Genomic DNA, 461373 nt, shown 5'->3' with positions numbered 1-461373 from the left:
GATGCTCAGATCGGCCGACCCCAACGGCACGGCGCAGTCGTTCTCGAGGATGAGAAAGATATCGCGTGTCACGAGATCGGCGCGCTGCAACTGTCGTCCGAGGGCTTCGGGCAGATAGGTGACTTCGTACGACACCGGTGCGCGGTTGAGCAACCGTACGCGATGGATTTCCGTGACGGTTTCGCCGTCCGTCACGTCCAGCCGAAGCGCGACATTGGCCGGCGCGGGAACGAACCGGAAGTGCACCACACGGTTAACGATTTCATGGCCTTGACGCGACATGGCTTCGGCAAAGCCCTGCAGCGACGTCACATTCTGGAATGCCTTCGGCTGGGAAACGAACGATCCCTTGCCGTGCACCTTGAAGATCAGCCCCTCCTTTTGCAAGTCGCCAAGGGCCTGCCGGATGGTGATTCGGCTCACGTCGGACATGGCCTGCAACTCGCTCTCCGAGGGCATGCGGCTGAGCGGCGCGTAGTGCCCATCGAGGATGCCGGTGCGCAGCATGTCCTTGATCTGGGTATAGAGCGGTACCGGCGAGTCGGGTTCGAGTTTCAGGCGGCGAGTGGGCATTGCGTGACGGGCGGGTAATGGCGTGCCGTTGAAGGGCGTCACGCACGGAGCAGTTCGCTGCGGGGATTATAGCGGCACGCCTTTGGCGGGAGGTCTTGTTTCGTTATGCCGCGCGATAGCCGGGTGCGCCCGGAGCAAGCACCGGGCGTCAGCGGGCTTGTGCGAGCGATCTAAGCAAGGTCGGCACCTTGTCCTTGCTGGTGACTTGCACGCGTGACATGAGCGCGTGGTCGACCCGTTTCAGGCCGTAGTTGCGCGTGATGTCGTCGTGCATGCGATGCCAGAGATGCACCGTCATTTCAGCATCCACCATCGCCCGGTGGGCGCGGCCGGTCTGCGGGAGCTGGAGCATTTGCGCCAGGCCGGAGAGCCGGTGATTCGGCGCATGCGGGTATAGTCGCCGGGCGCTGAGCATCGTGCAGGCGAAGGCGTGATCGGCGCGTGAGCCCAGCATGGCGAGTTCTGCCTGCCAGAAGCGCTTGTCGAAACCGGCGTTATGGGCGACGACCGGGCAGTTGCCAACGAAGGCCGCCGCCTCGCGCATGACTTGAGCGACGGGCGGCGCCGAGGCGATCATGTCGTTCGTGATGCCGGTCAATGCCGCGACGTCGGAGGGAATCCGGCGCCCGGCATTCATCAGGCTTTGGTAACGATCCACGATCTGGCCTTCGCGCCACAGAATGACGGCAATTTCCGTTGCCCGATCGCCTTGGGCTGGCGACAGGCCGGTGGTTTCGAAGTCGAGGATCGCTACTGTCTGCATGCCGCTTCTCAAATGGAGGTTGTCGGGGCGACGATGTTGGCCAACATCGGAATTTCGCGGGTAATTTTACAGGGCCTTGAACACGGGCCGAACTTGACATCACTTTCTGAAGTAAGACTTCTTACCGCTGTCGGAGTAGCAAAGCAGGGATAGTTGGCCGTGTGAACCAACGTCGAAACGCACATTGCCAAAAACAGCAAACCGAGACGCATCGTTATCCTCATTTTGTCGACGGATCATACGATGGCTTCGAAGACTTGCCGGGAATTTTCCATGAGCCGGACGTAAAAAATGCGCCCCAAGCATTTCGCTTGGCGGCGCATTTTCAAACTACGGTGCAGACGTCGCACCGTAGTCCGGCAAGTGCTTAGATCTGCACCGTGTCGGCGACTTCCTTGAAGTCTTCGATCTGGTCGAAGTTCATGTACTTGTAGATCTTGTCGCCGTTAGATGCGAGCACGCCCATGTCGGCCATGTACTCTTCCTTGGTCGGGATCTTGCCCAGACGCGAGCAGATCGCGGCCAGTTCCGCCGAGCCGAGGTACACGTTCGTGTTCTTGCCCAGACGGTTCGGGAAGTTACGGGTCGACGTCGACATGACCGTCGCGCCTTCGCGCACTTGCGCCTGATTGCCCATGCACAGCGAGCAGCCCGGCATTTCGGTACGGGCGCCGGCCGTGCCGAACACACCGTAGTGACCTTCTTCCGTCAGTTGCTTCTGGTCCATCTTGGTCGGCGGGGCGACCCACAACTTGACCGGAATGTCGCGCTTGCCTTCGAGCAGCTTCGATGCGGCGCGGAAGTGACCGATGTTGGTCATGCACGAACCGATGAACACTTCGTCGATGGTCGCACCGGCAACGTCCGACAGCGTCTTCACGTCGTCCGGATCGTTCGGGCAGGCCACGATCGGCTCATGGATGTCGGCCAGATCGATTTCGATGACGGCTGCGTATTCGGCGTCGGCGTCCGGCGAGAGCAGTTGCGGGTCGGCGAGCCACTGTTCCATCGCCGTGATACGGCGTTGCAGGCTGCGCGGATCCTGATAACCCTGCGCAATCATCCACTTGAGCAGCGTGACGTTGCTGTTCAGGTATTCGATGATCGGTTCCTTATTCAGGTGCACCGTGCAACCGGCGGCCGAACGTTCAGCGGAGGCGTCCGACAGCTCGAACGCTTGCTCGACCTTCAGGTCGGGCAGGCCTTCGATTTCGAGGATGCGGCCCGAGAAGATGTTCTTCTTGCCTTGCTTGGCGACCGTCAGCATGCCTTGCTTGATGGCGTACAGCGGGATCGCGTTGACGAGGTCACGCAGCGTGACGCCCGGCTGCATCTTGCCCTTGAAGCGGACCAGAACCGATTCCGGCATGTCCAGAGGCATCGTGCCGGTGGCAGCGGCGAAGGCGACCAGACCCGAGCCTGCCGGGAAGCTGATGCCGATCGGGAAGCGGGTGTGCGAGTCACCGCCGGTGCCCACGGTGTCCGGCAGCAGCATGCGGTTGAGCCACGAGTGGATCACACCGTCGCCCGGACGCAGTGCGATACCGCCACGGTTGCTGATGAAGTTCGGCAGCGTCTGATGCGTCTTCACGTCCACCGGCTTCGGATAAGCGGCGGTGTGGCAGAACGACTGCATGACGAGGTCGGCCGAGAAGCCGAGGCAGGCCAGATCCTTCAGTTCGTCGCGGGTCATCGGGCCCGTCGTGTCCTGCGAACCGACCGAGGTCATCTTCGGTTCGCAGTATGTGCCGGGACGCACACCCTGACCTTCCGGCAGACCGCAGGCGCGACCCACCATCTTCTGCGCCAGCGAGAAACCGCGGCCGCTGTCGGACGGCTGTTGAGCCAGACGGAACAGCGTCGACGGGGCGAGACCCAGCGCTTCACGCGCCTTGGCGGTCAGGCCACGACCGATGATCAGGGGAATGCGGCCACCGGCGCGCACTTCGTCGAACAGCACGTCGGACTTGACCTGGAATTCGGCGATCACGGCGCCGTTCTTCAGGGCTTTGCCTTCGTACGGACGCAGTTCGACCACGTCACCCATTTCCATCTGCGACACGTCGAGTTCGATCGGCAGGGCGCTGGCGTCTTCCATCGTGTTGTAGAAAATCGGGGCAATCTTGCTGCCCAGGCAGACACCGCCGAAGCGCTTGTTCGGGATGAAGGGGATGTCTTCGCCCGTGAACCACAGCACCGAGTTGGTGGCCGACTTGCGCGAGGAGCCCGTGCCGACGACGTCGCCCACATAAGCGACGAGGTGACCCTTTTCCTTGAGCGACTCGATGAATTTGATCGGGCCGCGCTTGCCGTCTTCTTCCGGGGTGATGCCGGGGCGGGCATTCTTGAGCATCGCCAGCGCGTGCATCGGAATGTCGGGGCGGGTGGTGGCGTCCGGGGCCGGCGAGAGATCGTCGGTGTTGGTTTCGCCCGTGACCTTGAACACGGTGATGGTCAGGCTTTGCGGGACTTCCGGGCGGCTCGTGAACCATTCGGCATCGGCCCAGCTTTGCAGGACGGCGCGCGCGTTGGCGTTGCCCTTGTCGGCGAGTTCCTTGACGTCATGGAACTGGTCGAACATCAGCAGGGTTTTCTTGAGCGCGTCTGCCGCGACGGTGCCGACTTCGGCGTCCGACAGCAGCTCGATGAGCGGGGCGATGTTGTAGCCGCCGAGCATCGTGCCGAGGAGTTCGGTGGCGCGGGCGCGGGAGATCAGCGCGCAGGCCGTTTCGCCCTTGGCGACAGCGGCGAGGAAACCGGCCTTCACGCGGGCGGCTTCGTCAACACCGGCGGGCACGCGGTTCGTGATCAGATCGACCAGCGTCTGCGCTTCGCCAGCGGGCGGGTTGGTCAGCAATTCGACCAGTTCGGCGGTCTGCTGAGCGCTCAGCGGCAGGGGAGGAATACCCAACGCGGCGCGGGCGGCCACGTGTTCACGATAGTTTTCAAGCATGAGGAGACCTGCTGATGTTGCGTTTCGGGGGAGGTTTTGAGGCCTCCGGGGCTTGTTCCAGTACGGCTTTTGCCCGTGATTTTAGTCCCTATGCAAGGCAAGGTCAAATGTCTTATGTCTTATATAAGACCAGAAGAATGAAGCAGCTCTTTTTGCGGGAACGTACGACACAGGGGCAGGGGGGCGCTTCGTGTACCGGGAGGCATTGGGAAGGCGCAGCGGTCGCGACGGACCGCCGCCCCGGATCAGGCGAAGTACTGGCCGGGCGTGCGTCCGAGGGATTTGCGGAACATTTCGATGAAGCCCGTCGTGCTCTCGTAGCCCGGTTCGTTGGCGACTGCGGAGACGGCCCGCCCTTCGGCCAGGCGGTATAGGGCTTCTTGAAGACGGGCGTGGCGTCGTGCCACAGCTTGTCGGCCTCGCGCTGGGGATTGACGCGGCAGCGCTGGGGATCGACAGGCATGTCGTGCGGGTGGAGGAGGTTCGCCGGGTGCAGAAGTGGGTGTAATAGAACGGGCGTTTGAAGGTCCTTCGATCTCATCGTCTGTCCTAATAGGCGGTGTTCGTCGGATGCGTTAGGGTTGCGAAGCATAAGACGTTAAGGAATACGTATCATTGACATAAGCTGTCAACATAACGAGTCGTCACGGGGGCTGTCATGAAGCGAGGCTGGGGGCTAGGGAGTGTAATTGCGGGTGTACTGTTTCTTGCGGGCTGTTCAGCGCTCCCGGGCGGGACTTACCGAACATTGAGCGCAACGAACTATCTACCACCGACTTCGGCAGAAATTCCGTTGAGAGCGGGGCCCACGTCCGAAGCCTTCGACTATCCGGTGATGTTTGGAACGACGCGCAAGGCGTTGGCTGGCGGGAACGGATTCTCCGACGAACGGGACGAAGCGCTGCATTATGGTCGGGTGTTCGTGACGATTCCGAAGAATCACCGCACGGGCTCTCTCGGCTCCGGGCTGGGAACGTTGCTGGGGTATGACCCGAAGTTGACAGTGGGTCGCTTCGAGACGGTGTCGAGCGAGGCGCAGTTTCTAGACCTCGCGCGGCGTGAGCTTCAGCCGGTCATCGGGCCTGAGAACGGCTATGTGGTGGTTTTCATCCACGGGTACAACAATTCATTCGACTCGGCGGCGCTGCGTGCGGCGCAGTTCGGCGCCGATCTCGATGTGCCCCCGAACAACTTGTTTCTCTTCTCCTGGGCGGCACGAAGCGGTGTCATCAAATACACGTTCGACGAAGCGACGGTCGACACGAGCGAGGTCTATTTTCGTACGTTCCTGGATACGGTGGCGCGGGCGGCAAGCGGACGTACGATACATATCGTTGCGCACAGCATGGGGAATCGGGCGTTGCTGCGCGTCATTGCGTCGGGGGTAAATAGTGTTTCGTCGGACCGCAGCATCCGGTTCGGCCAGATTATTCTGGCGTCCGCAGACGTGGACCGGGAGTTGTTTGCGCAGCTCGCACCCAACTATCTGAAGGTGTCGGACAGGACGACGGTTTACCTTTCCCCGTATGACTATGCCGTGGCGGCCTCGGATCATGTCCACGACTATCCGCGAGTCGGATGCGGGACGGCTCCCCAGGTGATGGTCCCGGGCATCGATAGCATCGTGTCGACGCTCCCGGAAGACTTCCCTGCACACGCGTACTTCGCAGAGACGCTTCCTCTGCTGACGGATATCAAGAACCTGATATTGCGAAACACGCCCGCGCGCAGCGGCAAGGATTGGGAACAGCTTGATGGCTACTGGGTCGTCGGTGGAAAAGCCAACCATGCGAAAGTCGTCTGCCGTACGCGTGACACCCTGATGCCGGCGGCGCGATAGCGCTGCGCCGGGGCGTGGGATGCCGTCGGGTGTCATCGAGTCGGATCGGCCAGCGCTTTTACCGCCAGTGCCGTCGCGGCGGCGCGGGTTTCCACCAGAAGTTTTCGGAACAGGTGTTCCACATGCTTGTTCACGGTTCGGGGCGCCGTGCCGAGAATGTCGCCAATGTCCCGGTTCGTCTTGCCGCGCGATACCCAGAGAAGGACTTCGGCTTCGCGTGTGGTCAAGCCGAAGCGAGACGACAGCGCATCGCGGGAAACGGAGTCATCTGTCTCGGAAAGCATGACGATCCATTCACCCGCCGCCGGCGCTGGCGTGGCGGTGACGGAGCGGCGGACGTTGCCTGCCGTGAACTCCTGCACGGCATCCGACCGGGCACCGCGCGCGAGCCAGTCGACAAACCAGTTACGTAGCACAGCGGGAAGCCGGGCGGTCCCCGGCAGCGGGTCCATCGGATGAACGGTCTGATCGACGTATGCAGCGATTTGCCGTGCCGCTTGCGGGCTGCGCCAGAGAATCGTCCCGTCACAGGACACGATCAGCGCAGCGCGAGCGTTTAGCGACAGCGCCACGTGCGCATAGGCTTGTGCCCGTGAGCGCAGCACGTGAGCACCGATACGCGCACACACCTCCTCCGGGCGTACCGGCTTCGTCACATAATCGATTCCGCCAACGCGAAACCCCTTCACCACATGCTCGCTTTCCGTGAGCGACGTCATGAATATCACTGGCAGGTGTTCGTGTCGGTTGTCCCGCTTGATTCGCAGGCACGTCTCGAACCCGTCCATGTCGGGCATCATGGCGTCGAGAAGTACGACATCGGGCGTGACCCGGGACAGGCACTTGAGCGCGGCTTCCCCGCTCAATGCAACCAGCACCGTGTAACCATTCGCCCGCAAGGTGTCAGAGAGAAACGCGAGATTGTCGGGCGTGTCGTCCACGATGAGCACAACAGGACGCTCCCCCAACCATTCGGATGCTTCGCTGACCTGCATGCAAGGCTCAGATATCGGAGGGGCGGGGCAGGCAGTCAAGTTCATTCTCGAGATCCCTAAGTTGAAAGCGCTCCGCGAGCGCACGCAGTGCATCGATTTGCCGCACCAAAGTGGGATGATCCTTGCGCGCCGCATCGAGTAGATCGACCACGCCCTGCACATACCCGACGTCGAGATGCTCGCGTATGCCCCGCAAGATCGGTTCCGGCAAAGCGAGCCTGAGCTCCCCGGCCGACTGCGCAGGCACGACAGTTACGTCCGACGTCTTGGAAGAAACCCATTCGAGCGATAGCAATTGTGCGAGCTTGTCGAGCAGCAGGTTCACACGCAGTGGTTTGGCCAGGTAGCCGGCGCATCGTGTCGCACTGGCACGTTCGCGGTCGTCGGCGAACGCATTTGCCGAGAGCAGGAGGATGGGGGCAGCAGACAATTGGTTCTCGCTGATCAGACGGCTGGTTTCGTAACCGTCCATCAGCGGCATGGATATGTCCATGATGATGGCGTCGGCCAAGTTCCCTCCGAGCCATCGCAGGGCTTCCGGGCCACTGGCGACTTCAGTGACATCGAAGCCGAGCGGCGTGAGCAGTTGGACCACGATGCCTCGCTGGTCCGCGAGATCGTCCACCACCAGGATGGTGCGGCGCGGTCCCACATACCCACGGATGCCCGCCAATTCCGTGTACATGTCGGGCGGGCTTTGTATGGCCGGCGCGAACAGCTTCACGACGAAGCGTGTGCCACGTCCGACCTCGCTGTCGACTTCCAGACTGCCGCCTAGCGCGTGGGTCAGCAATCGGCAGATCGTCAGCCCCAGGCCCGCGCCGTGATCGTCCGCATGCGTGGCGTTTCCACGCTCGAACGGCAGGAACAGTCTCGCCATTTCCCCCGGTGGGATGCCGGGGCCGGTGTCGATGACTTCGAGCTTCAGTGTGTCCATGGCGTGACTCACACGCAAAGTCACTGTGCCCGCCGCGGTAAAGCGAATCGCATTGCCAATGAGATTGGTGAGAATCTGCCCGAGATACTTCTGATCGCACTTGACTGCGGCGGGAAATCGACCGATGACCTGGACGTCGAAAGCCAGCGCTTTTTCCATCGCGAGAGGACTCATCATCGACGATACGTGGGAGACGAAATCGTTCAGCGAAACGGCCGTGATGTTGAGCTGAAGCTTACCCGCTTCGATGCGTGCTACGTCCAGCAGTCCGTCGACAAGGGCTAGCAGGTGTTCTCCACTGCGATGAATCGTGCGAACGGCGTTATAGCGAGTCGCAGAGAGCTCGTCTTTGGCTTGCATCAGGAGCTGCGCGTAGCCAAGGATACTGTTCAGTGGCGTACGAAGCTCATGACTGAGTCCCGAGACGTAGCGACTCTTGGCCTGATTGGCCGACTCGGCAGCCGCTGTGGCGCGCTTGAGGGCTTCGTCCGTTTTCTGATGCGCTTCGATTTCCTGCATCAGCAAGTCGTTCTGCCGCTGCGACTCCTCTTCCGTAACGCGCCGACTCTCTCGTTCCAGTACGAACCACCAGGCCGCGATGCACCCGACAAGTGCGAGCGAAAAGAATATTTTCAGAAAGCTGCTCTCGATGACGGCGACTTCAGCCGTGCGGATCGACGCAACGCTTTGGGACCAGATCAGAAAGAGCACACCGGCGAGTACGGCAAGGATCGAAAACAGGAGGCTCGCGTATCGAATGAGGCGCAGCGCGGTCGGTCCGAGCCGAATGTTGGGAAAAATGCGATGCAGGGCATGGTCTGCCTGCGCCGAGAAACGTGCATGGGGTTTGCAGCGATCGTGACAACGCGAATCGAGGGAGCAACAAAGCGAGCATATCGTGCCGCCATATGCCGGACAGTGCGCCGTGTCTTCAGGCTCGAAGGCGTGCTCGCAGATCGCACAACGCAGCGACGTCGCGTCGCCGGTCGATTGCGGCTTTCGGGCGAGGTAGTACTTGCCGCGCGTTCCAATGGCGATGAGCGGAGCGCAAACGAATGCCGCGCCGAAGGCAAGAAACAGCGACATCGCCTCACAAAGTTCGCCAAGCACGCCGGCACGCGCGGTCAGCGCGGCGGCGACACCGAACAGCATGGCGCCGATGCCGACAGGGTTCACGTCGTAGAGGTGCGCGCGCTTGAACTCGATGTAACGTGGACTGAAACCAAGCGGTTTGTTGATGACGAGATCGGCACACAATGCACCGACCCACGCGACCGCTACATTCGCATACAGCGACAGCACTTTGCCGATAACGTCGAAGACGCCGATCTCGACGAGCAGCAACGCAATCATTACGTTGAAGACGAGCCACACGACGCGTCCGGGATGACTATGGGTGAGACGGGCAAAGAAGTTCGACCAGGCGAGCGATCCGGCGTAGGCGTTCGTGACATTGATCTTGAGCTGGGAGACGATGACGAACAACGTCATGGCCGGCAATGCCCAGCCCGCCAGTCCCGCCGGATCGAGCAAGATGTGATACGCGACGAGATACATCTGCGTGGGCTGTGCAGCCTGGCCGACATCGACTTCGTTCTGAATCGCGACGAACGCAAGGAATGCGCCGCCGAGCATTTTCAACGCGCCGGGCACGATCCACCCCGGCCCGGCGGACAGGAGTGCCAGCCACCACCGTTTTTTGTTTTTCGCCGTCAGGGGCGGTAAAAACCGAAGATAGTCCACCTGCTCGCCGATCTGAACGATCAGCGCGAAAACGACGGTCGACGCCTGCCCGAAAGCAATGATGCTGAACGCGCGGCCTTGCGGCGCAAATCCGGCAAAGGTGGTCCATTCAAGCACCAGTCCGGGGTGATGCCACAGCACGGCGACGTAGGGCGAAACGAACAGCAAGATCCACAAGGGCTGTGTCCAGCTTTGGAGCCGATTGATCAGTGTGATGCCGAACATCACCAACGGAATCACGATGAGCGAACTCACGACATACGCGATCGCCAGCGATATGTGGAAATAGAGCTGCAATGCGAGCGCCATGATGGCAGCTTCGAGCGCGAAGAAGAGAGACGTGAAGATCGCATAGAGGAACGACGTCACCGTCGAGCCGATGTAGCCGAATCCCGCGCCGCGGGTGAGCAGATCCATGTCCACGCCGTCACGCGCCGCGTAAAAGCTGATCGGCAAGCTCGTCAGAAAAATCAGAATCGAGACGACTGCAATGGCCCAGACGGCGTTCGTAAACCCGTAGTTGATGACAAGGCTGCCGCCGATGGCCTCAAGGACCAGAAACGACACGCCGCCGATCGCTGTGCTGGCGACGCGCGCTTCGGACCACCGCCGAAACGAGCGCGGTGTGAAGCGGAGCGCATAGTCTTCGAGCGTCTCGTCGCCGACCCAGGCGTTGTAATCGCGCCGCACCTTCACGATGCGCTGCGTGCTGGGCGCAGGGGCTGAATTTTGGTGCATCTCGGCCATGACAACGGGAAGACGATCCTGATTGGTGCAAAACGCCTCGGGTGCTAAGGGCAAAGCAAGTTACATTCCACCGCCCGCATCGGGGAATACGTCAATCGACGTATTTCGAGCGCCAATTTGGCTCCCTACATTGCGTTCAACCCCTTGAAACCAGCCCGCCGCGCCTTTGCACAGGGCCCAAGACCAGGAGAACGTGATGTCCGCAGACGATCAATTCGATGACGAGCGTATGGCTTCCCCGTTGCGCAGACGACTGCTCGGTGGCCTGGCTGCCGCGCCGCTCATGGCGCTTGGCCTGCCGCGCACCTCGTTCGCGCAGGTGCCGCCGACGGCCAAGGTCAATACGACGGGGCTCGCCGTGACGGACACCACCGTCACGGTCGGTCAGTTGCACTCCGCGACCGGCACGATGGCGATCTCGGAGACGGGGTCGATTCAGGCCGAGCGCCTTGCTATCGAGCAGATCAATGCGATGGGCGGCGTGCTCGGCCGCAAAATCAACATCATTCAGGAAGATGGCGCCTCCGACTGGCCGACGTACGCCGAAAAGTCGAAGAAGCTTCTTGAGAACGACCACGTGGCGGCGGTCTTCGGCTGCTGGACATCGGCCTCGCGCAAGGCCGTACTTCCCGTGTTCGAGAAGGACAACGGGTTGCTGTACTACCCCACGTTCTACGAAGGTCTGGAGCAGTCCAAGAACGTCTTCTACACCGGTCAGGAAGCCACGCAGCAGATTCTCTGGGCGCTCGACTGGGCGTCGAATACCAAGAAGGCCAAAACCTTCTTCCTGATCGGCTCCGACTACATCTGGCCGCGCACGTCGAACAAGATTGCGCGACGTCACATCGAGCAGCATCTGCACGCGAAGGTCGTCGGGGAGGAGTATTACCCGCTCGGTACCACTGAATTCAATTCGCTGATGAACAAGATCAAGCTCGCGCGCCCCGACTGCATTTTCGCGACGGTGGTGGGCGGCTCGAACGTAGCGTTCTACAAGCAACTCAAGGCCGCGGGTATTACGCCTCAGAAACAGTTCCTGCTCACCCTCTCCGTGACGGAAGACGAAGTGCTCGGCATCGGCGGAGAAAACTTCGCGGGCTTCTACTCCTCGATGAAGTACTTCCAGTCGCTGGATAACGACAACAACAAGAAGTTCGTTTCGGCCTTCAAGGCGCGCTATGGGGCGAAGTCGGTGATCGGCGACGTAACGCAGGCCGCTTACCTCGGGCCGTGGATCTGGAAAGCCGCGTGCGAGCGCGCGGGCAGCTTCGACGTGAACAAGGTGGTGGCCGCTTCGAAGGACATCGAACTGGCGAATGCACCGCAAGGCTACGCCAAGGTCGACGCCAACCACCACCTATGGAGCCGCTCGCTGATCGGTGAAGGGCAGGCCGACGGTCAGTTCAAAGTCGTGGCGAGTTCGCCGGAGCCGATCCATCCGGATCCGTTCCCGAAGGGCTACATGTAATCCGTCAACCTGCACAGGCGCGATGGCCGCCAGGCCGTCGCGCGAGGAGCGTCAGATGTCAGCCAACGACATTTTCAATATCACTCTGATGCAGGGCTTCGCCGGACTGAGCCTGTTCAGCGTTCTCCTGCTCATGGGGCTCGGGCTCGCCGTGATCTTCGGGCAGATGGGCGTCATCAACATGGCGCACGGCGAGTTCATGACCATTGGCGCCTATACCGTCTACATGTTCTCGTGGGTGACCCAGAACGTCTGGCCGGTGTTTGCGCCGGTGTACTTCTTTTTCGCCATTGTCGCCGCCTTCGTGCTCGCTTTTGGTGCGGGATGGCTCGCGGAATGGGCGCTTATCCGTCACCTGTATCGTCGCCCGCTCGACACACTGCTTGCTACCTGGGGCCTGAGCCTTGGCATGCAGCAGGTGTTCCGTTCGACGTTCGGCCCCAAGGAGGTCAGCCCCGCGCTGCCCGACTGGCTCATGGGGTCGTGGGAGCCGACACCGGGCCTCGATATTCCGATCAGCGGCATGTTTGTGATGGCGCTGGCGCTTGTGATGACAGGGGGCTTGCTGCTCGCGCTTTACCGCTCGCGCTGGGGGCTACGGGTGCGGGCGACGGTCGCGAACCGGCCCATGGCGAACGCCGCAGGCATCAACACGCGTCGCACCGACCGCATGACGTTCGCCATTGGCTGCGGTATTGCGGGGGTAGCGGGGGCGGGGTTCACCGCGATCGGTTCGACCGGCCCCACCAGCGGTTCGCTCTACATCGTCGATTCGTTCTTGGTCGTGACGTTCGGCGGCGCAGCGAGCCTGCTCGGCACGGTCGCGTCTGCGTTCGGCATTGCGCAAATGCAGTCGATCAGCGAGTTCTTCCTATCCGGCTCTATCGCGCGTGTCCTCACGCTGCTGACCGTTGTGGTCATTCTGATGTTGCGCCCGCAAGGCTTGTTCGCGTCAAAGGTGCGACGCGTCTGACGTGCTCATCCGAAATGCTTATCCGAATGAATCCATCCGACACCTCGCGCAGCGCCAGCCAACACGCGGCGATCGCACCAAACGATCGTCAACCGATTCATCTGTAAGGAGAGATGTACATGGAACCCATCCAAACGGCGACGGGCGGCGTCTCCCTCCGGGCCGAGGCCGGCGAAGCGCGCGAAGCGTGCGAGTCGCGCGTCGCGCCCCGTGGCTGGCGCGCGCTCGCAGCGCGCTTCGACGCATCGGGCTATGCGGGCATCGTGATCCTCGCGCTACTGATTGTCGTAGTGTTCCCGATAGCGCTCGACACGTTTCGGCTGAACCTCATGGGCAAGTACCTGACGTATGCGTTCGTCGCCATCGGGCTGGTGATCGCATGGGGTTACGGTGGGGTGCTCAGCCTCGGTCAGGGCGTTTTCTTCGGCCTCGGGGGCTATGCGATGGCGATGTTTCTCAAGCTCGAGGCATCGAGTGCCGCGGCCACGAGTACGCAGACCACCCCCGGCATTCCGGACTTCATGGATTGGAATCAGCTCACGGCATTGCCCGATTGGTGGCGACCGTTCCACTACCTTCCGCTATCGGTTATCGCGGTCCTGGTCGTACCGACTGCGCTCGCATTCGTCATCGGCTACGCAATGTTCAAACGACGTGTGGGGGGCGTGTACTTCGCCATCATCACGCAAGCTGTCGCCCTGATTCTTTCTGTATTGATCATCGGGCAGCAGGGATATACCGGGGGCGTGAATGGCATTACCGACCTGCGCACGCTGCTTGGCTGGGACATTCGGACAGACCACGCGAAGTTGATTCTCTATTTCGTCAACGCGGCGCTGCTGATCGTCGCGTTGCTGGCGTGTCGCTGGGTGCAGCGAGGCAAGCTCGGCACGCTCTTGCTGGCCATGCGCGACAAGGAGGACCGGGTGCGCTTCTCGGGATATGACGTCTCGATGTTCAAGGTCTTCTCGTTTTGCCTTGCGGCAACGCTTGCGGCGGTCGGCGGCGCGATGTTCACACTCCAGGTCGGCTTCATGTCGCCGTCCTTTGTCGGCATCGTGCCGTCCATCGAGATGGTGATCTACGCCGCAGTCGGGGGGCGGATGTCGCTGGTCGGCGCGGTATACGGCGCGATCCTCGTCAATCTCGGCAAGAGCTGGTTTTCCGAGAGCTTTCCGAACCTCTGGTTGTACCTGATGGCCGCCATGTTCATCGGTGTGGTGATGGCCTTCCCGAACGGTCTGGCAGGACTCTACGAGGCGCACGTGCGCCCGCGCATTCGCCGGTTCCTCGGCGTTGAGAAAAGGGAGGCGTGACACATGAGCAACACCGACTTTCTTCTGGCGATTGAAGATCTGAGCGTGTCGTTTGACGGGTTCAAAGCCATCGATTCGTTGAATCTGTATCTGGAGCGAGGCGAACTGCGCGTTGTCATCGGCCCGAACGGGGCGGGAAAAACAACGTTGCTCGATCTCATCTGCGGCAAGACGAAGGAGACGACGGGCAGCATCAAGTTCCGTAACGAAGAAATCACGAAGCTCGCCGAGTTTCGGCGTGTGCACAAAGGTATCGGACGAAAGTTCCAGACGCCGTCGATTTACGAAAACCTGAGCGTGGCGCAGAACCTCGAAGTGTCGTTTCCACGCGGGCGGGGTGTGTTGGGCGCGCTTTTCTACCGGACCGACGCCGAGGTTGCCGATCGCGTGCGCGCGGTCGCCGACGAAATCGGCCTTGCGGCGTTGCTCGATCTTGAAGCCGGTCTGCTTTCGCACGGCCAGAAGCAGTGGCTGGAAATCGGCATGCTGCTGATGCAGGACCCCGAGCTTCTGATGCTGGACGAGCCGATCGCCGGCATGAGCGCGCGCGAGCGTGAGCTGACGGCGGAGTTGCTCGACCGGATTTGCCGTCATCGCTCGATGATCGTCATTGAGCATGACATGGCGTTTGTCGAGCGTATCGCGCATAAGGTCACCGTCATGCACCAGGGGAAGATCCTCGCCGAAGGCCCAATGGCCAAGGTGCAGTCCGATCCGCGCGTGATCGATGTTTATCTTGGGCATTGATCGGAGGACACATCATGTTGGAAGTCGACGATCTGGTCGTCAGCTACGGCCAGAGCGAAGTGCTGCACGGTATCGGCTTTACCGTCGCCAGCGGTGAAAGCGTGGCGGTCATGGGCCGCAACGGCATGGGTAAGACAACGCTCTTCAAATCGCTGATCGGCATGTTGCCCGCCAATCGCGGCACCGTGCGGGTCGGCGGCGTGGATGTCTCGAAAGCGGAGAGCTACCGGCGTGTGGCGAGCGGTATCGGGTATGTCCCGCAGGGGCGCCGGGGGTGTCAGAAATTCCGTGTTCAAGGCGGGGTTGAGGTTTACACGGATGGCCGGACGAAACGATCCTCGTAAAGGATAGCGAATTGGTTCATAGCTGTCTTCCAATCTTGAGCGGCGCGGCCCCAATCTGCGGTGATGTTACGCAGCGCCAGCCAGATCAGCTTTGTTGCCGCATCATCGGTTGGGAAATGGCCTCGGGTCTTGATGATCTTGCGAAGCTGCGAGTTGATGTTCTCAATAGCGTTCGTTGTGTAGATCACCCGGCGCACAGCGGGCGGGAACGCGAAGAACGGAATGACACGATCCCAGGCATTGCGCCACGCGGCACTGACCGGCGGGAATTTCTGGCCCCACGGCCCTTGGGAAAATGCGTCCAATTCGGCCAGAGCCGCCTCGGCGCTTGGTGCCGTATAGATCGGCTTGATTGCGGCGGCCAGCCCCTTACGATCCTTCCAGCTCGCGTAATCCAAACTGTTGCGGATCAGGTGGACGATGCACGTTTGCAACGTCGTCGCTGGAAACACCGCGGCTAACGCCTCGGGCATGCCTTTGAGGCCGTCAGTCACAGCAATCAGGATGTCGCCCACGCCGCGCGTTTTCAGATCGTTGAACACTTTCATCCAGAACTTGGCCCCCTCGGTGTTCTCGATCCACAGGCCCAGGATGTCGCGCGTGCCGTCGGGCAGAATGCCCAGCGCGAGATAAATGGCCTTGTTACGCACGACGGCATCCTCGCGGATCTTCACGCGCAGCGCGTCGAAGAACACGACCGGATACATCGGCTCAAGTGGCCGAGCCTGCCACGCCGTGACTTCAGCCATCACTTCGTCAGTGACTGAGCTGATGAACTCGGGCGAGACCTCGGTGCCGTACTGCTCCAGAACAAAGCCCTGAATCTCGCGCACGGTCATACCCCGGGCGTACATGGCGACTATCTTGTCGTCGAAGCCTGTAAAGCGTCGTTCGTGTTTGGGGATCAACAGTGGTTCGAAGCTGCCATCACGGTCGCGGGGCACCCCGATGCGAATCGGGCCGCCTTCAGTCAGAACCGTCTTGGCGCCTTTGCCATTGCGCTGATTGGTCACGCTGGCCGGTTTGGCCGCGCCAGGCGCGTAGCCGAGATGGTGATTGAGCTCGCCCCCCAGCGCGCGTTCTATGAGCGCCTTCTTGAGCGCAAGCGTCGCGGCGTGGATGGCTTCGGCCGTCATCGGGCCGTTACCGAATTGTTCAAGCAATTCAGCGGGAATTGCCGGTAGCTCTACCGGCGGGGTCTTCGGTTTGCGAGGCATAGTCACTCCTTGGCGACATGTTATGCCTCAAACACGAAATTAATGACAGGCCCGGGGCGCCAGATCTTTGCCTCGCTCACCGTCGAAGAAAACATTCAAACCGGGCTCGAGCATGCCGGGAGTCAGTCGGTTCCCGACGATCTCTACGCACTGTTCCCTGTTTTGTTCGACATGCGCCGCCGCAAAGGCGGCAACCTCTCCGGCGGTCAGCAACAGCAGCTCGCGATTGCCCGTGCGCTCGCGACCGACCCCAAGGTACTGCTGCTCGACGAGCCGACCGAAGGTATCCAGCCCTCCGTCATCAAGGACATCGCCCGCGCGCTCAACCAGATACGTATGACGCGCAACATCGCCGTCGTCGTTTCCGAACAGGTGTTGAGCTTCGCCATGGACGTTGCGGACCGATTGTTCGTGATCGAAGGCGGGCGCTTCGTTCATCAAAGTACGCGCGAGGCCGGTGATACCAACCGCATTCGCGAATACCTCTCTGTTTAACCCGGCGCCGGGTGGCGTCAATTCGATGGCCGGTGTGTGCCACATCGGCACTTAATATCAGGAGCGAGTGCAATGGCCGAAACTCTCATCAAGGTCGACCTGAACCAATCCGCGTACGAAAACGAGCAGGTGCACAACCGTTGGCACCCGGACATTCCGATGGCGTGCTGGGTCAATCCCGGCGACGATTTCATTCTCGAAACGTACGACTGGACTGGCGGCTTCATCAAGAACGACGACAGTGCCGACGACGTGCGCGACATCGATCTGTCCATCGTGCATTTTCTATCGGGGCCGGTGGGTGTCCATGGTGCCGAGCCGGGCGACCTGCTGGTCGTCGACCTGCTCGACATCGGCGCAAAGTCCGATAGCCAGTGGGGCTTTAACGGCTTCTTCTCGAAGACGAATGGCGGTGGTTTCCTCACCGACCACTTTCCGCACGCACAGAAGTCGATCTGGGATTTTCACGGGCTCTATACGAGTTCGCGCCACATCCCGGGGGTCAATTTTGCCGGGCTGATTCACCCGGGGCTGATCGGTTGTCTGCCGGATCCGAAGTTGCTCCAGACCTGGAACGAGCGCGAAGTCGGTCTCATCGCAACGGAACCGGATCGCGTCCCGCCGCTCGCCAACCCGCCTTTTGCCGCCACGGCACATATGGGAAAGCTGACGGGCGATGCGCGGAATCAGGCCGCAGCGCAGGGCGCGCGCACAGTGCCGCCGCGCGAGCATGGCGGCAACTGCGACATCAAGGATCTGTCGCGCGGCTCGAAGGTGTTCTTCCCGGTGTATGTCGACGGTGCTGGCCTTTCCGTGGGGGATCTTCACTTCAGCCAGGGCGACGGTGAAATCACGTTCTGCGGCGCTATCGAAATGGCGGGATGGGTGCACATGCGCGTGAATGTCATCAAGGGGGGCATGGCGAAGTACGGTATTCGAAATCCCGTGTTTCAACCGAGCCCCATTACGCCGGCATACAACGACTACCTGATTTTCGAAGGTATCTCGGTCGACGAGCAGGGCGGGCAGCACTATCTGGATGTCACGGTGGCTTACCGTCAGGCGTGTCTGAACGCCATCGAGTATCTGAAGAAGTTCGGGTACTCGGGGGCGCAGGCCTATTCGTTGCTGGGATGTGCGCCGGTGCAGGGGCACATCAGCGGTGTCGTCGATATTCCGAACGCCTGTGCGACGTTGTGGTTGCCAACGCAGATCTTCGACTTCGACATTCGTCCCAATGCCGATGGACCGATTCGTCATGTGAAAGGCGGTGTGGACATGCCGTGTTCGCCGGATCTGGTAAAGGCATGATGCCGCGTGCGTCGCACGGGTCGTCATGAGTGAGCGCCGACGACTTTCGCAAACAAGATAAGGCAGCAGGAGGCCGAGATGCCGATTTACGACTTCGAATGTGCGACGTGCGGACCGTTCGCCGTCATGCGCCGTATCGCGGATCGCGACACGGCGTGCCACTGCCCGGCATGCGGCAGTGAGGGATCGCGCGTGATCACGGCGCCGTCGCTGGCGTTGATGGGGAGCGCGCGTCGCACGGCACACGCGACGAACGAGCGGGCAGCCCATGCGCCGCGTCATTCCGGCGACGGGCCTTCGTCTCGGCACCGGCCAGGGTGTAGCTGCTGCTCAGGCTCAAAGGCGTCACTGCCTGGGGCATCCGGCGGGACCGGGGCGATATGTGGCACCGGTGCGGCGGGTGGGCTGAAACGTCCGCAGGGGCGGCCCTGGATGATCAGTCATTGATGCATTGACTTGATTCGCTGCGGCCTCGCGGATCGGCTGTGCGAATCGATTGCGACACTTTAAGGAGAGGGGTTCCATGCGACATGGGGATATTTCGAGTAGCCGCGACGGCGTCGGCGTTGCGGTCGTCAACTACAAGATGCCGCGACTTCACACGAAAGCCGAGGTATTGGAAAACGCGCGAAAGATCGCCGACATGGTGGTCGGCATGAAGCAGGGGTTGCCCGGTATGGATCTCGTGATTTTTCCCGAGTATTCCACGCACGGGATCATGTACGACCGACAGGAGATGTTCGATACGGCGTCGACGGTGCCGGGGGAGGAGACCGATATTTTCGCTGCGGCCTGTCGACGGGCGAACGTCTGGGGCGTGTTTTCGCTCACGGGCGAGCGACACGAGGATCATCCGAACAAGGTGCCGTACAACACGCTGGTGCTCATCGACAATCGCGGGGAGATCGTGCAGAAATATCGCAAGATCATGCCGTGGACGCCCATCGAAGGCTGGTATCCCGGGGACCGGACTTATGTGACCGAGGGACCCAAGAGGCTGAAGATCAGCCTGATTATTTGCGATGACGGCAACTATCCCGAGATATGGCGGGACTGCACGATGAACGGGGCCGAGCTGGTGGTGCGCTGTCAGGGGTATATGTATCCGGCCAAGGACCAGCAAGTGCTCGTGGCAAAAGCGATGGCATGGATGAACAACACCTATGTGGCGGTGGCGAATGCGACCGGCTGGGACGGTGTCTATTCGTACTTCGGCCATTCGGCGATCGTCGGCTTCGATGGCAGGACGTTAGGGGAATGTGGCGAGGAGGAGATGGGGGTGCAGTATGCCGAGCTGTCCGTCAGTGCGATTCGCGACGCGCGCAAGCACATGCAATCGCAAAATCATTTATACAAGTTGCTTCATCGGGGATACACGGGGAGTATCAATTCGGGTGAGAGCGTGAATGGCGTGGCGCAATGCCCGTTCGGTTTCTATCGGGACTGGGTGATGGACCCCGAAGGCACGCGACGCAAGGTGGAGGCGATGACCCGCAGCACACCGGGCACGGCGGAGTGCCCGATAGACGGTATTCCTCACGCGCAATAGTCACCTTCCGGCTCCGGCGCGGCGTGGCGTCCCAGGCAACGGGGGGCGTGCCGCGCGCTCACATGCCTTGTCTGCGCGGGGGAGGTAAGCGGCATCGCTTCGCCGACTCCGCCCCCGCTTCTGTCTTTCGGGATTAGTGCGCGGGGACCATGCCGTCCTTCGCCATGAGCGTCAGGTTCCCACCCATGCGTGGATCCTCGAACGGGCCATAGCTATGCATTTCGTCGAAGTTCGCGGGATGGGGCGAGCGCAGTCGGTAGAACTCCACCCAGCCGCTGGATCCCTTGGGTTCCGCCTTCTCCTGCTTCGCCCCGGCTTGCTCGGAGAACCATGACGGATCGCGATAGCCGGAAGCGACCCGTTCGGCGAGACGCTCGATGGCCCCGTTGCGATACGAGTACCAGTCGCTGCCATCGATTCGGGCGAGCTCTGCCATCAAGACGAGGGGGGCCGTCGCGTAATCGTGATAGTGGAGTGCGCGACGCTTACGAGCCATTTCCATCGGAAGGCTTCCGTCGGGCTGGATATCGTCGATCCCTTTGCGATAAATACTCTGAGCCGTCTTGAGCAGCGTGTGGTCGTGGGTGGCGATTGCCGTGGCCATGATGCCGACGCCGGTCCAGTAGTAATGATTATTGCGCTTGTGTTTCGGGTCGTCCCAATACGTCATGTTGGCGCTGGAGAGTTTCTTGAGCCAGGTTTCGATCTCATGACGTTCTGTGGGCGTCGCGAGCGATTTCGTTTTCAGATAAGCCAGCGCTGCGGCCCCATGTGTCCACTGCCGCATGTAGTCGGACTGGTCGTTGTTGACGTGTTCCATGGTGCCCAGCATGGCGTCGTTGCGCGCCCAGTCGTCGAGCCAGGAAAGGGCGCAGTTGCCAGCTTCCACGTCATGTTTCCCGATAAGCGCGTCGGTCATATCACCGAGTTTGGTCGTGAAGGTGTTCAACGGTTTGACGGCGACTTCGTTCTGCGCCTTCAACTGCGGATCAATCCTGGAGCGCGCCGCATCGGTGTAATAGCCGAGCGCGCGAATGTCGCGACTGGCCGTCGGAGGCGCAGCACAATCGAGCTCGCCAGCGAACGACGTTGCGCTAACCATCATGGCGCAGGCGAGTGCAGCGAGTGTGGCCACGCGGCGCGCGCGGGGCTTCGCGGCACAGGGGGATGAAAGGCGGGGGGGCATAAGAGGGGCACGGTTAAACATGGAGTGATCTCCGGCATGTATGCCTGACAGAAAGCGGTAGATAGCGTGCCTGGTTTGTGAGGCCGCCTCAAAGAAAGCGAGATGATCCGAATTGGATGACTGAGGGGATGTCATGGCCTTGCACTGCACGGGCCTCGCTTCACGACGGATAGCTCGTCTCGCCAGAACTCATCTTATGGCGGAACACTTACGTGTCGATATGAGTGGTCACCGGTGTGAGGGAAATGACGATGCGTGCCTCCGAAAGCCTATTTTCCTTCATTGCAGATTCATTTGAATTGAATCGATAAAAATACGACGGATTCTCAATTTTCGACGGTTGGCATGTGCTGCGGAATCAATAAATTCAATCGAATTCAAAAAAATCTCAAGGTGTGACGCCGGTGCCGGAGATTGCTGAATTTCTCCTCACATTATCCACACTGTGCGCAGGCTCGGGCCGCAATAATGATCGCGAGCTTCGTGGTGATACGGGGTTGCGTGGGGGATGTTCGAAAATACCGAATTTTAGAATTTTTTATGATTGAAGTGGCAGCATGTTAATAAGAGTGCGGCAGATAAGGTGGTATTTGTTATGTTTGTTCGTTTTAGGTGTGATTTTATTTTTGGATGATGAGAATCTGGTTTCGGCATATTCGATTTTCATCGGTTTTTATCTTCCGTTATCTATGGTTTGTGTTTGGGAATTTAATTAAGGCACGGAGTGCTGGTAATGAGATGGTGGATCTGGATGGCGCCGATTCAGAATTAAGATCGCTGGCGCTTATTGTTTTCGTTTTGGCGTCTTATTTCTTCTTCACTTCTTATTCGGGGGGAGCGCTTCGAACTTGCGGTGTGTTCGGGCATTCTGGCGCTTTTGGGAGGGGAGCGGTTCATCAGAAAGGTCAGTGCGGTGTGATTTGTCGCAGGCTGAGAATCCTTTGAACCATGCACGCGTGCGGGTTTTCCTAAGACGCAAGAAATCCGCCGTCGGCGGTCAGAACGTGGCCGACGATATAGGACGCCTCGTCCGAGGCCAGCCAGATGACCGCTTCGGCGACTTCTTCCGGTTGGCCCATCCGCCGCAATGGCAGCGCAGCAGCAACGCTGGACATGTCCGCGATGCCGGAAGCGACCATCATGTCGGTGACCACCCGCCCTGGCGCGACGGCATTGATTCGAATGCCCCGTGGCGCGCATTCCATGGCGGCCGAGCGCATTAACGAGATGACGGCGGCTTTGGACGCCGAGTAAAGCGCCAGACCGGGATTGGGATTTCTCACGCCACTGACAGAGGCGTTGATGACGACGCGTCCGCCCCCGCTTTTTTCCATCGCCGGAATTTGGTGCTTCAGGCAAAGAAACACCGATCGTACGTTGGTATCGAATACGCTGGCGTAGACCGAAGCGTCCTGAGCGTCGATGGGCGCGCGTCGTTCCTGAAAACCGGCATTGTTGAACGCAACGTCAAGTTGCCCGAATCGGGTCGTGACGATGTGAATGAGGTGTGCGATGTCCTCTTCGCGCGTCACATCCGTTTTCACAAAAATGGCATCGCTCCCCATCGCCCGGCATTCCGCTGCCACGGCCCCGCCTTCCTCCTGACGCCGCCCGGCGATGATCACGGCCGCAGCGCCCTCGCTGGCCATTTAGATGGCCGTCGCACGACCGATACCGCTTCCGCCGCCCGTGACCAGACCCACTTGCCTCTCCATGCGCGGACGTCGAAAACCACGTTTCTCGGGCTGCATAAGGCCTCCGGGGTTTTGTGAGATTGCCTGAATCGTCAGCGTCCCATCTCTGCGAATTTCTACCTTCCGGGATGTCGACAGGGCGTAAGATATTAGTTGTATCGTACAACATTATTGCGAGATATCAACCATGCCAAAATACGACATCGAATTGCTCGACAGCATACGTGCGGCCTCGCGGCAAATGGTGCGTGAGCTGGGATTCATGCAGCCAACGCTCGCGCAGACGGGGTATTCGGCGTCGGCTGTTCACGCGATCATGGAAATCGGCGCCCGGCGCTCGGTGACATCCGCTTATCTGGGCGAATACCTGAGGCTGGACAGGTCGAGCGTTAGCCGAATGGTGCGAAAACTGGTGATCGCAGGGGAACTGAAGGAGACGCCCGGTCGAGACGACGCGCGCGAAAAACTGTTGTCGTTGACGCCGCGCGGCAGACGTACGCTCGCCGCGATCCACGCGTTCGGAAGACGCCAGGTCAGTGGCGCGCTGGATCATATGAGTGAAGCGGAACGGGACGCAGTCGTTCGAGGGCTTGCAATTTACGCGCGGGCCCTACAGGAGGTCGGGCAGGGCGAGCCCAAACGCCTGACGACATGAGGCAGCATCGGTTTTCAGTATTTGCTTAGCAGCGATTCGAATTTGTTAACAAGTCAGGCACCCATATACTGCTTTCGAACAGGCGGCACCGTTCTCCGGTGCCGCCTCAAAGTATTGGCAGTGCTCCGGGAAGACTGAGACAGGCGTAGCCCAAGGCTCTTCCGCGCGCCGATTGTCGAACACGTCTTTTCGGATTTTGCAGTATGTCGAACGCATCCTCGCGTCAAATGCATCTGGCCGCCTATGTCATGGCCGGCCCGGTCTCCGGCCATCACGGCGGCTGGCGTTACCCGTCTGCGCAGCATGACATTCTGTCGGTGCGCTTCTATCAGGAAATTGGTCGTTTGCTCGAAGCGGGTCGCTTCGACATGCTTTTCCTGCCCGATATTCAGGCGCTGCCGCGCCGACTGGGCGACAGCCTCGACTCGCAGCTGCGTCATGGTGCACTCGGCGCATTGCGTCTTGACCCCATCGTCGTACTCTCGGCGCTTGCCGGAAGTACCCAGCATCTCGGGCTTGCCGCGACGATTTCAACGTCCTACTTCACACCGTTTCACGTGGCGCGAGCGCTCGCATCGCTCGATCATCTGAGTGCCGGACGCGTCGCGTGGAACATCGTCACCTCGTTCCAGGACGCGGAAGCCCGCAACTTCGGGCTTGAGGAACAACTCTCGCGCGAAGACCGCTATGACCGCGCGGACGAGTTCGTCGAAGTCGCATGCAAGCTGTGGAACAGCTGGCGCGATGGCGCCCTCACGCTCGATCGCGAGACGCCTCAGTTTGCCGATCCCGCGCAAGTCAGCCCGATCTCGCATCGGGGCAAGTGGTTCAACGTGGAGGGGCCGCTCAACGTCAGCCGTCCGCCGCAGGGCAGACCCGTTTTCATTCAGGCGGGCGCATCGAGTCGCGGACGCGATTTCGCCGCAAAGTGGGCCGACGTTATCTTCGTTACGCACTCGTCGCAGGAGTCGGCGCAGACCTTCTATCACGACATTAAGGCCCGGGCCGCACATCACGGTCGGAACCCGGACGACGTGAAGATTCTCCTGGGCATGGTGCCGGTCGTCGGCGAGACCGATGCGATTGCGCGCGAAAAACAGGCGCTGCTCGACGATCTCTGCGATCCGGAGGCCGGTCTCTCGACACTCTCTTATCAGCTTGACATCGATCTCTCGCCGTTCCCGCAGGACGGCGTGCTGCCGGATCTGGAAGTCGGTGGCGTGCAGGGTCATTACAAGGAAGTGGCGGAACTCACGCGCAAGCAGGGTCTGTCATTGCGCGAGATCGGCAAGCGTTACGGCATCGGGCCGCTGCGTGATTTCAACGGCACCGGAGGCGCTGTGGCCGAGGTCATGCAGCAATGGTTCGACGCACGCGCCTGTGACGGCTTCATGGTGCAGATGCCCTACCTGCCGGGCGGTGTCGAGGACTTCGCGCGCCTGGTCATTCCCGAGCTTCAGTCGCGAGGCGTGTTTCGTCGGGAATACGCGGGCGACACGCTTCGCGATCACCTCGGCATCGCCCGCCCGTCGCACTGACGTCCTGATGCACCGAACGGCGATCTGAAATCGCCGCCATTTCACGCTTCTCGCAATACGACATCTCATGGCACACGACGACACCCAGCGGCACTCGCGCCGCCAATTCATCAAGCAAAGCGCAGCGGTGGCGACCGCCCTGTCGTTTCCCATGATCGCACGCGCCGCGCCGCCTCTGATTCGCTATGCGACGGCGGGCGTGGTCGGTCCCGGCGAGCTCGAAACCGTCATTACCAGCGACTGGTTTAAGGCCAACGTACTCAAACGTCATGGCAAGGAGTATGTGATCGAGACGACGACGGCGCGCGGCACGCCCGGCGTGGCGACCTTGCTGGCTGCCGAGCAGGCCGACATCGGGACGCTGGCGTTTACGAGTCTGGCGACCGCAGTCGCGCAGGACGCCATACCGGGCGGCGTGACGGCCATTGCCGAAATCCATCGCGACGCGGTGCAAGGCTATGCGTCCAACCCGTTCGTCGTGCTCGCGGACAGCCCGGTGCGCACCATTGCCGATCTCAAGGGCAAGAGCGTGGCAGTCAACGCCTTCAATGGCAGCGTCGACATCATTCTGCGCATCGCATTGCAAAAGCACGGGCTGGATCCGCGCAAGGATGTTCGCGTGGTCGAAATGCCGTTCGGCAACATCGGCCCGGCGTTGCGCCAGAAGCGTATCGACGTGGGCGTGCTTGCCATGCCGTTTCAGGTCGACGAAGCGAAGAAGGGCGGCATTCGTACGGTGTTCGACGCGGTCGGCGTCGTGCCGCCGTATCCCGTCCTGTTCCAGAGTGCACGCTCGCGGTTCCTCACGGAAAAGTCCGCTGCCGTGCGGGCATGGCTGGCCGATTACGTCGACGCGCAACGCTGGATTTACGATCCGGCCAATCGCAAGCAGGTGGTGGCGCTGACCGCGGACCTCGCAAAAACGCCCGCCGCGTCGCTCGACGAATACTTCCTCACACCCAAGGACTTCTATCGCGATCCGAACGCGACGATCTCCGCCGCGAGCCTGCAGCCGCCCATCGACGCGATGGCGCAGTTGGGGCTGTTGCCCAAGCCGGTCAGGATTGCCGCGAACGTGGACGCGTCGTACCTCCCGCGCCGGGCCTGACGATGAGCACCCTGCATGACACCACGGCCGCTATTCACGTCGCAGGTCTGTCGAAGGTCTTCGACAGGGATGGCGAGCGCGTCGTTGCGCTCGACAATATTGCGCTGGATGTCCCGGCTGGCAAGCTGGTCTCGCTCGTCGGCCCCTCCGGTTGCGGCAAGAGCACACTGCTCTATATCCTCGGCGGGTTCGTCGACGCCTCTCAAGGGGTGTGCGCGACCTTTGGCGAACGGATCACGGGACCGGGTGTGGACCGTGGGGTGGTCTTTCAGGAATACGCGCTGTTCCCGTGGCTCACGGTTGCGGAGAACATCGCGTACGGTCTGCGCCGCAAGGGCAAGCGCCGTGACGAGATACAACATACGGTCGCGCGTTATGTCGATCTCATCCATCTGAAGGGATTCGAGCGGCGTTATCCGCGCGAACTGTCGGGCGGCATGCGTCAGCGTGTTGCGCTCGCACGCACCTTCGCGAGCGATCCGAAGATTCTCCTGCTCGACGAACCGTTCGGCGCGCTCGATGCGCAAACGCGCGAATTCATGCAGGACGAATTGCTACGCCTGTTCGAACGTTCGGGCAAGACGGCGTTACTCGTCACGCACGACATCGACGAGGCGGTCTATCTGTCCGACACGATCTACGTCATGTCACGGCGGCCTGGCCGAATCGTCAAGCGTGTGGACGTCGATCTGGATCGCACGCTCGGGCGCGAGGCGACCATGCTGTCGCAACGCTTTTCCGAACTGCGCAACGACGTCTGGCTGTCGGTGCGTGAGCAGGTGAGGGGCGTGCCGACGGAGGAGCCGTCATGACATCTGCGCTTGCGGCAAGGCAGCGCTGCCTGCCCGCGTTGACCGGGTTGCTGGCCGTCGCGGTATTGTTCGTCGCCTGGCAGGCTGCCGCGTCGGCCCATTGGCTGGCCGACGGCTTTGTTCCCTCGCTGGCCGATATCTGGCTTGCCACGTTGCATCTGGTTCGTACCGGCGAGATCGGGCTTAACCTGATCGCGACGTTGCGCGCCGGTGCATGGGGACTTGCCGCAGGCATCCTGACGGGCGTGCCGCTTGGCTTGACGATGGCGTTGCTGCCTGTCTTCGATCGCATTGTCACGCCCGTGGTGCGCTGCACGTATGCGTTGCCAAAAACGACGCTGATCCCACTGCTGGTGCTGTGGTTCGGTGTGGGCGGCGCGACTAACGTCATCGTCATTGCGATCACTGCGGCGTTGCCGCTGATCGTCTATTCACTGCGTGGCGCGCGCGAAGTGCCGCGTGTTTTGCTATGGAGCGCGCGCTCGCTGGGCACATCGCGGGCGGGTTTGCTGTGGCGTGTCGTGTTGCCCGCGGCGTTGCCTCAGATCCTGACCGGCGTGCGCGTGGCCCTCGGGTTCACGCTGCTGGTCGCGATTTCCTGCGAGATGATCGTCGCGAATCAGGGCATCGGTAAATTGATCGGCCAGTACGGCGATCAGGGCAGCTACGACTATCTGTTCGCGGCGCTTTTTGTGACGACCGTCGTGGCGTACGCGCTCGACGCCTCGCTGCGGTGGTCGACCGGTGTGCTATTGCGCTGGCACGAATCCGGACAGCGGGTACAACGAGGACGGCGACATGGCTGATACGCTCGAATTCACGGAAGTGAGCGTCCCGGCGGGATCGCGCGTTGTGCGCACAATGGCGCGTCGGCTATGGCGCTTGTCGCAACCCTGGCTGGTGTTGCTCGCGGTGCTCGCCGGTTGGCATCTCGCCACTGCCCATGCGTGGGTTCGGCCGGTTTTCCTGCCGTCACCGGGCGTCGTGTTTGCAACGCTCGCGCAACTCGTCGTCTCGGGCGAGCTTGCGTCGACCCTGGGCACGAGTGTGCTGCGCGCGGTGGTGGGCGTTGTCGCGGCGGGCATCGTGGGCATTCCGCTCGGATTCGCCATGGCCGAATTTCGCGTTTTCCGCTGGTTGCTCTCGCCTTATGTGGCGTTCGGTTTCCCGCTGCCCAAAATTGCACTGATCCCGGTGTTTACCGTTTGGCTCGGCATGGATAGTCTGTCGAAGATCGCGCTCGTGTTCGCCACATGCGTGTTCCCGTTCATCGTGGCCGCCGAGTCGGGGGCTTCGCTCGTCTCGCCGAAGTTGCGATGGGCTGCGCAGTCCCTGGGCACCCGAAAGGACGCGCTGTTCCGCCATGTGATTTTGCCCGCGACGGTACCGGCGTTGCTCTCGGGTGTTCGCATTGCCTTGCCGATCGGCCTGATTACCGTATTCACCGCAGAGATGGTCACTGGCGGTGGGTTGGGCGAAGCCATCGTGCAGGCGCAGCGCTACTTTCAATCGGCGCAGGTGTACGCCTACGTGCTGGTCACGATGCTCGTCGGTTATCTGGCGGACGCAGCCATTGCCCGCGTGCAGCGCCGCTTTGCGGCCTGGGCCGAGGCATGAGCGCTTCATGAGCGCTAGGGCAGGGTGTATTTTTGGAGTTTTCGATGGCGCGTGAAGTATCTTCGGCCGGGATCTTTCCGGGGTTTCTGGTCTCGACACAATGGTTGTCGGAAAATTTGCACCGACCGGATTTACGTCTGTTCGATTGCAGTGCCACGATGGTGGTCGATCCCGTGATTCAGCAGCGCGTTCAGCCTGAGCGTGCTGCGTTCGAGGCAGGGCATATCCCTGGCGCACGGTTCATCGATATCGATGCGGAGCTCTCGGACCGGCACCATCGATTCCATTTGATGCTGCCACCGCCGGAGGCTTTCAAGGCGGCCGTCGAAGCGCTGGGTATCGGCGACGACAGCTTGGTCGTGATCTACAGCACTGGCTCGATCTGGTGGGCGACGCGCGTCTGGTGGATGCTGCGAACGTATGGATTCACGAATGCGCACGTGCTCGATGGCGGGTGGCCGCGATGGCTTGCTGAGGGGCGCGCGGTCGAGTCGGGCGCGGACGTCGTTCGCGAGCGGGCAGCGGGTGTCGAATTCACGCCCGGGCCGATGCTGCCGTATGTGGCGGGGCGCGAAGACGTCGAACGTGTGGTGAATGGCGACGCCGCGACGCGCCTGATCAACGCCCTTCGTCCCCCGCAGTACAGCGGCGAGGAACTGCCGCGCAAGGGGCGGCCCGGCCACATTCCCGGGAGCCTCAACATGCCGGCCGCCAGCTTGCTCGACGCCGACGGGCGTCTTCTGGATGACGATGCACTGCGTGCGCGCTTCGCGGCGGCGGGCATCGACGACGATACCTCCGTCATTGCTTACTGCGGCGGTGGGGTGTCGGCGAGCCTCGTAGTCTTTGCGCTCATGAAGCTCGCGCATCCGAACGTGCGCCTTTACGACGCATCGCTCGGAGAGTGGGGTAGTGCACCGGAGCTCCCGATGCAGCTTGAGGTGACGGCGGGGTAGTGGCTTCGTTCGTTGCTGCGCTTTGACGCAATGCGGCAAGAATTGCTTCGTTTGGGTGAAACGCGTGTGCCGGTCGAGCCGTTGTACAAGCAAATTGGCGGAGGCGGTGAGATTCGAACTCACGGAAGGGTTACCCCTTCGCCGGTTTTCAAGTCTGGCTGGGAAAACGTTGTGGGGTAAGGGGTTAGGCGAGGGATTGCTTCGAAATCGGCGGGACGTGATCGGCTGGAAATCCGCGTGTTTACTGGGGGTGGGGAAAGCGTTGCGGAGCAGGATCTGCTGGGGTTTGAGGGTGGCCGCGACGTCCTTTTCCAAGAGTGCCGGGCATGAAAAAGGGGACCGAAGTCCCCTCAGTTTTGTCGACGCACACGAGAGATGCGGTGTCGCCTCAAGTGAACCGCCCCGGATTTTGTGGAGATACCGTCTTGCCCGTCAAGCGATTGCGACGTAGTTCGCCCGATAAGGCTGTCGTGTCTTCAGAACGCCGAAACACAGATGCACAAGCTTACGCATTGCAGCGCCGAGTATAGACATGGTGGATTTGCCACGCGCTGCCAAGCGTTCACACAATGCCTTGATGTGGGGGTTATAGCGTTTAGCGACGACGGCCGCCATGTAGAGAGTTGCCCGTACCTTGGGCGGCCCGGCCTTCGATAAACGTGAAGGGCCCTGGATCGACGATCCCGACTGCCTCTGCACCGGCACCAGGCCGAGATACGCCGCAAGTTGTTCTGCAGAATCGAAGTGGCGCGCGTGCATGATGGCAAGCAGCGTGCGGCCTACCTGAGGGCCAACTGCCGGGATACTTTGCAGCAGCATCAAGTTTGCTTTAAGGCCCGGATGGGCAGCAATGTGATCATCGATCTCGCGTTGCAGGCTGGCTAAATGGCGCTCCAAAAACTCGATCGTCTCGAGAATCGAATGCAGGACTAGCGCCGTTGGAGCCGTGATTTCCGCTTTCTCATGCCGGTTGCGCTCACGCTGAAGATCTTGTGCAAGCGCTTCACGGCGCGCCATCAGTGCTTGAAGTATGCGAGCCTCGGGCGCTGGAGGACTCCAGCGCATTGGCTGTGCGTGCATCGCAAAGCGCGCTAACACGTGGCTGTCTACCATGTCGTTCTTCGTGCGCACGCCCATTCCCGTCGCAAAAGCACGCACCTGCGCAGGATTAACGACAGACACGGAGAGCCCGGCATCGTGCAGGCCACACGCGGCCATCTCGTGATAGACGCCGGTACCTTCGAGCGCGACATGTACGTGGCTCGGCTCGGTGTGTCTCTTGCCCAACCAGCCCAACAGATCGGTTAGGCCGGCGCGGCTATTGGCAACAACCTTCGTACTACGCTTGCCGTTTGTCATGTCCAGCAGGCAGCAATCCAGCTTGGCTTTGGCAACATCAATACCGAGGTAGAACATCAATTTGATCCTTAATCGAGGAATCAATACCAACTCACCCACTTGCCTTGTACATACAGGGTCCACGCCCTTGGCTACCGTTCAGTGTCTGTGCTGGTGAGGGCGAGGCGAAGGGCATTATCTCCACAGCAAGGTCCAAGCCTTCAGGCTCCAAACATGCTCACTTCACCTCATGTGACGGTAGCTAACCATCACGAAGACGAAGATACAAGGCTCCAACTCTTGAGAGAATGGAGCCATGAACAAGAGATCGAGCAAGTTTTCCCCGGAAGTCCGGGAGCGCGCAGTGCGCCTGGTGCGCGAGCAGCGTAGCGAGCATCCGTCGCTGTGGGCGGCGGTCGAGTCGATTGCGCCGATGATCGGCTGCACGCCGCAAACGCTGAACGATTGGGTCAAGCGCGACGAGATCGATAACGGCGAACGTGCCGGCCTGAGCGCGAGCGAGCGTGATCGCCTGAAGGCGCTGGAGCGCGAGAACAAGGAATTGCGCAAGACCAACGAGATTCTCAAACTGGCCAGCGCGTTTTTCGCCCAGGCGGAGCTCGACCGCCGTATCAAGTCCTGAAAGCCTTCATCGATCAGCATCGCGACACCTTCGGGGTCGAGTCGATCTGCAAGGTTTTGCGGATTGCCCCGTCGGGTTACTGGCGCCATGCTGCCCAGCTTCGCGATCCATCCAAGCGCTGCGCCCGAGTCAAGCGTGACGACGTGCTGTGCCCGGAAATCCAGCGTGTCTGGCACGCCAACATGCGGGTCTACGGCGCAGACAAGGTCTGGAGGCAGATGAACCGGGAGCAAATTCGGGTGGCCCGCTGCACGGTCGAGCGACTGATGCAGCGGCTGGGATTGCAAGGCGCGGTGCGCGGCAAACGGGTTCGCACAACGATTCCCGATGTCTCGGCACCTCGCCCGCTGGACCGGGTCAATCGCCAATTCAAAGCCGACCGGCCGAATCAGCTCTGGGTTTCCGATTTCACCTACGTTTCGACGTGGCAGGGCTGGCTGTACGTGGCGTTCGTCATCGACGTGTTTGCACGACGCATCGTTGGCTGGCGGGTGAGTCGTACCATGCGCACCGACTTCGTACTCGATGCGCTTGAACAAGCGCTGTATGCCCGCCAACCGGGCGACGACGGGACGCTGATCCATCACTCCGACAGTAAGAATACGGGTATCAGATGTTTCCGGGCTTCTCGCGGCTTTCAATGAGGGCTGTCCGGCGACTTTTGGTGCCGTAAAGCGTTCCGGGCGACCTGACCCACATTCCGATCGACGTAGTGTCTTTCCCCTGACCTGTCGATCGTCCGGAACCGCCGAGCGGCGAGGTTTCGCCTCGTCGATACGTGTGACTCAAGAAGGGCCTGACGCTCTGTCGCTTTACTGTCTTGTCCAGGTACTCGATGCCGGTGAAATCGCCTCAATCTCATCGGCAACCGGAGCAAGGCTCATGAAAGAAGAACCGGCTATTTCTGGATATCGCAACGTTGTGGGCGGCGTGGATACCCATAAGGACGTGCATGTTGCAGCTGTCGTTGACGAACACGATCGTCTGCTCGGCAGTGAATGCTTCCCTACCACGCGGCATGGCTACAAACAGATGCTGCTCTGGATGCGCTCATTCGGAGAGCTTGCCCGGGTTGGCGTCGAATGCACCGGCTCCTACGGAGCGGGCTTGCTTCGCTACCTTCAACTGGCCCACGTAACGGTGCTTGAGGTCACGGCACCCGACAGGAGCGACCGGCGCAAACGCGGCAAGGACGACACGCTGGACGCTTGCAACGCGGCGCATGCTGCCTTTGCTGGTGTGCGTACAGTCACGCCCAAGACACGCGACGGCATGATTGAATCGCTGCGCGTTCTGAAAGTCTGCCGGAAGACCGCCATCTCCGCGAGGCGCGTTGCATTGCAACTAATTCACAGTACCATCATCAGCGCGCCTGACGAGTTACGCGAATCGCTGCGCAAGATGACACGGATGCAGCTTATTCGAACATTGGCCGCGTGGCGTCCCGATCTGTCTGACTATCGGAGCCTGATCTCTGCCAACCGGATTGCATTAAAATCACTGGGGCGTCGGTATCTCGAGTTGCACGACGAGATCGCCGACCTCGATGTCATGATCGCGGCTCTGGTCGATGAACTCGCCCCCGATCTGGTCTCCCGGTATTCAATTGGCTATGAGTCCGCTTCGCAACTGCTACTGACCGCTGGCGACAACAGCGACCGGCTTCAGTCAGAGGCCAGCTTCGCCGCCCTCTGTGGAGTGAGTCCCGTCCCGGCGTCTTCTGGCAAGGTGACACGACATCGACTGAATCGCGGTGGAGATCGCGCGGCCAACAGCGCCCTGCACATTATCGCCATCGGTCGATTGCGAACCGACGATCGCACAAAAGCCTATGTCGCCAAACGCGTCAGCGAGGGCCACTCAAAGCTTGAAGCGATTCGATGCCTCAAGCGCTATATCGCACGAGAGGTCTTCTACGCCATCCGGCAACGTTACCGCCAGATCGCGCAGACCCAATTTACCTCTTGACCTTTAGAAGGGCGTCAGGGGATCGCAATATGTTTCCATTCGGTACACCGAGCGACTTGCCCAAGCGGGCATTGAGCCATCGGTCGGCAGCCGCGGCGACAGCTATGACAACGCCCTGGCGGAAACGATCAACGGTCTATACAAAACGGAACTGATTCACCGGCGAGCGCCTTGGAAAACGAAGGAATCCGTCGAGCTCGCCACCCTGGAATGGGTAGCCTGGTACAACCATCATCGGCTGATGGAACCGCTGGGCTATATCCCGCCAGCCGAGGCTGAGGCAAACTACTACAGGCAACTCAGAAATACTGCTGAAGCGCCTGCGTTAACTTAAACCAACCGGCCTCCTCGAAAGCCGGGGCGATTCAGACGCAAGTGAACGAGGTGTTCCCTCTGACGGCGGTTTATTAATGTTGATAGGAGAAAGTGATTGGCATCGGCGCGTTTGAGTGTTTTTTTGGGGAGCTATAGGCTGGACATGGTTGCGAATTTTGTCAGCGGAAGGGTGGATTCCTGCATAAATATCTGGCATGGATAGGATTGGAAGCAATTTATTTTTCGATGTTCACGCTATTGAAGATGATGGCCGTTTGTGTGATTATCCGAAGTCGGTCTAAAGATTCAAAGTAAAAAGTTATGAAGAACTGGCCGATCAATGGACTATGAATTCAAACCATAATGTATGGAGGTTGTATGTCGGGGAAGAAGGTGGTTTTTGTTGCTTTTGCAATCGAGGACGAACGGCAGCGTGATTTTTTGAAAGGGCAATCACTTCACACGAATTCGCCATTTGAGTACATCGACATGTCTGTCAAGGAAGCTTACGTATCTGAATGGAAGGAGAAGGTTCGTACTCGAATTCGTCGATCAGATGGAGTGATTGCTCTGATAAGCAAAAATTCGTTGGCGTCAACCGGACAAAAATGGGAGATCGCGTGTGCCCGAGAGGAGGGTAAGAAGGTCTTGGGTATTTGGATCTATAAGGATGATCACACCAAGATCGATGGCGTCAATACCGTTCAGTGGACTTGGGATGCCATAAAAAATTTCATCGATGGTATTTGACGAGGTGAGGTGTAACCATGCGCATGGCTCTAATCGTCGGAATAAATTATTACGAGCATAGCAATGCCTTGTACGGATGCGTTGATGACGCGCATGCCGTCAAGGCGGTGCTGGAAAGGCACGGTGACGGATCGATTAACTTTGACTGCAATATGTTTGGTTCATTGAGCATTACCGGGGAAGGCGGCGCGGATTTTGAGGAAGAAGTATTCCTGGTCTCGGTAGCCGTAGGCGCGCCGCTTAATGACCTTGATAGTGTTGTTAATGCCCTCAACGATGCTGGTGTTTAGACGATGTCGGCATCTGGCCAGGATGCCATGCAGATAGCCTTTCAGACGCTGAGCGAAGGTGTTCAAGGGGGCTATTCCGCTTTGCTCGGCCTGCTCGCACCAGTGGTGCCAGGCTTGTTTTGCCCAGGCAGGTCTTCGGTAGAACCAGAGCCGCTTGAGTTCGTCCCTCAGGACATAGACCGTCAGCAGCGGCTGGTTGGCTTGCAGCAATTCGTCGAGCCGGACGGCCTGCTGCCGGTCTAGCTTGTCGCGGTTGCGCAATAACAGCCAGCGGCTCGATTTGATGACCCGGCGCGCGGGAGAGCTATTGTCGAATCTGGTGTACGGGGTGCTTTGGGAAATATGAGAAGGCGGTGGCGGTTTAGCTGAGAATGTTGCTTGTCGAAGGCACACCGAGCAAAGCCGGCGCGAGCCGGCCCCGACCACCATGAAGAAGATTATGAAAGAAACGAACGGCAGAAAAGCACAAACGAAGAGCGCGCTCGATGAACTGATCCAGCAAGGCGCGCGGCAGATCATCGAGCAGGCAGTCGAAGCGGAACTGGCGAGCATGCTTGAACAGTACAGCAACGTGAGGTCGATCGACGGTCGGCGTGCCGTGGTGCGCAACGGCTACCTACCAGAGCGCGAAGTCGTCACGGCCATCGGTCCGGTGCCGGTTCGGGTACCGAAGGTGCGTGATCGCTCGGGTTCGGGCATCCGCTTCAATTCGGCGGTCGTGCCGCCGTACGTTCGCAAATCCGCACGCGTGTCGGCCGCACTACCGTGGCTGTACCTGCGAGGCATCTCGACGGGCGACATGAGCGAAGCCATGGGCATCATGCTGGGCGGCCAGGTCAGCGGCCTGTCGCCAAATGTGGTGAGTCGTCTGAAGGCGCAATGGGCCGATGAGCATGCTCAGTGGAATCAGCGTGAGTTGTCGTTGGCGCGCTGGGTGTACTGGTGGGCTGACGGCATTCACACCGGCGTGCGCAGCGACGATTCCGACGGCCAGTGCCTGTTGGTGATCATTGGTGTCAAACCGGACGGAACGAAAGAGCGTGTGGCGATCAGTGACGGGTATCGGGAATCGAAGGCGTCGTGGGCCGAACTGCTGCTCGATCTGAAAAAGCGCGGTCTGCAGTCAGGGCCGCTGCTGGCTTGCGGAGATGGTGCGATGGGATTCTGGGCAGCGATGGAAGAAGTGTTCCCGCAGACCAAGCATCAGCGCTGCTGGTTCCACAAGATGGGCAACGTGCTCAACGCGCTGCCGAAATCGCAGCAGGCCCGCGCCAAAAAGGCGATGCAGGACATTTGGATGGCCGCCACGCGTGCCGAAGCGCTGGTTGCCTTCAATCACTTCGTTGATACCCACTCGGCAAAGTATCCGAAGGTGGTCGAAAAGCTGACGCAAGATCGCGACGAGCTGCTGGCATTTTACGATTTCCCGGCCGAACACTGGCAGCATCTGCGCACGACGAATCCGATTGAATCGACCTTCGCGACGGTGCGTCACCGCACCAAGCGCACGCGTAACTGCGTCTCGCGCGCGACGTTCCTCGGCCTGGCATTCAAGCTGATCGAGTCGGCCGAAGACTCGTGGCGGCGCATCCGCGCCCCCGAAAAGACCGCGACGATGCTTGACGGGATGACGTTCAAGGATGGAGAGCCGGTGACCGACAGCACACCGGCTCAGCAGCCCCTGGCCGCCTAATCTTGCTCACGCCCCGTACACCAGATTTGACTTTAACTCCGCGCGGGACGGTCCTGGCGCAGTTGGTTGGCCTGATCCACGCGCACCCGATCAATGACCTCTCGTCCGTACTTGGCCACGACATGGAACAAGTCATAGACGATCTCCGCCCGTGGGCAGTGGGCCTGGATTTCTAACTCGTAGGCCGTAGTCATGTCGATGGCTACGGCCTTGATGCGTTGGGCGACCCCACGCGGCAATTGCTCGAAGAACGCCCGAGCCGTCTCGCGTGAGCGTCCTGGGCCGATCCACAGCACCTGCCTGCTGATCGGATCGACGACTACCGTCGCGTACCGATGCCCTTTATGCAGGGCGAACTCGTCCATCGCTAAATACTCGATCCTGGACCAATCCGGTTCGCGCACTGACGCTCGGAGCCGGGCCTTGTCCAGCGTCTTGACGGTATGCCAACCCAGCTCGAAGAACCTCGCCACCGCCTGCACGTTGCTCGATTGCAGCAATTGGCTGCAGGCCGCCGCAAGCCGATCCGTCACCCGCTGGTAGCGACCCAGCCAAGTAAGCCGCTCCAGGCGCGGGCCACCGCATTGCTCACACAACAAGCGCCGGCGTGGAACATGAAGAACAACCCGGTACTCAAATAACGGCAGATCTCGCACCCGGCGCACCGTGGTCTCTTGGACCTGGCGACATCGTGCGCCGCACTGCTCGCACAGCATCACCTTGGCGGTTGGCTTCAAATAGATCGACAGCGTGCGCCCTGTGCCCTCGGGCCACTCCACGCGTTCGACGGCATAGCCCTGCCAGCCTCCCAGCGACTCCAGCAGCTTGCGATCCAGCATCTCCACGCACTCCTGATGGCAAATTCCTGCCATCAAGAGTACGAAAACTTGTCAAATCCCTCCACGCTATTGCGCGATGAACCATATGTTTACCGGTACCGGGCCGAGTGATGTAGTGGAGCGCGGCTTCCTCAAAGATCGAGTCAAGGAATTATTTTCTGCGCAGTCGGATATCGCCCTGTTCTACTTCGCAGGACACGGTCATATTGAGGCGACAGGGGGATACCTGCTAGCGAGTGACGCTCGGCGTGGCGACGAAGGTCTATCGCTTTCCGACGTGCTGATCATGGCAAACGAATCGCGTGCTCGCAATAGAATTATTATTCTTGACAGTTGTCATTCTGGGATCGCGGGCACGCCTCCAGTAGCAGGAAACCATGCGAGTCTATCGGAGGGGTTGAGCATCCTCACAGCGTCGAGTGCGGACCAATATGCCACTGAAGTGAACGGCAGAGGGGTATTTACGACCTTGCTCGTAGACGCACTTCATGGCGGAGCGGCGAATCTCACTGGTGACATTACGCCCGGCAGTATTTACGCGCACGTTGATCAATCGTTGGGGGCTTGGGAACAACGCCCGATTTTCAAGACCAACGTGCGCCAGTTTGTATCCTTGAGAAAAGTGTCTCCTCCGATTGCTCTTGAGGAACTGCGCCGAATAGCAGAGTTTTTCCCGCAGTCGGGGCACGAGTTTGCATTGGATCCGACGTACGAGCCTGAACTAAAAGGTCGAGATCCAGGGATGCCAGAGCCGATTCCCGAACACACGCGGGAATTTGCGGTCCTGCAACGCTATAACCGCCTGAACCTGGTCGTGCCGGTAGATGCCCCCCATATGTGGCATGCCGCGATGCAAAGCAAGGCGTGCAAGCTCACAGCGTTGGGCGAGCACTATCGCCGCCTCGTTGAAAATGGACGTTTGTAAAGTCACTCGCACTTCGTGAGCAGCGTAAGCGTGACTTGAAGGCCGCATGGACAAAGGTTCCTGCGGTGTCCAAAGTGATGTCCGTTACTTCAAGTGGTGGGGACTACTTTGGACACACGGAATGTAAAGCCTTCGAACCGTAAAGGCAGACCGAATTACACACCAGAGTACCGACGGCAAGTTGCCGTCGCGGCATGCGAGCCGGGTATTTCGGTGGCCAAGCTCGCGCAGGTGCACGGGCTGAATTCGAATATGGTGTTCAAGTGGCGTCGGCAACTGCGAGCGGGACTTTTTGAAGGGACGGGGCACAGCACAGCGGTGTTGCTGCCCGTAGCGCTACCTGATGCACCGAGCGGCGAGAGAGCAGAACCGGTGTCGCCCGCTCTACAGTCTGTCGAGCCACATCGCGAGAGCGTGCCGGCAGCATCGGGCATCGAAATTGAACTAAACGGTGCCCGTGTACGTGTCACGGGCATGGTCGACCCCGTGCAGTTGCGCCTCGTGCTGCGCTGCCTGATGCCAGCATGATTGCGCCGCCAAGCGGTACCCGCGTTTGGCTGGCAGCGGGCATTACCGATATGCGCCGTGGCATGGATGGGCTTGCCGCACTGGTGCAGTCAGCACTCGGACGTGACCCCTTCTCGGGGCACATCTTCCTGTTTCGCGGGCGTCGCGGTGACCTCATCAAGATTTTATGGTGGAGCGGCGACGGCATGGTAATGCCCCCTGAAATCCACCGCTAGGAGAAGTAGAATTTTCTCGTTAAGAGGGAGTTCTGCAGATGAAGAAGTCGAGATTCACGGACAGCCAGATACTGGAGGCGCTCAAGCGCGCGGAGGCTGGGCTGGCGGTGCCGGAGCTGTGCCGAGAACTGGGCATCAGTTCGGCAACGTTTTATAAGTGGCGCTCGAAGTACGGCGGCATGGACGCGTCGATGATGTCGCGCATGAAGGAGCTGGAGGCGGAGAATACCCGGCTTCGCAAGATGTACATCGAGGAGAAGCTCAAGGCTGAGATTGCCTCGGAGGCCCTGCAAAAAAAGTTCTGAAGCCATCTCGTCGGCGCGAGATGGCAAAGCAAGTTGTGCAACAGCGGCGCGTGTCAATTCGTGTGGCGTGCGCGGTGCTCGGCATCAGCGAGTCGTGCTACCGGTACGCGGCGAAGTTGAACACGGAGAACGAAGAGATTGCCGACTGGCTACTGCGTATTACGGGCTGCCATCGCAACTGGGGTTTTCTGCTGTGCTACTTCTACCTGCGTAATGTGAAGGGATTCGGCTGGAACCACAAGCGCATTTACCGGATTTACCGGGAGCTGGAGCTGAACCTGCGCATCAAGCCGAAAAAGCGGCTGGTGCGCGAAACGCCGCAGCCGCTATCGGTACCGGAGGCCATCAATGAAGTGTGGTCGATGGACTTCATGCATGACCAACTGGTTGACGGGCGCAGTATCCGGACGCTGAACGTGATTGATGATTTCAACCGCGAGGCGCTGGGCATCGAGGTGGATTTCTCGTTGCCATCCGAGCGGGTGATTCGCACGCTGAAGCAGCATATGGAATGGCGAGGCAAGCCGAAGGTCATCCGGTGCGACAACGGCCCGGAATATTTGAGTGCGGCCATCGTGACATGGACGCAGAAGCAAGGCATCCGGCTGGAATACATCGAGCCGGGCAAGCCGCAGCAGAATGCGTATATCGAACGGTTCAACCGGACTGCGCGATACGAATGGCTGTCGCAGTACCTGTGGGAGGACCTGGAGCAGGTTCGCGAAGCGGCGGCCGACTGGATGTGGATTTACAATCACGAGCGCCCGAATATGGCATTGGGCGGTTTTACCCCGAAGCAGCGGCTTGCCATGGTCGCTTAGTTTCTACTTCTGCTGACCGTGGAAAACGGGGGCATTACCGCATGAACCTGTACGCGAAACGACTCGAGCGCGGACGCTTCGTGTGGCCACAAGCGGATTCAGGAACGGTCCATCTATCTGCCGCCCAACTGTCGATGCTGCTCGAGGGGATTGATTGGCGGCATCCCGAGCGGACGTGGCAGCCGACGCACGCGGCGTAAAGGGGGAAGCGAGGGTCCACAAACCCGTGGGCTTCATTTACACTGGCACGCATGCCAGCTAGCCATCTGCCCGATGACATCCCCGCACTCAAGCGAATCGTTGCTTCGCGCGACGAGACCATCGCACAGTTGCTGGCCGAGATCTCGCGACTCAAGCGTTGGCAGTATGGGCGGTCATCGGAGCGCATGACCGAACTGATGGACCAGTTGCAGCTCGCGCTCGGTGAACTGCCCGCTGCTGAATCGGCCATGACCGCGACGTCGAAGGTGCCCGATGCTGATACGGCTGCTGATACATCAGCCACAACGAACGTTGTCCCGCTGCGCCGCAAGTCGCGGCACTTCCCTGCCCATCTTCCTCGCGAAACGGTTGTGCATGCGCCGTCAAACTGCGGATGCCCGGAGTGCGGCAAACAGATGCGAGCACTCGGCGAGGACGTCTCGGAGGTGCTCGACTATGTGCCCGGCTACTTCAAGGTACTGCGTCACGTCCGTCCGAAGCTGAGCTGCCCGCGCTGTGCCGCAGTCGTGCAGGAGCTGGCACCTTCGCGGCCGATAGCACGCTCGATGGCGGGTGCGGGGCTGCTCGCACAGGTCGTCGTCGCGAAGTACGCTGACCATACGCCGCTCTACCGGCAGGCCGGCATCTATCGACGCGCGGGCATCGAACTGGATCGGGCAACACTGGCTTCGTGGGTGCGTGAAGCAGCTGCGCTGCTGCAACCGCTGTCCGATGCACTTGGTCGTTACGTGCGCGATGCAGACAAGATCCATACCGACGACACGCCCATGCCTGTGCTGGAGCCGGGGCGTGGCAAGACACGCACGGCGCGCCTGTGGACCTATGTGCGCGATGACCGCCCGGCAGGAAGCCGTGCGCCACCAGCAGTCTGGTACAGGTACTCACCCGACCGCAAAGGGGAGCGACCTCGGGAACATCTGGCGGGCTACACGGGAATCCTGCAGGCAGATGCCTTCAGCGGGTATGACGCCCTGTATCGTGACGGCACGGTCATCGAGGCCGGATGCTGGGCGCATGCGCGGCGCAAGTTCTACGACCTGTACAAGCTGGACAGCTCACCGATTGCCGAAGAAGCACTGCGCCGCATCGGGGCGCTATATGTTGTTGAACGCGAGGTTCGCGGCCAGACGCCGGACGTGCGCCTGTCTGCGCGTCAGCAACGCTCGGCACCGTTGCTCACCGAGCTGAAGGCTTGGCTCGAACACTCGCTCTCACAGGTCTCGACGAAGTCGGGGTTGGCCAAGGCGATCAGATACTCGCTGGGGCACTGGCACGCACTCACACACTATTGCGAAGACGGGCGCGTCGAGGTGGACAACAATACGGCGGAGCGTGCGATCAGGCCGCTGGTCCTCGGCAGGCGCAATTATCTGTTCGCAGGCTCAGACGGCGGCGGCGAAAGCGCGGCGGTGATCTACAGCCTGATCGGTACTGCACGCCTGAACGGCTTCGATCCGTTTGCGTACCTGCGCACGGTGTTTGAGCGCATCGCCGATCATCCCATCAACCGCATCGACGAGTTGCTGCCGTGGAGCCTGATGTCAGCCGAACACGTCGAGCAGCACGCCGCCTGAGAATCAATCCGATGGTCCACCCCCTCAGACCTGCTGTGCGCCGAGTCAAGGCGCCAGTGCCCGATTACGTACTGCGCGTTGAGCTGAAGTACATCAAGCCTGCGATTTGGCGCCGAATCATCGTTCCCGGTTCGATCCGGCTGGGCAAGCTGCATGTCGTGCTACTGCTGGCCATGGGCTGGGAGGGCGGGCACCTGCACGAATTCGTCTTCGGCGAAACCAACTATGGTGAACCGGATGACTTCGGGTTCGAGAGCGATCCGCCAATGCTCAATGAAGCACGGGTCACGCTGGCGAAGGCGCTGGGCGGGTTGAAGTCATTCACCTACGTCTACGATTACGGGGACAACTGGCAGCATCGGATCAAGGTCGAGAAGGCGCTGACGCCTGATCCAGACATGCGCCAGCCGCTGTGCCTGGACGGGCAGAATGCGTGTCCACCGGAAGACGTCGGTGGAGTTCCAGGATATGCCGACTTCCTCGAAGCGATCACCGATCCGACGCACGAGGAACACGACCACTTCCTCGAGAGGTGTGGCGGCAGCTTCGATCCCGCCGCTTTCGATCTCGTGCTGACGAATCAGCGGCTCTCAGAGGTCAAGCTCTGATCGTCAAGACGGCCTTAGAGTGACGCTTACTGAGCAGCTTGTACGCCAAAAAGGGGCACGTCCGCCGGCTAGGCGAACTTCTTAACTAAACGAAAAGATTATCCCAATGACGTCAAAAACACACGTTCCGCCAACGACAAGCGGACACGTCGGCGACTCAATGCCTCCAGTGTTGCGCCGCCCACCTCCGGTGCCAACGATTAAGCCGCCCAAACCCGCACCAACGAAGTAGGTTTCGCATGTCCCAACAGCGATTCTGGCGTGCGCTTTACGAACTCATTGTTCATGGGTATTTTCTGGATGCGTATTGTCAGGAGTCTATCGTTAAGGAGCGTCGCACGAATGTCGTGCTAGCCGTGGCGTCTTCGGCAAGTCTCGGAATTTGGGCCATATTCAAACAGTTTCCGCTGATTTGGAGCGGGATTATTGTTGCAACGCAGATTGTGTCGGCGACGAGCAAGTTTCTTCCGTTTTCTGCACGGGTCAAGTCGGCGTCTGCGTGCGCTCATGAGTACAAATCAATCCAAAACTGGGCAGAGCGCAAATGGTGTGAGATTGCCGACGGACTGTTGACCGACGTCGAGATAAGCAAAGCAAGGGCGGATCTTCAGGAGCGTGTGTCTAAGGCTCTCAAAGCTCATTTTCCCCATGGGGGGCTGCCGGACAACCCTCAACTCTTGCAGAAGGGAGAGGAAAGGGCATTTCAGTATCTAAATCATCATTACGGACACGCCGATGAATAATCAGAAACCTACGCCCAATTTGGTGCCACCTCGCAGGGAAGAACGGAATGCAAATCTTCCGCCTGTAAACAAGAAACCACCACCGATGCCTGCGGTGAAGCCTGCCAAGACTGGAAAATAAAAAGGTCTGACGACTGCGAGAGTGCGTAAAACCTGCTGTCGCAGTCAGTTTTGCGGTTCGGTGCAGCCGCAGCTTTCCCAGCTTTTGCGGAGCAACCCCGAAAAAATTGCGGAGCACCGCTTGCGGATGTCAGTAGGCACTACCGTGAAACCCAAGAAATTCTGGCGGAGGCGGTGAGATTCGAACTCACGGAAGGGTTACCCCTTCGCCGGTTTTCAAGACCGGTCCATTAAACCACTCTGGCACGCCTCCGGGGCGTTGCGCACGATGCAGAATCGTGGCCTGGGATGTCGTCCGGGTGACGACTTGAGATGCGTGCGGTCCGGTGTCATCGGCGTCGGAGTCGTTTACGCTCCAAAGCAGACCAGTACCGCACGGCAGCGCGCATTATACCTGTACATCCCGCCGTGTGAAGCCTTCGCGCAACCAAAATCGCCTCACACCCCGCTAATTTCCTGGGATGACCCCCGTCCCCCCTTGTCTTGTCACCGCCCGGCATGCATCATGCCTGAAGACGTGCGGTGTACGCCCCCGGCGTTACCGTGCGAGGCCAGACATGACCCCGGAGACACCGCATGGATGCCGACACCTCCCGTGCCCCCGCCCAAGAGACGTCGAATGACGCCAGTGGCGAGCGCGTGACCCCCGCGCCAAACAAGAACGCAACCAACCCGGCAAACGCCGACTCGACTGCCGCGCCCTTCACCTGGCAGATCCCCACGCTCTACAACATTGGCGTCGACGTCTGCGACAAGTGGGCCGACGGCACCAACCGTCTTGCCCTCATCCACGAAAGCGCAGACGGCGCGCACGTGCGCCTCACATTCGGCGTCCTCAAACAACTCTCCAATCAACTCGCCAACGAATGGCGCGCCAACGGCGTCAAGGCGGGGGACCGCATCGGCATCTTCCTGCCGCAGTCGCCCGCCACACTCGTCGCCCACGTCGCCGCGTACAAACTCGGTGCGATCGCCGTCCCGCTATTCACGCTGTTTGGCCCGGAAGCGCTCGCCTATCGTCTGCAGAACTCCGGCGCAGCAGTGCTCGTCACCGACCTCGCGAGCATCGGCAAGATCGACGACATCCGCGCCGAGCTACCCGACCTGCGACTCGTGTACGTCGTCCATGACGATCTGCCCGAAGCGCATCATCACGTCGCCGACGATGAGGACTGGGGCGTCGCCGAAGACGGTTTGCTCGCACTGTGGCCAGCGATCGTCTCGCGCGATACGCATTTCGAGCCCGTCCAGACCCGCGCCGACGCACCGGCCGTGATCATCTACACCTCCGGCACCACGGGCAAACCCAAGGGCGCGCTGCACGCGCATCGGGTGCTGCTCGGGCATTTGCCGGGGGTGGAGACGTCGCACAACGGCTTCCCGCAGGAGGGCGATCTGATCTGGACGCCCGCCGACTGGGCCTGGATCGGCGGGCTGCTCGACGTGCTGTTGCCCGCGCCGCATCACGGCGTGCCGGTCCTGTCACGACGCTTCGAAAAGTTCGATCCGGTGGCCGCCTTCGATCTGATGGCGCGTCACGGCGTGCGAAATACCTTCCTGCCGCCGACCGCGCTCAAGATGCTGCGCACTGTGCCATCCCCGCGCGACCACTGGCCGCTGCAATTGCGCTCCGTCGCCAGCGGCGGCGAGTCGCTCGGCCCCGAACTGCTGGCGTGGGGACGCGAGCACCTCGGCGTCGACATCAACGAGTTCTACGGGCAGACGGAGTGCAATATGGTCGTCTCCTCGTGCGCGGCGGAATTCCCGGCGCTGCCCGGCGCCATCGGACGCGCCGTGCGCGGGCATGACGTCACCATCGTCGATGACGACGGCACGCCGCTACCCACAGGGGCCGTGGGCAACATCGCCATCGCACGGCCCAACCCGGTGATGTTCCTTGGCTACTGGCACAACCCGGACGCCACCATGGACAAATATCGTGGCGACTTCCTGCTCACGGGCGACTCGGGATTCGTCGACGAGAACGGCTACATCACGTTCACCGGCCGGTCGGACGACGTCATTACCAGCGCCGGCTACCGGATCGGTCCGGGACCGATCGAGGACTGCCTCATCCGGCATCCGTCGGTGCAATTTGCTGCGGTGGTCGGTGAGCCCGACGACCTGCGCACCGAGATCGTGAAGGCGTTCGTCGTGCTGCGCGAAGGGTATGAACCCTCGGATGCGCTGGCTAAGGAGATTCAGGACTTCGTCAAGCACCGCCTCGCCGCGCACGAATACCCGCGCAAGGTCGTTTTCCTGCCTGAACTGCCGATGACCGTGACCGGCAAGATCATCCGCAAGGCGCTGAGGGAGATGGGGGGCGCACTGGGTTAGGGGCGAGCCACACCGGGAGTCGCGAAGCCACACGTCGAACCGCGACACGGGTATGGGACGTTGATGTGTGCTTGGGACCGCGCCCATCGCGAAGGACGACCCGCGACAATGAAAAACGGCGGGGCATCTCAATCGAAGATGTCCCGCCGTTGTCGTCTGCGTCGTTGCAGGCCGATTACTTCTTGTCGCCTTCCAGAAACATCCCTTGCAAGTCGTTCAGGAAGCGCTGTCCCAACTCGGTCGGGGCGATCCGTTGCGGATCGTCGACGAGCAGGCCCTTTTCGACCCCGGCGGCGAGCGCCTTGGCGATCTTCGCCATCGGCAAGCCCGTGCGCTCGGCAAACAGCTCGCTCTTCACACCATCGGTCAGACGCAACGCGTTCAGCATGAATTCGAACGGCAATTCGCGCGCATCGACTTCGCGCTCTTCCTGAACCGCGTTACCGGCGGCGGCCGCCTCCATGAATCGCTGCGGATGCTTGTGACGCACCTGGCGCAGCACACGATGGGGGAACGAAATCTTGCTGTGCGCGCCCGCGCCGATGCCAAGGTAGTCGCCGAACTCCCAGTAATTCAGATTATGCTTGGCGCGTCGGTGCGGCTGTGCGTACGCCGACACCTCGTAACGTCCGTAGCCCGCCGCCGCAGTGCGCTCGGCAATCCAGTCCTGCATGTCGGCCGACGTGTCGTCGTCCGGCACTGTCGGCGGATACTTATGGAACTGCGTGTTGGGTTCGAGCGTGAGGTGATACAGCGACAGATGTGGCGGAGCGAACGAGATCGCCGTCTCCACATCCTGCTGACATTGCGCGAGCGTCTGGTTCGGCAACGCGAACATCAGGTCGAGATTGAAGTTGTCGAAATTCGCCTGCGCGATCTCGATGGCATGACGGGCTTCGTCGCCATCGTGAATACGGCCGAGCGCCTTCAGATGCTCGCTGTTGAAGCTCTGGATGCCGACGGACAACCGGTTGACCCCGCTCGCGCGGAAACTGCGGAATTTGTCCGCTTCGAACGTGCCGGGGTTGGCTTCCATCGTGATCTCGGCGTCGGCGTCGAGCGGCAGCAGGGCGCGCAGATCCGAGAGCAAACGGTCCAGACCTGCTGCCGACAACAGACTCGGTGTGCCGCCGCCGATAAAGACCGTGTGCACCGGACGTCCCCACACCAGCGGCAACGCCTGTTCGAGATCCTGACGCAATGCGTCCAGATAAGCCTGCTCGGGAAATGCCTGCGCGCCGCCTTCGCCACGCCACTCGTGCGAGTTGAAATCGCAGTAGGGGCACTTGCGCACACACCACGGGAAATGCACGTACAGCGACATCGGCGGCAACGCCGGCAAACTGATCTTGCCGGGCCGCAGAAAGTTCTGCACGGGCAACGTGGACTCACTCATACGACTTACGCCTCCCGCCCCAGCTTTTCCAGCAGCACGCGCAATGCGCGAGCGCGGTGGCTGTGGGCGTTTTTCACGGCGGGATCGAGTTCGGCAGCCGTCTGATTCAGCGAGCGGATGAGGAAGTGCGGATCGTAGCCGAAGCCATGCGCGCCACGTGCGTCGTCCACGATCTCACCATCCCAGCGCCCTTCGGCGATGATCGGTTGCGGATCTTCTGCGTGACGCACGAGCACGAGCGCCGCGAAGTAATACGCATCGCGATAGCCCGGCGTGTCGGCATGCGGGGCCAGTTGTTCGATCAGATGACGGTTGTTCGCGGCATCCGACTTCTCACGGCCGGCGCGCGCGGCGTAACGTGCGGAATACACGCCCGGCGCACCGCCGAGGATCGGCACGCACAGGCCGGAGTCGTCGGCGAGCGCGGGCAGACCGGTCGCAGCGGCGGCGTGACGCGCCTTCGTCAAAGCGTTCTCGATGAAAGTCACGTGCGGTTCGTCGGCCTCGGACACGCCGAGCATGCCCTGCGGGACCAACTCGATGCCGAGCGGCGCGAACAACGAGGCGAATTCGCGCAGCTTGCCCGGATTGTTCGACGCCAGCACGATCTTCTGCATGGCCATCGTCAGACTCCCAGCGCACGCTTTTGCGCGTCGATCAACTGACGGATACCGGCGTCCGCCAGATCGAGCAACACATTGCTTTGCGCGCGCGTGAACGGCGCGCCTTCGGCCGTGCCTTGAATTTCGACGAAACCGCCTTCGCTCGTCATGATGACGTTCATGTCGGTGTCGCATGCCGAGTCTTCGACGTAGTTCAGGTCGAGCACCGGCTGTCCCTGATACAGTCCGACGGAGACGGCCGCCACGTGCGCACGGATGGGCGACGCTTCGAGCTTGCCGTCTGCAATCAGCTTCGAAACAGCGTCATGGGCAGCGACGAATGCGCCAGTGATCGAGGCGCAACGCGTGCCGCCGTCGGCCTGAATGACGTCGCAGTCGATCTGAATGGTGCGCGGGCCGAATTTCTCGAGGTCGAACACGGCGCGCAGCGAACGGCCGATCAGGCGCTGAATTTCCTGCGTGCGTCCGCTTTGCTTGCCGCGTGCGGCTTCGCGGTCGCCACGGGTGTGCGTGGCGCGCGGCAGCATGCCGTACTCGGCGGTGAGCCAGCCCTGGCCCGAATCGCGCAGGAAGCCCGGCACTTTCTCTTCGACGCTGGCCGTGCAGATGACCTTGGTCTCGCCGCACTCGATCAGCACGGAGCCTTCGGCGTAGCGGGTGTATTGGCGGGTGATGCGCACGGGGCGCAATGCGTCTTGCGCACGGCCGTCCGGGCGGGTGATTTGCGTCATGGATGAATGTCCTGCGAGGTAAATTTATGCGGCAATACCCGAATGGTATCGCTAAACGCCAAAAGCTTGGCGGCGCGCGCCGGTGTCGTGCGCGGATTCAGGAGCCTTGGGCCGGAAAATGCGATAATCCCGTTTCATCCATTGCATGCGAAACCGGTTGCTCCATCGCCACGCTGAAAAAGTGTCACGGCGCTGTGGTAACGGTCACCCCGATGAAAGACAACAATATCTACAGTATGACCGGCTACGCCAGCGTCACGCGCGACATTGCGCATGCCGATGGAGCCGCAGGCGCGAGCGTGTCGGTCGAATTGCGCACGGTCAATTCGCGCTTCCTCGATCTGGCATTCCGCATGCCCGAAGAAGCGCGTGCGTGCGAGCCGTCGTTGCGTGAATCGCTCACTGCCAAGCTCTCGCGCGGCAAGGTCGATATCCGCATCAACGTGCAACGTCCCGAGAGCGGCACCAACGGTGCGCTCAATCTCGAGGCCGTCAAACAACTCGCCGATCTCGAACAGCAAGTCCTCGTTCATTTTCCCGATGCGGAACGCATGCGCACCGGTGAAATCCTGCGCTGGCCGGGCGTACTCGGCGAAGAGTCGGTGACGGCCGAAGCCCTGCGCGATGCCGTGATCGATGCCGGTCGTGCCGCGATCGGCGACCTCGTCGAGGTGCGTCGTCGCGAAGGGGCGCAGCTCAAGGCCAGCCTGATCGAGCGCATCGAGAAGATGGAGACGATTCTCACGGGCCTGCAACCGCTCGTGCCGGATCTGATTGCACGTCATCAACAGAAGATCGTCGATCGTCTGCAAGAAGCGCTGGGCGTGGTCGTGCCGGAAGGCTCGGCAGCACCGAGCAAGGAAGAAGTCGCGGAACGCATTCGTCAGGAAGTGACGATCTATGGCGTGCGCATCGACGTTGCGGAAGAACTCACGCGACTCGACGCCCACCTGAAGGAAACCCGCCACATCCTCGACAAGGGAGGACTGGTCGGCAAACGGCTCGACTTCATGATGCAGGAGCTCAATCGCGAAGCGAATACGCTCGGCTCGAAGGCAGCCTCGAAGGAACTCGCCGATGCGTCGATGGAGCTCAAGCTCTACATCGAGCAGATGCGCGAGCAAGTGCAGAATCTGGAGTAAGTCGTATGTCCCCGCAATCACACGCCCCGCAACCCGCCTTGCATGCCGAGTATCCCGGCAATCTGTTCATGGTGGTCGCCCCTTCGGGTGCGGGCAAGTCCACGCTCGTCAACGCGCTGCTCGCGCAGGATCGCGACGTTCGTCTGTCGATCTCCTGCACGACGCGAGCACCACGTGCCAACGAAGAAGAAGGCGTGCACTACAACTTCATCTCGGTCGAACAGTTTCTCGAGCGCCGCAAGCGTGGCGAGTTTCTGGAAAGCGCCGAGGTGCACGGCAACTATTACGGTACGTCGCGCGTGTGGATCGAAGAGCAGATGCGCGAAGGCCGGGACGTGCTGCTGGAAATCGACTGGCAGGGCGCGCAGCAGGTGCGCAAGCGCTTTTCGAACGCGGTCGGTATCTTCATTCTGCCGCCGTCCATCGAAGCGCTGGAAGAGCGCCTGAAAAAGCGCGGCACCGACGAGCCGAAGGTCATTGCACGCCGCTTGCTGGCGGCCGGTGGTGAGATCGCCCACGCGCCGGAAGCGGACTTCATCATCATCAATGACGAATTCCAGCGCGCGCTGGATCAACTGCAATCGGTGTTCACTGCTGTGCGTCTGCGATTCGCTTCGCAGTATGCGCGGCACAAGACGTTGTTCACCGATCTGGATATCCACGCGCCGAACGATCACGAGTAACACCGTCGCATTCGCTGGCAACGCTCGTGTTTTGCGCGAGCGCGCGCCGGCTGCGATAGAATACGCCTTATATTGAGAAGGAACCTCCTTATGGCCCGAATTACCGTTGAAGATTGCCTGAAACAAATTCCGAATCGCTTCGAGCTCGCACTCGCCGCGACCTACCGCGCCCGCCAACTGGCGCAAGGTCACACGCCGAAGCTCGAAAATAACAAGGACAAGCCGACCGTCGTCGCGCTGCGCGAAATCGCAGCTGGCCAGGTGGGCATCGAGATGCTCAAGAAAGTGCCGCTCTGATCGGGAGACTGCACTGATGCGATGTGACGTTCCGGGCCGCTCGACGAAGCAGGTACATGTATGAGTCATGCGAAATCACCGGCCACGTCCATCGCTGCGGATGAACCCAAAGCGGGGGAGCCCAAGCCCGAGCGCAAGAAGAAAAAGGGCGAGAGCGCCACGCGACAGTATATCGACGCGCTGCTGGAGCAGTCCTATCGGCACCTCTTCGGTCCGACGGCAACGCCCGAGCAGCCGCGCAAGCACGAGGTCGTCTCGATCGCCCGTCTCAAGGGCATGCTTGGGGAGTACCTCAAGGAAAGCGACCTCGCGCAAATCAAAGAAGCCTTCCAGTTCAGCGATGAGGCCCACCTGGGTCAGTATCGCCAGAGCGGACAGCCTTACATCACCCATCCCGTAGCCGTTGCCGAGATCTGTGCCGAGTGGAAACTCGACGCGCAGTCGATCATGGCAGCCCTGTTGCACGACGTGATGGAAGATCAGGGCGTGACCAAGGCCGAACTCGCCGAGCGATTCGGACCGAAGGTCGCCGAGCTGGTCGACGGCCTGTCGAAACTCGACAAAATGGAGTTTCGCAGCCGCGAAGAAGCGCAAGCCGAGAGCTTCCGCAAGATGCTGCTGGCGATGGCGCGCGACGTGCGCGTCATTCTCGTCAAGCTGGCCGACCGTTTGCACAACATGCGCACGCTGGGCGTGACGTCGACGGAAAAGCAGCGCCGCGTGGCGCGCGAAACGCTCGACATCTACGCACCGATTGCGCACCGCCTCGGCCTGAACAATACCTATCGCGAACTTCAGGATCTGAGCTTCGCGAATTACCATCCGCGTCGTTACGCCGTGCTGGACAAGGCCGTGAAGGCCGCGCGCGGCAACCGGCGAGAGGTGGTCGGCAAGATTCTCGACGCGGTCGAGAAGGCCCTGAAAGACGGCGAAGTCAGTGCCGACGTCTTCGGCCGCGAGAAGACGCTCTTCAGCATCTATACGAAGATGCAGGAAAAGCAGTTGTCGTTCTCGCAGGTGCTGGACGTGTACGGCTTCCGTGTGGTCGTCGAGTCGAACGCACAGTGCTATCTCGCGCTCGGCGTGCTGCACGCGCTCTACAAGCCCGTACCGGGCAAGTTCAAGGATTACATCGCGATTCCGAAGGTCAACGGCTATCAGTCGTTGCATACGACGCTCGTCGGCCCCTTCGGCACGCCCATCGAATTCCAGATTCGCACGCGCCGCATGCATGAGATTGCGGAAGCGGGCGTGGCCGCGCACTGGCTGTACAAGAACGGCGGCGCGGACATGAACGACGTGCAGAAGCATGCACACCAGTGGCTACAGTCGCTGCTCGACATTCAGAGCGAGACGGGCGACTCCACCGAATTCCTCGAACACGTCAAGATCGACCTGTTCCCCGATGCCGTCTACGTCTTCACGCCGAAGGCGCGCATCATGGCGCTGCCGCGCGGTGCGACGGCGCTCGACTTCGCCTATTCGGTTCACAGCGATCTGGGCAACCAGTGCGTGGCCGTCAAGATCAACAACGAGTTGCTGCCGCTTCGCACCGAACTGAAGAACGGCGACATCGTAGAAGTCATCACCGCGCCGTATTCGAAGCCGAACCCCGTGTGGCTCGGCTTTGTGCGTACTGGCAAGGCGCGTTCGGCCATTCGTCATTACCTGAAGACGATGCGTTTCGCCGAGTCGGTGCAACTGGGCGAGCGTCTGGTCGAGCAGGCGCTCAAGGGTTACGGCCTGACGATGAGCGAGATCTCCCCGGAAATCTGGGACAAGCTCGCGCAGTGGACGGGCAACAAGGATCGTCAGGACATCTTTGCCGACATCGGTCTGGGACGTCGGGTCGCGGCCGTGATGGCCAAGCGCCTCGCGGTGCTCACGTCGGGCAAGGAAGGCGAGAACGACGACAGCCCGGACGATCCCGATTCGCCGCGTACGGGCGACGAGAACGTCGGCCCGCCGGTGCTCATCACGGGCACGGAAGGCATGTCGGTGCAGTTCTCGGCATGCTGCCGTCCGATTCCGGGCGACGCCATCATGGGCTACATCGGCATCGGGCTGGGCATGGCGATCCACACCACGGACTGTCCGGTCGCGCGCCGTATCCATCGCAAGGATCCGACCCGCTGGATCGATGTGGCGTGGGCACCGCAGCCGGGGCGTCTGTTCGACGTCGGCATCAAGGTACTGGTGCATCACAATCGCGGCGTGTTCTCGCGTGTGGCGGCCGATATCACGGCGTCCGACGCGAACATCGTGCACATCGGGATGGACGAAGTGGTGCCGGACGAATCCGCCACGCTACGCTTCCTCATTCAGGTGAGCGACCGCGTGCATCTGGCTAACGTGATGCGCCGCATCCGTGTGAATCCGGACGTCATGCGTGTGGCGCGCGAGCGCCCCAGCGAGCGGCATCAGGACGATGTTCACGCCATGCGCATTTCGCGCGAACGCGGCAACTACTGATTCACGGTGTCGACGAAACGAAAACGCCTCCCTCGGGAGGCGTTTTGCATGGTGTCGAACGGTGCGCGGTGCGCTTACTCGGACAGCGGGTAGCGCACGTCGAGAATCTCGATCTGATCGAGCCCGGCCGGCGTGCGCAACGGCACGGTGTCGCCGATCTTCGATTTGGTAATGGCACGGGCGATGGGCGAGATCCAGCTCACGTGCCCGCGGTCGAGATCCACCTCGTCGATGCCGACGATCATGATCGTATGCTCATCTCCCTTGCCGTCCGCATAGGTGACTTCCGCACCGAAAAACACCTGATCGACGTTCTCCTGACGACGTGTGTCCACCACTTCCGCGTTATCCAGACGCTTCGTCAGAAAGCGAATGCGCCGGTCGATCTCACGCAGACGTCGTTTGCCGTAGATGTAATCGCCATTCTCCGAACGGTCGCCATTGGACGCCGCCCAGGACACGATCTTCACCACCTCAGGGCGCTGATTATCGATGAGATCGAGCATCTCGTCCTTCAGACGACGGTAGCCTGCAGGCGTGATGTAGTTCTTGGTGCCCGCAGGAATCTCCGGGGCACCGGCGTCGAGATCGTCATCGTCGTCGCCGCTATCTTCCTTGACGAAAGCTTTGTTCATAAGTCGATGCCCGCCACGCGCGCGAGCCAAAAGCGTTAGACAATCCCTGCATTATAGGAGCGATGTCGCAGGAACATGGGCGTCCCTCTGTTTTCGTGGGCGGCCATCATGCTCAGGTGTCATGGAGTGCGCCCGCAATGTCCTCTACAATCGGACGTCAGCACCCCACATGAACGCCACACTTCACAGCAAGTGTCGAACGCAGGAGAACCGCGCCATGACCGATTCCACGAGTCCCTTCCTTGCCGTACTCAAGCCGCATCTGAGCGATATCGGCGCCTTCACCGTGCAGCGCAGTCTGCCGAGCCTGGCGTTCAAGACCGTCGGGCCGTTCATCTTCTTCGACCACATGGGGCCTGCAACGCTGCCGCCCGGTGTGGGGCTGGACGTGCGTCCGCACCCGCACATCGGGCTGGCGACCGTCACCTATCTGTTCGACGGCGAAATCTGGCACCGCGACAGTCTCGGCAGCGATCAGCGCATCACGCCGGGCGCGGTGAACTGGATGACGGCCGGGCGTGGCATCGTGCATTCGGAGCGTTCGCCGGACGATGTGCGCGAGCGTGGCGGTGACGTCCATGGCATTCAGACGTGGGTCGCGTTGCCGCAGGCCGACGAGGAGACCGCGCCGTCATTTGCGCATCACGAGGCGTCGTCGCTGCCGGACATCTTCCTGCCGGGCGTGCACATGCGTCTGATCCTCGGCGAAGCATTCGGCGAGAAGGCGCCGGTGAAAGTTTTCTCGCCGATCTTCTATCTGGCGGTCGAAATGGAACCGTGCGCAGCATTCGTGCTGCCGCCGGAGTACGCCGAGCGCGCCGTCTACACGGTGCAGGGCGAGGTGACGGTGAACGACGAGACCCTGCCCGAGCATCGGATGGGTGTGCTCGCTCAGGGGGGCGACGTGCGCATCGTGGCGGGTGATCGACCCGCGCGGTTGATGCTGCTGGGCGGCGCGCCGCTCGACGGCGAGCGCTTCATCTTCTGGAACTTCGTGTCGTCGAGCCGTGAGCGCATCGAACAGGCGAAGGCCGCCTGGACGGCGCAGGAAATGGGCAAGGTGCCCGGCGAAACGGAATGGATTCCGTTGCCGGAGCGCAAGCCGTCGGCGAACTGAGTTTCATCGAAGTAGGATCGAAATAAGCGCGAAGTAAGCGCAAAGTAAGGGCGAAAGCGCCTGTTGACGGACTGCCGCAACAGGCGTTTTTCGTTGGGATGCCGAGGCGTCAAGCGCTCAGCACGATCACGGAGCAGCGCCGTTCTTCCAGCAAACGATGGGAGACCGCGCCGAAGTTGAGGCGGTCGCCGAAGCGCGGTTGCACGCCGAGCACGAGCAGATTGTGTTTGCCGTGGTGGATCTGATGCAGGATGGCGTCTTCGACCTTGCCGCCTGCGAGCAGACGCGTGCGTAGCTTCACACCGTTGCGCTCGGCCAGTGAGTGCAGATTTTCCAGCATGGCGGCTTCGGCGGTGTCTGGATGCAGCACGCGCGGACGCCACCGGCGGTGCAGCATCCCCGGTGCCACGCGCGCCGAGACGTGCAGCGCGGTGACCGGCGCGTTCGCCGCGCGAGCGAGTGTGATCGCCAGCTCGGCCGCGTGGCGCGAATAATCGGTGCCTGAGACCGGCACGAGGATATCGAGCGGTGCATCGAGCTGGCGAGCGTGGTCGCCATGCGCGAGCACGATGGCGATGGCCCCGTCGAATGCCTTGGTCAGCGGCAGCACGGCCGTCGGCAGGGGGAGCGGGGGGACGTCCGAGTCCGATTCCTGGCCCGGCGCGTCGAACCCTGCGATGACGAAGCCGTAGCCCTTGGCGATTTCGTCGGAGATGCGCACCGCTTCGTCGCTGCTTTCGGGCTGTGCCGCTTCCTGTTCGCGTGCGGTGTCGGACGGATCGTCTGCGACGAATTCGCCTTCCTCTTTCGCCTCGCTCACGCGCTTGTCGTCGTGGGCTTCGCCGACCGGCTCATGCTTCGGGGCGGCATTGGACGATGTTTCGTCATCCGGTGTCTCGTCCTTCCCTTCCTTCACAGGACCATGCGGCAGTTCCGGCGTTTTCTGAGGCGCTTTGCCCGTGCGCTCGCGTAGCACCAGACGTGCAGCCTCGCGTTCCTTCTCGCCCGGCTTGACGGGTTTGTCTTCTTCGACGCCCGGCGTCCCGGGGGCGCGACTCACCGCGTGCGTGGCGGCGGCAAGGGCGATCTCATAGGCATCGAGCCCGGCGCATTCGCCCGCGTCGACGGCGGCGCTGTCATCGGTCGTGGCAGGTGCAGGGGCGAGCACCGTCGTCAGTGTGCCGCGAACACCGGCCGTCAGCCCGGCGATCCACGCGGCGAAGCGTCCGTTGGCGCTGCCGTCGACCGCCGTCAGAATGCGCTCGACGTTGGGCAGGAAGTCTCTCTCCTCTGCGGCTTCCTTCTCGAGCCGCGCCTTCTCTTCGGCGGACAGCGGAATGCGCACGAGCGCGCGGCGCAGTACCGACGGCATGATGAGCGTGGTGATGAGCGCCATGATGACGATCATGGTGAACAGGTCCTTGCTCAGCACGCCCAGCGACAACCCGATGCTCGCCACGATGATCTCGGTCGAGCCGCGCGCGTTCATGCCGGTCGCCAGCGCAAGCGCCTCCGCCGAGGACATCCCGCCCACACGGCCGCCGATAAAGCATCCCGTGAACTTGCCGATGCTCGCGATGAGGATCAGTCCGGCCACCAACCCGAGCATTCGCCAGTCGAGCAGAATCGTCAAATCCACCGACAAGCCCGCCACGCCGAAGAACACGGGCGCAAAGAGGGCGACGATCAACCCGCGCAACTGCGCCTCGATCTGTTCGGTGAGAATGGGCGACTGCCCGATCATGACCCCTGCCATGAACGCGCCCAGTGCCGTGTGCACGCCGAGTTTGTCGGTCGCGAGCGCCAGCACGAACGTGATGACGAGAATCGCGCTGAGTACCGGCATCTCGACGGTGAAACGGTCGTTCGTCCAGCGAATGGCCACCGCCACGGCGCGCTTGCCGACGGTAAAGCACAGCACGATGAACAGTAGCGTGCCGCCGAGGCTGAACGTCAGATGGCCGAGGTCGACCGAACCGCTGGCCCCAAGGCCTGCAATGGCGGCAATGATGATCCAGCCGGTGGTGTCGTCGAGAATGGCGGCCGCGAGGATGATCTGGCCGATGTTGCGCCGCAGATAATCGACTTCGCGAATGACCATCGCCACGACCTTGACGGACGATATCGACAGCGCCGTGCCGAGAAAGAGCGACGTGACGAGCCGCGCTTCCGGATGCGGCAGCAGATTGTCTGGCAGGTGCCACCCGAGCGCGAAACCGCAGACGAACGGAATCAGCATGCCGCCCGCCGACGCGAAGATGGCCATGCGCTTCATGCGTCGCACCAGCCCCAGGTCCGTCTCCAGCCCGGTGGACAGCAGAAGCAGCAGCACGCCCAGCTCGGAGACGGCGTCGAGCATCTTCTTCTGTGCTTCGTTATCGGGGAAGACGGCGTGTTGCCAGGCGGGCATCAGCGCGCCGAAGATGGACGGGCCGAGCAGCACGCCCGCGAGCAACTGGCCCATGACCGCTGGCTGACGCAGCCGTTGCATGACCTCGCCGAGCAGACGGCCGACGAGTACCAGCAAGAGAAGTTGGGTAAAGAAGATCGCCGTGCCGTGACCTGCGTGCATGTGCCTCCCTGCCCGTCGTTGGACTTTGCGATTACCATGCTTCAAGCTGGCGGCTGTTTACTATGAGTAACGGCCGCTATTCACGCAATTTACCACGCTCGATAGAACCCATGATCGATACCAATCTCGCCAGTTTCGACACCGACGTACTGGCCGTCTCGCATCAGGTCCCCGTGCTGGCCGACTTCTGGGCCCCGTGGTGCGGCCCCTGCAACACGCTCGGGCCGATGCTCGAAAAGCTGGAGGCCGAAGCGCAGGGACGCATCCGCCTCGTTAAGATCAATGCCGATGAAAACGCGCAATTGTGCGCGGAGTACGGCGTGCGCAGCCTGCCCACGGTCGTCGCGTTCGTCGATGGCGAGCCGGTCGATCAGTTCGTGGGCGCGCTGCCGGAAGGGCAGTTGCGCGCGTTCATCGACCGCATCGTGCCGAATCCGGCAGACATGGCGCGCAACGTGGCGCGCAAGGCGCTCGCAGAAGGCCAGCCAGCGGTGGCGCGCGACGCGCTGCAAGCCGCACTGGCGCTCGATCCGGCGCATGACGAAGTCCGTCTCGATCTGGTTGACGTCTTGCTCGGCATGGGTGACATCGAGGCCGCACGTACTGAGCTGACGCTGCTCTCGCCGCGCACCGCCGCGAGCGGCGACGCCCGTATTGCGGCCCTCAACACGCGTATTGCGGCTGCGGAGCAGGCCAGCCATCTGCCCCCGGCCTCGGAACTGATCGCGCGCGTGGACGCCGAACCGGCCAATCTTCAGGCGCGTCTGGATCTGGCCAATCGTTATCTCGCGGACCGGGCGTACGAACCGGCCTTGCAGACGCTGCTCGATATCGTGCAGCGCGACCGCTCGTTCGGCGACGACGCCGGACGCAAGTCGATGCTCGCGATCTTCGACGCACTCGCCGAGACCGATCCGGCGACGGTGGCGGCGTGGCGTCGCAAGCTGAGCGCGGCGCTGAACTAAGCGCCGTCCCGACGTCCCGATGTCCCATAGCTCTCTCAACTTTTCGACGCATATGACATCTCCCACCTCCCCCCCATCTCCCGCGCTCATTACCTTCGCCCCCGATCAGGCGGGCGAAGCCGTCTTCGATCACCCCGCCGAGGCGCGTCGCGTGAGCGGCAATCCGCAACGCATGACGCGTCCGTTCTACACCGACGCACTGGGTGAGTTCGATTGTGGCGAATGGACCTGCGAACCCGGCGCGTGGCGCATCGCCTTCGGTGCGCATCGCCAGGAATACTTCTCCGTGATCGAGGGACGCATCCGCATCAGCGATCTCGACGGCAACGCGTCGGAGTTCGGGCCGGGCGACGCCTGCGTGATTCCGGCCGGGTTCGAGGGCGTGTTCGAAGTCATCGAACCGGTGCGCAAACACTTCGTGATGTTCGAGCGCAAGGCGGCCGCATGACACGTCTGATCTTTTTCTGCGGCCACGCCGGGGCAGGGAAGACGACGCTGGCCAAGCGTCTGATTCGTCCACTGATCGCGCAGCGGCGAGGCCTTTTGTCTGCTCGACAAGGACACGCTGTATGGGGCGTACAGCGCGTCGGTGATGGGCGCGCTCACAGGCAACCCCAACGACCGCGACAGCCCGCTCTATTTGCAGACGTTGCGCGAACCGGAGTACGCGGGGCTGCTGGAGACGGCCCGCGAGAACCTGCGTCTGGGCGTGAACGTGCTGGTCGTCGGTCCGCTCTCGCGTGAATTGCGCGAAGGCCTGCTGTTCGACCGGGCGTGGCTGGATATCGACGACGACGTGGGCGTTCACGTGGTCTGGGTGGACCTTGACGAAGCGCACGCGCGCGAGCGCATCGAGAGCCGGGGCAATCCGAACGACGCCTACAAGCTGGAACATTGGGACGAGTATCGCGTGCGTCGCTTTTTGCCTCCTGCGGCGGCATTCCCGGGTCTCGTGCGCTTCGATAACACCGCACCGACGCCGGACGACGACGAGCAGCTGTTGCAAACGTTACTGGCGCATACGCGCTGAGGGGCAGGGCGGATCAGGCGCACGCGTCGATTTGCGCGTGCGAAAACCGCAGAAGGGACAATTGACGCGAAGGGAATAATCCGAAAGGGCGGGTGTCGCCGGTCTTTTCACCGGTGGCCGTTGCTAAGGTGTGGGCATTTTCCCTCTTGGCGTCGCGTCGACCATGTCTTTTCTGTTCCTTCGACCCCTTCTGTCCCTCATCGCTTCGTGTATTCGCCGTCGGTCCGGCCACCTCATCGGCATCTTCACGGCCGCCATGCTTGCGTCACCCGATGCGACGCTCGCCGCCGAGCCGCCCATGGCGGGCATGCCGCGCCTGAGCACGGTGGCTGCGCCCGCGCAGGCTCCAGCATTTCCTTCCGACACCGCGTCCGCTCAGACGCCGAGCGTCGCCGACACCCCGACGACGGCGCGCATTCGCGAGCGCGGCCGCATTCTGCTCGGCTATCGGCAGTCCGCCGTGCCGTTCTCCTATGTCGACGCCAACGATCAGCCGATGGGGCTGGCGTGGGCACTATGCGAACGGATTGTGACGTCGCTGCGGCAGGAGATGGCGATGCCGGAACTGCGCATCACGCCGGTGCGGGTGATCGAACAAATGCGCGGGCCGCTGGTGAAAGGCGACGCCATCGATATCGACTGCGCGCCCTCGACGGTCACGGCATCGCGCGGGCAGTAGGTGGCCTTCAGCTTGCCGTATTACGCGGCGAAGGTGCGGTTGATGGTCAGGGCCGGCACGGGCGTCGCGTCGGTCGACGATTTGCGGGGCCTGCGCCTGGCGGTGGTGCAGGGGACGACCGCCGAGCGCCTTGTGAGGGCACAGCATGCCCGCGCAGGGTTTCAACTGCTGATGGCGCGCGACTACGACGAGGCGTTTCGCATGCTGAGGGAGCGGCGCGCGCAGGCCCTGGCGCTGGATGATGTGCTCCTCGAAGGTTTGCGCGCCACCAGCAAAAGACCGGACGCCTACCGGATCGTCGGTGCGCCGCTCGCCAGACAGTCCGAGTCTTACGCGCTTGTCTTGCCCAAGGACGATCCCGCTTTCAAGGCGCGCGTGGACGCGGCCCTTGCGGCGATCTTTCGCAGCGGCGAAATGGCACAGCTCCAGCGGCAATGGTTTCAGGCAGCCGTGCCGCCGTACGGGCATCGCCTGACGGTCGAGCCGTCGCCGGAAACTTTGACCCTTTGGGAGACCGGCGGGCGTCCCGACAACGCGCAGGATGCGTCTGCCTCATCCCCGACATCGCCGACATCCGGGAGCTGATTGTCCGCGCAAAAGCTAATGACAAAGGTTTCTTTGCACTGCGCGGTGCAAATCTGTAACTTCCTATCGTGCTGTTGATCCGATAGGAATTTGCTGTGAAAGGTTTCAAGAAAGTCGAGTGGAAAATCGCTGCCGGGCGCGTCGCGCTCGGCCTGTCCGTGTGGTTCGCCGCTCAAGCGGGTGTTTCGACGGCGATGGCCGCGCCCGCCAAGGCCGACGCGGTTGTCGCGCTGCCGAAAGTCAACGGTGATCTCACGGGCACCCTCAAGAAGATTCGCGATACCGGCATCATCACGCTGGGGTATCGCGAGGCGGCCATCCCGTTCTCGTACGTGAACGACAAGGGCAAGCCCGTCGGCTACACGATGGACCTCTGCTATGCGGTGGTAGACGCCGTGAAGACCGCCCTCAATCTGCCGAATCTGCGCGTGCGTGAGATGTCCATCACGCCGCAGAACCGTATTCCGCTGGTGAAGAACGGCACCGTCGATCTCGATTGCGCCCCGAACACCATTACGCCGGAGCGCGCCGAGCAGGTCGGTTTCAGCAATCCGTACTATGTCTCGGAAGTCCGTCTTCTGGTCAACAAGAAGGACAACATCCAGGGTCTGGAAGACCTCAAGGGGCAGAACCTGGTGGCGTCCGCGGGATCGACCGGTGAGCGTCTCGCGCGCATGCAGGCGGAGAAGATCGGCTACCGCGTCATTCCGGCGCGCGACCATGGCGAATCGATGGTGACGCTCGAAACCGGGCGCGCCAAGGCGTTTGCACTGGACGACGTGCTGCTCGCCGGTTTCCGCGCGAATGCCCGCGATCCGGAGTCGTTCGTTATCGTCGGCGCACCGCTGGAGACGGAACTCAATGCCCTGATGCTGCCGCGTGACGATCTGCAGTTCAAGCGCTTCGTGGATACGACGCTGGCGCATGTGTACAGCTCGGGCGACATTCGCCGCATTCAGCGCAAATGGTTCCAGCAACCGATTCCGCCGCGCAACGTCAACCTGAACCTCGAACCGAGCAAGGAAGTGGTGGAGATCTGGCGCAAAGGCTCGCACGTGACCGAGTGATGTGCGTCTGACGAACGTCTGACGGGGGCGCGGCGAGAAACGCCGCCGTGCCTTAGCCTGCAAGGCCCTGAAGCCCACCGATAGCGATATCGGCGGGCTTTGTCGTTTACACATTTCGGGCCCGCGTTTACGCGTTGTTTACACCCCCTTTACCCCTTTTGTCCCCGTCTTTACGCGCCCCTACGTATCGTTCAGGGCACGGTTGGCATGCGCATGCGAGGGTGCGTCGCGCCCGTGGTGTGCCATCCGCCACACGATAGGGAGTTGTCATGGACTGGTTATATCTCGGCGTGATCGTGGTGTTCGTTGCCACGACCGTCGGCTTTGTCGCGTTTTGCGCGTCGGTAGGGGGGCAGCAATGACAGCCATGTACTGGCTGAGCGGCGGACTCACGCTCGCGCTGCTCGCTTATCTCGTCTACGCGCTGTTCAAGCCGGAGGACCTAGCATGACACTCAATGCCTGGATCCAGCTCGGCGTTTTCCTCGTCGTGCTACTGGTGCTGGCGCGCCCGCTCGGTCGTTTCATGGCCGACGTGCTCGCCGGTGAATCCCGCGTGAACCGCTGGTTCGCGCCGCTCGAAAATGGTCTTTATCGTCTGTGCGGGATTCGTCCCGAACAGGAAATGCACTGGCGCACCTACGCGTTCGCGCTGATCGGCTTCAATGCCGTGGGCGCCTTCGCCGTCTACGCGCTGCAACGCTGGCAAGTCTGGTTGCCGCTGAACCCGCAAGCGTTCGGTAACGTCACGCCGGACTCGTCGATGAACACGGCGGTCAGCTTCGTGGCGAACACGAACTGGCAAGGCTACGCGGGCGAATCGACGATGAGCTATCTGACGCAGATGCTCGGTCTTGCCGTGCAGAACTTCCTGTCGGCCGCGACCGGTATCGCCGTCGTGGTCGCGCTCATTCGCGGCTTCGCGCGCCACACGGCGCAGACGATCGGCAACTTCTGGGTCGACATGACCCGCATCACGCTCTACGTGCTTGTGCCGCTGTCGGTGATATTCGCCGCTGCATTCATGAGTCAGGGCGTGATTCAGAACTTCGACGCCTACAAGGACGTGACCACGCTGCAAGTCACGCACTACGACAATCCGGTCCTCGGCCCGGACGGTCAGCCGAAGATGGACGCCGCCGGCAAGCCGGTCACCACGCCCGCGCAGACGCAGACGCAAACGCTCGCCATGGGCCCGGTCGCCTCGCAGGAAGCGATCAAGATGCTCGGCACGAACGGTGGCGGCTTCTTCAACGCGAACTCGGCACATCCGTACGAGAACCCGACGCCGTTGTCGAACTTCCTGCAAATCCTGGCGATCTTCCTGATCCCGGCGGCGCTGTGCCACACGTTCGGACGCATGGTCGGGGACCGCCGTCAGGGCGTCGCAATTCTGGCGGCCATGACGATTGCGTTCGCGATCGCGACGGTGGCGACCGTGTCCGCTGAACAGGCGGGCAATCCGGTACTCACCACGCTCGGCGTCGACCAGCAGGTCAGCGCGGTGCAGTCGGGCGGCAACATGGAAGGCAAGGAAACGCGCTTCGGCATCGTCGCGTCGGGCATTTTTGCGACGGTCACGACGGCTGCGTCGTGCGGCGCCGTCAATGCCATGCACGACTCGCTCACGCCGCTGGGGGGCATGGTGCCGATGTTGCTGATGCAGTTGGGTGAAGTGATCTTCGGCGGCGTCGGCTCGGGCCTGTACGGCATGCTCGTCTTCGCCATGCTTGCGGTGTTTGTGGCAGGGCTGATGATCGGCCGTACGCCGGAATATCTGGGCAAGAAGATCGAAGCGTACGAGATGAAGATGGTCGCTGTGGCCGTACTCATGACGCCGCTGCTGGTGCTGCTCGGGACTGCGCTTGCGGTACTCGTTGCGGCCGGTCAGGCGGGCGTGCTGAACCCGGCGACACACGGCTTCTCGGAAATTCTCTACGCCTACAGCTCGGCGGCAAACAACAACGGCAGCGCATTTGCGGGGCTGTCGGCGAACACGCCGTTCTACAACACCACGCTGGGTATCGCGATGTGGTTCGGCCGCTTCTGGGTGATCGTGCCGGTGCTGGCGATTGCCGGTGCGCTGGCGCGCAAGAAGCGTATCGCCGCGACGTCGGGCACGTTGCCCACGCATGGTCCGCTGTTTGTCGTGCTGCTGCTCGGCACGGTGCTGCTGGTGGGCGCGCTCACCTACGTACCGGCGCTTGCACTCGGTCCGGTCGCCGAACATCTGGCGATGATCGGTGCGCATTGAACAATGAAATGAGGCATTCGAGGCTCTCATGAATCAACCCTCAAGTAATACCGTCACCCGGCAGATGGGCGAAGGGCATACATCGGCGACCAAGTCGATGTTCGACCCCGCCATCGTCAAACCGGCCATCGTGGACTCGTTCCGCAAGCTGCACCCGATCACGCAGGCCAAAAACCCGGTGATGTTCGTGGTGTACGTCGGCAGTCTGCTCACGACCGTGCTGTTCGGCATGGCCGTGGCAGGCCACGCCGAAGCGAGCGCCCCTTTCATCCTCGCGATCACGTTGTGGCTGTGGTTCACGGTGCTCTTCGCGAACTTTGCCGAAGCGCTGGCCGAAGGGCGCAGCAAGGCGCAGGCCGCTTCGCTGCGTCAGGCCAAGAAGAACGTGCCCGCCAAGCAACTGCGCTCGGCACGTCGTGACGCGGAGTGTCTGGTGATCGACAGCGCCAGCCTGCGTCGTGGTGACTTCGTGCTGGTCGAATCGGGCGACGTCATTCCGGCCGACGGCGAAGTCGTGGAAGGCGTGGCGTCCGTCGACGAATCGGCCATCACGGGCGAGTCGGCACCGGTGATCCGCGAGTCGGGCGGCGACTTCTCGGCTGTGACCGGTGGCACGCGTGTGCTCTCGGACTGGATCATCATGAAGGTGACCGTCAATCCGGGCGAAGCGTTTCTCGACCGCATGATCGCGATGGTGGAAGGCGCAAAGCGTCAGAAGACGCCGAACGAAATCGCCCTCACGATTCTGCTCGTCGCGCTCACGCTGGTGCTGCTGCTCGCCACGGCCACGCTGCTGCCGTATTCGATCTATAGCGTGTTCGTCACGCATGCCGGAAATCCGGTCACGATCACGGTGCTCGTTGCGCTGCTGGTATGTCTGATTCCCACGACCATCGGCGGCCTGCTCTCGGCCATCGGTGTGGCGGGCATGAGTCGCATGATGCAGGCGAACGTGATCGCAACGTCGGGCCGTGCGGTGGAAGCCGCGGGCGACGTGGACGTGCTGCTGCTCGACAAGACCGGCACGATCACGCTGGGCAATCGTCAGGCGTCGCAGTTCGTGCCTGCGCCGGGCGTCGACGAGCGCACGTTGGCCGACGCTGCGCAACTTGCATCGCTGGCCGACGAAACGCCGGAAGGGCGCAGTATCGCGGTACTCGCGAAGCAACGCTTCAACCTGCGCGAGCGTGAGATGAGCGGCCTGAATGCGCTGTTCATTCCGTTCACGGCACAAACGCGCATGAGCGGCGTGGATTTGGCCGACAAGCAGATTCGCAAGGGCGCAGCCGACGCCGTCAAGCGTTATGTGGAGTCGGCCGGGGGTGTGTGGCCGGTGGCGCTCGCAACGGCAGTCGACGAGATTGCACGCCGTGGCAGCACACCGCTGGTGGTGGCCGAGTACGACGCGAACGGTGCGCGTGCGCTGGGCGTGATCGAGTTGAAGGACGTGGTCAAGGGCGGCATCAAGGAACGATTCGCCGAGCTGCGTCAAATGGGGATCACCACGTTGATGGTGACGGGCGACAACCGTCTGACGGCCGCGGCGATTGCGGCAGAAGCGGGGGTGGACGACTTCCTCGCAGAAGCCACGCCCGAGGAAAAGCTCGCGACGATTCGCAAGTATCAGGCCGAAGGCAAGCTCGTGGCGATGACGGGCGACGGCACCAACGACGCCCCGGCGCTTGCGCAGGCCGACGTTGCCGTCGCGATGAACTCGGGCACGCAAGCCGCGAAGGAAGCGGGCAACATGGTCGATCTCGATTCGAACCCGACCAAGTTGATCGAAATCGTCGGGATCGGCAAGCAAATGCTGATGACGCGCGGCAGCCTCACCACGTTCTCGATTGCGAACGACGTGGCGAAGTACTTCGCCATCATTCCGGCCGCCTTCGCCACCACGTATCCGCAACTCGATGCGCTGAACGTCATGCGTCTGGCGAGTCCGTCGTCGGCCATTCTGTCGGCGGTGATCTTCAACGCGCTGATCATCGTGGTGCTGATTCCGTTGGCCTTGAAGGGGGTGAAGTATCGCCCGCTCGGCGCTGCGACGCTGCTGCGCCGCAACCTCTTCGTCTACGGTCTGGGCGGGATTCTGGTGCCGTTTGTCGGTATCAAGGTCATCGACATGATCATCGCCGCGATGGGCTGGGCCTGATCGCGACGGTTTCCGGGCGCGGCGGCAACGGTCACCGTGCGCCCGGGCCACATTGCTGAAACTCTAAGGAACAGACGTCATGAAAACCCTCTTGCGCCCGATGTTGAGCCTGTTTGTGGTGCTCTCGGTCATCACCGGGCTGGTGTATCCGCTGGTCGTGACCGGCATCGGCCGCGCGGCGTTCTCGCGCGAAGCGGCCGGTAGCCTGATCTACAAGGACGGCAAAGCTGTCGGGTCGTCGCTGATCGGTCAGAACTTCGACGAACCGAAGTACTTCTGGGGCCGTCTGTCGGCCACCTCGCCGAATCCTAACAACGCGACGGCGTCGGGCGGCTCGAACTTCGGTGCGCTCAACCCGGCGCTGACGGATGCGGTGAAGGCGCGCATCGCCGCGCTGCGTGACGCCGACCCGAGCGCTCAACTGCCGGTGCCTGCCGATCTCGTGACGGCGTCGGGCAGCGGGCTCGACCCGGAAATCAGCCCGGCGGCGGCCGACTATCAGGTCGCGCGCGTGGCCAAGGCCCGCGGGCTGACGCCGGACGTCGTGCGCGACCTGATTGCGCGCAACACGCAAGGCCGTCAGTGGGGAATTTTCGGAGAACCCCGGGTGAATGTTCTGAAGCTTAACCTGGCATTGGACGGGTTGGCACGCGGCGCTGTCTGAAAGGCGCAGCCGCAGGCGAGCGCATGATCGGGAATCTCTGGTTTTGCCTGTCGGCCTGCGGTAGATTGGCGGCACGCCCTGCGCGTGCCGCGTTTTTTTGCTTCATCGGGCAACCGATGAAGGTCTGCCGCCCAAAGGTGATGCCGGGCGGCGTGGCTCGCGCTTTCTTAGTGGACTGACCCGATGGCTGGCATGGAACGCCCCGATCCCGACGAATTGCTTGGCAAGCTGCAGCGCGACGAAGCGCGCGAGCAGCGTGGCCGTCTGAAGATATTCTTCGGCGCTTCCGCCGGTGTGGGCAAAACGTTTGCGATGCTGCAGGCCGCGCGCAAGTTGAGCGATGAAGGCACCGACGTGGTCGTCGGTGTGCTGGAGACGCATGGCCGGGAAGAAACGGCGCGCCTGCTCGAAGGGCTGGAAGTCCTGCCGCAGAAGACGCTCGAATATCGCGGCCGTGTGCTGCGTGAGTTCGATCTCGACGGCATGCTCGTGCGCAAACCGGCCGTCGCACTCATCGACGAACTCGCGCATGCGAATGTCGCAGGCGAGCGGCACCTCAAGCGCTGGCAGGACGTGCACGAACTGCTCGATGCGGGCATCGACGTCTACACCACGCTCAACGTGCAGCATCTCGAACGGTTAAACGACGTGGTCGGCCAGATTACCGGCATCCGTGTCTGGGAGACGATTCCCGACCGCGTATTCGATCTGGCGGACGAAGTGAAGCTGGTCGATTTGCCGCCCGACGAATTGCTCGAACGCATGCGTGAGGGCAAGGTGTACATGGCGGCACAGGCGGAGCGCGCCGTGCGCAATTTTTTCCGCAAAGGTAACCTCATCGCGCTGCGCGAACTGGCGTTGCGTCGCACGGCGGATCGCGTGGACGCGCAGATGCGCGAGTACCGTGCGGACCAGTCGATCAGTCAGGTCTGGCAGGCGCGCGAGCGTTTGCTCGTGGCGATCGGGCCGGGGCCGGAAGGCGTGGCGCTGGTGCGCGCGGCCGCGCGGCTGGCGGCGAGTCTGCGCGCCGACTGGCTGGCGGTGCATGTGGAAACACCGGCGATGCTGCGTCAGGCGACGGCCCGTCGCGAGAGCGTCTATGCCACGCTCAAACTGGCGCACGAACTGGGCGCAGAAACGCTCACGCTGGACGGGGCGGGCGCCGCGACGACGCTGCTGGCCTATGCGCAGATGCGCAACGTCTCGAAGCTGGTGATCGGCGCGAGCGGTGCGCCGCGCTGGTGGACGGCGCACACGCCATTGCATGAACAATTGCTGCGTCATGCACGCGGGGTCGACGTGGTGCTGATCGGGCCGGCTGCCGGCGACCGGTCGGCCGAGAATCGGGTGGTGCGCGGCGATTGGCGCGACTGGTTCGAGACGGCCCCGGAACTGGGGCTCGTCGGTGGCCCGTGGCGGGCGTATGCGTGGGCCGTCGGCATCTGCGGCGCGGTGTCGCTGGCGGCGGCCGAACTGACGTCGTTCCTCGATCTCGCCAACATCGCCATGCTGTATCTGCTGGGCGTAATCGTCGCAGCGATGCGGCTGGGGCGTGGGCCGGGGGTACTCGCGTCGTTCCTCTCGGTGGTCGCGTTCGATTTCTTCTTCGTGCCGCCGAAGATGTCGCTGTCGGTCTCCGACACCCAGTATTTGCTGACGTTTGCCGTCATGCTGACCGTCGCGCTGGTCATCAGCCACCTGACGACGAGCTTGCGGTTTCAGGCGCGTCTTGCCACCTGGCGGGAGCGGCGCACCGGCGCGGTGTATGCGATGGCGCGCGAACTGGCGGCGGCGCTCACCACGCCGCAGATCATCGAGATCGGCTCGCGTCACGTGCGCGAAGTGTTTCAGGCGCGCGTGGCATTGTTGCTGCCGGACAGTCAGAGCAGCGTGCGTCAGCCGGTAGAGAATGCGCGGGAAGAGACCATGCCCGCGCATATCGATACGGATGTCGCCCAGTGGGTGTACGACCGTCAGCAGGCGGCGGGGCGGGGGACGAATACGCTGCCCGGATCGGACGCTTACTATCTGCCGCTGCGCGCGCCGATGCGCACGCGCGGGGTGCTGGTCGTCGCCCCCGAGTCGGGCGGCGGGGCTATCGGCACGCCGGAACAGCAACGTCTGCTCGATACGTTTGCGGCGCAAATCGCATTGGCACTGGAGCGCGTGCACTACGTCGAAATCGCACAGGACGCGCTGGTGACGATGGAGTCGGAACGCCTGCGCAATTCGCTGCTCTCCGCCATCTCGCATGACTTGCGCACGCCGCTCACCTCCATCGTCGGATTTGCGAGCATGCTCAGCCGCAACGCGCAGACACCCGGGCCACTGCGTATCGATCTCGTCGACGCCATTCATGAAGAAGCACAGCGCATGACGGGGCTCGTGACGAATCTGCTCGACATGGCGAAGTTGGAAGGCGGTGGCGTTCAGCTCAATCGTCAATGGCAGATGCTGGAGGAAGTGGTGGGCACGTCGCTGCGCGCTTGCCGTCGTGTGCTCGCGGATCATGAAGTGACGACACGCTTGCCTGCCGATCTGCCGTTACTGCGCTTCGATGCGGTGCTGCTGGAGCGCCTCTTTGCCAACCTGCTCGAGAACGCCGCGAAGTATTCGCCTGCGGGCTCGCACATCGAGATCGCGGCACGTGTGCTCGGCGAGGAAGTCGAGGTGAGCGTGAGCGACGACGGTCCCGGTTTGTCGCCAGGCATGGAAGGCCGCATCTTCGAGAAGTTCATGCGCGGTGAGAAGGAGTCTGCCAAGCCCGGCATCGGCCTGGGGCTGGCGATCTGCCGCGCCATTGTCGAAGCGCACGGCGGTAAAATCCACGCCACCAATGTCCCTGACGGCCACGGGGCACGTTTCATCTTTACCCTGCCGATGGAAACACCGCCGGTGCCGCCGGACGTCGCCGAAGGCATCGATGCCGATGTCGCCGAGTCAGGCGATGGGGAACCCGCGGCTGAAGTCTCCGACGCACCCGATGCGCCTGACGCAAACGTGACGAAACAACATGAGTGAACCGACCATCAACATCGTGGTGATTGAGGACGAACGCCAGATCCGGCGGTTTCTGCGCACGTCGCTCGAAGCCGAAGGCATGGTCGTGCATGAGGCGGAAGCCGGACGGCAGGGCATGGTCGAGGCGGCCACGCGCAAGCCCGACTTGCTGATCGTCGATCTGGGGTTGCCGGATATCGACGGCGTGGAGGTCATTCGCGAAGTCCGTAGCTGGACCGACATGCCGATTATCGTGCTGTCGGCGCGCAACGAGGAAGCGGAGAAAGTCGTCGCACTCGATGTCGGGGCCGACGATTATCTGACGAAGCCGTTCGGGGTGTCGGAACTGCTCGCACGCATTCGCGCGCAACTGCGACGGCATCATCGCGGCGGCAATTCCGAGACGCTCGACGAAGCGTTCGCGTTCGGCGACATCAACATCGATCTTGCCCGCCGCAAGGTGACGCGCGCAGGTGAACCGGTGCACCTGACCCCCATCGAATATCGGCTGCTGGTCACGCTCGTGCGTCATGCGGGGCGGGTGCTCACGCATCGTCAGTTGCTCAAGGAGGTGTGGGGGCCGTCGCACGTCGAGAGCAATCACTACTTGCGTATCTACATGGGGCACCTGCGGCAGAAGCTGGAAGCCGACCCCGCGCAGCCGCAGCACATCCTGACCGAGACGGGCGTGGGCTACCGACTTGAGGTGGACGCGAACGGCTGAGCCGTCGGCCGACGCCGGTCGACCTGCTTTGCTAAAATCGCCCCTGTTCCGTCCGGGGTGTCAGGCGCTCAGCCGCAATTCGATTGACCTTCGATGGAATCCATTGCCGGGACGACCCGGCAAGCGGTTCTCCTTTCTCCGGGGACGACCCCGATCTTTCATCGAAGTCAGTCATGGCCTGGATTCTTCTGGTTTGTGCCGGTTTTCTTGAAGTGGCGTGGGCCGTCGGGCTCAAGTACACCCAAGGCTTTTCGCGTCTTGTCCCCTCCGTATTCACCATTGTGTCGATGGTCGGCAGCGTCTGGCTGCTGGCCCTCGCCGTGCGCACGTTGCCGCTCGGCACCGCTTACGCCATCTGGACGGGCATCGGCGCCGTCGGCGCGTTCGTCCTTGGGATCGTGCTGTTCGGCGAGTCGGCGTCCGCCGCCCGCATCGCGAGCGTCACGCTCATTCTCGCCGGGCTGGTCGGGCTGAAGCTGACGGCGGCGTGAGGGTGACGTGATGGCGAGGTGATGGCGACGGGATGGCAACGTCAGGCTGCTGTCCTACCTCACCGGTCGACGCCTCCAACGCTGTGGTCGGACGCGCCACAGGCGCCTTTCAAGTCAACGGTGGTGCGTTGCCGCAACGCGCGGCATAATGACGCGGTAACGGTCCAGTTACTCATAGGTCCCATGTAGGGCCGATGTCGGGCAGATGCCGGGGGATGAACGGTATTACGCGTTCGATGTCCGGCGGGTGGCCTGTGGGCTGTTACCGCGTCGGCAGTGCGCGACGCGTGATCGTGCGACGCCGCCATGTCGGCGGCAGCGAGGTCGCCATGCTTGAATCGATTGCGCTCGGCGCAGGGCTGTCCTGGGGCAGCGGCCTGCGGTTGTACCTGACGGTGTTCTGCGCGGGGCTGGCGGCGCGTTTCGGGTGGCTGCACTTGCCGCCTACGCTCGCCGTGCTGGCGTCGACGTGGGTGATCGCTACGGCGGGCGTGCTGGCCGCCATCGAGTTCTTCGCGGACAAGATCCCCTTTGTCGACAGCGCGTGGGACGCCGTGCACACTTTCATCCGGATTCCGGCGGGGATCGTGCTGGGCGCGGCGGCGCTGGGTCAGACCGATCCGGCCGTGACCGTGCTGGCCGGACTGGCGGGCGGGGCGTTAGCAGGCACGGCGCATCTGGCCAAGGCGGGCAGCCGCGCGCTGATCAATACGTCGCCGGAACCTTTCTCGAATGTCGCGGCCTCAGCCGGCGAAGATGTCTCCACGGTGGGCGGACTGGCGCTGGCGTTTTTCCTTCCCGCCGTTTTTCTCCTGATGTTGTTGCTGTTCGTCGTGTTGGCTTGGTGGTGGTTGCCGCGCGTCTGGCGCGGTTGGCGCTCGTTGCTGGCGCGGGTCAAAGGATTGAGGAACGATGGGGTTCACTGAAGTTGCCCGCCAGGCCTGGCGGATGTTCCTGCGCGATTGGCGCGCGGGCGAGTTGCATCTGCTTCTCGTGGCCTTGTTGCTGGCGGTCGGCGCACTCTCCAGCGTAGGTTTTCTCTCCGATCGGATGCAGGGCGGGCTTGAGCGCGACGCGCGCCAGATGCTCGCCGCCGATCTCGTCATTCGCAGCGACGCTCCGCTGGCACCCGAATTCACCCGCCAGGCGCAGGCCGATGGGTTGTCGACGGCCGTCATCGCCAATTTCCCCAGCATGGCCAGCGCGACGGGAGAGAACGGGCAGACGGCCGCGAGTCGTCTCTCGTCGCTCAAGGCGGTGAGCGACGGTTATCCGTTGCGGGGCCGCGTGCGCGTGGCCCCCGACGCCGGGGCCAATACACCGGACGCCCCCGCCGACGGCATTCCCGCGCCGGGGACGGTCTGGGTCGATGCCGCGCTGCTCGACGCGCTGCACGTCAAACCCGGCGAGTCGATCCGCGTGGGCAACCGCACGGTGCGCATCGCCGCCGTGATTACTCGCGAGATGGATCGGGGCTACGGCTTCGGCTCGCTGGCACCGCGCGTGATGATGCGCTTCGACGAATTGCCATCGACCGGCCTCGTGCAGTTCGGCAGCCGCATCACCTACCGTCTGCTGGTGGCGGGCACCGACACGCAGGTCGGCAAGTTCACTGCCTGGGCGCGCCCGGCGGCGGAGCAGGCGCGGGGCGTTCACCTCGAATCACTGGAAGACGGGCAGCCGCAGGTGCGGCAAACGCTCGATCGCGCCGAACGTTTCCTCTCGCTCGTGGCGCTGCTCGCGGCTGTGCTCGCGGCGGTGGCCGTGGGCATTGCGTCGCGCCGGTACAGCGAGCGCCATCTCGACGCCTGCGCCGTCATGCGCTGTCTGGGCCTGCCGCGCCGCGCCTTGCGTGGCATGGTGACACTCGAATTCGTCGGTCTCGGTCTGATCGGCGGCGTGCTGGGCGTCGCGCTCGGTTACGCAGCGCACTGGGTGCTGCTGGCGCAACTCGGCGACGTGATTCCGGCGGGGTTGCCTGCGCCGACGTGGCGACCCGCTGCGTTCGGTCTCGCAAGCGCGCTGGTGATGCTGCTGGGTTTTGCGCTGCCGCCGCTGTTGCCGCTCTCGGAGGTCGCCCCGCTACATGTGCTGCGTCGCGACGTGGTGGGTGGAGCGCGCCGTCAGGGATGGCTCGCGTACGGTGCAAGCGCGCTGGCGTTCGGCGCGCTGCTGCTGTTCGCGGCGCGCGACCTGCGTCTGGGTGCGATGGTGGCCGGTGGGTTCGTCGTCGGCGCAATCGTGTTCGGCGTGCTGGCCTGGCTGGCGATTCGCGGTCTTGCGGCTTGGGCGCGGAGTACCGGGGCGACTGGTGGCGCGATGGGGGGCATCGGCTGGCGGTATGCGGTGGCGGGGTTACGTCGCCGTGGTCTCGGCAGCGCCTTGCAGGTGGTGGCGTTGGGGCTGGGATTGATGGCGCTGCTTCTGTTGGCTGTGACGCGCAACGATCTGGTCGCGGGTTGGCAGCATTCGAGCCCGCCGGACGCACCGAACCGTTTTGTCATCGACATTCAGCCGGGGCAGGACGCGCCGGTGCTCACACAACTTCACGCGGCCGGTCTGCCGGACGTGCAGCTCTCGCCGATGATCCGCGCTCGACTGACGGCCATCAACGACAAGCCGGTGACGGGTGAAAGCTACTCCGAGGAGCGCGCGCGTCGCCTTGCCGAGCGCGAATTCAATCTGTCGTACACGTCGGCGTTGCCCGACGGGAACCGTGTGACGGCGGGCCAGTGGTATGGGGATACCGACAAGCCGCAGATCTCGATGGAAGAGGGCATCGCGAAGACGCTCGGCCTGAAGCTTGGCGATGTGCTGCGATTCGAAGTGACGGGGCAGACCATCGACGCGCCGATCACAAGCTTGCGCAAGCTCGACTGGGGATCGATGCGCGTGAACTTCTTTGTGGTGATGCCACCCGCCGCGCTGCGCGATTTTCCGATGACGTGGATTACGTCGTTCCATCTGGCGCCGAATCAGCAGAGCGTCGCGGACACGTTGGTGCGTCAGTTCCCCAATGTCACCGTGATCGATACGGGCGCGTTGCTTGCGCAGATTCAGCAGATTCTGTCGCAGGTGATCAACGCCGTGCAGGCGCTCTTCCTCTTCACGCTCGCAGCCGGGGTGCTGGTGCTGTACGCCGCGCTTGCCGGTACGCGTGACGAACGCATGCGCGAGAGTGGCATTTTGCGGGCGCTGGGGGCGTCGTCGCGACAGTTGCGCGACGTCCATCTGGCGGAGCTGGTGACGGTCGGTGCGCTGGCCGGGCTGCTCGCCGCGCTGGGGGCGGGCGCGTTGGGGTGGGCATTGGCGCGCTACGTCTTCGAGTTCGCGCTGACGTTCAATCCGTGGCTGCCGGTGCTCGGGATCGGTGCGGGTGTCCTGTGCGCGCTGATGGGTGGCTGGAGCGGTTTGCGTGCGGTGTTGCGTCAGTCGGCCGTGCGCACGTTACGCGACGTGTGACGACTGGTTGTTGGGGGCGGTCATGGGCCACGCGCACACCCCGCCGTTTTTCGAGACGCCGTGCGTGGCAGACGCGTTGGGCCTCGGGCACAATATCGCCCATGACGACCGAAAACTCCTCCGAAAACATCCGTCAGGCTGCTGCGGCAGACGACGAAGCGCAAGACACGCAGGCACAGCCGACGGCCTTTTCCCTGCTCGGCGGCGAGGCGCGCGTGCGCGAACTCGTCGACCGTTTTTACGACCTGATGGACCTTGAACCCGAGTTTGCGGGCATTCGCGCGATGCATCCGGCGTCGCTCGACGGCTCACGCGACAAGCTCTTCTGGTTCCTGTGCGGTTGGCTGGGCGGGCCGAACCATTACATCGAGCGATTCGGCCACCCGATGCTTCGCGCGCGCCACCTGCCGTTCCCGATCGCATCGAGCGAGCGCGACCAGTGGCTGCGCTGCATGGCGCTCGCCATGCAGGACATCCACGTGGAAGGCACGCTGCAGGAACGCCTGATGCAGGCGTTTTACGGCACGGCCGACTGGATGCGGAATAAGGCGGGTTAAGACGGGTTAGGACGGGGCAGGACGTGTTAAGCCGTGTCGGCATCCCCAAGCCTGAACTTCCCCTCGGTCCCGAACGGGTCTTCGTAGTTCAGGTGGCGCTCGACCACATCCATGTTGCGTTTCGCTTCTCTCGCACTCATCCAGTCGATGACCGCTGTCGTCGCAACGTCCCCGAAGGCGCGGTAAGCCGTGGCGACAAGACCGATGCAGCTTTGCAGCGCGTCGAATTCCTGTGCGCGGCTCTGCGGTGAGGCGGACGGCGCGGGCAGGTCCAACGAGTTCGGCGTGACGGCGGCGTCGTGTTCGTGCTGCGCGTCGTGCTGGCCTGCGATCTGACCTGCCTGATTGAAGAACAGGATCATGGACGTGCCAAGCAGCGCCGTCTGATATTTTCCGCCGTAGGTCTCGATATGCTCCGAACCGAGGAGCTTTCCGGCAGATGCGAACCATGCCGTATTCATGATCTGCGACGTCGTCGACGCGGGATTGCAGTACTTGCCGACGGCCACCGCCAGACCATCACGCTCGACAAGGACGCGAGGGCGGCAGTACTCAACGTAATCTTGTGCGCGCTGGATAGCGTGCTGCTCTCGTACGTTTCCTTCACCGTATTCAGACTGGCGGCACCCAGCGCACTGATACTCAGTGCGGCGTTACCGACGTGGTGCATCAACGCGGTAAAGCGACCGACCGTGGGCGGCGACGGCGCCATCTCACTCAATGAACTCGAAATTTCGGAAAGGCGTTTAAGTGCCTTTGCCGCGTCGTTTCGCACGGCGGCGTTGTCATCGTCAGGCAAGGGCATGCCACCGGCGTAGGTGTTCACAGCGTTGGCGTGAGTGAAGTGTGTGCTCGTTTGTGTACTTGGCATTGACTTAAGGGGGCTTGAGCGTAGTTGAAAGAATTGGGAATCAGAGGGCGTCCAGCAGACGCGTCAAACGCGCGCGCAGGTCGGTGTTGTCGTGGGTGCAGCGGGCCATGTCCAGCGCGTCGGACGCCATCTCTCGTGCGGTTTTGGTATCTCCCGTGCGTTGCATGCAGATCGCCGCGAAGTAGATCGGTTCCGGATTGCCGTATTCACGGGAGATCGCGACCATCAGTGGCGCAATCGCCTGTTCGAAATCGCCGAGCTGGCAAAGCACATAGCCGAATGCCTTGTACGCGGCGGTGTGATCGGGGAGCGCGCGGCAAATCGCGGCGAACGCGCGTGCGGCCCCTTCCAGATCGTTCGAGGCGTATAGGGCATACGCATGCGCGAGCGCCTGCGCATCCAACGCGCCGCTGATGTGGGAGACGGGGGCGGAGGCCGACAGGGCGTGAGCCCGATGATGAGCGGCCGCATCGGGAGAGGGGGCCCGTGGACGGGCAAGAGGGAGTCTCGTCATGGCGTCGTTCCTTTCAAATGCGATCACGTCATTGCGATCGTCCGTAATATGCGGCGGGCCAAAGCGGCGGGCTGTTGTCCCGCGACAATCGATGTCGAGAAGTCGCAAGCGAGGCGTCGGGTTGGGGCGCAGCCTATGAGGTCACGCTGGTCATGGACCAAAATCGGCTGCGTTGGGACAAGCACGGGGAACTGCCGTATGGCGCAGGATGGCTGTCTTGGGGCATGACCGTACCGGCGTTGGCGCACGGGATTGTGTCTTGCCAGCAGTGAGGAGTCGCGCGAACATGTCCCGTTCCCACAGGAGGCCGCATGACAACCGAAGCGCTGTTCCGACAAGACGCCTATCTGCGCCAATGCGAGGCGCGCATCACGCATATCGACGAGACGGGCATCATGCTCGATCGCACCGTCTTCTATCCGCTCGGTGGCGGGCAAGCCGGTGACGCCGGCGCATTCGTGCTTGCCGACGGTACGCGCCTGACCATCGCCGACACCCGCAAGTCGAAGCACGAAGGCGCGACGCCCGACGATGCCGTGCACGTACCCGCCGAAGGGCAGAGCCACGTACTGGCCGGACTGTCGGTCGGCGATGTCGTTCAGGCGGAAATCGACTGGGAGCGACGCTTCCGCCACATGAGGTTTCATACCGCGTCGCACCTGATGTGCGCGGTGCTGCCTCACCCGGTCGATGGATGCAGCATCACCACGGAATACGCACGGCTCGACTTCGTCACGAACGAACCGATTGAGCGCGAGACGGTGGAGGCCGGATTGGCGGCGCTCGTGGCGGCGGCACGCCCGGTCGCGATCGACAGCATCAGCGACGAAGAGATGGCGGAACGCCCGGAACTTGTGCGGACCATGAGCGTGAAGCCGCCGGTCGGGTTGGGACGCGTGCGACTCGTGCGCATCGAAGGCATCGACTTGCAGCCTTGCGGCGGCACACACGTGGGCAACACGGCGGAGATCGGCGCATTGCGCGTGTCGAAGATCGAGAAGAAGACGTCGCGCACCCGGCGGGTGGTGTTGGCATTCGCCTGAGTCTGGCATCATCGGCGATCTCCCAACGCTCACCTCAGGATTCTCGATGGCGACCCCGGCAGCAGACATGCTTTCGCAAACCCAACCGTTGCAACCCTGGCAGGCGGTGCTCGACTTCTGGTTCGGTGCGCCTGACGCCGAGGTCTATGGGATGGCACGTCCCGAGTGGTTCCGTAAATCGGAGGCCTTTGACGAGGAGATCCGCACCCGCTTCGGTGAGATTCACGCGCAGGCGGTTGCCGGGGAATTGAGCGATTGGGCGCAGACGCCGCTCGGCGCTTGTGCGCTGATCGTGGTGCTCGATCAGTTCTCGCGCAACTTGTTCCGGCATCGTGGCGAAGCGTTCGCGGGCGACGCGCAAGCGCTCGCGGTGGCGCGCCGTCTCGTGGAGGCGGGCGACGATCGGCGGCTGCCGACCGCGCAGCATCGCGTGTTCGTCTATCTGCCGTTCGAACACGACGAATCGCTCGAAAGCCAGCACATGTCGCTGGCGCTATACGAGCAACTGGCGCAAACGTCGGGCCTCGTCGACAACCTCGATTACGCGCGCAGGCACGCCGTCATCATCGAGCGATTCGGTCGATATCCACACCGTAATGCGGCGTTGGGACGCCACTCGACGCCGGAGGAAATCGCTTTCCTTAAGGAGCCGGGCTCGTCGTTCTGATTCCGATCTGCTGAGGTGGAGGGACGTGCAGTCAGCCGCGCGGCGGGTTTCTCACCGCTGCTGCGGCTGCCGAGGCGGGCGAAGCCACCGGTGTTGCCGGTTGACGTTGCTGGTACCACCGGATCGAGAGGAAGCCGATGACATACGCCAGCGCAGCGCCCGCGACGGCAAAAGCAGCCAGACCGGTACCGAGATGCAACGTCGCGGTGCCGAAGTCGAAATTCAATAATTGCGTCCAGAAGCTCTCACCGGCCTGCGTTGCTGCCGCGACGCCCGCTTCGATCTCTGCCTTGGGGGACCAGTCGAGCATCCAGCGGCCGACATGATGCGCCCCGAAGTAGACGAACGGCACCGTGAGCGGGTTGGTAATCAGCGTGCCCATCGTCGCCAGAAACAGATTCCCGCGCAGCAGGGCTGCAACGAGAATCGCCACCGGCATTTGCGCCACCGGAATCAGAAACCCGAAAAAGACACCGCACGCCAGTCCGATGGCCACGCCACGCGGCGTGGCTTGCCATAGGCTGCGGCGCAACAGCAGGCCCGCATGCGGACGCAGCCAACGGGATCGCAGCAGCCGCATCGGGCGGAGCATCTTTAACATCATGGGTAGGTTGCTCGTCGGATGGTGTTGACCCAGGCGGGCAGAAGGGCGGGTGTGCAAGCAAAGGTCCGCATTCAACGGATGTCTGAGTGTCGCAGACGTCGAGAGTTCAATCACGCCGTCTGTCGGGGGACGAGATCGCCTGACAGCCAAAAGCACAGCGTCGTAGGCGCGGCCGATCTCTGCTTGGGGCGCTAGGCTGGGTTAGGAGCGGGGGGGGGAGATGGGGGGACGGGGAGACGGTGTGCTGCGCGACGGCCATGCCGCGCAGCGATGTAGCGAAAGACAGTGACGCGACGGCTTAGATCTGCGTGCGTTGATGCGCCCAGCGATCGACCTGCGACGGCTTGAAGTGACGCATCGTCTCCAGCAACGATTCCGGCGATGCGGCGATCTGCAACTGATCGAGTTGCGGCGCCTTGAGGAACTGCTCCGTCACCATCGACTTGAGAAACACCAGCAGCGGATCGTAGTAGTTCTCGACATTGAGCAAGCCGATCGGTTTCGCGTGGTAGCCGATTTGCAGCCACGTGAAAACTTCGAACAGCTCTTCGCACGTACCGATACCGCCGGGCATGGCGATGAAGGCGTCCGAGAGGTCGGCCATCATCTGCTTGCGCTGGTGCATGTTCTCGACGACATGCAATTCCGTCAGCCCGGTATGGCCGACTTCCTTTTCCATCAATGCCTTCGGAATGATGCCGATGGCCTCGCCGCCATGCCCGAGCACAGCGTCGGCAATGATGCCCATCAGACCGACCTTGCCACCGCCGTACACGAGGCGGATGCCCGCTTGTGCCATGCGACGACCCAGATCACGGGCCGCGTCTGCGTACTCGGGGCGAGCGCCGGTCGCGGCCCCGCAGTAGATGCAAATGGATTCGACTTCCGACGACATGCCTTACTGAACTCCCTTGGACGATGATTCCCGGGCCATCTTGTCATACAGCTCGCGCGACTTGCCCTTGAGGTAGGGCGCCATCTGCGAAAGGATGTGATAGCTCGATTGATGCAGCCCTGCGCCGATTTCTTCGGGATCGTTGTACTTGCGCGGGTTCATCACGAATTGATAGGACAACCAGTACGTGGACAACACCACCATGTTGGTGGTCACGATCTCGATCTGCTCCGGCGTGATTTCCATTTCGCCGTCGGCCACGAGCAGGTCGCACATCTCGCGCGCGAAACGCTTCTTGTGGCCGATGATCTGCTTGAAGTGCGTCTCCAATGTGCGGTTTCGCGCGAGCAGATCGTTGAGATCGCGATAGAGGAAACGGAAACGCCACAGAAACTCGGACATGTATTGCAGATACGTCCAGACTTCGTCGAGCGTGGGTTTGTGATCATCGGGCAGCCGCAGGCGACGTTCGATTTCCTGCTCGAACTGCGCAAAGATGCTGTTGATGATGTCGTCTTTGTTGCGGAAGTGATAGTACAGATTGCCCGGGCTGATCTTCATCTCCTCGGCAATCGTGGTGGTGGTGACGTTCGGTTCGCCGATTTCATTGAAGAGTCGCAGGGACACTTCGAGAATTCGTTCGCGGGTTCGGCGTGGCGGCTTTGCTTCCATGTCTGTCGGCCCCGGTTAGCGGCAAGCTCGGCGAAGGAGGTTCTCCGCTTGCGTTTATGAATTGAGTATTGGGTATACGGCGACCGATTATACCCGGCAGCCAGACGCTGCCAAGCCTGCCACCCGGGGCGACGAGTGATATCAGAAAAATGCCGTACGTACGAGCGCCACAATGACCGGGCCTGCGAGCGAGACCCAGGTGAGAAGGCACAGGCCGAGCGCGACCAGCACGGCAGCACTGCCGAAATCCTTCGCACGCTTCGACAGTTCGTGCCGTTCGAGTGAGATACGGTCGATGGCGGCTTCGATGCTCGAATTGACCAGCTCGATGATGAGCACGAGCAGGATCGAGCCGATGAGCAGTACGCGCTCGACGGCCGTGACCGGCAGGAAAATTGCGGCGGGCAGGAGAATGGCGGCGAGCGCGAGTTCCTGACGGAAGGCGCTCTCCTCGAACACGGCAAACTTGAATCCGGACAACGAGTACTTCAGGGCGCGCCACGCGCGCATGACGCCCCGGTTGCCCTTATACGGATTCGGTTGTTTGTCGCGTGGCGGCGGGTGATCGATGAACAAGCGTCAGGTTCCTCGCCGCAACGGGCTCTGGAGGTGGGTGGATCAGACCGCGGGCGCGAGCGACGGCTCGGGCTTGCGCGGATGCAGATGCGAGGCGAATTCTTCGGAGGCCGCCTGCCACGAGAAGCGCTCGGCCCAGGCACGCGCGCTGGCTCGCGAGACCTTGAGGGCGTCCAGACACGCCTCGCGCAAATCCTCACGCAGTGCGCCGCCGTCGCCCTCAGGGCAACCGGCGAACACGTCGACGGGTCCGGTCACCGGGTAGGCCGCCACCGGCAGCCCGCACGCCATCGCTTCGAGCAGCACCAGACCGAAGGTGTCGGTGCGGCTCGGGAAGACGAAGACGTCGGCCGAAGCATAGACCTTTGCCAGTTCAGGCTGCGAGAGCATGCCGAGATAGTTCACGTCGGGGTAGCGCGAGCGGAGTTCGGCCAGTTGCGGCCCTTCGCCCGCGACCCATTTCGAGCCAGGCAAATCCAGCTTCAGGAAGGCTTCGATGTTCTTCTCCACGGCAACGCGCCCTACGTAGAGGAAAATCGGATGTGCCGAATTTAGCACATGTGCTTCCTGCACACGGAAGATGTCGAGATCGACGCCACGCGTCCACAACACCACGTTGCCGAAGCCGTTCGCTTCGAGATCGCGTTTGACGACCGGCGTGGGGGCCATGACCGCACGCGACGGCTTATGGAACCAACGCAGGAAGCGGTAGGTGGCGGAGAGCGGGAAGCCAAAGCGCGCCTGCACGTATTCCGGGAAACGCGTGTGATAGGCGGTGGTGAACGGAAAGCCGTTACGCACGGCCCATTTGCGTGCGGCCATGCCGAGCGGGCCCTCGGTGGCGAGGTGCAGAGCGTCCGGCGCGAAGTCTTCGATGCGGCGTCCGACGCGTCCGCCCGCGAAGAAGGCGAGACGGATTTCCGGATAGGTCGGGCACGGGATCGTGCGGAATTCCTGCGGCGTGAGCAGCTCGACACGATGGCCGGCCGCTTCGAGCTGAGCGCGCGTGTTCTTCAACGTGCGGACCACGCCGTTGATCTGCGGATCCCAGGCGTCGGTGACGATCATGATTTTCATCGGGCGCTCCTTCGCGCACGTGGCGCGGGTGGAATGGCACGCGCAATCGCGTGTGAAGTGAAGCGCACATAGGGCGGTGTTCGGCCGTCCGTGCGCAGGTTGAGTTCGGGGTGTTGCGGGCCGTTGTCTCAGGCGCTGACCGGCGTAGCGCCGACGCGCTCGCGCGTATTGCGCTTCTGCGTCCAGTAGATGATCTTCAGTTCGCCTTCGGTGGTCTCGACGAGCGCCGACAGGCTTTCGACCCAGTCGCCGTCGTTGCAGTACAGCAGCCCGTCGATCTCGCGGATTTCCGGCTTGTGGATGTGCCCGCACACCACGCCGTCGCAACCACGGCGGCGCGCTTCGTCGGCCATCACGTTCTCGAACGCGGAAATGAAATTCACGGCGTTCTTCACTTGGTGCTTCAGGTACTGCGAGAGCGACCAGTACGGGAAGCCGAAGCGCGTGCGCACGCGGTTGAACCAGCGGTTGAGCAGCAGCGTAAGCGTGTAAAGCGAGTCGCCCAGATAAGCGAGCCACTTGGCGTGCTGAATCACGCCGTCGAACAGATCGCCGTGGGTGATCCACAGACGCTTGCCCGAGAGCGTGGTGTGAAACGCTTCGTCGCGCACCGCGATGTCGCCGAACGCCAGCCCGCAGAACTGACGTGCCGCTTCGTCGTGATTGCCCGGCACGTAGATGACTTGCGTGCCCTTGCGCGCGCGCCGCAGCATTTTCTGCACGACGTCGTTGTGCGCCTGAGGCCAATGCCAGCCCTTGCGCAAATGCCAGCCGTCGATGATGTCGCCCACGAGATACAGGTAATCCGACTCGTGATGCCGCAGGAAGTCGAGCAGATACTCCGCCTGGCAGCCTTGCGTGCCGAGGTGGATGTCCGAAAGCCAGATGGTGCGATAGCGCGTGATGCCTTCGGGCGGTGGGTCGAGCGGATCGGGGGTGTCCGGCGGCAGGTCGATGAGGGAGCGCGGTGCGGCGGGAGGGCTGGCGGGCGGGGAGGCGGGGCGACCCGGCGGGGTATCTGCGAAGTGACCTGCGCGAGCCGAAGGCGTTGGGATCGGCAGATCGAAAGTGGGTGTCGTCGTCATAGCGGCTCGCACGTCGCGTTGAACATGCGAGCATTCCGCCATGCCTTCGTGAACGCACGATGACAGTCATGCGCGTGTCGCGAAAGTGTCTTTTAGCGTCGTGCCGATGCGACGGCTTGCGGCGCATGCCTGCATCGCGAGATGCCGGGCGCCATCGCCGTGCCCACGTCAGTTACCGTGACGCAGACCTTGCGCCACGCGCTCAAGGGTCTCGAGCACCAGCGCCCGCGAGCGCGGATGCGTGCCCAGGGAGACGTGCCCCAGACCGTCCAGCGCAATGTTGTGCGCGCCGGGCAGCACCGACGTGCGCACCGGATACACGACGTTGTCGTGCGCCGTGTAAATCGACGTGATCCGTGCGCGTTCGGCATCCTTTTCGCTGTTTGCCAGCGCTACCAGCCACTCGCTGCCGATGCTCATCTGACGCACGTTATGGCCGATGCCGTGTCGCGCATGCAGCGTGCCGAAGTGCGGCGAACCTAGTGTGATGGTATGCGCGACAGGTAGCGTGGGAAAGCGGCGCAGGCAGGCGCGTGCGGCGATCCCCCCCATGCTGTGACCGATGATGACCACGGGCAACCGCGTGCGCTCTGCAAGGCGCTGCGCAGCGTTGGCGATGGTCTCGGCGTAGTCGTCGATGTCGCCGAAGATCGGGGCGAGATTGATGGCGTCGCAGTGATAGCCGGCGTCCGCCAGATGACGGGAGAAGCGCAGCCAGAAGGCGCGATTGCAGCCGTAACCATGCAGCAGGAGGACCGCCACGGGGCGCGCCGGTCCGCTGGGTGCGGGCAGTGGGGCGGCGCTGCGCCACGGTTGGTACAGATCGAGCAGGAGGATCGAGGCTGCGCACTCGTAAGCCCAGACAGCGATGTTCGTGCCTGCGGTGGTGCGACGCTCGGCGCTCGGGTCGCCGTTCGCCGCCATGACGAAGCCAGCGGCAAGGCCCAGCGCGTGGGAAACGGGCAGCCACAGGAGTGTCCAGAGTACGGTCGTCCACGGGCTGTGCCATGCCGACCACGTCGCGATGGCGACGACGATCGACAGGGCGATTTCTATCGCGCCGTAAACCAGATGTGGACGGGAGGGCCGCAGCAGCGGGGCGGCGGCGTGCTCATCGTCCCCTCATTTGCCCAGAACGCTGACGAGCCGCGTGCCGGCGAGCCGGTCGTGAACGAACTGATGATCGGGCATCACGCGCATCGCGAGGGCCCAGACGACAAGCCATCCGGCCAGCAGCGCCACGCTGTTCCAGCCGGTCAGCCCCAGCGCCCAGTCGAGCGCCATGGCGGGCAGCACCCAGAGCCACGCGAGGGCATAGCGCAGGACAGCGCGGCCCGGGCGCACGGGCAAACCGTGCGCGTCGACCAGGCGGATCTTCCAGGTCTTCATGGCGAGCGTCTGACCGCCATGCGTCCAGAACCAGACGAAGTACGCGCCGAGCACGAGGAACAGCCAGGTTTGCATGGCGTGACGGTACATCAGGCCGCTGCGTTGTTGCGTCAGGGCGCTGAAGAGGTAGCCCGCAAGGAAGAGCACGCCGAAGAGCAGCAGCGACTCATAGACCATCGAGAGCAAACGGCGGCGCAGCGTCGGCACGGCATAGCTTTGCGGCCCGGCGGTGGTGGGCGTGTCGTGCGTGTCGTGCATGTGGTGCATGTGGTGCGTGCGGGCAGCATGGGACGCATGAGACGAACGAGGCGGCTTGGCAGGCTGAGTCGTAGCGGATTCGGTCATCGCGGCGTGGTCTGAGGTCTTGTTGTCGAAGGCGGGTCGGGCCGGTTTGCATCCGGCAGCATGCGTTCGCCGAGAAGGCGTCGCCCATTATGCGGAAGATTGGGCCGATGGGCCAGCCAGCCGGGTGGTCTTACGCGCTCGCCAGATGCAAACGGCCGCCCGAAGGCGGCCGTCGATTGTCATGCCGGCTGACGTCTGGCGTCAGTTGTGGTGATACAGATCCGAATTAAAGGTATCCGCGTTTTTGTCGCTGTTGGCCGGGGCGGCGCTCGCTGCGCCGTTGCTGGCGGCTGACGGATTGGACGCGGCCGGTGCCGACGCGCCGGATGCCGGTGCCGGAACGGTGGCCGCCGGGCTCGACGCGACGGGGGCAAGGGGCAGTGCACCGTTTCGCGAGGCGGCAGCGGCATCCTTGCGATGCACCGCAGCGTACGGATTCTTCACGCCGGAACGGCCCGTGGGCGGTGCGCTGACCACATTGGGACGGCTGGCTTGCTTCTTGTCGTCTGCGGCCAGACGCTTTTTCTGTTCTTCCGAGAGCTGCTGGTACTGCTGCCAGACCTGCGCCTTACGCTCCGGCGGCAGGGTCTTGGCGTTCTGATAGCTTTCGCGGGCCAGTTGGCGCTGCTCGGGCGTCAGGCGTACCCAGTCGGCCATACGGTCGTGCAGACGCTTGCGACCTTCAGGCGACAACGTCTGGAAACGCTTGGCGATCTCGACCCACTTTTCGCGCTGACGCTCGCTCATCCGATTCCAGTCCTGGGCGAGCGGGGCGAGCGCTTCCTGCTGTGCGGCATTGAGCTTCGCCCACGCGCCGCCCGGCGAGGGCAGGGCGGCCAGCGGTGCGCTGGCGGCGGCAGGCTGGCTGGCCGTGAGCGTACCGACGGGCCCGTAGACCGTCGCCGCGCCGTTGCCGGATGCGGTGGTGCCGTCGATCACCGGCGGCACGTCGGACACCGGTTCGGGGGCTTGCGAGCGGCGCAGCGCTGCCGTGCCGGCAAGAGCGGCGACGACTAGCGCGGCGACCAGAAAAAGTACGTTGCGTCGCGTCACTGGCTGGTCTTGGATGGGGGGACTACTGGGCACGCTTTACGTAGGCGTTGAAACCGTGATCGGCGTAGGCCGACAGCGGCAGTTCGTCGCTCAATACGGCAGCGTCGATATCCGCCAGATCCTGAATATGCTGCTGATGTTCCCAGTACGCAATGCCTGCCAGACCGATCACCAGTGCGGCGAGCGGCCAGAGCAGACCCAGACGGCCCAGTTTGTCGAACGCGCGACGCGGCCCGCCGATCTCCGGCGATTGCATGGCGCCCACACCCGCGAGTACCAGCGCCGGTTGCACGACGGCCACCGGTTCGGGCTTCTTGCGGGCGAGCGCCTCCTGGCGCGCGGCGGCCAGCCGGGCCGCGATGTTCGGCGACGGGGCCTCGGACGCTTCGTCCAATGCCAGCCGCACGCGATGTGCGAAGCGAATTTCCCTCGTTTCCAGATCGTGACTCATAACCTGATCCCTTTTGCCTTCAACGCCTGGGCCAACGCGTGAGTGGCACGCGAGCAGTGCGTCTTGACGCTGCCTTCCGAGCACCCCATCGTGGCGGCGGTCTCGGCAACGTCCATGTCTTCCCAGTAACGCATGAGGAAGGCTTCTCGTTGACGTGTCGGTAGTTTCTGTATTTCCGCTTCGATGAGCGTGAGGATTTCGGCACGCGAAACCGAGTCTTCGCTGCTCTCGGTTTGCACAGACCCATCCTCGCCCAGTAAGGTTTCCAGCGGGTCGAAGTCGTCGCGTTCGTCGTCGCCGGGGCCGGCGAGGTTGGAGAACAGCGTGACCCACGTGTTGCGCACCTTCTGGCGGCGGAAATAGTCGTGAATGGTGTTCTGGAGGATGCGCGTGAATAGCAGCGGCAGGTCGGACGGCGGCTTGTCGCCGTACTTCTCGGCCAAACGGATCATCGCATCCTGAACGATATCGAGGGCGGCCTCGTCGTCGCGTACGGCATAGACGGCCTGCTTGAAAGCGCGCCGTTCGATGCCCGCGAGAAAATCCGCCAGTTCCTTGTCAGATGCCATCCGGTGGGGTGCACGCAGCGTCGGCCGCCGCGCCTGTGAAATGCCGTGTAAGCGTAAAGATCGCGTAGTCGGTGCGGATGCTACCAAAAACGCGCCTGCCTGTAACCGCTTTTGCTTCCGGTTGTGTCGCGTTGTGTTGAGTCAGATCGATTGGGACGGTGCTGCCTTCCTATCATCTGAAGATTGTGCACCAGCGTGGGGACGCGCGCTGTACGGTGTGGGAATTTTGCGAAGCGCACTTCGCGATCATGCTGCAAATGCATGAACATGCTTGACCATTTTGCTGCGAACCAGTAATGTTGCCAGTTCGCAATATCTGTGATTGTCTCAATATCGGCACACCCATCAGGTGGGTCCATCATTCAGACGCGCAGCTTGAGCCCGGACCACAAGTTCGCGGGGAGAGCACCCAATCAAAATTTTTGCCGAAACTTTGAAAGGTCGACGATGAACATGCCAAGCGCGGAATTCTCCGAGGCGGAAGCTACACGCCACCAAAATACTTCTGAAGACATGATTGGCGCCGAGATCCTCGTGCGCTCGCTTCAAGAAGAGGGAGTCGAACATCTGTGGGGTTATCCCGGCGGTTCGGTTCTCTACATCTACGACGAACTCTACAAGCAGGACAAGATCCAGCACATTCTGGTGCGCCATGAGCAGGCAGCCGTACACGCGGCCGACGCTTATTCGCGTTCCACCGACAAAGTCGGCGTGTGTCTCGTGACGTCTGGCCCGGGTGTGACCAATGCGGTCACCGGGATTGCCACGGCGTACATGGATTCGATCCCGCTCGTCATCATCACCGGGCAGGTGCCGACGGCCGCTATCGGTCAGGACGCCTTCCAGGAGTGCGACACGGTCGGTATCACCCGTCCTTGCGTCAAGCACAACTTCCTCGTGAAGGATGTGCGCGACCTCGCCGCCACCATCAAGAAAGCCTTCTATATCGCCAAGACGGGCCGTCCGGGTCCGGTGCTGGTCGACATTCCGAAGGACGTTTCCAAGGCGCGCTGCCGCTTCGAATATCCGAAGGCGGTGTCGCTGCGTTCGTACAATCCGGTGACGAAGGGCCATTCGGGCCAGATCCGCAAGGCCATGAGCCTGCTGCTCTCGGCCAAGCGTCCGTACATTTACACCGGCGGCGGCATCATTCTGGCCGACGCGTCGAAGGAACTGAACCAGTTCTGCGACCTGCTCGGCTATCCGGTGACCAACACGCTCATGGGCCTGGGCGGGTATCGCGCGAGCGATCCCAAGTTCCTCGGCATGCTGGGCATGCACGGCACGTACGAAGCCAACATGGCCATGCAGCACTGCGACGTGCTCATCGCCATCGGCGCGCGCTTCGACGACCGCGTGATCGGCAACCCGGAACACTTCTCGTCGACCGCCCGCAAGATCATTCACATCGATATCGACCCGTCGTCGATTTCCAAGCGTGTGAAGGTCGACATTCCGATCGTCGGCGACGTGAAGGAAGTGCTGCGCGAGATGATCGAGAATCTGCAAACCGCCGAGCACGGCCCGGATACCGGGGCGCTTGCGGACTGGTGGAAGCAGATCGAGGAATGGCGTTCGCGCGATTGCCTCGCCTTCGATCGCAAGAGCGAGATCATCAAGCCGCAACACGTGGTCGAGACCTACTGGAAGCTCACGGACGGCGAAGCCTTCGTGTGCTCGGACGTCGGTCAGCATCAGATGTGGGCCGCTCAGTACTATCGTTTCAACAAGCCGCGCCGCTGGATCAACTCGGGCGGTCTGGGGACGATGGGCTTCGGCCTGCCGGCGGCGATGGGCGTGAAGATGGCGCATCCGGACGCAGAAGTCGCCTGTATCACCGGCGAAGGCTCGATCCAGATGTGCATTCAGGAACTCTCGACGTGCCTGCAATACCGCACGCCGGTCAAGATCCTGTCGCTCAATAACCGCTATCTGGGCATGGTTCGTCAGTGGCAGCAGATCGAGTACAGCAAGCGTTACTCCAGTTCGTACATGGACGCGCTGCCGGACTTCGTGAAGCTCGCCGAGGCGTACGGTCATGTGGGGATGCGCATCGAGAAGTCGTCGGACGTCGAGCCGGCACTGCGCGAGGCACTGGCCCTGAAGGACCGCACGGTATTCATGGATTTCCAAACGGATCCCACCGAAAACGTCTGGCCGATGGTTCAGGCGGGCAAGGGCATCAGCGAGATGCTGCTCGGTTCGGAAGATCTGTAAGACGAAGCGGCGCGTGCGCGCTGCCAGTCGCTGCCGGCATTGCCGGAGCGCGGGCGCGACGTCCCCAACAAGGACAATCCGGGATACACCATGAGGCACATTATTTCTGTTTTGCTCGAAAACGAGCCGGGCGCGCTGTCGCGCGTGGTCGGGCTGTTTTCGGCGCGTGGCTACAATATCGAGACCCTCACCGTTGCACCGACCGAAGATCGGTCGCTCTCACGCATGACGGTGGTCACGACCGGCTCCGATGACGTCATCGAGCAGATCACGAAGCACCTGAACCGGCTCATCGAAGTGGTGAAGGTGGTCGATCTGACCGAGGGCGCGCATATCGAGCGCGAACTCATGCTGATCAAGGTTCGCGCGGTAGGCAAAGAGCGGGAAGAGATGAAGCGGATGTCGGATATTTTCCGCGGCCGCATCATTGACGTTACGGAAAAGACCTATACGATTGAGCTCACCGGAAATTCGTCGAAGCTTGACGCATTTATCGAAGGGCTCGACCAGACGGCGATTCTCGAGACGGTTCGTACCGGTGGCTCGGGCATCGGGCGCGGTGAGCGCATTCTGAAGGTCTGACCGGCAACGGCAACGCGGTAAGCGGATTTCGATCCATTCTGATTTCAGTTTATTTTTGGTAATACGGGACACTCCAAATGAAAGTTTTCTACGACAAAGACGCCGACCTCTCCCTCATCAAGGGCAAGCAAGTCACGATCATCGGTTACGGCTCGCAAGGCCATGCCCACGCACAGAACCTGAAGGACAGCGGCGTGAACGTGACGGTCGGTCTGCGCAAAGACGGCGCTTCGTGGAACAAGGCAGTCAACGCTGGCCTGAACACCAAGGAAGTGGCGGAAGCTGTGAAGTCGGCCGACATCGTCATGATGCTGCTGCCGGATGAGCAAATCGCCGACGTGTACAAGAACGAAGTGCACGCCAACATCAAGGAAGGCGCTGCGCTGGCTTTCGCGCACGGCTTCAACGTGCATTACGGCTGCGTGATCCCGCGCGCCGACCTCGACGTCATCATGATCGCCCCGAAGGCCCCGGGCCACACGGTGCGCTCGACGTACTCGCAAGGTGGCGGCGTGCCGCACCTGATCGCCGTGGCACAAGACAAGTCGGGCGCCGCTCGCGACATCGCGCTGTCGTACGCTGCCGCTAACGGCGGTGGCCGTGCCGGCATCATCGAAACGAACTTCCGCGAAGAAACGGAAACCGACTTGTTCGGCGAACAAGCCGTGCTGTGCGGCGGTACCGTCGAGCTGATCAAGGCCGGTTTCGAAACGCTGGTCGAAGCCGGTTACGCGCCGGAAATGGCCTACTTCGAGTGCCTGCACGAACTGAAGCTGATCGTCGACCTGATCTATGAAGGCGGTATCGCCAACATGAACTACTCGATCTCGAACAACGCCGAATACGGCGAGTACGTCACCGGCCCGCGTGTCGTGACGGAAGAGACGAAGAAGGCCATGAAGCAATGCCTGACCGACATCCAGACCGGCGAGTACGCCAAGTCGTTCATCCTGGAAAACAAGGCGGGCGCTCCGACCCTGATCTCGCGTCGCCGTATTACGGCCGAGCACCAGATCGAGCAAGTGGGTGGCAAGCTGCGCGCAATGATGCCGTGGATCGCCAAGAACAAGCTGGTCGACCAGTCGAAGAACTAAGTTCTCTGAACTGACGTCGCTGACCGCCTGTTTTGCCGTAGCTGTCGCTGCGGTAAAACAGGCGGTTTTTTTATGACATCCGCGTGTCGGTTGGGGAAAAAGTGTCGCCGCGCCGCGCGCATTGCTACAATGCCGCCACGCCACGGTTTGGTCCAAAGCAGGCCGACCCGCTCACTCAACCGTTTTACCAAGGACGCGAGTTCAATCGCATGAATTATCCTCACCCGATCATCGCCCGCGAGGGCTGGCCCTTCCTGGGCATCGCCGTCGCCGTCGCGCTCGTCGTGCATTTTATGGCTGGCGTGTTTTGGGCCGCGCCGTTCTGGGTGATCGCCCTGTTCGTTCTGCAGTTCTTCCGCGACCCGCCGCGTGAAGTGCCGCAGCAGGCCAATGCCGTGCTTTCCCCGGCAGACGGGCGCATCGTGGCCATCGAAACCACGCAGGACCCGTACGCAGGCCGTGAAGCGCTGAAAATCAGCGTCTTCATGAACGTCTTCAATGTTCACTCGAATCGTGCCCCGGTTGACGGCACGGTGACCAAGGTGGAATATTTCCCGGGACGTTTTTTCAACGCCGATCTCGACAAGGCGTCGCTTGAGAATGAGCGCAATGCGCTGGTGATCGACGTGGGCGGCCAGATCGTGACGAGCGTGCAGGTCGCCGGTCTGATCGCGCGCCGTATCCTGTGCTACGTGAAGGCGGGCGACCGTCTCACGCGTGGTCAGCGTTACGGCTTCATTCGCTTCGGTTCGCGTGTCGACGTCTATCTGCCGTTGGGTTCGCGCCCGCGCGTGGCGATCGGCGACAAGGTGTCTGCCACCTCGACGATTCTCGCCGAGCTGTAAGTCACGCGTCACTGCATCGGCGCCATCGGTGGTGGGGCGACCTCCGGGCCGCACGCCGCCGTGGCCGCCGCGTCGTCAAGCTCGGCCACGGGGTGCCGGGGTTTGGCGATGCGGTCTGCAACTGCTTTCGCGTTTCACGTTCCAATAGCGGTGATCCGTCGCGGGTTCGCCCGCAGTTTTGGGGGCTGTCCATCGACCCTAGCATCGAAAAGGAGTTATAGATGCCGGAAAACCATCGCGGCCGCTTGCGCAACAATGTCAGGCATCTCTCGCCGTTCGGCCGTCACAAGAATCCATCAGAGCCATCGATGAACGAAGACCACGATCAGAGTGTGGAGGACGATGTGCCCGTGCGTCCGCGCAATCGCGGCATCTATCTGCTGCCGAACGCTTTCACGACCGCTGCGCTCTTCTGCGGTTTCTTCGCCATTGTGCAGGCGATGAACGACCGCTTCGAGCAAGCGGCCATTGCCATCTTTTTCGCGATGGTGCTCGACGGCATGGACGGGCGCGTAGCCCGCATGACCAATACCCAGAGCGCCTTCGGTGAGCAGTACGATTCGCTCTCCGATATGACCTCGTTCGGCGTCGCGCCGGCGTTGGTGATGTACGAGTGGATCCTGCACGAGATCGGCAAGTGGGGCTGGCTGGCGGCATTCGTCTACGTGGCGGGGGCGGCGTTGCGTCTGGCGCGCTTTAACGCCAACATCGGGGTGGTCGACAAGCGCTTCTTCCAGGGGCTCGCGAGTCCGGCGGCGGCGGCGCTGATCGCCGGGTTCGTCTGGATTACGATCGACAACAAGTTGCCGGTGAACGTGTTCTGGATGCCGTGGGTCGCATTCTTCCTCACGATCTACGCGGGGATGTCGATGGTGTCGAACGCGCCGTTCTACAGCGGCAAGGCGCTCGATGTGCGCCAGCGCGTCTCGTTCGGCGTGGTGCTGCTGTTCATGGTGGGCTTCATTCTGGTGTCGTCCGACCCGCCGCTCGCGCTGTTCGGCATGTTCTGTGTGTACAGCGTGTCGGGCTACGTGCTGTGGGCGTTCCGTTTCGTCAAAGGCCGCCGTCAGCGGATTTTCGGCGAAGTCGACGAATAACAGAGTGGGAAACAAGGAGCGTCTCGGTGCGCCCCTTGTCATATCTGCCTGTCAGAGTTCTCAGGTATGACATCGTTGGGATGCGCTAATCTTGACGTTGGCAGGAGAAGTACCCTTGTGGCGCGGGTCGTTTTCCGCCGATCTGGCAGGGCCCGACGCTGTTTTCCATAGTTAGACGTGACGAAGGAGAAATCATGGGCATACTCGCTTTCGTGAAAGAAGCCGGTGAGGCGCTTCTCGGTAAGGCACACGCGGCAGACACCCCGCCGCCCGCCCCGGGGCCCGATGTCGATGCGGCCAACCGCACCGCCGGTGAAGCCATCGAAAACTACATCAAGTCGCAAGGGTTGGACGCGACCGGCCTCGACGTAGAGTTCGACGGCGCAACCCGTACCGTCAAGGTCTATGGCGTCGCGGCCGATCAGGCGACGAAGGAGAAGATCCTCCTGTGCTGCGGCAACGTGAGGGGGGTGGCTGCGGTGGATGATCAGATGTCGGTCTCGACGGCGTCGGCCGAAGCCAAGTACTACACGGTGAAGTCGGGCGACACGTTATCGGCCATTTCCAAGTCTGTCTATGGCGACGCCAACAAGTACAACGGCATCTTCGAAGCGAACAAACCGATGCTCTCCAGCCCGGACAAGATTTATCCGGGGCAGGTGCTCCGGATTCCGCCACTCTGATCGGAATTTCTCCCGTGAATGCCAGCCCGGCCTTGTGCCGGGCTGTTTCGTTTTAGGGCCGGTAAGCGGTTCGGCCGATGGCCGCGAATGCCCCTGTGCATGGGGCTTGACGTCTGCCGCTCGCGTTGCGGAATCACCCGATTGCGACTATATTGGCGCTCATGATTTCAGGCGCCTGACCGGCTCCGGGCCTTCCTTACGCACCGCTTGGCGTGGTTTTTTGCGTCGCATCCGGCGTCTCTTGCGGTGCCACTGATGCCATCCGTTTCTCCGCCCTCGGGCCGGCCATGCCGGCGCGCGCCGCGCGCTGATATCAAAAAAATACCGAACCCTACGAAATCCCCTCAGGAGCAAATCATGGCCGACAAGCTGATCATTTTCGATACGACCTTGCGCGACGGTGAGCAGTCGCCGGGCGCGTCGATGACCCGCGACGAGAAGATCCGCATCGCCCGTCAACTGGAGCGACTTCGCGTGGATGTCATCGAAGCCGGTTTCGCGGCCAGCTCGAACGGCGATTTCGAGGCGATTCAGGCGATCGCCGGCATCGTGAAGGACAGCACGGTGTGCTCGCTCGCACGCGCTAACGACCGCGATATCGCGCGGGCCGCCGAAGCGCTCAAGGGGGCGAATTCGTCGCGAATTCACACGTTCATCGCCACGTCGCCGCTGCACATGGAGAAGAAGCTGCGCATGAGCCCGGACCAGGTGTTCGAGCAGGCGAAGCTTGCCGTGCGTTACGCGCGTCAGTTCACCGACAACATCGAGTTCTCGCCGGAAGACGGCAGCCGTTCGGATCTGGACTTCCTGTGCCGAGTGCTCGAAGCCGTGATCAACGAAGGTGCAACGACCATCAACGTGGCGGACACGGTCGGCTACGGCGTGCCGGAGCTCTACGGCCAGCTCGTGCGCACGTTGCGTGAGCGCGTGCCGAATTCGGACAAGGCGGTCTGGTCGGTGCACTGCCACAACGACCTGGGCATGGCCGTGGCGAACTCGCTGGCTGGCGTGCAACTGGGCGGCGCGCGTCAGATCGAGTGCACGATCAACGGCCTGGGCGAGCGGGCAGGCAATACGTCGCTCGAAGAAGTCGTGATGGCGCTCAAGACCCGCAAGGATTATTTCGGTCTGGAACTGGGCATCGATACGACGCAGATTGTGCCGGCCTCGAAGCTCGTCTCGCAGATCACCGGCTTCAATGTGCAGCCGAACAAGGCCGTCGTGGGCGCCAATGCGTTCGCGCACGCGTCGGGCATCCACCAGGATGGCGTGCTCAAGGCGCGCGATACGTACGAAATCATGCGTGCGGAAGACGTGGGCTGGACGGCGAACAAGATCGTGCTCGGTAAGCTCTCGGGCCGTAATGCGTTCAAGCAGCGTTTGCAAGAACTGGGCATCGAGATGGAGTCGGAGCAGGACGTGAATGCCGCGTTCGCCCGCTTCAAGGAACTCGCCGACCAGAAGTCGGAAATCTTCGACGAGGACATTCTCGCGATCGTCTCGAACGAAGCGCAGGCCGAAGGCAACGAGCACTTCTACCTCGTGTCGATGGCGCAGCACTCCGAGACCGGTGAGCGCCCGAGCGCGCGCGTGGTGTTTACCGCGCAAGGCAAGGAACTCGTGGGCGAGTCCGACGGCAACGGGCCGGTCGACGCCGTGCTCAACGCCATCGAATCGCAGGTGAAGAGCGGTGCGGAGCAACTGCTTTACTCGGTCAACGCAATCACGACTGGCACGCAGTCGCAAGGAGAAGTGACGGTGCGTCTGTCAAAGGCGGGCCGTATCGTGAACGGGGTCGGCACGGACCCGGACATCGTTGCGGCGTCGGCCAAGGCCTATCTGTCGGCGCTCAACAAGTTGTACTCGAAGGCTGAGAAGCTGAACCCGCAGCTCACGCCGTAATTGCCATAATCGCCGTTCGACACGGCAGATCGCTTGGGAGGCGGTCTGTAGCCGACTTCGTTCGGGTGCGTTCGGCGGCGAGAAGAGAAGAGGCCGAGCGCCTGGCAACGCCAGGCCACAAGGTCCTCGCGAACCGACGATGTCGGTCGCGCGATTATCTTCCGCTCGCCGCTGGCTTGCTGGCGAGTGGCCGCCGATCGAGGGCTCACTGACCGCGGTAGGTGCGCTCGTGCAGCGATGCCCCGCCGTAAGCTGCACGCTTCATGCCCGAGGCCGGTGCCGGCATGGCGTCGCCAGTGGCGGCTTGCGGGTGTGCCATTGCCGAACTCGATGCCTCACGTGCGACCTCGTGCGTTTGTTCGCGTTTTGCGCGCGCGGTACAGCAATACACTGCAATGATTCGCGTCGAGGTCAAGTTCCCGGCAAATTTCGGCGATGTCCATGTCGAGCAATTCGCGCATGGAAAACACGCGAACGGTGGGTTCGGGCAGGGCGTTCAGGCACCCGTCGAACAATGCCCAGAACTGTTGACGGGCGACGAGTGTCTCGGGGCGAGGCCAGGGGCGCGGGCGCGCGTGATCGTTCCAATGACCACGCTCGTCGAAAAGCTCGCGATCGAACACGGAGTTCTCATCGGCGTCGCCCTCGAGAGACGAGGCGTTGATCGTGCGGCGTCGCGCTCGCATGGTATCGATCAGCTTGTTGCGCAGAATCGCGAAGACCCAAGTCTTGCGTCGGGAGCGCCCGGAGAATTCGCTCGATGGCGAGCACGCCGCCGTCAGTGCTTCCTGAACGGCGTCTTCTGCCGGATGTTCGTCGCGCAATTGCAATCTGGCAAAGCGCAGCAGGTCGCGACGCAGTTCTGCGAGATACGCGTGGTCCAGATATGAATTCGCAGGAATAGGCGCCCGCCTGACTTAGAACAGATTGTTGTCCCGTTTCTCGTGCAGCGGATCCGGGCTGATTTGGGTGGTCTTGACGATGCCCTCGGCATCGAAATAGAAGTTCATCATCGAGAACCACACGTCGTCCTGCTTGAAGCGGTATGTCCAGACTTCGCGCTTCACCAGCGGGAAAGCCGAGGTCTCGACGGGCTCGCCAAAGTGATGCAGTACATCCGTCTTGGTCCATTTGTCGACCTCGACCTTGTTGAACTCCTGCGTCGATAGCACCTGCGTGACGTGCAGCAACCGACCCTGAGCATCGAAGTCGGCGGCAATCGTTTCCTCGCCGAACGGCTTCGTCGGATAGAGCCAGCGTGTGACGCCGGGCGCGAGCGGATAGACCTCTTTGGGCTTGCCCAATTGGGCTTGGACTTCCGCCTGCGACGCCGATGCGGGCAATTGTTGCCACGGCGGCGTGATGCAGGCCGTCAACGACAGCGCGAGCACACCCGCAGCGGCCCAGCGGATAACTCGAGTCGACGCAGTAACGGTGTCGATAAACAAGGGGAAACGATACGTCATGGTTGGCCTCATGGGGGGGGGTGCCCAAAATATGGGCGATGGTGGCTTGCTGATAGCATACCGCCACCGTTCCCCATCGTGGGGTGCCTTGGCTTGCCCGGGCGAGTGGTGGCAGTTATGATTCGCGCCGGGACAGTTCTAGAGGCCTCGATGAAATCTCATGTATTGCTGGCGCGTGTTTGCGCGGTGCTGTGGACTTTGGGCCTGCTGGCCGCCACCGGTGTGGCCGATGCTGCGCCGCCGATTCGGCTTGCCCTCATCGAGGGGATGAGCGGGCCTTTCGGCAATGCGGGGGCAATGGTCGAGCGGAATCTGCGTTTCGCGATCGATCGCGTGAACGCGCGGGGGGGTGTGAAGTTGCGCGATGGCCCACATCCGCTCGAGTTGACCGTGTTCGACAGCAAGGGCGCGGTCGAAGACAGTCTCGTGCAGCTCAAGGCGGCAGGGGATCTCGGTATCCCGTTCGTTCTGCAAGGCAACAGTTCTGCGGTGGCGTCGGCACTGATCGATGCCATCAACAAGCGCAATGCGCGTGAGCCGGGGCAGCGCATGCTGTTCTTCAACTACTCCGCTGTCGATACGGCACTCACCAACGAACAGTGCAGCTTCTGGCATTTCGCGTTTGACGCCAATGCCGCGATGCGCATGCAGGCGCTGACCGAAGCCATCAGGCAAGACGACAGCATTCAGAAGGTCTATCTGCTCAATCAGGACTACAGCTTCGGACGCCAGGTCGCCACGCTGGCTCGCCAGATGATCGGCGCCAGGCGTCCCGACGTACAGATCGTGGGTGAACAGTTCAGCCCGGTGGGCCGTGTGAAGGACTTCACGCCGTATCTGGCGCGTATCCGCGCGGCCGGGGCCGATACCGTGGTCACGGGCAGCTGGGGTAACGACCTGACACTGCTCGTCAAGGCTGCGCGAGAGCAGGGCATGGAGCTCAAGTTCTACACGTTCTACGGCAACGCGCTCGGTGCTCCGGCGGCACTGGGCGATGCCGGTGTCGGACGCGTGTACGCGGTGGCCGAGTGGCATCCCAATGTCGGGGGCGAAGCGTCGGATGCGTACTACAAGGCGTTCCGCGCGCGCTATCCGGACGCGCGCGACGACTATCCGTTGCTGCGCATGAGCGTGATGGTCGACATGATTGCCGCAGCGCTCGAACAAGCGGGCACCACGGACGTGACGACCGTTGCGCGCGCGCTGGAGAACCGTCGCGTGCGGGAGGCGCCGGCCGATGCATGGATGCGGGCGAACGACCATCAGATGATCGAACCGCTGTACGTCTCCGTGATGCGTCGCGCAGGCGAGCCGGGCGTGAAGTTCGATAACGAGGGCTCGGGCTACGGATTCCGGACCGTGATGGAGTTGCCGATGAACAAGGTGGCGCTGCCGAGCACGTGCCGGATGGCGCGTCAGCGCTGACCGACGGCCGGCCCTGAGGGCGACCGGGAAGTCGATTGGTCGTGATTTTTCGGACAATTTGACGAATTTCTCCGGATTATTCGTCCGAAATTGGCGTTTTGGGCGGTTCGAAGGGGCCTGCAAGCCCGCCTGCTGCGGCAAAGCGCGGAAAAAAGTGGCGTCGTGATGCCGGTTCCCGTATAATCGCGCACTTGCAGTTTTGTTTATGTACGGCAACGTACATGTTTTTGTAAGTTCACGGCACGGCCATTCTTCCGTGACCGCGTGTATATTCAAAGGAAAGAAAATGTCGAACGCAGATATCAAGAAGTCGGACGTCGTGGCGCAATTCGCCCGCGCCGCCAATGACACTGGCTCCCCCGAAGTTCAGGTTGCGCTGCTGACCACGCGCATCAACGAACTGACCCCGCACTTCAAGGCGCACATGAAGGATCACCACAGCCGCCGCGGTCTGCTGCGCATGGTGAGCCGTCGTCGTAAGCTGCTCGACTACCTCAAGGGCAAGGATGCAGACCGCTACCGCGCCCTGATCGAGAAGCTGGGCCTGCGTAAGTAAGCGATTACGATTACGACGAGATGCCTGTATCAGCGTGCTGATGCAGGCATTTTGTTTTTGGGCGGTAGCCGATCGATGCTCTCAGAGCCTCTTTCGGGACGATTAACCCGGCGGTTGCGCCGGGTTTCCGGTCTCCGTTACCGATTTACGGGGCCTCGTCGGCAAGCAGGGCTTGTGTCATTCCAGGGTCGTCTCAGAAGCGCGCCGGCGGATTTTCGCAGCGGGCTACGCTGGAATGGCATAACACTCCCCCCTGTAAGGCGTCGGGATCACCCCGGCAGCGATATCGCGCCGCTGCTGCATTCGCGCGATTCGATATAGGAGTGCAAATGTTCAATAAAGTCGTCAAGTCTTTCCAATGGGGACAAAACACGGTTCGCATGGAAACCGGTGAGATCGCTCGCCAGGCATCCGGCGCTGTGCTCGTCGACATGGACGATACCGTCGTGCTCGCTACGGTCGTGGGTGCGAAGAAGGCCAAGGCTGGCCAGGATTTCTTCCCGCTGACGGTCGACTACCTTGAAAAGACTTACGCCGCCGGCAAGATCCCGGGTGGCTTCTTCAAGCGTGAAGGCCGTCCGTCGGAAAACGAAACGCTGACGTCGCGCCTGATTGACCGTCCGATCCGCCCGCTGTTCCCGGAAGGCTTCTACAACGAAGTCCAGGTCGTGGTGCAGGTCGTCTCGCTGAACCCGGAAGTCCCGGCCGATATCCCGGCCCTGATCGGTGCTTCGGCCGCGCTGGCCATCTCGGGTCTGCCGTTCAATGGCCCGGTCGGCGCCGCCCGCGTGGCTTACGTCGACAGCCAGTACGTGCTCAACCCGTCGCGTGAGCAGATCGCCAAGTCGAAGCTCGACCTGGTCGTCGCCGGTACGGAACAAGCGGTGCTGATGGTGGAGTCGGAAGCGCAGGAGCTGCCGGAAGACGTGATGCTGGGCGCAGTCGTGTTCGGTCACGAGCAAATGCAAACGGCCATCAACGCGATTCACGAACTCGTGCGCGACGGTGGCAAGGCCGAGTGGGAATGGGCCCCGGCTGCCAAGAACGACGCGCTGATCTCGCAAGTCAGCGAACTGGCCGAAGGCCAACTGCGCGCGGCTTACCAGACGCGTGAAAAGCAAGCGCGCACGCAACAACTGCGTGCTGTGAGCGCCGACGTGATCGCCAAGCTGGGCGAAGCTGCGGCTGCCAAGGGCGAAGCTGCGCCGGACGACATCGAAGTCGGCAACATCCTGTTCGATCTGGAAGCCAAGATCGTCCGTAGCCAGATCCTGGCTGGCGAGCCGCGTATCGACGGTCGCGACACGCGCACCGTGCGTCCGATCTCGATCCGCACCGGCGTGCTGCCGCGTGCCCACGGTTCGGCACTGTTCACGCGTGGCGAAACGCAGGCACTCGTGGTGGCCACGCTGGGCACCAAGAGCGATGAGCAGATCATCGACGCGCTGCAAGGCGAGTACCGCGATCGCTTCATGCTGCACTACAACTTCCCGCCGTTCTCGACGGGCGAAACGGGTCGCGTGGGTTCGCCCAAGCGTCGCGAAATCGGTCACGGCCGTCTGGCTAAGCGCGCGCTGGTCGCATGCCTGCCGGGTGCCGACGATTTCGGTTACACCGTGCGTGTCGTGTCGGAAATCACCGAGTCGAACGGTTCGTCGTCGATGGCGTCGGTCTGCGGCGGTAGCCTCGCCATGATGGACGCCGGTGTGCCGCTGACCTCGCCGGTCGCCGGTATCGCCATGGGCCTGATCCTCGAAGGCAACAAGTTTGCCGTGCTGACCGATATTCTCGGCGACGAAGATCACCTGGGCGATATGGACTTCAAGGTAGCCGGTACGTCGAATGGCGTGACCGCACTGCAGATGGACATCAAGATCCAGGGCATTACGAAGGAAATCATGCAGGTCGCGCTGGCGCAAGCCAAGGAAGGCCGTCTGCATATCCTCGGCAAGATGTCGGAAGCCCAGTCGGGCGTGCGCACGGAGCTGTCGGAATTCGCACCGCGCATGGTCACGATCAAGATCAATCCGGAAAAGATCCGTGACGTGATCGGTAAGGGTGGTTCGGTGATCCGCGCGCTGACGGAAGAGACCGGCACGAGCATCGACATTTCGGACGACGGCGTGGTGACCATCGCCAGCCCGAGCGCCGAAGGCATTGCCGAAGCGAAGCGTCGTATCGAACTGATCACGGTGGAAGTCGAGGTCGGCCAGGTCTATGACGGCACCGTGCTCAAGCTGCTCGAGTTCGGCGCTATCGTCTCGGTGTTGCCGGGTAAGGACGGTCTGCTGCACATCTCGGAAATTGCCAACGAGCGTATCAAGGACATCAACGAGTACGTCAAGGAAGGTCAGGCCGTGCGCGTGAAGGTGATCCAGCAAGACGACAAGGGTCGTCTGCGTCTGTCGCACAAGGCACTGACCGAGGAAGAGAAGCAAGGCGGTGCATTGCTGGTCAAGCGCGAAGGCGACGCCCAGTAAATCGGGCCTCGGCATAAAGCAGGGCGGCGCGCTTGCGTGCCGTGACGCCATGCCGTGACCGCGATAAGGAAGACGGCGACTCTTGCGAGTCGCCGTTTTTTTATCTTCGCACGAATTCGCAAAATAATGCGGAAAAAATGCGAGGAGGGTATTTACAGGAAATGGGTTTGTCATTAGAATCTCATTTCTCTGTTCGGGGGTATAGCTCAGCTGGGAGAGCGCTTGCATGGCATGCAAGAGGTCAGCGGTTCGATCCCGCTTACCTCCACCACGGATTCAGAAGCTTGGTTTTCAGGCTGCGTCGAAAGAGCAAGATTCTTGCGAAAACGATGCAAAAAACTTGAAAATAAAGCTTCACAAGCGAAGAAATGTTGTTTAGAATGGCGTTCTTCGCTAAATGCAGTAAGTAGTAGCGAAACAGACAAAGTTTTGACGATTTTGTCCCCTTCGTCTAGAGGCCTAGGACATCACCCTTTCACGGTGAGTACAGGGGTTCGAATCCCCTAGGGGACGCCAGAATTGGTGCCGGTAGCGAGTCGGTATCAGTTTGAAAATGCCAGGCAGTTTGTGGCGTAAAGCCCGCTGAAAGTCAGGCGGGTTTTTTTGTCGGTTTTGGAGCGGTAGTTCAGTTGGTTAGAATACCGGCCTGTCACGCCGGGGGTCGCGGGTTCGAGCCCCGTCCGCTCCGCCAAAACCTACGAAGTTCGGTGATATGCGCGTGAAAACGCAGCAATGCCGGGCAACTAGCAGGAAAGCAAAGTGAGTGACATCACGATGCTGCAGCAAGTTTGGAGCGGTAGTTCAGTTGGTTAGAATACCGGCCTGTCACGCCGGGGGTCGCGGGTTCGAGCCCCGTCCGCTCCGCCAAACGAAGAAAGCCCAGGCTTAACCGCCTGGGCTTTTTTTATGTCCGAAATCGCTTGGCTACCGAGCGTCGTAAAAGGTATCGCAAGGTCTCGCAATGAGGTCTTTCGAAGGTTTCGATAGCGATTTTTCCTCTATTCGTTTCCCCTTCAATGGCCTTGCGGAATTTTCGCGTCGTTTTTTGAAATTCTGCAATTCGTGCGCATTGCGATCGAGCGGTGACAGAGCGTCGGTATTTTGATCCTCCGACGCTCCGAACGATGCACCGACCGAAGCAAGAGATGCCGATGAATCAGCGCATCAGGCAAGGGCGTTTCGGATCGAATTTCCAGTCCGGCACCAGATATTGCATGGCAACGCTGTCGTCGCGCGCGCCGAGACCGTGTTCGAGGTACAGCGCGTGGGCTGCCTCGACGGCGTCCATGTCCAGCGTCACCCCGAGCCCGGGAGCGGTCGGCACCTGCACGTTGCCACCGACAATTTGCAGCGGGTTGCGCGTCAGGTATTGACCGTCCTGCCAGATCCAGTGCGTATCGATGGCGGTGATCTTGCCGGGCGCGGCGGCCGCCACGTGGGTAAACATCGCAAGCGACACATCGAAATGATTGTTCGAGTGCGAGCCCCACGTCAGTCCCCACTCGTGGCACATCTGCGCGACGCGCACCGAGCCCTGCATCGTCCAGAAATGCGGATCGGCGAGCGGAATGTCCACGGACTGCAACTGAATCGCGTGGCCCATCTGACGCCAATCCGTCGCGATCATGTTGGTGGCTGTCGGCAGCCCTGTCGCGCGTCGGAATTCCGCCATCACTTCGCGACCCGAATAGCCGTTTTCCGCACCGCACGGATCTTCTGCGTACGCCAGCACGTCGTGCTGATCGCGACACAGACGGATGGCCTCGGCCAGCGACCATGCGCCGTTGGGATCGAGCGTCACGCGTGCCTGCGGGAAGCGTTTTGCAAGGGCGGTGACGGCTTCGATCTCCGCATCACCCTCAAGTACACCGCCTTTGAGCTTGAAGTCCTGAAAGCCGTAACGCGCGTGTGCCGCTTCGGCCAGTTTGACGACGGCATCGGGTGTCATCGCGACTTCCGTGCGCACGCGCTCCCAGTCGTCGCGCGCGCCACGATTGTCGGTATAGGGCAGATCGGTGGCGTTGCGCTCGCCAATGAAGAACAGATACCCGAGCATCGCGACTTCGCTGCGCTGTTGCCCCTCGCCCAGGAGGGCGGCAACGGGGACTTCCAGGTGTTGACCGAGCAAGTCGAGCAGTGCGGCTTCGAGCGCGGTCACCGCGTGGATCGTCGTGCGCAGATCGAAGGTTTGCAAGCCGCGTCCACCCGCATCGCGGTCGGCGAAGACGCGACGCGTCTGGCCGAGAATCGCCTGGACGTTGGCGACCGACTGTCCGACGACGTAGGGGCGTGCGTCCTCCAGCGTCTTGCGAATCGACTCGCCGCCGGGCACTTCGCCAACGCCGGTATGCCCGGCGTTGTCCGTCAGGATGACAAGGTTGCGAGTGAAGAACGGCCCGTGTGCGCCGCTGAGATTCAGCAGCATGCTGTCGCGGCCGGCGACGGGAACAACGCGCAATTCGGTGACGATGGGGGTTCGGCTCATGGCAGGGAACGTTGATCAGTCCAAAGGGAACGAAGGGGCGCGACATTCTGTTGTATGTCGTCAGACAACATTCTATGGAAAGTTGCTCGGATTGCCTTTGCGGGTATACCCGTTTTCTCCAGATGTTGACTGTATGTGCTGCGGGTCGATGGACCCGGGAAGGACACGACGTGAGTGCGTCGCGTTTTTGTTATCGTACAACTTGGTTCGAACTATGCCCGTCGTCATCTCGCTCGGCCGTCTCACCGAACGAGCAAAGTGGCCGATAGCCGACGGATGTGTCTCGCTCAGGCCTGCGCGTTTGTCGCGGACGTCGCCATGCCTTTGACATGCACGACCCAACGCAGATACATCAGCAATCCGATAGCGGCGACCGCAACGCTTGCGCTGTTGGCGGCCCAGAAGCCGGTAGCCCCGTGAAGCCAGGCGGGCGAGAGGCCGCCGACGTCGAAGCCGAGCACGTATCCGCCGCCCAAGCCCACGCCCCATAGCGACAGGGCGTAGATGACGGTCGGTACGACCGCGACTTTCCATGCACGCAAGACGAAGACGGCGTTCACCTGAAGGGCGTCGAAGACGTGATAGACAGCGACGATGGTCAGCAGCGGCGCGGTCACGGCGGCGACCAGCGGGTCCGATGTGTAGGCGGCAAGGACCAGCGGGCGGCCGAGCCACATCAGCAGGGCCACGAGCAATCCCAACGTCCCGGCCAGCTCGACGCCACGCCGTCCGACCCGTTGCGCCGCCTGGTAGTCGCGCGAACCGATCGCCTGCGCGGTGAGCGTTGCGGTTGCGATGCCGATCGACATCGGCAGCATGTACATGAGCGCACCGAGGTTCGCGGCGATCTGATGGCCGGCAAGCGTCACGTCCCCCAGTCGGGCAATGAAGATCGCCATGAACGAATACGCCGTGACTTCGATCAGGTAACTCAAACCCATCGGCACGCCGAGTTTGAGCAGTGCGCGAATCGCTTGCCACTGTGGCCAGCAGAACTTCGTGAAGACGCCGAATTCGCGCAGCTTCGGATGCCGCGCCATCAGCAGCAGCCCGAGACCGCAGGAGACCCAGTTGATAGCGGTCGTGGCGATGGCGCACCCGGTACTGCCCAGCGCCGGGATACCCAGTCGATCCACGCCATAGATCAGCGCGAGGTTGAGCGGTACCTTCAGCACCAGCCCCGTCACCTGAATCATCATGACGATGCGCGGTTGCGCCACGGCCGTCGAGAGCGACGAGTACACGCGGAACAGCATGGCGGCAGGCAAGCCGTACGCGAGGATATGCAAATAGGCGGTCGCACGGGCTTCGAGTTCAGGCGTCGCTTCGGAGAGTCGCAGGATGAATTGCGGATGCGACAGGACGAGGAAGCCGGGCACCGCGAGGAACAGGGCGAGCCAGAACGTCTGACGCACTTCCTCGCCGATGGCGATGCGCTCACCCGCGCCGTAAAGCTGTGCGGCGATGGGCGAGAGGGCGACGAGAATGCCCATCAGGCCGACGTACACGGTGATGTAGATCGAGCCACCGAGCGCCAGCGACGCGAGGTCGAAGGCGGAGGCGCGGCCGACCATGGCGGTGTCCATCACCCCGAAGGCGATGACCGCCAACTGGCCGATCAGCACCGGCCATGCCAGCGCGGCAATGCGTTTGATGTCGTGCCACATGGTGTCGGGCGTCTCGGACGTGTCGGACGATTAGCGCGGACGCGCCGCGCGACGCCACGGGCGCTCTTGCAGGACGTAAAGACGGAAGCGTTCGTCACGGTCGGCTGCGCGACGGCCTTCCCACAGTTGACGCCACTCGTAGGGCGCGAGCGAGAGCGGTTCGCTGTAGTCCTGGGAGTCTTGACGCAGCAGCACGTCGCAATCGTCGTCGGCCGAACCGAAGCGCATCTTGCCGAAGTAGGCGAACGACGCGAGCTGGGCATCGCCCACCCGTGCCGTGCGAATGCACGTGTAGTCCGCTGGGAGATGGGACGCAATCTGCGCTGCCACGTCGCGATACGTTCTGCCGTAATTGACGACCGGCAGCCAGAGCGTCATGAGCAACACCCACATCAGTGTCGTGCCGCCGGAGGACAGCACCACGCTGCGCCACAGCACCTTCGGGCTGCGCGACACGCGCCATGCCACCAGCGCCACCCAGGCGCCCGTGACGATCAGCGCACTGATCAGCGTGATCCAGCTGAACTCCGGATTGAAACCGGGCACCAGGCGCCGCAGGTTGCGTGCCGTCGATGCCGGGAAGCCGGTAATGCCTGCAAGCCAGACGATCCACACGAAGCCGGCCAGCACGGTAAACGACAGCACGGCGAACCAGTCGATGGCGTTGACGGTGCCGCGCTTGAGCGTCGGCAGACCGAAGGCGGCGATGATCGAGAGTGCAGGCAGGGCCAGCATGAAGAGCTGATTGCCCTGATGCGCTTGCAGCACGATCAGCACCAGGATCGTGATGGCGAAGATAAGAGAGATCGCAATGTGCGGGGCGCGTCGCATGCCGCGCCAGGAGTACAGCGACCATGCAGCGAGCGGCCAGGCAGGCCACGCAAACAGCGCCAGGTTCTTGGCGATGTAGCTCAGCGAGGCGATCGTGGGACCACTGAAGGCGTCCATCCCGATATCGGCCCACTCGCCGAGCCAGCGGCGTGCACCGTCGGCGAATTTCAGCGCTGCGAGGGGCCAGGTGCAGGCGATGAGCAGCGTGATCGGGGTGGAGACGAGCAACAGCATGCGCAGCGGAAGCGCGCGGCACACGACTGCCGCGATCATGCCCGCGAGCCACAGCGAGAGTGTCATCAATGGGGACGACGCCAGCGCCATCCCGCCAAGTGCCAGACCGAACCTCACGGCACCCTGACGCGGTTTGTCCAGACTGCGCACGAGGCCGTAGATCGCCATCGAGATCAGCGTGAGCTGCCCCACGGTGGCGGTCGTTTCGTGACCGCGTTCGGCCAGGCCGAAGCACGCCAGCAGAATCAGCAACGCGCCATCCGCGAGCGTGCGTCCGTAGTCGCGCGGTTCCGGTTCACCGCCGAAAGCGTATTTGAACGGTTGCACTTCCGGGCGGCGGCCAAGCAGATAGGTGCCGTACCAGATGAACGTGCAGGTGATGTAGAAGCAAAGGCCCGTGACGATGCGGGCGGCGTCGGGTGCATCGAGCCACGAGAAGGCGCGGATGGACAGTGCGCCGAGCCACGAGACGAGCGGGCCGTTGTCGTAAATCGGTTTGCCTGCGATGTTCGGCAACAACCAGTCGGACAGATGACCGTGCGCCATCGTCCACATGATGCCGAATCCGGCAGCGTCTTCGTTTTTCCACGGATCGCGACCGAACAACCCTGCCAGCACATAGATGACGCAAATGGCGATTAACAGCGAACGCGGTAGCGCGCTGGTGGCGGAGGCGGTGATGCGAACTCGTTTCATAGGCGATACGACAGGATCGGCGGGGCAGCCGGATCGGAAAGACAGAGGGGCTGAGCCGGAACTGGCTCGGGGGCGAAGCTCGGGGTGAAACCGCGACTAACGCTCAGGGCAGGCCTAAGGGAAACGTGCGGCACCCTGAAAAGCCGACAGTATGACAGTAACTGAAGGCTTGGCGCAGCGCAGACCAAAGAAAAAAGGGCAGCCTGAGCTGCCCCTTTCCAATGCTTTTCACAACGTCGGGAGCTTGTCCCAGATGCGCTGACCGGCAAACGTCTGTCCGGTCCCGCATCGCGTTGTACGGCGCGTTGCCGGTAAAACTTACGCTGCCTTGCCGCTGGCACGAGCACCGAACTTCTTGCGGAACTTGTCCACGCGACCTTCAGTATCCATGATGCGCGTTTCGTTGGTGTAGAAGTTGTGCGATGCCGACGACGTATCCAGCTTCACGAGCGGGTACTCTTTGCCTTCGAACTCGGCCGTTTCCTTCGTGTTGATCGTCGAACGCGAGACGAACTGGAAGTCGACGCCCGGCGTCATGTCGCGGAACAGGACTTCGCGGTAATTCGGGTGAATGCCTTCTTTCATGGTGCACCTTGAGTTAAGTCGGTAGCCAGTCTGCGCGAGCCCCTTGCCCGCTAACGCTATCGCCGTCGTTTAAACCTTAAGGGGTCTCGAAGACGGGAAACGCGCCAACCACTTTCCGGATTTGGAAAACGCGCATTATGCCATGAAAACAACAACTTTCGCAAAGTTTTCATAGGGTTGCGGCGGGTGCCTCCGGTGTGGTGACGGCGGCGTCCGGCGCAGATGCCGTCTGGGCGGCGGGATCTTGCAGGAAATAGCGCGAAAAGAGCATGTACAGGGCTGGGTACTCGCGCTGGAAAGCCTCGGGGGCGACGAAGAACGCCTCTGCGCAGACGGCGAAGAACTCCGACTCGTGTTCCGTCGCGTAAGGATCGAGCAAGGACGTCGAGGCGAAGGCGTCCCATTGCGCGTCGGGCACGTTCGCCACGTGGTGGCAGAACGCCTCGTACGCCGGGTCGAACACATCGCACCATGTCTCGGAGGTCAGGTCGCCATGAAGGCGGCGCAGCATGGGCGGCACGCCGTCCGCTTCCCCGCCTTCCATATCGATCTTGTGGACGAACTCGTGAATCACGACGTTGTACGCCAGCACGTCGCTTGCCTGAACGTCCTGCCACGACAGCACCACCGGGCCACCTTCCCATGCTTCGCCGCTGGCTTCCTGTTCGACGTCGTGCACGACGCCCGCTTCATCCTGAACCGTCTTGCGAATCAGGAATTCGCCGGGGTAAAGCACGATGCCGGTCCATCCGCGATACAGCGCCGGCGGCAGATGCAGGATCGGAAGACAAGCCTGCGCGGCGACCGAGACGCACATGGCCTGCGTCAGCGGCAGGTCGTGTGCCGTCGAGAAATGCTTGCTGGCCAGAAAGTCGGCCGCCCGTGCGCGCAGTTTTTCCAGATCGGCGGCGCTGCGTCGGGAAAGGAACGGCAAGGCGCTGACGACCTCGTGCCAGACGTCGTCTTCAATGGAGGTGGTCTGTTGGGAAAGTCCCAGGCGGGCAAACAGGGTCTTGAGCATGACGGGCGTCGGCGGGCGGGGGTGCCGCTGCGACCGTTTCGTACCATGGATCGCAGTGGGCGACGCAGCCGCGCGAAGAACAATGACGCAACGATTCTAATTTAGCTGCTTCTGAATTGCCGCAAAAATCGCACCGCACAATGCCACGATGGCAATGAAGTGAAAGCCGTCGATGAACGAGAGAAACGACGCCTGCCGCTCGATCATCCGGGCGATCTGTGCGAGTGCCGCACCTTGTGCCTGCGAAGCGGCAACGCCCGCATGCGTGAGCGCATTCGCGAGCGATTCCAGGGTCTGCGTAAAGATCGGATTGTAGGGATTGGCCACTTCTGTGAGCCGGGTGCGATGCAGGGCTTCCCGATGCTGCTCGAACGCGACGATGGTGGAGACGGCGAACGAGCCGGAGAGCTGACGGAGAATGTTCTTGAGGCGATATCCGTGCACGAAGCTCTCGTGATCGAAGGTGCGGAATGTGAGGTTTGCCACCGGCAGCACGGTGAAGATGCCGAACACGGCCTTGAGTGCGAGCACGCCGTAGAGCTGCGACTGTCCTGCGTCCGGTGGCATGGCGCCGAGCCACATGCTGGTCGCGATCGTCATCAGAAAACCGCTCACGATCAGCAGCTTCTTGTTCGCGATGAACTTCGCTACACGGAAATAGGCGAGCAGCAGGATGACGGTGAGTAGCGCGGAGTAGCCGAGCAGTTGCCCTGTGCGCTCGACCGTGAAGCCGAACCCCTGCTCCAGCAACCGAGGCATCAGATAGCTTTGCGTGTTCGCCAGATAGTAGTAAGCCGCGTAGAGCAGGAGTCCGACCTGGAACTCGCGTCGACGTAACGGCTGCAAACGGATGAACGGCGCAGGATGTTGCCATTGGTGATAGCCGAACCACACCAGCGCGCCCACGCCCACGACGGTGAGCAACGGCAACAGGGGCGTTTGCAGCCACAGTGTGTAACGCATCTCCTGAAGCACGACCTGAAATGCGCCCATCGCGAGGGCAAAGGCCATGAACGGTGCGAACGGATAGCTGCCGCCACTCGCGCGGTCGCGCAGGCGGCCGACGTCCGGGATGGCGAACCATGCAAGACCGGCGAGCAGTACGGCCGGCGGTGCGGTGCACAGGAAGAGCGTGCGCCAGGTGTATTCGGAGACCAGCAGGCCGCCGATGAGCGGCGCCGCCGCCGAGCCGGTGAACAGCAGCAAGGCAAAGGTCCGGACCGTTTTGCCGCGACGCTCGGCGGGCACGCTCACTTGCGCGAGGATCCGGCATGAGCTCATCCAGCTGCCGGCGCAAAAGCCCTGACACGCGCGTGCGATCACGAGTTGCGTCACGCCTTCGCTGGTGCCCGCCAGCACGGCGCCGCAAGCGTAAAGCAGCAGCGAGCCCGTCAGATAACGGCGGTAGCCGATGCGCTCGACGAACCACTGTTGCTTGAGAATGGCGAGTACGGAGGCGATGCCATACGCCGTCGTCATCCATACGAATTCTTTGGGAGACGCATCGACGCCGCCGGAAACATACACGGCGAAATACACGAGGAGCGCGTTCTCGAAGAACTCCAGTCCGGGGATCAGGCCGAGGGCGTAACGATAGGCCTCGACGCGCATGGGACGCAGCGGGTCCGCGCCACCAGTGTTGCCCGCAGGCGGAGGGCTTGGTGGTGCGGTAGACGAGGTCGGCGGCACGGCGGGAGGCATGATAGGCCTTGTCGGGACTCAGTGCGACGAGGACGTTTTGCGCACTTTGGCGGCGCGCTCGGCCAGCAAGTCGTCGGCCGGTACGCCCTGAAGGCGTTGTTCGATGTAGCGAAGGTCGTGGCGGATCTGGGCTTCCAGCGTCTCGGCATCGCGCAATTCGCGACGCACCTGCGCGGTGCGCTCGCGCAGCGTGTCGAGTTGCGAGGTGAGTGCGTCCCGCACGACCTGCAGATCTTCCTCGTTCATGCGCGATTTGCCCGCTTCGACCATGCGACGCGGCCGCTTGAGCATTTCGGTGATCGCGGCAATCGAGAAGCCGAGCGAGCGCATGCGCAGGATGCGGCCGAACGTTTCGAGATCGGCGGGCGTGTACATGCGGTAGCGTCCGCCGCTACGGGCGGGGACGACGAGGTTCAGTTCCTCGTAATACTTCAAGGTGCGCGCCGTGACGCCGAGCGCGGCCGCCGCCTGACCGACGGTCAGCAGCGAGGCATCGTCCGCCGTGGCGCCACCGGGGGCTGTCGATGAGAGATCTGCGGGCATGAACGTGCCTCCGATCGAATGATAGACGGGATCTTAGCACAACCTATACGTGAACGTACAGGTTTGGGTGTGGCGCGTCATTGACGGCGTCTGAGCGGAAATGGCAATCGGTCCGGGGAGCGTGGACGTCTGAAACGTTGCGGCTCGCCGGACCGACGGGAGGAGAGTAGAGGGAGAGGGAAAAAACTAGCGCCCGGTCAGATTCGGCGCCGTTTCCCAGCGAATTGCGCGGACGCCGGCGGTGTCGCCGAGCGTCGAGACAAGATGGACGAGCGCGGCGCGACCACTGCGGTCGCAGCGCAACACATAGTCGAGCTCCAGCAGGTAGCCGCCCGAGCGGTCGGTGCGGGTCGCCGCTTCCGGTGAAATCCGCTGCGAGCGAAGGGCGTTGCGCACCGTGGTGTCGATGCTGTCCGCCCGAGACGCCAGCGTCAGCACGACGAGGCGGTACTGGGGCGACGCATGCGACGCGGTGGCATGGGGCGCTGGCGTGGCGTTCGATGTGGCCGACGCCGGTGCGAGGCGACTGCGAGCACGATCGAACAGCGACGGGATAAGCATTTGCAGCGTCATGGTGTCCTCCTGATTCAAGGGCCTGAGACGGCGGATGCCGGGGCTTGGCGATGCGTCGTGTGCGCTCGACGGACGCTTGCGCGCCACCGATGGCGCGAGAGGCGTATGTATAACGTCACGCGATGCATGAATTCGACGCAAGCGTCGGCAGGCTTGATCGCGCCTCGGGTGACCGACGATGTCATGTCGGCCGCGGCGTGGCGCTAAGAAGCGTGCCTTGTTCCGGATGACGCGACGTCATCCGTCGAACAAACGCTGAACTGCGGTGACAGGTGCGGGAAATCTGAATCGCTTGCCGAAGTCTCGGTTGACGCTGACGTCATCGTGATTCGGTGCGATCGATGCACTACCGCTGCGGCATTGAGTCCGGCAGCGGCAGTCGGGGACGACTGCGGGTTACCGGGCCAACGCCTCGCCGGTCATTGCCGACGCTTGCGTGCTACTAGAGCAACTGCCCACGGAAAACTCCGTCGTAATTGGAAAGCGTCCATTCTAGGGATTTGGCGCGCGTCTGTAAAGAAAATGGCGGGATTTCGCGGCGTTTTGTCGCGAAACTGTCGACATTTCTTCAAAAAATGGCGATTTTTTAATGCGTGGCCGTTGATTGCGTTTGGTTGCGTCGATTGCCTGTCGCGATGGCCCGATCGGCTCAGTCGGGCAGCACTTTGCCGGGGTTCATCAGCCCGAGCGGATCGAACGCCGACTTGAGCGCGCGCATCAGCGCGATTTCCACGGGCGATTTGTAATGAGCGGCCGCGTCGCGCTTGAACTGCCCGAGGCCATGCTCGGCGCTGATCGTGCCGCGATGCGCATGCACGCTGTCATGGACGGCGGCGGTGACAGGCGTCTGATACTGCTTGAGGAAAGCGGCCGGGTCGATGCCGTCGGGCGCCATCACGTTGTAGTGCAGATTTCCGTCGCCGAGATGGCCGAACGTCACCATCCGCGCACCTGGCGCAATGCGCTGCACGATGGGATCGGTTGCTGCGATGAACGCTGGCACTTGTGAGACGGGCACAGCGATGTCGTGCTTGATGTTGAGGCCTGTCGCCGATTGCGCCAACGGAATGCTCTCGCGCAGATGCCAGAGCGCATTCGACTGAGCGAGGCTGCTGGCGACGATGGCGTCGCGCACGATGCCCCGCTCGATGGCGGTATTCAGTGCCCGTTCCAGCAGGTCGCGCGCGTGCGCCTCGCTCTCGTTGTCGGACAGTTCGAGCAGTACCGACTGCGCGTAGGGCTGCGAGAACGGATAGCGTTGCGACGTGAAGACCTGAGCGACGAGTTGCAGACAGAAATCGGACATGAGTTCGAAGCCCGTGAGCAACGGCCCGGCCATGCGCTGCGCAAGGGTCAGCAGAGCGAGCGCGTCGGCCGGGCTGTCGAGTGCGGCGAGCGCCGTCATGCGCGCGGCGGGTTGCGCGAAGAGCTTGAGCGTGGCCGCCGTGATCAGGCCGAGCGTGCCTTCCGCGCCGATGAACACATCGCGCAGATCGTATCCGGTGTTGTCCTTGCGCAGACCGCGCAGACCGTCCCACAACTCGCCCTGCGGCGTGACGACTTCCAGACCCAGACACAGTTCGCGCGCGTTGCCGTACCGCAGCACCGCCGTGCCGCCCGCGTTCGTCGCCAGATTGCCGCCGATGGTGCAACTGCCTTCGGCCGCAAGGCTCAGCGGAAACAGGCGCTCGACTGCGGCCGCAGCGGCCTGCACATTCGCGAGGAGGCACCCGGCTTCGGCGGTGAGCGTCAGGTTATCGGCGTCCACCTGACGGATGCGATCGAGGCGTCGCAGACTGATCACGACCTGATGCCCGCTGACGTCGGGTGTTGCGCCACCGGCCAAGCCGGTGTTTCCCCCTTGCGGCACCATCGGCACGCCGTGGGCGACGCACAGGCGCACGAGCGCGGCGGTCTGGGCGGCGTCGGCGGGGCGTAGGACGGCAAGCGCATTGCCAACGTACCGTTTGCGCTGGTCGGTGAGGTAAGCATCGGTGTCGGCGCGCTCGGTCAGCACGTGATCGCGACCGAGCAGGTCGCGGCAGGCAGTGAGGAATTGGGCTTGATTCATGGGGCAGGGCGGGGCGAGGGCGGGGCGAAGGCTGGAATGCAGGGAGGGCGTCGCCTGAAGGGGAATTGGAGCGCGCTAGCGCGCCGCTGCCGCCCGGGCTTTCGCAGCGCGCTTGAAGGGCCGCAGATAAAAGACGGTCGCGAAGAAAAAGACCAGCGACAGCGCTGTCTCGATCCAGGCAAGCGTGGCAGACGGGCCTGTATCGCTCATGCCACGCACCACGCCTTCTGCGAGGAAGAGCAGAATGAACATGCTCGACCACTGAAGCGTATACAAATTGCCGCGCAATACGCCACGCAGCGGCAGGAGCAAGAGCAACGCCTTGAGCACCAGCCACGAACCGCCCGGACGCAGCGGCGCCAGCCACAACTCCCACGCCACCGACAACGCGATCAGTGCCAGCAAGCTGGCTATGCTCACCCGCCGCAATGCCTGAGCGTCACCCGGCGTGGGTGCCGGACGGACATCGCCATGCGGGGCATTGTCACGCGGGAAGTCGGGCTGACGGTCGGGCGGTGTGGCAGTCATGGGCTTGTCTCGTGGCCAGTACTACTGCGGGACGTGGCGGGCAACGACGGGGGGGGGAGGTTCCCGCATGTGCTGTACACCACGGATTGCAGCGATTCGAATGCACGCGTCACCGGCGTGCGGCTCGCGGCGCTTCGACGCGACGCGCAATGCCGGTCGACGCGGGATCCGGCGCAGACGTTCATTCTGCCAGCTTGCACGCGGCGCGTGCGAGTCTTGCTCCGAGTGCCGAGGCCAACTGACGTTCGTCTGCCGAGAGCGGGTTGCCGTCGTGCGCGAAGTGCGTCGCGCCGTAGGGTGAACCGCCAGTGCGCGTGCTCGAGAGCGCAGGTTCGGTGTACGGGAGCCCCATGAGCAGCATGCCGTGATGCAGCAACGGAATCATCATTGACAACAACGTGCTTTCCTGTCCGCCGTGGAGGCTGGCGCTGGACGTGAACACGCACGCGGGTTTGCCAGCGAGCGCGCCGGACAACCACTGGGGCGTGGTGCCGTCGAGAAAGTACTTCAGCGCGGCGGCCATATTACCGAAGCGGGTCGGCGAACCGAGCGCGAGACCCGCGCACTCCTCCAGATCGCGCAATTCGACGTACGGCGGGCCGCTGTCCGGGATGTCCGGTGCGCTGGCTTCACATACCGTCGACACGGCGGGCACAGTGCGCACTCGGGCCTGCGCGCCGGGTACGCTGTCGATTCCGGCAGCAATGCATTGGGCGAGTTGTGCGGTCGTGCCGTGACGACTGTAGTACAAGACGAGGATTTCAGTCATTGATGCAAGTGAGCGAAGAATCGAATGCGAGCCGGATGACCGGTATCGTGGGCCTTCCATTTTTCAGCGCAAGCTGGCACCGCTGCCAAAGCCTCGCGTCCTGAGTGAAAAGCCTGCGAAAAGTGCGGGTATTATAGGGCGTTCCCGGTAGCGTGATCACATGGTGGTGCGGGCGCCGCGAATGGCGTTCAACGTGCCGCCGTCGCCAGATTTTTGTCACGTTGTCATGCCTGAGTTTTATCGCTGTTGCGTCTGAGAAGTGCTTGCGCAGTGTCTGCGTAGTGTCTGGTAAGGAGCCCGATTTGTTCAAACTGTCCCGCATCAACTGGAATAACGTTCGCCAACTGCTGAGGTACGCGCTTGCGCGGGTACAGGACGACCGGATTCCCCAAGTGGCGGGCAGTCTGACGTTCACCTCGATTCTGTCGATCGTTCCCTTGTTCGCCGTGACATTCGCCTTGTTCACGGCCTTCCCGATTTTCAACTCGTTTCGCGACGCGCTCCAGGGCTTTCTGCTCGAACACCTGATGCCCGAGAGCGTCAACGCGCAGATATTCAATTACCTCAATCAGTTCGCCTCGAAAGCGACGAGCCTGACGGCGTTCGGTCTGATCGGTTTGCTCGTAACTTCTGTGCTGACCTTGATGACGATCGAGTCGGCGTTCAACGTCATCTGGCGCGTGCCGCGCCCGCGTCCATTGGCCCAGCGTCTGCTCATTTACTGGAGCCTGCTGACGCTCGGGCCGCTGCTGTTCGGTGTGAGTCTGTCGATCAGTTCCTACGTCTTCACGCAATCGATGTCGCTGGTGAGCACCTTGCCACCTGCCGTGGCGTCGCTGCTCAGTCTGATTCCGCTGGCACTCACGAGCGTGGCGTTCATGCTGATGTACGTCTACATGCCGAACTGCAAGGTCGACTGGCGCGACGCACTGGTGGGCGGCGTGGTGGCGGCGCTGGCGTTCGATCTGACCAAGCGCGGCTTCGGCATGTACATCCGTCAGTTCCCGTCCTACACGGCGGTGTACGGGGCCTTCGCGGCCGTGCCGATCTTCCTGCTCTGGATCTACCTGTCGTGGCTCGTCGCACTGGTCGGCGCGACGATTACGTCGGTCCTCCCCGCGTTGCGCCTTGGACATTTTCAGTATCCGCGCTTTCCCGGCAGCGATTTGCTCGACGGCCTGACACTCATCCATCTGCTCAATCAGGATCGCGAAGCCGGTGGCGGGGGGTACACGACGCAGCAACTGGCGCGCACCATGCGCACGAGTCTCGAACACGCCAACGAGCTGCTGTGCCGCCTCGAACGCATGGGTTGGGTCGGACGCATGACCATGCAACCGCCCGCCGAGCGCTGGCTGCTGCTCGCGAACCCACGGACGACGACCTTGTCGCCGCTCGTTGCCCAACTGGCGCTCAACGTCGACGAACTGGCCCGGCAGATGGAGCGTCATGCGCTGGACGGCGCGCACGTGGCCGATATCCTGCGCGAAGGGAAGTGGGACGTGCCGCTCGCCGACGCGCTGCCGCGCGATCCATCGTCACCCGGTGCGGACGCGTCGGATGTACAGGACGTATCGGACGTATCGGACGTCTCGGACGTCTCGGACGTCTCGGACGAGGGCGACGCCAGGGCCGACACCCGCCGGGGGGGCGACACGCCTTCGACGCAGGGTGTGCGGCGCTGGCGTCCCGCGCCGGGCAAGCGCTAAAGCTCGATGCGACCGACGCAGATGTCGCGAAACATCACCCAATCGCCCATCAGGCTGTAGACGGGATGCCGAAACGTGGCGGGCCGGTTCTTCTCGAAGAAGAAATGCCCGACCCACGCGAACGCATAACCACAGACGACTGCTGCGAGCAGCCACCACGCATTGCCCGTCGCAGCGAACGACACCAAAAAAGCGATCACACCCCACGAGCCGACGAAGTGCAGGCGGCGGCAAGTGGCATTCCTGTGTTCGCCGAGATAGAACGGGTAAAAGTCCGCGAACCGGTCGAACGTTCGTGATGCCGGCGCGGGGTCATGGCCCTCGGTCATGGCAAGTCTCCTTGTCCTGGTTGGCGAAAGTGACGCCTTCGCTTCTTACATCCCCGTCACACGTCCCTATCGTGCCGTGTCGAAGCTGCAAGCCCGCGTCCTGACCGGGTCAGTCTCGCAAGAATCGCTTGAGCGCATCGAGCAGCGCATCCGGCTGTTCCGTCATGATGGCGTGGCCAGCGTTGACGAGTTCCACCGTGACCGGCGCGCCGTTGTCGCGCAATGCATCGAGCAGGGCGCGCGCGGCGCGCGGCGGGGTCATCTGGTCGCGCTGTCCCAGCACGGCAAGCACCGGACACTTGATCTGCATGGCGGCGTCCATGCCCTGATCGTAGCCGTTGCAAGCCTCGAAATCCGTGAGAAACACTTTGGCCGTATTCCGTTGAGCGACACGTTCCATCAATCGCTGGTTGCCGCCCCATGTCCAGAACCCGGGGCCCGGCGCGGACGGTTTGGCCGCGAGCGTGCTATGCGACCAGGCATTGACCAGTGCGATGGCCTCGGGCTCCCGTTCGGCGGCGGCGCTCAGCAACGTATCGGCGACCTTCATCGGATAGGCCGTGCCCACCAGTGCGATGCGCGAGACGCGTGCCGGATGGCGTGCCGCCGCGTCCAATGCGATCAGCGACCCCATGCTGTGGCCCACCCATGTTGCGCGCTCGACACACGCCGCGTCGAGCACTGCGATCACGCAATCCGCCATCTCGCCGATGGTCTTTAACGGTGTTCCGGTGCTGCGATGATGCCCCGGCAGATCGAGCGCAAGCACATTCCTCCCGTGGTGCGCCAGATATCGACTCTGCAGTCCCCAGACACTGTGATCGTGCTGTGCGCCATGCAGGAAGACGACGGTCGGCTGCGTCGGTTGGATCGGCTTGCCCGCGGTGTAGGCGTAGACGTTATTGTCGGCAATGTCGAAATTCATCGTGCCTGCCCCTTCGAAGACGATTTCACCGCCGCTTTGAGGCCGCGCTTGAGGTCCTGAATCAAGTCGTCGGCGTCTTCCAGGCCGATGGACAGGCGTACCGTGCCTTCCCCGATACCCGCCGCGCCGAGCGCGGCGGCGTCCATGCGAAAGTGCGTGGTGGACGCGGGATGAATCACCAGCGAGCGCGCGTCGCCCACATTCGCGAGATGCGAGAACAACTGCAATGCCTCAATGAATCGCCGACCCGCTTCGCGGTCTCCTTTCAGGTTGAAACTGAACACGGCCCCAGCACCGCGCGGGAGTAAACGTTTCGCCAGTGCGTAATCGGGGTGGGATGGCAACTCGGGGTAGGCGACGCTCTCGACTGCATCGTGACCCGCGAGGAATTCGACCACCTTACGCGCATTCTCGACGTGGCGCGCCATGCGCAACGGAAGCGTTTCGATTCCCTGAAGCAGTTGCCAGGCGGCCTGTGGGTGAAGGCAAGCGCCGAAATCGCGCAACCCTTCGCGTCGTGCGCGCAACAGGAATGGCGCGACCGAGCTTTCCTCCGCGAAGACCATGCCGTGGAAGCCGTCATAGGGCTCGGTCAGCTCGGGAAATTTGCCGCTTTTCTCGAAATCGAACGTGCCGCCGTCGATCAGCACGCCGCCGATGGTCGTGCCATGGCCGCCGAGGAACTTCGTTGCCGAGTGATAAACGAGGTCCGCACCGTGTTCGAAGGGCTGGATGAGCCACGGCGTCGTGAACGTGCTGTCAACGAGCAGGGGCACGTCCGCGTCGTGCGCGATGCCCGCGACCTGCGCGATGTCGAGCACGTCGAGGCCGGGATTCCCGAGCGTCTCACCGAAAAACAGGCGCGTCTTGGGGCGAACGGCCGCCCGCCAGCCCGCCAGATCTCCGGGGCGAACGAACGTCGTTTCGATGCCGAACCGGCGCAACGTGTAATGCAGCAGATTGTGCGAACCGCCGTAGAGCGCACTTGACGCCACGATATGCGAACCCGCCCCCATGAGTGTCGCGATGGCCAGATGCAGCGCGGCTTGTCCGCTCGCCGTGGCGATCGCGCCGACGCCGTTCTCCAGCGCTGCCATGCGTTCTTCGAAGACCGCATTGGTCGGATTGGAAATCCGGGAATACACATGCCCGGCGCGCTCCGTATTGAACAGCGCGGCAGCCTGATCGGCATCGGAGAACACAAAGGACGTGGTCTGGTAGATCGGTGTGGCACGCGCTCCCGTGGTGGGGTCGGGGGCCGCACCGGCGTGCAGGGCAAGCGTATCGAAGTGCGGGACTGACATGTCGTGGATGGCCTCGCAGGTGGTGTGACGTGAACTTTACGTATGCGGCAATCCTAGCACCACCTTCGTGCGCCCCGGCAGGCATTACGGGGGTGATCAGGGAAATTGCGGTGTTGTCTTATGTCGGGGGTAAGGTGTTGTCCGAGAGGGGATGCGGCATCGGCTGAAAACCCGCGTGGTACGGCCATGTCGGCGTTCTGCGCCTTTCCTTTTGGGGCGCTTTCCGATAGCATCCATCGAACAGGTTCCAATCACTATTTGACACGGGGACAGCGGGCGTACGCGCCGGCCATCCGTCTCGCAAGTCGAGTCCGGCAACGTCGGCGGCAGCGTTCTGCCACGATTGCCGGAGCAACACAATGAGGAGTGTGCGCCATGCGTGTGTCTGACATCCTGAAAGTAAAGGGCAACACCCTTTTCACCGTGACCCCGGAGACGTCGTTGGCGGATGCCGTCGACACGATGGCGGAGCATGACATCGGTTCGCTCGTCGTGATGGAGTACGGCGATCTCGTGGGCATGCTCACGTTCCGCGAGATCATCAACACGATCAGCAAGAACGGTGGCACGGTCGGCGGCTCCACGATTCGCAAAATCATGGACGACCATCCGCTGACCTGTACGCCCGAGACGGACGTCAATGAAGTGCGTCGCATGATGCTCGAGCGCCATGCGCGCTATCTGCCGGTCATGGAAAGCCGCACGCTTATGGGCGTCATTTCCTTCTACGACGTGGCCCGCGCGGTCGTCGAGGAGCAATCCTTCGAGAACCGTATGCTCAAGGCCTATATTCGCGACTGGCCGGCCGAGGAAGCGGAAAACGCAAAGTGAGTGAGGCCAGTCAGCGCGAGGCTCGCGGCGACGGCCACCAATCACGACTCCTGAAGGAACGCCGTTTCGCGCCGTTCTTCTGGACGCAGTTCCTCGGCGCGATGAACGACAACGTGTTCAAGATCGCGTTCACGTCGCTCGTCACGTATCACGCATCGCTTTTTCAGGACGTCGATGGCAAGACCGCGGCGTTCCTGATCTCTGCCATTTTCATCGCACCGTTTCTCCTGTTCTCCGCGACCAGCGGGCAGATTGCCGACAAGTGGGACAAGGCCCGGCTAATCCGCTTCGTCAAGACGCTGGAGATTGCCATCATGGTCGTGGGCGCTGCCGGGTTCGTCTGGACGAGCGCGCCGTTGCTGTACGTCTGCACGTTCCTGATGGGCTTGCACTCGACACTGTTCGGGCCGGTGAAGTACGCATATCTCCCGCAGCATCTGGCCAATCATGAGCTGGTCGGCGGCAACGGACTCGTTGAAATGGGCACGTTCGTGGCGATTCTCGTCGGCACGATTATCGGCGGCGAGTTGGCGGGGGCGGGCGCAAGCGCACTGCCCTGGATCGGCGGCGTGTGCATCGGTCTGGCGTTACTGGGACGGCTGGTCTCCACCTGGGTACCACAAACACCTGCCGCACAACCGGACCTGCGAATCAACTGGAATCCGCTCACTGAGACGTGGCGAAATCTGCGCATCGCGCGCAAGGACCGCGCCGTGTTTCAGAGCTTGCTCGGTATTTCGTGGCTGTGGTTTCTTGGGGCCACGTTCCTTGCATCGTTCTTCAATTTCTCTCGCGACGTGCTGGGGGCGAGCCCCGACGTCGTGACATTGCTGCTGGCGATGTTCTCAATCGGCATTGGCATGGGGTCGCTGCTTTGTGAGCGGCTCTCGGGTGGCAAGGTGGAAATCGGGCTGGTGCCGTTCGGGTCGATCGGCATGACGGTATTCGCTGTCGATTTGTACTTTGCGAGCCGGGGCGGCGCGCCCGGCGGGGCGTTGCAGACGGTCGGGCAGTTCATTTCGCAACCCGCGCATTGGCGCATCCTGGTCGATCTGTTCCTGCTGGCGATGTTCGGTGGCTTCTACAGCGTGCCGCTGTATGCGCTGATTCAGAGCCGGAGCGCGCCGTCGCATCGCGCGCGCATCATTGCGGCGAACAATATTCTGAACGCGCTGTTCATGGTCGTCTCTGCGCTGATGGCCATGATGCTCACCAAAGCCGGGCTGACCATCGATCAGTTGTATCTCGTTACCGGTATTCTCAACGCGCTTGTCGCCGTCTATCTCTATTCTTTGCTCCCCGAGTTCCTGATTCGTTTCGTGATGTGGTTAATGCTTCACACCATTTATCGGATTGACGTGAAAGGCGCGGATCAGATTCCGGACGAGGGGCCTTGCGTGCTGGTGTGCAACCACGTGAGCTTTGCCGATGCCGTGGTGATCGGCGCGTCGATCCGTCGCCCGGTGCGTTTCGTGATGGATCATCGGATTTTCAAAATTCCCGTGCTGTCGTGGTTCTTCCGAACCGTAGGCGCCATTCCGATTGCGCCGGCGCACGAAGACGCGGCAGGTCTGGAGCACGCCTACGCGCGGATCGCCAAGGCGCTCGACGCGGGGGATGTGGTTTGCATCTTCCCGGAGGGCAAGCTCACGGCGTCGGGCGACCTGCAAGTGTTTCGGCAGGGCGTGCAGCGCATCGTCGAGCGTTCGCCTGTGCCGGTGGTGCCGATGGCGCTGCGCGGACTGTGGGGAAGTTTCTTCTCGCGGCACGGCGGGGCAGCGATGACGCGTCCGTTCAAGCGAGGTGTTCTGAACCGGCTGGAGCTGGTGATCGGCGAGCCGGTCGCGCCGGCGCAGGCGACGCCCGAATCGTTGCGCGACAAGGTACTCAAGCTTCGCGGCCCCTGGCCGGTATAATAGACAATTCCCGTCACACCCCAATCTGATCCCCGTATGTCTGGCAATACGCTTGGAACCCTGTTTACCGTTACCACTTTCGGCGAATCGCATGGCCCGGCCATCGGCTGTGTGATCGATGGATGTCCGCCGGGAATGGCGCTGACGGAAGCCGACATTCAGGTGGAGCTGGATCGCCGCCGTCCGGGTACGTCGCGCCACGTGACGCAGCGTAACGAGCCGGATGCCGTCGAGATTCTCTCGGGGGTGTTCGAAGGTGTGACGACGGGCACGCCCATCGCCTTGCTCATCCGCAATACCGATCAGCGCAGCAAGGATTACGGCAACATCGTGCAGACGTTTCGTCCCGGGCACGCCGATTACACCTATCTGCAGAAATACGGCGTGCGCGACTATCGCGGCGGCGGACGTTCGTCGGCGCGTCTGACGGCGCCGGTCGTGGCGGCGGGGGCCGTGGCGAAGAAATGGCTCGCGGAGCGCTTTGGCGTACAGGTGCGCGGCTGTATGACGCAGCTCGGCGATATCGAAATTCCGCAGACCGATTGGTCGCAAGTGCCCCAGAACCCGTTTTTCGCAGCAAACGCAGAGGTTGTCCCGCGGTTGGAAGCGTACATGGACGACCTGCGCAAGGCCGGCGATTCGGTCGGCGCAAAGTTGCGTGTGATTGCAACGGGCGTGCCGGTCGGCCTCGGAGAGCCGTTGTTCGATCGCCTCGATGCCGATATCGCTCACGCCATGATGGGGCTCAATGCCGTCAAGGGCGTTGAGATCGGTGCGGGGTTCGGCAGCGTGACGCAGAAGGGGTCCGAGCATGGTGACGAACTGACGCCGCAAGGCTTCGTCGGCAACAACGCCGGTGGGATTCTGGGGGGCATTTCGACGGGCCAGGACATCGACGTCTCGATTGCCATCAAGCCGACGTCGAGCATCCGTACGCCGCGACAGTCGATCGACGTCAGCGGGCAACCGGCAACGGTAGAGACGTTTGGCCGTCACGATCCCTGCGTGGGCATTCGCGCGACACCGATTGCCGAAGCGTTGCTGGCGCTCGTGTTGATCGACCATGCGCTGCGTCATCGTGCGCAGTGCGGCGATGTTCACGTGAGCACGCCGGTCATCCCGGCACGCGTACCGGAGTAGGCGGAGTAAGCGGAGTCGGGTGAGGTAAGGCGTAGGAAAGCGCCGCGAGCCGACACGCTGCACCCATACAAAACGCCAGACAATGAGTCTGGCGTTTTTCACTTCTACGGCCTCATAGATCCGTTGGCGCGATTACTCGCGACATTGCGTGATGGGCTGCTCGCCTTTGGCGGTGTACAGCGTGCCTTCGGGACCCTTGCTCCACCAGATGAGTGTGCGCCCGACGTGCTTTTCTCCACTCGCCGCGCGCGCCGGTTTGAGGACCTCGCGTTTGCCCATCCAGTACAGCGTAACGTCGCCACCGAGGTTGTGATCGTCGTAGACGAGAACGGCAACGTGCCGGTTGTCGCACAGGTAGCTCACCGTCTTGGCCTGGACGGCGGCGCCGGTCAGTGCGAGGGCGCTTGCCAACGTCGCGCCCGACATCCATACGGAAATTCTGGACATCATGCCTCCTGTGTGTACAAGTAAAAACCGCCGGACGAACCGGCGGAAATACAACATCACATATTCGGGTAGTTCGGACCACCGCCGCCTTCCGGCGTGACCCACACGATGTTCTGTGTCGGGTCTTTGATGTCGCACGTTTTGCAGTGCACGCAGTTCTGGGCGTTGATCTGCAAACGCTCGGAATCGTCGTCGTTCTTCACGAACTCGTACACACCGGCCGGGCAGTAGCGTTGTTCCGGTCCGGCGTACTCGTTCAGGTTAATGCCGACGGGCACGCTCGCGTCCTTGAGCGTCAGGTGAGCCGGTTGATTCTCTTCGTGGTTGGTGTTCGAAATGAACACCGACGACAGACGGTCGAACGTGAGCTTGCCGTCCGGCTTCGGATAGACGATCGGCTGGCATTGCGCGGCCGGCAGCAGGCATTCGTGGTCGGCCTTCTTGCGATGAATCGTCCAAGGCATCTTGCCGCCGAGCAGCTTTTGCTCGATGCCGGTCATGAGCGTCGCGACCGTCAAACCCTTCTTGAACCACTGCTTGAAGTTGCGCGCCTTGTTCAGTTCCTCGTGCAACCACGATTGCTCGAACGCTGCCGGGTAGGTCGTCAGTTCGTCGCGCTGACGATCTGCCGTGACGGCATCGAACGCGGCATCGGCGGCCATCATGCCGCTCTTGATCGCAGCGTGGCTGCCCTTGATGCGGCTGACATTGAGGAAGCCGGCTTCGCAGCCCACCAGCGCGCCGCCCTTGAACACCAGCTTCGGCAGCGCCAGCAAACCGCCCGCCGTAATGGCGCGGGCGCCGTACGAAATGCGTTTGCCGCCTTCGAGGAAGTGGCGAATCGACGGATGCGTCTTGTAGCGCTGGAACTCTTCGAACGGCGACAGATACGGATTGCTGTAGTCCAGCCCGACGATGAAGCCGACGGCCACCTGATTATTCGGCAGGTGGTAGAGGAACGAGCCGCCGTAGGTGCTCGAATTGAGCGGCCACCCCGCCGTGTGAATTACCAGCCCTTCCTTATGCTTGGACGGATCGATCTCCCACAATTCCTTGATGCCCAGACCGTACGCCTGAGGGTCGCGCCCCTCATCGAGGTTGAACTTGCGCATCAATTGGCGGCCGAGACTGCCGCGCGCCCCTTCCGAGAAGATCGTGTACTTGGCGTGCAGCTCCATGCCGAGCTGAAAGTTCTCGGTCGGCTCGCCGTCCTTGCCGACGCCCATGTTGCCTGTCGCCACGCCCATCACCGCGCCGTTTTCGTCATAAAGGACTTCGGCGGCAGGGAAGCCCGGGAAGATCTCGACGCCCAGCGCTTCGGCCTGCTGGCCGAGCCAGCGAACGACGTTGCCCAGGCTGATGACGTAATTGCCATGATTCTGGAAGCACGCAGGCAGCAGCCAGGAGGGTGTGGAGGTCGCCCCCGTTTCGCTCAGGAACAGGAAGCGGTCTTCGACGACGGGGGTGTCGAGCGGTGCGCCGAGTTCCTTCCAGTTGGGGATGAGTTCGGTCAGGGCTTGCGGATCCATGACCGCGCCGGACAGGATGTGGGCCCCGATTTCCGAGCCTTTTTCCAGGACGCAGACGGAAATCTCCTTGCCCGCTTCCTGTGCGCGTTGCTTCAAACGGATAGCCGTGGACAGGCCGGCCGGACCGCCGCCAACAATGACGACGTCATACTCCATCGACTCCCTCGGGCCGTACTGCTCAAGCAGCTTGGGATCCATTGATGCTCCTGTTATAAACGTTAGAATTCGTGGGTGCGGCCATTTTCCGGGAATGGTGAACACCTCGCAACCGCATATTAATAGTACGGTCGTTCGATTTGGTAGGTAGGAAGCTCTAGCGGCGAGCCGGGTGGCGACGCCGTTGCTCAACGGGTGTCGAGGCACGAGGGAGAAGACGATGGGGCGTTCGCTGAATCTGGAAGGCAAAGTCGCAATGGTCACGGGGGCGTCGAGCGGGCTTGGCATGCAGTTCGCCAAGGTGCTCGCGCAGGCGGGGGCGAAGGTCGTGCTGGCCAGCCGTCGCGTGGAGCGACTCAAGGAATTGCGGGCGGAAATCGAGTCTCAGGGCGGCGCGGCGCACGTTGTGCCGCTCGATGTCACCGACTACGACAGTATTCGCGCCGGGGTGGCGCATGCGGAGACCGAAGCCGGTGCCATCGACATTCTGATTAACAACTCGGGGGTGTCCACCCAGCAAAAGCTGGTCGATGTGACGCCGCAAGACTTCGATTACGTGGTCGATACGAACACGCGCGGTGCGTTTTTCGTGGCGCAGGAAGTGGCCAAGCGCATGATCCGTCGCAGCAAGGGCGACCCGCAGCGGCAACACCGGATCATCAATGTGGCCTCGGTCGCCGGGCAACGGGCGATTTCCATGCTCGGCGTCTATTGCATGAGCAAGGCGGCCGTGATTCACATGACCCGTTCGATGGCGCTCGAATGGGGACGTTACAACATCAACGTGAACGCGCTCTGCCCGGGGTATATCGATACGGAAATCAACCACGATCATTGGCAGACCGAAGCCGGGCGCAAGCTGATTCAGATGTTGCCGCGCCAACGGGTCGGTGAACCCGGCGACCTTGATGGGTTGATTCTGCTGCTGGCCTCAGACGATTCTCGCTTCATTAACGGCTCGATCATGACCATCGACGATGGTCTTGCGGTGGGCTAGGCGCAACGGCCGTCCGGTGGCCGCCGGGCGCGGTCTTCGAAGGCCGCGGACGATTGCGCAGGCTCGCTGCAATGCGGCAATCGGGGATTGTCCGAGGCAGTCAGCGCAGCGACGACGAGCGCATAATTTCCTAGCGCTTCAGAACGCTTATTGACGTTCATGGACGCGCAGCGGATCACGAAGGACGTCGCGTTGACGTCGGATCCCGAATCATCTCGAAGACAACATGCGTAATCAAGGCTGGCGGGGGCTCGTCGGAGTCGCGCTTGCCCTCGCCGCAATCGCGCTGCCAGCGGCCGCGCAACCTTACAAGGCCGAATACACGCTGTCGATCGTGCCCGATGGCGGCACACCGTGGGGCAAGGGCACGCAGCTCTGGGCGGACATGGTGCGCGAGCGCACGCAAGGGCGCATCAACATCCGGCTTCACCCCAACGCCACACTCATGGGCGGCGATCAGACGCGCGAATTCACGGCGCTGCGTCAGGGCGTCATCGACATGGCTGTCGGCTCGACGATCAATTGGTCGTCGGCGATTCCTGAATTCAACCTCTTCTCGCTACCATTCCTGCTGCGCGGGTATCGTTCGCTCGACGCGCTCACGCAGGGCGAAGTCGGTCGCGAACTCTTCCGTCGCGTGGAGGAGCAGGGGGTCGTGCCGCTGGCGTGGGGGGAGAACGGTTTTCGTCAGGTGACCAATTCACGTCGCGCGATTCGCGCGCCGGAGGACATGAGAGGGCTGCGCTTTCGTGTCGTCGGCTCGCTTCTGTTCAACGACATCTTCACAGCGCTTGGCGCAGTGCCCACTCAGATGACATGGGGCGAGGCCATTCGCGCATTGCGATCCCGCAAGATCGATGGCCAGGAAAATCCGATCACGATATTCAACAATGCGCGGCTCGATACCGTCGGGCAGCGCTATCTGACGGTATGGGATTACGTGGCAGACCCCATCGTCTTCGTCGTCAATCGTCAGGTCTGGGATAGCTGGTCGCCGCAGGATCGCGACATCGTGCGCGACGCCGCCGTGGAGGCGGCACGCTTCGAAGTCACGCTGGCCCGTGAGGATCTGCTCACCAGCGGGCAGGGCATGTGGGAAAATCTGGAGGCCCGCGGGGTGAAGGTCGCACGACTGAACCCTGAGCAGCGCCAGCGCTTTGTCGACGCGACGCGGCCGGTCTATGTGAAGTGGAAGGCGCTGGTCGGGCGCGATCTGGTCGAAAAGGCCGAAGCGGCGGTCCGGGACGAGTCGATCAGCAGCAAGTCGCCGTCGCTTGGGACGCGCAAGTAAGACGCGGGAACGTCGCATTGTCGGCGGTGGCGCGGTGCTTCGGGCGCCTCGGAATCTTCCGATTCACGGCCGTTCGCCATTCCCAAACGACGGCTCGTCGAGGCAAATCTCGGCAGTCTGACGCGCGCCACCCCACCCGAAGCGCTACACTTTACCCCCATGACGCCCTGTCAGTTCAAGGCAGGGCGTCGATTTTCATCATGGGGAATTGCAGTGTCGTCAGAGTACAAAGAAGTCTTTCGTATGAGCATGCCCATTCGCTGGGGCGATATGGACGCCTTCGGGCATGTCAACAACACCGTGTACTTTCGTTACATGGAGCAGGTGCGTATTTCCTGGTTGGAAACGCTGGACATCGCGTCGGAAGAGCGTGATACGGGCGAGGGTCCCGTCATCGTCAATGCCAACATGACGTTCCTGCGTCAATTGCGATATCCCGGCGATATCGAGTGCCGCATGTTTATCGGTGCGCCGGGACGTAGCAGCATCGACACGCGCTTCGAACTGCGCCGCGCCGATACACCGGACATTCTCGTCGCCGAAGGCGGCGCGAAAATCGTCTGGGTGAATTATCAGGCTGAGAAGTCGGTGCCGTTGCCGGAGGCCGTGCGCACGTTGATCGCCGGGGGCTGATGCCGGTCGGCAGGGGGGGCGGCGCAGTGGTTGCCGGTGGCCCCTCGCTGTCGCCTTCGGTGTGGGTGTTTGCGCAGTAGTGTCTGACCCGGAGGTGGCGCTCAGTTGCCGAGCAGGCGTTGCACCAGTTCGGTTGCCGTGCCGGCACCGTATTTCTGCATAAGACGGGCGCGGTAGATATCGACGGTTCGCGGGCTGATCTCGAGAATCTTGCCGATCTGCTTGCTTGTCTTGCCTTGCACCAGTTGCGCGGCGATTTCGCGTTCACGAGCGGTCAGTGCGACGGCGACGCGGCGTGTGGCGGAGATGTCTTCGAAGGTCCAGAGGCCGGCGGCATGCGGATCCTTGACGTCGAGCGAACGGCCCGTGACGTGGCACCAGAACAATTCGCCGTTGGCACGTCGCATGATGCGCTCGTCCGAATAAACGCCTTGCGTGCTCATGATGGGCGGAATGCGTTCGCCGATGCGCTCGAATTCCTTCGGTGACGGATACAGGACCTGGAAAGACTGGCCAATGAGCGTTTCGTGCGCGTAGCCGAAGATCTTGCCGAGTTGGCGGTTGCAGTCCTCGATGATGCGCTGGCGCGAAATGACCAGACCGACGGGGGCGATGTGAAAAGCTGTCTGGTAATCGAACGTCGGCATTGGGGGAGATACGGATCCGGTCGGGTCTCCTGCGTGGGCGCCGCGTGTGGCGGCCCGGTACGCGGGAAGATATGTAATTTCACGTATTGTGCCCCATTTGCGTGCCACCGTAAGCTCTGAGGTTGCATGAGGTGCGTGGTCCGAGGTGTTGGCGGGCCGTCGCAAGCCTCGCAACGCGCGAGTGCGCGGCATAATTTCAATTCTCAACCGAGGGAAAGGGACAAACGATGAACAAGGTATACGCCAGCGCCAAGGAGGCGCTCGCCGGTGTCGTCGCAGACGGGCAAACGCTCGCCGTCGGTGGCTTCGGCCTATGTGGCATTCCGGAGGCCCTGATCGCCGCATTGCGCGACTCGGGCGTCAAGGGGCTCACGTGCATCAGCAACAACGCCGGCGTCGACGGTTTTGGCCTCGGGTTGCTGCTTGAGACGCGTCAGATCAAGAAAATGATCTCGTCGTACGTGGGCGAAAACAAGGAATTCGAGCGTCAGTATCTGGCGGGCGAACTCGAACTTGAATTCACGCCGCAAGGCACGCTGGCCGAGAAGTTGCGCGCTGGCGGTGCCGGTATTCCGGCATTCTTTACGAAAACGGGCGTGGGCACTGTGGTTGCCGAAGGCAAGGACACGCGCGAGTTCGACGGCGAGACATACGTCATGGAGCGCTCGCTGCGCGCCGACGTGGCGCTGGTCAAAGCCGCCAAGGCCGACCGTGCAGGCAACCTCGTGTTCAACCGCACCGCCCGCAACTTCAATCCGATGGCTGCCATGGCCGGCAAGATCACTATCGTCGAAGTCGAGGAACTGGTCGAAACCGGCGCAATCGATCCGGACGACGTGCATCTGCCGGGGATCTTCGTTCAGCGCATTGTGCTGAACGCACATCCGGAGAAACGCATCGAACAACGCACGGTACGTGCCAAGTAAGCGCCGAGATCAAGGAGATAACCATGGCATGGAATCGTGATGAAATGGCTGCGCGCGCGGCGCGAGAGCTCGAAGACGGCTTTTACGTGAACCTCGGCATCGGTTTGCCCACGCTGGTGGCGAATCATGTGCCGGAAGGCATGGAAGTTTGGCTGCAATCGGAAAACGGCCTGCTCGGCATCGGTCCGTTCCCGACCGAAGACGAAGTCGACGCCGACATGATCAACGCCGGCAAGCAGACGGTGACGACGCTCCCGGGCTCGTCGATTTTTTCGTCGGCCGATTCGTTCGCGATGATCCGCGGAGGTCACATCAATCTGGCGATTCTCGGGGCGATGCAGGTCAGCGAAAAGGGCGACCTTGCGAACTGGATGATCCCGGGCAAGATGATCAAGGGCATGGGCGGTGCGATGGACCTCGTCGCAGGCGTCGGTCGCGTGGTGGTGCTCATGGAGCATGTGGCCAAGGGCGATGCACACAAGATCCTCAAGGCCTGCGATCTGCCGCTCACCGGCGTGGGCGTGGTCAATCGCATCATTACCGACTTCGGTGTGATCGATATCACGCCGGACGGCCTGAAGGTCGTCGAACTGGCACCGGGCGTAACGAAGGAAGAAATCTCGCAGAAGACCGGCGCACAGCTCGATACGAGCGCTGTCTGAGGTCGATGCGATGGCCGCCGATGCCCGGGTTGCCGTGCGATGCGCGGCACCGATTTGCTGAGGATGACCTGGGCCGTTGAACCCGGTCGTCGATGATGTAGGAAGTTGGTCTGTGCGAGATAAAACGGGCGGAGAGTTTCTCCGCCCGTTTGTCTTGATGGGCAGCAGTGTTGGTTAGCGGGTGAAATGCCGCGTCAATGCCCTCGTTGCCCTTGTCGCTGCCTTTGTCTCTTTACTGCGCAGTCCAGCCACCGTCCATGTTCCATGCGGCACCGCGCACTTGCGCGGCGGCGTCGCTGCACAGGAAGACGGCGAGCGCCCCGAGCTGCTCGGGCGTGACGAATTCCCCGGAAGGTTGCTTCTCGCCGAGCAGCGAGCGCTTGGCTTCATCCCCTGACAGCTTGTCGCGGGCGGCGCGGTCGTCCACCTGCTTTTGCACGAGCGGCGTGAGCACGAAGCCCGGGCAGATCGCGTTAGCCGTCACGCCGGTCTGCGCATTTTCCAGCGCTGTGACCTTCGTCAGGCCAACAATGCCGTGCTTGGCTGCGACGTACGCCGACTTGCCCGTCGAGCCAACGAGTCCGTGGACCGACGCGATGTTGATGATGCGTCCCCAGTTGCGCGTGCGCATGCCGGGCAAGGCAAGTCGCGTGGTGTGGAAGGCAGACGTCAGGTTGATGGCGATGATCGCGTCCCATCGGTCCGTCGGAAAATCCTGAATTTCCGCGACGTGCTGAATGCCTGCGTTGTTGACCAGAATGTCCACGCCGCCGAACGCCGACTCGGCGTATTGCATCATCGCCTCGATCTCGCTTGCGCGGCTCATGTCGGCACCGTGATAACCGACTTGTGTGCCCGTATGGCCCGCCTTCGCTGCGGCATCCGTAATGGCCTTGCGTGCAGCGTCTGCGTCGCCGAAGCCATTCGCGATGAGGGTGGCGCCTTGTGCCGCGAGCGCTTGTGCCATGCCCAGACCGATACCGCTGGTCGAGCCGGTCACGAGGGCGATTTTTCCTTTCAGCATTGCATCGTCTCCGTGCGGGAGGAGGGTGGGGGAGGAATACGATGTCGACGAGCGTGGCCCGCGAACTGCGGTTTGATGCGGCTCATGAGTGGCCTCATTCTAGCTTACGGTTTGCGGCAAGCGCGGTAGAATTCGAGTCTGGAAACCGATCCGATGAGTCTGCCATGCCGAGTCACGCGCCGCGTCTGTCGAACGTTCAGTGTCTGAGTCCTTCCGGGCTGCATCGCATGGCCTATGCCGAGTGGGGGGATCCCGAGAACCCTCGTGTGTTGGTCTGCGTGCACGGGCTCACGCGCAGCGGTCGCGATTTTGACGCGCTGGCGAATGCGTTCGCAAACGACTACCGTGTGGTGTGCCCCGATGTGGTGGGGCGCGGCCAGTCGTCGTGGTTGCTGAATCCCGCGGGTTATGTTGTTCCGCAATACGTAGCGGACATGGTGACGCTTATCGCCCGTCTCGGCGTCGCGACCGTCGACTGGTTCGGTACGTCGATGGGCGGCCTCATCGGCATGGGACTCGCGGGGCTGCCGGATACGCCGATTCGTAGCCTGCTGCTCAACGACGTGGGGCCGCATATAGATGCGCCAGCCCTTGCGCGCATCGGGCAGTATGTTGGTATTCCGAAGCGATTCGCATCGATCGACGAAGGCGCAGATTACCTCTGGTCGATCTCGTCGGCGTTCGGGCCGCATACCCGGCAGGAGTGGCTTGCGTTGAGCGAGCCGTTGCTCAAGGCGGACGGCGACGGCTATGTGCTGCGTTACGATCCGTCGATCGGGGCGGCTTTTTCGGCTGTGACGCCGGAGGCCATTGCGGCAGGAGAGGCCATGCTCTGGGCGTCGCTTGCTGCGTTCCCGGGGCGGACATTGATCGTGCGGGGCGAGCAGTCGGACCTGCTTTCGCGCACGACGCTCGAGCAGATGCTGGCGCACGCGCAACACGCGCGCGCCGTTGAAATTCCCGGCGTGGGACACGCGCCGACCTTTGTGCATGCGGATCAGATCGAGATCGCACGCCGATTTTATGAGGGATATGCCGACTGAGACGCGTCCGTGCGACGTGGCGTGGCGGTAGATCCAGAGTCAAAAGAACACCAGGAGTCTTACATCATGGCAGTACAACGTTTCTACGTCGAAAAGCGCTGGTCGGACATGGCTGTGCACAATGGCACCGTCTATCTCGCCGGTCAGACCCCCGACGATCGTTCGCAGGATATGGCGGGTCAGACGCGTCAGGTGCTCGCGCACATCGACCGGCTGCTCGGCGAAGCAAACAGCGACAAGTCGCTCATCCTGTCCTGTCAGATCTTCATCTCGGACATGAAGTACTTCGGTGAAATGAATCAGGTGTGGGACGAGTGGGTGCCCGCAGGCAATGCACCCCCGCGTGCTACGGTGCAGGCGTTGCTCGCCGACCCTGCCATGCTTGTTGAAATCGTGGTTGTGGCAGCTCAGCGCGAAAGCTGAGTGCTCGACCCGCAACATCCGGGGCGCTGGTCGCCCCGCGTTCCGACATGAACCAACATCAAGCACCGACATCCACTGAGTCGCCTCCGACGCCGGGTGTGGGTGATGCATCATTGCCCGCCACCCTGGACGACGCACTTGCATTCGCCGCGACGCTGTGCGGCGAGCAGGTTCTCTCGTCAGGCGAACCGATCATGGCGCACGCGCGCGGCATGATGGCGATTCTCGATACGCTACGCGTGGACGAAGCGACGCACCAGGCGGCGGCGCTCTTTTCGGCCGTCGAATTTCTCCCCGATCCGCAAGCGACGTTGACGCAGAAGTTCGGCGCCGAAGTCGCCGCGCTCGTGATCGATGTGCGCAAGTTGCAGCGGCTCTCGGGCGCCGGCGCGCGCGCCGCGCAGGCGATGCCCTCCGATGGCCGCGATCGCGACGCCACCGCCGAGCGAAAGTCGCAGGTCGAAGGGCTGCGCAAGATGCTGCTGGCGTTTGCACAGGACATTCGCGTTGTGATGATCCGGCTGGCGTCACGTCTGCAATCGCTGCGGTGGTATGCGGCCGAGAAAAAGGCGCCGCCCGAAGAGATGCCGCACGAGGTGCTGGAAATCTATGCGCCGCTGGCCAATCGGCTCGGTATCTGGCAACTGAAGTGGGAGCTTGAAGACCTCGCGTTCCGTTTCCTGGAGCCGGTCACCTACAAGCAGATCGCCAAGCTGCTGGAGGAAAAGCGCGTCGAGCGTCAGACCTTTATTGAAGGGGCGATCCAGCGGCTCCAGGACGAACTGTCGCGTGCGGGCGTCAAGGCCGAAGTGTCGGGGCGGCCGAAGCACATCTACAGCATCTGGAAGAAGATGCGCGGCAAGGCGGTCGATTTTGCCGAGCTTTACGATGTTCGGGCGTTTCGCGTGATCGTCGACGACATCAAGGATTGCTACACGGTGCTGGGCATTGTCCACAACCTGTGGCAACCGATTCCAAAAGAATTCGACGACTACATTTCGCGTCCGAAACCGAACGGCTACAAGTCGCTGCATACGGTCGTCATCGGCGACGACGGCCGTGCGTTCGAAGTGCAGATTCGCACGAACGAGATGCACCATTTCGCCGAGTACGGCATTGCGGCGCACTGGCGCTACAAGGAAGCCGGGCAGCGGGGTTACGGTGGTGCGTTTTCGGCGAGCGACGCTTACGACGAGAAGATCGCGTGGCTGCGTCAGCTGCTCGCGTGGAAGGACGACGTCGCCGATACCGTGGGTGCCGAGGCTGCCGCGCAGCCGTGGGAGCAGCTCAAGCGCGCGACGATCGACGATCACATCTACGTGCTCACGCCGCAAGCGCGGGTGATTGCGCTGCCGCAAGGAGCGACGCCGGTCGACTTCGCTTATCACCTGCATTCGGAGCTGGGGCACCGGTGTCGCGGCGCGCGTGTCGACGGTGCGATGGTGCCGCTCAATACGCCGTTGCAAAATGGGCAGACGGTCGAGATCGTCACGGTCAAGCAGGGTGGTCCGTCGCGGGACTGGCTCAATTCGCAACTCGGGTATTTACAAAGCCATCGGGCGCGTCAGAAGGTGCGTCAGTGGTTCAACGCCATCGACCTCGAAGAGACGATCGCGCACGGTCGCACGATCATCGACAAGACGTTGCAACGCGAGGGCAAGACGTCCGTCAACCTTGAAGAGCTGGCTGCGCGTTTGGGTTTTCGCGCGCCAGACGATCTCTACGCGTCGATCGGCAAAGACGAATTTAGCCTGCGGCACGTCGAGCAGGCACTCTCGGGCAATCAGCCGGGGCCCGAGCCGAAGGACGACGACACGGTTGTCGCGAAGAAGAGTCTCCATACGAGTGTTGCGCAGGGGGCGAAGAGCGGGGTGCTGGTGGTGGGTGTCGGCGCCTTGCTGACGCAATTGGCCAAGTGCTGCCGCCCCGCGCCTCCGGATCCGATCGTGGGTTTTGTCACCCGGGGCAAGGGCGTGTCGATTCATCGTCAGGATTGCAGCAGTTTCCAGTCGATGAAGGCGCGCGCGCCCGAGCGGGTGATTCAGACGGCGTGGTCGTCCGACGTGCTAGAAGGGCGCGGCGTTGCGGCTTACCCGGTCAATATCCAGATCGAGGCGACGGACCGTCAGGGTTTGCTGCGCGATATTTCCGAAGTGTTTTCGCGGGAAAAGCTAAACGTGACGGGCGTCAGCACGCAATCGCGCGGTGCACAGGCGTTCATGCAGTTCACGGTCGAGGTGCGCGACGGTGGGCAGTTGCAGCGCGCCCTGGCGCAGCTGAACGGCGTGACGGGCGTGGTGTCGTCGCGCAGGCGTTAACGTGGCTGTTGGCGGTGAGCGCTCCCGGGGGATTGTCCGGGGCTCGCCGCGGGCAGCGCGACGCGTCCGCCGACGTCGTGACCCCCGCACGAAAGCCTTGATTGATGCGCGGTTTTTCGTCGGCAGACACAATAATCGCTTGGCGATGTGCCGAAACCTTGCTAGAATCTCGTTCTCTTGCAGTAGGCTCGTAGCTCAGCTGGTTAGAGCACCACCTTGACATGGTGGGGGTCGTTGGTTCGAGTCCAATCGAGCCTACCAACGAAATTTAATGCATTACAGTCCGCGAAGCCCCGCAGACACAGGCGCTGGAAAACACTCATGTTGAAGACTGCCCGAACTTTCACAGTAGTGAAGGTGCGACGTTAAGTCGAGGGTGTTTTTCGTCTGGATGCAAGGAATGAAGAGACGGCCTCGACGACAGTCGAGGCCGTTTTTTTTCGTGGTTTGCCGCGTGGCGTGGGCCGCGCGTGACGTTTTTGCGCATGGGAGTGCGACATGATTTCGGTACGTTTGCCTGACGGTTCGCAACGCCAGTACGAAGCCCCGCTGACGGTGGCGCAAGTCGCCGGTTCGATCGGCACGGGGCTGGCCAAGGCTGCCCTGGCGGGCCGCGTCGACGGCAAGCTGGTCGATACGTCCTATCTGATCGATCACGACGTGAGTCTCGCTATCGTCACGGACAAGGATGCCGACGGCCTCGACGTCATTCGTCACTCGACGGCTCACTTGCTGGCGTATGCCGTGAAGGAGCTGTTCCCCGAGGCGCAGGTCACGATCGGTCCTGTCATCGAAAACGGCTTCTACTACGACTTCTCCTTCCATCGCGCTTTCACGCCGGAAGATCTCGAAGCCATCGAGAAGAAGATGCACGAACTCGCCAAGAAGGACGAGCCGGTGACGCGCGAAGTGCTGTCGCGCGACGACGCCGTGCGTCTGTTCCTCTCGATGGGTGAAAAGTACAAGGCCGAAATCATCGAATCGATCCCGGCGACGGACGAAATCGGTCTGTACCGCGAAGGCAAGTTCGTCGATCTGTGCCGTGGTCCGCACGTTCCGTCGACTGGCAAGCTCAAGGTCTTCAAGCTGATGAAGGTGGCTGGTGCCTACTGGCGCGGCGACGCGAAGAACGAGCAGCTTCAGCGCATTTACGGCACGGCCTGGACGAAGAAGGAAGACCAGGACGCGTATCTGCACATGCTCGAAGAAGCCGAAAAGCGCGATCACCGCAAGCTCGGCCGCGCGCTCGATTTCTTCCATATGCAGGAAGAAGCGCCGGGCCTCATCTTCTGGCACCCGAAGGGCTGGACGCTCTGGCAGCAGGTCGAGCAATACATGCGCCGCGTCTACCGTAACAACGGCTACCAGGAAGTGAAAGGTCCGCAGATTCTCGACCGCTCGCTGTGGGAAAAGTCGGGGCACTGGGAGAACTACAAGGACAACATGTTCACGACGGAATCGGAGAACCGCGCCTACGCGCTCAAGCCGATGAACTGTCCGGGACACGTCCTGATTTTCAACTCGGCGCTGCACAGCTACCGCGATCTGCCGCTGCGTTACGGCGAGTTCGGTCAGTGCCATCGCAATGAACCGTCGGGCGGCCTGCACGGCCTGATGCGCGTGCGCGGCTTCACGCAGGACGACGGCCACATCTTCTGCACGGAAGACCAGATCCTCGACGAATGCGTGAACTACACGGCGCTGCTGCACGCGGTCTATAAGGATTTCGGCTTCACGGACATGATCTACAAGGTCGCAACGCGCCCTGAGCATCGTGTCGGTTCGGACGAAAATTGGGATAAGGCCGAATTCGCGCTGATGGAATCGCTGCGTCGCTCGGGCTGCGAATTCGTGATCGCCGAGGGTGATGGCGCATTCTACGGCCCGAAGATCGAGTACACGCTCAAGGATGCGCTCGGCCGTCAGTGGCAATGTGGCACGATGCAGGTCGATTTCTCGATGCCGGAGCGTCTGGACGCCGAGTATGTGGCCGAAGACAACAGCCGCAAGCGTCCGGTGATGCTTCACCGCGCAATCCTGGGCTCGCTCGAGCGTTTTATCGGGATTCTGATCGAGCACCATGCTGGTGCATTGCCTCTCTGGCTGGCGCCGGAGCAGGTGATCGTGATGAATGTCTCGGAAAAAACGGCCGATTACGCCCAGGAAGTGACGAAAAAGTTGAAAGAACAAGGGCTTAGGGCTCGGGGCGATTTGCGCAACGAGAAAATTAGCTATAAAATACGCGAGCACTCTTTGCAGAAAGTTCCCTATCTCGTGGTAGTGGGGGACAAAGAGCAGGAGGGGAATACGGTAGCCGTGCGTGCCCGTGGCGGCGTGGATCTGGGTGTGATGCCCGTTGACGCGCTCATCGAACGTCTTGCGCAAGAATGCGCATCGTTCCAATAACGCCTGTCGGACAGCGCGGCTAAATTTTTGACTTTTTTCGAGGATAAGCAACATCGCTACCGATAAGTCGCATCGCATCAACGGCGAGATTACTGCGCCCGAAGTGCGTCTAAATGGCGTCGACAACGAGCCGCTCGGCATTGTGAAACTGGCAGAAGCTTTCCGTCTGTCCGAAGAGGCTGATGTCGATCTGGTGGAAATTGCACCGACCGCGAATCCGCCGGTTTGCCGTCTGATGGACTACGGCAAATTCAAGTATTCGGAACAGAAGAAAGCGCACGAGAACAAGCAGAAGCAGAAGGTTATCCAGACCAAGGAAGTCAAGTTCCGGCCTGGTACCGACGACGGTGACTACAACGTCAAGTTGCGCAATCTGAAGCGTTTCCTTGAAGACGGTGACAAGACCAAGATCACGCTGCGATTCCGCGGCCGTGAGATGGCCCACCAGGAAATCGGCGCTCGTATGCTGGAACGTCTGAAGTCCGATCTCGAAGAGTTCGGCCAGCCGGAACAGATGCCGAAGATGGAAGGCCGTCAGATGATCATGGTCATCGCGCCGAAGAAGAAATAATGCCGTGGCGGTGTCGAACGATGCCGCCGGGCAGCAAAGAATTGCCGCCGCCGCCCGTTAAGGGCGCGGCAGCGATGCAGGGTGCCGTCCGGCCCTGAAAATAAGTGGTCTCAGGTTCTAAAAGGGGCGCGATTTTGGCGTCACACCTGTGATCATGTTAAAAACCCTGGAGTTTTTCATGCCTAAGATGAAAACCAAGAGCGGTGCCAAGAAGCGCTTTCGCGTGCGTCCTGGCGGTACCGTCAAGCGTGGTCAGGCCTTCAAGCGTCACATTCTGACGAAGAAGACCACCAAGAATAAGCGTCACCTGCGCGGTGCCGTCGGCGTTCATGAGTCTGATCTGAACTCCGTACGCGCAATGCTGCCCTTCGCTTAAACCCCGACTTAGATAGGAGAGAAACATGCCTCGAGTCAAACGTGGGGTCACCGCACGGGCCCGCCATAAGAAAGTCATCGCAGCAGCCAAGGGTTTCCGCGGCCGCCGCAATAACGTCTTCCGCATCGCCAAGCAAGCGGTCATGCGCGCTGGGCAATACGCCTACCGCGATCGCCGTAACAAGAAGCGCGTGTTCCGCGCCTTGTGGATTGCGCGTATCAATGCAGGTGTGCGTCAGCACGGTATGACCTACAGCGTGTTCATCGCTGGTCTGAAGAAGGCCTCGATCGAACTCGACCGCAAGGTGCTGTCCGACATGGCCATCAACGACAAGCCGGCATTTGCCGCGATTGTCGCTCAGGTGAAAGCCGCCGTCGCAGCCTAAGCTGTAGTTAGCGTATAGCGCGTTTTAATGCGCGCCGTTCGCCAAAAGGGGGCTCTCATCGGAGCCCCCTTTTGTTTTTCGCTTGCCTTTCCGCTTGTTTTCGCTGGTACACGCGGCCATTCCGACTGCCTAACTTGAGTCTGTAGCATATGGATCTGGAACTTATCGTCAGCGAAGCGCAGCGTGCGTTCGCCGCCGCTCCCGACGCCGCCGCGCTGGAAAACGAGAAAGCCCGCTTTCTCGGCAAGACTGGCCAACTGACCGAGTTGCTCAAGGGCCTCGGCAAGCTTGATCCCGAAACGCGCAAGACCGAAGGCGCTCGGATCAACGCGGCCAAGCAACAGATCGAAGGCGCTTTGCAGGCGCGCCGCCAGGCCATGGCCGACGCGCTGCTCGATGCGCGCCTGTCCGCCGAGGCTATCGACGTCACGCTGCCCGGCCGAGGCCTGGGCGCTGGCAGTCTGCACCCCGTGCTCACTACCTGGGAGCGCGTCGAACAGATTTTCCGTTCCATCGGGTTCGACGTGGCCGACGGCCCCGAGATCGAAACCGACTGGTTCAACTTCACTGCCCTGAACAGCCCCGAGAACCATCCGGCGCGTTCGATGCAGGACACCTTCTACGTCGAAGGCAATGACGATGCGGGCAAGCCGTTGCTGCTGCGCACGCACACGAGCCCGATGCAGGTGCGCTATGCGCGCATGAACAAGCCACCGATCAAGGTCATCGCGCCGGGACGTACGTATCGTGTCGATTCCGATGCGACGCACTCGCCGATGTTCCATCAGGTCGAGGGGCTGTGGATCGCCGAAGACATCAGCTTCGCCGACCTGAAAGGCGTGTACACCGACTTCCTGCGCAAGTTCTTCGAGCGCGACGACATTCAGGTGCGTTTCCGCCCGTCGTACTTCCCGTTCACGGAGCCGTCCGCCGAAATCGACATGCAGTTCGAGACCGGCAAGAACGCCGGCAAGTGGCTGGAGATTTCGGGATCGGGGCAGGTGCATCCGTCAGTGGTCCGTAATATGGGTCTCGACCCCGAGCGCTACATCGGTTTCGCGTTTGGCTCGGGTCTGGAGCGCCTGACGATGCTGCGCTACGGCGTGCAGGATCTGCGTCTGTTCTACGAGAACGATCTGCGCTTCCTGCGCCAATTCATGTAATCGATGCCGTGGGCCCTGGCTGGCGCGCAAAGCCGCTGCCGCCGGGCTTTCGGAAGTGAAGACTTAACTGCGAGCGAACTGATCCATGCAATTCTCTGAATCGTGGCTGCGTACCCTGGTCGACCCGGATTTGTCGACGGACGCGTTGGCGCACGCCCTGACGATGTCCGGGCTCGAAGTCGAGGAAACCGATCCCGTCGCCCCGCCGTTTACCGGCGTGGTCGTGGCCAAGGTGCTCGAAGTCGCCCGTCACCCGGATGCTGACCGTCTGAACGTCTGCCAGGTCGATGCAGGCACCGGCGAGACGCTCACGATCGTGTGCGGCGCGCCGAACGTGGCGCCGGGTATCAAGGTGCCGTGCGCTACCGTCGGTGCGGCTTTGCCGCCGGCGGAGGCGGGTGGGGCACCGTTCCAGATCAAGATCGGCAAGCTGCGCGGCGTGCAAAGCTTCGGCATGCTGTGTTCGGCCCGTGAGCTGAAGCTCTCGGAAGATCACGCCGGACTGATGATCCTGCCGGAAGATGCACCGGTCGGCATGAACATCCGCGAGTATCTCGATCTCGACGACACGATCTTCGTCGTCAAGCTCACCCCGAACAAGGCTGACTGCTTGTCGCTGCTCGGCGTTGCCCGTGAAGTCGCGGCGATTACCGGCGCACCGCTCAAGGATCTGCCGGGGCAGGGCGCACAGGCGTCGACCATCGCCGACACGCTGCCGGTGCGTATCAGCTCGCCGGACGGTTGTGGACGCTTCGGTGGCCGCATCATCCGTCGCGTGAACGCTGCGGCACCGTCGCCGCGCTGGATGGTGGAGCGCCTGGAGCGCGCCGGTCAGCGCAGCATCTCGGCGCTCGTCGACATCACCAACTATGTGATGCTCGAACTGGGCCAGCCCTTGCACGTCTACGATCTGAATCGCCTGCAAGGCGGCATCGACGTGCGCTTCGGTCGCGCGGGCGAGACGCTCAAGCTGCTCAACGAGCAGACGGTCACGCTCGACGAGACGACCCTCGCGATCACCGACGCCAGCGGCCCGATCGGCCTCGCCGGCATCATGGGCGGCGATTCGACGAAGGCAGGACTCGAGACGCAGAACATCTTCCTGGAAGGTGCGTTCTTCTTCCCGCAAGCCATTCAGGGGCGTGCTCGCAAGTACAACTTCACCAGCGATGCGTCGCATCGCTTCGAGCGTGGCGTCGACTTCGCCGGCAATGTGCGCGCGCTTGAGCGCGCCACGCAACTTGTCCTCGACATCTGTGGGGGGCAGGCCGGTCCGCTGGAAGATCAGATCGCGAAGCTGCCTGAGCGTCAGCCGGTGAAGATGCGTGTGGCCCGTGCCGTCAAGATTCTCGGCGTGCCGGTCTCCGAGCAGGAAATGAGCGCAATCTTCACGCGTCTCGGCCTGGCGTTCACGTTGACGGACGGTGTGTTCGAGGTCACGCCGCCGTCGTACCGTTTCGATATCGAGATCGAAGAGGATCTGATCGAAGAGATTGCACGCATTTACGGTTTCGACCGTATTCCGGCCAATCCGCCGGTGGCCGCGAGCGAAATGCGTCCGACGCAGGAAAGCCGTCGTTCGCAGCATGCCGTGCGTCACGCCGTGGCCGCGCGCGACTATCACGAGACGGTCGGTTTCAGCTTCGTGGACGTGGAATGGGAAGCCGACTTTGCGGGCAACGACAATCCGATAAAGTTGCTGAATCCGATCGCGAGTCACCTCGCCGTGATGCGCTCGACACTTATCGGCAGCCTGATCGCGACGGCGCGTTACAACCTGAATCGCAAAGCATCGCGCGTTCGCGTGTTCGAAATCGGTCGCACCTATCACCGTGACAACACGGTGGCGTCCGGCGAACTGAGTGTGGGTGGGTATCGTCAGCCGTTGACCGTGGCGGCGCTGGCTTACGGTCCCGTGCTCGAAGAGCAGTGGGGCGCAGCGGCGCGTCAGGTCGACTTCTTCGACGTGAAGGGTGACCTCGAAGCGCTGCTGGCACCGCGCGCCGCGCGATTCGTGAAGGCTGAGCATCCGGCGTTGCACCCGGGACGAAGTGCTGCGATAGAAGTGGACGGCAAGCGTGTTGGCTTCATCGGCGAGCTGCATCCGCGCTGGCAGCAGAAGTACGACCTGCCGCAGGCACCGGTGCTGTTCGAGATCGAGGCCGAAGCACTGTTCGGTCGTGACGTTGCGAGCTACGAGGACATTTCGAAGTTCCCGCCGGTCACGCGTGACCTCGCGTTGGTGGTCGATCAGGCACAGCCGGTGCAGGTGCTGCTCGATGCGATGCTGGCTGCACGTCATGACGATCCGGCATGCAGCGTGGTGCAGTCGGTGCGCCTGTTCGACGAGTTCCGGCCCAAGGCGGGTGCGGCTTCGGGCTCCCTGGGAGCCCAGGACAAAAGCGTGGCGTTTCGTGTTACTCTGCAAGACCCCTCGGGTACGTTGCAAGACGAGACGGTCCAGGGCGCCATTAACGCACTGGTACAACGGGTAGAAGGGTTCGGCGCACGTTTGCGCGCTTAAAACTCAGTAGAAAAATCCGGGTGCGAGTGGGTTATCGCACTGTCATCGCCATCGCGTGGGACGTATGAACGAAATGAATCCTGGTGAATTTGAAGCCATGCTCGCGGCGCAGCGCATTGCGTTGGGTCGCGGCGAAGTGAACGAGGTCTCGACCGAGGCGCCGACGCTGACCAAGGCCGAACTGGCCGAGTTGCTGTTCGAGCATGTGGGCCTGAATAAGCGCGAAGCGAAGGATATGGTCGAGGCGTTCTTCGAGTCGATCCGCGACGCGCTCGAATCGGGTGACAGCGTCAAGCTCTCCGGCTTCGGTAACTTCCAACTGCGCGACAAGCCGCAACGCCCGGGTCGGAATCCGAAGACGGGCGAAGCGATTCCGATTGCCGCGCGCCGTGTCGTGACTTTCCACGCCAGCCAGAAGCTCAAGACGATGGTCGAGTCCGGCGTACTGAGCAAGTAATTCCCCCGGCCGCCGCATTCTGTGGCGGCCGTTGGTTTTTCGTCCGCAATTTAACCGTCGTCCCATTCCGCTAACGCCGCGATGGATCACGTTGCCTTGCCGCCGATTCCCGCCAAGCGTTACTTCACCATCGGTGAGGTGAGCGAGCTATGTGGTGTCAAACCGCATGTGCTGCGCTATTGGGAGCAAGAGTTTACGCAACTGCGCCCGGTCAAGCGGCGCGGCAACCGGCGGTACTACCAACATCACGAAGTCCTGCTGATCCGGCGAATCCGGGAGCTGCTCTATGAGCAGGGCTTCACGATCAATGGTGCACGCAATCGTCTCGAAGCCGACACGCCGCGCGGCGCGCGCACTTCGGCGGCTACCGCTGGCGCTCAGGTGGATGCGTCGACCTCCGGCGAGCCGGGCGACGCGGCACTCGATGTCGACGATCTGCGCCGCCGTATCGAATCCGTCATCGATCTGCTGAAGTCCTGAGCGGTCCTCGCACTTCCGATCCCCCTCGTCACCACCGTCCGCCCGACTTCGGGATTCTCCTAATACGGCGGTGGCCGAAACTTCCGTAATCCGAGATATGGCACGCTGCGAGGCGGGGGCGCGCTCGTCTGGCCGGATGAACTTCATACATCCCCGGATTGAGACGACGCCGAACGACTTCCGGGGGCGCTGGGATTGCCTTACACTTGCCGGAAACTACGACGCCCGACAGCGGCGTCCCTCGATCCTCTTGAAAACCGGGCCAACACCGACCTTTTCGCGCGGGGGCGCGAAGGCTGAAAGGATCTCGACCTATGGCGGAACCGAGCATGACGGGCGCGCGACACGGGCGTTGGGCGACTTCCTATCGCTCTATCGTCGCAATCCTGATTTTCGGTTTTCTGATCCTTGTCCTTCTGTGGACGGCGGTGCTCTGGCGCATCTCCATCGAGCACAAAGCCATTCTGCGCGACACGGCGGCTTCCGCATCGACCGTCGCGACCGCCCTCGAACAACAGACGCTGCGTGCGATTCGCCAGGTCGACCAGATCACCCGCTTCGTGAAATACGAGTACGAGCGCCGTCGCGGCGACTTCGATCTGAAGCAGGCGCTGACCGAGGGGACCGTCGCCGAGCGCTTCATGGTGCTCGTGAGCCTGACGGACGCGAGCGGCAACGTGGTCGCCGCCACGATGCCGGGCGGTGCGGGGGTGAGCATCGCAGATCGCGAGCATTTTCGTGTGCATCTCGACGACGAGAGCGACGGCCTCTACATCAGCCATCCGGTATTCGGGCGTGTGTCTCGCAAGTGGGTGCTTCAGTTCAGCCGTCGCCTAAATCATCCTGACGGCACCTTCGCGGGCGTCGTGGTGGTCTCGCAGGAGCCGAGCTACTTCACGTCCGACTTCTACACGAATGCCGTGCTCGGGCAGTACGGCCAGATTGCCGTGATTGCCGACGACGGCGCGTTGCTCGCGCGCAGTACCGGGGCGAGCGTCGCCATCACCGGCACTGGCGAGTTGCCTCCGTTCGCGGCAGAGCAACGGAATTCCGGTTTGCAGCGCGACCCGATCGACGGTGTCGAGCGCGTCGTCGCCTATCGGCATTTGCGTGATTATCCGCTGGCCGTGCAGGTCGGCTTGTCGCTCGACGAGGAACTGTCCGAATATCGTCACGTTGAACGCGTCTATCTGACGATGGCGACGTTTATCTCGGTGGCGCTTGTCGTCTTCTTCGCGCTCATTGCGTATCTGATGCAACGTCTGATCGGCCGTGATCAGCAGCTCACGCGCCTGATCTCATACGACGCACTGACTGGCCTGCCGAATCGTTACGCGCTGATGGAGTCGTTGCGCCGGGCATTGTCCGTGCCGGATCGGCTCGGCAAGGTCGCGCTGCTGCACATCGATCTCGACAATTTCAAGAGCGTGAACGACACGCTCGGTCACTCCCAGGGCGACGAAATCATCCGTCAGGTCTCGGAGCGGTTTATTCCGCGTATGCCGGCCGGGGCAATGCTCGCCCGCTTCGCTGGCGACGAGTTCATGGTGTTGCTCGAAGGCGACGGTGCACCCGATCAGGCCGAACCGCTGGGGGAGACGTTGCTGGCCGCGCTTAAGTCGCCGATGGTGGCCGACGGCACGTCGTTCGCGTTGCACGCCAGCATCGGCGTGACGTTCTGGTCGAAGCCGGAAGAGACCGAGGCGGATCTCATCAAGAAGGCGGATCTGGCCATGTATGCCGCGAAAGAGGCGGGCAAGAGCGTTGTGCGTGTCTATTCGCAGCAAATGACGCATCAGGCGCACCAGCTTGTCGTGTGGGAGCGCCAGATGGAGCAGGCGCTGGCCAATGGCGAGTTCTTCCTCGCCTATCAGCCGATCATCTCGCTGGGTAGCGATTGCATATGCGGCATGGAAGCGCTGATTCGCTGGCGTCATCCGGAGCGCGGCATTCTCAGCGCGGGCGAGTTCATCCCGCTGGCGGAGACGACCGGGCAGATCGTGGCCATCGGCGAATTCGCGCTCACGCAAGCCTGTCGCCAGCTCGTGGCGTGGCGCGGCACGCCGATGGGGTCGCTGCGACTGGCAGTGAATGTCTCGTCCGTGCAGTTCTGGCGAGGCGACATCGGCGAACTCGTTGAGCGTCTCGTGAAGGAGTACGCGATCGAGCCCCATCGCCTGGAACTGGAGATCACGGAATCGGTGATGGTGAAGAATCCGGCGCTCGTGGAAATGAAGATCGAGCAGTTCAAACGCGCGGGCTTGCGCATTGCGCTGGACGATTTCGGCACGGGTTACTCGTCGTTGTCCTATCTGACGCGCTTCCCCGTCGATACGCTCAAGGTCGACCGATCGTTTGTCGAATCGATTCCCGATTCTTCTCGGTCGTGTCTGATGATTTCGAACATCGTCAATATTGCGCGCTCCCTGGGCATCGATCTGATTGTCGAAGGTGTGGAAAACGAGCGTCAGCTCGATTGGCTTCGTCATTTTGTGCCACTAAGTGCGCAGGGCTATTTGTTTTCCCGACCGGTGGAAATCGAACGACTGGATTTGCTAATTGCCCGATTCGGTATTTGCCAATAAAGACGAAGTAAATGGGAAACACCAGAACGAGCTAGTTAATAGGTTAAATAGCTATACATAATAAATCCACGATCAGAAGGTTTTCGTACGGCAGGATCGTCGGAGTACTATAGAATCATCGGGTTCTCGCGGTGATTCCGAAACGCATGAACGGATGGCCGTACGCCCCAACCGGCATTAGACCGGGGCAGGGAGCGGGGCTGTCAACGGCCTGCCATTGTCGGGGTGGACAATGGCGTGGCAACAGGGATCCGAAGGCACGGGGCGCGACAAGCCGAGGGTCGGAAACGAGGGAAAGAGTTTGACGCGCAGACCAGAATTGGCGGGAATTCGCTGGCACGACGAATGCCGGTCGCGACCAGAAGTTCTGTCCGGGGAAGTGACAGAAGCGCGATTTCGATTGAAGCGGGTACTTTGCCAACGTAACAAGTGAAAAATATTAGAACGAGCGTTTGATTTTCGGATGAGGATAAGGCATTGGCTTTATGCCGCCTGTGTCTCGGTCGGCGTGCTGGTCGCCTGCTGGGTTGCGGCGGATCGCACTGCCACGTCGCTGGTGGGCGATAAGCTTGCGCAAAGCGTCGACGCCGGGCAAATCGTTGCCGACCGGGTCGCCGACGGCATGGTGCACGCCATCAACACGGATTTGTCGATGGTGCGCGCGATTCCCTCGACGCTGGCCGATGTCGACTTGCTGCGCGAGGTCGTGCCCGCGGCGGGTGGCAAGCCGGCTGCGGCGGATGTCGTGGGGCGCGCGAACGAATTCCTGCGCGGTGCACAAAGCTACTTTGGTGTCGACCGCGTGTGGGTGATCGACGCGAGCGGCGTATGTGTCGCCGCCAGCAACTACCGGGACGTTCCGTCACCGCTCGGGGGATCGGTGGCCGACATGCCCTATGTCACGAACGCGCTGCTGGGGGATCGTTTCGAGCGCTATGCGTCGGGCTGGGAGCATCAGGCACCTGGCCTTTATTTCAGCGCGCCGATGTACCGCGACGGATTGCTGATCGGCGTGGTCATGACCAAGATCGGACTGACCCGTCTGCGCCACTGGGTCGGCAGCGGCGAATCGTTCGTGACCGACGGCAACGGCGTCGTCATCATGGCCAACGACCCGCGCTTCGAAAACAGCTTCATGATCGACGGCAAGCTCGGTTCGCTCTCCGACGCCGAGCGGCAGGCGCTTTATCAGCGTCACGATTTCGCACGCATGCCGATTTCGCAATTCAAACGTGCGCCGGGCCGCTCGAACGCCTGGGTGCCGCAGGAGTTGCTCGACCGGATGTCGGAGTTCAATGATCTGCGCAAGCCGTTCGTGATTTCGTCGCGCCCGAGCGCGAGCAACGATCTGATCGTCTACGCGGTGGAAGGCGTCGAGGCGTGGGACGCCCTCACGCGTCAGCACGCCAAGGATCTGGCGCTGTGCTTTCTGTTGTATCTGGGCGGCGCGATCATCGTGGCGCTGGTCGCGTGGACGTATTGGCGCGAGCGGGCGCAGCATCGTGAGGTGCGTCAGTCGAACGAGGAGTTGCGCGCGGCGAACAACCAACTGGCGTTCGAAGCCAGCTACGACGAACTCACGGGCAGCCTGACCCGCCGTTACTTCTTCCACCGCTTCGAGCAACTGCTGGAAGCCGCGCAAGTCAAGAACGAGCCGATGAGCCTCATCGTCGCCGATCTCGACCATTTCAAGACGATCAACGACACTTATGGACACGCGATTGGCGACCAGGTGCTGTGTCGTTTCGTGCTGGTGTGCTCGTCGACGTTGCGTGGCGACGATCTGATCGGACGCATCGGCGGCGAGGAGTTCGCCATCTTGCTGCCGGGCGCGAGCGAACGCGACGCGCTGCGTGTCGCCGACCGGATTCGCGAGCGTTGCAAGCGTGAATCGGTGGAAGGGAGCGAGCCGCCACTGCAGTTCTCCGCGAGCTTCGGCATTACCGAGTGGCAGGATTCGGATTCGCCGATGAACATGGTCGAGCGCGCAGATATGGCGCTGTATCGCGCCAAGCGCGCCGGGCGCGACCGCTGCTGGGTCTTCTGATTCGCGCAATTCGCTCTGTGCGTCGCTCATTCTCGGGATGTAGCGACGACGGCATCCCGACACGCATCGCATCCACCGAAACTCGCCGTCGTTACCAATGTCACGTTTGGTAACCAAAGAGCGTGCGCGCATTCCGCATTTCGCGGGAACTCCCATGTCTAACGAATCAAGCAGGTGCGATCCGGATCGAGGCGGAATCGACGCGGAATGGACGACATCGGTCGCCGTCGCACCGGATTCCATCGATTCGTGCGGGAGAGATCATCGTGAAACGCAAACTCATGTTGGCGGGCGGCGCTGCCATCGCCATGTTGCTGGCCGGATGCGTGGCGGTGCCGTACGGCGCGCCCGCATATGGCGGCGCATATGACAACGGATACGCGTATGCCCCGGGCTACTACGCGCCGGGTTACGCCGTCGCACCGGCACCGGTCGTGACGGTGGGCGTGGGAGGGTATTACGGCGGGGGCTACTACCGTGGCTGGCATGGCCGCGGTTCGGGCCGTGGATGGGGATGGCACCACTGATGCCGTTGCAGTGCGCTGAAACGGCGGATGGCGCACCGTCTCCCCAGTCGAATGACCCGGTGGCGGCTTGAAGCTGCCGCCGTGCTTTCGGCTTCAGAACTCCGACAGCGCGAAGTCTTCTTTGGACACGTCACATTCCGGGCAACGCCAGTCGGCGGGCACATCAGCCCAGCGGGTGCCGGGAGCGAGCCCGTCGTCCGGTGCGCCTTCGGCTTCGTTGTAGATCCAGCCGCAAATCAGGCAGATCCAGCTCTTGAATTCAGTCGGGGTATCCAGCGTGGTGGTCATGATCTTGGGTCAACGGGGAAAACTTGCGCGACCCGCATTGTAAGGCACGGGCACGACAACGTCCCGCTCGGGTACGCGCGTCTGCGAACGAACTTAATCCAGATCAATCGGGAGGCCCTGGGATCGCCGACGGGTTGGCCGTCGACTGAGGGGGCAAGCGGTAAGCGGATGGAGAAGGGACGTGCGCCGGCGGGTGCCGGCGCGGCAGGCGTTACCAGTGAATCTGGTTGAGGAAGATGGGGGCCATCTGCGCCAGCGAGTTGAGCAGGGACATGGCGGTGTCGCGGTGCGACACTTCCTTCCACAAGCGGCTTTCCTTGACGACGCGGTCACGGTCTTCGGATGTTTTGATGTCCGGCTCGCGTAGACGGTTGATCAGATCGATGACCGAGGCCCGGTCGACGGTTTCGGTCACCGAGTGGCGCGCCAGCAACTCATCCAGATGCACGCGCTCGGCTTCGGTCACGGGGCCACCGGCGGGTTCGGATTGTCCCGTCTGGCGAGTGTTGGCATCGGCAGACGTAAGGTTTACAGACGGGTTCACAGACGGCTTGTCGGATTGGGTCATACGAGACGTTCTCCCCAAAAGTCACTGAAAAGATGCATTGCGACGCGTCGCATGACTCCATCATAGGCCGATTCACCGGGGCTGCGAACCCTCGGCGACCTCTGCGGGCGCCCTCGTTACTCATTCCGCAACCCGGGGGAGGAGGGGGGGGGCAGCGTCGTCCGATCGCATGTCAACCCGTGACGTTTCCGTACAGAAGCGACGCAAAACGTCAAGCGCAAAAAATTTATCCAATGCTGATGCTGAAACGGGCAATCCTCTTGACAGCGTGTAACGACGGGCGTCTCGGGAGGGTGATGTGGGGTTATCCAGTGGGTTATCCACAGAAGTTGTGGGTAACTTAAGTGGGACCATGCGAATCTCGGCAGGTGTCATTGCCGTGACCCGCACGTGAAACGTCATCGCAGCAGCGGACGAAGCATGAGCAGCGCGAAGAACAGCGCGACGCCGACCGGCAGCAATCCCGTGAAGAACGCGGGCCACGGCGCGCGTCTACGACGGCGAGCGCCGAACGAGGAAATCAGTCCGGCGCAAAGGCACAGCACGCCGACGCCCCGGGTGGGATTCGGGCTCTTGAGCACCCAGGCCGCCGCGGCCAGCAGGCCGAGCCAGGCCAGCGGAATGGCGCCCGGCGGGGGCGGCGACACGTCGGCTGCCGGTTTGTTGCGGGCGTTACCCGTGGCGTTGGCTGAGGTTTTCTGGGGCTCGGGAATCTTGGCGGACATTGCGTTTTGGGAGAATCGGAAAGCGCGACGGCGACATGCGCAAACATACGCACAACCGATGCACGAAACTCGCAGCATAACAAACGCGGCGGCGCGTCGCTCAGGACGTCACGCCGTGCAAGGTCAGTTCACCCGGGGACGGTGCATGCCCACCGGCGGCGTACGCGTCGACATACCAGACGGAGGTCGAGTCGACGTCGCGTGTCGGTGCGAACGCGGGTGGGGTCGCACAGCGATCATCCAGATCGACGTACTGTTTAAGCGGTTTGCGCGACCGCGAAATGAAGACGAATGCTCTCGCGGCGCCCGAAACGTCACGTGCTGCCTCGTCCGGCAGCGTCCGGACGGCCACGCAAGGCTGATGAAATGCGTCGACGGGTTTTGCGGTCGCCGGAGGCATCGACTGTGCGGGGACACGTGGGGCGGCCATGGTGGCCAGCAGCCCGATCGCCAGCGACGTGGACCATCGCAGGACATCGACGCGATGCCGTCTCTCGTGATCCACAAGGCAAACGCCGACCGGGCAAACGTGGGTGCGGGGTGTGAGGTGTCTCGGCGGCATGATGGGCTCCGTCGGGGCAATCGTGAGGGGGCGCTTTGCGAACGGGGGGACGTTGCGCGGCGTTTCCTCCGCCTTAAGCCAATATCGTGCCGGAGTTGCTAAGTAAATGATTTTTCGTGAATTGTTGGCGCATGTCGGCGGCCCGGCATGCGATACCGGGCATCGAGTGTTGCAGTTCCGAAACGTGCGCCTGAGAATTAACGCCAATGGGTCCGGGAAAGGACCATTCTCAGACTCCCCGAATACTGTATATAATTACAGTATTCCACTCCACGGCGAGACACGACATCTCATGAAAGCCAACTATTCCATCGCCGACATCGAGCAGGCGATCAACTACTGGACCAGTCATCAGGCCGCAGACAGCAACCTGTCGTTGTGTCCGGCAGCGCGCGTGTTGGCGAACATCTATGGCGAGATGATCTATCGTCGCGAGACGAGTGTGGCGGCCGATGCCCTGAACGGCGAGCAGAGCCGGGCCATCGAGACGGCCCTGCATCAGATGGAATTGGGGCTGGCGCCTTGATTCAGGATTGAACAGGGTCGGGCGAGCGTCGCTGGGCTGACCAGCGCTCGAGCCAACGCTCCAGATCGTCGGCACGCAGCGCGGGGGAGAACAGATACCCCTGCGCCACGCGATAGCCCTGCGCGACCAGCAAGTCGCGCTGCGCTTCGTCTTCCACCCCTTCGGCCACGACGGTGAGATGCAGATTGCGACCGATGCTGATGATCGCATTGGTCAGCGCACGCACCGTTTCGTCGCGCGCAATGTCGTGCACGAAGCTGCGGTCGAGTTTCAGTTCCGAAACCGGCAGTCGGCGCAGATAGCCGAGACTCGAATACCCGGTGCCGAAGTCGTCCATCGACAGGCGCACACCCAAGTTGTGGACTTCCTCGATGATGCGCAGCGTGCTGGGGTTGTGATCCATCAGCACGCTTTCCGTGATCTCGATGGCCAGGCACGACGGTGGCAGTTCGTGATCGGCCAGCGCTTCGGCAATCGTGTGCGGCAGGTCGTGATCGTGGAAATTGGTTGGCGACAGATTGACCGACACGTTGCCGATACCGACACCGCGCCGCCGCCAGTCGGCCAGTTGACGGCACGATTCGCGCAGCGTCCACGTGCCCAGTTCGCCGATCAGGCCGCACTCCTCGGCCAGCGCGATGAAGCGCGACGGCGGCACTTCGCCGTACTGCGGGTGCGTCCAGCGCGACAGGGCTTCTGCGCCGTACACCGACTCGTCGAGCAGATTGATCTGCGGTTGATAGAACAACTGCAGCTTGCCCAGACGCAGCGCGTCGCGCATGGCGGTCTCCAGCTCCAGCCGTTCTTGCGCGTGGACGTTCATGTCCTCGTGGTAAAAGCGCACGCTCCCCGGGCTCGTCATCTTCGCCTGATACATCGCCATGTCCGCGCGTTGCAGCAGGATGTCGAATTCCCGTCCGTGATTCGGATACAGGCTGATGCCGAAACTGCCCGACGGCACGAGCGTCACGCCATCGACCTGACACGGGGCGGTGAGTGCCGTGCGCATGCGCTCGATGGCGATGTCGAGCCGTTCCGGATCGCATTCGGTGAGCACGGCGACGAACTCGTCGCCCGAGAGCCGCGCCACGATATCCGCGCCGCGCAGTGAACGGCGCAGGCGCTGGGCAATCGTTCGTAGCAAGACGTCGCCTGCCTGATGGCCGAGCGAATCGTTGACCTGCTTGAAGCGATCCAGATCGATGAAGATGACCGCCATGCGCGTGTTCAACTCCGACGCACTCGCGATGGCCTGTGCGGCGAGCACGCCGAGCATGCTGCGATTGGGCAGCCCGGTCAGACTGTCGGAGAACGCCAGTTGACGGATGCGCGTGCGCGATTCGTCGCGCTCGAAGGCGAGTTTGCACAGATGCACGCAGACGTCGACCAGCCGCTCATGCAAGGCGTCCGGGCCGCGTGCGGTGCGGTAGTAGAACGCGAGTACGCCGAGCACCCGCCCGTCGTTGGCGATGATCGGCATCGCCCACGACGCCGCCAGCCCGAACTCGGTCGCCATCTGGCGATAATCGGCCCAGCGCGGATCGTTGGCGATGTCGGTCACGATCACCGGCCGCGCCAGAAATGCCGCTGTCCCGCACGTGCCCACAGTTGGACCGATAGCGATGCCATCGATGGACTGGTGATATTGCGCCGGCAGACTGGGCCCGGCTTGCGGACGCAGCTTGCCGTCGGCATCCACCCGCACGACCGAGGCCATGACCTCGGGCGCGATCTGCTCCAGTTCGCGGCACACGAGCGTGAGCACTTCGACAAGCGGCGCATCGCGCACCATCGCGGCTAGCGCCTTGTGCTGCAACACTTCCTGAATCTTCGATTGCGTGATGTCCGTGAACAGCACCACCGCGTTCACGAGCTTGCCGTGGGCGTCGAGAATCGGGTTCGTCACGACGGAGACCCACAGCGGTTGACGCTGCGCGGTGCGGACCAGCACTTCGCAATGGCAACTGCGGCCGTCCCGCGCGGAGACGAGGCACCCGGAGAGGGCCTGTTTGACCTCCACCGCCGCGGCGCCGCTCGCGAATTCGTCCATCGTGCTGTCGCTGGACGACACGTGCACCGACTGGCCGACGACCTCGCTCGCTGCGTAACCGAGCATGCGTGTGAAGCCGGCATTCACGTAACAGACGCGGCTCTCGGCGTCGGTGATGAGGACAGCGTTGTCCGTTTCGTCGACGCCCAGCGACAGCAGATGCAGACGCGCGTCGTCGGCGGCCTGACGCGCCACGCGGGCCGTCACGTCGACGGCCAGCTTGATCACGAAAGCGAGCTTGCCGACGTCGTCGAAGATGGGGTTGTAGGTGGCTTCGAGCCAGACGGTGCTGCCGTCGTGGCGAAGGCGGCGGACGTGATCGGTGTGCGAGCGCAATGTCGTGAGCACCTGCGCGAGGGAATCGCCGCACGTCGGGTCGGCCGGGTCGCACAGCGTGGCGTGCGGCTTGCCGATCAGTTGATCGCGTGTGTACCCGAAGACACCGAGGAACTTGTCGTTGACGTCGGCGATGAGGCCGTCCGGCGTGAGCGTAAGCGTGCCCAACGACCGGTCGAGAGCCTCGAGCAGCGCTTCGCGCCCCGGTGCCGGTGTGGCGCCTGTGGCGGACGGTGAACCGGGCACGACCATCGCAAGGGCCTCCTGGGACGTCCTGCAATCATTCTCGGGGGTGACTGGGGCTGACACGCCAAAATCGCTTTCAAGTATAGCGACCTGCGGGGGCAGGCTCACGTGGGAGAAACCGGGAGGGCGTCATGCGACGGCGCCGTGCCGGGAAGTCGGGGATTCGGGGGTAAAACCGTCGCTGAGTCGAGAATGAGGGGCAAAAACGGACGATGACTACGGACGAGCCGCGCGGCCGGGCGATTCGACCAGGCCCGGGGGATCCTTGCAGGCCGGGCTCAGTTCAGCTTAAGCGGTGCTCATCTGGCGCCCATGTGGCCCTCACGTGCTCCTCAGGCGGCCTTCACCCGGATACGCACGCCATCGACAGCGACCGTCTGACCTGCACGGATCTTGCAGGTCTTGCGAGTCTCGATCTGACCGTCGACGCTGACCGCGCCGTTGGCCACCATGACTTTGCCCGCGCCGCCGGAATCGACGACGCCGGTGAGTTTAAGCAGGTCGTTCAGGGCGACGAATTCGCCTGTCAGTTCAAAAGTTACGTTTTGCATAGTGGTGCGGATACTACGGAAAAACCCGGTGCGCGTCGACTGCCACCGCGCACCGTGCCGAAGGGGTCACTTTTCGATCACGTGTTCGATGCGGCGGTCCGGAATCAGCCACACGGCGGCCATGAGCGCGTACAGCGCCAGCGAGACCGCCGGCAGCACGAACGCCAGCCCGATGGCCACCGCGTAGACCACCACCGAGAGCTTGCCCTTGTAGTCGCGCCCCAGGGCGTCGGCCAGCTTCTTGTTGCCGCCATCGTGCACGGCCAGCAGCGTTCGCGACAGAATGTAGTGGGCAATGGCGGCCATGCACAGCACCACACCGTAGAGCGCTGTCGGCCACGCGGTGAAATGGTTCTCGCCGAGCCAATGGGTGACGAACGGGATCAGCGATAGCCAGAACAGCAGGTGCAGGTTGGCCCACAGGACCCCGCCGGACACCTTCTGGACCACCTGGAAAAGGTGGTGATGGTTGTTCCAGTAAAGGCCGACATAGACATAGCTGAGGATGTAAGTGAGAAACGTCGGCGCGACCGGCAGCAGGTCCGCCAGTTCGCTGCCGTGCGGCGCTTTCATCTCCAGCACCATGATCGTGATGATAATGGCGATTACGCCATCGCTGAATGCTTCGAGTCGGCTTTTACCCATTGCGGTGGTGGCTTGCGTCTTCGGCCGAAATCGGTCGAAATCGGTTAATGAAGGTTGGAATTCACAGCACGGCCACGCGATTGCGGCCGCTCTGCTTGGCCGAATAAAGCGCGCGGTCGGCACGTTGCAACAGGGTGCCGAAATCGGCGTCGTCCGGGCCGAGGCTGGCGACCCCGATACTGGCGGAAAAGCGCACCGGCGCGCTCCCGTTCGGACCCGGTACGCTCGCACCGTTGATCGCGACGAGCATGCGCTCCGCCGCCTGCAAGGCACGTTGCGCATCCGCCTCGGGCAGCAGCACGGCGAACTCCTCGCCGCCCAGGCGGCCGATCACAGTACTCTTGCGCAGCCCAGCCCGCAACACCAGCGTCAACTCGACAATCACGCGATCGCCGATGGCATGCCCCCAGGTGTCGTTGATCCCCTTGAAGTGGTCGATGTCGAGCATCAGCACCGACAGGCGGCGTTGTTGCGCGCGGGCGAGCGCGAACAGCCGGTCGGCCTGCATGAGGAAAGCCCGGCGGTTGAGCAGGCCGGTCAGGCCGTCGCGCATCGCCATGTCGCCGAGCACCCGGTTCACGCGGCGCAGTTCGAGTTCGTCCACGACAAGCGCGGACAGGTCCGCCAGCAGGCCGCGTTTCTCGTCGTCGAGATCGCGGGGACGGCGGTCGATCACGCACAGCGTGCCCAGCCGGTGCCCTTCGGGCGTGCGCAGCGGCGCGCCCGCGTAGAAGCGGATGTTCGGGTCGCCGGTCACGAGCGGATTGTCGGCGAAGCGCCGGTCGGCGCGCGCATCGGGCACGACAAGCACGTCGTCGCTGAGAATGGCGTGCGCGCAGAAAGCCATCGAGCGCGGCGTTTGCGAGGCATCGATGCCGCGGCGCGCCTTGAACCACTGGCGCGATTCGTCGATCAGGGAGACGAGCGAGATCGGCGCGCCCAGCACGTGCGAGGCGAGCCGCACGATACGGTCGAAGGCGGGTTCGGGCGGTGTGTCGAGAATCTCGTAACGACGCAGCGCGGCGAGGCGCTCTGCCTCGTCGAGGCCCACACCGGGGGGGCGTCCGGGCTGCGAGCCTGCAGAGCGCAGGAGACGGGCGCGGGCGTCGTTGAGATCGTTAGCGTCGGATGGATTGTGGCCGGATGCGGTCACGTCGCGACGGGTGGGCAGGGCCCGGCGGGTGGACGACAGCAGTGCCGTTGACGGAGAGGCTTCGGGCCGCGAATTCGGCAACTGCACGAAAGGTTCGAACGACTCGTGATGCTCGAAGCGCATTGCGCAGGCGAGCGACGCGCCGGGCGCGGCGGCCAGCAAAGGCGATGCGCTCGACGCAGACGTCGCAGCCGGTTCAGGTGCTCCGGGGGAACGGGCGCGGAGCCACGTGGACTCACGATCGAAAACGTCCGTAACGCTGTCAATTCTGCTCCGCGCGAGGCTACTTGGCAAATAGGGCGACGCGATGGCAGCGGCATCCGCCACGTCGAGCCTGTCGGCCCCATTGCTCATACTGCCCACGCCGCCCACACCCCCCATGGCCCCCGTTCGCCACAAGGCGTGTGCGGTCTGTGCGGGACGATCGCTGCTGTGGACGCTATCGATGCTATCGATGCTGTCGGTCGCGCGGCGCGGCGGCAAGGTGTGGCTCATGGCGGGTGGTCGCAAAGAAGTGTCGGGCTAGGTGCCGGGTTTGACTTCGAAGGCTTCGCCGGTCTCGAAGAAGTTGCCACCGGCGATGTAATGCAGACTGCGCGACGTGCCGGGCTCGAACTGCCAGTGTCCGTCACGAAACGCGCGTGGATCGGCCCAGGCCGCAACGACCTCACCGAGGAAAAGGTCGTAGCGATCCTGGTTGTGCGGCTCGGGAATCACACGGCATTCGAGCCAGGCGAGGCAGCCGTCGATGAGTGGCGCGGCGATGTGCGATCCGGTGAAGGCTGTCACGCCGGTGCCCTCGGCGAACTTGTCGGCGTCGCGTCCGGACACCGAGCCGACGGCCAGCGTTTCACGCGCGATTGCGCGTGCGGGCACGTTCAGCGAGAACTCGCCCGAGGCTTCGACCAGCTCGCGCGTGAGGGTATTGCGGTCGATGACGACGGCGACCTTCGGCGGCGAGAAGTCCAGCGGCATCGACCACGCGGCGGCCATGACGTTACGACGCCCGTCGTGCGCGCTTCCCACGAGGACGGTCGGGCCGTGGTTGAGCAGACGGTAGGCTTTGGGAAGTTCGACAGGCAGACGTTCGGTCATGGCAAGAGGTCCGTGCGGGCGGCGATCCGTTGTCGGGCCGCATATTGATGGCGGACCATGATAGCGCGCGGCAAGACATCCGAAAAAGCGGCCCGCAGGGTCAGCTGCGGGCCGTACAAACGGCACGCAGCGGGGAGCGCGTGCCGGATCAGATGTGCGCGCAGTATTTCATGCGTTCGTCCCAGTCCAGTCCCCGTCCGACGGGCGTTGCGTCACCGAGCAATTTACGTCGAACGCCGTGCTGCGGTAACCCCCGTGGCTCGCGCCTATACTTGTGCGAAACGCTGCCGGAATATCGGGACGGCGAACCGGCCGAAGCGCGAGCCATGTCGCGCCAATGGGAGGCTCCGCGATGGGCAATGTCTATGTCGGCACAGCGTCGTGGACGGACAAATCGCTGATTGCCTGCAAGCGGTTTTATCCGCCGGGGCACACGTCGGCCGAAGCGCGTCTGCGCTTCTACGCCAGTCAGTTTCCGATGGTCGAAGTCGATAGCAGTTACTACGCGATGCCCTCGGGATCCAATGCGCGGCTGTGGGTCGAGCGCACCCCGGATGCGTTCGTCTTCAATATCAAGGCATTCCGTCTGCTCACCGGCCACCAGACCCCGCGCATCGCTTTTCCCAAGGATCTTCAGTCGGCGCTGCCGCCGGGGCCGCGCGCGAACGTCTACTACAAAGACCTGCCGAACGAGCTGATCGACGAGATCTGGCGGCGCTATCTGGAGGCCATCGAGCCGTTACGCGAGGCAGGAAAGCTTGGTCTGGTGCACTTCCAGTTTCCGCCGTGGCTGACGGGCGACCAATCCAGCCGCGAGCATGTCGAAGCCTGCGCACGACGCATGACCGGGTACGGCATCGCCGCCGAGTTCCGGCATCGCGGATGGTTCGACGGCGAGCGTTGCGACAAGACGCTGGCGTGGTTACGCGAGATGGGCTGGGTCAACACGACGGTGGACGAGCCGCAGGGCTTCACGAACAGCGTCCCGCAAGTCTGGGAGACGACGTCGCCGCTCGCGGCGGTCGTGCGTCTGCACGGACGCAATCAGCAGACGTGGAACGTGCGCGACAGCACGACGGCGTCCGACCGTTTCAACTACGAGTATCGCGAAGCGGAGCTGGCGGCGCTGGTCGATCCGATCCGCGTCATCGCCAAAGTCGTTGCGCGCGTGTACGTCGTGTTCAACAACAACTACGAGGATCAGGGGCAGCGCAATGCCATGACCCTCATGACGTTGCTGGACGCATGACGGACATCTGCGCCGAGTACCGAAGACGTCGGATAGCCAATGACCTCGGGACTGGCGGGATCATCGCTGCCTCAAATCTCGACTGTCTCGATGACCGGTTCGCAATCGATCGGGAAATTGACCGAGTTGGCGATGTAGCACTTCTCGTGCGCGGCGTGATGCAGATGTTCGGCGAGCGCGACGTCGCCACCTGCACGAATCGTCACGTGCGGACGCAAGACGATGCGGGTGAAGCGGCCTTCGGTGGGTGTGTCGAGCATCGTGCCAACGGCGTTGTCCTCATACCGTTCGACGACGATCCCGGCCTCGGCGCACAGATGCAGGTACCAAAGCTTGTGGCAGGCGCTTGCCGACGCGACCAGCAAATCTTCCGGATTCCAGCGAGCCGCATCGCCGCGAAAGGCCGGATCCGCCGAACCGGGGATCGTGGGTTTGCCGTCGACGCGAATCTCGTGATTGCGCCCGTACGCGCGATAGCCCGACGTGCCGCTGCCCTGATTGCCGGTCCATTCCACGTTGACGCGGTACTCGTGTTCGCCTGATGCCATGTCTGCTCTCCGCTGAGGGCCTCGGCCGATGAGGAAAAAAAAGGAACGTGGGGACGAGGGGCCGGGCCGCTCGCGATTTTCGCCGTCCCGCGCGTGAAATGCTGGCCATTTTCGGTCATCAAAAGGACGGATTCCGTCCTCGACGCCACCTTCAGTGGAGGTCCATCAGACGCGTCTGACGTCAAGCCAGCGGCTCCGTCGTAAGCGCGCGCGTGAGGCCGTGCATCGGGCGACGCATGGCGACGTCGAACGGATTCGTCTGCGGGCCGATCAGTTCGGCCTGACGCCGCAACAGCTCCACCACCATCGGCAAGCGATCCTGCGACAGCCGCGCGGCCAGCGTGCCCACGCTCAGCGCAGCCACGGCATGCCCCATGCGGTCGAATACCGGTACGGCGACCCCGGCCATGCCGTCGAGCACACCGCTGTTGCTTCCCGCATAGCCCAACTGACGCACCCGCTCGATCTCCGTGCGCAGATACACCTCGTCCAGCACGCCGTAGCCCCGCAGTCGCGGCACATTGAAGCGAATGATCTCCTCGCGCTCGGCCTCCGGCAGGAACGCCAGAATCGCGAGACTGCCCTGGCCGACGCCCAGCGCCACACGCCCGCCGATATCGCCGGTGAACGAACGGATCGGGAAGGGGCCTTCGCACATGTCGAGGCAGACGGCATCGAAGCTGCTGCGCACCAGCAGAAAGATCGTGTCGCCCAGACTCGCGCACAGCCGCAGCAGCGACGGACGGCACAACGTGCGCATGCCGCTCGGGTTGCCTGCCTGCGCGGCCATCGCGAAGAAATCGATGCTCAGCCGATACAGCTTGGACGACTCGTCCTGTTCCACGACCTGCTCGGCGATGAGCGCGTGAAGAATGCGGTGCACTGTCGCCTGACTCAGGCCGACGGCTTTGGCAATGTGGGTGACGCGCTCGCCTTCGGGCTTGGCGTCACCGAGGGCGCGAATGACGGCAAACGTGCGTTGCAATATGCCCGCGCCGGCGGATTCCGCTGGCGAGTTCGCCGTTGCGCGAGGTGAATCTGAGGTAGTCATCAGGGTCTCGAATATTCCGTCAAGTGAAATACTAGCGTAAGCCGCTACATCTTGAAAACTACTGCGATGCGTCGAAACCCGCAAAAATAATCAATATTCGGCATAAGTTAGGGATTATCCCGAGACGTTGACGCGAAACGAAAGGCGTTGCCCATCCGTGAAACATTCCATTAAACGGAATAAGCTGAAAATTTATCTCATTTCATGGAATCGTTATCTTGCGACATGCAATTTGGCTCGCTACTGTTCGATGCAATTGCATTTCATGCGACGCGCGAGCGTCCGAAGGTAGTGACCATGTCTTTTCTGACTTTGACGGATGTTTCCAAGACGTTCGGCGAGCTGAACGCCGTCTCGAATGTCAATCTCTCGGTGGAGAAGGGCGAGTTCGTCTCGCTGCTCGGCCCCTCGGGCTGCGGCAAGACCACCACGTTGCAGATGATCGCGGGCTTCGTCGAAGCCACGACCGGGCGCATTACGCTCGACGGGCGCGACATCACGAACATGCGGCCGAACAAGCGCGGTCTGGGCATCGTGTTCCAGAGCTACGCGCTGTTCCCGCACATGACCGTGGCGGATAACGTCGGTTTCGGTCTGGAGATGCGAGGCGTCGACAAGTCGGAACGCAAGGACCGCATTCGCGAGGCGCTCGCGCTCGTTCGGCTCGAAGCGCTCGGCCATCGCTTCCCGCGTGAGCTCTCGGGCGGCCAGCGGCAGCGCGTGGCCATCGCCCGCGCCGTGGTGATCGCGCCGCCGGTGCTGCTGCTCGACGAGCCGATGTCCAATCTCGACGCCAAGCTGCGCGAAGACATGCAGTTCGAGCTGCGCTCGATCCAGCGCAAGATCGGCACGACCACCATCATGGTGACGCACGATCAGTCCGAGGCGCTGTCGATCAGCGATCGCGTCGTGGTCATGGAAGCCGGGCGCATCACGCAGGTCGACACGCCGTACCGTGCTTACGAGCGTCCGGAAACGCCGTTCGTCTCGCAGTTCATCGGCAAGGCGAACATGCTCGACGGTCGGGTGGCCGCGCGCGACGGTGAGCATCTGCATATCGAGCTGGGCGCGCAACTCACGCAGCGTGCCGCGCTGGCGGACCTCGCGCCGCGCGACCGGGGCATGGCGGTGGGCGACGCCATCACCATGTGCCTGCGTCCGGAGAAGGTGCGTCTGTGTGCCCCGTCGACCGGCCGACTGTCGGCGACGGTGACGAGCCGCTTCTTCCTCGGTAGCCAGTGGCTCTACCGCGTCGACAGCGCGTTGGGCGAAGTGCTCGTGTGCTGCCAGAACGAAGGCGGCGAGCCGTTGAGCGAAGGGGCGCCGGTCGGTCTGGACTGGCAACCGGAAGCGGTGCGTTTCGTTTCCGCAGGAGCGTGCTCGAATGGCTGAGACGCTGCAAGTCCCGCGTACGGACGCCGCGCCGGTCGCGCGCGCGCCGTGGAGCGCCTATTTGCCGATGTGGGTGATGAGTGCGCCCGCCATGCTGTTGTTCGTGGCGCTGGTGCTGATCCCGTTGCTCATGACGCTCGCGCTCACGTTCTATCAGTTCGATCCGGCAAGCGGCCCGATTGCGGCGTTCCAGTTCGAGAACTATAGGGAAGTCCTGTTCGACTCGTACTTCCATACGATCTTCCTGCGCACGTTCGGCATCTCGCTCACGGTCACCGCGATCTGCGCCGTGGTGGGGACGTTCGAAGCCTACGTGCTTTCGCGCATGGGCGACCCGTGGCGCTCGCTGTTCCTGCTGATCATTCTCTCGCCGCTGCTCGTGTCCATCGTGGTGCGCGCGTTCGGCTGGAGCATGTTGCTCAGTTCGGGCGGCCTGATCAATCAGGCGTTCGGGTGGGTCGGCATGGGACCCTTCAAGATGGAGTACACCAACTTCGCCATCGTCGTGGCGCTGGCGCACGTGATGCTGCCATTCATGGTGATTCCGGTCTGGACGTCGCTGCAACGCCTCGATCCGCAGACGGAAAACGCAGCGCTCTCGCTCATGGCGTCGCAAGCGACCACGCTGCGTCGCATCGTGCTGCCGCAACTGGTGCCGGGCATTCTGTCGGGCAGCCTGATGGTGTTCGGCCTGTCGGCGAGCGCTTTCGCGATCCCGAGTCTGCTGGGCGGACGCCGTCTCAAAGTGGCCGCCACCGCAGTCTACGACCAGTTCCTCAGCTCGCTGAACTGGCCGCTGGGCGCGACCATCGCCGTGTTGCTGCTGGTGGCGAATCTGATCGTGATGCTGACGTACTACCGTCTGCTCGACCGCCGTTACTCGCGCAGCATGGGCTAAGGCCAGCGCTGCCGCCGAACTGAAGCAGAACAGAACTCACTCGCCATCATGCGCAAAAACAGTCCCCTGGCGCTCGCGTTCCACACGCTCGTCATCCTCTTCATTCTCGCCCCGATGATCATCGTGGTGCTGGTCGCGTTCACCCCGGAGCAGACGCTCTCGCTGCCCACGCGCGGCATCTCGCTGCGCTGGTTCCGGGCGATTCTCGACTATCCCGACTTCATCGCGTCGTTCTTCACCAGCCTGAAGCTGGCGTTCATCTCGGCCACGCTCTCGCTCGCGATTGCGTTGCCTGCGGCGCTCGCCATTGGTCGTTCGCGCTTCCCGGGACGCAACTTTCTCAACGGTCTGCTGCTCTCGCCGCTGGTGATTCCGGGCCTCGTGCTCGGCATCGCGCTGCTGCGCTTTTTCGCCATGCTCGGCGTGACGGGCTCGTTCGGCGCGCTCATCTTCGCACACATGATCGTCGTGACGCCGTTCATCATGCGTCTCGTGCTCGCGTCGATCAGCGGTCTGGACCGCAGCGTCGAGAACGCGGCGGCTTCGCTTGGTGCGGGATCGTGGACGACGTTCCGCCGAGTGACCATGCCGATGATTCTGCCGGGCATTACCGGCGGCTGGCTGCTGGCGTTCATCAACAGCTTCGACGAACTGACGATGTCGGTCTTCCTCACCGCGCCGCAAACCGTCACGCTGCCGGTGCGCATGTATATGTACGCCACCGAGTCGATCGATCCGATGATGGCGTCGGTCTCGGCACTCGTCATTGCCATCACGCTCGGCGCGATGTTGTTGCTCGACCGCATCTACGGTCTGAATCGCATTCTCATCGGCCAGCACTGAGCGCGCGCTCCATGACGACTCTTATGTCCAGCCCTTCCCCAATGACTCAAGACGTGCGCGCGTCTGGCTCGTCCGCCTGCCATCCGCAATTGACGCGTCTGGCCGAGACTGCACGTGCGCCTGTCACGTTCTATATCGACGGCGAACCGGTGCAGGCGCTCGCCGGTGACACATTGCTCACCGCCATCCTCACGCATCAGCGGCACGTGCGTATCAGCGAATTCAGCGGCGCGCCGCGCGCCGGATTCTGCATGATCGGTGCGTGTCAGGACTGTTGGGTGCGTTGCGAAACGGTGAGCGCCGACGGTGGCGACGCCCAACTCACGCGCCTGCGCGCCTGCTCGACGACGATTCAGGCAGGCATGCGCATCGTCACGCGTGCGCCTGATGCGAACGAAGTGCACGGAGGCTCGCATGGCTGAGCGCACCGTGAATTCCGGCGACACCGACGTTGCCAACGTCGTGATCGTTGGCGCAGGCCCGGCGGGCATACGTGCCGCGCAAACGCTGGTCGCCGCAGGCGTGCGCCCGATCGTACTCGACGAGAACGTTCGCTGGGGCGGTCAGATCTATCGTCAGCCGCCGCAAGGCGCAGGGTTTGCGCGCAGCATGCAGGCGCTGTACGGCTTCGAAGCGGCCAAGGCCGATGCTGTACACAATGCGATGGCGGCGCTTCTGCCCCAAGTCGACTACCGGCCGGAGACGCTTGTGTGGGCGTGCGATCCGCAGCGTCTGCACACCCTGCACGGCGGACGCGAAGCGCCGGTCGCGTTCACGCATCTGATCATTGCCAGCGGTGCCACCGATCGCGTGCTGCCGCTGCCGGGCTGGACGTTGCCGGGCGTGTACACGCTGGGCGGCGCGCAGGTCGCGCTCAAGGCGCAGGGCTGTGCGATTGGCGAGCGCGTCGTGTTCGCGGGCACCGGCCCGCTGCTGTATCTCGTGGCGTACCAATATGCGAAAGCCGGTGCGAACGTCGTCGCCGTGCTCGATACCAGCCCGTTTGTGGAACAGGCGAAGGCAGCGCCGCGCCTGCTGAGTCAGCCGTCGACGTTCGCCAAGGGGGTCTACTACCTGGGGTGGCTGCGCGCACGCGGTGTGCGCGTAGAGTACGGCGTGACGCTCGAAAACATCGACGGCACGGCTGGCGTGCGCGCCATTCGCTGGCAGCGCAACGGTCGCGAGTCGAGCATTGAATGCGACGCCGTCGGTCTGGGTTTCGGCCTGCGACCGGAGACGCAACTGGCCGATCTCGCTGGGTGCAGTTTCGTGTTCGACGATCTCAACCGGTGCTGGCTGCCCGAGCGCGACGCCGCCGGACGCAGCTCGCAACCCGGCATCTATCTCGCAGGCGACGGAGCAGGCATCGCGGGGGCAGACGCCGCCGAACTCGCAGGCCGTCGCGCGGCGCTGGCGTTGCTCGAAGACCTTGGCGTCGCGGCCCCGTCCATGCCGGATGTACCGCATGCATGGGACGCCACGACCATCGAGCGCAAGCTTGCGAGCATCCGTCGATTTCGCGAAGGCATCGAGCAGGCGTTTGCGTTGCCGAAAGATCCTGCCGCGCAGTGGCCCGACGACATGCTCGTTTGCCGTTGCGAGGAGGTCAGTGCAGGCACGTTGCGCGACTGCGTTCGTCAGGACGGCGTCACCGAAATCAACCGCCTGAAGGCGCTCACCCGCGTGGGCATGGGGCGCTGTCAGGGGCGCATGTGCGGCGAAGCGGCGTGTCATGTGCTGGCCGACGCTAGCGGACAGACGTATGCGCAAGTGGGGCGGCTGCGTGCGCAGGCGCCCATCAAACCGATTCCGATTGCCCCGATGTTATTCGACGAGCACGTCGCCGCCATTCCCGAGGAGGCGCGCGATGAGTGAGACCTTGCAGACCCTGCATTACGACGTGGTCGTCGCCGGTGGTGGTCTGGTCGGTGCCTCCGCCGCGCGGGCGTTGGCCGAGCGTGGCCTGAAGGTCGCGCTGTTCGAGCGACGCTATTGCGGCGCGCAGGCCAGCGGCGTGAACTACGGCGGTGTGCGCTGTCAGGGCCGCCCGGAGGTGCAACTGCCGCTCGCCATGCGGGCACGACGGATCTGGGATCGTCTGCCCGAGCTGATCGGCATCGACGGCGAATTCGTCCGCTCGGGCCACCTGCGCCTCGCGCGTCGCGAGAGCGATCTCGAGCCCCTCGACGCATGGTCGGCGATGGCAGAAAACTACGGCCTGTCCACGACGGTGTTCCGCGGCGCAGAGTTTCGCGAGCGCTTTCCCTGGCTGGGGGAGGGGGCCGTCGGCGGTTCGCTGTGCATGAGCGACGGTCACGCGAATCCGCGTCTGGTGTCACCGGCCTTCGCGCGCGCGGCCCGCGCCCTCGGTGCGGAGGTACTTGAGCGCACCCCGATTACGTCGGTCACGCACGACGGCGTGCGCTTCCAACTGACGGCAAAGCCGGAAACCGGAGACGAACTGCACGTGAGTTGCGACTGGTTGCTCAATACCTCCGGCGCGTGGGCGAACCACATTGCAGGCACATTCGGCGAGCGTGCGCCGATGCATGCCATCTATCCGAACATGTGGGTGACGGAGCCGTTGCCCAAGTTCGTCGGACACAACCTCGGGGTGTACGGCGGCGGCGTGTATGCGCGGCAGGTCGAGCGCGGCAATTGCGTGATCGGCGGCGGACGCGGCACAGGCGACGGAGAGTACGCCCAGCCGTCGGCCGACACTACGCGTGCCGTCATGCGTGAAGCCTGTGCGTTGCTGCCTGCGCTGCGCAATGCGCTGCTGATCCGCACGTGGAGCGGAGTGGAAGGCGAGACGCCCGACGACAACCCGATCATCGGCATGAGCCGCACGACACCGCGTCTGGTGCATGCGTTCGGCTTCTCGGGTGGTGGTTTTCTGCTCGCGCCGGGCGTGGGTGAAGTGCTGGCCGATCTGGTGACCCAAGGCGAGACGGCCACGCCGATCGATGCCTTCGCCGTCGATCGCTTTGCCACAGCCCCCGTCTCGCACGCCGAAGTCTGAGGAACCCGACGCATCCCCAACGTTCAGAGTCCGTCCCAAACAACATTCCTAACACCCTGGAAACGCAAGGAGAACCACGATGAAGCTGTCTAAGAAGGTCGTCATGTGCGCTGCGGCGCTGGCGTTGGGCGCGAGCAGCGCAGCCTGGTCGCAGTCCAAAACGCTGTACATCGGCATGAACGGCGGCGCGATGGAAAAGGCTTACACGAGCCAGGTCTTCCCGGAATTCGAGAAGGCCAACAACGTGAAAGTCGTGGTGGTGCCGGGCACGTCGTCGGATGTGCTGGCCAAGCTGCTTGCCAATCGTAACAGCCCGCAAATGCACGTCGTGTTTCTGGACGACGGCGTGATGGCGCGCGCTATCAGCATGGGCGTGTGCCAGAAGCTCGACGACTCGGCCGCGCTCAAGGAACTGATGCCGTCCGCGCGTGTGAAGGACGACATGGGCGCTGGCGTGCAACTGGGCATGACCGGTATCGGCTACAACACGAAGCTGTTCAAGGAGAAGGGCTGGGCCACGCCGACCTCGTGGACCGACTTCGCCGATCCGAAGTTCAAGGGCCGCGTGGTGTTCCAGTCGGCGTCGAGCAGCACGTTCGGCCTGCATGGCTTCCTCGCACTGAACCGCATCTGGGGGGGCAGCGAGACGAACGTCGAGCCGGGCTTCACGAAGTGGGCATCGACCGTCGGCCCGAACGTGGTCGAGTACATCCCGAACTCGGCCAAGCTCTCGGAGATGATCCAGACGGGCGAAGCCGCTATCTTCCCGCTGACGCCGACGGCCGTGAGCGATCTCCAGGACAAGGGCATCCAGGTCGGCTACGTCGCGCCTAAGGAAGGCGCGGTGCAGTTGCTCGTCGACCTGTGTGTGGTGAAAAACAGCCCGGATAACGCAATGGCGCAGAAGCTCGCCCAGTATCTGCTGTCGGCCAGGGGCCAGTCGTTGGCGGCTGCCGCCGGCGCATACATCCCGACGAACCCGAAGGCTACCGTCCCGGCTACGATGCAGACGCGTCTCGGCAAGCTCGATGATCTGACCAAGAACATCAAGACGGTCGATTGGGACGCCATCAACCAGCGTCGCGCGCAGTGGGATCAACGCTGGAACCGACAGATCGAGCAGTGATGTTGCTGGCCGACGTCAATCACGTCGGCCTGTTCCGCCAGCACATTGAAGGCCCCGACGAGTTGCGCATGGTCGGCGGGCATCACGAAGGCATGCAGCGCGTGCGCCGGCTCGTCGAGCATCAGATAGCCGAGGCTCCATGTCGAGAACGCGCCCGGCTGACGGGGCGTGCCGTCGAGCAGCACCTGGATGGACGAATGGTGACGCGACGCCTCGATGCGCTGGCGGGCATCCGCCAACGGCTCGGCACGCCCTTCGATGTACTGATAGAAGGTAGTGCCGTCGTATAGCAGCACGCCGGTCAGGCCATAGGTTTCGTTGAAACCACGGGAGTGCACGATGATTTTCGAAAGCGCTACCGGATCAAGATCGGGTAGCGCCCGGCTGGTGTATGCGTAGCACTCGGTCATTATTGTCGATGTCCCCCAAGTCATTCGCCGACTTTACGTCAACGCACATTAGAATACTCCAAGTGCGAAGCCGGGGACTCCTGCGTCATGCCGATCAACTATCTTCGTGGTTTCACCCAACCGGTGCGCACGGACGCGGCGAACCGGCGTTTGGGCTGCTCGCTCGCGTTCGTCGCCGGGGCGGCCAACGCGGGTGGTTTCCTTGCCGTCGGGCAATATACGTCGCATATGTCGGGGATCGTGGCGTCGCTCTCCGATCATCTCGCGCTCGGTCAATGGGTGATCGTGCTCGCCGGGCTAAGCGCTTTGCTGGCGTTCCTGCTCGGGGCCGCCACATCAAGCGTGCTAATCCACTGGGGACGTCGCCACCACACCCAGAGCGAGTACGCGGTACCGCTCATGTTCGAAGCGCTGCTCCTGCTGACGTTCGGCGTGATGGGCGCAAATCTGGAGAGTCATCAGGTGTTGTACGTGCCCGCCACGGTGGGACTGCTGTGCTATGTGATGGGCTTGCAGAACGCCATCATCACCAAGATATCCCGGTCCGAAATCCGGACCACGCACGTGACCGGTCTCGTGACGGACATCGGTATCGAACTCGGCAAGATGGGGTACTGGAACCGGCCGGGTGTGGCGCAGGCGTTGCCGCGCGTGACCGGCGACCGGCAGAAGCTGCGGTTGCTCGGCGCGCTGCTGGGCATGTTCTTTCTGGGCGGCATGACGGGGGCGTTGGGTTTCAAGCATCTGGGTTTCGTCTCTACGATCCCGCTCGCCGTGGTGCTCATCATGCTGGCCATCGTGCCGCTGCTCGACGACATCTCGCAGAACGTGCGGTAGCCATCGTTGCGCACATTAGCGCACATTAGCGCACGTTGGCGCACGTTGGCGCTCGGCATCCTCGCCGATCCTCACACCGGTATCGCTGTCAGGCCATTCGCTATGACTACAAGCTCAGGTGTACCCAGTTCGCGCAATCCCGCAGGAAGCTGGACCCGCAAGCGGTGGCACGCGGTGTCCGCCAAGTTCGACGACGACCCGTGGCTGATCGGTGTGGTCGGCACGATCATCGCGCTGGCGATCCTCGCTGGCGTGGCGCTGCTGCTGCGTGCCGACCGGCAGGCGCGCCATGAGCACGCGCTGGAGCGTGCGCAAAGCGTGGCGTCGGTGGTCGCGGCGAGCCTCGGCGGCAACATCGCGGTCTACGATGCATTGCTCAAGGAGATGGTGCGCGAGGCGGAAGATCCGGACACGCCGCTGTTCCCGGACCGGGTGCGCGACCGCGTGCGCTTCGGACAAGCACTGAGCCGGGATTTTCTGGACGACGCTTACGTCGTCGACAAGAACGGGCACATTGCCGCGCCGCTCGACCGGATGCGGGGCGAGCCCGTCAGTGTGGCCGATCGCGACTACTTCCGCTCGCATGAGAGCAGCCCCTCGCTCGGCCTGTACATCTCCCAGCCCTACGCGTCACGCACGCACGGCGGCCTGTTGTCGGTGGCGCTCACGCGCCGTATTGCGGCGCCCGATCATTCGTTTGCGGGGGTCGCAGTGCTTGCGCTGCGGCTGGATCGTCTCGGCACGCTGGTGAACGACGTCGATTCGGCCGATCTGCAATCCATCGACATCGTGGAAGAGAAGGGCACGGTGCTGGCCTGCGATCCGTGCGCGGGGGCGCAGTCGGGCCAACTCGTCGTTTTGCCGGGCAACGCGGCACGCAATGGCGATCTCACGGCGGCGCTGGCATTTCCGCGTGGGACGCGCGCGAGCGAGTACCGGTCCGTGCGGGTGCCGGGGGCATCGATGTTCGTCGTGGTCACGCCGTCGACGACTGACCTTCTGCACGAATGGCAGCGCCACGCCCTATTGTTCGGCGCGATTGCCTTCGCGTGCGCCGCCACGCTGATCGCGGGCTCGTGGTTGCTCGTGGCCGCGATGCGCACACGGGCCGCAGCCGCAGCACGGTTCATGAGCCTGTCGATGACCGATGGGCTCACAGGACTCGCTAACCGTCGCGCGCTCGACGCCAAACTCAGTAGCGAATGGCGGCGCGCGAAACGCTCAGGCAGCCCGTTGTCGATCCTGTTTGCCGATATCGACGACTTCAAACATTTCAACGAGGCCTACGGCCATTCGATCGGCGACGATGTCCTGCGCGCCGTCGCGAAGAATATTGGTGGGCATGTGCGGCGCGACAGCGATATGGCGGCGCGTTACGGTGGCGAAGCGTTTGCCGTGGTGCTGCCCGAGACCGACGCGCATGCGGCCGAGGTGATGGCCGAGCAGTTGCGACGCGACATCGAGCGTTTGCATATCGATCACGAAGGGAGTGCCGCAGGCAAGGTGACGGTGAGCGTGGGGGCCGCGACAGGGCGCGCGCCCGAGTGCGACAGCGCCGACGCTATCCTGAAGGCCGCCGACGCGCAATTGCGTGTGGCCAAGCAAAATGGCCGCAATTGCATCAGCGTTACAACGGTGATGAGGCCTACGGCGCCAGGCCGAATGGCGGAGGGGGAGCGTCAACTGTGATTTGTGCGGGCGACAACGCGAAAAGACACTGAGACAATGCCGTCATGTCCAAAGATAACGAATCACTGACCGGGGGCCTTATGAACCGCACCAAATTCTTTTCAGCCATCGTGTGCCTGACAGGCCTTCTGACGGCCGGTCATGCCAGTGCACAGTCGTACCTCGGTTCGAGCGATCTCGGCAGCATCCGTCAGTCGAATCAGACACCGGCGGTGAGCACGGCAGTGGCCGCCGTGGGCAAGCCGAGCGCACCGGTCGCCGACGCCCATGCCGCCAGCGCGAGCATCAACCGGATGGCGAGCGAGCGCAACGGCGCGTCCACGGGGCCGAGCGATCAGGACGTCGCCGCAACGAATCGCGCGCTCGACACGCGCGATATGCAGCATCCGCGCCAGACCAAGCGGTTCGACAGCATTGCCCGTCCGTCGCGCCCGGAGTGATTCGCCGGACCCATGCGCCGAAGCAATCCGCCAATTCAGTCGGCCATTGCCGGAATGGCGCCCTCCTGAAACAACACGCGCGGGGCATCCATCGTGCCGTCCTCTTCGTCGACCAGCACTTCGTAGGCGGCAATCCCCGCAAAGCCGGAGGCCATCGACTGTGCAATGCGCACCGCGCCGAACTCCGTACTCGCCTGTCGCAACTCGCCCGGCTGCAGTACGCCGTCTTTGTTCTTGCGATACGGCACGACGATGAACTTGATGGATTTGGCGTCGCTCATGGTGGCACTCACGATGAAATTGAATGATGGGAAATGTAGCACGACTACTGTATAAAAATACAGTTATCCGAGTCAATTTTTCACCAAACAACATCTCGTAATGTCTACATAACTAGTGAATATTCGTATATTCCTGCGCCTCTTGATAGCCTGCGGTTCTAATCGCGAATTGTTTTCCACCAACTCGCGGCCAAAACTACAGGTATCGAGAGCATCGAATGAACGCAGGCAATCTGATTTCGGCGAACCGGCTCAAAGACGGTCTGGTCGTCTGGCTGGATAAACAACACAATTGGGTAGACGATCTGGCGCAGGCGCATGTGTTCGATGCCGAGGGGCTCGATGAGGCGCAAGCTGCCGCCAAGGCGTCCGTAGCCGCAAATCTGATCGTCGATCCCGTGCCGCGTCCGGCTGAGGTGAGTGAAGTCGGCCCGGTGCCGGTGGACTTCCGCGAGCAACTGCGCTCGCGCGGCCCGTCGGTGCGCGAAGACCTCGGCAAGCAGGCTGCCGACGCAGTGACGCAAGCCGCTCTGGCGCATGCCCCGGCCCTGAGCGTCGCCCCGGAACATGCGGGCATCTATCGGTATGACCCGTCGGAGCGCCAGTACCTCAAGGATCGCGCGAACGAATTCGGTCAGCAGGTGGCGCGCCGTCTGAGCGGTGAGCTGAGCGAGGACGACTTCAAGGTCTACCGTCTGATGAACGGTCTGTACCTGCAACTGCATGGCTACATGCTGCGCGTCGCGATTCCGTACGGCACCCTGAGCGCGGTTCAACTGCGCCAGTTGGCCTACGTGGCGAATCGCTACGACAAGGGTTACGGTCACTTCACCACGCGTCAGAACCTGCAATTCAACTGGCCGACGCTCACCGATTCGCCGGACATTCTGTCGGCACTGGCGGACGTCGACCTGCACGCCATTCAGACGAGCGGCAACTGCATCCGCAACGTGACGACCGATCAGTTCGCCGGTGCGGCCAAGGACGAAGTCGTCGACCCGCGCGTGTACGCCGAGATTCTGCGTCAATGGTCGACCGATCACCCCGAATTCACATACCTGCCGCGCAAGTTCAAGATCGCCATTACCGGCGGTCAGACGGACCGCGCCGCTGTGCGTTTCCACGACATCGGCATTCTGGCGCGCACGAACGAGCAGGGCGAAGTCGGTTTCCAGATTTATGCGGGCGGCGGTCTGGGTCGCACCCCGATCGTGGGCACGCTCGTGCGCGAGTGGCTGCCCGAGGCCGATCTGCTGCGCTATGTCGAGGCAATTCTGCGCGTGTATAACGCGTTGGGTCGTCGCGACAACATCTATAAGGCGCGCATCAAGATTCTCATCAAGGAAATGCAGCCCGCGAAGTTCATCGAGATGATCGAGGAAGAATTCGCGCGCATTGCACAGACGCATCGTCCGCTCGCGGAAAACGTCATCGCGGCGATTGGCGAGCGTTTCATCCTCCCCGAATTCGAAACGCTGCCGGCCGAGTCGGCCGTCTTCGCACAAGCCTACGCGAACGACATCGACTTCAAGCACTGGGTCGACACCTGCACGCACGAACACAAAGCGCCGGGGTATATCAGCGCGGTCGTCTCGCTCAAGCCCGCCAGCGGTATTCCGGGTGATGCGAGTGCACAGGAAATGCTGGTGCTGGCCGATCTGGCCGATCAGTACTCGTTTAGCGAACTGCGCGTGACGCACGAGCAGAACCTTGTGCTGCCGCACGTGAAGCGCGACGAATTGCATGCACTCTGGAAGCAATTGAAGGCCAACGGTCTGGCGACGCCGAACATCGGTCTGATTTCGGACGCGATTGCGTGCCCGGGGCTGGACTATTGCGCGCTGGCCAATGCACGTTCGGTACCGGTGGCGCAGCGTATCGCGTTGCGCTTTACGGAGGAGCAACAGCGCGATATCGGCCCGGTGACGCTCAACGTGTCGGGCTGCATCAACGCTTGCGCGCATCACCACGTGGCGCACATCGGCATTCTCGGTGTGGACAAGGCGGGTAAGGAAAACTATCAGATCACGCTGGGCGGCTCGGCGGACGACAACGCGGCCGTCGGCAAGATTCTCGGCCCGGGGGTCTCATACGAAGCGGTGCCGCAAGTGATCGAAAACATCCTCGAACGCTATCTGAAACTGCGTAAAGACGGTGAGCGCTTCATCGATACGCTCGGACGCGTGGGTGCAGAAGAATTCAAGGGAGCTTTGCATGTTGATTGATCGTAACGGACTGCCGACCGAGGACGTCTGGACTTATGTCGCGGCCGACGTCTCCGATGCCGCCAATGATGGCAGCGCGGCGGGTCCGGTAAGCCGTGACACCGTGCTGCCGCTCGACGCATGGCTCGCGGCGGATGCGCAGGGTGTGGCACCCGCCGGTATTCGCGTGCAGGGTCACGAGGACCCCGAGCGCCTCGCGGCGCTGTTGCCGAAGCTGGCGCTCGTCGTGATCGAATTCCCGAAGACGCGCGACGGTCGTGGCTTCACGCTGGCGAAGTTCCTTCGCGACAAGTGGCAGTTCACGGGGGGGATCCGTGCGGCAGGTCCGCTGTTGCCCGACCAGTTGGCGATGTTGTGGGCGTGTGGCTTCGACAGCCTGCTCTCGCCGTCGAACGTGCCCACGGCGCGCTGGCGCGAAGCAGCACTGGCCGCGCAAGTGCGTGCCGGACGTCCGCGCACGCTGCTCGCCCGTCTGACGGCCTGAAGCCCCAAACGACGTGACACGGTCCTGCGCATTCCCATGCGCTACCGTGTCAACGTCGTCAGTGATGCCGTCCCGTGCCGGGCGGTCTTCTGCCTCCCGCCCGATTGCGCAGCTTCTGCGCCCCCTCTCGTTGTGCTATTCCCTTCAGCGTTTGCACCGGACACGCTGCGCGCGCTCGGATACGACTTTGCGTCGGGCGATGTTCTGAGCAAGCCGCTGCCGCAAACCGAGCTTGTCGATTGAGCGCAGACATGGCGAGCATTGCCGTGAAACGCTGTAAAAAAAACCAGTATTTTTAAAGTGGTAGATTTGTCATATCTTTCCGTTGGCAGTAAGAATTGATTTAACGGCGAACCAAGGGGGACGCGAGATTTTTCGCGTCCGTTTTCATGTGTCTCATTCGAATTGCGGTGTTTGGCAGGGGCCACTAACGCTAGAGGACTGGCCTGCCGACACGAAGTACGCGAGGGGCGATTTCAAATGGCAACGGTCAGATCGTTTTCTTATAAGGGATTTCGAATTGTCTGCACGGTCATGCCTGCGCCGTGCGGGAAGGCGCGAGGCGTGGCCGAAGTGCTTCATATCGCTGACGGAATATTGCGAGATCAACAGATCAGTCAGATGGGCGGCCTAATCCATGAGAATGAGAAGGAAGCTCTCGACACGATTGCCGCGCTTGCCAAAGATTGGGTGGACGGCCGATGATGAGTCATTTAGATAAGCTCACGAACGTATCAGAATCAGTGCTGGAATCATCACGGCGCATCGATGTGAGGAACGCATGAAAACAGTCGCAGTTCAGGCCAATCTGGACGAGACGGTGGATCTCGTCCGCAAATTCGCACACGATGAATTCGCCCGCGCTATTGGCGTAGAGACGCCCTCCGAGCAGGATGTCCGTGGCTTCTTGCTGGATCGGTTACGGTCGATGCGGTTTCGTGCGGTCGAGCCCGGCGACGAACCGACCGTGCAGCGCGTTTTCGATTGCGTTTATGTCATGCCGGTCTGCGTTCGATACGAAGGTATGCGCGTGATCGAGGCACGCCTGGTCGTCATGCCGGACGCGCGCTATACCATGAAGGCTTATATTCCGGTGTCGGATTAGGTCGCACATTTCCGCTGACACAAACGAAAAACCCGCACAGCCAAAGACCGTGCGGGTTTTTCAATTCTGGTCGGGGCGAGAGGATTTGAACCTCCGACCACCTGCACCCCATGCAGGTACGCTACCAGGCTGCGCTACGCCCCGTGAGAGATGCATCGCTAGGAAGCATCGCTCGAAAGAACGCGATTATAGCAGAGCTTTTCGCACGAAAGATAGGGGGCGTGCGCGTCGGACGCATCTTTTTTTGCGCCCACCGATCGCTTGCCGCATCAACTCCTTGAATCGCTTCTGTTTTTCGCGCATGACCTCGCTCACGCATCGCGTCGTCGCGCATTCGCATGGCTTCCCGCATCCATGATGGTTATTCCGGATGTCGTATTCGGAGGGCCTCACGATAATGGAAATCTGCCTATGTCCATCGCCCATGAGGCTCGGAGACAAGCGATGCCGCACACCCAGGGATTCGGCGACGCACGCGACCTGCTGCTCGCGCAGCGCGCCCATTACGACGTGGCGTACCGTGATTTCCGTTGGCCTGTCCTCACCCATTTCAACTGGGCGCTGGACTTCTTCGATCCACAAGCACAAGGCAACGACACCCCGGCCCTCTGGGTCGTAGAAGAAGACGGCCGTGAAGCGCGTCTGTCGTTCGCCGAAATGTCGGCACGCTCGAATCGTGTCGCGAACTTCCTGCGCGCACAAGGCGTGTCGCGCGGCGACCGTGTTCTGCTCATGCTGCCCAATCAGGTCGAACTCTGGGACCTCATGCTCGCGTGCATGAAACTCGGCGCCGTGATGATTCCCGCCACCACGCTGCTCGTCGCCGGTGATCTCGCCGACCGACTGGAGCGCGGCCGCGTGCGGCACGTCGTCACCACCGCGCGCGATGCCGTCAAGTTCGAAAATCTGCCCGGCGACTATCGACGCCTCGCGCTCGGCGATCATCCGCCCGACGGCTGGACGTCGCTCACGCCCGCCTACGAGGCGCCCGTACAGTTCACGCCCGACGGCGTCACGCTCGCGACCGATCCGTTGTTGCTGTACTTCACCTCAGGCACGACATCGCGTCCCAAGCTCGTGCTCCATACGCATCAGAGTTACCCCGTCGGTCATCTCGCCACCATGTACTGGATCGGTCTTCAGCCAGGCGACGTGCACTGGAACATCAGCTCGCCGGGGTGGGCAAAGCATGCGTGGAGTTGCTTCTTCGCGCCGTGGAATGCAGGTGCGACGATCTTCATCTACAACTTCTCGCGTTTCGACGCCCGCGCCGCGCTGGAGACGGCCGCCTGCTGCGAGGTGACGACGCTCTGCGCGCCGCCGACCGTCTGGCGCATGTTGATTCAGGAAGACCTCGCACGTCACGCCGTGAAGTTCCGTGAACTGATCGGCGCGGGCGAGCCGTTGAATCCCGAGGTCATCGATCAGGTGAAGCGGGCCTGGAACATCACGATTCGCGACGGGTACGGACAGACGGAAACGTGCTGCCAGATAGGCAATTCGCCGGGACAGACCGTCAAGCCGGGGGCGATGGGGCGTCCGATGCCGGGCTACCGTGTCGTGCTGCTCGACCCCGACGGCGCGGAGGCCGACGAAGGTGAAGTGGCGCTGGTGCTGTCGCCGCGCCCCACCGGACTGATGCAAGGCTACGAAGACGACAGCGAGAAAACCGCTTATGCGATGCGCGACGGTTACTACCACACCGGCGATGTCGCCATGCGCGACGACCGTGGCTATTTCACTTACGTTGGCCGTGCCGACGATGTCTTCAAAGCGTCCGACTACCGCATCAGCCCGTTCGAGCTTGAGAGCGAACTCATCAAGCATCCCGCCGTCGCGGAAGCCGGTGTCGTGCCCAGTCCCGATCCGCTGCGTCTGGCCGTACCGAAGGCGTTCATCACATTGCGTTCGGGCTTTCAGGCAGACGACAAACTCGCGCTCGATATCCTGCGTTTCTGCCGCGACCATCTCGCCCCCTACAAGCGCGTTCGCCGCATAGAATTCTGCGATTTGCCAAAGACGATCTCGGGCAAGATCCGGCGCGTCGAACTCCGTCGCACGGAGGAGGGACGGAGTCTGGAAGCACGTCGGGCAATGGAATTCTGGGACGTCGATTTTGCCGATCTGAAGTAAGGCGCCGACGTCTCGCGTCCCGCTCAGCGCATGTGCTGAATCACCAGTTCGGCACCCAGCATGGCGAGGCCGACGAAGAAGCAGCGGCGGAACACCGGTGCGCTGACGCGGCTTCGCACCCACTGCCCGATGAACATGCCGCCCAGTGCCGGCGCGAGCGCCAGCAACGACACACCGATCGCCGAGCCGTGGAAGACGCCGTCGCGCGCCAGTCCGGCCGCCAGGGCAATCGTCGAGACAGTGAACGACAGGCCCATCGCCTGCACCAGATCGTCCTTGTCGAGATCGAGCGCCTGAACGAACGGCACGCCCGGGATCACGAAGACGCCGGTCGCCGCCGTCACCAGTCCAGTTGCCACGCCGACCACGCCGCCCACGGCACCTTCGCGTCTGGCCGTCCAGTGTTTCGGCACATGCAGGCGAACCGCCGCCAGTCCGAGCACGGAATACGCGAGCAATGCGACACCCAGCGCCATCCCCGCGAGATTGCCGCCGTTCGCCAGCCAGCCGCTGCCAGCCCACGTGCCGACGCAGATCCCGACGAGCATCGGCCACAGCCGCTTCGCCAGCGCGGCGAAGCGCGGTCCAGCCAGCAATTGCCAGATATTGGTCACGAGCGACGGGACGATGAGCATCGCCGCCGCTTCGGCCGTCGGCATCGCCAGTCCGAGCAGGCCGATGGCCACCGTCGGCAGGCCCAGCCCGATCACGCCTTTGACGAAACCCGCGAGCAGGAAGGTGACGAGGCCCAGTGCCAGCAAGGGGAGAAGGTCGGTGAGGTGTTGAATATTCATCATGTCGCCAGTATCTGCGCGGTGCTGCGGGCCGCCAATGCGGTATTCGCGCAGGGGGACTCAGGCGCACGCTGAGGCGGGTGCGGGCGGTCCCACCGAGGCTCGCGCCAAAGTGCATTCCGAAGCTCGCCCGGAAGCCGAAAAGCCCGGCTGGCGTGGCGGCCGACGCGCTTTGGCGTTTTCAGTTATGCTCAGGCCAAATTCGCGCCGTGCCGCGCATCGGGCGCGTCCCCCGGAATCCCGATTCCGGCGGTCGTGCCGCCGTCGTCGGCACCCCGTAGACCTCCGTATGTCGTTCGACGTCGAACCCCACACCGATCATGACGCCTCGTCATGACGGGCTTCGGCGTCGACAGCCATGCCAAAGCAGTTCGCTTGCCCAGAGGGATGGAAGTTGGAAAACCAGAATCGTCAACACGAACACACCGCCGATGCCGCATTGCTCGACCAGCGTCTGGCGCTCATCATGCAACCCGCCAATCGCGACTTGCTCGGCCAGGGCTTGTCGGGCATCGAACGTGAGACGCTGCGCGTCGAAGGCAACGGCGAACTCGCGCTGACGCCGCACCCGCAGGCGCTCGGCTCGGCCCTGACCAACGACGAAATCACCACCGATTACTCCGAAGCGCTGCTCGAATTCATCACGCCGCCGCAGCACGACGCGGCCGCCGTCATCGCCCGTCTGGACGAAATCCATCAGTTCGCCTATCGCAAGCTCGGCGCGCAATTGCTGTGGAGCGATTCGATGCCGCCCGCGCTGCCGCCGGAAGACGTGATTCCGATTGCGGACTACGGCACCTCTCACGTCGGCATGCTCAAGCATGTCTATCGCCGGGGCCTCGCACTGCGCTACGGCAAGCCGATGCAATGCATCGCAGGTATTCACTACAACTTCTCGCTCGCCGAGCCCGTGTGGGAACTGCTGCGCGAAGCCGAGGGCTCGAAGGACAGTGCACGCGATTATCAGTCGGCGCGCTACGTCGCACTCATCCGCAATTTCCGCCGCTACAGCTGGCTGCTGATGTACCTGTTCGGTGCTTCGCCGGTGCTGCATGCCGAGTTCCTGCGTGGGCGCAATCACGGCCTCGATTCGTTCGACGAAGGCACGCTCGGCCTGCCGTATGCGACCAGCCTGCGCATGAGCGACCTCGGCTATCAGAACAGTGCGCAGTCGGAAGTCTCGCCGTGCTACGACTGCCTGCCAAGCTACATCGACGCGCTCACGCAAGCCGTCAGCCAGCCGCACCCGGCTTACGAGGCGCTGGGCACGAAGCGCGACGGCGAGTGGATTCAGCTCTCGACGAACCTGCTGCAAATCGAAAACGAGTTCTACGCGACGATTCGCCCGAAGCGGGTGACGTACAGCGGCGAGCGTCCGGTGCAGGCGCTGGCGCGCCGTGGGGTGCAATACGTCGAAGTCCGTTGTATCGACATCGACCCGTTCCAGCCCGTCGGCATCGACGTCGACACCGCACGGTTCATCGACGCCTTCCTGCTGTTCTGCGCGTTTGAGAACAGCCCGTCTTGCTCGAACGCTGAAAACATCGAGAATCGCGACAACTTCGCGCACGTCGTCAAGGAAGGTCGCAAGCCCGGACTGGTCCTGCATCGCGGCGGCGAAGCGATCACGCTGTCCGATTGGGCAGAAGACCTGCTCGATCGCATCGACCGCACGGCCGCGGCCTTCGACGCGCAACGCGGTGGCGCGCACTACGCGCACTCGATGGCGCTGCAACGTGCGAAGGTACAGGACGTGACGCTCACGCCGTCCGCCCGCGTCATGGCGGTGCTCGAGCCGTTGCGCGGCACGAAGGGCGGCGCGTTTCAGGCGTTCGCGCTGGATCAGAGCAAGCGTCACGCACAGACGCTGCGCGACATGCCGCTCGAACCGGCGGTGGTCGATCACTTCGAGACGTTGGCCCGCAAATCGCTCGACACGCAGGCTGAACTCGAACGCACGCAGGTGGGCGACTTCGATGCTTTCGTCGCCGCTTATCGCGCTGGCACGTTGGGTACCGTGACGGTCTGACACCGCGCATCGCCGCATGACAAAAAGCGCCTCTCGAGGCGCTTTTTTATCGGCTTCGTTGTTGTCCTTACTATCCCAATACGCCCAGTTGCCACGCGAAAAACACCGCTAACCCCGCGCCGATGGTGAGCAACTGATGACGTGTCGCCGCACAGACGGCGATGGCGACGAGGGCCGCCACGAGTTGCGGATTGCGCCACGTCAGTTCGAGCCCGTTGCCATGTGGCGCTAACGTCATCGGCACGATGATCGCCGTGAGCACCGTCACCGGGACGAACGACAGCGCTTCGCGCAACCATTCCGGGAACCGCACGCGGTCGCCCAGCACGAAGATGCCCGCCTTGACCGCAAACGTCACCGTCGCCATGCCTAGAATCGCCAGGACGTAGTTCATTGGACACCTCGCGTCGACCTCGGGTGTGCGCCGTCGCGACGCTTCGCATGGAGTGCCAGCATGCCTGCCGCGATGCCCAGCGCCACAGCGACCAGCAGTCCGAGCTTATAGGGCAGCGACTGACAAAGGTACGCCGCAGTGCCTGCGACGACCGTCGCCACGGCCCACGGCATGCGCGCCATCTGCGGCACGATGATGGCGATAAAGGTCGCGACCATCGCGAAGTCAAGGCCCAACGTTTGCAGACGCGGGAACGCAGCGCCGAACAGCAGGCCCGCGAGCGTCCACACTTGCCAGTTTACGTACATCGACAGCGCGGAGCCGAGGAAGTACCAGTGGCCCATCGGATCGTCGGGGTGACGGTGAAAGTGGCTGCTCGTCACGGCAAACGTCTCGTCCGTCAGCAGGAATCCCAACAGCGCGCGCCAGCGCAGGTTCAGATGCTTCACGTGCGGCAGAAGATTCGCGGCATACAGCATATGGCGCAGGTTGACGATGAACGTCGTCGCCCACAGCACGGCGTAGCCTACGCCGGTCGCAAAAAGCCCGGCGGCGATGAACTGACTCGACCCCGCGAACACGGTGAGCGACATCAACTGACCATGCCAGAGTGCTAGCGGCGTAGTGGCGACCAGCGCGCCGAAGATCAGGCCGAACGGGGCCGCGCCGACGATCATCGGCAACGTGTCGCGGGCACCTGCGGCAAAGCTTGCCGTGCGAGACAGAACCGGCATGGTGAGACGTTCCTGTGGGTTGAGGTGTTGAGGAGAAGGGCAACAGGGTAAAAGGGCATTCGACGCCCCGAGCATAACGTTTTGCACCGCGTGTCGGCTTGTACGTTCTTGCGCTTGCCGTTGCGTCGAGCGATAGGGAGACCGACGCAAAAACGGCCACCGTTCAGTGGCCGTCATTGGCAAAGTCCACTGGAGGCTGATGGGGGCCTAAGGATGCTTGAACATGTCCAGAATTCGGGCCTTTTCGCTGGCATCCGTGCCGCCGGGCGAGGGCGGTTGCGCGGCGGCAGGCGGCGGCGCGGCAGGAGAGGGCGAGCCGTTGCCGAAGAACGGCAGCGAGAAGCCGCCGCTGTTGTCCTCGATGCCGATGCTCGCGACAAACCCGTTGCCCGGCATTTTGTCCGTCTCGTACAACTCGCCGTTCACCACGCTGACACCGTCGGGCATCGCCATCTGCTGTTGCGGCACGCCGTTCAGCACCACACCCATATACTTGGTCCACACGGGTAGCGCCAACTGCGCGCCGAATTCGCGGCTGCCCAGCGTCTTCGGCTGATCGAAACCGATCCACGCCACCGCCACGAGCGAGTGCTGATAGCCAGCGAACCAGCCATCCAGCGCGTCGTTGGTCGTACCCGTCTTTCCGGCCAGATCGGAACGCTTGAGCACATTCGTGCCGGAGCCCGTTCCGCGTTGCGCCACCGTTTGCAGCAGGCTGTTCATGATGTACGCGTTCGGCGCGGAAATCGCACGGGCCGCGTTCACACCTGCCACGACCGGTGTCGCCTTGTTCAGGACGTTGCCACGTGCATCGCGAATCTCACCGATGAGATACGGCGCAACGCGGTAGCCGCCGTTCGCGAACACAGCATAGGCGCCGGCAAGTTGCAGCGGCGTCGTCTGTCCCGCACCCAGCGCCATCGGCAGATACGGCGGCACCTTGTCTGCGTCGAAGCCGAAACGCGTGGCGTAATCCTGCGTGTATTGCGTGCCGGCGAATTGCAGCAGACGAATCGCCACGAGGTTCTTGGAGCGTTGCAGGCCTTCGCGTACGGTCATCGGGCCGCTGAAGGCGTCGTCGTCGTGCGGATCCCACGTCTGACCGCCGGTCTGTGCGGGCGGCAGGTTCAGCGGGCCGTCCATCACCATCGTGGCGGGGCTCACGCCTTTCTCGATAGCCGCCGAGTACACGACCGGCTTGAACGTCGAACCCGGCTGGCGCCATGCCTGCGTCGCGCGGTTGAATTTGCTCTGGTTGAAGTCGAAGCCGCCGATCAGGGCGCGAATCGCGCCGTCGTCCGGCGAGAGCGAGACGAGCGAGCCTTGCACTTCGGGCAGTTGCGAGATGCGCCATTTGCCGCGTGCGTCCTTCATCACGCGGATAATCGAGCCGGGGCGGATGCGGACCTTCTCGCTGGCCTTGGCCGAGAGTGCCGACGCTGCGAAACCGATGCCATCGCCATTGATCACGACGGCGTCGCCCGAGAGGGGAACCGCCGTCACTTGCGAGGTGCTTGCGGCCACGACCACGGCGGCCACGAGGTCACCGTTATCCGGGTGTTCGAGCAGTGTGTCCTCGATCAGTTGCTGACGATCGGGCATGGCCGCTGGCAGCTCCACGAAACCTTCGGGCCCGCGGTAGCTATGGCGGCGCTCGTAATCGAGCACGCCCGCGCGAACGGCCTCATAGGCGGCTTGCTGTTTCCTGGAGTCGAGCGTGGTGATGACGGTCAGGCCGCGCGTGTAGGTGTCGTCCTTGTATTCGTCGTAGACCGCCTGACGCACCATTTCCGCCACATATTCGGCGTGGACGTTGTATTCGTTGCCGGACGTGCGCGTGCGGATCGGCTCATGCAGCGCGTCTTCGTACTGATTGCGCGAGATGTAGCCCAGATCGAGCATGCGCTTGAGGATGTATTCCTGACGAATCTTCGCGCGTTTGGGGTTGACGATCGGGTTGTACGCGGAAGGGGCCTTGGGCAGACCGGCAAGCATGGCGGCTTCGCCAAGCGTGATGTCCTTGAGGTCTTTGCCGAAATAGATGCGCGCGGCGCTGGCGAAGCCGTAGGCGCGCTGTCCCAGATAGATCTGGTTCATGTACAGCTCGAGAATCTTGTCCTTCGACAGCGCGGACTCGATCTTGTACGCGAGCAGCATTTCGTAAATCTTGCGGGTCGCCGTTTTCTCGCGGGAAAGGAAGAAGTTGCGCGCGACCTGCATGGTGATCGTGCTGGCCCCCTGTGCCGCACCGCCATGCATCACATCGGAGACACCCGCGCGCAGAATGCCGATGAAGTCGACACCGCCGTGATCGTAGAAGCGGTAATCCTCGATCGCGAGGACTGCCTTCTTCATCACGTCCGGAATCTGGTCGATGGTCACGAGACTGCGTCGCTCTTCGCCGAATTCGCCGATCAGCACGTTATCGGACGTGTAAATCCGCAGCGGCACCTTGGGCCGGTAATCGGTGATGACGTCGAGCGCGGGCAGGTTGGGGCGCATGACGATCAGCGCATAGCCGGCGATCAGCGCCGCGACGACGGCCAACCCTGCTAGCGTGGTAAGGATGACGGCAAGCGTGCCGAATCCGAGCTGACCATGGGGGCGACGGTGGGGTGAAGGCGAAGCGGCGTGCGATGACTGCGCCTGAGGCGTGACGACGGGGGACTTGCGGTGCGCGCGATGCGACGGCGCACGAGGCGGCAAACAATGCTTCAAGGACATACCCAACGAAGAATGCAGGATGGGAACAGGCCGGCCGGCCTAGCGCTGCGTGGATCCCCGCCGCGCGGCGAAATCGGTGCAGTATGCCACGCCCGGGGCGTCGCCCCCAAAAAAGTGAGAGGCGGCACGGCGTGGCAGACGGCGAAGGGTTAGAGCGGCGTCCGCGTGCGGCGTTCGCCCGACGGCCGACCACGCGGCATGACCTACGCTCAGCGACGCGCTTCGGTCGCCATGCGCAGCGCCAGCGCGCCGAGCATGCCGCCCATGAGCCAGCGCTGGATGCGCAGCCATGCAGGGCGTTGGCCGAGAAACCGCGAGATGGAGCCGGCCGACAGGGCGACCGAGGCATTCACCGCCACGCTCATCGCGATCTGCGTGAGGCCCAGCACCAGCGACTGCGTCAGCACGCTGCCATACTCGGGATGCACGAACTGAGGCAGCAGCGCCAGATAAAGCATCGCAATTTTCGGGTTGAGCACTGAAGTGAACAGGCCCATCGTGAAGAGACGACGGTTGCTGTCTTTGGGCAGCGCCGTCACTTCGAACGGCGAACGGCCGCCCGGCTTGAGCGCTTGCCAGCACAGCCACAGCAGGTAGAGCGCACCACCGAAGCGCAGCACATCGTACGCATACGGCACGGCGAAGAGCAGGGCGGTGATACCGAAGGCGGCGCACAACATGTAGACGACGAAGCCAACGGCCACGCCGCCCAGCGACACGAGGCCAGCCGCCGGTCCCTGACACAGCGAGCGCGAGATCAGATACATCATGTTCGGCCCTGGCGTGAGGGCCATGCCGATGGCGACGAGCGCGAAGGCCAGCCAGGTGGAGAGTGCGGGCATGATTGGGGGGGGCTGGAGCGTCGATGCGTCCGCGCCATATGTGAAGAGCAAGCCGCAAGATACCACGCGCTCAGCGCGCACGCCGGTTGGGTGAACCGTGCAGTCACATCGGGCCGGGATTCCCGTGGATTCGCCGAGAAATCAGCTTAGCCGTCTGAGAAAGACGGTCATTTCCTTCTCGGCCTGACGGTCGCCGTGGGCTTGCGCGGCGGTAATGCCTTGCGTCCACGCGTCACGCGCGCCATCGATGTCCCCGGCGCCCTGACGCGCTTTACCCAGTAGCTTCCACGCCGCGGTGTACTTGGGATCGAACGCAACGCAATGGGCCAGGTGATCGGCTGCGACCGGGAAGTTCTGCGCGTCGAGATAGGCTTTGCCGAGGCCGAAGCGCAGCAGGGCGTTGTCTTTGCCGGCCGACAACAGTTTCTCAAGTCCTTCAATCATAATTAGAATATATCGTCGGTATATATAAAAAACGTAATAAGATCGCGCTGACCTCTCAGTCACTCGCAGCATTCTGCCGTCCTTCGGTGCTTATCCGGTATCCCTTCGTTTCGATCCACTAGATGTCGCGAGCGCCGAATGCCGGACGCCAGTCATTTGATATCAATCAATCCGACGCCGACCGATACCTTGGCGCACGGGCACGTAAACCCGCAGGATGCTCAAGTCTGGCGTGAGGCACGCCGATGTGACAAGTATGACTGGCCCGAAAGAGGCCGGACAGGGGTGAGCCACCCATCACGTAAGACGGAGACGACAGCATGTTTCGGAGCTTTTCGATCAAGGCGCGCCTGGGCATCACCATGGTGCTGTTGGCTGTTTTGTTGATTCTGCTGGGCGCATTGGGTATTGCCGGCATGACACGCACCGGCGATGCGCTTCGCGAGACGTACGCCAATCACCTCGCCGCCACGGTGGCACTCGGTAAAGACAACGCCACACTCGCCCGCACCCGCGCGATTCTCGATCGCGTGGTCCTGCATCCCGAATCGCCCGACGCCGACAAGGTGGCGGCACGTGCCCGCAACATGATCAAGGACGCGAACGCTGCGTGGGCTGCGTATCAGGCGTTGCCCCACGCAGCCGAGGAGCAGCGCTTGGCGGACGATGTCGCGACACGTCGCGCGACCTTCTTCGATAAGGGCATGGATCCGATGCTCGCCGCCATCGATGCGCGCGATCGCACGGCGATGGACGACATCACGATGAACGTGCTGCCCAAGTATTACGCGACGCTTACCGCCGCGAGCGATGCGCTGGCGGCGTACAAGCTGAAACTTGGACAAGACACTTACGAAGCCTCCATGGCGGAGCTGACGGCATTCCGCTGGCTGAGCATCGGGGCGACGGTGCTGGGCGTGCTCATGGCCATCGCCTGCTATTTCTCGCTGCGAGGTGCGATCATGCGGCCGCTGGGCGAGGCGCTTGCGCACTTCGAGAATATCTCGGCGGGGCAGCTCGACAATCCGGTGCAAGTACGTGGCAAGGACGAAATGTCGATGCTCATGCGCGGCTTGGAGACGATGCAGTCGCGACTGGCGGGCACGATTCGCGGGGTGCGTCATAGTTGCGATGCGATGGCGACGGCCACGGCCGAGATCTCGGCGGGCAATACCGATCTGTCGGCGCGCACCGAGCAGCAGGCGGCCTCGCTGGAGGAGACCGCATCGTCGATGGAGCAACTGACGGCGACCGTCAAACAGAACGCCGATAACGCGCGTCAGGCGAGCCAGTTGGCGGTGAATGCTTCGGATATTGCCGCGCGCGGTGGGCAGGTCGTCGCACGCGTGGTCGATACGATGCAGGGCATCTCGGCGAGTTCGTCGCAGGTCGTGGACATCATCGGGGTGATCGATGGCATTGCGTTCCAGACCAACATCCTCGCGCTCAATGCGGCGGTGGAAGCGGCGCGCGCGGGCGAGCAGGGCCGCGGTTTCGCCGTGGTGGCGGGCGAGGTGCGCACGCTGGCCCAGCGAAGTGCTACGGCTGCACGCGAAATCAAGGGGTTGATCGAGGCGTCGGTGCAAAAGGTGTCGGACGGCTCGACACTGGTCACGGAGGCCGGCCGCACGATGGACGAGATCCTGCAAGCAGTGCAACGTGTGACCGACATCATGGGCGAGATTTCGGCGGCATCGGACGAACAGAGCGGTGGTATCGAGCAGGTGAATCAGGCCGTCACCCAGATGGACACCGTCACGCAGCAGAACGCGGCGTTGGTGGAGCAGGCGGCTGCGGCGGCCGCATCGCTGGAGGATCAGACGAACGCGTTGCGCGAGGAAATGGCGCGGTTCCGTCTGGGCGACGAAGGCGTGGCATCGACCGGGGCGCGGCGTGTTGCGTTGCATGCTGTGGAGGATGCAAGGCTCTCGCTGGCAGCGTAATGGCGGCCCGGCGGGCGACGGATGCGACTGTGTGCGATGGGCATGTTCATGGCGGTCATGCGCCGAACCGGGTAACATTGCCCATCTTTTGCTCAGTTGAGGGTGTCGAAGTATGAAGCGAGTGGCGCTGATGGGGACGATGGCCGTGCTGGCTGGCCTGATGGCAGGCTGTGGCCCGCTCAACCAGATGAGTCGGCCCGATCCGGCGACGGGTCGACTGATCGACCAGGGAACCAGTGCCGATCGTTTCATGGTGCTCAACTGCATCTATCACGGCTGGAGCGAGTTGTCGCAGAACGTCGATTCGACGTCGTATGCCCGTCAGGGGGCTGACCGGGTGCGCGTGTATCGCGGTCACGACAAGGACAACAACGCGATCTACAACCCGTACGTCGATATCCTGCAAGGCGGCTTCGGCGCACGCATTCAGTACTTCGAAACGCCGGACAGCCACCTGTCGCGCGATTTCGAAAACACCGTCAAGCGCTGCATGGTGCCGTACGCAGGCAGCAACGACTGACATCGGTCGTATTCGCAAGAAAAAAGCCCTGGCGCGAAAGTGCCGGGGTTTTTTGTTGGCGCGGTGAGTAGGTGAAACGGTGAATCCTTGGGCTTTAGAAATTAAAATAATAAAGATTAATTTTCATATGCCCAAATTTCCATAACGTCATATAGGGGCAGGTAACTAACCGGTGTCCAGGCCGTAATGCATACGCAATGGACGCGTAATGGAAATACGCGCGATGACGGCATGTTCGCGGCCAAATCGGGGGGAGGTGTTGCGAAATCGGGGTCGGATGTGCGCAGGATCGCGGCCATGCGAACGCGCGTTCGACGGGGCGGACAGTGATGAACGACAGGGGCAGGGACCCATGCGACGGGCACCCCGCAAGTCCCCGTAGGACGGCTTTCCGGGGCGGTGAGCGCTGGGAAAACGTGCTATGCTCCTCGCCGTGATTGATCAGGTCCTTCCAAGCACCACTTGATTCTCGCAATCCGCTAATCGGTCAGGCCGTGTCGCGGAAGGTTTCGTAACCCGCTATTTCTCGAGACACTCGTAGAAAAGGTGAGCGCAAAATGAGTTTGATGGAACAATTCCAAGCGAACTCGTACCTCTTCGGCGGCAATGCCCCCTACGTCGAAGAACTGTACGAATCGTATCTTGATAATCCGGCTTCCGTGCCGGACAACTGGCGCCAGTATTTCGACGCGCTGCAAAACGTTCCCGCTGTTGATGGTTCCAACGCCAACGACGTGGCTCACGCCCCGATCGTGGAGTCGTTCGCCCAGCGCGCCAAGGCCAATGCCTTCGTGTCGCACGCCGGTGCCTCCGACCTGGCCGTTGCCCGCAAACAGGTGCACGTGCAGTCGCTCGTCGCGGCCTATCGCTTCCTCGGCGCACGCTGGGCCAATCTGGACCCGCTCAAGCGTCAGGAACGTCCGGCCATTCCGGAACTGGAACCCGCGTTCTACGACCTGACCGAAGCCGACATGGACAGCGTGTACTCGGCAGAGAACACGTACTTCGGTTTCGAACAAGCCAGCCTGCGCGATCTGCTCAAGGCGCTGCGCGACACGTACTGCGGCTCGATCGCCGCCGAGTACATGTACATCAGCGATCCGGTGCAAAAGCGCTGGTGGCAAGAGCGTCTGGAGAAGGTGCGTGCCACGCCCAACTTCACCGCTGAAAAGAAGAAGCACATCCTCGAACGCCTGACGGCCGCTGAAGGCCTCGAGCGTTATCTGCACACCAAGTTCGTCGGCCAGAAGCGCTTCTCGCTCGAAGGCGGCGAATCGTTCATCGTGGCGATGGACGAACTGGTGCATCACGCCGGCGCCAAGGGCGTGCAGGAAATCGTGATCGGCATGGCCCACCGTGGCCGTCTGAACGTGCTGGTCAACACCCTCGGCAAGATGCCGTCGGATCTGTTTGCCGAATTCGAAGGCAAGCACGTCGACGACCTGCCGGCAGGCGACGTGAAGTACCACAAGGGCTTCTCGAGCGACGTTTCGACGACGGGCGGCCCGGTCCACCTGTCGCTGGCGTTCAACCCGTCGCACCTTGAAATCGTGAACCCGGTGGTCGAAGGCTCGGCCAAGGCTCGTATGGACCGTCGCGGCGAAGCCGATGCGGCCAGCGTGCTGCCGGTGCAAGTGCACGGCGACGCCGCGTTCGCAGGTCAGGGCGTCGTCATGGAAACGCTGAACCTCGCGCAAACGCGGGGTTACGGCACGCACGGCACGGTGCACATCGTCATCAACAACCAGATCGGCTTCACGACGTCGGACCCGCGCGATGCGCGCTCGACGACGTACTGCTCGGACGTGGTCAAGATGATCGAAGCGCCGGTGCTGCACGTGAATGGCGACGATCCGGAAGCGGTCGTGCTGGCCATGCAACTGGCCCTCGAATTCCGTCAGGAATTCGCGAAGGATGCCGTCGTGGACATCGTTTGCTTCCGCAAACTGGGTCACAACGAGCAAGACACCCCGGCAGTGACGCAGCCGCTGATGTACAAGAAGATTGCCCAACACCCGGGCACGCGCGCTCTGTACGTCGAAAAGCTGGTCGCGCAGGGCGTGATCACGGCCGAGGAAGGCGACGGTTTCGTCAAGGCCTACCGTTCGGCCATGGACGACGGCCACCACACCATCGACCCGGTGCTTTCGAACTACAAGAGCAAGTACGCGGTCGACTGGGTGCCGTTCCTGAACAAGAAGTACATCGACAAGGCCGATACGGCCGTGCCGCTCGCCGAGATCAAGCGTCTGGCCGAGCGCATCACGACCATTCCGGAGAACTTCAAGGTTCACCCGCTCGTCGAGAAGGTCATCAACGACCGTCGCAAGATGGGCGCCGGCGAGCAGCCGCTCGACTGGGGTATGGGCGAGCACCTGGCATACGCCTCGCTGGTCGCATCGGGCTTCGCCGTTCGCCTGACCGGTCAGGACGCTGGCCGTGGCACGTTCACGCACCGCCACGCCGTGCTGCACGATCAGAACCGTGAGCGCTGGAACGACGGTACGTACGTTCCGCTGCAACACGTGGCAGACGGTCAGGCCACCTTCACGGTGATCGACTCGGTGCTGTCCGAAGAAGCCGTGTTGGGCTTCGAATACGGTTACTCGACCGCAGAACCGAACACGATGGTGCTGTGGGAAGGCCAGTTCGGCGACTTCGCCAACGGTGCACAGGTCGTGATCGACCAGTTCATCTCGAGCGGTGAAGTGAAGTGGGGCCGCGTCTCGGGCCTGACGATGCTGCTGCCGCACGGCTACGAAGGCCAGGGTCCGGAGCACTCGTCGGCACGTATGGAGCGCTACCTGCAACTGTGCGCCGATACGAACATGGAAGTGGTTCAGCCGACCACGCCGGCACAGATCTTCCACGTGCTGCGTCGTCAGATGATCCGTCAGCAGCGCAAGCCGCTGATCGTGTTCACGCCGAAGTCGCTGCTGCGTCACAAAGAAGCTGTGAGCGACCTGTCGGAACTCGTCAAGGGCGGTTTCCAGACCGTTATCGGCGAAACCGACGCCACGATCGACCCGAACAAGGTCAAGCGCGTTGTGGCCTGCTCGGGCCGCCTGTACTACGACCTGATTGCTCGCCGTCGCGAAGAGAAGTCGAACGACGTCGCGATCGTCCGTGTGGAACAGCTCTACCCGTTCCCGCACAAGGCGTTCGAGAACGAGCTGAAGAAGTACGAAAACCTCGCCGAAGTGGTGTGGGCCCAGGACGAGCCGCAAAACCAGGGTCCGTGGTTCTACATCGAACACCACCTGCTCGAAGCCATGAGCGCCGGTCAGAAGCTGGCCTACGCCGGCCGTCCGGCTTCGGCTTCGCCTGCTGTGGGCTACTACGCCAAGCACTACGAACAGCTCAAGACGCTGCTCGATACGGCTTTCGGTCGCAGCCTCAAGGGCGCGACGGTGGTGCAGTAACCGGTTAGGTCTTACAGCGGTCGTCCTCCCCCAGGGACGGCCGCTGCCGTATTTCCGAATTGAACGTTTATCGAATCCAGGATCCAGAAATGGCCATTGTTGAAGTCAAAGTCCCCCAGTTTTCCGAGTCGGTTTCCGAAGGCACGCTGCTCGACTGGAAGAAGAAAGTCGGCGAAGCATTCGCTCAGGACGAAACCATCATCGAAGTCGAGACCGATAAGGTCGTGCTCGAAGTGCCGGCACCCGCTGCCGGCGTGCTCGTCGAAGTGACCGCCAACGCTGGCGACACCGTGACGTCCGAGCAGATCATCGCGAAGATCGATACCGAAGCCAAGGCCGGCGCTGCCGCCCCGGTCGCTGCCAAGCCGGCAGAAGCCGCCGCGCCTGCTGCCGCTGCTGCCCTGGCCGCTGCCCCCGCCGCAGCCGGTGGTGCTTCGGGCAACATCGCCAGCCCGGCCGCCGCCAAGGTGCTGGCCGAGAAGAATCTGTCGGCCGGCGACGTCGCCGGTTCGGGCCGCGATGGCCGCGTGACCAAGGGCGACGCCCTGGCTGCTGGCGCCAAGCCGGCCGCTGCTGCCGCTTCGTCGATCCCGGCACCGGCGCAACGTGCCGCACTGCCGTCGGTGTCCGCACCGGCTGGCCGCGACACGTCGCTGGAAGGCCGTCCGGAACAGCGCGTGCCGATGTCGCGTCTGCGTGCCCGTATCGCCGAGCGCCTGCTGCAATCGCAACAGACCAACGCCATTCTGACCACGTTCAACGAAGTGGACATGAAGCCGGTGATGGACCTGCGCAACAAGTACAAGGACAAGTTCGAGAAGGAACACGGCGTGAAGCTGGGTTTCATGTCGTTCTTCGTCAAGGCCGCTGTGCACGCGCTCAAGAAGTACCCGGCCGTGAACGCCTCGATCGACGGTAACGACATCGTCTACCACGGCTACTTCGACATCGGTATCGCTGTCGGCTCGCCGCGTGGTCTGGTGGTGCCGATTCTGCGCAATGCCGACCAGATGAGCCTGGCCGACATCGAGAAGAAGATCGCCGAGTACGGCAAGAAGGCTGCCGACGGCAAGCTGTCGATCGAAGAAATGACCGGCGGTACGTTCTCGATCTCGAACGGCGGTGTGTTCGGCTCGATGCTGTCGACCCCGATCATCAACCCGCCGCAGTCGGCCATTCTGGGCGTTCACGCCACGAAGGAACGTGCTGTGGTGGTGAATGGCGAGATCGTCATCCGCCCGATGAACTACCTGGCCATGAGCTACGACCACCGTATCATCGACGGTCGCGAAGCCGTGCTGAGCCTCGTCGCCATGAAGGAAGCGCTGGAAGATCCGGCGCGCCTGCTGCTCGACCTGTAAGCGTTAGCGCGCACTGCGCGGTGTCGCCCGGCCATGTGTTCCACGGCCGGCGCGCCGCGCCTCCCCCTGCCGTCAACCTTCACTGAGTCTCAAAATGGCAAACAAAGAATTTGATGTAGTTGTTATCGGTGCCGGCCCCGGCGGATATATCGCCGCGATCCGCGCTGCACAACTCGGCTTCTCGGTCGCTTGTGTCGAGAAATGGACGAACCCGGCGGGCAAGATGGTGCTGGGCGGTACGTGCCTGAACGTCGGTTGCATTCCGTCGAAGGCGCTGCTCGCGTCGTCGGAAGAATTCGAAAAGGTCGGCCATCACCTGGCCGATCACGGTATCACCACGTCGGATGTCAAGATCGACATCGCCAAGATGCTCACGCGCAAGCAAGGCATCGTCGACAAGATGACCGGTGGTATCGAGTACCTGTTCAAGAAGAACAAGATCACGTGGCTCAAGGGCGAAGGCTCGTTCGTTGCGAAGAGCGACGGCGGCTACCAGATCGACGTGAAGCCGGTTCAGGAAGCCGACAAGCCGGAAACGGTCACGGCCAAGAACGTGATCATCGCGACCGGTTCGAAGGCCCGCCATCTGCCGGGCATGCCGGTCGACAACAAGCTCATCTCGGATAACGAAGGTGCGCTCTCGTTCGACACCGTACCGAAGAAGCTGGGCGTGATCGGCGCTGGCGTGATCGGTCTGGAACTGGGTTCGGTGTGGCGTCGTCTGGGTGCGGAAGTCACCGTGCTCGAAGCCATGCCGGAATTCCTGGCTGCCGCCGACGCCGGCGTCGCCAAGGAAGCGCAGAAGCAATTCAAGAAGCAAGGTCTGGACATCACCGTCGGCGTAAAGGTCGGCGAAGTGAAGGCTGGCAAGAACAACGTCACGGTCAACTACACGGACAAGGACGGCAAGGAGCATGCGCTCGAAGTCGATCGCCTGATCGTGTCGGTCGGTCGTGTGCCGAACACGGACAATTTGGGTCTGGGCAACATCGGTCTGGCGATCGACGAGCGCGGCTTCATTCCGGTGGACGACCACTGCCGTACCAAGCTGCCGAACGTGTACGCGATCGGTGACGTGGTGCGTGGCCCGATGCTCGCGCACAAGGCTGAAGACGAAGGCGTGCTGGTGGCCGAAGTCATCGCCGGTCAGAAGCCGCACATCGACTACAACTGCATTCCGTGGGTGATCTACACCTCGCCGGAAATCGCATGGGTCGGCAAGACCGAGCAGCAACTCAAGGCGGAAGGCCGCGAGTTCAAGCCGGGTCAGTTCCCGTTCGCTGCCAATGGCCGCGCACTGGGCATGGGCTCGTCGGACGGTTTCGTGAAGGTGCTGGCCGATGCCAAGACCGACGAAATCCTCGGCGTGCACGTGATCGGCCTGAATGCTTCGGACCTGATCGCCGAAGCCGTGGTCGCGATGGAGTTCAAGGCTGCGTCGGAAGACATCGGCCGAATCTGCCATCCGCACCCGTCGCTCTCGGAAGTGATGCGTGAAGCCGCGCTCGACGTCGAAAAGCGTGCACTGAACAAGTAAGCCGCTTTACGCTTACCTGTACGAACAAAGGCGAGGCGACTCGCCTTTGTTTTTTCCCGATTTCCGTTGTTACTTTTGCCCCCCGGCGCCGGCTCGTCGCCGCACTGCATGAACGTTCGCGAATACTACCAACAAGAATTGGCCGAGCGCGGCTACAAGCCCGACGAAGCGCAGGAGCGCGCCGTCGAGCGTCTGCAGCAATGCTACGACGAATGGGCGGCGTACAAGTCCAAGCGTTCGAACACTTTCAAGAAGTGGCTCGTGCATCCGGATCTGCCCAAGGGCGTCTATCTGTGGGGCGGCGTGGGACGCGGCAAGAGCTTCCTGATGGACAGCTTCTTCTCGGTGGTGCCGCTGCAGCGCAAGACGCGTCTGCACTTCCATGAGTTCATGCGCGAAGTCCATCACCAGTTGCAGGCGCTCAAAGGGTTGCCCGATCCGCTGGACGAACTCGCCAAGCGCATCGCCAAGCGCTACCGGTTGATCTGCTTCGATGAGTTTCACGTCTCGGACGTGGCCGATGCCATGATCCTGCACCGCTTGCTGGCCGAACTCTTCAAGAACGGCGTGCAGTTCGTGATGACGTCGAACTATCGCCCCGACACGTTGTATCCGGACGGCCTGCACCGCGACCGCGTGCTGCCCGCGATTCGTTTGCTCGAAGAGAAGCTCGACGTGCTTAACGTCGACGCTGGCATCGACTATCGCCGCCGCACGCTGGCGCAGGTGCAGGTGTATCACTACCCGCTCGGAAACGAAGCCAACCGTGCGCTGCGTGCGGCGTTCAGCGAAATTGCCGGCGTGCCGGACGAGAGTCCGCTGCTGCATATCGAACAGCGCGAACTCAAGGCGCTGCGTCGCGCGGGCGGCGTTGTGTGGTTCGACTTCCATACGTTGTGCGGCGGTCCGCGTTCGCAAAACGACTATCTGGAACTGGCCAACCGTTTTCACACCGTGGTGCTCTCGGATGTGCCCAAGATGACGCCGCGTATGGCCTCGGAAGCGCGTCGCTTCACCTGGCTCGTCGACGTCTTCTACGACCACAAGGTCAAGCTGCTGATGTCGGCGGAAGTGCCTGCGGAAGCGCTGTACACCGAAGGGACGCTTTCCAATGAGTTCACACGTACCGTGTCACGACTCGTAGAAATGCAGTCGCTGGAGTATCTGGAAGCGCCGCGTCGCGTGGTGGATACCTCGCTGACCTGAGTGCGTTCACGTCGCCGCGCGCAGGGAGGGGGCGCTCAGCGCCCCCGGTCCCCGCGATTGCGCTGGCGTGAATCCGGCGGTGGCGGCGGGGGAGGTGGCGGCTGCCGCTGCTCGCGGAGGTGGTTGTAGATGTCGCCCCGCAGGTCTCCTTGCGGTCGAACCTCCTGCTGTTGCCCACGGGACGATCCAGGCCGTGTCCCGCCATGATTGTCGCCGCGTCCGTTCGGACGATCGGCAGCCTGCGCGAACCAGCCCTGGAAGAATCGGCCGTCCGACGACGATTGGGCCGCAGCGCCCCACGACGCACCGGCCAGCATGACGAAACACAGTATCCGGACAAGTCGGTTGTGACGCATGGTGCCACCTCCTTGTCGGTTGAGCTGCCTTGATTGGCCGAAATCCCCATCTGTCGTGCCAATGCCATGCCAGCCGGATAGGCTGGTCGGCACGGCACGGCAAATGCGGCTACGCTTCGAGAGTAAAAGGGTGGCGACCGATGTGCTGTAAAGATTTGTAAAGCAATGTAAGCCGATGGGTCAGGGCGTAATACGTCGCCTACCATGCGCTGTTTTGAATGTCGGAGTCTTGCACTGCGTAAGCTTTCTCTGGTTGTCGTGGCCCTGCTTGTCGTGCTGGGGCTGCTGTTCGGCACGCCGTATTACACCTTGTGGCGCGCGCGCGATGCGGCCAATGCCCGTGACGCCGCCACGCTGTCGTCGTACGTCGACTATCCGGCGGTGCGTGAAAGTCTGAAGGTGAGCCTTCACGACGAGCTTTCCCGTCAGATGGACAAACAGCGCAGCAACGCCTTTGGCGCGCTAGCCCTGGCGTTGGGCGGCTGGGTGTCCGATCGCGTAGTGGAAGCGTTGCTGACGCCGGAAGCCGTTGCTGCGATGTTGCGCGGCGACAGTACGGGGCTGCCGCCTGCACCGGGCGCGCCCGCGCCGCGCGATGTAGTGCCGCCGCAAGCCGAATCGAGCGCGCCGCAAGCTGCGCCTGTCACACCCGCCGCACCCGCAGCACCGCCGGCGAATAGCGGCGCCAACGCGTCGGAAGCGCCAGCCACCACCGAAAACCCACCGCCGCGTACGACAACGCGTACCGAGTTTCAGGACTTCAATCACTTCCTCGTACACGTCCCGCGCAGCGACCGCCCGGAACGGGTCGTGACGTTCACGCTCACGCGCCGCAACGTCGTGCAGTGGCGATTGACGGCCATTGCGTTGCCGCCGCTGTGATCCCGCTCATCCCTCATCGACCCGCGCTTTCCGGTCAGTTGCGAACACCATCTTGAACTCGATTTTGAATGCGATGTCCTGGCGACGCCTGTGCGTCGCCGCCATGCTGAGCGGCAACGCGCTCGTGGCCGCGGCGTCCGCCGATCTGTCGTCGCCGGTCGGCGTATGGCGCATTGTCGACGAGACGGGCGACCCGAAAGCCCTCATCACCATTACCGAAAAAGACGGAGAGATCGTCGGTGCGCTGACCAAGAGCCTCGGTCGGCCGGATGGGCTGGAGCGCCGCTGCAACGAATGCACCGACGCGCGTCGCGGCAAGAAGCTTCAGGGCATGCAGATCATCCGTGGTCTGCACAAGGACCCCGATGGCGACGAGTACGTCGGTGGGAAAATTCTTGATCCTGATAGCGGCAGCGAATACGGCTGCAAGATGCGGGTCGTCGAGGGTGGCAAGAAACTCGAAGTTCGAGGCTATTTCGGCATCTCATTGCTGGGACGCACCCAGACGTGGATTCGCGAGCAGTAGCGCCACGTCCCCTCGCATCCCCTCACATCCCTTTCATCTCCCGGTAGATTGAGCGACGAAGATTCACGTCGGGCCACGTGTGGTGGCGCGATGCAGACGGTGGTCGGCTAGAGGACTTCCTCAGCACGAGGAACCGCCTTTGGCGTAATCTTCAAAGCGACTCACGCGTGATATGCCGCATTCCCGGCGACGACGTCGAGTCCTACGACAATCAATTCCGTATCTGGGAGGATGACAATCATGAAGCAGATTTCGAACGCGACGTCGTGGCGACGTCTGGGTGCGCATGCGCTCGTCGCAGTAGCGTTGCTGGGCGGTGTCGCAAAGGCGGCGCTGGCTGCCGACGACACGTCGCCGGTTGGCGTGTGGAAGACGATCGACGACAACACGGGCAAGCCGAAAGCGCTCGTCACGATCTCGGAAAAGAACGGCGAATACGTGGGTGTGATCACCAAGGGCCTTGGCGAGAACGACGATCCGGCACGCATCTGCGAGAAGTGTACGGATGAGCGCAAGGGCCAGAAGATGCTCGGCATGGAGATCATCCGCGGCATCAAGAAGAATGGCGACGAGTATTCCGGTGGCACCATCCTCGACCCGGAAAACGGCAAGGACTACAAGTGCAAGATGACGGTGGTCGACGGCGGCAAGAAGCTCGACGTTCGTGGTTTCATCGGCATTTCGTTGATCGGCCGCACTCAGACGTGGATTCGCGAGCAATAAGGCTGTCAATGCGATAAGTGGCACAAGCGCTGCGAGCGTCGTAAGCGCCGTAAGCGACATCGAGAGAGAGACAAGACCCGGACGACATTTCGCCGGGTCTTTTTCGTTGATGGCGCAGGCGTTACGGCGTCGGCGTGGCGGCGCTCATGGGGCGCGCGACGTGGGGTAAGCCGTCGAACAACGAGTAGATCATCTGCAACGTCGAATGTCGGGCGATGGCGCCTCGGATACCCGAGGTGCTCGGCGCTGCGGGCGTGTCATGCGACGCATGGCGGCCGCGATGCCGTGTGGTGGCGACCTGTGGCGGCAAGGCGACCGGCAAGGCGATGCGCTCGCCGATGGGGCGCGGGACCGTGATGCGCGCGACCCACGACACCGCGTGACCGATGAGCGGTATGCGCGTCGCAAAATGGATACCGTTTTTCAACATCTCCTGAATCACCGAAAGCAGTTCGCCATCGACGTAGTACGACTTCACCCGCGACCAGGCGGGGACGGCGGCATGCCGAGCGACCGTCTTCTTGTGAAGCCCGGCGGGGTCGAAGGTCACCGCCGTCGAATGTTGCACCACGGATGTTTGCGCCGATGCCAGCCCGCCACCCAGCGAATGCCCCGTGAACACGAGCTGCTTCGGCGGATAGTCGCACGCTAGCGATTTTCCCCAACTGATGGCCTCTTCGTACTGCTTGGAGCGCAACCCCAACGCCTGTCGGACGTTGTGAATCCAGTCGACGAAGGCGCGCCCGGTAATGCCCATCTCCGTGCCGCGATCCGCCGCAAGATAGCGATCGCATAGCTTGTCTTCATACAGCGCGCCGAAGAAGCCCGATTGCCTCGGCCCGTTGTCGTCGTGCATGCTGACTCGTCTTACGCGTGTCGGCAAAATCTGTGGGACCGAGCGATCGAAATAAACGTCGTGATTCACGAGTGCGGCCGTGATGTCGTTGCGTTGTTCGATCATCGACGCGGGGAGGCACGCCTTGCCCTTTGCTTCGATCAACGTATCGAGTTCGTCGATGCGCTGTGCGACGGTGACGAGCTTCGCGGTGCGACAAGCGGAATCGTGCGCAGCGCTTTCGCCGACGAGCGGTTGCATTTGTGCGAACACGTTGTCGTAGGCCACCGATTCCGCGCAGCCGCAAGGACGCGATGCCGCGTCGAGGTCGGCTTTTTGGCAGGCGTGCGGTCGCGCCCCGGACGCCCGCGCCTCCAAACAGGCTTCCCGCCAGGCCTGTACCAGCACACGCACACGCTCGGCCAGCAGATCGCCGTTCGCTTCGCCCGGCTGAGAGGGACGCGCGATTGCTGCGCGATGTATCGTGCCGACCAACTGCAATGAACGTCGCCGCTGGTCGTCGAACATGCGACGTTCTCTTGAGATGTCGGCCCATGGTGCAGGGGTGTCGTGAACCATGTCGTCATGAAACGTCGGTGGCGACGTGTTGCCGACAGACGGGTTGGGCGGTTCGCTGCTGGCGCGGGTGTTGCGAGTGATGAGCGCGGTGAGCGCCGAGGGGGAGGGCGTAGGGTTGAGTGCGCCGGACTGGATATGCATGAGGTTTGGGAAACGACGTGAAAGGCGAGCGATTCTGCGCGACGCCTTTGCCCCCGGAAATCAAGAATGGCTCATTTGAAAGTCGCGGCTGCGCGTTTCATGAACATGCGAACGAACGGTTGCCGACGACAGCGCGTTCGACGCCAGATACGACAACGCCCGGGCAGTGTCGCTTCACTGTCCGGGCGTTGCCGTCCTGCACCGTCGTCGGGGTCTGCGCCCTGCGAACGGTTCCCCCTCGCGATCTTCCGGCGGGATCGCGGTGCCCTCTATCCGCTCTATCCCGTCTATCCCGTCGATTTACTTGCTGCTCAGTGCGCCGAGCAAACCGGTGACCGGTGCGAGCAGACCGCCTGCCCCGCCGGTACTCCCCGATGCGCCACCGGCAAGCGACGTCAAGGGCGCCGTCGCCGAACTGAGCAACGTCGTGACGGGAGCGAGCGGATTGCCAGCACCGCTGCCGCCCGTACCCGTCGCACTCGTCACGCTGCCGAGCAGACCCGTGACAGGACTCAGCGGATTGCTGCCGGATGCGCCGCCACCGGCCACGCCGCCAAGCAATCCCGTGAGCGACCCGAGCGGGTTGCCCGCTGAGCCCGACGCGCCACCCAGCCCACCCAGCAAGCCGGTGAGGGCGCCCAGCGGATTGCTGCCACCTGCCGTCGTCGGCGTCACCGTCGTATTACCGACATTCGCCAGCACATTGCCGAGCGCGTTCGCACTGCTACCGTTCGTGCTGCCGGAGAGCAGCCCGCCCGCGCTCGTGACCGTATTACCCAGTGCCATCAGCGGATTGCCGAGACTCGCGACGACGGCGTTGGGGGCGGCCGCCTTGACCTGCGCGCCCGTCGAATTCAATGCGCCGCCGAGCGTGCCGAGCAACCCTGCAACAGGTGTACCGAGGCCGCTGGCGCCGCCTACGGTTTGCGTCGTCGTGACGAGCGTGTTCGTGATTGGCGTGATGACGGACGAGAGCGCCGAGGTCGCCTGAACGACTTGCGGGCTCGTGAGCGTCTGCGAGAGGGTCTGGCCGCCGCTGACGACACCCTGGCCGACGGTAGTGACCGCCTGACCCAGCACTCCCGTCAGCGAACTGACGGGAGTATTGGCGAGCGGTCCGCTGTTGCCGATGCCGGCGACGCCGCTACCGAGCGACTTGGTGGCGTTGCCGAGGTCGGACACGACACCACCGGTACTGGCGAGCGTGGTGCCGACCGGATTCGCGCCGGACTTGCCGAGCTGACCGAGTCCGTCGCCGACGCCCTTGCCTAGATCGGAGACGGCGGTGCCTGTCTGCGAGATCGTGCCGCCGACGCCTTGCATGACCTGTGGCGACACGCCGGGGAGGGTGGTGCCCGACACCTGATCGCCCACCGCGCTCACCACCGAGCCGACCGAACTCACGACACCGTTGCTGCTCGTGGTGGGATTCGTCGGATTGACGGGGTTGGTCGGGTTCGTCGGGTTATTGGGATTCGTAGGGTTGGTCGGCGTGTTGGCGGTCGCGCCGCTGCCGCCCCCCGAGCTGGAGCATCCGGTAATACCGACTACACCCGCCACAAGTGCTGCGAACAACGTGGGACGCAGAATCTTCGACATGACCTGTCTCCTTTCCGTACGGCGCAGTCCGCTTCGACATGCGTCGGCGGGGCGGTCGTGGCATTCGCGCGACGGTCGCCCGCTCATCCGTTATTGGGCTTATGACTTCGATGCGCTGCCGCGTCCGTTCGATACCAGACCGGCGATGTCCTGATCGGCTTCGAAGCGCAGACGGAAGGTCTCGCTCTTGAGGGTGCGGATGCTCTGCACCAGGAAGTCGTGGATCGCAGCGAGTTCGCTGTGGTCGTACGCCGCGCTCACCGCCGTGAGTTCACGCGAGACGGACGACAGGAATTGTTCGATCTGCGCGCACTTTTCTTCGATGGGGTGAATCATCACCATGCGACGATCGTGCGGGTTCTTCTCGCGCTCGACGAAGCCTGCACGCTCTAGCCGGTCGATGACGGTGGTGATGCCACCGGAGCTCACCCCCATGAGTTCGGCGAGCTGTCCTGCGGTGATCGATTCGAGTTCGAGAATCAGATCGAGCGCGTTCAGATCGGTGACGTTCAGACCGAGCTGCTCGGCAAGCGCGGCGTGGTAGAGCGCCGTGTACACGGCCAGCCGGCGTCCGAGCGAGCGGACGATACCGGTGACGAGATCGTTTCGGTTCGTGTGTCGATCGCTCATGGTGCCGCTCGCTCCGTTCGTTGCATTCGTTCCATTGGAGCCGTTAGGCGAGGCGGCGCCGGACTCGGCACCGTACGTGTTGTGACTCTGCGGGCCGGCATAGTGACTGCCGGAATTTCCGGTGTCGCGCATCGCCACAGGTTCTGCGCCTTGCGGGGCGGATTCGCCATGACCGCGCATCAGAACGCCGGTATCGGAGAGAAAGCGGGCCATGGCATTTCCTTATCGTTTGTTGTTCGTTGTGACGTGGCCGGCGCTACGACGGCTGAACAACTGTGTGCGCCGAGCCACATCCTGAAGCGATTGCTGCGATTACTTGCCGACGCTGGCGACGCTGCCCAGGAGGTTCGTCACCGGCTGGATCAGCACCAGCAAACCGCCCGTGCCACCCGTGCTGCCACCGGCGCTGCTCGTCACGCCCGAGAGCAGGCTCGTGACGGGGGCGAGCGGGTTGCTGCTACCGCTGCTGCCACCGGACGCCGCGCCGCTCAGGCCGCCAAGCAGGCTCGTGACAGGCGCAAGCGGGCTGCTGCTGCCGCTGGTGCTACCCAGACCGCCGAGACCGCCGAGACCCCCCAGCAGGCCGGTAACGGAGCCGAGCGGGTTGCCCGCGCTGCCACCGCCGCCGGCGGTCGTAATGCCGAGTCCGCCAAGCAGCGACCCGAACGAGTTGGTCGAGCCATTCGACGTGGGGCCGTTGACCACGCCGCCGAGCGTCGAGACCGTTTTTCCGGTGGCATCCACCGTGTTGCCGAGTGCGACCACGACACCGTTGTTCGATGTGCCGCCGATAGTCGTGCCGACCTTGCTGACGACACCGCCGACGGTGGTGATGAGGTTGGACACCGGACCGCCGAGGCCCGTCGTGGTGCCCACGGTGCGCGTGGTGTCGGAGACCATGTTGGTGATCTGGTTGATCGGCTGCGATAGCGTCGAGGTCACTTGCCCGACCGGTCCGGTCGTCGCGAGCGTCTGGCCGAGGATCGCGCCACCGGCAATGCCACCCTGGCCGACCGACTGGACGATGCCGCCGACGCCGCTCACCAGCGTGTCAACGGGGGTGCCTTGCAGCGGATTGCCCTTGGTGATGCCCTGAATGCCGCTGCCGAGCGATACGCCTGCGTGGCCAAGATCCGTCACCGCAGGGGCGACGCCAGCGAGCGTCACGCCCACCGTGTTCGCATTCGTGCCGGTCTGGCCAAGGCCGCTGCTGACGGCATTCCCGAGATCGGTGACGGCGTTACCCGTGCTCTTGAGGGCGCCCCCCATGCCTTGCGACGTTTGCGCCGACACCAGTGGCAGTTGCGTGCTGGCGACCTGATCGCCCAGCGCGCTGACCACGTTACCGGCCGAGCTGACTACGCCACCTGCACCGGAGGCCGTCGTGCCCACCGCGTTCGGCGTGCCGGTCGTGCCGGTCGAGGTGGCGCCGCTGCCGCCGCCGCCGCTGGAGCAACCCGTGAGGACGATGGCCGCGATGGCGGCCGAGGCCAGCAGAGTGCGTTGAAGTGTATTGCTCATGATGTCTATCTCCCTTGATCGTTCTGAATATCGGCTGGCGGGGGACCGCTCAATGACGCCGTTTTATGTCGCGAATTGCCTCAGGTACTGCTATTTCCATTTGAGAAACCGTGGCCGCTCGCTGTGATGCCGTTGTGCGTGTGCGGCATGCTGGGTGAGCCGGATCCGGCCCGGCCCGGTCCGGTGCGTGAGCATCGGTGCGAGGGCCGGATCGCGGCGGTCACAAACTGGCGGTGGAATCACGCGGGTCATGATCGGTTTGTCTGTCGTTGAAGTCGGTGCGCGCAGCGATGTGTCGACGTCGCCGATTCAGGCGACTCGATTACTTCTTGCCACCGAGCAGACCGCCGAGCAGGCCGGTCACCGGAGCGAGCGGGCCGCCGCTGTTGCTGCCGCCCGACGTCGCACCACCGACTGCGCCCGTCACCGAGCCGAGCAGCGTCGTCACCGGGGCGAGCACGCCGCCCGACGCCGAGGCGCCTGCACCGGCCGAAGCACCGCCAGTCCCGGTCGAGGCACCTGCGCCCGCCGTAAGCGTGCCGCCGAGGCCGCCCGTCAAACCGGAGACGAGGTTGGTGACCGGGGCGAGCGGGTTGCTGCCCGAAGCACCGCCCGTTGCGCCGCCGAGTGCACCGGTCAGACCGGAGACGAGATTGGTGACCGGGGCGAGCGGGTTGCTGCCCGAAGCACCGCCCGCTGCGCCGCCGAGTGCGCCGGTCAGTCCGGAGACGAGGTTAGTGACCGGGGCGAGCGGGTTGCTGCCCGAAGCACCGCCCGTTGCGCCGCCGAGTGCGCCGGTCAGGCCGGAGACGAGGTTGGTGACCGGGGCGAGCGGGTTGTTACCCGACGCACCGCCCGTTGCGCCGCCCAGCGTGCCCGTGAGACCCGAGAGCAAGCCCGTGACCGGCGCCAGCGGGCCAGAGCCTGTGCCCGAGCCGACACCGATCACACCCGACAGGCCACCGAGCGCAGCGCTGAGCGGCGCGAGCGGGTTGGTGCTCGTCGGCGTGCCATGGACGAGGCCGCCAAGGCTGGCCACCGTGGTGCCCACACCGGCGACCACGCCGCCGAGATCCTTCGCGACCGGGTTGTTGATCTGGCCGCCGAGCTTGGTGCCCACACCGGCCAGCCCAGCGCCGACGGTGGCCAGCAGTCCGGCGACCGGCGTGCCGAGCCCCGTGGTGTTGCCGACCGTTTGCGTCGTATTGGTCACCACCGTCGTGATCGGAGTGATGGTCTTCGACAGGCCCGATGTCAGTTGCTGCACCGGTGCGCTGTTGACCGTCGTCGTCAGCCCGTTGCCGAGTGCAACACCGGCGTCGCCGACCGAGGTCACCACGCCGCCGAGCAGCCCGGTGACACCGTTGACCAGTGCCACGTTCTTGAGCGGACCGGTTTGACCCAGTCCTGCGACAGCGCTACCCACTTGCTGACCGGCCTGACCGAGGTTGGCCACGGCGCCCGTCACGCCGGTGAGCGTCGGGTTCAGTGCGTCGTTGCTCGAACCAAGCTTGCCGAGGCCGTTCGTGAGGCCGTTGCCGATCGACTGCACAGCGTCGCCCGTTTTCACGACAGCACCGGACAGTCCACCTTGCGTTTGCGAGCTGACGATCGGCAGGTTCGTGCTGCCAAGCGTCGTGCCCAGATCGCTGACCGTCTTGCCGACTTGCGTCACGACACCCGTGCTGGCGGTGGCCGCCACGACGCCGATCGGGTTGGTGGAGGCTCCCGTGCCGCCGTTGCCATTTCCGTCACCGTTGCCGTTGCCATTCCCGTTGCCATTCCCGTTGCCATTGCCGCTACCACTACCGCTGCCGCTGCCCGAACCGTCCGGCACAGTGCCTGCGCCCGAGCCGCCACCGCTGCCGGTACCGGCCGAGGTGCCGCTGCCGCCACCGTCGCCGAGCGAACCACTGGTACCGCCCGAACCGGAGCTGGCGCAGCCGGTCATCGTGACGACAGCGAGAAGCACGGCGGAAGCGAGAAGGTTGCGTTGGATGTTTTTCATGATGGTGTCCTCTGGTCTTTGTCGTATTCAGGCGAGCACGTTTTGCGCTGCCAGTCGGTTGTTCATGCGTTGTGCGATGAGTTCGAACAGGAGCGCGGTGACGGTTGCGCTATCGGGGCCCGTCATCGCATGGGCCGAATTCGTGTAGCTGCTGCGAGCGTTCGCCGCGTCGGTCGGTGTGGCGGTGGCGCGTACGCCACCGCCTTCTTCACCGCCCCTCCCCGGGGCTTGCGCCTCTACGATCGGTGTCGGCGACAGCCTCGCGCTGCTTAGCCGAGATGCGTTGACGCTCTGCCGAAATGGCGGCTGCGCCGTGCACCGTTTGTTTGGTATTGCCAACGATCATGGTGTCCCTCGTGATCTTTAGCGTTGCGATGCAGGGATATGCGCAAGAGGTGTGCCAACTACAGATCCGGGGTTCGAATAAGCCTTCTAGTTTTTCCGGCAATCGGCTGAGAAGCCTGTATTTATTTGCGTTTCGGAAAACAAGAATCTTTTGGATCGAGATATCTCGATGGCGCAGGGGAAGTGAAAAGTCAGGGTTAACGCCATCGGGAAATGGCGAATAAGAGGGGAAACGACGTTCCCGTTACGGGGTTCGTTACGGGTAACGTAACGTAACGATTCAGCTGTAACGAGGTGGAAGGGTTACCAAAAGGAGGTGGGAAAGGGATAACGCGAACGAATGACGTGCAGGCGCGGAATTCAGGAGCAAAAACAACTGCATCAGAACGCCCCGGAAGATATTCGGGAGTTCCGGCGATTCGGGTAATGCCCGATCAAACGTAATCGCTGGAAAGCCGTGCAAATGGCTAAATACGCTATGCGGTCGAGCAGAAGGGCGTAATGGACTGGCGCCAGATGCCGTGTGACATGGGCGTGTTCGCTTTGTGAAACGCGATGCGACGACTTTGAAAAAATGAATAATTATTTAAATGGGTGCTGAAATCGAAGGTGAGGGGAATTCGCCAATATGTGTGGCGTCGCACCAATCATGGTTTTCCCTCGCGCACGTTGTATTGCTTAGTTTTGGAGTATTGTTTGATCAACCTGTGTAACGCTTTATTACATCCTCCGGGTTGATTGGAAGCAAGACTCTAGTTTTTGTGATTTAGTTTAAATTAGCATCGGAAAAAATTAGTACGCGAGTGCAAAGGCTGTGCCACCGGCCACGGAAATATTGGCGTACAAGGTAAAAGAGGTTCGCGAGCCTTACAGCGCAACGGACCCGAGGCCGAAGTCAAGAGTTGATCAGCGATATGGCGGGATTCCGTCGTCAGACCTTAGGGGCCTGACGGCCCTGCTGTGTGCCAACGGGCGTTTAGCGCCTTTTTGAGGGAGGGTGATATGAAACTCGGAAATCGTTTTCGTCTGTTTGCGCGCGATGAGCGTGGTGTAACGGCGCTTGAGTACGGCATCCTCGCCGCTATCGTCGCGGTGATCATCGGTGGCACCGTCTATACCAATCTGGGCACGACGTTCTCCTCCGTGTTCTCGAAGATCCAGTCGGCGGTCACGGCAGCAGGCGCATAAGGTTTACGTGGTTCGTATCGGAACAACGCAGCTTCGGTGTTCCGGAAGAGGTCGGCACAGGTTCCTCGCGTCTGCGGCCTGTAGCGAGGCATCATGCGGACCACAAGCGGAAAAGCGGAATAGCGGGAAAAGACGGGAGAGGCGCAAGTTCACAGACAAGCGCCGTTCGGGGTAGATGCTGTATTCGCGGGGAAGCGAATCATGCGAGCAAATCGAGTTGGGGACAGCGGCCGACAGCACAGAGCGTTGCGGCAGAAGGGCGTGACCGCGCTGGAATACGGCATTCTCGCGGCCATCGTGGCGGTCATCATCGGCGGCACGGTGTACACGAACATGAGCAGTGTGCTCTCGAGCGCGTTTAGCTCGGTGACGTCGGCGGCCACCTCGGCGTCATCGCATTGAGACGGCATCGGCGCCGATTTGTATAGGCGGTTTAAGCGGAACCGGATGCGAGACCTCCTGTGCTGACATTGCTGTGGCTGCTATGTGTGCCGATCGTACTGACCGACCTGATCGCACGGCGTATCCCGAATATCTGGCTATTGTGCGTTGCTGGGCCCGCGCTGGTCTGGATTGCATGGCAAGCGTGGCACACCGGACCTCGCATGCTGTGGGTGCATGGACTGGGCGCACTTCTGGGTTTGATCGTACTGCTACCTTTTTGGTGGCGAGGCGTGATGGCCGCAGGCGACGTCAAGCTGTTTGCGGTGATCGGGTTGATAGCGGGTTACCCCGCGCTGTTGCCGGTGTGGTGTCTGGCCAGCGCGGCGACCGGCTTGCATGCGCTGGTGCTGCTCACCGGTCGAATGAAATGGCTCGCACGATGGCGCGAACGCTGGGCGGCGTCGGGAGTGTGGCAACGAATTCTGCAGTGGCGGGCGGGGCGCGTGGGGTTGCCTTACGGGGCGTATCTGGCTGCCGCAGCGCTTGTAGTGCGATGAAAGCAGTGAGATGAAAGCAGTGCGCGGATGAGGGCGTGAGGGCGCCTGCCGCAGGCTGCAGCAGGATCGCTGTCCATGGCAGCGTCTGGAGGCATCGGCGGTGACGAGTGTTGGCGCAGCCAGCACCGAAATAACGGGAGGCGCGGGCGACGCCGCGCAAATGTGCAGGTTCATGCGTCGCCAGACACGGTCGAAAAGTGCCGTGCGCGACGGGGAGTATCGTCATGAAGCGGTCTGGGGCACGGGCAAATTCAGGGTTGCGATGCGTTCGGTCAATACGACTGCGCGGTGTCGCCGCTCTGGAATTCATGCTCATTCTCATGATCCTCTTGCCCGCCTTCTACGTTGCCGTCGCCTTCTCCATCAATATTCTTGCCCGGCAAATGCTCACACAGGCCGCCTCCGAGGCTGGCCGTGCGATGTTGCGCGCTGGCACGATGGCACAGCGTCAGGGCTACGCCACGACGGCGATCAATACCACGCTGACATGGCCTTCGGCGTCGGCTGTCAGCGCGACGTTTCCGGTGGACGCCACGTATCCCTGCCCGGCATCGGGGACCGGCACGGTGTCGCAGTGCATTGTGCACGTGACGCTGACGCTCAATCAGCCGATGACGGTCAACTGGCCGGGGCTGGGGGCGCTGGTGCCGCAAACCGTGATCGGTACGGCGGCCGTGACGCTGGACACGTCGACGCTCGGGGGCAGTTGAGTGGTCGTCGGGATGGGCAGAACACGCGCGAAGCATGTACGAAGCAGGTAGAGGGAAAACAGAAAGCGAGCAACAAAAAAAGGACAACGCGTGAGACGACAGGAAGTCGCATCGGATTGATATGCCGCCGGCACACCGGCGCCCCGCAAGTTGTGACTGAACGGCCGACAGGCCCCAAGCCATGAACAAAGCCACCAAGATTCTTGCTGCCGTGCTGGTTATCGCCGGTGTCGCGCTGGCGCTTTTCGCATTGCGTCTGGGAACGAACAATGCGCCCACGCCGAGCGCCGCACCCTCTGCTGTGACCCAAACGCTGACACAGCGCTTCCCGGCTGTGGTGGCGGCCAGAGCGCTCGCGCCGGGCAAGCCGATTACGGCCGACGACATCAAGATTGCGCAGTTCGACAGCCAGACCTCCAATGCCTTCGGCAACCCGGCCGACGTCGTGGGCCGGGTGCCGCTCGTCGCACTCGCAGCGGGGGTGCCGGTCACGCAAAACACGCTGGCACGCGGTCTCGCGATGCAACTCGCCCCCGGCGAGCGCGCCGTCGCCCTTCCCGTGACCGAGACGGTCGGCGTGAGCAACCGCATTCGCCCCGGCGATTTCGTGGACGTTTTCTTCACGATGAAGACGAATCAACCCGTAGGCAGCCCGACGGTCGGCCTGGTGGACGACACCCAAGCGCGCTTGCTGGCGTCCCGGGTGCGGGTGCTGACCTATGGCAACGCGTCGCTCGACGACATCACGCCGCCGCCCGCCGCGCCCAGCGTCGCCTCCACGGTCGCGGCAGCGACGGCCAGCGCGCCGCCGCCCCAACAAGCGGCCGCGCCGCAACCACCGCCGATGCCCGCGACGTCGGCGGTCGTAGCCGTCCCGACCGAAGACGTCAACCGACTCGTGCTCGGCGCACAGCAGGGCAAGATCACGCTCGCATTGCGGAACCCCGCCGACGACACGAAGCCCGATACGTCGCTGTTCCCGCCGACACCGCCCGTACTCGTGAGCAAGGCCGGTCTCGCGGGCGACAACAAGGCCGCACTGAACTCGCCGGAGAACCGGGCCTACGCCGGTATCGCCACGACGGGGCTGGCGGGTGAGCCACCGAGACGCACGGCCGCACCTGCGCCGCGCTCGCCGGGAGGTGGAGGCAGTGGCGGAGGCACGGTCGAAGTCGTGCGCGGCGCCGAGCGATCCACCGCCTCCTTCTAATCCATCGCAACGCAACGATTTGAACTGAGTGAACTGAATTGAAGTGACGAGCAGATCCGGTGATGTTCGGGCGCGGGGGGCAACCAGTGCGACGAACACCACTTAACCGACACAGTGACCGATACAGCCACGCCATGATCAGAAGCCAGGTTCGCACTGCCAGACGAGAGACCAGACGTGTCACGGGAATGCTGTTTTGTTTTGCTGCGCTGCTCGCATGTGGGGCGACGGTCGCGGTCCGGATGGCCGACGCCGCAGACGTTGCACGGGGCGCAGGGGCTCGTTCGCTGACGCTCGCCGTGCACGAACAGCGCGAATTACCGGTCTCGGGCACGCTGGAGCGCGTGGCCGTTGCCGATCCGGAGATCGCGGACATCGTCGTGCTCAAGGGCTCGGGCGGGCGTCGCGGTTCGGTGCTGGTCGTTGGCAAGAAGGCCGGTACGACACAGGTATCGACGTGGCCGCGCGGTGGCGAGGCCACCCGTTGGGAGGTTCACGTGCAGGGCAACCTGCAAAGTGCATTGGGTGACACCGGCACGGCCAGCGTCGACGCGCGCGGCAGCGCTGCCGTCATCAGGGGACATACGAATACGCTCATCGAACACAGCGGCCTGCAAGCGGCAGCGGTCGATGCGACGGGCAAGGGCGGCGTGGTGGTGGACCGTTCGACGGTCGGGGACACCGGCGTCGTGCAGGTCGACGTCAAGATCGTCGAGGTGAACCGCAACATTCTGAATCAACTGGGGGTGGACTTTACGGCAGAGCGCATCTCGCCATCGGGCGGATTCGGCGTGATTTCGACACTGGGCACGGCTGCGTTCGGCAGCGGCGGTACCTCGACGTCGAACTTCGGTTCGTTCTTCGGATCGATCACGCGTGGCGCATTCAACCTGTCGGCGAAGATCAACCTGCTGCAGTCGAACGGGTTGGGGCGCGTACTTGCTGCACCGTCGCTGGTCGCCTTGTCGGGACAGAGCGCGAGCTTCCTCGCCGGTGGCGAGTTGCCGGTGCCGCAGTCGGGGGGATTGGGCACGACGACCATCGTCTACAAGTCGTTCGGTGTGGGCCTGACGGTGACGCCGACGATTCTGTCGCCGAACCGGATTGCCCTGAAGGTCGCGCCGGAGGCGTCCGACCTTGACTATACGAACGCCGTGGTGATTGCGTCGACGCAGATTCCCGCGATCACGACACGGCGCGCCGATACGACGGTCGAGCTGGGCGACGGCGAGAGTTTCATCATCGGCGGGCTGATTTCGCGCACGACGACCGCCGCCGTCGACAAAGTGCCGCTGCTGGGCGATCTGCCGCTCATCGGCTCGTTTTTCCGGAATCTGAAGTACAACAGTATCGAGAAGGAGCTGGTCATCATCGTCACGCCTCACCCGGTCAAGCCGGTGTCCAGAGACGTGACGCTGCCGCTGCCGGGGGACACCCGGGAGAAGCGGCCGGGGCCGGTGTGGGGCGAGTATTTGATGGGCGTGGCAAGCGACAGCGAACTGCCGGGCTTCTCGAAGTGACCGAAGTGGCATTAGCGCCGGATCGCCGCAGGTTCGACGGCGGCGCGGCGGTCTCGGGCGAAGCATCGGCGAAGGCCGGGTTGGGGTAGTAAGGAGTGCACAAATGAACGCACCGACGCGAATACTGGACACCATGACTGAGTTGCATCGCTTTCTTTTTTGCAGCGCACATGCCGGCCACGGACAGTGGCTCTCGGCGGCTTTGCGCGAAGAGGGCGTAGTGCTGCAGGAAGCCGGACGTCCGGCGCAGTTGCAGCAGCGCATCGGCGATCTCGATCCGCAGGTCGTGTTGCTCGACTTCTCGGGCGAGCCGACCGGCCATGCCGACGATCCGCTCGACGGCGGCATCGCGCAGGCCACGGAACTGGCGCAGATGCTCAAACGCGTCGCGCCCAAGCTGCCGCTGGTCGCCGTGGGGTCGTTGGTGCGCGCCGACGGTATGAAAGCCGCGCTGCGCGCCGGCGTCCACGATTTCATCGACATGCACTCGACGCACGACGAAGCGCTCGATGTCGTGCGTCGAGTGATCGACCACACGCCCACGGTGAGCGTGACGACAGCGCCGCAGCGCCACGGCCGGTTCATCGTGCTGCTGGGTGCCCGGATCGGTGTCGGATGCAGCACGCTCGCTGCGCATCTGTCGCAACTGGGTCAGGAAATGTCCGTCGGCGCCGACCCGGACCGTGCGGAGAAGACCGCGAAGGCTGCCAAGGCCAACGCGAACAAGGACGACAAGTTCGACAGCTCGTTGCTCGGTCATGTCGCACTGCTCGATCTCGGGTTGCCCTCCGGCGACCGTCTGCTGTATCTCAACACGCAAAGCCAGTTCAGCTTTGCCGAGGCCGTGCAGAACTTGCGCCGTTTCGACGAAACGCTGGTGCACACGGCCGTATCGCACGCACCGAGCGGTCTGGCCGTGCTGCCGCTGCCGCTCGATCTGGGCGACATGCGCAGCGTGGCGGCGGCCGACGCGCTCGCGCTCACCGACCGCCTGCGGGCGTTCTTCGATCTGATCGTGGCCGACCTCGGCGGTTTCTCGAATCCGGCGTTCGTGGCCAGCCTCGTGCGCGCTGCCGACGAAGTGTGGCTCGTGGTCGATCAGAGCGTGGGCGCGATCGTCTCGCTCGCGTCGATGCTGCGCGACCTGGAGGAGAAGAGCGTCGAGCGCAGCCATCTGCATCTCGTCCTCAATCGTTACGACCCGCGCTACGGCATGGCGGCCGACCAGATCGCCAAGCGGTTCGACGTGCCGCTGCTTGCCACGCTGCCCGACCGGCCGCTCGCCATGCTCTCGGCCACCAATCAGGGCAAGCTGATCATCGACACGGCACGCGGCGACCCGTATGTGCGCGCACTGCAACCGTTGGTGGAGCGCTTGCTCTGCGCCCAACATGCGGGCGCCGCGTCGCACCGACATTCGTCGGGCTGGCTGGGCCGATTCATGGGGAAGCACTGATATGACAGACTCCATCGAATTTGCCGACGACAAACGCGCGTTTGCCAATTCACAGCAGTTTCAGGACATCAAGACGGCGGCGCACGAACATCTGCTTGCGCGCATCGAAGAACTCGGCGCGGAATTCGGGCGCTGGAGCCGTAGTGCGATCCAGCAGTTCGTCGATCTGGAAATGGATGGCTTCGTGCGTCTGCGCCGCATCCCGATCAACGAGGCGGAGCTGCGTCAGATCTCCGACGCGCTGACCAAGGAGTTGGCCGGCTTCGGCCCGATCGAGGACCTGCTGGCCGACGCGGCGGTGGAAGACATTCTGATCAACGGCTACAACGACGTATACGTCTCGCGTCGCGGCGTACTGGCGCGCGAAGCGCTGCGCTTCTCCGACAATCAGCACCTGCTGCGCATCGTGCGTCGCATTCTCGCGCCGATCGGGCGGCGTCTGGACGAATCGAATCCGATGGTCGACGCGCGTCTGCCCGATGGCGGACGCCTGAACGTGGTCATCGAGCCGCTCGCCGTCGATGGCCCCGTCGTCTCCATTCGTAAGTTCCGCAAAGACCCGCTCAAGCCGTCGGACCTGTTGCAGCTCGGCAGCTTCAACGAAGAAATCTACAACCTGCTCGAAGCGGCGGTGCGCTCGCGTTGCAACATCCTCGTCTCGGGTGGCACGAGCTCGGGCAAGACGTCGCTGCTCAACGCGCTGGCGAGTTTTATCCCGGCGACCGAGCGCGTGGTGACGGTGGAAGACACGGCCGAACTCTCGCTGAACCACCCGCACGTGGTGCGACTGGAGTCGCGTCAGGGCGGCTTCGACGGTTCCGGCGAGGTGACGATTCGGGACCTGATTCGAAACAGTCTGCGGATGCGTCCCGACCGGATCATCGTGGGCGAAGTGCGCGGCTCCGAAGTGCTGGAAATGATGCAGGCGATGAACACGGGCCACGAAGGCTCGATGGCGACGATTCACGCCAACTCGCCGCGTGAATGTCTCTATCGTCTGGAGATGCTGGCGGGCTTCGCCGGGTTCCAGGGCAGCGAGAGCAGCCTGCGCCGTCAGATCACGAGCGCGCTGGATTTCATCGTGCAGATCGGCCGTCTGTCGAGCGGACGCCGTCGGATTCTGTCGATCACCGAAGTGACCGGCGTGTCCGATACCGTCATCTCCACGCAGGAACTGTTCCGTCACGAGTCGGTGGTCGGGCCGGACGGCGAGGAAAAGGACAAGTGGGTTTCGCTCGGGCTTCAACCGCACTCGCCGAAGCTCCAGCGTTACAAGGAGCAGACGCGCAATGCCGCGGCCGCCGCGCAAGCGCAGCAAGGCAACGTGCCGCCGGACTCGGGTGGCGGTGGCTTCTTCGGACGCCGTCGATGAACGCCCTGGTGCTGTGGGCCGCATGCATCGCACTGCTGCTGATCGCAGCGGGGCTGGAGCTGTGGCGTCGCACACATCTGCGCGCACGCGAACAGGCGACCAGCGCGTTTCTTGAGCGTCAGCTGGCGCAGAACGCGCCGAAGTCGGGGGCTGCCGAGACGGGCGAAGTGCGCGCGCCGCGCCGCAAGTCGTTGCCGTGGGAGTTCTTCTTCGAGCGTGCGGGTGTGCAACCCGATGCGCCGTTCTATCTCATGCTGATCGTGCCCGGTCTCGCGCTGACGCTGGGGTTCTGGCTGTGGCAGGGGCCGCTCTCGGCCATTGTGATTCTGATCGTGTATGCGGTCGTCACGGTGCTGCGCTACTGGCTCAAGGCAGCGCGCCGACATCGTGACATCGTGCGTCAGTTGCCGATCTTTCTCGACGGCATGGTGCGTATGCTGACCGTCGGTAACAGTCTGCCCTCGGCGTTTCAGTCGGCCGCAGGCAACGCCGATCTGCCGCTGCGGGAGTTGCTCGAGCGGGCGGTGCGTCAGGTGCAGGCGGGCGTGGACCTGGACGTCGCGCTCAAGCAGATTGCGCGCGTCTATCAGGTGGACGAGATTTATCTGTTCGCGTCGGTCGTCGATCTGTCGACGCGTTTCGGCGGACGCGCCGACCAGATTCTGTCGCGCATGTCGGGCTTCATGCGCGACCGCGAGCAGGCGCAGGCCGAGTTGTTCGCGCTGTCGTCTGAGACGCGCATGTCGGCGTGGGTGCTCGCGGCGCTGCCGATTGTCGTCAGTGCGCTGCTGATGTTGCTCAATCCAAAGTTCTTCGAGCCGATGTTCCAGGAGCCGGCGGGCCAGAAGCTGCTGGTCATCGGGCTGGGACTGGAGGTGTTCGGCGGTTTCGTGCTGTACCGGTTGGCCAAGTCGCTCTGAGCGCGAAGGACCCGCAGCCATGAACTTCTCATCGTTCTCGACGGACTCGCAAACCTGGATGATGCTCGGCCTGCTGATGGTCGCGGCCGGGCTGTTGCTTGCGGCGTCGGCAATCTTGCTGCGCGCCGTGCGTCAGGGGCGCAGTGGCAGGATGATCGATCAGGTGCTGGCGAGCCGTCAGCAACAGGCGCTTGCGGCGTTGCGCGCGGCGACATCCCCGGCGGGCTTGCGTGCGAATGGCGATGACGATGCACAGGCGTCGGGCGAGGGTAGGCAGCGTGGCTGGCGCTCGCTGCTCGACCGTGCGGCGGCACTCGGCAAGCAATGGTCGGAAACACGTCTCGGACAGAACCTGATTGCGGCGGAAGATCGTCTGCTGCTCGCGCAATGCGGCTATGACAGCGTGCGCGCCAAGTCGCTGTTCCTGTTCACGCGCGTGGCGCTGGCGGTGGTGCTGCCACTGATTGTCTGGTTGTGGTTTCCGGGCGGTGGCGGACTCGGCACGATCCTGCGGCTGATCGGCGCGGCAGGCGCCGGATTGCTCGCACCGAAGTTCTACGTGCAGCGCAAGGCAGGACAACGTCGTCGCGATCTGGTGGACGAACTGCCGTTGCTCATCGACTTGTTGCGACTGCTGCAAGGCGTCGGGCTGTCGATGGACCAGAGCTTGTACGTGGTGGTGTCCGACTTTCGCGAAGTGCTGCCGATTCTGTCGAAGGAATTCGAAAACGCCAACCGCCAGTACGCGTCGGGGCGCGGTCGCGAGGCGTCGATGGGACGGCTGCGCGAGGTGTACGACAACGACGATCTGCGCGCGCTGGTGAGGCTCATCGTGCAGGTCGAACAGCATGGCGGTGCGGTGCAGGAGCCGCTGCAACAGTTCAGCGACCGCTTGCGCGAACAGCGCCGTCAGACGATGAAGGAGCGCATCGGCAAGCTGACGGTGAAGATGACGCTGGCCATGATGCTCACGCTGCTGCCCGCGCTGATGCTCATGGTCGCGGGACCGGCGCTGCTGTCGCTGACCAAATCCATGGAGGCCATGAATTGACCATGCCGATCCAGACACGATTTCCTGCACGTGAGCGCACGCGCCATGCCGGTGCGGTCGCTGCGTCCACCGTGGCCACTATGGCCGTCGCGCTGTGTGCCGCCCTGCTGGGCGGGTGCAGCAGCGGGCCGACGATGGGCGCTTACGGCGCACCGTCGGCCGCCGCGTTGATGCAGGCGCAGCAGAACGACGAGGAAAAGGCGAAGCTTGCGAAGCCCGACACGCGCGAGTTGTATCTGTCGATGATCCGTCAGGTGCAGGATCAGGGCTCGTACTTCGCGTCGCTCGCGCATATCGAACAATTCCGCATGCAATTCGGCTCGGCACCTGACGTCGACATTCTTCGTGCCGATGCCCTGCGCGAGACGGGGCAGCCCGACGCGGCGGAGCAGGCGTACCGCCAACTGCTGGGCAGCACCGAAGCCGCCGCCGCGTGGCACGGTCTGGGATTGGTGGCCGCACAGCGCAAGGATTACGCCGGGGCCACGCAAGCGTTGCGCGAGGCGGTGTCGCGCGCGCCGACGCAAGCGTTCTATCTCAGCGATCTCGGCTTCGCGCTGCTGCGCAACGGCGAGCCCGCTGCCGCGCGTGTGCCGCTGGCACAGGCGGCCGAGTTGCAGCCGGACAGCAAAAAGGTGCTCAGCAATCTGGCGGTGTATCTGCTCGTGACCGGCGATCGCTCGCGCGCCGACGCGATGATGACGAACGCCAAGATGCCGCCGTCCACGCGCGAAGCCATCGACAAGCTGGCCGCCGATATCCGGGCGCAGACCAAGGCACGCAAGCAGGCCGCAGACGCCGCCTCGGCACGGGCCGCAGCACAGGCGGCGGCCGCCATCGCACCACAGGCCGCGCCCCCCGTGGCAACGGCATCGGCCGTCGCGACACCGGCCCGCGCGAGCACAAGCAGTGACGGGCCGGTCGTGGTGCGACTGCCGCAAGCGGGTGCGACGGACGATGGACAGAACAAGGGGACGTCGAAGTCGGGGCAGGCCGCGCCGGTTACCTCGGCATCGGACGCCAAACTCGCGCGTGCCGGGGACGGACCGCGCAGCGACATGCCGACGTCGATGCTCGACCGGTTCGCGCATTCGCAGTAAGAACGAACGCAGCAACATCAGGGGAGACGTGAAGATGGCCAACCAGAAACTTCAGGGAACACCGGGCGTTCGTCCGCTTCGTGCGGCGCAGCTCGGGCTTGCCGTGTTCACGCTTTGGGCCGGAGCCGCCGCAGCGCAGAGCAACGCACCCGTCACCGGCACGATGGGCGGGACGGTGAGTGGGGCGGTGAGTGGGACGGTGAGTGGGACGGACTCGCGCGCCGTCGCTACAACGTCCGCCGCGCCGGTGGCGCAACAGGCACCGGTCGCGCCCCCCGCACAGCAGGCACCCGTTGCGCAGAGCACGGCAGCGCCCTCGCAGCAGGCGGTCCGTATTCCGGCCGACGTGGTGCGTCGCACCTCACCGCCGGTCGTCGGATCGCCAGCGCGCGACGGCATGCTCGGCGACGAGACCGAAGCGTTGCTCGCCGTGCAGTCGAATAATCTTGCTGCGGGTCCCGGCTTGCCGATGCTCGGGGCGACGGCGTCGCGCGCTTACCGTCGTTATCTGGAGAGCTTCAACTACGCGATTCCGGCGTTCTTCACCACGATGGTCCAGAGCGATAACGGCACGGGCGGTGGCGGCGGCAACGGCGGTGGCGCGACACCGGCGGCAGCGGGGGCTGGCGCGAGCCAGTGATGTTTCATGACTCCGCGTGCGCGTGGGCGCTCAACGAATGACACGACTCGTGCCAAAGGTACGAACGGTGCGAACGGTGCAAGGCGTACGGTAGGGTTTGCCGGACGCCAGCGCGGGTCGGTGCCGATTCTCGCCTTCATCTTCCTGACGGTCGTGCTGATTCTGGCGTTCTCCATCGACGCCGGTTTCGCCTTCATGAAGCGACGCGGTCTGCAACGTGCCGCCGACATGGCGGCGCTCGCCGGGGCCCAAACGCTGCCCGGTTGCGCCAACACGACGTCGTACGACACGGTCGAGCGGGCGAATGTGGCGTCGAACCTCGGCAACAACGTTACCGGTCTGACGATCGCCACGTCGTGCGGGACCTGGACGTCGCCAGCAGCCACGGCGACGACACCGGGGACGTTCGTCGCCGCGACGTCGGCCAATGCGGCGAGCGGCAACGCCGTCTCGGTGACGCTGACGCTCGGCGTCCCGTCGTTCTTCCAACTGGCGGGCACCCGCACGATTTCCGCCAACGCCGTCGCACGCAAGGCCCCGGCAGTGGTGACGTTCACGGTCGATTCGGGGCTGCTCGCGCTCGATGCGAATAATTCGGTCCTCGCGCCGCTGCTCAATTCCGTGGGGATCTCGCCAGCGCTTTACGTGGGCGCGGCGCAGCAACTCGTCGGCGTGAACATTACGCCCAAGGGACTGTTGCAGGCGCTCGGCGTGCCCGTGACGGGGGATGTGAGCGTGGCGTCGCTCTCTGGCGTCGCGGCGGTGAAGAACCTCACGGTTGGCACATTGCTGAGTGCGACGAATACGGCACTCGTCACGCAGAACGGCGCGTTGTCGGCGTCCGTTACGGCGATGAACAACCTCATCAATGTGTTTGCGAACAGCCCGGTCCTCAATCTGCCGATCAACCTGCTCGGCTCGGCAACGACGCCGGGCATCATCGCCAACATCGATGCGGCGGGAGTGAGCGCGGCGAACGCGCTGAACGCCAACGTGGGCATCTCGGATCTGATCACGGCCGCCGTTGTCGGCGGGACGGGGAACAATGCCGTTGCGATCCCATCACTCAATATTCTCGGCGGCACAGTGTCGGTGGTCGCGCGAGTGATCTCGCCGCCACAGATCGGCGTCGGAGGGGTTGGGGCGACGGCGACGAACGCGCAGGTGCGGCTGTTCCTGACGGTCAATTCGGCGGCGTCCAGCGCAGGCCCGCTGGCGGGGATTCTGAATGCGGCGGGGACGACGCTTAACTTGCCTCTGGTGCTGGAGGTCGCGCAGTCGACTGCGACAGTCACGGCGTTGCAATGCGGTGCGACGCCATCGACCACGTTGCAGGTTAACTCGGGGCTAGTGAATGTTTGCGTGGGGGCGGCAGCCAGTGGCGTAAATGTCCAGACCAACCCGGCGAGCTGCACCACGCTCATGACACAACGCACGAACATCGCGACGTTACTCGGGCTCATCAATGTCGGGGCGAACGTCAACCTCTCGCTCGCGACCAATTCGCCCGCGCCGATCACTTTCACGGGACCGTTTCCACAGAAGGTCGGGCCCATTGGATCGAACGTGAATCTGAGTCAGATCGTCTCGGCGTTGCTCACCGGTTTGTCTCTTGACGTGAGTGCCGGTGGCACGTCGACATCCGGGACCATCGGCACGGGGTTGGTGAACAACGTGCCGACGGCGCTGACCGGGGCGTCGATCTCCACCGTCAACTCGTTTCTCAGTTCGGCGGCGGCGGGACTGAAGGCCACGACCAACGCGCTCGGCACAACGCTTGGCGGCGTGCTCACGCTCAATCTGCCTCAAGTGCTGGGGGGCGTTGGCGGGCTGGTCACGGGGCTGGTGAACACGTTGGGCGGCATTGTGAGCGGCTTGCTCGGCGGTGTCACCGATCTACTGTGCAACCTGTCCGGCAACGCCAATCAGTGCCGAATTAACGCGGTGTCGGGTTCGATCGGCAGCTCCGACATCTCACCCGTCCTCGGCAGCGTGCTCTACACCTTGCTCAACCCGCTGCTTACGCCGCTGAGCAACGTGCTGAACACGCTGCTGTCGTCGCTGGGCATCACGCTGGGCATGACGACGGTGACGGTCGACAGCATCAATTGTCAGAACGGGCTCGTGCAGCTCGTGTATTAGCGAAGCTATCGGAACATGCCGCGCCGCCCGAACCGGAGCCCGGGCGGCGCACCGAATTTCACCAGGACGAACGCCGGGGGCGTTCGTCAACGAGCGAATCAGCATGAAAAGCAAGCCAGTACGTGAAGACCTCGATGTCTACGTGTGGGAAGGCAAGTCGGACATCGCCGACCGCGTGTCGCATTGCCTCGCCAGCTTCGACATGGAAGTGATTCGTGCGGACGGTATCGACCTGTCGCGCGAGCGCACGCGTGCGCGGCCGTCCATCGCAGTGGTCAGCGTGTCGGTGATCGAAGGCGCGTCGACCAACGCGAACGAATGGCAACTCGGTCACGGCATGCCGGTGATCTGGGTGGCGACTACGCCGCGCGAGAACGACCGGAGTGTCTTTCCGCCCGAATACAGCAACATCCTCACGCTCGACTTCTCCGGCGCGGAACTGCGTACGCTCATCTTCAAACTCTCCGGTGCGATTGCGGAGGCCGACCGCGCACCCGTACCGTCCGACCCGCTCGTCGCCCAATCGAGTGCGATGCTCGGCCTGCTCGCCGAGGTGGACGCCTTCGCCGACTGCGATTCGAACGTGCTGATTCATGGCGAGACCGGCGTGGGCAAGGAGCGGATTGCGCGTCTGCTGCACGACAAGCAGAGCCATTACGGGCAGGGGCCGTTCGTTGCCGTGAACTGCGGTGCGATTCCCGACGGCCTGTTCGAGTCGCACTTCTTCGGGCACGCCAAAGGGGCGTTCACCGGGGCGTTGTACTCGCACAAGGGATACTTCGAGCAAGCCAACGACGGCACGCTGTTCCTCGACGAAATCGGCGATCTGCCGCTATATCAGCAGGTCAAGCTGCTGCGAGTGCTCGAGGACAGTGCGGTGACGCGTCTGGGCTCGGCGCAGCCGGTGAAGCTCGACTTCCGGCTGGTGGCGGCCACCAACAAGAACCTGAAGTCGATGGTGCGCGACGAGCTGTTCCGCGCCGACCTGTTCTATCGTCTGGCCGTGATCGAGCTGCACATCCCGAGTCTCGAAGAACGGGGACCGGTCGACAAACTGGCCGTCTTCACGGCGTATCTCGGCAAGGTGGTCGGCGACAGCGAAGTCGGCGCGCAGGTGCCGCCGTGGCTGCGCGAACTGGTCGAAGGCGGCGTGTTTCCCGGCAACGTCCGCGAAATGCGCAATATCGCCGAACGTGTCGGCATCATCTATCGGCAACTCGGGGGCTGGGACGAGCGGCGCATCCGTCCGATCTTCGATGCACTGTCGATGGGCGCCACCGGGGCGGTGCCGCGCGCCGACGATCCGGCACGCAGCGGGGCACTGGCCGAGCGCGCGCGCTGGGACGCCACCGAGCGCGCGCGTATCGTTGCCGCGCTCGACGCCAACGGATGGCGGCGTCAGGACACGGCGAACGCGCTGGGCATCAGCCGCAAGGTGCTGTGGGAGAAGATGCGCAAATATCAGATCGTCGGCAACGACTCGGAGCTGGCGAGCGAATATGAGGGATAAACAAGAGAGATAAGCACGGCCCCGCGTGCTGCGTGGGGAATGCCTCAATCGCACCTTGAATGACGGGATTTTTCTGACAAACGGCTTCGCCTGACCGGAAGTCTCGCGCCCCTTCAGTTGCGCAGTATCAACAGATGAAATCGAGGGCGCACAATAACGCATTCCCTGCTTGGAAGAGCGCGTCTCAATGGATAGAATTGTCGGCTATTGCGGGCATGCGGTTATCATTCCACAAATACGCAGGTCTCAGATCCTCGGGACGAAGTCCGGGGTGGCGAATGAATGCGACGAATAAGGGCCGTAAAACGGTCCGGTCGATAACAGGAAAACAGATCAGATGAAAATCAGTGATTGCCGGGGGCGGTTGTGGTTGGGCGTGGGGGTGGCATGCCTGGCAGCCTGGGGGACGTCAGCGATGGCTGCCGATGCGGTGCGCGACGTAACGGGTGCAACGCCTGCACAACTGGCAGCTCCGGCAGTGCCTGCACAATCGGCGACGGCACCCGCCGCAGCCTCGGGCACGATTCAGGAACTGCGCGATCGCATCCAGAACAAGGAAGTGACCGAACTGCGCACGACCTATAACGGTCGCTACGGCGCGAGCCTGTTGTTCTATCCGCAGACGCTCGGCTACTACGTCGCCCTGTTCCACGAAGGCCAGTTCTGGCGCGTGGTCAAGGTGAGCAACGAGAAGAAGGCCGAATCGCTGTACGCCGACTTCGTTCACCAGACGCAGGTGCTGGCCGACGTCGAAATCAACCGCATCAAGCTCGAAGCGCAGAAGGCGATGATCGAGCGTCAGCTGGCCGAGAGCGAAACCCGCCTGAACGCCGTGCAGAACGATCTCAGCATCCAGCGTCAGCAGGAACAGGCACTGGCGCAGAATCAGCAGGCCGTGCGTGAGCAGGCCGCCGCGCTGGAAACCGAACGTAGCGCCGCGCGCATTCGCCTGACCGACGTTCAGGGCCAGATCCGCTCGCTGGAAGCGCAGCAGAACACGGTCGACTCGGAACTCGTGCGTTCGGTGAAGGGCTCGACCAAGAAGACCACGCGTCGTCGCTGATCGATGCCGCACCTGCGATTCGCTGGATGATGCCTCCGGCGTCTCAGGATGTGAGAAAGCCGCCTTCGGGCGGCTTTTTTCATGGGCGCGTCAAACACCGGGGCCATACGGTCGGTAGGCGATGTGAACGCCAAAGCGCACGCGCTGGCGGCCATCGCTACACGCAATTGCCGGGACTGTCGACACACGAATCGCCCATGTCTGACATATGTCGCGCATTTGCAACTCGAAAAGCGGTGCCGCTCCGGCCATCCTACGTGCGCCAAGGTCGGGCAAAACCCTTGCCGTGCGGGACTGGTCACGGCGCGCGGCTCGTCATATCCTAGCTAAGCATGTCATGTAACAGGTCCGTCGCTCAGCATCTGCCCGGACTGGCGAGGGAACCGGCGCCCAGTTAGAATAGCGCCCATTTTGTGCAGCGCAATAAAGCGATTACCCAAACCTTATGACGCAAAACATTCGACACGGGCAGCGCCCTCAGGCCATGCCCGCGCTCATGGTGGCGGCCATCGGCGTGGTCTTCGGCGATATCGGCACCAGCCCGCTCTATGCGCTCAAGGAATGTTTCGATCCGCAGCACGGCATTCCGTTTAATCAGCAGGCCGTGTTCGGCATCATCTCGCTGCTGTTCTGGGCGCTGGTGATCGTCGTGTCCCTGAAGTATGTGTTGTTCGTGATGCGTGCCGACAACCGTGGCGAAGGCGGCGTGCTGGCGCTCATGGCGCTCAGCCTGCGCAGCGTGCGGGCAGGCAGCCGGTGGGCCACCGTCCTGATGATGCTGGGGATGTTCGGCGCCTGTATGTTCTACGGGGATGCGGTAATCACACCGGCCATCTCCGTGATGTCGGCGGTGGAAGGGTTGGAGATCGCGGCGCCGTCGCTCTCGCGCTTCGTACTGCCGATTACCATCGTCATCCTGATCATTCTGTTCTCGATGCAGAAATCAGGGACTGCCAAGGTCGGCCGTCTGTTCGGTCCCGTCATGGTGGTCTGGTTTGTGATTCTCGGCGTGCTAGGCGTGTACAACATGGTGCTCGCGCCCGAGATCATCAAGGCGATCAATCCCTACTACGGCATTCACTTCATTCGCACGCACGCGCTGCAAGCGTACATCGTGCTCGGCTCGGTGTTCCTGGTGCTGACCGGTGCAGAAGCGCTGTATGCGGATATGGGCCACTTCGGCATTCGTCCGATTCGCTTCGCGTGGTCGTTCCTCGTCTTCCCGGCGCTGGCGCTGAACTACTTCGGTCAGGGCGCATTGCTGCTGTCCAATCCAAAGGCCATCGAGAACCCGTTCTTCCTGCTCGCGCCGGACTGGGCGCTGCTGCCGCTGGTGATTGTGGCGACCGCCGCAACCGTCATCGCGTCGCAGGCCGTGATTTCGGGGGCGTTCTCGCTCACCAGTCAGGCGATTCAGCTCGGCTACGTGCCGCGCATGAAGATTCTGCATACGTCGGATCGCGAGATCGGTCAGATCTACATGCCGGTCATCAACTGGTCGCTGCTGTTGGTGATCATCTGGATCGTGCTGGCGTTCAAGTCGTCGAGCAATCTGGCGGCGGCGTACGGGATTGCGGTGACGACGACGATGGTCATTACGACGATTCTCGCGTGCGTGGTCATGGTCAAGGTCTGGAACTGGAACAAGTTCCTCGTGGCGCTCATCATCACAGGCTTCCTTGTCGTCGACTTCGCGTTCTTCGGCGCGAACCTGATCAAGGTCGAAGAGGGCGGCTGGCTGCCGCTGGCGCTTGGCGCGTTCCTGTTCTTCATGCTGATGACGTGGCACAAGGGCCGTCAGTTGCTGCGTGAGCGCACGGCCGCCGACGGGATTCCGCTGGGCCCGTTCCTGCAAGGGCTGCTGGCACACCCGCCGCATCGTGTGGCCGGTACCGCCATTTATCTGACGGGCGGCAACACGCTGGTCCCGGTGAGCCTGCTGCACAACCTCAAGCACAACCGTATTCTGCATGAGCGCACGATCTTTCTGACGTTCCGCACGCTTGACGTGCCCTACGCCGAAGACGGTAGCCGCATCGAGGTCAAGGACCATACCGGCGGGTTGTACAGCGTGGTCGCGACGTTCGGCTTCAACGAGACGCCGGACGTGAAGGAAGTGCTGCATCTGCTCGAAGAGAAGACGGACATGCACTTCGAGTTGATGGATACGTCGTTCTTCCTGGCGCGCGAGACGGTCGTGCCGACCAAGCTGCCGGGGATGTCGATCTGGCGCGAACGTCTGTTTGCCTGGATGCACCAGAACGCTGCCAAGCCGACGGACTTCTTCAGTATTCCCGCCAACCGCGTGGTTGAGCTGGGGACGAAAATCGAGATCTGACGGTTAATCGGCAGATCGACAGATCGGACGTCAAAAAGCCCGCTCGAACCGAGCGGGCTTTTCTTTGTGCTGAAGGCGTTGCGATCAGCGCTTGAGCTTGGCGAAAGCGGCAGCCATGGCATTGACCGTTTCCGGCTCGCGCTGACGGCCACCGCCGCCATTGCCACCACGGTGAGCACCACTGCTGGCACCGCGCCCCCCCGCGCCACCACCGCTGCTCAGGCGATCGCTCGCACCGGCCACCGGCAGATCGTCGTTCAGACGCATGGTGAGCGAAATACGCTGACGGCGCGGATCGACTTCGAGCACCTTGACCTTCACGATATCGCCAGCCTTCACGACTTCGTGCGGATCCTTGATGAACTTCGTCGACATGGCGGAGACGTGAACCAGACCGTCCTGATGCACGCCGATATCGATGAACGCGCCGAAGGCGGCCACGTTCGTGACCACGCCTTCGAGCTGCATGCCAGGCTTCAGGTCGGTCAGCTTCTCGACGCCGTCCTGGAACGTCGCGGTCTTGAACTCGGGGCGCGGGTCGCGACCCGGCTTTTCGAGTTCGGTCAGGATGTCCTTGACCGTTGGCAGACCGAAACGCTCGTCGACGAATTCCGTCGGCGACACACTGCGCACGACCGAACCGTTGCCCATCACATCGCCAATGGTCTTCTTGATCTTGGCGAGAATGCGCTCGACGACCGGGTACGCTTCCGGGTGAACCGACGAACGATCCAGCGGATTGTCGCCGCCGTTCACGCGCAGGAAGCCCGCGGCCTGTTCGAACGTCTTGTCGCCCAGACGCGGCACCTTCTTGAGCGCTTCGCGGTTGGGGAACGGGCCGTTGCTGTCGCGGAAGTCCACGATGTTCTTCGCGAGCGTGCTGTTCAGCCCCGACACGCGGGCGAGCAGCGGGGCCGATGCCGTGTTGACGTCCACGCCCACGGCGTTCACGCAATCCTCGACGACGGCGTCCAGCATACGTGCCAGTTCGCGCTGGTTCACGTCGTGCTGATACTGGCCCACGCCGATGGCCTTCGGCTCGATCTTGACGAGTTCGGCCAGCGGATCTTGCAGACGGCGGGCAATCGAGACGGCGCCGCGCAGCGACACGTCCAGTTCCGGGAATTCCTTCGCCGCGAATTCGGAGGCCGAGTACACCGATGCGCCGGCTTCCGATACCACGATCTTTTGCAGCTTCAGTTCGGGATGGCGCTTGATCAGTTCCAGCGCGAGCTTGTCCGTCTCCCGCGAGGCCGTGCCGTTGCCGATGCTGACGAGTTGCGCGCCGGTCGCGGCGGCAATCTTCGACAGACGGGCGAGCGAGCCGTCCCAGTCGCGGCGCGGTTCGTGCGGATAGATCGTGTCGGTGCCGAGCAGCTTGCCGGTCGCATCGACCACCGCCACCTTCACGCCGGTACGCAGACCCGGGTCCAGACCGATCACGCCCTTCGGACCGGCGGGCGCGGCGAGCAGCAGCGCCTTGAGGTTGCGAGCGAACACTCGAATAGCTTCGCTCTCGGCGCTTTCACGAATCTGCGTGAGCAGTTCCAATTCGAGGTGCGGCTGCACCTTCACGCGCCAGCTCCAGCGGCAGACGTCGCCCAGCCACTTGTCGGCGGCGCGGTTCTGCTGGCGAATGCCAAAATGACCGGCGATCACACCCTCACACGGATGCGGGACCTGTGCGTCGAGTTCTTCGCCAAGGCCCAGCTTGACCATCAGAATGCCGAGGTTACGACCGCGGAAGAGCGCGAGCGCGCGGTGCGACGGCACCGCAGAGAGCGGTTCGGCGTAGTCGTAGTAATCGCGGAATTTTTCGCCTTCCTCGCTTTCCTTGCCTTCGACGACCTTCGACGAGACCACGCCCTGATTCCAGAGGTAGTCGCGCAATTTGCCGAGGAGTTCGGCGGTTTCGCCGAATTGTTCCGACAGGATGTCGCGTGCGCCATCGAGGGCGGCCTTCCCGTCGGCCACGCCCTTCTCGGCGTCGACGAACCTGGCGGCTTCGACTTGCGGGTCGAGCGTCGGATCGGCGAGCAGCGCCTGCGCGAGGGGCTCGAGGCCGGCTTCGCGGGCGATTTGCGCGCGGGTGCGGCGCTTCTGCTTGTAGGGGAGGTAAAGGTCTTCGAGCGTCTGCTTCGTTTCCGCCGCCACGATGGCAGTGCGCAGTTCGTCGGTCAGCTTGCCTTGCTCTTCGATGCTCGCGAGAATCGCGCCACGGCGGTCTTCCAGTTCGCGCAGATACAGCAGGCGCTCTTCCAGATTACGCAGTTGCGTGTCATCGAGGTTATCGGTCACTTCCTTACGATAGCGAGCGATGAAGGGCACGGTGGCGCCTTCGTCCAGGAGTTGCACGGCGGCGGCGACCTGACGCGGCTGCACGTTAAGTTCGGCGGCAATGCGTTGAACGATCTGAAGGGCTACGTTTTGCGTCATGAGTGTTGCGAGTTACCCAAGTGCCAGGAGCGGGGCATTTTGCCATAAACCGCGGGCGCGTCCGGGCAGGCAATGCTAAAATTTGGCATGACTCCGCTCAACCTCATGATTTCCTTCGAAAAATTGTTTTCGCGACTGAATCTGCGCCAGGTTTCGCGCCGTCCCGCACGTGCATCGATCTCCGCCGTCGGGATGTTCGGCATCATCATGGCTGCGGCCATCGTGCCGTTTTCCGCGTCGGCGCAGCAGGGGCTCTCGGCCGTCGAGGCGGCCGGGCGTACGACCGAACAGCTTCGGGTGCCCGTCAAGCCGTTCGATGCGACCGCAGACCGTACCCCGTCGTCGGCTAGCAAAGCCAGCGCGGCAGCGGCTGCCGCTGAGGACGACAAACCCGTTCCCTACGACGATCGGTTGAATCTGCAACCGGCTGCGGACGATTTCGGCGGTCGTCGCGCCGTGCTCGATCGTCAGCGTGCATGGATCGATTACCGTTTCGAAGAGGCCAAGTACGAGTGCGCGTCGAAGTTCTTCGTGAACTATTGCATCGACAAGGCCCGCGACGAGCAGCGCGAAGCGCTCAAGGCCGTTCGCAGTCAGCGTCTGGTGCTCGAAGATCAGGAGCGCCGCGCGCGTGCCCAGGAGCGTGACGAGCGTCTGGCGGAAAAGCGGGCGCAAACGGCCGCCGAAGCGCCGCAACGCGCTGCCGAGCGTGCCCAGAACGTCTCCGATTACGAAGCCAAGCAGGCCGAGTATCAGCAGCGGGTGACGGAGCGCACGGGGCAGGCGCCTGAGCGCGCGGCGAATGCCCAGACGTACAATGCCAAGCAGGCCACGCAGCAGCAAAAGCTCGACGAAGCGAAGGCTTCGGCGGCGCAGAAGGCGGCCGAGCGCGAAGAGAACGTGCGTAAGTATAACCAGAAGCAGCAGGAAGCCATCGAGCGTCAGCAGAAGTCGGATGCCCGTCGCAACGAATCGCAATCGGGCAGCTCGCCTGCGCAAAAGGCGATTCAGGGGCAGTGAGCGACGCCGCCCGGATCGAGCGGTGAGCGGGTTGGGTTGGATGAGTCGGTCGAGGCGCTTAAGTCGATTAAGTCCGGAACCGGAATCACTTGAGAGTTGCAGGAGAGTCGCCAAGATGCAGCAAGATCTTCACTCCGTTGGACGCCGCATCATCGAATTGCAGATCGAACACCGCGATCTGGACTACCTGATCGACAAATTGCTGACGGAGCCGACGTACGACGAACTCCAGGTCTCGCGGCTCAAGAAGCGCCGTCTGAAGATCAAAGACACGATCACCCTGCTGCAAGTGCAACAAACGCCGGATCAGCCCGCCTGAGCGGGACAGTCCGCAGATCCGCGAGACGTCGGCAAGCATCGTCCGAAATTGTCCGAATTGTTTGCGCGGGTATTTTTTCATTGCGGCGCCGCGAATCTCCATGAGGGGAATCGCGGCGCCTTCGAGTTTTCTGAGCCGTTTTGACCGATTCCGCCGCATCCAGCGATTCCTCCGATCTCTCCCGAAGCCCCGATAGTCCGGACGCACCGACGTTCCACGGACTCAAGCCGCTCGCGCCCAAGCGCGAACGCGAGCTGGAGGAAATCTTCGGCGACGGCGGCATGCTCGCCCGCGCCATCGACGGCTACCGCTCGCGCGAGCCGCAGACCGAGATGGCACGCGCCGTGGCAGCCGCCATGGACACACACGACTCGCTGATCGCCGAAGCAGGCACCGGCACGGGCAAGACCTACGCTTATCTCGTGCCCGCGATGCTATGGGGCGGCAAGACGATCATCTCCACCGGCACCAAGCATTTGCAGGATCAGATCTTCGCGCGCGACATTCCCACCGTGCGCAAGGCGCTTGCCGTGCCTGTGACCGTGGCCATGCTCAAGGGGCGCGCGAACTACCTCTGCCACTACTATCTGGAGCGCGCGCAGCAGGAGGGGCGCTTCGCGTCACGTCACGAGGCGGCGCAACTGCGCGAAATCACCACGTTCGCGCAGATCACGCACAGTGGCGACAAGGCGGAATTGGCGTCCGTGCCCGAGAACGCGCCGATCTGGGCGCAGGTGACTTCCACCCGCGATAACTGCCTCGGTCAGGATTGCCCGCGCTACAAAGACTGTTTCGTGATGCAGGCGCGCAAGGAAGCCCAGCAGGCTGACCTCGTCGTCGTCAACCACCATCTGTTCTTCGCGGACGTCATGCTGCGCGACACGGGCATGGCCGAATTGCTGCCCAGCGCGAACACCGTGATCTTCGACGAAGCCCATCAGTTGCCCGAGACGGCCACGCTCTTTTTCGGCGAGACGGTCTCGACCACGCAGTTGCTCGAACTGGCGCGCGATTGCGTGGCGGAAGGGCTGATTCATGCGCGTGACGCGGCCGACTGGGTCAAGCTCGGCGCGGGGCTGGAGCGCGCGGCACGCGATGTGCGTCTGACGTTCGGTCAGGACAATGCGCGCATGTCCGTCACGCAATTGCCGGACGACCACGAACTGTTCGGTGCGCTCGAAAGCGTGGACCTCGCGTTGCAAGACCTGATCGAGACGCTTCAACATCAGTCCGAACGCGCGGAAGCGCTGGGCGCGTGCCTGCGCCGGGCGCTGGAATTGCACGAGCAACTGGAGCGCTGGCAGACGGGCGTGACGCCGCCGACGCCGGGCGAACAGCCGCTGCCACTGCTCGATCCCGATGCACCGCGTGTGACCGACGGAAAGCGAGAGAAGGCGGCCAAGGCACGCGAGGCGGAAGCGGCGCGGCTTGCTACCGAAGCGAAGGCTGCGGACGACGGTGACGGAAAATCGGATAAGTCTGAAAAGACTTACACGCCGCCGGAAACCGTCCGCTGGATCGAAGTGTTTTCGCAGGCGGTGCAGTTGCATCAGACGCCGCTCTCGATTGCGCCGATCTTCGCGAAGCAACGCGCCGGTGCGCCGCGCGCGTGGATCTTCACGTCGGCCACGCTGTCGGTGAAGGGCAACTTCATGCACTACGCCGCGCAGCTTGGGTTGGATGCTGGCAAGTCGCTCACGCTGGCTAGTCCGTTCGATTACCAGAACCAGAGCCTTCTATACGTGCCGCGCGGCTTGCCACAACCTTCCGCGCCGAACTTTACCGATGCCGTGCTCGACGCCGCGTTGCCCGTGCTCGAAGTGAGTGGTGGCCGGGCGTTCGTGCTGTGTACCACGCTGCGCGCGGTGAATCGCGCGGCGGAGCGCCTGCGCGAGGAGTTCGAGCGTCGCGGTTGGCCGTATCCGTTGCTGGTGCAGGGCGAAGCCAGCCGTACCGAATTGCTCGATCGTTTCCGCGCGCTAGGGAACGCGGTGCTCATCGGTAGCCAGAGTTTCTGGGAGGGTGTGGACGTGCGCGGCGAGGCGCTCTCCCTCGTCATCATCGACAAGTTGCCGTTCGCGCCGCCTGACGACCCGGTGCTTGCGGCGCGTCTCGACGCGCTGACGAAGAAGGGGCTGAGTCCGTTCGCCGTCCATCAGTTGCCGCAGGCGGTGATCACGCTCAAGCAGGGCGCGGGACGATTGATTCGCTCGGAAGTGGACCGTGGCGTGCTGATGATTTGCGATCCGCGTCTGGTGGATAAGCCTTACGGGCGTCGGATCTGGCAGAGTCTGCCGCCATTCAAGCGCACGCGGGAACTGCCGATTGTGCGCGGTTTCTTCGACGAGATGGCGGCGCAGGCCGGAGGCTGACGTTTATCCGCCGCGGGTGTGAAATGAGAAAGCCAGACGGTGAAGCGTCTGGCTTTTTTGTGGCGTAAGGCGGGTCGCGCTTGCGTTAGCCGGCAAGGGCATCCAGCCATCGCCCGATGACGGCCGGCGCGACTTCCGACAGGCGTGCGTGATGCACACGTGCATCGTTGCGCAACGTGGTCGGGTCGATGTTGGCAGTACCGAGTTCGCAGGCGTGGCCGACGAGCCAGGACTCGATGCTGGCGGCGTCGGCTTCCAGATGAAACTGCAGACCGAGTGCGTGATCGCCCATCGCAAAGGCCTGATTTTCGCCAATCGCCGTGCGGGCCAGATGCGTCGCGCCCGGCGGGATGTCGAACTGATCGCCATGCCAGTGCAGCACGCTGGCGTTACCAAGGGCGGCAAGGGGGGACGATTGCCCGGCTTCGGTAAGCGTCAGCGGCGCGTAACCGATTTCCTTCACGCCCAGCGGATAGACTTTCGCACCCAGTGCGCGCGCCATCAATTGCGCGCCGAGACAAATGCCTAGAATCGGCTTGTTCGCGCTCAGGCGCGCTCTTACAAGCGCAAGCTCATTCGCGATAAACGGATGAATGACGTCATCGAAGGCGCCGATCGGTCCGCCGAGCACGACCAGCAGGTCGGGCGCGAAAACGTCGACGGCGCGAAGGTCGGCAAGCGGGGCGTCGATATAGTCGATGCGATAACCGCGCTGGGCGAAGTACGGCGCCAGCGTGCCGAGATCTTCGAAGTGCACGTGACGCAAGGCAAGCAGCGTTTTGCCGGGGGCGGGGGTGGTGCTCACAAAACGAACTCCTGTCGAAGGATCGTCATGACGACGGGAAACAAAAAACCCCCGCATAGGCGAGGGCTTTTCGATGCATTCCAACCAACAACTGGCTTAACGCCAGATCTGCCACCAGGACTTCTTGTCGCCCGGGTTGTTGTCGATGCGACGGCCGACCGTCAGGTAGCCGCTGTTCGGGTAGGTCTTCTCCATCACGCGGCGGGCGTCGTCACGCAGTTCGGTCATACCGAGTTTGTCGTACGACTTGATCATGATGCCGAGGGCGTCTTCCAGCGCCGGCGCCTGATCGTAGTCCTGCAGGGCGGTCTGCGCGCGGTTCACTGCGGCGAGGTAAGCGCCACGGCGATAGTAGTACTCGGCGGCGTGCACTTCGTGAGCGGCCATCGCATTCACGGCGTAACGCATACGCAGGGCGGCGTCGTTCGCATACTTGCTCGTCGGGTAGTGCTCGACCAGGTACTTGAAGCTGTCATAGGCTGCGCGCAGCGCCTTCGGATCGCGTTCGCTCAGATCCTGGCCCGAGAAGCGCCCGAACAGACCGAGGTCGTCGTTGAAGTTGATCAGGCCCTTGAGGTAATAGGCGTAATCGATCGACGGGCTGTCCGGATGCAGACGAATGAAGCGGTCGACGGCGGCGAGCGCTTGCGCCGGCTCGTTGTCCTTGTAATAGGAGTAGGCCGTGTTGATCTGGGCCTGTTGAGCGTGCGGGCCGAACGGGTCGCGCCCTTCGAGCAACTCGTAGTACTTCGCGGCCTTTGTATAGTCGCCGCTGTCGAAGCTGTCCTTGGCTTCCGAGTATAATTTGTTCGTCGACCAGCTGGCCGTTTCGTCGACCTTCTCCGGCAGAATGCCACAGGCGGCCATGCTGCCGACCACAATCGCGGCCAGCGTCAGATGTTTGACAAGTTTCAGGGCTTGCATGCTCGTTGGCTTCACTTCTCGATGACCCGTTCAATAGTGCCGGATTATAGCGTAACCGCCTCATTTGCCACGGAAAATGCGGAGGATTCGTCGGACGACGATTTCGACTCGCTTCCGGGGGCTTTCTCAGACGCCATCGATAGCGCCATTACCGACGCGACTTCTTCGATTTCTGTTTCAACCGATACCGCCTCTTCGGCCACGCCGCTCATCGCGACATTGCCCGACGCGCTCGCAGGAGAGCGCCTCGACAAGGCGCTGGCGCAGTGCTTCCCGGAATATTCCCGCAGTCGTCTTCAGGCCTGGGTCGAAGATGGCCGCGTCACGCTCGACGGCGAACCCGCTAAAGTCCGCCAGAAAGTGGCAGGCGGTGAAGCGGTGGTCATCACGCCAGCAGCGCTCCCCGAGCAACTGGCGTTCGCGCCGGAGCCGGTGCCGCTCGATGCCGTCTATGAGGACGCGACGCTCGCCGTATTCAATAAGCCCGCGGGCCTCGTCGTTCATCCGGCGGCAGGCAACTGGTCCGGTACGCTCCTCAACGGTCTGCTGCATCGTTACGGACAGGCGGCTGCGGATCTGCCGCGTGCCGGCATCGTCCACCGGCTGGACAAAGAGACGTCCGGCCTGATGGTGGTCGCGCGCACGCTGGTCGCACAGACCGATCTGGTACGCCAGTTGCAGGCGCGCTCGGTCAAACGGCATTACGCCGCGCTGGTGTGGGGACGTCCGCCGCAGCGCACCGTCGTGGACGCACCCATCGGTCGCGATCCGCGTGAACGCACGCGCATGGCGGTTGTGCAGGGGCAGGGCGGCAAACCCGCGCGCACCCGCGTGGTGACGGTCGCCAGCGCAGAATGGGAAGGATCCCCGATTTCGCTGGTGCTTTGTTCGCTGGACACGGGGCGTACGCACCAGATTCGCGTCCATCTTTCCCATCTGGGGCATTCGCTGTTGGGCGATCCGCTTTATCGACCGCGTCACAAGCGTCCGGCGCTGCCGGGCGGCTTTGCGCGGCAGGCACTGCACGCGTGGCGTCTGGGGCTGATCCATCCCGAGGACGATGCCGCGATGCACTGGCAAGCGCCGCTGCCCGACGATATGCGTGAACTCATGCGCGCGCTCGGCCTCGAATTCGACTTCACAACGCTCCCCGATTCGCTCGATGACTTCTTCCCTGCCTGAGCAAGACAGCAAGTTGGATACCGCGCAAGACACGATACCTGCGGACTGGATCGTCCCCGACTGGCCAGCCCCGGGCAACGTTCGTGCCGTATTCACGACGCGCGCAGGCGGCGTCAGCCAAGGCCCGCAGGCCACGTTCAACCTAGGTTACAAGGCGGACGACGATCCGCAAGCCGTGCGCACGAACCGTGCCTTGCTGGCCGCGCGAACGGGTGTGCCGTCGGCGTGGGTCGCGCAGGTTCACGGTCCGCGTGTGGTCGATGCGCAGGCAGCGTTCGATGCCGCGAACGCGGGCGAGCCGCTTCAGGCGGACGCCAGTGCGACCCACGCCGTCGGACTCGCGAGCACGATCATGGTGGCGGACTGCCTGCCGGTACTGCTATGTGACGCCCAAGGGCGTGCGGTGGCGGCGGCACACGCGGGCTGGCGCGGGCTTTGCGCCGGTGTCATCGAGCAGACGGTGCAGGCGCTGCGGGCGCAGTTGCCGAAATCCGGGGCGAACGACGACACGCAGGTGATCGCATGGCTCGGCCCGTGTATCGGACCGACGGCGTTCGAAGTAGGACCGGAGGTGCGCGAAGCCTTCCTCGACGCGGCTATGCCGCAGGAGCGAGACGCGACGTCCGCGGCTTTCGTCCCCCATGGCGATCCGGACGTTGGCAAATCACTGGCGGATCTGTGTGCGCTGGCACGATTGCGGCTCGCGCGGGAGGGCGTAACGAGCGTTTCCGGCGGCACATGGTGCACCGTCGGCGATCCCGGGCGCTTCTACTCCTATCGTCGCGACCGGACGACGGGGCGCATGGCGGCGCTGGTCTGGCGAGTTAGCTGAGACGGTTATTCTGCGTCATCGGGTCGCAGCGCGCGCGTGCGCCGTGCGCGGCTTCCCGCGATGTACAAGACGAGGAGTACCGGCCCGATACCGCCGAACAGGAAGATGGCGATGCCCAGCCATGCAGACGGCGCCGTGATGGCGACCATGCCAATGACGTAGAGCCAGCCGAGAAGAACAATGATCATCGGGACAAGTCGGGGCAAACGCGCATTCAAAAATGGGGGAGGCGACGGGACAATGCACTCAGGACGTTCGCCGCAAAGATTGACACGCCTGCGCGCGCACGCAAGAATGCTTCACAGGCGGGGCGCATCGCTCATAAAGTGAAGCACGCCGCCGCGTTTCGGGCGTCGGCCCTGAACGCAACGGACGTGACACTCAGGCTACCATGAATCGCGCCAGTGCCAACTTCGATCCGGCCTCGTTTGCCGCCTCGTTTGCCCAGCAGTTTCCCTCCGCTTCGCTCTCCGCTCAGGACATGTCGCAGTGGTTCAAGGCCGCCCAACAACTGTTCGGCGCGTTGCCGGGATCTGCTGGCCCGTCACCTTACGCTGCGAATGGTGCAGCGGCTGCCGCGAACCCGTTCGCGGGGCTTTTCGAACTTTTCGGCAAATCAGGCGCCACGCCGCAGCCGCCGTCGCTGCACGTCGATCCTGCGCGACTGAACGAGCTTCAGTCTGAATACGCCCGCGAATTCGCCGAACTCGTCGCCAGTTTCAATCAACCCGGTCTCGATACGGCCCCTGCACTCGGCGATCGTCGCTTTGCCGGAGAGGGCTGGCGCAATCCGTTCTACGCGTTGCCCGCTGCGCTCTATCTACTCAACGGCCGCTTCCTGATGCGTATGGCCGAACTGGTCGATGCCGATGCGAAGACGCGCGAGCGTATTCGCTTCGCCGTCGAGCAATGGGTCGCCGCCACCTCGCCCGCGAATTTCATTGCCACGAACCCGGACGCACAGCAGCGCCTCGTACAGACGCAGGGCGACAGCCTGCTGGCGGGCATGCAGCATCTGCTCGTCGACATGGGCAAGGGCAAGGTGTCGCAGACCGACGAGGCGGCCTTCGAAGTCGGGCGCAATGTCGCGACGACCGAAGGCGCCGTGGTCTTCGAGAACGACCTGATTCAGCTCATTCAGTACAAGGCGCTCACGCCGACGGTGCACCAACGCCCGTTGCTGATCGTGCCGCCCTGCATCAACAAGTTCTACATCCTCGATCTCCAGCCGGAGAATTCGCTGGTGCGTTACGCCGTCGAGCAGGGGCACACGGTGTTCGTCGTATCGTGGCGCAACCCCGATGCATCGCTCGCCCATAAGACGTGGGACGACTACGTTGGCGAAGGCCCGATTGCCGCCATCGACGTGGTGCGCGATATCAGCGGCCAGTCGCAAATCAATGCGCTCGGCTTCTGTGTGGGCGGCACGTTGCTGGCGGCAGCGCTCGCCGTGCTCGCGGCCAAGGGGCAGACGGGCCGCAAGTCGCCGGTCGCAAGCGTGACGTTGCTCACGACGCTGCTGGACTTTTCCGATACCGGCGTGCTTGACGTCTTCGTCGACGAGCCGCACGTCCAGTTCCGCGAACAGACGATCGGTGGCGGTCTCGGCCAGCCGCCGGGACTGATGCGCGGCGTCGAGCTCGCCAACACGTTCTCGTTCCTGCGTCCGAACGATCTGGTCTGGAATTACGTTGTCGACAGCTATCTGAAAGGCAATGCGCCGCAGCCATTCGACCTGCTGTACTGGAACGGCGACGGCACGAATCTGCCCGGGCCGATGTTCTGCTGGTATCTGCGCCACCTCTATTTGCAGAACGAACTGAAACAACCCGGTGCGATCCAGACCTGCGGCGTGCCCGTCGATCTGGGCGCCATCGAGGCGCCGGCGTACGTGTTCGGCTCGCGCGAAGATCACATCGTGCCGTGGACGTCGGCGTTCCGCTCTTTGCCGTTGCTCGGCGGTGAACGCCGCTTCGTGCTGGGCGCGTCGGGGCACATCGCGGGTGTCGTCAATCCGCCGGTGAAGAAGAAACGCAGCTATTGGCGCAACGACGACGTGGGTGTCGACGCGAGCGACTGGCTGGCCGGGGCCACCGAGCATCCGGGAAGCTGGTGGACCGACTGGAGCGATTGGCTCGCGGGCTACGCTGGCAAACGCGTTAAAGCGCAAAATGCGTATGGTAATGTTGCTTATGCACCCATCGAACCGGCGCCTGGGCGTTACGTGAAGGCGAAAGCCTGAGCGCATGGGCATCCCCCCTGGTTCGAACCTATTGAAAAAGAGGAATGAGACATGTCGGATATCGTGATTGTGTCGGCTGCCCGTACGGCAGTCGGTAAGTTTGGCGGCTCGCTGGCCAAAGTGGCCGCGCCGGATCTGGGGGCGATCGTGATCGACGAAGTCCTCAAGCGCGCGAAGCTCAAGGGCGAGGACATCAGCGAAGTCATCATGGGTCAGGTGCTGACCGCTGGTTCGGGCCAGAACGTGGCACGTCAGGCGTCGATCAAGGCCGGCCTGCCCGCGATGGTCCCCGCCATGACCATCAACAAGGTGTGTGGCTCGGGCCTGAAGGCCGTGATGCTCGCCGCCAACGCGATCACCGCCGGTGAAGCCGATATCGTCGTGGCAGGCGGTCAGGAAAACATGAGCGCCGCGCCGCACGTGCTGCCGGGTTCGCGCGACGGATTCCGCATGGGCGATGCGAAGCTGATCGACACGATGATCGTCGATGGCCTGTGGGACGTGTACAACCAGTACCACATGGGGATCACCGCCGAGAACGTGGCCAAGGAATACGGCATTACGCGCGAAATGCAGGACGCCTTCGCTGCGGCCTCGCAGAACAAGGCGGAAGCCGCGCAAAAGGCCGGTCGTTTCGACGCCGAAATCGTGCCGGTCTCGATTCCGCAGCGCAAGGGCGATCCGGTCGTCTTCAACACCGATGAGTTCGTGCGTCACGGCGTGACGGCGGAGTCGCTGGCCGGTCTGAAGCCCGCCTTCTCGAAGGACGGCACGGTGACGGCCGCCAATGCGTCGGGTATCAACGATGGCGCGGCTGCCGTGGTCGTGATGTCGGCCAAGCGTGCCGAGCAACTGGGGCTCACGCCGCTCGCGCGTATCGTTGCGTACGCGAACGCGGGCGTCGATCCGTCGGTCATGGGCATTGGCCCGGTGCCGGCATCGCAGCGCTGCCTCGCCCGTGCGGGCTGGAAGGCGAGCGATCTGGACCTGATGGAAATCAACGAAGCCTTCGCTGCGCAGGCACTGGCGGTGAACAAGCAGATGGGCTGGGATACGTCGAAGATCAACGTGAACGGCGGCGCCATCGCCATCGGTCACCCGATCGGTGCGTCGGGCTGCCGTATTCTCGTCACGCTGCTGCATGAAATGGCGCGCCGCGATGCCCGTCGCGGCCTGGCCTCGCTGTGTATCGGCGGTGGCATGGGTGTAGCGCTGGCGGTGGAGCGCGTCTGACGTTTCAGGGTTGACGCACGCAAACGTGAGTCTTACGAACCGCAGAAGAACCGGTGTCGCCCGTGTGTGCAACGCGCACGGGTTCGCACCGAAGTAGTCAGGAGACGAAAGGCGCGCGCGGGAACGCGCGGCCTGCGCGTCGGTCAATTGGCAGTCGCAACAGGCGGCAGTTTGCCGTTATTTTGGGGGAAGCGTTCCATGACTCAACGCATTGCATATGTGACAGGCGGGATGGGCGGTATCGGTACGTCTATTTGCCAGCGGCTGTACAAAGACGGCTTCAGGGTGGTGGCCGGCTGCGGTCCGAACTCGCCGCGCCGCGTGAAGTGGCTGGAAGATCAGAAGGCGTTGGGTTTCGATTTTGTCGCCTCCGAAGGCAACGTCGGCGATTGGGAGTCCACGAAGGCGGCGTTCGACAAGGTCAAGTCGGAAGTCGGTGAAATCGACGTGCTGGTGAACAACGCCGGCATCACGCGCGACACCGTGTTCCGCAAGATGACGCGTGAAGACTGGGACGCCGTGATCGACACCAACCTCACGAGCCTGTTCAACGTCACGAAGCAGGTAATCGAGGGGATGTGCGAGCGCGGCTGGGGCCGCATCATCAACATCTCGTCGGTGAACGGTCAGAAGGGACAGTTCGGTCAGACGAACTACGCGACGGCGAAGGCCGGTATTCACGGCTTTACGATGTCGCTCGCGCAGGAAGTGGCGACCAAGGGCGTGACGGTCAACACGGTGTCGCCGGGCTACATCGGCACGGACATGGTGCGCTCGATCCGTCAGGACGTGCTCGACAAGATCGTGGCGACGATTCCCGTCAAGCGCCTGGGCGAGCCGGGCGAGATCGGTTCGATCGTGGCGTGGCTGGCCTCGGACGATTCGGGCTTTTCGACGGGCGCAGACTTCTCGCTCAACGGCGGCCTGCACATGGGCTAAGCGGTGACGGGGCGCATGGCCACTGCGGGCCGCAGCGGGTACAGCGTCTCGGATCGGGTTAGGGCTTTGCCGCATAGCAGCAAACGCCCTAGAATCGATAATATGTGATAAACCCCGACCGCCGGTCGGGGTAGTCCTTCAAAAAACGCAGGAAACCCACCGCATGACCGCGAGCAAGAAGACTGACGAACGCCTGATCAAAAAGTATCCGAACCGGCGTCTGTACGATACCCAAACCAGTACGTACATCACCCTTGCCGATGTGAAGCAACTGGTGCTCGAAACCGAGGAGTTCAAGGTTGTCGACGCCAAGACGGGCGAGGACCTGACCCGCAGCATCCTGCTGCAGATCATTCTGGAAGAAGAGACCGGCGGCGTGCCGATGTTCTCGAGCGCCATGCTGGCCCAGATCATCCGCTTCTACGGCCATGCGCTGCAGGGGATGATGGGCACGTACCTCGAGAAGAATATCCAGACGTTCATCGAGATTCAGAACAAGCTGGCCGATCAGTCGAAGGGCATCTACGAAGGCGCGGCCTTCAACCCTGACGTCTGGGCGCAATTCATGAACATGCAGGCGCCGATGATGCAGGGCATGATGACCAACTACATCGAACAGTCGAAGAACCTGTTTGTGCAGATGCAGGAGCAGATGCAGAGCCAGGCGAAGAACATGTTCAGCACGTTCCCCTTCCCGGGCGGTCCGGGGGCGCCGGGCGCGCCAGGTACGCCAGGCCGGGACCCGAACAAGAAGCCCTGAACGAGGCTTTTTGACGACGGACATCGGCTCGCATCGATCGATAGCGGCCGGTGCCCGCGAACGCGGTGGTGTGGCGTGGGGCGCACACTGCCGACGATTTGACCCCATCGGCTTCGCTGCGGCGCAATAGTTGGAACGAACCGCGGACGATCAGGGTAAAATGCGCGGTTATTCAGCCGGTTACGTCGTGTCAGACGGAGAAGACGCTTAACGCCACAGGCGTCGCGTACCGGTCGACCGTTACAAGCATCTACTACATCAGGATTTCGCCCCATGTCCCGCCCATCGCCCGCCAGCACCCCCAAGGTCGGCTTCGTTTCGCTCGGCTGCCCCAAGGCTTTGGTCGACTCCGAGCAGATCCTGACCCAACTCCGCGCCGAAGGCTACGACATTGCCGGCACCTATGACGGCGCTGATCTCGTCGTGGTGAACACCTGTGGCTTCATCGACGACGCCGTGCAGGAAAGTCTCGACGCCATCGGCGAAGCGCTGGCCGAGAACGGCAAGGTGATCGTTACCGGCTGTCTGGGCGCGAAGAAGGACGCCGCCGGTCAGGACATCGTGAGCGCGGTGCACCCGAAGGTGCTCGCCGTCACCGGCCCGCACGCCGTGGGCGAAGTGATGAGCGCGGTGCACACGCACCTGCCCAAGCCGCACGATCCGTTCACGGATCTCGTCCCGCCCGCTGGCATCAAGCTCACGCCGCGTCACTATGCGTATCTGAAGATTTCCGAAGGCTGCAACCATCGCTGCACGTTCTGCATCATCCCGTCGATGCGTGGCGATCTCGACTCGCGTCCGGTCGCGGAAGTGATGCTCGAAGCGGAGAATCTGTTCAAGGCAGGTGTCAAGGAACTGCTGGTGATCTCGCAGGACACCAGCGCGTACGGCGTCGACGTGAAGTACCGCACCGGCTTCTGGGCCGGTCGTCCGCTCAAGACGCGCATGACAGAACTGGTGACGGCGCTGGGCGAACTGGCCAAGCAATACGGCGCATGGGTGCGTCTGCACTACGTCTACCCGTATCCGCATGTCGACGAGATCATTCCGCTGATGGCCGAAGGTCACATCCTCCCGTATCTCGACGTGCCGCTGCAACACGCACACCCGGACGTGCTCAAGCGCATGAAGCGTCCGGCCTCGGGCGAGAAGAATCTGGAGCGCATTCAGGCGTGGCGCAAGATGTGCCCGGATCTGACGATCCGCAGCACGTTCATCGCCGGTTTCCCGGGCGAGACCGAAGCCGAATTCGAATACATGCTGGACTTCCTGCGCGAAGCCGAACTCGACCGCGTGGGCTGCTTCGCCTATTCGCCGGTCGAAGGCGCGCGCGCCAACGAACTGCCGGGTGCGTTGCCGGACGAAGTGCGCGAAGAGCGTCGTGCACGCTTTATGGAAGTGGCCGAGGAGATTTCGGCCGAGCGGCAGCAGCGCAAGATCGGCAAGACGATTCAGGTGATCGTCGACGAAATCAATCAGGACGGCGGCATCGCCCGCTCGGCTGCCGACGCACCGGAAATCGACGGCCTCGTGTACATCGAGCCGACGGCCAAGGCCGCGAAGCGCCTCAAGGTGGGTGAGTTCGTCAACGTCGAAGTCACCGGTGCCGATGGCCACGATCTGTGGGGCGAGGTGGTCTGATGACGCAACAGGATTCCCAGTCGAAGCAAGCGATGCAAGCGACGCAAACGAAGCAAACGCCGCAAGTGCTCGCAATGGGCGAAGCGATGGTCGAGTTCAACCAGTCGCCCGACGACGCCCGTCGCTATCTGCAGGGTTTCGGCGGCGACACGTCCAACTTCGCCATTGCCGCACGCCGTCAGGGCGTGAGCACGGGCTTCGTGAGCGCCGTGGGCGACGATCTGTTCGGACGCATGCTGCTCGATCTGTGGCGCGACGAACAGGTCGATACTCGCTACGTGCGCGTGGACGGCCAGTCGCCAACCGGCGTCTATTTCGTATCGCACGACGAGAACGGTCACCACTTCGACTATCTGCGCGCGGGTTCCGCTGCGAGCCGCTATCGGGCTCAGGATCTGCCGGGCGAGGCCCTGGCGGGCGCACAGTTTCTGCATTTGTCGGGCATCAGCCTGGCGATCAGCGTGAACGCCTGCGACGCTGCCTTCGACGCCATGTCGAAGATTCGCGCCGCCGGTGGCAAAGTGTCGTTCGACACGAATCTGCGTCTCAAGCTGTGGCCGCTTGCCCGTGCGCGTGCCACGATGCGTGAAGCGTTCAGCCTGACCGATGTCTGCCTGCCGAGCTGGGACGATGTCACGGCGGTGACCGGTCTGGAAGATCGCGATGCGATTCTCGACGAACTACTCTCCCACGGCGTGAAGATCGTAGCGCTCAAGCTTGGGCGTGAGGGGTGTTACGTCGCCACGCCCGAGGAGCGTCGCATCGTCGCACCTTACCCGGTGCAGGCCATCGACGCCACCGGCGCGGGCGATTGCTTTGGCGGCGCGTTCGTCGCGCGTCTGGCGCTGGGCGACGATCCGTTCGCCGCCGCGCGTTACGCCAACGTCTGCGCGGCACTCTCGACGACCGGCTACGGTGCGGTTGCGCCGGTGCCGAGCGCCGAGCAGGTGCTCAGGCAACTGGCGAACTGACCGACGAATCCATCGAAGGACGGGGGCAGCGCGGCGCAAGCGCTGTCATCGAAGTTTCCCTCCAATGCGCCTGCCATCGCGGTAACCCCTACGGCGCTATACTCGTTGCAAACTTATATCCACCCGGAGAAGAGACATGCAACGAGAGGTCGTGATCGTCAGCGGCGTACGTACCGCGATTGGTGATTTTGGCGGCAGCCTGAAGGATTTCGCGCCGACGCAGCTTGGCGCCATCGTCGCCCGCGAGGCCATGGCCCGTGCGCAGGTCGGTGGTGAAGACGTCGGACACGTCGTGTTCGGCAACGTCATTCACACAGAACCCAAAGACATGTATCTGGCACGCGTAGCTTCCATCGAAGCCGGCGTGAGCCAGCACGCGCCCGCGATGACCGTGAATCGTCTGTGTGGCTCCGGCCTGCAAGCGGTGGTCTCGGCGGCACAATCGATCCTGCTCGGCGACACCGATGTGGCGATGGCGGGCGGGGCGGAGAGCATGAGCCGTGCGCCATATGTGATGCCCGGCGCACGTTGGGGCACGCGCATGGGTGAGTCGCGTCTCGTCGACATGATGCTGGGCGCGTTGCACGATCCGTTCGCGAACATCCACATGGGGGTGACGGCGGAGAACATTGCGAAGAAATGGGGCATTACGCGCGACGACCAGGACCGTCTCGCCGTAGAGTCCCATCAGCGCGCCGCACGTGCCATGGCGGCGGGCTACTTCGACGATCAGATCGTGCCGATCACGTTGAAGTCCAAGAAGGGCGACGTCGCCTTCACGACCGACGAACACGTGCGCGCGGACGTCACCCTGGCCGACATGGCGAAGCTGCGTCCCGTCTTCGAGAAGGACGGCACCGTCACTGCGGGTAACGCGTCCGGTCTGAACGATGCGGCCGCCGCGCTCATTCTGATGGAGCGCTCGGAAGCGCAGCGCCGTGGGGCCAAGCCGCTCGCCCGACTCGTGAGCTATGCCCATGCAGGCGTGGACCCGAACTACATGGGCATCGGGCCGGTGCCCGCATCGCGCAAGGCGCTGGAGCGTGCCGGTCTCAAGGTCGAGGATATCGATATCGTGGAAGCGAACGAAGCGTTCGCCGCCCAGGCTTGCGCGGTCACGCGCGATCTCGGCTTCGATCCGGCCAAAGTGAACCCGAACGGCTCGGGCATTTCGCTGGGCCACCCGATCGGTGCGACGGGGGCGCTCATCACCGTCAAGGCGCTGCACGAGTTGCAGCGCGTCGGCGGCCGGTATGCGCTCGTCACCATGTGCATCGGCGGCGGTCAGGGCATTGCAGCCGTGTTCGAGCGCGTGTAAGTTACTCCCGGGGGCCAGCGTTGTTGCCGGCCCAAGTCTTTCCGGAGCCGTGATGACGCAAGACAACCGCAAGCCCCTCGACAAGCCGGAAGCCAACGGCTGGCATTGGCAAACCAATATTCTGCACACCGACACTCAGTTGCCCGCTGGCTTCTCGGCCATGCCGGTGCCGGTGGCGCGCGCGTCGACGGTGATCTTTCCCGATCTGGCGGCCATGCGCGCGCTCGACTGGAAGAACGACAGCCAGTGGCGCTACGGTCTGCACGCCACGCCCACGTCGATGGAATTGATGCGACGTCTGGCGGCGCTCGAAGGCGGCAAACACTGCCTGCTGTTCCCGTCGGGGCTGTCCGCTATCTCGAATGTTTACTTCGGGCTCATCGAGAGCGGCGACGACGTGCTGATTCCCGACAATGCCTACGGTCCGAATCGGGACCATGCCGACTGGCTTGCCGAGTCATGGGGCATTACGGTGCGCTACTACGACCCGATGATCGGCGACGGCATCGGTGCGTTGATTCAGCCCAATACGAAGCTGATCTGGCTGGAAGCGCCCGGCTCGGTCACGATGGAAGTGCCGGACATTCCCGCCATCGCACGCGTGGCGCGTGAGCGCGGTGTGCTGACAGCCATCGACAATACCTACTCCGCCGGGCTGGCATTCCGTCCGTTCGACCACGGGGTCGATATCTCGGTGCAGGCGCTGACCAAGTATCAGTCGGGCGGTAGCGACATTTTGATGGGCGGCGTCGTGACCATCGACGACGACATTCACCATCGTCTGAAGCAAGCGCGCATGCGCCTGGGCGTCGGTGTGTCGGCCGACGATTGCAGTCTCGTTCTGCGCAGTCTCGGTAACCTGCAACTACGTTTCGAAGCGCACGACCGGTCCGCGATGACGCTGGCCACCTGGCTGGGCACGCGTCGCGAGATTGCCGCGGTGCTGCATCCCGCATTCGAAGACTGCCCGGGCCATCAGAATTTCCGTCGCGACTTTACGGGCGCAGGCGGCTTGTTCTCGGTCGTGTTCGACGAGCGCTATTCGCAAGCGCAGATCGACGCCTTCATCGAAGGGCTGCGCCTGTTCAAGATCGGTTTCAGCTGGGGCGGGGCCCACAGTCTGGCGCTGCCGTATCGCGTGCCGTCGATGAGCACGGCCACGCCGTGGCCGCACAAGGGCGGTCTGGTGCGCTTCTACGTAGGGCTGGAAGATGTACGCGACCTGCAAGCCGATATCGAGGCGAGTCTGAAGGCGCACCTCGTGGCCTGATCGCAACCGTTCGCTCGTGTGGCGTCAGGTTTCCGACGCCGAGCGCGGCACCGTCCCGCAACGTTGAGGACGACTGCCGCGCGGCAACGAGCAGATTCGATGGCTCAATCCTGACGCAAGAGCGACAGCAGGCCGTCGAGTCCTGCATGGTTGAAGGCCACCGAGGCCTTCTCCCGCACCACCGGCTTGGCCCGGAACGCCACTGACAGGCCAGCGATCGCCATCATCTGAAGATCGTTCGATCCGTCGCCCATGACGATCGCCTGTGCAGGCGTAGCGCCGAACTGCGCTGCCACTTCGGCGACCGTGCGCGCCTTGACTTCCGCGTTGACGATTTCGCCCAGCACGCGGCCGGTGAGCTTGCCATCCACGATCTCCAGCGTGTTGGCGCGAGTGACGTCGAGATGCAGGCGCGCCTTCAGGCGGTCCGTGAAGAACGTGAAGCCGCCTGACACCAACAGCGTGCGAATGCCCAGCGCCTGAACGCCGCGCAACATGTTTTCGGCACCCGGGGAGAGTTGCAGGCGCTCCTCGTAGACCTTCTCCAGCGCACTCGCGTCGAGCCCCTTCAACAGGGCGACGCGGCGCGTCAGGCTCTCGTTGAAGTCCTTGATTTCGCCGCGCATGGCGGCTTCCGTGATGGCCGAGACTTCGGCTTTCAGGCCGCAGTAGTCCGCGATTTCGTCGATGCACTCGATCGTAATGAGCGTCGAGTCCATGTCCATCGCCACTAGCTTGAAATCCGTCAGGCGACGCTCGCCGTCGACGATCACGATATCCACGCCGTATTGCTGCGCCAGCGCGCCGATGGCGCTTCTCAGGGCCGGTGTGTCGGTCACATCGCGAACGCGCCCGACCCCGTGTGCCGTCTCGATGGAGCGGTTCGGTGCCAATGCCTGAATGGCCGCTTGCATTGCTGCGTCCGACGCGGGGCGGGTGGGCGCGTGAGGCGCCAATATGACGAGATCGTGAACCATCGGGAAAGGTAAGTAAGCGTCTGCGCAAATTCCGCTAGAACCTCGCCCTGTCAAAGGGCTTCGGGAGGGGATACATGCGAATGGAACCGCATTTTACAGGGTTGCGCCCCCGGCAGCAGCTTTCCCAAGGCACTCGATTTGAGCGAAAACTGAACTCGACTGCGTTGACCTCGGCAGGAGTATCTGGCGGCAGGGAGCCGATATCGAACGTCTATCGTAGGAGAACACATGCCGATTTCTTTACCGTCCTGGTGTTCATGGCAAGCGCGCGGCGCGAGTTCGTCGTCGACTGCGTCGTCCGGGCAAGCCCATGCGTCCGGGATGTCGGCCACATCGAGTGTCGACGAATCGTCGCAGGCCGGGCCCGTCGCGATGGCGATTCCCGACGTCGTGGCACGGCTTGACTGGCACGCGCGTGTTGTCTACGGGTTGATATCCCGCCCGCCGTCGCACTGGGGGCCGCTGTCTTCCGAACTGGCATTTCGGTTGCTGGATCGACGCGATAGCCGACAGGATTTCGGCGATCAGCGGGGGCTGCATCGGCTGGCCGGTCTGATGGCGGAAGAGGGCTTTGCCGTGCGCGAGGGAACGTTGCCCGAGATTGCGTACGAAGACGGCCGCTTCGGCTGCGGCTTCGGGCAGGCGATGCGATGGACTTCCGGTGGATTGCCCTGCGATGGACTCTGGCACGCCGTGCTGGCATCGGTCATCGCGCCGGAAGTGACCGACATCGAACCGTCGATGGTGTCGAAACTCCCCGAGCTTTTGGGGCGTTTACTGACGCAGGACGCTGAGTTCGGCATCAGGGCATGGCAATCCGTCTTTGCCGACGACCCTTTGGCAACGACCCCGCAAGCCAGCGCTTCACTCGGCGATGTCGCCCGCAAGTGCGGCACGTTGATGGTCGGTGCCGCCGGACTGGCCGTGGGGCTTTCGTATGCTGTCGCACGGGGCGCTTTACATTCGTCCGTGGCGGACGCTGGCGCGGACGGACGCTCGCCGTCCACCGACTCCACCGACCTTACCGAGTTCACCGGCGCCGGGTCCCTCGGGACCTGCTTGCCCTTGACCGGTGCGATCGCGTGCGGTGCGTTGGAGCTGGCGACGATCGCTCGTCTATACGCCGCGAAGCCGACCGAGACCGAAGCAACGGCTTTGCCGCACGCTCAATATCTGTCGGCGTATGCGCTCCTGCTGCCTTCGTTGACGGCAGACGAGCTACGGTTATTGATGTCGACGCTGGGGCCCGATTTCGCCGAGCTTGACGTCTTCGAAGTCGCTGCCACGGTGCAGTTTCGACTAAGAGAGCGGCCGACGCCGATGACACCGTCAGGCGTGATCTCGCGCATCAAATGGCAAAAGCTGCTTCGCAAGACACGCCAGCGTGTGCAACGCCAATTTCATCTTGAAGCGCCCGGCTGGGTACAGGCGCTCGAAGCGGCGTTGCAATTCGCCCAAGGGAAGAACTGGCTGACGCCGTACGGAAACATCGTTCTGGACGCGCACAATCAGCTTTGTCTGGACGAGTGGAACGCCGAGTGTGAAGCGTTCGATGCCGAAGCGCTTGCCAATGCGCCGCGCCAGTTGCCCAGCGCTTCGGGCAAGCGCGAGCCGGTGACGTCGCGATACCGGCCCGTCGGTGACCGTACAACGAGCGCCTCGTCATCCCTCCATGAGATCGTACCCACAGTGCTCGCGGCGATTGTGGCTTCGCAGCCCGTCATGCCGTCGTCGAATGCACCGGGCGGGGGCCTGGACGGCTTGTCGTAGGCACGACCGCTCTGGGTGCTGCGCTCACGCAACCGTGGTGGGGTTGCACAAGCGCATCTTCCGGACTTCCTGAGCAGCGGCCCATCGATCTGGGGGAACGGTTGGTGCGACGATCGTTGGAGCAACGGCCCCTGCATCACCTCCACCCGCCTCAGGACGCGAAGACCCTGATTCAGACCGACGTGCCCGTCACGCTCAGAGAGATGCTGGATCTGATCGATGCGACCGACAGGCTCGCAGAGTCGGCGCACGTGATGGATAAGCACGTCAAACAGGCGCATCTGGCCATTGAAAAGCAAATGGAAGCGGTGCTTCGCAAACAAGGGCTGATCGTTTTCAGCGTCAAAACGGCATTGCCGTGGAATGCGAAGGTCGAGGTGAGATACAGCCGACGCGGCCGCTCGCCGGACAGGCAATCGTTCAGTTTTTCGTTTGTCGAAGTGCACGAGACCAAGCATTTTACGGTGCGCGACATCGCCTTGGGGTTGCACTATGGGGATGAGTTCGAGGTGACCGGTGGTCACCAGCGCGTCGAATCGGTACGTGTCGTCGACCCCGTTGCACAGCGCCTTCTCGCAGCCGTAGACCGGGATGAATTCCGAACCGCACTCTTGGCGCGCGATGAACAGCAACTAAAGACGGCGCAGGATTCGGCGGTTCTGATGAAAGCGCACGAGGACTATGTAAAGGAGGTATTCACCGGCGTGTTGTTCGATGCTACGTCGCTTAGTTGGGAGCGCCATGTCCCTCCCGGCAGTCGCGCCGGGGCTGCCATGCTACCGCCGCATGCGCAGCATATGGGCGGCCCCGGGGCCCGCACCCGGGTTCGGGTAGGCCACGGCCCGGTGCGCTTGATATCGTTCGACGGCGAGGTACTGGCTGGTTTGCTATCCGTGTCGCAGGCAGATGGTGACGGGGTGCTGCTGATCTCGATCAAGCACGCGACACATTTCTGGTGGTGGCCGGGTGTCGAGGTGACTCAGGCGTTTCAGGAGTTCATCAGCATGCATATGTCTCCGGTCCTCTTGCAACGGATGGAAAGCCCGCTGCGGAGTAGTCGTATGCGATTCCAGATCGGTCCGGTGTCTACAAAGAATCATTGGTCGTGTGCGCCTTCCAACCGGGAAGCTGGCGACACTGCGACCCCGGCCCCCCCTGGCAACCCTCTCGGCGCTCTTTACGACGAGGTCTGGCGCAAGCCCTATTTCAGGTTCGAGACCTGTCAGTCACTCTATCTCGCGATGTGGATTGCGGAAATGCGTCGCGCGTATAGCGATCGCGACATGGTCATCATCACCCAAAGGGTGCGCGATGAACGTCGCCTGAATCAGGCGCAGCATATCGTGTTCAACTACCTCAAAATCGTCAGCGCCTCCTTTGCTGCGGCCTTCGCCGTGAAGGGGAGGTTCGCCAAGAGCGCTATGTCGCTGATGGTCGAGGTCGGTGCTCACCTTGGCACTTACGCGTTGCTCGCCGAACGGGCGAAGACGGCGGATCTCGAAGAGCTCAAACGCATTCATCTTGAGATGTCGTTGTCCAAGGCCCTGGAAACGATGTTCCGCTCGTTTGGCTCTGCAACGCTCGACTCGATTGCCGACGCGCTTTTCGAGGATGGGGAATCGGCCCGGGTGGCGTCGGAACACCTTATTAGCTTCATGAACGCGTGGCCACTGGTAAGCGAACAGCGTAAGCAGTTCGCCGACGACATTCGGGCCATCGTCAAAGCCGAACGCCGCGAGGACACCCTCGCTCAGGAACCGGCATGGGTCGGGTTGAGCCGTATCAAGGCCTATCGGCGTTTGCTGACCGATGGCGAACAGGCAGCGCCCATGACCGAAAGCGAAAATCACGTCGACCGGTTTCTGGGGGCGGGGCGTATGCAGGTCACTTCGCTGGACGAACTGATGCGTTTGCCCGAGGGCTACTGTGTCGCGTTGACCTATCCCGACGGCACCATGTTCTTTTCTGCGGTGACAAGCGGGTCGGGAAAGCTGCTGGGGTCGGCCGTCGACGACGGCGACAGAACCCTGGGGAGAAACACGGCGTTGCCCACGTACCGTATTGGACGCGTGTCTCAGGAGGTATTCGAGTTTCTCGACGACGGGCGCGTTCGGTGCGGGGCCGTTGACGGTGCGTTCGTTGAAGGTGCTTTGTATGTCGAATCGTTGGACGACCGCAGACCCGACTGGCGTAAGCCGATGCCCGATCCAGTCGGCGTCTGGCCGAGGGTGCCGACAACGTCCGAGCCGTCCAGAGTTAAACAGAGCGAGGCTGAATCTGTCCGCGCGGCCATCGTTCACCCCTGGTCTCTGGACGGTGATAGCCAGGAACGCAGGCGAGGGCGCTCGAAACGGGCGCTCGAACAATGGGGGACCTTCGTAGACGCGTGGTATGCGCGCGCAGGGCGCATCGTGCCTGGCGCATCATCGTCGCAACGCCTCGCGAACGTGGTGTCATTTCCGCTTCCGCCATCGGCTGTCTCGACGACCTCAACGACTTCAGCGACCTCAACGACTTCAACTGCCTCCACCCCGTCAACGTTGGCAGGCGCAGCGCGCCCGCAGGCGGGTGGGTCGGACCCGCTGGCGTCTGCGGCGGCGATGGCTGCCCACTGGAATGCACCGGCTTTCAGGCTGGCGTTCGCGGAGGTCCTCTCGCGCGTCCGGCGCGGTCTCATGCGCTGGCATTTACAGGCATCGCACATCACCGAGACGACGCATCGCCGACTGATATTGCGCGCGCTCCGGGGCGACGCCGTTTTCCGTCCGGTGACGGTGAACGCCGTGCGGCTACCGGGTGTTGTGGGCATCGTCGGAGACGAAGGCCGTCTGCTGATCTCGTTGACGACCTGCGAGGTGATGGCGCTCATCGACAGTGGAGAAGCGACGTTGCGCGTCCGGGGGAACGAGAACGATTCGCTGCGCCGATTCGTCGAGAGGCACATGAGCGAGGCCGTCGCGGACACCATGCGCGGTCGCGACCTGAGCGTCGTACTCGCTAGCCCGGATGCGAATTGCGATACCGACCGGGTCACGGAAGACTTTCGCGACCAGATTGAATTGACCATGCAGCAGCGCAGCACGGTGGGCGACGGCATTCTCAAACTGGCGACGCAGGCGGCGCAGACATTGCCGGGTGTGGATACCCAATCGCTCATCGCGAGCATTCAAGGTGTCACCCGCGCATTGCCCAATCAGGCTTCGGAGGTGATTTACCTCAATGAACCGGTCGACGGGCCGCAAAACGCTCCGAGCCTTTGGCTGGCAAACGGCGTCGGTACGGCGATCCGTGAGTTCTTTGACGACGTATTTCCGCGCGGGGTGACGGACGACAGCCTGAGCGACGCGACGGCCTTGGCGGCACGGCTCGTCGAGTCGGTGCAGGGGTGCCGTATCGAAGCGCGTGTCAGCGATGACGTCGCGAGTCTCGTCGAGTCGGGAATGGGGGATATCGATTTTGTGGCGGCGATGCTTGCTGCCGGACGAGGTTTGCAAGATGGGAAGTTCGGTGCCGCAGTTGCCAGCATGTGGCAGCAGATTCCGGGTCCGACCTTATTTTGTGGGCGGCAGAGTACGGCGCCTCAGCTCGTGAGATTGCAGGGAACACAGTTGCTGCGACAGGTTCCCCGGGGCTATCGCATTCTTGCGCGCCCGACGTCTGCCGATCCGAACGCCGAAGGCGGCTACGACGACATGTTGAGTCTGGGCGGGGGGCGGGTGGCGGTGGTGAGGAATGTGGGAACGGACCTCGCGCCACGTCTCGATCTGACGTCGATCGATCTGACGCGCACCGATGGCGATATCGCATGGTCCGACGCCGACAATGCCTGGCGTCGCGACGGCGAGACCTTCCACTTCTGGATCGAGAGCGATACACCGGGTGTCTTCGCCGAGCCGCCACCGCCTGAGTTCGAAGCCGGGAGTCTGAACGTCGCCGTTCTGAGCGAGGCATTGCTCGCACACCCGAGCGTGAGTGCAATGCAGGACGAACGAAGCGCAACGAGTGCACTGGCGTTGGGCGGCGCGACGGCGGCGATGCTGGATGCGGCCCGGGAGACATTGACAGGGTATGGATTCACGAGCATCGCCTATCGGCTGATTACATCCTGGTCCGCTCCCGATCAGTTCAGACCGCGCGTGTCGCTTGCCGTGATTGCCACGGGCGAAGGGGACACGTTCAGGTCGTGGGTGACGCACGGATATGTGGATCGCGTTGTCGTCGATTTCCTGCCGAGACGAACGCTCGGCAATGCGCCGCCGCTGATGAGCGATATCTATGTATCGAGCGTGGTCGACTGGGGCGATTTCTACCAGAAGCACGGCGCTGCGCGTTGCATCAAGTACGTCGATTTCGATACCGCAGACGCGGCGTTGAACGCGGCGCGGACCTACACTGTCATGCCCGGCGCTTTACCCGGCAATTTCATGCCGGGCGGCGTATTGCTCCGTTCACCCGACTGGCCAACGCACGCGACGTCCGGTAGCACTTGACGTCACCCGGCGCTTCCGCGAGCCCGGCTGGGCGGGAGCGTGTCGAACTTGTGCCATACGCGGCGCAGATGACGACTTGAGCCGAACCCGGCGCGTTGCGCGATGTGTTCGAGATCCAGCTGACTATTGCCCAGCATCTCCCGGGCGAGCGCGATGCGCAGGCGATGCAGGTAATCGACAGGTGCGACGCCCGCATGCTCGCGAAACAGTCGCGTCACGTGCCGCTCGCTCGTGCAGGCGATGTCCGCCATCGCGGCGAGGGTCCAGTCGTGGGCGGGTTCGGCGGCGATGGCGTCTTGCACGCGGTGCAGAGCGGGATGCAGATGATTGCGCCCTTCGAGCCACGGTGACAACTGCGGATCGGCTCCGGCGCGACGCGCGTATACGACCATCTGCCGGGCGACGGCGGCCGCGCACACCGGGCTGGTCGCATCGGCAATGAGCGTGAGCATCAGATCGAGGCCCGTCGTGACGCCGGCACTGGTCCAGACGTTGCCGTCGCGAACATAGAGGCGGTTGTCGGCCACGCGTGCGCCGGGGGCGAGCGTGCGAAGCGCGTCACAACTGCCGTGATGAGTCGTACACGCGAGGGCGTCGAGTAACCCGGCGCGCGCAGCGAGCAACGCGCCTGTGCAGATGCATATCAGCTGATGCGTCGGACGCACGATGCGCCGCAGCCATGCGATGGCCTGCGCTTCGGCATCCGGCAGCGGGGCAGGGGCGATGTCCGGCGGCATGCCATCACGGAACGTTTGCACAGGCAACGCCTTTTCGACGGTACCGGTGACGACCACCCACGCGTCGTCCGGTACCGAATCGGGCAGCACGTCGAGTGGCGAGACACACAAACCGATCGATGTCGCTACCGACGGCTGCGTGCCGACGTAATGCAGCGCGAAGCGAATCTCGTCCTGTTGATGATTCGCGATGCGCAACGCTTCGGCCGGGGCGGCAATGTCGAGTAGCAGCGCATTCGGCATCGCCAGAAGGTAGACAGGTTGCAGTCTTGGCATCGCGCAAACGTCTCAGGACGGATTCGGACAGCGATGGGAGATCTTGCCCACACCTTACACCGCTGCGAGCGCTTCCTCAACGGTCACGATGCGGGCGAAGCGATCGACCAGCACGGTTTCCGTGCGCTCCTTGAGCTCGGCAGTGGACAGCTCGCGGCCGGTGCGCGGATGCCGCATCGGGAAGGTGAGCGTAGCCTCGGTCACGAAATCGACCTGATAGCCTGCATCTGATGCCGCGCGGGTGGTGGTCTCGCAGCACTGCTCAGTGCGGACCCCGGAGACGATCAGTCGCGTGATGCCGTGCGCGACGAGCCATGCGCCGAGCGTGGAACCGGCCAGCGCGCTGTGCTTGGTCTTGTCGACGGTGAAGTCCGGCGTCAAGTGCAGTTCTTCGAGCGTGCGCACGAAGCCCGACTCGCGGGAGAACGGGCCCGACGCGACGTGAAACACCTGAACGATGGGAACACCACGCGCCACTGCGCCGTCGATGAGCGCCTGTTGGCGCGCGAAATACACCGCCAGATCGTCTTCCCGCCAGAACGGACGTTGACGGAAAGACTCCTGCGCATCGATGACGATCAAGGCGGTGCGCGACGTTTGTGTTTGCTGAGCTTGCGACATGAAGGTGACTCCGTTGCGTGGGGACAATGGCGCCATCTTACGCATGCTACCGTCGTGCCGATAGACCCGGAGAAGACCGGAACCGGACCGATTCGGACATCGGTAATATCTTTTGATCGGCTTCGCAAGGCGGCGTCTTCCGGATTCGACGTGTCAGCGCGTGCCCATCAGGCTCAGGCGCTTCAGACAGACGCCCGCACGCCAACGTCGTCGGCCATCGCGCGACGATAGAGCGCTGCTGCCAGCGCCACGTCCTGCGCCCCCATGCCGAGCGATTTGAACAGGGTGACGGACTCGGCGTCGGTGCGTCCCGGATGGGATCGGGTGACGAGTTCGCCCAGTTCCGCGAGCAGGTCGTCCGGGCCGATGCGCCCCTCGGCGGCGGCAGCCAGATAGTCACCCGACTCGTTGAGCGTCGATTCGCGGCGGTCGACGAACAATTGCGCCCGTGCCATCAGCAGGGTGTCCGCTTCGCGATGGCGCGGCGTGCTGCTGCCGACGAGATTCACGTGCGTGCCCGGTGCGATCCATTCGGCGCGAAGCACCGGGTCGGTCGAGTTCGTCACCGTCACCACGATGTCGGCGTCGCGCACGGCGTCTTCGACACGCTGTATGGCTTCCAGTCGGAAGCCGTAATTGGGCTGTTCCTTGTCGACGAAGGCCTGCGCGGAGGCGAGCGAACGACTTGCCACGCGCACATGGTGCAGCGGTCGCGCCGCCGCCAGCGCAGCGAGGTGCCAGTGGGCCTGATGGCCTGCGCCGACCAGCGCGAGACGCGAGGCGTCATGGCGCGCGAGCAGACTTGTCGCCAGCCCGGTGACCGCAGCGGTGCGAATGCCGGTGATCTCGGCCGCATTCATGACGGCGAGGAGCTCACCCGTCTCGCCGCTCATCAGCAGAACACAGCCCTGATGCGGGTCCTTGCCGACGGTGCTGTTGCCGGGGAAGAACGTGCCGACCTTCGCGCCGTAGACCGACTCACCGCCTGCGGCGCTGCCGAGGAATGCGGGCATCATGCCCAGCATGCCTTTCGCGCCGAGCGCTTCCGGCGGACGAATGATCTGGCGCAGCGGCAGGTGAATTTGCTCGCGGGCGAGCGCACCGAACATGTCGGACATGACCGGCATCGCTTCGGCGACCGGCATCAGTGCGGCGATTTGCGCGGCGTCGAGCAACAGGACAGGCGGCGAAGCGGAATGGGTGGCGGAAGCTGACATGCGAAATCCTTGTGAACGTATCGTGCGATGGTCGGGCGTTTGTCTGTCGTTTGTCTGGCGTTTGTTCGGCGATGCCAACAGCTGAGCGCCAAACGAAGACGCGACCATCGGGTCGCGTCAGGCACTACTCAGAGCAATACGAAAACGGACGCTTAACCGTTCGCTTCTGCCGCGAGCGCGGCTTCGATGTGACGGTTGAACGTCGCGGTATCGGTGTTCGTCCCGCACAGCAGGACACCGACGCGCTTGCCCGTGAGCTTGTCGCGCAGCGGGCCCATCAACGCAGCCGTCGCAGCCGCACACGCCGGCTCCACCGCCAGTTTCAACTGACGGAACAGCGTGAGCATGCCAGCGCGCATTTCGTCGTCGGTCACGATCACGAGTTCGTCGATATGACGACGGCACAGCGTGTAGCCGTACAACTCGGTGTGCGGCGCCATGAGACTGTCCGCGATGCCCGTCATCGGCCCCATCTTGGTCGGGCCGCCTTGCACGAAACTCTGCGCCATGGCGTCGGCACCGGCGGGCTCCACGCCGTAGACCTTCACGTGCGGCGCGAACAGCTTGATGGCGGTGGCCACACCCGAGATCAGACCGCCGCCGCCGATGGGGACGATCACGGCGTCGAGGTTCGGGGTCTGCTGGATCCATTCGTAGCCGAGCGTGGCGGTGCCGAGAATCGTGCGATAGCCGTTGAACGGATGCACGAAGTAGCGGCCTTCCTCCTGCTCCACGCGCTTGACGACCTCAAACGCCTCATGGACGTTCTCCGCGAGGATCAGGTCGGCGCCGTACTCGCGGCACAGCGACGAGCGTGCCGGGCTGGCCGTCTTGAGCATGACCGTCTTGGCGGCCACACCCATCGCCTGCGCCGCGTAAGCGACTGCCACAGCGTGGTTGCCGGCGGACACGCATGTCACGCCTGCCTTGCGTTGTGCATCGTCGAGCGAGAGCAGGTTCGAGAAGGCGCCGCGGGCCTTGAACGTCCCCGACGCCTGCAACAGTTCGTACTTGAACGTCACTTCGGTATTGTCGAGCGTCGGAAAGTCGTGACGCGTGAAGACCGGCGTCGTGCGCACGTAGGGCTTCAGCTTTTCGTGTAGCGCGGCAATGGTGTCTTTCGTCGGGACGGGTTGGCCGTCGATGGTCTCGTCGTGCAGGGCAGGGGTCGATTGCGTCACTTGGACTGTGTCTCCGTAGTTAAGGAATCCGATGCCATGTCGGTGCAATCTCCAGGCGATAAGGGGCGGGCAATGTTGCCCGCCCCTTATCGCTGCACCGATGATCGGACTCGGACTCAGCGCATGCCGATCTTGCGGCTGCGCAGCAGCGCGGTAATGCTGATGAGCGCTGCGAAAATCAGATAGAAGCTCGGCGCGAGCTTGTTGCCCGTCGCACCGATCAGCCACGTGATGATAAACGGTGCGAAGCCACCGAACACGGTCGCCGCGATGTTGTAGCCGAGCGAGAGGCCCGTGGTACGCACCTGCACCGGGAACAGTTCCGTGAGCAGCGCGGGCAGCGCGCCGAAGTAAGTCGTCATCAGCAGGCCGAGCACGATCTGGAACACCATCAGCGAGCCGAACGTCGGGTTCGCGTCGAGGAAGCGGAACATCGGGTAGACGAGCACCAGCAGCGCCACGGCGGCCGCGAGCATCGGCTTGATGCGACCGTGCGTGTCCGACCAGTGCCCGACGATCGGTGCGACGATCAGTTGCACCACGCCGGTGAGCAGCACCGCCGAGAAGGCAGCCGACGATGGCAGACCCAGTTGCTTGACGGCGTACGTCGGCATGTAGAGCACGAGATACGTCGCAACGGTGGCCATCACCACCACGCCGATGGCGAGCAGCAGGCGCTCCTTCTGGCTCGCGAAGGTGTCGCGCAGCGGACTTTGCGTCGGTTCGATGTCGAGGAACTCGGGCGTCTCGTCCAGACGGCGGCGAATGTAGTACGCCACCGGGCCGATCAGCAGGCCGAAGAAGAACGGCACGCGCCAGCCCCACGAGGCCATCGCTTCAGGCGACAGGTTGCCCGTCAGCAGTGCGCCGAAGCCGGCGGCCAGCAACGTTGTGAGACCTTGCGACGCGACCTGCCAGCTGGAGAAGAAGCCACGACGCTGCGGCGCGTGTTCGGCGAGAAACGCCGTCGCGCTACCGAATTCTCCGCCAGCCGAGAAGCCCTGAACCATGCGGGCGATGACGATGCCCACAGGCGCGAGCACACCGATGGCGGAGTACGTCGGCATGATCGCGATGAGCAGCGTACCGACCATCATCATCAGGATCGAAAGGGTGAGGGCGGCTTTACGTCCCGCGCGGTCGGCGTATGCGCCGATCACGATGGCGCCCAGCGGACGCATGAAGAACGACACTCCGAACGTGCCGAGCGTGAGCAGCAGCGACACCGTGTCGTTGCCGGTCGGAAAGAACAGTTTCGCGATGGTCACGGCGAAGAAGCCGTACACCACGAGATCGAACCATTCGAGCGCGTTACCGATCGAGGCCGATACGATCACACGCCAGGCGTGCGGGGAAGTGCGACTGGCTTGTGCCGTCGCGTTGGGGGCTGCGCTTGCGCTCATGGGCGAGATCTCCAAAACCTGTCTGGCGTACGTGCTTGTTATCTTGCGGATGAATGTCCTGTGCGCCTTTTTTTAGGTTCATCGCGCAATAGCGTGGAGGGATTTGACAAGTTTTCGTACTCTTGATGGCAGGAATTTGCCATCAGGAGTGCGTGGAGATGCTGGATCGCAAGCTGCTGGAGTCGCTGGGAGGCTGGCAGGGCTATGCCGTCGAACGCGTGGAGTGGCCCGAGGGCACAGGGCGCACGCTGTCGATCTATTTGAAGCCAACCGCCAAGGTGATGCTGTGCGAGCAGTGCGGCGCACGATGTCGCCAGGTCCATGAGACCACGGTGCGCCGGGTGCGAGATCTGCCGTTATTTGAGTACCGGGTTGTTCTTCATGTTCCACGCCGGCGCTTGTTGTGTGAGCAATGCGGTGGCCCGCGCCTGGAGCGGCTTACTTGGCTGGGTCGCTACCAGCGGGTGACGGATCGGCTTGCGGCGGCCTGCAGCCAATTGCTGCAATCGAGCAACGTGCAGGCGGTGGCGAGGTTCTTCGAGCTGGGTTGGCATACCGTCAAGACGCTGGACAAGGCCCGGCTCCGAGCGTCAGTGCGCGAACCGGATTGGTCCAGGATCGAGTATTTAGCGATGGACGAGTTCGCCCTGCATAAAGGGCATCGGTACGCGACGGTAGTCGTCGATCCGATCAGCAGGCAGGTGCTGTGGATCGGCCCAGGACGCTCACGCGAGACGGCTCGGGCGTTCTTCGAGCAATTGCCGCGTGGGGTCGCCCAACGCATCAAGGCCGTAGCCATCGACATGACTACGGCCTACGAGTTAGAAATCCAGGCCCACTGCCCACGGGCGGAGATCGTCTATGACTTGTTCCATGTCGTGGCCAAGTACGGACGAGAGGTCATTGATCGGGTGCGCGTGGATCAGGCCAACCAACTGCGCCAGGACCGTCCCGCGCGCCGGGTCATCAAATCGAGCCGCTGGCTGTTATTGCGCAACCGCGACAAGCTAGACCGGCAGCAGGCCGTCCGGCTCGACGAATTGCTGCAAGCCAACCAGCCGCTGCTGACGGTCTATGTCCTGAGGGACGAACTCAAGCGGCTCTGGTTCTACCGAAGACCTGCCTGGGCAAAACAAGCCTGGCACCACTGGTGCGAGCAGGCCGAGCAAAGCGGAATAGCCCCCTTGAACACCTTCGCTCAGCGTCTGAAAGGCTATCTGCATGGCATCCTGGCCAGATGCCGACATCGTCTAAACACCAGCATCGTTGAGGGCATTAACAACACTATCAAGGTCATTAAGCGGCGCGCCTACGGCTACCGAGACCAGGAATACTTCTTCCTCAAAATCCGCGCCGCCTTCCCCGGTAATGCTCAATGAACCTTTTTTTAAGGCGTCTGATACTGCGTGCTGCATTCGTACTGCTTGGGTGCTTCCTGAAACCGGTGATGCACTTGCTTCGAAGGCAACGGGCCGCATCCGGCGAACGGAATACGGCCCGGTTGGAAGGCGGTCGTGCTGACCACGTCCCTGAACAGGAATGTTGCATCGGCCCGAAGCGATTCGAGCCGAGAGTCACGCTCAGGCGCCGACGGTGTTGCTGCGCAGCAGCTTTTGCAGGAACGATTCGCACTGCGCGATCTGTTCGAGCGACACGAACTCGTTGGGCTTGTGGGCTTGCTCGATGTTGCCCGGGCCGCACACGATCGACGGCACGCCTGCGAGCTGGAACTGACCCGCTTCGGTGCCGTAGGCGACCTTGCGCTTGTCGGTGTCCTTGGTGAGCGCACGCACGAGTTGGGTGACGGCGTCCTGCTCCGAGGCGTCGAGCGCCGGGGCGGCCGCAATCTTCTTGAACTCGATGCCCGCGTTCGGATGCTCCTTCTGCATCTTCGGCACCAACTCGCTCACCGCATATTCCTGAATGCGCGCGAAGATGCCTTCGGCGTCGACACCCGGCAGGTTGCGATATTCGAAGACGAACTCGCACAGCGCCGGAATCGTGTTCAGGGCGATGCCGCCCGAGATCGTGCCCGTCTGCGCCGTGGTGAACGGCACGTCGAACAGTTCGTCGAACGGACCGTTCTGCTTGAAGTGATCGGCCAGATCGCGGATGTAGCAAATCAGGCGCGCGGCGTACTCGATGGCGTTCGAACCCTTCGGCGTGAGCGACGAGTGCGCTGCATGACCACGCACGCAGCACTGGTAGGCGTTGATGCCCTTGTGCGCGACGATCACGCGCATGCTCGTCGGCTCGCCCACGATGGAGCCGTCGGGGCGGATGCCGCGCTCGCGCAGTTCGGCGAGCATGACCGGTGCGCCCACGCAGCCGATTTCTTCGTCGTACGAAAAGGCGAAGTGGAACGGCGTCTTGAGCTTGGCGTCGCGCATTTGCGGCAGCATCGTCATGACCGAGCCGATGAAGCCCTTCATGTCGCACGTGCCACGCCCGTACAGGTTGCCGTCGCGCACGACCGGCTTGAACGGATCGGTGTCCCACGCCTGGCCGTCGACCGGCACGACGTCGGTGTGACCCGAGAGGACGATGCCGCCCTGGGTGTTGCCGTCGGCAGCGGGCAGGGTGACGAACAGGTTGGCCTTACGCTTCGTGGCGTCATACGACAGCCACGGTTCGACACCGGCTTGTTGGAGGCTGTCGCGCACCGTCTCGATCAGGCCGAGGTTCGATTCGCGGCTCGTCGTGTCGATGCTGACCAGCTTCGAGATCCAGTCGACCGATGCCGGCTGAGCCTCGTTGGTGGCCTGCGGGGCGATAGCTTGGGAAGCGCTTGTCATTCGAATCTCCGGGAATCTTCCAGTCATACGATCAATACGTTCAATGCGTCGATCACGTTGAATACGTATTGCTACTGGGAAATGTTACTCAAAAATAATTTAGAGGTAAAAGGTTGTGTGAACAACCATTCTTGCCTCGCGGGAAAACGCACGCCGGGCGCGGGTTTGCCCGGACGTGCGAAAAAGCGGTGGAATGGAAATTGCTGCAGTGCACACGAAGTTTGCTCCTTTTATTTGGCGCTTAAAGTGTTCCGGGCAAGCATCGTGTGCTGGAGGGCAGCCTGAAACTCAGGCCGCTTTCGCGCTGGGTGAGCCCAGCGCGCGCAACGTTTCCTTGATTGCGCGCACGCGGTCGGTCAGCTGTGCGTGTTTCACTTCGATGCGCAGCTTGTCTTGTCCGGCGAGCTTGATGTGGCGGTGTTTCTGCACCAGTTCGATGATGCGCATCGGGTCGACGGGGGGCGTCGGCTCGAATTGCAGCGCGATGGCTTCTTCGCTGGCGTCGATCTTGACGATGCCGAGCGGTTTGGCCAGCAGCCGCAGCCGGTGCGTCTCGATAAGCGCCTGCGCCTGTTGCGGCAGCTTGCCGAAGCGGTCGACGAGTTCTTCCTGAATCGTGTCGATGGCGTCGGGGTGCGTGCCGTTGGCGAGACGTTTGTACAACGAGAGACGCTCCTGAACGTCACCGCAGTAGTCGCTCGGCAGAATCGCAGGCACGTGCAGGTTGATTTCCGTCGTGGCGGCGAGCGGGGCGGTGAGGTCCGGCTCGCGACCGGCTTTGAGGGCGCTCACGGCGTCCGCCAGCATGTCGGTGTACAACTGGAAGCCGATCTCGTGAATTTCCCCGGACTGCTTGTCGCCCAGCACTTCGCCAGCACCGCGAATTTCCAGATCGTGCATGGCGAGGTAAAAGCCTGCGCCGAGTTCTTCCATCTGCTGAATGGCTTCGAGACGGCGCTGCGCCTGCTTGGTGAGCGACTTCGGATCGTGCACGAGCAGATAGGCGTAGGCCTGATGGTGCGAACGGCCCACGCGGCCGCGCAACTGGTGCAACTGCGCCAGACCGAACTTGTCGGCGCGATGCATCAGGATCGTGTTGGCCGTCGGCACGTCGATGCCCGTCTCGATGATGGTCGTACACAGCAGTACGTTGGCGCGTTGTGTCACGAAGTCACGCATCACCCGCTCGAGATCGCGCTCGTGCATCTGGCCGTGGGCGACGACGATGCGCGCTTCGGGCACGAGCGCTTCGAGTTGCGCCTTGCGGTTCTCGATCGTCTCCACCTCGTTGTGGAGGAAGTACACCTGCCCGCCGCGCTTGAGTTCGCGCAGCATGGCTTCGCGGATCACACCGTCTTCCTCGCGTCGCACGAAGGTCTTGATCGCCAGACGCTTCTGCGGCGCGGTGGCGATCACCGAGAAGTCGCGCAAGCCTTCGAGCGCCATGCCCAGCGTACGCGGGATCGGCGTAGCCGTCAGCGTTAGCATGTCCACTTCGGCGCGCAACGCCTTGAGCGCTTCCTTCTGACGCACGCCGAAGCGGTGTTCTTCGTCAATGATGACAAGGCCGAGGCGCTGGAACTGGATATCGTTCGAGAGCAGCTTGTGCGTGCCGATCACGATATCGACCTGGCCTTCGTTGATCGCCTTCACGCTCGCGTTCACTTCCTTCGTCGTCTTGAAGCGCGAGAGTTCGGCAATGCGCACCGGCCAGTCGGCAAAGCGGTCGGAGAAGGTTTGCGCGTGCTGCTCGGCGAGCAGCGTCGTGGGGGCGAGAATGGCAACCTGCTTGCCGTCGAGGACGGCGATGAAGGCGGCGCGCAGTGCGACTTCGGTCTTGCCGAAGCCCACGTCCCCGCAAACCAGACGATCCATCGGGCGGCCGCTCGTCATATCGCTCATCACGGCGGCAATGGCGGCGGCCTGATCCGGCGTTTCTTCGAAGCCGAAGCTGTCCGCAAACTTCTCGTAATCGCGCGGCGACAGCTCGAACGCATAGCCCGAGCGCGCGGCACGGCGGGCGTACAGGTTGAGCAGTTCGGCCGCGGTGTCGCGAATCTGTTGTGCGGCCTTGCGTTTGGCCTTCTCCCACTGGCCGGAGCCGAGCGAGTGCAGCGGCGCGGTGTCCGGATCTGCGCCGCTGTAGCGCGAAATCAGATGCAGTTGCGAGACCGGCACGTACAGCTTGCTGTCGCCCGAGTATTCGAGATGCAGGAACTCGGTTTCGCCTTCGCCGAGATCCATGCTGACGAGGCCTTGATAGCGGCCGATGCCGTGCTGACTGTGGACGACCGGGTCGCCGACCTTCAGCTCGGCCAGATCGCGCACCATCGAGTCGACCGACGTCGCCTGCTCCTGGCGGCGCTTGCCGGCGCGACGGGCGAGCCCTTCGTAAAGCTCGTTCTCGGTGACGAAGGCGAGGTCTTCCGTCGGCAGCAGGAAACCGGCCGCCAGCGGGGCGACACCGATCGAGAAGCGCTTGTCCGACGTCAGAAAATCTTCGAGCGACTCGACGCTTGTCGGGCGCAGGTCGTTGTCGTGCAGCAGTTGCAGCAGCGTCTCGCGACGGCCAGCCGAGTCGGCGCACAGCAGCACGCGCGCGGGCGTGCGTGCCAGATAGGCGCGCAGGGCGGCGAGTGGATCGTCCGCACGACGGTTGATCGCCAACGGCGGCAGCGGAATTGCCCAACTGCCATCGCCGGGCGTGGGCAGCGTCAGCCGCGCGAAGGGCTTGGCGAGCGTGAAGAAGTCCTGATCGAGCAGGAACAGCTGCTCCGGCGGCAGCACCGGACGCTCGCGATCGTGCGACAGGAAGTTGTAGCGCTGGCGGGTGTCGTTCCAGAAGCGGTTGATGGCTGCGTCGAGATCGCCGACGAAAACGAGTTGCGCGTCCGCTGGCAGATAGTGAAACAGCGTGGCCGTCTCTTCGAAGAACAGCGGCAGGTAGTACTCGATACCGGCCGACGGCACGCCGCTGCCGATGTCCTTGTAGATCGGGCTGCGGCTCGGATCCCCTTCGAAGACTTCGCGCCAACGGCCCCGGAAGGCGGTGCGGGCGGGCTCGTCGAACGGGAATTCCCGGCCGGGCAGCAGACGCACTTCCTTCACCGGGTACAGGCTGCGCTGCGTGTCGGGATCGAACGCACGAATGCTGTCGATGGTGTCGTCGAACAGATCGAGACGGTACGGCAGTGCCGAGCCCATCGGGTAGAGGTCGATCAGGCCGCCGCGCACGCAGTATTCGCCGGGGCGCATCACTTGACTCACGTGCTCGTAGCCCGCGAGCGTCAGTTGCGACTTCAGACGCGCTTCGTCGAGCCGTTCGCCCTGCGTGAAGAAGAACGTGTAGGCCGCCATATAGCTGGCGGGCGCCATGCGATAGAGCGCCGTGGTTGCGGGCACAAGCACGATGTCGCAGCGCTTTTCGCCGAGATCGTGCAGCGTGGCAAGACGCTCGGAGACCAGATCCTGGTGCGGCGAGAACGTGTCGTAGGGCAGCGTCTCCCAATCGGGGAGCAGGCGCACGCGGGCGTCGGGTGCGCACCACTTCAGCTCTTGCTGAAGTCGCAAGGCATCTGTCGCCTGCGCGCACACGACGGCCAGCAACGGCAGGCGTTCGCGATTCTCTTCGAAATAGCGGGCGATGAGCAGGGCATCGCTCGATGCGTGCGAACCGGCGAAAGCGTAACGCTGTCCCGCTTTCACGAGCGGCACAGGCACGGTATTACGGGATAGGGCGTTGGCGGCGGACATAAGAAAACGTTGCAGAAATGGCAAAGCACGGGGCTCCATTTGCATGGGGCCCCGTGACAGTCAGTGTCTATTATAAAATCCCTGCTTTATCCTTACCTGCGTATTATCGTGAGCGACCGACTTTTTGCCGTGATCCCGTGTGCCGGGGCTGGTGTGCGCGCCGGGGCCGACGTGCCCAAGCAATACCGAAGCGTCGGCGGACGTCCCATGCTTCACTATGCGCTCGCCGCGTTCGACGCCTGTTCCGAATTCGCGCAGACCGTGCTGGTGCTGGCGCCGGACGACAATCATTTCGACGGACGACGTTTCGGCACGTTGCGTTTTGCCGTGCGCCGCTGCGGCGGCCCGTCGCGCCATGCGTCGGTGCTGGGCGGGCTTCAGGCGCTCACCGAGTTCGGCGCGCAGGACACCGACTGGGTGCTCGTGCACGATGCGGCGCGTCCCGGCATTACGCCTGAACTGATCCGTACGCTCGTGGGCGCGCTGCGCGACGATCCCGTCGGCGGTATTCTGGCGCTGCCCGTCGCCGATACGCTCAAGCGTGAACAGCCCCCGGTCGAGAAGGGCAAGCTCGCGGCGATTCAGGCGACCGAGTCGCGCGATGGGCTCTGGCAGGCGCAGACGCCTCAGATGTTCCGTCTCGGCATGCTCCGCCATGCGCTGGAAGACGCGCTCGCCGCCGGGGCCGAAGTCACCGACGAGGCCAGCGCCATCGAGCGCATCGGCCACGCGCCGAAGCTCGTACGCGGCAGCCTGCGCAACTTCAAGGTGACGTATCCCGAAGATTTCGCACTGGCCGAGGCATTCCTCGGCACCGCCAAACCGGCCTGAGCATCGACCTTCCGACGTGAATTGACGTACCGTATTTCCGCCCCTGGCGATTTCAAGATTCCACATGACTGAACAAGCTGTTTCTCCTGTTTCGCTGGCTGCGCTGTCCAAACTCCGTATCGGTCAGGGCTACGACGTGCATGCGCTCGTGCCGGGCCGTGCGCTGATCATGGGCGGCGTGACCATTCCGTTCGAGCGCGGCCTGCTGGGCCACTCGGACGCCGACGTGCTGCTGCATGCGATCACCGATGCAGTGCTCGGTGCCGCTGGGCTGGGCGACATCGGCCGTCACTTCCCGGATACCGATCCGACGTTCAAGGGTGCGAACAGCGTCGTTTTGCTCAAGGAGGCGATGCGCCGCGTGCGTGAGCAAGGTTACGAGATCCTGAACGTCGATTGCACCGTCATCGCACAGGCCCCGAAGCTCGCGCCGCATATCGCAGCGATGACGCAGTCGATTGCGGATGCGCTGGGCGTGAGCGTCGCGCAGGTGAATGTCAAGGCGAAGACCAACGAAAAGCTGGGCTACCTCGGACGTCAGGAAGGCATTGAAGCGCAAGCGGCGGCGTTGCTGATCGGACGCTAATGTTGCCGAGGTTCGCGTAAGTCTCTGACCTTACCGTCAGTCGGACAAACGGCGCTACCGGGTTCGTCCGGTAGCGCCGTTTTTGTTTGGCGACGACGTATCGACGCTTATGCAGCTTATGCAGCTTATGCCACTTATGCCACTTATGCAGCTTCGGCAGCGATCACCTGAGCCGCAGCATTGATGACGGCGGCGATACGGCCGATGTCACGCAATTGCGCGGTGCTCATGCCATGCTCGGCGCTGAGCAGCTGCGCGTGCGACTTCACGCAGAAGTGGCACTTGCCGACGATGGACGCGGCCAGCGCGTACATCTCGAAGCGGCGCTGGTCGACACCGCCGCGCGTGGCGTAACCATTCATGCGCAGCTGGGCCTTTTCGTTCTTGAGCTCGGCGTTGTCGGCCATCTCGAGATACGGATACCAGGTGTTGTTCATGCCCATGAGCGCGGCCGCGGTCAACGCGCCTTCCAGCTCTTCCGGGGCCAGCACGCCAGCTTCGCGAATTGCCTTGACGAGCGGCTGGCTCTTGGCCGCAAACGCAGCGGCGAGGGCCACGCCGACGGCGTCGTTGCCTTCCAGCGAGGAGCGGACGATGGTGCCGTCGAGGTTCAGGCGGATGTCCTTGGCGTAGTCAGGGATCTGCGCCTTAATCGCGGTGATGAATTCCATAAATTTCTCCTATTGCTTTGGGCTGAAAAAGCCCGCTTGCGCGGGCTTCGGGAGACGCTTAGAGCGTTTCACCGCCGACTGCACGGTTGCACGGGCAGAGTTCGTCCGTTTGCAGACCATCCAGAATACGCAGCACTTCTTCCGGGTTACGGCCGACGTTCAGGTTGTTCACCGAAACGTGCTGGATGACGTTGTCCGGGTCAACGATGAACGTTGCACGCAGCGCCACGCCAGCTTGCTTGTCACGCACGCCCAGTTGGTCGATCAGAGCACCGGTCGTGTCGCCGAACGAGTAGTGGTTCAGCTTGTTCAGGTCCTTGTGCTCACGGCGCCATGCCAGCTTCACGAATTCGTTGTCGCCCGAGCCGCCGAGCAGCACTGCGTCACGATCCGAGAAGTCGTTAGCCAGCTTGCCGAATTCCACGATTTCGGTCGGGCACACGAAAGTGAAGTCCTTCGGGTAGAAGTAGATGATCTTCCACTTGCCCGGGAACGAGGCTTCGGTGATCGTTTCGAAAGCCGACACGCCGTTTTCTTCGTGGTTGTTGAAACCAGGCTTGGCCGCTTCGACCGAGAACGCTTCGAGTTTATCGCCGACAGTCTTCATCGATTACTCCTAAATTAGTGCGGTTTATGTCGTGATGCCAAAAGGACATCAAAACTGGCAACTGACCGAGTTCACGCGATCCCGGTCAACTAAAGCAGTATACGCTATCGATATTATGATGGCAATAGCTTATTTTTATGCGGGGGATAGTTAAAACAAATCCCGTCGATAGGATTTTGCGGCTTCGGGCGAGGCCAAACCTTGAGGATAGCCAAATTTTCGCCCGATCACATCAAACACTTATTTAGCAAGCGGAAATGACACCGTGATTTCAAGGCCGGAGCCGGGGTGCACGTTACGCAGCGAGGCGTGACCTTTGTAGCGCGTTGCGATGCGCTGCACGATGGCCATGCCCAGGCCTGTCCCGTCGGCCTTCGTGCGGGCGGTGTCCACACGATAGAAGGGACGGAACACGAGGTGCAATTGTTCCTCGGGGATACCCGGGCCGGTATCGCGCACGCGCATCTCGACGCGTTCGCCGAGCACGCGCGTGGAGATGTGGATGTTGGCGATGTCGGTTTGCGCATCGCGGCCGTACTTGCGAGCGTTTTCGATCAGGTTCGTGAGCAGACGCTTGAGGTCCGTGCGCTCGGCCAGTATCAGCGCCGTATCGGCAAGTTCGACGCTGATGTTGACCTCGTCGCGCCCTTCGAAAGCGCTTGCCGCATCGCGCGCGATTTCGGATAGGTCCACGGCCTGTGCCGCGCGCGAAGCGGGGCGGGCGTAATCGAGGAAGCGTCCGATGATCTCGTCCATTTGCTCGATGTCGCTGATCATGTCGCGCTTTACCGTTTCGTCCGACGGGCTCATTTCTGTCTCGAGACGCAGGCGTGCGAGCGGAGTACGCAGATCGTGCGAGATACCGGCGAGCATCAGCGCACGGTCGGCTTCGAGTCGGTCGAGTTCCTCCACCATCTGATTGAAACTTCGGTTGGCCTCGGCCGCTTCGCCCATGCCGCGCTCGGGCAAGGGGTCGGGGCGCTGACCTTCGCCGATGGCGCGGGCTGCGTGGGCGAGTCGTGCGAACGGCCGGTTCACGAGCGCCGTTATGAACGCCGCGCCGATGAGCGAGAGGGCGAGCGCGAACGTCCCCCAACTGAAGAGTTGAAGGCCTGTCGCCGTGTCGATCCGGTCTTGCTCGATGGCGACCCAGTAGTCGTCTTCATCGATCTTGAAGCTGATCCACATGGCGGGGATCTCGTTGACCGAGGCGGCGATGACGGTGTCGGTGCCGAGGCGGCGCTGTACGTCGCGCACGATCAGGTCCTGCACGACGCCGCTGGGTTGCTTCTCGATCGAATCGGCCGGTTCGCGCGGATAGACGCGAATGCCTTCGTTACTTTCCAGATCTTGCAGCAGCGCGCGGCGCAGGTCCGGCTCGGAATAGAGCAGGGCGGTGCGCGTGAGTTTGACGATGGAGACGAGTTGCTGTGCGACGCGCTGCGCGCGCGGCTCGCGTTCGATTACGCGAAAGCTCTGATACCACGCGGCGAGGCTGACGCCGATGAGTAGTGCGATGAGGAAAAAGGTACGCCAGAACAGACCGCCGAACAGCCCGCGTACCATCCGAATCGGATGCATGGGGTTGCTCCGTCTAATGCGTGACGTCGGCGGGTCGGAAAGTCCGAAGCGCGCAAGATTCGAAATGACGGAGACTCATGGGCGCCAGGGCAGACGACATGAATTGCGGGAATTGCGAAGTGAGGCAAGACAAGACGCCGGTGCGCGAATGGATCGCGACCGGCGTCGTTTTACAGCGCGCGACGTGATGCGCGATCACGCGCCGCCGTCCGGGATGAAGACGTAGCCGAGGCCCCACACCGTCTGAATGAAGCGGGGGCTGCCCGGGTCCGGTTCGATGAGCTTGCGCAGACGCGAGATCTGCACGTCGAGGCTCCGGTCGAAGACCTCGTATTCGCGACCGCGCGCGAGCTCCATGAGTTTTTCCCGCGAGAGCGGCTGACGCGGGTGACGTGCGAAGACCTTGAGGACGGAGAACTCGCCGGTGGTCAGGGCAATTTCCTGGCCGTTCTTGGTGAGGGTGCGCGTAGCGAGGTTCAGGGCGAAGTCGCCGAACTCGAAGGTTTCCATCGTTTCGCTGGGCGCACCCGGGAGTTCGGGCGGGGCCTGACGACGCAGAACGGCGTGAATGCGCGCGACGAGTTCGCGCGGATTGAAAGGTTTGGGAAGATAGTCGTCGGCGCCCATCTCGAGGCCGACGATACGGTCGACATCCTCGCCTTTGGCCGTTAACATGATGATCGGCGTGCGGTCATTCGCGCCACGCAGACGGCGGCAAATAGAGAGACCGTCTTCACCGGGGAGCATCAGGTCCAGCACGAGCAAGTCGAAGCGCTCGCGCACCCAAAGCTTGTTCATGGCCGTTGCATTTTCGGCCACAAAGACATTGAAACCCTGTTCCCCGAGGTAACGACGAAGCAGGTCGCGCAGGCGCGGATCGTCGTCGACAACCAGAATTTTGGGAGAGTTTTTGTTTTCCATGCCACGTATCTTAGCCCGAAATGTTGCGAACTGAGGAGGCCGCCAAAGCGGGTTACAAAGGGTTACACAATTTACCCTACGGCTTGTGCGCTGACCATAGGCAGTGGGTACACTTGCACCCCTGCCAGGGCAAAAACAGCCGCATGGCATGAAGGACATACGCACAAGATGAGATGGGCTGCTGAGTTTACGCTACTGTTCGGGGGAATCATGCTCTGGGGACACCTGGGCGTGACCTATGCCCGTCCCGTCGCACATTTCAGTACGCAGCATCAGGGCGCGAGTGTCTCTCAGATTCAACGCGCGGCCCCCGCACCGTCGCCGCGCAACCCCGCCAAGAATGCCCCGGCGAGCGATCCCAACGCAGATCGCCGCAACGACGACCTCCCGAATACGCCGCCCGGGCGACGTCCCAATGGACATATGTCGTCGGAAGACCGACGATTGCTGCGTCAACACATTCAAGACGCCGTGCGTGAACTGTATAGTCACTGACACGACGCTCGCGTGTCCCGTATCCGATTGTTCGGGCCAGATGGGAAACGCCGCGAACGCTTCTTCCGAAAACGCCAGTGACGCCACTTTGACGAGAGCGTGACATGAAGCAAAACCGAACCCCGCCAGCCTCTGCCGACGCTGGCTTTTTTTGCGTCCGCAATGCCGAGTCAGGCGATGGATTGCCTGTTTCGATGGCGTCGCCCGGGACGGACGGAGTATCGGCGCCTTCGGTCGTGTCTCTATCGTCACTATTAATCAGCGCGAAATTCCTTTGTGTGCGTTTGACGGTTCTCTCGGGAGCGGCAGCGGCGGCTTGCCTTGCGTCGCCGGTCGCCTATGCATCCGGCTCGCGTCATGCGGATGCGCAACACGTCGCCCAGCCGGTGCGTACCCGGACATCGAAGTCGGCGACGCCCGGCGTCGATGCATCCCGCCGCGAACTGACGGCCGATGAAGCGCGCTACCTGCTCACGCGCACCGGCTACGCGCCCGACGCCCGCGAACTGGCGCCCTTCGTCGGCCTGACTCGTGCGCAGGCTGTCGACCGGCTGCTGGAGCAGACACGCCGCACAGCGGTTACGCCGCCTCCGGCGTGGGTCTCGGAGCCGCCGTTGGCCAGTGTGCAGGACAAGGGCATGACCGATGCGCAGCGCCGTGAGCTCAATGAGCGTCGCAATCGCATGTCGGCGTCGCTCAAGGCGTGGTGGGCGCAGGAGATGGCGACGACGCCATCGCCGCTGACCGAACGCATGACGATGTTCTGGCATAACCACTTCGTTTCGAGCGACGACAAAGTGCGTGAACCGGCCGTGCTCTATCGCCAGAACGTGCTGCTTCGCGCGAACGCGCTGGGCAACTTCGGCGTGATGCTGCACGAGGTGTCGAAGGATCCCGCGATGCTCATCTATCTGGATGGCGCGAACAGCCGCAAGGGGCGTCCCAACGAGAACTTTGCGCGTGAGGTGATGGAGCTGTTCACGCTGGGCGAAGGGCATTACACCGAGCAGGACGTGCGCGAGGCGGCGCGCGCCTACACCGGATGGAGCATCGACAGGTCGACGATGACCTACGTCTGGCGTGCCAATTTCCACGATACTGGCGTGAAGACGGTGCTGAACCGGACGGGCGACTTCGACGGCGATCAGGTGCTCGACGTTTTGCTGGCGCGCCCCGAAACCGCAATGCTCATCACCGGCAAACTGTGGCGCGAATTCGTGTCGCCGACGCCCGACCCGGTGCAGGTTGAACGGATTGCCGCGACGTTCCGCGAGAGCGGCTACGACATTCGTGTCGCGTTGCGCGCCTTGCTGCTCACGTCGGCATTTTGGGATGCGCGTGCGCGGGGTGCGCTGGTGAAGTCGCCGTCCGAGTTCGTGACGGATGCGGTGCGTCAGTTCGACATCGGCTATGACGATCCGCAGATGCTCGCGCAGCAGATGCGTGTGCTCGGGCAGGATCTGTTCCGTCCGCCGAACGTGAAGGGCTGGCCGGGTGGCGATGCGTGGATCGACAGCACCACGCTGCTCGCGCGCAAGCAGTTCGTCGAGCGCATGTTCCGCGCGACGGAGAACGCCAATGCCGGTGGCCCGTCGATGACAGTGCCGTCCCAGTCGGCGGGGCCGGGCGTGCAGCGTGCGGCGTTACGCCCCGCGCAGCCGATGCCGAGAACGGTGGCGGGCGTGCGTTTCGATCTGTCTCGGTGGCTGCAGCCCTATTCGCTCGGGCCGGTTGACGTGCCCGACGTGGACGCGCGCGAGTCCTTGCAGCGTGCTGTGTTGCCCCTTTCCCCGGCGGCACCGCAAACGCAGGGCGTCAACAGTGCGGCGTTTCTGCAAGCGCTATTGATGGACCCTGCATATCAGTTGAAGTGATGGAAACGATGATGGCGATCGCGAAGACTGTTGCGATGGGAACGAATATGACGACATGGGCGTTCGGGGGAGTTCCGGCGACTGAGACGATTCGGGCGCTTGGGACGCCCGGCGATGGCGAGTTGGGTGACAGGTAGATTTGCGACTTGCGCTCGGGCGGTGAGTCCGGGCGGGTCATGAGAGGTGTGAGATGCGTCGACGTGATTTTCTAACGTTCGCTGGTGGTCTCGGTGCGGCTTGGCTTGCGCCGACACCGGTGTTGGCCGCTGCGCGCGATCTGGCCGGGATATTGCCGGGCGGTGGCGGCAACTACGGCAACTTGCTGATCCTGATCGAGCTTAAGGGGGGTAACGATGGGTTGAATACCGTCATCCCTTATGCGGACGCAATGTATGCGAGCTTGCGTCCGACGATTGGCATCAAGCGCGAGCAGGTGGTGCAGTTGGACGAACACAGTGGTTTGCATCCGGAGATGCGCGCTTTGTTGCCGATGTGGCAGGCGAACGAGTTGGCGATTGTGCAGGGGGTGGGGTATCCGCAGCCGAATCTTTCGCACTTCCGGTCGATTGAGATCTGGAATACGGCGTCGCGCTCGGATGAGTATTTACGTGACGGGTGGTTGTCGCGTGCGTTCGCGGAGCAGGCGGTGCCGTTTGGTTTCGACGCCGATGGTGTGATTGTCGGCAGTGCGGAGTTGGGGCCGTTGAGCGGTGGGGCGCGAGCGGTGACGCTGACGAATCCGGCGCAGTTTTTACGCGATGCGAGTCTGGCGTCGACGAATGCGGCGCAGGTGAGCAATCCCGCGTTGGCACACGTGCTGCGGGTGGAGAACGACATCGTGAAGGCCGCGGACGGTTTGCGTCCACGCCAGGGGCAGTATGTTTTGCGCACGCCGATGCCGCAGGGGGCATTCGGCAACGTGGTGAAGACGGCGTTGCAGGTGGTCGCTGCGGCGGATTCGCCTGCGGGTGTGCCGCAGCCGGGGCGTGGCGTGGCGGTGTTGCGTCTCACGCTCAATGGTTTCGATACACACCAGAACCAGATGGGTCAGCAGGCGAACCTGTTGCGTCAGTTGTCGCAGGGGATGATGGCGTTGCGGGCCGGGCTGACGGAGTTGAACCGGTGGCAGTCGACGATGATCGTGACATATGCCGAGTTCGGACGGCGTCCGCGTGAAAATCAGAGTGGCGGGACGGATCACGGCACGGTCGCGCCGCACTTCATTGCGGGTGGACGTGTGCGTGGGGGCCTGTATGGCGAAGCGCCGAGACTGGATCGGCTGGATGGCAACGGCAACTTGCCGTTTGCCGTCGATTTCCGCGACATCTACGCGACGGTGCTGCAGCGCTGGTGGGGTTTGAACCCGCAACCCGTGCTGGGTGGCGCCTTCAAGCCGTTGGATGTGATGCGGGTTTGAGTGGTGGAGGGGGTGACGGCGTGGGCTGTGATTCGAGCCCACGGTCGGTGTCAGGGGTAGGGCGCTCAAGCTCAGCGCGCTCGCCACGCACGCCAGAATTTGCGCAGCGGCGTGAGGTCGATGCGCTGATGGAGCACTTTATAGTCACTCGCGGCGACTTCGTCCATCAATGCCAATTGCAGCGCGGCGAGGGCAAGTAGCGGACGTTGCTTGCGACGATCCTGTTTAGGGATTGCGGCGGCGGCGTCGGTGATGGCCCCGCGTGCGCGTGCGTGCTGGAACTTCATGAGCTCGACGAAGGCGGGCGAGTACTTGCCGTTCTGAATGTCGGCGGCGGTGACGCCGAAGCGCTGAAGTTCGTCGATGGGGAAATAGACGTAGCCGGAGCGCGCGTCGACACCGGCGTCGGTGACACGTCGACCGAGCGTGATGGCGTGACCTAGGGCGCGGGCGAGGGTGGGCGTTTGCGGGTTGTCGAAGCCGTAGACTTTGGACGTGAGTTCTGCGGGGGCACCACCGGCGGCGTCGCAATAGTGTGTGAGGCCGGCGAAGTCGAGATAGCGCATCTGCGAGAGATCCATCTCGGCGCCGTGCAGGACGGCTTCGAAAGCTTCGCGCGAGAGCTTGCTGTTCTCCACGACGGAAAGGAGGGCTCGCGTGACCGGATGTGCGGGGTTGCCTGCAAAGAGGCGCGCCAGTTCCTGACGCCACCAGTCGAGCTTGGCGTGTGCGACGCCGGGGTCATGAACGGCCGAGTGGATATCGGCGATTTCCTGACAAAAGGCGTGGACGGCATAAGCGGCGTCGCGCTTGGACGGCGGCAGTTGGAGCAGGGCGTAATAGAGCGCGTATCCGGGCGGGCCTGCTTTTTGGCGGCAGTACGCGTTGGCCTGGGTGATGTTGGCGGGGGAGCCGGAGGCGTCGTCGGCGGTCTCGTGGGGTTGCATGCGAATGGGGTATCGGTTTGGCCAGGTGCCCGGAAATCGGTGCGTAGGCGCTTAGGCGCGTAAGTGCGCACTCGGGCAGAAGCCATGAATTGGTGCGAATTCTAGCATTGCGAGCCGACCGGGCGCCTGGGATCGAGTGGGCTCGGGCGGAGATTGCCGGTCGAAATCGGTTCGTGTAGAATACACGCCTGCTTTGACGCATGCAGTGGGGCGGCGACAAGTCGCCCTTTTTCATGTCCGACAGGACGCATGCATGTCGTCGACCCGATGCCGGGATGTCGCACCTAAAAGGTACGACGCCCACGGGCTGCGAGGATGGCGAAATTGGTAGACGCACCAGGTTTAGGTCCTGACGCCCGAAAGGGTGTAGGGGTTCGAGTCCCCTTCCTCGCACCAACTTTCCGTTTTGGCATCGGTTTCGTAGGTCTCACTTCTTCCTGATAGATATCAGCTCCCGCCACCTAGCGTTGGCATTCGGCCTTCGTTGCGTCTCGCGTGTGGTTCCTCGTTGGGTCTAGCTACGCATTCCGCACACATCCGCGTCGATCGTTCGCGCTGGCTCATAGTCTTTGTCCTAGTTTTCGCTAACGCTGTTTGACTCGTATCGCATACGTCGAACTGGCGAAACTCAGCATTGGCGCTGGTTTTCGGGAAGCACGCGAGTTGTAGGTCGTACGGGCCTATCCGTCGCTCAATCCCTACGCCCCCTATCCGACGGCCAGCACCGTAGACTTTGTTCATGCATGGCAGTCCCCTGTCGTGTGTGTCGTGAGAGGAAGTGCTTGCCCCGGCATTGACGAATGCCGGGGCTTTTTTATGTCCGGGTGGTGTACGGGAATTTTCGGTCGCCTTTGGTCTTCTTCTTAGATTTCCCTTGTCGGTCGACGCATGGTGTTGATCGTTCGATCCCGTCGAACCCGCATGCGGCGGCGCTATCGGCGGAATTCGATTTCATGATGTCGTCGTCAATACCGTGTCCCCACATTGCGGATGTGAGCCGCGAGTGGTGCCGCTCACTACACTCGCTCTTGCATGGTCGCTCCTTCCCGTCCATGTGGCAGTCTTTTCCCCGACGATCTCGCCGTCGGGGCTTTTTTCGCGTTATGCGATCACGGCATTAATGGGCGTGAGCAAGATTCAATCACTCCCACTCGAATGCCTTCTTCTTCCACTCATAAGCGAAGCCGAGGACCAATACCCCAAGAAACACGATCATCGCCACCAGACTCACCATGCCTGCTTCGCGCAGTGAGACCGCCCAGGGGATGGTGAAGGCCAGTTCAATGTCGAAAATGATGAAGAAGATTGCGACGCGATAAAAGCGGACGTCGAACTTCTTGCGTGCGTCACCGAAGGCGTTGAATCCGCATTCGTAAGGGGAGTTTTTTGCATCGTCGGGCCTGCTTGGCCGGATGGGTTTTGCTAAGAAGAGTAAGCCCACCCCCATCAGTAATGCCACGACGAGAAAGAGAAGTGCTGGGTAGTATTCTGAGACGTCCATCAATCGATCCAATCAAAGGAAGCGTGTGCCCTTGTCAACGCAAACGTGCGAGCGCATACGTTCGCACAAGCCAACCGGCGCATCGAAGTGAATCCCAAACCGAGTCATAGGCCACACCAACGCGAGTCACGCAAGCGCCTCGCCGGTTCGAAAGACTCAAAACGAGGTCGTCGTTTACGACGACAGTTTCATGAGGATCAGGCCGCTGACAATCAACGTTGCGGCGGCGATGCGGGCGGTGGTGACACTTTCGCCAAGCGCGAAAATGCCGACGACAAATGCGCCAACGGCACCGATGCCAGTCCAGATCGTGTAAGCCGTGCCCAGCAGAAGGGATTTCATGGAAACCGATAGCAAACCAAAGCTAGCGGCCATCGTCACGAGCGTGACTACAGAGGGGATGAGCTTCGTGAAGCCGGCAGACTGCTTCATCGTGTAAGCCCAGAGGACTTCCAGTACACCTGCAAGCGTGAGATAGATCCAAGCCATATGGCTCTCCAAAAAAGAGCCGGGCCGTCCCGGAGTGTCTCGTCACAGGTGAGGTCGTCCTCACGCCCGTCACTATACGAGTTCAACCAATTCTGCGCAATGTCTCCACGGTTTATCCGAGATTGATGGGTAGGATCGCTGACGACAGATGATCAGGATCGTCATTGGCATGTCGCCAGTGTGCCCTGAATGGTCGGAGCAGCGATGGAGTACCCCGGAAATCAGGACATGCGCGAGGCCATCGAGCGCCTCGCCGCTGCAATGGACAAGTCCCGCAAAGAACTCGACAGTCTCGCCAGACGCGACGTCGCACTGCGCGCACGGTATCGCACCTCAGTCGCACGCGTCGCAGAGCGCGCCATTCCCGATCTCCGTCACCGAACGCTCGAACAATTGCTCACCGACCATCGACTCTTTGTCGACGCCGCGGTGCTCGACGTCTTCGCCCGAAATGGCGTCATGGCCCGGATACTCAACACGCGCCGGTACGTTGCGTCGGTAAGTTCGCTGCGCGATAGTTTTTGCGACTACATCGGTCGCTCCGGCGCGTCTTCGTTTGCGTCGGCGCGTGCGGAAATCGCTGCAATCGAAGTCTTGATGGTGCGTGCCCGAGCCGAAGAGGCGGATGCCGCTGGTGTGCTCGCCGGTATGCGCAGTGTCCTTGCCAACGACATCCCGATTCCTGACGAACTTATCCCCGATATCCGGCTTGTCTGCCGTGCGCGTTCCAGAAAGTCGGCGAGCGTCACGACACCCACCGAGATGATGCGCGGCGCGCTAACGATCGAATGACCTCACCTCATCCAATCCTGAGCATAGGAATCTCCGTCGATAGCGCGTCGATAGCACAGCGCGTCTTCGAAGGCAGATAGGGCGACTTCGGCCACACCACGTGAATCGCTTGCGGACGCACCCCGCAACGGCTGCGCACCACCACCAACCGCCCTGCCGCGGCATGCTGCTCCAGAAACCAGCAGGGCAAATACACCAGCCCCAGCCCGGCAATCCCCGCATCGGCAATCGCCTGAACATCGTCGAGACTTAGCTGACGGGTAATCTGCAACGCGTGCTCGACGCCGTCGTCGTCGAGCATGTGCCACCGCGCCATCGACCCGCTGCGCGAATACGAGATGCCTGTGTGGTCGGCGAAATCGTCCGGCGCGACGGGCATGCCGTGCTCCGCCAGATAGGAAGGAGACGCGCCGATGCTCATGTACTGTGTGCCGATGCGCCGGGCGTCGAGCGTAGTGTTATCGCGTAGCTCGCCGATGCGCACCGCCAGATCGATGTTCTCCTCGATGAGGTCGACGCTTCGGTCGGAAAACGAAATGTCGATTTGCAGCTTGGGATGCTGACGCGCCAGCCCGAACAACACCGGCGCCACGCACTGATGACCAAACGCAATCGGCACGCTCACACGCAGTCGTCCGCGCGGCTCGCTCAAGCCGCTCTCGACCTCCGCGGCGCCTGCATCGAGTTCGGCCAACGCCCGCACGCAGCGCTCGTAATAGACACGTCCCGCCTCCGTGAGCGTATGGCTACGCGTCGTGCGATGAAGCAGACGCACGCCGAGCCGCGCTTCCAGTCGCGATATCACCTTGCCGATGGCCGAACGCGTCAGATGCATGCGCTCCGCCGCGAGCGTGAAACTGCCAGCTTCGATGACCTGAACGAAGACGGCCACACCGTCGAGTTTGTTCGTCATATTGGGTCTTTAAAGTTGCGTATTGCGGGAAGAAATATCAGTAATCGGGAATCTTGTTCCCGATATATTACCTCTGACTTCATTCTCGTTCGCGAATCCCATGACACCCTCTCGCACGTCCCAGAACGCTCTAGCGCTTGCCGCCGTCTGCCTGACATCGCTGATGTTCGGCCTTGAAATCTCTAGCGTGCCGACCATCCTCTCCACGCTGGAACGTGTACTGCCTGCGGATTTCCGGGAAATCCAATGGATCATGAACGCCTACACGCTCGCCTGCACCACCGTGTTGATGGCGACAGGATCGCTCGCGGACCGGTTCGGACGACGTCGCGTCTACGTCATCAGCATCGTGGTGTTCGCGCTGACGTCGCTCGCCTGCGGGCTGGCGCAGAGCGCGCCGGTACTCATCGTCAGCCGCTTCCTTCAGGGGATGGGCGGGGGCGCGATGCTGATCTGTCAGGTCGCGGTGCTTTCGCACCAGTTCCGCGAGGGACGTGAGCGCAGCAAGGCGTTCGGCGCGTGGGGCATCATCTTCGGCATCGGTCTGGGTTTCGGCCCGATCATCGGCGGCATGATTGTCGCTGTGGCCGACTGGCAATGGGTCTTCCTCGTGCACGTGGTGCTGTCCATCGTCGCACTGGGGCTCGTGTTCGTCGGTGTTCAGGAGTCTCGCGATCCGCATGCGAACTATCTCGACGTGCCGGGTATCGTCACGCTGTCGCTCGCCACGTTCGGTCTCGTGTACTTCATCACGCAAGGGCCGGATCTCGGCATGGGCAGTCCGCAGGCGCTGGGCATCGCAGCGGCGACGCTCGTCAGTTTCATCGCGTTTCTCTGGATCGAGAAGCGAAGCCCGCGGCCGATGTTCGACTTCTCCGTGTTCCGCATCCGACGCTTCTCCGGCGCGATGTTCGGTTCGATGGGCATGAACTTCAGCTACTGGTCGTTCATGATCTATCTGCCGATCTACTTCCAGGGCGCGCTCGGTTACAGCAGCGTGAACGCGGGGCTGTCGCTGCTGGCGTACACGTTGCCGACGCTCGTGATGCCGCCGTTCGCCGAGCGTCTGTCGTTGCGCATCGACGCCCGCCGTGTCATTCCGCTCGGTCTGTTTACCATCGGCCTCGGCTTCCTGTTGATGAAGATCGGCTCAGGCATGGCCCATGCCAGCTGGCTCACGATGCTGCCCGGCAGCCTGCTTTGCGGCGTGGGCCTGGGCATGACGAATACGCCCGTCACCAACACCGCCACCGGCGCCGTGTCGGCCAATCGCGCAGGGATGGCGTCGGGGATCGACATGAGCGCGCGGCTGATCAGCCTCGCCATCAACATCGCGCTGATGGGCTTCATTCTGCTAAAGGGGGTCACCACGTCGCTGGCAAACGCATTGCCGGGCATCTTCGACGCGGTGTCGCTGCGCACGCTCGCCGAGAAAGTGGCTGCCGGAAGTCTCCAACATCTCGCGCAAAGCAATGCGGCGCTCGCGGCAGCGGATCCGCAGGGACAGGTCGTGCAAGCGGCGCTGGTGCACGGCTTCGGTTGGGTGATGGCGTACGGCGTGGTAGGGGCGTGGGTGCTCGCGCTGCTGAGCGTGGTGGCGTTCGGGGCGGGCGGGCGCGACGTCGAGCGGGGACGCGAGCCGACGTCAGCCGCCGCCGAGCGCGTGTGCGAGCCGACGCTGTAAGGCTCAGGCGCTAGCCTGTTACAGCGCTTTCGCCCGAGTCCGGTATGCCTTGAGCTGAGGAAAAGTCTCCTCGTCCAGCGAACCGAATTCGCCGCGCTGGTAGGCCGACATCCGGTCGTTGAGCTGTTCGACCGTGTTCATGACGAAGGGGCCATGTTTCGCCAGCGGTTCACCGAGCGCCGGTCCGGACAACACCACAAAGTGGCAGTCCGGCCCGGCAAGCAAACCGATGGCGAGGACGTCGGTCGTCGCGCGCTTGCTCAAGCCGACGGCGACCGCCTCGCCAGCGCTCAGTTTCCGCGTCGCGCCGTCGGCATCCACCTGCAAATGCCCTGAGATCACGCAGACGGTGGCATTCCAGCCGCGCGGCAAATCGTGGTGGAACGCGGCGTGATCCGTCAGGAACCCGTCGAGCAGGGTGAACGGTTGGGGAAGGTTGTCGTTCTTCTTCGCCGTCACCCCATTGCTTGTGCCCAGAACCACCCGCACGCGCACACCGGGCGACGCGACCTCGGGAATTTCGGTGGGTTCGACGTCGAACGCATAGGGCGCGTCGTACTTCTGCGACGCGGGCAGATTGACGAAGATTTGCAGGGCGTGCACATGGTGGTCGTCGCCTTCAGGTTGCTCGGTGTGCACCGCGCCGCGTCCGGCCGCGAACCAATGCAAAGCACCCGGCACGATAGGGCCGTGGTTGCCGAGCGAGTCGTAGTTGACGTGCGCGCCGACGGCGTCCTCGAACATGTAGGTCACCGCCGAAATCCCGGCATGCGGATGCGGTGCGAAGGTCGGGGCCGTCATGTGGAAATGATCCAGCATGACGACCGGGTCCATCAGGCCGCCACACGTCTGTTCGGCGAAATGCCTGGCGCGAAAGCCATCGCGAATGGTCATGTCGTGACCGCTCACGACGTCCGAAATCCGCACGAATTCGCTGCTATTGCCGACGTTGCTCATGTCATCTCCCCGCACTTTGAATGGGGTCCATCATAGCGACGCGCGTCATCACGGAATATAGGCGGTTCGGTAACTCGAAGTTACGCAGACGGAACAATCGCGATGGCGAATGCGGCTAACGCGTCAGAACCTGTAGCTCATCACCAGCTCCGCGCGACGGTCGTTGCCCAGCAGCCACTGCGTATTGTTGTAGTAGGCCGTTTGCACGTAGTGCCGGTTGAAGACGTTGTAGACGCGTCCGGTCAACGTGAGATCGCGGCGCGGCTTCCACGCGAGCGCCAGATCGACGGTCGTGTAAGACGGCAGCGTCAGCGTATTCGCGGTATCGGCGTAACGCTTGCCGACATACTTCAGCCCGCCGCTGGCCGTCCACGCCTGTGCGAAGCGCCAGCTCAGCCACAGATTCGCCATCTGCTGAGGCACGTTGACCGGAATGTTGCCCGCGCGCGAGACGGACACACCGCCCACGCTTTCGTCGAACTGATCGTACTTGGCGCGTAGCCACGTACCGTTGGCATCGATGCGCACGTTGCGTGTCAACTGCGCCCCCACGGTCAGCTCGACGCCGCGCGACGACTGCTGGCCAACTTGAAGACTCAGCGACGGATTGAGCGGGTCGACGGTGAGCAGATTGTTCTTGACGATCCGATAGACCGACAGCGTGCCGTCGACGCGGCCGTCGAGCCAATCCTGCTTCACGCCGAACTCGATGTGTTTGCCAGTCGCAAGATCGAACTTTGCCTTGGCCGGTGTGAGCGAGAGCAGCGACGTGATGGGGTCGGCAGCGACCGAGTACTGACCGTAAACGCTCGTGTTGGCGGTCACGTCATAGACCGTGCCCACGCGCCAGCCGGTGTAGCTGAGGTCCTTGGAAAAGGCGGCGCCTGCGATCAGATCGTCGCGGTTGATGCTGGCGTGGTCGTAGCGCACGCCGCCAATGACCGACCAGCGCGACGTGCCCTTCAGACGGTTTTCGGCAAAGAACGCGTATTGGTTTGCCTGCGAACGGTACTTGGGAAATGTGCCTGCCACGTTGACGAAGTTGCCGGGATCGGGGTTGTACAGATCGACGAGCGACGTGCCCGAGTAGGGCGAGTTATTCGTGTGCTGGAACGTCGTGTGATTGAACTCGAAGCCCGCCGACACGGTGTTTTCCATGCCGAATATGTGACCCTTGAGCGTCGCTGTCGTAACGTTGCCAATCTGTTCCTGATCGTGAAGGATCTCGGTGTAGCTGCTGCGCTGCACGAGGCCGCTTGAGGGGACATAGTTGTAGTACTCCGCGTCCTTGCAGTGACGCTTGCTCTTCATGCGATACAGCGTGCTCGTGATCGTGAGATTGTCTGTGGGACGCCACGTGGCCCCCAGCGTCGCCCAACTGTCACGAAAAGTGATGAGCGAGTCACCCACGTTGTAGTTCTTCCGATAAGTCGCCGGGTCCAGACGCCCGTTCACGAGCGGCACGCCGAAGTACTGCATCGGATGCTGATTGCCCTCGGCGAGCGTGGCCGTCACGGAAAAGCGTGGCGTGAAGTCGTACTTGATGGCGGCCGAGAACGACGCGTTGTGCGAGTTGCCTCGGTCGACCCAGTTGTTCGAACTGTTCGCGCTCGCGTCAAAGCGATAGGAAAGCTTGTCGTTGATCGCGCCGCCGCTGCCGAACGCCGCGCGGCCGGTCTTCTCGGTGCCGATGCCCAGCTGAATTTCGTTCTCGATCGGCGTCTGCTCGGGCTTCTTCGGCACGATGTTGACGACACCGCCGATGGCACCTTCGCCGTAGATGACCGACGCCGGGCCGCGCAGGATCTCGATCCGCTCCACAGACCATGTGTCGAACGGGAACGTGACGCCGATCGCGCCGTATGGACGCACGCCGTCGTAAAGCTGTGTCACCGACGCGCTACCGACGAAGCCGCGCGCGCCGAGTTCCGATCCGCCATTGCCCGGATGGGGCGATGCGTTGATGCCGGTCGCACGGCTGACGGCGTCGACGATGTTCGCGTCGCCGCGTTCCACCAGTTGCTGCCGGTCGATGACCTCTACGCTCGCAGGCGTCTCTTTGATCGAGAGGCCGAGCCGACTGCCGGTCTGTACCGGTTCGTCGAGCGGTTTCACGACGTCCGCTTGTACCTGCGTGGCGGGAAGTTCGACGTTTTGCGCGCTGGTCGTGATCGCGTTGTTGCTGTTGTCGGCGGCGTGCGCGAGGGCGCAGAGCGAGCCAATGGCCACCGCGATGGCGGTGCGCACTGGAATTGACGTTTTCATGACGCTTATATGAACGCCGCCCGGCTTGCAAGGTAATATCGTTGTGACATTGGACGAGAATTTGGTTGCAGGCTTATATCCGGCGTCTGCAGGCCAGCCTGCGCGCCCTGATGGAATTCGCCAAGAACGACCTCTACTGTCTAGCGCGCTCGAAGCGCACAGCGTCAATCAGGCTTACGTTCTTGCGGACCAACCTGTCTCGCCATCACATCGTTATCGACCTTCGCAACCTGTCTGCGTGACTCGTGCTCGATACCCCTGCTTTTCAGCTAGCCCTTTGTGCTGCGTAGTCTGTCTGGTAAGTTTTGTCGTGCGCGAGTAACGACCACGCTGTTCGCGCCATCTTGTTTGCCAGCGCGACGGCAACCACATTCGTAGGCCGACGCAGGGACAGTTGCTCGCTCCAGGCGCCCTTGCTCCTGCTCTTGAACATGACCGCTCGTGCACCGTGAATCAGTAGCATGCGTATATAGCTGTCGCCGCGCTTGCTTATGCCGCCCAACCGTACCTTGCCGCCTGTACCGCTTTGCCTGGGAACCAGGCCGAGGTACGCGGCAAGCTCACGTCCGGATTTGAATGCAGCAGGATCGCCGATCGTCGCGACCAGGGCTGTCGCCGTCAATGGTCCGATACCTGGAATCGTAGCGACCCGCTGACATGCCGCCTCCTGTCGTTGCCAGGCAACGATCTGTCTCTCGAGTTTCCTGATCTCGCCGTCGATCCGCTCGATGTGCTGAAGCTGGTCGCGCAGCGCATCGAACAACGTGCCCGGAACGACCTCTTCGATTTCATGTAGTCGCTCGCGGACCTCGGCAAGGCCGGCGACGCGACCCGCTTTGAGCGTCACGCCAAATTCGTACAGCAGGCCGCGCAACTGGTTGACTTGCATGGTACGTGACTTGACTAGCAGTGAACGCATGCGATGCAGGGCCAGCGTGGCCTGCTGATCCGCTGTCTTCGGTGCTACCGAACGCATGCCGGGTTGCTGTGCTGCCGTCCAGATCGCACGAGCGTCCGTCGCATCGGTCTTGTTATTCTGGACGAACGGGCGGATGAATCTCGCATGCAGCAATACGACTTCATGACCCAGCGCTACGATCTTGCGTGCCCACCAGTGCGCACTTCCGCAGGCTTCCAAAGCCACCCGTCCGGCCGGTCGCTGGCCAAGAAATTCTATAACCTGTTGCTTCGTGAACCGCCGGTTCACAATCTCTCCCGTTTCCGTTTCGACCCAATACATCTGGAAAGCCCGCTTTGCAATGTCGAGCCCGAACGTCGTAGTATTCATGATGGTCCCTCCGTTCCTCAAGTGGTCGCGACACCTCCACTTTGGCACATTGATGCCATTCGGTTCTGGAGGGACCCAACACTCCCAAAGTCACTTCCGTGTCCGGGGCCTGAATCCAGCGCGAAGGGAGGGCGGCGTTCATACCATCTGTCTGGTTATCGTTGTCGGGCACACGCGGTCCATGCGCCGCTAGACGGCGATGGGCTGACGTGTGCAGGCCGCCGCCGGTCGGTGTGCGATGGGCGTCAGCCGTGAAAATCGGAGTCGATGCAATGAGGCGATCGAACGCGCCCGCCCGCGCATCTACATCGCCACGGATACAGGCGACACGACGTGCGGGACTTCGGCGAAACGAACGACCTGAGGGTGTCAGACGTGCGGCGGGGCGCGCGACGGCGGGGTGAGGCGCAGCAGCGTGCCGCTATGGGGCAGCGCTGGCGACGGGGTGATGCGTGGTCCGCCGACACGTATGTCGGCGAGTGTCAGCGGGGAGGGTGGAAGGGGCGGTGTGTGCGCCAGCAGCGAGCAATAGCCGCAGGCGGCGCTCGTCGCGTGCGTGACCGGTGCGTGCCGACCCTGTGCTGCCGTTTCGTCGAGACTGGTACAGAACGCGCTGGAGAGCGCATCGTCGATGGACGACGGGTGCGCGCGCAGATATTGGCTGATCAGCGGCGCGCAAAGCAGCATCCACATGGCGGCGAAGCCGACCCATGCGATGCGTTTGCTGCGTGACCATACCGGCATGTTCAGTGCGCGCGGCGACAAACCGCGTTCGTGACGACGAGCGGCGATGCTATCACGCAGTAATACGAATCATTTCTCCAATGGGTGCAAATTCATGGCGGACGCCACGTGTTGCGGCAATTTGTCGCGCTGCGCCGACACGTTCATTTCACTTTCCGGGAACCACCGCCGAATGTCGAGGGGACGGCCCGGGTTTGCCTGACGGGGCGAGCCTGAGCTGGAATTCGTCGCGCAGGCGAGACAATTCGGCGATGGGCTGGTAATATACGTTTCGTAGCTATTTCGTATATAGGACCCCGCCCTATGGGTATCGTCAAGATATCAGAGCAGATGCATGAAGCGCTGCGCAATACCAGCGGTGCGCTCAGTCGCTCGATCAACGCGCAAGCCGAACACTGGCTGCGCGTCGGCATGCTCGCCGAACTCAATCCCACGCTGAGTTACGGTGAGATCTGCCGTCGACTCATCGAATCCGATGGTGCGCCGGTCAGTGAGACCGGCGTTGCCGCTTCTCCAGCAACCGGTGCACCCGTCACCGTCATGAATAAGGTGGCCTAATGGTGCGCGAACGCGTTGTCATCCGCTCGAACGAAGAAATTGCCCTGTCGCGTCGCGCCGGGGAACTGGCCGCACAAGTGCTCGCGATGATCGGCGAGCATGTGAAGCCCGGTGTCACGACCGACGAACTCGACCGTCTGTGTCATGACTTCATCGTGGACGAATTGAAGGCGATCCCGGCCAACATCGGCTATCACGGGTATCCGAAGACGGTGTGCACGTCGGTCAATCACGTGGTGTGCCACGGCATTCCCGGCGACAAGAAGTTGCACGACGGCGATATCGTGAACATCGATGTCGCCCTCATCAAGGACGGCTGGTTCGGCGATACGAGCCGCATGTATTACGCGGGCAAGCCGAGCATCCTGGCCAAGCGTCTGGTCGACACGACCTACGAAGCGATGGTCGCAGGCATTCGCGCGGTGCGCCCCGGTGCGACGCTGGGCGATGTCGGTTACGCAATTCAGTCGGTCGCGCATCGCGAAGGCTTCAGCATCGTGCGCGACTACTGCGGGCACGGCATCGGCACGACCTATCACGACGATCCGCAGGTGCTGCACTACGGACGTCCCGGCACGGGCCTGACGTTGCGCCCGGGCATGATCTTCACCATCGAGCCGATGGTCAACGTTGGCAAGCCGGACACGAAGCAGCTCGCGGACGGCTGGACCGTCGTCACGCGCGACCGCTCGCTCTCGGCGCAGTGGGAGCACATGGTGGCCGTCACGCAGACGGGCTTTCAGGTGCTCACACCATGGCCGGACGGGCTTGGCGAATATGCGCGCTATGGCGCGCTCGATGCTGGCGGCGCGGCCGAGAAAGCGGCGAATGCGGCCTGACCGGGGGCGTTGTCGGCACGACGCAGGACGTCATTGAAATGGAAAACGGGGCGCAAAGTTTGCGCCCCGTTTGCGTTCGTTATGCGTCGCGTTTTACAAATCGTCCGGTGCGCCGTCCATCAGCAGCAACTGATTGGCATAGCGGTGATACAGCCACCCGCCGACGCCGCAAGCCACGGCGAGCCACACAATCGAGAACACCGTCTTCAGGATCAGCGAGCCGAGTACCGCAATGGTGACTTCCGGCATGAATCTCAGGACCAGCGCCAGCAGCAGTGTGATCACGATGCCGGTGCCGAAGAGCGGCAGGAACGTCACGAACGCGGTACCGAACATCGACCAGAAATGTCCCCGCGAATCCTGCCACGCGGCGCCCCAGCGTTTGCTGCGTCCGACCGCAACCTGCGCATAAATGAGTGAGATGCGGGTGATGACGAAGACCGCCGCGCAAGCCATTAACGCGATGAACGTGGCGAGCAGGGCGTAGGAATGGCTGCTTCCGCTCATCCGCATGGCGAAGCCGATGATAAACGCGGGAATGAAAGCCGCGATCATCATAGCGATCACCAGTTGCAGCGATAGCCAGATATAACGCCACACGTCGCGACCGAACCAGGGCGATTGCCGAGCGACGTCCGGACCGAGAATGACATAGCGCAGGATATGAACGGCAAGTACCGCGAGCGCGATCAGATTGACGAGTCCGACGCCAAGCGACAGAAGCGCGATATTGAGGCGGTAAGTCGCATCGCCCCCTTGCGCGGCGGCGCTCGCGAGTTGCTTCAGCGAGATGCCGAGTGCGGACGACACGAGCACAACGAGGGCCACTATCAGGCTTAATAGCGGCCGATTGCGTAACGCATTAAAACCGTCGATCCATGCTCCTACGAAACACTGCTTGAACGTTATCGGTTCCATGTTTCCCCCTGAGCGATTTATTTTGCTTCGGTGGTCGAAGCTGTACGGCGTGACTGCGTTACTTCGACGCCATTCTTGCAGATCGGCCTACGGCTGACAATCTTGCAACGAATCGTGCAACGACGGGGGAATAGCGCCTGTTGTGGCGGACAGACGGACGGTGCTGCGAGACGTGTGTGGGGACGCGCGTGGCTTGGCGGGATGGGAGGATTCGGCCTGCGACGCCGGATCGACGCGCAGGCGACGGACGGCCGACGCTTCAGGCGTTTACGACTTTGCGCAGCACGTCGGCGTGTGTGACGAGGCCCACGAGTCGGGCGGCGTCATCGAGCACGGGCAGCGTGCCGTGGCGTTGCGTCGAGAGGAGTGCGATTAGTTCGGAGAGCGGCATGCCCGCGGTGGCCGACTTGAGATTGCCTTGCATCAGATCGCGGACGGCAGGGCGTTGACCGGCCCCCAACGAGACGCCGAAGCGCGGCCAGTTCTGGCGGCGCGCACGTCGCGTGTGCAGATCGTGCCGCGTCAACAGTCCAATGACGCGTGCTTCCGAATCGACCACCGGCACGGCGTCCAGTCCATGGCGTTGCAGCAAGCGCCACGCCACAGGGACTTCCTCATGCGCCTGCACCTTGACAAGCGGCGGCGCCATCACGTCGGCCGCTGTCAGTTCGCGCGCACGACGGGCGAAGGCTTCGCGTTGCGTGTCGCGCAGCAGGCTGGCCAGATCGTCGGCCGAGATGTCGAGCAATTCGCTGCGACGGGCGAGGGCCTTTTCGGCGTCTGCCGTCGTCACGGGAATCGCTTGCGCATTGACCGGACGGGCCGGTGCTTGCGCCTTCATCGCGTGCGGGTAACGGTGGCCGGTGATCGCGTGATAGCCGATGGCCGAGCCAAGCAGCATGACCGACTGAAGCGCAATCGGTTCGAGCACGAAGCCGTAGCCGAGCGCATGAACCGCCGGGCCGCCGAGCACGGCAGTGAGGGCTACGGCGCCTGAAGGCGGGTGCACGCAGCGAAACGTGAACATCAGTGCGATGGACACACCGACCGCAGTCGCGGCGGCAATGACGGGGGGCGAAATAAACATGGCGCACGTCACGCCGACGACGGCCGCCACGAGATTGCCGCCGAGAATCGACCAGGGTTGCGCGAGAGGACTGGCGGGCACGCCGAAGAGCAGCACGGCCGACGCACCCATCGGGGCCACCAGCCAGGGGATGTAGGAGGCGGGACCGAGCAGCCACAGCATCAGGCCGCCCGTCACAGCGATACCGCATAGTGCGCCCATGCCGGCGCGCAGACGCTCGCGCCAGTGAACGGCCACCACGGCGGGCAGAAAACCCGCCATCCAATCCCTCACATCACGTCGTGTCATTGCCATGTCGTCCCGCTCCATCGAACGCACCTTTCTGGGGCGTCGTCTTGATATTTTGTGCATGATATATCGTATATCGATGGATTGGGAGATCAGGAGCGCGTGATTTTAATGCTGCGCCGCAGCGAAATTACGGTTCGGAGCCAACGAGCTTCAAAGCGGCGCACCAAATCGAGGAAAACGAGACGGGAAGGGCGTGAAGCTTGCTGGCGCGGGAAGGATTGGGGCGGGGCGGGGAGCGGACGCTTCTAGCGCCAGATGGCCCGCGAAGACGAAGCACCAACGAAATACGGCAGGGCGCGAGGCCCTGCCGTACGGCTGGCGAGTCAGCGGTAAATTACGACGCCGACGAGCGGCTAAGGCATCGGTCGGCGATCAGTGCCCGCTCACGATCTGGACGATCACGCCCGAACCATTGACCAGCAGGAAGTCGCCCCCCACGCCAACCCAGTGGTGGCCGCGTTTCGGCGCGTCGAGTCGGTACTGCCGGTAGTCGTCGACGCGGTATTGCGCATCGCGGTATTGCTGCGGCACGCGGTCGCCCTTGCGCCAGTCGGGATGCTGCCAGGAGGAATCGTTGCCGGGACCGCCCTGAGCGTGCGGCGGCGGACCTCCATGTGGACTCTTTTGCGGGCCATGACCCGGAGGACCTCCATGCGGTCCGCCCGGCTGATGCCCCGGGGGCGGACCACCCGGGCCACCCATACCACCCTGGGGCGGCGGGCCGCCCTGTGCCAGGACGAGGGAAGAGGAAACCGCCAGACCGGCGGCGAGGCACAGCGACAGTGTCTTTCGCATCTTCATCATTCGCACTCCTTATCGTAGGGCCGAGGGACCGAACGCGGGGGAAGCATTCGAGATGACTTGCCAGCGACGGCCAACGCCTGCGGGCCGTTCGCATTTCGCATAAAACAGCGCAAGCGGCGAAAACGAGACCAAAAAGACGAAAGCCGTACGTCCATCCTACCATCGCAGCGCGAAAAAAAGCCCGGACATGCCGGGTGTCGTTTGACATGGGGCATGCGCCGGGCAAGCAGGGACGCAGGGAAGAAACCCGTTGGATGGGCGCGACGGCGCGTGCACCGTACGAGGCGCATCGAGACCGGCGGCTCGCCAGGCGCGCGTCGGGGGCAGGTCGGCACGCCTCTCGTCTTTGGGGGCACGAGCGCGGCCGCCGGTTCGATGCATCCATCGCTGCGCGACGTTCCCGGGGGGAAGAACGCCGCGCCTGCTGCCGTGACATGTGATTCAACACAACATGTCCCGGCTGTCTCACGACGCGTTTGAACGCGCCGCGATACCACTCAACTCACTAAGCGGTCACTCAGCGGGCCGCTACCGTCGCACCGGTGGCGTTCGCCGTGGGTACGGCGGCCGGAGCGCCATCGGCGGGCGTCTTGGGCAAGTCGCCCCAGCCGCCGCCCAGTGCGCGGATCAGGTTGACGGTCGACACGGCTTGCGCACCGGCCAGTTGAACCGCGCTGCGACGCGTTTGCAGCACCGTGCGCTCGGCGTCGATCACATCCAGATAGGCAATCGAGCCTTCCTGATACTGCGTGCGCGAGAGCTGCGCGGCGCGGCCCGACGCCTTGACGGCATCGTCCTGTGCACGCGTTTGCTGCGCGAGCAGACGCAGATTCGACAGGTTGTCTTCGACTTCCTGGAACGCTACGAGCACTTGCTGACGGTAGTTCGCGACGTCTTCTTCGTACTGCGCACGGGCACGCGACAGATTGCCGCTACGTGCACCGCCATCGAAAATCGGCATCGAGAGCAGGCCGCCAACGACCGGTCCCAGCAGGAACGTGCGGCTCGACCAGTTGAACAGGTCGCCCAACGTGGCCGCTTCGAATCCGCCCGAACCGGTCAGCGACAGCGACGGGAAGAACGCTGCCTTCGCCACACCGATGCGCGCATTCGCTGCGGCCATCGCACGCTCGGCCGCCGCGATGTCCGGGCGGCGCTCAAGCAATGCCGACGGCAGACCTGCGGGTACTTGCACAGTGACGGGCACAAGCGGCGAGGGCGCGAACGAGAACTCCGCCGGGGTCTTGCCGAGCAGAATCGCCAGGCTGTGTTCGGACGCCGCACGCAAACGTGCAACCGCCAGCGCGTCGGACTGCGCCGTGGCCAGTTCGGCCTTGGCGCGTGCGACGTCCAGCTCGCCGATGTCGCCTTCGGTGAAGCGCCGCTGCACCAGCTTCAGCGCTTCTTCTCGCAACGTGACCGTCTGCGTGTACAGCGCCTGTTCGGCGTCGAGTTCGCGTAGATTGAAGTAGTTCTGCGCAACGTCGGCTTGCAACGCGAGCTGCACCGAGCGGTACAACGCTTCGCTTTGCTCGGCGTCGGCGCGGGCCGCGGCAACGTTGTCCGACACACGGCCGAACAGATCGACTTCATAGCCGACGCTCGCCTGCGCACGCCACAGGGTGAACGGTGCGATGTTAGTGCCGTCCGGCTGCATCTGCGAGGCGGGCGAGACCTTCTGACGCGACGGGCCGAACCCGGCGTCGAGCGTCGGGAAGAGCGCTGCACGGGCCTGACGTTGCACGCCACGCGCTTCCTGCACGCGGGCGGCGGCGGCCTTCAGGTTCTGGTTGGCGGACAACGCATCGGCTTCGAGCTTGTCGAGCGTTGCGTCGCCGAACACCTTCCACCATTCGCCGCGCGCCAGCGCTTCCGACGGTTCGGCCGTCTTCCACGTGCCCGCTTCGCCTGCGGGCAGTGCGGCTTCCTTGAAGGCCGTCGGCGTCCCCTTGTCGGTCACCGTCGGCACTTCGTATGTGGGAGCCATCGAGCAGCCCGCCACCACCAGCAGGGTGGCGAGCAAACCCGAGACGCCCAGACTTCTTTTCATCCATTGCGCTTGCATGATTGGCATCCTTCAGACTTCGGATTTGACGTTGGCGGGCATGGTCGAGGCGTGCGCGCTATGCAGCGGCTTCTTGCCCGCCAGCGTACGCAGCAGCACGTAGAACACCGGCGTCAGGACCAGACCGAAACCGGTCACCCCGATCATGCCGAAGAACACGGCCACACCCATGGCATGACGCATTTCCGAACCCGCGCCCGTCGACGTCACCAGCGGCACCACACCCATGATGAACGCGATGGACGTCATCAGAATCGGGCGCAGACGCAGACGACTGGCTTCGATGGCGGCAGCGATGGCCGTACGACCTTGCATTTCCAGTTCCCGCGCAAACTCCACGATCAGAATTGCGTTCTTCGCGGATAGCCCCACCAGCACCATCAAACCGATCTGCGTGAAGATGTTGTTATCCCCCCGCGTGAGCCACACACCGAACAGCGCGGACATGATGCTCATCGGCACGATCATGATTACGGCGAGCGGCAGCGTCAGGCTTTCGTACTGCGCAGCCAGCACCAGGAACACCAGCAGCACCGAGATCGGGAAGACCCACAGCGCGGAGTCGCCAGCGAGGATCTGCTGATACGTCAGGTCCGTCCATTCGAACTTCACACCGCGCGGCAACGTTTCCGCCGCGATACGCTCCACAGCCGCCTGCGCCTGACCCGACGAGTAACCCGGGGCCGGGCCGCCGTTGATGTCGGCAGCGGTGTAGCCGTTGTAACGCACCACCATTTCCGGACCGTACGTCGGCGAGACTTTCACCAGCGACGAGAGTGGGACCATGTCGCCATTGACGTTACGCGTCTTGAGCAGGCCGATGTCGTCGGCGTGCGCACGATACGGCGCGTCGGCTTGCACACGGACCTGATACACGCGACCGAACTTGTTGAAGTCGTTCACGTACAGCGAACCGAGGTAGATCTGCATGGTGTCGAACACGTCGGTGATCGGCACACCCAACTGCTTGGCCTTCACGCGGTCGAGGTCGACGTTCAGTTGCGGCACGTTGATCTGGTACGACGAGAACGTCGGGCCCAGTTCCTTCGTCTGCGAAGCCTTCTTGATGAACGCCTGCGTGGCGTTGTTCAGCGCTTCGTAGCCGAGGGCGCCACGGTCTTCCACTTGCAGCTTGAAGCCGCCGAGCGTACCCAGACCCAGCACCGGCGGGGGCGGGAACACGGCAATGAACGAGTCCTTGTTCTTGGCGTATTCGCCGTTGAGCTTCGCTGCGATGGCACCGGCCGACAGCGACTTGTCCTTACGCTCGCTGAACGGCTTGAGGGTGACGAACACGATACCGGCCGACGACGAGTTGGTGAAACCGTTCACCGACAGACCCGGGAATGCGACAGCGTTCTTCACGCCAGGGGTCTTCAGTGCGATGTCCGACATATCGCGGATCACCTTGTCGGTGCGATCGAGCGACGCACCGTTAGGCAACTGTGCGAAGGCGATCAGGTATTCCTTGTCCTGCGCGGGCACGAAGCCGCCCGGGACCACCTTGCCCAACAGCATCGTCACGCCCAGCAGCACCGCGAAGATCGCCATCATGACGGCCTTGCGGCCGATCACGCGCGTCACACCCTGACCGTATTTTTCCGAACCGCGATGGAACACGCGGTTGAATGCTGCGAAGAATCCCCCAAGATAACGGTTCATCTGACGCGTGAGCCAGTCCGGCTTGGCGTGATGGTCCTTGAGCAGCAGCGCGGCCATGGCCGGCGAGAGCGTCAGCGAGTTGAAGGCCGAGATCACCGTCGAGATGGCGATGGTCATGGCGAACTGCTTGTAGAACTGACCCGTCAGACCCGACATGAACGCGAGCGGCACGAACACGGCAACCAGCGTCAGCGCGATGGCGATAATCGGCCCGCTCACTTCACGCATTGCCTGGTACGTCGCTTCCTTCGGTGAGAGACCGGCAGCGATGTTCCGCTCGACGTTTTCCACCACCACAATCGCATCGTCCACCACGATACCGATGGCCAGCACCATCCCGAACAACGACAGCGCGTTGATCGAGTAGCCGAAGCCGAGCGACAGGGCGAACGTACCGACGATGGACACCGGCACGGCGAGCAGCGGGATGATCGACGCACGCCACGTTTGCAGGAACACGATCACGACCAGCACCACGAGGGCGATGGCTTCGAGCAGCGTGTGCACGACGGCTTCGATCGACGAGCGAACGAACTGCGTCGGGTCATACGCGATGCGGTATTCCACGCCCGGAGGCATGTCCTTTTGCAGGTCGAGCATCGCGGCACGGACGTCGTCCGAAATTTGCAGCGAGTTGGCACCCGGCGACTGGTTGATACCGAGACCGATGGCCGGCTTGTTGTCGAGCAACGAGCGCAGGCTGTACGACGACGCGTCGAGTTGCACGCGGGCTACATCGCTCAGATGCGTGACGGCACCGTCGGGCGAGGTCTTCAGAATGATGTCGCGGAACTCTTCTTCCGTGTTCAGACGACCGCGCGTATTCACGTTCAGTTGCAACGGCGTGTTCGGACCGGCAGGCGTCGCGCCGATCACACCGGCGGCCACTTGCACGTTCTGTTCGCGAATGGAGCGCACCACGTCCGATGCCGTCAGGCCGCGCTGGGCGACCTTGGCCGGATCGAGCCAGACACGCATCGAGTAGTCACCCGCGCCCCACATCTGCACTTCACCCACGCCCTTGATTCGCGAGAGGCGATCCTTGACGTTGATGAGCGCGTAGTTGCGCAGGTAGGTCATGTCGTAACGGTCGTTCGGCGAGATCAGATGCACGACCATGGTGAGCGTGGGCGAAGACTTGATCGTCGTCACACCCAGGCGCTGCACGTCGTCCGGCAGGCGCGGCAGCGCTTGCGAGACACGGTTCTGCACGAGCTGCTGCGCCTTGTCCGGGTCGGTACCCAGACGGAAGGTCACCGTCGTGGTGAGGTTGCCGTCGCTGTTGGCCTGCGACTGCATGTACAGCATATTTTCCACACCGTTGATCTGCTCTTCGAGCGGGGACGCAACGGTTTCGGCGATCACCTTCGGGTTCGCGCCGGGGTATTGAGCGTGCACGACGACCGACGGCGGAACCACTTCCGGGTATTCCGAAATCGGCAACTGGAACACGGCGATCAGGCCGGCCAGTAGCGTGAGGACCGAAAGCACGCCCGCAAAAATGGGCCGGTCGATGAAAAATTTTGAGATGTTCATGACGAAACTCTGGGGTGTCGTTCAGCGTGCAATGTTGCTGTGTGCCTGCACGCGCATTTCTCGCATGGGTTGCTCGACAGCCCTTACGAACGCGAAGCGGCTTTCGCCACGGCTTTCGTGGCTGCGACCGATTGCGTCTTGCTGTCGTTTTGCGAAGTCTTCTGCGTCGTCGACGCCTCGTTAGCGGCTGCTGCCGGGGCGGGGGCAGGGGCAGGGGCCTTAGCGGCGTCTGCCGTACCGGTCGTTGCGACGGCCGTCGGCGCGATGTCATGAGCGTCGCCCGTGTCGCCTGCCATCTTCACCACCTTCGGCGTGACGGCATCGCCCGGACGGATGCGTTGCAGACCGTTGACGACGATGCGCTCGCCGTCCTTCAGGCCGCCTGCGATCTCCACGAGACCGCCGTGGCGTTCGCCCAGTTGCACTTCGCGGTACTGCGCCTTGTTGGCCTGATCCACCACCATCACGTACTTCTTGCTCTGGTCGGTGCCGACAGCGGCTTCGTCCACCAGCAGCGCCGGGTGCGGCTCGCCGCCACCGACGCGAATCCGTGCATACAGACCCGGCACGAGCGCGCCGTCGGCGTTGTCGAAGCGCGCACGCACGCGGATCGTGCCGGACGTCGTGTCGAAGCGGTTATCCACCGAGTACACCGTGCCTTTGCGCGAATAACCCGACTCGTTGGCCAGACCCAGATCAACCGGCACGCCGTTCGTCTTGGTGTCCTTCGAGAGGTAGCGCAGGTACGTTTGCTCGTCGACGTCGAAGGCTGCGTAGATCGGCGAGACGGACACTACCGTCGTCAGTGCGGGCGATTGCGCGCCTGCCGAAACGGTGTTGCCCACGGTGATTTCCGCGCGCGAGACGCGACCGGCCACCGGGGCCACGATCTGCGTGTAGCCGAGGTTGATGCGCGCCGTTTCCAGCGCAGCTTGCGAGGCCTTCACGTTGGCGACGGCTTCGCGTGCCGCGTTTTCCTTCTGGTCGAAGTCTTTCTTAGCGATGGCGTTATCCGCGATCAGGCGCTGCGCACGCGCGAGGTCGGTGCTGGTGAAGACGTCACGCGCCTGTGCCGAAGCGAGCTGTGCTGCGGCGCGGTCGACTTCGGCGGCGTACGGACGCGGGTCGATCGTGAAGAGGGGGTCGCCTTTCTTCACGAGCTGGCCGTCCTTGAAATGCACGGCGGTGATGGTGCCTGACACGAGCGGCTTGATATCGACGCGATCCACGGCGTCGAGGCGGCCGGAGTAGCTCTGCCAGTCGGTGACGGTGCGCGAAAGGACGTTGGCAACGTCGACTTCGACAGTCGGCATGACTTGCGCGGCGGGCGTGCTGGCGTCGACGCGCACGACAGTGAGCGTGCCGATAGCCAGAAGCGCGGCCGTGGCGGCAGCGGCGATAAGTACGGGTTTGCGAGCGAGGGTGGTCATTATTCAAATCTCCGGGATCGGATTGGACTCACTGGGTAGAGCCGGTGGCAGGCGGTGCCAGCCGACGTGTCAGGAAGGTGGCCACCTCCCGCAGCGCTGCGGGCAGGGCGGCCAGGCCGTAATGGGACGCGCTGCGATGGCGCGTGACTTCTGTCGGCACGCCGGCCGCAATGAGTTCGGCAGCGTATTTTTCAGCTTCGACGTGCAACAGGTCGTGTTCGGCGGAGGCGATCAGTGTGGGCGGCAGCCCCGCGAGACGGCGCGACTCCAGCGGTGCGGCGTACGGATGCAGACGCTGCGTCGCGTGCGGCAAATAGGCGCGGTAGCAACGGGCGCACTCGTTGGCTTCGATGTCGCTAGGTGTGCGACCGTCGGCCAGACGCGTCATGCTGGGATCGAGCAGCGGTGCGAGCAGCGCCTGCGCCGACACCGTGATTTCGCCCCGATCGCGGGCAATCATCGTGAGGGCAGCGGCAATGTTGCCGCCGGCGTCGTGTCCGGCCACCGCCAGACGGCGCGGACTGGCACCGTAACGGCGAGCGTTACGGTGCAGCCAGAGGGCTGCGCACCAGGCGTCTTCGGGCGCTGCCGGAAACGGGTGCTCGGGCGCGAGCGAGTAGCCGACCGAGACGACCAGCGCCGGGACGCTCGACGCAAGGTAGCGTGCGGCGGCATCGCCATCGTCCAGCGAGCCTTTGCAAAAACCACCGCCGTGGAAGTACAGCACGGCGGGCAGATGCGCTTCGAGCGGCACGACGACGCCCGGCTGACCGGCGTGCGCCTGGGCAGCGCCGGGCGTGGCGAAGCCGACCGGCCGGTACAGGCGCAGCGTCACGGGGGCGGAATGGCCCGCGATGCTGACCTCTTCGATGCGCAGTGCGTCGTCGGTGCTGAGCAGCTTGCCGGTTTGACCGGCTTTACCCGGTTGTGCCGACTTTCCCGAGGGCGACTTGGCGTTGGCTGACATATGGCTTCGGGTTCGCGCGAGCGATACCCCTCTGATGACATTCGATGGAGCGAAGTCTAGAGGCCACGGACATTGGGATAAACGCCTATAATTTGGCAACACTGTTCGGCCAGCTCGACTAATCGGTCTCGGCCTTATGGGCATTGGCTTATGCCGTCGACCAATAAGCATATGCGGTCGCGGTGCAGGTGAAATTTCGCAGGTTTCGCCCGTTCGGCCCGTGCAACAGTGATTTCAATGGGGAAATATCATGGATCGCTTGCAAGCGATGCAGGTCTTCACGCGGGTGGTCGAGGCGAACAGCTTCTCGCGTGCCGCCGACAACCTCGGGTTGCCGCGTACCTCGGTGACCACGATCATTCAGAATCTGGAGTCGCATCTGGGCACGCGTTTGCTCCAGCGTACGACTCGCCGACTCAACCTGACGCCGGACGGCGCGGCGTATTACGAGCGCTGCCTGCGCATCCTCGCGGATATCGAAGAGACGGAATCGTCTTTCCGCGAAAGCAGTCAGCGGGTGCGGGGCAAGCTGCGCATCGACATGCCGGGCTCGCTCGGCAAACTCGTGGTGCTGCCGTCGCTGTGCGAGTTTCACGACCGTTATCCGGAAATCGAATTGATGGTCGGCATGGGCGACAAGCCCGTCGATCTGATTCAGGAAGGGGTCGATTGCGTGCTGCGTGTGGGCACGCTTCAGGATTCGAGCCTTGTCGCACGACGCGTGGGTATGTTTCAGAGTCTGACGTGCGCGTCGCCCGCTTACCTTGAGCGCATGGGCATGCCGCATACGCTTGACGATCTTCAGCGTCACACGGCCGTGCACTATTTTTCGAGCCGCACGGGCCGCGTGATCGAAGAGCAGTTCGTCGTGGACGGCAAGGAAGTCGAAGTCCACATGCAGGGCTCGGTCGCGGTGAACGACGCCGAGGCGTATCTGCAACTCGGGTTATCGGGTTTCGGCACTGTGCAACTGGCGCGTTTCATGGCGTTGCCGTATCTGCAATCGGGCCAACTGGTCGAGATCCTGCACCAATGGAAACCGCCCCCGATGCCGATTTCGGCGGTGTACCCGCATAACCGCCATCTGTCGCCAAAGGTGCGCGTATTTGTCGACTTCATCGCCGAAATCTTCGAAAGATGCCCGTTGTTGCAGGGGCTCGACGAGACGGCGGGTCAATGCAAGCCGACCGTCGCGGCGGCCGATGCCGACTCGGCAGCGAACGATCGCTGGGCGGCCTACGGCACGGAAATGTCGCCGCAGGAGGTCGTGATTTGACGCTTCAAGAGGCGGTGCGAGTGCGGCTCGCGACGCCGAACGAGGTGTCGCGGTTGCTCGGCGTCGAGCGTAGTGCTGGCGAGGTGTTCCGGGCGGTGCCGGGCTTGCAGGCACTGGCAGACGGCGAGCCGATTGCCGAGGCACGTCATCGCCAGTGGGTGGCGCAGGGCACTGAGTGGGTGGCGACGGATAGGGAAGGCGTACCCGTTGGCTTTCTCGCCGGTGAGGTGTTCGACGATGTTCTGCACGTATGGGAGATGTCGGTGCATCGCCAGTGGCAAGGTCGGGGAATTGGGCGGGCGCTGATGGATGTGGCCGTAGCGTATGCGCGCGCCGCCGGGCTTCGGGCGCTCACGCTCACGACGTTTCGCGACGTGCCGTGGAACGCTCCGTTTTACGCCCGTTTGGGCTTTGTGCCGGTGCCCGCCGCCGACCTCGACGTCCGCTTGCAGGCAACGCTCGCCGACGAGGTCGCCGCCGGGCTCCCGGCGGAACGTCGCTGTGCAATGCAGCGACGACTCGTCAGTCCGTAACTTGAGTCATTCCGAAATCGGACGATGCGTTTCTCGCTGAATTGATCAGTGAGACTAGTCGAATTGCATTGCGCGCGCGCCTCATGTCTTTCCCCGGGGGGCGGACGATGAGCGATTCTCGGACGCGTGTGAAATGGCCTCAATGAAAAAATTGGGCCCTTTCATTGCAAACAGATGGGGGGCGCCCTATTCGTCCTATTGGCCTCCCCGCTCAAAACAACGATGCCGTTCTCGACGACTAACCGTCTGCCGTCCAACCCCTCTCCAGATCTGCCCACGCCGGTTCTTCCCGGCAACACGCTTCCGCTGACCGCCTCGAATCCGCTGCCGCGCGAAGGGGTGCGATGATCGCCGACGCTATTCAGGCGCTCAGAAGCGCGCTCCACCCATGCCGGAATCGCGAATCGTCGTCGGCGCATCTCACGCAGGCGATGAACACCTTGCAGGATCGCCTGCAAGACTGTTCTCCAGGCTCGGCCGAACTCACCAGAGCGATTGAGCGGGTCGACGCCGCGTTCACCGCGAACGATGGCTGGCCCCTCATCAAGCGCTGCTTTGCGCGTGACGTCGACCGTTCGGCGTTCGTCAAGCGCCTCGTGCGCAATCACGTTTGCACGACGCCGGTTGGCGCCGAACACGTTCGTCGCAAGATGTCGGCGGCGCAACTCGATACCGTCGCCATACAACTTTGTAGCGCGTTAAGACCGCATGTTCGCGAGGAAATCGTCAGTCGCTGGTCGCACGCCGAAGACACCGGGGTGCACTTGATGCAAGGCGGCTTTATCGCAATCGGTATTCCTGGTACGGACTTCCGTCTCTCGCTGATGGACGCCGGGTTTTCGCACCCGGGGTTGAATCTGACACAGGCTGAGGTCACGCAGTTGCTGCTTGCGCGACCCGACGGAACGCCGCCTGGCACCACGTTGCTGGACGCGATGCCGACGCTCGCGCAGGACCATGCGTTGGCCAGCTTGCGCATCATCGGCGCGGCGCTCGGGGCCCATGGCCGCCTGCTGCCCGGACTTGACCCGGAGACGGTGCATAGCGTCGCCTGCGCGGCACACGACGGACTCTCGCAGGTCACCGGTTCGCTGGCCGAAAGAGAGTCGCTGGCACGGTTCTTCCATTGGGTGGGGGATGACCTTCGCGCAGGCCAGTCGAGGCAGGCGATCGCGACGATACGCGCACAAACGTCGCCGTCGGAAGACCCGCGTTCGGACGAGATCGCGCGGGCGCTGCTCGCGTCCGGTGAGGATGTTCGAAGGGCCAATGGCTTGCGCGCCGGCGTCGATCGCCACCGCGCGGCATTTCACTACGACCGGGCGGCGCAACCGCGTCTGGCTGCCGAACAGTATTTGGCTGCGGCGAGGATTTTTGCGGTGGCCGGAGATCGTCCGATGGCCGCGGGAAATTACGCGAGTGCTGCGGAAAAACTATCGGCTTGCGGGACATTTACCCCGATGGTGACGGCGCTTGCCCACGCCATCGAGATATATGGAAGCGACTTCCGAGCCGTGAGCAAGTTGGGTGCGCGCTGCGCGGAGGTCTTCGCCGGGCGTGGATTTCACATCAGTGCCGCCATGGTCCATGAACTTGTCTTTACCCGTCTTGAAGTCCTCGAGCAGGATGCCAGCGTGAATGCTGCGACCCTTGAGTCCCTGCTGGCGGATCATGTGGCGAAGGCGGAAGCGGCGTTCGCCGCAGTTGGCCTGTCTGCGTTCGACGAGAGTATTCCCTCCCTGATCCGCACGGCCATCGACGCGAGGCTGCATCGCTTCACGCCGGAGGGCCTTCAGGGCGATGGTTATCGCATTCTATTCGAAGACCACAGCGACACGATCTCGGCTGAGGCGTTCGACAAACAGGCGCCGACCGAGTGGCTATTGTTGCGCAGAGGGCTATCCACGGCATCCCATCAAGTCTATGAACTGATGACCAGCGCCACGCGGCATGCGCTGATCTCGCGTGGGAGTCCTCACCCCTATCTGCGACAACCATTGACTGCGTCGGATTTCATCGACGGTATCGATGCGCTCGACATGTTGACGGCCGCGACGGCCGGGGCAGGTTCCGATATGCCCGAGGCTACACCCGACTCGGAAGCTAGCGTCACGTCCGAATGGACGAGACTGTGACCTTTTGATATCGCGCCCGTGCGGTCATGCCGCAGCGATGAGAATGCGGGGGTAATCTCGCCAAGCCTGTCAGCACCTGGCACGGAGATTCCGTAGCCAGGCGCTTCCCCGTAATCGCCTAGCGTGCGCCAGCCTCTGTCACGCGCTGCGCGATGTGTGCCAGCGCTTCGTCCACCTGGTCGATGAGGATCAGGCACAGGTCGCCGGGTTGCAGGCGGGCGAGGGCCGTGTCGATGGCGATGAACTCGCCGTTGATCTCGTCGACGTAGCTCGTGCGGCGTGCGTCGACCAGTCCTTCACGCAGCAACCGGATGACTTCGCCGTCTTCCCGACCACGCTGGCACTGGTCCTGATAAAGCAGCACGTCGTCGAACGCGCCCCCCAGGATTTCCGTCTGACGGCGAATGTCTTCGTCGCGACGGTCTCCGGCACCCGAAATCACCACCGAGCGACGGCGCGCCGGCATGGTTTCGATGGCCTGCGTGAGTGCGGCAATGGCGTCCGGGTTATGGCCGTAATCGGCAATCACCGTCGCGCCCTTGTAATCGAACACGTTGAAGCGGCCAGGGGCCGTACCAGCATCGTTCACGAAGGTCGCAAGACCGGCGCGAATCGTGGCTGCGTCGATATGCAACGCCCATGCGGCACCGATGGCGGCCATTGCGTTCTCGACCTGGAAGCCGATGGCGCCGTTGCGCGTGAGCGGAATCGCCGCCAGCGCATAGCGGGTTTCTTCGCTGCCGTGCGCCGTCACGATGTGAGCGCCGTCGACATAGACCACGCGCTTGCCCTTGGCGCGGTGCGTGGCGAGCACCGGATGCGTGGCGTCGGCCGTGAAGTAAGTCACGTCGCCCGGGCAGGCGTCGGCCATGCGCGCGACCATCGGGTCGGCGGCATTGAGCACGGCCATGCCGCGCGGCGCGACGTTGCGCACGATCACGCTCTTGAGCACGGCGAGGTCTTCGACCGTGTTGATGTACGACAAGCCGAGGTGGTCGCCCATGCCGATGTTGGTCACCACGGCGACGTCGCAACGATCGTACGCGAGACCTTCACGCAGCAGTCCGCCACGCGCCGTTTCGAACACGGCAGCATCGACGTCCGGATGCATCAGCACATTGCGCGCGCTGCGCGGGCCGCTGCAATCGCCGGTATCGATACGCTGACCGCTGATATAGATGCCGTCTGTGCCGGTCATGCCGACACGCAGACCTTGTTGCCCGATTAGGTGGGCAATCAGGCGAACCGTGGTGGTCTTGCCGTTCGTGCCCGAGACAGCCACGAGGGGGATGCGACCGTCGTCGCCGTCTTCGAACATGGTCGAGACGATGGCTTCGCCGACCGCACGTCCTTTGCCGTACGACGGCTGAAGGTGCATGCGCAGGCCCGGCGCGGCGTTGACTTCTACAATGCCGCCTGCCTGATCCTCGAACGGCTTGATGACGGTTTCGCACACGGCGTCGACGCCGGCGATGTCCAGACCGACCTGCTGTGCGGCCGCAACGGCGCGCGCGGCGATTTCGGGGTGGACGTCGTCCGTCACGTCGGTGGCGGTGCCGCCCGTCGACAGGTTGGCGTTGTTGCGCAGGACGATGCGCACACCGGCTTCCGGCACGGAGTCCGCATTCAAGCCTTGCTTGGCGAGCGTTGCCAGCGCGATGTCGTCGAATCGAATCTTGGTCAGCGACGTGGCGTGACCTTCGCCGCGGCGCGGGTCGGCGTTCACCGTCTCGACCAGCTCACGCACAGTGTGCACGCCGTCGCCGGTGACTTGCGGCGGATCGCGGCGGGCTGCGGCGACCAGCTTGTTGCCGATGACCAGCAGACGGAAATCATGACCCGGAATGTAGCGCTCGATGATGACGTCGCGACTGATGTCCTGCGCGGCTTCGAACGCCTTCTCGATTTCTTCGCGCGTGCGCAGACGTACCGCCACGCCCTTGCCCTGATTGCCGTCGCGCGGCTTGACCACGACTGGCGCGTCGATTTCCTGTACCAACTTCCACGCGTCTTCGATGTCGCGCACCGTACCGCCCAGCGGCACCGGTACACCGGCCGCGTGCAGCAGCGTCTTGGTGAGATCCTTGTCCTGCGCAATCGACTCGGCCACGGCCGACGTGCGGTCGGTCTCGGCGGCCTGAATGCGGCGTTGCTTGCTGCCCCAGCCGAATTGCACCATCGACCCTTCGGTCAGACGGCGATACGGAATGCCACGCGCGACGGCGGCATAGACGATCGAGCCGGTCGACGGGCCGAGGCGCACGTCTTCATCCAGATCGCGCAAGCGGTAGAGGGCGTCGGCCAGATCGAACGGGCCGTCTTCGAGGGCGGCGTGAATCAGTTGCTGCGCCAGGTCGAAGGCAAGACGTCCCACCGGTTCTTCGCTGTATTGCACCACCACCTGGAACGTGCCCGGCTCGATGGTTTGCGTCGTTTGACTGAAGGTCACCGGGCAACCGGCGGCGGCTTGCAGATGTAGCGCCGTGGTCGCCAGCGCGTCGGCCAGCGAGACCGAGCGCTCTTCAGCGTCGGGCGTGAGCGCGGGCAACTCGGGGAAGCGTGCGCGCAGTCGGGCCTCGAAACCGGCCAGATTGCCGATCGAGTATTCCAGATCGGTGCACGTCACGATCGCCTCGATGGCGGTGTGACGGCTCCAGAGGTTCGGCCCGCGCAATGCGCGGATGCGGGAGACTTCCATAAATTGCAATCCCTGTCTGTCCACTTCGCGTCCCTGTATATCTCAATATGGCAGATGCGTGGCGAGAAAAACGACTGTGGCTAGGTATCTGGTGACTATCTATATAGCGAGGGCGGTGGCAGAGGTGCCTGCCGCGCGCCGCTCGTCATTCAACTTTCTGTGCCGCAGTGCCTCGGTGGCTCAAGCAGCGAGTGCGCGCATCGGCTGACCCATCCACAAATGGACGAGATCGAGCATCGCGGCCGCACCGCCTTCGTCGGCCTGCAACACGAGCAGATCGCCGCTCGTGAGCTGGGCCAGCGCGGCCTCGGCGGCGGCACGGCGTTCGCGGGCGTCCGTCACCTGAACCTTGCGACCGGCGGCGTCGATGCCTGCGCGCAACTGAGCGCGCGACTCGGACGACGCGCGTTTGCGGGCGGTACCCAGATCACTCAGATCGTCGCACAGCACCACGCGCTCGAACGTCTGCGCCAGCAGCTTGCCTTCGGCCTGAAGGTCTTCGTCCATGCGGTCCGCGCCCGGGCCGTAGACCACCGTGCGGCGCTCTGCGGGCAGGGTGGCAAGGGCGGCAGCCAGTGCGGTGAGGGCAGGGGCGTTATGCGCGTCGTCGACGATCACCGTTGCGCCTTGCTTCTCGAACAGCGTGAAGCGGCCCGGGGCATCGACCTGACCGACGTCGAACGTCGTCACGCCGGTGCGCAGGATATCCAGCGCCACGCCCATCGACCACGCGGCGGCCACGGCGGCCAGCACGTTCTCGACCTGGAAGGCAACACGTCCGGCATAGGTCAGCGGCATGTTGGCCGTGGCGCCGATGGCCGCTTCTTCCGTGCCCGTCGCGAGGATCACGTGACCATCGCGCACGAAAACTGCGCGCTTACCTGCGGCGCGGTGCGCCACGATGGCGGGCAGTTGCTCGTCCAGACCGAAGAAGATCACGTCGCCGTCGCACAGCTCGGCCATCTCCACGACCAGCGGGTCGCGGGCATTGAGGACCGCTACGCCGTCGGGCAGCACGACATCGACTTGCGTACGCAGCACGCTGAACATGCGCTCGACGTCTTCGACGAAGTTGTGGCCGAGATGGTCCGGGCGGTCGATGTTCGTGACGATGCCGACCTGACAACGGTCGTAGGCAAGGCCCTCGGACAGAATGGCGGTGCTGTCGTTTTCAAAGACGGCAGCGGTCACGCTGGCGTTCATCAGTACGCGGTTCGCGGCGTCCCAGTTGGCGCGGTCGCCGCCTTGCACCAGACGCTTGTCGAGGAACAGGCCGTCGCTGCACGCGAGACCCGTATGTTCGCCCGCCAGTTGCAGCAGGTGTGTGAGCAGGCGTGCCGTGACCGTCTTGCCGTTCGTGCCGGTAATGCCGACGACCGGAATGCGGCCCGCGTGGCCATCGGGGAACAGATGGTCGACGATGGCGCGGCCGACCGGACGCGGTGCGCCGTCGGCCGGTTTCAGGTGCATGAGCAGGCCGGGACCGGCGTTGACTTCCACGATGGCGCCGCGCTGTTCCGCGAGCGGACGGGAAATGTCTTCGGCGACCAGATCCACGCCAGCGATGTCCAGACCCACGATACGAGCGGCCAGCGAAGCATGGGCGGCCACGCTCGGGTGAACGCGGTCGGTCACGTCGAAGGCGACGTTGCCGTTACGCTGAATCAGGACGTTCTTGCCTTCCGGCGGCACGGCGTCGGCGTCGAAACCCTGACGCTTCAGTTCGAGGCGCGCCGACGAATCGATGCGCACGCGATTGAGCGGCTGGTCTTCGGCGCTGCCGCGACGCGGATCGCTGTTGATCTGTAGCTCGATGAGTTCCGAGACGGTGTGCTCGCCATCGCCGGTCACGGAGGCCATTTCGCCCATCGCCGCGGCGACGACGCGACCGCCCACGACCAGCAGGCGATGCTCGAGACCCGTAACGAAGCGCTCGACGATCACGCCGTTGCCTTCTTCGAGGGCCACGCCGAACGCGGTCGTGACTTCTTCTCGCGTGGTGAGATTGATGAACACGCCACGACCGTGATTGCCGTCGTAGGGCTTGACGACCACGGGCAGGCCGATGTCCTCGGCGGCTTCCCAGGCGTCTTGTGCGCTGTCGACCAGACGGCCTTCCGGCACGGGCACGCCGCACGATTCGAGCAGTTGCTTGGTCAGGTCCTTGTCGCGCGAGATGCTCTCCGCGATGGCGGGGGTGCGGTCGGTCTCGGCCGTCCAGATGCGACGGGCGGCCGCGCCGTAACCCAGTTGCACCAGATTGCCGTCGGACAGACGCAGATGGGGGATGTCGCGGTCGTCGGCGGCGTCGACGATGCAGGCCGTGCTCGGGCCGAGACAGTGTTTGTCGATCAGACCGCGCAATTCTTCGACGGCGGCTTCGACGTCGTAAGGCCGGTCTTCGATGGCGGCCATGACCAGATCGCGGGCCGCAAACAGGGCGGCGCGGGTCACGTCTTCATGCCAGGCGCGCACGATTACCTTGTAGACGCCCGAAATCGGGGTCTCGCGTGCCTTGCCGAAGCCACCGGGCATGCCGGCGAGGTTCTGAAGTTCGAGCGTGACGTGCTCCAGGATGTGGCCGGGCCACGTGCCTTCGCGAAGCCGCTGAAGGAAGCCGCCGCGCTCGCCGATGCTGCAGCGGTGTTCGATGAGCGTCGGCAACCATTCGGACAGCCGTTCGGGGAACCCCGGGATCTTGTTGGATGGGAACTCTTCCAATTCCCCAATATCGACCCATGCCTCGAGCACCGGCCGATATGTCCACATATTCGGTCCGCGCAGCGACAGGACATCGAAAATCTCAATGTCTTTCTTTTTCATCTAAGGCTTTAATTCACGCGTCAGGGCTGGTACACAAAAGCCGGCAAGGCCGATTTCATGCGGCACAGCCGGTCGCGCTCTTTCAGTTAACTGGATGCTTAACGCAAAAATTCCGTAAACGGTTGACACCCGCAACAATATTTCGATGTTGCACCGTGTCATGCTGGAACTCCGTGCCGCAAAAAGCGTCGCTGTGGTTATACTTGCGGCAATTTTGCGGACCTGACAGGGAAAGTCCGCGTCGATTCTTCTCCGTTTGCCTCGATGTCCGCCCCTTGAGGACACGTCTGCCGCATCAATGACCGACACCTCTGCCGCCACGCCGTCCGACGCCTCTGCGGATTCACCCGCGCAAGCCTCTTCTGTGTCTTCCGCGTCCGCCCGGAGCGCCTGCGCCGAACCCTGGTACCCGGATCTCGCCACGCAACTGGCCGACGGGGAGACGGTGCTTGCCTGGATGCCCATCGATCTCGACGCGCAGTTGCACTTCGCCCAGGGTGTGGTGGTGGCGACCGAGCGTCGGGTGATGGCGCGTGAAGCGCGGCGCGACGGCGGGTCGAGTCAGTCGCCATGGCAATCGTGGCCGTACCATGCGGGGCTGTCGCTCACGCATACGGACCACGCGGGCGTTGGCTCGCTGGAACTGTGTGATGCGCGTCAGAAACTGGTGAACTGGCGTTACACCCTCGGCCACAATCCGGCGGCGCTCACGTTGATGGACACGATCGTGCGTCAGCGCGATATCCACGTGGCCGGTCACGCGGCGGCGCATGCGGCGGAAGAGGTGGGCGTTTGCCCGATCTGTCAGGCGGAACTGCCGCCCGGCGTGGACGAGTGTCCGCAATGCAATCCTGAGGTAGAAGCCCCGCCGTCGACATGGGCATTGCTTCGATTGTGGCGTTTCGCGCGGCCGTATCGCTTTCAGTTGTTGGCGGGTTTCCTGCTGACGCTCTGCGCGACGGGCGCGACGTTGATCCCGCCATATCTGACGATGCCGCTCATGGACAACGTGCTGATCCCGTTCCAGAACGGCCAACCCATCGATTACCACCTGGTGGGAATGTATCTGTCTGGTTTGCTGGGGGCGGGTCTGGTCGCGTGGGTCCTTGGCTGGGCGCGCACGTATCTGCTCGCGAAAGTGTCGGAGCGCATCGGCGCGGATCTGCGCACAGCGACTTATTCGCATCTGCTACGGCTGTCGCTGGAGTATTTCGGCGGCAAGCGCACGGGTGACCTGATGGCGCGTATCGGCTCGGAGAGCGATCGCATCTGCGTGTTCCTTTCGCTGCATTTGCTGGACTTCGCGACCGACGTGCTGATGATCGTCATGACGGCGGTCATTCTGGTGTCGATCAATCCGTGGCTGGCTGTGGTCACGCTCTTGCCGCTGCCGTTCATCGCGTGGCTGATTCATCTGGTGCGCGACCGCCTGCGTCACGGCTTCGAGAAGGTCGACCGGATCTGGTCGGAAATCACCAACGTGCTCGCCGACACGATTCCGGGGATTCGCGTGGTCAAGGCGTTTGCGCAGGAAAACCGTGAGGTCGCGCGCTTCAAGGAAGCCAACCGCCACAATTTGATGGTCAACGACCGGGTGAACAAGGTCTGGTCGCTGTTCACGCCGACGGTCACGTTCCTCACCGAAGTGGGGCTGCTGGTCGTCTGGATCTTCGGTATCTGGCAGGTCTCGAAACACGAAATCACGGTCGGTGTGCTGGCCGCGTTCCTCACGTACATCAGCCGTTTCTATACGCGTCTGGACTCGATGAGCCGCATCGTCTCGGTCACGCAAAAGGCCGCCGCCGGCGCGAAGCGCATCTTCGACATTCTGGATCACGTCTCGAACGTGCCGGAACCGGTCAATCCGGTGCATCTGAAGGAAGTGAAGGGCGCTATCGACCTGCGCGACATCGGTTTCCGATACGGCAACCGCGCGGTGATTCGCGGCATGGATCTGCGTATTGCGCCGGGCGAGATGATCGGTCTGGTCGGCCACAGCGGCTCGGGCAAGAGCACGCTGGTGAACCTGATCTGCCGCTTCTACGACGTGGCGGAGGGTTCGATCCAGATCGATGGCGTGGACATTCGCGCGCTGCCCGTGTCGGATTTCCGTCGCAACGTCGGTCTGGTCTTGCAGGAGCCGTTCCTGTTCTTCGGCACGATTGCCGAGAACATCGCGTACGGCAAACCGGAGGCAACGCGCGCCGAGATCGTCGCAGCCGCCCGCGCAGCCCATGCGCACGAGTTCATTCTGCGTCTGCCGCACGGCTACGACTCGCTCGTGGGCGAGCGCGGTCAGGCGTTGTCGGGCGGCGAACGTCAGCGTATGTCCATCGCCCGCGCGCTGCTGATCGATCCGAGAATTCTGATTCTCGACGAGGCGACGTCCTCGGTCGACACGGCCACGGAAAAGGAAATTCAGAAGGCGCTCGACAACCTCGTCAAGGGACGCACGACCATCGCGATTGCTCACCGGTTGTCGACGCTGCGCAAGGCCGACCGACTCGTGGTGCTCGATCGCGGCAAGATCGTCGAGGTGGGCAACCACGACGAACTGATCGCCCGCGAAGGGGCGTACTACAAGCTCTATCAGGCGCAACAGCGCAATGTCGATACGGATATCGACGAGGTCGTCGCCTCGGCCGAAGCGGCCGCCACCGTCGCGGCGGTGACTGCCGCGCCGGCACAGCCGCTGTCCATCAACTAATCGCCGACTGACCGTCAACAGAACCGTTCGCGAAGACTCTTATGCAGATCGATTTCATCCTGTCGCGCAACGCCTTCGGCCGTTTGGTGCTGACCGACGCCGAGGGCGTCGCCCATGAGGGCGTGGTGCCCGTGCGGGCCTTTCCGATTGCCGCGCCGGACGAGGGGCTGGCGCTCGTGAGCACGGAAGGGCGCGAGCTGGTCTGGCTCGACTCGCTCGACGCGCTGCCTGCTGCCATGCGCGTGCTTGTCTCGGAGGAGCTCGCCGCACGCGAGTTCATGCCCGAAGTGCAGCGCATCAGGGGCGTGTCGACGTATGCGACGCCCAGCACGTGGACCGTCGAGACGAACCGTGGCGAAGCGTCGTTCGTGCTGCGCGGCGAAGAGGACATTCGCCGTCTCGGCGGACAGACACTGCTCATCACCGATAACCACGGCATTCACTTCCTGATTCGCGATACGGGCACGCTGGACAAGCCCAGCCGCAAGATTCTCGACCGTTTCCTGTGACGTCTGGTTGCACGATTCAGGTTCTCGCACTTCGCTGCACCTCGGCACACTGTTAAAATCCATGCTTTTGATTTTGCGGTGATGCCGATGTGGTTCAAGAATCTTCAGTTGCACCGAATTCCTGCCGGTTGGTCCATGAGCGTCGCGCAAATGGAAGAGGCGCTCGAGAAGCATGCCTTCCGCGAGGGCGGCAGCCTGGAAATGCAGGTGCAGGGCTGGGCGCCGCCGCGCGATGGCGGCGAGCTCGTGCACAGCATCAATCGTCAGTTCCTGCTGGCCTATCGGGCCGAAAAGAAGCTGCTGCCGACGACCGTCGTCAATCAGGTGACGCGCGCCAAGGCCGCCGAGCTTGAGGAGCAGCAAGGCTTCAAGCCGGGGCGCAAGCAGATGCGTGAACTCAAGGAGCAGGTCACGGACGAGTTGCTGCCGCGCGCGTTCGGCATTCGTCGCGACACGCGCGTGTGGATCGATCCGGTCAATCGCTGGCTGGTCATCGACGCTGCGTCGCCCGCCAAGGCCGACGAAGTGCGCAGCTTGCTGCTCAAGACGCTGGACATCGTCCTCGAGAACGTCGAACTCAACGAAGCGCCGGTGTCCGTGATGACGTCTTGGCTGGCGGGCAATGAAGCGCCGTCCGGTTTCACCGTCGATCAGGATGTGGAACTGCGCTCGAACACCGACGAAAAGGCGGCCGTGCGTTATGTGGCGCACCCGCTCGATGGCGCGGACGTGCGTCAGCACATCGAAGCTGGCAAGCGCTGCACGAAGTTGGCGATGACGTGGAACGACCGCATCTCGTTCGTGCTGACCGACGCGTTCATCATCAAGCGCATTACGCCGCTCGACATCATCAAGGACGCTACCGACCCGACCGCGGAAGGCGAGGCCGAGAAGTTCGATGCCGACGTGGCACTCATGACCGGCGAACTCGCCCGCATGCTCGACGATCTGGTCGAAGCCGTGGGCGGTGAACGTCAGATGGACAAGGCGGCCTGAGAGGGCTGAACCGGCTGTCGGTGAGCCCTGGCGCTCGTCTACGACGCACGCAAGACAAAACGCCGCGAGACCTGAAAGGGTGTCGCGGCGTTTTTGCTGGCAAGTGCGTAATCTTGCGAGCGCGTTTCAGGACTGCGCTTCGGCTTCCAGATCGATCAGATAGACGCCCTGCGACAGACCTTGCTTGATCTGGCGCGTGGCGTCATCGACGCTCACTTCCAACGCACCCGCCTCGATGGCCTCGTAAGCCTGACGCACGACGTCGGACGGCGCGCTCTTTTCGGCGTCGATGCCGCTCGTGAGATCGGTGTCGATGTAGCCTGCGTGCAGGCCGATCACCTGCGTGTTCTGCGCGCTCAGTTCGCGGCGGACGCCGTTCGTCAGCGACCACGCGGCCGATTTGGTAATCGCATATTCAGGAATGTAGCTCGACGTGATCCAGCTTACGATCGACAACACGTTGAGCAACGCGCCGCCGCCGTTGCCGCCGAGGACGGGAGCGAATGCCTGCGTCATGGCGAGCACGCCGAACAGGTTGGTCTCGAGCGTGTCGCGCAGCAGCTCGGCGGCGCCGGGCTTGGTCAAGCCCTGGGTCGGGCGAGCGATCCCGGCGTTGTTGATGAGCAGGGTCACATCGCCTGCGAGTCGCGCGGCGGCGGCCACGTCATCCGGATTATTGACGTCGAGCTTGACGGGAATCACGCCCGGCAGCGTCACCTTCGACGGATCGCGCGAGCCTGCGTAGACCTTCTTCGCGCCAAGCGCCAGCGCCTGTTTGGCAAATTCGAGGCCCAGGCCACGGTTGGCCCCGGTCACGAAAACAACCGCATCTTTGATCTTCATTGCACTACTCCAGCAAGGTAAGTGGGCCACGCCAGTCGGGTGGACGGCGTACGCTTTCGGCTATACTTCATGACAATTGTGGTCGCCATCGTCATTTGCGATGCATTGTGCCCAGTCCGCTGGGCTAATGTCAATGGTGATCGACATTGTCTTTTTCGATGAGTCCGATAGGGGCGATTGCGCTGTCGTCGGACGAGGAGCGGTAAATGGGTATTTCCAGAGAGCAGGCCGCAGAGAATCGCGAAGCTATCGTCAGTGCGGCCGACCGGCTGTTTCGCGAGCGCGGCGTCGATGCGGTCGGGCTAACGGCGTTGATGAAGGAGGCCGGTTTCACACAGGGCGGCTTCTATAACCACTTCAAGTCGAAGGACGCGCTCGTCTGCGCAGTAATGGCGCGCGCGATGGCCGCCAACGAGGCGCGAATGGCGCAAAGCATGGGTGACGCGTCGGCCTCGGCCGCGTCGGACGATCCGGCCGTCCCTCCGAAGGTCGGCGTCGAGGCGTATCTGTCGACCGAGCATCGTGACGATGTGGCGTGCGGGTGCCCGGTGGCGGGGTTCGCAGGCGACGTGCCACGTATTGGTGAGCAGGCGCAGGCGTATTACGCGAAGGGGCTGGCGGCGTCGCTCGAACGGATGACGGCGGCAGGCGTTGCCCGGGGGCTTACGCAGGCGCAGGCAACGCGCAATGCCATGGCGCGTTTCTCGCAGATGGTCGGTTCGTTGATCTTGTCGCGCGCGGTGGTCGGTGCCGACCCTGCGCTATCGGAGGCGCTGCTGGCGGCCGGACGTCAGGCGATTGAAGCGTCCGACGCAGAACGCCCGAACGGCTGAGCGCTCGCCCACGCTGTGAATGCGGGGTAGGGGACGGGATGAGGCCGACGAGGCTGATGACGCTACGCACCTCAGTCCTGCGGCCAGCGCCATGTCGCCCGCAGCCGGTCGCGCAGAAAGTCGACGAACACGCGCGTGCGCGGCGCGATATGACGGCTGTGCGGATACACGGCGTGTAGCGGCGCGGCAAGGATCCTGAGCGAAGGAAGCACGCGCGCCAGGCGTCCCGCCTGAATATCGTCGCCTACATCCCAGATCGATTTCTGCGTGATGCCCGCACCGTGCAGAGCGAGTTCGTGGGCGGTATCGCCGTCGTCCACAACGTATGTGTCCGGCACCTGCACGCGCAATGTTTCGGATTGCGACACAAAACGCCAGTCGCCGTGAGGTGAATTGCCGAACAATATGCAGTCGTGCTGCCGCAGATCGCCGACGTCCCTGGGCGTGCCGCGCTGTTGCAGATACGCAGGCGAGGCGACGAGCACGCGGTAGTTCGGTGCCAGTTCCTGTGCGACCAGGCTCGAATCGGGCAGGGTGCCGACGCGAATCGCCACGTCGATGCCGTGCGCGACCAGATCGACCCACTGATCGCTCAGCGAGAGATGCACTTTCACGTCCGGATGCCATTCGCGAAACGCAACGAGGAGCGGCGTCAGATGACGACGGCCGAACGCGCGCGGTGCGCTGATGCGCAGCACGCCGCCGACGGTGCCCGCTTGCCGCGTCATCAGCCGTTCGGCCTCGGCAATCTCCGCCAGAATCCGCTGGCAGCACCCGTGAAATACCTGACCCTCTTCGGTGAGCGCCTGTTTGCGCGTGGTGCGGTTAAGCAGCCGCACGCCGAGGCGTTGCTCCAGTAGGCCGAGTCGTTTGCTCACGACGGCGAGTGACAAGCCCAGCTCGCGCGCGGCTGCCGACATGCTGCCGGTAACGACAACGCGGTCAAAAAGCGTGAGATCGAGTGTCTGGTCAATCATCGCGGCGCGATTATCAATGATTTGAAGAGAGTAATTCAGTTATGCGGGGGATTATCGTCTTGCGCGGCGAGGATCACAATAGCCTCATGACGTTGCCTCCGAGTTGCGACGTCGCGGTTGTCTCCCTCTCCGATTTCATCGATCTCATTCTGGAGTTACACCATGTTCAATTTCGAAGGTCAGCGCGTGCTGGTGATTGGCGGCAGTTCCGGCATTGGCCGTGCCGCCGCGCAGGCGTTTGCCAAGGCGGGGGCGGCCGTCACGATCGCCTCGCGCAGTCGGACGAAGCTCGACGAAGCGCTGGCGACGATCGGCAGCACGGCGCGCGCCGCCGTGCTCGATACCGGCGACGTGGCCGCCGTCCAGAGATTCTTCGCCGACCATGCGCCGTGGCAACACGTCGTGATTTCTGCGGCGCAAACGCCGACCGGTCAGGTGCGCAAACTCTCGCTCGACGACGCGCACGCGGCGTTCGACAGCAAGTTCTGGGGGACCTATCACGTGGCGAAGTTCGCGCGCATCGAGGACGGTGGGTCGCTTACGCTGACGTCGGGGTACCTCAGCGTGCGACCGAACACGTCGTCGGTGGTGCAGGGCGCCATCAACGCGGCGGTGGAGGCGTTGGGTCGGGGGCTGGCGTTGGAGTTGTCGCCGGTTCGCGTCAACACGGTGTCGCCGGGGCTGACGGCCACGCCACTGTGGAACAAGCTTGCCGAAGCGGACCGTGAGGCGATGTATCGCAACGCAGCAGAGCGTCTGCCGGCACGTCGGGTCGTCGCGGCGGAAGATGTGGCAAATACCATTCTGTATCTCGCCGGGACGCCGAGCGCGACAGGCGCCACGGTGCTGATCGACGCGGGCGGCGCTATCGCCTGAGGCCTCCTGATCGAGCCTGTGTTGCTTGGGAAAATGCTGCATCGCGGTATCTCCCCGGCCCCGAAACTTGCGTCCATTTTGATGTCACGCAAACGCGGTATACCCGAATCACTTTCGGGTACCTATTTCGATAGGGATTGCCTAGAATGAAGTCGTGCCATCCCGTGACATCGAAGAATGGAGGCCACTATGCTGACAGGGAGCTTGATTGGGACGTTGGTGATTGCGCTGGTCGTGGGCGCGGCAGTGGCCTGGCTGGCAAATCGTAATTGGTGCCGGGAGCATCCGGCGGCGCGCCATACGTGGCGACGTCACCGTCGTGACGTCCGGCACGGTTGAGTCGTGTCGAGAGGTTCGGGCGAATGCCCGGACAAATGAAAAGCCCGCCTTCCGGCGGGCTTTTTTGCGACTACCGACACCTTTACAGCTGGCTGGGCGCTCAGGCAACGGCCTGAAGGACGTACCGGCCCTGAACAGTCAGGCGGGGCGACTTCGCTCCCGTCTCCAACTCTTCCCACTCGATCAGTTTGCTCTCAAGCAACGATTCGAGGTCAGGGCGATCCAGCTCCACTTGCTCCGGAGCATCCTTCACCAGCATCAGGGTGGCAAATTCATGATGACTCAGCATCTTCGTCTCCCGGTTTGCGGTTCCACAGGGTGGGTCCCTCGTCAGGGACTCTAAGGATAGGTCACGAAAAAGACGCTTGCGTGACAAAATTCGTACTTTCGATGCTGCTTTGCAGCACTTCTTGCGTTGGGCCGTCCCACCCAGAGAATAGGCTTTGCTGATGACATTGGCATGTCAATCGTCTAGCATTTCGCAACGCCATCGACGTATTCAAAATGCATCGTGATGCTGCATTGCATCAATGGTGCTTTTTGGGCAATTTGCGGGGGTGCCCGGAGGTTGGCCTGCTTATTTGCGGTTTGCGGGTGGCCAAGAACGGTAGAATGGCCCAATTTGCCAGCAATCGCGCACAACAACCTGACATGCCGCAAAAGAAAACGCCGTACTTCGAGTTACGTAGTGGTGCCGTAGACACCCTGCATTTCGTAGTCAAGACGCCTCAACTGGACACGTTGCGCACCGAACTGGCGCAACGTTTCGACGCGACCCCGGAGTTTTTTGCTGGCGACACCGTCGCCATCGACGTACGGCGTCTGGCGGGAGACGAACGCGTCGCCGTGCCTGCGTTGGCCGAAATGCTGGCGGAATTCCGCATGAAGCCGATCGGCGTCGTCGCCAACACCGAACAAGCGGGTTGGGCGGTGGCCGACGGTCTGCCGCTTCTGGACAGTCATGAGCGCCACGAGCGCCGTGCGCCGCGCGCGGCACGCGAGGCCAACGATGCCGAGGCAGTGCCTCAGGCAAGCGCCGAGGCGTCCGTGGTGCCGGCACAGGCGGTTCCTGAGGCCTCTTCCATCCCTTCGACCATCATCGACAAGCCATTGCGTTCGGGCCAGCAGGTCTATGCGAAGGGCGACCTGATCATCCTCGATCTGGTCAGTTATGGGGCCGAGGTGATCGCGGAAGGTAATATTCACATTTACGCGCCGCTACGGGGGCGGGCACTGGCAGGGGTGAAGGGCAAGCTCGACGCGCGCATCTTCTGTACCTGTCTGGAGCCCGAGCTGATTTCCATCGCCGGTATTTACCGGACGGGCGAATATGCGCTGCCGCCCGATGTTCAGGGGCGTTCGGTGCAGGTGCGGCTGGTAGACGACAAACTGATTTTCGAGCCCCTCGGGCTCAAGTAATTCGTAGCTAATTTCATCCTCAAGTTTGGGAAGGCATCGACAGATGGCAAAAGTGATTGTGGTGACCTCTGGCAAGGGTGGTGTCGGCAAGACGACAACCAGCGCCAGCTTTTCCGCCGGCCTCGCCTTGCAGGGGCACAAGACGGCAGTCATCGATTTCGACGTCGGCCTGCGCAACCTCGACCTCATCATGGGTGTCGAGCGCCGCGTGGTGTACGACCTGATTAACGTGATTCAGGGCGAGGCGAACCTCAATCAGGCACTCATCAAGGACAAGTCCTGCGAGAACCTGTTCATCCTGCCCGCCTCGCAAACGCGCGACAAAGACGCACTTACGCAGGCAGGCGTCGAGAAGGTCATCCAGGACCTGGCCGACATGGGCTTTGAATACATCGTGTGCGATTCGCCGGCCGGTATCGAATCGGGCGCATTGCTCGCGATGCACTTCGCCGACGAAGCGCTCGTGGTGACGAACCCGGAAGTGTCGTCGGTCCGTGACTCGGATCGCATTCTTGGCATTCTGTCGTCGAAGACGAAGCGCGCCATCGAAGGCAGCGAGCCGATCAAGGAGCATCTGCTCATCACCCGCTACAACCCGAAACGTGTCAATGACGGCCAGATGCTGTCGCTGGAAGACATTCAGGAAATTCTGCGAATCAAGCTCATCGGCGTGATTCCGGAGTCGGAGTCGGTGCTCCATGCCTCGAACCAGGGTACGCCCGCCATCCATCTGGATGGCACGGACGTAGCCGATGCCTATCGCGACGTGGTGAGCCGATTCAAGGGCGAAGAGAAGCCCATGCGCTTTACCGACTATCAAAAGCCGGGCCTGTTGCAGCGCATTTTCGGCTCGAAGTAAGGAGCGCCCATGTCCTTCCTGTCTTTCCTCCTGGGGGAGAAGAAAAAGACCGCCGCCGTTGCCAAAGAGCGCCTGCAAATCATTCTGGCGCACGAACGCGCGGGCTCGTCGCCGCCGGCCGATTATCTGCCGGCCCTGCAACGCGAGCTGGTCGCCGTCATCTCCAAGTACGTGAAAATCGCGCAAGACGACATCAAGGTCAGCGTCGAGCATCAGGACAACCTGGAAGTGCTCGAAGTCAAGATCGAACTGCCGCAGACCTGATCGGTCGAGGTGGTCCGGCGGTTGCTATGCGAGCCGCCGGAGCGTGACGTGCGAATAAGCGGAAAGCCCGCCACCCTCGATGCAGGGTGGCGGGCTTTTGTCGTGCTCGCGGCGCGCATTGACGGCGGTTGCGTCAGAACTTGTAGTCGGGGTTCTTCGGGTCGAACGTGGCGTCCGTCCACTGTTCCTTGCGCACCTTGTCGAAGCGCATTTCCTCGACCTTCTGTCCGGCGGCGTCCCACGCTTCGATACCTCGCGGTCTGCCCGTCTTCAGATCGAGCAACACGCGCGACTTGTTGGCGTAGTGTTGTGGCGGGCCGGACGGGGCCTCCCATTCGAGTGCCAGCACGCGAACGCCATTCGATTCGGATACCGAGATTCTTGCGGGTTTCTCGGAGAGTCCGGCGGCGCGAAAGCTCTTGCCGTCGCGCGCAATCTGATCGGCGATGAAGGCGAAACCGAGGTCGCGCACTGTGTGGTTCGACTGCGAACGGGCGAGCGAGCCGTCGATGCTGCTCCAGATCGACGTGAAGCCGAGGATGCCGCCGAGGTGTCCGTACATCTCCTTGGGGCGTTTCGTCTCGTCATAAGTGATTTCCTGTCCGGCATGCGCGCCGTCGGGCAGCCACTTCGCGTAGATCTGCAACGGGTTCTCGCGAATCTTCACGAGCATGCGGTCGGGCGTGGTCTGCCACTGATTGTTGATACGTTCGTGACGCGTCAGCTCGTACTGATACTCCGGCAACGCCGACGCCTCGGCTTTCAGAAAACGTACGAGCGCTTCCGGCTGGATGACCTGCATGCTGGCGACGATCTGCTCGTCTGGCATCTTCGCCAGTTCGCCGCGCTTGATCGTACGCGCGAGCCATTGCGTTTGTGCCGCGACGGGCAGAGCGGCGAGCTTTGCAGTGTCTGCATCCGGTGCGGTGCTCGTTGTGGCGGTGGATGCCGCGGTTGCGCTCGCCTGCGCGAGCGCGCCCGAAGGGGCCAGCACGCCCGCGAGCGCGCCAAAAGTCAGTGCGGCGGGCAGCACGGCCAGCGTCAATGTGATTCTCATATTGTTATCTCCCTTTATCTCCAAGTGGTGCTGTGAGTCTCTCGTTACCTCCCTCAGACCGGTTCACGCAGCTCGCGCCGCAGGATCTTGCCGACCGTCGACTTGGGCAGTTCGCCCTGACGGAATTCGATGATGCGCGGCACCTTGTACGCGGTCAGATGCTTGCGGCAGTGCGCCGCCATGGCGTCGACGGTGAGCGTCGGGTCCTTGGCGATGACTACGAGCTTCACGCGCTCGCCAGCCACCGGATCGGGCACGCCGACCACCGCCGCTTCGCGCACGCCGGGGTGGAGCATCACCACGTCCTCCACCTCGTTCGGATAGACGTTGAAGCCGGACACGAGAATCATGTCCTTCTTGCGGTCGATGAGCCTCACGTAGCCGCGTTCGTCCATGACGCCGATATCGCCGGTCATCAGCCAGCCGTCGGCGTCGAACGTTTTAGCCGTCTCTTCGGGACGATTCCAGTAGCCGCGCATGACCTGCGGGCCGCGCACGCACAGCTCGCCCGGCTCGCCGATGGGGGCCCACGTGCCGTCGTCTCGCTTGAAGCGCACGTCGGTCGACGGCGCAGGCAGACCGATGGAACCGGAGAAATCGACCGCGTCCATGTGGGCGATGTCCACGGGGTTCATCGTGACGATGGGGGAGCACTCGGTGAGACCGTAGCCTTCGATGATCGGTTTGCCTGTGACCTCCTTCCATCGCTGCGCAACCGCGCGTTGCGTTGCCATACCGCCAGCGAGCGACAGTTTCAGTTTTGAGAAGTCGCGCGCGCGGAAGTCGGCGTTCTCGAGCAGACCGTTGAACAGCGTGTTGACGCCGGTCACCCCTGTGAACGTTTCGTTGCGTATGATGTAGACGACCTTTTTCACATCGCGCGGATTCGCAATCAGAATGTTGCGTCCGCCCAGGCTCATGAACACGAGACAGTTCAACGTCAGCGAGAGGATGTGATACATCGGCAGCAACGACAGATTGACTTCGATGTCGCCGTCGAGCTGATTGGCCGCCCACGCCTCCGTTTGCAGGAGATTGGCCAGCACGTTGCCGTGCGAGAGCATGGCGCCCTTGGCGACGCCGGTTGTCCCGCCGGTGTACTGGAGAAAGGCGAGGTCTTCGCGCGCGAGCGGCACCGGCGTGGCCGTTAGCCTTGCGCCGCTCGCGAGCGCCTGACGAAGCGCAACCGCCTGCGGCAAGCGATACGGCGGCACTTGTTTGGCGATGTGCCGCATCAGGAAGTTGACGGCATGTCCCTTGATGTTCGCCCCCGGCTGGAGCAGATCGCCGATCTGCGTCACCAGCACGTTGCGCACCTCGGTGCCGGGGAGTGCTTCCTCCAGCGTTTTGGCGAAGTTCTCGAAGACGACGATGGTCTGTGCGCCGCTGTCCTGCAACTGATGCTTCAGTTCGCGTGCGGTGTACAGCGGGTTGACGTTGACGACCACAGCACCGGCGATGAGGGTGCCGAACAGGCAGATCGGGTACTGGAAGCAGTTGGGCATCATGAGCGCGACGCGCTCGCCTTTCTTCACACCTTGCGCTTGCAGCCACGCGGCGAAGGCATGGGCCTGACGGGACACCTCGGCATACGTGATCTCACTGCCCAGACTCACGAAAGCGATGCGCTCGCGGTACTTCTCGATCCACTCGTCGAACGCCTGCACGAGCGATGCATAGCGATTGACGTCGATGTCGGCGGGTACCCCGGGCGGGTAGGCACCGAGCCACACACGTTCCTGCTGAACGGCTTGATCCATCGTTGTCTCCGTTGAAGTTCTCTGCATTTTTATGCGCTGCCATGATGCGATGCGGCCAATCTGTCGTTGGCTCGCTGTCGTTCGCCTGGCGGCGTTTGCCACTTCCCCCGCGAGGCTTTGCTCGTTGTTTTTTCGGTGTTGTGTTTATCGTTCCAGCATCGCGACGACACCCTGACCGCCGGCCGCGCAGATCGAGATGAGGCCGCGGCCGCCGCCGCGCTGGGACACCAGCTTGGCGAGGGTGGCGAGAATGCGCCCGCCGGTGGCGGCGAATGGGTGGCCGCACGCGAGCGAACTGCCGTTCACGTTGAGGCGCTGACGGTCGATGCTGCCCAGCGGCGCGGCCAGTCCCAGCTTCTCGCGGCAATACACGGGGTCTTCCCACGCCTTCAACGTGCACAGCACCTGCGCGGCGAAAGCCTCGTGAATTTCGTAGAAATCGAAGTCCTGCAACGTGAGTCCCGCCTGCGCGAGCATGCGCGGCACGGCATAGGCCGGGGCCATCAGCAAGCCCTCACGCTGCGATTCGTCGGGATTGAAGAAATCGACGGCCGCCGTTTGCGAGTACGTCAGATAGGCGAGCACCGGATGGTTGTGCGCCCTGGCCCAGTCTTCGCTCGCGAGCAGCACGCACGAAGCGCCATCGGTCAACGGTGTGGAGTTGCCTGCGGTGAGCGTGCCGGTGGCGCTACGGTCGAACACCGGCTTGAGACTGGAGAGTTTCTCCAGCGTGAGGTCGGGGCGCAGGTTGTTATCGCGTTGCAAGCCGCGAAACGGTGTCATCAGATCGAGGAAGAAACCGCGCTCGTACGCTTGCGCCAGATGCTCGTGACTGGCGAGCGTAAGCGTGTCCTGCGCGGCTCGCTCGATTTCCCAGCGCTTTGCCATCAACTCGCAATGCTCGCCCATCGAGAGGCCCGTGCGCGGCTCGCCGTTACGGGGCAGCGCCGGGTTGAACAACATGCCGGGCCGCACCTTCGCCAGCGCGCCAAGCTTGCCGCCGGTGCTGCGCTGACGGTTCGCTTCGAGAAGGATCTTGCGCAGCTTCTCGTTGACGCCGATGGGCGCGTCCGATGCCGTGTCGACGCCACCTGCAATCGCCACGTCGATCTGACCGAGTGCGATCTTGTTGCCGGTGAGGATCGCCGTCTCAAGACCCGTGCCGCACGCCTGCTGGACGTCGTAGGCGGGGGTTTGCGCAGCGAGCGTGGTCGACAGCACCGACTCGCGCGTCAAGTTGAAGTCGCGAGCGTGCTTGAGCACGGCGCCCGCCGCAACTTCGCCGAGCGTCTGGCCGTGCAGGTCGAAGCGGTCGATGAGGCCCTGGAACGCGGCCGTGAGCATGTCCTGATTCGACGCCGTGGCGTAAGCCGTGTTCGAGCGCGCGAAGGGAATGCGATTGCCGCCGAGGATCGCGACGCGGCGCAAGGCGGGGGCGGGCGCAGTGGGTTTGAGGGCGCTCATGGCTGGTCCGGGAGAGGGGGATGAGGGGAAGGTGAAGACGAAGCGGGCTGCGCCGAAGACGCGGCGTCAATGGCCTGCCAGCGCCCGCGCAGATGCGGGACGGTGCCTGCGGCGTCGCGCAGTTCGAAATGCTGAGGGTGCGGTGGTGCGTATGGCGCACGCCATAAGGTGACGTCGCCCGGCAGCAGCACCGGCGTCTTGAATTCCACCCGCAGATCGACCGGGCCGTAGGCGCTCGCGTCGTCTGGCAACACCGCCGCGAGCGTTCGCGCGAAGCTCCACATCCCATGAATGATCGGACGCGCAAAACCGAACAGCTTCGCCGTGAGCGGCCACAGATGGATCGGGTTGTAGTCGCCCGAGATGCGCGCGTATTGACGTCCAAGGTCGGCCGGGACCGCCCAGGTCGCCGCTTTCGTCAGCGACGGATCGGCGCTCAACTGTGCCTGATAGGGTGCGCCGAGTGCGTCGCGCACACCGGTGCGCAGGTACAGACTCTCGCCGATCCACACGACGATATCGTCGCGACGCGCCGTCGTGACCACCGTGAACACCTGCCCCTTGTCATGAGCGGACAGCGGGCCGCATCGCACATCCAGCGTCAGCCGTTCGCCCACGTTCAGCGCCGCGAACTGCCGGATCCTGTTCGCCAGATGCACCATGCCGAGCATGGCGAACGGGAAGGCGCGGTCGGTCATCAGCAGCATGTGGAGCGGGAAGGCGAGCAGGTGCGGCCATGTGGGCGGCACGCCCGTCGGCTGCGCGAAACCGCACAGCCGTGCGTAACGGGCGATGTCCTCACGGTCCAGTGGCACGTTACGCCGTTCGAAGGCCAGCGGCGGCATCGGCTGCGCGCGGGCCGGTTTGCGCGAGGTCATCAGTGCGCGCAAATACAGATGCAGTGGCGACGGCAGATACGGGACTTGCTTCAGTTGCGTGGCCACGGCGATGTTCGGGCTGTCGGATGGATCGCGCGGTCGGTCGTTCGGCATCGTCATGCTCCCAGCAGGCTCTGGCCGCATACCCGTACGACCTGTCCTGTCAGCGCGCCCGAGGCGGGATGTGCGAGCCACGCGATGGCTTCGGCCACGTCCACCGGTTGACCGCCCTGTCCGAGGGAGTTCATGCGGCGTCCGGCTTCGCGAATGGCGAACGGGACCGCGGCGGTCATCTGCGTCTCGATGAAGCCGGGGGCGACGGCATTGATGCTGATATGACGCTCCGCAAGCAATGGCGACCACGCCTGCACCATCCCGATGACGGCTGCCTTCGATGCGGCGTAATTGGTCTGCCCGCGATTGCCTGCGATGCCACTGATGGAGGCGACGCCGACGATCCGGCTATTCGCGCGCAGCACACCGGCGTCGAGCAACGCGGCATTGAGGCGCTGCGGTGCGCCGACGTTGATGTCGAGCACGCTTTGCCACTGCGCGTCGCTCATGCGAACAATCGTCTTGTCGCGCGTGATGCCAGCGTTGTGCACGAGGATGTCCAGACCGTTCGGTGCGTGCGTCGCGAGATGCGCCATCAGCGTGGCGGCGGCCTCCGGCGACGCGATATCGCACGTGAGGGCGCTGCCGTCGAGGCGCGTGGCGACGGTGGTCAGCGCGTCTTGCGAGGAAGGGATGTCGATGCACACGACATGCGCACCGGCGCGCGCCAGAACGGTCGCGATGGACTCGCCGATGCCGCGTGCAGCACCTGTCACCACGGCGACCTGTCCGGCGAGCGGCCGGGTGTCGCGCATGGGCGGTGTTTCGAAGACCGGCGCTTGAAGCGTGATCGCCTGACCGCTCACATACGCGGCGCGAGGTGAGAGGAAGAACCGTAACGTGGAATGCAGCGACTCGCGGGCCTCGGGCGCGACATAGAGCAGTTGCGCCGTTGCGCCGCGCTTGAGCTCCTTGGCCAGCGAGCGCACGAAGCCTTCCAGCGCGCGTTGCGCGATGCTCGCCTGCGGCGTGGCGGCCATCGTCGGCGGCAGGCCCAGCACCAGCACGCGAGCGCATCGGTCGAGCGTTGCCAGCGTGTCGTGGAAGAACGCGTAAAGCGATTCGAGTCCCGAGGTGTCGGCAATACCGCTTGCGTCGAACAGCAACGCCTTGGGACGCACGCCTTCGTTCGCGTTGAACCGTCCGCACATCGTGCCTGCCTTGTTGGCGTAGGAGATCCAGTCAAGCCGTTGCGCATGAGCGAGACTCGGGATGCTGAGCCAATGCAGTTCGCGGGCGAGACCGGGCAGCAGTGGCGCGTCGCCCCCACCGCCGACGACAGCCAGCGGTGGCGCAACGAGACGCGCTTCGGCGCCATCGTCGCCATAGTCCGGCATGCGCTCCAGCGGCACCGGGCGTGGCAGGCCCAGCGCGTTGGCCAGGCGGCTGCCCACGGCAGAGTTGGCAAAGGCAAGATATCGGTCGGACGTCGTCACGGCGCGGAAATCCTCAGAGTGTGCTGGCGAGAAATGGGCAACGCGGTCGGCGGGGGGGGCGGACGGACTCACGACGTGAGTGCTTCGTCCGCCGGCATCTGCTGTCGGGCCTGCTGTATGTCGCTGGCGCGCCCGAAGTCGGCCGGAAAGTCGTCGACCGCGACGGCCTTGGCCGCGTAGTCGGCGTACTGCGCCAGCAGGCGGCGCTCGTCGTCGCTCACCAGTTGCAGCGTCGCCGCGTGGTCCACCCAGGCGGTGAACTCGGGCAGGCTCTGCGGCATGGCTGCCAGACGCCCCTCCTTGATCGCGGTGCGCAGACGTTGTTCGATCACGGTCACTTGCGGCGTCATCTGGAACACGATTTCGCCGTAAGCCAGATCGTCGACGTCAGGGCTCGGCGAGTAGCTACCTGCGATGAGGCGCTCGCGGGCGTCGCCCGGCGTCTGCATCACCTCGGCCACGCGCGCGGCCAGCGCATCCGACGGCTTGGCGTACGGCAGGCCGAGCGGCGTCAGCTTCCAGCGCATCCACCATGCGACACCCCGCGACGGATAGTTCGCCAGCACGCCCTCGAAGGCTTCGCGCGCCTGCCAGAGGGCATCCTGCGCAGCCCAATGCACCAGCGGCAGGTCGGCAACGGGGCGGCCTTCGTCTTCGAAGCGCTTGAGCGTGGCGGTCAAAAGGAAGAGTTGGGAGAGGATGTCGCCGAGGCGTCCCGTGATGCTCTCGCGACGCTTGAGCGAGCCGCCGAGCACCGCCATCGAAATGTCGGCCGCGATGGCGAGCAGCGTCGACATGCGGTTCGCGGCGCGGTAGTAGACGTGCAGTTCTGGCGCGGCCTTCGACGGCACGGCGGAGAAGCGCGCGTGCGTGATGCCTTGCAGCGCACCGCGCACGATGTTGCTCGTGACGAACGTCAGGTGGCCGAAGAGGGCGTCGTCGAAGGCGTGCACGGCGGCGGTGTGATCGGCGGTCTGCGCGGCGGCGAGTTCCTTGAGCACGTACGGATGGCAGCGAATCGCGCCCTGACCGAAGATCATCAGGCAGCGCGTCATGATGTTCGCGCCTTCCACGGTGATCGACACGGGAACCTGCTGGTAGGCGCGGGCGAGGAAGTTGTTCGGGCCCATGCAGATGCCCTTGCCAGCAACGACGTCCATGCCGTCGTTCACCACCTTGCGGGCGCGCTCGGTCACGTGGTACTTCGCGATGGCCGAGATGACCGAGGGCTTTTCGCCGAGATCGACAGCCAACGCCGCCATGCGCCGCGCAGCATCCATCGCATAGAGGTTGCCCGCCATGCGCGCGAGCGCTTCCTGCACCCCTTCGAATTTGCCGATCGGCGTGCGGAACTGACGACGCACGGCCGCATAGGCGCCGGTCGCGCGAACGGCGATCTTCGAGTAGCCGACGTTCGACGACGGCAACGAAATCGCGCGGCCTGCGGCCAGACATTCCATCAGCATCCGCCAGCCCTTGCCGACTTGTGCCTGTCCGCCGATCACCCAGTCGAGCGGGATGAAGACATCCTTGCCCGAGTTCGGACCGTTCTGGAAGACAGCGTTCAGCGGCCAGTGACGACGGCCGATCACCACGCCCGGATGCTTCGTCGGAATCAGCGCACAGGTGATGCCGGGTTCGGCGTTGTCACCCAGCAGATGGTCCGGGTCGAGCACGCGGAACGCGAGGCCGAGCACCGTGGCGATGGGGCCTAGCGTGATGTAGCGCTTGTTCCAGGTAACGCGAAAACCGAGGGTTTCGCGACCCTCGTGCATGCCACGGCAGACGATGCCGACGTCGGGAATGGCGGCGGCGTCAGAACCCGCGTAGGGGCTTGTCAGCGCAAAGCAGGGGATTTCTTCGCCCTTGGCGAGGCGAGGGAGGTAGTAGTTCTTCTGGTCCTCGGTGCCGTAGTGCAGCAGCAGTTCGGCCGGACCGAGCGAGTTCGGCACCATCACCGACACGGCCGCAGCGGAACAGCGGGACGCCAGCTTCATTACCACCTGCGAGTGTGCGTAGGCGGAGAATTCGAGACCGCCGTAACGCTTTGGAATGATCATGCCGAGAAAGCCAGCATCCTTTGCGTATTGCCAGGCCTTGGGCGGCAGATCCTGCCAGACCTGCGTGCTTTCCCAGTCGTTCGACAGATCGCAAAGATGCTCGACCTGATTGTCCATGAAGGCCTGCTCGTCGGCCGACAGGGCGGGCGCGGGCATGGCGCTGAATTTGTCCCAGTCGGGGCGGCCGGAAAACAGGTCGGCATCCCACCAGACGGTACCGGCTTCGATGGCGTCTTTTTCGGTGTCCGACATTTCCGGCATGATCGAACGGAACTTGGCGAGCATCGGTGCGGTGACCCATGCGCGGCGTAGCGGGCCGATGCTGAGAATCAACGCGGGGAGGATCAGCGCGACGGCGAGAATCGCGGTCGCGACCGTTCCCGTCAGTCCGAGTGAGATGCCTGCGCCCACCCACAGGATGGTGGCGATCAGCCATTGCCAGGCGTGCGCACGATAGAAAAGCAGGGCGGTGACGCCCACGACAAACGCGAGAATCCATAAGATCATCATTTTTCTCCTCCCTTCGGGTTCAGCGCCCGGGCCGGTGCCAGATGGTCCGCCTTCGCGCTGCGCGTGCGCCCCGAGGGGCGAACGCAGCGCCGGGACTGTCGTCCTCGTGCCGTCTGTCGATCTTCGCTGGCGTTGTGCGCAGTGGGATTCGGTGACGGCGTTGTTGTTGGATCGTTTGGCGGTGCAATGGTGCGCCGGGAATTCGAGTAAAGCGTCGAAACCTGAAACCATCACGCGATGGAAAGCCGAGGGCCGTCCAGCATGCGCTACGGGTTAGTCGATTCACACGGCAAGCGCGAGGTGCGATGGCCTGCGCGGACCTTTGTCGGGCCGCGCAGTTGCCGAATACGTTTGCGCGTCAGACGTTCGCGAGCGAACGGTCGCTGGCGCTCGATTCCGGGCCGTCCTCGGGTGGTGGAGATCCCGTGTGTCCGGGCGCCTGTCCGGCTTCGCGCGGTGGGGTGACGTCGGCGTCTTTCGCCAGCGCGAAAACGGCGGCGAAGCTCGCCAGTTGCTCGTCGCCCGGCATCGGGGCCTTGAGCGCGGCGACCATGAGTGCCGTCAGGCGTGCCACGACTTGAGGGTCGCCCATCGGCTGTCCCTGCGCGAACGTGTCGATCAGACGCGACGTGTCGCTGCTGGCAAGCACGCCCGAGAGCGCCTGCAACGCGAAATGCAGACGCCAGCCCAGTTCCTGACGCGGCAACTCCGGCAACGCGCGCGCGAAGGCTTCGAAGAAGCGCTCGAAGACCGGCGCGTAATGCTGTTGCAGGTAGTCGCGGATGAAGGGCGAGGGGTCGGCGTAGACGCGTCCGAGCAACCGCAGGAATGCGGGGCCCCCGATGTCGCGATGATGCGAAATGGCGAGGGCCGGTATGAACATGGCGCCCAGCACGTGTTCGCACGTCAGCTTCGGCGCCGGCCATGTGGCCTCGGCGCGCGTGAGCAAGGCGAGGCGTTCGTCGTTGAGCCGGTCCAGCCGGCGCGAAAGCATTGCCTGGAGCAAGGTTTCCTTGCTGCCGAAGTGATAGTTGACAGCTGCCAGATTGACCTCGGCACGCGAGGTGATCTGGCGCAGGGACATGGCTTCGTAGCCGAATTCGATGAACAGGTCTTCTGCCGCATCGAGAATGCGCAGTTTGGTGTCGCCGGCTTGGCGACCGGCCGAGATGCGAGGACTCACGAGGAACCTCCTGTGTTTTCCTGGGGCGGACAGCACAACGCCGCACCATCGTCAGGAACCGATGTTTCATTCAAACGTTCGATTGAATCCTAGGCGGTAAGCGGACGTCCCCCAAGCGCTTTTTGTGGGTGCCATCCTCTAATCCGCGTTTTGGGGCAGGGATTGCCGAGGGTGGCGCTTCGGGGCGGAGAACTTCGGGAAAGGTGGAAAGGTCTGATTTCGGTGCTTTCCAGCCGGAAAGTCTGGAGGCGGGACAATAGTTTGCTAAAATGTTCCGCTTTGTGTGCAAGACCGTTTTGGCGCTAACCCGATTTGTCGGGTGCGGAGGGAAGCCGGCGTCGCATCGTCGGTTCCGGCCCAAGGTTGATTAACTGACAGGGTCCGCTTGCGGCACTCCCTCGCCGCAACACAGAACGACCCTCTGGATGGACGAAATATCCTCATGACTATCGCTGTTGAAAACCTCGGCAAGCTCGAGCGTCGCTTTACCATCACCCTGCTCAAGCAGGACGTCGAAAAAGAAGTCGCGACGCGCATTCAGCGACTGTCGAAGACGGTTCGCATGCCGGGCTTCCGTCCGGGCAAGGTGCCCCTGAAGATGGTCACCCAGCAGTACGGTGGTCAGGTCGAAGCCGAAGTCGTCAGCGACAAGGTTGGCCAGCAATTCTTCGAAGTCAGCAAGGACCAGGACCTGCGTGTGGCCGGTCAGCCGCGTTTCGCGCCGAAGGCCGACGCCGCAGAAAGCGAATATGCTTTCGACGCCACGTTCGAAGTCTATCCGGAAGTGAAGATCGGCGATCTGGCCACGGCTGAAGTCAGCCGCACCACGACCGACGTCTCGGAAGCCGAGATCGATCGCACCATCGACATCCTGCGCAAGCAGCGCGTGCACTACCACGTGCGCGGCGAAGCCGGCGCCCACGGTGACGGCGGCTCGGTCGAAGCCAAGGACGGCGACCGCGTGACGGTCGACTTCGTCGGCAAGATCGACGGTGAAGTGTTCGCAGGCGGCAGCGCCGAAGATTTCGTGTTCGTGCTGGGCGAAGGCCGCATGCTCCCGGAATTCGAAAAGGCAACGCTGGGCCTGAAGGTCGGCGAAGCGAAGGAATTCGAACTCAAGTTCCCGGACGAGTACCACGGCAAGGAAGTGGCCGGTAAGACTGCCACGTTTACCGTCACGCTCAAGAAGGTCGAGTGGGCGCACCTGCCGGAAGTCGACGGCGAATTCGCCAAGTCGCTCGGCATCGCCGACGGCAGCATCGAAAAGATGCGCGCCGACATCAAGGAAAACCTGTCGCGCGAAGTGAAGCGTCGCACGCAGGCGCTCCTCAAGGATCAGGTCATGAACGCCCTGATCTCGGTGTCGGAACTCGACGTGCCGAACGCGCTGATCGAACAGGATCAGGAACGCCTCGTGGCGATGGCCCGTCAGGATCTCACGCAGCGCGGTGTGCCGAATGCCGGCAACGTGCCGATCCCGGCTGAAATGTTCAAGGAACAAGCCGAGCGTCGCGTGAAGCTGGGTCTGATCCTGGCCGAGCTGGTCAAGCAAAACGACCTGCAAGCCAAGCCGGACCAGATCAAGGCCGAAGTCGAAGAGTTCGCGAAGAGCTACGAAGACCCGCAAGAAGTCGTCCGCTGGTACTATGGCGATCAGCAGCGCATGGCGGAAATGGAAGGTTTCGTCGTCGAGAACAACGTGGTCGAGTTCGTCCTTGGCAAGGCCAAGGTGACCGACAAGCAAGTTAGCTTCGAAGAGCTGGCTGGCAACACGCAAGCCTAATCGGCGCGATACGACCGACTGAACCGCCGCGGCCGCAAGGCCGTGGCGGTTCTTTTCCAAATGGCCTTCGGGCTTCCTCCCTGCGGCGCGCAAAACCATCTCGATAGAAGGGTCGAACCGATATGATTACCCGTTCCGAATTGCTCGCCCAACTCGCCTCCCAGACGCACAACTCCGCTCTCGACACGCAAGGCCTTGGCCTCGTGCCGATGGTCGTCGAGCAAAGTGGTCGTGGTGAGCGCGCTTACGATATTTATTCGCGGCTCCTCAAAGAGCGCATCATTTTCATGGTTGGCGAGGTCAACGACCAGAGCGCCAACCTCGTCGTCGCCCAATTGCTGTTCCTCGAGAGCGAAAATCCGGACAAGGAAATCTCGATGTACATCAACTCGCCGGGCGGTTCCGTCTCGGCAGGTCTGGCGATTTACGACACGATGCAGTTCGTCAAACCGGCGGTCTCGACGCTGTGCCTCGGCATGGCTGCGAGCATGGGGGCTTTCCTGCTGGCCGCTGGTGAAAAGGGCAAGCGTTTTGCGCTGCCGAACGCACGCATCATGATTCACCAGCCGCTGGGCGGTGCACGTGGTCAGGCGTCGGACATCGAGATTCACGCCAAGGAGATCCTGCTGCTCAAGGACCGGTTGAATCGTCTGCTCGCAGAGAACACCGGGCAGTCGCTCGAAGTGATCGCACGCGACACCGACCGCGACAACTTCAAGTCTGCGGCTGACGCCGTCGAGTACGGTTTGATCGATCGCGTGCTCGAAAAGCGTCCCTGATTCGGACCCGAAGACGGGGCGCCTGACGGCACGATCGTTGGCGCGACACCAGGCATTTTCGATTCGGGAAGCTGGGTGATCGCGCCAAGTCTTTGTCGTTAAAGGGAATTTACCGCTGTCGCGAGTGGGCCACACGCTCGTTCAGCATGGCGTTACAATGGGATTCACGTATGCCGCGTTTGCCGCCCCCGGTGGGGGACGACCGGGGCGCAAATTGCTAGCAGGCTGACACAGATATGGTGGATAAAAAAAGCACTTCCAACGGCGAAAAGCTGCTCTACTGCTCCTTCTGCGGAAAGAGCCAGCACGAGGTCAAGAAGCTCATCGCAGGTCCGTCCGTGTTCATTTGCGACGAGTGCATTGATCTGTGCAACGAGATTATTCGCGACGAGGCCGCAGCGGCTGAGGACGAGACCGGCAGCGGCGCCAAGTCCGATCTGCCGTCCCCTCAGGAGATTCGCGAGAGTCTGGATCAATACGTGATCGGTCAGGACCGGGCCAAGAAGATTCTGGCCGTTGCGGTCTACAACCATTACAAGCGATTGAAGCACCTCGGCGACAAGCGCGACGAGGTCGAACTTTCCAAAAGCAACATCTTGCTGATCGGGCCGACCGGCTCGGGCAAGACGCTGCTTGCGCAGACGCTCGCGCGTCTGCTCAACGTGCCTTTCGTGATTGCCGACGCCACCACGCTGACCGAAGCCGGTTATGTGGGGGAAGACGTCGAAAACATCATCCAGAAGCTCTTGCAGAACTGCAATTACGAGATCGAGCAGGCGCAAAAGGGCATTGTCTACATCGACGAAATCGACAAGATCAGCCGTAAGTCGGACAATCCGTCAATTACGCGCGACGTGTCGGGCGAAGGCGTGCAGCAGGCGCTGCTCAAGCTGGTCGAAGGCACGATGGCCTCGGTGCCGCCGCAGGGCGGTCGCAAGCATCCGAACCAGGATTTCATCCAGGTCGACACGACGAACATCCTCTTCATTTGCGGCGGCGCGTTCGATGGTCTCGAAAAGATCATCATGAACCGTACCGAAAAGACGGGGATCGGCTTCGGCGCAACGGTCAAGACGGGCGAAGAACGGGACGCGGGGGAATTGCTGCGCGACGTCGAGCCCGAGGATCTGATCAAGTTCGGTCTCATTCCGGAGCTGATCGGTCGTCTGCCGGTGGTTGCCACGTTGGGTAAGCTTGACGAAGACGCGCTGGTCACGATCCTGATCGAACCGAAGAATGCGCTGGTCAAACAGTATCAACGCCTGTTCTTGATGGAAGGTGTCGAGCTGGAGATTCGCCCGGCCGCCATGCACGCCGTGGCGCGCAAGGCGATCAAGCGCAAGACGGGCGCGCGCGGCCTGCGTTCGATCATCGAACAAGCCTTGCTGGAAGTCATGTACGAGTTGCCGTCGCTTAAGGGCGTGACCAAGGTCATCCTTGATGAAAACGCGATCAGCGGCGACGGGAAACCGCTCTTGATCTATCAGGAGTCGCCCAAGGTTGCCGGCTCCAATTGAACGGTCAACTTAGCGCTACCCCAAGCCGTTCATGGAAACATGGACGGCTTTTTTTCCTTCATACTAGTGCCACGGGCAATGAAACCCCGAGTGGTGCAACTTGTTGGCGAAAGGGCTTTCCCAGCCTCTTGTAATTCTCGCCGGCGGCCTCAATTAGCTGGAACACAACGGTATCGTTAAATATGGGGAACGAGATGTCAGGCACCCAAATCCTCCCGCCCGAAGCGATTCAACTGCCCCTGTTGCCTCTGCGCGACGTGGTCGTGTTTCCGCACATGGTGATTCCCCTTTTCGTGGGGCGTCCGAAATCGATTAAAGCGCTTGAAACCGCGATGGAAGGCGGCAAGCACATCATGCTGGTCGCGCAAAAAGCCGCGGCGAAGGATGAGCCCACGTCCAAGGATCTCTACGAGATCGGCTGCGTGGCGAACATCCTGCAAATGCTCAAACTGCCCGATGGCACCGTCAAGGTGCTCGTCGAAGGGATTCAACGCGCCCGCACCCTGAGTGTGGACGAAGAAGAAACCCAGTTCACGTCGGAAGTCATGCCGCTTGAGCCGGACGACGGCAATTCGCCGGAATCCGAGGCCCTGCGTCGTGCGATCGTGGCGCAGTTCGACCAGTACGTGAAGCTCAACAAGAAGATCCCGCCGGAGATCCTGACGTCGCTGTCGGGGATCGACGAAGCAGGTCGTCTGGCAGATACCATCGCTGCACACCTGCCGCTCAAGCTGGAGCAGAAGCAGAAAATTCTGGAGATGTTCCCGGTCATCGAGCGCCTTGAGCATTTGCTCGCGCAGCTCGAGAGCGAGATCGACATTCTTCAGGTGGAAAAGCGCATCCGTGGCCGCGTAAAGCGCCAGATGGAAAAGAGCCAGCGCGAGTACTACCTGAACGAGCAGGTCAAGGCGATCCAGAAGGAACTGGGCGAAGGCGAAGAGGGTGCGGATCTCGAAGAACTCGAGAAGCGCATCAAGGCCGCGCACCTGCCCAAGGAAGCCAAGAAGAAGGCCGACGCCGAACTCAAGAAGCTCAAGCTGATGTCGCCGATGTCGGCAGAAGCCACGGTCGTGCGCAACTACATCGACACGCTGGTTGGTCTGCCGTGGCGCAAGAAGAGCAAGGTGAACAACGATCTGTCGAACGCCGAGAAGGTGCTCGACGAAGACCACTTCGGTCTCGAGAAGGTTAAGGAACGCATCCTCGAGTATCTTGCTGTGCAACAGCGCGTGGACAAGGTCAAGGCGCCGATCCTGTGCCTGGTAGGGCCCCCCGGTGTGGGCAAGACCTCGCTCGGTCAGTCGATCGCGCGTGCGACGAACCGCAAGTTCGTGCGTATGGCGTTGGGCGGCGTGCGTGACGAAGCCGAGATTCGCGGGCACCGTCGCACGTACATCGGTTCGATGCCCGGCAAGATTCTTCAGAGCCTGTCGAAGGTCGCCGTGCGCAACCCGCTGTTCCTGCTCGACGAAGTGGACAAGATGGGCATGGACTTCCGTGGCGACCCCAGCTCGGCGTTGCTCGAAGTGCTCGATCCGGAACAGAACCACACGTTCTCGGACCACTACGTCGAAGTCGACTTCGATTTGTCGGATGTGATGTTTGTGGCGACGTCGAACTCGCTGAACATTCCGGCACCGTTGCTCGACCGTATGGAAGTGATCCGTCTGTCGGGTTATACGGAAGACGAGAAGGTCAACATCGCCCAGCGTTATCTGCTGCCGAAGCAGAAGAAGAACAACGGGTTGAAGGAAGGTGAAATCGATCTGACGGAAGCCGCGATTCGCGACATCATTCGTTACTACACGCGTGAAGCGGGCGTGCGTTCGCTCGAGCGTGAAATCTCGAAGATCTGCCGCAAGGTCGTGAAGATGTTGCTGCTCAAGAAGGTCGATGGCTCGTCGATCAAGGTCGATGCGGGCAATCTCGACAACTTCCTCGGCGTGCGCAAGTTCGACTTCGGTCTGGCAATGAAGGAAAACCAGATCGGTCAGGTCACGGGTCTGGCGTGGACGGAAGTCGGTGGCGATCTGCTGACGATCGAAGCGGCGCTGATGCCGGGCAAGGGCAACATCATTCGCACGGGTTCGCTCGGCGACGTGATGAAAGAGTCGGTCGAAGCTGCGCGCTCGGTGGTGCGTTCGCGTGCACGTCGTCTCGGCGTGTCCGACGAGCAGTTCGAGAAGAAGGACATCCACATCCACGTGCCCGAAGGTGCGACGCCGAAGGACGGCCCGTCCGCCGGTATTGCGATGACGACGGCGCTCGTGTCGGTGCTCACCGGGATTCCGGTGCGTGCGGATGTGGCGATGACCGGTGAGATCACGCTGCGCGGTGAAGTGCTGCCGATCGGCGGGCTCAAGGAGAAGTTGCTTGCAGCGCATCGTGGTGGCATCAAGCTCGTGTTGATTCCGGAAGAGAACGTGAAGGTTCTCGCCGAGATTCCCGATACGGTCAAGAATGCGCTGGAGATCGTGCCGGTGCGCTGGATCGACAAGGTGCTTGAACTCGCACTGGAGCATGCGCCGACACCGCTGCCGGAAGAAGAAGCCAAGGCAGCGCCTGTGACGCCTAACGCAGACGCAAGCGGCAAGCAGGACGTCATCAAGCACTAAAGGCGGGTTTCGTTGGGCGACTGATCGCAGTGCGGTCGTCGCCCGATAGAAAAACGTTCAAAAAGCTCGGGGTTTTCCCCGGGCTTTTTTTATTCACGCAAAGTGCTCGAAAATAACGTCCGGCAAGCACTGATTCAGGAGTGCTTCCGATGCAGTCGGAACGCCGCAAAACGGCTTGACATCAGGGTTTGCGGCTTGTCTAATGGCAAAGCCAGCGGACCTCTCAGATCAATGTCAAGGCGCGCAAAGAGCGCCTCCGCGGCTCAATCGCCTACTATCCTTGCAAGGGGGTTACAGTGAATAAGACGGAACTGATCGAGCACATCTCTGAACAGGCAGATATTTCGAAAGCTGCCGCAGGCCGATCGCTTGACGCATTGGTGGGTGCAGTAAAGAAGGCGCTGAAGAAGGGTGACGATGTGACGCTGGTCGGCTTTGGCACGTTCCATCTCGCTAAGCGAGCAGCGCGTACGGGACGCAATCCGCGCACGGGAGAACCCATCAAGATCAAGGCGGCGAAGGTTCCGAAATTTCGCCCTGGCAAAGATCTCAAAGATGCAGTAAACTAACGAGCTTTCCTGCTTCGGCAGGAGGCAGTAAGAACAAGACTAAAATCGGGAACGGGTGCTTAGCTCAGTTGGTAGAGCGGCGCCCTTACAAGGCGTAGGTCGGGGGTTCGAGCCCCTCAGCACCCACCAGTTCCAGATCTTGGGGAGCGGTAGTTCAGTTGGTTAGAATACCGGCCTGTCACGCCGGGGGTCGCGGGTTCGAGCCCCGTCCGCTCCGCCAAATTGTGAAAAGGCGAACTTCGGTTCGCCTTTTTTGCCATATAGCGTCATAAAACGCATCCAGACGACTCTTCCGATTTCGTATGTTCGACTTCATTCGCCGTCACCAACGCTTGGTCCTCATCTTCCTGACGGTGCTGATCGTCCCGTCGTTCGTGGTGTTTGGCGTTCATGGCTGGCAGGAATACGCCTCGGATGCCGGTACGATCGCCAAGGTCGGCGATCAGACCGTGACGCGCCAGGAGTACGACAGCGTGCTGCGCGCGCAAACGGAGCGCATGCAGCAGATGTTCGGCGGTGCCGTCGACGCGAGCCAGATCAACACGCCGGAAATGCGCAGTGCTGTGCTGGATAATCTGATCCAGCAAAAACTGCTGCAACAGGAAACCCTCAAGAAGAATCTGTCGGTGCCCGACACGCAAGTGCGCGAGGCGCTGCTCGCCATTCCGGCGATTGCCCAACTGCGGCGTGCAGACGGTTCGATCGATCAGGCCGCTTACGAGCAACTGCTGTCCGCGCAGAACCTGACGCCGCAGCGTCTCGAAGCGCAGATTCGTTTCGAACTGGCGGCGAATCAGTTGCCGTCGAGCGTGCAGGCGAGCGCCATGCTGCCGAAAACGGTGCTCGAACGTTTCGCGCAATTGCGTTCGCAGCAGCGCGAAGTGTCGGCGCTGGACTTCCCGCTGACGGACTTCGCCGGCAAGATCGTGCCGACGCAGCAACAGATTCAGGCGTATTACGACGCGCACAAGGCTGCCTTCCAGACGCCGGAGTCGGCTGAGATCCAGTACGTGGTCCTCGATCCGAAGGCTATGCCGACGTCGGCGCAAACCGCGCCGAGCGACGATGTGCTGCGCAAGATGTACAACGACAATCTGAAGCAATACACCACGCAGGAAGAGCGCCGTGCGTCGCATATTCTGATTGCCTCACCGGCCGATGCGTCACCGGCCGATCACGCCAAGGCGAAGGCCAAGGCTGACGCCATCCTCGCGCAGATCAAGAAGAATCCGAACGACTTCGCCAAGCTGGCCAGCGAGAACTCGGAAGACCCGGGTTCGAAGGGCAACGGCGGCGACCTCGGCTTCTTCGCGCGCGACGCCATGGTCAAGCCGTTCGCCGATGCCGCATTCGCACTCAAGAGCGAAGGTGAAGTGAGCGATGTTGTGAAGAGCGATTTCGGTTATCACATCATCAAGCTCACGGGCATCAAGCCGGCGCAGACGAAGTCGTTCGACGAAGTGAAGTCGCAATTGGCCGATCAGTATCGTCAGCAGGAAGCTGCGAAGGGCTACGCCAAGCTCGCGGACCAGTTCACGAATGCTGTGTACGAGCAGCCCGACAGCTTGCAACCGGTGGCCGACAAGTTGAACCTGAAGGTCCAGGCCGCCAAGGTGACGCGTACGCCGGATGCTGCACTCGCCCAGAGCCCGCTTGGTAATGAGAAGCTGCTGAAGGCTGTGTTTGGCGACGAATCGCTCAAGAACAAGCGCAATACCGAGGCCGTGGATGTGGGGCAAGGGGTGCTGGTGTCGGCCCGCATCGTGACCTATCACCCGGCGGCCACACCGCCGCTCGATCAGATCGAAGCACAGGTGAAGCAGAAGGCGATTGCCGATCTGGCCGAACAGGAAGCCAAGAAGGCTGGCGAAGCGAAACTTGAAGCGCTCAAGAAGGGTGGCGATGCGGCGTTCGGTGCGGCGCAAACCGTCTCGCGCGACAACCCGGGCAAGCTGATGCCTACGGCACTGACCGCCATTTTCGGCGCGGACACGAGCAAGCTGCCCGCCTACGTGGGCGTGTCGCTGGGCGAAGGTCACGGCTACGCTGTGTACCGCATCAGCAAGGTATCGCAACCGGCAGCGCAAGATCCGCAGCGTCTGGCGGCCGAAGCGCAACAGCTCAACCAACTGGCCGCACAGGCTGAGTGGAATGCTTGGGTGGGCGACCTGCGGGCGCGCTCGAAGGTCAAGGTCGTGAACGACGTGACCAAGGCGGCGAACAACTGATCGCCTGAGGATCGTATCGCGTACGATGGGTACGATCCACCTGCCAAAAGAAAACGGCCAACTGAGTTGGCCGTTTTTTTATGCGCCGGATTTCGAAGCTCGTGAGTCTGCGGCTTTTGCCGGTGGTTTGGCGGGCGTTGCCGCTGCGGCGGGTTTGAGCAGCGGTTTCACCGTCGGCCAGACGTTTTGCAGAATCTGCGGATGCGCCTTGGCGAGCGGATGAATCTGGTCTTGCTGGAACCAGTCCTGATGTTCGATGACGCCCGCCAGCAGGAACGGCACGTAGCCGGTCTTTTCCTGCTTGGCGATGGTCGAGAACATGTTGAAGAACTGCTCGCTATAGTCGGGACCGTAGTTCGGCGGGATGCGCATGCCGACCACGATCACACGGCTGCCGACCTTGCGCGACGCGGCGATCATCTCGCGCAGATTGCTGCGGGTGAGATCGAGCGGAATGCCGCGCAGTGCGTCGTTGCCCCCGAGTTCGATGATGGTCACGGCGGGGTGATAGCGTTCGAGTAGCGGGGCGAGGCGAGAGCGCCCGCCACTCGTCGTGTCGCCACTGATACTGGCATTCACGACGTTATAATCGTAGCCACTCTGCGTGATCGTCTGCTGCATCAGATTGACCCACCCGGCACCGCGCGCGATGCCATATTCCGCCGAAAGGCTATCGCCCACGACGAGAATCGTCGGCGCGCCAGAACTTGCGGCGTTCGCTGCGGTCCCTGTCAGCATGCACCAGCCAACGGCGGCTGATGCGGCCAATTTCAAGAACTCTCTTCTTGCCATGTCGTTTTCCGAAAACGTTATTGAAGTGCGGGGCCTGGGCAAACGGTTGCGCGACGCCACCGGCGAGTTAGTCATTTTGCAGGATATCGACTTCTCCGTCGCGAAAGGCCAGAGCGTGGCGATCGTGGGAGCGTCGGGCTCCGGAAAGTCCACGCTGCTCGGTTTGATGGCCGGGCTCGACACCGCGACCGACGGCAGTATCACGCTGCTGGGCAAGTCGCTCGGTGAGCTCGACGAAGAGGGGCGCGCCGCGTTACGACGGGGGGCCGTCGGCTTCGTCTTCCAGTCCTTTCAACTGATGCCGCACCTGACAGCGCTCGAGAACGTCATGTTGCCGCTCGAGCTGCTGGGTGAGACAAGGGAGATTCGCAATCGTGCCGTCAAATTGCTGGAACAAGTGGGGCTGGGCTCGCGCCTGACGCACTATCCGAAGCAACTCTCGGGCGGTGAGCAGCAGCGTGTCGCGCTCGCACGCGCATTTGTGACGGAGCCTGCCGTGCTGTTCGCCGACGAGCCGACAGGCAGTCTCGACACGGCCACGGGCGAGCGGGTCATCGAACTGATGTTTTCGCTCAACGAAGCCAGTGGCGCGACACTGGTGCTGGTGACGCACGATCTGGCGATTGCGCAGCGTTGCGACGCGACGGTGCAGCTTGCGGGCGGGCGCGTCGTGAATGGTGCGGCGATCTGACGCGCGACGCAGACGCGGGATGCTAATGATTGCCCGCTTGCCCGGCATCGCCTGAAACGAAAAAGAGAAGCCGCAATGGCTTCTCTTTTCGTTGGCATCTGACCAATCCACAGGCGTTTGCCGGAAAGTCTCCAGCCCCTGTTACTCCTTCTTCTTCAGCGCGTTCCCCGCAATGCGGATCAGCGATGCCGTCGAGGCGTCGTGCGCGTCCGGCTTGAGCGAGTCCGGATCGAGCAGCTCCGGCTCGATCGCGCGGCACAGGGTCTTGCCCAGTTCCACACCCCACTGATCGAACGGATTGATATTCCAGATGGCAGCCTGCACGAACACCTTGTGTTCGTAGAGCGCGATCAATGCGCCAAGGCGTTCGGGCGTCAGCTTATCGATCACCAGTGTATTGTTCGGACGATTGCCCTCGAAGCAACGTTGCGCACCCAACGGGCCGCTGGCCTGTTCGGGCGTCGCCATCGAGCCGCCCTGAAGGAGTGCCTCGCTCTGCGCGAAGCAGTTTGCCAGCAGCTTGCGATGATGGTCGAGGTAGGCGGGCTGGTCGTATTGCGGTTCGAGCACGGCGATGAAATCGACCGGCACGAGCGTCGTGCCCTGATGCAACATCTGGAAGTAGGCATGCTGGCCGTTCGTGCCCGGCTCGCCCCAGATGATCGGTGCCGTCTGCCAGGCGACGGGCGAACCGTCGATCTGAACCGACTTGCCGTTGCTCTCCATGTCAAGCTGCTGGAGATACGGCGGCAGTTTTTGCAGCGCGTCGGTGTACGGTGCAATGGAGAGCGTCTGTGCGTCGAAGAAATTGCGATACCAGATGCCGAGCAGGCCGAGCAGCACCGGCATGTTGGCGTCGAGAGGCGCGTGACGGAAGTGTTCGTCCATCGCATGCGCACCGGCGAGGAGTGCTTCGAAATGCTGCGCGCCCAGATACAGCATGACGATCAGGCCGACGGACGACCAAAGCGAGTAACGTCCACCCACCCATTCGCCGAACTGGAACACGTTCTCGCGAAGAATCCCGAACGCCATCGCCTCGTCCACATTGGTCGAGACCGCGACGAAATGCTTGTCGAGATCGCCCTCGGGGATGCCGCTCTGAATGAGCCACGCGCGAATGGTGCGCGCGTTCGTCATGGTTTCGAGCGTCGTGAACGTCTTCGAGCAAACGACGACGAGCGTGGCTTCAGGGTCGAGCGCGGGTAATGTGCGCGCGAGCTCTGTCGGATCGATGTTGGCGATGAAGTTCGCGGACAGGTCTTCACGTCCGTAGACGGCGAGGGCATCGCACACCATGCGCGGGCCGAGGTCCGAGCCGCCGATGCCGACGTTGATCAGATGCTTGATGCGCTTGCCCGTCGCGCCGACCCAACGGCCGTCGCGAACGCGTTCGCTGAAGTCGCGCATGCGTGCGAGCGTCTCTGCGACGCCGCTGCTGACTTCGCCCGAGGTGTCGCGAAACGTGACGCCCTTCGGGGCACGCAGCGCGATATGCAGCGCGGCACGATTCTCCGTGACGTTGACGTGTTCGCCCGCCCACATGGCATCACGCTTGGCGGGCACGTGGCATTCGCGCGCAAGATGGGTAAGGAGGGTGCGCGTTTTGTCGGTAATGCGGTTCTTCGAGTAATCGAGATACAGTCCGGCCGCGTGCAGAGAAAAGTTGTCGACACGGGCGTTGGCACCTGCACCGGCGAACCAGTCGCGCATGTGTTGTGCAGCGATTTCGTCGCGGTGTTCGAGCAGAGCGCGCCAGGCGGGAAGTTGGTCCAGACGAACGGATGTCTTGTACGGCATGTGCGATATGGCCATTTCGATAAAGCGAAGTATAACGGGAGTCACCGCGAAATCACGTTGAACGCGCTGAAATGCGGCTAAGGGCAGCTAAGGACGGCGCTGTGCGCGGATGACGCTTGCCATTGCCAATTCGGTGCGGATCGCCGGCAAGAGTTCCGACGCCGTCAGACCGGCCGGTCCCGCACCCTCGCGCACGCAACGCTCGGCGGCGCGCCCGTGAATCCACACGCCAGCCAGCGCGGCATGCGTTGCAGGCATGCCTTGCGCAAGCAGTGCGCCGATGACGCCGGTCAGCACGTCGCCCGTCCCGGCCGTCGCCAGCCCGGCATTGCCTGTCGTATTGATCCACGTCGTGGCGCCATCGTCGACGACGGTACCCGATCCTTTGAGCACCACCGTGGCGCCAAAATGCTGTGCCAGCGCGCGTGCGGAGGCAACTCTGTCCGACTGGATGCGGGCGACGTCGCAACCGGAGAGGCGGGCGGCCTCCAACGGATGCGGCGTGAGTACCGTCGGCCCGGCGCGACGACGCACGCGCTCCGCAAGGGCCGGTTCGGCGGCCAGCAGGTTGAGCGCGTCGGCGTCGATCACCAGTGGCGTATCGTCCAGTGCCAATGCTCGGGAGAGGCAAGCGGCCGAGGCGGCCGACGTTCCGAGTCCGGGGCCGACGGACACCGCCTGCATGCTCGCGAGGTCGAGATTTTCGGCGTGCCGAAGCATCAGTTCGGGATGCACCGGATCCCACGCGGGGGCCTCGTGCGCGACGAACCCGACATACACGCGACCGGCGCCGGTCATCAGGCCCGTGCGCGCCGAGAGCATTGGTGCACCCACCATGCCATCAAAGCCGCCGAGGACCGCCAGCGACCCGTAGCTGCCCTTGTGCGACGCGTGGTGACGACGTGGCAAATGCGCGCGAAACGCGTCGGGCGAGATTGTTACGATGGATGATCGCGCCGGTACCGCCACGAATGCATCGTGGGCGCCAAGGGTGGCAACGAGCACGTCACCGGCGACATCGCGCCCGATGCCAGTGAAGAGTCCCGGGCAGGCCCCGATCATGGCGATTGTCGCGTCGGCATGGATGACCGGGCCGTCAGCCATGCCGGTGGCGGCAAGCAGTCCGCTGGGAATGTCGATGGCGAGCACCGGCGTGCCCTGTGCGTGTGCGTGGGCGATGTTTTCGACCAGTGTGGCGGCTGCGCCGTCGAGGGCGCGGGAGAGTCCGATGCCGAACACGCCGTCGACGATCCACGCATAGGGAGTCGCCTGCGGCCAGATGGTGGGCGCGGCCCGCACCGGCACGCCTGCAGTGAGGGCTTCGCCGAGCGCCCAGCGAGCGTCGTCTGCTGTGGGCGGCGAGAGTTGCCACACGTCGACCAGCACGCCTCGACGGTGCAATTCGCGAGCGGCAATGTAAGCGTCCCCGCCGTTGTTTCCTGGGCCGGCGAGCAGCAACACCGGTTGACGTCCCGCGCTTGCGAGGGCGGGCAGGCGGCCGTATAGCCGGTGTGCAATGGCTGCACCGGCGCGCGTCATCAGGGTGTGGGGCGCTAATTTTGCGGCGGCCGCGCGCTCCACGTCGCGCAGTGTGGCCGGGAGATACAGATCAAGCGAAGCGGTGGCGGTAGCGATCGTCGATACAGTATCTGAACGGCCGTGCGCGGGGCGCGGGCTCGCATTGGCCGCCGACGCAGCATCTGCCGAACCGCCGGGAGCGGCGGCGGGTGGGGGCACGGGCAGACGGGCGGGCGAATCGACGCGCAGGGGATCGGACATGGCAGGCGAAGCTCCCGGAAGCTAGGGCTATGGACGTGGCGTCGCCGTGCACGACGCGCCCCGTTCGATTCCTGTCGGGGGACAAGAGGCGTCGGGGGACGTCGCCGCGCTTGGCGTGCCTATCAGGGAATTATGCCGTCAACGCGCCGCTTCGCCTGTCAGTATGAATCCCGACACCGTGTCGGTGATCTCCGACGCGGCGTACAGAGCGGTAAGGGGAGGCTCCCGTGGTTTCTGGCTGGTCGCTGGCCAACGGTCACCCGTCACCCGTCACCGGTCACCGGTCGTAGCGAGCGAGCGTCAGTCCGTTCAGATCGATATCCGGCGTTTGTCCGGAGATGACGTCGGCGAGTACACGTCCTGAGCCGCAGGCCATCGCCCAGCCGGTGGAACCGTGGCCGACGTTGAGGAAAATGCCGGGCAGATGCGTCGGGCCGAGCAGCGGCGGGCCATCCGGCAGCATCGGACGCGCACCGACCCACGCCCGCGCCTCGCGGTATTTGCCTGCGCCGGGGAACCAGTCGGTCGCCACTTTATAAAGCGTAGCGATGGCGCGCTCGCGCAGCACAAGCTGCGTGTCGCCCAGCTCGGCTGTGCCCGCAATGCGCAAGCGGTTGCCCTGCGGGGTGATGGCGGTCTTGTACGACTCGTCCATGACGGCGATTCGCGGGCTGAACAGTTCGGTCTTGACCGGCACCGTGATCGAGTAGCCCTTGATCGGCCACAGCGGCAGGTCGATGCCGAGCGGGCGCAGCAGCGCCGTGCTCGCCACACCTGCAGCGATCACGACGGCGTCTGCTTCGAGCGTCGATGTTTGCCCCATCCGGGCGGTACTGGCCGTCTCGACGCTGACACCCGCGCGGCCCACGTTCGGGCGCACGCCGAGCACCGTTGTCTCGGTGGCGAGCGTGACGCCCATGTCGCGCGCGATCTGGGCCAGGCGCTTGGTGAACAGCGGGCAGTTGCCGGTCTCGTCGCGCGGCAAATGCAGGCCGCCAGCGAGCTGTGCATCGGTGGAAATGGCAGGTTCGAGCTTGCGGCACTCCTCGGCGGTCAGCAGCCGGTGCGGCACTTCATTCTCGGCGAGCATGGCGCGCGCCGGCTCGTTCATCTTGATTTCGCGTTCGGTACGGAACAATTGCAGATAGCCCTGCGTATGTTCGTATTCGAAGATGTGGGATTCACGCAGTTCGTGGAGGCAGCGCTGGCTGTAGAACGCAAGACGCTGCATGCGTTCGCGATTGGCGCGATATCGGTCGATCTTGCACTCGCGCAGCCAGCGGGCGGCCCAGCGCCACGTGCCCGCCGACAGGCCGGGGCGGAAGATGAGCGGGCTGGCGGCGCTGAACATGTAGCCCAGCAGCTTGCGCGGCATGCCGGGCGCGGCCCACGGCGTGACGTAGCCCGGGGCGATGACGCCTGCGTTGCCGAAGCTGCTCTCTTGCGCAACCGTGCTATTGCGCTCGACGAGCGTGACCGTGTGCCCCGCAGCGGCCAGATAGTAGGCAGTACACGTGCCAATGACCCCGCCGCCGATAACGATGACCTTCATTCCCAACCGTCTGGTGTGTGGCGAACGCCCGTTCGTTCGCTTGTTAGTGTCGTTTTTTGACGTGCCGCATGGCCAGCGAGCTGCATGAACCGGGTTTTGCGGCCCGCGTTGATACGGGGCGCATAGGTTACCAGAGAGACGCCCTCACAGGGCGGGAAGCAACGGAGATTGCCTGTGGCGCACTCGGGTATAACCCGGGGTAAGCAGGGTATAATCCCGGTTTGTCGTTCCCCCGCGTTCTGAACGCCTCGCCTTCCGTCCTTCCATGACTCACATTGCCTGCTTCGCCGGCGCCTTGGCGCTCTCCGAATTCCGCCAGCAACGTCTTCTGCAGACCCTGCAAGCCATCGACAGTTCGATCGTGCGCATCGATGCGCGCTACGTCCACCTGGTCGCCAGCGCCGAGCCGCTGTCGGGTGACGATGTCGCCCGTGTCGCCGGTCTGCTCACTTACGGTGAACCGGTGCGCGAAGAGCCGGTGGGCGACCAACTGCTGGTGATTCCGCGTCTGGGTACGATTTCGCCGTGGGCAAGCAAGGCGACGGATATCGCCCGCAACTGCGGCATCGATCATGTGCGTCGTATCGAGCGCGCAGTGGAATACACGATTGGCGTGAAGTCGGGCCTGCTGGGCGGCAAGAAGTCGCTCGCCGCGGACGTGCTCGCCCGTGTGGCAGCCGTCCTGCACGACCGCATGACGGAAACCGTCGTCGCGACGCGCAAGGACGCCGAAGCGCTCTTCGTCGAGCTGCCGGCCAAGCCATTGCAGACAGTCGACGTGATCGGCGTGGGCCGCAGCGCGCTCGAAGCCGCGAACCGCGATTTGGGTCTGGCGCTGGCCGAAGACGAAATCGACTATCTGGTCGACGCCTTCACCACCCTGAAGCGCAATCCGACCGACGTCGAACTGATGATGTTCGCGCAGGCCAACAGCGAGCATTGCCGTCATAAGATTTTCAATGCCGACTGGACCATCGACGGCGAGCGTCAGGACCTGACGCTGTTCAAGATGATCAAGAACACGCACCAACTGCACCCGCAGGGTACGGTGGTGGCGTATTCGGACAACGCTTCGGTGATGGAAGGCGCCGAAGTCGAGCGCTGGTATCCGCGCGGTGCCGACGGCAAGTACGGCCGCAGCGTCGAACTGACGCACACGCTCATGAAGGTCGAGACGCACAACCACCCGACGGCGATTTCACCGTTCCCGGGGGCGTCGACGGGCGCGGGCGGCGAGATTCGCGACGAAGGCGCGACGGGCCGTGGATCCACGCCGAAGTCCGGTCTGACGGGCTTCACCGTGTCGAATCTGGCGCTGCCGGATGCGCGTGAATCGTGGGAAAACGACCGCGACGTGGCCGTGCCGCCGTCGCTGCGTAAGCCCGACGACACTGGCGCCGACTACGGCCGCCCGGACCGCATCGCGTCGCCGCTGCAAATCATGATCGACGGTCCGCTAGGCGGCGCTGCGTTCAACAACGAATTCGGCCGTCCGAACCTGGGCGGCTACTTCCGCACCTACGAACAGAATGTGGGCGGTCGTGTGCGTGGTTATCACAAGCCGATCATGATCGCAGGCGGCATGGGCAACATTGCCGCACAACACACGCACAAGCACGACCTGCCAGCCGGCACGCTGCTGATCCAGATCGGCGGCCCGGGTATGCGCATCGGCATGGGTGGTGGTGCGGCCAGCTCGATGGCGACGGGCACCAACACGGCTGAGCTGGACTTCGACTCCGTGCAGCGTGGCAATCCGGAAATCGAGCGTCGTGCGCAGGAAGTCATCAACTGGTGCTGGCGTCAGGGCGAAGCCAACCCGATCCTGTCGATTCACGACGTGGGCGCAGGCGGCATCTCGAATGCATTTCCCGAACTGGTCGACGGTGCGGGCAAGGGTGCGCGTTTCGATCTGCGGCAGGTGCAACTGGAAGAGTCGGGTATGTCGCCTGCCGAAATCTGGAGTAACGAAGCGCAGGAGCGCTACGTGCTCGCCATTGCACCGGACAGCTTCCCCGCATTCCAGGAAATCTGCCAGCGCGAGCGTTGCCCGGTGGCGGTCGTGGGTGTCGCCACGGACGAGCGTCAACTGAAGCTGGTCGATCCGATGCATCCGGAATCGCCGGATCCGGTCGACATGCCGATGGACGTGCTGCTCGGCAAGCCGCCGCGCATGCACCGCAACGTCACGCGTGTGAAGCACGAACTCCCGCCGGTGGATGTCACCGGCCTGTCCCTGGACGAAGTGGCGCGTGCCGTACTGCGTCACCCGACGGTGGCGAGCAAGTCTTTCCTGATCACCATTGGCGACCGTACCGTGGGCGGCCTGACGGCCCGCGACCAGATGGTTGGCCCGTGGCAGGTGCCGGTGGCCGATTGCGCCATCTCTCTGATGGACTTCGCAGGTTATCGCGGCGAAGCCATGACGATGGGCGAGCGCACGCCGCTGGCGGTGATCGATGCACCGGCATCGGGTCGCATGGCGGTGGGTGAAGCCATCACCAACATTGCGGCGGCGCCGATTGCGTCGCTCGATCAGATCAAGCTGTCGGCCAACTGGATGGCGGCCTGCGGTACGGAAGGCGAAGACGCGGCACTGTTCGATACGGTGAAGGCGGTCGGTATGGAGCTGTGTCCGGCGCTGGGCCTGTCGATTCCGGTCGGCAAGGATTCGCTGTCGATGCGCACGAAGTGGGACGACGCCGGTCGCGGCAAGGATGTGGTCGCGCCTGTGTCGCTGATCGTGTCGGCATTCGCACCGGTCGAAGACGTTCGCGGCCATCTCACGCCGCAGCTGCGCTCGGTCGCCGACGCAGGCGAGACGGTTCTGATCGCCATCGATCTGGGCCATAACAAGAATCGTCTGGGTGGCAGTATCCTCGCGCAGGTGACGCAGCAGATCGGCGATGTGACGCCCGATCTGGACGACCCGGCGGATCTCAAGCGTTTCTTCGACGCCATCCAGAAACTCAACAGCGACGGCAAGCTGCTCGCGTACCACGATCGTTCGGACGGCGGTCTGTTCGCCACGGTCGCCGAAATGGCGTTCGCCGGTCACGTCGGCGTGTCGCTCAACGTCGACATGCTTACGCTCGACGACGGCTTCGAGTCGGATTATGGCGACGCCAAGGATTGGGCGAAGCAGACCGTCGGCCGTCGTGAAGACAAGACGCTGCGCGCGCTCTTCTCGGAAGAACTCGGCGGTGTGATTCAGGTGCGTGCTTCGGAGCGCGACGCTGTGTTGCAGACGTTGCGTGAAGCGGGTCTGTCGTCGTGCACGAATGTGATCGGCAAGCCGAACACGAGCGACGTCATCGAAATCTATCGCGATGCCAAGAAGGTTTTTGGTGCCTCGCGCGCCGAACTGCAACGCGTGTGGACGGAGGTGAGCTGGCGCATTGCGCGTCTGCGCGACAATCCGGCAGCAGCGGACGCCGAGTACGAGGCGCTGAACGACACGAGCGACCCGGGCCTCTCGCCGAAGGTGACGTTCGATCCGAGCGAAGACATTGCGGCACCGTTCATTGCGTCGGGCGCGCGTCCGAAGGTGGCTGTGCTGCGTGAGCAGGGCGTGAACTCGCACCTTGAAATGGCCTACGTGCTGGACAAGGCCGGTTTTGAGGCTTACGACGTGCACATGAGCGATCTGCTGGCGGGCCGTCACTCGCTCGAAGCGTTCAAGGGCTTCATCGCGTGCGGCGGCTTCTCGTACGGCGATACGCTCGGTGCCGGTGAAGGCTGGGCGAAGACGATTCTGTTCAACCCGTCGCTGGCCGAGCAATTCGCGGGCTTTTTCAATCGGGCCGACACGTTCGCACTGGGCGTCTGCAACGGGTGCCAGATGATGAGCAACCTGTCGAACCTGATCCCTGGCGCTGCAGCATGGCCCAAGTTCACGTACAACCAGTCGAAGTATGAAGCGCGTCTGACGCAAGTCGAAGTGCTCGAATCGCCGTCGCTGTTCTTCAAGGACATGGCGGGCTCGCAACTGCCGATCGTGATTGCGCACGGCGAGGGCTTTGCCAACTTCGGTCAGCAAGGCAACATCGATCAGGCGATTGCAGCGATGCGTTTCGTCGACCATCGCGGCCAACCGACCGAACAGTACCCGTTCAACCCGAACGGCTCGCCGCGCGGTCTGACGGCAGTCACGACGGGCGACGGCCGCTTTACGGTGATGATGCCGCACCCGGAGCGCGTGTTCCGCACGGTGCAGATGAGTTGGGCGCCGGAGCAATGGGGCGAAGACAGCCCGTGGATGCGCATGTTCCGCAACGCGCGCCGCTGGGTGGCCTGATTGGATGGCTTGATCAAATAAGCTTTACGAGGTTTCGCGGCACAGTGCGAAGTCCTCGGCTTGGTATCGGCTCGAAAGGAACCGCTTTCCCTGTCATGGGGTAAGCGGTTTTTTTGTTGGGTCACGTCTTCACCTGTCAGGGTTGACAGTTGTTCGCCACGAATGTGGCATGGCCCAATAGCCTCTGGGCGGTTTCGCGCGAGGTGGTGAGATGGCGATTCCAAATTTTCGGCGGGCGGTGCGTTCGTGCGTAGTCGGTGGTCGGCAGGTCGTGTTATGCCTCGGCCTCGCGCTCGCCGCGAACGGCGTGTACGCGCAGGGACTTCCCGGCCTTGATGTGGCCCAATTGGTGAATCAGCGCTATGCCTCGCGGGTTCAAACATGCGGTGCGGATCGGCCGATATGGATGTGCAGTGGCTTGATTGTGCGTGCTCTGTCGGGAGGCGCGTCGCAACAGTTCGCCGCGCTGACTACCGAGGAGGTGCAGACGCAGTCCGTCAACCTCGCGTTCGTGCGAGGCGACTTGCGGACTTCGTCGCTGGGCGCGACAGCAGGATTCATTCTGGCCGACGGGTTCACGGCGGCCGGGTGGCAGAAGCCATACGATGTTCGGTGCGTGTATCCGTTTGCCGTGACGCCACCGGGCACCAGTGGCTCACACGGCTGTGATCTATTGAACAGTGCGCCGCCTGTCCCGCCAGACTGGAGTTCGTGTGCCGCCAATGGGGTCACCGACGCGACGGCATGGATCGCACACTTCCTGTCGAACGGCCAGAACGTGCTTCGTCAATGTTCATTGAGCGCGCACATCACGCCGCAGTTCTACGCGGCAATACAGGCGCATGAACAGGCGACGGACGCGTTGGCACAAACACCCTTGTCGTTGCTTATCGCGGCCTGGAATCCAGCGGCACCTGCAGACATCCCCATTCAGGCGTTTTATTACGACGTAGACACGCCCGGACAGCTATTGCAGGCACAGCGATACCAGATGCAATACTTCACCGCGACCGGCAAATGGATGCCGATTCTTCGCGTGAGGTTTGCGCCGGGGCAGGGGATGTCGTTCGGCTTCGACGAGACGGAACAGCTGGACGAGGGGTTCGGCGTGGCGGAGCGGTTGACGAAGCGATACGCCGATACGTCACCGGATTGTGATGGCGGGACGAAAGCCGCGTATTACTGCGACGGTGTGCTCATTCGCGTTGTGGCTATCAGAGACATGCCCATCTGGAATCCTCGTGCGGACTATATCGCTCGGGATGGCGTGTCATTCAGCTACATGCGGGCGGATGCAAAGGTGACTTCGCTGATTACTGGGCGCGGAGGAACGGGTTTCATCGTGAAGGAGTTCGGCGCACCATCGGCTCAGACACTTGTGATGAAGTGTGCATTTCCTGACGACGCAGGCACTGGCGGGCGCCCCGATAGCTGCCTCAGTCCGGGGCAGACCCTGTACTGCGATGCGCTCGGGATCACCACCTATGTGGCGTGGCGCGGCATACGCTGCCCGTTTCGGGTCACGCCCGCTCAATTTGAACTGAGTGTCACCCTGCGGCGTGATTATTCCGGGCTTGCATATCCCTGGAACGAACAAACGATCAAGCCTTGGCCCCCGAACATTCCAGAGAAACTTCCTCTGGAGGCTTTCATCAACGTCGGTGAAGGCGGCGCCGACGCTCGCGTGGTTCAGCAAGGCTATTTCAACGTGACAGGCCGTTTCCTGCCGATCATTCGCGTGAATCCCGCCGCAGCCACGGGGCAGATATTCACCTATATGCCTGCCGACCAGATCGCGGCGAATTAGCTCTGTCGCCAGCGCTTGCGGAAAACAAAAATCCCGCCGAAAGGCGGGATTTTCGTTTCGATTCCGTAGGCGCAACGCTTACTGAATCTTGGCCTTCTTTTCCAGATTTTCGATGAAGCCTTGCAGCTTCTCTTCCTGCATCTGTTGAACCAACTGCGGCTTGACGTCGGCGAGCGGCGGGATCTGTGCTTCGCGCACGTCGTCCAGTTCAAGCACGTGGTAGCCAAACTGCGTCTTGACCGGCGTTTGCGAATACTGGCCCTTTTGCAGCTTTTGCAGCGCGTCGGCGAATTCGGGGACATAGGCGTTAGCCGGAGACCAGTCGAGGTCACCGCCGTTCTGTGCCGAACCCGGATCCTTCGAGTACTGCTTGGCGAGGTCGGCGAACTTCGCGCCGCCCTTGAGCTTCGCAATGATGTCCTTGGCCGTCTCTTCGCTCGGCACCAGAATGTGTCGTGCGTGATATTCCTTGTCGCCGAATTGCTTCTTCAACTGGTCGTAACGCGCTTGGAGTTCGGCGTCGGTCACCGGCGACGTCTTCTGGAAGTCGGCGATGAGCGCGCGGATCAGCACGCCTTGCTCGGCCAGCTTGAGCTGCTGCTTGACGCTCGGATCGGTCGCCAGACCCTTGCTGATGGCTGCCTGCGCGAGCACTTCGCGCTTGACCAGTTCTTCGCGCACTTGCTGTTGCAGTTGCGGCGAGTTCGGCTGACCCTGACGGACCATCTCGCGCAACATGGCGTCGGCGCGGGCCACAGGCACCGGCGTACCGTTCACGACGGCGACGTTCTGGGCGAGGGCGGGGAGGGAGACGGCGGTCAGCGACACGGCTGCGCCGAGCGCCAGTGCCGTGCGGGCGAGTTTCAATGCCATGCTGTTTTTCCTAACGAATGACGAAGGCAAGATTAATCGACGGGGGACGCGTCGCAGGCAAGTTACGCTTCGCCCGGGGCGAGCGCAACGATGGCGAGGGCGTGAATGCCGTTCTGCATCAAATCGGCAAGCGCATCATACACCAGGCGGTGACGCGCAACGCGGTTACGCCCGGTAAACGCGGCGGATACGATACGCACGTTGTAATGCCCACCCGAGGCGGCGCCAGCGTGTCCGGCGTGCCGTGCGCTGTCGTTCTCGAGCGCAAACTCGAGCGGGGAGAGCGCAGCGGTGAGCCGCGCTTCGATTTGCTGTTCCATGGTCATGGTGGAGGCTTCCTGACAGACGACGTTACTCGTCCTGTTTGATGTACTTCGCGAGCCAGAGGCTCTGCACGACGATGAACACGACCATGAGGCCCATGCCGCCGAAGAGCTTGAAGTTGACCCAGGTGTCGGTCGAGAAGTGATAGGCGATGACCAGATTCAGCACGCCCATCGCAAGGAAGAAGAGCGCCCAGCTGAAGTTCACGGCGCGCCACAGATGCTCGGGCAGCGCCATTTGCTTTTCCATCATCGCGCGAATCAGATTCTTGTCGAACATCAGTTCGGCGACGAACAGCGTGATGCCGAAGAGCCAGTAAAGCGCAGTGGGTTTCCACTTGATGAAGGTCTCGTCGTGCAGCAGCATGGTCGCGCCGCCGAACACCACGATAATCGCAAGACTCACCCATTGCATGGGTTCCACCTGGCGGTGGCGCAACCACATCCAGATAACCTGAGCAATCGTCGTGACGATCGCGATGCCGGTCGCAACGTAAATGCCGGCGAATTTGAAGGCGACGAAAAACAGGATGACCGGTAACAGGTCGAAGAGAAATTTCATGAAGTCTCGGCTTGGGGCTTCGGAGGTTTCCGCCCCCGGCGCAAAGGCCGGGGCGCAAACCCGCATTATATTTCAAAGGGCCAGCTTCAACTTCGCTTCGACCTCGATTTGTCCCGCTTATTTGACTCGCTTATTTGACGATGTCGATGCGCTTCACGTCGATATCGTTCGGCTTCATACGGTGGGTGTCCACCTCGCCAGTGATGCGCACCAGCGTCTCCGGGGTAATCTGCTGACCCTTCGGGAGGTATTTGTCGTCGAGTTCGATCTCGATCGTGCCGGATGGGTCCTGGGACGTGTAATGCTCGTGCTTGATCCGGTTGACAATGTGCCCTTCGATGACGGCCTCCATATCCTTCGGCGCCTTGAGCGCCTGCTCGACCGTCACGGCGCGCGGCATGACCGTAGGGACAGCCACGGTGCCTCCGGCCGTCGTGCCAGCTTGCGGCACGTTGATTTGCGCGTGTGTCGGCGCGCTAAGCATGACGCCGCCGGCGATCAGCGAGGCGGCGAGGCGGCGAGGGCGAGGCTAAGGCGGCGTTCGGATTTCTTGGACATGACGTGGGCTCCCAGTAAAAAGTCAGGTGGACGCAAGACTAAGGCCAGAAGTTGCCAATTGCCGGAGAAAGGCGTGAAATTCACGCCGATTCACCATGATTCAGCGGCGCGTGGCCGCTTTTTGAAAGCGGACGCCGTGGCGTCCGCTATGCAGAAGATTACCCTCAATCGTCTTTCGGCTTGTCGGACTTTCCCGCCTTGTCCTCGAAGTTCAGCGATGCGGAGTTGATGCAATAGCGCAGGCCGGTCGGCTGCGGGCCGTCCTCAAAAACGTGCCCGAGGTGGGCGTCGCAATTGTGACAGCGCACTTCCACACGCACCATGCCATGACTGTAATCGGCGATTTCGTCGATACCCGCGCCCTCAATCGGTTTGGAATAGCTCGGCCAGCCGCATCCGGCATCGAACTTCTCGGTCGACTCGAACAGCGGCGCGCCGCAGCACACGCAGCGGTAGGTGCCGTCCTTCCAGTGGTCCCAGTAACGACCGGTAAAGGCCCGCTCGGTCGCCGCGTGACGGGTGATCTGGTACTCGACGTCGTCGAGTTGAGCACGCCATTCGGCGTCGGTCTTTTCCACTTTGCTCATAGAAGTCTCCTGGGGGGCGCCAGCACGGCGTTGGCCACCGTGCGTCGCATACGTTCAGCTGGATTCAAAGGGGTGCAAAAGGGTTCGGTGCGTCAGGTAGCGAATGTGGGGACGAAACCCGGCTTTGCAACGGGCGTGTGTAGCGCCCGGCTGCCCTGCCGAACTCATAAGTTCAGGACGAGCAGCTCACTTCCAACTGACCGGCCCAGTCCGGGGGCAACTCAGCGTAGCGCTCGAATTCGGGTTGTTCGTCGTACGGACGCGAAAGCACCTTGAGCAGCGTGTCGACCTCGGAGAAGTCCTTCTCGTTCGCGCGACGAATGGCGACTTCCGCCAGATGGTTGCGCAAGATGTACTTCGGGTTGACGAGCCGCATTGCCACGGCACGTTTTGCGTCGGTGCTGGCCTCATGACGCAGACGCGCGCGGTAATCGACCGCCCACGCGTCGAATCCCGGACGGTCGACGAACATGTCGCGCAGCGGGGCGTCCGCGTCGGGGTTGTCCAGTTCAAACGTCGCGAGCGTGCGGAACAGATGCGTGAAATCGACGCGCCCTTCGTGCATCAGCTTGAACAGGCGGTTGATGAGCGCCTCGTCGTCGGCATGCGACTCGCGCAGGCCCAGCTTGGCGCGCATGCGCAGGTCGATTTCTTCGGCAAAGCGTGTTTTGAAAACGGGCAGCACCGATTTCGCCTGTTCGACGGCCGCTTCGCCTTCGCCGAAGAGCGGCAGCAGCGACTGCGCCAGACAGAACAGGTTCCAGTACGCGACGTTCGGCTGCGCCTGATAGGCGTAACGCCCCTGCGTATCGGAGTGATTGCAGATGTGATGCGCGTTGAAGCCATCGAGAAAACCGAACGGGCCGTAATCGATCGTCAGACCGAGAATCGACATGTTGTCGGTGTTCATCACGCCGTGGCAGAAGCCCACGGCCTGCCAGTGCGCCACCAACTCGGCCGTCGCGTCGCATACGGCGCTCAGCAGGGCGAGATAGGGATTGGCTTGCTCGCGGCAATGCGGATAGTGGTGATCGATCGTGAAGTCGGCAAGCTGACGCAAGGCGTCGTACCGATCGCCCGCCCAGAAGTGTTCGAAGTGGCCGAAGCGGATGAAGCTCGGCGACAGACGCGTGACGACCGCTGCGGTCTCGATCGTCTCGCGGCGCACCGGCGCGTCCGACCCGATCACGCACAGGGCACGTGTGGTCGGCACGCCGAGGTGGAACATGGCTTCCGAGCCGAGAAATTCGCGGATCGACGAGCGCAGCACGGCGCGTCCGTCGCCCATGCGCGAATACGGTGTGAGACCCGCGCCCTTGAGCTGAATCTCCCAGCGCCCGCCGGGGCCGTCCGATTCGCCGAGCAACAGCGCCCGGCCGTCACCCAATTGACCGGCCCACACGCCGAACTGATGCCCGGAGTAGACACTGGCGAGCGGATCGCCACCGGCCAGCGGCGCGTTGCCCGCGAACGTGGCAAGGAATTCCGGATCGCGCGCGGCGTCCGCCGACCAGCCGAGAAGACGCGCGGCATCGGCGGAGAAGCCAACGAGGTAAGGCGCGGGGAGGGGCTGGGGCGGCAGACGGGTAAAGAACTCCGGGCCGAGCGTCGCGAAACGGTTCGCCAACGGTAGCGGTCCGAACGGTTTGAGCGAAGCGGAAACAGTGGCGGAGCGGTCGCTAGCCGGCATTGGGGACGTTCCTGATGGTGAACAAACATTCTACTTGAGGTGCCCGTTGCTTGCTGCCAGCTTGCGTACACTGGCGGGGCGTCGCGCGTGTTGCGCCGCACAAGCGATGAGCGTTGACCGGGCGAGCGTGCACGTCAAGAATGATTTCCGAACACGGGCTTCGGATTGCCACTTTTCAAGCGGTCGCTGTTCAGTCTTTCCCTTGTTGTTCCCCGACGTATCCCCGTAATTCCGGTTTTCCGACTTTTCTGGAGATTCGACGTATGGCAACACCGCTCCTCGGTCAGATGATGGCCGCGCCGCTCCTGATTTCCTCGCTGCTCACGCATGCCGCCCGCCACCACGGCGACACCGAGATCGTGTCGCGCCGTGTCGAGGGCGATATCCATCGCTACACCTGGCGCGACGCCGAGCAGCGCGCGCGTCAACTGGCTCAGGCCCTGCGCCGCCTGGGCGTGAGCGACGGCGAGCGCGTGGGCACGCTGGCATGGAACGGTTACCGGCACCTCGAGTTGTACTACGCCGTCTCCGGCATGGGCAGCGTGGTGCATACCGTCAATCCCCGGCTGTTCCCGGAGCAGATCGCCTACATCGTGGAGCATGCCGAAGACCGTTACGTCGCGTTCGACATCAACTTCCTGCCGCTGGTCGAAACCATCGCGCCGTTGTGCCCGGGCGTGCAGGGCTGGATCGCGATGACCGATGCGGCCCACATGCCTGCGTCGAATTTACCGTTGCTTTGTTATGAAGACTTGATTGCCGCCGAGAATGGTGACTTCGCGTGGCCGTCGATGGACGAGAATACGGCGTCCGGGCTTTGCTACACGTCGGGCACCACGGGCAATCCGAAGGGCGTGCTGTACAGCCATCGCTCGACGGTGCTGCATGCGTTCGGGGCGTCGCTGCCCGATGCCATGAGCATGTCGGCGCGCGACGCCGTCCTGCCCGTCGTCCCGATGTTTCATGTGAATGCGTGGGGACTGCCATACTCCAGCGCGCTCACCGGCGCGAAGCTGGTGTTCCCCGGCAAGGATCTCGATGGCAAATCGCTCTACGAACTCTTCGAAGCCGAGGGCGTGACGTTCTCGGCGGGGGTGCCCACGGTCTGGCTTGGGCTGCTGACGTACGTGAAATCGATCGGGGCCCGTTTTTCGACGCTGGAACGAACGGTCATCGGCGGTTCCGCTTGCCCGCCTGCCATGCTGCAATCGTTCGAAAAGGATTACGGCGTTCGCGTCATCCATGCGTGGGGCATGAGCGAAATGTCGCCGCTCGGCACGTTGTGCCACCTTCGCAAGCATCATCGCGAATTGCCCGAGTCGGAGCAGCAGCACATTCTGGAGAAGCAGGGGACGGCCATCTACGGCGTCGATCTGAAGATCGTGGGGCCCGATGGCGACGAGTTGCCGTGGGACGGTAAGGCATTCGGCGATCTGCACGCGCGCGGGCCCTGGGTGCTCGAGCGTTATTTCCGCTCGGACGCATCGCCGTTGATCGACGGCTGGTTCCCGACCGGCGACGTGGCCACCATCGACCCGGAAGGCTACGTGCAGATCACGGACCGGAGCAAGGACGTCATCAAATCCGGCGGCGAGTGGATCAGTTCCATCGACGTCGAGAACGTGGCCATGGCGCATCCGGAGATTCACGAAGCCGCGTGCATTGCGATTCGTCACCCCAAATGGGAGGAGCGACCGTTGCTGGTGGTGGTGCGCAAACCCGGCTCGACGCTCAGCCGTGAGGACGTGCTGGCGTTCTATCAGGGCCGCGTCGTGAAATGGTGGATTCCGGACGACGTGGTTTTCGTCGACGAGATTCCGCATACGGCGACGGGCAAGATGCTCAAGCTCAAGTTGCGGGAAAAATTCCGCGATTACAAGGCGGCGACGTGACGTTTCCGGTTTGAAGGCGACGTGCGCCGCAGACCGGATCGGAATCTTCCGACTCAGCGATGCTCGTCGTCCGAAATGCAGCACTGACGCCGTTTTGCGGGCGATAACGGGCCGTTCGCGGCGGTACGTCCCCTCTATAATGTCACCCTGAATTTCCCCCGATGCGGCGCTTGCGCCGCGTCTTTCATTGGCTTCCCGAAGGAGACGCAGTGCATCTGCTGAGTGCCACCGCCGGCCTCGTCCTGGTGAACGGCGTGAGCTACGGCTTGCTGCTTTTCATGCTGTCGAGCGGTCTCACGCTGATTTTCAGCATGCTCGGCGTGCTGAACTTCGCGCATGCCAGTTTCTACATGCTCGGCGCGTACTTTGCTTATGCGTTATCGGGCGTGGTCGGTTTCTGGGCTGCGCTGATCGTCGCGCCGTTAGTGGTCGGCGCCGCGGGCGCGGTGTTCGAGCGCGTCGTCCTGCGACGTCTTCGTGCACGCGGTGCCTTGGCGGAATTGCTCGCCACATTCGGGCTGGCCTATATCGTGGTCGAGCTGGTGCAGCTCGCATGGGGGCGAGGGCCGGTCGACTATGGCGTGCCCGCAGCTTTCGAAGGCGTTCTCGTTCACTTGGGCGGCATTGCGGTGCCGGCCTATCGTCTGTTCCTGATGGGCCTTGCCTGTGCGATTGCGTTGCTCGTCTGGGTGGCATTTCGTGCGACACGTGCCGGACTGATCCTGCAGGCGGCGCTCTCGCAGCCGGCCATGACGCAGGCGCTCGGATACGACGTGCCGTCTCTGTATACGGGGGTGTTCGCGTGCGGCGCGGCGCTGGCCGCCCTTGCCGGTGCGGCAGGTGGCAATGTGCTGGTGACGGAGCCGGGCATGGCCGCGACGGTCGGCAGCGTGGTGTTCGTCGTCGTGGTCGTCGGTGGGCTCGGTTCGCTCGGCGGCGCGTTCATTGCGTCGTTGCTGATCGGGTTACTGCAAACCTGGGCGGTGACGAGCGACGCAACACTGGACCAATGGTTGTCGCGCGGTGGGGCCGGTGACGCTATCTCACCCCTGTCGTTCCTCTCGCCCTTATCCCATCTGAGCGTTGCGCAACTGGCGCCGGCCGTCCCCTATCTGCTCATGGTGGCGGTGCTGTTGTGGCGGCCGCGCGGGCTATTCGGTGTGAGGGAGGGGTGATGGACGAGGTGATCGTGAACGCGCCGCATGCGCCGCACGCGAGTCCTGCGTCGTGGCGCGGCCGGGTCGCCGTGTGGTCGGCCTTCGCCGCCATCCTGTGTGTGGCCCCATGGTGTTTCCCGTCCGACGCGGCGCTGACCCTGATGACGCAAATGGGGACGGCCGCGATTCTTGCGCTCTCCTTCAACCTGCTGCTCGGCTCGACGGGCCTGCTTAGCTTTTGTCATGCAACTTACGCGGGCATCGGCGCGTATGCCGGTGTGTGGTGCATGAATCGCATCGGCATTCACGGGTTGCCGGTGTCGATGGCGCTCGTGCCGTTCGCGGGGGCGCTGGCGGGGGGCGTAGCGGGGGCCACGCTCGGGTACGTCACGACGCGTCGCGCCGGCATGACGTTCGCCATGATCACACTCGGGGTGGCCGAGCTTGTCTGGGTGATGGCCGCGATGCTGCCCGAGTGGTTCGGCGGCGAGCGCGGCATTCCCACCGACCGCACGCTTGGTGCTGCATGGTTCGGTGTGACGTTCGCGACGCAACGCGAAGTCTATGGACTGGTCGCTTTCTGGTTGTTCATTTCTGCGGGCATGATGTTCGGCGTAACACGCACGCCGCTGGGATTTCTGGCACGCGCCGTGCGCGACAACCCGGTGCGGGTCGCATTCCTTGGCCAGTCGCCTGCCGCTGTGCGATACCGCATGCAGATCCTCGCGGCCGCGTTTGCCGGGGTGGCCGGGGCGTTGGGCGCAATGAATTTCGAACTGGTGAGCGCCGACACATTCAGTCTGGAGCGCTCGGGTATTGTGCTCGTCTTCACGGTGCTGGGCGGGGCGTCGTATTTCGCCGGGCCGATGCTCGGGGCTGTCGTTGGGGTGTTTGCGACCGTCGTGCTCGCCACGATAACCCGGGCATGGCAACTCTATCTCGGTCTGGGATTTCTGGTCGTCGTGGTGTTCGCGCCGGGTGGCATTGCGGGCCTGCTGGCGGCGCATTGGCAGGCATGGCGTGACGGTGCGCTTCGCAAGCTTTGGAAGCCCTATGCAGCCTTATGGGCGGGTGGCGCGCTGACGCTATCTGCTGGCGTCGTGATCATAGAAACGATCTATGACGCGCGACTTGCCGTCGATGGTGTGTCGACCGGTGGGCTGACCCATCGTCTGGGCGTGGGCGCGTGGATGCTCGCTGTCGTTGCGGGTCTGGCGGGCGGGGCGATCCTGACGTTTGCAGGGCGTCGTTTGCGCCGCAAGGTCGGCGACGCCGCGGTGACGGTGGAGGTCCTGCGATGAGTCCATTCGTCATGCGGGCGGGTCCAACGGCGACCCCGGCACAGGCGTTGAGCGTTCGGGGGGTCGGTAAAGCGTTCGGACGGACACAGGTGCTGAGTGGGGTCGATCTCACGCTCTCGCCCGGTGAGCGGCTCGCCATCATTGGCCCCAATGGCGCAGGGAAAAGCACGCTCTTCGATGTCATCACGGGAAGAACGCGCCCCGATAGTGGGCGTGTGCTGATGCACGATCGCGATGTAACTGGCCGCCGGCCCCATGTCATCAGCAGACTCGGGTTATCGCGCAGCTTCCAGACGTCGCAATTATTCGGCCAGATGAGTGTGATCGACCATTTGCGGTGTGCCGGTCTTTGGACGAGCGGCCATCGTTATACGTTCTGGCGGCGTATGCGCGGTCTCGACGATGTGACCCGACGCAGCGAAGCGTGGCTCGAACGTCTTGGACTGGAGGCTCGGCGCGATGTGCCTGCGGGGGCGTTGAGCTACGCGGAGCAGCGTGTGCTGGAGGTCGGTTTGTGCGCGGCATCGGCGGGCGACGTGATGTTGCTCGACGAGCCGACCGCCGGCATGAGTCAGTCGGAGTCTGCGCGCATGGTGTCCCTGATCGCCGAACTGAGCCGTGGGCGCTCGCTGCTCATGATCGAGCACGACATGCACGTCGTATTCTCGCTCGCCGACCGAATCGCGGTGCTGGCGCGTGGCGCCGTGATCGCGTGCGATACGCCTGACCGGATTCGTACGCATCCCGACGTCCGGATGGCGTATCTCGGCGAATTCGCGGATCGATTCGACGTCGACGCAACGAGCGAGGGCCGCGATGCTTGAGTTGATCGACGTCAGAGCCGGTTATGGCGGCAGTCGCGTGTTGCACGGCGTGACGATGCGGGTCGCGCCGGGCGAGATTGTGGCGGTGCTTGGGCGCAACGGGGCGGGGCGCTCCACGCTGGCTCGCGCCATCATGGGGCAGGTGGCCCGCGAGGGAGACATCCGCTGGCACGGGCAAGCGCTGAGCGCACTGGCGTCACATCGGATCGCCAGACTGGGCATTGGCTACGTGCCGGAGACGCGCGATGTCTTCGGGCCGCTGACCGTCCTCCAGAATTTGCAACTTGGCCAGCGCGCCGTGAAGCAACGGACTGGCGCGGGTGTCGCCAACCGGACGATGACTGTGGCGCAGGCCTTTGAGCGCTTTGAGGAGCTGGCGCCGCGTCGCGATGCACCGGCCGCTTCGCTATCGGGGGGGGAGCAGCAGTTGCTTTCTCTATGTCGGGCCATGATGGCCGGACCGGATTTGTTGATCGTCGACGAACCGACCGAGGGACTCGCGCCGCGCGTGGTGGCGCGCATTGGACGGATTCTCACGGATCTGCGAGCGACGGGCGTCGCCATCTTGTTAATCGAACAGAAGCTCTCGCTAGCGCTGAGCTGTGCGCAGCGCGTTGCCGTCATGGGGCGCGGCGCACTGGTCTTCGAGGGCGCCCCGGAGGCGCTTGCGGCCGCGCACGAGATCCGTCGCGAATGGCTTGAGGTGTAGCGCTGCGCTAGAATCGGATGATCGTCTTGCCGCAGGTTGCGGGATCGCGGCCCCCCCAACGACGCCAACACTATAAGGAAAGAGACAAGGATGAGCACGGCTTATGAGGTTCGAGACGGCGTGGCCGTCATCACGCTGGAGAATCCCCCGGTCAATGGTCTGGGGCATGCAACGCGTGCTGGCATCGCGCAAGGGCTGACGCAAGCCCAGTCGGACGCACAGGTCCGTGCCATTGTGCTGATTGGCGGCGGCAAAGCGTTCTCCGGCGGCGCCGATATCCGTGAGTTCAATACGCCGAAAGCCACGCAGAGTCCGCTGCTCGTCGACGTGATCAATGCGCTCGATGCGTGCACCAAACCGGTCGTCGCGGCGGTGCATGCGGTCGCTATGGGCGGTGGTCTGGAACTGGCGCTCGCTTGCCACTACCGCGTGGCGTTGCCGGGGGCGCAAATTGCCTTGCCGGAAGTGAAGCTGGGCCTGCTCCCGGGGGCAGGCGGCACACAGCGCCTGCCGCGTGCTATTGGCGTCGCGCGTGCGCTCGACATGGTCGTGACGGGACGCGTCGTGAAGTCCGAAACGCTCGTCGGTACGCTTTTTTCCGAGGTTTTCGAGGGCAATCACGAGGATTTGCTGGCGGGCGCCATCGCGTCCGCCAGTGACGTGGCCGACGCCGGGAACGCACTGCCGCGATTGCGCGACGTTGCGATCGAAGACGCCGACGGCTCGGCGCAATCGGCCATCGACGCTGCACGAGACAAGGTGCAGCGCGAGCAACCGCATTTTCCGGCGCCGCATAAGTGTGTGGCGGCAGTCGAAGCGGCGTTGCAGCGTCCGTTTGACGATGGCGTCAAATTCGAGCGCGAGTGTTTCGTCGCACTGGTGAGTTCGCCGGAATCGAAGGCGCTGCGTCATGCGTTTCTCGGTGAGCGCGCGGCCGCAAAAATTGCGGACGTGCCCGACGATACGCCGGTGCGCAGCATTGAACGCGTAGCTGTCATCGGCGCGGGAACGATGGGTAACGGCATTGCGATGACGTTTGCCAATGCGGGCATTCCCGTTACGCTGGTGGATACGACCGAGGCCTCGTTGGCGCGCGGCGTCGAGGCCATGCGCAGCAACTACGCCCGGGCCGTCACGCGCGGCAAGCTGTCGGCCGACGAGGCGGAGAAGCGGCTGGCACGTATTCACGGCAGTACCGATTTCGCATCGGTGGCCGACGCCGATCTGATCGTCGAAGCCGTTTTCGAAGACATGGCGATCAAGCAGGTCGTTTTCCGCGAACTGGACAAGGTCGCCAAGCCCGGCGCAATTCTGGCATCGAACACCTCCACGCTGAATCTCGACGCGCTGGCGCAAACCACTTCGCGCGCGGCGGACGTCGTCGGCATGCATTTCTTCAGCCCGGCGAACGTCATGCGCCTGCTCGAAGTCGTGCGCGGCGCGCATACGGGCAAGGATGTGCTGGCTACGGTCATGAAGCTCGCGAAGCGTATCGGCAAGCTGGCCGTGGTGGCGCGCGTGTGCGACGGCTTTATCGGCAACCGCATGCTCGAACCGTATTTCAAGCAATCGCAGTGGATGGTCGAGCAAGGCGCGACGCCTGCGCAGGTGGACGCCGCCATCGAACGTTTCGGCTTCGCGATGGGCCCGTTCCGTACGAGCGATCTGGCGGGCAACGATGTCAGTTGGGCGATTCGCAAGCGCCGTTACGCCGAACAACCGGGGATCGTATATCCGAAGATTGCCGACGTGCTTTGCGATGCGGGGCGTTACGGTCAGAAGACGCACGCCGGCTGGTATGACTATGCCGAGGGCGATCGTACGCCGCGCGAGTCGGCCAAAGTTGCACAAATGCTCGACGACTATCGCAAGACGAACGGCATAACGCCACGCGTCTTCTCTGATGACGAGATCGTCGATCGCCTCGTGTACGCACTGGTGAACGGGGGCGCGAGAGTGCTGGCCGACGGAACGGCGGCGCGCGCATCGGACATCGACATGGTGTATCTGAATGGCTACGGTTTCCCACTGTGGCGCGGCGGTCCGATGCTCTACGCCGATACGGTCGGACTCGACAAGGTGCTCGCACGTGTGAAGACGTTCGAAAGTGGCGAGCACGGCGAGGACTGGACTCCCGCCGCACGACTGGTCGAACTGGCCGAAGCCGGGAAGCGTTTCAACGGCTAAGGCAGAGGTGTGACATGAAGCCAATGGACGAAGTGCTGCTCGTGATCGACGTGCAGAACGATTTCATGCCGGGCGGTGCGCTGGCGGTTCCTCATGGGGAGGAGGTGGTCCCGGCGATCAACGCGCTGGCGAGTCAGTTCGCTCACGTGGTGATCACGCAAGACTGGCATCCGGCGGCGCACGTGTCGTTTGCGGAAAATCATTCCGGACGTCAACCGTTCGAAACGATCACGTTGCCGTACGGCGAGCAGGTGTTGTGGCCAGCCCATTGTGTTCAGAACACACAGGGCGCTGCGATACATGCGGATCTGCATCTTCCGCATGCGCAGGCGGTGGTGCGCAAGGGCTATCAGACGAGCGTCGACAGCTATTCGGCGTTTCTTGAAGCCGACCGCAAAACGCCGACCGGCCTCGCAGGCTATTTGCGCGAGAAGGGCGTCAGGCGCGTACATTGCGTGGGACTCGCGACGGATTTCTGCGTCGCGTGGAGTGCGCTCGACGCCAAAGCCGCAGGCTTCGACGCGTGTGTGATCGAACACGCGTGCCGCGCCATCGATCTGAACGGTTCGTTGGGTGCAGCATGGGCGACCTTGGCCGCCGCAGGCGTATCGCGTGAATAGACGCGAGTGGACGCGAGTAGACGTGAGTAGGCACGGTTGAACGCGCTTCGGCGCGATTGCAGGACCACCGATGAAAATCAGACGTCGCGCCGCATGGGCGACGTCGTTAGTTGAAGACAGGACGATGGACAAGTTTTGCCGAGAAGGCCAATGTGGCCGGAGTTCCCGATGAGTGCGCTGACCATTCGTTCGGGGTTTATCGATCATCTGGGCATCGAGTTGCTACGCGCCGAGAACGGCGAGTCGGAGTTGCGTCTGGACTTGTCGGCCAAGCATCTCAATAGCTGGGAGGTGATGCACGGCGGCGTCACGATGGCGCTGCTCGACGTTGCGCTGAGTACCGCGAATCGCAGCGTCGCACCGGAGGGTACCGGTGTCGTGACCATCGAAATGAAGACGAGCTTCATGCAGCCCGGTTCGGGTGAAATGCGTGCGTTCGGCCGATTGTTGCATCGCTCGACGACGATGGCGTACTGCGAAGGTGAGGTGCGAGATGCCAACGGCAAGCTCGTCGCCAAGGCGATGGGCACATTTAAGTATCTGCGTCGTTTGGCGGTCGGACGGAAAGTGCACGAGCAACGCCTGCCGGGCGAGCCAAGCGGGGATTGAGTCGGGCGGGGATCGCCGGACGTAACCGAAGCCGGAGGCACCTCAGCCTGACGGCCGGGTCATCGGTTCACGTAATGCAGTCACGTATTGCATCGACGGAACGCAGTCACGTATTTGATGCATGCCAATCATGCGGAGGAAGTCTCATGACGATCAATCGCCAGATTTTGCTGGTCTCCCGCCCGACGGGGGAAGCCACGCTCGACAACTTCCACCTTGCCGCCCCTGAGCTGCCCGAGCTGGGCGACGGGCAGGTGCTGGTGCGCAATTTCTACCTTTCCCTCGATCCGTACATGCGTGGCCGGATGAGCGACGCCAAGTCGTACGCACCGCCGCAGCCGCTCGATACGGTGATGATCGGTGCGACCGTGGGCGAGGTGATCGAGTCGCGAAATCCCGACTGGCAACCGGGCGATGCCGTGACGGCCATGTTCGGCTGGCAGGAGTACGGTATTTCGGACGGCAGCAATCTGCGTCGCCTTCACGACGCGAGCGTGCCGATGAGCGCCTATCTCGGTGCTGCCGGTATGCCAGGGGTGACGGCCTGGTACGGTTTGAACCGGATCATTGCGCCGAAGGCGGGCGAGACGGTCGTGGTGAGCGCGGCGTCCGGCGCGGTGGGTAGCGTTGTCGGGCAGTTGGCCAAGCGGGCAGGATGTCGTGTGATCGGCATCGCCGGTGGCGAACAGAAGTGCACATACGTCGTCGACACGCTAGGCTTCGACGCGTGTGTCGATTACAAGGCGGGCAACGTCTACGAAGCATTGCGTAACGCTGCGCCCGACGGCATCGACGGATACTTCGAGAACGTGGGCGGCGAGGTGTTCGACGCCGTGATGCGCAACCTCAACGCGCATTCGCGCATCGCGCTGTGCGGCATGATCGCGGGGTACAACGGCGAGCCGATTCCGATGAAGTACCCGTCGCTGCTGCTCACGCAACGTGTGAAGCTCGAAGGCTTCATCATCATGGAACACCTGGATATCTGGCCGCAGGCGCTCAAGGAACTGACCGAAGCGATCTCGGCCGGTGAGCTGCGTTACCGCGAGTCGATGACGCAGGGCATTGAAAGCGCGCCTGCGGCATTCCTCGGCTTGCTCAAGGGCGAGAACTTCGGCAAGCAGATCGTGCGGTTGGTGTGATGGGAAGTTGCTTTAATTTCGCGAGTATCCCTGAATTTCAGGACTATTGTGCTTTTCTCACTTTGCATTGACTAATGCAGTTGGCACAATATCCGGATATTGACCCGATAAGCCGCCCGAGCGGTATCCGCTATTGTGACCACTGCTGCCAATCCGTCTTCCGAATCTACGGCTAGAGCCTTCGTGCCGGAAACGCGCTTCGGAAATTGGTTTCTGAAGACATATACGTGGCGTCATCATGTGCTTCGTGTCGCCATTGAAGACTTGTTGCGACTTTCGCACGGCGGCATTCCTGCAGGGCCGGTCGTGCTCGATGCCGGATGCGGCCACGGACAGTCGTTGCCCCTGCTGGCACGCTATTTTTCCCCCTCCCGTCTGATCGGCTTCGACTGTTTCAAGCCAGCGCTTGTGGACGCAGAAGCGCATGCTCGCGCTACCGGGACGCACGTTGAATTGCAGGCAGGAGATTGTTCTGCGATTCCCTTGCCGGACGCGAGTTGCGACGTCGTTTTTTGCCATCAGACGTTCCACCATCTCGTGTACCAGGAAGCTGCGCTCGCCGAGTTTTACCGGGTGCTCAAACCGGGTGGGCTACTTTGCTTTGCAGGATCGACGGAGGCGTACATCCGCTCATGGGTGATTCGCCTGTTGTTCCGTCACCCCATGCATGTTCAACGCAGCGCTGGGGGGGACCTTCAGATGATTCGCGAGGCGGGTTTTGCATTTGACGACAAGAACGTCTCTTATCCGTATTTGTGGTGGAGCCGTGCGAAGGACTTTGGCCTGCTTGAACGGTTGAGACTGCAACGTCGTCCGGCGTTCGGCGAGCGCGAAGAAACGCTCGTGAATGTCGTGGCGAGAAAGCCTATCGCCTGACGACGCTTTCAGACCTGCGCCAAGGTCAGGCTACCGTAGGTGCCCCCAAAGCCAAACGTATTGATTAGCGCGCTGGCGGTGCGGCCCGTACGCGTATCCACGACGATCGGATAGGGGGCAGTTTGCGGCGCCAGTTGATCGATATTGGCCGCTCCTGGCACGAAATTCTCCTGCATCGACCAGACGGCGCACGCAATTTGCATGGCACCCGCTGCGGCTACCGTATGCCCGGTTAGCGCTTTGATCGAGGTAATCGGAGGAAGGTCGTCAGGGGAGCCGAACGCGAGGGCCAAAGCTTCTAATTCGCCGATATCCCCATCGACTGAGCCGTTCGCGTGCGCGCTTATGAAGCTGGGGGGACGTCAAGGTCCTTGCATGCCGCCTTGACGACGCCGGACATTGCCTCCCTGTCGACGGCGAAGGCGCGTGAAGCGCGTGTCGCCGCACCTACCCCCTTCACTTCCGCGAGCGGACGCGCTCCCCGGGCTGCGGCATGGGTCAATGTCTCCAGCACCACGATACCGGCACCGCCGCCGAGGACAAAGCCATCCCGGTGTGCGTCGAATGGACGCGAAGCACGGGAGGGTGTCGCGTTGTGTCCACGGGACAATACGCCCATTGCATCGAAGCATAGCGCCGCTCCCCAAGGCGCCTCTTCGCTTCCTCCGGCGAGCATGACGTCTTGGCGCCCAAGACGTAGCAGATCGACGGCATGCCCAATGCAATGAATCGAGGTCGAACACGCAGAGGAAATGGCGTAGCCGACGCCGCGCAAGTCGAACAGCGCCGAAATCGCAGCCTGCGCCGTACTCGACATGGCACGGGGCACTACGTAGGGCAGCACGCGTGAAGCGCCACTTTCCCGCGCAGTATCCAAAGCCTCTTCAAAGTCCTTCATTGCGCCTGTGCCGGATCCGACGACGACACCACATCGGTCGTTCGCGAGCGACTCGCAGCTGAGTCCGGCGTCGGCGACTGCGCTGAGGGCTGCATGGCAAGCGTAATTCGCCGTGTCTCCCATGAAGCGCCGGAGCTTACGCGGCAGCGCCGCATCGTCGAGAGAGCCGACGCGAGGTCGCCCCGTGACCGTCGAGCGTAAGTCATGCACGACATAATCCGACGCCTCATGCACGCCGCTCGTCTGAAGACGAAGTGCGTCGACGATGATGTCGCGCGAATGACCCACGGCGGACACCATGCCAATACCGGTAATGACCACCCGATGCAGTCCGTCGGCGCGAAGAAAGGTGGACATCAGAGGCGGCGCAGTTCGAGATTGATATCGCGAATGAGCGTATCCACCCATCGGTTGTAGTTGGGATGGATCATCGGCGTATTGGCCGGGAGGGCCGAATTGAAATCGTCACGGCGCGTCGGCGCAGCATTGGTGCCGGAGAGTTGGTACTCCAGGTTGGTGCTGTCGCGATAAGTCACCGAATATGCGGTTTCGCTGTATTTGATCATGACTGACGCGTAGTGCTTGTTGCGCACGTTGATCGAGGCGACTAGTTCTCCAGGCTGTACTTCACTGATGGTCCAATCATGGACGGCGGCACCCCGTGCGATGGCGCCTCGCACTTCACCCAGTGAGGGTGTCTTTCCGCTGCCCGAGATGATCGCGATGTTGTCGCGAGGCACGATGGGCACTGCCGGGCGTGCGGCTTGGGCTGTCACTCCGAAGAGCGCCGTGGTTGAGAGAGCAACTGATGCGATGAGCAAGCGGCGACGAGTTTGCATGATTTCTCCGTTTTGATCGAGTGTTGTTGCATCCGGGGCAAGGCCCAGGGCGACGGGTACCGATGGCGGTCCGACTTGACCCTGTGCTCCGGCGTTCATCCGACGAACTGCTGAAAGATCAGTGACGTATTGATGCCACCGAAAGCGAAGTTGTTGCTCATCACGCGCTGAGCTTGCAGCGCCTGTCCATGCGCTCCTGCAATGTGATTGAGCGTGGCGCACGCCGGATCCGGCGAGTCCAGATTGAGCGTGCTGGCGAACCAGTTGCGCCGCATCATTTCGATGGCCCACCACGCCTCGACGGCGCCACATGCACCAAGCGTGTGGCCGAGGTAGCTTTTCATTGCGCTGATCGGCACATCGCTGCCAAAGATGTCCGAAGTGGCCTTGGCCTCGGCAATATCACCGCGATCAGTGGCGGTGCCATGCGCACTGATGTAATCGATGGCATCCGGGTCGAGGCCTGCGTCGGAAAGTGCGAGTTGCATGGCACGCGCCATGGTGACTGCGGTTGGCTGTGTGACATGGTTGCCATCCGATGTGCAACCGAACCCGACGATTTCCGCGAGAATCGTCGCGCCGCGCGCTTGCGCGTGTTCCAGCGATTCGATCACCAGGGTGGCCGCGCCTTCGCCAACGACAAGACCGTCACGTGCGGTATCGAACGGACGTGGTGTCAGCTTCGGCTCATCGTTGCGCGTGCTGGTCGCGTACAGCGTATCGAACACTGCGCTGCCGGGGCCCGAGAGTTCTTCGGCACCGCCCGCAAGCATGGCTTTCACGCGGCCGAAGCGAATCGCCTCATAGGCGTAGCCGATGGCCTGACTACCCGAGGTACATGCGCTCGACGTCGGGATGATGCGACCTTGCAGTCCGAAGTGCACGCCGATGTTGACGGCGGTCGTGTGCGACATCATCTGGATGTAGCTGGTCGACGTAACACCGGCCATCGATCCTGTGTCGACCATGACGCCGAACGCATGGATAGGTGCAATGCTCCCCGACGACGAACCATAAGCAACCCCGATATCCGCCGGGTCACAGGCGCTGATATCGAGCGATGCGTTTGCCAGTGCATGTTCTGTTGCGCGCAGCCCGAGTTGCGCGACGCGTCCCATCGAGCGCAACTGTTTGCGCGGCCAATGAGGTGGCGGCGCAAAGTCCTCCACCGGACAGGCGAGACGACCATGGAGCATCTCGAAATAATCCCATTCGGGCATCCGGCGGACCGCGTTCCGGCCGGCGCGCAGCGAGGTCTCGATATCTTCCCAGCGACTGCCGAGGGCAGTAATGCCACCATATCCTGTCACCACCACTCGGTTCATCAGACGATCCCTCCATTGACGCCGATGACCTGGCGGGTGACGTAACTTGCGCCGTCCGACATGAGGAAGGACACCACGTGGGCAACCTCGTCTGGCGTGCCGACGCGATTCATCGGCACCATGCGCAAGGCCTCATCCATGGCCACGCCCTCAAGCATGCCTGTGTCGACTAGCCCCGGCGCAACACAATTGACGGTGATTCGGCGTGAAGCCAGCTCGACAGCGAGCGCTTTCGTTGCTCCGATCAGGCCCGCTTTCGCTGCGCTGTAATTGACCTGTCCGCGATTACCCATGACGCCGGATACGGATGCCACCGTGACGACCCTCCCTCCGGCGCGAAGGCGCACCATGGGCATGGTGAGCGGATGTACGACGTTGAAAAAGCCGTCGAGACTCGTGTCGATCACGCTGTCCCAGTCGTCGTCGGAGAGCGCCGGGAATGCGTTGTCGCGAGTGATGCCCGCGCCGCAGACGATGCCGTAGTACGCACCGTGAGCCGTGACGTCGGCATCCAGCACCCGTCGGCAGGCGTCGCGATCCCGTACGTCGAATTGCAGTAAATGGGCGACGCCGCCTGCGGCGCGAATGTCTGCGACGGCGGCCTCCCCCGGGGCGACCTGTTCGCGGCAATGCACGCTGACTGAAAATCCGTCTCGCGCGAGACGTAAAGCAATCGCGCGCCCGATGCCCCGGCTACTGCCAGTGACGAGAACCCGGCGAATCATGTGAGATGCTCCAACAGGAATGCGGAAAAATCTTTGGGTTGATGGACTTTGAGCGTGGCGGTGACGACCGATTCGCCATCGCTTTCGACGTGACAGTCGTAAGCACCATTGCCGGTGTCGTCGCGTAATACACAGGTGGCATGAACGGATACCGGTCTGCCCCCGGGCAATGAGGTCACGGTCGCCTCCAGGCGACGTGTGCCAAGCAGGACGCCGGGCGCTGGCGGTAGTCCGCTTAGCCTGCGAGTCAGCGCTTCATGCGCGGCAATCGCCTGCGCCATGAGTTCGATCACGATGTGTACCGGCATATCCCCCTGGGCGTCTGCATACCAACCATGCATGTCCGGTGTTGCCTGAACACATATCGAATTGGCATCGTGTGCCGTCACGGCGTCGATCAGCAACATCGGTGCGCGGTGCGGCAGCAGTTCGCCAATGGGGGGCCAGCGATGAGAAGTGGCGGTCATGGCAGTTCGTACAACGTGTGTGAAAGCACGATGCTGACGTTGTTGCCTCCAAAGGCGTAGGCATTCGTCATTACGTGCCGTGGCGGGTGTCCGAGCGTTGTGCCCACGCGGGTGAGACGCAGTGCGCTGAGAGACGGGTCCGGCTTGCCGTCCCAGACATGAGGCGGCAGGCGACCATCGGCCTGAAGCGCAAGCCAGCATAGTCCGATACCGGTGGCGCCTGCGGCACCCAGCAAGTGTCCCGTCATGGCCTTGGTGCCGCTTACCCAGGTGTTTTCGCCGAAGCAGGTGTTCGTCGCGAGGCTCTCCATCGCATCGTTCTTTCGGGTGCCGGTGGCATGCAGATGCACATACTCGATGTCGGATGACGAGAGACGGGCGTTGGCGAGTGCTGCACGCATGGCATCGATTGCTCCACGCCCGTCCGGCGCGGGTGACGAGATGTGATGTGCATCGCTTGACTCGCCGATGCCGGAGAACACGATGTCGCCCGGCACCCGTGACATCAGGCAGAGCATCGCGCCTTCTCCGATGTTGATTCCATCGCGATCAAGGCTCATCGGACTTGTGAGGTCGCGAGATAGCGATTCGAGCGCGCCGAACCCGCCAAGGGTCAGTGCGCAAAGCGCATCGGCGCCCCCGGTGATGACGGCATCGCAGATGTCGTTGTCGATAAGCCTTCGCGCTGCACCAAACGCTTTTGCACTTGACGTGCACGCCGTCGAGATCGTATAGGCGGGGCCGAGCACGCCGAGTAGCGCCGCGACGAACTGGGCCGGGGCACCGAGCGCCTGTTGAAGATAGTGGTAGTTCGGTGGCAGGGCACCCATGCTCGTCAATCGATGCAGCGCAGCACCTCCCTCGTCAATGCCGGAAGTGCTCGTGCCGATCACCACGCCGATCCGAGCCGCACCGTATCTGGCGACATGGGCGGCGAGGACGGGGCGAAGGCGTTGCGCGGCGGCGACGAGCAGGCGATTGTTGCGGCAGTCGTATCGTTTTAGTTCAGCGGGGAGCGTGGGAAGCTCGTGATCCGCCAGACGCACGGCGCCCACGATCGGCGCGGGTGAAGTCGACAACGGATGCCAGTTCGCGTGCGCTCGCATACCCGTCGTGTCACCCGCGAACATCCGTGCGGAAATTTCGGGCAAGTCGTGACCCAGGGCGTTGATCATGCCCAGTGCGTGAAGGAAGAGGGGGGCCTTCATTTGCGAAGCTCCAGAGAACGCAGACTGTAGGGCGCAAGCAGAAGCGACACTGCAATGCCGGTGGTTAGCGTCAGACCGAATGCCCGTAGGCTGGGCATACCGCTAAAGGCGAGCAGACCGAATGAAAGCAATGTCGTGGCGGCGGACATCAGCGTACCGGCCACGGCAATGGCGGCCATGCGCGCATCGTTGCCGGCGCGAAGCTCGCCTTCGCGTAAAAAGATGGCGTAATTCACACCGACGCCGAGCACGAGCATCAAGCCCATCTGTGCGAACAAGGTGAGCGGCAGGCCCAGCTAACCGAATGTCGCAAACACGGTGGCGCTTGCGAGCAAAGTGGGGGTGAGTGTTGCAACCGCGCCCCGCCAACCGTAGCGGCGGGCGAGGAGTGCCATCACCACCGCGAGCGCAGCCGCGAACCACAGGCCGCTGGCTATGCGGTAACGGGCGAAGAGCGTCGAAACGGACGCAGCCTTGTCGACATAAGTGACGCCGGGGAGATCGCTTGCCAGGCGAGCGGCTGCACCGCCGTCACGCAGTCCCTGCGGGCGTACCAGGCTTGCAAACTGACCTGATGGGGGCGCGTTGCCGGATTGGGGCGTGGCGTCTACGCGTCCCATCCAGAGCATGCGCAGTGGGGTCGATCCCGGCCATGCCAGCCATGGGTCGACACGAAGCAATGGCGTCTTCTCTTCAGCGGCATACGCACTTGCATATTGCCGGGCGAAGTCGGGACGAAAGCCTGCGTCGGTCATCGCGGCGATAAGCGCCTGTGGTGTATCGAAATGCACTGCCCCGAGTAGCGCCCGATTGTCGAGCTGACGCTGCATGGACGGAACGAACTGCGATACGCCGGTCCAGCCAGTCAGGGGGGCGTTGTCACCACTGATGGCTTCGTCCAGTCGTGCGCCCAGACGTTCCTCCTGCCGGAGCAGCGCTTCCTCGCTGTCGGCCTGAACCAACCAGAACTGTGTCGCACCGTCGATACCGGTGATTCGTGCAATGGTGTCTTCCTGAGCCACCAACGAGGGGGCGCGTGAAATCAAATGGCGAACGTCGTCGTTCGAACTCAAGCGCCACCAGCCGGGTACGCATACGATCACGATCAGGCACCCTACGGCATTGCCGCGACGCCCGGCAAGGGCGTTTTGCCAGATCAGCAACCAGCGCTGTGCCAGCGCGATCACCTGAGCGCGAAGCGGTGGGACTTCCGACGGAAGAAACGCAGGCAACGCCCAGGTCACGAACACGTAAGACGATAACAATCCTGCGAGTGCGAACACCGCGATTTGACGCAAGGCCGGAAACGGGACGGCGCCGAGGATCGCGTAGCCGAGCACGCTCGTCGCAAGGGCAATGTGCAGGGCCGGACGAATCGCCGGCAGCACGCGGTGTGCGTTATCGCGGGTCAATCCGCCAACGCCGACGAAGTACTGAATCGCGTAGTCCACTGTCTCGCCGATCAATGCTGCCCCGAAGACGAGCGTCAAGAGGTGAAGCTCGCCAAATAGCACCAGCGTCGCGACAGCCGCAAACAGCGTGCCGAATGCCACCGTCGCCAGTCCCATGACGAGTACGCGAACAGAGCGAAACGCCCACAGTGTCAGCAGTGCAATGCCAAGCGTCGCCACGATGCCGATGCGATGCAACTCCATTTCTGCCTGAGAACGTGCGCTCGCGGCATGAAATACCGCACCGCTACGGAGCATCTCTACGCCGGGCGATACGTCCACGATTTGAGCCTGCGCTTGTTCAAAGGTCCGGATAACGCGCTGCTGCGTTGCGGCATCGAACGCGGGCCCCTGCGTTTGCAGCAGGACGAGTACCCAGGTCTTGCCCTCGTGACGGGCGCTCAACCAACCCTGATCCGGCAAAAGACGAAGTTGGCCGAACGGCAGGTGCGTCAGCCAGCGGTCGAGCCATCCGAAGGGGTCGTCTGCGGCGTCCGTGAGCGAGAAAGGGGAACTGCTGAGCGCCATCGGCGATTGTCGTGCGCCGATCTGTGACGTACTGCGATTCTGCGCCTGAAGGTCGGCCCGGTCTTGCGCGGTCAGTAACGCAAACCGGTGAGGCAGGTAAAAGTTCGAGAGAAACGATGGATCGACCGGCGGCACCTTGCCCTGAACGCTTGCGAAAGCGCCGCTCGCGCGTGCCAGCACGTCGAACCGTGCGGCGGCGGCACGCGCTGCATCGGCGTCGCTCGCGCCGATCAGGACCACGACTCGGTCACTGACGCTACCCGCAAGATGATCGACGGCCTGCTCCGCTACCGGGTTTCGTTCCGTCGCCGGAAGGAGCGATAACACATTGGTCTGTAGCGGAAAGTGGCGCACGACAAGCAGCCACGTGCCGAGCAGCACGAGGCTGACGACAAGGCCCAGGACGAAAAGACGTCGCAATAGTCGGCTGTTCGCAGTCATTCGACAGCTCTGAAGATGCGTTGCTCGCGCGCGTCCAGCTTGTCGGTCGTACGCACCTTATCGAAGTCCCATTTGACGGATTCTCCTCGCCGGGTCTCGAGCAGTACGCGTCTGATCACCGTGTCGCCGGTCAGCGTCAGACGACTGACCGCCTGAGCGATCTGCGGCTGCGTCGGCATGAGCGTCACGCTCCAGTGGCTCAGGGTTCCCGTGGTGGTGATGGCAAACTGCGAAGCCAGGCCGCTCGTATCCCCGCGCATGAAAGCGCTCGTCCATTCGTTGATCTGTTGCGTGATGGGAGAGCGTTGCGAGTCCAGCGACAGCACGTTGCCTTCCGCGTCAAGTCGGGCGTTTCGCTCACGCCCGTAGACGTAGCCTTGCGGTTGTGGCGTGTGCACTTGCCAGATGACCCCGTGCTCGCGCGCGAACACCAGAGAACCTTGAGTGACGGCCGGTGTCGTCAGCAGGGGAGAGGTTCGTGTCTGGACGAAGTGGGCGTTGATCACGCCAGTCGCGCCGACCTGCGCAAGAATGCATTGGAGCAGGATCAATTCGCTACCCGACGTCGACTGTGCCGTCGCGGACTGCGCCATCGCGATATTCGCCGGTAGTGAAATAGCGGTGCTCAGCAGCGCAGCCGCCAGCAAGCCGAGCGTGCGCCGAGTCAAACCGCGGCCCATGCGGCCTCCAGCTTTTCACGCACGACCGGAGGGCTGACAAATTGCATCTCGCCGTTGCGCGCGTCGACCGCGACCTGGAGCGTGTAGCCCTTGGTCAGGCGCATCTGGGTCTCGATGTCGTGAATCTCGTATGCAATGCGCAGGCGGTTTTCGTACTCGGTCAACGACGCCGTTACCCGCACACGTTGCCCGTAGCGTGCCGGACGCACGTATTTCAGATGGCATTCGACGATCGGCCACAGATATCCCGAGGCTTGCATCTGCGGATAGTCGTAATCGAAACGTCGCAGCAGTGCACACCGTCCGATTTCGAAGTATTTGACGTAGTGGCCGTGCCACGCGACTTCCATGACGTCTACGTCGTGGAAGGGGATTTCGATATCGGCACTTTCCTCGAGCCACGGCGCATTCGGCGAGCGTCTGCCGGTGACGTCATTCGTCATGAGGAAGATCGCCTCCGTCGGCCAGCCAGGTGCGCACGGCGCGCAGTTCATGTTCGAGGGCGCGATCTTCCTCGACAAATGGCGAACGGGTCGCAACGGCGTCGAGCCAATGGCGCAGGGCGCCCGGCAACCGACTCGTCTCGGGCGACATGCGTTCTCGCAGCGCCACTGCCTGCGCTACTGCGAGGGTGTGCGCAGCCGCAACCTGCTCCGTCAACATAAGAACGCGCAGACAATCGCGCGCGGCAATCGTACCCATGCTGACCTTGTCCTGATTGTGCGATTCGGTCGAACGCGAGAAGACGCTGGCGGGCATCGTGTGCTTGAGTGCTTCGGCGGCCCACGCCGACGCACCGATCTGAACGGCCTTGAAGCCGTGGTTGATCGGCGCTCGCGGCCCTGTCGCGCCGCTGAGGTTGCGCGGCAGGCCGTTGTTGAATTTCTCGTCGACTAGCAAGGCCAGTTGGCGGTCCATCAGATCGGCGATGTTCGCGACCGCTGTCTTCAGGCTATCCATAGCGAAAGCAATGTGACCGCCATAGAAATTCCCGCCGTGATGGACCTCCCCGGTTTCGGGGTCGATCAGCGGATTGTCGTTGGCACTGTTGATTTCGTTTTCGACATCACGGCGCACCCAACTGAGTGCATCGACAAGTACGCCGACGACGTGGGGGGCGCAGCGCAGCGAGTAGCGATCCTGAAGTCGGGCTTCCGGCGGTTCGGCGCTCCCGCTCAGATCCTCGCGGATCCACCGGGCGGCATCGCGCTGACCTTCGTGGGGTTTTGCATCGAAAAGCGTGGGGTGGAAATGCGCGGCGCGTCCGTCGAGTGCAATCGTCGTCAATGCGGTTAGCCGTGAGGCCAGACGGGCCAGGGAGCGGCTGCGCGCAAATGCGAGACTTGCCAGTGCGGTCATGACGGCCGTGCCATTCATCAGCGCCAGCCCTTCCTTCGGCGCCAGCATAATGGGGGTGCCGCCGGTCGCCGCCAATGCGTCGGACGCCAAACAGAGCCGATCGTCGTACTTGACTTCTCTCTCGCCGATCAGCGTTGCCGCGACATAGGACAGCGGCGTGAGGTCTCCGCTGGCGCCGACCGAACCTTCCGCCGGAATGCGCGGCAGAATGTCATGATCGAGCAGGTGGACGAGCGACGCGAGAAGCTCGGGGCGAACCGCCGAATATCCTTGCGCCAGCGATGCAAGTCGGCAGGCCAGCACGGCGCGTACTGCCTCATCGTCGAGCCATTCGCCCATGCCGCAGCCGTGGTAGCGGGTCAATTGCGCGGGCAGCGCTTCAATGAGTGCCATGGGGACATCGACGACACAGGCGTCGCCATACCCTGTCGTCACTCCATATACGGGATGGCCGGCGGCGAGATGCGCGTGCAGTGCGTCGACACCGCGACGGATACGATCCTGCCATGCCGGATCGGTCGAGAGCCGGGCGGTACGTGTGCGTTGTGCCAGTCCGACGATGTCTTCGACGACGAGGCGCGTGCCACCGAAAACGACCGCAGGCGATGCCCTGCGACGTGCGGCGGCATCCAGGCGCGCGCGGTTCGTCATGTCATGTGCGACGGTTCCCGCGCTGTCATCAGCGCCCGTTGGCGCGGTAAGGGAAGTCAAAGGAGTCGGCATTTGCATGATCATTTTGGCGACTTGCTGCGCCAGAAATCGAAAAAGTTGAACCAGTGCATCGGATACCGGCGGCAGTAGTATTCGAGGCGACTCGCATAGCGCTCGGCATACGTGCGTAACGACGCTTCGCGACTCGCGCGAGGCAATGTCACGATGTCGGCGAAAGCCTCGAAGTAGAGCCGATACGTGGTCCTATCTCTCAGGCAGAACAGCAGAAACACCGGGCATTCCAACAGCGCGGCAAGAATGAATGGCCCCTGAGCAAACGGGGCTGGTGCGCCGAGGAAGGGGGCATGGACGACACGTCCGCTGTCGCTGCTTGGCACGCGGTCCCCGACGATGACGAGCCAGTCGCCACGCTCGATACGTTCGCGCAGCATGATGGCCGTCGCCGGGCCGATGTCGTCGACTTCAATAAGATTCGCGGCAAAGTCGATGTTCGAACCCGCAAGCATCGCGCGGAATCGCTGCGCGTGACGCGTGTACACCACCGCGTGAATTCGGTCGATGCCGCGAGACCGCGCCAGGGCGCGAGTCATCTCCAGGTTGCCGAGATGTGAGCCGATCACGAGGGCGCCACGTGAATCGTTTGCTGCTGCGTCTAACGCGGCTGGATCGTCGATTTGAACGTGATGCTCCCCGAGCAGGCCGCGCCATGCGGCGAACTTGTCCAGCGCCGCGTTCGCAAACGCAGATAAATGCGCGAAGGTTCGCCAGAATGTCGGTTTGGGTAAGGCGATCTCCGGCGCCGCATTGCGCAGCCGTTGCTGATAGTCGCGCGAGGCGGCGCGGGCTTGCGTGTCCCTCAGTGCAAAGTAGGCGACGACCGGCACGAGGCATGCTCGCGCGGCACGCAGTCCGAAGCATCGGCACGCGAACGCCAACAGGCGCATGCCGAATAAGCTGCCGCGCTCGGGACGTCGCCACCACGGCAGCGAGCTGTCGGTCGACGCGCTTGCCGGTGCTTGCGTTCGGGATACGTCGACACTCGCGCGGCAACGAAGCGCACGCCATAGGAGTGCGGGAGCGCGTGGCATCATCCCGAACACCAGCCGCGTGTGCATCAAAGAGATGGCCACGTTGTCGCCAAACATCTGGAAATGCGATATCCCGTTTTTCGGGTACACCACGCGCGTTCGTTTGCTATGAACCGGTACGCCGCGCCAATACAGGCGCACCAAAATATCGGTGTCGAAGGCCATGCGCGACGGCGGTTGGTGGCGAGCCAGTAAGGCCGCAGTGGCCGCGAGCGGATAGACCCGGAAGCCACACATCGAATCGACAATATCGAACGACAGCGTCTCGACCCACACCCAGAAATGCGTGATGTAGCGGCCGTATAACCGCCCCCGGGGAACGGACGCATCGTAATGCGGTGTGCCGCAGATTACGCTTTGCGGACGTTGCCGCGCGTCTTCCAAAAAGGCCGGAACGTCCGCCAGATCGTGCTGGCCGTCGGCGTCGACTTGAAGCGCGTGCGTGTATCCGAGCGCGTGTGCGTGCCGCAAGCCGTGTGACACGGCACCGCCTTTGCCGAGATTGTGCGGTAGACGCTCAAGCACGACGGCTTCCGCGTGCCGTGCCTGAATCGCGTCGAGCACAGCGCGCGTGGCCGCATCGCTGCCATCGTCGACCAGCAAAACCGGCAGACGTTGCGCTACCAACGTATCGACGATACGGCCGATGTGCAATGGATGGTTGTACACCGGGATCAGCACGCACGGAACAAACGCCCGCAGCCCCTCGATGCCTGTCGTCATCGATTCATCTCCGGGGCGGGCGAGAAAGGCGCCGCGTAGCCCAGATACCCGCTCGCCGAGATGCCACGCGCACCCTCGTAACGATAATGAACACGTTGACGCGGGGAATCTAGCGTCAGCGTAAGTTCGAGCTGGGCGCCTGGCATGACAGGTGCCGAGAATTTGGCCTGTTGAACCGACGTCGGGCTATGGGTCACCCAAGCGTGCCGACTAGCGTTTCTGCTTGCATACTCAGTGGCAAAGCGCGACGCCCAGTCGAGCAATACGACCCCCGGCAACAAAGGCATTCCGGGGAAATGTCCTTCGAAGTGGGGCAGTTCGCGTGGGACGCGAAGCGCGATGACGACGCTAAGCGGTGCGGCCGCGCATGTGTCTGTGGCGTCGGCCTCGTCCAGGCGAACGCCTAAGACGGAAGGCGACCACGGTGTTGCGGGCGAGAAGCATGCCGCAACGTCGGCTGCGGTTCGCTTGCCACGTTCGTTGACCGGCAGTTCCGGCAGAAAGCGCCAGCGTCTGGGCAGCATCGTGGTGTCGAACGACCGCGCAAGCTCACCACGCAGTGTTTCGCGAACGGCCTTGAGCGACTGTGTTTTCCAGGCGAACGTGCCGATCTTACTCGGTACGACCACCACGGCCAGGCGCCCAGAGACGACAATGGCAGCGACGTCGTCAACCCACTCGTGACGGGTGAGCGTCGCCTCTACCGCAGGCAGTGCCAGACGTTTGCCTTCGATCTTGACGACGCGATCCAGGCGGCCCGTTAGCGTAAATGAGCCGTCGGCATGGATAGCGGCCCCGTCGTCCGTTCGCCACCATTGACCTGTGCCGACGCGCGGTGACCGGATTTCGAGCGCGCCCCCTTCGCCGATGCGGATATCGGTATCGTCGAGCGGCGTCCAGTGTGCCGCGAAGTCCTGCTGACGCCACGCGATACCGCCAGTTTCGGTGCTACCGAAGACTTCGACGGGAGCGAGCGCGTCAGGCGTCGCCGAAGCGCTTCTTTTCAGATTCGCATATTGCACGGCCGCTTCCGCAGGCAATGGCCCCCCTGACGAAAATGCCATACGTGGGGCATCGACCCACGGTGCGCCACCGATCAGTGAAGGCCAGCGCGTCAATTGCGCCGGGCCGGCGATCCACACGACGCAGGGCCAGTTTCGCCACACTTGTGCTTCAGACGGCTCCACAAAAGTGTGGCGAGCAAAGGGTACGCCGGCGGCCAATGGCCAGAGCACCCGAAACCACAAGCCGTAAATGTGATGGCAAGGCACGCTCGCCACGATCAGGGCGTTATCGAGTTGCGCGCCCCAATGGTGGTGCAGTGTTCGCACTTCGGCGTCGAGTTGAGCGAGTGTCTTGCTGACGGCCTTCGGCTCTCCGGTGCTGCCTGACGTATAAATCATCAGTTCACACGAGTCGGCGAGTACGTCTTTCGACCTCGGGACGTCAAGACCTCCGTTAGCGTGCGGGGTGCTGAACGACGCCAGCCTCTCGGGGTCGATGACCTCGTCGTAAGCAAATGCCAGATCGTCGCGGGTTTGCGCCAGGGCATTGGGCAGTATCATCGGCGTACAGCCGGCGGCCCACGCTGCGAACAGCGCGCAACTCATGTCGAACGGATCGTCCAGGCATAGCGCCAAGCGTAGCGGGGCGCGTGGCGCAAATGCCGAACGCAACGCTTCGACGCGTATGCGCCAGTCGCGGATATTCAATGCCGTTTCTGTCTCAGCCGTGCGCCGGCCGTCCACGCAAACGACGCGCGATGCCGAAACCGGAGCGCTCAGTAGCTCAGTGAGAGAAAGGCATCCGGGCGCGGAAGGCCGGTGCAACGCCAACGCATTCATGTCCGCGCCCCGGAGACGGGCGAACGGTTAGCCTTCCGGGCGAGCATTCGCCGACGGTAAAGCCATTCGCAGGCGAACAGCAAACCGATCATGACGTAGGCAATGCCTCCGTTATACAACGACCAGATTTCACGCGACGTCCATAGCGCTGTGCAGAGCGCGATACTGCCGTTCAGGACGAAAAAGGCGATCCAGACGCGCGTGACATTACGCAGATAGGGCGTGGCGTCGGCGGGCAGGTCGGGTTGATGCAGACGTGCAATCCGCTCAATCATCGACATCGGTGCGCGTAGCGACATGGCGAAGGTCAGGCCCATGCCGAGATTGACGGCTACCGGGTAGCAGCGAAGCAGAAGTTCGCTATTGCTTAGCGCCGTTGCGCACGCCAAGGCGGCCAAGCCACCCGCCACGGCCCACTCGACCGGCATCAACAGCCGATGAGCACGAAGATTACGCCGATAACGCAGGCAGAGTCCTGCCAGCAACATCAGCGCAAGGTACCGTGGCGCGAGTAGCGTAACCCCGGCGAGAATCAGCACCGGGTAGGCGAGCAGAGCGACGACGGACTGCCAGCGCGCCTTGCCGGAAGACGCGCGCGGCAGCGATGCCGATCCGTTGGCGTGAATTGGCGACATGCCTGGGCGTCAATCCTTAAGCAGCATGTGAACGGATGCCACCACGTCGCTGACGGTGCGCACGTTTTTGAAATCTTCCGATTTGATGCGCTTGCCGGTCATGCGTTGAAGTTGAATGGCCAGATCCACCGCGTCGATACTGTCGAGGTCGAGTTCTTCGAACAGATGAGCTTCCGGTGTGACGCGCTCCGGTTCGATTTCAAACGTATCGTGAAGAATGATGCGCAGTCGCGAGAGGATCTCTTCGTCCGTCAGTGGCAAGGTCAAAGTGCTCATTACTGTCTTTCCTTATTGGGCGCAACCGCGCTCACGCAACAATTGGGCAAGGGTGGTCACGCTGCGGAACTGGGCGCGAGCCGTATCGTCATTGGATTCGATTTGCAAGCCGAAACGCTTGCGCAGTGCAATACCCAATTCCAGCGCATCGATGGAATCCAGTCCAAGGCCGTCGCCAAACAATGGAATGTCATCGGTGATGTCTTCTACGCCGATGTCTTCCAGTTCAAGTGCCTGGACGATCAATTGCTTGATCTCAAGTTCTAGAGAAACCATATTGAGAAATCTGATCAATGAAGAAATGTTCTGCGACCGCTGTCAGGCGTCTCGCTGCCATGGGGGCGCCGACCTCGTCCATCGACGTATTTGCGAGCCCTGCTGGCACCGCCGGAATCGAAGACTTTTCGGTCGGATGTGATGAGGGGGATTGCGCATCGAGTTGGGAGGCGTGCGTCATGGCGACCTCCGCGCTGATGTCGCTTTCCAAGACGCGAATGCGCAGCGTAGGCCTCGTCGCCGGCACCGAGTACCAGCGGTGCTGTTTTGTATACGCGGGCGGGTCGCAGTCAATCAGCACGGGCACGATGGGGCAATCGTGCGCCAGAGAAATATGGGCAAATCCGCGCGAAAACTTTCCTAACCGGCCGCGAGACGGACTGCGCGTTCCTTCCGGGAAGACGATAAGCGGCACATCGTCGGCCAGAGACGCCCGACTTGCGTCGATCAGGGAAGGGCCGCCGTCGTTGCGCAGATATCCCGCCGAACGAACGATGCCTGCAAAAAACGGGTTGCGCCAATGCCGACTGGTGACGATGCAACACGCGCGGGGCATCAGCGCGAGCAGGACGACGACGTCGAGATACGAAGGATGGTTAGCGATGACGACCGCACCTCCGAGATGGCGCAGTTTCTCGACATTGTGAAAGTCGAATCGCATGACGCCCATTGCCCGGCAACTCTTCGTTAGCGCAGCGAAACAGCGATGCACCATCGCCATTGCGTAGCGGCGACGCAATCGCGTGGAGATCGGTAGCAGTAAGAGTCCCGGGAACACAATCAACGAGAAGATGAGCCCGCCGAGCGCGAAGCATGCCCACAAGAACAGGGTTGCGGCATGGCGTCGATACGTTTCAGACGTGTTCATGTTGCGCGTCCTCGTGCCATTCCCACCGCCAGTGGTGGCGCTCCCCGCGCCAGAGGTTAGGCCCGCCGCCGAGCAACGAAGTCACCAGACTGTCGCTTTGCGTGCGTGACTCGGCATATGCACTGGCCCCTGAAGGCAGGTGCATTGTGCAGGTGAGCTGTCCCGAGGCTTCGTTATCGACCAGTATCGCCAGCGCACTCCCGACGTCCTCGATGTGCCGCGCAGTCGGGCCATAACAGGCTGGGGGCGGTTCGAACGCGTGGATCAGCAGGACGGGAGCGTCCGGTGACTCCCGGTGTTGTGACCATGCGTCCAGCAATGCGTAGCCGAGCGTGTCGTCGCCCGCTGAAACGGCATTGATGGCCGAACGGTCGTTTCGGGCGATGCTGAGTACGCTGGGCGTAGCATTAAGGACCGACAGGCTGAAGGCGGTAGGCGAGGGCGGCTCACCGCGGGCGAGCGCCTCCAGCATCTGGGTCGTTCGTTGAATTTCGCCATGCTGCGACGCGTAGACAACGCGACACGCCGGAGGCAACGGACCACATCCGACGGCAGCCGATAGGGCGAGACGAGCCAGCGGGCTGAGTCGGCGGCGAAGCATTGGGTCGGTAATGCCGGCATCAGACAGGGTTGCCGACGTCGTGCCTGCCTGACGATAAGCCCATCGACGCACAGGAAGCACCCAGTTCGCAACCGGTCCGGCCAATGCAGCGGCCGCCGTACCTTCGGCAGTCGCAGATGGCTGTGAGGAATCCACAATGGCGACTTCCCCCGAAGTCCATTGTGGCGCGCGACCCGTTATTCGCGCGTCGTATTTTTCTGGCATGGCTAATAATTGATAAAAAGCGTGTACCGCTTTGCTATGCCACGGATGGTCTTATCCGTTTAATGCGTTATTCAGGCGGCTGATCTTTACCGCCGAAGCTGACATGAAAGCCAACGCTGTGTCGCGTCGTGCATTTCGTAGCATCCCAAAAAGTTTGGCGTGCAATTATAGCCAAATGTAAGGCGCGGAAAGGTGTGCTTGATGAAGAATGTGGTGTTTTTGCTGGAAAGCAGAAAAATCCCAAGTGACACGCCCGGCAAATCTTGCATTGCGAACGGAAAGACGCGGTAAAGCGCGAGCAAAGCGCGTAAAAAGATGACCGTAAATTGTGTTTCTTAGATTGATCGGTCAACTTGAGAACGCGTGCCGTGATTCGCTATTAGGGATGCAATAAAGGTGAACCGCTGACGGGGGGGATGTCGATGGCGGGTACGGTGAACGAAAACTCGCGTCGATCGGACACGATGTCCGGCGGCTGTCCGGGGGAGACGGTGGCCTCGGATACTTCTATCAGGCCGTCACGATGGTAACGAAGCAGCGTTGTGCATCTCGTGCCGTAGGCCGGGGACGCAATGAACGCAGCGGAGAGGGAGCGTTCCCACGCGCGCGAAACGCCCGTCTCAGGCAGTCTGTCGTCCGGTGCTTCGGTCGGGTCGCGCATGATCCGTAGCAGTGTGGTGGCGTCAGCCGCATCGTGCAATGCGCCACCGAACGCCTCGCGCCGACTCACCAGTTTCGGCCATGGCGTGTCGAGAAGTGCGTTCGACAGTCCGTGAAGGCCAGGGGTGATCGGATGTGCGACCGGGAGCCGTGTCGGTTCGCTGTCGTGCGTTTCCCGATTCCCCAACCAATACAACTTGCCCGCAGGCAAATCGCCGGCAAGCAGGTTGAAGCCCGCGTATTCGTGGGCATGCTTTTCGACGCGTGCGAGATCGTCGTCGAACGGCGTGGCGTCGAGCATGGCGGACACGAGCAAGCCGCGCGACGGCGTGTCCTTCGGCGCCATCGGTGCCCGGCCGTCGCGGAAGTTGGTCAGCGCCGCGAAGCGCCCCGCGCGATTGACCCCCATCCACGTTCCGCCGCCGCGCAGGTCGCGCCCGGCGAGGATGTCGGGACGATCCAGCCACCAATGCAAAGGCTCGGCAGGCCGTTCGAAGAACTCGTCACGGTTGGCAAGAACGACCAGCGGCGTGGCGGCATCGGGCTGCCAGGAGAAGACGATCAGGCACATGGCGAGGCAGGCGTCGGGATATCGACGAAGCATTCGACGTGGCGTTCGCCTTCGAGCAGTGACGCCAGTCCGGATTCGACGACCAATTGCGGCAGCACCTCGATGAAGGCCGCATCGACGTCGTCGTAACGCTCCATCCAGGTCGTGCCGCCCAAGGCGACGTCGTTGGCCGAGACGTCGGCGCGCCATTGAATGCGGCCGAAAACGCCGAAGCGCCCGGCCGTCAAGGCAAACAGACGGGCGACAGCGTCACGGGCGGCGTCGGTCTGCGCTGTCGAGACACGGTAATAGACGTAACAGTCCATCGGCGCGGGTCGTGCGCCCACTCAGGATGCAGCGGCCGAGGAAGCCGACGACGCCGACGATGCTGGCGCTTGCGTCGGATCGATGATCTCGTAAGGCAGCTCGCCGAACGCCAGCGCCGGGCCGTCGACCGTGCCAAGGCGGACATCGTCGGCCTCGCGTGCGGTGAGTTTCAGCTCGACAAGGACGTCATAACCGCCATTCGGTGCCGGTGCAGCCTGCACGACCATGCCGCACGGCTGCTCGGGATCGCTCGTCTCGACCAGTTCCTGTCCCGGCACCGGCAGCACGCCGTCGACATGGGCCAGATGGAGCCGGCGCTTGATCGTGCCGCGATACTGGCTGCGTGCGACGACTTCCTGCCCCGGGTAGCAACCCTTGCGGAAGTTCACGCCACCAACGACTTCCCAGTTGATCATCTGCGGCACGAACTGCTCTTGCGTTGCCGTAGTGACACGGGCCACGCCGCTGTGCACGTCGAGCCAGGCGGCGAGCGTCGGCTCGACGGCGACCACGCCGTGCGTGCCGACAAGCGAGTCCCAGACTGCGGCGGCTTGCGCGACCGGCACGCTCCAAAGGAAGCGGGAGAGCGAGCGGGCCGTACCGGCGTCGGGTAGACGAATCAGACTGGTGCCGTTGCCCGGAGCATCGCCCATGGTGGCATGCGTGGCTGCCATCGCTGTGGCGGGCAGCGAGGCGAACGTGCGCGACAGCACGGCCTCAACGGCCGGGCCACCGACTTGCAGCAGGACATGCGTGGTGGTGCCGTCCGTCAGTTTCGCTTTCGCGCGCAGCACGAACATCGACAGACGTTTCTGAACGGCCGCCTGCACGGCGGCGTCGCTGGCGAGATAAATGGTGGCTTCGGGCGACGTGTCGCGCCACATCAGGAAGGTGGCGAGCAGGCGTCCCTTGGCCGAGCAATAGCCCGCCAGACGTGCCTGCACCGGCGACAGACGTTCGACGTCGCTGGTCAACTGGCCGTGCAGAAACGCGGCCGCGTCGGCGCCGTTCACTGCGATGAGGCCTGTGTCGCTCGCCAGCGCGACGAAGTTGCCCGAGCGCAACGCATCGAACTGTGCGGCGCGTGCATCGGGCGAAATATCGGAAAGAGAAGCGGCTGCCGCTTGCGGCAGAAGATCACGCCATGTGGAGGTCATAAACGAAAGTGCCTGTCAATCTGTGAGGGTTCGGCAAGTCAAAGTATTATATTGGGTCTTCCGCCAGGACGTGCGAGCCCGGTTCGACGTGCAAAATGCGCCGCCCGACACCGTTGCCGCCACGCGCGCCCGGCAGATGAGTCCCCCGAACCCGCTGTCGTCATCGCGCGACTTATCCTGCAATTCATGTACTTCATCAAACGTCTGTTTGTCCTGTTGATCGTCGCGGCACTGGCGGCCGGCGGCGCTTTCTATAATTGGGCACAAGCGCCGCTGCAATTGGGCAAGCCGACGCTGGACGTCACGATTAAGCCTTACAGCTCGGTGCGCAGCGTCGCCACGCAGTTGCGTTCGGGCGGCGTTCCGGTGCATCCGCTGCTGTTCAATCTGCTCGCCCGCGTGCTGGACGTGGGTACCAAGCTCAAGTCGGGCAACTACGAGTTCGCGACCGGCATCACGCCCGTGGAGGTCATGGACAAGCTTGCACGCGGCGACGTCAATCAATACGTGGTGACGATCATCGAGGGCTGGACCTTCAAGAAGATGCGCTCCGAGATCGATGCCAACCCGGCATTGCGTCACGACACGGCCGGGCTGCCCGACGCCGACCTGATGCAACTCGTGGGCGCAGATCGCGCGGAAGCCGAGGGCATGTTCTTCCCCGACACATACCTTTTTCCGAAAGGCACCAGCGATGTCGATATTTACAAGCGCGCTTATCGCCTGATGCAGAAGCGTCTGGACGAAGCCTGGGCGTCGCGCGCACCGGGCTTGCCGTACGCCACGCCGTATGAGGCGCTTATCATGGCCTCTCTCGTCGAGAAGGAGACGGGGCAGGCCGTGGAGCGCGGGCAAGTGGCGGCGGTGTTCGTCAACCGGCTGCGCAAGCGCATGTTGCTGCAGACCGACCCGACGGTGATCTACGGCATGGGCGATCTTTACACGGGACGTCTGCGCAAGCGCGATCTGCAAACGGATACGCCGTACAACACTTACACGCGCGCCGGCCTGCCGCCGACGCCGATTGCGCTGCCGGGCGTAGCGTCGCTGGCGGCGTCGCTCAACCCTGCGCCGACCGATGCCCTGTACTTCGTGGCGCGCGGCGACGGTACGAGCCACTTCTCGACCAATCTCCAGGAGCACAATCGCGCCGTGGACAAATATCAGCGAGGTGAGCAATGACGCAATCCCCGAACGCACCGGCCGCGGTGTCGGGCAAGTTCGTGACTTTCGAGGGCATCGACGGCGCGGGCAAGAGCACGCATGTGAACGCCTTTGTCGTCGCACTGCGCCAGGGCCTCGCCACCGTCGGTCGTGACGTGGTGGCGACGCGCGAGCCGGGGGGCACGCCACTGGGCGAAGCGCTGCGCAAGCTCGTGCTCGACGAGTCGATGGATATCGAAACCGAAGCGCTCCTGATGTTTGCGGGGCGCCGCGAACATCTGGTGAAGGTGATCGAGCCCGCGCTCGCACGCGGTGACTGGGTCGTCTCCGATCGTTTTACCGATGCGACGTTTGCGTATCAGGGCGGCGGGCGTGGCCTGTCGCGCGACAAGCTGTCGATTCTTGAGCGCTGGGTGCAGGGTACGCGCCAGCCCGATCTGACGATTCTGTTCGACCTCGATCCGGCAATTGCCGCCGCACGACTGGCCGGCGCCCGCGCGCCCGACAAGTTCGAACGCGAGTCGGCCGCATTTTTCACCCGGGTGCGCGAGGAGTACCTGCGTCGTGCAGAGGAATCGGGCGGGCGCATCGTACTGATCGACGCAGCGCAGAGCATCGACGCCATTGCCGGACAACTCGCCGACGTATTCGCAAGGCTGGGATTGCCGGGACACTAAGCAACATCAGGCAACACCAGGCGCGGTTGCGGGAAGTGATGGACTTCATCCGGTTTTCCCCGACGCGCGCATAATTCGGATATCCACGTCGATGGCTGACGTTGGGCACATAGCGATTTCCGCCCACAGACACGGGCGTCGGTCGAAGCGCCAATGCAGCATCCGAAACATCTGCAACATCCGGCCAAGGAGCCCACATGCTGTATCCGTGGCAGTCAGAGGACTGGACACGCCTTAACGACCTTCGAACCCAGATGCCACACGCCTTGCTGCTGCAGGCGGTGCCGGGCATTGGCGAAGTCGCGCTTGCGCGGACGTTTGCGCAGGGCCTGCTGTGCGAATCGCCGCGTGCCGACCACCTTCCGTGCGGCACTTGCGGCGCATGCCAGTGGTTCGTTAGCGGCAATCATCCGGACTTCCGCGTAATTTGCCCTGAAGCGCTGGCAGACACGCTCCCCGGCGCAGACGCGCGGGCAGAGGCCGATGGCGACAAGAAAACGAAAACGCCGAGTAAGGAAATCAAGATCGAACAGGTGCGTGAGGTCATCGACTTCGCGAGCCTTGGTTCGCATCGTCAGGGGCGTCGTGTCGTGTTGCTGTTTCCGGCCGAGTCGCTTAACGTGCACGCGGCGAACGCCTTGCTCAAAACGCTGGAAGAGCCGCCCGAAGGTGTCGTGTTCCTGCTGGTGACGACGCAACCCGACCGCCTGCTGCCGACGATTCTGTCGCGCTGCCGCCGACTGGTGCTCACGCGTCCCGACGACGCACAGGCCACGCAATGGCTGATGGGCGAAGCTGGCCTTAATGCAACCACGGCCACTGCCGTGCTTGCGGAAGCTGGCGGCGCTCCGCTGGCCGCGCGCGCGCTGGCCGAGCCCGACGAGCGTGGCTGGCGCGACTGGCTGCTGGGACAACTCGCGCAAGGCGGCGCCATTGACGCTTTCGCCTGCGCCGAACAACTGCACAAGGGCAGCTTGCCAGGCGTTCTGGAGACGTTGCAACGCTGGTGTTTCGACGTACTCGCCGAGCGCATGGCCGGTGCCGTTCGCTTCTTCCCGGCGCAGGCACAGGCGTTGCGTCGCTGCGGCGATGCGACCGACGACGTCCGTCTGCTTGGCTTCCTGCGCGAACTGGCGCAACAGCGTCAGGTGCAGAATCACCCGCTCAATACGCGCGTGCTGCTCGAAGCGCTTTTCCTGCAATACAAACAGTTGTTCGGGGGACCTGCATCGCTTTGATGCAGATCACCGGCAACCGATCGCACATCATGTTCATCGATTCGCACTGTCACATCAATTTCCCGGAGCTGGCCGAGCAGATGCCGGACTTGCTCGCCCGTATGCGCGAGAACAAGGTCAGCCATGCGCTGTGTGTCTCGGTCGATCTGCCGACGTTGCCGCAGGTACTGGAGATCGCGGCGCAGCATGAGAATGTCTATGCCTCCGTGGGCGTCCATCCCGACTATGAGGATACCCCCGAGCCGAGCGTCGACGATCTCGTGCGTCTCGCGGCCACACCGAAAGTCGTCGCCATCGGGGAAACCGGCCTCGACTACTACCGGCTGGAAGGCCGCAGCATCGAAGACATGGAATGGCAGCGAGCGCGGTTTCGTACGCACATCCGCGCCGCACGCGCGACGGGCAAGCCGCTGATCATTCATACCCGTTCGGCCGCAGACGATACGCTGCGCCTGATGCGCGAAGAAGAGGCTGGCGAGCCAGCAGGCGTGATGCACTGCTTTACCGAGAGCTGGGATGTCGCGAAGGGTGCGCTCGACCAGAACTTTTACATCTCGTTTTCGGGCATCGTCACCTTCAAGAGCGCGCGCGATTTGCAGGACGTTGCGCGTCGCGTGCCGCTCGATCGCATGCTGATCGAAACGGATTCGCCCTATCTCGCGCCGGTGCCGTATCGCGGCAAGCTCAATCAGCCGGGTTATGTGCGACATGTGGCGGAATTCATCGCGGACTTGCGCGGCGAGCCGTTGCAGAAGATCGCCGAGGCGACAAGCGAGAACTTCTTCCGCCTCTTTGCCACGGCGAAGCATTGAACTCGCATCGCGCGTAGCTTTCGAACCGACGTTTTTCGTCGACGTTTTTGCCGACGCTTTTAATCGACCTTCCCGGACGACCGACAGGAGCCCCCGATGCGTAAATTTTCAGTGATCCACGTCTTCACGCTGCTGAGCGTGTTGTGGTTGACGGCATGTGCTACGGCCGCGACCTCCAACACGTCGTTGATCAAAGCGGTGGTGTTCGACGACACCAAGGCCGTGCAACAGGCGCTCAAGGCCGGTGTCGATCCGAACACGCGCGACGAGAAGGGCGATCCGCTGCTGGTGATTGCAATGCGCGAAAAGTCCGTTGGCGTCGCCAAATTGCTCATCGAAGACAAGCGCACCGATCTGGATGCCACGAACCGCGCGGGCGAGAACGCCATGATGATCGCGTCGCTGCAAGGCCTCACGCCGATGGTGAAGCTCCTGATCGACAAGGACGCCGAAGTCAACAAGAAGGGCTGGGCGCCGCTGCACTACGCGGCCACGAACGGTCATGACGACATCGTGCAACTGCTGCTCGATGCGTCGGCTTATGTCGATGCGGAATCGCCGAACGGTACGACGCCGCTCATGATGGCGGCGCGCGGCGGCCACATCAGCACGTGCAAGGTGTTGCTCGACGGTGGGGCGGACGTTCGTCTTGCGAACCAGTTGAAGATGACGGCCATCGACTTTGCGAAGCAGGCCAATCAGAAGGAAATTGCAGACGGCCTGAGCAAGCGGCTGGCGCAACTGCCGCCGCTCACCGCACCGGCCCGATAGGGCACCAAGGGGCGATTGCTATACCTACTGGCGCCAGAATTAAGGCGTCTCGCGCGGCGCACCGTGCCTGCCCGCCCCGGCCAGAAACGCACGGGCGCCCGCGACGCCTTCCGAGAAGACGACGTCGTGTCCGGCGGCCCCCTCCTGACGCAGCGCTGCGTCCAGCGGTATATCCCACTGTGCGTAGGCCGCCCGGCGGTCGGCGCGCAGCGCGCCTTGCGGTAACTCGGCGAGCTGATGTGCCAACGCAAGCGCGCCCTGACACGCCATGCCTTCCGGCACCAGCCGGTTAATCAGCCCGATCTCGAATGCCTCCTGCGCGCCCACCGCGCGGCCGGTCAGAATCATGTCGAGTGCCCGGCTCATGCCGATCAAGCGCGGCAGACGAACCGTTCCCCCATCGATCAGCGGTACCCCGAAGCGTCGGCAGAAGACGCCGAACGTAGCCGAGTCGTCCGCGACGCGCAGGTCGCACCACAACGCCAATTCCAGTCCGCCCGCCACAGCATGACCGGTGACGGCCGCAATCACGGGCTTGTCCAGATGTCGTCGCGTAAGGCCCATCGGGCCGTCGCCACTGCCGTCGGGGGTGACGTCGTTGCGGCGCTCGGGATCGTCGAAGGCCGAAAGATCGGCCCCGGCGCAGAACGATGCCCCCTTGCCGCAAAGCACCGCCACGCTCGCTTTCTCGTCCTGTTCGAAGGCGAGCAGCGCGTCGCGCAACGCCGTCGCCATGCGGCGGTCGACGGCATTGCGACGGGCCGGACGCGCAAGCGTGACGAGCGTCACCGGCCCGTCTTTCTCGACTTCGACGCACGGGGTGTCGGCAGGATCAGAGGTGTGACTCCGTTGGCGCATGGCATGCCTCCTGAAGGCGTCGTCCACGACCGTCCTGCGTTCTCGCCGGCCCGCATGTGTCGGACCGATGCAAGACTGGCAGTCAGGCCGCGGCGGGTTGGGCGCAGCGCAACAAGGCCGGTGTCGCGGCCGTCGGCGCGCGCAGATCGGTAATGAAACGGTCACGCCACGTCGACAGGTTGTGCTCGCGCAAGGTACTCATCATGCTCTCGTGACGCGATTGACGCTCTGACAGCGACATGTTCAGCGCCGAGCGCAGGGCTTCGGCCATGCCGTCGATGTCATAGGGATTCACGATCAGTGCGCCGTCGAGTTCCTGTGCCGCCCCTGCAAAACACGAAAGCACCAGCACGCCGGGATCGGCCGGGTCCTGTGAGGCGACGTATTCCTTCGCGACGAGGTTCATGCCGTCACGCAACGGTGTGACGTATCCCACCTGCGACGCGCGGAAAAACGACATCAGTACTTCGTGATCGTAGCGCTTGTTGATGTAGCGCAGCGGCGTCCACGCCAGGTCCGAGAATCGGCCGTTGATATGACCGGCTTCGGTCTCCAGCTGACGCCGGATTTCGCCGTACCCCGCCACGTCGGAGCGGCTCGGCGGCGCTACCTGAACGAAGCTCACAGTCCCTTGCTGATTCGGCCACAGCTCCAGCAATCGCTCGAAAGCGCGAAAGCGTTCCAGCATCCCCTTCGAATAATCCAGACGATCCACGCTCATGATGAGCTTGCGTTCCTGCAGTCCTTGCTTCAGGTCGAGGATGTGCTTGACGGTCGCGCGGGCAGTTGCCTGTTTCTGGATCTCGTCCGGATACACGCCGATCGGATAAACGCCCGTGCGGAAGGTGCGCTCGTAAGCGGTGATCGTGCCATCGCTGTTGAGCGTGGCGCCGGCGAGCCGGACCAGATAGTCGGTAAACGCCGTACGGTCCGTCTCGGTCTGGAAGCCGACCAGATCGTATTCGCACATGGCGCGCACGAGCGCTTCATGTGGCGGCACCGTCATCAGGACTTGGGGCGACGGGAATGGAATATGAAGAAAGAATCCCAGCCGCTGGCGCAGCCCGATCTGGCGGCACGCCTGCGCGAAGGGCAGCAGGTGATAGTCGTGTACCCAGATGAGATCGTCGTCTTTGAGCAATGGGGCGAGCAGTGCGGCGAAGCGCGCGTTGACGTGGCGATAGCCGTTGTAATCGTCGCGTTGAAAGCGTGTGAGGTCGTCGCGGTAATGAAACGTCGGCCACAGGGTCGCATTGGAGAAGCCGCGATAGTAGGTGTTGTAGTCGCGGCGGGTGAGCGGCACGGTGGCGAAGGTGACGTTGTTGCGATGCGCGATCTCGGGGGCAGTGGCGGGCTGCGAGTCGATCTCGCCGTTCCAGCCGAACCACATGCCTCCGGTGTCCTTGAGCGCGTCGAACACGCCGATGGCCAGACCGCCGGCGGTGGGCTTGCCCTCGGTCATGGGCGCGACCCGGTTCGATACGATGACTAAGCGACTCATGCGTCTGTCTCCTGAGAGGGTTGAGGCGGGGCCGGGGAGGTGTCGCCATGCAGCGTGAGCAGCCAGGCGGTGAGCGCCTCCGGCGAAGGCAGCCGGTAGTGCGCGCAGGACTCTCCGTCCCCAATCTTGATCGTGATGCCACCCAGCGCATTCACGTCGGCAAAACCGGCCTCGTCGGTGAGGTCGTCACCGGCAAACAGCGGCGTTCGACCCGCAAACGGGGCCTCGTTCAGAAGTGTCGAAATGGCGCGGCCTTTGCTCACGTTGCGCGGGCGCAGTTCGAAGACCAGCTTGCCCGGCTGTAGCGAGAACCTGTCGGCGTGCAGATCGGCCAGCGAGCGCATGGTGTCGCGCGCCACGCCTGCCAGTTCGGGCGCGCCGCGATAGTGCAACGCGAGTGCACAGCCCTTGTTCTCAAGCAACAGCCCCGGATGCTGCGCGACCAGCGCTTGCAGCGGGGCGGCCATGGCGGCGACGCTTTCGGTGTCGGCGGCGTGGCCTTCGGCACGCACCAGCCCGCCGTGCGCGTGACGAATCTCCGCGCCGTGCAGCCCGGCGGCCGGCACGCGCAGCGGGGCGAGCAGGCCGTCGATGTCGTCGATGGCGCGCCCCGACACGACCGCGATCGCACCATTTGTGCGTTCAAACAGGCGGGCCAGCACTCGGGCGGTGTCGCGCGGCAGTTTGACCGCGTCGGGACGCGCCGCCAGCGGTGCCAGCGTGCCGTCCAGATCGAAGAAGAATGCCACTGTGGCAACGTTGACGGCATGCTGCGCAGGCGGACTGGCGGCGAACGCGGTAGCAGACGTCGCCGACGAGGGGGCCTTTGGCGTCACATCGGTGACGGGCGGGGAAGACGTAGTGCGTTGCATGGCTCTCCGTCGCTGTCGTGCCGCAAGTCGACAGGTCGTTCCAGGGCCAGCAAAAGGGCTAGGGATTGGGCAGACGAGGCGTGACGTGCGGCGATATTGAAGGGCGGAGCGCGGATATCCGCGCGGGATGTATTCATCCTAACCGCTCAAAAAGCGACAAGGCGTCGTCCGTTCTATGAAATTCCTGTCGGATGACGCCTACGAGGGCGAGGGAGACGTTGGGCGACATTCTCAAGACAAAGAAAGGCAAGTAGGTATTGAATATGAGAATCGTTTGCAATAACATTCGATAATTGCCGCATAGTGCTCCATCCGGGAAATGCGGTACGGCACACCTGCCACGCACGCGCCACCCCCGTCGCACGGACGTGCGTCGGACGACAACAATGATGAAAAGACTGTGGTTTCAACTGCACTGGTTCTTCGGCATTACGGCCGGTCTGGTGCTGGCGGTCGTTGGCCTGACCGGCGCACTGCTCTCCTATTACGAGGAGCTCACCCGCGCGTTCAGCCCGGGTGTCATGACCGTGGCTGTGCGCGACACCGCGCCTTTGTCCGTTCCCGATCTGATGGCACGGGTGCATCAGGCCGTGCCGGATCGCCGTATTTTGTTGATGACGGTGATGCGCAATCCGGAGGACGCCGTGGGTGTACGGCTCTCTATCGGTGACGGCACGCGCGGCGAGACCTATTTCGTCGACCCGTACACCGGACAAATGCTCGGTCGCTCGCAGGCCGATGTCGTCTTCCGCTTCATCATGGACATCCACCGTTTCCTGACGGTGGACGGCATCGGCAAGCAGATCACGGGGGCGGCAACGCTGCTGCTGTTCCTGCTCGCGGCGAGCGGTTTGTATCTGCGCTGGCCGCGCCGGATCGGTAGCTGGCGCGCATGGTTTCACATCGACTTCAAGAAACAGGGACGTCCGTTCCTGTGGAATCTGCACGCCGTGATCGGCACGGTGGTGCTGGTGCCATATCTCTTGTCGGCGACGACGGGACTGTACTGGTCGTATGACTGGTGGCGCGGCATGCTGTTCTCGATGGCTGGCGTCCAACAGCCTGTACGGAACAAGCCGCCCGAAAAACCCAGGATGGCGAAGCAGGGCGACGCGAATGCCAAGGGCGAGCGCAAGACGGCGCTGCCGGATCTGGCGTCGACCTCTGCGCACGACATGAGCACCGCGTGGGTCGCCTTCATCACGCGCGTGCCCGACTACACGAAGGTCTATCTGCGTCCGTCGCAAAAGGCGGGTGGCCCGTTGCAAATGACGTGGCTCGACAAGGCCGTGCCACATGAGCGTGCGTTCAGCCGGATGGATATCGATCCGGCGTCCGGCGCGATTCGCAACGAGGAGCGCTACGCAGAGAAGACGACCGGCGGCCAGTTGATGACGAGCATCTACGCGCTGCATCGTGGCAGTTTCTTCGGGCCGGTGGGTATTGTCGTGATGATGCTGTCGAGCCTGATGATGCCGGTATTTTTCGTCACCGGCTGGATGCTCTATCTCGACCGTCGCAAGAAGAAGCGTGGATTGGCGGCGTCGCGCCCGGCGCAGGGTGCCGATGGCGTGAAGGGTGCGAAGGGTGCGAATGCACCGTCGAGCAGCGATTCGTTCGCCGACGAAGGCGTGCTGATCGGATACGCAAGCCAGAGCGGCGTGGCCGAGGGCCTCGCCTGGCAGACGGCCGGTATGTTGCAGGGGGCCAGCGTGCCCGCTCAGATTCAGCCGCTGGCACGCATCGGCCAGGCGCAGCTAGGCGCGGCCAAACGCGCATTGTTCATCGTCAGCACGTTCGGTGACGGCGAGCCGCCCGACAGCGCGCGTCGTTTCTCCCAACAACTGATGAATCAGGCAATGGCGTTACCCAAGCTGCGCTTTGCCATGCTCTCGCTGGGCGACAGCCATTACGACACCTTCTGCGGTTTCGGTCGCAAGCTCGACGGCTGGCTGCGGGCGCAGGGCGGTGTGGCGGCGTTCGAACCGATTGAAGTCGACCGTGGCGATCCGGGCGCCTGGGCGAGTTGGCAGGAACGTCTGGGCGAATGGCTCGGTCGTCCGCTGGTTGCTACGAAGGCCGACGACGGTCCGCGCTTCGCGTCCTGGGCGCTTGCCGAGCGCGAAGTGCTCAATCCGGGCAGCACCGGTTTGCCTGCGTACCATCTCGCGTTCACGCCGCCGGAAGGCGCGCAATGGGTCGCGGGCGATCTGGTCGAGGTGCTGCCGCGCCATACGGCCGCGCGTATCGACGCGTTCCTCGCGGGCAGCGTGTGGGCGTCGGATGTCCGCGTGAACGTCGCCGGGCGCGAGGCGTTGCTGGGTGAGGCGTTGCGCGAGCGCGTACTGCCCAACGCCGCACCGCCCGCTGGCGTCGACTTGCAGGATTGGCTCGAACGTCTGGCACCGTTGCCCGAGCGTGAGTATTCGATTGCGTCGACGCAGGAGGAGGGCAAGCTGATGCTGCTCGTGCGCCAGACGCGTAATCCCGATGGCTCGCTGGGGCTTGGCTCGGGCTGGCTGACGGATGGCTTGGCGCTGGGCGATAGCGTGACGATGCGCGTGCGCCCGAATCCGGGCTTCCACGGCCCGGCTGACGCGCAGGGCATGATTCTGATTGGCAATGGCACCGGGCTGGCCGGGCTGCGCGCCCATCTCTCAGCCCGCATCGCGAAGGGACAGGTTCGCAACTGGCTGATCTTCGGAGAACGTCAGGCGAGTCACGATGCATTTCACGATGCGACGCTGCGCGAGTGGCAGGCGCAAGGCGGTATCGCTCGTCTGGACCGCGTCTATTCGCGCGATCAGGCGGAACGGATCTACGTCCAGGACCACGTTCGCCAGTCGGCGCAAGAGATTGCGAAATGGGTGGCTGACGGCGCTTCGATCTACGTCTGCGGCAGTCTCGCGGGCATGGCCCCAGCGGTCGATGCGGCACTGGCCGAGGCTATCGGCGCAGACGCGCTGCTGGACCTCTCGACACAGGGACGTTATCGCCGCGACATCTATTAGACGTGTACCGGTGGTGTGCTAACGTAGTGACAGGGCTCGATCGTTATCGGGCCCTTTTTTCTTCGATTTCCATCGATCTCCATCGAACGAATCCGGGACGGCAGGAGGCGCAATGACGGCAACGTGGCAAATCGTGGTGCACGGGCTGGTGCAGGGGGTGGGGTACCGCGCGGCGTGCGTGGTCGAGGCGCGCAGGCTGGGTCTGGCGGGATGGGTGCGAAATCGTCGCGACGGTACCGTGGAAGCCATCGCGCAAGGCGAGGCCGCGCAGCTACTGGCGCTGTGCGAGTGGATGCGAGCAGGGCCGAGAGGGGCGCAGGTGTCGTCGTGTGACGTCGACAAGGCGTGGGTGGCGGAGTCGCCGCTCAAAGGCTTCGAGCAGCGCGCGAGCATCTGAGGCCGCTGCGTGCCGCCCGGCGAGGCCCGGGGCGGACGCGAAATACGGGGGCTGGCGGTGCGTGCCCCACCGCCCGACGTCTGGAGTGACGGCGAGCAAGGGCGGGGCGGTAGGACCGCGACGCAATGCGTGACGCGTAACGACCGACGCAGTGTCGTCAGGCGGCAAGCGCCAGCGCGCCCGGCGCGCCGACCGAAGCCGTGCCACCCGTGCTGTGCGGCTGCGGGTGGCTGGCTTCGTGCGACGACAGACGGAACAGCGCCACCGACTCGCGCAAGCGGGCGGCCTGCGTTTCGAGCGCAGCTGCTGCGGCCGAGGCTTCTTCGACGAGCGCCGCGTTCTGCTGTGTCATCTCGTCCATCTGCGTGACGGCCATGTTGACCTGCTCGACGCCGCTCGACTGCTCCACGCTGGCCGCGGAGATCTCGCCCATGATGTCGGTCACCCGTTTGACGGACTGCACGACCTCCGCCATCGTTGAGCCCGCACGCTCGACCAGACGCGTGCCGACCTCCACACGATTGCCCGACGCTTCGATCAATCCCTTGATCTCCTTGGCGGCCGACGCGCTGCGCTGCGCCAGCGTGCGCACTTCGCCTGCGACCACGGCAAAGCCACGACCCTGCTCGCCCGCGCGCGCCGCTTCCACAGCGGCGTTCAGCGCCAGGATGTTCGTCTGGAAGGCGATGCCGTCGATGACGGTGAGAATGTCCGAGACCTTTTGCGAAGCTTCGGCGATATCGCGCATTGTCGTCACGACTTCCTGAACGACGTCGCCACCGCGCGAAGCGGTCTCCGACGCTGTCACGGCCAGTTGGCTGGCGGCACGCGCGTTCTCGGCGTTCTGTTTCACGACGGCGGTCAGTTCTTCCATGCTCGCGGCCGTTTGCTCCAGCGACGATGCCTGCGATTCCGTGCGACGCGACAGATCGGCATTGCCGTCGGCGATCTCGCGAGCGCTGCCGTGAATCGCTTCCGTGCTCTCGCGTACCGTGCCGACTGTGGTCGCGAGACCGTCACGCATGCGGCCGAGCGCGCCGAAAAGCTGGCCCATCTCGTTGCGCGTACGTTGCTCGATGCGCTGGCTCAGATCACCGGCGGCCATCCGCTCGAAGTACGCAATGACCTCGCGAATCGGGCGCAGGACGGCGCGCGCCAGCATGGCGCGGCCCCACAGGGCAAGCAGCAGCGCGACGACGAGCGTGGCGCCCATGGCGATGCGCATGACGTTGTAGCGTTGCTGAGCGGCGTCGTAGCGGGCTTTCTGACGCGCCACCTGGATGTCCTGAAGCTCGCGCATGAGCGAATCGACACCGTTGTATGCGGCCGGCGCGACGCGTGCCTGAATCTGATGGAACCCGGCGACGTCACCTTGCTTGAGCGCGTTGAGTGCGGGTGTGATCACCTTATCGAAAAAGGCCTTGCGCTTTTCGTCGGCGGCCTTGGCCAACTCCGCTTCGTGCGCATCTTCTTTGGGACGTTTCAGATAATCGTTCCAAAGCGCGTCGGAAGCGGCGATGTATTGGGTGCCTCGTTTAAGGACTTTGTCCGATTCTTCGGGGTTGGCCCCGAGGCTGACGTACGACGCATAGGTCGCCATCGACAGACGGGTCCGGAGGATTTGCTCGCCGGTTCCCTTGAGTTCGGCCAGGGCGGGGGTGTCTTCCGTGGCCATCTTGCTCAGGGAGTCGTTGCTGGAGCCGAGCGCCCAGAGGCCCAGCACGCTGGCGAGGACGAGAAGTGCACCAAGCAAACCTAGGACCAGTGTCAGGCTGGCCCGAATCGTAATGTTCTTATACATATTGATCGATGGATTGAATGCCCAGGCCGCGCCAGGAGATCGCGGGCCTACCCGTCCATCGGTGAGTGCAAGACGGGGCATAGGGATTATCGGCATATGAGACGCAGAACTTGAGCCATTCGGGCTCGGGGGATTCCGAAAGTGCGCCTGCGCGGGAGAAAGTTCGGAATTTGCGCAGTCGCAAGCGTCACGCAAACGGCCAGACTTAAAGGCTGTTTCACTTTCTTCAGTACGCCGAAGCGCGTGAATCGTGATGCGGCGTCAACGATGCGATGAATCCCGACAAATTCAAGTTCCGAAACAGAAGTGATGGAAGTCATGCCGATCCCGCAAGCCCCGAACCGGGGGCGTACGCATCGGAGGGCGACAGCCTGCCGGAAGGATTCGTAAGGAATGCCGCCGAACATGGCCGGGCAGACGTCGGCACGTTTCGCATGGCGCTGGTGCACGAGTTGCGTGCGCCGCTCCAGGTGTTGCAGGGACATCTCGATGCGCTGTGGGACGACGCCGGGGAGATCGCGGGGGCGACAGGCGCATCCGGGCCTCGCGCGCGGCTGGGCAACATGCGAAGCATGCTCGATGTGCTCGCCGGGGCCGTAGACGATGTTCTGTATCTCGGGCAGGACGACGTTGCGCAGTTGCCGCTGCGAGAGGCGGTATTTGAAGTGCGCCAGAGCCTCGATGCCGAAGTCGGTGCCTTTGCCGAATTGGCACGTCGCAAAGGACTCGATCTGACGTGCGAGATCGCGGACGCGGTGCCCGTCTTCTTGTGGGGCGACAGCGCACGTCTGCGGCAGATCTTGCGCACGCTGATCGATAACGCGTTGAAGTACACGGAGTTCGGCGGCGTCGCGGTGCAGGTCTCGTGGGCGTGCGAAGCCACGGGTTCGGATACGGCGGACGACGCCGATTTGCCAGACGACGATGACACCGTTTGCACCCCGCATCTGACCGTTCGCGTCGCCGACACGGGGCCGGGCATTCCGGCCGGGATGGAAAACGCGGTGTTTGCGGCGTTCTCCCGCGCGCAAACGTCGGCGAAGGGCACGGGGCTTGGGCTTTGGGTCGCGCGCCAGTGGACGCGGCGTCTGCGGGGTACGCTTTGTGCAGAGCCGTGCGCGTCAGGTGCGCGATTCCGATTGACGGTGCCATTCGCGCTGCCGGGAGGCGGTGCGACGGCCAAGGCCAGGGATGACGTGCCTGCCGAAGGAGGTGCAACGTTACTTGAGGCGCCGGTGCGCGGGGCTGAGAGAGAGGTCGTCGACGTGGCTGTGCGCCCCGGATTGCAGGCGCTTGTCGTGGACGACCATGTGATGAATCGCAGGATTCTGGCCGACCAGTTAGCGTCGCTCGGATGTCACGTCGCCAGTGCGCAAGACCTGACAGACGCGCTCGTGCAATGGATTGCGCTCGACGTCGATGTCGTGCTGACCGACGTCCACCTCGACGGCGTAAGCGGTCTGGCGCTCGCGAAGGCGCTGCACGCACTCGCCCCGATGCTGGGTCGTCGGGAGCCGGTCGTGTACGCAGTGACAGGTTCGGTGGTGGAAGCGCGCGCCGCCCGTGAGGCCGGGCTGGACGGGGTGCTGACCAAGCCGGTGTCGCGTCAACGGTTATCGCAAACGCTGGCGGTGCGCTGGCCTGCGCTGGCGGAGGACGATGATGGCCTCGCCCCCGATGTGACGTGCCGTGTCGGCAGCGATGCAACATCGCCGGTGGCTCAATCGCTCGGCCACGAAGAGAGCTTGCCGAAATCGAGGTCGTCGCTCAGGGACGACCCCTACGCGCGACGCATGATGCGAGATGAAATGGCGAAGGATCTGGCGCGCTTTCGTCGTCTTTTGGCAAGACGCCGTCGCGAAGATCTTGAAGCCGCTCAGGGCCTCATTCATCGCATGCGCGGCGCGTGCCGCATGTTCGGCGATCCGGCGTTGACCGAGCGGTGCGACCGGCTCGCCGAGAGGCTGGCGAACTGCCGACGCACTGCGCAGGGTTCAGGGGACGACAGGTGATCGGAAAGGATCCGAAAGCGTCAGATGTAGCGCCAGACGGCGAGATAATGACAGACGGTGCCGCCGATGGCGAAGAGGTGCCAGACGAGATGCCCGAACTTGATGTGTCCGTCGAGCGAATAGAAGATCGCCCCGATGGTGTAGGCGGCACCACCGGCATACAGCCATCCGGCGCCGGGACCGGGAATGGCGGCCAGCACCGGCCCGGCGACGAGCACGGCCATCCAGCCGAGCCCGATGTAGAGCAGCGTCGAGACGAGCGGGCGGTCGAGCAATCCGAGCGATTTGGCGATGAGCCCCGCGATCGCCATCGCCCAGACGCCGGTGAGCAGGGGCCAGCCCCACGGGTCGTGCAGGATCTTGACCGTGAAGGGCGTGTAAGTGCCGGCAATGAAGAGAAAGATGGCGCAGTGATCGACGCGCATGAACACGCGCTTCGCCCGGCCGTCCGGTAGCCCGTGATACAGCGCGGATGCCAGATAGACCACGACCATCGTGACGGCGAACACGCCGATGCCGATCTGCTGCACGGCGCTCGGCAGCGGCGGGCGTACGGCGGTGAAGAGAAACGGGATCGCTGCGAGCGCGGCCAGACAGGCGAGGCCGTGGCTGACGCTGTTGGCGAGTTCTTCGCTGCGGGTCTGCGCGCGGGCAACGGCCCTCGCCGTCGGTGTAGCCGTGGTCATGCCGTCCTCATCGGGGAGTCGTCAGTGATTTCCGTGCGGTGCCATCAGTGATGCGTCTCGTGCCACTTGCGAACGGCAGCCATCGTGTTCTGTACGTGCTTGTCCGGATCCATGCTGACGTAGCTGTAGATCACGCGGCCGTCGGGAGCGATCACGTAGGAGATGCGATTGGCGATGTCCGGTTTGAGGGCGAGTACGGCGTCGTACGCCTTCATGATCTTTTGATCGGTGTCGGCCGCCACGGCAAACTTGCTGCGGCACTCGGACACGGAGAACTTATTGAGCGTGTCGATGTTGTCGTGCGAAACGCCGATCACCGTCGCGCCCATTTCCTTGAACTTATCGGTCGCTTCGGCGAAGTCATGTGCTTCGATCGTGCACCCGGTGGTGAATGCAGCGGGGTAGAAGTACAGCACGACGGGGCCCTGTTTGAGCGCGTCCGCGAGCGAGAACGTGAAGACTTTGCCGCCGAGCGAGGCTTGCGCCTTGAAGTCCGGCGCCGACGCGCCATTCTGCAATGCCGCATGGGCGGGGATCATGCACCAGGCCGTGACACCGACAATCGCGGCAGCGGCGGTCATTCCTAACCAACGTTTCATGCAAGGCTCCCGAAGTGGATGCTTAAGGATAGAGGCTTGCGGGGACGCTGTCCAACGTGCGCCGCGTCGTTGACGAGAGCATATGCGCCTCGTGACGTGGCGAACCGCGCCTTGTTTATCAGGACGATCGAAGGATGCCTGATGTTTAGCGGGCGGCCTACAAGCGGCAGACGGACGGCAGATAGTTTACGGTCGGATTTGTGACATGAATCCGTCAGCACAGCGTCATGAATTGCCGGAGGACGCGTTGCTGTGCGCGCCGGGCTGTGCGCTGCCGATCGGCAGCACCGTGGTGGACTTGATCTGAGAGAGCGCAATCATCGAGTTCACTTCCTGCACCATCGGCAACTGGGAGAGTCGCTCGAAGAAGAAGCGCTCGTAGGCGTCGACATCGCGCGTGACGATGCGAAGCAGAAAGTCGACGTTGCCCATCAGCACATGGCATTCCAGAACTTCGGGAAAGTCCTGAATCGCCTTGGAGAATTCGGGCAGTGCGTTGCGGTTGTGTCCCGCGAGTTTTACGTGGGCAAACAGCATGACGTTCAGCCCGACCTTCTTACGGTCGACTAGCGCCACGCGCCGCTCGATCACGCCTTCGGCATCGAGCCGGTCGATGCGTCGCCAGCATTGCGATTGCGACAGCCCGATGCGCTCGCCGATCTGCGCTGCGGAGAGCGAGGCGTCTTCTTGCAGAATTGCGAGGATTTTTTCATCGAATTCGTCAATTTGCATGATTTATTCCTGAGAATTGGTAAATTTGAATGAAGCATGTGAAATTGACGCGGTTTTGTCAACGATACGCGAAGCATTTACCGTTCGAACCCCGTAGACTTCACCCATCAGTAATATTCGCCGCAACGATCCCCTCCCGTTCGACTGAAACAGCCGGAAAACACGTACCCATGAAACTCGATTTGACTCTGCCCGCTGCCGAAACCGCGACCGGTGCCGTCGCCCAGCCCCTTGCTCCGCTGTCTGCCAAAGGTGCAGACCTGATTGCGCGCACGCTGGTCGACATTGGCGTCGACACGGTGTTCTGCTACCCGGGCGGGGCCAATCTTGAAATGCTCGATGCGCTGTCGCGCGTATCGATCACGCTGGTGCGTACCGAGCATGAGCAAGGCTCTGTCTTTGGGGCGCAAGGCTATGCGCGCGCGACTGGCAAGTTGGGCGTCTGCCTGGCGACGTCCGGCCCGGGGGCGACCAATCTCGTGACGGGCATCGCCGATGCCGCCAGCGATTCGGTGCCGATCCTGGCCATTACCGGCAACGTCGCCACGCACTGGCTGGGCAAGAACGCCTTCCAGGAAGTCGATATCGTTGCGATCACCAAGCCTGTCACGAAGCTCGCGCGTCAAGTGCGAGAAGCGCGCGACATCCCGGCAGCGGTGCGAGAAGCGGCGGCGTGTGCGCTGGCCGGACGTCCCGGTCCGGTCTTGCTCGACTTCCCGAAGGATATTCAGCAGGCACGTCCGCAGCAGCCGACGGATAAGCGTTCTACGTCCGCAGTGCCTGCGGGCATGAGCGACGAGACGGCACAACGCATTGCTGCATTGCTTGCGCAGAGCGAGCGGCCGGTGCTCTACGCCGGTGGTGGCGTGATCGCGTCGGGGACCAGCGCGCAACTGGTTGCGCTGGCCGAAGCGCTCGATTGCCCGGTCGCGCTCACGATGATGGGACTCGGTGCGGTGCCCGACGACCATCGCCTGTTGCTCGGTCCGTTGGGCATGCACGGCGCGTATGCAGCGAACGTCGCGGTCAACGAAGCCGATCTCGTACTCGCGCTCGGCGTGCGCTTCGACGACCGGGTGATTGGTGACCCCGCTTCGTTCGCGCGTCACGCGAAGATCGTCCATATCGACGTGGATGCCGCCGAGATCGGCAAGAACAAGCCGGTGACGCTGGGCGTGCATGCGGATCTGCGTGACGCCTTCGCCGGTCTGCTGGCGCACGCCAAACGGCGTGACGTGCCGTCGTGGCACGCATATTTGCGTGAGCGTCGCGACGCACACCCGTTGCGTGCGCCGCAGGCGGCAGGCGAGGCGAGTGTCGGCAAAGATGCCTCGGTGCTGACCGGCGTGGACGTGATCGCCGCGCTGGCGGCGCTGCTGCCACCGGAAGCGGTGGTCACGACGGGCGTGGGACAGCACCAGATGTGGGCCATGCAGCACCTGCGCTTGCGCGAGCCGCGCACGTTCCTGTCGAGCGCCGGATTCGGCACGATGGGGTTCGGTTTGCCTGCGGCCATCGGCGCGAAGGTCGCGTTGCCGGACGTGCCGGTGATCGATATCGACGGCGACGGCAGCCTGAACATGTCCGTCAATGAGCTGTCGACGTGCCGTCGTTACGGCCTCGGCGTCAAGGTGCTGGTCATCAACAACCAGTGGCTGGGCATGGTGCGGCAATGGCAGGACATGATTTATGCGCGCAACCGGGTGGCGTCGTCACTGGTCGACCCGAACGTGCCCGATGGCGCCGACGACGGGCGTCCGTATCCGGATTTCGTGACGATTGCGGCAGGATATGGCGTGGCAGGCGCACGCGTCACTCGTGCCGAGGAACTGCCCGCCGCATTGGCGCGCATGCTGGCCGACCCGAGCGAGCCGTATTTGCTCGATGTGCTGGTCGCTCGCGAGGACGACGTCTACCCGATGATTCCGGCGGGCAAAACGTATCGCGACGTGGTTTTCGGGCCGGGGCAGGCCGCCGGACCGATTGCAGCGGGAGCATTCTGATTTTGCCCGGCGGCGCGGCCCCCTCCGAATGGCACCGTTACTCGCAGGCTGTGCCACAACGTGGATGTCGCGCGACCCGGTGTTGGCCTCGTGTCCGTCCGGTCAGGCATTACCACCTCGTGAGAATTCTGCCCCGCGTCGCGAGATCGCAACGAGGAAACCCGCTTTGGCGGGTTTTTTTCGTTTCAAGGGCGGCGAGGAGTATCATTGCGCTCTTTCTGGAATCCTCGCCAAGGAAATTACTATGTTGACGAAGCGCCTGGTGCTGGCCGCCGCTTGTATTCTGACGACCTTTGCCGCGCTGCCGGCAGCGCAGGCCGCCGATCCGACCTACACCGTCGGCGCAGGCGGCACGTATCGCCCGTTCGAGTTCGAGACGCCGCAAAAAGAACTGGTCGGCTTCGATATCGACATCATCAAGGCGATCGGCAAGGCGGGTGGTTTCAACACCAAGCTGGTGAGCACCCCGTGGGAAGGCATCTTCGCCACGCTCGATCAGGGCGATCGCGACATCATCATTTCTGGCATCACCATTACCGACAAGCGTCGTGAAATGGTCGACTTCTCGGCCCCGTACTTCCCGGCCGATCAGGTCATCATTACTTCGCCGGGCGCGAAGGTCGCCGGTCTGGCCGACCTGAAGAAGCTGCAGGTCGGCGTGGTCAATTCGAGCACCGGCGACATCGCCGTCTCGGAAGAGCTGGGCAAGGCCAGCACCGCTATCCGTCGCTTCGACAACACGCCGCTCATGCTCGAAGAGCTGTATCGCGGTGGCGTGGACGCCGCAGTGGGCGACGTCGGCGTGATCAAGTTCTACATCAAGAGCCATCCGGAAAAGCCGTTCAAGCTCGTCTACGACAACAAGTTCAAGCGCCAGTACTTCGGCATCGCCGTGAAGAAGGGCAACAAGGTCGCGCTCGACAAGATCAATACCGGTCTGAAAAAGATCGTGGCCGACGGCACTTACGCCAAGACCTACAAGCAGTGGTTCGACGCCGACGTGCCGACGTTGCCGCAACAATAATCAACGCGTGTAACGTCGCGCCACGCGCGCCAGAGATTCTGGCCACTCGCGGCCCGTGAGCTGATCGTCATTTATCGACGTCAACCCCCGGGCCGCGAGCGTTTTTCCGCCGGTCAGACCGGTTCGTTTCATTTTGTGAGAAAGGTGCTTCATGGGTGGGTTCCAGTGGAACATCATCAGCGAATACATGCCTCTGTTCGTCGAGGGCACGCTGATGACGCTCAAGTGCACGGTGATCTGCGTGATCGCCGGCACGCTACTTGGGCTCGTGCTTGGCGTTGGCCGTCTGGCCGAGGCGCGTCACGGCTTCTATAAGTATTTCCTGCGCTACGCGGTGCAATTCCCCGTGCGCTTCTACGTCAGCTTCTTCCGCGGCACGCCGCTGTTCGTGCAGATCCTGCTGATCCACTTCGCGTTGATGCCCTTGCTGATCAACCCGTCGGGCGGCTTGATCGTGAGCGGCGATTTCGCCCGCGAAATCCGTTCGCAGTACGGTGCGTTCATGTCGGCCGTGCTGGCGATCTCGCTGAACGCCGGCGCCTACGTATCGGAAATCTTCCGCGCCGGTATTCAATCGATCGACCGCGGACAAGCCGAAGCGGCCCGCTCGCTCGGCATGACTTACATGCAGACGCTGCGCAAGGTAGTGCTGCCGCAGGCGTTCCGCCGCATGCTGCCGCCGCTGGGCAACAACGCGATTGCCATCGTGAAGGACTCGTCGCTCGCATCGGCCATCGGTCTGGCCGAACTGGCGTACGCCGCACGCACGGTGTCGGGGGCTTACGCGCGCTACTGGGAGCCGTATCTGACGATTTCGCTCATCTACTGGGTGATCACGCTGGTGCTGTCGGCATTTGTTCAACATCTGGAAACGAGGTACGGCAAAGGTGATCGTCGTCAATAACCTGCAAAAGCAGTACGGCGAGGCGCACGTACTGCGCGGCATTTCGTGCCGCATCGAAGAAAAGGAAGTGGTGTGCGTGATCGGGCCGTCGGGCTCGGGCAAGAGCACCTTCCTGCGCTGCCTGAATGGACTGGAAGACGTGAGCGGTGGCGAAGTGCTCGTCAACGGCTTTCACGTGGAAGATCCGAAGACGGACATGAATGCCATGCGCGCCAGCGTCGGCATGGTGTTTCAGCGCTTTAATCTGTTCCCGCATATGTCGGTGCTGGAGAATCTGGTTCTCGCGCCGATGCAGGTCAATGGCATCAAGCGTGATGAAGCGGTGACCATCGCCGAACAGTTGCTCAAGAAGGTGGGCCTGCTCGAGAAGATCGACGCCTTCCCGAATCAGCTCTCCGGTGGTCAGCAGCAACGCGTGGCGATTGCCCGAGCACTCGCCATGCAACCGAAGGTCATGCTGTTCGACGAACCGACCTCGGCGCTCGACCCGGAACTGGTTGGCGAAGTGCTGGAAGTCATGAAGTCGCTCGCCGAAGAAGGAATGACGATGGTCGTCGTGACGCACGAAATGGGTTTTGCCCGTGAAGTTGCCGACCGCGTGTTCTTCATCGATCAGGGCGTGATCATGGAAGAAGGTCAGCCCGAGCAGATCTTCACGGCGCCGAAACATGAGCGCACGCGCGAATTCTTGCGCAAGGTCCTGTAATTCTCACGATTGCGGTGCGCGCAAAGGTATATCCGCGCGCCGCATCTGATTACAATGCGAGGGTACGCGCGCTGAGTGACCGGAGTGACTTAAGGCCCCGGCGCGTCGCAGGCACCCTGAGCGCCCCGCCAGGTTTTTTCACAGGGCAGTGACCTTTGTCCGGGCCTGCCCCGCAATCGCAGATTGCACTCCGATTTCACGAGGTAGTCATGAGCCAGCAAATCGCTGTGACCCGCCAGACGTTCGACGACGTAATGGTGCCCAATTACGCTCCTGCCCAGATGGTGCCCGTGCGCGGCGAAGGCTCGCGCATGTGGGATCAGGAAGGTCGCGAGTATGTCGACTTCACCGGCGGCATCGCGGTCAACGCGCTCGGCCATGCCAATCCGGAACTGGTGAAGGTGATCGAAGAGCAGGCCCGCAAGGTCTGGCACATCGGTAACGGTTACACCAACGAGCCGGTGCTGCGTCTGGCCACGGCGCTCACGCAAGCGACGTTTGCCGACAAGGCGTTCTTCTGCAATTCGGGGCTGGAAGCGAACGAAGCGGCACTCAAGCTGGCGCGCCGCTACGCCTACGACCACGCCGCCGAGCGGGGTGGCAAGGAAAAGAGCGAGATCATCTCGTTCTACAACTCGTTCCACGGCCGTTCGCTGTTCACCGTGAGCGTGGGCGGGCAGGCCAAGTACACCGAAGGTTTCGGCCCGATTCCGGCCGGCATCATGCATCTGCCGTACAACGATCTGGAAACCGTTCGTGCGACGATTTCGGATGCCACGGCTGCTGTCATCGTCGAACCGGTGCAGGGTGAGGGCGGTGTATTGCCCGCCGATCCCGAATTCCTGAAGGGTCTGCGCGAACTGTGCGATCAGCACGGTGCGTTGCTGATTTTCGACGAAGTGCAGACTGGCGTCGGTCGCACCGGCACGCTGTACGCCTACGAACAATACGGCGTGACGCCGGACATCCTGACGACCGCCAAGGCGCTGGGCAACGGCTATCCGATCGGTGGCATTCTCACGACGAGCAAGATTGCGGCAAGCTTCTCGCCGGGCACGCACGGTTGCACGTACGGCGGCAATCCGCTCGCGACGGCCATCGCCGGTCGCGTGCTGGAGCTGATCAACACGGCCGAGACGCTGAACGGCGTGAAGGCGCGTCACGACCATTTCATCAAGGGTATCGAGGCGATCAACGCGCGTCATGGCGTGTTCGATCAGGTGCGCGGTATGGGCCTGCTGATCGGCGCCGTGCTCAAGCCGGCGTTCGCCGGTCGCGCCAAGGACATCGTCGTCGAATCCGAGAAGAATGGTCTGATGCTGCTGGTGGCGGGCGGTGACGTGGTGCGTTTCGCGCCGTCGCTGAACATTCCGTTCGCCGACATCGACGCCGGTCTCGCCTCGCTGGAGAAGGCGGTCGCAACGGTGGCCGCCACGGCGAAGGCCGCTTAAGCGCACGACGCGGCGAACGTAACAAGACCTGCGCCGATGCACAGGACTTCGGGCCGGACCGACGAATGACGTCGCTCCGGCCCTTGTTTTATCCAACTCACGGGATGCTTCCATGACGCGTCAATCGAAAGCGACGGGGACCTCCGGCGTTCCAGCGAACACTGGTGCGGCCTCCTCTGACGACATCGCCGCGAATTCGCTGCGCGTGGTGCGTCTCGCGCGTCCCGCCGATCTGCCCGCCCTGCTGGCGCTGGCGGCGCTGGCCGGTCCGGGCATGACGTCGTTCAAGCCCGACCGGGCGGCGCTTGAAGCGCGTCTGGCGCGCGTGGCGGCGAGCGTCGAAGGACATGCGCCTACGGCGGAGCAAGGCTATCTGTTTGTGATGGAGGACGTCGGGACCGGCGAGACCGCGGGCGTTTGCGGACTGGAAGCGGCCGTCGGCCTGGACCAGCCGTTCTACACCTATCGCAAGGACACGATTGTCCACGCGAGCCGGGAGCTGAATGTCTGGTCGCGCATGCTGACGCTCTCGCTCTCGAACGATCTCACCGGCTACAGCGAACTCTGCTCGCTGCTGCTCGACCCGAAATGGCGCGGACACGGCAACGGCGCGCTGCTCTCGAAGGCGCGCTTTTTGTTCATGGCACAGTTCCCCGAGCGATTCGGTCCGCACGTGTGCGCCGAGTTGCGAGGCTTCTTCGACGACGAGGGGCAGAGCCCGTTCTGGCAGTCGCTCGGACAGCACTTCTTCAAGATCGACTTCGATCAGGCGGACTACCTCACGTCCATCGGCAAGAAGTCGTTCGTGGCCGAACTGATGCCCAAGTACCCGATCTACGTCGACTTCCTGTCGCCGTCGGCGCAAGCGGCCATCGGCGTGACGCACCGCGACACGCTGCCCGCACGGCGTCTGCTGGAGCAGGAGGGGATGCGCTCCGGGGCGCACGTGGATATCTTCGACAGCGGGCCGGTGCTCGAAGCGCGTGTGGCCGATTTGCGTGCCGCGCGCGACAGCCGCTATCTGACGGCGAACATTGTGGTCCCCGCAGGCGAGGACGGCAGCCCCGTTCCGGCGACTCCGAACGCGGAACCGTATCTCGTGGCGTGCCTCGGCCTGGAAGGCTTTCGCGCGACGCTGGTGACGGGTCGCCCCGAGCGTCGGGCGTTTGCGCTCAGCCCGCTCGCCGCGCAGGCGTTGGGCGTGAAGACCGGCGATCGCCTTCAGGTCTTGCCGCTCAAACCGCCGCGCGCCGAAGCGGTCTGATCCCGTTCGGCACCAATCGCCGCGACGATTCCCGTGAGGGCCACTCAAAGTAACGGTCGCCTCGGGATACGCGCGCGAATGCGACGCATTGCCGCAGCGATGGCGGGGCGATCGCGGGTGTCGTTGCAGAAGCGCCAGTGGGCGTGCGGGCGGAGAATCGAGGTCGGATGATGCTTGTCAAAGCGCGTGCGGATGACACAAGCATTCGCGTATATTTCACTTGATCTCACGTCGCAGCCGTCTCTAGAATGGGTTCTTGACGCCCATCTGGTGTGCCCATTCATACCCAAGGTGTCGAAGGTGTGTGATAGGTGCCCGTCGTCCGGATTCGCTACCTGCGGATATTTCACGAGAGGGATGCCATGCTCAGACTTCTGTCGAAATACTGGTGGTTGCTTGTGCTGCGCGGTGTGTTGGCCGTGATTTTCGGTATCGCGGCCTTTGCGTTACCCGGCGTGACGATTGCGGTGCTGGTGCTGTGTTTCGGCGCGTTTTCGTTTGTGGACGGGGTCTTCTCGCTCAGCGGCGCGTGGAGTGCGCGCCAGGAGCATGCCGATTGGTGGCTGCCGTTGCTGCAAGGCATCGCGAGCATAGTGATCGGAGTCCTGACTTATCTCAACCCGGCGTTGACCGCCGTTGCGTTGCTTATCTATATCGTGGCCTGGAGTTTTGTCACCGGCGTGTTGCAGGTGGCTGCCGGTATCGCGCTGCGTCGCGAGATCAAGGGCGAACTGTGGGTCATTCTCTCCGGTGCCTTCAGCATCCTGTTTGCCATCTTCATCATGTGGCAACCGGGCGCGGGCGCGTTGGCGCTGATCTGGGCCATCGGGTCTTGGGCCATCATCTGGGGCGCTTTGCTGGTGCTGGCAGGTTTCAAACTCCGAGGTGCCGCGCATGGCGCGCCGCATGCGTCGCCGGGACACCTCAGGTCGTAGTCGCAGCGTCTTCGTTCGTCCGCATGGGCGCCGAGCGCCCGTCGCCGACGGCTTCCCCCGGCAACCTGCGGGTTGCCAGACGTCAGGAGTGTCAAATGGCTTTGAACCATACGCGTAACACCCTCGGTGAGAAGATCCGTATCGAATCGGTCAACCAGCTCAATCGCGGGCTAATCAACGGTATCGATGTGCAGCGTCAGGCGAAGCAGGCGCACTGGAACGTGCACGGCCCGGGCTTCATCGAGCTGCACTTGCTTTTCGACGAGGTTTATAACGCGGCCATCGAGTGGGCCGATCTGTGCGCCGAGCGTCTGGTGGCGCTGGGTGGCGTGGCCGATGGCCGCGTACAGACCGTTGCACAGAAGACCGAATTGCCGACGTACAAGAACGAGTTCAAGCGCGGTCTCGATCATGCCGCTGCGTTGGCCGAAGCCCTTGCGGCCTACGGTGAGATCATTCGCGGCCTGATCGACGCGTCCGCCGAGATCGGCGACGCCACCACGTCGGACGTCTTCACCGAGATCTCGCGCGGTGTCGACGATCACCTGTGGAAGGTGGAAGCGCACCTGCGCGGCGAGTGACGATATGCCCGGGCGCCCGAGCGACGAACCCATCTTTCGACGTCGACGGTTCCGCCGATAGTTCTGCATCACAGACGACGAAGAACGCGCGCGCCGCTTGAGCCGGAGCGCGCGTTCTCACGTTCTCGGTCTCGCCGTTTTCCACGCTGTCTTACTCACCCACGGAGCCGCCATGACCACCCGTAACCTGAGCCAGATGTTCCAGCCGAAGTCGGTCGCCGTGATCGGCGCGTCCAATCGCGAGCGACGTGTGGGGACGACCGTGCTGCAAAACATCGTCGACGGGGGCTTCAAGGGCGACATCTATCCGGTCAATCCGAAGTATTCGACGCTCGCCGGTCTGAAGTGCTACCGAGACGTCGGCGATCTGCCGCAGGCACCCGACCTCGCGGTGATCTGTACGCCGCCGTCGACTGTGCCCGATCTGATTCGCGACCTGGGGGAGCGCGGCACGCGCGCGGTGGTGGTGCTGACTTCGGGGCTTGCAAGAGAAAAGGATCGTCAAGGCGTGACGTTGCAGGATCGCATGCTCAAGAATGCGAAGCCGCACGTGCTGCGCATCCTCGGGCCGAATTGCATCGGACTGCTGAGTCCCGGCATCGGCCTGAACGCCAGCTTCGCGCACATGGGCGCACGCGCTGGCAAACTCGCGTTCGTCTCCCAGTCGGGGGCGCTCACGACAGCGGTGCTCGATTGGGCCGACGCGCGCGAAATCGGGTTCTCGCACTTCGTGTCGATGGGCGACAGTGCGGACGTCGACTTTGGCGACATGCTCGATTATCTGGCGAGCGACCCCGGCACGGACGCCATTCTGATGTACATGGAATCGATTCGCGATGCGCGCAAGTTCATGTCCGCCGCGCGCGCCGCAGCACGCAACAAACCGGTCGTCGTGATCAAGTCGGGACGCGTGCCTGAAGGTGCGCAGGCGGCGGCGTCGCACACCGGTGCGCTGGCGGGTTCGGACGACGTGTACGACGCCGCGATCCGCCGCGCGGGGATGTTGCGCGTGGATACCACCGACGAACTGTTTGCCGCCGTCGAGACGCTCGCGCGCCTGCGTCCGTTCGCAGGCGACAAGCTGTCGATCATGACCAATGGGGGTGGGGCGGGCGTGATGGCGACCGACGCGCTGGTGCTCGATGGCGGCAAGCTGGCCCATCTGACGGATGAGACCCGTGCCGCGCTCGACGCCGCATTGCCGAAAACGCTGGGCCGCGCGAACCCGGTGGACATCGGTGGCGATGCGAATCTCGAACGCTACACGGCCACGCTTGCCGCGCTATGCGAAGACCCCGAGACGGCGGCGGTTCTCTTCATTCAGGCACCCACCGCCGTCATGCCGAGTCTCGATATGGCGAACGCGCTGGCGGCGCTGCCGCGTCCGTCTAAGAACGTCTTCACCTGCTGGCTTGGCGGAGAGACGGCCGAGCGCGCGCGCCGCATCTGCCGCGAGGCCGGGCTGCCGACCTACGACACGCCAGAGAACGCCGCGCGTGCCTTTCTCGAAGCGGTCAACTATCGACGCAACCAGGAGTTGCTGATGGAAACGCCGCCCTCGATTCCGCCGGGCTTTGCGCCGGACGTCGCGCGCGTGCGCGCCATCGTCGACAGCGCCATGCGTGAAGGGCGCGACTTGCTGACCGAACCGGAAGCGAAAGGTGTGCTGGCGGCCTATGGAATTCCGGTGGTCGAGACGCTCGTTGCCGAGACGCCGGAGCTAGCGGGCGAAGTCGCGAAGGGCATCGGCTTTCCTGTCGCCGTCAAACTGATTTCGCCGGACATCACACATAAGTCCGATGTGGGCGGCGTGGTGCTCAACATCGAAACTGCAGAGCAGGCGAGCGAAGCGGCTCGCCAGATCGCCAAGCGCGCACTGGCCGCGAAACCGGGCGCACGTGTGACCGGCTATTCGGTGCAGCGTATGGCGAACGGTGCCGAAGCGTTCGAGCTGATCGTGGGGGTGGCGACCGATAGCGTCTTCGGTCCGGTGCTGCTGTTCGGGCAGGGCGGCACGGCTGTCGAAGTTATCGCGGATCGCACCATCGGGCTGCCGCCGCTGAACCTGAACCTTGCGCGCGACATGGTGGCGCGCGCCCGTGTGTCGAAGTTGCTCGCAGGCTATCGCAGCCGTCCGGCCGCCGATCACGAGGCGATTTATCTGACGCTGGTGAAGCTTTCGCAACTCGTGTGCGATGTGCCGGAGATCGCCGAGCTGGACATCAATCCGTTGTTCGCCGATGCACATGGCGTGTTGGCGCTCGATGCGCGAATTGTGGCGCGCAAGCCGTCGCTTCCCGGGCACGGACGCTTGTCGATTGCGCCCTATCCGCAAGAGCTGGAGAGCACCGTCGATGCTGGCGGAAAGCCCGTGCGCGTGCGTCCCATCCGCCCGGAGGACGAACCGGCCTACAACGCATTCTTCCACACGCTGACACCGCAGGACGTGCAGTTCCGCTACTTCGGTCTGATCAAGGAGCTGTCGCATTCGCAGATGGCGCGCGTCACGCAGATCGACTACGACCGGGCGATGACGTTCGTCGCCACGGAAAAGGACGAGGCGGGCAACACACGATTGCTGGGCGTGGTGCAGGCAATGGCCGACCCGGACAATACCGTGGCGGAGTTCGCGGTGACGGTGAGTCCTGCGGCGCAGGGGCGGGGGCTGGGGCGCGCGCTCATGGAGCATATCGTCGACTACAGCCGCAAGCGGGGCACCGGGGAACTCATCGGCTATGTGCTCACGGCAAATACGCGTATGCTGACACTCGCCCGTCATCTCGGCTTTGTCGAAGACAAGGAGATGGAAGCGGGCATCGTTCATATCCGGCTGCCGCTGCAACAGACGGCGCAGGCGCGGGAGGCACGCAAGGGCTGACGGTCGCGAGGGTGGCGGCGGTGGCGTGCGAAGTGCCCGGCGCTCGCGCCACGCGCAGAGTGCAGAGTGCAGAGTGCAGGGCGGCCGTCTCGACCAGGAAGACGCATGCTAGTGAACTGTGTGGCCTATGAGGATGGCCGCAAGATTGCCGATCTGCACCCCGATGAAATCTCGGACTATCTCGAACGTCCGCACTGCTTTGTCTGGGTGGCGCTCAAGGATCCCGGTCCGGGCGAACTGGCGCAGATGCAGCACGAATTCGGCCTGCACGACCTCGCCGTCGAAGACGCCCAGCACGGGCATCAGCGTCCGAAAATCGAGCAATACGGCGACTCGCTCTTTGCCGTGCTGCACGTGCTCAATAAGGATGCCGACGGCGATTTCACACTTGGCGAAGTCGCGATTTTTGCGGGACACAACTATGTGCTCTCGGTGCGCTCGAACGCCACGCAGGGACTGGGCGCAGTGCGTGCCCGGGCAGAGAAGGAACCGCATTTGCTGCGTCAGGGCTCCATCTTCGTCCTCTATGCCCTGATGGACGCCATCGTCGACAGCTACTTTCCCGTGTTCGACGACCTCGAGGCGCAGCTCGAAGCCATCGAAGCGCAGATCTTCACCCCGAACGCGCCGAACAAGGGGCGCGCGATCATCGAGGATCTGTATCAGCTCAAGCGCCGGCTCATTACGCTGCAACACGCGTGCGTGCCGCTCATGGAAGCCGTCAGCAAGTTATTCGGAGCGATGGCGCCCAAGCTGTGCGGTGGCATGCAGGAGTACTTCCGCGACGTCTTCGACCATCTCCAACGCATTACGAAAAATATCGATCTGCTGCGTGAAATGGTCACGACGGCGCTCTCCGTCAATCTCGGCATGATTTCGCTCTCCGAGAACGAAACGACGAAGCGGCTCGGGTCGTTCGCAGCGCTCTTTGCCGTGCCGACGATGATTGCCGGGATCTACGGGATGAATTTTGCCGACATTCCCGAGTTGAAATTCCAATACGGGTATCCCGGCTGTATTGCCGCGATGGTTGTCATCGATGTCTTGCTATTCATGAAATTCCGTAAGGCCGGCTGGCTGTGACGACCCTTTCGAGGCCGTGAAGACCCGAGGGCGGGGCACGCTATCTGTGTCAGGCGCGTGTCCCGGCAAGCGTTGCTACCCGGGTTGTTGCCCGGTGGCAACGTGTGGTGCGACCTCCATTTTTTGCAGTGACCGGCGTTGAATAACTGTTCTAGAATGCGCTCAATGCCGCGTCAGACGGCTGCCAAGGGTTGAGAAGAACAACAAACCGCCAGGCAAGCAAATAGGGGTCAGATATTGAATGCACCACTTACGGGGATCCGCGTCATTGAGTTCTGTCGTGGCGCGGCGGGTGCCTATTGCGGCATGCTGCTTGCCGACATGGGCGCGGACGTCATCATGGTCGACGATCCCGTCGACGATATTTCCAACGAATTCCAAAGCACGATCAGCGAATCGGCGCAGGTCGGATTGCGTCGCAACAAGCGCTCCGTCGCGCTGGATCTGCTGACGCTCGAAGGGCGTAGTCTCGCTCAAACGCTGGTGCGCGGGGCAGACGTCGTCATCGAGTGCCTGCCACCCGGCACGTTGGCGCACGCCGGGCTTACCTACGATGCGCTGTCGACTGTGCAACCGCATCTCGTCTACGTTTCCATTTCCGCATTCGGACAGGATGGCCCACGCTCCGTGCCGCAGCCGGGGGTGCCTGCGCTTGAGGCGCTCAGGGGCATGCTGGGAGTGGCGCCAAGCGGCGCCGAGCCTCCGCGCGATCTGCCCATTGCCGATCTGGCCGCAGGACTGTATGCCGCATTTTCCGTCTCGGCTGCGCTCGTCGCAGCGAAGCAGCAGGGCGTGGGCGTGCACATCGATGTGCCGATGCTCGGCGCGACGCTGGCGATTGCTGCGCTGAGGGCGGGTGACGCCGGGGCGGAGGCTGCGCATCGCGCAGGACTTGTGCCTGCCGCCGCCATGGCCGGAGCGGAAGCGGGCAACGCGGCGCAGACCGACGCCGAAGTGTCGACCAGGGCGCGCCAGCGCCGGGTGCTGGCTGACGCAGCGGGCCATGGCAAGGTGTCGCCGCTGGCGGTGCCGCTTTCCGCGCCGCTATCCGACGGGGACGAGCGTTTTGGCGGCCCGTCGGCCCCCTGGCCTACCTTCCGGGCGCGTGACGGGTACTTCGGCATGGATCTCGACGCCCAGACGCATTGGGAGGCGATTTGCGCCCTCGTGCACCGGGTAGATCTGCTCGACGACCCGCGCTTCGGTAGTGCGCGGGAGCGGGCACGCCATCAGGCGGCCTTGCGCGACGTGCTCGAAGCGGTATTCGTGCTGGAAGACCGCGATGCCTGGCTCGCGCGGCTGGTGGCCGTCGGCGTCCCGTGCACGGAAATCAGCACCTATTCCCGTGTGCTGTCCGATCCCCAGGTGGCTCATATGGGCTGGGTGCGACCGATGGTGCTGCCCAGCGGCGAGACGACCCACACGATCGTCTCCCCTGTGCGTCTTAACGGACAAAGCCCTGTTACACGTCTCGATCCACCCGCGCCGGGCGCTCACACCGGAGCCATCATCGCGGAACTTGACGCCGATCTCGGCGCGGAGTTCGGTGCCAGCGAACGGCCGGTCCATATCAGTGTCCGGACATCGACGTCATAGGCATTTTGGTTGTTTCCCGCATTTCAGACACGGCGGCGCTCAGGGAGCGCCGCTTTTCTTTTCTGTCGTCGGACGCTTCTATATAATTCTTCGTCATAAGTTTATGACATATAGTGATTTGGATTCGGTGTCAGATCACTCTCTGCAGGATACCGCCCATGTTCCCCGACCTTTCGAGTGCTTCGCCCACGGCAACCCTGCTTGGGGCAGCGGTCGGACTGGTGTTGGGTTTGACGGGAGCGGGGGGCGGCATCTTTGCGGTGCCGGCGCTGGTGTTCGGACTCGGTTGGGGCGTGCCGCAGGCGGGGCCAGTCGCCTTGCTTGCCGTGGGCGCGAGTGCCGCCGTGGGCAGTGCTCAGGGATTGCGGGCCGGTATCGTTCGCTATCGGGCGGCAATGCTGATGGCGGGCATCGGGGTTTGTCTCGCGCCGCTGGGCTCGTTGATGGCGCATCGGTTGCCGGAGCGGTGGCTTGTCGGGTTGTTCGCCATGGCCATGCTGATTGGGGCCGCGCGAATGTATCGGGCGTCTCGAGGTGGAGCGCGTAGTGCGGGCGCGGGGGACGCTGCGGGGGCGTGTACACCGTTGCCACCTTGTCGGATGGACCCCGCGACAGGGCGCTTGCACTGGACTCGGCGAGTGGCGAGCACGTTGGGTGCGATCGGTGCCATCTCGGGCTTTGCGTCGGGGCTGCTCGGCGTTGGGGGCGGTTTCGTCATCGTGCCTGCATTGCGGCGTTTCACCGACATTTCGGTGCACGGCGTCGTGGCGACGTCACTCTTCGTCATCGCACTGATTTCTGCGGGCACGGTCGCCAGTGCGTGGTGGCATGGCATGCATCCGGGAACGCAGGGGTGGGTGTTTGTCGTAGGCGCTGTGGCGGGCATGTTGCTGGGGCGTGCGCTCTCGCCACGTCTGGCCGCATCGCGGCTTCAGCAAATCTTCTCTGCGCTCATGACCATCGTGGCATTCGGCATGGTCGTCAAAGCGTTTGGCGCTTGAATCTATTTATTCAAAGTCGCCAAGTCTCTTCGGTCCTGGATTTCCTTCACCTTATCTCCCGCTTTAATCGTAGTTAATAGAATTTCATCGAATTTAATTGCTGCCGGTATCGGCGGGGTGGACGCGCTTTGCGTATTGCGATCAAAAGATAGGAGGTATTTCGAAAGTCGCCACGTCGTTCGAGTGACCTCTTGCCGTTTCGGCGCCGGCGTATCACGCCAGGTGCGGCCTGTGGCTGACACGACTGGCATCTTTCAAATGAATTTTTTCCTCATTTGCGTGTCAATCGGAACGCTGCCTGAGCGTTCGAGCTACGTCATCTGAGTTATTTCCGCACTGAATTCGATGGCGACGCGCGGGGCGTGTAAGGCGCGAACGGTATTCCTCCTAATTTGGACTAGGATGTTTCCTATAAAGAGATCCAAAACGGTAGGGTTTTGTAGATTTATCCTATATTTCCGCTGGTCGTGAAAATGACGCGTAACGTTCCTTTGTCACGCGGCGAGACGATTGGTAATGGACCGATGACCCCAACACACGTTGACGCTTTCCTGCCCGGCCAATCCTCTTGCCCAATTGCCACACAAGCAATGGGACGGCGCGCTGTGACGACACTAATAAGCTTTGGCAGCGCGCTGGCGATGGCGCTGCTTGCGGGATGTAGCGAATACAAAGCGTCGACGGCGAATGTGACGGGCATCACGACGGAATCGGCGAGCGACGGGGCTTCGCTGGCGCGAGTGGAGCCCCCGGTTGCGTCATCGCCAGAGGTCGAAACGCGGATGCGCCCGGTCGCAGCTGCGGTGAAGCTGAGCGATACGCCGAGGGTAGGCGCGGTGGTGCGCGGCTCATACCGATGGATGGCGGATTGGCCTGAGACCGATAGCGTACATCTGTGGGAAGCAGCGGCCGGACCGACGCGCATTCGCGTCGTCGGACGGGCGCGCGAGATGATGCCCTCGGCAGGTTTGCGCGGCGTTCGCATTCGTTACTGTGTCAAGCCGGTTATCGGCGCGGGCACAACTCAGTTGACAGGGCACAAGACGTGCTCGGCGTGGACCACCGTCGATGAACCGCGTGCGGTCGTCGCCGGGCGTGCCGGGAGCGCCGGATAAGGCAGGCAGCGGGCGAGGGGCCTTGAGCGGCCCACGCGCCGGACTGTCGGGTTCCGCAATCGTCGCCCAGCAGCAATGCGGTCACGCCTTCGTGACCAACGCGTGCGTCGGCAAGACGCACATTCCTCTTTTGGGAAGCCATGACGCGAAGACACGGCGAGGGATCGCGCGCGCCCACGGCTGACTTCTTTTAAAAGGATCCAGCAAATGATGGTAAAGATTCTGATTGCGGACGATCACCCGATCGTCGCCTCCACGCTACGTGAAATGCTGTCCCCGGACCCGGGTTTTCACGTGCTGCCTCCTGTCTCGAATTCGACCGAGTTGTTCAAGGCGCTCGAAACGAATTCGGTCGACGTCCTCATTACCGATTACTGCATGCCCGGTGGCGCATTCGGCGATGGCCTCGTCATGATCAACCGCGTCCGTCGCAAGTATCCCGACGTCAAGATCATCGTGTTCACGTCGATCGAACAGCCGGCCATTATTCACGCACTCGACAGCTGTGGCGTGTTGGGTGTGATGACCAAGTCCGACGACCTGCGTGAAATCACCGTGTGTGTGGAGCGCTGCCGGCGCGGTATGAGTTATCGCGGTGGACGCGCCGAGCAGATTCTCGAGGAGCAGATGCGCCGCAAGCCGACGGCGCGCCGCCCGCTCTCGCCCAAGGAAATGGAAGTGTTGCGGATGTATCTGGATGGTCAGAACGTGTCGCAAATTGCGGGTGCGCTCAAGCGTTCCGCCAAAACGATCAACAACCAGAAACGCATGGCCATGTGCAAGTTGGGTTGCCGCACCGACATGGAGTTATTCAAGCTGCACGTGTCGAGCCCGGTTCAGTTTGCGCGTGACGGCGATGCCGAAGCGCCGAGTGCCGCCTGAGTCCGCCCCGACCACAGACGTTGGAGTCTATGCCTGCCAGAACGATGACGCGCGACATCGCGATCGCGGGCCGCCTGCTTCGCATTGGTGGCCTGCTGGCCCTGCTGTTCGGTTTGTCGGTGTGGGTCGCAGCGGTCTCCTATGCGCTCTTCGGCACCCTCTGGCAAAGCGGACAAAAGACGGAGTCGTTCTTTGCGGCTGTCGGGCGCGAAATCCGGGACCTCGAGATCTTCAACGAACAGGCTCGCGCGATGGCGCAGGCGACCCAGGCAAGCACCGTGCGTCCCGGCGGTGCTACGCAGGCGCTGACCGACCGCATTCTGAAGCCGCTGATCTCCATGCCGGCGGGCACTGCGCGGCGCATCAACGGCGTGGGCTGGGACAGCGAATTCGAAATCGTCAAACTGGCGGAAATCACGCAAGAGCGCGCAGCGTTGCTCGCGCGTCTGACGTTGCGCCTCATGGTGCTCGACGCCAACTTCTGGAGTCCGCTCGACGCACAGGACGAGACCTTCATCATCTCCGCAGACGGAGCGTTTGCGACCTATCGTCCCGCCGTTGGCCGCGAAGCATTCAGCCCGGCCGACCTGGCGCGCGACACGCAGGCGATTCTCGCAGAAATCAACAAGGTCGAGCGCTATCACGCGCGTATCCGGGGCAACAGTGAAGGTCCGTTCTGGACTTACAACTACACGCATCCTGTCACGCATCTGAAAACCGTTTCGAGTTTCGTGCCGATCCGCGATCTACACGGCCATCTGGTGCTTTATGTCGGCACCAGCATGTCACCGGATATGATCGTGCCGCCACGCATGCGCAATCTTGAACGTTCAGGCGAAGCGCTCCAGCTGATTTCGGACGATGGCCTTGTCATTGCGAGCGCCGGGCTTCCGATGTCGTCCTTGGGTTATCTGCGTACGCTGGTTACGCTGCCGCTCTTTGGCGGCGCGCAGATGACCTTGCGCTCCGACGGTCAGCGTCTGGTGTTCGAGCGGCGATTGGCATCGACGCCGTGGTTCGTGCGTTACGCCGTGCGCCCCGCGCAGTTGCTGAAAGAGAACGCGACGGTGTTGCTCGGCGCGACGTTGCTATTGCTCCTGTACGCTGGCGGCGTCTATGCTGGCATGCGTTACATGCGTCAACGCATCATCGAACCTGCGCGTCAGCGCACGACGGCGTTGCTGGAGCGCGATGCTTTCACCCAGACGCTTATCGAGACGGCACCCGTCGGTATGGCGATCATCGATCCGTTCGAGCCGGCCGTGGTGATGAGTAATCCGGCGTATGCCGGTACGGTCGATTTGCTCAGACATCTTGGCGATGGCGAGCTGACGCGGATGTACCGTCAACTGCACAGCGGCGTGGCGGCACGTCCCGTCCGGCGTCTCCTCAGTGCGCTCGACGACGCGGGTGAGCGCCACTACGCGGTGAGCTTCGTCGATACGGTGTTTCGTGAGCAACCGGTGTTGATCGGCACACTGTCGGACGTCACCGAACAGCGCCGCTTCGAGCTGGAGCAACGCAAGGCACGTCTTGCTGCGGAGAGCGCCAATCGCGCGAAGGACGTGTTCCTTACGACCGTCAGCCATGAGATGCGCACGCCACTGTACGGCACGCTGGCGTCGCTCGAATTGCTCAGTGCGCAGAACCTTGGCGACGAGCATCGCTATTACGTGGACGTGATGGAGAGTTCGACGCGTAATTTGCTCGATCTCATCAACGATCTTCTCGATTATTCACGCATTCAGGTCGGTCGCTTCGAACTGAATTCTCGCGATTACTCGCTGCTAAAGGAGCTTGAGGCGGTGGGGTTGTCGTTCACAGGTCGCGCGCGTTTGCAGGGCCTCACGTTGGACTGGATGATCGATCCGCTCCTCGTTCGTGCGGTGCACACGGATGCGCTGCGTCTCGGACAGGTCGTGACCAACCTTGTCGGCAACGCCATCAAGTTCACCGAAAAGGGACACGTGGCGTTCAGTGCAATGGTGACGCGCTCGGATATGCAGGGCTGCGACGTGGCCTTTACGGTGGGCGATAGCGGTGTAGGCATCGCGGCTGCCGATCTTGCCGATCTGTTCCGGCCATTCGGCAAGAGCACCACCGAGCCGGGCATGCAGCATGGCACGGGGCTGGGGCTGGCGATTTCGCATCAGTTCGTCGGTATGCTCGGTGGTGTTCTGGCCGTCGACAGCGAGCAGGGGCAGGGCACGACCATGCGCTTCACGCTGCATCTGCCGTGGGCCCCCGATAGCGAGGCCCCGGTTGTCGTGGATTCGCAGGAGACGTTCGCTTATGTGAGCGCATTGTCGCGTCGTCACTGGTACCTCGATGCGTTGATCCGTCGTGCGGGTTTCGTCCCGGTTCGATATGACGACGCCGTGTCGTGGTCGACGGGGGCCGGTCGCGAGCAGGATTCCGGTCTCCTGATGTTCGCTGACGAATGGCCGGTGCGTGGCATGGCGGGCGCGGAAGTCTACTTACTCCGTGCTACGCCGGTGGACCGTCCAGCCGGAAGCACACCGACGTGGCCGCGCGACATCGCCCTGCTGCAACAGGCCGAACTTTGGGAGGCGCTGGGCGCTACGCCACGCCCGGGCCTGTCGACCAACGCCGACCTTCCGGTGCCGGGCACGGTCAATGCACAGACGCGCGTGAGGCCGTTGGCCGGTTGGTACGTGCTGGTCGCAGACGATCATCCGATCAGCGGCATGTTGCTGTCACGTCAGTTGGAAGGACTCGGCGCGATGGTGGATTGCTATCACGACCCTCGCGAAGCGCTCGACGCGTTCGATGCCGAGTCGCACATGCTCGTTATCACCGATGCCAACATGCCGCACCTCTCCGGGCATGCGCTGGCGACGGCGATCAAGGCACGTGCACCCCATGTGCCGGTGGTGGTGGCGACGGCCGACGTCACGCTGCGCAATGATCGCGAGGCAAAATCGCCTTACGATGCGGTCGTCTACAAACCCGTGGACGCCCGTTCGTTGCTGCGGGTCATCGAACTGGTTCGCTCGCGCTACCCGTCGCTTTGCGTAGAGATCGCGCCGTTGCCGGCGTCGTCGCGACTGATCGAGAATGCCCCCAGACCTGTGCCTGAGGCGGCGTCACCCAAGGACTGGCGCTTGCCCTTGTCGGACATGCTCGACACCTTTGTCAAGATTGCGGATCAGGACATCGCGAATTGTCGGGCGGCGCTCGCCGAGTCTTCACGCGAGACACTCCGCCACTCGGCGCACCGGCTGCGTGGAGGCTTCATGGCGTTTGGTCTGAGTTCGCTGGCGTCCCTAGCCGCACAGGTCGAACATCTCGCGCCGCAGGCGTCGGTCGGACAGATGGAGGCGGCTTTCGACGCACTCGATACGGCCTGGAACGATTGGCTGCGCTCACAAGGGCACGCTATCGCCAGCGACGCGTGAGCGTGAGGTAGGAAGGGATCGCGGCGGGTGGAGGCGGGAATGGTTGGCCCGCCGTCCCTATTCCACGAAATGTTCCGAAATCAACTGACGTAGCCATTGGTTCCCGGCGTCCTGATGGTAGCGACGGTGCCAGAACACATTGGTTTGCAGCGCTGGCAGACGCAGAGGTGGTTTGACGAAGTGCAGCCCGAACGGTGCGGCGGCGCGTTCGGCAAACTTCTGCGGCACCGTCACCACCAGATCGTTCGTGCTGACGATGTAGGGCACCGCGATGAAGTGGGGCACCCAGAAGTTGGCGTCGCAACCGAAGCCCGCCTGCGCGAGAAGCTGATTGACGCGCGCATAGGGGTTGTCGCCGGTGGCGACGAACAGGTGGCGAGCCGCCTTGAATTCGGCCAGCCCAGCGTTCGGCGTGTCGAGCGCGTGACCGATGCGGAACATGCTCACATATTGCTGCCGGAACAACCTTCGCTGGAAAAACGGCCCTGTCAGATCGTCGAACGCCCCCACCGCAAGATCGATGCGCCCTGCGGCCATCGCCTCCTTCAGATCGGGCAGCGACGCCCGAACCGTGCTGATACGGACCCCCGGCGCCAGTTGTGTGCACAGGTCGATCAGCGCGGGCATGAAGTACACCTCGCCGACGTCCGTCATCGCCAACGTAAATTCCCGCTGGCTACTCACCGGATCGAACGCCTCACGATGGTTGATGGCCCGCGAAATGCCCTCCAATGCGGCCGATACGGGTTCGGCCAGCGCCTCGGCGAACGGCGTGGGCTGCATGCCGGTGCCCGTGCGCGTGAACAACTCGTCTTCGAACGTTTGCCGCAGCCGTGCGAGGCCATTGCTGACGGCGGGCTGCGATAGCCCCAGTTCCCGTGCCGCCTGAGAGATGCTCCGGTGCGTGAGTACCGCGTGGAACACCACCAGCAGGTTCAAATCGACGTCGCGCAAGGAAATCATAAAGAAAGCGTCAGCGGATCACCGGAGTGATATTCGCGTTGTGAATATAGTGGATTTGTCTATTTATATCGCAAAATGTGGTCGCTTGGCGGACAATTGTGCCATTCGAAAACAGGAGACGAGGCACTCATGCGTCAAGCAGATCAGATTCAGGGGGAATTGGGCTATTTGTCCGGTTTCGCCAACGAGTTCGCGACCGAAGCATTGCCGGGCGCGCTGCCCATCGGGCAGAATTCGCCGCAACGTGCGCCTTATGGCCTCTACGCGGAACAACTCTCCGGCACGGCATTCACTGCGCCTCGCGGTCACAATCGCCGCTCGTGGGTGTACCGCATTCGTCCTGCCGCCATGCATAAGCCGTTCACTGCGATCGAGAACACGCGCTGGCTGAGCCGCTTCGACGAGGTGCCCACGCCGCCGAACCAGATGCGCTGGGACCCGCTGCCGATGCCCGAAGCGCCGACCGATTTCGTCGACGGCATGGTGACGATGGCCGGTAATGGCGGTCCGGACGCCGGTCACGGCTGCGGCATTCATGTCTACGCGGCCAACAAGTCGATGGACGGCCGCTTTTTCTACAACGCCGACGGCGAATTGCTGGTCGTGCCGCAAGAAGGGCGTCTGCGTATCGCCACCGAATTCGGCGTGCTAGAGGTCGAGCCGTACGAAATAGCCGTGCTGCCGCGCGGCGTTCGTTTTCGCGTGACGTTGCCCGACGGCCGCGCCCGTGGCTACATCTGCGAGAACTACGGCGCATTGTTCCGTCTGCCGGATCTGGGCCCCATCGGCTCGAACGGTCTCGCGAATCCGCGCGACTTCCTGACGCCTGTCGCGGCTTATGAGGACGTCGAGGGCGACTTCGAACTGGTGGCGAAATTCGGTGGGGCGCTGTGGCGTGCCGATATCGGCCATTCGCCGCTGGACGTGGTGGCCTGGCACGGCAACTACGCGCCGTACAAATACGATTTGCGTCACTTCAACACGATCGGCTCGATCAGCTACGACCATCCGGATCCGTCGATCTTCCTGGTGCTGCAATCGCAAAGCAATGCCCCGGGCGTCGACGATATCGACTTCGTGATTTTCCCGCCGCGCTGGCTGGCGATGGAAAACTCGTTCCGCCCGCCCTGGTTCCACCGCAACATTGCGAGCGAGTTCATGGGGCTGATCCATGGCGTGTACGACGCCAAGGCCGAGGGCTTCGTGCCGGGTGGCGCGAGCCTGCACAACTGCATGTCGGGTCATGGCCCCGATGCGGGAACGTTCGAGAAGGCCTCGGCGGCCGACACGAGCAAGCCGCACAAGGTGGACGCCACGATGGCCTTCATGTTCGAAACGCCGGCGGTGATTCGCCCGACGCGCTTCGCGCTGGAGACCAAGCAGTTGCAGGACAACTACTACACCTGCTGGCAGGACCTGAAGAAGCACTTCAACCCCAACCAGAAGTAAGGGCCGATGTTGGCGTGAAAGGCACAGACGCCATCGCGCCACGACACCTTTGATCATCCTGACGGCCGACCCGGCGCTGCTCTCGCGCACGGTCGGCCGAAGCGTTACCTCGAACAAGGAATTCCACATGTCTGCTCTCCTGCAAAGCTGGGTCGCGTCTGCCAACACCGGTGTGACGGACTTTCCGCTGCAAAACCTGCCCTACGGTGTGTTCAGCACGCAAGCACTGCCCACGCCGCGCGTCGGCGTCGCGATTGGCGATCAGGTGCTCGATCTGGCGGCGCTTGAAGCCGCCGGCGTGCTCAAGGCAGGCGACACGCCCGTCTTCGCACAGGCGTCGATCAATGCGTTCGTGGCGCTCGGTAGTGCCGTCTGGCGTGCCACGCGTGCTCGCCTGACCTCGCTGCTGGCTGTCGACGGCGACGCCGCACTGCGCGAGAACGCCGCGCTCAAGTCGCAAGCGCTCGTGCCGCTGGCGCAAGCCACGCTCCATCTCCCGGTGCAGGTGCCGGGCTATACCGACTTCTACTCGTCCAAAGAGCACGCGACCAACGTTGGCAGCATGTTCCGTGACCCGGCTAACGCGTTGCTACCGAACTGGCTCGAAATTCCGATCGGTTACAACGGCCGGGCCAGCTCGGTGGTCGTGAGCGGTACGCCGCTGCACCGACCGAACGGCCAGATCAAGCTGCCGGATCAGCCGCGCCCGATTTTCGACGCCTGCCGCAAGCTCGACTTCGAACTGGAAACCGGCTTCATCGTCGGTCGTGAAACAGCCATTGGCGAAGCGCTGAGCGTGGAAGACGCCGAGGCTGCGATCTTCGGCATGGTGGTCCTCAACGACTGGTCCGCCCGCGATCTTCAGCAGTGGGAATACGTGCCGCTTGGCCCGTTCAATGCGAAGACGTTCGGTACCTCCATCTCCCCGTGGGTCGTGACGATGGAAGCCCTCGAGCCGTTCCGCGTGGCCGGTCCGGCGCAATCGCCCGAGCCGCTGTCGTATCTGCAACAGCAAGGCAAGCACGCGTTCGATATCGAACTCGAAGTCCTGCTGCAAGCGGAAGGCGATGCCGAGGCGACGTCGATTTGCCGCACGAACTTCCGTCATATGTACTGGAGCATGGCGCAGCAATTTGCCCACCACACGGTCTCGGGTTGCAACGTCCGTGTGGGTGATCTGATGGGTTCGGGCACGATCAGTGGCCCGACGCCGGACTCGTTCGGCAGCCTGCTCGAACTCACGTGGAACGGCAAGAATCCGATCACGCTGGCCGGCGGCGCGAAGCGCTCGTTCATCGAAGACGGCGACACCGTCGTGATGAGCGGTTGGTGTCAGGGCGACGGCTATCGCATCGGCTTCGGCAACGTGTCCGGCAAGATCCTCCCTGCCAAGGCGCGCTGAACGCTCGGGTCGGGCCTGCCCCCGACCCTGCCTCCGACCTGATCTCCCTACGCGGGCAAGCGTTGCCACCACGGATTGACGCGTCCCACGAGCAGGCTCGCGGTGACACGGCAACGTGTCGGCGTGTAGGCCAGTTCATTGGCGACGCGTCGCAACAGCGGCGGATCGCCCAGGCGGGCGCGACGCGGCACGCGTAGCGAGCGCCGAGGACGTGGGGTGGTCTGGACGGTGGTCTTGGTCGATGGCATGACGTGGCTCCCGAAGGTGTGTGGGTGTGGGAGCCATTTAGCCACGTCGCGGTGATACGCGACAGGTGAAAGAATCCGAAAAATGGGTACGGGGCGCGTGACGTACGCGCCCCGCGTTCACGCCGCCGACCGTGGGGTCAGCGCGGTTTCTTGACGTCAGGTGCGGCTGTCGAGAGCACCTTCGGTGCCGCATCCGGCGTGCCTTCCGGCAAGGATTCCCCATCCGCAGGCGACGCCAGCGGTGCACCGCTCGGTGCCGTCGCCGGACGGTTCAGTCCCTCGTTGATCCACGCCATCAGCAGCGTGTATGTCACGGCGAGAATCACCGGACCGACAAACAGTCCGACGATGCCGAACGTCAACATCCCCCCGAGTACCCCCGCGAGAATCAGCGTCATCGGCAGATCGGCGCCCCGGCGAATGAGCATCGGTCGCATGACGTTATCGAGCATGCCGATGAAAACCGACAGCACCAGCAGCAACGTGGCGAGCGTCGGGCTGTCTTGCCAGTAGAGCCACGCCACGCTCGAGAGCAGTACCGGGAACGGCCCGATCTGCGCGATACACAGCACCAGCATCAGCGCCGTCAGGAAACCCGGCAACGGCACGCCGGTAAGCCACAGGCCGAGTCCGCCGAGCAACGACTGCGTGACGGCCGTCACGACGATCCCAAGCGCAACCGCGCGAATCGACATACCTGCAAGCCGCACCGACTCCTCGCCACGATCGCCACCGAGGCGTCGCGCAATGCGGATCAGGGCCCGTGCGGCCCGTTCGCCCTGCATGAAGAGAATGCCGGAAATGATCAGCGTGAGGCCGAGGTGAACCACCAGCAAGCCGATGGACCCCAGCTTCGAAAATCCCCATGATGCCGCTTTGACGGCGTACGGCTGAACCTTGGAGACAAGTCCACCGGGACCCGCGGCCGCAAGCGACTGCCATTCTTCGCTGGCGCGCTGCCCGACTACGGGAATGCGCGCGAGCCAGTCGGGGGGCATGGGGAGTCCTTTCTGGCCGAAGGAATGCACCTGATCGCTGATGTCCGAAGCGTGCCCGATCAGCGTGCCGATCGCTGCCGAGAGCGGCGCCACCACGATGATCAGCATGCCGACGATCATGATGGTCGTGGCAAGCCACCGTTTGCCCCACAGGCGATGCTGGAGACCGATGAGCAGCGGCCAGGTCGAGGCGACGATCGTCACGGCCCAGATGAAGGCGGGCAGGAACGGCAGCAACACCCATAAAGTGCCGACGATCAGCAGTCCGAGGACCAGCACGATCAGCAGATTACGAGCGAGTTCGCTCGGCGTGGAATTAAGCATAGGCGCTCCGGCAGGCAGGGGGATGACGCGTCTTGCGGTGCGTCCGTCAGAAGTGTCATGCGCAAAGAACGCGCTTGGAGAGCAAGATGCCACGCCGGGGCAGTCACGGCAAGTGCGCGCAACACTTCGTCACAAAGGCGTGTGGATGTCTTCGCGTTCGCCGTCCTCAATCGAGGCCGTGGCAGTCCGGTGTCTCGCTGGCGGAGACACACCGGCGGGCGGGATCGACGTCCCCCGCTTGCGTCCCTGAAAGCTCTGATGCCCGGGATGCGGGGCATCCGGACCGGCGGACACGGGACGACCGACGTCGCCGTCCGACGACGTGCTGATGGCGTCGTTCATCGGCACGAAGACGGCGTCGTCGCCGGACGTGTCACCGGTATCGGCGTGCGGGCCGTTGGCGATGGAAAAGGCGTTCGTACGGCGGCTGGCCGGACTGGCCGGGCTGACTGGACTGTCAGGCAGATCCGAATGCGAACTGCCGGACGAATGTCCCGAATCGTCCTGCGAGACCAGTGTGACGGTGCTGATCTTTGGCCGCCCCCGCCGACGCGTGTAGGCCGTGGCAATCGCCTCATGCCGCGACGCCATGCCCTGCATCGACACAAAGGACGCAATCAGGCCGTACAGCACGCTGAGCACTGCCTGTGTGTGCCAGTCGACGCCCCCGCCCGCAGCGCTGCCGGTCTCCGGGGCAGCGGTCGTGTTAGCGCGTAGCGCCAACGCGCTTTCCCAGACGGGTTCGTCGGGACCGGGTGCATTGGACCCGTCGTCGAACTCCCCGGTCACGGAGGTGGCGCCGTGGAACGTCGACAGGAAATAGAAGCCGAGGGTCAGCGTGAGCCAGATGGCCTTCGGCGCGCCGGAGCGCAGCAACCCCCCCAAGGCGGCCTGAAACGCGGGCCAGAACGACTCGCCGGTCTGCGGCGGGACGTCGTCGCTCATCTTGCAGATCAGATCCGCAAAGCGATCCTGCAACAGCGGTTCGAGCCGGGCATGGTCCGGATCCAGCGCGATGCGGTCGACGATCGGCCCAAGGAATGCGCCGGGAATCGGACATAACAGGATCTCGAGCGCGGCGTGGATCGTGTTACCAAACCGATACGCCATGATGCCCGGCACCGCACTCGACAGCCCGGCTTCGGCAGCGATTCGCGCAAGATTGCGCACAACACCGTAGCAAAACACGAATCCGATCACGTGTGCTGCGAAGTCTCGTACCGGATGTCGCAACATGGCGCTAACGGCTTCCAGCGACTGCGTTGGCGTGATACGCGCTATCCGGCTCGCCAGTTCCGGACGCCCGGCGGTAAAGCGTGCCATGCCGATCAGGTTGATCAGTACAACCCCCATCGCTTCGATGGGCGGCCACATGAGGGCGAGACGCCGCTGCGGATCGACGGTATCGGCGAGGATGGCGAGCACGGTAGAGCCAAGGGCGAAGGGAAACGCGTCGCGCTCCAGGCCGATTTGCATCGCGCGCCACGAGACGCCGGGATGCTCGTGACGCACAAGCGCATCGAGCCGATGCCGGACCTTGTCGACGCACAGGCCGCGTTGCGCCAGCAGTTGCGATTCCGTGCGCAGATGGGGGAGTAGTTCGTCGAACCACGGCGGCGTGGCCGTTGTGGCGGTGGGGCGGCCACCACTGCGCGATGCGTCGTTGCAGTGCATGCGTTCGAAGCGGCGCAGTGCGGGCACGGCGACCTCGTCACGCAGCATCGTGTAGATCTGATCGGCGGCGGCGGGGGCGTCACGCGCAATGGTTAGGCCTGACGCGAGGGCGCGTCCCCGTTGTGCGCTCCGCGACGACGCCAGGTTGGCGGCGCGCCGCAGCACTAGCGAGAGCTCGTCGCCCTGTTCGCGCGGAATCGCCTGTGCGACAGCGGTGACCCGAGGGGCGCGATGACCCTGCGTCAGCATCAGGGCTGCCTGCTGCGCGCGGGTGAAATCGTCGACGAGGTGGCGCGCCGGTTCGGTCGAGGGGGTGGCCGCCACGGGGTCGACGTTCAATGCGTTGACGCGTGAAAAGTAGGAGGGAGCTAGCGAGAGTTCGTGAGGCATGTCGTCGGTGGACGGCCGGACACGCGCGTTTTCCCTACGCCCCTTACCCGCGCTGCCCGCGGCCGTTTCGCAGGAGAAATGAAGTGGGCGATGCTACCCGTATCCCCGCGCGACGACGACGCCCGGACAGGCGTTTAGAAACGTTCATTCGCAATCCTGCGTAGGCGCCGTCGCGCATTGGCAGTGACACATCACCGACAACCACGTAAAAGGTCGCCGACCGCCGGGGGTGTCCCGCACCTGCCTCACGCCTTCCTTCACTCACTCGGGCACGACCATGACGCCTGCACGTAGACCGTTAGCCACATTCGCATTGGGAAACACGATGCGTTCTTCCGGATGCGAAACGGTATAGGTATTCTCACCGTCGCGCGCCAGTACGGTGCCTGCGGGATATGCCGTGAAGTTCGGCGTGTCGGCGGGCACGTCGAGGACGAACGCATCCGTGCGGCGCACGATTTCAGCCGCCACGCGAAAGCGCTTCGGCTGCAACACCTGCCCATCTTCGCGCGCGGCCATGTCGCCGCCGGACAACCATCGGCGCAACGCGGCGTCGATGCCCGCGAAGTCCGCCAGCCGGTTCTCGCCGAAGGGCGCGACCTTGCCCAGCTCCAGTGTGCAACTCTCGGCCCCGAACCGCGCACAGGTGTAGTAGGAGAACGTGACGGACGGCTGTTCGGTGCGCATCGTCGCTTCGATGTCGGCGGCGGCGAGGGCGTGGAACCAGGCGGCCTGAGGGGGGTGTTCCGGGGTGCCCGGGACGACGGCGAAGCGGGGAAAAATCGAAGCGCGAATCGCAGTGTGCATGTCGATGTGACGTCGCCGGCGGCGCACGCCGTCCCCCCCTGCGAAGAACTGCGCCACGATGACTTCCAGCTCGCGTGCGCGCTGAACGGCTGGCGACTCGGCGCGCTTGGCGTGCGCGCCCTGAAACAGGCGATTGAGGTCGTATTCGAGATAGCGCTTGCCTGCGCGCACGGCATCCGGGTTGCCAAGCACCACGAGCACACGCTCGCGCAGCGTCAGTTTGCCGTCGGAGATGTCGCGCAAGATGCCGTCGACGATTTCGATGGGGGCTGTCTCGTCTCCGTGAATGCCGCAGGAGAGGATGGCGTCATAACGATGACTCGGACGGCCTGCCGCAGACGGGAGTTCGGCGTCGGCCGATCCCGACGAATCCGATACATCGGACGTGTCGGAGGCAGCAGGCGTCAATTCCAGCACGCCCTCTGCGTGCCGCTGCCAGCGCACACCGCAAGGATCGATGCCCGCGTCGTGAGGGTGATCTCGCGATTCGCGTACGTCACTGAGCCAATGACGAAGGGCCGAACGTTTGGCGTCGGTCATGATGAGCATTCTCCTAAAGCTGACTCGTATTCTATGCGTGTCCATGACGTGACTGTCATGCGACGTCGCGCACGCCCGGCGGACAAGCATTTGCCGCCGCGTGCAACGGCCGTGCGTTGTTCCGTCTGTCGAATCCGTGTCATCATGATCCGCATCGCACGCCGCATCATCGGGCGTGGCCTCTGGGACTGCGATTCATGACCGATCTGTACATCGATGGTGTCTGGCGTGCTGGTAACGGTGCGCAATTCCGCTCTCTCGATCCGATGTCTGGCGACGTCGTCTGGCGCGGGCATGCCGCCGATGCGGCGGACGTCGACGCTGCGGTGCAGGCCGCGCGTCGTGCGCAACGCGACTGGGCGAGGCTCGGCGTCGATGCCCGTCTGGCCGTGTTGCAGCGCTTCGCGGCCATCGTGACTGCGAACACGGAGACGCTTGCGGACGCCATTGGCCGCGAAACCGGCAAGCCGCTCTGGGAAGCGCGTACCGAAGTCGCGACGATGTCCGCCAAAGTGGTCAACTCGGCCAGAGCCTATCAGGAGCGAACCGGCGAGCGACGCAGTCCGGTCGCCGACGGCGAGAGCGTCGTGCGGCACCGCGCGCACGGCGTCATGGCGGTGTTCGGTCCTTACAACTTTCCCGGGCATCTCCCCAACGGGCACATCGTGCCCGCGCTTCTGGCGGGCAATACCGTGGTGTTCAAGCCCAGCGAACTGGCGCCCGGCGTCGCGCAGCGAACACTGGCATGCTGGATCGAAGCCGGTTTGCCGCCGGGGGTGCTCAATCTTGTGCAAGGTGCGCGCGACACCGGCGTCGCGCTGGCCGCGCACGACGCTATCGACGGCGTGTGCTTCACCGGCAGTTCCGCCACCGGCCGTGCGCTCCATCAGCAATTCGCCGGTCGGCCGGACAAGATGCTTGCGCTTGAGATGGGCGGCAATAATCCGTTGCTCGTCGACACGCCCGGGAACATCGACGCCGCAGTACACGTCGCCGTCCAGTCGGCCTTTCTGTCCGCCGGACAGCGATGCACCTGCGCGCGCCGGTTGCTGGTGCCCAAAGGCGGGCAGGGCGATGCATTCATTGAGCGGTTGACGTACGTCACGCAACGTATCAGCGTCGGCCGTTACGACGCCGAGCCGCAGCCGTTCATGGGCGCGGTGGTGTCGTTGCAGGCCGCACGTCGCATGACGGCTGCGCAGGCCGATTTGGTGGGGCGGGGGGCGCGCGCCATTGTGCCGTTGTCTCAGCCCGATGGCCGCTCGGCGTTGCTGACGCCAGGATTGATCGACGTGACGACGCTCGCCGAGCGCGATGCCTTGCCCGACGAGGAGTACTTCGGGCCATTGCTTCAGGTGCTGCGCTACGACACGTTCGACGACGCCATCCAGCTCGCGAATCGCACCCGTTATGGACTTGCTGCCGGGTTACTGTCCGACGATCCCGCAAGATACGAACAGTTTCTCGCCGAGATTCGGGCAGGCGTGGTCAACTGGAACCGTCCGACGACAGGGGCGGCGGGGGCCGCGCCGTTCGGTGGGGTAGGGGCGTCGGGCAATCATCGGCCAAGCGCGTGGTATGCCGCCGACTACTGCGCGTACCCAATAGCGTCGATGGAGGCCGACCGCGTGGCGATGCCGGAACGCCTGAGCCCGGGATTAGATTTTGGCGCGGCGTGATTCAGGCACAATGCCGCAGATTGCGGTACGCACTGCCGTAGGTTTTTCGTCTCAGGGATTGGGTTTTTCTCTCAGGATTTCACATGACGCGCTTTGCCCTCGAAGCCAACTTCGACGGATTGGTCGGCCCCACGCATAACTACGCGGGTTTGTCGTTTGGCAATGTGGCGTCAGCCAACAACGCCAATCGCGTATCGAACCCCCGCGCAGCCGCGTTGCAGGGGCTTGCCAAGATGAAAGCGCTGGCCGACATGGGCTATGCGCAGGGGGTGTTGCCGCCGCAGGAGCGTCCGTCGGTCGCGTTGTTGCGCACGCTCGGGTTTTCAGGGGACGACGGCGCCGTCATCCGCGCGGCTGCCCGCAGTGCGCCGGGATTGCTTGGGGCCGCCTGCTCAGCGGCGAGCATGTGGACGGCCAATGCCGCCACCGTCAGTCCGTCGGCCGACACGTCGGACGGTCGCGTGCACTTCACCGCCGCGAATCTTTGCAGCAAGCTGCATCGCGCTATCGAGCACGACACCACGTCCCGCGTACTGCGTGCTGCGTTTGCCGACGAGAGCCACTTTGCGCATCACGACGCGTTGCCCGGCTGGCCGTCGCTGGGCGACGAGGGGGCCGCCAACCACACGCGGCTATGCGGCGCGTACGGCGAGCGCGGCGTCGAGTTCTTCGTCTATGGTCGAGACGACCTCGCCACCGCCGCAGCGCCACGGCGCTTTCCCGCCCGTCAGACGCTGCAGGCGAGTCAGGCCATCGCCCGCCTGCATGGATTGAACGAGGCGGACGTCGTCTTCGCTCAGCAACATCCCGAGGCCATCGACGCGGGCGTCTTCCATAACGACGTGATTGCGGTGGGCAACGGCAACGTGCTGTTCTGCCACGCGCAAGCATTCCTCGATCAGGCGGCCGTGCTGGCCACGTTGCGCGAACGCCTGGCCGCACAGGGCACGTCGCTCGAAGTCGTCGAGGTCTCGGCAGCCGACGTGTCGATGGAAGACACCGTGGGCAGCTACCTTTTCAATAGCCAGTTGCTGGCGCGCTCGCGACAGGCGGGGGGCGGCATGCGGCTAGTCGTGCCACAGGAATGCCGGGAACGCCCGGCAGTATGGCGTTATCTGGAGTCGCTGGTCGCCAGCGGTGGGCCTATTCGCGAGCTGCACGTCTTCGATTTGCGCGAAAGCATGCGTAACGGCGGCGGACCGGCGTGTCTGCGGCTGCGTGTGGTGCTTACCGACGAACAGCGTCAGGCGGTGCACGCGGGGCTTTGGATCGACGACGCTCGCTACGCCACGTTGAGCGATTGGGTGAAGCGTCACTACCGTGACCGGTTGGCGGTGGCCGATCTGGCCGATCCGGCGTTGCTGGACGAGTGCCGCACCGCGCTCGACGAACTCACCCAACTGCTCGGCCTCGGTAGCCTGTACCCCTTTCAACGCGTGGCGTGAGCCATACCAAGTGTCGCGCCGCCGTCAATACATTGCGTTTTGCAACGACAAAGGAGTCGATTCGATGACGACGATCATTGGTTTGTCCGGCAGCCTGCGCAAGGGCTCTTACAACACGGCACTGCTGACAGCCGCTAAGGCGGTGGCACCGGCGGGCGTCACCCTGGACGTTAGAACCCTTCACGGCATTCCGCTGTATGACGGCGATCTCGAAGCGAGCGAGGGAATCCCCGCGGCGGTCACGGCCCTGAAGGACGCCATTGCCCAGGCCGACGGCCTGCTGCTCGCGACCCCCGAGTACAACAACGGTATGCCGGGCGTGTTCAAAAATGCACTGGATTGGCTATCGCGTCCGCCCGCCGATAGCGCGCGGGTTTTTCGCGGCAAGCCGGTCGCAATCATGGGCGCGTCTCCCGGCGGTTTCGGCACGATCCTTGGCCAGAACGCCTGGTTGCCAGTGCTGCGCACCTTGCAAACTAAGCCCTGGTGGCAGGGGCGGTTGATGGTCTCGCATGCGAACAAGGCCGTCGACGCGGATGGCAATCTTGTCGATGACGCTGTGCGTGCGCAACTGAAGGATTTTGTCGCGGGCTTCGTCGAGTTTGTCGGCCAGGGCAATGTTTCAAAATGATTTAGTTGTTATTCATCATGGACTTGCAATGATTATTTAACGTTAAATATCGAGATCGGAGTGATCCGGAACCTTCCCCAATCGATCGTGACGAACCGATAAGCGACGCAATTTTCCGATCATCCATCGATGCACTATGCTGGATGGAACGTGTCGGCCGACACGTCGATTGCGTCCTTTCGTCAACCGGGGGTGCCGCCATGCAGATCGAGTTTCCGGATCACCGTCCCATGTTCAACTACGAAGAGCTGACGATCGAGTTTGCGGTCGTCGTCAATGGTCGGCCGATCGACTGTGCCGTCTCCGCCGAAGCGCTGGAATCCCACTTCCACGCCCACTCGGCACGCGCTGACGACCTGCTTCACGCGTTCGAACACGGTCGCAGCCGCATCCACGCCCTCACGCGCGAATATCTCGCGATGGGACTTCCCGGTCCCGTCCTGCTGCGCAGCGGGCATTTCCGCTGGGCGCAGAGTCAGAGCGCACGCCGCTAAGCGAGAATCGAGCGACAGTTGAGCGACGTCCGGCGAGCCAGTTTTCTTCCAATGAGGTAAAGGTAGCGACCGGCGGGGTTTCGCTTGGCTGCCAAGGGTCGGGATATTGATGCGTATCAAACCCCCGATGGTTAGGCATACGACTCAATTGGCGCGCCATAGTGTTCGGCGTACACTGGTGTTGCCGCGAAAGAAGTTACTCAGCGAACTGATGTGGCGAACCCAAGAAGGTTCGTGCGCGGCACCATTGCCGATAACAATAAGGAGTCGCTATGGGCTCGGAATTTCGCGTCGTCATCGCCTCAATTGCGGCGTTCATGACGCTTGGCGGGGCATTCGCTACCATTCACGGACTGCTCTACGACAAGACACACGTGATGCACGGCGGCGTGATCACGGTGCTGTTCGGCATCTTGTTCGTCGTCGTGATGCTCACACCCTGGCCGCGCGACAGCGAGGCCGAGGCGCAGACCAAGACAAAGTCCTGATTTTCGATAGGCTTGCCGCACGACGGCCGGACCGGCGCTGGTCGGCTTACCGTTTGCGCAACGGCGTCCTACACTGAAATCGAGGGACGCCGTCGAAGCCATCCGAAGTTTGCGCGGCCCCGGCATGCGCCGATGGGGTGACGCCGCCGGTCTCGTGAAGTCTCGCGATCGAAGCACTGGCTTCGCAACGGGCGTGGCCTCGTTGCGAGGTGAAGTATGTGCTCCGATACCCGCGTCTGCATTGCCTCCATCGCCGCGTTTGTGATGCTGGGCGGCATTTTCGCCACAATCCACGGTTTGCTCTTCAACCTGCCCGAGGTGTCCCGCTACGGCGTGGCCGCCGTGCTGGCGGGTGCGACGTGCACCGCCACGATGCTGATTCCGTGGGGCGTGCGCGACGAATCGTGAGGACGCAAATCGACACCGCCCGCCCCGGGCCTGCACCCGGCCTGCACCCGACTTAAGACGCGGGCTTCTGCAGCCGTGCCCGCAGACACATGAAGGCGGGGGCTTGGGATAGCTCGTCATAAAGCCGGGGGCTGACGGCTTTCATCTCCGGCAGAGGGAGCGGTTCGACCATATGTTCGAGCTGCCAACCGGCCGTTGCCGCGGCGTTGAGAATGCCTGCCAGCGGACGACGGTAAGACTCCACAAAGGGCTTCGGCTCGCCGAAGCCACTCCAGTACATCCCGAAGCGTGTGATCTCGAAGTAGCTACGGTTGCGTCGCGTGCGCTCGTCGAGCCAGTCGCGCATGGGGTGTCCCATGGACCAGACCAGCGTGGCGCCCGGTTTGGCCACGCGCGCAAATTCACGGAACGTCGGACCGAGGTCTTCGACGTAATCGAGTGCGAGCGCGCTGACGACCGCGTCGAAACTGTCGTCGGCGAGTGTGGCGAACGGTGCACCGAGGTCTTGCACGTCGAAGGCGACGGCCATACCCCGACAGCGCTCGCGCGCCAGTGCAATCATTTCCGGCGTCACGTCGATGCCATGGACGGTGGCCCCTTGCTCGACAAGCCACGCGCTGTTGATGCCCGGCCCGCAGCCCGCATCGAGAACGTGCAAACCGGCGACGTCGCCTAGTAATTGCCGTGTGGCAGGGCGCTCGTACAGCGCGTTGTGCGGCTTGGTGACGGCAATCTCGGCGTAACGTTCGGCGAAACTGGCGTAAGCGGTGCGTCCCATCGACGACGGTTCGGATGACGACATGCGCGACTCCACGTGTGACGTCCTCGGCGCAAACGGCGAGCGTGCATCGGCAGTGGTGGCCGGGCAGGCGTCTCGATGGCGACGGGACGGATGAAAAATGCGGGGGAGCGATTGTAACGCCAAAGCGTCGAGAATCCTGCAGATGTGGCGCCCATGAGTCATTTCGACAGGGCTTTCGAGGGCGTCATCTGTCACCGATGTGGGACAATGTCGGCCTTGCCGCGCGGGGTTTCCGCCGCCGGTCTTCCTCAGATTCCAGCATGTCCCGATTGAACGCACCTCATTGCCCATCCGACGATCCGAACGCTGCACCGACCGACACCGTCGATGTTGTCGATGTTGCCGTCATCGGCGCGGGACCGGCCGGCCTGATGGCGGCCGAAGTGCTGTCGGCGGCGGGCTGGCGGGTGGACGTGTACGACGCCATGCCCTCGGTCGGGCGCAAGTTCCTGATGGCGGGCAAGGGGGGCATGAACCTCACGCATAGCGAACCCGCCGAGCCATTCGTGGGGCGCTACGGCAAGCGCGCCGGGGCCGTCGGTCAGTGGTTGCGTCGTTTCAGTGCGGACGACGTGCGCTCGTGGTCGCACCGCCTGGGCGTCGACACGTTCGTGGGCACGTCCGGCCGAGTGTTTCCCGTCGACATGAAAGCCGCACCGTTGTTGCGCGCATGGCTATCGCGGTTGCGCGCGGAGGGGGTGCGTCTGCATGTGCGGCACCGTTGGCTTGGATGGGACGAGAACGCCGCGGCAGGGCCGAACCATCTGCGCTTTGCCACGCCGACCGGCGACCGTCAGGTCCGTGCGAAAGCGGTGGTGCTGACGCTCGGCGGCGCGAGCTGGCCGCAACTGGGGTCGGACGCCGCGTGGGTGCCGTCATTGCGCGAGCACGGCGTGAGCGTTGCGCCGCTGATTCCGGCGAATGCGGGCTTCGAGACGGACTGGACGCCGCACATGCGCGAGCGCTTCGCGGGCCATCCCGTGAAGTCGGTCACGATGACCTTGCCGGACGGCACCACGCGCCAGGGCGAATTCGTGATTTCCGAACACGGCATCGAGGGCAGTCTCGTCTACGCGATGTGCGCGCCGATTCGCGACGCCATCCGGTCGAGCGGCAGCGCGCAGGTCTATCTGGATTTGCTGCCGGACTGGCGTGCGGAGCGCGTGGCGGGTGAAGTGGCGCGCCCACGCGGGTCGCGCTCGATGGCGAGCCACTTGCAGAGTCGTTTGGGCATCGCGGGCGTGAAGGCGGCGTTGCTGCGCGAATGTTTGTCTCGCGAGACGTTCAATGATCCCGTGGCGCTTGCCGCAGGCATCAAGCGCTTGCCGCTGACGTTGCTCAGGGTCCGGCCGATTGCCGAAGTCATCAGCAGCGCCGGTGGCGTGTCGCTGGAATCGCTGGATGCCCAACTGATGGTGAAGACGCTGCCCGGCGTGTTCTGCGCGGGCGAGATGCTCGACTGGGAAGCGCCCACCGGGGGCTATCTGCTGACGGCCTGTTTTGCGAGCGCTTGCGTGGCGGGCGATGGCGCGGCTGCTTACCTCGACGCGAATCGCTGAAGCGATGCTTGCCGACGGCATTCGCCGTCGGCGCTTCCCGAGTCACCCACCGGTCTGGCGTCCCCGCGCTTAGGCGGGACGCACACCCAGACGCCACAGCGACGTGACTTCGGCGCGTCGGGCGGCATGCAACGGATCGTTGGCGTCGGCGGCCTTCGGGTGATGGGCGCGCACGTCGTGACGCGCCAGCACCACGAGCCCCGCACCGTGGATCCACGGCAGCAGCGTCTCACGTGTGCGCAGGCCGAGATGCTCGGCGAGATCGGACATCACCAGCCAGCCTTCGCCACCCGGGCTCAGATGCGCAGCCAGCCCGTTCAGGAAGCCTTTGAGCATCTGGCTGTCGGGATCGTAAATGGCGTGCTCGATGGGCGCGTTGGCCTTCGCAGGCAACCACGGCGGATTACACACGATCAGGGGGGCCTTGCCTTCCGGGAACAGGTCGGCGTCGACGATCTTCACCGAGCGGTCGTAGCCAAGGCGTGCGATGTTCTCGCGCGCACAGGCCAGTGCACGGGCATCGCGATCGGTGCCGATGACTTGCGCAACGCCACGACGCGCCAGCAGTGCCGCGATTACCCCCGTCCCGGTGCCGACGTCGAAAGCAAGCGACGTGGCAGGCAGCGGTGCCTGATCGATGAGTTGCAGATACTCGCCGCGCACGGGCGAGAACACGCCGTACCACGGGTGGATGGAAGCACCCAGGGCCGGAATCGCGACCCCCTTCTTGCGCCACTCGTGCGCACCGATCAGCCCGAGAATTTCACGCAGCGAGGCGACCGAAGGGTTAGCGTCCGGTGCGCCCCACGCTTCGGTGCAGGCTTCACGCACGTCCGGTGCACGACGCAAGGGAATGCCATAGTCGGCGTCCAGCGGGATCAGCACCATGCCGAGAATGCGCGCGCGTTGCGCCTGTGCCATGCGGTGCTTGTGGAAGCCTTCGGCGGGCGTTGGGGCGGGAGCGTCCTTGGCGGCCGGTTTGCGGCGCGGGCGATGCGGCGGGCGGTCGACGCGACGCGCCATCGCTTGCATCAACTGACGAGCGTTCTGGTAATCGCCACGATAGAGCAGGGCGGTGCCGCCGCAGGCGAGTTGGTAGGCTTCGTCGGCCGTCACGGTGTCGTCGACGACTTCGACGCGACGCGGCGGCGTGACGCCAGCTTCTGAGCGCCAGCGGGCGGTGACGGGGCGACCGTCTTCGGTCCAGTCTAGCGTCGGGGTATGGTTCATGCGAGGTCTTCTGAAGGGCGTGGCGGCGCACTGTGGGTGCGCCGTAAGCCCGCATTATGCCTGCGTTGGCACGTGTCCGGGCCGAAAGCCGGTCTCGAGCGGACCGAGAAGCCGCCTTTCAGTCGGACGCGCTCGGCGCGCCGAACAGCATGCCGATGGCCTCGCGCAACGCCCGGTCGAGGATCGGATCGACGCCGTCGATGGGCCCGTCGGGCAGCGCGGGCAGGGGGCCGCCGTGACGCAACGCGGCGGCGATGTGCGTGAGAATTGCCGCGCCGGGATGCACCGGTGCGTCGTGATCGTCCCCCTGCGGGACGGTGTCGGTGATCGCATTTGCGACCCGCTCCAGCGACACGAGCGCAGGCCACCAGCGCGCGGCGCGTCGGCTCACCAGCGGCGGCTCGGACAGCGCCCGCTGCAAGGCGACGCGTGTGTCGTCCAATGCCTTGTAAGCCGCGCGTCGCGCCGCGAACGCAGCGTCCGCGTCATGCGTGTCCGCCAGTGCTGCGTAACGGCCGAGCGCGTCGAGTGCATTCGCCACCCGCTCGTCCAATTGACGGCGCTCCCACTTCGCCCACGGCAGATAGCCCACGAGCAGCACGATGGCGCAGGCGGCAACGGCATCGATGAAGCGTGCCAGCGCAATGTCCTGACTGCCCGGCTGCAAGGCCCCCATCACCAGCATCAGGATCGGGAGCAGTAACGCGCTGAACAGTCCGTAGTTACGCCGCAACGCCCACGGCAGGCAGGCCGCCAGCGGTATCAGCGTGAGGAGATTGAACCAGCCGTTGCGGTCGATGGCGACGACGGCGGCCGAGACCGCCACGCCGACGATACTGCCCACGCCGCTTTGCAACGCGCGCGCGAACACGGAGCCGTAGTTCGGCTTGAAGATCACCACGACGATCAGCGGCACCCAGTACGAGCGCGGGAGCGCCGCGACGGCGATGAAGATCTGCGCGACGAGTACGCACAGGCCAATGCGCACGAGGTAACGCCAGACGTCCGGCCACGGCCACTTCGGCATCCAGCGCGGGTGCACGGCGGCGCGGGCCTGATGACGGGCCAGCGCCACAAGGGGGGCTTCGGACGCATGCACCACACCGGTCAGGAGCGGCTCGGCGCGACGCAAGGCGGCGGCCAGCGTCGGTGCGTCGTTTTCCTTGGCCGCCGTGACGGCGGTGTCGATCGCCACGGGGCGGTCGCGCGCAATGTTGCGTGCCAAACCGTAGAGCGCCTTGCCCAGTGGTGCGGGCACCGGCTGGCCGCTCTGCACGAGTCCGATGACCGCCGACGTGATCGGCTCGGCGGCAAGGATCTGCGCGGCGCGGCGCTCCAGTACTTCCCAGCCGCTCGATGTGCTCGCCCGAGCCGTGAGCAACGTGTCGTAGGCGGCAGCAATGGCGTTTTCGAGCGAGCGCCGGGCCAGCCTTACGCGCGGTGTACCACTCGCATCCAGCACGTTCGCCAATTGCTGGTAGATCGCGGCGACGGCGTCGCGCTCGGCCGCGCCGGGGTGCCGTAGCCAATGCACGGCCATGAGCAGCATGCTGAAGATGCCACCGGCGGCGAGCAGTAACGGCGCGCGCCATTCGGGCGGGGGCAGCGCGAGGCCCCAGCCGACGATCAGGTAGACCGCGCCCTGTAACGTCGCTGCGGACGCCACGTTGCCAAACGTGCCGATGAAGCTGAAGAACAGGATGGCGATTTGCAGCAGCACGTGGGCCAGCCACGGATGGGTCTCGCCCACGGTGTGGATCAGCATCCCGGCGTGAAAGCCGAGCACGCCGGTCACGATAGTGATCAGGATGGAGCGGGCGCGCGAGCGATAGGGGCCGGTGCGGTCACCCGTGATGGCGGGCAGTGCGCCGAGGGCGATGAGCGAGGCGTCTGCACCGTAGCCGATGGATGCGCCGATGGCCGTGGGCACGGCGACCGACAGGGCGGCGTGCACGGCGTCCCAGCGCGAGAACGCCACCGGCTCCAGACGTGCCAGACGCGACATCCATGCGACGCGTCGTCCCGGCGGGGGCAAGTCGGGCGTTGGCGATGTCGGGGGTGTGCGCGTCATCGCGAGGGAAGCGCTCCCGGACTCACGAGGCGCGCGTCGGCGCGTCGGCGTCCGTCAGCGGCATCAGCTTGCCCTGACCCCGGATCCACGCATGGTCGGCACGCTCGGCCATTTCCTTGTCGCCACGGCTGTCGCCATAAGCGAAGAGCACACGCGGCAGCGCATCGTCCCACCATGCCTCGAGGCGTCTCACCTTTTCGGGACCCCAGCAGTTTGGTTGGGCGAAGGTCCCGATGAAGCGGTCCTGCGCGTCGAAGGCCAGTTCGGTACTGAGCACGGCCTCGAAACCGACGCTTGCCGCCCAGGGCCGCAGGTACAAGCCCGGCGACGCGCTCACCAGCACGATGCGGTGGCCCAGCGCGCGGTGCTGGCGAACGCGTGCGAGCATCTCGGGACGAAGCAGGCCGGGTAGCTGATGGACGATGAAGTCGCGCGCGTCCGCTTCGAGTTGCGCGCGGGAGCGGCCTGCGAAGACCGCACGCAGGAAAGCCGCTTTGGCCGTGCCCCGGTTGACGAGCTTAAGCGCCGCCCCGATCAGCCAGGGAGAGGCGAGCAACGCGCCCGCCACAAAGCGCGGTGTGCCGACGGTGCGGCGCACGAACACGCGCAGGCTGTCGGTGGTGGAGAGCGTCCCGTCGAAATCGAACGCGGCGACGATGGAAGCGTCTCGCATGCCGGGTCAGCGCGTCCCGGCCGAATGTTTGGAAGATTGAGAGAGTGGCGAGACCGACGCTGCGCTTGCGCGGGCGTCTGCGACGGCCACCAGATGCGGCCAGCGCTCGCTCGCCTGTTCGCTCGCAGCAATCGCCTGCTCGTCACGGTAATGGGGCAGCACGTCGGTGCCCACGACTTCGCGCAGGCGGTCGATATCCGATGGATAGCGACGCTCGATCATCGCGTCCGCGGTCTGCTCGGACGCGTGTTCCGCCGGATGCTCAGTCAAAGCGTCGGCATCCGACCCAACCGCATGATCGACCATGCGCGCGTCGGACGGACCGGCAGCGGAGAAGGAGGGTTCGGTCTGGCTCATGCCGGGCATTCTATACGGTGCGTCGCACACTGGGCAATTCCCGTGCCGACCGGTCGACCGATGTACCTGCCGCACGACACTCGGGGGCTAAGGTCCGCTTGCTCACTCGCACCGAGGCAAGCTAGCATGGCGCAACGTGCCATTTCCAGACACACGAACTGCGCTGTCCCGCCGGGCCTTGGCAAATCTTCGAATGGCCGACGACGTGATGTGACGTCGGGTCAATGGGGCGTCGTTCGTGCGGATGTGGCGAACATGCAGCGCAAGAACAGACGAGGCATCACACATGCAGCTTCGAGCGTCTTGGTCGCGTTACACGAAGGTCTCAGCCATCTGCCTGCTGGTCGCCGCCGCGATGGACCCGGGGGGCGTCATGCTTGCGGGAGCAGCGCCCACCGGAGGTCGAACCGGCAAAGCCCCGGTACCGACCGGTGCGACGGCTGCACCGGAGGTCGCCTCTGGTGCGAATGCGGCGGCGGATGCGTCCGGCGCAACGGCGCCAGTCATCGCGTCTGTGCCCGGCACGAGTCAACGCACCGTCACGTTCGCCCAGCTGGGGCAGACGAACGGGCTGCGGCTGCGCGGCACCGAAGGGTCGGGCGACGTCAACTTCGGAATCCGACTCGATCAGTCGGTCGCATCGGCCTTGCTCCGGTTGCGATACGCCTATTCCCCCGCGCTGATTCCCGATCTCTCGCAGCTCAAGGTGTATCTGAACGAAGAGCTGATCGCGACGTTGCCGTTCAACAAGCAGGACGGCGGCAAGAATCTCGTGCGCGACATCCCGCTCGACGCGCGCATGCTCTCGGGCTTCAATCGTGTGCGCCTTGTTCTCATCGGGCATTACACGATGGAGTGCGAAGACCCGATGCATTCGAGTCTGTGGGCCGATATCAGCCCGCAGAGCGAGATCGTCACGAGCACCCAGCCGCTCACGCTGCGCAACGATCTGTCGACGCTGCCGACCCCATTCTTCGACCGTCACGACAACCGCGATCAGTCCGTTCCGTTCGTCTTCGGTGCGCCGCCGTCGCTGGCGGTGGTCCACGCCGCGGGCGTGGTGGCGACATGGGCCGGTGCGATCGGCGACTACCGTCGCACGCGCTTCCCGGTCAGCGTGAATGCATTTCCATCCAAGCATGGCATTGCGTTCGTGACCAACGACACGATGCTGCCCGGCCTCGATCTGCCCACGGTCGATGCGCCGACGTTGCGCATGGTGTCGAATCCGAACGATCCGTCGCTCAAGCTGCTGGTGATTCAGGGGCGTGACGCGAAGGATCTGGAGACGGCCGCGCTGGCGTTGGTGTCGGGCCGTGCGGCGCTCTCGGGCGACGCGACCCGCATCGCCGAGCTTCGGCCGTTGCCGCCGCGTCCGGCTTACGACGCCCCGCGTTGGGTGCGCACCGACCGCCCGGTGAAGCTGGGCGAACTGGTCGACAATCCAAGCGACTTGCAGGCGAACGGCTATATGCCGTGGCCGATCCGCATCCAGCTCAATCTCCCGGCCGATTTGCTGACGTGGCAAAACACCGGCGTGCCGATGGATCTGAAGTATCGCTACACGCCGCCGGTCAAGCCGGACGACTCGTCGATGAGCGTGTCGATCAACGACCAGTTCGTGCGTGCGTATCGCCTGCGCTCGGCGGGCGCGAGCAGCGACAAGAGCCATATGCTCGTCGAACTGCTGTCGGACGGCACGATGGCCGACCGGCCATCGACGCCGATTCGACCATCGACTTCAGCGGGCTGCCGCATTACGCCGAGTTGCCGAATCTGAGCTTCTTCGCGGGCAGTGGCTTCCCGTTCACCAAATACGCCGACCTCGCGCAGACGGCTGTCGTCATGTCGAAAACGCCTGATAAGGCGGAGCTGGAAACGGTCTTCTCGGCGCTCGGTCAGTTCGGCCGCTCCACCGGCGTGTATGCCGATCGCTTCGAAGTGCTGGATACCACGCAGACGGATCGCTTCAAGGATCGCGACCTGCTCGTCGTCGGCGGCAAAGATGCCGCCGATCTGCTGACCAAGTGGGGCAAGAATCTGCCGCTCGTCATCGACCAGACGCGTCGCGTCATGCAAGCCGAACCTCAGGGCTACCGCGGCGACGGCGCGACCGGCTCTGCGCTCGCGGCCAGCCGCATCGGCCCGCAGCGCATGGACGCGGTCTCTCAAGGCCCGCTGGCGGCGCTGGTCGGCTTCGAGTCGCCAGTGAGCAGTTCACGCTCGGTGGTCGCGATCAACGCGTCGAGCGACGACGGATTGCTGAGCGTAGTCGATGCGATCGACACGCAGGGCAATGCGATCCACGGCGATCTGGCGGTCGTCAACGGTGCCAGCACGGCGTCGTATCGATTGGGGAAGACGTACTTCGTGGGCGACGTGAGCTGGTGGACGCACATTCGTTACCACCTCTCGAGTCATCCGATTCTGGTCGGTCTCGTCGCGTTGCTGGCGGCGTTCGCGATAGCGCTCAAGTGTTTCGGCTGGTTGCAGCGTCGCGCCGCACGTCGACTGGAGAAGTAAATGACACGCGCCGATGCTGACAGACGGCGCCGTCGCGCCGTGCTGCGGGCGCTGGTCGCCTGTGGCGCAGGACCGGCGCTTGCCGGTCTGACGCCTGCCGCGCATGCTGCGCCCGCGAAGCCGTCGGGGGCGTCTGCGACGGGTACGACGCCTGCCGCAGGTGGCAACGCGTGCCCGCCAGTCGACTGGCCCTCGTGGACGCGCTTCAAGACGGGCTTTCTGACCGACGACGGCCGTGTGGTCGATCACAGCATGGCCGACCAGCGCACCGTGTCCGAGGGCCAGGCGTACGCGCTGACGTTCGCGGTCATCGCCAACGATCGGACCACCTTCGACAAGGTGCTCGACTGGACGGTCGACAATCTCGCGCAGGGCGACCTTACTGCGCATCTGCCCGCCCGGCTGTGGGGCAAGAAGGATGACGGCCAGTGGGGCGTGCTCGACAGCAATCCCGCCAGCGACGCCGACATGTGGATCGCTTACGCGCTGGTGGAGGCGGGACGACTCTGGCGTGTGCGTCGGTACACGGCGCTCGGTGCGCTCGTCGCGCGACGTATCGCGTCGGAAGAAACCGACTTCATCCCCGGACTCGGGCGCACGCTGCTGCCCGCACCTGTCGGTTTCCATCCCGCCAAGGATCTCTGGCGTCTTAACCCCAGTTATGTGCCGATGCAAGTGGTGCGGCGTCTGGCGGGGCTCTTCCCCGAGAGCGGGCGGGGGCAACTGATTGCGTCGTCGCTCAAACAGATAACGTTGACCGCGCCGCCGCTGGGCTTCGCACCCGAGTGGGCGATGTACCGCACGGGACGCGGTTTCGAGATCGATCCCGAGACGCAGGGCGAGGGCAGCTACAACGCCATTCGCGTCTATCTGTGGGCGGGCATGCTCGCCTCGGGCAGCGACGATTTCCGGGCACTGATGCACACGTTCCCCGGCATGCTGAAGTACGTGGCTGCGCACGGCGCGCCGCCCGAGCGCGTGAACACGCGCGACGGCACGGCGAAGCAGGACGGCGGGTCGGGCTTCTCGGCGGCGCTCGTGCCACTGCTGCAAGCCGTCGGCGACACCGCGCTTGCACGCGCGCAGGCTGACCGTGCGCGTTCGCTCGACGCCCAGTCTCCCCCCGGCTACTACAGTTCCGTGCTCTCGCTCTTCGGGCTGGGATGGCACGAAGCGCGTTTCCGTTTTGCGGCTGACGGCACGTTGCAGGTGCCCTGGGAGGCGGTTTGCGCGACACCCTGATCCGCTCCGCTTGCATGACGTGCCTGCTGATGGCCGCAGGCGGTGGGCACGTGCGAGCTGCGCCCGCGCCTGCGAACAGCACGGCCAAGCCCGCCGTTGCGGCGAACCGTGACGTCAGCAACCTGCTCTCGAGCGCGATGCTGTGGCATTCGCGTCATCGCAACGACCTCGCGCGCGCCGCGCTGGAAAAGGCGTTGCTCGTGCAGCCGGAGCAACCGGACGTCCTGTCGTTGCTCGGACAGATCGATATCGAAGAGAACAAGCCAGCGGCGGCAAACAAGGCATTGCAGACGCTGCGTGCCCGTTATCCGAACGCACCGGCGACGAAGGCGCTGGCCGACGTGATTCGCATCAACACCGTCGACAAATCGCGCATCGCCCGTGCGCGACTGCTGCAACGTAGTGGTCAGGCCGATGCCGCCTTTGCCGAATACAAGGCGCTGTTTCCCGACGGTCCGCCGACGGGCGATCTCGGCGTCGAGTACTACCGGGCGCAGGCCAACGCCACGAACGGCTGGCCTGCCGCGCAGCAGGGGCTGGCAAACTTGTCGAAGGCGTCGCCCGAGGATTCGCGTGCGTCTGCCTCGCTGGCCGAGTTGATGATCGACCGGCCGTCGAGTCGTCTCGCGGGCACGCGCATGGTCGCGGATCTGGCGGCGCGTCCGAACGCCGATCTGAACGCCTTGCTGCCGCTTTGGCAAAAGGGGCTTTCCAAGGCCGACGGCAATCTTGCGTGGCTGCCGCTCTATCAACGCTACCTCGCACTCGCCCCGAACGACGCGGACATCCGCGCGGCCTACGACAAACTGAATGCGCAACAGGCGGCGCGCACGCGAATGCTCAACGACCCCGCGTACAAATCGCGGCAGGCGGGCATCAAAGCGCTCGATCAGGGGCGTCTCAACGACGCTGAAAAGTCGCTCGATGCTGCGCGGGTCAAACGCCCCAACGACGGCGAACTGCTTGGCTCGCTCGGGCTTGTGAAGATGCGCCAGGGCGATCACAAGGGCGCGCAGGAACTGTTCGCGCAGGCCTTGCGAAAGGACCCCGATAACGCGGGCAAGTGGCGCAGTCTGTTGAAGACGTCGCAGTTCTGGGGCGCGATGTCGCAGGCACGCGACGCTCGCGATGCCGGTCGTCTGGACGAAGCGGACCGCCTTGTGCGCGGAGCGCTCGCCAGCGATCCGAACAACCCCGACGGGCTGGCGCTGCTGGGCGACATTGCGCTCGACGACAAGCGCGACAAGGACGCCGAGCGTTTGTTCCAGCAAGCACTGAAGATCGAGTCGGACAACGACACGGCGCTACGCGGCATGATCACGCTGTACTCGCGTCAGCAACGTCGCACGGAATTGGCGAACCTGCTGGGCGATCTGCGACGCCGTTTCCCGCAGGACAGGGCGCGCTTCGACAAGGCCGAGGCGGCGGCGCTGTCCGACGACGCCGATCGCGCCATCGCCGAAGGGCACAACGGCCCCGCACTCGCGGCGCTGGAGCGCGCCGTCGCCCTCGATCCGGGCAATGCGTGGACGCGCTACTCGCTCGCAAGCCTCTATCGCAAACTTCGTCTGCCGCAGATCGGGCGCGAAGTCATGGCTGAAGGCATGCGCCAGCCGCTGGAGGCCGACGACCGTGCGCAGATGCTCTACGCGCAGGCCATCTATCTCAACGTGATCGACGACGAAGCCGGTGCCCGCGAATCGCTCGCGCAGATACCGGCGGCGAACGTCACGCCGTCGATCAAGCGCATGCAGACGACACTGGCGATTCGCGACACGGCGCGTCTGGCGCGCGAGGCGCATGCGGCGGGCAACGACGCCGGGAGCGAACGCCGCTATGGCGACGCCCTCGCGATGGCGGGCGACGATCCCGAGCTGATCGGCGAGGTCGCACGGGCACGCGTGTCGGCAGGGCAGCCCGATCAGGGGCTGGCGCTCATGCGCGACTGGCTCGCGGCACACGCCGACAAGCCGCAGCCTGATGCGCAACTGCGCTACGCCGAGTTGCTCAATACGGCAGAGCGCGATGATGAACTGGGCACCTTCCTCACGAGCATGGACCCGTCCGCGCTCGGTGCCGACCAGCGCGACGAATGGCAGGATCTTCAGGATCGGCTGGCACTGCGTCAGGCGGACCGCGCCCGCGCATTGGGCGACTTCGACATGGCGCAGCAAAAACTCGAACCGTTGCTCTCGCGTCAACCGCCGGACAAGCGCGCATTGTCGACCCTGGGCGACATCTATTTCGACGAACGCCGTTTCGACGACGCCCGCAAGATTGCCGAAGACCAGATCCGGCAGGATCCGACGAATCAGGATGCCCGCCTGTCGCTCGTGCGCGTTCTCTACGAGCAGCAGGACGACGAGGCCGCCAGCCGCGAACTCGACCGTGCGCTCGCCGAAGCTTCGCCGGACGACGTCTGGACGCAACTCGCCGCCGTGCGACGTCTGAGCGCCATGGAGCGCTACGACGAAGCCATCGCGCTCAACGACCGGCTGCGCGCGCAGTTCCCCGATACCTCGGCCGTTACCGTGCAGCGCGGACGCATCGCACAGTCTCAGCGTCATTACAACGAAGCGAAGGGATGGTACGACCAGGCGCGCAAGGAGGAGATCGTGCAGGGCGCGCTGCCAGGCTACGACGGCATGACGTCGGCCGAGTCGGCCATCGACTCGCTGGCGTCGCGCCGCAACAGTTACGTCGCGGCCGGTTACGAAATCGACCAGAAGAAGGGCGACGGCGGCATCTCGATGTTCAACGCCCGCGCCGTCCCGCTCTACGGTCAGTACGCCGTGGGCTACGACGGCCATGTCTTCGCACAGACGGATTACGTCAGCGCCGATTCGGGCGACCTGCCGCTCAATGGCACATCCGAGTTCGGCACCCTGCCGTTCCTGAACGTGCCGTCGTTCCGCGCGGCGAATCCCGGCGTGCAGAGCGACTACGGCACGAAGCGTCAGAAGGCGCACGGGCAGGCGCTCATGCTCGGCTATGAGAACGACTGGATTCGCGCCGACATCGGCCACACGCCGGTCGGCTTCCCGATTTCCTATGTGACGGGCGGCGTGCGACTGTTCGGCAATCTCGGGCGCTACAACTACTGGGTCGACACATCACGTCGGCCGATGACCGGCAGCATGGTGTCCTACGCCGGGGAGTATCTGCCGTTGCCCGAAGTGTTCGGCGACGGTAAGTGGGGCGGTGTGCGTCGCGATGCGATCACGTTCCACGCATCGCGCGACTTTACGAAGTGGGGCATCTTCGGCGAGGCGAGCGTGGCGCGTCTCACGGGCGAGAACGTGCTGAACAACTCGGAAGTGTCGGCCCGCGCGGGCGTCGACCTGCCGTTGATCTACAAGCGCGATATGCGCCTGAACACCGGCCTCACGCTGTTCTTCGACAGCTTCGCGCAGAACGAACGCTATTACACGTACGGGCACGGCGGTTACTACAGCCCGCAAACGTATGTGTCGCTCACGCTGCCGATCGAATGGTATGGCCGCACGCAACGCTGGTCGTACTACCTGCGCGGTTCGGTGTCGTTTTCGCAGAGTCAGGAGAAGGCCATGCCGTACTTCCCGACGAACGGCGCGTTGCAGGCCGCGAGCGGCGATCTGACCTACGGCTCCGGCGGCGGCTTCGGCGTGGGCTTCTCCGTGACGGGGCGCGCGGAGTATTGGGTCAACCGCCATTGGGTGATCGGTGGCCAGGTGCAGTTCGAGCGTTCCGACTACTACGCGCCGAATCGCTTCCTCGTCTACATGCGCTATCACTTCGACGCCCGCCGTGGCGACGTGCCGATGCCACCGTCGCCGGTCCGCCCGATCTGGAGTTACTGACACATGAGCGCTCGTGCCGATACCGAATTCATGATGGCGAACGACGTCGTTCGGCCTGAGTTCCCGACCGGGGAGGGCGCATGCTGACGCTCATCGCCATCGTTTCCACTGCGGGCGGCGCGGGGCGAAGCACCGTGACGGCGCATCTCGCCGCGCAGCTCGCCCATGCCGGACGGCCGGTCGCCGTGCTCGAACTCGACGCGCAGAACGCGATCGGTGCGCTGCTCGGGTTGCGTAAGACGTGCGAGACCGGCGTGCTGTCGTCCGGCGTGGCACCGGACGGCTGGCGCGCGGTGTTGCGCGACACGCCTGCGGGCGTGCCGTTGCTGCCGTCAGGCCGTACGAGCGTCGCCAACCTGTCTGCGATGGCGCAATGGTTGCAGGGCGACGTGGGCGGATTGCGTCGTCAGTTGACGGCCGTCGGCTTGCCCGACGGCGCGCGGGTGCTGATCGACACGCAGCGTTTGCCCGATGCCATCGCACTGGCCGCTGTGGCGGCGGCCGATCTGGTGCTGGGCATCGTGCCCGTGACGACGGCCGGTTACGTCACGCAACCGGATTTGATGACCGCATGCGACGGTCGTGTGCAGATCGTGCCGAACGTGGCGGCTGCCAATTCGTCGCTCAACAACGATCTGCTGAATTTGATTCAGGGACGCGGTGGCGACGCCGTCGTCCCGGTGCGCATCCATCGCGACATCGCCGTCGGCATGGCCGCCGCGAACGGCGTGACGCTGGCCAAGGCCGGCGATGGCTCGCAGGCCGCGCTCGACTTCATCCATCTCGAAGCGTGGTTGCAGCGCGCGATGGATGTAGGGGAAGGGAGTGAGGGCACCGCCAGGGGAGGCACTCGCCGATGATCAGCGACGCTCTGCGTTCCCTCTTCCGGCTTGGCCGCGATATCCTCGCGATGCGTCTGGCCGTGCCGCACCGGCCGGACGGGCGTTCGCCGGGCGTCATGCAATGGATGCTGGCGGCGATCGTGCGCTCGCCGCAACACCGGTTGTGGATCTCGCAGATGTCGGATCGTGTCGTGGCGCGTCTTGCCGTGCGGCTCGACGTTCGTCAACTGGACGAATGGCGCGACTGGTGGCTGCGCGCAGTATTTCAACCGGCGCGGCCCGGTCGTCCCGACTACCCGGGTCGGGCCTTCGCACGGGTCAACGAACGCCTGACGCAACGGCTCGACGTGCCAGCCGATGCGGGCTTCTGGCAGATCGTGGGAGCGCTGCTGTGGCGTCGCGCCGACCGGCGTCCGGCATTCCCCCCCTATACCGCATGGCTCGCGTTCCGACGGGGCAACGAACGGCTGCGTCTGTGGCTCGTGCAGTCGCTCTTCGGCATTCCGCCCGACACGCCCGCCGAACTCGCGCATCGCTTCGACCGGAAGCTGGAAAAAGTCATGCAATGGCGTGCGACGTCGACCATTGTCGCCTTGCTTGGGTTGTTCGGTGTGTTCTGGATTGTCACCACGCCGTTCGATCCGTTCTCGCAGTTGCTGTTCTCGATCTGCACGCTTACGCTCGCACTGGTATTCCGCCGTCTCGACAGCCAATACTCGGTGCTGGTGCTGATCGGCCTGTCGCTCACGTCGACGGTGCGTTACGTGTGGTGGCGTCTCACGCAGTCGCTGGCGTTCGACACCGTGGCGGAGGCCACCGTCGGTTATATGCTTGTCGCCGCCGAGATGTACACGTGGATGATTCTGCTGTTCGGCTACGTCCAGACGATCTGGCCGCTGCATCGCCGCATCACGCCGCTGCCGCCGGACACCCGCGAATGGCCGAGCGTCGACGTCTACATTCCGACGTACAACGAGGGGCTGGTTGTGGTGCGCCCGACCGTGTATGCCGCGTGCGGCATCGACTGGCCGCCCGAGAAGCTCAACATCTATCTGCTCGACGACGGCCGCCGCGAGGAGATGCGCGAATTTGCGGCGCAAGCCGGGGTGCATTACATGACACGCCCCGACAATCGTCATGCGAAGGCGGGCAACATCAACCATGCGCTCGGCAAGACGCAGGGCGAGTTCATCGCGATCTTCGACTGCGATCACATTCCCGTGCGCTCGTTCCTGCAAACCACGATGGGGTCGTTCCTCAAGGACGAACGCTGTTCGCTCGTGCAGACGCCTCACCATTTCTTCTCCGACGACCCGTTCGAGCGCAACCTCGCCACACGCGGCGCGGTGCCGAACGAAGGACGTCTGTTTTATGGGATCGTGCAGGACGGCAATGACTTCTGGAACGCTTCGTTCTTCTGCGGATCGTGCGCGGTGTTGCGTCGTACGGCGCTCGACGAGGTCGGGGGCGTGGCGGTCGAGACGGTGACGGAAGACGCGCATACGGCGCTCAAGATGCACCGTCGCGGATGGAACACGGTGTACCTCAAGGTCGTGCAGGCTGCGGGTCTGGCGACGGAATCGCTGTCGGGCCACGTCGGACAACGCATTCGCTGGGCGCGCGGCATGGCGCAGATCTTCCGCGTCGACAATCCGCTGTTCGGCCGAGGCCTGAAGCTCGGTCAGCGCATCTGCTACGCGAACGGCATGCTGCACTTTTTCTACGGCATTCCGCGCATCATCTTCCTGCTCGCACCGATCTGCTACCTGTTCTTCGGGCTGCACATCGTGCAAGCGGCAGCGTTAAGCATCTGCGCTTACGTGCTGCCGCACATCGCGCATGCGAATATCGCCAACTCGCGCATTCAGGGCAAGTACCGGCACTCGTTCTGGTCGGATGTCTATGAAGCGGTGCTGGCCTGGTACGTCGCGCTGCCCACGACCGTCGCCTTCATCAACCCGCGCTACGGCAAATTCAACGTGACCGCGAAGGGCGGGCTGATCGAACAAAGCTTCTTCGACTGGAGCATTTCGAAGCCGTATCTGGTCCTGCTCGGCTTTAACGTCGCGGGCTTTCTCGCGGGCATTCTGCGCTACTTCTACGGTCCTGCACACGAGTCGGGCGCGTTGGTGTTCAACCTGCTCTGGGTGATGTTCAACCTCGCCGTGCTGGGGGCGGCGGTGGCCGTGGCGACGGAAGTCAAGCAGGTGCGGCGCACGCACCGCGTGTCGATGCGCATGCCCGCCACGCTCTATCTGCCGGACGGCCGCACCGTGGCCTGTCACACCCGCGACTTCTCGGGCGGCGGGCTGGCGCTGGTGCTGCCGGTGGCGGTCGATCCGGCCGTGGGCACCGAAGCGCACGTGGCGCTCGCACGGGGCGCGACCGAGTACGGCTTCCCGGTGAGTGTCGTCGGTGCACGTGGCAACCAGCTCTTCCTCGCGTTCATGCCGCTCACCGCCGAGCAGGACAAACATCTCGTGCAATTCACGTTCGGACGTGCCGATGCGTGGCGCGACTGGGACGACGAGCGTACGCGTGACGAACCGATCAAGGCGTTGTTCGACATGCTGGCCATGGGGCTGCGTGGGTATCGGGTGCTGGCCGATTACCTGCTGAGCAAGCTGGTGACGCGCTGGCAGAACCGTCTGCGCGGCGCACGGCGGGCGTGGGGCGATGCGCCCGATACACGTGCCTGAGACCAAGGAAACCATACGATGGGCATCTGGAACCTCTACTTCATTCTGAAGCTGTTGCTGCTGTGGGCGGGCATCCTCGGCTTTCACGTGCTGCCTAACTTCGTTTTCGCGCTGTTCCTCGTGGTGCGGTTGCGCCCGCGCTGGGCGCGCATCGCGCGACAGGTCATCGCCATCCCGGTCGGTGCGGCGCTGCTTTACTACGACTCGAATTTGCCGCCGTTCGAGCGCTTCGTCGAGCAGTTGCCCGCGCTGATGCAGTTCCGCTTCTCGTACATCGTCGAGCTGCTCGGCCGCTTCGTCCCGGCGCGCGACTGGTTGCTGCTCGCGATCATGGTGCTCGCGTACTGGATCGTGAATCGCTGGGTGCGCGTGACGACGTTCGTCCTGCTGGCGTTGCTGATCGTGCCAGGCGTGCTGCGTGTCGGCACGCTCATCTCCGTCTCACCGGTCGTGGCCGCGCAGGGCGATACCACGGCGCTCGCGTCCGGTGCCGTGACAGGGGGCGCAGCAGGTGCGGCCAGCGGCAGCAGCGCGTTCCTGACGGGCGACGGCGAGGTGCCGCTGGGCGCGAACCCGAACGCGGCGCTCAACAGCTTCTACTCGCGCGAACTCACGCGCTCGGTCTCGTTGCCCGCGCAGGCGGGGGCCGGTCCGGACTACGACATCATCTTCCTGCACATCTGTTCGCTCGCGCAGGACGACCTCGACGTCGACAACCTCGATAACCTGCCGTTGCTCTCGAAGTTCGATTTCATCTTCAAGAACTTCAACTCGGCCGCCAGCTATAGCGGCCCGGCGGCGATTCGCGTGCTGCGTGCAGGCTGTGGACAGCCGGAGCACAAGGCGCTGTACGACCCGGCAGGCCCGCAGTGTTACATCATGAGCGATCTGAAGAACCTCGGTTTCACGCCGACGCTCGCGATGAACCACGACGGTCACTTCGACAACTTCATGCAGGAAGTGCAGCAGAATTTCGACGTGCAGGGCGTCACGCCCTTCGACAACACGCGTACCCGTGTGGCGATGCGCGCGTTCGACGAGACGCCGATCCGCTCGGACGGCGACGTGCTGCAATCGTGGTGGAAGCAGCGCACGGCCATGCCCGACAAGCGCGTGGCGCTGTACTACAACACGATCTCGCTGCACGACGGCAACCGTCTCGAAGGCTCGAAACTCAGCAGCGTGCAGAGTTATCCGCTGCGCGCGAAGGCAATGTTCGACGACATCGGTCAGTTCATCGACACCATCCAGAAGTCGGGACGCAAGGCGGTGGTCGTATTCGTGCCGGAGCACGGCGCAGCGCTGCGCGGCAGCAAGTTGCAGATCTCGGGCATGCGCGAGATCCCGTTGCCGGAGATTACGCACGTGCCGGTGGCGGTGAAGCTCGTCGGCTTCGGCGACGGTGCTGCCGCCTCGCACGCCACGCCTGTGGCCATCGCCACACCGACGAGCTATCTGGCGATGATGACGCTCATCTCGCACCTGATCGCCAACAACCCGTTCGCGGGCACGCCGGACCTGGCGCAGTACGCTAACGATCTGCCACAGACGGCTTTCGTATCGGCCAACGAGCAGACGACCGTCATGAAGTACAGCGGCAAGATGATGATCCGCGGCGCGGATGGCGTCTGGCTCGATCTGAAGTCGCTGGAATAGCAAACGAAGCGCGTGCGCCACGAAAGCGGTGGGCGGCGCACGCGTTTTCCCGGAATCGCGCATACTGTGCACCTTGTCCGCGACGCCGGGCATCGCTTTTCATCAGTACCTGCCTCCGGGAGTTACCGTGCAATACACGAAATTCGGCCGCACCGGCCTGACCGTTTCCCGCCTCTGCCTGGGCACCATGACGTTCGGTCTGCAAACCGACGAAGCCGCCAGCCACGCCATTCTCGACCGTACCGCAGAGGCTGGCGTCAACTTCATCGATCTCGCCGACGTCTATCCGCTGGGGGCCGACAACTCGCTCGTCGGCCGCACCGAAGAAGTGGTGGGCCGCTGGCTCAAGGGCCGTCGCGATCAGTTCATCGTGGCGACGAAGGCCTGCGGTGAGATGGGGCCGTCGCCGTGGGACAAGGGCGCGTCGCGCAAGCACTTGCTGAGCGCCATCGACGCATCGCTGGACCGCATCGGCACCGACTACGTCGACCTGTATCAACTCCACTCCGACGACACCGACACACCCATCGACGAAACGCTCGAAGCGCTCGATACCATCGTGAAGTCGGGCAAGGCGCGTTACGTCGGCGTGTCGAACTATCTCGCGTATCGTCTGGCCCGTGCGCTGGGCCGCGCCGACGTGCTGCGTGTCGCACGCTTCGTGTCGGTTCAGCCGCGCTACAACCTGCTGTTTCGTCAGATCGAACGCGAACTGCTGCCGCTGGCGAGCGAAGAAGGGCTGGCCGTCATCCCCTACAACCCCCTCGCGGGCGGTCTGCTGACCGGCAAGTATCGCCACGACGCTGCGCCGACCGAAGGCCGCTTCACGTCGGCCACAGTGGGCAAGGCGGGGGCGATGTACCAGCAACGCTACTGGCATGAGCGCGAATTCGAGACCATCGAAGCGCTCAAGGGCATTGCGAAGGATGCCGGCGAGTCGCTCACGCGCCTGTCGCTCGCCTGGGTGCTGGCGAACCCGACCGTGACCTCGGCCATCATCGGCGCGAGCCGTGTCGAGCAACTGACCGAGACGCTGGGCACCGTCGACTACACGCTGCCGCCGGAACTCAAGGCAAAGCTCGACGACGCATCGCACGCCTATCGCTGGGGCGACGCCGCCCGCTGAGCGGTCGCCGCAAGCTTCGTCTCATTCTGACGCCACAGGCCCGCTATGCAGGGCCTGTGGCGTTTTTGCGTTGCGTCAAAGGAAGCGAAGTCCGATGCCCATTCCGGCCGTGCAAGGCGCGCGAAGGGTGGCCTTCACGCCCTATCGAGCGGTATAGTGGAAGCGTCGTGCAAGGTTCGTCAGATGGAACATCGGGATGGCCGGACACGCGCATGGCCTTCCTTCGACTCTCAACGCGAGGCTGCTCATGACAAAACGCATTCTGCTGGCGACCGACGGTAGCGAGTCGTCACGCCGCGCATTGCGCGAGGCCGCTGCCTTTGCGCGCCACGGTGACGCGATCCGCGTCATTCACACTGTGGAAGACCCCGTCAATTTGCTGACGGCGGCCTTCGGAAAACTCATCGATCTGGAACAGGTGCGCCGCGACATGCAGCGCGAAGGCGAGGAGCATCTCGCACGGGCGGTGCTGTACTTGCGCGAAGAAGGCTTCGACGCGCAAGCGCATCTGCTCGACTTGCGCACCACCGGCGAAACCGTGCCCGAAGCGATGACGCGCGAAGCCATCGAGTGGGGCGCGGACATCATCGTCGTCGGCACGCACGGCCGCAGTGGCGTGCGCCGGGCGATGCTCGGCAGTGTCGCGGAGCAGATTCTGCGCAGCGCGGAAGTGCCGGTGATGCTGGTGGCGGGCGAGGCTCGGCCGCATCAGCCGCTGCGCGCGGGCGGCCATTACGAACGCATTCTCGTCGCGCTGGACGACAGCGAGACGTCGCGGCTCGCCTTCGAATATGCGTTGGCGCTGGCGCGCACGCATGGCGCGTCGATGCGGGTGGTGCACGTGCTCGACTTGCCGGGACCGTTCCTCGCAGGTTTCGATCCCGAGCCGTTGCTCGACGCCGTGCGCGCCGTGGCCGAACAGGTGCGAAGCTGGGCGCAGAAGCGTTTGAGCGAGGCGGAAGTACCCGGGGAAATCGAGATGCGGGAGATTCAACCGGTGGGCGAGGGCGTGGCGGATCAGATCATCGCTGCGGGCCGCGATGCCGACGTCGACCTGATCGTGCTGGGCACGCACGGCCGACGTGGATTCCGGCGCTTCACGCTAGGCAGCGTGGCGGAAGATACGGCCCGTCATGCGGGCCGTCCGGTCCTGCTGTTACCCGCCCACGCGCCGTCCGCCAAGTAACGCCGACGGCGCGCGGTTGATGGGGCGATGGCGATCCGACGCGATCAGCCGAGCTCGGCCAGCAGCGTCTTGAGCGGCGTGGCGGCATCGGCCAGACGCGTCGGATCGACCACCGCACGGCGGCCGACGAGTTCGCGCGCCGTCATGAATTCCTGCGCGCGGTTGATGCTCGCAGCGGCCACGATCGCACCATCGCGCAGATAGAACAGCATGAAGACGGCCGCGCCCTGTGCGTCGGGCAGACGGCGTTCGATCACGGCGTCGTGACCCTCGGTCATACCGACCATCTGCAACTTCGCGTTGAACTGATCCGACCAGAACCACGGGGCGGTCGCGACGGCCTTCGGTGCATCGCCATGCACTACGCTGGCAGCTACCTTCGCCATTTTGCTGGCGCTCGGCACCGATTCCAGACGGATGCGACGGCCGAGTGCCGGGTGTTCGTGATGCGCGCAATCGCCCACGGCAAGAATCGCCGGATCGCTGGTGCGGGCAAATTCGTCCACGACGATGCCGTTGTCGACGGGCAGACCCGCGGCTTGCGCGAGTTCGGCGTTAGGGATCAGACCGATACCGACGACGACCACATCCGCTTCCAGACGCTTCTCGCCGGCCACCACGGCCACCACATTGCCAGCCGCATCCTGTTCCAGGGCTGTGACGCCCACGCCCACTTGCACGTCTACACCGTTCTCGCGGTGCAGCGTTGCGAAGAAGTCTGCGAGATCCGCTTCGGCCACGCGCGCGAGCAGACGCGGGGCGGCTTCGAGCACCGTCACCGAAGCGCCTGCCTTGATGGCGCTCGCCGCCACTTCCAGACCGATGTAACCGCCACCGACGACCACGACGCGCTTGCCCGGCGCGAGCGCTTCACGCAGGCGCTGTGCATCGGCGATGTTGCGCAGGTAGTAGACGTTGGATGCATCGCCGCCGGGAATCGGCAGGGGACGCACACGGCCGCCGAGCGCGAGTACGAGGTGGTCGTAACCGAGCGTCTGGCCATCGTCGAATGACACGGTGCGCGCAGTGCGGTCGATGGCCGTGGCCGTCACGCCAAGGCGTACGTCGATCTCGGCTTTCTCATAGGCGTCGGCCGGGCGGATCAGCAGACTGGCTTCGTCGGCCTGACCGGCGAGGAACGCTTTCGAGAGGGGCGGGCGGCGATACGGCAGATGCGTTTCGCTACCCGCAAGCACGATGCGGCCGGTGTAGCCGAGCTGACGCAGCGCGAGGGCGGTTTCGCCGCCGGCTTGGCCGGCGCCGAGAATGACGGTGGTGGAGGTGGCTTCGGACATGGAATTGGAAACGTGGGAAGCTTGAACAAAACGAGTGGATTTGGCCGCCAGTGTAATGCATCGGGGGCGGCAAAGCGTCTCGGATACCGCCGGATGACGCGCGTGTCTCTCGTCGGTTCGTCGGTTCAGTCGTCCGCTTGTGGCGGTGTGAAGAACACCATCTCGATTTGCTTGAGCAACGCCGGGCCGAAGGCTTCACCGCCGACCTCGGGGGCAATCACCTGCATGAGCACCGGCGAGCCGGGGGGCGGGTGCAGGGCGTGGGCGAGTACGCAGAAGTACATCGCCGGATGTTCGGCGCGAATCACGCCCGCAGCCATCCCTTCCACGATGAGCTTTTCCATGCAGTTGTAGACCGGTTCGAGCAGATGGCGGTAGAGCACCGCGCCGCGCTCGCCCGTCTCGGACGCATGCAGCGAAATGAAGCACTTGTGTTCGGGGTGCTGCAACGCGTAGGCCGCGATGAGCCCGATGGCGTCGCGAAGGCGGTCTCTGACCGGCCGTGTTTCGTCGACCGAAATCGCGCGGAGTATTTCAACGGGGGCGGCCAGCGCGGCTTCGAGCGTATCGATGCAGGCGCGCCAAAGCTGTTCCTTCGAGCCGAAGTGCACGCGCACGAGGCTCGCATCGACCTTGGCGGCCGCCGCGATGCCGCGCAGGTTTGCGCCGTCGTAGCCGAGGTGCGAGAAAGCGTCGATGGCCGCGCCGAGCAAGGCGGCGCGGCCATCGGGGAGGTGTTTGGGGCGTCGGCCCCGGGTCGTGGTTCGGGTGGTCATCGTCTGGCTACGTCTTGCGACGGGGCCGGTTGTGCCGCATCCGGGGTCTGCGCTTGGGCAGCGTCGGCGGGCTCGGGCGGCAAGCCCATCGCGTAAAACAGTAGCGCAGTATCCGACAAACGCGCGCCGGTTGCACGCACTGTCGTCAGGTAGGCGTTCCAGTACTGCTGTTCGCGCCCGCGTGCGGACGACACCGGCAACGCCCCCAGACGCACCCGTGCCGCCGTATCGCGATAGATCTGCTCAGCGGCCGCACTGGCGCTATCGGCATGCAACAACGTCGTATTGTCCGCCTCGAGCGACGCGAGTGTGTCCGCCACGTTCCTGAACGCCGTCAGCACGGTCTGCTTGTACTGTTCGACGGCCGCCTCGTACGTCGCCTGTGCCGCGCGACGCTGCGCAAGCAACGCGCCGCCATGGAAAATTGGCTGCGAGATCGACGCCGCGATGC

General features: G+C 63.1%; 388 protein-coding genes, 10 tRNA genes, 9 pseudogenes and 1 other annotated feature (2 of these 408 cut by a window edge). Of the genes and pseudogenes, 235 read left to right on the top strand and 172 right to left on the bottom strand.

What is annotated here, in order from left to right; all coding sequences use genetic code 11:
* The 4 genes from MB84_RS15280 to MB84_RS29040 form a co-directional block, all read right to left on the bottom strand.
* On the bottom strand, window positions 1-573 hold the 5' portion of the coding sequence (locus tag MB84_RS15280; protein WP_046292390.1) for a GntR family transcriptional regulator. Its footprint begins 249 nt before the window's first position; 573 of the gene's 822 nt are visible here — the first part of the coding sequence; it begins with the start codon at window positions 571-573; its stop codon lies beyond the left edge, outside the window.
* A 148-nt stretch (window positions 574-721) separates the two neighbouring features.
* Window positions 722-1336 carry a 3'-5' exonuclease gene (locus tag MB84_RS15275; protein WP_046292389.1) on the bottom strand — a complete coding sequence of 205 codons (615 nt, stop codon included), beginning with the start codon at window positions 1334-1336 and terminating at the stop codon, window positions 722-724.
* A 367-nt stretch (window positions 1337-1703) separates the two neighbouring features.
* Window positions 1704-4289 (bottom strand): bifunctional aconitate hydratase 2/2-methylisocitrate dehydratase, encoded by a 2586-nt coding sequence (gene acnB, locus MB84_RS15270; RefSeq protein WP_046292388.1) that lies wholly within the window; start codon window positions 4287-4289, stop codon window positions 1704-1706.
* Between the two features lie 245 nt (window positions 4290-4534).
* Complete coding sequence (locus MB84_RS29040; RefSeq protein WP_211279309.1) at window positions 4535-4696, bottom strand: helix-turn-helix domain-containing protein; 162 nt, start codon at window positions 4694-4696, stop codon at window positions 4535-4537.
* Window positions 4697-5124: 428 nt separating this feature from the next.
* On the opposite strand from MB84_RS29040, the gene MB84_RS15265 reads away from it, so the two are divergent.
* Window positions 5125-6129: an alpha/beta hydrolase gene (locus tag MB84_RS15265; RefSeq protein ID WP_169835014.1), complete on the top strand. Its 1005-nt coding sequence runs from the start codon at window positions 5125-5127 to the stop codon at window positions 6127-6129.
* Between the two features lie 32 nt (window positions 6130-6161).
* Here MB84_RS15265 and MB84_RS15260 read toward each other — a convergent pair whose 3' ends face one another.
* Together MB84_RS15260 and MB84_RS15255 are read right to left on the bottom strand one after the other, a co-directional pair.
* Entirely contained in the window at window positions 6162-7124 is a 963-nt protein-coding gene (locus tag MB84_RS15260) for a response regulator transcription factor (RefSeq protein WP_046292386.1), read from the bottom strand.
* 7 nt (window positions 7125-7131) lie between these two features.
* Window positions 7132-10551 (bottom strand): hybrid sensor histidine kinase/response regulator, encoded by a 3420-nt coding sequence (locus MB84_RS15255; RefSeq protein ID WP_046292385.1) that lies wholly within the window; start codon window positions 10549-10551, stop codon window positions 7132-7134.
* A 196-nt stretch (window positions 10552-10747) separates the two neighbouring features.
* Here MB84_RS15255 and urtA point away from each other — a divergent pair, with 196 nt between their 5' ends.
* From urtA to MB84_RS15230, 5 genes and pseudogenes are all read left to right on the top strand, one after another.
* The gene (gene urtA / locus MB84_RS15250; protein WP_046292384.1) at window positions 10748-12019 is read left to right on the top strand and encodes an urea ABC transporter substrate-binding protein; all 1272 of its coding nucleotides are present in this window, start codon (window positions 10748-10750) and stop codon (window positions 12017-12019) included.
* A gap of 55 nt (window positions 12020-12074) precedes the next feature.
* On the top strand, window positions 12075-12992 hold the full coding sequence (gene urtB, locus MB84_RS15245; RefSeq protein WP_046293852.1) for an urea ABC transporter permease subunit UrtB: 918 nt from the start codon (window positions 12075-12077) through the stop codon (window positions 12990-12992).
* 119 nt (window positions 12993-13111) lie between these two features.
* On the top strand, window positions 13112-14308 hold the full coding sequence (urtC, locus tag MB84_RS15240; protein ID WP_046293851.1) for an urea ABC transporter permease subunit UrtC: 1197 nt from the start codon (window positions 13112-13114) through the stop codon (window positions 14306-14308).
* 3 nt (window positions 14309-14311) lie between these two features.
* Window positions 14312-15055, top strand: coding sequence for an urea ABC transporter ATP-binding protein UrtD (gene urtD, locus MB84_RS15235; protein WP_039397531.1), 744 nt, complete (start codon window positions 14312-14314; stop codon window positions 15053-15055).
* Between the two features lie 14 nt (window positions 15056-15069).
* Window positions 15070-15324 (top strand): annotated as a pseudogene (locus MB84_RS15230) (ATP-binding cassette domain-containing protein); the annotation flags it as partial.
* Window positions 15325-15365: 41 nt separating this feature from the next.
* Here the strand turns inward: MB84_RS15230 and MB84_RS15225 are convergent.
* A complete protein-coding gene (locus tag MB84_RS15225; RefSeq protein WP_046290551.1) occupies window positions 15366-16616 on the bottom strand; it encodes an IS256 family transposase in 1251 nt (416 codons plus the stop codon).
* 54 nt (window positions 16617-16670) lie between these two features.
* Between MB84_RS15225 and MB84_RS31475 the strand changes: the two are divergent.
* From MB84_RS31475 to MB84_RS15210, 4 genes and pseudogenes are all read left to right on the top strand, one after another.
* Window positions 16671-17111: pseudogene (locus MB84_RS31475) on the top strand (ATP-binding cassette domain-containing protein); the annotation flags it as partial.
* 72 nt (window positions 17112-17183) lie between these two features.
* The gene (fmdA, locus tag MB84_RS15215) at window positions 17184-18422 is read left to right on the top strand and encodes a formamidase (RefSeq protein WP_046292383.1); all 1239 of its coding nucleotides are present in this window, start codon (window positions 17184-17186) and stop codon (window positions 18420-18422) included.
* Between the two features lie 78 nt (window positions 18423-18500).
* On the top strand, window positions 18501-18869 hold the full coding sequence (locus tag MB84_RS29035; RefSeq protein WP_046292382.1) for an FmdB family zinc ribbon protein: 369 nt from the start codon (window positions 18501-18503) through the stop codon (window positions 18867-18869).
* Window positions 18870-18945: 76 nt separating this feature from the next.
* Window positions 18946-19971 (top strand): aliphatic amidase, encoded by a 1026-nt coding sequence (locus MB84_RS15210; protein WP_046292381.1) that lies wholly within the window; start codon window positions 18946-18948, stop codon window positions 19969-19971.
* Between the two features lie 133 nt (window positions 19972-20104).
* On the opposite strand, the gene MB84_RS15205 is transcribed toward MB84_RS15210, so the two are convergent.
* Both MB84_RS15205 and MB84_RS15200 read right to left on the bottom strand, forming a co-directional pair.
* Window positions 20105-21106 carry an alginate lyase family protein gene (locus tag MB84_RS15205; protein ID WP_245725379.1) on the bottom strand — a complete coding sequence of 334 codons (1002 nt, stop codon included), beginning with the start codon at window positions 21104-21106 and terminating at the stop codon, window positions 20105-20107.
* Window positions 21107-22125: 1019 nt separating this feature from the next.
* Entirely contained in the window at window positions 22126-22782 is a 657-nt protein-coding gene (locus tag MB84_RS15200) for an SDR family NAD(P)-dependent oxidoreductase (RefSeq protein ID WP_245725378.1), read from the bottom strand.
* Between the two features lie 256 nt (window positions 22783-23038).
* On the opposite strand from MB84_RS15200, the gene MB84_RS15195 reads away from it, so the two are divergent.
* The 7 genes from MB84_RS15195 (at window position 23039) to MB84_RS15165 (ending at window position 29537) form a co-directional block, all read left to right on the top strand.
* Window positions 23039-23506, top strand: a complete 468-nt coding sequence (locus tag MB84_RS15195; protein ID WP_052653417.1) for a MarR family winged helix-turn-helix transcriptional regulator — start codon at window positions 23039-23041, stop codon at window positions 23504-23506.
* A 203-nt stretch (window positions 23507-23709) separates the two neighbouring features.
* Complete coding sequence (locus tag MB84_RS15190) at window positions 23710-25044, top strand: LLM class flavin-dependent oxidoreductase (protein WP_211279308.1); 1335 nt, start codon at window positions 23710-23712, stop codon at window positions 25042-25044.
* A 67-nt stretch (window positions 25045-25111) separates the two neighbouring features.
* Window positions 25112-26152 (top strand): ABC transporter substrate-binding protein, encoded by a 1041-nt coding sequence (locus MB84_RS15185; RefSeq protein ID WP_046292379.1) that lies wholly within the window; start codon window positions 25112-25114, stop codon window positions 26150-26152.
* Between the two features lie 2 nt (window positions 26153-26154).
* Window positions 26155-26964 carry an ABC transporter ATP-binding protein gene (locus tag MB84_RS15180; RefSeq protein WP_046292378.1) on the top strand — a complete coding sequence of 270 codons (810 nt, stop codon included), beginning with the start codon at window positions 26155-26157 and terminating at the stop codon, window positions 26962-26964.
* Complete coding sequence (locus tag MB84_RS15175; protein WP_084009812.1) at window positions 26961-27770, top strand: ABC transporter permease; 810 nt, start codon at window positions 26961-26963, stop codon at window positions 27768-27770. The genes MB84_RS15180 and MB84_RS15175 overlap by 4 nt, the downstream gene beginning before the upstream one ends.
* Window positions 27763-28581 (top strand): ABC transporter permease, encoded by an 819-nt coding sequence (locus MB84_RS15170; protein WP_052653413.1) that lies wholly within the window; start codon window positions 27763-27765, stop codon window positions 28579-28581. The genes MB84_RS15175 and MB84_RS15170 overlap by 8 nt, the downstream gene beginning before the upstream one ends.
* A 44-nt stretch (window positions 28582-28625) precedes the next feature.
* Window positions 28626-29537, top strand: a complete 912-nt coding sequence (locus MB84_RS15165) for a sulfurtransferase (RefSeq protein WP_046292376.1) — start codon at window positions 28626-28628, stop codon at window positions 29535-29537.
* Window positions 29538-29969: 432 nt separating this feature from the next.
* On the opposite strand, the gene MB84_RS15160 is transcribed toward MB84_RS15165, so the two are convergent.
* On the bottom strand, window positions 29970-30953 hold the full coding sequence (locus MB84_RS15160; protein WP_046290016.1) for an IS110 family transposase: 984 nt from the start codon (window positions 30951-30953) through the stop codon (window positions 29970-29972).
* A gap of 238 nt (window positions 30954-31191) precedes the next feature.
* Between MB84_RS15160 and MB84_RS29030 the strand changes: the two are divergent.
* The 5 genes and pseudogenes from MB84_RS29030 to MB84_RS31720 all read left to right on the top strand — a co-directional run.
* Window positions 31192-32111: pseudogene (locus tag MB84_RS29030) on the top strand (IS3 family transposase); the annotation flags it as partial.
* Window positions 31473-31589 (top strand) — a sequence feature (AL1L pseudoknot). Its footprint overlaps the pseudogene before it by 117 nt.
* A 289-nt stretch (window positions 32112-32400) precedes the next feature.
* Window positions 32401-33486, top strand: a complete 1086-nt coding sequence (locus tag MB84_RS15145; RefSeq protein WP_046289963.1) for an IS110 family RNA-guided transposase — start codon at window positions 32401-32403, stop codon at window positions 33484-33486.
* Window positions 33487-33502: 16 nt separating this feature from the next.
* Window positions 33503-33820: pseudogene (locus MB84_RS29025) on the top strand (integrase core domain-containing protein); the annotation flags it as partial.
* 359 nt (window positions 33821-34179) lie between these two features.
* Window positions 34180-34551, top strand: a complete 372-nt coding sequence (locus MB84_RS15140) for a TIR domain-containing protein (protein ID WP_046292375.1) — start codon at window positions 34180-34182, stop codon at window positions 34549-34551.
* A 17-nt stretch (window positions 34552-34568) separates the two neighbouring features.
* Window positions 34569-34841, top strand: a complete 273-nt coding sequence (locus MB84_RS31720; protein WP_425415866.1) for a caspase family protein — start codon at window positions 34569-34571, stop codon at window positions 34839-34841.
* Here the strand turns inward: MB84_RS31720 and MB84_RS15135 are convergent.
* Window positions 34725-35141: pseudogene (locus tag MB84_RS15135) on the bottom strand (ISL3 family transposase); the annotation flags it as partial. The gene MB84_RS31720 and the pseudogene MB84_RS15135 overlap by 117 nt on opposite strands.
* Before the next feature lie 127 nt (window positions 35142-35268).
* Between MB84_RS15135 and MB84_RS15130 the strand changes: the two are divergent.
* Window positions 35269-36534: an IS256 family transposase gene (locus MB84_RS15130; RefSeq protein WP_046292373.1), complete on the top strand. Its 1266-nt coding sequence runs from the start codon at window positions 35269-35271 to the stop codon at window positions 36532-36534.
* Window positions 36535-36572: 38 nt separating this feature from the next.
* Here MB84_RS15130 and MB84_RS15125 read toward each other — a convergent pair.
* Window positions 36573-37373 (bottom strand): annotated as a pseudogene (locus MB84_RS15125) (ISL3 family transposase); the annotation flags it as partial.
* A gap of 85 nt (window positions 37374-37458) precedes the next feature.
* Between MB84_RS15125 and MB84_RS15120 the strand changes: the two are divergent.
* The 8 genes from MB84_RS15120 (at window position 37459) to MB84_RS15080 (ending at window position 43314) form a co-directional block, all read left to right on the top strand.
* Window positions 37459-38298: a caspase family protein gene (locus tag MB84_RS15120; protein WP_046293845.1), complete on the top strand. Its 840-nt coding sequence runs from the start codon at window positions 37459-37461 to the stop codon at window positions 38296-38298.
* Between the two features lie 93 nt (window positions 38299-38391).
* The gene (gene tnpA / locus MB84_RS15115; RefSeq protein ID WP_052652849.1) at window positions 38392-38826 is read left to right on the top strand and encodes an IS66-like element accessory protein TnpA; all 435 of its coding nucleotides are present in this window, start codon (window positions 38392-38394) and stop codon (window positions 38824-38826) included.
* Entirely contained in the window at window positions 38823-39041 is a 219-nt protein-coding gene (gene tnpB / locus MB84_RS15110) for an IS66 family insertion sequence element accessory protein TnpB (protein WP_084009810.1), read from the top strand. Before tnpA ends, tnpB (MB84_RS15110) begins: the two co-directional genes overlap by 4 nt.
* A 38-nt stretch (window positions 39042-39079) precedes the next feature.
* Window positions 39080-40167 (top strand): IS3 family transposase gene (locus MB84_RS15100; protein ID WP_157122635.1). Its coding sequence is split into 2 segments (ribosomal slippage): window positions 39080-39329 and window positions 39329-40167, totalling 1089 coding nucleotides; the frame shifts between segments, so codons are not numbered across the junction.
* 41 nt (window positions 40168-40208) lie between these two features.
* The gene (tnpB, locus tag MB84_RS15095; RefSeq protein ID WP_046292371.1) at window positions 40209-40367 is read left to right on the top strand and encodes an IS66 family insertion sequence element accessory protein TnpB; all 159 of its coding nucleotides are present in this window, start codon (window positions 40209-40211) and stop codon (window positions 40365-40367) included.
* 51 nt (window positions 40368-40418) lie between these two features.
* Window positions 40419-41963 (top strand): IS66 family transposase, encoded by a 1545-nt coding sequence (gene tnpC, locus MB84_RS15090; RefSeq protein ID WP_046292370.1) that lies wholly within the window; start codon window positions 40419-40421, stop codon window positions 41961-41963.
* Between the two features lie 11 nt (window positions 41964-41974).
* Window positions 41975-42571 carry a plasmid pRiA4b ORF-3 family protein gene (locus tag MB84_RS15085; protein ID WP_046292369.1) on the top strand — a complete coding sequence of 199 codons (597 nt, stop codon included), beginning with the start codon at window positions 41975-41977 and terminating at the stop codon, window positions 42569-42571.
* 239 nt (window positions 42572-42810) lie between these two features.
* Window positions 42811-43314, top strand: coding sequence for a hypothetical protein (locus tag MB84_RS15080; RefSeq protein ID WP_046292368.1), 504 nt, complete (start codon window positions 42811-42813; stop codon window positions 43312-43314).
* Between the two features lie 283 nt (window positions 43315-43597).
* On the opposite strand, the gene MB84_RS15075 is transcribed toward MB84_RS15080, so the two are convergent.
* A tRNA-Ser gene (locus MB84_RS15075) sits at window positions 43598-43687 on the bottom strand.
* Window positions 43688-44010: 323 nt separating this feature from the next.
* Here MB84_RS15075 and MB84_RS15070 point away from each other — a divergent pair.
* A complete protein-coding gene (locus MB84_RS15070; protein ID WP_157122743.1) occupies window positions 44011-45771 on the top strand; it encodes an acyl-CoA synthetase in 1761 nt (586 codons plus the stop codon).
* Window positions 45772-45946: 175 nt separating this feature from the next.
* On the opposite strand, the gene hemW is transcribed toward MB84_RS15070, so the two are convergent.
* From hemW to rph, 3 genes are read right to left on the bottom strand one after another with little or no spacing between them, the layout of a single operon-like run.
* A complete protein-coding gene (hemW, locus tag MB84_RS15065; protein WP_046292367.1) occupies window positions 45947-47167 on the bottom strand; it encodes a radical SAM family heme chaperone HemW in 1221 nt (406 codons plus the stop codon).
* A gap of 5 nt (window positions 47168-47172) precedes the next feature.
* Window positions 47173-47790, bottom strand: a complete 618-nt coding sequence (gene rdgB / locus MB84_RS15060) for an RdgB/HAM1 family non-canonical purine NTP pyrophosphatase (RefSeq protein ID WP_046292366.1) — start codon at window positions 47788-47790, stop codon at window positions 47173-47175.
* Window positions 47791-47792: 2 nt separating this feature from the next.
* Window positions 47793-48521 (bottom strand): ribonuclease PH, encoded by a 729-nt coding sequence (rph, locus tag MB84_RS15055; RefSeq protein ID WP_046292365.1) that lies wholly within the window; start codon window positions 48519-48521, stop codon window positions 47793-47795.
* 212 nt (window positions 48522-48733) lie between these two features.
* Here rph and MB84_RS15050 point away from each other — a divergent pair, with 212 nt between their 5' ends.
* From MB84_RS15050 to MB84_RS15035, 4 genes are all read left to right on the top strand, one after another.
* The gene (locus MB84_RS15050; RefSeq protein ID WP_046292364.1) at window positions 48734-49663 is read left to right on the top strand and encodes a YicC/YloC family endoribonuclease; all 930 of its coding nucleotides are present in this window, start codon (window positions 48734-48736) and stop codon (window positions 49661-49663) included.
* A gap of 5 nt (window positions 49664-49668) precedes the next feature.
* The gene (gene gmk / locus MB84_RS15045; RefSeq protein WP_046292363.1) at window positions 49669-50346 is read left to right on the top strand and encodes a guanylate kinase; all 678 of its coding nucleotides are present in this window, start codon (window positions 49669-49671) and stop codon (window positions 50344-50346) included.
* Window positions 50347-50436: 90 nt separating this feature from the next.
* Window positions 50437-50643 (top strand): DNA-directed RNA polymerase subunit omega, encoded by a 207-nt coding sequence (rpoZ, locus tag MB84_RS15040; RefSeq protein WP_039397582.1) that lies wholly within the window; start codon window positions 50437-50439, stop codon window positions 50641-50643.
* A gap of 60 nt (window positions 50644-50703) precedes the next feature.
* Window positions 50704-53115 (top strand): RelA/SpoT family protein, encoded by a 2412-nt coding sequence (locus MB84_RS15035; RefSeq protein WP_046292362.1) that lies wholly within the window; start codon window positions 50704-50706, stop codon window positions 53113-53115.
* A gap of 74 nt (window positions 53116-53189) precedes the next feature.
* On the opposite strand, the gene greB is transcribed toward MB84_RS15035, so the two are convergent.
* Complete coding sequence (gene greB, locus MB84_RS15030; protein ID WP_046292361.1) at window positions 53190-53750, bottom strand: transcription elongation factor GreB; 561 nt, start codon at window positions 53748-53750, stop codon at window positions 53190-53192.
* Between the two features lie 217 nt (window positions 53751-53967).
* Here greB and MB84_RS15025 point away from each other — a divergent pair, with 217 nt between their 5' ends.
* Entirely contained in the window at window positions 53968-54867 is a 900-nt protein-coding gene (locus MB84_RS15025; RefSeq protein ID WP_046293842.1) for a pirin family protein, read from the top strand.
* Between the two features lie 109 nt (window positions 54868-54976).
* Here MB84_RS15025 and MB84_RS30540 read toward each other — a convergent pair whose 3' ends face one another.
* On the bottom strand, window positions 54977-57439 hold the full coding sequence (locus tag MB84_RS30540; protein ID WP_052653407.1) for a cation:proton antiporter domain-containing protein: 2463 nt from the start codon (window positions 57437-57439) through the stop codon (window positions 54977-54979).
* A 113-nt stretch (window positions 57440-57552) separates the two neighbouring features.
* On the opposite strand from MB84_RS30540, the gene trxA reads away from it, so the two are divergent.
* The 16 genes and pseudogenes from trxA to MB84_RS14940 all read left to right on the top strand — a co-directional run bounded on the left by trxA (window position 57553) and on the right by MB84_RS14940 (window position 75071).
* Window positions 57553-58404, top strand: coding sequence for a thioredoxin (gene trxA, locus MB84_RS15015; protein WP_046293841.1), 852 nt, complete (start codon window positions 57553-57555; stop codon window positions 58402-58404).
* A gap of 52 nt (window positions 58405-58456) precedes the next feature.
* Complete coding sequence (locus tag MB84_RS15010; protein WP_052653405.1) at window positions 58457-58852, top strand: cupin domain-containing protein; 396 nt, start codon at window positions 58457-58459, stop codon at window positions 58850-58852.
* Window positions 58849-59434: pseudogene (locus MB84_RS15005) on the top strand (P-loop nucleotide/nucleoside kinase family protein). The gene MB84_RS15010 and the pseudogene MB84_RS15005 overlap by 4 nt, the downstream one beginning before the upstream one ends.
* Before the next feature lie 256 nt (window positions 59435-59690).
* The gene (locus tag MB84_RS15000) at window positions 59691-60113 is read left to right on the top strand and encodes a type 2 periplasmic-binding domain-containing protein (RefSeq protein WP_157122742.1); all 423 of its coding nucleotides are present in this window, start codon (window positions 59691-59693) and stop codon (window positions 60111-60113) included.
* Window positions 60114-60125: 12 nt separating this feature from the next.
* Window positions 60126-60698: a transporter substrate-binding domain-containing protein gene (locus MB84_RS14995; protein WP_157122741.1), complete on the top strand. Its 573-nt coding sequence runs from the start codon at window positions 60126-60128 to the stop codon at window positions 60696-60698.
* A 95-nt stretch (window positions 60699-60793) separates the two neighbouring features.
* Window positions 60794-61765 (top strand): amino acid ABC transporter substrate-binding protein, encoded by a 972-nt coding sequence (locus tag MB84_RS14990; protein ID WP_245725377.1) that lies wholly within the window; start codon window positions 60794-60796, stop codon window positions 61763-61765.
* A gap of 358 nt (window positions 61766-62123) precedes the next feature.
* Window positions 62124-62216, top strand: coding sequence for a K(+)-transporting ATPase subunit F (gene kdpF, locus MB84_RS14985; protein WP_063389843.1), 93 nt, complete (start codon window positions 62124-62126; stop codon window positions 62214-62216).
* Window positions 62213-64018, top strand: a complete 1806-nt coding sequence (gene kdpA / locus MB84_RS14980; protein WP_046292359.1) for a potassium-transporting ATPase subunit KdpA — start codon at window positions 62213-62215, stop codon at window positions 64016-64018. The genes kdpF and kdpA overlap by 4 nt, the downstream gene beginning before the upstream one ends.
* Window positions 64019-64082: 64 nt before the next feature.
* The gene (gene kdpB, locus MB84_RS14975) at window positions 64083-66173 is read left to right on the top strand and encodes a potassium-transporting ATPase subunit KdpB (RefSeq protein WP_046292358.1); all 2091 of its coding nucleotides are present in this window, start codon (window positions 64083-64085) and stop codon (window positions 66171-66173) included.
* A gap of 79 nt (window positions 66174-66252) precedes the next feature.
* Complete coding sequence (gene kdpC / locus MB84_RS14970; RefSeq protein WP_046292357.1) at window positions 66253-66837, top strand: potassium-transporting ATPase subunit KdpC; 585 nt, start codon at window positions 66253-66255, stop codon at window positions 66835-66837.
* A 192-nt stretch (window positions 66838-67029) separates the two neighbouring features.
* Complete coding sequence (locus MB84_RS14965; RefSeq protein ID WP_046293838.1) at window positions 67030-69858, top strand: sensor histidine kinase; 2829 nt, start codon at window positions 67030-67032, stop codon at window positions 69856-69858.
* A complete protein-coding gene (kdpE, locus tag MB84_RS14960; RefSeq protein WP_046292356.1) occupies window positions 69851-70561 on the top strand; it encodes a two-component system response regulator KdpE in 711 nt (236 codons plus the stop codon). The genes MB84_RS14965 and kdpE overlap by 8 nt, the downstream gene beginning before the upstream one ends.
* Before the next feature lie 173 nt (window positions 70562-70734).
* Window positions 70735-71052, top strand: coding sequence for a quaternary ammonium compound efflux SMR transporter SugE (gene sugE / locus MB84_RS14955; RefSeq protein WP_039397603.1), 318 nt, complete (start codon window positions 70735-70737; stop codon window positions 71050-71052).
* Window positions 71053-71381: 329 nt separating this feature from the next.
* The gene (locus MB84_RS14950; protein WP_039402874.1) at window positions 71382-71978 is read left to right on the top strand and encodes a DUF4126 domain-containing protein; all 597 of its coding nucleotides are present in this window, start codon (window positions 71382-71384) and stop codon (window positions 71976-71978) included.
* Window positions 71965-74514 carry an ABC transporter permease gene (locus MB84_RS14945; RefSeq protein WP_245725376.1) on the top strand — a complete coding sequence of 850 codons (2550 nt, stop codon included), beginning with the start codon at window positions 71965-71967 and terminating at the stop codon, window positions 74512-74514. The genes MB84_RS14950 and MB84_RS14945 overlap by 14 nt, the downstream gene beginning before the upstream one ends.
* A gap of 101 nt (window positions 74515-74615) precedes the next feature.
* Window positions 74616-75071, top strand: coding sequence for a group II truncated hemoglobin (locus tag MB84_RS14940; RefSeq protein ID WP_084009809.1), 456 nt, complete (start codon window positions 74616-74618; stop codon window positions 75069-75071).
* A 26-nt stretch (window positions 75072-75097) separates the two neighbouring features.
* On the opposite strand, the gene MB84_RS14935 is transcribed toward MB84_RS14940, so the two are convergent.
* Together MB84_RS14935 and MB84_RS29930 are read right to left on the bottom strand one after the other, a co-directional pair.
* A complete protein-coding gene (locus MB84_RS14935) occupies window positions 75098-75580 on the bottom strand; it encodes a hypothetical protein (RefSeq protein ID WP_046292354.1) in 483 nt (160 codons plus the stop codon).
* A 402-nt stretch (window positions 75581-75982) separates the two neighbouring features.
* Entirely contained in the window at window positions 75983-76564 is a 582-nt protein-coding gene (locus MB84_RS29930) for a tetratricopeptide repeat protein (RefSeq protein WP_157122740.1), read from the bottom strand.
* Window positions 76565-76767: 203 nt separating this feature from the next.
* On the opposite strand from MB84_RS29930, the gene MB84_RS14920 reads away from it, so the two are divergent.
* Both MB84_RS14920 and MB84_RS14915 read left to right on the top strand, forming a co-directional pair.
* The gene (locus MB84_RS14920; protein ID WP_046292351.1) at window positions 76768-77499 is read left to right on the top strand and encodes an alanyl-tRNA editing protein; all 732 of its coding nucleotides are present in this window, start codon (window positions 76768-76770) and stop codon (window positions 77497-77499) included.
* A gap of 67 nt (window positions 77500-77566) precedes the next feature.
* Window positions 77567-78166, top strand: a complete 600-nt coding sequence (locus MB84_RS14915) for a DUF924 family protein (protein WP_157122907.1) — start codon at window positions 77567-77569, stop codon at window positions 78164-78166.
* Between the two features lie 31 nt (window positions 78167-78197).
* Here the strand turns inward: MB84_RS14915 and MB84_RS14910 are convergent, their stop codons facing one another.
* From MB84_RS14910 to MB84_RS14860, 11 genes and pseudogenes are all read right to left on the bottom strand, one after another.
* On the bottom strand, window positions 78198-78758 hold the full coding sequence (locus tag MB84_RS14910; RefSeq protein WP_169835013.1) for a DUF2062 domain-containing protein: 561 nt from the start codon (window positions 78756-78758) through the stop codon (window positions 78198-78200).
* A 310-nt stretch (window positions 78759-79068) separates the two neighbouring features.
* The gene (locus MB84_RS14905) at window positions 79069-79665 is read right to left on the bottom strand and encodes an LOG family protein (RefSeq protein ID WP_046292349.1); all 597 of its coding nucleotides are present in this window, start codon (window positions 79663-79665) and stop codon (window positions 79069-79071) included.
* Between the two features lie 3 nt (window positions 79666-79668).
* Window positions 79669-80337 (bottom strand): TetR/AcrR family transcriptional regulator, encoded by a 669-nt coding sequence (locus tag MB84_RS14900; protein WP_046292348.1) that lies wholly within the window; start codon window positions 80335-80337, stop codon window positions 79669-79671.
* 141 nt (window positions 80338-80478) lie between these two features.
* A pseudogene (locus MB84_RS14895) lies at window positions 80479-80874 on the bottom strand (diacylglycerol kinase); the annotation flags it as partial.
* Between the two features lie 81 nt (window positions 80875-80955).
* The gene (locus MB84_RS14890; RefSeq protein ID WP_046292346.1) at window positions 80956-81990 is read right to left on the bottom strand and encodes a glycosyltransferase family 4 protein; all 1035 of its coding nucleotides are present in this window, start codon (window positions 81988-81990) and stop codon (window positions 80956-80958) included.
* A gap of 128 nt (window positions 81991-82118) precedes the next feature.
* A complete protein-coding gene (locus MB84_RS14885; protein WP_425415914.1) occupies window positions 82119-83051 on the bottom strand; it encodes a UDP-2,3-diacylglucosamine diphosphatase in 933 nt (310 codons plus the stop codon).
* 192 nt (window positions 83052-83243) lie between these two features.
* On the bottom strand, window positions 83244-83999 hold the full coding sequence (locus tag MB84_RS14880) for an esterase/lipase family protein (RefSeq protein WP_052653397.1): 756 nt from the start codon (window positions 83997-83999) through the stop codon (window positions 83244-83246).
* A 198-nt stretch (window positions 84000-84197) separates the two neighbouring features.
* Window positions 84198-84722: an RDD family protein gene (locus tag MB84_RS14875; protein ID WP_046293835.1), complete on the bottom strand. Its 525-nt coding sequence runs from the start codon at window positions 84720-84722 to the stop codon at window positions 84198-84200.
* 288 nt (window positions 84723-85010) lie between these two features.
* Window positions 85011-85862, bottom strand: a complete 852-nt coding sequence (locus MB84_RS14870; RefSeq protein ID WP_046292344.1) for a DUF3106 domain-containing protein — start codon at window positions 85860-85862, stop codon at window positions 85011-85013.
* A 22-nt stretch (window positions 85863-85884) separates the two neighbouring features.
* Window positions 85885-86313: a DUF3619 family protein gene (locus MB84_RS14865; protein ID WP_046292343.1), complete on the bottom strand. Its 429-nt coding sequence runs from the start codon at window positions 86311-86313 to the stop codon at window positions 85885-85887.
* Window positions 86310-86882: an RNA polymerase sigma factor gene (locus tag MB84_RS14860; protein ID WP_046292342.1), complete on the bottom strand. Its 573-nt coding sequence runs from the start codon at window positions 86880-86882 to the stop codon at window positions 86310-86312. The genes MB84_RS14865 and MB84_RS14860 overlap by 4 nt, the downstream gene beginning before the upstream one ends.
* Window positions 86883-87329: 447 nt before the next feature.
* On the opposite strand from MB84_RS14860, the gene MB84_RS14855 reads away from it, so the two are divergent.
* From MB84_RS14855 to MB84_RS14825, 7 genes are all read left to right on the top strand, one after another.
* Window positions 87330-89099 carry an acetolactate synthase 3 catalytic subunit gene (locus tag MB84_RS14855; RefSeq protein ID WP_046292341.1) on the top strand — a complete coding sequence of 590 codons (1770 nt, stop codon included), beginning with the start codon at window positions 87330-87332 and terminating at the stop codon, window positions 89097-89099.
* 90 nt (window positions 89100-89189) lie between these two features.
* Window positions 89190-89681, top strand: coding sequence for an acetolactate synthase small subunit (gene ilvN, locus MB84_RS14850; protein ID WP_039397629.1), 492 nt, complete (start codon window positions 89190-89192; stop codon window positions 89679-89681).
* Window positions 89682-89758: 77 nt separating this feature from the next.
* On the top strand, window positions 89759-90775 hold the full coding sequence (gene ilvC / locus MB84_RS14845; RefSeq protein ID WP_039397631.1) for a ketol-acid reductoisomerase: 1017 nt from the start codon (window positions 89759-89761) through the stop codon (window positions 90773-90775).
* Window positions 90776-90984: 209 nt separating this feature from the next.
* The gene (locus tag MB84_RS14840) at window positions 90985-91620 is read left to right on the top strand and encodes a phosphatidylserine decarboxylase (RefSeq protein ID WP_039397633.1); all 636 of its coding nucleotides are present in this window, start codon (window positions 90985-90987) and stop codon (window positions 91618-91620) included.
* A 221-nt stretch (window positions 91621-91841) separates the two neighbouring features.
* On the top strand, window positions 91842-92717 hold the full coding sequence (locus MB84_RS14835; RefSeq protein WP_046292340.1) for a CDP-alcohol phosphatidyltransferase family protein: 876 nt from the start codon (window positions 91842-91844) through the stop codon (window positions 92715-92717).
* 194 nt (window positions 92718-92911) lie between these two features.
* Window positions 92912-93400: a peptidoglycan-binding protein LysM gene (lysM, locus tag MB84_RS14830; RefSeq protein WP_046292339.1), complete on the top strand. Its 489-nt coding sequence runs from the start codon at window positions 92912-92914 to the stop codon at window positions 93398-93400.
* Window positions 93401-93757: 357 nt separating this feature from the next.
* Window positions 93758-95302, top strand: a complete 1545-nt coding sequence (locus tag MB84_RS14825; RefSeq protein ID WP_046292338.1) for a 2-isopropylmalate synthase — start codon at window positions 93758-93760, stop codon at window positions 95300-95302.
* Between the two features lie 368 nt (window positions 95303-95670).
* Here the strand turns inward: MB84_RS14825 and MB84_RS14820 are convergent.
* A pseudogene (locus tag MB84_RS14820) lies at window positions 95671-96204 on the bottom strand (sigma-70 family RNA polymerase sigma factor); the annotation flags it as partial.
* A gap of 15 nt (window positions 96205-96219) precedes the next feature.
* Window positions 96220-96768, bottom strand: coding sequence for a hypothetical protein (locus MB84_RS14815; RefSeq protein ID WP_157122739.1), 549 nt, complete (start codon window positions 96766-96768; stop codon window positions 96220-96222).
* Between the two features lie 150 nt (window positions 96769-96918).
* On the opposite strand from MB84_RS14815, the gene MB84_RS14810 reads away from it, so the two are divergent.
* From MB84_RS14810 to MB84_RS14780, 7 genes are all read left to right on the top strand, one after another.
* Window positions 96919-98193, top strand: a complete 1275-nt coding sequence (locus MB84_RS14810) for a branched-chain amino acid ABC transporter substrate-binding protein (RefSeq protein ID WP_046292336.1) — start codon at window positions 96919-96921, stop codon at window positions 98191-98193.
* Between the two features lie 286 nt (window positions 98194-98479).
* Complete coding sequence (gene rpsO / locus MB84_RS14805) at window positions 98480-98749, top strand: 30S ribosomal protein S15 (RefSeq protein ID WP_039397648.1); 270 nt, start codon at window positions 98480-98482, stop codon at window positions 98747-98749.
* Window positions 98750-99072: 323 nt separating this feature from the next.
* Window positions 99073-101229, top strand: a complete 2157-nt coding sequence (gene pnp, locus MB84_RS14800; protein ID WP_046292335.1) for a polyribonucleotide nucleotidyltransferase — start codon at window positions 99073-99075, stop codon at window positions 101227-101229.
* 195 nt (window positions 101230-101424) lie between these two features.
* Window positions 101425-101500, top strand: a tRNA-Ala gene (locus MB84_RS14795).
* A gap of 169 nt (window positions 101501-101669) precedes the next feature.
* Window positions 101670-101745 (top strand) — tRNA-Glu (locus tag MB84_RS14790).
* A gap of 98 nt (window positions 101746-101843) precedes the next feature.
* Window positions 101844-101920, top strand: a tRNA-Asp gene (locus MB84_RS14785).
* A 99-nt stretch (window positions 101921-102019) separates the two neighbouring features.
* A tRNA-Asp gene (locus MB84_RS14780) sits at window positions 102020-102096 on the top strand.
* 289 nt (window positions 102097-102385) lie between these two features.
* Here MB84_RS14780 and gudD read toward each other — a convergent pair.
* The 11 genes from gudD to wrbA all read right to left on the bottom strand — a co-directional run bounded on the left by gudD (window position 102386) and on the right by wrbA (window position 114933).
* Window positions 102386-103714, bottom strand: coding sequence for a glucarate dehydratase (gudD, locus tag MB84_RS14775; protein WP_046292334.1), 1329 nt, complete (start codon window positions 103712-103714; stop codon window positions 102386-102388).
* Between the two features lie 287 nt (window positions 103715-104001).
* Window positions 104002-105381, bottom strand: a complete 1380-nt coding sequence (locus MB84_RS14770; RefSeq protein ID WP_046292333.1) for an MATE family efflux transporter — start codon at window positions 105379-105381, stop codon at window positions 104002-104004.
* 30 nt (window positions 105382-105411) lie between these two features.
* A complete protein-coding gene (locus MB84_RS14765) occupies window positions 105412-107142 on the bottom strand; it encodes an ArnT family glycosyltransferase (protein WP_046292332.1) in 1731 nt (576 codons plus the stop codon).
* 318 nt (window positions 107143-107460) lie between these two features.
* A complete protein-coding gene (locus MB84_RS14760; protein WP_046292331.1) occupies window positions 107461-107727 on the bottom strand; it encodes a type B 50S ribosomal protein L31 in 267 nt (88 codons plus the stop codon).
* A 169-nt stretch (window positions 107728-107896) separates the two neighbouring features.
* Window positions 107897-108748 (bottom strand): M90 family metallopeptidase, encoded by an 852-nt coding sequence (locus MB84_RS14755; protein WP_046292330.1) that lies wholly within the window; start codon window positions 108746-108748, stop codon window positions 107897-107899.
* A 96-nt stretch (window positions 108749-108844) separates the two neighbouring features.
* Complete coding sequence (locus MB84_RS14750) at window positions 108845-110449, bottom strand: MFS transporter (protein ID WP_084009806.1); 1605 nt, start codon at window positions 110447-110449, stop codon at window positions 108845-108847.
* 18 nt (window positions 110450-110467) lie between these two features.
* Window positions 110468-110992, bottom strand: coding sequence for a MerR family transcriptional regulator (locus MB84_RS14745; protein WP_046292328.1), 525 nt, complete (start codon window positions 110990-110992; stop codon window positions 110468-110470).
* Between the two features lie 186 nt (window positions 110993-111178).
* The gene (locus MB84_RS14740) at window positions 111179-111565 is read right to left on the bottom strand and encodes a hypothetical protein (RefSeq protein WP_157122738.1); all 387 of its coding nucleotides are present in this window, start codon (window positions 111563-111565) and stop codon (window positions 111179-111181) included.
* Between the two features lie 649 nt (window positions 111566-112214).
* Window positions 112215-113636, bottom strand: coding sequence for an FAD-binding oxidoreductase (locus tag MB84_RS14735; protein WP_046292326.1), 1422 nt, complete (start codon window positions 113634-113636; stop codon window positions 112215-112217).
* Between the two features lie 75 nt (window positions 113637-113711).
* Window positions 113712-114164: a DUF2069 domain-containing protein gene (locus tag MB84_RS14730; RefSeq protein ID WP_084009805.1), complete on the bottom strand. Its 453-nt coding sequence runs from the start codon at window positions 114162-114164 to the stop codon at window positions 113712-113714.
* 181 nt (window positions 114165-114345) lie between these two features.
* Window positions 114346-114933, bottom strand: coding sequence for an NAD(P)H:quinone oxidoreductase (wrbA, locus tag MB84_RS14725; protein ID WP_039397667.1), 588 nt, complete (start codon window positions 114931-114933; stop codon window positions 114346-114348).
* A 302-nt stretch (window positions 114934-115235) separates the two neighbouring features.
* Here wrbA and MB84_RS14720 point away from each other — a divergent pair, with 302 nt between their 5' ends.
* Complete coding sequence (locus MB84_RS14720) at window positions 115236-116642, top strand: YihY family inner membrane protein (protein ID WP_245725375.1); 1407 nt, start codon at window positions 115236-115238, stop codon at window positions 116640-116642.
* On the opposite strand, the gene MB84_RS14715 is transcribed toward MB84_RS14720, so the two are convergent.
* From MB84_RS14715 to MB84_RS14705, 3 genes are all read right to left on the bottom strand, one after another.
* Window positions 116639-116971 (bottom strand): Mpo1-like protein, encoded by a 333-nt coding sequence (locus MB84_RS14715; protein WP_046292325.1) that lies wholly within the window; start codon window positions 116969-116971, stop codon window positions 116639-116641. The two genes, MB84_RS14720 and MB84_RS14715, sit on opposite strands and share 4 nt — an antisense overlap.
* Before the next feature lie 109 nt (window positions 116972-117080).
* Window positions 117081-117896, bottom strand: a complete 816-nt coding sequence (locus MB84_RS14710; RefSeq protein ID WP_046292324.1) for an alpha/beta fold hydrolase — start codon at window positions 117894-117896, stop codon at window positions 117081-117083.
* Window positions 117893-119200 carry an O-acetylhomoserine aminocarboxypropyltransferase gene (locus MB84_RS14705; RefSeq protein ID WP_046292323.1) on the bottom strand — a complete coding sequence of 436 codons (1308 nt, stop codon included), beginning with the start codon at window positions 119198-119200 and terminating at the stop codon, window positions 117893-117895. Before MB84_RS14705 ends, MB84_RS14710 begins: the two co-directional genes overlap by 4 nt.
* 375 nt (window positions 119201-119575) lie before the next feature.
* Between MB84_RS14705 and MB84_RS14700 the strand changes: the two genes are divergently transcribed.
* Genes MB84_RS14700 through aroC form a run of 3 tightly spaced genes read left to right on the top strand, consistent with a single transcriptional unit; the run spans window position 119576 to window position 123087 of the window.
* Entirely contained in the window at window positions 119576-120031 is a 456-nt protein-coding gene (locus MB84_RS14700; protein ID WP_039397675.1) for a CBS domain-containing protein, read from the top strand.
* Window positions 120028-121947: an MFS transporter gene (locus tag MB84_RS14695; RefSeq protein ID WP_046292322.1), complete on the top strand. Its 1920-nt coding sequence runs from the start codon at window positions 120028-120030 to the stop codon at window positions 121945-121947. Before MB84_RS14700 ends, MB84_RS14695 begins: the two co-directional genes overlap by 4 nt.
* Window positions 121948-121983: 36 nt before the next feature.
* Window positions 121984-123087, top strand: coding sequence for a chorismate synthase (aroC, locus tag MB84_RS14690; protein WP_046292321.1), 1104 nt, complete (start codon window positions 121984-121986; stop codon window positions 123085-123087).
* 132 nt (window positions 123088-123219) lie between these two features.
* Here aroC and MB84_RS14685 read toward each other — a convergent pair whose 3' ends face one another.
* Window positions 123220-123534, bottom strand: a complete 315-nt coding sequence (locus tag MB84_RS14685) for an MliC family protein (protein ID WP_169835012.1) — start codon at window positions 123532-123534, stop codon at window positions 123220-123222.
* A gap of 56 nt (window positions 123535-123590) precedes the next feature.
* Window positions 123591-125261, bottom strand: a complete 1671-nt coding sequence (locus MB84_RS14680) for an electron transfer flavoprotein-ubiquinone oxidoreductase (RefSeq protein ID WP_046292319.1) — start codon at window positions 125259-125261, stop codon at window positions 123591-123593.
* Window positions 125262-125439: 178 nt separating this feature from the next.
* Between MB84_RS14680 and MB84_RS14675 the strand changes: the two genes are divergently transcribed.
* The 3 genes from MB84_RS14675 (at window position 125440) to MB84_RS14665 (ending at window position 128140) form a co-directional block, all read left to right on the top strand.
* Window positions 125440-126216 carry an SDR family oxidoreductase gene (locus MB84_RS14675; RefSeq protein WP_046292318.1) on the top strand — a complete coding sequence of 259 codons (777 nt, stop codon included), beginning with the start codon at window positions 125440-125442 and terminating at the stop codon, window positions 126214-126216.
* A 226-nt stretch (window positions 126217-126442) separates the two neighbouring features.
* Window positions 126443-127507, top strand: coding sequence for a DctP family TRAP transporter solute-binding subunit (locus MB84_RS14670; RefSeq protein ID WP_046292317.1), 1065 nt, complete (start codon window positions 126443-126445; stop codon window positions 127505-127507).
* Between the two features lie 243 nt (window positions 127508-127750).
* On the top strand, window positions 127751-128140 hold the full coding sequence (locus MB84_RS14665) for an acyl-CoA thioesterase (protein WP_046292316.1): 390 nt from the start codon (window positions 127751-127753) through the stop codon (window positions 128138-128140).
* Between the two features lie 101 nt (window positions 128141-128241).
* On the opposite strand, the gene MB84_RS14660 is transcribed toward MB84_RS14665, so the two are convergent.
* Entirely contained in the window at window positions 128242-128787 is a 546-nt protein-coding gene (locus tag MB84_RS14660; protein ID WP_039397689.1) for a PAS and helix-turn-helix domain-containing protein, read from the bottom strand.
* Window positions 128788-129014: 227 nt separating this feature from the next.
* Between MB84_RS14660 and MB84_RS14655 the strand changes: the two genes are divergently transcribed.
* A complete protein-coding gene (locus MB84_RS14655) occupies window positions 129015-129713 on the top strand; it encodes a CoA transferase subunit A (protein ID WP_046292315.1) in 699 nt (232 codons plus the stop codon).
* A 23-nt stretch (window positions 129714-129736) separates the two neighbouring features.
* Window positions 129737-130375: a CoA transferase subunit B gene (locus MB84_RS14650; RefSeq protein WP_046292314.1), complete on the top strand. Its 639-nt coding sequence runs from the start codon at window positions 129737-129739 to the stop codon at window positions 130373-130375.
* Between the two features lie 232 nt (window positions 130376-130607).
* Here the strand turns inward: MB84_RS14650 and MB84_RS14645 are convergent, their stop codons facing one another.
* Complete coding sequence (locus MB84_RS14645) at window positions 130608-131399, bottom strand: 3-hydroxybutyrate dehydrogenase (protein WP_046292313.1); 792 nt, start codon at window positions 131397-131399, stop codon at window positions 130608-130610.
* 164 nt (window positions 131400-131563) lie between these two features.
* Between MB84_RS14645 and MB84_RS14640 the strand changes: the two genes are divergently transcribed.
* The 15 genes from MB84_RS14640 to MB84_RS14570 all read left to right on the top strand — a co-directional run bounded on the left by MB84_RS14640 (window position 131564) and on the right by MB84_RS14570 (window position 148704).
* Window positions 131564-132442 (top strand): alpha/beta fold hydrolase, encoded by an 879-nt coding sequence (locus MB84_RS14640; protein ID WP_046292312.1) that lies wholly within the window; start codon window positions 131564-131566, stop codon window positions 132440-132442.
* A gap of 66 nt (window positions 132443-132508) precedes the next feature.
* On the top strand, window positions 132509-132865 hold the full coding sequence (locus MB84_RS14635; RefSeq protein WP_039397700.1) for a RidA family protein: 357 nt from the start codon (window positions 132509-132511) through the stop codon (window positions 132863-132865).
* A 47-nt stretch (window positions 132866-132912) separates the two neighbouring features.
* A complete protein-coding gene (locus tag MB84_RS14630; protein WP_245725374.1) occupies window positions 132913-135183 on the top strand; it encodes a RelA/SpoT family protein in 2271 nt (756 codons plus the stop codon).
* A 184-nt stretch (window positions 135184-135367) separates the two neighbouring features.
* Window positions 135368-135444: transfer RNA gene (locus MB84_RS14625), tRNA-Val, on the top strand.
* A gap of 237 nt (window positions 135445-135681) precedes the next feature.
* Window positions 135682-137589, top strand: coding sequence for a threonine--tRNA ligase (gene thrS / locus MB84_RS14620; protein WP_046292310.1), 1908 nt, complete (start codon window positions 135682-135684; stop codon window positions 137587-137589).
* A 52-nt stretch (window positions 137590-137641) separates the two neighbouring features.
* On the top strand, window positions 137642-138160 hold the full coding sequence (gene infC, locus MB84_RS14615) for a translation initiation factor IF-3 (RefSeq protein WP_425415913.1): 519 nt from the start codon (window positions 137642-137644) through the stop codon (window positions 138158-138160).
* 178 nt (window positions 138161-138338) lie between these two features.
* Complete coding sequence (gene rpmI, locus MB84_RS14610) at window positions 138339-138536, top strand: 50S ribosomal protein L35 (RefSeq protein ID WP_010806049.1); 198 nt, start codon at window positions 138339-138341, stop codon at window positions 138534-138536.
* 25 nt (window positions 138537-138561) lie between these two features.
* A complete protein-coding gene (gene rplT, locus MB84_RS14605; RefSeq protein ID WP_010806048.1) occupies window positions 138562-138921 on the top strand; it encodes a 50S ribosomal protein L20 in 360 nt (119 codons plus the stop codon).
* Window positions 138922-139070: 149 nt separating this feature from the next.
* Entirely contained in the window at window positions 139071-140084 is a 1014-nt protein-coding gene (pheS, locus tag MB84_RS14600; RefSeq protein WP_039397704.1) for a phenylalanine--tRNA ligase subunit alpha, read from the top strand.
* Window positions 140085-140169: 85 nt separating this feature from the next.
* Window positions 140170-142608: a phenylalanine--tRNA ligase subunit beta gene (gene pheT / locus MB84_RS14595; protein ID WP_046292308.1), complete on the top strand. Its 2439-nt coding sequence runs from the start codon at window positions 140170-140172 to the stop codon at window positions 142606-142608.
* A gap of 64 nt (window positions 142609-142672) precedes the next feature.
* On the top strand, window positions 142673-143065 hold the full coding sequence (locus MB84_RS14590) for an integration host factor subunit alpha (RefSeq protein WP_039397708.1): 393 nt from the start codon (window positions 142673-142675) through the stop codon (window positions 143063-143065).
* A gap of 81 nt (window positions 143066-143146) precedes the next feature.
* Entirely contained in the window at window positions 143147-143545 is a 399-nt protein-coding gene (locus MB84_RS14585; RefSeq protein WP_046292307.1) for a MerR family transcriptional regulator, read from the top strand.
* Between the two features lie 314 nt (window positions 143546-143859).
* Complete coding sequence (locus MB84_RS14580) at window positions 143860-146130, top strand: bifunctional diguanylate cyclase/phosphodiesterase (protein ID WP_046292306.1); 2271 nt, start codon at window positions 143860-143862, stop codon at window positions 146128-146130.
* Window positions 146131-146593: 463 nt separating this feature from the next.
* Window positions 146594-148177 (top strand): sensor domain-containing diguanylate cyclase, encoded by a 1584-nt coding sequence (locus MB84_RS14575; protein WP_084009802.1) that lies wholly within the window; start codon window positions 146594-146596, stop codon window positions 148175-148177.
* A gap of 266 nt (window positions 148178-148443) precedes the next feature.
* Entirely contained in the window at window positions 148444-148704 is a 261-nt protein-coding gene (locus MB84_RS14570) for a hypothetical protein (protein WP_245725373.1), read from the top strand.
* A 93-nt stretch (window positions 148705-148797) separates the two neighbouring features.
* Here MB84_RS14570 and MB84_RS14565 read toward each other — a convergent pair whose 3' ends face one another.
* The 4 genes from MB84_RS14565 to MB84_RS14550 form a co-directional block, all read right to left on the bottom strand.
* Window positions 148798-148992, bottom strand: a complete 195-nt coding sequence (locus MB84_RS14565) for a rubredoxin (protein ID WP_039397716.1) — start codon at window positions 148990-148992, stop codon at window positions 148798-148800.
* A gap of 211 nt (window positions 148993-149203) precedes the next feature.
* Entirely contained in the window at window positions 149204-149536 is a 333-nt protein-coding gene (locus MB84_RS14560) for a hypothetical protein (protein ID WP_211279307.1), read from the bottom strand.
* 422 nt (window positions 149537-149958) lie between these two features.
* Window positions 149959-150285 (bottom strand): hypothetical protein, encoded by a 327-nt coding sequence (locus MB84_RS14555; RefSeq protein WP_046292302.1) that lies wholly within the window; start codon window positions 150283-150285, stop codon window positions 149959-149961.
* Between the two features lie 100 nt (window positions 150286-150385).
* Window positions 150386-150847 (bottom strand): hypothetical protein, encoded by a 462-nt coding sequence (locus MB84_RS14550; protein WP_157122736.1) that lies wholly within the window; start codon window positions 150845-150847, stop codon window positions 150386-150388.
* Window positions 150848-151139: 292 nt separating this feature from the next.
* Here MB84_RS14550 and MB84_RS29925 point away from each other — a divergent pair, with 292 nt between their 5' ends.
* Window positions 151140-151373, top strand: coding sequence for a DUF3717 domain-containing protein (locus MB84_RS29925; protein ID WP_046292300.1), 234 nt, complete (start codon window positions 151140-151142; stop codon window positions 151371-151373).
* Between the two features lies 1 nt (window position 151374).
* Here the strand turns inward: MB84_RS29925 and MB84_RS14540 are convergent, their stop codons facing one another.
* The 4 genes from MB84_RS14540 to MB84_RS14525 form a co-directional block, all read right to left on the bottom strand.
* Window positions 151375-154011, bottom strand: coding sequence for a sensor domain-containing protein (locus MB84_RS14540; protein ID WP_046292299.1), 2637 nt, complete (start codon window positions 154009-154011; stop codon window positions 151375-151377).
* Between the two features lie 326 nt (window positions 154012-154337).
* Complete coding sequence (locus MB84_RS14535; protein ID WP_046292298.1) at window positions 154338-154556, bottom strand: RNA-binding S4 domain-containing protein; 219 nt, start codon at window positions 154554-154556, stop codon at window positions 154338-154340.
* Window positions 154557-154622: 66 nt separating this feature from the next.
* Entirely contained in the window at window positions 154623-155201 is a 579-nt protein-coding gene (locus MB84_RS14530; protein WP_046292297.1) for a TMEM175 family protein, read from the bottom strand.
* Window positions 155202-155262: 61 nt separating this feature from the next.
* Window positions 155263-156516, bottom strand: coding sequence for a GGDEF domain-containing protein (locus MB84_RS14525; protein WP_245725372.1), 1254 nt, complete (start codon window positions 156514-156516; stop codon window positions 155263-155265).
* A gap of 145 nt (window positions 156517-156661) precedes the next feature.
* Here MB84_RS14525 and MB84_RS29920 point away from each other — a divergent pair, with 145 nt between their 5' ends.
* Complete coding sequence (locus MB84_RS29920; protein ID WP_157122735.1) at window positions 156662-156880, top strand: hypothetical protein; 219 nt, start codon at window positions 156662-156664, stop codon at window positions 156878-156880.
* Here the strand turns inward: MB84_RS29920 and MB84_RS14520 are convergent.
* The gene (locus MB84_RS14520; RefSeq protein ID WP_046292296.1) at window positions 156877-157449 is read right to left on the bottom strand and encodes a flavin reductase family protein; all 573 of its coding nucleotides are present in this window, start codon (window positions 157447-157449) and stop codon (window positions 156877-156879) included. The two genes, MB84_RS29920 and MB84_RS14520, sit on opposite strands and share 4 nt — an antisense overlap.
* A 352-nt stretch (window positions 157450-157801) precedes the next feature.
* On the opposite strand from MB84_RS14520, the gene MB84_RS14515 reads away from it, so the two are divergent.
* Window positions 157802-158698, top strand: coding sequence for a DUF72 domain-containing protein (locus tag MB84_RS14515; protein ID WP_046292295.1), 897 nt, complete (start codon window positions 157802-157804; stop codon window positions 158696-158698).
* Window positions 158699-158769: 71 nt separating this feature from the next.
* Here MB84_RS14515 and MB84_RS14510 read toward each other — a convergent pair whose 3' ends face one another.
* Both MB84_RS14510 and MB84_RS14505 read right to left on the bottom strand, forming a co-directional pair.
* Entirely contained in the window at window positions 158770-159246 is a 477-nt protein-coding gene (locus MB84_RS14510) for an OsmC family protein (protein WP_046292294.1), read from the bottom strand.
* Between the two features lie 181 nt (window positions 159247-159427).
* The gene (locus tag MB84_RS14505) at window positions 159428-160297 is read right to left on the bottom strand and encodes an IclR family transcriptional regulator (protein ID WP_046292293.1); all 870 of its coding nucleotides are present in this window, start codon (window positions 160295-160297) and stop codon (window positions 159428-159430) included.
* A gap of 297 nt (window positions 160298-160594) precedes the next feature.
* Here MB84_RS14505 and MB84_RS14500 point away from each other — a divergent pair, with 297 nt between their 5' ends.
* From MB84_RS14500 to MB84_RS14470, 7 genes are all read left to right on the top strand, one after another.
* The gene (locus MB84_RS14500; RefSeq protein WP_039402917.1) at window positions 160595-161689 is read left to right on the top strand and encodes an ABC transporter ATP-binding protein; all 1095 of its coding nucleotides are present in this window, start codon (window positions 160595-160597) and stop codon (window positions 161687-161689) included.
* A complete protein-coding gene (locus tag MB84_RS14495) occupies window positions 161682-162587 on the top strand; it encodes an ABC transporter permease (RefSeq protein ID WP_046292292.1) in 906 nt (301 codons plus the stop codon). Before MB84_RS14500 ends, MB84_RS14495 begins: the two co-directional genes overlap by 8 nt.
* Window positions 162588-162635: 48 nt before the next feature.
* Window positions 162636-163430 carry an ABC transporter permease gene (locus MB84_RS14490; protein WP_046292291.1) on the top strand — a complete coding sequence of 265 codons (795 nt, stop codon included), beginning with the start codon at window positions 162636-162638 and terminating at the stop codon, window positions 163428-163430.
* A 23-nt stretch (window positions 163431-163453) separates the two neighbouring features.
* Window positions 163454-163852 (top strand): (2Fe-2S)-binding protein, encoded by a 399-nt coding sequence (locus tag MB84_RS14485; protein WP_084009799.1) that lies wholly within the window; start codon window positions 163454-163456, stop codon window positions 163850-163852.
* The gene (locus MB84_RS14480; RefSeq protein ID WP_046292289.1) at window positions 163845-165305 is read left to right on the top strand and encodes an FAD/NAD(P)-dependent oxidoreductase; all 1461 of its coding nucleotides are present in this window, start codon (window positions 163845-163847) and stop codon (window positions 165303-165305) included. Before MB84_RS14485 ends, MB84_RS14480 begins: the two co-directional genes overlap by 8 nt.
* A complete protein-coding gene (locus MB84_RS14475; protein WP_046292288.1) occupies window positions 165298-166452 on the top strand; it encodes an NAD(P)/FAD-dependent oxidoreductase in 1155 nt (384 codons plus the stop codon). The genes MB84_RS14480 and MB84_RS14475 overlap by 8 nt, the downstream gene beginning before the upstream one ends.
* A gap of 79 nt (window positions 166453-166531) precedes the next feature.
* On the top strand, window positions 166532-167578 hold the full coding sequence (locus tag MB84_RS14470) for an ABC transporter substrate-binding protein (RefSeq protein ID WP_046292287.1): 1047 nt from the start codon (window positions 166532-166534) through the stop codon (window positions 167576-167578).
* Here the strand turns inward: MB84_RS14470 and MB84_RS14465 are convergent.
* Entirely contained in the window at window positions 167548-167916 is a 369-nt protein-coding gene (locus tag MB84_RS14465) for a BLUF domain-containing protein (protein ID WP_245725371.1), read from the bottom strand. The genes MB84_RS14470 and MB84_RS14465 overlap by 31 nt on opposite strands.
* A gap of 159 nt (window positions 167917-168075) precedes the next feature.
* Here MB84_RS14465 and MB84_RS14460 point away from each other — a divergent pair, with 159 nt between their 5' ends.
* The 3 genes from MB84_RS14460 (at window position 168076) to MB84_RS14450 (ending at window position 170954) form a co-directional block, all read left to right on the top strand.
* Window positions 168076-168825, top strand: coding sequence for a YoaK family protein (locus MB84_RS14460; protein WP_046292285.1), 750 nt, complete (start codon window positions 168076-168078; stop codon window positions 168823-168825).
* 102 nt (window positions 168826-168927) lie between these two features.
* Window positions 168928-170514 (top strand): GGDEF domain-containing protein, encoded by a 1587-nt coding sequence (locus MB84_RS14455; protein ID WP_084009797.1) that lies wholly within the window; start codon window positions 168928-168930, stop codon window positions 170512-170514.
* 80 nt (window positions 170515-170594) lie between these two features.
* The gene (locus MB84_RS14450; RefSeq protein WP_046292283.1) at window positions 170595-170954 is read left to right on the top strand and encodes a hypothetical protein; all 360 of its coding nucleotides are present in this window, start codon (window positions 170595-170597) and stop codon (window positions 170952-170954) included.
* Between the two features lie 35 nt (window positions 170955-170989).
* Here the strand turns inward: MB84_RS14450 and MB84_RS14445 are convergent, their stop codons facing one another.
* The gene (locus MB84_RS14445) at window positions 170990-171235 is read right to left on the bottom strand and encodes a hypothetical protein (protein WP_039402924.1); all 246 of its coding nucleotides are present in this window, start codon (window positions 171233-171235) and stop codon (window positions 170990-170992) included.
* A gap of 218 nt (window positions 171236-171453) precedes the next feature.
* On the opposite strand from MB84_RS14445, the gene MB84_RS14440 reads away from it, so the two are divergent.
* From MB84_RS14440 to MB84_RS14425, 4 genes are all read left to right on the top strand, one after another.
* On the top strand, window positions 171454-173460 hold the full coding sequence (locus MB84_RS14440; protein ID WP_046292282.1) for a DUF2849 domain-containing protein: 2007 nt from the start codon (window positions 171454-171456) through the stop codon (window positions 173458-173460).
* Entirely contained in the window at window positions 173450-173944 is a 495-nt protein-coding gene (locus MB84_RS14435; protein ID WP_046292281.1) for a DUF934 domain-containing protein, read from the top strand. The genes MB84_RS14440 and MB84_RS14435 overlap by 11 nt, the downstream gene beginning before the upstream one ends.
* Before the next feature lie 564 nt (window positions 173945-174508).
* Entirely contained in the window at window positions 174509-174649 is a 141-nt protein-coding gene (locus tag MB84_RS30535; protein WP_169835011.1) for a hypothetical protein, read from the top strand.
* Window positions 174650-174725: 76 nt separating this feature from the next.
* Entirely contained in the window at window positions 174726-175049 is a 324-nt protein-coding gene (locus MB84_RS14425) for a hypothetical protein (RefSeq protein ID WP_046292279.1), read from the top strand.
* A 67-nt stretch (window positions 175050-175116) separates the two neighbouring features.
* Here MB84_RS14425 and MB84_RS14420 read toward each other — a convergent pair.
* Window positions 175117-175193, bottom strand: a tRNA-Pro gene (locus MB84_RS14420).
* A 300-nt stretch (window positions 175194-175493) separates the two neighbouring features.
* Here MB84_RS14420 and MB84_RS14415 point away from each other — a divergent pair.
* Window positions 175494-177182, top strand: coding sequence for an AMP-binding protein (locus MB84_RS14415; RefSeq protein ID WP_046292278.1), 1689 nt, complete (start codon window positions 175494-175496; stop codon window positions 177180-177182).
* A gap of 23 nt (window positions 177183-177205) precedes the next feature.
* Here MB84_RS14415 and MB84_RS14410 read toward each other — a convergent pair whose 3' ends face one another.
* Window positions 177206-177979: a sulfite exporter TauE/SafE family protein gene (locus MB84_RS14410; protein WP_046292277.1), complete on the bottom strand. Its 774-nt coding sequence runs from the start codon at window positions 177977-177979 to the stop codon at window positions 177206-177208.
* A 463-nt stretch (window positions 177980-178442) separates the two neighbouring features.
* Here MB84_RS14410 and gshA point away from each other — a divergent pair, with 463 nt between their 5' ends.
* Window positions 178443-180005: a glutamate--cysteine ligase gene (gene gshA, locus MB84_RS14405; protein ID WP_046293830.1), complete on the top strand. Its 1563-nt coding sequence runs from the start codon at window positions 178443-178445 to the stop codon at window positions 180003-180005.
* 70 nt (window positions 180006-180075) lie between these two features.
* Here the strand turns inward: gshA and MB84_RS14400 are convergent, their stop codons facing one another.
* From MB84_RS14400 to MB84_RS14380, 5 genes are all read right to left on the bottom strand, one after another.
* Window positions 180076-180399, bottom strand: coding sequence for an AzlD domain-containing protein (locus MB84_RS14400; RefSeq protein WP_046292276.1), 324 nt, complete (start codon window positions 180397-180399; stop codon window positions 180076-180078).
* Window positions 180396-181133: an AzlC family ABC transporter permease gene (locus MB84_RS14395; RefSeq protein WP_046292275.1), complete on the bottom strand. Its 738-nt coding sequence runs from the start codon at window positions 181131-181133 to the stop codon at window positions 180396-180398. The genes MB84_RS14400 and MB84_RS14395 overlap by 4 nt, the downstream gene beginning before the upstream one ends.
* Before the next feature lie 207 nt (window positions 181134-181340).
* Complete coding sequence (locus MB84_RS14390) at window positions 181341-183857, bottom strand: penicillin-binding protein 1A (RefSeq protein ID WP_245725370.1); 2517 nt, start codon at window positions 183855-183857, stop codon at window positions 181341-181343.
* Window positions 183858-184066: 209 nt separating this feature from the next.
* Window positions 184067-184699 carry a LysE family translocator gene (locus MB84_RS14385; protein ID WP_046292273.1) on the bottom strand — a complete coding sequence of 211 codons (633 nt, stop codon included), beginning with the start codon at window positions 184697-184699 and terminating at the stop codon, window positions 184067-184069.
* A 141-nt stretch (window positions 184700-184840) separates the two neighbouring features.
* Window positions 184841-185143, bottom strand: coding sequence for a hypothetical protein (locus tag MB84_RS14380; protein WP_046292272.1), 303 nt, complete (start codon window positions 185141-185143; stop codon window positions 184841-184843).
* Window positions 185144-185463: 320 nt separating this feature from the next.
* Here MB84_RS14380 and MB84_RS14375 point away from each other — a divergent pair, with 320 nt between their 5' ends.
* From MB84_RS14375 to MB84_RS14335, 9 genes are all read left to right on the top strand, one after another.
* The gene (locus tag MB84_RS14375) at window positions 185464-187086 is read left to right on the top strand and encodes a methyl-accepting chemotaxis protein (RefSeq protein ID WP_046292271.1); all 1623 of its coding nucleotides are present in this window, start codon (window positions 185464-185466) and stop codon (window positions 187084-187086) included.
* 112 nt (window positions 187087-187198) lie between these two features.
* Complete coding sequence (locus tag MB84_RS14370) at window positions 187199-187606, top strand: hypothetical protein (RefSeq protein WP_046292270.1); 408 nt, start codon at window positions 187199-187201, stop codon at window positions 187604-187606.
* Between the two features lie 566 nt (window positions 187607-188172).
* Window positions 188173-191028: a 2-oxoglutarate dehydrogenase E1 component gene (locus tag MB84_RS14365; protein ID WP_425415865.1), complete on the top strand. Its 2856-nt coding sequence runs from the start codon at window positions 188173-188175 to the stop codon at window positions 191026-191028.
* Between the two features lie 89 nt (window positions 191029-191117).
* Window positions 191118-192389 (top strand): 2-oxoglutarate dehydrogenase complex dihydrolipoyllysine-residue succinyltransferase, encoded by a 1272-nt coding sequence (gene odhB, locus MB84_RS14360; RefSeq protein WP_046292269.1) that lies wholly within the window; start codon window positions 191118-191120, stop codon window positions 192387-192389.
* A 94-nt stretch (window positions 192390-192483) separates the two neighbouring features.
* Window positions 192484-193926 (top strand): dihydrolipoyl dehydrogenase, encoded by a 1443-nt coding sequence (gene lpdA, locus MB84_RS14355; RefSeq protein WP_046292268.1) that lies wholly within the window; start codon window positions 192484-192486, stop codon window positions 193924-193926.
* A 108-nt stretch (window positions 193927-194034) separates the two neighbouring features.
* Window positions 194035-195132, top strand: a complete 1098-nt coding sequence (zapE, locus tag MB84_RS14350) for a cell division protein ZapE (RefSeq protein WP_046293828.1) — start codon at window positions 194035-194037, stop codon at window positions 195130-195132.
* A 560-nt stretch (window positions 195133-195692) separates the two neighbouring features.
* Complete coding sequence (locus tag MB84_RS14345; protein WP_084009795.1) at window positions 195693-196370, top strand: DUF2939 domain-containing protein; 678 nt, start codon at window positions 195693-195695, stop codon at window positions 196368-196370.
* Between the two features lie 73 nt (window positions 196371-196443).
* On the top strand, window positions 196444-196896 hold the full coding sequence (locus tag MB84_RS14340) for a DUF2147 domain-containing protein (protein WP_046293826.1): 453 nt from the start codon (window positions 196444-196446) through the stop codon (window positions 196894-196896).
* Between the two features lie 240 nt (window positions 196897-197136).
* Window positions 197137-197619: a DUF2147 domain-containing protein gene (locus MB84_RS14335; protein WP_046293825.1), complete on the top strand. Its 483-nt coding sequence runs from the start codon at window positions 197137-197139 to the stop codon at window positions 197617-197619.
* Window positions 197620-197740: 121 nt separating this feature from the next.
* Here MB84_RS14335 and MB84_RS14330 read toward each other — a convergent pair whose 3' ends face one another.
* The 5 genes from MB84_RS14330 to MB84_RS14310 form a co-directional block, all read right to left on the bottom strand.
* Window positions 197741-199174 (bottom strand): Tle-like phospholipase domain-containing protein, encoded by a 1434-nt coding sequence (locus tag MB84_RS14330; RefSeq protein ID WP_052653391.1) that lies wholly within the window; start codon window positions 199172-199174, stop codon window positions 197741-197743.
* A gap of 300 nt (window positions 199175-199474) precedes the next feature.
* Window positions 199475-200773 carry a collagen-like triple helix repeat-containing protein gene (locus MB84_RS14325; RefSeq protein ID WP_052653388.1) on the bottom strand — a complete coding sequence of 433 codons (1299 nt, stop codon included), beginning with the start codon at window positions 200771-200773 and terminating at the stop codon, window positions 199475-199477.
* 99 nt (window positions 200774-200872) lie between these two features.
* Entirely contained in the window at window positions 200873-201616 is a 744-nt protein-coding gene (locus MB84_RS14320; RefSeq protein WP_052653387.1) for a MarR family winged helix-turn-helix transcriptional regulator, read from the bottom strand.
* A gap of 99 nt (window positions 201617-201715) precedes the next feature.
* Complete coding sequence (locus MB84_RS14315) at window positions 201716-202924, bottom strand: collagen-like triple helix repeat-containing protein (protein ID WP_046292267.1); 1209 nt, start codon at window positions 202922-202924, stop codon at window positions 201716-201718.
* A gap of 322 nt (window positions 202925-203246) precedes the next feature.
* Window positions 203247-204932, bottom strand: coding sequence for a collagen-like triple helix repeat-containing protein (locus MB84_RS14310; RefSeq protein ID WP_046292266.1), 1686 nt, complete (start codon window positions 204930-204932; stop codon window positions 203247-203249).
* A gap of 1347 nt (window positions 204933-206279) precedes the next feature.
* Here MB84_RS14310 and MB84_RS14305 point away from each other — a divergent pair.
* The 16 genes from MB84_RS14305 (at window position 206280) to MB84_RS14230 (ending at window position 224438) form a co-directional block, all read left to right on the top strand.
* A complete protein-coding gene (locus MB84_RS14305; RefSeq protein ID WP_046292265.1) occupies window positions 206280-206465 on the top strand; it encodes a Flp family type IVb pilin in 186 nt (61 codons plus the stop codon).
* A gap of 261 nt (window positions 206466-206726) precedes the next feature.
* Window positions 206727-206867, top strand: coding sequence for a Flp family type IVb pilin (locus MB84_RS14300; RefSeq protein ID WP_245725368.1), 141 nt, complete (start codon window positions 206727-206729; stop codon window positions 206865-206867).
* A gap of 59 nt (window positions 206868-206926) precedes the next feature.
* The gene (locus tag MB84_RS14295; protein ID WP_084009793.1) at window positions 206927-207406 is read left to right on the top strand and encodes an A24 family peptidase; all 480 of its coding nucleotides are present in this window, start codon (window positions 206927-206929) and stop codon (window positions 207404-207406) included.
* A 308-nt stretch (window positions 207407-207714) separates the two neighbouring features.
* Window positions 207715-208116: a hypothetical protein gene (locus tag MB84_RS14290; protein ID WP_046292263.1), complete on the top strand. Its 402-nt coding sequence runs from the start codon at window positions 207715-207717 to the stop codon at window positions 208114-208116.
* Between the two features lie 181 nt (window positions 208117-208297).
* Complete coding sequence (gene cpaB, locus MB84_RS14285; RefSeq protein ID WP_046292262.1) at window positions 208298-209326, top strand: Flp pilus assembly protein CpaB; 1029 nt, start codon at window positions 208298-208300, stop codon at window positions 209324-209326.
* Between the two features lie 242 nt (window positions 209327-209568).
* Window positions 209569-210846 carry a type II and III secretion system protein family protein gene (locus MB84_RS14280; RefSeq protein ID WP_046292261.1) on the top strand — a complete coding sequence of 426 codons (1278 nt, stop codon included), beginning with the start codon at window positions 209569-209571 and terminating at the stop codon, window positions 210844-210846.
* Between the two features lie 103 nt (window positions 210847-210949).
* Window positions 210950-212302, top strand: coding sequence for a CpaE/TadZ family protein (locus MB84_RS14275; RefSeq protein ID WP_046292260.1), 1353 nt, complete (start codon window positions 210950-210952; stop codon window positions 212300-212302).
* Between the two features lies 1 nt (window position 212303).
* Entirely contained in the window at window positions 212304-213674 is a 1371-nt protein-coding gene (locus MB84_RS14270; RefSeq protein WP_039397836.1) for a TadA family conjugal transfer-associated ATPase, read from the top strand.
* Window positions 213671-214594 (top strand): type II secretion system F family protein, encoded by a 924-nt coding sequence (locus tag MB84_RS14265; RefSeq protein WP_046292259.1) that lies wholly within the window; start codon window positions 213671-213673, stop codon window positions 214592-214594. The genes MB84_RS14270 and MB84_RS14265 overlap by 4 nt, the downstream gene beginning before the upstream one ends.
* Window positions 214595-214613: 19 nt before the next feature.
* A complete protein-coding gene (locus tag MB84_RS14260; protein ID WP_052653382.1) occupies window positions 214614-215645 on the top strand; it encodes a type II secretion system F family protein in 1032 nt (343 codons plus the stop codon).
* 2 nt (window positions 215646-215647) lie between these two features.
* Window positions 215648-216745 (top strand): tetratricopeptide repeat protein, encoded by a 1098-nt coding sequence (locus MB84_RS30530; RefSeq protein WP_052653380.1) that lies wholly within the window; start codon window positions 215648-215650, stop codon window positions 216743-216745.
* 34 nt (window positions 216746-216779) lie between these two features.
* Entirely contained in the window at window positions 216780-217385 is a 606-nt protein-coding gene (locus tag MB84_RS14250) for a DUF3613 domain-containing protein (RefSeq protein WP_052653378.1), read from the top strand.
* A 120-nt stretch (window positions 217386-217505) separates the two neighbouring features.
* On the top strand, window positions 217506-219527 hold the full coding sequence (locus MB84_RS14245; RefSeq protein ID WP_046292258.1) for a TadG family pilus assembly protein: 2022 nt from the start codon (window positions 217506-217508) through the stop codon (window positions 219525-219527).
* Between the two features lie 103 nt (window positions 219528-219630).
* Window positions 219631-221037: a sigma 54-interacting transcriptional regulator gene (locus MB84_RS14240; protein WP_046292257.1), complete on the top strand. Its 1407-nt coding sequence runs from the start codon at window positions 219631-219633 to the stop codon at window positions 221035-221037.
* A 337-nt stretch (window positions 221038-221374) separates the two neighbouring features.
* Window positions 221375-222100 (top strand): DUF2968 domain-containing protein, encoded by a 726-nt coding sequence (locus MB84_RS14235; protein WP_046292256.1) that lies wholly within the window; start codon window positions 221375-221377, stop codon window positions 222098-222100.
* 445 nt (window positions 222101-222545) lie between these two features.
* On the top strand, window positions 222546-224438 hold the full coding sequence (locus MB84_RS14230) for a potassium transporter Kup (RefSeq protein WP_046292255.1): 1893 nt from the start codon (window positions 222546-222548) through the stop codon (window positions 224436-224438).
* Between the two features lie 84 nt (window positions 224439-224522).
* On the opposite strand, the gene MB84_RS14225 is transcribed toward MB84_RS14230, so the two are convergent.
* A complete protein-coding gene (locus tag MB84_RS14225) occupies window positions 224523-226874 on the bottom strand; it encodes a Tex family protein (protein WP_046292254.1) in 2352 nt (783 codons plus the stop codon).
* Between the two features lie 105 nt (window positions 226875-226979).
* Between MB84_RS14225 and MB84_RS14220 the strand changes: the two genes are divergently transcribed.
* From MB84_RS14220 to MB84_RS14210, 3 genes are all read left to right on the top strand, one after another.
* Window positions 226980-227894, top strand: a complete 915-nt coding sequence (locus MB84_RS14220; protein WP_211279306.1) for a hypothetical protein — start codon at window positions 226980-226982, stop codon at window positions 227892-227894.
* Window positions 227895-228009: 115 nt separating this feature from the next.
* Window positions 228010-228213 carry a YdcH family protein gene (locus tag MB84_RS14215; protein ID WP_039397848.1) on the top strand — a complete coding sequence of 68 codons (204 nt, stop codon included), beginning with the start codon at window positions 228010-228012 and terminating at the stop codon, window positions 228211-228213.
* Window positions 228214-228353: 140 nt separating this feature from the next.
* Window positions 228354-230585, top strand: coding sequence for an ATP-dependent DNA helicase (locus tag MB84_RS14210; protein ID WP_046292253.1), 2232 nt, complete (start codon window positions 228354-228356; stop codon window positions 230583-230585).
* 85 nt (window positions 230586-230670) lie between these two features.
* On the opposite strand, the gene MB84_RS14205 is transcribed toward MB84_RS14210, so the two are convergent.
* Window positions 230671-231390, bottom strand: coding sequence for a glutamine amidotransferase (locus tag MB84_RS14205; RefSeq protein WP_046292252.1), 720 nt, complete (start codon window positions 231388-231390; stop codon window positions 230671-230673).
* A gap of 96 nt (window positions 231391-231486) precedes the next feature.
* A complete protein-coding gene (locus MB84_RS14200) occupies window positions 231487-232314 on the bottom strand; it encodes an outer membrane protein assembly factor BamD (RefSeq protein WP_046292251.1) in 828 nt (275 codons plus the stop codon).
* A 21-nt stretch (window positions 232315-232335) separates the two neighbouring features.
* On the opposite strand from MB84_RS14200, the gene MB84_RS14195 reads away from it, so the two are divergent.
* Window positions 232336-233496 (top strand): RluA family pseudouridine synthase, encoded by a 1161-nt coding sequence (locus tag MB84_RS14195; protein WP_046292250.1) that lies wholly within the window; start codon window positions 232336-232338, stop codon window positions 233494-233496.
* Entirely contained in the window at window positions 233477-234328 is an 852-nt protein-coding gene (gene pgeF / locus MB84_RS14190; protein ID WP_084009789.1) for a peptidoglycan editing factor PgeF, read from the top strand. Before MB84_RS14195 ends, pgeF begins: the two co-directional genes overlap by 20 nt.
* Window positions 234329-234333: 5 nt before the next feature.
* On the opposite strand, the gene MB84_RS14185 is transcribed toward pgeF, so the two are convergent.
* The gene (locus MB84_RS14185) at window positions 234334-234516 is read right to left on the bottom strand and encodes a hypothetical protein (protein ID WP_046292249.1); all 183 of its coding nucleotides are present in this window, start codon (window positions 234514-234516) and stop codon (window positions 234334-234336) included.
* A 203-nt stretch (window positions 234517-234719) separates the two neighbouring features.
* Between MB84_RS14185 and phaC the strand changes: the two genes are divergently transcribed.
* The 8 genes from phaC to MB84_RS14145 all read left to right on the top strand — a co-directional run bounded on the left by phaC (window position 234720) and on the right by MB84_RS14145 (window position 244702).
* A complete protein-coding gene (gene phaC / locus MB84_RS14180; protein ID WP_245725367.1) occupies window positions 234720-236570 on the top strand; it encodes a class I poly(R)-hydroxyalkanoic acid synthase in 1851 nt (616 codons plus the stop codon).
* 51 nt (window positions 236571-236621) lie between these two features.
* Window positions 236622-237803, top strand: coding sequence for an acetyl-CoA C-acetyltransferase (locus tag MB84_RS14175; protein ID WP_046292248.1), 1182 nt, complete (start codon window positions 236622-236624; stop codon window positions 237801-237803).
* 198 nt (window positions 237804-238001) lie between these two features.
* Window positions 238002-238742: a 3-ketoacyl-ACP reductase gene (locus MB84_RS14170; RefSeq protein ID WP_046292247.1), complete on the top strand. Its 741-nt coding sequence runs from the start codon at window positions 238002-238004 to the stop codon at window positions 238740-238742.
* 163 nt (window positions 238743-238905) lie between these two features.
* Window positions 238906-239502, top strand: a complete 597-nt coding sequence (gene phaR / locus MB84_RS14165; protein ID WP_046292246.1) for a polyhydroxyalkanoate synthesis repressor PhaR — start codon at window positions 238906-238908, stop codon at window positions 239500-239502.
* Between the two features lie 273 nt (window positions 239503-239775).
* Complete coding sequence (rimO, locus tag MB84_RS14160) at window positions 239776-241143, top strand: 30S ribosomal protein S12 methylthiotransferase RimO (RefSeq protein ID WP_046292245.1); 1368 nt, start codon at window positions 239776-239778, stop codon at window positions 241141-241143.
* A gap of 32 nt (window positions 241144-241175) precedes the next feature.
* Window positions 241176-242114, top strand: a complete 939-nt coding sequence (locus MB84_RS14155) for a sugar kinase (protein WP_046293814.1) — start codon at window positions 241176-241178, stop codon at window positions 242112-242114.
* 136 nt (window positions 242115-242250) lie between these two features.
* On the top strand, window positions 242251-243432 hold the full coding sequence (gene bktB / locus MB84_RS14150; protein WP_046292244.1) for a beta-ketothiolase BktB: 1182 nt from the start codon (window positions 242251-242253) through the stop codon (window positions 243430-243432).
* Window positions 243433-243484: 52 nt separating this feature from the next.
* Window positions 243485-244702 (top strand): cystathionine beta-lyase, encoded by a 1218-nt coding sequence (locus MB84_RS14145; protein ID WP_046292243.1) that lies wholly within the window; start codon window positions 243485-243487, stop codon window positions 244700-244702.
* A gap of 104 nt (window positions 244703-244806) precedes the next feature.
* On the opposite strand, the gene serB is transcribed toward MB84_RS14145, so the two are convergent.
* Window positions 244807-245679: a phosphoserine phosphatase SerB gene (gene serB, locus MB84_RS14140; protein ID WP_157122731.1), complete on the bottom strand. Its 873-nt coding sequence runs from the start codon at window positions 245677-245679 to the stop codon at window positions 244807-244809.
* 228 nt (window positions 245680-245907) lie between these two features.
* On the opposite strand from serB, the gene MB84_RS14135 reads away from it, so the two are divergent.
* Both MB84_RS14135 and MB84_RS14130 read left to right on the top strand, forming a co-directional pair.
* Window positions 245908-247449, top strand: coding sequence for a hypothetical protein (locus tag MB84_RS14135; protein ID WP_157122730.1), 1542 nt, complete (start codon window positions 245908-245910; stop codon window positions 247447-247449).
* A gap of 203 nt (window positions 247450-247652) precedes the next feature.
* Window positions 247653-251939: a hypothetical protein gene (locus MB84_RS14130; protein ID WP_046292241.1), complete on the top strand. Its 4287-nt coding sequence runs from the start codon at window positions 247653-247655 to the stop codon at window positions 251937-251939.
* 2 nt (window positions 251940-251941) lie between these two features.
* On the opposite strand, the gene MB84_RS14125 is transcribed toward MB84_RS14130, so the two are convergent.
* From MB84_RS14125 to MB84_RS14105, 5 genes are all read right to left on the bottom strand, one after another.
* Complete coding sequence (locus MB84_RS14125; RefSeq protein WP_046292240.1) at window positions 251942-252952, bottom strand: GlxA family transcriptional regulator; 1011 nt, start codon at window positions 252950-252952, stop codon at window positions 251942-251944.
* 54 nt (window positions 252953-253006) lie between these two features.
* On the bottom strand, window positions 253007-253573 hold the full coding sequence (locus MB84_RS14120) for a cysteine hydrolase family protein (protein ID WP_046292239.1): 567 nt from the start codon (window positions 253571-253573) through the stop codon (window positions 253007-253009).
* A gap of 182 nt (window positions 253574-253755) precedes the next feature.
* Window positions 253756-254790, bottom strand: coding sequence for an ornithine cyclodeaminase family protein (locus MB84_RS14115; RefSeq protein WP_046292238.1), 1035 nt, complete (start codon window positions 254788-254790; stop codon window positions 253756-253758).
* A gap of 152 nt (window positions 254791-254942) precedes the next feature.
* The gene (locus MB84_RS14110) at window positions 254943-255971 is read right to left on the bottom strand and encodes a threonine/serine dehydratase family protein (RefSeq protein WP_046292237.1); all 1029 of its coding nucleotides are present in this window, start codon (window positions 255969-255971) and stop codon (window positions 254943-254945) included.
* A 116-nt stretch (window positions 255972-256087) separates the two neighbouring features.
* Window positions 256088-257374: an MFS transporter gene (locus MB84_RS14105; protein ID WP_046292236.1), complete on the bottom strand. Its 1287-nt coding sequence runs from the start codon at window positions 257372-257374 to the stop codon at window positions 256088-256090.
* Window positions 257375-257532: 158 nt separating this feature from the next.
* Between MB84_RS14105 and MB84_RS14100 the strand changes: the two genes are divergently transcribed.
* A complete protein-coding gene (locus tag MB84_RS14100) occupies window positions 257533-258753 on the top strand; it encodes an ISL3 family transposase (RefSeq protein WP_046289972.1) in 1221 nt (406 codons plus the stop codon).
* A gap of 201 nt (window positions 258754-258954) precedes the next feature.
* Here the strand turns inward: MB84_RS14100 and argE are convergent, their stop codons facing one another.
* Both argE and mfd read right to left on the bottom strand, forming a co-directional pair.
* On the bottom strand, window positions 258955-260169 hold the full coding sequence (argE, locus tag MB84_RS14095) for an acetylornithine deacetylase (protein ID WP_046292235.1): 1215 nt from the start codon (window positions 260167-260169) through the stop codon (window positions 258955-258957).
* A 288-nt stretch (window positions 260170-260457) separates the two neighbouring features.
* Window positions 260458-263922: a transcription-repair coupling factor gene (mfd, locus tag MB84_RS14090; protein WP_046293812.1), complete on the bottom strand. Its 3465-nt coding sequence runs from the start codon at window positions 263920-263922 to the stop codon at window positions 260458-260460.
* A gap of 108 nt (window positions 263923-264030) precedes the next feature.
* Here mfd and ispD point away from each other — a divergent pair, with 108 nt between their 5' ends.
* On the top strand, window positions 264031-264753 hold the full coding sequence (ispD, locus tag MB84_RS14085; RefSeq protein WP_046292234.1) for a 2-C-methyl-D-erythritol 4-phosphate cytidylyltransferase: 723 nt from the start codon (window positions 264031-264033) through the stop codon (window positions 264751-264753).
* 64 nt (window positions 264754-264817) lie between these two features.
* Window positions 264818-265339 carry a 2-C-methyl-D-erythritol 2,4-cyclodiphosphate synthase gene (gene ispF, locus MB84_RS14080; protein WP_046292233.1) on the top strand — a complete coding sequence of 174 codons (522 nt, stop codon included), beginning with the start codon at window positions 264818-264820 and terminating at the stop codon, window positions 265337-265339.
* 143 nt (window positions 265340-265482) lie between these two features.
* Here ispF and MB84_RS14075 read toward each other — a convergent pair whose 3' ends face one another.
* From MB84_RS14075 to ompR, 4 genes are all read right to left on the bottom strand, one after another.
* A complete protein-coding gene (locus MB84_RS14075) occupies window positions 265483-266010 on the bottom strand; it encodes a carboxymuconolactone decarboxylase family protein (protein ID WP_046292232.1) in 528 nt (175 codons plus the stop codon).
* A gap of 58 nt (window positions 266011-266068) precedes the next feature.
* Complete coding sequence (locus MB84_RS14070) at window positions 266069-266617, bottom strand: peroxiredoxin (RefSeq protein WP_046292231.1); 549 nt, start codon at window positions 266615-266617, stop codon at window positions 266069-266071.
* 240 nt (window positions 266618-266857) lie between these two features.
* Window positions 266858-268198, bottom strand: a complete 1341-nt coding sequence (locus MB84_RS14065) for an ATP-binding protein (RefSeq protein ID WP_157122729.1) — start codon at window positions 268196-268198, stop codon at window positions 266858-266860.
* Window positions 268199-268393: 195 nt separating this feature from the next.
* The gene (gene ompR, locus MB84_RS14060) at window positions 268394-269119 is read right to left on the bottom strand and encodes an osmolarity response regulator transcription factor OmpR (protein WP_010808867.1); all 726 of its coding nucleotides are present in this window, start codon (window positions 269117-269119) and stop codon (window positions 268394-268396) included.
* A gap of 881 nt (window positions 269120-270000) precedes the next feature.
* Here ompR and MB84_RS14050 point away from each other — a divergent pair.
* Complete coding sequence (locus MB84_RS14050; protein ID WP_046293809.1) at window positions 270001-271488, top strand: DUF1800 domain-containing protein; 1488 nt, start codon at window positions 270001-270003, stop codon at window positions 271486-271488.
* A 190-nt stretch (window positions 271489-271678) separates the two neighbouring features.
* The gene (locus MB84_RS14045) at window positions 271679-272905 is read left to right on the top strand and encodes a DUF1501 domain-containing protein (RefSeq protein WP_046292230.1); all 1227 of its coding nucleotides are present in this window, start codon (window positions 271679-271681) and stop codon (window positions 272903-272905) included.
* Between the two features lie 71 nt (window positions 272906-272976).
* Here the strand turns inward: MB84_RS14045 and MB84_RS14040 are convergent, their stop codons facing one another.
* Window positions 272977-273852, bottom strand: a complete 876-nt coding sequence (locus MB84_RS14040; RefSeq protein ID WP_046292229.1) for a squalene/phytoene synthase family protein — start codon at window positions 273850-273852, stop codon at window positions 272977-272979.
* Window positions 273853-274161: 309 nt separating this feature from the next.
* Here MB84_RS14040 and MB84_RS14035 point away from each other — a divergent pair.
* Window positions 274162-274248: transfer RNA gene (locus MB84_RS14035), tRNA-Leu, on the top strand.
* Window positions 274249-274993: 745 nt separating this feature from the next.
* Here the strand turns inward: MB84_RS14035 and ndhC are convergent.
* Together ndhC and MB84_RS14025 are read right to left on the bottom strand one after the other, a co-directional pair.
* Entirely contained in the window at window positions 274994-275353 is a 360-nt protein-coding gene (ndhC, locus tag MB84_RS14030; RefSeq protein ID WP_046292228.1) for an NADH-quinone oxidoreductase subunit A, read from the bottom strand.
* A 174-nt stretch (window positions 275354-275527) separates the two neighbouring features.
* Window positions 275528-275842 (bottom strand): DMT family transporter, encoded by a 315-nt coding sequence (locus MB84_RS14025; RefSeq protein ID WP_046292227.1) that lies wholly within the window; start codon window positions 275840-275842, stop codon window positions 275528-275530.
* A 204-nt stretch (window positions 275843-276046) separates the two neighbouring features.
* Here MB84_RS14025 and MB84_RS14020 point away from each other — a divergent pair, with 204 nt between their 5' ends.
* A complete protein-coding gene (locus tag MB84_RS14020; RefSeq protein WP_157122728.1) occupies window positions 276047-276634 on the top strand; it encodes a hypothetical protein in 588 nt (195 codons plus the stop codon).
* A gap of 7 nt (window positions 276635-276641) precedes the next feature.
* Here MB84_RS14020 and MB84_RS14015 read toward each other — a convergent pair whose 3' ends face one another.
* Window positions 276642-277547, bottom strand: a complete 906-nt coding sequence (locus MB84_RS14015; RefSeq protein WP_046292225.1) for a LysR family transcriptional regulator — start codon at window positions 277545-277547, stop codon at window positions 276642-276644.
* A gap of 100 nt (window positions 277548-277647) precedes the next feature.
* Between MB84_RS14015 and MB84_RS14010 the strand changes: the two genes are divergently transcribed.
* Window positions 277648-279231 carry an MFS transporter gene (locus tag MB84_RS14010; protein ID WP_046292224.1) on the top strand — a complete coding sequence of 528 codons (1584 nt, stop codon included), beginning with the start codon at window positions 277648-277650 and terminating at the stop codon, window positions 279229-279231.
* 18 nt (window positions 279232-279249) lie between these two features.
* Here the strand turns inward: MB84_RS14010 and MB84_RS14005 are convergent, their stop codons facing one another.
* The 4 genes from MB84_RS14005 to MB84_RS13990 all read right to left on the bottom strand — a co-directional run bounded on the left by MB84_RS14005 (window position 279250) and on the right by MB84_RS13990 (window position 284506).
* Window positions 279250-280188 (bottom strand): pirin family protein, encoded by a 939-nt coding sequence (locus tag MB84_RS14005; protein ID WP_046292223.1) that lies wholly within the window; start codon window positions 280186-280188, stop codon window positions 279250-279252.
* A gap of 123 nt (window positions 280189-280311) precedes the next feature.
* A complete protein-coding gene (locus tag MB84_RS14000) occupies window positions 280312-282453 on the bottom strand; it encodes a TonB-dependent receptor (protein WP_046292222.1) in 2142 nt (713 codons plus the stop codon).
* A 265-nt stretch (window positions 282454-282718) separates the two neighbouring features.
* A complete protein-coding gene (locus MB84_RS13995) occupies window positions 282719-283741 on the bottom strand; it encodes an IS110 family RNA-guided transposase (protein WP_046293183.1) in 1023 nt (340 codons plus the stop codon).
* 369 nt (window positions 283742-284110) lie between these two features.
* Entirely contained in the window at window positions 284111-284506 is a 396-nt protein-coding gene (locus MB84_RS13990) for a DUF2946 family protein (protein WP_052653362.1), read from the bottom strand.
* 282 nt (window positions 284507-284788) lie between these two features.
* On the opposite strand from MB84_RS13990, the gene MB84_RS13985 reads away from it, so the two are divergent.
* Both MB84_RS13985 and map read left to right on the top strand, forming a co-directional pair.
* Window positions 284789-285043 (top strand): ParD-like family protein, encoded by a 255-nt coding sequence (locus MB84_RS13985; protein WP_046292221.1) that lies wholly within the window; start codon window positions 284789-284791, stop codon window positions 285041-285043.
* Complete coding sequence (gene map, locus MB84_RS13980) at window positions 285043-285882, top strand: type I methionyl aminopeptidase (protein WP_046292220.1); 840 nt, start codon at window positions 285043-285045, stop codon at window positions 285880-285882. The genes MB84_RS13985 and map overlap by 1 nt, the downstream gene beginning before the upstream one ends.
* A 93-nt stretch (window positions 285883-285975) precedes the next feature.
* On the opposite strand, the gene MB84_RS13975 is transcribed toward map, so the two are convergent.
* The 7 genes from MB84_RS13975 to MB84_RS13945 form a co-directional block, all read right to left on the bottom strand.
* Entirely contained in the window at window positions 285976-286710 is a 735-nt protein-coding gene (locus MB84_RS13975) for a hypothetical protein (protein WP_046292219.1), read from the bottom strand.
* Between the two features lie 349 nt (window positions 286711-287059).
* Complete coding sequence (locus MB84_RS13970; protein ID WP_046293807.1) at window positions 287060-288175, bottom strand: HPP family protein; 1116 nt, start codon at window positions 288173-288175, stop codon at window positions 287060-287062.
* A 375-nt stretch (window positions 288176-288550) separates the two neighbouring features.
* On the bottom strand, window positions 288551-288982 hold the full coding sequence (locus MB84_RS13965; protein ID WP_052653360.1) for an RcnB family protein: 432 nt from the start codon (window positions 288980-288982) through the stop codon (window positions 288551-288553).
* Between the two features lie 517 nt (window positions 288983-289499).
* Window positions 289500-291047 (bottom strand): efflux transporter outer membrane subunit, encoded by a 1548-nt coding sequence (locus MB84_RS13960; RefSeq protein WP_046292218.1) that lies wholly within the window; start codon window positions 291045-291047, stop codon window positions 289500-289502.
* A 12-nt stretch (window positions 291048-291059) separates the two neighbouring features.
* Complete coding sequence (locus MB84_RS13955) at window positions 291060-294245, bottom strand: efflux RND transporter permease subunit (RefSeq protein WP_046292217.1); 3186 nt, start codon at window positions 294243-294245, stop codon at window positions 291060-291062.
* 83 nt (window positions 294246-294328) lie between these two features.
* On the bottom strand, window positions 294329-295675 hold the full coding sequence (locus MB84_RS13950; RefSeq protein WP_046292216.1) for an efflux RND transporter periplasmic adaptor subunit: 1347 nt from the start codon (window positions 295673-295675) through the stop codon (window positions 294329-294331).
* A gap of 28 nt (window positions 295676-295703) precedes the next feature.
* Window positions 295704-296642: an alpha/beta hydrolase gene (locus MB84_RS13945; protein WP_052653358.1), complete on the bottom strand. Its 939-nt coding sequence runs from the start codon at window positions 296640-296642 to the stop codon at window positions 295704-295706.
* 250 nt (window positions 296643-296892) lie between these two features.
* On the opposite strand from MB84_RS13945, the gene MB84_RS13940 reads away from it, so the two are divergent.
* Window positions 296893-297918, top strand: a complete 1026-nt coding sequence (locus tag MB84_RS13940) for a LysR family transcriptional regulator (protein WP_046292215.1) — start codon at window positions 296893-296895, stop codon at window positions 297916-297918.
* A complete protein-coding gene (locus tag MB84_RS13935) occupies window positions 297915-298451 on the top strand; it encodes a GNAT family N-acetyltransferase (protein WP_052653356.1) in 537 nt (178 codons plus the stop codon). The genes MB84_RS13940 and MB84_RS13935 overlap by 4 nt, the downstream gene beginning before the upstream one ends.
* A 161-nt stretch (window positions 298452-298612) precedes the next feature.
* On the opposite strand, the gene MB84_RS29910 is transcribed toward MB84_RS13935, so the two are convergent.
* Window positions 298613-299137, bottom strand: coding sequence for a hypothetical protein (locus MB84_RS29910; RefSeq protein ID WP_157122727.1), 525 nt, complete (start codon window positions 299135-299137; stop codon window positions 298613-298615).
* 237 nt (window positions 299138-299374) lie between these two features.
* Between MB84_RS29910 and MB84_RS13930 the strand changes: the two genes are divergently transcribed.
* Window positions 299375-300586, top strand: coding sequence for a hypothetical protein (locus MB84_RS13930; RefSeq protein ID WP_157122726.1), 1212 nt, complete (start codon window positions 299375-299377; stop codon window positions 300584-300586).
* A 118-nt stretch (window positions 300587-300704) separates the two neighbouring features.
* Here the strand turns inward: MB84_RS13930 and cphA (MB84_RS13925) are convergent, their stop codons facing one another.
* Together cphA (MB84_RS13925) and cphA (MB84_RS13920) are read right to left on the bottom strand one after the other, a co-directional pair.
* Window positions 300705-303284 carry a cyanophycin synthetase gene (cphA, locus tag MB84_RS13925; RefSeq protein WP_046292213.1) on the bottom strand — a complete coding sequence of 860 codons (2580 nt, stop codon included), beginning with the start codon at window positions 303282-303284 and terminating at the stop codon, window positions 300705-300707.
* Between the two features lie 180 nt (window positions 303285-303464).
* A complete protein-coding gene (cphA, locus tag MB84_RS13920) occupies window positions 303465-306107 on the bottom strand; it encodes a cyanophycin synthetase (RefSeq protein ID WP_046292212.1) in 2643 nt (880 codons plus the stop codon).
* 298 nt (window positions 306108-306405) lie between these two features.
* Between cphA (MB84_RS13920) and MB84_RS13915 the strand changes: the two genes are divergently transcribed.
* The 3 genes from MB84_RS13915 (at window position 306406) to MB84_RS13905 (ending at window position 310319) form a co-directional block, all read left to right on the top strand.
* A complete protein-coding gene (locus MB84_RS13915; RefSeq protein WP_052653353.1) occupies window positions 306406-308814 on the top strand; it encodes a cyanophycin metabolism-associated ABC transporter in 2409 nt (802 codons plus the stop codon).
* A 41-nt stretch (window positions 308815-308855) separates the two neighbouring features.
* Window positions 308856-309323, top strand: a complete 468-nt coding sequence (locus MB84_RS13910; RefSeq protein WP_046292211.1) for a cyanophycin metabolism-associated DUF1854 family protein — start codon at window positions 308856-308858, stop codon at window positions 309321-309323.
* A gap of 87 nt (window positions 309324-309410) precedes the next feature.
* Complete coding sequence (locus tag MB84_RS13905) at window positions 309411-310319, top strand: recombination-associated protein RdgC (RefSeq protein ID WP_046293802.1); 909 nt, start codon at window positions 309411-309413, stop codon at window positions 310317-310319.
* A 126-nt stretch (window positions 310320-310445) separates the two neighbouring features.
* Here MB84_RS13905 and MB84_RS13900 read toward each other — a convergent pair whose 3' ends face one another.
* A complete protein-coding gene (locus tag MB84_RS13900; protein ID WP_046292210.1) occupies window positions 310446-311162 on the bottom strand; it encodes an SDR family oxidoreductase in 717 nt (238 codons plus the stop codon).
* A gap of 206 nt (window positions 311163-311368) precedes the next feature.
* On the opposite strand from MB84_RS13900, the gene MB84_RS13895 reads away from it, so the two are divergent.
* Window positions 311369-311995: a TetR/AcrR family transcriptional regulator gene (locus tag MB84_RS13895; RefSeq protein ID WP_046292209.1), complete on the top strand. Its 627-nt coding sequence runs from the start codon at window positions 311369-311371 to the stop codon at window positions 311993-311995.
* A 71-nt stretch (window positions 311996-312066) separates the two neighbouring features.
* Here MB84_RS13895 and MB84_RS13890 read toward each other — a convergent pair whose 3' ends face one another.
* Window positions 312067-312972: a LysR family transcriptional regulator gene (locus MB84_RS13890; RefSeq protein ID WP_046292208.1), complete on the bottom strand. Its 906-nt coding sequence runs from the start codon at window positions 312970-312972 to the stop codon at window positions 312067-312069.
* A 162-nt stretch (window positions 312973-313134) separates the two neighbouring features.
* On the opposite strand from MB84_RS13890, the gene MB84_RS13885 reads away from it, so the two are divergent.
* Window positions 313135-313848, top strand: coding sequence for an SDR family oxidoreductase (locus MB84_RS13885; protein ID WP_046292207.1), 714 nt, complete (start codon window positions 313135-313137; stop codon window positions 313846-313848).
* A gap of 439 nt (window positions 313849-314287) precedes the next feature.
* Here MB84_RS13885 and MB84_RS13880 read toward each other — a convergent pair whose 3' ends face one another.
* A complete protein-coding gene (locus tag MB84_RS13880; protein ID WP_046292206.1) occupies window positions 314288-314476 on the bottom strand; it encodes a hypothetical protein in 189 nt (62 codons plus the stop codon).
* 362 nt (window positions 314477-314838) lie between these two features.
* Here MB84_RS13880 and minC point away from each other — a divergent pair, with 362 nt between their 5' ends.
* From minC to minE, 3 genes are read left to right on the top strand one after another with little or no spacing between them, the layout of a single operon-like run.
* A complete protein-coding gene (minC, locus tag MB84_RS13875; RefSeq protein ID WP_046292205.1) occupies window positions 314839-315606 on the top strand; it encodes a septum site-determining protein MinC in 768 nt (255 codons plus the stop codon).
* 43 nt (window positions 315607-315649) lie between these two features.
* Window positions 315650-316465, top strand: coding sequence for a septum site-determining protein MinD (gene minD, locus MB84_RS13870; protein WP_046292204.1), 816 nt, complete (start codon window positions 315650-315652; stop codon window positions 316463-316465).
* Window positions 316466-316474: 9 nt separating this feature from the next.
* The gene (gene minE, locus MB84_RS13865; RefSeq protein WP_010808102.1) at window positions 316475-316729 is read left to right on the top strand and encodes a cell division topological specificity factor MinE; all 255 of its coding nucleotides are present in this window, start codon (window positions 316475-316477) and stop codon (window positions 316727-316729) included.
* 133 nt (window positions 316730-316862) lie between these two features.
* On the opposite strand, the gene MB84_RS13860 is transcribed toward minE, so the two are convergent.
* From MB84_RS13860 to MB84_RS13830, 7 genes are all read right to left on the bottom strand, one after another.
* The gene (locus MB84_RS13860) at window positions 316863-317786 is read right to left on the bottom strand and encodes a DUF1571 domain-containing protein (protein WP_046292203.1); all 924 of its coding nucleotides are present in this window, start codon (window positions 317784-317786) and stop codon (window positions 316863-316865) included.
* A 53-nt stretch (window positions 317787-317839) separates the two neighbouring features.
* Window positions 317840-319546: an AMP-binding protein gene (locus MB84_RS13855; protein WP_157122725.1), complete on the bottom strand. Its 1707-nt coding sequence runs from the start codon at window positions 319544-319546 to the stop codon at window positions 317840-317842.
* Between the two features lie 144 nt (window positions 319547-319690).
* A complete protein-coding gene (locus MB84_RS13850) occupies window positions 319691-321010 on the bottom strand; it encodes an acetyl-CoA C-acetyltransferase (RefSeq protein ID WP_046292201.1) in 1320 nt (439 codons plus the stop codon).
* The gene (locus MB84_RS13845; RefSeq protein WP_052653351.1) at window positions 321007-322002 is read right to left on the bottom strand and encodes a MaoC family dehydratase; all 996 of its coding nucleotides are present in this window, start codon (window positions 322000-322002) and stop codon (window positions 321007-321009) included. Before MB84_RS13845 ends, MB84_RS13850 begins: the two co-directional genes overlap by 4 nt.
* A 2-nt stretch (window positions 322003-322004) precedes the next feature.
* A complete protein-coding gene (locus tag MB84_RS13840) occupies window positions 322005-323438 on the bottom strand; it encodes a 3-oxoacyl-ACP reductase (protein ID WP_046292200.1) in 1434 nt (477 codons plus the stop codon).
* Between the two features lie 68 nt (window positions 323439-323506).
* On the bottom strand, window positions 323507-326005 hold the full coding sequence (locus MB84_RS13835; protein ID WP_046292199.1) for an acyl-CoA dehydrogenase: 2499 nt from the start codon (window positions 326003-326005) through the stop codon (window positions 323507-323509).
* A 361-nt stretch (window positions 326006-326366) separates the two neighbouring features.
* The gene (locus MB84_RS13830) at window positions 326367-327191 is read right to left on the bottom strand and encodes a TetR/AcrR family transcriptional regulator (protein ID WP_046292198.1); all 825 of its coding nucleotides are present in this window, start codon (window positions 327189-327191) and stop codon (window positions 326367-326369) included.
* Between the two features lie 442 nt (window positions 327192-327633).
* On the opposite strand from MB84_RS13830, the gene tig reads away from it, so the two are divergent.
* The 8 genes from tig (at window position 327634) to MB84_RS31470 (ending at window position 336682) form a co-directional block, all read left to right on the top strand.
* On the top strand, window positions 327634-328974 hold the full coding sequence (tig, locus tag MB84_RS13825) for a trigger factor (RefSeq protein ID WP_046292197.1): 1341 nt from the start codon (window positions 327634-327636) through the stop codon (window positions 328972-328974).
* A 125-nt stretch (window positions 328975-329099) separates the two neighbouring features.
* A complete protein-coding gene (clpP, locus tag MB84_RS13820) occupies window positions 329100-329753 on the top strand; it encodes an ATP-dependent Clp endopeptidase proteolytic subunit ClpP (protein WP_046293800.1) in 654 nt (217 codons plus the stop codon).
* A gap of 236 nt (window positions 329754-329989) precedes the next feature.
* The gene (clpX, locus tag MB84_RS13815) at window positions 329990-331270 is read left to right on the top strand and encodes an ATP-dependent Clp protease ATP-binding subunit ClpX (RefSeq protein ID WP_046292196.1); all 1281 of its coding nucleotides are present in this window, start codon (window positions 329990-329992) and stop codon (window positions 331268-331270) included.
* 194 nt (window positions 331271-331464) lie between these two features.
* A complete protein-coding gene (lon, locus tag MB84_RS13810) occupies window positions 331465-333885 on the top strand; it encodes an endopeptidase La (protein WP_046293799.1) in 2421 nt (806 codons plus the stop codon).
* Between the two features lie 296 nt (window positions 333886-334181).
* Window positions 334182-334454: an HU family DNA-binding protein gene (locus tag MB84_RS13805; protein WP_039397973.1), complete on the top strand. Its 273-nt coding sequence runs from the start codon at window positions 334182-334184 to the stop codon at window positions 334452-334454.
* Between the two features lie 53 nt (window positions 334455-334507).
* Window positions 334508-334583, top strand: a tRNA-Val gene (locus MB84_RS13800).
* A 14-nt stretch (window positions 334584-334597) separates the two neighbouring features.
* A tRNA-Asp gene (locus MB84_RS13795) sits at window positions 334598-334674 on the top strand.
* 82 nt (window positions 334675-334756) lie between these two features.
* Window positions 334757-336682 (top strand): SurA N-terminal domain-containing protein, encoded by a 1926-nt coding sequence (locus MB84_RS31470; RefSeq protein ID WP_046292195.1) that lies wholly within the window; start codon window positions 334757-334759, stop codon window positions 336680-336682.
* 78 nt (window positions 336683-336760) lie between these two features.
* Here MB84_RS31470 and MB84_RS13785 read toward each other — a convergent pair whose 3' ends face one another.
* On the bottom strand, window positions 336761-337420 hold the full coding sequence (locus MB84_RS13785; protein WP_046292194.1) for an arylesterase: 660 nt from the start codon (window positions 337418-337420) through the stop codon (window positions 336761-336763).
* Between the two features lie 52 nt (window positions 337421-337472).
* Between MB84_RS13785 and MB84_RS13780 the strand changes: the two genes are divergently transcribed.
* On the top strand, window positions 337473-338165 hold the full coding sequence (locus tag MB84_RS13780) for an ABC transporter ATP-binding protein (RefSeq protein WP_039403011.1): 693 nt from the start codon (window positions 337473-337475) through the stop codon (window positions 338163-338165).
* A 141-nt stretch (window positions 338166-338306) separates the two neighbouring features.
* Here the strand turns inward: MB84_RS13780 and pgi are convergent, their stop codons facing one another.
* The 3 genes from pgi to MB84_RS13765 all read right to left on the bottom strand — a co-directional run bounded on the left by pgi (window position 338307) and on the right by MB84_RS13765 (window position 343296).
* The gene (gene pgi, locus MB84_RS13775; protein ID WP_245725365.1) at window positions 338307-339980 is read right to left on the bottom strand and encodes a glucose-6-phosphate isomerase; all 1674 of its coding nucleotides are present in this window, start codon (window positions 339978-339980) and stop codon (window positions 338307-338309) included.
* 72 nt (window positions 339981-340052) lie between these two features.
* Window positions 340053-341744, bottom strand: coding sequence for an NAD(P)H-hydrate dehydratase (locus tag MB84_RS13770; protein ID WP_084009785.1), 1692 nt, complete (start codon window positions 341742-341744; stop codon window positions 340053-340055).
* Window positions 341745-342021: 277 nt separating this feature from the next.
* Window positions 342022-343296: a D-amino acid dehydrogenase gene (locus tag MB84_RS13765; RefSeq protein ID WP_046292192.1), complete on the bottom strand. Its 1275-nt coding sequence runs from the start codon at window positions 343294-343296 to the stop codon at window positions 342022-342024.
* A gap of 265 nt (window positions 343297-343561) precedes the next feature.
* On the opposite strand from MB84_RS13765, the gene purL reads away from it, so the two are divergent.
* Complete coding sequence (gene purL / locus MB84_RS13760; RefSeq protein WP_046292191.1) at window positions 343562-347593, top strand: phosphoribosylformylglycinamidine synthase; 4032 nt, start codon at window positions 343562-343564, stop codon at window positions 347591-347593.
* 211 nt (window positions 347594-347804) lie between these two features.
* Entirely contained in the window at window positions 347805-349400 is a 1596-nt protein-coding gene (locus MB84_RS13755) for a hypothetical protein (protein WP_157122723.1), read from the top strand.
* Window positions 349401-349478: 78 nt separating this feature from the next.
* On the opposite strand, the gene MB84_RS13750 is transcribed toward MB84_RS13755, so the two are convergent.
* From MB84_RS13750 to MB84_RS13725, 6 genes are all read right to left on the bottom strand, one after another.
* Window positions 349479-350273, bottom strand: a complete 795-nt coding sequence (locus MB84_RS13750) for a peptidylprolyl isomerase (RefSeq protein WP_046292189.1) — start codon at window positions 350271-350273, stop codon at window positions 349479-349481.
* 62 nt (window positions 350274-350335) lie between these two features.
* Window positions 350336-350599, bottom strand: a complete 264-nt coding sequence (locus MB84_RS13745) for a BolA family protein (protein ID WP_039397988.1) — start codon at window positions 350597-350599, stop codon at window positions 350336-350338.
* A 25-nt stretch (window positions 350600-350624) separates the two neighbouring features.
* Entirely contained in the window at window positions 350625-351158 is a 534-nt protein-coding gene (locus MB84_RS13740) for a septation protein A (RefSeq protein WP_046292188.1), read from the bottom strand.
* 130 nt (window positions 351159-351288) lie between these two features.
* Window positions 351289-351642, bottom strand: a complete 354-nt coding sequence (locus tag MB84_RS13735) for a YgiW/YdeI family stress tolerance OB fold protein (protein WP_046292187.1) — start codon at window positions 351640-351642, stop codon at window positions 351289-351291.
* A 238-nt stretch (window positions 351643-351880) separates the two neighbouring features.
* Window positions 351881-352303 (bottom strand): peptide-methionine (R)-S-oxide reductase MsrB, encoded by a 423-nt coding sequence (msrB, locus tag MB84_RS13730; RefSeq protein WP_046292186.1) that lies wholly within the window; start codon window positions 352301-352303, stop codon window positions 351881-351883.
* 172 nt (window positions 352304-352475) lie between these two features.
* Window positions 352476-353993: a protein adenylyltransferase SelO gene (locus MB84_RS13725; RefSeq protein WP_046292185.1), complete on the bottom strand. Its 1518-nt coding sequence runs from the start codon at window positions 353991-353993 to the stop codon at window positions 352476-352478.
* A gap of 263 nt (window positions 353994-354256) precedes the next feature.
* Here MB84_RS13725 and MB84_RS13720 point away from each other — a divergent pair, with 263 nt between their 5' ends.
* The 10 genes from MB84_RS13720 (at window position 354257) to MB84_RS13675 (ending at window position 365310) form a co-directional block, all read left to right on the top strand.
* Window positions 354257-355885, top strand: coding sequence for a 3-(methylthio)propionyl-CoA ligase (locus tag MB84_RS13720; protein ID WP_046292184.1), 1629 nt, complete (start codon window positions 354257-354259; stop codon window positions 355883-355885).
* A gap of 278 nt (window positions 355886-356163) precedes the next feature.
* Window positions 356164-357060 (top strand): branched-chain amino acid ABC transporter permease, encoded by an 897-nt coding sequence (locus tag MB84_RS13715; protein ID WP_245725572.1) that lies wholly within the window; start codon window positions 356164-356166, stop codon window positions 357058-357060.
* Complete coding sequence (locus tag MB84_RS13710) at window positions 357060-358343, top strand: branched-chain amino acid ABC transporter permease (RefSeq protein WP_052653349.1); 1284 nt, start codon at window positions 357060-357062, stop codon at window positions 358341-358343. Before MB84_RS13715 ends, MB84_RS13710 begins: the two co-directional genes overlap by 1 nt.
* Window positions 358340-359167: an ABC transporter ATP-binding protein gene (locus MB84_RS13705; protein ID WP_046292183.1), complete on the top strand. Its 828-nt coding sequence runs from the start codon at window positions 358340-358342 to the stop codon at window positions 359165-359167. Before MB84_RS13710 ends, MB84_RS13705 begins: the two co-directional genes overlap by 4 nt.
* The gene (locus MB84_RS13700) at window positions 359160-359876 is read left to right on the top strand and encodes an ABC transporter ATP-binding protein (RefSeq protein ID WP_046292182.1); all 717 of its coding nucleotides are present in this window, start codon (window positions 359160-359162) and stop codon (window positions 359874-359876) included. Before MB84_RS13705 ends, MB84_RS13700 begins: the two co-directional genes overlap by 8 nt.
* A gap of 90 nt (window positions 359877-359966) precedes the next feature.
* Entirely contained in the window at window positions 359967-362063 is a 2097-nt protein-coding gene (locus tag MB84_RS13695; RefSeq protein WP_046292181.1) for a 3-hydroxyacyl-CoA dehydrogenase NAD-binding domain-containing protein, read from the top strand.
* A 14-nt stretch (window positions 362064-362077) separates the two neighbouring features.
* A complete protein-coding gene (pncA, locus tag MB84_RS13690; RefSeq protein ID WP_046292180.1) occupies window positions 362078-362683 on the top strand; it encodes a bifunctional nicotinamidase/pyrazinamidase in 606 nt (201 codons plus the stop codon).
* Window positions 362684-362851: 168 nt separating this feature from the next.
* Complete coding sequence (locus MB84_RS13685) at window positions 362852-363292, top strand: PaaI family thioesterase (protein ID WP_046293795.1); 441 nt, start codon at window positions 362852-362854, stop codon at window positions 363290-363292.
* A gap of 146 nt (window positions 363293-363438) precedes the next feature.
* Window positions 363439-364434 (top strand): NADP-dependent oxidoreductase, encoded by a 996-nt coding sequence (locus MB84_RS13680; RefSeq protein ID WP_046292179.1) that lies wholly within the window; start codon window positions 363439-363441, stop codon window positions 364432-364434.
* A 135-nt stretch (window positions 364435-364569) separates the two neighbouring features.
* Window positions 364570-365310, top strand: coding sequence for a class I SAM-dependent methyltransferase (locus MB84_RS13675; protein WP_046292178.1), 741 nt, complete (start codon window positions 364570-364572; stop codon window positions 365308-365310).
* Window positions 365311-365318: 8 nt separating this feature from the next.
* On the opposite strand, the gene MB84_RS29010 is transcribed toward MB84_RS13675, so the two are convergent.
* The 22 genes from MB84_RS29010 to ygfZ form a co-directional block, all read right to left on the bottom strand.
* The gene (locus tag MB84_RS29010; protein ID WP_052653347.1) at window positions 365319-365603 is read right to left on the bottom strand and encodes a beta-ketoacyl-[acyl-carrier-protein] synthase family protein; all 285 of its coding nucleotides are present in this window, start codon (window positions 365601-365603) and stop codon (window positions 365319-365321) included.
* A gap of 50 nt (window positions 365604-365653) precedes the next feature.
* A complete protein-coding gene (locus MB84_RS13670; protein ID WP_052653346.1) occupies window positions 365654-366565 on the bottom strand; it encodes a beta-ketoacyl-[acyl-carrier-protein] synthase family protein in 912 nt (303 codons plus the stop codon).
* Window positions 366565-367047: a hypothetical protein gene (locus MB84_RS13665; RefSeq protein WP_157122722.1), complete on the bottom strand. Its 483-nt coding sequence runs from the start codon at window positions 367045-367047 to the stop codon at window positions 366565-366567. The genes MB84_RS13670 and MB84_RS13665 overlap by 1 nt, the downstream gene beginning before the upstream one ends.
* A 95-nt stretch (window positions 367048-367142) precedes the next feature.
* Complete coding sequence (locus tag MB84_RS13660; protein WP_046292177.1) at window positions 367143-368372, bottom strand: beta-ketoacyl-ACP synthase; 1230 nt, start codon at window positions 368370-368372, stop codon at window positions 367143-367145.
* Complete coding sequence (locus tag MB84_RS13655; RefSeq protein ID WP_046292176.1) at window positions 368372-369097, bottom strand: 3-ketoacyl-ACP reductase FabG2; 726 nt, start codon at window positions 369095-369097, stop codon at window positions 368372-368374. Before MB84_RS13655 ends, MB84_RS13660 begins: the two co-directional genes overlap by 1 nt.
* Window positions 369094-369504, bottom strand: a complete 411-nt coding sequence (locus MB84_RS13650) for a hotdog family protein (protein WP_157122721.1) — start codon at window positions 369502-369504, stop codon at window positions 369094-369096. Before MB84_RS13650 ends, MB84_RS13655 begins: the two co-directional genes overlap by 4 nt.
* 56 nt (window positions 369505-369560) lie before the next feature.
* Window positions 369561-370772, bottom strand: a complete 1212-nt coding sequence (locus MB84_RS13645; RefSeq protein ID WP_046292174.1) for a beta-ketoacyl-ACP synthase — start codon at window positions 370770-370772, stop codon at window positions 369561-369563.
* On the bottom strand, window positions 370769-371050 hold the full coding sequence (locus tag MB84_RS29005; protein WP_052653341.1) for an MMPL family transporter: 282 nt from the start codon (window positions 371048-371050) through the stop codon (window positions 370769-370771). The genes MB84_RS13645 and MB84_RS29005 overlap by 4 nt, the downstream gene beginning before the upstream one ends.
* An 18-nt stretch (window positions 371051-371068) precedes the next feature.
* Window positions 371069-373192, bottom strand: a complete 2124-nt coding sequence (locus tag MB84_RS13640) for an MMPL family transporter (RefSeq protein ID WP_052653339.1) — start codon at window positions 373190-373192, stop codon at window positions 371069-371071.
* Window positions 373189-373872: a LolA family protein gene (locus MB84_RS13635; protein ID WP_046292173.1), complete on the bottom strand. Its 684-nt coding sequence runs from the start codon at window positions 373870-373872 to the stop codon at window positions 373189-373191. The genes MB84_RS13640 and MB84_RS13635 overlap by 4 nt, the downstream gene beginning before the upstream one ends.
* A complete protein-coding gene (locus MB84_RS13630) occupies window positions 373857-374315 on the bottom strand; it encodes an acyl-CoA thioesterase (RefSeq protein WP_046292172.1) in 459 nt (152 codons plus the stop codon). The genes MB84_RS13635 and MB84_RS13630 overlap by 16 nt, the downstream gene beginning before the upstream one ends.
* Complete coding sequence (locus tag MB84_RS13625) at window positions 374305-375882, bottom strand: HAL/PAL/TAL family ammonia-lyase (RefSeq protein WP_046292171.1); 1578 nt, start codon at window positions 375880-375882, stop codon at window positions 374305-374307. The genes MB84_RS13630 and MB84_RS13625 overlap by 11 nt, the downstream gene beginning before the upstream one ends.
* A gap of 80 nt (window positions 375883-375962) precedes the next feature.
* Window positions 375963-377714 carry a glycosyltransferase family 2 protein gene (locus MB84_RS13620; RefSeq protein ID WP_046292170.1) on the bottom strand — a complete coding sequence of 584 codons (1752 nt, stop codon included), beginning with the start codon at window positions 377712-377714 and terminating at the stop codon, window positions 375963-375965.
* Window positions 377711-379426, bottom strand: a complete 1716-nt coding sequence (locus tag MB84_RS13615) for an ApeI family dehydratase (protein WP_169835008.1) — start codon at window positions 379424-379426, stop codon at window positions 377711-377713. Before MB84_RS13615 ends, MB84_RS13620 begins: the two co-directional genes overlap by 4 nt.
* 128 nt (window positions 379427-379554) lie before the next feature.
* Complete coding sequence (locus tag MB84_RS13610; RefSeq protein WP_046292168.1) at window positions 379555-380193, bottom strand: COG4648 family protein; 639 nt, start codon at window positions 380191-380193, stop codon at window positions 379555-379557.
* Between the two features lie 9 nt (window positions 380194-380202).
* Entirely contained in the window at window positions 380203-380448 is a 246-nt protein-coding gene (locus tag MB84_RS13605) for an acyl carrier protein (protein WP_046293793.1), read from the bottom strand.
* 33 nt (window positions 380449-380481) lie between these two features.
* A complete protein-coding gene (locus tag MB84_RS29000) occupies window positions 380482-380745 on the bottom strand; it encodes a phosphopantetheine-binding protein (protein WP_084009781.1) in 264 nt (87 codons plus the stop codon).
* The gene (locus tag MB84_RS13595; RefSeq protein ID WP_046292166.1) at window positions 380726-381613 is read right to left on the bottom strand and encodes a lysophospholipid acyltransferase family protein; all 888 of its coding nucleotides are present in this window, start codon (window positions 381611-381613) and stop codon (window positions 380726-380728) included. Before MB84_RS13595 ends, MB84_RS29000 begins: the two co-directional genes overlap by 20 nt.
* Window positions 381600-382439, bottom strand: coding sequence for a beta-ketoacyl synthase chain length factor (locus MB84_RS13590; protein ID WP_084009780.1), 840 nt, complete (start codon window positions 382437-382439; stop codon window positions 381600-381602). The genes MB84_RS13595 and MB84_RS13590 overlap by 14 nt, the downstream gene beginning before the upstream one ends.
* A 379-nt stretch (window positions 382440-382818) precedes the next feature.
* Window positions 382819-383703 (bottom strand): NRDE family protein, encoded by an 885-nt coding sequence (locus MB84_RS13585; protein ID WP_211279305.1) that lies wholly within the window; start codon window positions 383701-383703, stop codon window positions 382819-382821.
* Window positions 383661-383975 carry a DUF4936 family protein gene (locus MB84_RS13580; RefSeq protein WP_046292165.1) on the bottom strand — a complete coding sequence of 105 codons (315 nt, stop codon included), beginning with the start codon at window positions 383973-383975 and terminating at the stop codon, window positions 383661-383663. The genes MB84_RS13585 and MB84_RS13580 overlap by 43 nt, the downstream gene beginning before the upstream one ends.
* A 21-nt stretch (window positions 383976-383996) precedes the next feature.
* A complete protein-coding gene (gene ygfZ, locus MB84_RS13575) occupies window positions 383997-385133 on the bottom strand; it encodes a CAF17-like 4Fe-4S cluster assembly/insertion protein YgfZ (protein ID WP_046292164.1) in 1137 nt (378 codons plus the stop codon).
* 186 nt (window positions 385134-385319) lie between these two features.
* Here ygfZ and mltG point away from each other — a divergent pair, with 186 nt between their 5' ends.
* The 5 genes from mltG to MB84_RS13550 all read left to right on the top strand — a co-directional run bounded on the left by mltG (window position 385320) and on the right by MB84_RS13550 (window position 389795).
* On the top strand, window positions 385320-386315 hold the full coding sequence (gene mltG / locus MB84_RS13570) for an endolytic transglycosylase MltG (protein ID WP_046292163.1): 996 nt from the start codon (window positions 385320-385322) through the stop codon (window positions 386313-386315).
* Entirely contained in the window at window positions 386312-386974 is a 663-nt protein-coding gene (tmk, locus tag MB84_RS13565; RefSeq protein WP_046292162.1) for a dTMP kinase, read from the top strand. Before mltG ends, tmk begins: the two co-directional genes overlap by 4 nt.
* Before the next feature lie 197 nt (window positions 386975-387171).
* A complete protein-coding gene (holB, locus tag MB84_RS13560) occupies window positions 387172-388212 on the top strand; it encodes a DNA polymerase III subunit delta' (protein ID WP_046292161.1) in 1041 nt (346 codons plus the stop codon).
* 29 nt (window positions 388213-388241) lie between these two features.
* A complete protein-coding gene (locus MB84_RS13555; protein WP_046293790.1) occupies window positions 388242-389024 on the top strand; it encodes a TatD family hydrolase in 783 nt (260 codons plus the stop codon).
* Between the two features lie 96 nt (window positions 389025-389120).
* Window positions 389121-389795 carry an ankyrin repeat domain-containing protein gene (locus tag MB84_RS13550; protein ID WP_046292160.1) on the top strand — a complete coding sequence of 225 codons (675 nt, stop codon included), beginning with the start codon at window positions 389121-389123 and terminating at the stop codon, window positions 389793-389795.
* A 39-nt stretch (window positions 389796-389834) separates the two neighbouring features.
* On the opposite strand, the gene MB84_RS13545 is transcribed toward MB84_RS13550, so the two are convergent.
* From MB84_RS13545 to otsB, 3 genes are all read right to left on the bottom strand, one after another.
* Window positions 389835-390653, bottom strand: a complete 819-nt coding sequence (locus tag MB84_RS13545) for a crotonase/enoyl-CoA hydratase family protein (protein WP_046292159.1) — start codon at window positions 390651-390653, stop codon at window positions 389835-389837.
* Between the two features lie 82 nt (window positions 390654-390735).
* Entirely contained in the window at window positions 390736-392154 is a 1419-nt protein-coding gene (otsA, locus tag MB84_RS13540) for an alpha,alpha-trehalose-phosphate synthase (UDP-forming) (RefSeq protein ID WP_046292158.1), read from the bottom strand.
* A complete protein-coding gene (gene otsB / locus MB84_RS13535) occupies window positions 392151-393026 on the bottom strand; it encodes a trehalose-phosphatase (RefSeq protein WP_084009779.1) in 876 nt (291 codons plus the stop codon). The genes otsA and otsB overlap by 4 nt, the downstream gene beginning before the upstream one ends.
* Window positions 393027-393412: 386 nt before the next feature.
* Here otsB and MB84_RS13530 point away from each other — a divergent pair, with 386 nt between their 5' ends.
* Both MB84_RS13530 and MB84_RS13525 read left to right on the top strand, forming a co-directional pair.
* Window positions 393413-396037 (top strand): PepSY domain-containing protein, encoded by a 2625-nt coding sequence (locus tag MB84_RS13530; RefSeq protein ID WP_046292157.1) that lies wholly within the window; start codon window positions 393413-393415, stop codon window positions 396035-396037.
* A gap of 112 nt (window positions 396038-396149) precedes the next feature.
* Window positions 396150-396434 carry an acylphosphatase gene (locus MB84_RS13525; protein ID WP_046292156.1) on the top strand — a complete coding sequence of 95 codons (285 nt, stop codon included), beginning with the start codon at window positions 396150-396152 and terminating at the stop codon, window positions 396432-396434.
* Between the two features lie 157 nt (window positions 396435-396591).
* On the opposite strand, the gene MB84_RS31465 is transcribed toward MB84_RS13525, so the two are convergent.
* Entirely contained in the window at window positions 396592-398235 is a 1644-nt protein-coding gene (locus tag MB84_RS31465; protein WP_046292155.1) for a methyl-accepting chemotaxis protein, read from the bottom strand.
* A 434-nt stretch (window positions 398236-398669) separates the two neighbouring features.
* Between MB84_RS31465 and MB84_RS13515 the strand changes: the two genes are divergently transcribed.
* Window positions 398670-400247, top strand: a complete 1578-nt coding sequence (locus MB84_RS13515; RefSeq protein WP_046292154.1) for an ATP-binding response regulator — start codon at window positions 398670-398672, stop codon at window positions 400245-400247.
* A 20-nt stretch (window positions 400248-400267) separates the two neighbouring features.
* Here the strand turns inward: MB84_RS13515 and trhA are convergent, their stop codons facing one another.
* The 3 genes from trhA to MB84_RS13500 form a co-directional block, all read right to left on the bottom strand.
* Window positions 400268-400933 carry a PAQR family membrane homeostasis protein TrhA gene (trhA, locus tag MB84_RS13510; protein WP_046292153.1) on the bottom strand — a complete coding sequence of 222 codons (666 nt, stop codon included), beginning with the start codon at window positions 400931-400933 and terminating at the stop codon, window positions 400268-400270.
* Between the two features lie 44 nt (window positions 400934-400977).
* On the bottom strand, window positions 400978-401532 hold the full coding sequence (locus tag MB84_RS13505) for a peroxiredoxin (protein ID WP_046292152.1): 555 nt from the start codon (window positions 401530-401532) through the stop codon (window positions 400978-400980).
* Between the two features lie 225 nt (window positions 401533-401757).
* Window positions 401758-402264, bottom strand: coding sequence for an Lrp/AsnC family transcriptional regulator (locus MB84_RS13500; protein ID WP_046292151.1), 507 nt, complete (start codon window positions 402262-402264; stop codon window positions 401758-401760).
* A 170-nt stretch (window positions 402265-402434) separates the two neighbouring features.
* Between MB84_RS13500 and ilvB the strand changes: the two genes are divergently transcribed.
* The 15 genes from ilvB to MB84_RS13425 all read left to right on the top strand — a co-directional run bounded on the left by ilvB (window position 402435) and on the right by MB84_RS13425 (window position 423106).
* Window positions 402435-404267 carry a biosynthetic-type acetolactate synthase large subunit gene (gene ilvB / locus MB84_RS13495; RefSeq protein ID WP_046292150.1) on the top strand — a complete coding sequence of 611 codons (1833 nt, stop codon included), beginning with the start codon at window positions 402435-402437 and terminating at the stop codon, window positions 404265-404267.
* A 244-nt stretch (window positions 404268-404511) separates the two neighbouring features.
* Entirely contained in the window at window positions 404512-405291 is a 780-nt protein-coding gene (locus MB84_RS13490) for a basic amino acid ABC transporter substrate-binding protein (protein ID WP_084009778.1), read from the top strand.
* Window positions 405292-405442: 151 nt separating this feature from the next.
* Window positions 405443-406195: an amino acid ABC transporter permease gene (locus MB84_RS13485; protein ID WP_046292149.1), complete on the top strand. Its 753-nt coding sequence runs from the start codon at window positions 405443-405445 to the stop codon at window positions 406193-406195.
* Window positions 406179-406901, top strand: a complete 723-nt coding sequence (locus tag MB84_RS13480) for an amino acid ABC transporter ATP-binding protein (protein ID WP_046292148.1) — start codon at window positions 406179-406181, stop codon at window positions 406899-406901. Before MB84_RS13485 ends, MB84_RS13480 begins: the two co-directional genes overlap by 17 nt.
* Before the next feature lie 209 nt (window positions 406902-407110).
* Entirely contained in the window at window positions 407111-408352 is a 1242-nt protein-coding gene (locus tag MB84_RS13475) for an aspartate aminotransferase family protein (protein ID WP_046292147.1), read from the top strand.
* Between the two features lie 199 nt (window positions 408353-408551).
* On the top strand, window positions 408552-409616 hold the full coding sequence (gene astA / locus MB84_RS13470; RefSeq protein WP_046293787.1) for an arginine N-succinyltransferase: 1065 nt from the start codon (window positions 408552-408554) through the stop codon (window positions 409614-409616).
* A gap of 362 nt (window positions 409617-409978) precedes the next feature.
* On the top strand, window positions 409979-410551 hold the full coding sequence (locus tag MB84_RS13465; protein WP_046292146.1) for an HdeD family acid-resistance protein: 573 nt from the start codon (window positions 409979-409981) through the stop codon (window positions 410549-410551).
* A gap of 95 nt (window positions 410552-410646) precedes the next feature.
* Window positions 410647-411132, top strand: a complete 486-nt coding sequence (dps, locus tag MB84_RS13460; protein WP_039398040.1) for a DNA starvation/stationary phase protection protein Dps — start codon at window positions 410647-410649, stop codon at window positions 411130-411132.
* A 172-nt stretch (window positions 411133-411304) separates the two neighbouring features.
* The gene (locus MB84_RS13455; protein ID WP_046292145.1) at window positions 411305-414010 is read left to right on the top strand and encodes a bifunctional acetate--CoA ligase family protein/GNAT family N-acetyltransferase; all 2706 of its coding nucleotides are present in this window, start codon (window positions 411305-411307) and stop codon (window positions 414008-414010) included.
* A 105-nt stretch (window positions 414011-414115) separates the two neighbouring features.
* Window positions 414116-415093 carry a magnesium/cobalt transporter CorA gene (corA, locus tag MB84_RS13450; RefSeq protein ID WP_046292144.1) on the top strand — a complete coding sequence of 326 codons (978 nt, stop codon included), beginning with the start codon at window positions 414116-414118 and terminating at the stop codon, window positions 415091-415093.
* Window positions 415094-415330: 237 nt separating this feature from the next.
* Entirely contained in the window at window positions 415331-416689 is a 1359-nt protein-coding gene (locus MB84_RS13445; RefSeq protein ID WP_084009777.1) for a CaiB/BaiF CoA transferase family protein, read from the top strand.
* Between the two features lie 158 nt (window positions 416690-416847).
* The gene (locus tag MB84_RS13440) at window positions 416848-417690 is read left to right on the top strand and encodes a sulfite exporter TauE/SafE family protein (RefSeq protein WP_046292142.1); all 843 of its coding nucleotides are present in this window, start codon (window positions 416848-416850) and stop codon (window positions 417688-417690) included.
* A gap of 473 nt (window positions 417691-418163) precedes the next feature.
* Window positions 418164-418805, top strand: coding sequence for a hypothetical protein (locus tag MB84_RS13435; protein WP_157122719.1), 642 nt, complete (start codon window positions 418164-418166; stop codon window positions 418803-418805).
* Window positions 418806-419012: 207 nt separating this feature from the next.
* Complete coding sequence (locus MB84_RS13430) at window positions 419013-419687, top strand: response regulator (protein WP_046292140.1); 675 nt, start codon at window positions 419013-419015, stop codon at window positions 419685-419687.
* Window positions 419688-419716: 29 nt separating this feature from the next.
* Window positions 419717-423106, top strand: a complete 3390-nt coding sequence (locus MB84_RS13425) for a hybrid sensor histidine kinase/response regulator (protein ID WP_084009776.1) — start codon at window positions 419717-419719, stop codon at window positions 423104-423106.
* A 57-nt stretch (window positions 423107-423163) separates the two neighbouring features.
* Here MB84_RS13425 and MB84_RS13420 read toward each other — a convergent pair whose 3' ends face one another.
* Complete coding sequence (locus tag MB84_RS13420; protein WP_046292138.1) at window positions 423164-424069, bottom strand: LysR family transcriptional regulator; 906 nt, start codon at window positions 424067-424069, stop codon at window positions 423164-423166.
* Between the two features lie 129 nt (window positions 424070-424198).
* Here MB84_RS13420 and hmgA point away from each other — a divergent pair, with 129 nt between their 5' ends.
* Window positions 424199-425518, top strand: a complete 1320-nt coding sequence (gene hmgA / locus MB84_RS13415; protein ID WP_046292137.1) for a homogentisate 1,2-dioxygenase — start codon at window positions 424199-424201, stop codon at window positions 425516-425518.
* 127 nt (window positions 425519-425645) lie between these two features.
* Window positions 425646-426920, top strand: a complete 1275-nt coding sequence (fahA, locus tag MB84_RS13410; protein WP_046293786.1) for a fumarylacetoacetase — start codon at window positions 425646-425648, stop codon at window positions 426918-426920.
* Between the two features lie 47 nt (window positions 426921-426967).
* On the opposite strand, the gene MB84_RS29905 is transcribed toward fahA, so the two are convergent.
* The 4 genes from MB84_RS29905 to astE form a co-directional block, all read right to left on the bottom strand.
* A complete protein-coding gene (locus tag MB84_RS29905) occupies window positions 426968-427168 on the bottom strand; it encodes a hypothetical protein (RefSeq protein ID WP_157122718.1) in 201 nt (66 codons plus the stop codon).
* A gap of 137 nt (window positions 427169-427305) precedes the next feature.
* Entirely contained in the window at window positions 427306-428490 is a 1185-nt protein-coding gene (ydiK, locus tag MB84_RS13405) for an AI-2E family transporter YdiK (protein ID WP_245725364.1), read from the bottom strand.
* A 129-nt stretch (window positions 428491-428619) separates the two neighbouring features.
* Window positions 428620-430503, bottom strand: a complete 1884-nt coding sequence (locus MB84_RS13400) for a hypothetical protein (RefSeq protein WP_046292136.1) — start codon at window positions 430501-430503, stop codon at window positions 428620-428622.
* 312 nt (window positions 430504-430815) lie between these two features.
* Entirely contained in the window at window positions 430816-431901 is a 1086-nt protein-coding gene (astE, locus tag MB84_RS13395) for a succinylglutamate desuccinylase (protein ID WP_084010040.1), read from the bottom strand.
* Between the two features lie 197 nt (window positions 431902-432098).
* On the opposite strand from astE, the gene astD reads away from it, so the two are divergent.
* The 6 genes from astD to MB84_RS13365 all read left to right on the top strand — a co-directional run bounded on the left by astD (window position 432099) and on the right by MB84_RS13365 (window position 437046).
* Complete coding sequence (gene astD, locus MB84_RS13390) at window positions 432099-433580, top strand: succinylglutamate-semialdehyde dehydrogenase (RefSeq protein WP_046292135.1); 1482 nt, start codon at window positions 432099-432101, stop codon at window positions 433578-433580.
* A gap of 83 nt (window positions 433581-433663) precedes the next feature.
* A complete protein-coding gene (gene astB, locus MB84_RS13385; protein WP_046292134.1) occupies window positions 433664-435025 on the top strand; it encodes an N-succinylarginine dihydrolase in 1362 nt (453 codons plus the stop codon).
* A 64-nt stretch (window positions 435026-435089) separates the two neighbouring features.
* Entirely contained in the window at window positions 435090-435656 is a 567-nt protein-coding gene (locus tag MB84_RS13380; RefSeq protein ID WP_046292133.1) for an NADPH-dependent FMN reductase, read from the top strand.
* Between the two features lie 200 nt (window positions 435657-435856).
* Window positions 435857-436150 carry a DUF1488 family protein gene (locus MB84_RS13375; RefSeq protein WP_039403045.1) on the top strand — a complete coding sequence of 98 codons (294 nt, stop codon included), beginning with the start codon at window positions 435857-435859 and terminating at the stop codon, window positions 436148-436150.
* Window positions 436151-436422: 272 nt separating this feature from the next.
* Window positions 436423-436638: a DUF2964 family protein gene (locus tag MB84_RS13370; protein WP_046292132.1), complete on the top strand. Its 216-nt coding sequence runs from the start codon at window positions 436423-436425 to the stop codon at window positions 436636-436638.
* Window positions 436639-436854: 216 nt separating this feature from the next.
* On the top strand, window positions 436855-437046 hold the full coding sequence (locus MB84_RS13365; RefSeq protein WP_046292131.1) for a DUF2964 family protein: 192 nt from the start codon (window positions 436855-436857) through the stop codon (window positions 437044-437046).
* A gap of 52 nt (window positions 437047-437098) precedes the next feature.
* Here MB84_RS13365 and MB84_RS13360 read toward each other — a convergent pair whose 3' ends face one another.
* Entirely contained in the window at window positions 437099-437848 is a 750-nt protein-coding gene (locus MB84_RS13360; RefSeq protein ID WP_046292130.1) for a class I SAM-dependent methyltransferase, read from the bottom strand.
* Window positions 437849-438108: 260 nt separating this feature from the next.
* Here MB84_RS13360 and MB84_RS13355 point away from each other — a divergent pair, with 260 nt between their 5' ends.
* Window positions 438109-439407 carry a TIGR03862 family flavoprotein gene (locus tag MB84_RS13355; protein ID WP_084009775.1) on the top strand — a complete coding sequence of 433 codons (1299 nt, stop codon included), beginning with the start codon at window positions 438109-438111 and terminating at the stop codon, window positions 439405-439407.
* Window positions 439408-439476: 69 nt separating this feature from the next.
* Here the strand turns inward: MB84_RS13355 and MB84_RS13350 are convergent, their stop codons facing one another.
* The 4 genes from MB84_RS13350 to MB84_RS13335 all read right to left on the bottom strand — a co-directional run bounded on the left by MB84_RS13350 (window position 439477) and on the right by MB84_RS13335 (window position 443738).
* On the bottom strand, window positions 439477-440637 hold the full coding sequence (locus tag MB84_RS13350; protein ID WP_046292129.1) for a methyltransferase: 1161 nt from the start codon (window positions 440635-440637) through the stop codon (window positions 439477-439479).
* Between the two features lie 118 nt (window positions 440638-440755).
* Complete coding sequence (locus MB84_RS13345; RefSeq protein ID WP_084009774.1) at window positions 440756-442708, bottom strand: FUSC family protein; 1953 nt, start codon at window positions 442706-442708, stop codon at window positions 440756-440758.
* A 22-nt stretch (window positions 442709-442730) separates the two neighbouring features.
* Complete coding sequence (locus MB84_RS13340; protein WP_046292128.1) at window positions 442731-443381, bottom strand: HAD-IB family hydrolase; 651 nt, start codon at window positions 443379-443381, stop codon at window positions 442731-442733.
* A 6-nt stretch (window positions 443382-443387) separates the two neighbouring features.
* Window positions 443388-443738, bottom strand: coding sequence for a hypothetical protein (locus MB84_RS13335; protein ID WP_157122716.1), 351 nt, complete (start codon window positions 443736-443738; stop codon window positions 443388-443390).
* Between the two features lie 286 nt (window positions 443739-444024).
* Between MB84_RS13335 and MB84_RS31460 the strand changes: the two genes are divergently transcribed.
* From MB84_RS31460 to MB84_RS13295, 9 genes are all read left to right on the top strand, one after another.
* Window positions 444025-445518, top strand: coding sequence for a cellulose biosynthesis cyclic di-GMP-binding regulatory protein BcsB (locus tag MB84_RS31460; RefSeq protein ID WP_052653315.1), 1494 nt, complete (start codon window positions 444025-444027; stop codon window positions 445516-445518).
* Window positions 445506-446261, top strand: a complete 756-nt coding sequence (locus MB84_RS31455) for a cellulose biosynthesis cyclic di-GMP-binding regulatory protein BcsB (protein ID WP_052653313.1) — start codon at window positions 445506-445508, stop codon at window positions 446259-446261. The genes MB84_RS31460 and MB84_RS31455 overlap by 13 nt, the downstream gene beginning before the upstream one ends.
* Window positions 446262-447503: a cellulose synthase complex periplasmic endoglucanase BcsZ gene (gene bcsZ, locus MB84_RS13325; RefSeq protein WP_065225786.1), complete on the top strand. Its 1242-nt coding sequence runs from the start codon at window positions 446262-446264 to the stop codon at window positions 447501-447503.
* Window positions 447488-451342, top strand: a complete 3855-nt coding sequence (locus MB84_RS13320) for a cellulose synthase subunit BcsC-related outer membrane protein (protein ID WP_052653307.1) — start codon at window positions 447488-447490, stop codon at window positions 451340-451342. Before bcsZ ends, MB84_RS13320 begins: the two co-directional genes overlap by 16 nt.
* Before the next feature lie 80 nt (window positions 451343-451422).
* Window positions 451423-452202, top strand: coding sequence for a cellulose synthase operon protein YhjQ/BcsQ (locus tag MB84_RS13315; RefSeq protein WP_052653305.1), 780 nt, complete (start codon window positions 451423-451425; stop codon window positions 452200-452202).
* Window positions 452199-454883 carry a UDP-forming cellulose synthase catalytic subunit gene (bcsA, locus tag MB84_RS13310; RefSeq protein ID WP_046292125.1) on the top strand — a complete coding sequence of 895 codons (2685 nt, stop codon included), beginning with the start codon at window positions 452199-452201 and terminating at the stop codon, window positions 454881-454883. The genes MB84_RS13315 and bcsA overlap by 4 nt, the downstream gene beginning before the upstream one ends.
* 18 nt (window positions 454884-454901) lie before the next feature.
* Entirely contained in the window at window positions 454902-456539 is a 1638-nt protein-coding gene (gene bcsG, locus MB84_RS13305; RefSeq protein ID WP_046292124.1) for a cellulose biosynthesis protein BcsG, read from the top strand.
* Window positions 456540-456666: 127 nt separating this feature from the next.
* Window positions 456667-457665 carry an aldo/keto reductase gene (locus MB84_RS13300; protein WP_046292123.1) on the top strand — a complete coding sequence of 333 codons (999 nt, stop codon included), beginning with the start codon at window positions 456667-456669 and terminating at the stop codon, window positions 457663-457665.
* A 247-nt stretch (window positions 457666-457912) separates the two neighbouring features.
* Complete coding sequence (locus MB84_RS13295) at window positions 457913-458851, top strand: universal stress protein (protein ID WP_169835007.1); 939 nt, start codon at window positions 457913-457915, stop codon at window positions 458849-458851.
* Between the two features lie 44 nt (window positions 458852-458895).
* On the opposite strand, the gene MB84_RS13290 is transcribed toward MB84_RS13295, so the two are convergent.
* The 3 genes from MB84_RS13290 to MB84_RS13280 form a co-directional block, all read right to left on the bottom strand.
* Window positions 458896-460146, bottom strand: coding sequence for an NAD(P)/FAD-dependent oxidoreductase (locus MB84_RS13290; RefSeq protein WP_046292121.1), 1251 nt, complete (start codon window positions 460144-460146; stop codon window positions 458896-458898).
* 125 nt (window positions 460147-460271) lie between these two features.
* A complete protein-coding gene (locus tag MB84_RS13285; protein WP_046292120.1) occupies window positions 460272-460922 on the bottom strand; it encodes a TetR/AcrR family transcriptional regulator in 651 nt (216 codons plus the stop codon).
* Window positions 460919-461373 carry the end of an efflux transporter outer membrane subunit gene (locus MB84_RS13280; protein WP_046292119.1) on the bottom strand. 1063 nt of this gene lie beyond the right edge of the window, so 455 of the gene's 1518 nt are visible here — the last part of the coding sequence; its start codon lies beyond the right edge, outside the window — the gene reads right to left on this strand; its stop codon occupies window positions 460919-460921. The genes MB84_RS13285 and MB84_RS13280 overlap by 4 nt, the downstream gene beginning before the upstream one ends.

Source organism: Pandoraea oxalativorans, from assembly GCF_000972785.3.
GTDB lineage: Bacteria > Pseudomonadota > Gammaproteobacteria > Burkholderiales > Burkholderiaceae > Pandoraea > Pandoraea oxalativorans.
The sequence above is the reverse complement of the archived record's forward strand: the minus strand, read 5'-3'. Positions and strand labels throughout refer to the sequence as shown.

Bases quoted from the DNA above. Each gene is read 5' to 3' on its own strand.
- MB84_RS15275 (WP_046292389.1), bottom strand. From the start codon at position 1,336: ATGCAGACAGTAGCGATCCTCGACTTCGAAACCACCGGCCTGTCGCCA.
- acnB (WP_046292388.1), bottom strand. From the start codon at position 4,289: ATGCTTGAAAACTATCGTGAACACGTGGCCGCCCGCGCCGCGTTGGGT.
- MB84_RS15265 (WP_169835014.1), top strand. From the start codon at position 5,125: ATGTTTGGAACGACGCGCAAGGCGTTGGCTGGCGGGAACGGATTCTCC.
- MB84_RS15260 (WP_046292386.1), bottom strand. From the start codon at position 7,124: ATGCAGGTCAGCGAAGCATCCGAATGGTTGGGGGAGCGTCCTGTTGTG.
- MB84_RS15255 (WP_046292385.1), bottom strand. From the start codon at position 10,551: ATGGCCGAGATGCACCAAAATTCAGCCCCTGCGCCCAGCACGCAGCGC.
- urtA (WP_046292384.1), top strand. From the start codon at position 10,748: ATGTCCGCAGACGATCAATTCGATGACGAGCGTATGGCTTCCCCGTTG.
- urtB (WP_046293852.1), top strand. From the start codon at position 12,075: ATGTCAGCCAACGACATTTTCAATATCACTCTGATGCAGGGCTTCGCC.
- urtC (WP_046293851.1), top strand. From the start codon at position 13,112: ATGGAACCCATCCAAACGGCGACGGGCGGCGTCTCCCTCCGGGCCGAG.
- urtD (WP_039397531.1), top strand. From the start codon at position 14,312: ATGAGCAACACCGACTTTCTTCTGGCGATTGAAGATCTGAGCGTGTCG.
- MB84_RS15225 (WP_046290551.1), bottom strand. From the start codon at position 16,616: ATGCCTCGCAAACCGAAGACCCCGCCGGTAGAGCTACCGGCAATTCCC.
- fmdA (WP_046292383.1), top strand. From the start codon at position 17,184: ATGGCCGAAACTCTCATCAAGGTCGACCTGAACCAATCCGCGTACGAA.
- MB84_RS29035 (WP_046292382.1), top strand. From the start codon at position 18,501: ATGCCGATTTACGACTTCGAATGTGCGACGTGCGGACCGTTCGCCGTC.
- MB84_RS15210 (WP_046292381.1), top strand. From the start codon at position 18,946: ATGCGACATGGGGATATTTCGAGTAGCCGCGACGGCGTCGGCGTTGCG.
- MB84_RS15195 (WP_052653417.1), top strand. From the start codon at position 23,039: ATGCCAAAATACGACATCGAATTGCTCGACAGCATACGTGCGGCCTCG.
- MB84_RS15190 (WP_211279308.1), top strand. From the start codon at position 23,710: ATGTCGAACGCATCCTCGCGTCAAATGCATCTGGCCGCCTATGTCATG.
- MB84_RS15185 (WP_046292379.1), top strand. From the start codon at position 25,112: ATGGCACACGACGACACCCAGCGGCACTCGCGCCGCCAATTCATCAAG.
- MB84_RS15180 (WP_046292378.1), top strand. From the start codon at position 26,155: ATGAGCACCCTGCATGACACCACGGCCGCTATTCACGTCGCAGGTCTG.
- MB84_RS15175 (WP_084009812.1), top strand. From the start codon at position 26,961: ATGACATCTGCGCTTGCGGCAAGGCAGCGCTGCCTGCCCGCGTTGACC.
- MB84_RS15170 (WP_052653413.1), top strand. From the start codon at position 27,763: ATGGCTGATACGCTCGAATTCACGGAAGTGAGCGTCCCGGCGGGATCG.
- MB84_RS15165 (WP_046292376.1), top strand. From the start codon at position 28,626: ATGGCGCGTGAAGTATCTTCGGCCGGGATCTTTCCGGGGTTTCTGGTC.
- MB84_RS15160 (WP_046290016.1), bottom strand. From the start codon at position 30,953: ATGTTCTACCTCGGTATTGATGTTGCCAAAGCCAAGCTGGATTGCTGC.
- MB84_RS15145 (WP_046289963.1), top strand. From the start codon at position 32,401: ATGAAAGAAGAACCGGCTATTTCTGGATATCGCAACGTTGTGGGCGGC.
- MB84_RS15140 (WP_046292375.1), top strand. From the start codon at position 34,180: ATGTCGGGGAAGAAGGTGGTTTTTGTTGCTTTTGCAATCGAGGACGAA.
- MB84_RS31720 (WP_425415866.1), top strand. From the start codon at position 34,569: ATGCGCATGGCTCTAATCGTCGGAATAAATTATTACGAGCATAGCAAT.
- MB84_RS15130 (WP_046292373.1), top strand. From the start codon at position 35,269: ATGAAGAAGATTATGAAAGAAACGAACGGCAGAAAAGCACAAACGAAG.
- MB84_RS15120 (WP_046293845.1), top strand. From the start codon at position 37,459: ATGTTTACCGGTACCGGGCCGAGTGATGTAGTGGAGCGCGGCTTCCTC.
- tnpB (WP_084009810.1), top strand. From the start codon at position 38,823: ATGATTGCGCCGCCAAGCGGTACCCGCGTTTGGCTGGCAGCGGGCATT.
- tnpB (WP_046292371.1), top strand. From the start codon at position 40,209: ATGAACCTGTACGCGAAACGACTCGAGCGCGGACGCTTCGTGTGGCCA.
- tnpC (WP_046292370.1), top strand. From the start codon at position 40,419: ATGCCAGCTAGCCATCTGCCCGATGACATCCCCGCACTCAAGCGAATC.
- MB84_RS15085 (WP_046292369.1), top strand. From the start codon at position 41,975: ATGGTCCACCCCCTCAGACCTGCTGTGCGCCGAGTCAAGGCGCCAGTG.
- MB84_RS15080 (WP_046292368.1), top strand. From the start codon at position 42,811: ATGTCCCAACAGCGATTCTGGCGTGCGCTTTACGAACTCATTGTTCAT.
- MB84_RS15070 (WP_157122743.1), top strand. From the start codon at position 44,011: ATGGATGCCGACACCTCCCGTGCCCCCGCCCAAGAGACGTCGAATGAC.
- hemW (WP_046292367.1), bottom strand. From the start codon at position 47,167: ATGAGTGAGTCCACGTTGCCCGTGCAGAACTTTCTGCGGCCCGGCAAG.
- rdgB (WP_046292366.1), bottom strand. From the start codon at position 47,790: ATGGCCATGCAGAAGATCGTGCTGGCGTCGAACAATCCGGGCAAGCTG.
- rph (WP_046292365.1), bottom strand. From the start codon at position 48,521: ATGACGCAAATCACCCGCCCGGACGGCCGTGCGCAAGACGCATTGCGC.
- MB84_RS15050 (WP_046292364.1), top strand. From the start codon at position 48,734: ATGAAAGACAACAATATCTACAGTATGACCGGCTACGCCAGCGTCACG.
- gmk (WP_046292363.1), top strand. From the start codon at position 49,669: ATGTCCCCGCAATCACACGCCCCGCAACCCGCCTTGCATGCCGAGTAT.
- rpoZ (WP_039397582.1), top strand. From the start codon at position 50,437: ATGGCCCGAATTACCGTTGAAGATTGCCTGAAACAAATTCCGAATCGC.
- MB84_RS15035 (WP_046292362.1), top strand. From the start codon at position 50,704: ATGAGTCATGCGAAATCACCGGCCACGTCCATCGCTGCGGATGAACCC.
- greB (WP_046292361.1), bottom strand. From the start codon at position 53,750: ATGAACAAAGCTTTCGTCAAGGAAGATAGCGGCGACGACGATGACGAT.
- MB84_RS15025 (WP_046293842.1), top strand. From the start codon at position 53,968: ATGACCGATTCCACGAGTCCCTTCCTTGCCGTACTCAAGCCGCATCTG.
- MB84_RS30540 (WP_052653407.1), bottom strand. From the start codon at position 57,439: ATGCACGCAGGTCACGGCACGGCGATCTTCTTTACCCAACTTCTCTTG.
- MB84_RS15010 (WP_052653405.1), top strand. From the start codon at position 58,457: ATGACATCTCCCACCTCCCCCCCATCTCCCGCGCTCATTACCTTCGCC.
- MB84_RS15000 (WP_157122742.1), top strand. From the start codon at position 59,691: ATGCTTGCGTCACCCGATGCGACGCTCGCCGCCGAGCCGCCCATGGCG.
- kdpF (WP_063389843.1), top strand. From the start codon at position 62,124: ATGACAGCCATGTACTGGCTGAGCGGCGGACTCACGCTCGCGCTGCTC.
- kdpA (WP_046292359.1), top strand. From the start codon at position 62,213: ATGACACTCAATGCCTGGATCCAGCTCGGCGTTTTCCTCGTCGTGCTA.
- kdpB (WP_046292358.1), top strand. From the start codon at position 64,083: ATGGGCGAAGGGCATACATCGGCGACCAAGTCGATGTTCGACCCCGCC.
- kdpC (WP_046292357.1), top strand. From the start codon at position 66,253: ATGAAAACCCTCTTGCGCCCGATGTTGAGCCTGTTTGTGGTGCTCTCG.
- MB84_RS14965 (WP_046293838.1), top strand. From the start codon at position 67,030: ATGGAACGCCCCGATCCCGACGAATTGCTTGGCAAGCTGCAGCGCGAC.
- kdpE (WP_046292356.1), top strand. From the start codon at position 69,851: ATGAGTGAACCGACCATCAACATCGTGGTGATTGAGGACGAACGCCAG.
- sugE (WP_039397603.1), top strand. From the start codon at position 70,735: ATGGCCTGGATTCTTCTGGTTTGTGCCGGTTTTCTTGAAGTGGCGTGG.
- MB84_RS14950 (WP_039402874.1), top strand. From the start codon at position 71,382: ATGCTTGAATCGATTGCGCTCGGCGCAGGGCTGTCCTGGGGCAGCGGC.
- MB84_RS14945 (WP_245725376.1), top strand. From the start codon at position 71,965: ATGGGGTTCACTGAAGTTGCCCGCCAGGCCTGGCGGATGTTCCTGCGC.
- MB84_RS14940 (WP_084009809.1), top strand. From the start codon at position 74,616: ATGACGACCGAAAACTCCTCCGAAAACATCCGTCAGGCTGCTGCGGCA.
- MB84_RS14920 (WP_046292351.1), top strand. From the start codon at position 76,768: ATGACAACCGAAGCGCTGTTCCGACAAGACGCCTATCTGCGCCAATGC.
- MB84_RS14915 (WP_157122907.1), top strand. From the start codon at position 77,567: ATGCTTTCGCAAACCCAACCGTTGCAACCCTGGCAGGCGGTGCTCGAC.
- MB84_RS14910 (WP_169835013.1), bottom strand. From the start codon at position 78,758: ATGCTCCGCCCGATGCGGCTGCTGCGATCCCGTTGGCTGCGTCCGCAT.
- MB84_RS14905 (WP_046292349.1), bottom strand. From the start codon at position 79,665: ATGTCGTCGGAAGTCGAATCCATTTGCATCTACTGCGGGGCCGCGACC.
- MB84_RS14900 (WP_046292348.1), bottom strand. From the start codon at position 80,337: ATGGAAGCAAAGCCGCCACGCCGAACCCGCGAACGAATTCTCGAAGTG.
- MB84_RS14890 (WP_046292346.1), bottom strand. From the start codon at position 81,990: ATGAAAATCATGATCGTCACCGACGCCTGGGATCCGCAGATCAACGGC.
- MB84_RS14880 (WP_052653397.1), bottom strand. From the start codon at position 83,999: ATGGCGGCGAACGGCGACCCGAGCGCCGAGCGTCGCACCACCGCAGGC.
- MB84_RS14875 (WP_046293835.1), bottom strand. From the start codon at position 84,722: ATGCACGACACGCACGACACGCCCACCACCGCCGGGCCGCAAAGCTAT.
- MB84_RS14865 (WP_046292343.1), bottom strand. From the start codon at position 86,313: ATGAGTCACGATCTGGAAACGAGGGAAATTCGCTTCGCACATCGCGTG.
- MB84_RS14860 (WP_046292342.1), bottom strand. From the start codon at position 86,882: ATGGCATCTGACAAGGAACTGGCGGATTTTCTCGCGGGCATCGAACGG.
- MB84_RS14855 (WP_046292341.1), top strand. From the start codon at position 87,330: ATGAACATGCCAAGCGCGGAATTCTCCGAGGCGGAAGCTACACGCCAC.
- ilvN (WP_039397629.1), top strand. From the start codon at position 89,190: ATGAGGCACATTATTTCTGTTTTGCTCGAAAACGAGCCGGGCGCGCTG.
- ilvC (WP_039397631.1), top strand. From the start codon at position 89,759: ATGAAAGTTTTCTACGACAAAGACGCCGACCTCTCCCTCATCAAGGGC.
- MB84_RS14840 (WP_039397633.1), top strand. From the start codon at position 90,985: ATGAATTATCCTCACCCGATCATCGCCCGCGAGGGCTGGCCCTTCCTG.
- MB84_RS14835 (WP_046292340.1), top strand. From the start codon at position 91,842: ATGCCGGAAAACCATCGCGGCCGCTTGCGCAACAATGTCAGGCATCTC.
- lysM (WP_046292339.1), top strand. From the start codon at position 92,912: ATGGGCATACTCGCTTTCGTGAAAGAAGCCGGTGAGGCGCTTCTCGGT.
- MB84_RS14825 (WP_046292338.1), top strand. From the start codon at position 93,758: ATGGCCGACAAGCTGATCATTTTCGATACGACCTTGCGCGACGGTGAG.
- MB84_RS14815 (WP_157122739.1), bottom strand. From the start codon at position 96,768: ATGACGTATCGTTTCCCCTTGTTTATCGACACCGTTACTGCGTCGACT.
- MB84_RS14810 (WP_046292336.1), top strand. From the start codon at position 96,919: ATGAAATCTCATGTATTGCTGGCGCGTGTTTGCGCGGTGCTGTGGACT.
- rpsO (WP_039397648.1), top strand. From the start codon at position 98,480: ATGTCGAACGCAGATATCAAGAAGTCGGACGTCGTGGCGCAATTCGCC.
- gudD (WP_046292334.1), bottom strand. From the start codon at position 103,714: ATGAGCCGAACCCCCATCGTCACCGAATTGCGCGTTGTTCCCGTCGCC.
- MB84_RS14770 (WP_046292333.1), bottom strand. From the start codon at position 105,381: ATGTGGCACGACATCAAACGCATTGCCGCGCTGGCATGGCCGGTGCTG.
- MB84_RS14765 (WP_046292332.1), bottom strand. From the start codon at position 107,142: ATGAAACGAGTTCGCATCACCGCCTCCGCCACCAGCGCGCTACCGCGT.
- MB84_RS14760 (WP_046292331.1), bottom strand. From the start codon at position 107,727: ATGAAAGAAGGCATTCACCCGAATTACCGCGAAGTCCTGTTCCGCGAC.
- MB84_RS14755 (WP_046292330.1), bottom strand. From the start codon at position 108,748: ATGCTCAAGACCCTGTTTGCCCGCCTGGGACTTTCCCAACAGACCACC.
- MB84_RS14750 (WP_084009806.1), bottom strand. From the start codon at position 110,449: ATGCCTCCCGCCGTGCCGCCGACCTCGTCTACCGCACCACCAAGCCCT.
- MB84_RS14745 (WP_046292328.1), bottom strand. From the start codon at position 110,992: ATGCCCGCAGATCTCTCATCGACAGCCCCCGGTGGCGCCACGGCGGAC.
- MB84_RS14740 (WP_157122738.1), bottom strand. From the start codon at position 111,565: ATGACGCTGCAAATGCTTATCCCGTCGCTGTTCGATCGTGCTCGCAGT.
- MB84_RS14735 (WP_046292326.1), bottom strand. From the start codon at position 113,636: ATGAATCAAGCCCAATTCCTCACTGCCTGCCGCGACCTGCTCGGTCGC.
- MB84_RS14730 (WP_084009805.1), bottom strand. From the start codon at position 114,164: ATGACTGCCACACCGCCCGACCGTCAGCCCGACTTCCCGCGTGACAAT.
- wrbA (WP_039397667.1), bottom strand. From the start codon at position 114,933: ATGACTGAAATCCTCGTCTTGTACTACAGTCGTCACGGCACGACCGCA.
- MB84_RS14715 (WP_046292325.1), bottom strand. From the start codon at position 116,971: ATGACCGAGGGCCATGACCCCGCGCCGGCATCACGAACGTTCGACCGG.
- MB84_RS14710 (WP_046292324.1), bottom strand. From the start codon at position 117,896: ATGAATTTCGACATTGCCGACAATAACGTCTACGCCTACACCGCGGGC.
- MB84_RS14705 (WP_046292323.1), bottom strand. From the start codon at position 119,200: ATGTCAGTCCCGCACTTCGATACGCTTGCCCTGCACGCCGGTGCGGCC.
- MB84_RS14700 (WP_039397675.1), top strand. From the start codon at position 119,576: ATGCGTGTGTCTGACATCCTGAAAGTAAAGGGCAACACCCTTTTCACC.
- aroC (WP_046292321.1), top strand. From the start codon at position 121,984: ATGTCTGGCAATACGCTTGGAACCCTGTTTACCGTTACCACTTTCGGC.
- MB84_RS14685 (WP_169835012.1), bottom strand. From the start codon at position 123,534: ATGTCCAGAATTTCCGTATGGATGTCGGGCGCGACGTTGGCAAGCGCC.
- MB84_RS14680 (WP_046292319.1), bottom strand. From the start codon at position 125,261: ATGGATCCCAAGCTGCTTGAGCAGTACGGCCCGAGGGAGTCGATGGAG.
- MB84_RS14675 (WP_046292318.1), top strand. From the start codon at position 125,440: ATGGGGCGTTCGCTGAATCTGGAAGGCAAAGTCGCAATGGTCACGGGG.
- MB84_RS14670 (WP_046292317.1), top strand. From the start codon at position 126,443: ATGCGTAATCAAGGCTGGCGGGGGCTCGTCGGAGTCGCGCTTGCCCTC.
- MB84_RS14665 (WP_046292316.1), top strand. From the start codon at position 127,751: ATGAGCATGCCCATTCGCTGGGGCGATATGGACGCCTTCGGGCATGTC.
- MB84_RS14660 (WP_039397689.1), bottom strand. From the start codon at position 128,787: ATGCCGACGTTCGATTACCAGACAGCTTTTCACATCGCCCCCGTCGGT.
- MB84_RS14655 (WP_046292315.1), top strand. From the start codon at position 129,015: ATGAACAAGGTATACGCCAGCGCCAAGGAGGCGCTCGCCGGTGTCGTC.
- MB84_RS14650 (WP_046292314.1), top strand. From the start codon at position 129,737: ATGGCATGGAATCGTGATGAAATGGCTGCGCGCGCGGCGCGAGAGCTC.
- MB84_RS14645 (WP_046292313.1), bottom strand. From the start codon at position 131,399: ATGCTGAAAGGAAAAATCGCCCTCGTGACCGGCTCGACCAGCGGTATC.
- MB84_RS14640 (WP_046292312.1), top strand. From the start codon at position 131,564: ATGCCGAGTCACGCGCCGCGTCTGTCGAACGTTCAGTGTCTGAGTCCT.
- MB84_RS14635 (WP_039397700.1), top strand. From the start codon at position 132,509: ATGGCAGTACAACGTTTCTACGTCGAAAAGCGCTGGTCGGACATGGCT.
- MB84_RS14630 (WP_245725374.1), top strand. From the start codon at position 132,913: ATGAACCAACATCAAGCACCGACATCCACTGAGTCGCCTCCGACGCCG.
- thrS (WP_046292310.1), top strand. From the start codon at position 135,682: ATGATTTCGGTACGTTTGCCTGACGGTTCGCAACGCCAGTACGAAGCC.
- rpmI (WP_010806049.1), top strand. From the start codon at position 138,339: ATGCCTAAGATGAAAACCAAGAGCGGTGCCAAGAAGCGCTTTCGCGTG.
- rplT (WP_010806048.1), top strand. From the start codon at position 138,562: ATGCCTCGAGTCAAACGTGGGGTCACCGCACGGGCCCGCCATAAGAAA.
- pheS (WP_039397704.1), top strand. From the start codon at position 139,071: ATGGATCTGGAACTTATCGTCAGCGAAGCGCAGCGTGCGTTCGCCGCC.
- pheT (WP_046292308.1), top strand. From the start codon at position 140,170: ATGCAATTCTCTGAATCGTGGCTGCGTACCCTGGTCGACCCGGATTTG.
- MB84_RS14590 (WP_039397708.1), top strand. From the start codon at position 142,673: ATGAACGAAATGAATCCTGGTGAATTTGAAGCCATGCTCGCGGCGCAG.
- MB84_RS14585 (WP_046292307.1), top strand. From the start codon at position 143,147: ATGGATCACGTTGCCTTGCCGCCGATTCCCGCCAAGCGTTACTTCACC.
- MB84_RS14580 (WP_046292306.1), top strand. From the start codon at position 143,860: ATGGCGGAACCGAGCATGACGGGCGCGCGACACGGGCGTTGGGCGACT.
- MB84_RS14575 (WP_084009802.1), top strand. From the start codon at position 146,594: ATGAGGATAAGGCATTGGCTTTATGCCGCCTGTGTCTCGGTCGGCGTG.
- MB84_RS14565 (WP_039397716.1), bottom strand. From the start codon at position 148,992: ATGACCACCACGCTGGATACCCCGACTGAATTCAAGAGCTGGATCTGC.
- MB84_RS14555 (WP_046292302.1), bottom strand. From the start codon at position 150,285: ATGTCCGCCAAGATTCCCGAGCCCCAGAAAACCTCAGCCAACGCCACG.
- MB84_RS14550 (WP_157122736.1), bottom strand. From the start codon at position 150,847: ATGCCGCCGAGACACCTCACACCCCGCACCCACGTTTGCCCGGTCGGC.
- MB84_RS29925 (WP_046292300.1), top strand. From the start codon at position 151,140: ATGAAAGCCAACTATTCCATCGCCGACATCGAGCAGGCGATCAACTAC.
- MB84_RS14540 (WP_046292299.1), bottom strand. From the start codon at position 154,011: ATGGTCGTGCCCGGTTCACCGTCCGCCACAGGCGCCACACCGGCACCG.
- MB84_RS14535 (WP_046292298.1), bottom strand. From the start codon at position 154,556: ATGCAAAACGTAACTTTTGAACTGACAGGCGAATTCGTCGCCCTGAAC.
- MB84_RS14530 (WP_046292297.1), bottom strand. From the start codon at position 155,201: ATGGGTAAAAGCCGACTCGAAGCATTCAGCGATGGCGTAATCGCCATT.
- MB84_RS29920 (WP_157122735.1), top strand. From the start codon at position 156,662: ATGGCAGCGGCATCCGCCACGTCGAGCCTGTCGGCCCCATTGCTCATA.
- MB84_RS14520 (WP_046292296.1), bottom strand. From the start codon at position 157,449: ATGACCGAACGTCTGCCTGTCGAACTTCCCAAAGCCTACCGTCTGCTC.
- MB84_RS14515 (WP_046292295.1), top strand. From the start codon at position 157,802: ATGGGCAATGTCTATGTCGGCACAGCGTCGTGGACGGACAAATCGCTG.
- MB84_RS14510 (WP_046292294.1), bottom strand. From the start codon at position 159,246: ATGGCATCAGGCGAACACGAGTACCGCGTCAACGTGGAATGGACCGGC.
- MB84_RS14505 (WP_046292293.1), bottom strand. From the start codon at position 160,297: ATGACTACCTCAGATTCACCTCGCGCAACGGCGAACTCGCCAGCGGAA.
- MB84_RS14500 (WP_039402917.1), top strand. From the start codon at position 160,595: ATGTCTTTTCTGACTTTGACGGATGTTTCCAAGACGTTCGGCGAGCTG.
- MB84_RS14495 (WP_046292292.1), top strand. From the start codon at position 161,682: ATGGCTGAGACGCTGCAAGTCCCGCGTACGGACGCCGCGCCGGTCGCG.
- MB84_RS14490 (WP_046292291.1), top strand. From the start codon at position 162,636: ATGCGCAAAAACAGTCCCCTGGCGCTCGCGTTCCACACGCTCGTCATC.
- MB84_RS14485 (WP_084009799.1), top strand. From the start codon at position 163,454: ATGTCCAGCCCTTCCCCAATGACTCAAGACGTGCGCGCGTCTGGCTCG.
- MB84_RS14480 (WP_046292289.1), top strand. From the start codon at position 163,845: ATGGCTGAGCGCACCGTGAATTCCGGCGACACCGACGTTGCCAACGTC.
- MB84_RS14475 (WP_046292288.1), top strand. From the start codon at position 165,298: ATGAGTGAGACCTTGCAGACCCTGCATTACGACGTGGTCGTCGCCGGT.
- MB84_RS14470 (WP_046292287.1), top strand. From the start codon at position 166,532: ATGAAGCTGTCTAAGAAGGTCGTCATGTGCGCTGCGGCGCTGGCGTTG.
- MB84_RS14460 (WP_046292285.1), top strand. From the start codon at position 168,076: ATGCCGATCAACTATCTTCGTGGTTTCACCCAACCGGTGCGCACGGAC.
- MB84_RS14455 (WP_084009797.1), top strand. From the start codon at position 168,928: ATGACTACAAGCTCAGGTGTACCCAGTTCGCGCAATCCCGCAGGAAGC.
- MB84_RS14450 (WP_046292283.1), top strand. From the start codon at position 170,595: ATGAACCGCACCAAATTCTTTTCAGCCATCGTGTGCCTGACAGGCCTT.
- MB84_RS14445 (WP_039402924.1), bottom strand. From the start codon at position 171,235: ATGAGCGACGCCAAATCCATCAAGTTCATCGTCGTGCCGTATCGCAAG.
- MB84_RS14440 (WP_046292282.1), top strand. From the start codon at position 171,454: ATGAACGCAGGCAATCTGATTTCGGCGAACCGGCTCAAAGACGGTCTG.
- MB84_RS14435 (WP_046292281.1), top strand. From the start codon at position 173,450: ATGTTGATTGATCGTAACGGACTGCCGACCGAGGACGTCTGGACTTAT.
- MB84_RS14425 (WP_046292279.1), top strand. From the start codon at position 174,726: ATGAAAACAGTCGCAGTTCAGGCCAATCTGGACGAGACGGTGGATCTC.
- MB84_RS14415 (WP_046292278.1), top strand. From the start codon at position 175,494: ATGCCGCACACCCAGGGATTCGGCGACGCACGCGACCTGCTGCTCGCG.
- MB84_RS14410 (WP_046292277.1), bottom strand. From the start codon at position 177,979: ATGATGAATATTCAACACCTCACCGACCTTCTCCCCTTGCTGGCACTG.
- gshA (WP_046293830.1), top strand. From the start codon at position 178,443: ATGCAACCCGCCAATCGCGACTTGCTCGGCCAGGGCTTGTCGGGCATC.
- MB84_RS14400 (WP_046292276.1), bottom strand. From the start codon at position 180,399: ATGAACTACGTCCTGGCGATTCTAGGCATGGCGACGGTGACGTTTGCG.
- MB84_RS14395 (WP_046292275.1), bottom strand. From the start codon at position 181,133: ATGCCGGTTCTGTCTCGCACGGCAAGCTTTGCCGCAGGTGCCCGCGAC.
- MB84_RS14390 (WP_245725370.1), bottom strand. From the start codon at position 183,857: ATGTCCTTGAAGCATTGTTTGCCGCCTCGTGCGCCGTCGCATCGCGCG.
- MB84_RS14385 (WP_046292273.1), bottom strand. From the start codon at position 184,699: ATGCCCGCACTCTCCACCTGGCTGGCCTTCGCGCTCGTCGCCATCGGC.
- MB84_RS14380 (WP_046292272.1), bottom strand. From the start codon at position 185,143: ATGATTGAAGGACTTGAGAAACTGTTGTCGGCCGGCAAAGACAACGCC.
- MB84_RS14375 (WP_046292271.1), top strand. From the start codon at position 185,464: ATGTTTCGGAGCTTTTCGATCAAGGCGCGCCTGGGCATCACCATGGTG.
- MB84_RS14370 (WP_046292270.1), top strand. From the start codon at position 187,199: ATGAAGCGAGTGGCGCTGATGGGGACGATGGCCGTGCTGGCTGGCCTG.
- MB84_RS14365 (WP_425415865.1), top strand. From the start codon at position 188,173: ATGGAACAATTCCAAGCGAACTCGTACCTCTTCGGCGGCAATGCCCCC.
- odhB (WP_046292269.1), top strand. From the start codon at position 191,118: ATGGCCATTGTTGAAGTCAAAGTCCCCCAGTTTTCCGAGTCGGTTTCC.
- lpdA (WP_046292268.1), top strand. From the start codon at position 192,484: ATGGCAAACAAAGAATTTGATGTAGTTGTTATCGGTGCCGGCCCCGGC.
- zapE (WP_046293828.1), top strand. From the start codon at position 194,035: ATGAACGTTCGCGAATACTACCAACAAGAATTGGCCGAGCGCGGCTAC.
- MB84_RS14345 (WP_084009795.1), top strand. From the start codon at position 195,693: ATGCGCTGTTTTGAATGTCGGAGTCTTGCACTGCGTAAGCTTTCTCTG.
- MB84_RS14340 (WP_046293826.1), top strand. From the start codon at position 196,444: ATGTCCTGGCGACGCCTGTGCGTCGCCGCCATGCTGAGCGGCAACGCG.
- MB84_RS14335 (WP_046293825.1), top strand. From the start codon at position 197,137: ATGAAGCAGATTTCGAACGCGACGTCGTGGCGACGTCTGGGTGCGCAT.
- MB84_RS14330 (WP_052653391.1), bottom strand. From the start codon at position 199,174: ATGCATATCCAGTCCGGCGCACTCAACCCTACGCCCTCCCCCTCGGCG.
- MB84_RS14325 (WP_052653388.1), bottom strand. From the start codon at position 200,773: ATGTCGAAGATTCTGCGTCCCACGTTGTTCGCAGCACTTGTGGCGGGT.
- MB84_RS14320 (WP_052653387.1), bottom strand. From the start codon at position 201,616: ATGGCCCGCTTTCTCTCCGATACCGGCGTTCTGATGCGCGGTCATGGC.
- MB84_RS14315 (WP_046292267.1), bottom strand. From the start codon at position 202,924: ATGAGCAATACACTTCAACGCACTCTGCTGGCCTCGGCCGCCATCGCG.
- MB84_RS14310 (WP_046292266.1), bottom strand. From the start codon at position 204,932: ATGAAAAACATCCAACGCAACCTTCTCGCTTCCGCCGTGCTTCTCGCT.
- MB84_RS14305 (WP_046292265.1), top strand. From the start codon at position 206,280: ATGAAACTCGGAAATCGTTTTCGTCTGTTTGCGCGCGATGAGCGTGGT.
- MB84_RS14290 (WP_046292263.1), top strand. From the start codon at position 207,715: ATGCTCATTCTCATGATCCTCTTGCCCGCCTTCTACGTTGCCGTCGCC.
- cpaB (WP_046292262.1), top strand. From the start codon at position 208,298: ATGAACAAAGCCACCAAGATTCTTGCTGCCGTGCTGGTTATCGCCGGT.
- MB84_RS14280 (WP_046292261.1), top strand. From the start codon at position 209,569: ATGGCCGACGCCGCAGACGTTGCACGGGGCGCAGGGGCTCGTTCGCTG.
- MB84_RS14275 (WP_046292260.1), top strand. From the start codon at position 210,950: ATGAACGCACCGACGCGAATACTGGACACCATGACTGAGTTGCATCGC.
- MB84_RS14270 (WP_039397836.1), top strand. From the start codon at position 212,304: ATGACAGACTCCATCGAATTTGCCGACGACAAACGCGCGTTTGCCAAT.
- MB84_RS14265 (WP_046292259.1), top strand. From the start codon at position 213,671: ATGAACGCCCTGGTGCTGTGGGCCGCATGCATCGCACTGCTGCTGATC.
- MB84_RS14260 (WP_052653382.1), top strand. From the start codon at position 214,614: ATGAACTTCTCATCGTTCTCGACGGACTCGCAAACCTGGATGATGCTC.
- MB84_RS30530 (WP_052653380.1), top strand. From the start codon at position 215,648: ATGCCGATCCAGACACGATTTCCTGCACGTGAGCGCACGCGCCATGCC.
- MB84_RS14250 (WP_052653378.1), top strand. From the start codon at position 216,780: ATGGCCAACCAGAAACTTCAGGGAACACCGGGCGTTCGTCCGCTTCGT.
- MB84_RS14240 (WP_046292257.1), top strand. From the start codon at position 219,631: ATGAAAAGCAAGCCAGTACGTGAAGACCTCGATGTCTACGTGTGGGAA.
- MB84_RS14235 (WP_046292256.1), top strand. From the start codon at position 221,375: ATGAAAATCAGTGATTGCCGGGGGCGGTTGTGGTTGGGCGTGGGGGTG.
- MB84_RS14230 (WP_046292255.1), top strand. From the start codon at position 222,546: ATGACGCAAAACATTCGACACGGGCAGCGCCCTCAGGCCATGCCCGCG.
- MB84_RS14225 (WP_046292254.1), bottom strand. From the start codon at position 226,874: ATGACGCAAAACGTAGCCCTTCAGATCGTTCAACGCATTGCCGCCGAA.
- MB84_RS14220 (WP_211279306.1), top strand. From the start codon at position 226,980: ATGATTTCCTTCGAAAAATTGTTTTCGCGACTGAATCTGCGCCAGGTT.
- MB84_RS14215 (WP_039397848.1), top strand. From the start codon at position 228,010: ATGCAGCAAGATCTTCACTCCGTTGGACGCCGCATCATCGAATTGCAG.
- MB84_RS14200 (WP_046292251.1), bottom strand. From the start codon at position 232,314: ATGCAAGCCCTGAAACTTGTCAAACATCTGACGCTGGCCGCGATTGTG.
- MB84_RS14195 (WP_046292250.1), top strand. From the start codon at position 232,336: ATGACCCGTTCAATAGTGCCGGATTATAGCGTAACCGCCTCATTTGCC.
- pgeF (WP_084009789.1), top strand. From the start codon at position 233,477: ATGACTTCTTCCCTGCCTGAGCAAGACAGCAAGTTGGATACCGCGCAA.
- MB84_RS14185 (WP_046292249.1), bottom strand. From the start codon at position 234,516: ATGATCATTGTTCTTCTCGGCTGGCTCTACGTCATTGGCATGGTCGCC.
- phaC (WP_245725367.1), top strand. From the start codon at position 234,720: ATGAATCGCGCCAGTGCCAACTTCGATCCGGCCTCGTTTGCCGCCTCG.
- MB84_RS14175 (WP_046292248.1), top strand. From the start codon at position 236,622: ATGTCGGATATCGTGATTGTGTCGGCTGCCCGTACGGCAGTCGGTAAG.
- MB84_RS14170 (WP_046292247.1), top strand. From the start codon at position 238,002: ATGACTCAACGCATTGCATATGTGACAGGCGGGATGGGCGGTATCGGT.
- phaR (WP_046292246.1), top strand. From the start codon at position 238,906: ATGACCGCGAGCAAGAAGACTGACGAACGCCTGATCAAAAAGTATCCG.
- rimO (WP_046292245.1), top strand. From the start codon at position 239,776: ATGTCCCGCCCATCGCCCGCCAGCACCCCCAAGGTCGGCTTCGTTTCG.
- MB84_RS14155 (WP_046293814.1), top strand. From the start codon at position 241,176: ATGCAAGCGACGCAAACGAAGCAAACGCCGCAAGTGCTCGCAATGGGC.
- bktB (WP_046292244.1), top strand. From the start codon at position 242,251: ATGCAACGAGAGGTCGTGATCGTCAGCGGCGTACGTACCGCGATTGGT.
- MB84_RS14145 (WP_046292243.1), top strand. From the start codon at position 243,485: ATGACGCAAGACAACCGCAAGCCCCTCGACAAGCCGGAAGCCAACGGC.
- serB (WP_157122731.1), bottom strand. From the start codon at position 245,679: ATGGTTCACGATCTCGTCATATTGGCGCCTCACGCGCCCACCCGCCCC.
- MB84_RS14135 (WP_157122730.1), top strand. From the start codon at position 245,908: ATGCCGATTTCTTTACCGTCCTGGTGTTCATGGCAAGCGCGCGGCGCG.
- MB84_RS14130 (WP_046292241.1), top strand. From the start codon at position 247,653: ATGCTGGATCTGATCGATGCGACCGACAGGCTCGCAGAGTCGGCGCAC.
- MB84_RS14125 (WP_046292240.1), bottom strand. From the start codon at position 252,952: ATGCCAAGACTGCAACCTGTCTACCTTCTGGCGATGCCGAATGCGCTG.
- MB84_RS14120 (WP_046292239.1), bottom strand. From the start codon at position 253,573: ATGTCGCAAGCTCAGCAAACACAAACGTCGCGCACCGCCTTGATCGTC.
- MB84_RS14115 (WP_046292238.1), bottom strand. From the start codon at position 254,790: ATGTCAGCTTCCGCCACCCATTCCGCTTCGCCGCCTGTCCTGTTGCTC.
- MB84_RS14105 (WP_046292236.1), bottom strand. From the start codon at position 257,374: ATGAGCGCAAGCGCAGCCCCCAACGCGACGGCACAAGCCAGTCGCACT.
- MB84_RS14100 (WP_046289972.1), top strand. From the start codon at position 257,533: ATGCTGGATCGCAAGCTGCTGGAGTCGCTGGGAGGCTGGCAGGGCTAT.
- argE (WP_046292235.1), bottom strand. From the start codon at position 260,169: ATGACAAGCGCTTCCCAAGCTATCGCCCCGCAGGCCACCAACGAGGCT.
- mfd (WP_046293812.1), bottom strand. From the start codon at position 263,922: ATGTCCGCCGCCAACGCCCTATCCCGTAATACCGTGCCTGTGCCGCTC.
- ispF (WP_046292233.1), top strand. From the start codon at position 264,818: ATGACTGAACAAGCTGTTTCTCCTGTTTCGCTGGCTGCGCTGTCCAAA.
- MB84_RS14075 (WP_046292232.1), bottom strand. From the start codon at position 266,010: ATGGAATTCATCACCGCGATTAAGGCGCAGATCCCTGACTACGCCAAG.
- MB84_RS14070 (WP_046292231.1), bottom strand. From the start codon at position 266,617: ATGAAGACTGTCGGCGATAAACTCGAAGCGTTCTCGGTCGAAGCGGCC.
- MB84_RS14065 (WP_157122729.1), bottom strand. From the start codon at position 268,198: ATGCATCCGATTCGGATGGTACGCGGGCTGTTCGGCGGTCTGTTCTGG.
- ompR (WP_010808867.1), bottom strand. From the start codon at position 269,119: ATGGAAAACAAAAACTCTCCCAAAATTCTGGTTGTCGACGACGATCCG.
- MB84_RS14045 (WP_046292230.1), top strand. From the start codon at position 271,679: ATGCGTCGACGTGATTTTCTAACGTTCGCTGGTGGTCTCGGTGCGGCT.
- MB84_RS14040 (WP_046292229.1), bottom strand. From the start codon at position 273,852: ATGCAACCCCACGAGACCGCCGACGACGCCTCCGGCTCCCCCGCCAAC.
- ndhC (WP_046292228.1), bottom strand. From the start codon at position 275,353: ATGGACGTCTCAGAATACTACCCAGCACTTCTCTTTCTCGTCGTGGCA.
- MB84_RS14025 (WP_046292227.1), bottom strand. From the start codon at position 275,842: ATGGCTTGGATCTATCTCACGCTTGCAGGTGTACTGGAAGTCCTCTGG.
- MB84_RS14020 (WP_157122728.1), top strand. From the start codon at position 276,047: ATGGAGTACCCCGGAAATCAGGACATGCGCGAGGCCATCGAGCGCCTC.
- MB84_RS14015 (WP_046292225.1), bottom strand. From the start codon at position 277,547: ATGACGAACAAACTCGACGGTGTGGCCGTCTTCGTTCAGGTCATCGAA.
- MB84_RS14010 (WP_046292224.1), top strand. From the start codon at position 277,648: ATGACACCCTCTCGCACGTCCCAGAACGCTCTAGCGCTTGCCGCCGTC.
- MB84_RS14005 (WP_046292223.1), bottom strand. From the start codon at position 280,188: ATGAGCAACGTCGGCAATAGCAGCGAATTCGTGCGGATTTCGGACGTC.
- MB84_RS14000 (WP_046292222.1), bottom strand. From the start codon at position 282,453: ATGAAAACGTCAATTCCAGTGCGCACCGCCATCGCGGTGGCCATTGGC.
- MB84_RS13995 (WP_046293183.1), bottom strand. From the start codon at position 283,741: ATGAATACTACGACGTTCGGGCTCGACATTGCAAAGCGGGCTTTCCAG.
- MB84_RS13985 (WP_046292221.1), top strand. From the start codon at position 284,789: ATGGGTATCGTCAAGATATCAGAGCAGATGCATGAAGCGCTGCGCAAT.
- map (WP_046292220.1), top strand. From the start codon at position 285,043: ATGGTGCGCGAACGCGTTGTCATCCGCTCGAACGAAGAAATTGCCCTG.
- MB84_RS13970 (WP_046293807.1), bottom strand. From the start codon at position 288,175: ATGACACGACGTGATGTGAGGGATTGGATGGCGGGTTTTCTGCCCGCC.
- MB84_RS13965 (WP_052653360.1), bottom strand. From the start codon at position 288,982: ATGATGAAGATGCGAAAGACACTGTCGCTGTGCCTCGCCGCCGGTCTG.
- MB84_RS13960 (WP_046292218.1), bottom strand. From the start codon at position 291,047: ATGCAAGCGCAATGGATGAAAAGAAGTCTGGGCGTCTCGGGTTTGCTC.
- MB84_RS13955 (WP_046292217.1), bottom strand. From the start codon at position 294,245: ATGAACATCTCAAAATTTTTCATCGACCGGCCCATTTTTGCGGGCGTG.
- MB84_RS13950 (WP_046292216.1), bottom strand. From the start codon at position 295,675: ATGACCACCCTCGCTCGCAAACCCGTACTTATCGCCGCTGCCGCCACG.
- MB84_RS13945 (WP_052653358.1), bottom strand. From the start codon at position 296,642: ATGTCAGCCAACGCCAAGTCGCCCTCGGGAAAGTCGGCACAACCGGGT.
- MB84_RS13940 (WP_046292215.1), top strand. From the start codon at position 296,893: ATGGATCGCTTGCAAGCGATGCAGGTCTTCACGCGGGTGGTCGAGGCG.
- cphA (WP_046292213.1), bottom strand. From the start codon at position 303,284: ATGGAAGTCTCCCGCATCCGCGCATTGCGCGGGCCGAACCTCTGGAGC.
- cphA (WP_046292212.1), bottom strand. From the start codon at position 306,107: ATGAAAAAGAAAGACATTGAGATTTTCGATGTCCTGTCGCTGCGCGGA.
- MB84_RS13915 (WP_052653353.1), top strand. From the start codon at position 306,406: ATGACCGACACCTCTGCCGCCACGCCGTCCGACGCCTCTGCGGATTCA.
- MB84_RS13910 (WP_046292211.1), top strand. From the start codon at position 308,856: ATGCAGATCGATTTCATCCTGTCGCGCAACGCCTTCGGCCGTTTGGTG.
- MB84_RS13905 (WP_046293802.1), top strand. From the start codon at position 309,411: ATGTGGTTCAAGAATCTTCAGTTGCACCGAATTCCTGCCGGTTGGTCC.
- MB84_RS13900 (WP_046292210.1), bottom strand. From the start codon at position 311,162: ATGAAGATCAAAGATGCGGTTGTTTTCGTGACCGGGGCCAACCGTGGC.
- MB84_RS13895 (WP_046292209.1), top strand. From the start codon at position 311,369: ATGGGTATTTCCAGAGAGCAGGCCGCAGAGAATCGCGAAGCTATCGTC.
- MB84_RS13890 (WP_046292208.1), bottom strand. From the start codon at position 312,972: ATGATTGACCAGACACTCGATCTCACGCTTTTTGACCGCGTTGTCGTT.
- MB84_RS13885 (WP_046292207.1), top strand. From the start codon at position 313,135: ATGTTCAATTTCGAAGGTCAGCGCGTGCTGGTGATTGGCGGCAGTTCC.
- MB84_RS13880 (WP_046292206.1), bottom strand. From the start codon at position 314,476: ATGCTGAGTCATCATGAATTTGCCACCCTGATGCTGGTGAAGGATGCT.
- minC (WP_046292205.1), top strand. From the start codon at position 314,839: ATGCCGCAAAAGAAAACGCCGTACTTCGAGTTACGTAGTGGTGCCGTA.
- minD (WP_046292204.1), top strand. From the start codon at position 315,650: ATGGCAAAAGTGATTGTGGTGACCTCTGGCAAGGGTGGTGTCGGCAAG.
- minE (WP_010808102.1), top strand. From the start codon at position 316,475: ATGTCCTTCCTGTCTTTCCTCCTGGGGGAGAAGAAAAAGACCGCCGCC.
- MB84_RS13860 (WP_046292203.1), bottom strand. From the start codon at position 317,786: ATGAGAATCACATTGACGCTGGCCGTGCTGCCCGCCGCACTGACTTTT.
- MB84_RS13855 (WP_157122725.1), bottom strand. From the start codon at position 319,546: ATGGATCAAGCCGTTCAGCAGGAACGTGTGTGGCTCGGTGCCTACCCG.
- MB84_RS13850 (WP_046292201.1), bottom strand. From the start codon at position 321,010: ATGAGCGCCCTCAAACCCACTGCGCCCGCCCCCGCCTTGCGCCGCGTC.
- MB84_RS13845 (WP_052653351.1), bottom strand. From the start codon at position 322,002: ATGCCGAACGACCGACCGCGCGATCCATCCGACAGCCCGAACATCGCC.
- MB84_RS13835 (WP_046292199.1), bottom strand. From the start codon at position 326,005: ATGATCTTATGGATTCTCGCGTTTGTCGTGGGCGTCACCGCCCTGCTT.
- tig (WP_046292197.1), top strand. From the start codon at position 327,634: ATGACTATCGCTGTTGAAAACCTCGGCAAGCTCGAGCGTCGCTTTACC.
- clpX (WP_046292196.1), top strand. From the start codon at position 329,990: ATGGTGGATAAAAAAAGCACTTCCAACGGCGAAAAGCTGCTCTACTGC.
- lon (WP_046293799.1), top strand. From the start codon at position 331,465: ATGTCAGGCACCCAAATCCTCCCGCCCGAAGCGATTCAACTGCCCCTG.
- MB84_RS31470 (WP_046292195.1), top strand. From the start codon at position 334,757: ATGTTCGACTTCATTCGCCGTCACCAACGCTTGGTCCTCATCTTCCTG.
- MB84_RS13785 (WP_046292194.1), bottom strand. From the start codon at position 337,420: ATGCTGACAGGGACCGCAGCGAACGCCGCAAGTTCTGGCGCGCCGACG.
- MB84_RS13780 (WP_039403011.1), top strand. From the start codon at position 337,473: ATGTCGTTTTCCGAAAACGTTATTGAAGTGCGGGGCCTGGGCAAACGG.
- pgi (WP_245725365.1), bottom strand. From the start codon at position 339,980: ATGGCCATATCGCACATGCCGTACAAGACATCCGTTCGTCTGGACCAA.
- MB84_RS13770 (WP_084009785.1), bottom strand. From the start codon at position 341,744: ATGTCCGATCCCCTGCGCGTCGATTCGCCCGCCCGTCTGCCCGTGCCC.
- MB84_RS13765 (WP_046292192.1), bottom strand. From the start codon at position 343,296: ATGAAGGTCATCGTTATCGGCGGCGGGGTCATTGGCACGTGTACTGCC.
- purL (WP_046292191.1), top strand. From the start codon at position 343,562: ATGACTCACATTGCCTGCTTCGCCGGCGCCTTGGCGCTCTCCGAATTC.
- MB84_RS13755 (WP_157122723.1), top strand. From the start codon at position 347,805: ATGGCGATTCCAAATTTTCGGCGGGCGGTGCGTTCGTGCGTAGTCGGT.
- MB84_RS13750 (WP_046292189.1), bottom strand. From the start codon at position 350,273: ATGGCATTGAAACTCGCCCGCACGGCACTGGCGCTCGGCGCAGCCGTG.
- MB84_RS13745 (WP_039397988.1), bottom strand. From the start codon at position 350,599: ATGACCATGGAACAGCAAATCGAAGCGCGGCTCACCGCTGCGCTCTCC.
- MB84_RS13740 (WP_046292188.1), bottom strand. From the start codon at position 351,158: ATGAAATTTCTCTTCGACCTGTTACCGGTCATCCTGTTTTTCGTCGCC.
- MB84_RS13735 (WP_046292187.1), bottom strand. From the start codon at position 351,642: ATGCTTAGCGCGCCGACACACGCGCAAATCAACGTGCCGCAAGCTGGC.
- msrB (WP_046292186.1), bottom strand. From the start codon at position 352,303: ATGAGCAAAGTGGAAAAGACCGACGCCGAATGGCGTGCTCAACTCGAC.
- MB84_RS13725 (WP_046292185.1), bottom strand. From the start codon at position 353,993: ATGCCGGCTAGCGACCGCTCCGCCACTGTTTCCGCTTCGCTCAAACCG.
- MB84_RS13720 (WP_046292184.1), top strand. From the start codon at position 354,257: ATGGCAACACCGCTCCTCGGTCAGATGATGGCCGCGCCGCTCCTGATT.
- MB84_RS13715 (WP_245725572.1), top strand. From the start codon at position 356,164: ATGCTGTCGAGCGGTCTCACGCTGATTTTCAGCATGCTCGGCGTGCTG.
- MB84_RS13710 (WP_052653349.1), top strand. From the start codon at position 357,060: ATGGACGAGGTGATCGTGAACGCGCCGCATGCGCCGCACGCGAGTCCT.
- MB84_RS13705 (WP_046292183.1), top strand. From the start codon at position 358,340: ATGAGTCCATTCGTCATGCGGGCGGGTCCAACGGCGACCCCGGCACAG.
- MB84_RS13700 (WP_046292182.1), top strand. From the start codon at position 359,160: ATGCTTGAGTTGATCGACGTCAGAGCCGGTTATGGCGGCAGTCGCGTG.
- MB84_RS13695 (WP_046292181.1), top strand. From the start codon at position 359,967: ATGAGCACGGCTTATGAGGTTCGAGACGGCGTGGCCGTCATCACGCTG.
- pncA (WP_046292180.1), top strand. From the start codon at position 362,078: ATGAAGCCAATGGACGAAGTGCTGCTCGTGATCGACGTGCAGAACGAT.
- MB84_RS13685 (WP_046293795.1), top strand. From the start codon at position 362,852: ATGAGTGCGCTGACCATTCGTTCGGGGTTTATCGATCATCTGGGCATC.
- MB84_RS13680 (WP_046292179.1), top strand. From the start codon at position 363,439: ATGACGATCAATCGCCAGATTTTGCTGGTCTCCCGCCCGACGGGGGAA.
- MB84_RS13670 (WP_052653346.1), bottom strand. From the start codon at position 366,565: ATGTCCACCTTTCTTCGCGCCGACGGACTGCATCGGGTGGTCATTACC.
- MB84_RS13665 (WP_157122722.1), bottom strand. From the start codon at position 367,047: ATGCAAACTCGTCGCCGCTTGCTCATCGCATCAGTTGCTCTCTCAACC.
- MB84_RS13660 (WP_046292177.1), bottom strand. From the start codon at position 368,372: ATGAACCGAGTGGTGGTGACAGGATATGGTGGCATTACTGCCCTCGGC.
- MB84_RS13655 (WP_046292176.1), bottom strand. From the start codon at position 369,097: ATGATTCGCCGGGTTCTCGTCACTGGCAGTAGCCGGGGCATCGGGCGC.
- MB84_RS13650 (WP_157122721.1), bottom strand. From the start codon at position 369,504: ATGTTGCTGATCGACGCCGTGACGGCACACGATGCCAATTCGATATGT.
- MB84_RS13645 (WP_046292174.1), bottom strand. From the start codon at position 370,772: ATGAAGGCCCCCCTCTTCCTTCACGCACTGGGCATGATCAACGCCCTG.
- MB84_RS13640 (WP_052653339.1), bottom strand. From the start codon at position 373,192: ATGACTGCGAACAGCCGACTATTGCGACGTCTTTTCGTCCTGGGCCTT.
- MB84_RS13635 (WP_046292173.1), bottom strand. From the start codon at position 373,872: ATGGGCCGCGGTTTGACTCGGCGCACGCTCGGCTTGCTGGCGGCTGCG.
- MB84_RS13630 (WP_046292172.1), bottom strand. From the start codon at position 374,315: ATGACGAATGACGTCACCGGCAGACGCTCGCCGAATGCGCCGTGGCTC.
- MB84_RS13625 (WP_046292171.1), bottom strand. From the start codon at position 375,882: ATGACGAACCGCGCGCGCCTGGATGCCGCCGCACGTCGCAGGGCATCG.
- MB84_RS13620 (WP_046292170.1), bottom strand. From the start codon at position 377,714: ATGACGACAGGCATCGAGGGGCTGCGGGCGTTTGTTCCGTGCGTGCTG.
- MB84_RS13610 (WP_046292168.1), bottom strand. From the start codon at position 380,193: ATGTCGCCAATTCACGCCAACGGATCGGCATCGCTGCCGCGCGCGTCT.
- MB84_RS29000 (WP_084009781.1), bottom strand. From the start codon at position 380,745: ATGGTTTCTCTAGAACTTGAGATCAAGCAATTGATCGTCCAGGCACTT.
- MB84_RS13595 (WP_046292166.1), bottom strand. From the start codon at position 381,613: ATGAACACGTCTGAAACGTATCGACGCCATGCCGCAACCCTGTTCTTG.
- MB84_RS13590 (WP_084009780.1), bottom strand. From the start codon at position 382,439: ATGCCAGAAAAATACGACGCGCGAATAACGGGTCGCGCGCCACAATGG.
- MB84_RS13585 (WP_211279305.1), bottom strand. From the start codon at position 383,703: ATGCTTCGTCGATATCCCGACGCCTGCCTCGCCATGTGCCTGATCGTC.
- MB84_RS13580 (WP_046292165.1), bottom strand. From the start codon at position 383,975: ATGGACTGTTACGTCTATTACCGTGTCTCGACAGCGCAGACCGACGCC.
- ygfZ (WP_046292164.1), bottom strand. From the start codon at position 385,133: ATGACCTCCACATGGCGTGATCTTCTGCCGCAAGCGGCAGCCGCTTCT.
- mltG (WP_046292163.1), top strand. From the start codon at position 385,320: ATGTACTTCATCAAACGTCTGTTTGTCCTGTTGATCGTCGCGGCACTG.
- tmk (WP_046292162.1), top strand. From the start codon at position 386,312: ATGACGCAATCCCCGAACGCACCGGCCGCGGTGTCGGGCAAGTTCGTG.
- holB (WP_046292161.1), top strand. From the start codon at position 387,172: ATGCTGTATCCGTGGCAGTCAGAGGACTGGACACGCCTTAACGACCTT.
- MB84_RS13555 (WP_046293790.1), top strand. From the start codon at position 388,242: ATGTTCATCGATTCGCACTGTCACATCAATTTCCCGGAGCTGGCCGAG.
- MB84_RS13550 (WP_046292160.1), top strand. From the start codon at position 389,121: ATGCGTAAATTTTCAGTGATCCACGTCTTCACGCTGCTGAGCGTGTTG.
- MB84_RS13545 (WP_046292159.1), bottom strand. From the start codon at position 390,653: ATGCGCCAACGGAGTCACACCTCTGATCCTGCCGACACCCCGTGCGTC.
- otsA (WP_046292158.1), bottom strand. From the start codon at position 392,154: ATGAGTCGCTTAGTCATCGTATCGAACCGGGTCGCGCCCATGACCGAG.
- otsB (WP_084009779.1), bottom strand. From the start codon at position 393,026: ATGCAACGCACTACGTCTTCCCCGCCCGTCACCGATGTGACGCCAAAG.
- MB84_RS13530 (WP_046292157.1), top strand. From the start codon at position 393,413: ATGATGAAAAGACTGTGGTTTCAACTGCACTGGTTCTTCGGCATTACG.
- MB84_RS13525 (WP_046292156.1), top strand. From the start codon at position 396,150: ATGACGGCAACGTGGCAAATCGTGGTGCACGGGCTGGTGCAGGGGGTG.
- MB84_RS31465 (WP_046292155.1), bottom strand. From the start codon at position 398,235: ATGTATAAGAACATTACGATTCGGGCCAGCCTGACACTGGTCCTAGGT.
- MB84_RS13515 (WP_046292154.1), top strand. From the start codon at position 398,670: ATGGCGCTGGTGCACGAGTTGCGTGCGCCGCTCCAGGTGTTGCAGGGA.
- trhA (WP_046292153.1), bottom strand. From the start codon at position 400,933: ATGACCACGGCTACACCGACGGCGAGGGCCGTTGCCCGCGCGCAGACC.
- MB84_RS13505 (WP_046292152.1), bottom strand. From the start codon at position 401,532: ATGAAACGTTGGTTAGGAATGACCGCCGCTGCCGCGATTGTCGGTGTC.
- MB84_RS13500 (WP_046292151.1), bottom strand. From the start codon at position 402,264: ATGCAAATTGACGAATTCGATGAAAAAATCCTCGCAATTCTGCAAGAA.
- ilvB (WP_046292150.1), top strand. From the start codon at position 402,435: ATGAAACTCGATTTGACTCTGCCCGCTGCCGAAACCGCGACCGGTGCC.
- MB84_RS13490 (WP_084009778.1), top strand. From the start codon at position 404,512: ATGTTGACGAAGCGCCTGGTGCTGGCCGCCGCTTGTATTCTGACGACC.
- MB84_RS13485 (WP_046292149.1), top strand. From the start codon at position 405,443: ATGGGTGGGTTCCAGTGGAACATCATCAGCGAATACATGCCTCTGTTC.
- MB84_RS13475 (WP_046292147.1), top strand. From the start codon at position 407,111: ATGAGCCAGCAAATCGCTGTGACCCGCCAGACGTTCGACGACGTAATG.
- MB84_RS13465 (WP_046292146.1), top strand. From the start codon at position 409,979: ATGCTCAGACTTCTGTCGAAATACTGGTGGTTGCTTGTGCTGCGCGGT.
- dps (WP_039398040.1), top strand. From the start codon at position 410,647: ATGGCTTTGAACCATACGCGTAACACCCTCGGTGAGAAGATCCGTATC.
- MB84_RS13455 (WP_046292145.1), top strand. From the start codon at position 411,305: ATGACCACCCGTAACCTGAGCCAGATGTTCCAGCCGAAGTCGGTCGCC.
- corA (WP_046292144.1), top strand. From the start codon at position 414,116: ATGCTAGTGAACTGTGTGGCCTATGAGGATGGCCGCAAGATTGCCGAT.
- MB84_RS13440 (WP_046292142.1), top strand. From the start codon at position 416,848: ATGTTCCCCGACCTTTCGAGTGCTTCGCCCACGGCAACCCTGCTTGGG.
- MB84_RS13435 (WP_157122719.1), top strand. From the start codon at position 418,164: ATGACGCGTAACGTTCCTTTGTCACGCGGCGAGACGATTGGTAATGGA.
- MB84_RS13430 (WP_046292140.1), top strand. From the start codon at position 419,013: ATGATGGTAAAGATTCTGATTGCGGACGATCACCCGATCGTCGCCTCC.
- MB84_RS13425 (WP_084009776.1), top strand. From the start codon at position 419,717: ATGCCTGCCAGAACGATGACGCGCGACATCGCGATCGCGGGCCGCCTG.
- MB84_RS13420 (WP_046292138.1), bottom strand. From the start codon at position 424,069: ATGATTTCCTTGCGCGACGTCGATTTGAACCTGCTGGTGGTGTTCCAC.
- hmgA (WP_046292137.1), top strand. From the start codon at position 424,199: ATGCGTCAAGCAGATCAGATTCAGGGGGAATTGGGCTATTTGTCCGGT.
- fahA (WP_046293786.1), top strand. From the start codon at position 425,646: ATGTCTGCTCTCCTGCAAAGCTGGGTCGCGTCTGCCAACACCGGTGTG.
- MB84_RS29905 (WP_157122718.1), bottom strand. From the start codon at position 427,168: ATGCCATCGACCAAGACCACCGTCCAGACCACCCCACGTCCTCGGCGC.
- ydiK (WP_245725364.1), bottom strand. From the start codon at position 428,490: ATGCTTAATTCCACGCCGAGCGAACTCGCTCGTAATCTGCTGATCGTG.
- astE (WP_084010040.1), bottom strand. From the start codon at position 431,901: ATGACCGACGCCAAACGTTCGGCCCTTCGTCATTGGCTCAGTGACGTA.
- astD (WP_046292135.1), top strand. From the start codon at position 432,099: ATGACCGATCTGTACATCGATGGTGTCTGGCGTGCTGGTAACGGTGCG.
- astB (WP_046292134.1), top strand. From the start codon at position 433,664: ATGACGCGCTTTGCCCTCGAAGCCAACTTCGACGGATTGGTCGGCCCC.
- MB84_RS13380 (WP_046292133.1), top strand. From the start codon at position 435,090: ATGACGACGATCATTGGTTTGTCCGGCAGCCTGCGCAAGGGCTCTTAC.
- MB84_RS13375 (WP_039403045.1), top strand. From the start codon at position 435,857: ATGCAGATCGAGTTTCCGGATCACCGTCCCATGTTCAACTACGAAGAG.
- MB84_RS13370 (WP_046292132.1), top strand. From the start codon at position 436,423: ATGGGCTCGGAATTTCGCGTCGTCATCGCCTCAATTGCGGCGTTCATG.
- MB84_RS13365 (WP_046292131.1), top strand. From the start codon at position 436,855: ATGTGCTCCGATACCCGCGTCTGCATTGCCTCCATCGCCGCGTTTGTG.
- MB84_RS13360 (WP_046292130.1), bottom strand. From the start codon at position 437,848: ATGTCGTCATCCGAACCGTCGTCGATGGGACGCACCGCTTACGCCAGT.
- MB84_RS13355 (WP_084009775.1), top strand. From the start codon at position 438,109: ATGTCCCGATTGAACGCACCTCATTGCCCATCCGACGATCCGAACGCT.
- MB84_RS13350 (WP_046292129.1), bottom strand. From the start codon at position 440,637: ATGAACCATACCCCGACGCTAGACTGGACCGAAGACGGTCGCCCCGTC.
- MB84_RS13345 (WP_084009774.1), bottom strand. From the start codon at position 442,708: ATGACGCGCACACCCCCGACATCGCCAACGCCCGACTTGCCCCCGCCG.
- MB84_RS13340 (WP_046292128.1), bottom strand. From the start codon at position 443,381: ATGCGAGACGCTTCCATCGTCGCCGCGTTCGATTTCGACGGGACGCTC.
- MB84_RS13335 (WP_157122716.1), bottom strand. From the start codon at position 443,738: ATGAGCCAGACCGAACCCTCCTTCTCCGCTGCCGGTCCGTCCGACGCG.
- MB84_RS31460 (WP_052653315.1), top strand. From the start codon at position 444,025: ATGCAGCTTCGAGCGTCTTGGTCGCGTTACACGAAGGTCTCAGCCATC.
- bcsZ (WP_065225786.1), top strand. From the start codon at position 446,262: ATGACACGCGCCGATGCTGACAGACGGCGCCGTCGCGCCGTGCTGCGG.
- MB84_RS13315 (WP_052653305.1), top strand. From the start codon at position 451,423: ATGCTGACGCTCATCGCCATCGTTTCCACTGCGGGCGGCGCGGGGCGA.
- bcsA (WP_046292125.1), top strand. From the start codon at position 452,199: ATGATCAGCGACGCTCTGCGTTCCCTCTTCCGGCTTGGCCGCGATATC.
- bcsG (WP_046292124.1), top strand. From the start codon at position 454,902: ATGGGCATCTGGAACCTCTACTTCATTCTGAAGCTGTTGCTGCTGTGG.
- MB84_RS13295 (WP_169835007.1), top strand. From the start codon at position 457,913: ATGACAAAACGCATTCTGCTGGCGACCGACGGTAGCGAGTCGTCACGC.
- MB84_RS13290 (WP_046292121.1), bottom strand. From the start codon at position 460,146: ATGTCCGAAGCCACCTCCACCACCGTCATTCTCGGCGCCGGCCAAGCC.
- MB84_RS13285 (WP_046292120.1), bottom strand. From the start codon at position 460,922: ATGACCACCCGAACCACGACCCGGGGCCGACGCCCCAAACACCTCCCC.